Source organism: Flavobacterium sp. 245, from assembly GCF_004362055.1.
Lineage (GTDB): Bacteria > Bacteroidota > Bacteroidia > Flavobacteriales > Flavobacteriaceae > Flavobacterium.
This window is the reverse complement of record NZ_SNXB01000001.1, coordinates 288,357-713,067: the sequence shown is the minus strand read 5'-3', so window position 1 is coordinate 713,067 and position 424,711 is coordinate 288,357. Positions and strand designations below refer to the sequence as shown.

At 33.6% G+C, this 424,711-nt stretch carries 360 protein-coding genes and 7 tRNA genes (1 of these 367 running past the window's edge); 172 read left to right on the top strand and 195 right to left on the bottom strand.

Annotation, left to right across the window (positions count from 1 at the left end; genetic code table 11):
• The 5 genes from EV145_RS03040 to EV145_RS03020 all read right to left on the bottom strand — a co-directional run.
• Nucleotides 1–3,202 (bottom strand): type IX secretion system membrane protein PorP/SprF (locus tag EV145_RS03040; protein ID WP_208110887.1); only part of this gene is annotated, 3,202 nt, incomplete at its 3' end.
• A 1-nt stretch (nt 3,203) separates the two neighbouring features.
• Nucleotides 3,204–4,682: a gliding motility protein SprC gene (gene sprC / locus EV145_RS03035; protein ID WP_133523745.1), complete on the bottom strand. Its 1,479-nt coding sequence runs from the start codon at nt 4,680–4,682 to the stop codon at nt 3,204–3,206.
• Nucleotides 4,679–5,092 (bottom strand): hypothetical protein, encoded by a 414-nt coding sequence (locus EV145_RS03030; RefSeq protein ID WP_133523744.1) that lies wholly within the window; start codon nt 5,090–5,092, stop codon nt 4,679–4,681. Before EV145_RS03030 ends, sprC begins: the two co-directional genes overlap by 4 nt.
• Nucleotides 5,093–5,193: 101 nt before the next feature.
• Nucleotides 5,194–6,486: a hypothetical protein gene (locus EV145_RS03025; RefSeq protein ID WP_133523743.1), complete on the bottom strand. Its 1,293-nt coding sequence runs from the start codon at nt 6,484–6,486 to the stop codon at nt 5,194–5,196.
• 187 nt (nt 6,487–6,673) lie between these two features.
• Nucleotides 6,674–7,126, bottom strand: a complete 453-nt coding sequence (locus tag EV145_RS03020) for a hypothetical protein (RefSeq protein WP_133523742.1) — start codon at nt 7,124–7,126, stop codon at nt 6,674–6,676.
• Between the two features lie 434 nt (nt 7,127–7,560).
• On the opposite strand from EV145_RS03020, the gene EV145_RS03015 reads away from it, so the two are divergent.
• From EV145_RS03015 to recA, 4 genes are all read left to right on the top strand, one after another.
• The gene (locus EV145_RS03015) at nt 7,561–8,709 is read left to right on the top strand and encodes an ATP-binding protein (protein WP_133523741.1); all 1,149 of its coding nucleotides are present in this window, start codon (nt 7,561–7,563) and stop codon (nt 8,707–8,709) included.
• Nucleotides 8,710–8,716: 7 nt separating this feature from the next.
• On the top strand, nt 8,717–9,100 hold the full coding sequence (locus EV145_RS03010) for a DoxX family protein (protein WP_133523740.1): 384 nt from the start codon (nt 8,717–8,719) through the stop codon (nt 9,098–9,100).
• A gap of 118 nt (nt 9,101–9,218) precedes the next feature.
• Nucleotides 9,219–9,728, top strand: a complete 510-nt coding sequence (locus EV145_RS03005; RefSeq protein WP_133523739.1) for an acyl-CoA thioesterase — start codon at nt 9,219–9,221, stop codon at nt 9,726–9,728.
• A 151-nt stretch (nt 9,729–9,879) separates the two neighbouring features.
• On the top strand, nt 9,880–10,887 hold the full coding sequence (gene recA / locus EV145_RS03000; protein WP_133523738.1) for a recombinase RecA: 1,008 nt from the start codon (nt 9,880–9,882) through the stop codon (nt 10,885–10,887).
• A 568-nt stretch (nt 10,888–11,455) separates the two neighbouring features.
• Here recA and EV145_RS02995 read toward each other — a convergent pair.
• The gene (locus tag EV145_RS02995) at nt 11,456–12,208 is read right to left on the bottom strand and encodes a lysophospholipid acyltransferase family protein (protein ID WP_133523737.1); all 753 of its coding nucleotides are present in this window, start codon (nt 12,206–12,208) and stop codon (nt 11,456–11,458) included.
• Nucleotides 12,209–12,413: 205 nt separating this feature from the next.
• Between EV145_RS02995 and trpS the strand changes: the two genes are divergently transcribed.
• Nucleotides 12,414–13,388: a tryptophan--tRNA ligase gene (gene trpS / locus EV145_RS02990; protein ID WP_133523736.1), complete on the top strand. Its 975-nt coding sequence runs from the start codon at nt 12,414–12,416 to the stop codon at nt 13,386–13,388.
• A 77-nt stretch (nt 13,389–13,465) separates the two neighbouring features.
• On the opposite strand, the gene EV145_RS02985 is transcribed toward trpS, so the two are convergent.
• Together EV145_RS02985 and dprA are read right to left on the bottom strand one after the other, a co-directional pair.
• Nucleotides 13,466–14,314, bottom strand: coding sequence for a hypothetical protein (locus tag EV145_RS02985; protein ID WP_133523735.1), 849 nt, complete (start codon nt 14,312–14,314; stop codon nt 13,466–13,468).
• Nucleotides 14,315–14,389: 75 nt separating this feature from the next.
• The gene (gene dprA / locus EV145_RS02980; protein ID WP_133523734.1) at nt 14,390–15,490 is read right to left on the bottom strand and encodes a DNA-processing protein DprA; all 1,101 of its coding nucleotides are present in this window, start codon (nt 15,488–15,490) and stop codon (nt 14,390–14,392) included.
• A 238-nt stretch (nt 15,491–15,728) separates the two neighbouring features.
• Here dprA and EV145_RS02975 point away from each other — a divergent pair, with 238 nt between their 5' ends.
• Entirely contained in the window at nt 15,729–16,694 is a 966-nt protein-coding gene (locus EV145_RS02975) for an SPOR domain-containing protein (protein WP_133523733.1), read from the top strand.
• A gap of 127 nt (nt 16,695–16,821) precedes the next feature.
• The gene (locus tag EV145_RS02970; RefSeq protein WP_133523732.1) at nt 16,822–17,289 is read left to right on the top strand and encodes a hypothetical protein; all 468 of its coding nucleotides are present in this window, start codon (nt 16,822–16,824) and stop codon (nt 17,287–17,289) included.
• 35 nt (nt 17,290–17,324) lie between these two features.
• On the opposite strand, the gene EV145_RS02965 is transcribed toward EV145_RS02970, so the two are convergent.
• From EV145_RS02965 to EV145_RS02930, 8 genes are all read right to left on the bottom strand, one after another.
• Nucleotides 17,325–18,086 carry a hypothetical protein gene (locus EV145_RS02965; protein WP_133523731.1) on the bottom strand — a complete coding sequence of 254 codons (762 nt, stop codon included), beginning with the start codon at nt 18,084–18,086 and terminating at the stop codon, nt 17,325–17,327.
• Between the two features lie 141 nt (nt 18,087–18,227).
• Nucleotides 18,228–18,986 carry a hypothetical protein gene (locus EV145_RS02960; protein WP_133523730.1) on the bottom strand — a complete coding sequence of 253 codons (759 nt, stop codon included), beginning with the start codon at nt 18,984–18,986 and terminating at the stop codon, nt 18,228–18,230.
• 68 nt (nt 18,987–19,054) lie between these two features.
• On the bottom strand, nt 19,055–21,334 hold the full coding sequence (locus EV145_RS02955; RefSeq protein ID WP_133523729.1) for a helix-turn-helix domain-containing protein: 2,280 nt from the start codon (nt 21,332–21,334) through the stop codon (nt 19,055–19,057).
• A 105-nt stretch (nt 21,335–21,439) separates the two neighbouring features.
• Nucleotides 21,440–22,021 (bottom strand): OmpH family outer membrane protein, encoded by a 582-nt coding sequence (locus tag EV145_RS02950; protein ID WP_133523728.1) that lies wholly within the window; start codon nt 22,019–22,021, stop codon nt 21,440–21,442.
• A gap of 678 nt (nt 22,022–22,699) precedes the next feature.
• The gene (locus tag EV145_RS02945) at nt 22,700–23,548 is read right to left on the bottom strand and encodes a class I SAM-dependent methyltransferase (protein WP_133523727.1); all 849 of its coding nucleotides are present in this window, start codon (nt 23,546–23,548) and stop codon (nt 22,700–22,702) included.
• A gap of 291 nt (nt 23,549–23,839) precedes the next feature.
• Nucleotides 23,840–25,711, bottom strand: a complete 1,872-nt coding sequence (gene mnmG, locus EV145_RS02940) for a tRNA uridine-5-carboxymethylaminomethyl(34) synthesis enzyme MnmG (RefSeq protein WP_133523726.1) — start codon at nt 25,709–25,711, stop codon at nt 23,840–23,842.
• A gap of 427 nt (nt 25,712–26,138) precedes the next feature.
• The gene (gene ybeY, locus EV145_RS02935; protein ID WP_133523725.1) at nt 26,139–26,558 is read right to left on the bottom strand and encodes an rRNA maturation RNase YbeY; all 420 of its coding nucleotides are present in this window, start codon (nt 26,556–26,558) and stop codon (nt 26,139–26,141) included.
• Entirely contained in the window at nt 26,555–29,947 is a 3,393-nt protein-coding gene (locus EV145_RS02930; RefSeq protein WP_133523724.1) for a DUF4175 family protein, read from the bottom strand. Before EV145_RS02930 ends, ybeY begins: the two co-directional genes overlap by 4 nt.
• 163 nt (nt 29,948–30,110) lie before the next feature.
• Between EV145_RS02930 and gltX the strand changes: the two genes are divergently transcribed.
• Both gltX and EV145_RS02920 read left to right on the top strand, forming a co-directional pair.
• Nucleotides 30,111–31,616 (top strand): glutamate--tRNA ligase, encoded by a 1,506-nt coding sequence (gene gltX, locus EV145_RS02925; protein ID WP_133523723.1) that lies wholly within the window; start codon nt 30,111–30,113, stop codon nt 31,614–31,616.
• 256 nt (nt 31,617–31,872) lie between these two features.
• Nucleotides 31,873–32,853: an SPFH domain-containing protein gene (locus tag EV145_RS02920; protein ID WP_133523722.1), complete on the top strand. Its 981-nt coding sequence runs from the start codon at nt 31,873–31,875 to the stop codon at nt 32,851–32,853.
• Nucleotides 32,854–32,866: 13 nt separating this feature from the next.
• Here the strand turns inward: EV145_RS02920 and EV145_RS02915 are convergent, their stop codons facing one another.
• The 5 genes from EV145_RS02915 to EV145_RS02895 all read right to left on the bottom strand — a co-directional run bounded on the left by EV145_RS02915 (nt 32,867) and on the right by EV145_RS02895 (nt 37,447).
• Entirely contained in the window at nt 32,867–33,121 is a 255-nt protein-coding gene (locus tag EV145_RS02915; RefSeq protein ID WP_133523721.1) for a DUF6327 family protein, read from the bottom strand.
• 5 nt (nt 33,122–33,126) lie between these two features.
• Nucleotides 33,127–33,477: a competence protein gene (locus EV145_RS02910; protein ID WP_133523720.1), complete on the bottom strand. Its 351-nt coding sequence runs from the start codon at nt 33,475–33,477 to the stop codon at nt 33,127–33,129.
• A gap of 70 nt (nt 33,478–33,547) precedes the next feature.
• The gene (locus EV145_RS02905) at nt 33,548–33,874 is read right to left on the bottom strand and encodes a YtxH domain-containing protein (protein WP_133523719.1); all 327 of its coding nucleotides are present in this window, start codon (nt 33,872–33,874) and stop codon (nt 33,548–33,550) included.
• Between the two features lie 93 nt (nt 33,875–33,967).
• A complete protein-coding gene (locus EV145_RS02900) occupies nt 33,968–34,447 on the bottom strand; it encodes a hypothetical protein (protein ID WP_133523718.1) in 480 nt (159 codons plus the stop codon).
• Nucleotides 34,448–35,329: 882 nt separating this feature from the next.
• Nucleotides 35,330–37,447 carry a glutamine--tRNA ligase/YqeY domain fusion protein gene (locus EV145_RS02895; RefSeq protein ID WP_133523717.1) on the bottom strand — a complete coding sequence of 706 codons (2,118 nt, stop codon included), beginning with the start codon at nt 37,445–37,447 and terminating at the stop codon, nt 35,330–35,332.
• Between the two features lie 107 nt (nt 37,448–37,554).
• Here EV145_RS02895 and folB point away from each other — a divergent pair, with 107 nt between their 5' ends.
• Both folB and EV145_RS22330 read left to right on the top strand, forming a co-directional pair.
• Entirely contained in the window at nt 37,555–37,914 is a 360-nt protein-coding gene (gene folB, locus EV145_RS02890) for a dihydroneopterin aldolase (RefSeq protein WP_133523716.1), read from the top strand.
• A 94-nt stretch (nt 37,915–38,008) separates the two neighbouring features.
• Nucleotides 38,009–38,079, top strand: a tRNA-Cys gene (locus tag EV145_RS22330).
• A 404-nt stretch (nt 38,080–38,483) separates the two neighbouring features.
• Here the strand turns inward: EV145_RS22330 and EV145_RS02885 are convergent.
• Genes EV145_RS02885 through rnr form a run of 3 tightly spaced genes read right to left on the bottom strand, consistent with a single transcriptional unit; the run spans nt 38,484 to nt 42,040 of the window.
• Nucleotides 38,484–39,161: a LysE family translocator gene (locus tag EV145_RS02885; protein WP_133523715.1), complete on the bottom strand. Its 678-nt coding sequence runs from the start codon at nt 39,159–39,161 to the stop codon at nt 38,484–38,486.
• Between the two features lie 6 nt (nt 39,162–39,167).
• Nucleotides 39,168–39,836 (bottom strand): head GIN domain-containing protein, encoded by a 669-nt coding sequence (locus EV145_RS02880; protein ID WP_133523714.1) that lies wholly within the window; start codon nt 39,834–39,836, stop codon nt 39,168–39,170.
• Between the two features lie 23 nt (nt 39,837–39,859).
• Nucleotides 39,860–42,040, bottom strand: a complete 2,181-nt coding sequence (gene rnr, locus EV145_RS02875; RefSeq protein ID WP_133523713.1) for a ribonuclease R — start codon at nt 42,038–42,040, stop codon at nt 39,860–39,862.
• Between the two features lie 110 nt (nt 42,041–42,150).
• Between rnr and EV145_RS02870 the strand changes: the two genes are divergently transcribed.
• Together EV145_RS02870 and rpiB are read left to right on the top strand one after the other, a co-directional pair.
• Complete coding sequence (locus tag EV145_RS02870) at nt 42,151–42,384, top strand: putative signal transducing protein (protein ID WP_133523712.1); 234 nt, start codon at nt 42,151–42,153, stop codon at nt 42,382–42,384.
• A gap of 779 nt (nt 42,385–43,163) precedes the next feature.
• Nucleotides 43,164–43,595 carry a ribose 5-phosphate isomerase B gene (rpiB, locus tag EV145_RS02865; protein ID WP_133523711.1) on the top strand — a complete coding sequence of 144 codons (432 nt, stop codon included), beginning with the start codon at nt 43,164–43,166 and terminating at the stop codon, nt 43,593–43,595.
• 142 nt (nt 43,596–43,737) lie between these two features.
• On the opposite strand, the gene EV145_RS02860 is transcribed toward rpiB, so the two are convergent.
• Nucleotides 43,738–44,007, bottom strand: coding sequence for a DUF1294 domain-containing protein (locus EV145_RS02860; protein WP_133523710.1), 270 nt, complete (start codon nt 44,005–44,007; stop codon nt 43,738–43,740).
• Between the two features lie 118 nt (nt 44,008–44,125).
• On the opposite strand from EV145_RS02860, the gene EV145_RS02855 reads away from it, so the two are divergent.
• Nucleotides 44,126–46,249, top strand: coding sequence for a Tex family protein (locus EV145_RS02855; RefSeq protein ID WP_133523709.1), 2,124 nt, complete (start codon nt 44,126–44,128; stop codon nt 46,247–46,249).
• 214 nt (nt 46,250–46,463) lie between these two features.
• Here EV145_RS02855 and EV145_RS02850 read toward each other — a convergent pair whose 3' ends face one another.
• Complete coding sequence (locus tag EV145_RS02850) at nt 46,464–46,640, bottom strand: twin-arginine translocase TatA/TatE family subunit (protein ID WP_035646675.1); 177 nt, start codon at nt 46,638–46,640, stop codon at nt 46,464–46,466.
• Nucleotides 46,641–46,849: 209 nt separating this feature from the next.
• Between EV145_RS02850 and EV145_RS02845 the strand changes: the two genes are divergently transcribed.
• From EV145_RS02845 to EV145_RS02805, 9 genes are all read left to right on the top strand, one after another.
• Nucleotides 46,850–47,350 carry a peptidase gene (locus tag EV145_RS02845; RefSeq protein WP_133523708.1) on the top strand — a complete coding sequence of 167 codons (501 nt, stop codon included), beginning with the start codon at nt 46,850–46,852 and terminating at the stop codon, nt 47,348–47,350.
• An 11-nt stretch (nt 47,351–47,361) separates the two neighbouring features.
• A complete protein-coding gene (locus EV145_RS02840) occupies nt 47,362–48,852 on the top strand; it encodes a GH3 auxin-responsive promoter family protein (RefSeq protein ID WP_133523707.1) in 1,491 nt (496 codons plus the stop codon).
• A gap of 75 nt (nt 48,853–48,927) precedes the next feature.
• Nucleotides 48,928–49,494 carry a transposase gene (locus EV145_RS02835; protein ID WP_133523706.1) on the top strand — a complete coding sequence of 189 codons (567 nt, stop codon included), beginning with the start codon at nt 48,928–48,930 and terminating at the stop codon, nt 49,492–49,494.
• An 83-nt stretch (nt 49,495–49,577) separates the two neighbouring features.
• Complete coding sequence (locus EV145_RS02830; protein WP_133523705.1) at nt 49,578–51,257, top strand: DUF6909 family protein; 1,680 nt, start codon at nt 49,578–49,580, stop codon at nt 51,255–51,257.
• Between the two features lie 8 nt (nt 51,258–51,265).
• Nucleotides 51,266–52,243, top strand: a complete 978-nt coding sequence (locus EV145_RS02825; RefSeq protein WP_133523704.1) for a hypothetical protein — start codon at nt 51,266–51,268, stop codon at nt 52,241–52,243.
• A 32-nt stretch (nt 52,244–52,275) separates the two neighbouring features.
• Nucleotides 52,276–53,553, top strand: a complete 1,278-nt coding sequence (locus EV145_RS02820) for an MATE family efflux transporter (protein ID WP_243739192.1) — start codon at nt 52,276–52,278, stop codon at nt 53,551–53,553.
• An 11-nt stretch (nt 53,554–53,564) separates the two neighbouring features.
• On the top strand, nt 53,565–54,584 hold the full coding sequence (locus EV145_RS02815; RefSeq protein ID WP_133523702.1) for a glycosyltransferase family 2 protein: 1,020 nt from the start codon (nt 53,565–53,567) through the stop codon (nt 54,582–54,584).
• A gap of 15 nt (nt 54,585–54,599) precedes the next feature.
• Nucleotides 54,600–55,664, top strand: a complete 1,065-nt coding sequence (locus tag EV145_RS02810; protein ID WP_133523701.1) for a hypothetical protein — start codon at nt 54,600–54,602, stop codon at nt 55,662–55,664.
• On the top strand, nt 55,636–56,940 hold the full coding sequence (locus EV145_RS02805; RefSeq protein ID WP_133523700.1) for an O-antigen ligase family protein: 1,305 nt from the start codon (nt 55,636–55,638) through the stop codon (nt 56,938–56,940). The genes EV145_RS02810 and EV145_RS02805 overlap by 29 nt, the downstream gene beginning before the upstream one ends.
• On the opposite strand, the gene EV145_RS02800 is transcribed toward EV145_RS02805, so the two are convergent.
• A complete protein-coding gene (locus EV145_RS02800; protein WP_133523699.1) occupies nt 56,909–57,985 on the bottom strand; it encodes a glycosyltransferase in 1,077 nt (358 codons plus the stop codon). The genes EV145_RS02805 and EV145_RS02800 overlap by 32 nt on opposite strands.
• A gap of 183 nt (nt 57,986–58,168) precedes the next feature.
• Between EV145_RS02800 and EV145_RS02795 the strand changes: the two genes are divergently transcribed.
• Together EV145_RS02795 and EV145_RS02790 are read left to right on the top strand one after the other, a co-directional pair.
• Nucleotides 58,169–59,152, top strand: a complete 984-nt coding sequence (locus EV145_RS02795; RefSeq protein WP_133523698.1) for a UDP-glucuronic acid decarboxylase family protein — start codon at nt 58,169–58,171, stop codon at nt 59,150–59,152.
• A gap of 12 nt (nt 59,153–59,164) precedes the next feature.
• Nucleotides 59,165–59,932, top strand: coding sequence for a glycosyltransferase family 2 protein (locus EV145_RS02790; RefSeq protein ID WP_133523697.1), 768 nt, complete (start codon nt 59,165–59,167; stop codon nt 59,930–59,932).
• Between the two features lie 200 nt (nt 59,933–60,132).
• On the opposite strand, the gene EV145_RS02785 is transcribed toward EV145_RS02790, so the two are convergent.
• Both EV145_RS02785 and EV145_RS02780 read right to left on the bottom strand, forming a co-directional pair.
• Nucleotides 60,133–60,663, bottom strand: coding sequence for an ORF6N domain-containing protein (locus tag EV145_RS02785; protein ID WP_133523696.1), 531 nt, complete (start codon nt 60,661–60,663; stop codon nt 60,133–60,135).
• A 40-nt stretch (nt 60,664–60,703) separates the two neighbouring features.
• Nucleotides 60,704–62,014 (bottom strand): phenylacetate--CoA ligase family protein, encoded by a 1,311-nt coding sequence (locus EV145_RS02780; RefSeq protein WP_133523695.1) that lies wholly within the window; start codon nt 62,012–62,014, stop codon nt 60,704–60,706.
• A gap of 135 nt (nt 62,015–62,149) precedes the next feature.
• Between EV145_RS02780 and purD the strand changes: the two genes are divergently transcribed.
• Complete coding sequence (purD, locus tag EV145_RS02775) at nt 62,150–63,424, top strand: phosphoribosylamine--glycine ligase (protein WP_133523694.1); 1,275 nt, start codon at nt 62,150–62,152, stop codon at nt 63,422–63,424.
• Nucleotides 63,425–63,462: 38 nt separating this feature from the next.
• Here purD and EV145_RS02770 read toward each other — a convergent pair whose 3' ends face one another.
• On the bottom strand, nt 63,463–63,693 hold the full coding sequence (locus EV145_RS02770) for a DUF6341 family protein (RefSeq protein WP_031453858.1): 231 nt from the start codon (nt 63,691–63,693) through the stop codon (nt 63,463–63,465).
• Nucleotides 63,694–63,827: 134 nt separating this feature from the next.
• Between EV145_RS02770 and EV145_RS02765 the strand changes: the two genes are divergently transcribed.
• The gene (locus EV145_RS02765; RefSeq protein ID WP_133523693.1) at nt 63,828–64,757 is read left to right on the top strand and encodes a DUF6427 family protein; all 930 of its coding nucleotides are present in this window, start codon (nt 63,828–63,830) and stop codon (nt 64,755–64,757) included.
• Here EV145_RS02765 and upp read toward each other — a convergent pair.
• Nucleotides 64,752–65,405, bottom strand: coding sequence for a uracil phosphoribosyltransferase (gene upp / locus EV145_RS02760; protein WP_133523692.1), 654 nt, complete (start codon nt 65,403–65,405; stop codon nt 64,752–64,754). The two genes, EV145_RS02765 and upp, sit on opposite strands and share 6 nt — an antisense overlap.
• A 110-nt stretch (nt 65,406–65,515) precedes the next feature.
• Between upp and EV145_RS02755 the strand changes: the two genes are divergently transcribed.
• Together EV145_RS02755 and EV145_RS02750 are read left to right on the top strand one after the other, a co-directional pair.
• Nucleotides 65,516–66,121, top strand: coding sequence for a DUF4254 domain-containing protein (locus tag EV145_RS02755; protein WP_133523691.1), 606 nt, complete (start codon nt 65,516–65,518; stop codon nt 66,119–66,121).
• A 40-nt stretch (nt 66,122–66,161) separates the two neighbouring features.
• Nucleotides 66,162–67,169 (top strand): glycosyltransferase family 9 protein, encoded by a 1,008-nt coding sequence (locus EV145_RS02750; RefSeq protein WP_133523690.1) that lies wholly within the window; start codon nt 66,162–66,164, stop codon nt 67,167–67,169.
• A gap of 81 nt (nt 67,170–67,250) precedes the next feature.
• Here the strand turns inward: EV145_RS02750 and EV145_RS02745 are convergent, their stop codons facing one another.
• Nucleotides 67,251–67,646 carry a hypothetical protein gene (locus EV145_RS02745; protein ID WP_133523689.1) on the bottom strand — a complete coding sequence of 132 codons (396 nt, stop codon included), beginning with the start codon at nt 67,644–67,646 and terminating at the stop codon, nt 67,251–67,253.
• A gap of 299 nt (nt 67,647–67,945) precedes the next feature.
• Nucleotides 67,946–68,998, bottom strand: a complete 1,053-nt coding sequence (locus EV145_RS02740) for a ferredoxin--NADP reductase (RefSeq protein WP_133523688.1) — start codon at nt 68,996–68,998, stop codon at nt 67,946–67,948.
• A 125-nt stretch (nt 68,999–69,123) separates the two neighbouring features.
• Here EV145_RS02740 and EV145_RS02735 point away from each other — a divergent pair, with 125 nt between their 5' ends.
• From EV145_RS02735 to EV145_RS02645, 19 genes are all read left to right on the top strand, one after another.
• A complete protein-coding gene (locus EV145_RS02735) occupies nt 69,124–70,593 on the top strand; it encodes a DUF5687 family protein (protein WP_133523687.1) in 1,470 nt (489 codons plus the stop codon).
• A 102-nt stretch (nt 70,594–70,695) separates the two neighbouring features.
• Nucleotides 70,696–71,391 (top strand): ABC transporter ATP-binding protein, encoded by a 696-nt coding sequence (locus EV145_RS02730; protein WP_133523686.1) that lies wholly within the window; start codon nt 70,696–70,698, stop codon nt 71,389–71,391.
• 88 nt (nt 71,392–71,479) lie between these two features.
• Nucleotides 71,480–74,089, top strand: coding sequence for a tetratricopeptide repeat protein (locus tag EV145_RS02725; RefSeq protein ID WP_133523685.1), 2,610 nt, complete (start codon nt 71,480–71,482; stop codon nt 74,087–74,089).
• Nucleotides 74,090–74,092: 3 nt separating this feature from the next.
• Nucleotides 74,093–74,488, top strand: a complete 396-nt coding sequence (locus EV145_RS02720) for a polymer-forming cytoskeletal protein (RefSeq protein WP_026727285.1) — start codon at nt 74,093–74,095, stop codon at nt 74,486–74,488.
• A complete protein-coding gene (locus EV145_RS02715; RefSeq protein WP_133523684.1) occupies nt 74,469–74,696 on the top strand; it encodes an AtpZ/AtpI family protein in 228 nt (75 codons plus the stop codon). Before EV145_RS02720 ends, EV145_RS02715 begins: the two co-directional genes overlap by 20 nt.
• A gap of 58 nt (nt 74,697–74,754) precedes the next feature.
• On the top strand, nt 74,755–75,147 hold the full coding sequence (locus EV145_RS02710) for a hypothetical protein (protein ID WP_133523683.1): 393 nt from the start codon (nt 74,755–74,757) through the stop codon (nt 75,145–75,147).
• 118 nt (nt 75,148–75,265) lie between these two features.
• Nucleotides 75,266–76,441: a F0F1 ATP synthase subunit A gene (gene atpB, locus EV145_RS02705; protein WP_133523682.1), complete on the top strand. Its 1,176-nt coding sequence runs from the start codon at nt 75,266–75,268 to the stop codon at nt 76,439–76,441.
• 33 nt (nt 76,442–76,474) lie between these two features.
• Nucleotides 76,475–76,672 carry an ATP synthase F0 subunit C gene (gene atpE / locus EV145_RS02700; RefSeq protein WP_008465835.1) on the top strand — a complete coding sequence of 66 codons (198 nt, stop codon included), beginning with the start codon at nt 76,475–76,477 and terminating at the stop codon, nt 76,670–76,672.
• 86 nt (nt 76,673–76,758) lie between these two features.
• Nucleotides 76,759–77,259, top strand: coding sequence for a F0F1 ATP synthase subunit B (locus tag EV145_RS02695; protein WP_017496870.1), 501 nt, complete (start codon nt 76,759–76,761; stop codon nt 77,257–77,259).
• A 3-nt stretch (nt 77,260–77,262) separates the two neighbouring features.
• A complete protein-coding gene (gene atpH, locus EV145_RS02690; protein ID WP_133523681.1) occupies nt 77,263–77,796 on the top strand; it encodes an ATP synthase F1 subunit delta in 534 nt (177 codons plus the stop codon).
• A 38-nt stretch (nt 77,797–77,834) separates the two neighbouring features.
• Nucleotides 77,835–79,412, top strand: a complete 1,578-nt coding sequence (gene atpA, locus EV145_RS02685; protein ID WP_133523680.1) for a F0F1 ATP synthase subunit alpha — start codon at nt 77,835–77,837, stop codon at nt 79,410–79,412.
• Between the two features lie 91 nt (nt 79,413–79,503).
• Complete coding sequence (gene atpG / locus EV145_RS02680; RefSeq protein WP_133523679.1) at nt 79,504–80,364, top strand: ATP synthase F1 subunit gamma; 861 nt, start codon at nt 79,504–79,506, stop codon at nt 80,362–80,364.
• A gap of 499 nt (nt 80,365–80,863) precedes the next feature.
• Complete coding sequence (locus EV145_RS02675) at nt 80,864–81,310, top strand: GNAT family N-acetyltransferase (RefSeq protein ID WP_133523678.1); 447 nt, start codon at nt 80,864–80,866, stop codon at nt 81,308–81,310.
• A 95-nt stretch (nt 81,311–81,405) separates the two neighbouring features.
• On the top strand, nt 81,406–82,866 hold the full coding sequence (locus EV145_RS02670) for a lipopolysaccharide biosynthesis protein (protein WP_133523677.1): 1,461 nt from the start codon (nt 81,406–81,408) through the stop codon (nt 82,864–82,866).
• A gap of 25 nt (nt 82,867–82,891) precedes the next feature.
• Entirely contained in the window at nt 82,892–83,326 is a 435-nt protein-coding gene (dut, locus tag EV145_RS02665) for a dUTP diphosphatase (protein ID WP_035646609.1), read from the top strand.
• 172 nt (nt 83,327–83,498) lie between these two features.
• Nucleotides 83,499–84,515 carry a sugar phosphate nucleotidyltransferase gene (locus EV145_RS02660; protein ID WP_133523676.1) on the top strand — a complete coding sequence of 339 codons (1,017 nt, stop codon included), beginning with the start codon at nt 83,499–83,501 and terminating at the stop codon, nt 84,513–84,515.
• A gap of 52 nt (nt 84,516–84,567) precedes the next feature.
• Nucleotides 84,568–85,917 carry a tetratricopeptide repeat protein gene (locus EV145_RS02655; protein ID WP_133523675.1) on the top strand — a complete coding sequence of 450 codons (1,350 nt, stop codon included), beginning with the start codon at nt 84,568–84,570 and terminating at the stop codon, nt 85,915–85,917.
• Between the two features lie 6 nt (nt 85,918–85,923).
• Entirely contained in the window at nt 85,924–86,706 is a 783-nt protein-coding gene (locus EV145_RS02650; RefSeq protein WP_133523674.1) for a DUF4292 domain-containing protein, read from the top strand.
• 23 nt (nt 86,707–86,729) lie between these two features.
• Entirely contained in the window at nt 86,730–87,983 is a 1,254-nt protein-coding gene (locus tag EV145_RS02645; protein ID WP_133523673.1) for a murein hydrolase activator EnvC family protein, read from the top strand.
• Nucleotides 87,984–88,012: 29 nt separating this feature from the next.
• On the opposite strand, the gene EV145_RS02640 is transcribed toward EV145_RS02645, so the two are convergent.
• The 4 genes from EV145_RS02640 to EV145_RS02625 all read right to left on the bottom strand — a co-directional run bounded on the left by EV145_RS02640 (nt 88,013) and on the right by EV145_RS02625 (nt 92,098).
• Nucleotides 88,013–88,960: a transglutaminase domain-containing protein gene (locus EV145_RS02640; RefSeq protein WP_133523672.1), complete on the bottom strand. Its 948-nt coding sequence runs from the start codon at nt 88,958–88,960 to the stop codon at nt 88,013–88,015.
• Between the two features lie 4 nt (nt 88,961–88,964).
• Nucleotides 88,965–89,918 (bottom strand): alpha-E domain-containing protein, encoded by a 954-nt coding sequence (locus EV145_RS02635; RefSeq protein WP_133523671.1) that lies wholly within the window; start codon nt 89,916–89,918, stop codon nt 88,965–88,967.
• Nucleotides 89,919–89,950: 32 nt separating this feature from the next.
• Complete coding sequence (locus tag EV145_RS02630) at nt 89,951–91,387, bottom strand: circularly permuted type 2 ATP-grasp protein (protein WP_026982451.1); 1,437 nt, start codon at nt 91,385–91,387, stop codon at nt 89,951–89,953.
• 291 nt (nt 91,388–91,678) lie between these two features.
• Nucleotides 91,679–92,098: a CBS domain-containing protein gene (locus EV145_RS02625; RefSeq protein WP_133523670.1), complete on the bottom strand. Its 420-nt coding sequence runs from the start codon at nt 92,096–92,098 to the stop codon at nt 91,679–91,681.
• 218 nt (nt 92,099–92,316) lie between these two features.
• On the opposite strand from EV145_RS02625, the gene rbfA reads away from it, so the two are divergent.
• From rbfA to EV145_RS02610, 3 genes are all read left to right on the top strand, one after another.
• Nucleotides 92,317–92,709 (top strand): 30S ribosome-binding factor RbfA, encoded by a 393-nt coding sequence (gene rbfA / locus EV145_RS02620; RefSeq protein WP_007808467.1) that lies wholly within the window; start codon nt 92,317–92,319, stop codon nt 92,707–92,709.
• A 1-nt stretch (nt 92,710) separates the two neighbouring features.
• Nucleotides 92,711–93,910 (top strand): ABC transporter permease, encoded by a 1,200-nt coding sequence (locus tag EV145_RS02615; RefSeq protein WP_133523669.1) that lies wholly within the window; start codon nt 92,711–92,713, stop codon nt 93,908–93,910.
• Between the two features lie 169 nt (nt 93,911–94,079).
• Complete coding sequence (locus tag EV145_RS02610) at nt 94,080–95,507, top strand: MATE family efflux transporter (RefSeq protein ID WP_133523668.1); 1,428 nt, start codon at nt 94,080–94,082, stop codon at nt 95,505–95,507.
• Nucleotides 95,508–95,551: 44 nt separating this feature from the next.
• Here EV145_RS02610 and dusB read toward each other — a convergent pair whose 3' ends face one another.
• The 16 genes from dusB to EV145_RS02530 form a co-directional block, all read right to left on the bottom strand.
• Entirely contained in the window at nt 95,552–96,544 is a 993-nt protein-coding gene (dusB, locus tag EV145_RS02605) for a tRNA dihydrouridine synthase DusB (RefSeq protein WP_133523667.1), read from the bottom strand.
• A 143-nt stretch (nt 96,545–96,687) separates the two neighbouring features.
• Nucleotides 96,688–97,983 (bottom strand): phenylacetate--CoA ligase family protein, encoded by a 1,296-nt coding sequence (locus EV145_RS02600; RefSeq protein WP_133523666.1) that lies wholly within the window; start codon nt 97,981–97,983, stop codon nt 96,688–96,690.
• A complete protein-coding gene (locus EV145_RS02595; RefSeq protein ID WP_133523665.1) occupies nt 97,980–99,647 on the bottom strand; it encodes a C45 family autoproteolytic acyltransferase/hydolase in 1,668 nt (555 codons plus the stop codon). The genes EV145_RS02600 and EV145_RS02595 overlap by 4 nt, the downstream gene beginning before the upstream one ends.
• Nucleotides 99,648–99,655: 8 nt before the next feature.
• Complete coding sequence (locus EV145_RS02590; RefSeq protein WP_133523664.1) at nt 99,656–101,173, bottom strand: phytoene desaturase family protein; 1,518 nt, start codon at nt 101,171–101,173, stop codon at nt 99,656–99,658.
• Between the two features lies 1 nt (nt 101,174).
• A complete protein-coding gene (locus EV145_RS02585; protein ID WP_133523663.1) occupies nt 101,175–104,855 on the bottom strand; it encodes a 1-acyl-sn-glycerol-3-phosphate acyltransferase in 3,681 nt (1,226 codons plus the stop codon).
• Between the two features lie 165 nt (nt 104,856–105,020).
• Entirely contained in the window at nt 105,021–106,208 is a 1,188-nt protein-coding gene (locus EV145_RS02580; protein WP_133523662.1) for a DUF2062 domain-containing protein, read from the bottom strand.
• An 18-nt stretch (nt 106,209–106,226) separates the two neighbouring features.
• Nucleotides 106,227–106,712 carry a hypothetical protein gene (locus EV145_RS02575; RefSeq protein WP_133523661.1) on the bottom strand — a complete coding sequence of 162 codons (486 nt, stop codon included), beginning with the start codon at nt 106,710–106,712 and terminating at the stop codon, nt 106,227–106,229.
• Between the two features lie 2 nt (nt 106,713–106,714).
• A complete protein-coding gene (locus EV145_RS02570) occupies nt 106,715–107,086 on the bottom strand; it encodes a 3-hydroxyacyl-ACP dehydratase (RefSeq protein ID WP_133523660.1) in 372 nt (123 codons plus the stop codon).
• 2 nt (nt 107,087–107,088) lie between these two features.
• Nucleotides 107,089–107,694 (bottom strand): porin family protein, encoded by a 606-nt coding sequence (locus tag EV145_RS02565; RefSeq protein WP_133523659.1) that lies wholly within the window; start codon nt 107,692–107,694, stop codon nt 107,089–107,091.
• Nucleotides 107,695–107,730: 36 nt separating this feature from the next.
• Nucleotides 107,731–108,366: a hypothetical protein gene (locus EV145_RS02560; RefSeq protein WP_133523658.1), complete on the bottom strand. Its 636-nt coding sequence runs from the start codon at nt 108,364–108,366 to the stop codon at nt 107,731–107,733.
• Nucleotides 108,332–108,958 carry an outer membrane lipoprotein carrier protein LolA gene (locus EV145_RS02555; RefSeq protein WP_133523657.1) on the bottom strand — a complete coding sequence of 209 codons (627 nt, stop codon included), beginning with the start codon at nt 108,956–108,958 and terminating at the stop codon, nt 108,332–108,334. The genes EV145_RS02560 and EV145_RS02555 overlap by 35 nt, the downstream gene beginning before the upstream one ends.
• Before the next feature lie 116 nt (nt 108,959–109,074).
• A complete protein-coding gene (locus EV145_RS02550) occupies nt 109,075–109,779 on the bottom strand; it encodes a polysaccharide deacetylase family protein (protein ID WP_243739191.1) in 705 nt (234 codons plus the stop codon).
• A gap of 68 nt (nt 109,780–109,847) precedes the next feature.
• Nucleotides 109,848–110,909: a beta-ketoacyl synthase N-terminal-like domain-containing protein gene (locus EV145_RS02545; protein ID WP_133523655.1), complete on the bottom strand. Its 1,062-nt coding sequence runs from the start codon at nt 110,907–110,909 to the stop codon at nt 109,848–109,850.
• 253 nt (nt 110,910–111,162) lie between these two features.
• Nucleotides 111,163–112,359 (bottom strand): beta-ketoacyl-[acyl-carrier-protein] synthase family protein, encoded by a 1,197-nt coding sequence (locus EV145_RS02540; RefSeq protein WP_133523654.1) that lies wholly within the window; start codon nt 112,357–112,359, stop codon nt 111,163–111,165.
• A 159-nt stretch (nt 112,360–112,518) separates the two neighbouring features.
• Nucleotides 112,519–112,776, bottom strand: a complete 258-nt coding sequence (locus EV145_RS02535; RefSeq protein WP_026727250.1) for a phosphopantetheine-binding protein — start codon at nt 112,774–112,776, stop codon at nt 112,519–112,521.
• The gene (locus EV145_RS02530; RefSeq protein ID WP_133523653.1) at nt 112,764–113,393 is read right to left on the bottom strand and encodes a 3-oxoacyl-ACP synthase; all 630 of its coding nucleotides are present in this window, start codon (nt 113,391–113,393) and stop codon (nt 112,764–112,766) included. The genes EV145_RS02535 and EV145_RS02530 overlap by 13 nt, the downstream gene beginning before the upstream one ends.
• Before the next feature lie 24 nt (nt 113,394–113,417).
• Here EV145_RS02530 and EV145_RS02525 point away from each other — a divergent pair, with 24 nt between their 5' ends.
• On the top strand, nt 113,418–113,603 hold the full coding sequence (locus EV145_RS02525; protein ID WP_133523652.1) for a hypothetical protein: 186 nt from the start codon (nt 113,418–113,420) through the stop codon (nt 113,601–113,603).
• On the opposite strand, the gene EV145_RS02520 is transcribed toward EV145_RS02525, so the two are convergent.
• The 17 genes from EV145_RS02520 to hutH all read right to left on the bottom strand — a co-directional run bounded on the left by EV145_RS02520 (nt 113,574) and on the right by hutH (nt 128,619).
• The gene (locus EV145_RS02520; RefSeq protein ID WP_133523651.1) at nt 113,574–114,155 is read right to left on the bottom strand and encodes a Fic/DOC family protein; all 582 of its coding nucleotides are present in this window, start codon (nt 114,153–114,155) and stop codon (nt 113,574–113,576) included. The two genes, EV145_RS02525 and EV145_RS02520, sit on opposite strands and share 30 nt — an antisense overlap.
• 1 nt (nt 114,156) lies before the next feature.
• The gene (locus tag EV145_RS02515; protein ID WP_133523650.1) at nt 114,157–115,296 is read right to left on the bottom strand and encodes a beta-ketoacyl-[acyl-carrier-protein] synthase family protein; all 1,140 of its coding nucleotides are present in this window, start codon (nt 115,294–115,296) and stop codon (nt 114,157–114,159) included.
• 99 nt (nt 115,297–115,395) lie between these two features.
• Complete coding sequence (locus EV145_RS02510; RefSeq protein ID WP_133523649.1) at nt 115,396–115,845, bottom strand: acyl-CoA thioesterase; 450 nt, start codon at nt 115,843–115,845, stop codon at nt 115,396–115,398.
• Entirely contained in the window at nt 115,820–117,085 is a 1,266-nt protein-coding gene (locus tag EV145_RS02505; protein WP_133523648.1) for an ABC transporter permease, read from the bottom strand. The genes EV145_RS02510 and EV145_RS02505 overlap by 26 nt, the downstream gene beginning before the upstream one ends.
• 7 nt (nt 117,086–117,092) lie before the next feature.
• The gene (locus EV145_RS02500) at nt 117,093–117,791 is read right to left on the bottom strand and encodes an ABC transporter ATP-binding protein (RefSeq protein WP_035747741.1); all 699 of its coding nucleotides are present in this window, start codon (nt 117,789–117,791) and stop codon (nt 117,093–117,095) included.
• A 61-nt stretch (nt 117,792–117,852) separates the two neighbouring features.
• On the bottom strand, nt 117,853–118,851 hold the full coding sequence (locus EV145_RS02495; protein ID WP_133523647.1) for a BtrH N-terminal domain-containing protein: 999 nt from the start codon (nt 118,849–118,851) through the stop codon (nt 117,853–117,855).
• Nucleotides 118,851–119,255 carry a hypothetical protein gene (locus EV145_RS02490; RefSeq protein WP_133523646.1) on the bottom strand — a complete coding sequence of 135 codons (405 nt, stop codon included), beginning with the start codon at nt 119,253–119,255 and terminating at the stop codon, nt 118,851–118,853. Before EV145_RS02490 ends, EV145_RS02495 begins: the two co-directional genes overlap by 1 nt.
• A 24-nt stretch (nt 119,256–119,279) precedes the next feature.
• Complete coding sequence (locus EV145_RS02485; RefSeq protein ID WP_133523645.1) at nt 119,280–119,744, bottom strand: ABC transporter permease; 465 nt, start codon at nt 119,742–119,744, stop codon at nt 119,280–119,282.
• Nucleotides 119,745–119,751: 7 nt separating this feature from the next.
• Entirely contained in the window at nt 119,752–120,183 is a 432-nt protein-coding gene (locus EV145_RS02480) for a hypothetical protein (RefSeq protein ID WP_133523644.1), read from the bottom strand.
• Nucleotides 120,183–121,316, bottom strand: a complete 1,134-nt coding sequence (locus tag EV145_RS02475) for a beta-ketoacyl-ACP synthase III (protein ID WP_133523643.1) — start codon at nt 121,314–121,316, stop codon at nt 120,183–120,185. The genes EV145_RS02480 and EV145_RS02475 overlap by 1 nt, the downstream gene beginning before the upstream one ends.
• A gap of 15 nt (nt 121,317–121,331) precedes the next feature.
• On the bottom strand, nt 121,332–122,234 hold the full coding sequence (locus tag EV145_RS02470; RefSeq protein WP_133523642.1) for a flavodoxin family protein: 903 nt from the start codon (nt 122,232–122,234) through the stop codon (nt 121,332–121,334).
• Nucleotides 122,235–122,493: 259 nt separating this feature from the next.
• Nucleotides 122,494–123,372: a lipid A biosynthesis acyltransferase gene (locus EV145_RS02465; protein WP_133523641.1), complete on the bottom strand. Its 879-nt coding sequence runs from the start codon at nt 123,370–123,372 to the stop codon at nt 122,494–122,496.
• Complete coding sequence (locus tag EV145_RS02460; RefSeq protein ID WP_133523640.1) at nt 123,372–123,626, bottom strand: acyl carrier protein; 255 nt, start codon at nt 123,624–123,626, stop codon at nt 123,372–123,374. The genes EV145_RS02465 and EV145_RS02460 overlap by 1 nt, the downstream gene beginning before the upstream one ends.
• The gene (locus EV145_RS02455) at nt 123,619–124,854 is read right to left on the bottom strand and encodes a beta-ketoacyl-[acyl-carrier-protein] synthase family protein (protein ID WP_133523639.1); all 1,236 of its coding nucleotides are present in this window, start codon (nt 124,852–124,854) and stop codon (nt 123,619–123,621) included. The genes EV145_RS02460 and EV145_RS02455 overlap by 8 nt, the downstream gene beginning before the upstream one ends.
• Nucleotides 124,855–125,084: 230 nt before the next feature.
• A complete protein-coding gene (gene fabG / locus EV145_RS02450; RefSeq protein ID WP_133523638.1) occupies nt 125,085–125,816 on the bottom strand; it encodes a 3-oxoacyl-ACP reductase FabG in 732 nt (243 codons plus the stop codon).
• A gap of 29 nt (nt 125,817–125,845) precedes the next feature.
• Nucleotides 125,846–127,060, bottom strand: a complete 1,215-nt coding sequence (locus EV145_RS02445) for a WG repeat-containing protein (RefSeq protein ID WP_133523637.1) — start codon at nt 127,058–127,060, stop codon at nt 125,846–125,848.
• A gap of 38 nt (nt 127,061–127,098) precedes the next feature.
• Nucleotides 127,099–128,619, bottom strand: coding sequence for a histidine ammonia-lyase (gene hutH / locus EV145_RS02440; protein WP_133523636.1), 1,521 nt, complete (start codon nt 128,617–128,619; stop codon nt 127,099–127,101).
• Between the two features lie 101 nt (nt 128,620–128,720).
• Here hutH and EV145_RS02435 point away from each other — a divergent pair, with 101 nt between their 5' ends.
• Complete coding sequence (locus EV145_RS02435; RefSeq protein WP_133523635.1) at nt 128,721–129,971, top strand: NAD(P)/FAD-dependent oxidoreductase; 1,251 nt, start codon at nt 128,721–128,723, stop codon at nt 129,969–129,971.
• 20 nt (nt 129,972–129,991) lie between these two features.
• On the opposite strand, the gene EV145_RS02430 is transcribed toward EV145_RS02435, so the two are convergent.
• From EV145_RS02430 to EV145_RS02400, 7 genes are all read right to left on the bottom strand, one after another.
• A complete protein-coding gene (locus EV145_RS02430) occupies nt 129,992–130,597 on the bottom strand; it encodes a hypothetical protein (protein ID WP_133523634.1) in 606 nt (201 codons plus the stop codon).
• A gap of 151 nt (nt 130,598–130,748) precedes the next feature.
• A complete protein-coding gene (locus EV145_RS02425; RefSeq protein WP_133523633.1) occupies nt 130,749–132,434 on the bottom strand; it encodes a sodium/sugar symporter in 1,686 nt (561 codons plus the stop codon).
• A 286-nt stretch (nt 132,435–132,720) separates the two neighbouring features.
• Nucleotides 132,721–133,770 (bottom strand): UDP-glucose--hexose-1-phosphate uridylyltransferase, encoded by a 1,050-nt coding sequence (locus EV145_RS02420; protein ID WP_133523632.1) that lies wholly within the window; start codon nt 133,768–133,770, stop codon nt 132,721–132,723.
• A gap of 16 nt (nt 133,771–133,786) precedes the next feature.
• A complete protein-coding gene (gene galK / locus EV145_RS02415; protein WP_133523631.1) occupies nt 133,787–134,947 on the bottom strand; it encodes a galactokinase in 1,161 nt (386 codons plus the stop codon).
• Nucleotides 134,947–137,289, bottom strand: coding sequence for a glycoside hydrolase family 2 protein (locus EV145_RS02410; protein WP_133523630.1), 2,343 nt, complete (start codon nt 137,287–137,289; stop codon nt 134,947–134,949). Before EV145_RS02410 ends, galK begins: the two co-directional genes overlap by 1 nt.
• 168 nt (nt 137,290–137,457) lie before the next feature.
• Complete coding sequence (locus tag EV145_RS02405) at nt 137,458–138,495, bottom strand: arabinogalactan endo-beta-1,4-galactanase (protein ID WP_133523629.1); 1,038 nt, start codon at nt 138,493–138,495, stop codon at nt 137,458–137,460.
• A gap of 5 nt (nt 138,496–138,500) precedes the next feature.
• The gene (locus EV145_RS02400) at nt 138,501–139,553 is read right to left on the bottom strand and encodes an aldose epimerase family protein (RefSeq protein ID WP_133523628.1); all 1,053 of its coding nucleotides are present in this window, start codon (nt 139,551–139,553) and stop codon (nt 138,501–138,503) included.
• Between the two features lie 101 nt (nt 139,554–139,654).
• Between EV145_RS02400 and EV145_RS02395 the strand changes: the two genes are divergently transcribed.
• Both EV145_RS02395 and fsa read left to right on the top strand, forming a co-directional pair.
• On the top strand, nt 139,655–140,653 hold the full coding sequence (locus EV145_RS02395) for a GntR family transcriptional regulator (protein WP_133523627.1): 999 nt from the start codon (nt 139,655–139,657) through the stop codon (nt 140,651–140,653).
• Nucleotides 140,654–141,092: 439 nt separating this feature from the next.
• Nucleotides 141,093–141,749, top strand: coding sequence for a fructose-6-phosphate aldolase (gene fsa / locus EV145_RS02390; RefSeq protein WP_133523626.1), 657 nt, complete (start codon nt 141,093–141,095; stop codon nt 141,747–141,749).
• Between the two features lie 225 nt (nt 141,750–141,974).
• Here fsa and EV145_RS02385 read toward each other — a convergent pair whose 3' ends face one another.
• On the bottom strand, nt 141,975–142,664 hold the full coding sequence (locus tag EV145_RS02385) for an NUDIX hydrolase (protein WP_133523625.1): 690 nt from the start codon (nt 142,662–142,664) through the stop codon (nt 141,975–141,977).
• Nucleotides 142,665–143,220: 556 nt separating this feature from the next.
• Between EV145_RS02385 and EV145_RS02380 the strand changes: the two genes are divergently transcribed.
• The 17 genes from EV145_RS02380 to EV145_RS02300 all read left to right on the top strand — a co-directional run bounded on the left by EV145_RS02380 (nt 143,221) and on the right by EV145_RS02300 (nt 167,967).
• Nucleotides 143,221–146,265, top strand: a complete 3,045-nt coding sequence (locus tag EV145_RS02380; RefSeq protein WP_133523624.1) for a SusC/RagA family TonB-linked outer membrane protein — start codon at nt 143,221–143,223, stop codon at nt 146,263–146,265.
• A 30-nt stretch (nt 146,266–146,295) separates the two neighbouring features.
• Complete coding sequence (locus EV145_RS02375) at nt 146,296–147,858, top strand: RagB/SusD family nutrient uptake outer membrane protein (RefSeq protein WP_133523623.1); 1,563 nt, start codon at nt 146,296–146,298, stop codon at nt 147,856–147,858.
• 254 nt (nt 147,859–148,112) lie between these two features.
• Nucleotides 148,113–149,660, top strand: a complete 1,548-nt coding sequence (locus tag EV145_RS02370; RefSeq protein WP_133523622.1) for an alpha-N-arabinofuranosidase — start codon at nt 148,113–148,115, stop codon at nt 149,658–149,660.
• A gap of 11 nt (nt 149,661–149,671) precedes the next feature.
• The gene (locus EV145_RS02365) at nt 149,672–151,297 is read left to right on the top strand and encodes an arabinan endo-1,5-alpha-L-arabinosidase (protein ID WP_133523621.1); all 1,626 of its coding nucleotides are present in this window, start codon (nt 149,672–149,674) and stop codon (nt 151,295–151,297) included.
• Between the two features lie 208 nt (nt 151,298–151,505).
• Complete coding sequence (locus tag EV145_RS02360) at nt 151,506–152,453, top strand: glycoside hydrolase family 43 protein (protein WP_133523620.1); 948 nt, start codon at nt 151,506–151,508, stop codon at nt 152,451–152,453.
• Between the two features lie 54 nt (nt 152,454–152,507).
• A complete protein-coding gene (locus tag EV145_RS02355) occupies nt 152,508–154,823 on the top strand; it encodes a glycoside hydrolase family 127 protein (RefSeq protein ID WP_208110886.1) in 2,316 nt (771 codons plus the stop codon).
• Between the two features lie 8 nt (nt 154,824–154,831).
• Complete coding sequence (locus EV145_RS02350) at nt 154,832–155,815, top strand: arabinan endo-1,5-alpha-L-arabinosidase (RefSeq protein WP_133523619.1); 984 nt, start codon at nt 154,832–154,834, stop codon at nt 155,813–155,815.
• 156 nt (nt 155,816–155,971) lie between these two features.
• Nucleotides 155,972–157,957, top strand: coding sequence for an alpha-L-arabinofuranosidase C-terminal domain-containing protein (locus tag EV145_RS02345; protein ID WP_133523618.1), 1,986 nt, complete (start codon nt 155,972–155,974; stop codon nt 157,955–157,957).
• 167 nt (nt 157,958–158,124) lie between these two features.
• Nucleotides 158,125–159,816, top strand: a complete 1,692-nt coding sequence (locus EV145_RS02340; protein ID WP_133523617.1) for a ribulokinase — start codon at nt 158,125–158,127, stop codon at nt 159,814–159,816.
• On the top strand, nt 159,800–160,501 hold the full coding sequence (locus EV145_RS02335) for an L-ribulose-5-phosphate 4-epimerase (protein WP_133523616.1): 702 nt from the start codon (nt 159,800–159,802) through the stop codon (nt 160,499–160,501). Before EV145_RS02340 ends, EV145_RS02335 begins: the two co-directional genes overlap by 17 nt.
• 100 nt (nt 160,502–160,601) lie before the next feature.
• Complete coding sequence (araA, locus tag EV145_RS02330; RefSeq protein ID WP_133523615.1) at nt 160,602–162,110, top strand: L-arabinose isomerase; 1,509 nt, start codon at nt 160,602–160,604, stop codon at nt 162,108–162,110.
• A 106-nt stretch (nt 162,111–162,216) separates the two neighbouring features.
• On the top strand, nt 162,217–163,401 hold the full coding sequence (locus tag EV145_RS02325; RefSeq protein ID WP_133523614.1) for an aldose epimerase family protein: 1,185 nt from the start codon (nt 162,217–162,219) through the stop codon (nt 163,399–163,401).
• Nucleotides 163,402–163,621: 220 nt separating this feature from the next.
• Nucleotides 163,622–164,092: an OsmC family protein gene (locus EV145_RS02320; protein WP_133523613.1), complete on the top strand. Its 471-nt coding sequence runs from the start codon at nt 163,622–163,624 to the stop codon at nt 164,090–164,092.
• 346 nt (nt 164,093–164,438) lie between these two features.
• On the top strand, nt 164,439–165,758 hold the full coding sequence (locus EV145_RS02315) for a tyrosine-type recombinase/integrase (RefSeq protein WP_133523612.1): 1,320 nt from the start codon (nt 164,439–164,441) through the stop codon (nt 165,756–165,758).
• Between the two features lie 22 nt (nt 165,759–165,780).
• Nucleotides 165,781–166,398, top strand: coding sequence for a hypothetical protein (locus tag EV145_RS02310; RefSeq protein WP_133523611.1), 618 nt, complete (start codon nt 165,781–165,783; stop codon nt 166,396–166,398).
• Nucleotides 166,399–166,505: 107 nt separating this feature from the next.
• Nucleotides 166,506–166,784: a helix-turn-helix domain-containing protein gene (locus tag EV145_RS02305; RefSeq protein WP_133523610.1), complete on the top strand. Its 279-nt coding sequence runs from the start codon at nt 166,506–166,508 to the stop codon at nt 166,782–166,784.
• Between the two features lie 274 nt (nt 166,785–167,058).
• Nucleotides 167,059–167,967 (top strand): hypothetical protein, encoded by a 909-nt coding sequence (locus EV145_RS02300; RefSeq protein ID WP_133523609.1) that lies wholly within the window; start codon nt 167,059–167,061, stop codon nt 167,965–167,967.
• Nucleotides 167,968–168,030: 63 nt separating this feature from the next.
• Here the strand turns inward: EV145_RS02300 and EV145_RS02295 are convergent, their stop codons facing one another.
• Together EV145_RS02295 and EV145_RS02290 are read right to left on the bottom strand one after the other, a co-directional pair.
• Nucleotides 168,031–169,170: a virulence RhuM family protein gene (locus EV145_RS02295; protein WP_133523608.1), complete on the bottom strand. Its 1,140-nt coding sequence runs from the start codon at nt 169,168–169,170 to the stop codon at nt 168,031–168,033.
• Between the two features lie 23 nt (nt 169,171–169,193).
• On the bottom strand, nt 169,194–169,643 hold the full coding sequence (locus tag EV145_RS02290) for a hypothetical protein (RefSeq protein ID WP_133523607.1): 450 nt from the start codon (nt 169,641–169,643) through the stop codon (nt 169,194–169,196).
• A gap of 149 nt (nt 169,644–169,792) precedes the next feature.
• Here EV145_RS02290 and EV145_RS02285 point away from each other — a divergent pair, with 149 nt between their 5' ends.
• The 3 genes from EV145_RS02285 (at nt 169,793) to EV145_RS02275 (ending at nt 175,046) form a co-directional block, all read left to right on the top strand.
• Nucleotides 169,793–170,977, top strand: coding sequence for a hypothetical protein (locus tag EV145_RS02285; RefSeq protein ID WP_133523606.1), 1,185 nt, complete (start codon nt 169,793–169,795; stop codon nt 170,975–170,977).
• A 7-nt stretch (nt 170,978–170,984) separates the two neighbouring features.
• The gene (locus tag EV145_RS02280) at nt 170,985–173,387 is read left to right on the top strand and encodes a hypothetical protein (RefSeq protein WP_133523605.1); all 2,403 of its coding nucleotides are present in this window, start codon (nt 170,985–170,987) and stop codon (nt 173,385–173,387) included.
• A gap of 588 nt (nt 173,388–173,975) precedes the next feature.
• A complete protein-coding gene (locus EV145_RS02275; protein WP_133523604.1) occupies nt 173,976–175,046 on the top strand; it encodes an AbiH family protein in 1,071 nt (356 codons plus the stop codon).
• A gap of 72 nt (nt 175,047–175,118) precedes the next feature.
• Here EV145_RS02275 and EV145_RS02270 read toward each other — a convergent pair whose 3' ends face one another.
• The gene (locus EV145_RS02270; protein ID WP_133523603.1) at nt 175,119–175,982 is read right to left on the bottom strand and encodes a hypothetical protein; all 864 of its coding nucleotides are present in this window, start codon (nt 175,980–175,982) and stop codon (nt 175,119–175,121) included.
• Nucleotides 175,983–176,019: 37 nt separating this feature from the next.
• Between EV145_RS02270 and EV145_RS02265 the strand changes: the two genes are divergently transcribed.
• Entirely contained in the window at nt 176,020–176,859 is an 840-nt protein-coding gene (locus EV145_RS02265) for a hypothetical protein (RefSeq protein WP_133523602.1), read from the top strand.
• Between the two features lie 580 nt (nt 176,860–177,439).
• Here EV145_RS02265 and EV145_RS02260 read toward each other — a convergent pair.
• Nucleotides 177,440–177,519 (bottom strand) — tRNA-Leu (locus EV145_RS02260).
• A 299-nt stretch (nt 177,520–177,818) separates the two neighbouring features.
• On the opposite strand from EV145_RS02260, the gene EV145_RS02255 reads away from it, so the two are divergent.
• The 4 genes from EV145_RS02255 (at nt 177,819) to EV145_RS02240 (ending at nt 181,569) form a co-directional block, all read left to right on the top strand.
• On the top strand, nt 177,819–178,760 hold the full coding sequence (locus EV145_RS02255; protein WP_026982505.1) for a ribose-phosphate pyrophosphokinase: 942 nt from the start codon (nt 177,819–177,821) through the stop codon (nt 178,758–178,760).
• Nucleotides 178,761–178,886: 126 nt separating this feature from the next.
• Nucleotides 178,887–179,498 (top strand): 50S ribosomal protein L25/general stress protein Ctc, encoded by a 612-nt coding sequence (locus EV145_RS02250; protein ID WP_133523601.1) that lies wholly within the window; start codon nt 178,887–178,889, stop codon nt 179,496–179,498.
• A 642-nt stretch (nt 179,499–180,140) separates the two neighbouring features.
• On the top strand, nt 180,141–180,818 hold the full coding sequence (pth, locus tag EV145_RS02245; protein ID WP_133523600.1) for an aminoacyl-tRNA hydrolase: 678 nt from the start codon (nt 180,141–180,143) through the stop codon (nt 180,816–180,818).
• 139 nt (nt 180,819–180,957) lie between these two features.
• A complete protein-coding gene (locus tag EV145_RS02240) occupies nt 180,958–181,569 on the top strand; it encodes a superoxide dismutase (RefSeq protein WP_035646435.1) in 612 nt (203 codons plus the stop codon).
• A gap of 942 nt (nt 181,570–182,511) precedes the next feature.
• Here the strand turns inward: EV145_RS02240 and EV145_RS02230 are convergent.
• Nucleotides 182,512–184,410, bottom strand: a complete 1,899-nt coding sequence (locus EV145_RS02230; RefSeq protein ID WP_133523599.1) for an amidophosphoribosyltransferase — start codon at nt 184,408–184,410, stop codon at nt 182,512–182,514.
• A gap of 81 nt (nt 184,411–184,491) precedes the next feature.
• A complete protein-coding gene (locus EV145_RS02225) occupies nt 184,492–185,415 on the bottom strand; it encodes a PfkB family carbohydrate kinase (protein ID WP_133523598.1) in 924 nt (307 codons plus the stop codon).
• Between the two features lie 243 nt (nt 185,416–185,658).
• On the opposite strand from EV145_RS02225, the gene EV145_RS02220 reads away from it, so the two are divergent.
• Complete coding sequence (locus EV145_RS02220; RefSeq protein ID WP_133523597.1) at nt 185,659–186,237, top strand: hypothetical protein; 579 nt, start codon at nt 185,659–185,661, stop codon at nt 186,235–186,237.
• Nucleotides 186,238–186,323: 86 nt separating this feature from the next.
• Here EV145_RS02220 and EV145_RS02215 read toward each other — a convergent pair whose 3' ends face one another.
• The 3 genes from EV145_RS02215 to EV145_RS02205 are packed head-to-tail and all read right to left on the bottom strand — an operon-like array spanning nt 186,324 to nt 188,213.
• Entirely contained in the window at nt 186,324–187,232 is a 909-nt protein-coding gene (locus EV145_RS02215; RefSeq protein ID WP_243739190.1) for an alpha/beta hydrolase family protein, read from the bottom strand.
• A 14-nt stretch (nt 187,233–187,246) separates the two neighbouring features.
• Nucleotides 187,247–187,642 (bottom strand): hypothetical protein, encoded by a 396-nt coding sequence (locus EV145_RS02210; protein WP_133523596.1) that lies wholly within the window; start codon nt 187,640–187,642, stop codon nt 187,247–187,249.
• The gene (locus EV145_RS02205) at nt 187,626–188,213 is read right to left on the bottom strand and encodes an RNA polymerase sigma factor (RefSeq protein ID WP_133523595.1); all 588 of its coding nucleotides are present in this window, start codon (nt 188,211–188,213) and stop codon (nt 187,626–187,628) included. Before EV145_RS02205 ends, EV145_RS02210 begins: the two co-directional genes overlap by 17 nt.
• A 342-nt stretch (nt 188,214–188,555) precedes the next feature.
• Between EV145_RS02205 and EV145_RS02200 the strand changes: the two genes are divergently transcribed.
• Nucleotides 188,556–188,903, top strand: coding sequence for a DUF6249 domain-containing protein (locus EV145_RS02200; protein WP_133523594.1), 348 nt, complete (start codon nt 188,556–188,558; stop codon nt 188,901–188,903).
• 58 nt (nt 188,904–188,961) lie between these two features.
• Here the strand turns inward: EV145_RS02200 and rnhA are convergent, their stop codons facing one another.
• Both rnhA and purN read right to left on the bottom strand, forming a co-directional pair.
• Entirely contained in the window at nt 188,962–189,438 is a 477-nt protein-coding gene (gene rnhA / locus EV145_RS02195) for a ribonuclease HI (protein ID WP_133523593.1), read from the bottom strand.
• Between the two features lie 154 nt (nt 189,439–189,592).
• Nucleotides 189,593–190,156 (bottom strand): phosphoribosylglycinamide formyltransferase, encoded by a 564-nt coding sequence (gene purN / locus EV145_RS02190; protein WP_133523592.1) that lies wholly within the window; start codon nt 190,154–190,156, stop codon nt 189,593–189,595.
• A 175-nt stretch (nt 190,157–190,331) separates the two neighbouring features.
• Between purN and EV145_RS02185 the strand changes: the two genes are divergently transcribed.
• The 16 genes from EV145_RS02185 (at nt 190,332) to EV145_RS02110 (ending at nt 209,075) form a co-directional block, all read left to right on the top strand.
• On the top strand, nt 190,332–190,568 hold the full coding sequence (locus EV145_RS02185; RefSeq protein WP_007137004.1) for an acyl carrier protein: 237 nt from the start codon (nt 190,332–190,334) through the stop codon (nt 190,566–190,568).
• Nucleotides 190,569–190,750: 182 nt separating this feature from the next.
• Nucleotides 190,751–192,004 carry a beta-ketoacyl-ACP synthase II gene (gene fabF / locus EV145_RS02180; protein ID WP_133523591.1) on the top strand — a complete coding sequence of 418 codons (1,254 nt, stop codon included), beginning with the start codon at nt 190,751–190,753 and terminating at the stop codon, nt 192,002–192,004.
• 9 nt (nt 192,005–192,013) lie between these two features.
• On the top strand, nt 192,014–192,754 hold the full coding sequence (gene rnc, locus EV145_RS02175; RefSeq protein ID WP_133523590.1) for a ribonuclease III: 741 nt from the start codon (nt 192,014–192,016) through the stop codon (nt 192,752–192,754).
• 125 nt (nt 192,755–192,879) lie between these two features.
• Complete coding sequence (locus tag EV145_RS02170; protein ID WP_133523589.1) at nt 192,880–193,368, top strand: IPExxxVDY family protein; 489 nt, start codon at nt 192,880–192,882, stop codon at nt 193,366–193,368.
• A gap of 5 nt (nt 193,369–193,373) precedes the next feature.
• Nucleotides 193,374–194,807 (top strand): pyruvate kinase, encoded by a 1,434-nt coding sequence (gene pyk, locus EV145_RS02165; protein ID WP_133523588.1) that lies wholly within the window; start codon nt 193,374–193,376, stop codon nt 194,805–194,807.
• A 455-nt stretch (nt 194,808–195,262) separates the two neighbouring features.
• Nucleotides 195,263–196,942, top strand: coding sequence for an arylsulfatase (locus tag EV145_RS02160; RefSeq protein WP_133523587.1), 1,680 nt, complete (start codon nt 195,263–195,265; stop codon nt 196,940–196,942).
• 60 nt (nt 196,943–197,002) lie between these two features.
• Nucleotides 197,003–198,019 carry an HAD family hydrolase gene (locus EV145_RS02155; RefSeq protein ID WP_133523586.1) on the top strand — a complete coding sequence of 339 codons (1,017 nt, stop codon included), beginning with the start codon at nt 197,003–197,005 and terminating at the stop codon, nt 198,017–198,019.
• 34 nt (nt 198,020–198,053) lie between these two features.
• On the top strand, nt 198,054–198,869 hold the full coding sequence (locus tag EV145_RS02150; RefSeq protein WP_133523585.1) for a hypothetical protein: 816 nt from the start codon (nt 198,054–198,056) through the stop codon (nt 198,867–198,869).
• Nucleotides 198,870–198,904: 35 nt separating this feature from the next.
• On the top strand, nt 198,905–200,251 hold the full coding sequence (locus EV145_RS02145) for a DUF1214 domain-containing protein (RefSeq protein ID WP_133523584.1): 1,347 nt from the start codon (nt 198,905–198,907) through the stop codon (nt 200,249–200,251).
• A gap of 6 nt (nt 200,252–200,257) precedes the next feature.
• A complete protein-coding gene (locus EV145_RS02140) occupies nt 200,258–201,751 on the top strand; it encodes a DUF1254 domain-containing protein (protein WP_208110885.1) in 1,494 nt (497 codons plus the stop codon).
• A gap of 16 nt (nt 201,752–201,767) precedes the next feature.
• Nucleotides 201,768–203,183: a DUF1254 domain-containing protein gene (locus EV145_RS02135; RefSeq protein WP_133523583.1), complete on the top strand. Its 1,416-nt coding sequence runs from the start codon at nt 201,768–201,770 to the stop codon at nt 203,181–203,183.
• Nucleotides 203,184–203,196: 13 nt separating this feature from the next.
• Nucleotides 203,197–204,597 (top strand): DUF2252 domain-containing protein, encoded by a 1,401-nt coding sequence (locus EV145_RS02130; protein ID WP_133523582.1) that lies wholly within the window; start codon nt 203,197–203,199, stop codon nt 204,595–204,597.
• A 296-nt stretch (nt 204,598–204,893) separates the two neighbouring features.
• Entirely contained in the window at nt 204,894–205,475 is a 582-nt protein-coding gene (locus EV145_RS02125; RefSeq protein WP_133523581.1) for a DUF4136 domain-containing protein, read from the top strand.
• A 139-nt stretch (nt 205,476–205,614) separates the two neighbouring features.
• Nucleotides 205,615–206,799 carry a helix-turn-helix domain-containing protein gene (locus tag EV145_RS02120; protein WP_133523580.1) on the top strand — a complete coding sequence of 395 codons (1,185 nt, stop codon included), beginning with the start codon at nt 205,615–205,617 and terminating at the stop codon, nt 206,797–206,799.
• A 77-nt stretch (nt 206,800–206,876) separates the two neighbouring features.
• Nucleotides 206,877–207,857: a transporter gene (locus tag EV145_RS02115; RefSeq protein WP_133523579.1), complete on the top strand. Its 981-nt coding sequence runs from the start codon at nt 206,877–206,879 to the stop codon at nt 207,855–207,857.
• A 36-nt stretch (nt 207,858–207,893) separates the two neighbouring features.
• Nucleotides 207,894–209,075 carry a BamA/TamA family outer membrane protein gene (locus tag EV145_RS02110; protein ID WP_133523578.1) on the top strand — a complete coding sequence of 394 codons (1,182 nt, stop codon included), beginning with the start codon at nt 207,894–207,896 and terminating at the stop codon, nt 209,073–209,075.
• A 98-nt stretch (nt 209,076–209,173) separates the two neighbouring features.
• Here the strand turns inward: EV145_RS02110 and EV145_RS02105 are convergent, their stop codons facing one another.
• Together EV145_RS02105 and EV145_RS02100 are read right to left on the bottom strand one after the other, a co-directional pair.
• A complete protein-coding gene (locus EV145_RS02105) occupies nt 209,174–210,034 on the bottom strand; it encodes a CPBP family intramembrane glutamic endopeptidase (protein ID WP_133523577.1) in 861 nt (286 codons plus the stop codon).
• 78 nt (nt 210,035–210,112) lie between these two features.
• Entirely contained in the window at nt 210,113–210,910 is a 798-nt protein-coding gene (locus tag EV145_RS02100; protein ID WP_133523576.1) for an AraC family transcriptional regulator, read from the bottom strand.
• Nucleotides 210,911–211,195: 285 nt separating this feature from the next.
• Here EV145_RS02100 and EV145_RS02095 point away from each other — a divergent pair, with 285 nt between their 5' ends.
• Together EV145_RS02095 and EV145_RS02090 are read left to right on the top strand one after the other, a co-directional pair.
• Nucleotides 211,196–212,392 carry an aminopeptidase C gene (locus tag EV145_RS02095; protein ID WP_133523575.1) on the top strand — a complete coding sequence of 399 codons (1,197 nt, stop codon included), beginning with the start codon at nt 211,196–211,198 and terminating at the stop codon, nt 212,390–212,392.
• Between the two features lie 200 nt (nt 212,393–212,592).
• On the top strand, nt 212,593–213,285 hold the full coding sequence (locus tag EV145_RS02090; protein ID WP_133523574.1) for a hypothetical protein: 693 nt from the start codon (nt 212,593–212,595) through the stop codon (nt 213,283–213,285).
• Nucleotides 213,286–213,368: 83 nt separating this feature from the next.
• Here the strand turns inward: EV145_RS02090 and EV145_RS02085 are convergent.
• The 3 genes from EV145_RS02085 to rseP form a co-directional block, all read right to left on the bottom strand.
• Nucleotides 213,369–213,442, bottom strand: a tRNA-Asn gene (locus EV145_RS02085).
• Nucleotides 213,443–213,480: 38 nt separating this feature from the next.
• A tRNA-Asn gene (locus tag EV145_RS02080) sits at nt 213,481–213,554 on the bottom strand.
• An 86-nt stretch (nt 213,555–213,640) separates the two neighbouring features.
• Nucleotides 213,641–214,987, bottom strand: a complete 1,347-nt coding sequence (gene rseP / locus EV145_RS02075; protein WP_133523573.1) for an RIP metalloprotease RseP — start codon at nt 214,985–214,987, stop codon at nt 213,641–213,643.
• A 200-nt stretch (nt 214,988–215,187) separates the two neighbouring features.
• Here rseP and EV145_RS02070 point away from each other — a divergent pair, with 200 nt between their 5' ends.
• The 7 genes from EV145_RS02070 (at nt 215,188) to hflX (ending at nt 225,738) form a co-directional block, all read left to right on the top strand.
• The gene (locus tag EV145_RS02070; protein WP_133523572.1) at nt 215,188–216,261 is read left to right on the top strand and encodes an NADH:flavin oxidoreductase/NADH oxidase; all 1,074 of its coding nucleotides are present in this window, start codon (nt 215,188–215,190) and stop codon (nt 216,259–216,261) included.
• Between the two features lie 190 nt (nt 216,262–216,451).
• Entirely contained in the window at nt 216,452–217,492 is a 1,041-nt protein-coding gene (locus EV145_RS02065) for a Gfo/Idh/MocA family oxidoreductase (RefSeq protein ID WP_133523571.1), read from the top strand.
• Between the two features lie 260 nt (nt 217,493–217,752).
• Entirely contained in the window at nt 217,753–218,976 is a 1,224-nt protein-coding gene (locus EV145_RS02060) for an MFS transporter (protein ID WP_133523570.1), read from the top strand.
• A 223-nt stretch (nt 218,977–219,199) separates the two neighbouring features.
• A complete protein-coding gene (locus EV145_RS02055) occupies nt 219,200–222,016 on the top strand; it encodes a TonB-dependent receptor (RefSeq protein ID WP_133523569.1) in 2,817 nt (938 codons plus the stop codon).
• A gap of 18 nt (nt 222,017–222,034) precedes the next feature.
• Entirely contained in the window at nt 222,035–223,375 is a 1,341-nt protein-coding gene (locus EV145_RS02050) for a DUF5689 domain-containing protein (RefSeq protein WP_133523568.1), read from the top strand.
• A gap of 118 nt (nt 223,376–223,493) precedes the next feature.
• On the top strand, nt 223,494–224,360 hold the full coding sequence (locus tag EV145_RS02045; RefSeq protein ID WP_133523567.1) for a hypothetical protein: 867 nt from the start codon (nt 223,494–223,496) through the stop codon (nt 224,358–224,360).
• A 148-nt stretch (nt 224,361–224,508) separates the two neighbouring features.
• Nucleotides 224,509–225,738 (top strand): GTPase HflX, encoded by a 1,230-nt coding sequence (gene hflX, locus EV145_RS02040; protein ID WP_133523566.1) that lies wholly within the window; start codon nt 224,509–224,511, stop codon nt 225,736–225,738.
• A gap of 144 nt (nt 225,739–225,882) precedes the next feature.
• Here the strand turns inward: hflX and EV145_RS02035 are convergent, their stop codons facing one another.
• From EV145_RS02035 to EV145_RS02010, 6 genes are all read right to left on the bottom strand, one after another.
• Entirely contained in the window at nt 225,883–226,833 is a 951-nt protein-coding gene (locus EV145_RS02035; RefSeq protein ID WP_133523565.1) for a DUF3078 domain-containing protein, read from the bottom strand.
• A 79-nt stretch (nt 226,834–226,912) separates the two neighbouring features.
• Nucleotides 226,913–227,422, bottom strand: coding sequence for a DUF2480 family protein (locus tag EV145_RS02030; protein ID WP_133523564.1), 510 nt, complete (start codon nt 227,420–227,422; stop codon nt 226,913–226,915).
• Nucleotides 227,423–227,502: 80 nt separating this feature from the next.
• On the bottom strand, nt 227,503–227,826 hold the full coding sequence (locus tag EV145_RS02025) for an SUF system Fe-S cluster assembly protein (RefSeq protein WP_017494560.1): 324 nt from the start codon (nt 227,824–227,826) through the stop codon (nt 227,503–227,505).
• Between the two features lie 133 nt (nt 227,827–227,959).
• A complete protein-coding gene (locus tag EV145_RS02020; protein WP_026727159.1) occupies nt 227,960–228,385 on the bottom strand; it encodes a SufE family protein in 426 nt (141 codons plus the stop codon).
• Nucleotides 228,386–228,387: 2 nt separating this feature from the next.
• Nucleotides 228,388–228,813: a hypothetical protein gene (locus EV145_RS02015; RefSeq protein ID WP_133523563.1), complete on the bottom strand. Its 426-nt coding sequence runs from the start codon at nt 228,811–228,813 to the stop codon at nt 228,388–228,390.
• Between the two features lie 12 nt (nt 228,814–228,825).
• Nucleotides 228,826–230,040, bottom strand: a complete 1,215-nt coding sequence (locus tag EV145_RS02010; RefSeq protein ID WP_133523562.1) for an aminotransferase class V-fold PLP-dependent enzyme — start codon at nt 230,038–230,040, stop codon at nt 228,826–228,828.
• A gap of 221 nt (nt 230,041–230,261) precedes the next feature.
• On the opposite strand from EV145_RS02010, the gene EV145_RS02005 reads away from it, so the two are divergent.
• Both EV145_RS02005 and EV145_RS02000 read left to right on the top strand, forming a co-directional pair.
• Nucleotides 230,262–231,611 (top strand): serine hydrolase domain-containing protein, encoded by a 1,350-nt coding sequence (locus tag EV145_RS02005; protein ID WP_133523561.1) that lies wholly within the window; start codon nt 230,262–230,264, stop codon nt 231,609–231,611.
• Between the two features lie 55 nt (nt 231,612–231,666).
• The gene (locus EV145_RS02000) at nt 231,667–232,212 is read left to right on the top strand and encodes a hypothetical protein (RefSeq protein WP_133523560.1); all 546 of its coding nucleotides are present in this window, start codon (nt 231,667–231,669) and stop codon (nt 232,210–232,212) included.
• A 140-nt stretch (nt 232,213–232,352) separates the two neighbouring features.
• Here EV145_RS02000 and sufD read toward each other — a convergent pair whose 3' ends face one another.
• The 6 genes from sufD to EV145_RS01970 form a co-directional block, all read right to left on the bottom strand.
• Nucleotides 232,353–233,669 (bottom strand): Fe-S cluster assembly protein SufD, encoded by a 1,317-nt coding sequence (sufD, locus tag EV145_RS01995; RefSeq protein WP_133523559.1) that lies wholly within the window; start codon nt 233,667–233,669, stop codon nt 232,353–232,355.
• Between the two features lie 105 nt (nt 233,670–233,774).
• Nucleotides 233,775–234,164 carry a four helix bundle protein gene (locus EV145_RS01990; protein WP_133523558.1) on the bottom strand — a complete coding sequence of 130 codons (390 nt, stop codon included), beginning with the start codon at nt 234,162–234,164 and terminating at the stop codon, nt 233,775–233,777.
• A gap of 87 nt (nt 234,165–234,251) precedes the next feature.
• The gene (gene sufC / locus EV145_RS01985) at nt 234,252–234,998 is read right to left on the bottom strand and encodes a Fe-S cluster assembly ATPase SufC (protein ID WP_056206919.1); all 747 of its coding nucleotides are present in this window, start codon (nt 234,996–234,998) and stop codon (nt 234,252–234,254) included.
• A 13-nt stretch (nt 234,999–235,011) separates the two neighbouring features.
• A complete protein-coding gene (locus tag EV145_RS01980) occupies nt 235,012–235,500 on the bottom strand; it encodes a flavodoxin family protein (protein ID WP_072970166.1) in 489 nt (162 codons plus the stop codon).
• A 7-nt stretch (nt 235,501–235,507) separates the two neighbouring features.
• On the bottom strand, nt 235,508–236,956 hold the full coding sequence (gene sufB / locus EV145_RS01975; protein ID WP_133523557.1) for a Fe-S cluster assembly protein SufB: 1,449 nt from the start codon (nt 236,954–236,956) through the stop codon (nt 235,508–235,510).
• 86 nt (nt 236,957–237,042) lie between these two features.
• Nucleotides 237,043–237,372, bottom strand: coding sequence for a HesB/IscA family protein (locus EV145_RS01970; RefSeq protein WP_026982558.1), 330 nt, complete (start codon nt 237,370–237,372; stop codon nt 237,043–237,045).
• A gap of 363 nt (nt 237,373–237,735) precedes the next feature.
• On the opposite strand from EV145_RS01970, the gene EV145_RS01965 reads away from it, so the two are divergent.
• From EV145_RS01965 to EV145_RS01950, 4 genes are all read left to right on the top strand, one after another.
• The gene (locus EV145_RS01965) at nt 237,736–238,656 is read left to right on the top strand and encodes a hypothetical protein (RefSeq protein WP_133523556.1); all 921 of its coding nucleotides are present in this window, start codon (nt 237,736–237,738) and stop codon (nt 238,654–238,656) included.
• Nucleotides 238,657–238,738: 82 nt separating this feature from the next.
• Nucleotides 238,739–239,596 carry an MBL fold metallo-hydrolase gene (locus EV145_RS01960; RefSeq protein ID WP_133523555.1) on the top strand — a complete coding sequence of 286 codons (858 nt, stop codon included), beginning with the start codon at nt 238,739–238,741 and terminating at the stop codon, nt 239,594–239,596.
• Between the two features lie 287 nt (nt 239,597–239,883).
• Complete coding sequence (locus EV145_RS01955; RefSeq protein WP_133523554.1) at nt 239,884–241,038, top strand: hypothetical protein; 1,155 nt, start codon at nt 239,884–239,886, stop codon at nt 241,036–241,038.
• 6 nt (nt 241,039–241,044) lie between these two features.
• Nucleotides 241,045–242,685, top strand: a complete 1,641-nt coding sequence (locus EV145_RS01950; protein WP_133523553.1) for a hypothetical protein — start codon at nt 241,045–241,047, stop codon at nt 242,683–242,685.
• A gap of 68 nt (nt 242,686–242,753) precedes the next feature.
• Here the strand turns inward: EV145_RS01950 and EV145_RS01945 are convergent, their stop codons facing one another.
• The 3 genes from EV145_RS01945 to EV145_RS01935 all read right to left on the bottom strand — a co-directional run bounded on the left by EV145_RS01945 (nt 242,754) and on the right by EV145_RS01935 (nt 249,144).
• Complete coding sequence (locus EV145_RS01945; protein ID WP_133523552.1) at nt 242,754–243,773, bottom strand: DUF481 domain-containing protein; 1,020 nt, start codon at nt 243,771–243,773, stop codon at nt 242,754–242,756.
• 140 nt (nt 243,774–243,913) lie between these two features.
• Nucleotides 243,914–244,609 carry a hypothetical protein gene (locus EV145_RS01940; protein ID WP_133523551.1) on the bottom strand — a complete coding sequence of 232 codons (696 nt, stop codon included), beginning with the start codon at nt 244,607–244,609 and terminating at the stop codon, nt 243,914–243,916.
• A gap of 2 nt (nt 244,610–244,611) precedes the next feature.
• Nucleotides 244,612–249,144, bottom strand: coding sequence for a T9SS type A sorting domain-containing protein (locus EV145_RS01935; protein ID WP_133523550.1), 4,533 nt, complete (start codon nt 249,142–249,144; stop codon nt 244,612–244,614).
• Nucleotides 249,145–249,437: 293 nt separating this feature from the next.
• Here EV145_RS01935 and EV145_RS01930 point away from each other — a divergent pair, with 293 nt between their 5' ends.
• Nucleotides 249,438–251,072 carry a S8 family peptidase gene (locus EV145_RS01930; protein WP_133523549.1) on the top strand — a complete coding sequence of 545 codons (1,635 nt, stop codon included), beginning with the start codon at nt 249,438–249,440 and terminating at the stop codon, nt 251,070–251,072.
• A gap of 62 nt (nt 251,073–251,134) precedes the next feature.
• Nucleotides 251,135–253,015: a M1 family metallopeptidase gene (locus EV145_RS01925; RefSeq protein WP_133523548.1), complete on the top strand. Its 1,881-nt coding sequence runs from the start codon at nt 251,135–251,137 to the stop codon at nt 253,013–253,015.
• 59 nt (nt 253,016–253,074) lie between these two features.
• Here EV145_RS01925 and EV145_RS01920 read toward each other — a convergent pair whose 3' ends face one another.
• A complete protein-coding gene (locus EV145_RS01920; protein ID WP_133523547.1) occupies nt 253,075–253,617 on the bottom strand; it encodes a DUF5683 domain-containing protein in 543 nt (180 codons plus the stop codon).
• A gap of 85 nt (nt 253,618–253,702) precedes the next feature.
• Nucleotides 253,703–254,656, bottom strand: a complete 954-nt coding sequence (locus EV145_RS01915; protein WP_133523546.1) for a hypothetical protein — start codon at nt 254,654–254,656, stop codon at nt 253,703–253,705.
• A gap of 168 nt (nt 254,657–254,824) precedes the next feature.
• On the opposite strand from EV145_RS01915, the gene EV145_RS01910 reads away from it, so the two are divergent.
• A complete protein-coding gene (locus EV145_RS01910; protein WP_133523545.1) occupies nt 254,825–255,157 on the top strand; it encodes a helix-turn-helix domain-containing protein in 333 nt (110 codons plus the stop codon).
• 84 nt (nt 255,158–255,241) lie between these two features.
• On the opposite strand, the gene EV145_RS01905 is transcribed toward EV145_RS01910, so the two are convergent.
• Nucleotides 255,242–256,180 carry an L-threonine 3-dehydrogenase gene (locus EV145_RS01905; RefSeq protein WP_133523544.1) on the bottom strand — a complete coding sequence of 313 codons (939 nt, stop codon included), beginning with the start codon at nt 256,178–256,180 and terminating at the stop codon, nt 255,242–255,244.
• Nucleotides 256,181–256,516: 336 nt separating this feature from the next.
• On the opposite strand from EV145_RS01905, the gene EV145_RS01900 reads away from it, so the two are divergent.
• Both EV145_RS01900 and mfd read left to right on the top strand, forming a co-directional pair.
• The gene (locus EV145_RS01900; RefSeq protein WP_133523543.1) at nt 256,517–257,143 is read left to right on the top strand and encodes a hypothetical protein; all 627 of its coding nucleotides are present in this window, start codon (nt 256,517–256,519) and stop codon (nt 257,141–257,143) included.
• Nucleotides 257,136–260,501 carry a transcription-repair coupling factor gene (gene mfd, locus EV145_RS01895; RefSeq protein ID WP_133523542.1) on the top strand — a complete coding sequence of 1,122 codons (3,366 nt, stop codon included), beginning with the start codon at nt 257,136–257,138 and terminating at the stop codon, nt 260,499–260,501. The genes EV145_RS01900 and mfd overlap by 8 nt, the downstream gene beginning before the upstream one ends.
• Nucleotides 260,502–260,574: 73 nt before the next feature.
• Here mfd and EV145_RS01890 read toward each other — a convergent pair whose 3' ends face one another.
• The 10 genes from EV145_RS01890 to EV145_RS01845 all read right to left on the bottom strand — a co-directional run bounded on the left by EV145_RS01890 (nt 260,575) and on the right by EV145_RS01845 (nt 274,927).
• Nucleotides 260,575–262,755, bottom strand: coding sequence for a glycoside hydrolase family 97 protein (locus EV145_RS01890; protein WP_243739189.1), 2,181 nt, complete (start codon nt 262,753–262,755; stop codon nt 260,575–260,577).
• A gap of 45 nt (nt 262,756–262,800) precedes the next feature.
• A complete protein-coding gene (locus EV145_RS01885) occupies nt 262,801–264,183 on the bottom strand; it encodes an alpha-amylase family glycosyl hydrolase (protein ID WP_133523541.1) in 1,383 nt (460 codons plus the stop codon).
• Between the two features lie 105 nt (nt 264,184–264,288).
• Complete coding sequence (locus tag EV145_RS01880) at nt 264,289–265,368, bottom strand: SusE domain-containing protein (protein ID WP_133523540.1); 1,080 nt, start codon at nt 265,366–265,368, stop codon at nt 264,289–264,291.
• A 14-nt stretch (nt 265,369–265,382) separates the two neighbouring features.
• A complete protein-coding gene (locus EV145_RS01875; protein ID WP_133523539.1) occupies nt 265,383–266,891 on the bottom strand; it encodes a RagB/SusD family nutrient uptake outer membrane protein in 1,509 nt (502 codons plus the stop codon).
• Nucleotides 266,892–266,899: 8 nt separating this feature from the next.
• A complete protein-coding gene (locus EV145_RS01870; protein WP_243739188.1) occupies nt 266,900–270,103 on the bottom strand; it encodes a TonB-dependent receptor in 3,204 nt (1,067 codons plus the stop codon).
• Between the two features lie 191 nt (nt 270,104–270,294).
• A complete protein-coding gene (locus EV145_RS01865) occupies nt 270,295–271,479 on the bottom strand; it encodes a FecR family protein (protein ID WP_133523537.1) in 1,185 nt (394 codons plus the stop codon).
• A 280-nt stretch (nt 271,480–271,759) separates the two neighbouring features.
• Nucleotides 271,760–272,323 (bottom strand): RNA polymerase sigma factor, encoded by a 564-nt coding sequence (locus EV145_RS01860; protein WP_133523536.1) that lies wholly within the window; start codon nt 272,321–272,323, stop codon nt 271,760–271,762.
• A 396-nt stretch (nt 272,324–272,719) separates the two neighbouring features.
• Nucleotides 272,720–273,376, bottom strand: a complete 657-nt coding sequence (locus EV145_RS01855; RefSeq protein ID WP_008466087.1) for a hypothetical protein — start codon at nt 273,374–273,376, stop codon at nt 272,720–272,722.
• A 120-nt stretch (nt 273,377–273,496) separates the two neighbouring features.
• On the bottom strand, nt 273,497–273,868 hold the full coding sequence (locus EV145_RS01850) for a YraN family protein (protein WP_133523535.1): 372 nt from the start codon (nt 273,866–273,868) through the stop codon (nt 273,497–273,499).
• A 159-nt stretch (nt 273,869–274,027) separates the two neighbouring features.
• The gene (locus EV145_RS01845) at nt 274,028–274,927 is read right to left on the bottom strand and encodes an LD-carboxypeptidase (RefSeq protein ID WP_133523795.1); all 900 of its coding nucleotides are present in this window, start codon (nt 274,925–274,927) and stop codon (nt 274,028–274,030) included.
• Between the two features lie 213 nt (nt 274,928–275,140).
• Between EV145_RS01845 and EV145_RS01840 the strand changes: the two genes are divergently transcribed.
• The 3 genes from EV145_RS01840 to EV145_RS01830 all read left to right on the top strand — a co-directional run bounded on the left by EV145_RS01840 (nt 275,141) and on the right by EV145_RS01830 (nt 277,325).
• Nucleotides 275,141–276,238: an endonuclease/exonuclease/phosphatase family protein gene (locus EV145_RS01840; protein WP_133523534.1), complete on the top strand. Its 1,098-nt coding sequence runs from the start codon at nt 275,141–275,143 to the stop codon at nt 276,236–276,238.
• Between the two features lie 105 nt (nt 276,239–276,343).
• Nucleotides 276,344–276,883 (top strand): 3-hydroxyanthranilate 3,4-dioxygenase, encoded by a 540-nt coding sequence (locus tag EV145_RS01835; protein ID WP_133523533.1) that lies wholly within the window; start codon nt 276,344–276,346, stop codon nt 276,881–276,883.
• A 130-nt stretch (nt 276,884–277,013) separates the two neighbouring features.
• A complete protein-coding gene (locus EV145_RS01830) occupies nt 277,014–277,325 on the top strand; it encodes a hypothetical protein (RefSeq protein WP_133523532.1) in 312 nt (103 codons plus the stop codon).
• A gap of 2 nt (nt 277,326–277,327) precedes the next feature.
• On the opposite strand, the gene EV145_RS01825 is transcribed toward EV145_RS01830, so the two are convergent.
• Nucleotides 277,328–277,618 carry a type II toxin-antitoxin system RelE/ParE family toxin gene (locus tag EV145_RS01825; protein WP_133523531.1) on the bottom strand — a complete coding sequence of 97 codons (291 nt, stop codon included), beginning with the start codon at nt 277,616–277,618 and terminating at the stop codon, nt 277,328–277,330.
• Nucleotides 277,619–277,672: 54 nt separating this feature from the next.
• Complete coding sequence (locus EV145_RS01820) at nt 277,673–278,629, bottom strand: MBL fold metallo-hydrolase (RefSeq protein ID WP_133523530.1); 957 nt, start codon at nt 278,627–278,629, stop codon at nt 277,673–277,675.
• 182 nt (nt 278,630–278,811) lie between these two features.
• Between EV145_RS01820 and EV145_RS01815 the strand changes: the two genes are divergently transcribed.
• A complete protein-coding gene (locus EV145_RS01815; RefSeq protein ID WP_133523529.1) occupies nt 278,812–280,365 on the top strand; it encodes an aldehyde dehydrogenase family protein in 1,554 nt (517 codons plus the stop codon).
• 112 nt (nt 280,366–280,477) lie between these two features.
• Nucleotides 280,478–281,221: a hypothetical protein gene (locus tag EV145_RS01810; protein ID WP_133523528.1), complete on the top strand. Its 744-nt coding sequence runs from the start codon at nt 280,478–280,480 to the stop codon at nt 281,219–281,221.
• A 67-nt stretch (nt 281,222–281,288) separates the two neighbouring features.
• Here EV145_RS01810 and EV145_RS01805 read toward each other — a convergent pair whose 3' ends face one another.
• The 18 genes from EV145_RS01805 to aspS all read right to left on the bottom strand — a co-directional run bounded on the left by EV145_RS01805 (nt 281,289) and on the right by aspS (nt 301,673).
• Nucleotides 281,289–284,135, bottom strand: coding sequence for a T9SS type A sorting domain-containing protein (locus tag EV145_RS01805; RefSeq protein WP_133523527.1), 2,847 nt, complete (start codon nt 284,133–284,135; stop codon nt 281,289–281,291).
• 567 nt (nt 284,136–284,702) lie between these two features.
• On the bottom strand, nt 284,703–285,476 hold the full coding sequence (locus EV145_RS01800; protein ID WP_133523526.1) for a Bax inhibitor-1/YccA family protein: 774 nt from the start codon (nt 285,474–285,476) through the stop codon (nt 284,703–284,705).
• 162 nt (nt 285,477–285,638) lie between these two features.
• A complete protein-coding gene (locus EV145_RS01795; protein ID WP_133523525.1) occupies nt 285,639–287,030 on the bottom strand; it encodes an NADH-quinone oxidoreductase subunit N in 1,392 nt (463 codons plus the stop codon).
• Nucleotides 287,031–287,087: 57 nt separating this feature from the next.
• Nucleotides 287,088–288,527 (bottom strand): NuoM family protein, encoded by a 1,440-nt coding sequence (locus EV145_RS01790; RefSeq protein WP_133523524.1) that lies wholly within the window; start codon nt 288,525–288,527, stop codon nt 287,088–287,090.
• Between the two features lie 10 nt (nt 288,528–288,537).
• Entirely contained in the window at nt 288,538–290,421 is a 1,884-nt protein-coding gene (nuoL, locus tag EV145_RS01785) for an NADH-quinone oxidoreductase subunit L (RefSeq protein ID WP_133523523.1), read from the bottom strand.
• A 6-nt stretch (nt 290,422–290,427) separates the two neighbouring features.
• A complete protein-coding gene (gene nuoK, locus EV145_RS01780; protein WP_133523522.1) occupies nt 290,428–290,748 on the bottom strand; it encodes an NADH-quinone oxidoreductase subunit NuoK in 321 nt (106 codons plus the stop codon).
• Nucleotides 290,748–291,287: an NADH-quinone oxidoreductase subunit J gene (locus tag EV145_RS01775; RefSeq protein ID WP_133523521.1), complete on the bottom strand. Its 540-nt coding sequence runs from the start codon at nt 291,285–291,287 to the stop codon at nt 290,748–290,750. The genes nuoK and EV145_RS01775 overlap by 1 nt, the downstream gene beginning before the upstream one ends.
• A complete protein-coding gene (locus EV145_RS01770) occupies nt 291,287–291,832 on the bottom strand; it encodes a NuoI/complex I 23 kDa subunit family protein (protein ID WP_133523520.1) in 546 nt (181 codons plus the stop codon). Before EV145_RS01770 ends, EV145_RS01775 begins: the two co-directional genes overlap by 1 nt.
• A gap of 165 nt (nt 291,833–291,997) precedes the next feature.
• Nucleotides 291,998–293,056, bottom strand: a complete 1,059-nt coding sequence (gene nuoH / locus EV145_RS01765) for an NADH-quinone oxidoreductase subunit NuoH (protein ID WP_208110884.1) — start codon at nt 293,054–293,056, stop codon at nt 291,998–292,000.
• A complete protein-coding gene (locus tag EV145_RS01760; RefSeq protein WP_133523519.1) occupies nt 293,056–294,087 on the bottom strand; it encodes a 2Fe-2S iron-sulfur cluster-binding protein in 1,032 nt (343 codons plus the stop codon). Before EV145_RS01760 ends, nuoH begins: the two co-directional genes overlap by 1 nt.
• Before the next feature lie 172 nt (nt 294,088–294,259).
• Nucleotides 294,260–295,630 (bottom strand): NADH-quinone oxidoreductase subunit NuoF, encoded by a 1,371-nt coding sequence (nuoF, locus tag EV145_RS01755; protein WP_056206816.1) that lies wholly within the window; start codon nt 295,628–295,630, stop codon nt 294,260–294,262.
• Between the two features lies 1 nt (nt 295,631).
• The gene (gene nuoE, locus EV145_RS01750; RefSeq protein WP_133523518.1) at nt 295,632–296,162 is read right to left on the bottom strand and encodes a complex I 24 kDa subunit family protein; all 531 of its coding nucleotides are present in this window, start codon (nt 296,160–296,162) and stop codon (nt 295,632–295,634) included.
• Between the two features lie 155 nt (nt 296,163–296,317).
• Nucleotides 296,318–297,556: an NADH-quinone oxidoreductase subunit D gene (locus tag EV145_RS01745; RefSeq protein ID WP_133523517.1), complete on the bottom strand. Its 1,239-nt coding sequence runs from the start codon at nt 297,554–297,556 to the stop codon at nt 296,318–296,320.
• Between the two features lie 25 nt (nt 297,557–297,581).
• Complete coding sequence (locus tag EV145_RS01740) at nt 297,582–298,103, bottom strand: NADH-quinone oxidoreductase subunit C (RefSeq protein WP_133523516.1); 522 nt, start codon at nt 298,101–298,103, stop codon at nt 297,582–297,584.
• Nucleotide 298,104: 1 nt separating this feature from the next.
• Nucleotides 298,105–298,653 (bottom strand): NADH-quinone oxidoreductase subunit B, encoded by a 549-nt coding sequence (locus tag EV145_RS01735; RefSeq protein WP_133523515.1) that lies wholly within the window; start codon nt 298,651–298,653, stop codon nt 298,105–298,107.
• A 161-nt stretch (nt 298,654–298,814) separates the two neighbouring features.
• Complete coding sequence (locus EV145_RS01730; protein WP_133523514.1) at nt 298,815–299,180, bottom strand: NADH-quinone oxidoreductase subunit A; 366 nt, start codon at nt 299,178–299,180, stop codon at nt 298,815–298,817.
• Nucleotides 299,181–299,421: 241 nt separating this feature from the next.
• Nucleotides 299,422–299,616, bottom strand: a complete 195-nt coding sequence (locus tag EV145_RS01725) for a cold-shock protein (RefSeq protein WP_007137066.1) — start codon at nt 299,614–299,616, stop codon at nt 299,422–299,424.
• Between the two features lie 305 nt (nt 299,617–299,921).
• The gene (gene aspS, locus EV145_RS01720; RefSeq protein WP_133523513.1) at nt 299,922–301,673 is read right to left on the bottom strand and encodes an aspartate--tRNA ligase; all 1,752 of its coding nucleotides are present in this window, start codon (nt 301,671–301,673) and stop codon (nt 299,922–299,924) included.
• Between the two features lie 157 nt (nt 301,674–301,830).
• Here aspS and EV145_RS01715 point away from each other — a divergent pair, with 157 nt between their 5' ends.
• Both EV145_RS01715 and EV145_RS01710 read left to right on the top strand, forming a co-directional pair.
• A complete protein-coding gene (locus EV145_RS01715) occupies nt 301,831–302,829 on the top strand; it encodes a TlpA family protein disulfide reductase (protein ID WP_133523512.1) in 999 nt (332 codons plus the stop codon).
• A 211-nt stretch (nt 302,830–303,040) separates the two neighbouring features.
• Nucleotides 303,041–303,388, top strand: a complete 348-nt coding sequence (locus tag EV145_RS01710) for a toxin-antitoxin system YwqK family antitoxin (protein WP_133523511.1) — start codon at nt 303,041–303,043, stop codon at nt 303,386–303,388.
• Nucleotides 303,389–303,418: 30 nt separating this feature from the next.
• Here the strand turns inward: EV145_RS01710 and EV145_RS01705 are convergent, their stop codons facing one another.
• The 7 genes from EV145_RS01705 to EV145_RS01675 form a co-directional block, all read right to left on the bottom strand.
• On the bottom strand, nt 303,419–304,543 hold the full coding sequence (locus EV145_RS01705) for a PepSY-associated TM helix domain-containing protein (protein WP_133523510.1): 1,125 nt from the start codon (nt 304,541–304,543) through the stop codon (nt 303,419–303,421).
• Nucleotides 304,544–304,763: 220 nt separating this feature from the next.
• On the bottom strand, nt 304,764–306,314 hold the full coding sequence (locus EV145_RS01700) for a PepSY-associated TM helix domain-containing protein (protein ID WP_133523509.1): 1,551 nt from the start codon (nt 306,312–306,314) through the stop codon (nt 304,764–304,766).
• 3 nt (nt 306,315–306,317) lie between these two features.
• Nucleotides 306,318–306,620 carry a hypothetical protein gene (locus tag EV145_RS01695; protein ID WP_133523508.1) on the bottom strand — a complete coding sequence of 101 codons (303 nt, stop codon included), beginning with the start codon at nt 306,618–306,620 and terminating at the stop codon, nt 306,318–306,320.
• 19 nt (nt 306,621–306,639) lie between these two features.
• A complete protein-coding gene (locus EV145_RS01690) occupies nt 306,640–306,972 on the bottom strand; it encodes a hypothetical protein (RefSeq protein ID WP_133523507.1) in 333 nt (110 codons plus the stop codon).
• A 57-nt stretch (nt 306,973–307,029) separates the two neighbouring features.
• Nucleotides 307,030–309,510 (bottom strand): TonB-dependent receptor, encoded by a 2,481-nt coding sequence (locus EV145_RS01685; RefSeq protein WP_133523506.1) that lies wholly within the window; start codon nt 309,508–309,510, stop codon nt 307,030–307,032.
• Between the two features lie 218 nt (nt 309,511–309,728).
• Nucleotides 309,729–310,967, bottom strand: a complete 1,239-nt coding sequence (gene odhB / locus EV145_RS01680; RefSeq protein WP_133523505.1) for a 2-oxoglutarate dehydrogenase complex dihydrolipoyllysine-residue succinyltransferase — start codon at nt 310,965–310,967, stop codon at nt 309,729–309,731.
• Nucleotides 310,968–311,045: 78 nt separating this feature from the next.
• Nucleotides 311,046–313,820 (bottom strand): 2-oxoglutarate dehydrogenase E1 component, encoded by a 2,775-nt coding sequence (locus EV145_RS01675; RefSeq protein WP_133523504.1) that lies wholly within the window; start codon nt 313,818–313,820, stop codon nt 311,046–311,048.
• A 116-nt stretch (nt 313,821–313,936) separates the two neighbouring features.
• Between EV145_RS01675 and EV145_RS01670 the strand changes: the two genes are divergently transcribed.
• Nucleotides 313,937–314,488, top strand: coding sequence for a hypothetical protein (locus EV145_RS01670; protein ID WP_133523503.1), 552 nt, complete (start codon nt 313,937–313,939; stop codon nt 314,486–314,488).
• Nucleotides 314,489–314,540: 52 nt separating this feature from the next.
• Nucleotides 314,541–315,107, top strand: coding sequence for a hypothetical protein (locus EV145_RS01665; protein ID WP_133523502.1), 567 nt, complete (start codon nt 314,541–314,543; stop codon nt 315,105–315,107).
• A 22-nt stretch (nt 315,108–315,129) separates the two neighbouring features.
• Here EV145_RS01665 and EV145_RS01660 read toward each other — a convergent pair whose 3' ends face one another.
• On the bottom strand, nt 315,130–315,483 hold the full coding sequence (locus EV145_RS01660) for a hypothetical protein (protein ID WP_133523501.1): 354 nt from the start codon (nt 315,481–315,483) through the stop codon (nt 315,130–315,132).
• Between the two features lie 67 nt (nt 315,484–315,550).
• A complete protein-coding gene (locus tag EV145_RS01655; RefSeq protein ID WP_133523500.1) occupies nt 315,551–316,525 on the bottom strand; it encodes a polyprenyl synthetase family protein in 975 nt (324 codons plus the stop codon).
• A 265-nt stretch (nt 316,526–316,790) separates the two neighbouring features.
• On the opposite strand from EV145_RS01655, the gene EV145_RS01650 reads away from it, so the two are divergent.
• The 6 genes from EV145_RS01650 (at nt 316,791) to EV145_RS01625 (ending at nt 325,115) form a co-directional block, all read left to right on the top strand.
• Nucleotides 316,791–317,312 carry a YceI family protein gene (locus EV145_RS01650; protein ID WP_133523499.1) on the top strand — a complete coding sequence of 174 codons (522 nt, stop codon included), beginning with the start codon at nt 316,791–316,793 and terminating at the stop codon, nt 317,310–317,312.
• Between the two features lie 108 nt (nt 317,313–317,420).
• Nucleotides 317,421–318,020 carry a TetR/AcrR family transcriptional regulator gene (locus EV145_RS01645; protein ID WP_133523498.1) on the top strand — a complete coding sequence of 200 codons (600 nt, stop codon included), beginning with the start codon at nt 317,421–317,423 and terminating at the stop codon, nt 318,018–318,020.
• Nucleotides 318,021–318,037: 17 nt separating this feature from the next.
• Complete coding sequence (locus tag EV145_RS01640) at nt 318,038–319,369, top strand: TolC family protein (RefSeq protein WP_133523497.1); 1,332 nt, start codon at nt 318,038–318,040, stop codon at nt 319,367–319,369.
• Nucleotides 319,370–319,378: 9 nt separating this feature from the next.
• A complete protein-coding gene (locus EV145_RS01635) occupies nt 319,379–320,446 on the top strand; it encodes an efflux RND transporter periplasmic adaptor subunit (RefSeq protein WP_133523496.1) in 1,068 nt (355 codons plus the stop codon).
• 131 nt (nt 320,447–320,577) lie between these two features.
• Nucleotides 320,578–323,754 carry an efflux RND transporter permease subunit gene (locus tag EV145_RS01630; RefSeq protein WP_133523495.1) on the top strand — a complete coding sequence of 1,059 codons (3,177 nt, stop codon included), beginning with the start codon at nt 320,578–320,580 and terminating at the stop codon, nt 323,752–323,754.
• A gap of 110 nt (nt 323,755–323,864) precedes the next feature.
• Entirely contained in the window at nt 323,865–325,115 is a 1,251-nt protein-coding gene (locus tag EV145_RS01625; protein ID WP_133523494.1) for a TCR/Tet family MFS transporter, read from the top strand.
• Nucleotides 325,116–325,173: 58 nt separating this feature from the next.
• Here the strand turns inward: EV145_RS01625 and EV145_RS01620 are convergent, their stop codons facing one another.
• The 6 genes from EV145_RS01620 to EV145_RS01595 form a co-directional block, all read right to left on the bottom strand.
• On the bottom strand, nt 325,174–330,561 hold the full coding sequence (locus EV145_RS01620) for a T9SS type A sorting domain-containing protein (RefSeq protein ID WP_133523493.1): 5,388 nt from the start codon (nt 330,559–330,561) through the stop codon (nt 325,174–325,176).
• Nucleotides 330,562–330,669: 108 nt separating this feature from the next.
• Nucleotides 330,670–331,107, bottom strand: coding sequence for a retropepsin-like aspartic protease (locus EV145_RS01615; protein WP_133523492.1), 438 nt, complete (start codon nt 331,105–331,107; stop codon nt 330,670–330,672).
• Nucleotides 331,059–333,707: a CHAT domain-containing protein gene (locus tag EV145_RS01610; RefSeq protein ID WP_133523491.1), complete on the bottom strand. Its 2,649-nt coding sequence runs from the start codon at nt 333,705–333,707 to the stop codon at nt 331,059–331,061. Before EV145_RS01610 ends, EV145_RS01615 begins: the two co-directional genes overlap by 49 nt.
• Before the next feature lie 147 nt (nt 333,708–333,854).
• Entirely contained in the window at nt 333,855–335,807 is a 1,953-nt protein-coding gene (locus EV145_RS01605; protein WP_133523490.1) for a PKD domain-containing protein, read from the bottom strand.
• A gap of 281 nt (nt 335,808–336,088) precedes the next feature.
• Nucleotides 336,089–337,072, bottom strand: coding sequence for a hypothetical protein (locus EV145_RS01600; RefSeq protein WP_133523489.1), 984 nt, complete (start codon nt 337,070–337,072; stop codon nt 336,089–336,091).
• Between the two features lie 191 nt (nt 337,073–337,263).
• Nucleotides 337,264–337,563, bottom strand: a complete 300-nt coding sequence (locus EV145_RS01595) for a hypothetical protein (protein WP_133523488.1) — start codon at nt 337,561–337,563, stop codon at nt 337,264–337,266.
• Between the two features lie 128 nt (nt 337,564–337,691).
• On the opposite strand from EV145_RS01595, the gene EV145_RS01590 reads away from it, so the two are divergent.
• The 6 genes from EV145_RS01590 (at nt 337,692) to EV145_RS01565 (ending at nt 344,030) form a co-directional block, all read left to right on the top strand.
• Nucleotides 337,692–338,273, top strand: coding sequence for an RNA polymerase sigma factor (locus EV145_RS01590; protein ID WP_133523487.1), 582 nt, complete (start codon nt 337,692–337,694; stop codon nt 338,271–338,273).
• Between the two features lie 6 nt (nt 338,274–338,279).
• On the top strand, nt 338,280–339,002 hold the full coding sequence (locus EV145_RS01585) for a tetratricopeptide repeat protein (protein ID WP_133523486.1): 723 nt from the start codon (nt 338,280–338,282) through the stop codon (nt 339,000–339,002).
• Nucleotides 339,003–339,115: 113 nt separating this feature from the next.
• Entirely contained in the window at nt 339,116–340,780 is a 1,665-nt protein-coding gene (locus EV145_RS01580; RefSeq protein WP_133523485.1) for a S41 family peptidase, read from the top strand.
• Nucleotides 340,781–341,029: 249 nt separating this feature from the next.
• Nucleotides 341,030–341,809, top strand: a complete 780-nt coding sequence (locus EV145_RS01575; RefSeq protein WP_133523484.1) for a TatD family hydrolase — start codon at nt 341,030–341,032, stop codon at nt 341,807–341,809.
• 63 nt (nt 341,810–341,872) lie between these two features.
• Nucleotides 341,873–343,009, top strand: coding sequence for a 1-acyl-sn-glycerol-3-phosphate acyltransferase (locus EV145_RS01570; RefSeq protein WP_133523483.1), 1,137 nt, complete (start codon nt 341,873–341,875; stop codon nt 343,007–343,009).
• Complete coding sequence (locus tag EV145_RS01565) at nt 342,999–344,030, top strand: asparaginase (RefSeq protein ID WP_133523482.1); 1,032 nt, start codon at nt 342,999–343,001, stop codon at nt 344,028–344,030. The genes EV145_RS01570 and EV145_RS01565 overlap by 11 nt, the downstream gene beginning before the upstream one ends.
• Nucleotides 344,031–344,275: 245 nt before the next feature.
• Here the strand turns inward: EV145_RS01565 and EV145_RS01560 are convergent, their stop codons facing one another.
• Nucleotides 344,276–345,508 carry an MFS transporter gene (locus EV145_RS01560; RefSeq protein WP_133523481.1) on the bottom strand — a complete coding sequence of 411 codons (1,233 nt, stop codon included), beginning with the start codon at nt 345,506–345,508 and terminating at the stop codon, nt 344,276–344,278.
• A 91-nt stretch (nt 345,509–345,599) separates the two neighbouring features.
• On the opposite strand from EV145_RS01560, the gene EV145_RS01555 reads away from it, so the two are divergent.
• Complete coding sequence (locus EV145_RS01555; protein ID WP_133523480.1) at nt 345,600–346,475, top strand: LysR substrate-binding domain-containing protein; 876 nt, start codon at nt 345,600–345,602, stop codon at nt 346,473–346,475.
• A 60-nt stretch (nt 346,476–346,535) separates the two neighbouring features.
• Nucleotides 346,536–346,622, top strand: a tRNA-Ser gene (locus tag EV145_RS01550).
• A 35-nt stretch (nt 346,623–346,657) separates the two neighbouring features.
• Here the strand turns inward: EV145_RS01550 and EV145_RS01545 are convergent.
• The 4 genes from EV145_RS01545 to EV145_RS01530 all read right to left on the bottom strand — a co-directional run bounded on the left by EV145_RS01545 (nt 346,658) and on the right by EV145_RS01530 (nt 351,058).
• Complete coding sequence (locus EV145_RS01545) at nt 346,658–347,827, bottom strand: sensor histidine kinase (RefSeq protein ID WP_133523479.1); 1,170 nt, start codon at nt 347,825–347,827, stop codon at nt 346,658–346,660.
• Between the two features lie 353 nt (nt 347,828–348,180).
• A complete protein-coding gene (locus EV145_RS01540) occupies nt 348,181–348,942 on the bottom strand; it encodes an SGNH/GDSL hydrolase family protein (RefSeq protein WP_133523478.1) in 762 nt (253 codons plus the stop codon).
• A 66-nt stretch (nt 348,943–349,008) separates the two neighbouring features.
• Nucleotides 349,009–349,791 carry a DUF3050 domain-containing protein gene (locus EV145_RS01535; RefSeq protein WP_133523477.1) on the bottom strand — a complete coding sequence of 261 codons (783 nt, stop codon included), beginning with the start codon at nt 349,789–349,791 and terminating at the stop codon, nt 349,009–349,011.
• Between the two features lie 85 nt (nt 349,792–349,876).
• A complete protein-coding gene (locus EV145_RS01530; protein ID WP_133523476.1) occupies nt 349,877–351,058 on the bottom strand; it encodes an acyl-CoA dehydrogenase family protein in 1,182 nt (393 codons plus the stop codon).
• Nucleotides 351,059–351,223: 165 nt separating this feature from the next.
• Here EV145_RS01530 and EV145_RS01525 point away from each other — a divergent pair, with 165 nt between their 5' ends.
• The gene (locus tag EV145_RS01525; protein WP_133523475.1) at nt 351,224–352,969 is read left to right on the top strand and encodes an AraC family transcriptional regulator; all 1,746 of its coding nucleotides are present in this window, start codon (nt 351,224–351,226) and stop codon (nt 352,967–352,969) included.
• A gap of 145 nt (nt 352,970–353,114) precedes the next feature.
• On the opposite strand, the gene EV145_RS01520 is transcribed toward EV145_RS01525, so the two are convergent.
• Both EV145_RS01520 and EV145_RS22520 read right to left on the bottom strand, forming a co-directional pair.
• Nucleotides 353,115–353,252, bottom strand: coding sequence for an rSAM-modified peptide (locus EV145_RS01520; protein ID WP_133523474.1), 138 nt, complete (start codon nt 353,250–353,252; stop codon nt 353,115–353,117).
• Between the two features lie 19 nt (nt 353,253–353,271).
• Nucleotides 353,272–353,457 carry an rSAM-modified peptide gene (locus EV145_RS22520; RefSeq protein WP_208110883.1) on the bottom strand — a complete coding sequence of 62 codons (186 nt, stop codon included), beginning with the start codon at nt 353,455–353,457 and terminating at the stop codon, nt 353,272–353,274.
• Nucleotides 353,458–353,717: 260 nt separating this feature from the next.
• Here EV145_RS22520 and EV145_RS01510 point away from each other — a divergent pair, with 260 nt between their 5' ends.
• From EV145_RS01510 to EV145_RS01480, 8 genes are all read left to right on the top strand, one after another.
• Entirely contained in the window at nt 353,718–355,274 is a 1,557-nt protein-coding gene (locus tag EV145_RS01510) for a vitamin K epoxide reductase family protein (RefSeq protein WP_133523473.1), read from the top strand.
• 105 nt (nt 355,275–355,379) lie between these two features.
• Nucleotides 355,380–355,547: a hypothetical protein gene (locus EV145_RS22515; protein WP_208110882.1), complete on the top strand. Its 168-nt coding sequence runs from the start codon at nt 355,380–355,382 to the stop codon at nt 355,545–355,547.
• Nucleotides 355,548–355,631: 84 nt separating this feature from the next.
• Nucleotides 355,632–355,820: a hypothetical protein gene (locus tag EV145_RS01505; RefSeq protein WP_133523472.1), complete on the top strand. Its 189-nt coding sequence runs from the start codon at nt 355,632–355,634 to the stop codon at nt 355,818–355,820.
• 361 nt (nt 355,821–356,181) lie between these two features.
• Nucleotides 356,182–356,364 (top strand): hypothetical protein, encoded by a 183-nt coding sequence (locus EV145_RS01500; RefSeq protein ID WP_133523471.1) that lies wholly within the window; start codon nt 356,182–356,184, stop codon nt 356,362–356,364.
• Nucleotides 356,365–356,660: 296 nt separating this feature from the next.
• Nucleotides 356,661–358,853: a peptidase domain-containing ABC transporter gene (locus EV145_RS01495; RefSeq protein WP_133523470.1), complete on the top strand. Its 2,193-nt coding sequence runs from the start codon at nt 356,661–356,663 to the stop codon at nt 358,851–358,853.
• Between the two features lie 3 nt (nt 358,854–358,856).
• Entirely contained in the window at nt 358,857–360,152 is a 1,296-nt protein-coding gene (locus EV145_RS01490) for an HlyD family secretion protein (RefSeq protein ID WP_133523469.1), read from the top strand.
• A 44-nt stretch (nt 360,153–360,196) separates the two neighbouring features.
• A complete protein-coding gene (locus EV145_RS01485; RefSeq protein WP_133523468.1) occupies nt 360,197–361,828 on the top strand; it encodes a S41 family peptidase in 1,632 nt (543 codons plus the stop codon).
• On the top strand, nt 361,828–363,087 hold the full coding sequence (locus EV145_RS01480; RefSeq protein WP_133523467.1) for a carboxypeptidase-like regulatory domain-containing protein: 1,260 nt from the start codon (nt 361,828–361,830) through the stop codon (nt 363,085–363,087). Before EV145_RS01485 ends, EV145_RS01480 begins: the two co-directional genes overlap by 1 nt.
• A gap of 2 nt (nt 363,088–363,089) precedes the next feature.
• On the opposite strand, the gene EV145_RS01475 is transcribed toward EV145_RS01480, so the two are convergent.
• The 3 genes from EV145_RS01475 to EV145_RS01465 form a co-directional block, all read right to left on the bottom strand.
• Nucleotides 363,090–363,797, bottom strand: coding sequence for a tRNA1(Val) (adenine(37)-N6)-methyltransferase (locus EV145_RS01475; protein ID WP_133523466.1), 708 nt, complete (start codon nt 363,795–363,797; stop codon nt 363,090–363,092).
• An 80-nt stretch (nt 363,798–363,877) separates the two neighbouring features.
• Entirely contained in the window at nt 363,878–364,402 is a 525-nt protein-coding gene (rimM, locus tag EV145_RS01470) for a ribosome maturation factor RimM (protein WP_133523465.1), read from the bottom strand.
• Nucleotides 364,403–364,417: 15 nt separating this feature from the next.
• A complete protein-coding gene (locus EV145_RS01465) occupies nt 364,418–364,984 on the bottom strand; it encodes a 30S ribosomal protein S16 (protein WP_133523464.1) in 567 nt (188 codons plus the stop codon).
• A gap of 195 nt (nt 364,985–365,179) precedes the next feature.
• Here EV145_RS01465 and EV145_RS01460 point away from each other — a divergent pair, with 195 nt between their 5' ends.
• Both EV145_RS01460 and EV145_RS01455 read left to right on the top strand, forming a co-directional pair.
• Nucleotides 365,180–365,659, top strand: a complete 480-nt coding sequence (locus tag EV145_RS01460; RefSeq protein WP_133523463.1) for a DUF6252 family protein — start codon at nt 365,180–365,182, stop codon at nt 365,657–365,659.
• Between the two features lie 132 nt (nt 365,660–365,791).
• Nucleotides 365,792–366,142, top strand: coding sequence for an RNA recognition motif domain-containing protein (locus tag EV145_RS01455; protein ID WP_071635993.1), 351 nt, complete (start codon nt 365,792–365,794; stop codon nt 366,140–366,142).
• A gap of 278 nt (nt 366,143–366,420) precedes the next feature.
• Here EV145_RS01455 and leuB read toward each other — a convergent pair whose 3' ends face one another.
• The 7 genes from leuB to EV145_RS01420 all read right to left on the bottom strand — a co-directional run bounded on the left by leuB (nt 366,421) and on the right by EV145_RS01420 (nt 374,674).
• Nucleotides 366,421–367,482, bottom strand: coding sequence for a 3-isopropylmalate dehydrogenase (gene leuB, locus EV145_RS01450; RefSeq protein WP_133523462.1), 1,062 nt, complete (start codon nt 367,480–367,482; stop codon nt 366,421–366,423).
• Nucleotides 367,483–367,711: 229 nt separating this feature from the next.
• On the bottom strand, nt 367,712–369,232 hold the full coding sequence (locus EV145_RS01445; RefSeq protein ID WP_133523461.1) for an alpha-isopropylmalate synthase regulatory domain-containing protein: 1,521 nt from the start codon (nt 369,230–369,232) through the stop codon (nt 367,712–367,714).
• Nucleotides 369,233–369,275: 43 nt separating this feature from the next.
• On the bottom strand, nt 369,276–370,064 hold the full coding sequence (locus tag EV145_RS01440; protein WP_133523460.1) for a methyltransferase domain-containing protein: 789 nt from the start codon (nt 370,062–370,064) through the stop codon (nt 369,276–369,278).
• Nucleotides 370,065–370,197: 133 nt separating this feature from the next.
• A complete protein-coding gene (gene leuD / locus EV145_RS01435) occupies nt 370,198–370,794 on the bottom strand; it encodes a 3-isopropylmalate dehydratase small subunit (RefSeq protein ID WP_133523459.1) in 597 nt (198 codons plus the stop codon).
• Nucleotides 370,795–370,963: 169 nt separating this feature from the next.
• Complete coding sequence (leuC, locus tag EV145_RS01430) at nt 370,964–372,358, bottom strand: 3-isopropylmalate dehydratase large subunit (protein ID WP_133523458.1); 1,395 nt, start codon at nt 372,356–372,358, stop codon at nt 370,964–370,966.
• A 518-nt stretch (nt 372,359–372,876) separates the two neighbouring features.
• Nucleotides 372,877–373,797 carry a helix-turn-helix domain-containing protein gene (locus tag EV145_RS01425; RefSeq protein ID WP_133523457.1) on the bottom strand — a complete coding sequence of 307 codons (921 nt, stop codon included), beginning with the start codon at nt 373,795–373,797 and terminating at the stop codon, nt 372,877–372,879.
• A gap of 73 nt (nt 373,798–373,870) precedes the next feature.
• The gene (locus EV145_RS01420; RefSeq protein WP_133523456.1) at nt 373,871–374,674 is read right to left on the bottom strand and encodes an SDR family oxidoreductase; all 804 of its coding nucleotides are present in this window, start codon (nt 374,672–374,674) and stop codon (nt 373,871–373,873) included.
• A gap of 476 nt (nt 374,675–375,150) precedes the next feature.
• Between EV145_RS01420 and dnaE the strand changes: the two genes are divergently transcribed.
• A complete protein-coding gene (gene dnaE, locus EV145_RS01415; protein WP_133523455.1) occupies nt 375,151–379,689 on the top strand; it encodes a DNA polymerase III subunit alpha in 4,539 nt (1,512 codons plus the stop codon).
• 177 nt (nt 379,690–379,866) lie between these two features.
• Entirely contained in the window at nt 379,867–380,838 is a 972-nt protein-coding gene (locus EV145_RS01410) for an outer membrane beta-barrel protein (protein WP_133523454.1), read from the top strand.
• Nucleotides 380,839–381,021: 183 nt separating this feature from the next.
• Here the strand turns inward: EV145_RS01410 and EV145_RS01405 are convergent, their stop codons facing one another.
• From EV145_RS01405 to EV145_RS01390, 4 genes are all read right to left on the bottom strand, one after another.
• Nucleotides 381,022–382,014, bottom strand: coding sequence for a Gfo/Idh/MocA family protein (locus EV145_RS01405; protein WP_133523453.1), 993 nt, complete (start codon nt 382,012–382,014; stop codon nt 381,022–381,024).
• A gap of 215 nt (nt 382,015–382,229) precedes the next feature.
• Complete coding sequence (locus tag EV145_RS01400) at nt 382,230–384,338, bottom strand: prolyl oligopeptidase family serine peptidase (RefSeq protein WP_133523452.1); 2,109 nt, start codon at nt 384,336–384,338, stop codon at nt 382,230–382,232.
• Nucleotides 384,339–384,503: 165 nt separating this feature from the next.
• Entirely contained in the window at nt 384,504–386,711 is a 2,208-nt protein-coding gene (locus EV145_RS01395; protein WP_133523451.1) for a TonB-dependent receptor, read from the bottom strand.
• Between the two features lie 158 nt (nt 386,712–386,869).
• The gene (locus EV145_RS01390; RefSeq protein WP_133523450.1) at nt 386,870–387,223 is read right to left on the bottom strand and encodes a hypothetical protein; all 354 of its coding nucleotides are present in this window, start codon (nt 387,221–387,223) and stop codon (nt 386,870–386,872) included.
• Between the two features lie 193 nt (nt 387,224–387,416).
• Here EV145_RS01390 and EV145_RS01385 point away from each other — a divergent pair, with 193 nt between their 5' ends.
• Nucleotides 387,417–388,151 carry a porin family protein gene (locus EV145_RS01385; RefSeq protein WP_243739187.1) on the top strand — a complete coding sequence of 245 codons (735 nt, stop codon included), beginning with the start codon at nt 387,417–387,419 and terminating at the stop codon, nt 388,149–388,151.
• Here the strand turns inward: EV145_RS01385 and EV145_RS01380 are convergent.
• The gene (locus EV145_RS01380; RefSeq protein WP_243739186.1) at nt 388,146–388,751 is read right to left on the bottom strand and encodes a hypothetical protein; all 606 of its coding nucleotides are present in this window, start codon (nt 388,749–388,751) and stop codon (nt 388,146–388,148) included. The two genes, EV145_RS01385 and EV145_RS01380, sit on opposite strands and share 6 nt — an antisense overlap.
• 275 nt (nt 388,752–389,026) lie before the next feature.
• On the opposite strand from EV145_RS01380, the gene EV145_RS01375 reads away from it, so the two are divergent.
• The 3 genes from EV145_RS01375 (at nt 389,027) to EV145_RS01365 (ending at nt 393,107) form a co-directional block, all read left to right on the top strand.
• Nucleotides 389,027–391,498, top strand: coding sequence for a bifunctional UDP-N-acetylmuramoyl-tripeptide:D-alanyl-D-alanine ligase/alanine racemase (locus EV145_RS01375; protein ID WP_133523449.1), 2,472 nt, complete (start codon nt 389,027–389,029; stop codon nt 391,496–391,498).
• Between the two features lie 68 nt (nt 391,499–391,566).
• The gene (gene mscL / locus EV145_RS01370; RefSeq protein WP_132990564.1) at nt 391,567–391,941 is read left to right on the top strand and encodes a large conductance mechanosensitive channel protein MscL; all 375 of its coding nucleotides are present in this window, start codon (nt 391,567–391,569) and stop codon (nt 391,939–391,941) included.
• Nucleotides 391,942–392,117: 176 nt separating this feature from the next.
• On the top strand, nt 392,118–393,107 hold the full coding sequence (locus tag EV145_RS01365) for an aspartate-semialdehyde dehydrogenase (protein WP_133523448.1): 990 nt from the start codon (nt 392,118–392,120) through the stop codon (nt 393,105–393,107).
• A gap of 139 nt (nt 393,108–393,246) precedes the next feature.
• Here EV145_RS01365 and EV145_RS01360 read toward each other — a convergent pair whose 3' ends face one another.
• The 7 genes from EV145_RS01360 to EV145_RS01330 form a co-directional block, all read right to left on the bottom strand.
• Nucleotides 393,247–393,564 carry a 2Fe-2S iron-sulfur cluster-binding protein gene (locus EV145_RS01360; protein ID WP_047777672.1) on the bottom strand — a complete coding sequence of 106 codons (318 nt, stop codon included), beginning with the start codon at nt 393,562–393,564 and terminating at the stop codon, nt 393,247–393,249.
• Nucleotides 393,565–393,625: 61 nt separating this feature from the next.
• On the bottom strand, nt 393,626–394,105 hold the full coding sequence (locus EV145_RS01355) for a hypothetical protein (RefSeq protein ID WP_133523447.1): 480 nt from the start codon (nt 394,103–394,105) through the stop codon (nt 393,626–393,628).
• Between the two features lie 213 nt (nt 394,106–394,318).
• Nucleotides 394,319–394,558: a NifU family protein gene (locus tag EV145_RS01350; protein WP_026727037.1), complete on the bottom strand. Its 240-nt coding sequence runs from the start codon at nt 394,556–394,558 to the stop codon at nt 394,319–394,321.
• Between the two features lie 110 nt (nt 394,559–394,668).
• Nucleotides 394,669–395,802: an Mrp/NBP35 family ATP-binding protein gene (locus EV145_RS01345; protein ID WP_133523446.1), complete on the bottom strand. Its 1,134-nt coding sequence runs from the start codon at nt 395,800–395,802 to the stop codon at nt 394,669–394,671.
• A 297-nt stretch (nt 395,803–396,099) separates the two neighbouring features.
• Nucleotides 396,100–398,529 (bottom strand): ABC transporter permease, encoded by a 2,430-nt coding sequence (locus EV145_RS01340; protein WP_133523445.1) that lies wholly within the window; start codon nt 398,527–398,529, stop codon nt 396,100–396,102.
• 128 nt (nt 398,530–398,657) lie between these two features.
• Nucleotides 398,658–399,365, bottom strand: a complete 708-nt coding sequence (locus EV145_RS01335; RefSeq protein ID WP_133523444.1) for an ABC transporter ATP-binding protein — start codon at nt 399,363–399,365, stop codon at nt 398,658–398,660.
• A 219-nt stretch (nt 399,366–399,584) separates the two neighbouring features.
• Complete coding sequence (locus EV145_RS01330) at nt 399,585–400,832, bottom strand: efflux RND transporter periplasmic adaptor subunit (RefSeq protein ID WP_133523443.1); 1,248 nt, start codon at nt 400,830–400,832, stop codon at nt 399,585–399,587.
• Nucleotides 400,833–400,990: 158 nt separating this feature from the next.
• On the opposite strand from EV145_RS01330, the gene EV145_RS01325 reads away from it, so the two are divergent.
• A complete protein-coding gene (locus EV145_RS01325) occupies nt 400,991–402,334 on the top strand; it encodes a sigma-54-dependent transcriptional regulator (protein ID WP_133523442.1) in 1,344 nt (447 codons plus the stop codon).
• Between the two features lie 133 nt (nt 402,335–402,467).
• A complete protein-coding gene (locus tag EV145_RS01320) occupies nt 402,468–403,793 on the top strand; it encodes a sensor histidine kinase (RefSeq protein ID WP_133523441.1) in 1,326 nt (441 codons plus the stop codon).
• A gap of 75 nt (nt 403,794–403,868) precedes the next feature.
• On the opposite strand, the gene EV145_RS01315 is transcribed toward EV145_RS01320, so the two are convergent.
• The 5 genes from EV145_RS01315 to EV145_RS01295 form a co-directional block, all read right to left on the bottom strand.
• Nucleotides 403,869–404,195, bottom strand: a complete 327-nt coding sequence (locus tag EV145_RS01315) for an MGMT family protein (protein ID WP_133523440.1) — start codon at nt 404,193–404,195, stop codon at nt 403,869–403,871.
• 161 nt (nt 404,196–404,356) lie between these two features.
• Nucleotides 404,357–404,995: a LysE family transporter gene (locus EV145_RS01310; RefSeq protein ID WP_133523439.1), complete on the bottom strand. Its 639-nt coding sequence runs from the start codon at nt 404,993–404,995 to the stop codon at nt 404,357–404,359.
• A 43-nt stretch (nt 404,996–405,038) separates the two neighbouring features.
• Nucleotides 405,039–405,716 (bottom strand): tRNA (guanosine(46)-N7)-methyltransferase TrmB, encoded by a 678-nt coding sequence (gene trmB / locus EV145_RS01305; protein ID WP_133523438.1) that lies wholly within the window; start codon nt 405,714–405,716, stop codon nt 405,039–405,041.
• A gap of 167 nt (nt 405,717–405,883) precedes the next feature.
• Nucleotides 405,884–407,266 (bottom strand): ammonium transporter, encoded by a 1,383-nt coding sequence (locus EV145_RS01300; RefSeq protein ID WP_133523437.1) that lies wholly within the window; start codon nt 407,264–407,266, stop codon nt 405,884–405,886.
• 262 nt (nt 407,267–407,528) lie between these two features.
• On the bottom strand, nt 407,529–408,020 hold the full coding sequence (locus EV145_RS01295) for a nuclear transport factor 2 family protein (RefSeq protein ID WP_133523436.1): 492 nt from the start codon (nt 408,018–408,020) through the stop codon (nt 407,529–407,531).
• A gap of 235 nt (nt 408,021–408,255) precedes the next feature.
• Between EV145_RS01295 and EV145_RS01290 the strand changes: the two genes are divergently transcribed.
• On the top strand, nt 408,256–408,927 hold the full coding sequence (locus EV145_RS01290; protein WP_133523435.1) for a hypothetical protein: 672 nt from the start codon (nt 408,256–408,258) through the stop codon (nt 408,925–408,927).
• A gap of 140 nt (nt 408,928–409,067) precedes the next feature.
• Here EV145_RS01290 and EV145_RS01285 read toward each other — a convergent pair whose 3' ends face one another.
• The 3 genes from EV145_RS01285 to EV145_RS01275 form a co-directional block, all read right to left on the bottom strand.
• Complete coding sequence (locus EV145_RS01285; RefSeq protein ID WP_133523434.1) at nt 409,068–409,382, bottom strand: HPF/RaiA family ribosome-associated protein; 315 nt, start codon at nt 409,380–409,382, stop codon at nt 409,068–409,070.
• A 100-nt stretch (nt 409,383–409,482) separates the two neighbouring features.
• Nucleotides 409,483–409,929, bottom strand: coding sequence for a very short patch repair endonuclease (locus EV145_RS01280; protein WP_133523433.1), 447 nt, complete (start codon nt 409,927–409,929; stop codon nt 409,483–409,485).
• 103 nt (nt 409,930–410,032) lie between these two features.
• Nucleotides 410,033–412,492, bottom strand: coding sequence for an AsmA family protein (locus EV145_RS01275; protein ID WP_133523432.1), 2,460 nt, complete (start codon nt 412,490–412,492; stop codon nt 410,033–410,035).
• Nucleotides 412,493–412,755: 263 nt separating this feature from the next.
• Here EV145_RS01275 and trxA point away from each other — a divergent pair, with 263 nt between their 5' ends.
• The 11 genes from trxA (at nt 412,756) to EV145_RS01225 (ending at nt 424,361) form a co-directional block, all read left to right on the top strand.
• Complete coding sequence (gene trxA, locus EV145_RS01270) at nt 412,756–413,073, top strand: thioredoxin (protein WP_012023423.1); 318 nt, start codon at nt 412,756–412,758, stop codon at nt 413,071–413,073.
• Nucleotides 413,074–413,568: 495 nt separating this feature from the next.
• Entirely contained in the window at nt 413,569–416,142 is a 2,574-nt protein-coding gene (locus EV145_RS01265; protein WP_133523431.1) for a M1 family aminopeptidase, read from the top strand.
• Nucleotides 416,139–417,065 carry a DUF58 domain-containing protein gene (locus tag EV145_RS01260; protein ID WP_133523430.1) on the top strand — a complete coding sequence of 309 codons (927 nt, stop codon included), beginning with the start codon at nt 416,139–416,141 and terminating at the stop codon, nt 417,063–417,065. The genes EV145_RS01265 and EV145_RS01260 overlap by 4 nt, the downstream gene beginning before the upstream one ends.
• 86 nt (nt 417,066–417,151) lie before the next feature.
• A tRNA-Asp gene (locus tag EV145_RS01255) sits at nt 417,152–417,225 on the top strand.
• Between the two features lie 119 nt (nt 417,226–417,344).
• Entirely contained in the window at nt 417,345–417,509 is a 165-nt protein-coding gene (locus EV145_RS22510; protein WP_208110881.1) for a hypothetical protein, read from the top strand.
• A 330-nt stretch (nt 417,510–417,839) separates the two neighbouring features.
• A tRNA-Asp gene (locus EV145_RS01250) sits at nt 417,840–417,913 on the top strand.
• 336 nt (nt 417,914–418,249) lie between these two features.
• Nucleotides 418,250–419,071, top strand: a complete 822-nt coding sequence (locus EV145_RS01245; RefSeq protein WP_133523429.1) for an AraC family transcriptional regulator — start codon at nt 418,250–418,252, stop codon at nt 419,069–419,071.
• A 254-nt stretch (nt 419,072–419,325) separates the two neighbouring features.
• Nucleotides 419,326–420,681, top strand: a complete 1,356-nt coding sequence (locus EV145_RS01240) for a TolC family protein (protein WP_133523428.1) — start codon at nt 419,326–419,328, stop codon at nt 420,679–420,681.
• Nucleotides 420,682–420,827: 146 nt separating this feature from the next.
• Nucleotides 420,828–421,877, top strand: a complete 1,050-nt coding sequence (locus EV145_RS01235; protein ID WP_133523427.1) for an HlyD family secretion protein — start codon at nt 420,828–420,830, stop codon at nt 421,875–421,877.
• A gap of 1 nt (nt 421,878) precedes the next feature.
• Nucleotides 421,879–423,462: an MFS transporter gene (locus EV145_RS01230; protein WP_133523426.1), complete on the top strand. Its 1,584-nt coding sequence runs from the start codon at nt 421,879–421,881 to the stop codon at nt 423,460–423,462.
• Nucleotides 423,463–423,695: 233 nt separating this feature from the next.
• Nucleotides 423,696–424,361 carry an HAD family hydrolase gene (locus EV145_RS01225; protein ID WP_133523425.1) on the top strand — a complete coding sequence of 222 codons (666 nt, stop codon included), beginning with the start codon at nt 423,696–423,698 and terminating at the stop codon, nt 424,359–424,361.
• A 186-nt stretch (nt 424,362–424,547) separates the two neighbouring features.
• Here the strand turns inward: EV145_RS01225 and EV145_RS01220 are convergent, their stop codons facing one another.
• Nucleotides 424,548–424,711 carry the final stretch of a WD40/YVTN/BNR-like repeat-containing protein gene (locus EV145_RS01220; RefSeq protein ID WP_133523424.1) on the bottom strand. The gene runs 772 nt beyond the window's last position, so the window shows 164 of its 936 coding nt (coding positions 773–936); its start codon lies off the right edge, out of view — the gene reads right to left on this strand; the stop codon is at nt 424,548–424,550.

Genomic DNA, 424,711 nt, shown 5'->3' with positions numbered 1-424,711 from the left:
CTGCTTGTTTCGCTTGTAATGCTTCTGCATCAGCTTTTGCTTTTGCGTCTGCTGCAAGTTTAACTTTCAATGCTTCTGCATCGGCTTTCGCTTTTGCGTCAGCTGCTAATTTCGCTTGACGAGCTTCTTCATCTGCTTTTGCTTTAGCATCTGCTGCTTGTTTCGCTTGTAATGCTTCTGCATCAGCTTTTGCTTTTGCGTCTGCTGCAAGTTTAACTTTCAATGCTTCTGCATCGGCTTTCGCTTTTGCATCAGCAGCTAATTTTGCCTGACGTACTTCTTCATCTGCTTTTGCTTTAGCATCTGCTGCTTGTTTCGCTTGTAATGCTTCTGCAGCAGCTTTTGCTTTTGCATCCGCCGCAAGTTTAGCTTTCAATGCCTCAGTATCGGCTTTTGCTTTTTCATCAGCGGCTAATTTTGCCAAACGAGCTTCTTCAGCTTGTTGTAATTGTTTTGCTTCAGCTTCAGCTTTTGCTTTAGCAGTTGCTTCAGCATCTGCTTTTACTTTGGCATCAGCAATCAATTTAGCTTGTAATGCTTCCATATCTGCTTTCGCTTTTGCATCTGCAGCTAATTTTGCTTGTAACGCTTCAGCATCTGCTTTTGCTTTTGTATCTGCAGCAAGTTTTGCTTGACGAGCTTCTTCTTCAACTCTCGCTTTTTCTTCAGCAGCTTGTTTTACTTTAAGTGCTTCTGCATCCGCTTTTGCTTTTGCATCGGCAACAAGTTTTGCCTGAAGCGCTTCTGCGTCAGCTTTTGCTTTTGCATCAGCTGCTAGTTTTGCTTGACGAGCTTCTTCATCTGCTTTTGCTTTTGCATCAGCAGCTTGTTTCACCTTAAGAGCTTCTGCATCAGCTTTCGCTTTTGCATCTGCAGCTAATTTCGCCTGACGAGCTTCTTCTGCTTCTTGTAATTTTTTTGTTTCAGCATCCGCTTTTGCCTTTGCAGTTGCTTCAGCATCTGCTTTAACTCTTGCATCAGCAATTAATTTTGCCTGTAGTGCTTCCATATCAGCCTTCGCTTTTGCGTCAGCTGCAAGTTTTGCCTGAAGTGCTTCTGCATCAGCTTTTGCTTTTGCGTCTGCAGCTAATTTCGCTTGAATCGCTTCTGCATCAGCTTTTGCTTTTGCATCTGCAGCTAATTTTGCTTGTCTTGCATCCTCTTCTACTTTTGCTTTCGCATCAGCAGCTTGTTTTATTTTCAATGCTTCTGCATCAGCTTTTATTTTTGCTTCAGCAGCAATCAGTGCTTGTCTTGCTTCTGCATCTGCTTTCGCTTTAGCATCAGCAGCTAATTTTTCTTTTAAGGCAGCATCTGCGGCGGCTTTTTCTTTCAAGGCTGCGGCAGCTTTCGCTTTGTTTGCAGCATCAATTGTAGCTTTCGTTTTAGCTTCTGTCGCTGCTTTTGCTTTTGCTTCAGCGGCCAATCTAGCCTGATATGCATCCGAATCAGCTTTTGCTTTTGCATCTGCAGCTAAAATTGACTGTAAGTCTGCAGCTTCCGCTTTTGCTTTTGCATCGGCTTTTCTCTTCGCTTCAGCAGCATCCGCTTTTGTTTTTGCATCAGCGGCTAATTTAATTTTCAATGCTTCAGCATCTGCTTTTGCTTTATCTGCCGCTAATTGTGCAGGCGTTTTTTGAGGTACAGCATCTGTTTTAGCTTTTGTAGCTTCAGCATCTGCTTTTGCTTTTGCGTCAGCAGCCAGTTTTAATTTCATTGCCTCGGCATCTGCCTTTGCTTTATCAGCCGCTAACTGTTGTGGCGTTTTTGCTGCTACTGCACCAGGCTTGTTTGCCGCAGCTTGAGCTCTTGCCGCAGCCGCAGCATCTACTCTAGCTTTATTATCGGCAACCAATTTTAATCTGCGTTCTTCAGCATCTGCTCTGGCTTTATCTGCAGCCAATTGAGCTTGTGTTTTTTGTGTCGTAGCAACCGCTCTGTTTGCAGTTGCAGTTTGCGCTCTTGTTTCAGCAGCAGCATCCGCTTTGGCTTTTGCATCTGCAGCAAGTTTTATTTTTAATGCTTCAGCATCTGCTTTAGCTTTATTATCTGCTAGTAATTTTGCTTTCGCTGCAGCTTCGGCGTCGGCTTTCACTTTTTCTGAAGCAGCAAGTCTTACCTGTTTCGCTTCGGCATCGGCAATAGCTTTTGCTTCAGCAGCTAATCTTGCTTTTTCAGCACCATCTACTCTTGTAACAGGAGTAGCTGTAGTTTTCTTAGCCATTACAGGTTTTGGTTTCGAAGGATCAATAAGAGAACCTTCATCATCATCACCGTAATAATAATTTCTGCTTTTGAATTTATAAGCAATTGCAAATTCGTGAGAACCTCCCAAATTTGTAAAATTTCCAAAACCTCTTTCGTAGTTATATTCGATAGCAATACTAGGTGAAATATTAACCCCTAAACCTGCCGAAACACCATATAAAGTATTATAACCTGCCTGTGCCCAAACTCCTTGCGGAATTGTAATCATGGCAAGACCAGATAAAACAGTTTTATCTTTTTTGATTTCTGTTTTTACTATTCCCGAAAATTTGCTTCGGTCAAAAAATCCATAGCTGTCAATATAACCTGTGTACATTGCATGCAATTCAATTGCTCTTTCTGGATCGTCTTTAACCATTCCAGAACCAAAATTGTAAAGGATTAAATTGTTGATCGACAAACCGAAATCAAGAAATGCTGTTCCGTAGTTAATACCAGGATTTACAGTAAGCAACGTATTTGAAGGAATATTATCTATTGGAAGATTCGGATCGTTGGAAACAATTTTACCTTTGTTTAAGCCGCTTTGGTAAGCACCAACATTAAGACCAAATGTCAAATTGCTATCTTCCTGCAAAACGATATTATGGGCAAAATTGGCTACTCCTCCAAAAACTGTAAACACACCGTAATTTTGCTGGAACAATCCAAAAGCAAAAGCTTCATTTTCTCTGAAACGTCCAGAATAACCAAATAAATACGTGTTTGGAGCATCATCAAACTGAACCCATTGTCTTTTATTATAAAAACTTATATATGGGTTTGATTCACGTACGAAACTGAATGTTGGGTTAATTAGATATCTATTGAATTTTAAAGAATTTCTGATGGGTAACGAAAACGAAACAACTCCATCCTCAGATTGGGTATCTTGAGAATAGAGTACATTTGAAAAACCGTAAAATAAAGTTATGAATAGTAGGATTTTCTTCATATTATTTTATCACAGTTATTGATCCTTTTCTTTCACCTGTGTCGGATTTAATGACATAGTAATAAACTGGATTTACATTTTTAATATCTATTGAACCAGACGGGGGCCAATCGCCTTGGTAGTTTACAACGTCAAGAACCAAGTCTCCGTTTGAACTAATTATTTTTACATTAGTTTCTGCGTTTTTATATTCGTTTGGAATATCCCATACATCATACGGATAACTGCTTAAGCTAATAATATTTGCAATTTTTTGTATGTCAGTAGGAGGAGTTGAATCATAAGAAACCGTAAAAGGCAATTCCTGTTGAACTGTACATCCTGATGACTGACTAACTTTTACTTTATAATTTCCACGTGTAGCAACCAAATATGTATTACTTGTTGCACCTGCAATAATAGTGTTTCCTAAATACCACTCGAAAGTTGGATTAACAGCATTTGTAGTAACTGTAACGCTTAAAGTTTCATCTGGAGAGATAATATTTGTCGCAGGAACATTTAGCGAAGCATTAAAGTTATTTCCTTTAAGATCGATTGTTCCAGTTGCAGTACATCCTCCAAAATCAACGTCAACCGTATAAACTGCCGCTTCATTTGTGGTATAACTACGATTTGTAGCACCAGTAATTATAGCTCCATTTTTTTTCCACTGATATTTGTTTCCTGAAGTTGCTGTAAGCGTAGTACCAGTTCCGCTAGAACAAAAAGGATTTCCTAAACTTGAATCTACTGTAACTGATGAACCTGAAGCAGCCGAAGTAACCGTAACTCTATTAGAACTGAAATTCTCGTCATTACAGCCTCCATAATCAATTTGTGCATAATAAACACCTGGTGTATTTACTGATAACGTTTTACCGCTTTGTCCTGCAATTGCAACGTCATCTTTAAACCATTTGTATTTAAGATTTGGGTAGTTTGCTGGAGATGATGGAATATCAGTTGGCGTTGGATTATAAAGTTCTAAACTCAAGCTTCCACCTGTACAATAAGTTGCTGTTCCTAATTTATTATTAATAAAAAATGACTCAACATAAGTTCTATAGTAAATAGGAAAACTAGTTACGCCTTGTGAATTTTTAAAACTTAAACTTGTTTTACCAGTACTGCTTATTATACGCATGCTATAAACATCAGAACCCTTTAAATTTGTTGGGACTGCAAATTTTATAGTCTGCTGCTGTAATGCTGCATTGTCGCTAAAAGAGATTTTTGTAGTAGCAGTTGGAGTTGTAAAATTTCCTAAATCATCTGAAAGCTGTACTTCAAAAGTAGTTCCAGCAGGAAAATCAACATAGCTAAAAGTCGCGTTATATTCATTAAAAGGTTTGCCATCAACAATAAGTCCTGCACAAATTCTTGGATAAGCAAGCTGTTGTGGGACTATTGTCTGGGCATAAGTATTTGTTTTAGTACCAAAGAAAATACTAAAAAAAAGAATAAAACGGATTACAGATAGCGTAGTTTTCTGAATCATATAGTCCTTGTTCTTGCTAAGTCTATATTTTCAAAAAACAAGATGTCGATAAATGTTTCTGAAAAATCATACTTATAGTTCTCAATAATGTCTTTTGCAAGAACAGAATAAGTCGCTGTAATTGATGAATTTTCTTGGCATTCTGAAGTTTGATTCTTCGCATCACTTGTTGGAGCAAAGCTGTCCTTGGGGATGGACAGCTCCACTGCTAACTGATTAGAATTATCTAATTTGCTGATCACTGATGTATCAGCTGTTTCTGTTTTTTGGTTGTTATTACACGCCGTTACAATGCATTTCAAGCCATTAGAAACTGTAGTGTTTCCTGATGTACTTTGTGCATTTATTGTAGCAATAGGCGAAACCAAAAATATAATATAAATAAAATATTTTTTTATAGATGGGGCCATTATGTTCTGATCTTTATTTGGTCCTGTACGAGACTGACATAAATTGTGTCTGGGGACTTTATTAATAAAATTTACGCTTTGAAATAAAAATCTAAACTTATCTATTTTCCGCTAGATGCTGTAATTTTTCCTAGTTGTAATCTGAAATCTGGTTTTTTAGGATTGAAGATATCAATGAATGTTTCTTTGTTATCACTTTGTGCCATAACATTGAAAAACACAGGGTTTCCGTACCAGCTTTCTAAATCTTCATTGTTAGTATTGTACTCTGTAAAGATATTTCCGTTACATAAGTTAAAATACATTTCTTCAATTTTGATTTTTTTAAGGTTGACTTCATTGATTTCAGTTTTACTGTCTAGCAAAACGGCCGGGTTGAATCCAGAAACCACACTACGCTTCATTTCAAGAGATGCAGTTTCGGCAACATAAATTGCTTCTTTAACTAAACCTGCCTGAATATCAGCTTTAATGTTATCACTATCATTCAACATTGTAATATTTGTTGCAACAACAAGAGTTTGTTTTTTAGTAAAATCTGTTTCACTTTTCTTTTCGAATGATTTTACCTCCATACAACGAGATCCGTCTTTATTACTAGATAGGTAAGATGATCTAACTGCCAATGAGTTGAATAAACGGCATTGAACACCTTGAGTAAATTTATAATCGTCGTTGATTGATTTATAAGAAACTAATTTAGTAGCGTTTACATCACCTCCAAAGAAAGCAAATGAGTCACCGCCAGAGTAGCTTACCATTACATTTTCAAGTATTGTTTTAGGACCAACACCAGCAATAGTCAAACCATTGAAAGTATCTGCTGCACCTTTAACTTTTTTTCCTGCAAATTCGATTCTCACAAATCTTAAAACACCTGAGTTTCCGTTTACGTTATCACCACCATAAGTAGTAAGCGTAGGATCAAGATCTAAGTTATAAGAACCAACATTTCCAAATTTATTGATTGGAGCATCACCTAGAAGTACAATTCCACCCCAGTCACCAGCTTTTTTCTGGCTGCGGTTTGAAGTAAATACAATTGGATCTGTTTCTAATCCATCAGCAACAAGTTGCGCACCTTTTGTAACTACCAATGTTCCTTTTGTTTCGAAATCACCAATAATTAAAGTTCCAGGTTCAATTGTTAAAACAGCATTGTTAGTAACATAAACGTTTCCTTGCAAAACATAAATATTCCTCTTAAGCAATTTAGTATTTACAGAAATGTTTCCTGCTAAAATTTGATTTGCTTCTCCATACTCTACTTTGTTAGGCTTAAATTCGGTCCAGTTATTCAACCAATTGTTGTAGCCCATAATTCCTTTCTCTTGCTGAGCACTCATACTAGCAACTGTCAAAAGAACGCAGATCATTTGAGTAATTTTTTTCATGATAAGGGGGTATTAGGGTTAATAATAAATTTGGGTATGCGTAAATGAAAAAACTCATCCCAATTTTTCTGAAATAATCAGAACACATCGAGAACGAGTTATTTTTTATTACTTTTTTAAAATGTTTTCGAAAATCTAAATCATCTACGTAAACAAATCAAAAAAGGTTTTAAAAATATATTATTTATTACATTTCGTTCAAATCGTTGAACTCGTGTAATGATTTCAATGTGCTTTCGTAAAATAAAATTGCAGCGATCAAGTTTCCTTTATCTGAGTAAGGCATCATTTTTCTCTGAAATTCAACAGTTGTATCAAGAAATGTTGTTGTACCAACTGCTTGTCCGTCTAAAACTTTTTTGTGTTCAGAATCGTCTGGAATACCTAAGTCAGACATTGTAACTCCTGGTTTGGTAACCAAAGCAATGTAAGGGAGGGTTTTTACTAAAACTTTAATACGCTCAATGTATAATTCCAAAAGCTCGCCTTTTTGCATACCACTCAATTCTTTTTGATCATGGTATTTTCGGATGATAGCTGTTGTACTAATTATACTTCTCGGAGCGGTTTTTGCCTGAGCTGAAACAGCAGCAGTTGTCAAGAAAAAAAGTGTACTTAATAAAATAATTTTCCCTTTCATAGATTCTGTTTATAATTGGTTGTTGTTGCAAACAAAAATATATAATTTAACTTAAATTGCAACTTTATTGAATTCTTTTTTCAAAAAAAAACCTTAAAAAAACCTTAAAAAACAGTTGTATGTCGAGAAAATGTGCGTTTTAACGAGGGTTTTGTTAAAATTGTTAAAATCAAACCTGTAAGATATTAACTATAAAAAGACACGGGTTTCTAACATTAAATAACCAAAAAAACGTTACGTTTGTCGTTTTTGGCAAAAAAATATTAACAAAAAAGTCTTCATATCTACTCGCGTGAAGTAATTTATTAACAAAGTAAAGCGGACACAATACCTCTTTTTATCAAAAAAACATTCTTGATTTCTAAAAACAAATCCACCTCATAATCTTTTAATCTAAAATTTTTGACTACATCATTTTCTTCTATCTTTGTCACATGCAATTTTCTCAAATTTTAGGTCAGGATTATATCAAAAGTCACTTGATAAAAAGTGCATCTTCAGGACGAATTCCACATGCACAATTATTTATTGGGCCAGAAGGAAGCGGTACCTTATCAACGGCAGTCGCATATGCGCAGTACATTTTGTGCAATAATACGGGCAACGAAAATGAAAACGGAAATGATTCTTGTAATTTAAAATTTCAAAATATATCGCATCCCGATTTACATTTTATTTATCCAACCGTTACGACGGAAGATGTTAAAACCAAACCAAAAAGCTTAGACTTTATTCAAGATTGGCGAAAATTTATTCAGGAAATGCCCTATGGCGGACTCTTTGACTGGTATAAAATCTTGGGTGTTCAAAACAAACAAGGAGAAATCAGGGTCGAAGATGCGCAGGAAGTTTTAAAATCGCTTTCGCTGAAATCCTACGAAGGAGGTTATAAAATTATGATTATCTGGATGGCCGATAAAATGAATATTGCCGCTTCAAACAAACTTTTGAAACTTTTGGAAGAGCCTTCAGATAAAACCATTTTTATTCTGATTTCTGAAAACGAGGAAGATATCATTCAAACCATTCGTTCTCGTTGCCAAGTAATTCATTTCAATGGACTTCCAGAAAAAGTTATTGCCGATGCATTAGTTTCTCGAGAAAATATCGATCAGAATTTAGCAAAAAAAATAGCACATCAGGCTCAGGGAAATTTTAATAAAGCAATGCATTTATTGAAAGAAGATGATTCAGAATTTCCTTTTGAACAATGGTTTGTCAATTGGGTTCGAGCTGCTTTTAGAGCGAAAGGAAATGCTGCAGCAATTCAGGATTTAATTTCATGGAGCGAAGAAATCGCCGGACTTGGACGCGAAAGCCAGAAAAAATTTATTCAGTTTTGTATCGAAATGTTTCGTCAGGCTTTAATGCTGAATTATCAAGCGCCGAGCTTGGTTTATATCGAGCCTAAAGTTGATAAATTCAAACTCGAAAATTTTGCGCCTTTTGTGAATGGAAACAATATTCATGAAATTTTCAAAGAGCTTTCAGATGCTATGTATCACATTGAAAGAAACGGAAATGCAAAAATAATTTTAACCGATTTATCAATCAAACTCACTCGTTTAATTCATAAAAAATAGTTTTCATATGAATAATGTTGCCTCTATCTTAATTCTGGCATTTTTAGCCTTAACGTTCTTACAGTCAGGATACGAAAAAATATTTTATTGGAACGATAATGTTACTTGGCTTAAAGAACATTTTTCTAAAACAAGACTAAAAAATCAAGTGCCACTTGCGTTGCTACATCTTTTAATTTTAGAATTAATTTCTGGAATTTTATCCGTTGTAGGAGCCATACAATTACTAACAAACAGTGGTCGTGAATTTGGTTTTTACGGCGCTATTTTTTCTTGTATTTCTTTATTAATGATGCTTTTCGGACAGCGATTAGCTAAAGATTATGATGGCGCGAGAACCATCGTAATTTATTTCATACCAGCTGTAATGGCTGTTTATTGGTTGAATTAAAAAACATGCCACAGATTTCAAAGATTTTTACATTTTTTCTAAATCATTTTAATCTGTGAAATCTGTGGCAAAAAAAGTTCGCTACAGCGGATAGAAAAATAAATTTTATATTAAAAAAATGAATCCAAAACATCCTTCAGAATCCATAACTATTTTAACAGATTTAGTTTTACCGAGCGAAACAAATCCTTTAAACAATCTTTTTGGCGGTGAATTATTAGCCCGTATGGATCGTGCCGCAAGTATTGCTGCACGCAGACATTCACGCCGAATTGTAGTAACAGCTTCTGTAAATCACGTTGCTTTCAACAGGGCCATTTCACTTGGAAGTGTCGTTACTGTCGAGGCAAAAGTTTCAAGATCTTTCAAAAGTTCAATGGAAGTTTTTATTGACGTTTGGGTTGAGGACCGCGAATCTGGAAGCAGAACCAAAGCCAACGAAGCTATTTATACTTTTGTTGCTGTTGATGACACTGGAAGACCTGTTGAAGTTCCGGCAATTATTCCAGAAACAGAACTTGAAATCCAGCGTTTTGATGCTGCCTTACGCCGTAAACAATTGAGTTTAGTGCTTGCAGGCAAGATGAAACCATCTGAAGCTACAGAATTAAAGGCATTGTTTTTATAGCGTAAATTGTTGCAATTTGTAACAATTTGAGACAATCAAACTTCAAAAAAAGAAGTATTTTTACAAAATTATAAGCCGCTCAAAAAAACAGGAAATACTTTTTTCTTTTTTTTGATGGCTAAAAATAACCATTTAGATAATTTAAGAAAAGATGAGTTCAGACAAAGAAGCCAAATTAAAAGCGTTACAACTAACACTTGATAAACTTGACAAAACCTACGGAAAAGGAACCGTAATGAAAATGGGCGACAAAGCCATTGTGGAGGTAGAAACGATTTCTTCTGGCTCGCTTGGCGTTGATTTAGCTCTTGGAGTTAATGGATATCCAAAAGGAAGAATTATTGAAATATACGGGCCAGAATCGTCTGGTAAGACTACTCTAACTTTACATGCAATTGCTGAAGCTCAAAAAGCTGGAGGAATTGCAGCTTTTATAGATGCTGAGCACGCATTTGATAGAAATTATGCCGAAAAATTAGGCGTAGATATTGAAAATCTTATTATTTCTCAACCAGACAACGGGGAGCAAGCATTGGAAATTGCAGAAAACCTAATTCGTTCTGGAGCTATAGACATCGTAGTAATTGACTCGGTTGCCGCTTTGACTCCAAAAAGTGAAATTGAAGGAGAAATGGGAGATTCAAAAATGGGTCTTCATGCGCGTTTGATGTCTCAGGCTTTAAGAAAATTAACCGGAACAATCAGTAAAACAAACTGTACTGTTTTCTTTATCAACCAGCTGAGAGAGAAAATTGGTGTAATGTTTGGAAATCCTGAAACTACAACGGGTGGTAATGCATTAAAATTCTATGCTTCTGTACGTTTAGATATTCGTCGTTCTTCTCAAATAAAAGATGGAGAAAACGTAATTGGAAACAGAACTAAAGTTAAAATTGTTAAAAACAAAGTGGCGCCGCCTTTTAAAACAGCTGAATTTGACATTATGTACGGAGAAGGTGTTTCTAAAACTGGGGAAATTCTTGATCTAGCGGTTGAATTTGAAATCGTTAAAAAAGCAGGATCTTGGTTCAGCTACGGAGATACAAAATTAGGACAAGGACGTGATGCAGTTAAAGCTTTAATCAAAGATAATCCAGAATTAGCGGATGAATTAGAAGTTAAAATTAAAGAACATATCAAACAATTGGCAAACGCCTAAAACTTTTAAAGTCTGCAAATTGCAGACTTTTTTTTTAAACCCCGGCAGGATTTTATCTTGCCGGGGTTTTTATTTTGAAAAAAAGAAAAAAATTGACGCAACCATTTAAAAAAAACGCATCTAATAAATAGTAATTAAATTTTAATTGGCATCGCCATAAGTGCCTTTTTGAAAATTTTTAGAATGAATTTGGTTGATTTGTTTTTAATAAAAATCCGTTGGTTAGTTTGGTGCTGACGGGTTTTTATTCTCTTCGGGAAAAAAAAATCATATCTCACGCAACCTTTTTCATTTTTTGCTCTCTATAATAATGTGACGTTAACTTGAGTTTAATCAAACTCTTTATTATCAACCATTAATGTTTTTAATTATGAAAGAGAAAATAGAAGTGTTGTACAGTAAAAACCGAAGAAAAACCAAATTGAAATTTAAAAAAGTATTACGATTTATTTCGGAAAAAATTATTCACAGATAAGATTTTGAATATAAATAAGGGGTTATTTTAGTTCAAAAGAAAACCCGGTATTCCTGATGCTTAAGGATTACCGGGTTCTGTTTTTATATGCTATTATTTCGAATCTTTTTGTTGGAATTCAATTAATCCGTTGTAAATCAATTGTCGAACTTGATCTCGGAGTTCCTTTCTGTTCTCGCTCTTCAATTCGCTTGTTTCAACAAACGGAAGGATTTTTGCACGCATTTTTCCAGGACTTCCGCTTAAAAAAGTATATGAAAAACGTTCTTTATTGTCAGGAAAAACAATTGGGACAATCGGAATATGATGGTCTATTGCCAAACGAAAAGCACCGTCTTTAAACTCATCTAACAACACACTTTCATCATCTGGAACGCCACCTTCTGGAAAAATACAAATACTAAGTCCTTGATTAAGTCTATTTTGGGCTCTTTTGAAAACATCATTTTTACTTTTCGAAGAATTTCTGTCTACCAAAATACAAGTTCTTTTGTAGAAGAATCCAAAAAGCGGAATTTTCACTAATTCTTTCTTTCCCACAAAAACAAAAGGATTTTTAATGATGGCCAGCATCAGCATAATATCAGTCATCGAAGTATGATTTGCGACAATCATATAACTTGTATTTTTAATAAGCTTTTGCTCGCGCTTGACTTTATAATAAAAACCCATCCCGTAAAGGATAAATTTAGCCCAAATGCGGGCCATTTTAAAAAAATAAGGGTATCCGCTCTCTGATATAATAGAAATCAGCAAAAACGGCAACATAATCAATATTGGAATGGCCATTAAAACGTAAAACCAAATGCGCCATAAAACCCAAAAAACAATCTTTATTCCTTTCATGGTTTCAAATGTAAGAAAACAGAAGTGAATTTAGATTTTTAGATCATTAGATTTTTAGAATGTTAGACTTTTATCCAAAATAAAACTATAAATCATTGAGATGTTTAATAAACTTTGTGGACTTTGCGAAAAACTTTGCGACCTTTGCGGTTAAAAAAAATAAACTTGCAATCTTTGCGGTTAAAAGAATAAGAAAAAAACGAGAATGGCAAAAATACTAACTGGTGTTCAAAGTACTGGAACGCCACACTTGGGAAATTTATTGGGAGCAATTATTCCGGCAATTGAATTATCAAACAATCCGGCTAATGAATCATATTTGTTTATTGCTGATTTGCACTCTATTACGCAAATCAAAGACGGTAAAACATTACGTGAAAACACTTACAGTACAGCCGCAGCATGGCTTGCCTGTGGATTAAATCCTGATAAAGTTACATTCTACAGACAATCTGATGTTACCCAAACTGCTGAATTAACCTGGTATTTAAGCTGTTTTTTCCCGTTCCAAAGATTGACTTTGGCACATTCATTTAAAGATAAATCAGATCGTTTAGACGACGTTAATGCCGGACTTTTTACCTATCCGATGTTAATGGCAGCCGATATTTTATTATATGATGCTGAGTTTGTTCCTGTTGGAAAAGATCAATTACAACATTTAGAAATCACTCGCGATGTAGCTTCTCGTTTCAACCACCAAATGGGAGAAACCTTTGTGGTTCCAGAAGCTAAAATTCAGGAAAACAGCATGTTGATTCCGGGAACAAATGGTGGAAAAATGAGTAAATCGGCTAATAATATTATCAATATTTTTCTTGATGATAAAGTGTTACGCAAACAAGTAATGAGTATTGAAACGGATAGTACTCCTCTTGAAGAGCCAAAAAATCCAGACACTTGTAATGCATTTGCCATTTATTCTTTATTAGCAAATGAAGCTCAAATTGCAGAAATGAGAGCCAATTATTTAGGCGGAAATTACGGCTATGGTCATGCCAAACAAGCTTTGTTTGAACTGATTACTGAAAAATTTAAAACTGAAAGAGAAAAATACAATTACTACATAAACAACCTTGAAGAAGTCGATGCTTTACTGAAAAAGGGCGCTGCAAAAGCTTCAATTGTTGCCGATGGAGTTTTAGCGAAAGTCCGAGAAGTTCTTGGATTTCAAAAATAAGAATCAATAAAAAAGCCTGAAAGAAAATTAATCTCTCAGGCTTTTTTTTATAATTTAAGCGTATAATTTTAAACTCTTTAACTTCGCGCCAATGCCATAATCACGCGCAAAATAATAACTATAATCGCAAAGATTGACCAGCCAGAAATACCAGAAGAACCTCCGGAATCACTTACACTTTCGGTTGCTGCATCAAGAGCATCTTTGTTTTTTCGGAACAAATTATTCAGTTCATAATTAACCGCATTATAATTTACTAAAGATGAAATCATTGGGTTAATCAATTCATGTCTCACAGCCGAATTACTGTGCAAATTATAAACCTTATTGTAAACTGCTTTAATTTTTTCGTCTTTTTCACCAGATCTAAAATGAGAAACTAAAACATAAAAACTGCGATATTTAAGGAACTCCACTGTTCTGCTTAAATCATTTAATTGCAAATTACCATTAATTGTAGCTATCGCATAATCAAGTTTCTCAGATAATTTTTTGCTTAAATTCTCCAGTGAATTTTCAGGTAAATATTCTTTTACGGCCAATAAATCATCAATATTATCAAACCTGTTTTGTGCTAGTAATTCATCTAAATTAAGGTCTAAATCTTTAGACAGAAATTTATCAATAAACGCTTGAACGTCAGCTTTACTAGATGAAACTGTATAATCAGAATTAAATCTGTTTCGTGAATAATTCTTTTTAGAAAAAAAGTTATATAAGATTCGGTTATTAGAAATAAATAAAAGCTGTCCAGCGTAATTATTCATTGCTAAAATCAAATTATCACCAAGATCAGCTTCAATACCGTAGATTCCTGATCGTTCAATTTCAAACTGTTTTCTTGCTTTTTCAATGTCTTCTGGACTGAAATCTCTTGCGTTCTCTTTGTAGATTCCAGCATTTTCAAATAGTTCAATTATATTCATTTAAATTTTAGATTTTTGGTTAAACAAATATATTCTTTATATCATTTAATGCAAGTTTCTGTGTTAAAAAAACATTTAAATTGCTTCAAACATTTTGCCAGGTAAAGGCCTAATCAAGCCTTTAAGTTCCATGTTTAAAAGAATTCCAGATATTCTAAAAATCGGAAAATTGCACTCTAAAGCGATGATATCTAATAACTCTTTTCCGTTTTTAATCAGGAAATTATATACACATTCCTCATCAGGATTTAGCTCTACAAAAAGTTGTCTTTGAATTGTTTTTGGTTTGTTTTCTAAATCCCAATTCAGGACGTAAATTAGGTCGGCCGCACTTGTCAGCACATTGGCTTTTTGCGTTTTAATTAAATCATTGCAACCTTGGCTGTATCGGTCTGTAACACGCCCAGGAACTGCAAAAACTTCACGGTTATAGTCATTTGCTAAATTGGCCGTAATTAATGACCCTCCTTTATCAGCAGATTCGATTACGATTGTGGCTTCGGTCATGCCGGCTACAATTCGGTTACGACGAACAAACTTCTCTTTATCAGGATTTGAAGAACTCCAAAATTCGGTAATAAAACCGCCGTTTTCTTCCATTTTTGCAATATACTTTTTGTGTGTTTTTGGATAAATCTGATTCAACCCGTGTGCCAAAACACCAATTGTCTGCAAGTTGTTTTCCATTGCCAATTGATGGGCTACAATATCGACACCATACGCAAATCCGCTAACAATAACAGGATCTAGCGGTGCAAGATCTTCGATAAGTTTTTTGCAAAAATCAATTCCATACGACGTTACCTGGCGCGTTCCTACAATGCTAATTAGCTTTTTGTTTTTTAAATCTATATTTCCAGAAGTAAACAACAAAACCGGCCCATCAATACAATGTTTTAAACGATCAGGATAACTGTCATCCTGAAAATAAGAAACCTTTATTCCGTCTGATTTTATAAATTCAAGTTCCTGATTGGCTTTTTCAAAAACAGTTTTGTCTTTTAAGTTTTTAATCAAAATAGAACCTACTCCATCAATTCCGGCGATTTGAACTGATTTTGTTTTAAAAACCGCTTCGGCATTTCCACAATGTGTCAATAATTTTTTTGCCATAATGTCGCCCACTCCATCGACTTTTAGTAAGGCTAACAAGTAAAATAATTCCTGGTCTGACATTGCTTAAAAATATTATGTAAAATAGAATTGAAAACTAAAACAAATTAAAGCTGCAAATATGGTTAAATTAAAGTAATTTCTTAATAAAACATAGGTTTTAAAACAAGTGCACTAAATAAAATCATAAACGACACCACTTAAATAATTGACAACGAATTGTATATAAAATAATCTCGATTGTTAATAAAAATTGTGAATAAAATTTTGATAACTATATTCGTTCCATAACTTTGTTACTATGAAAATCGAAAATTACATAGGACAGTTATTGTATCGTTATCAGTGTGTAACGGTTCCAGGCTTTGGTGCTTTTTTGACGGAAATTCAGTCAGCACAGCTGAATGAAAACACAAATTCGTTTTCTCCTCCAAAAAAAATGATCACTTTCAACAGTCATTTAAAAAACAATGACGGTTTGCTAGCTAATCATATTGCAAGTGCTGAAAAAACATCATATGGTTTTGCTGTAAGCGCTATTGCTTTTGAAGTTTTAAACTGGCAAAAAACACTTGAAGAAGATGGGACAATAAGCTTAAAAAATATTGGCGAAATTCGTTTGAATTCTGAAAAAAACATCATTTTCACCCCAAATGATCAAACGAACTATTTAGCAACTTCGTTTGGACTAAGTCCGTTTATTTCTCCTGCTATCAAAAAAGAAGTCTTGGAGCGCAAATTAGACGAAGTTTCGACAAAAGAAACTGTGGCGCTTTATGATGATGAAGAAACTAGATCATCAAATCCGTTCCTAAAATATGCCGCTATATTTGTTTTAGGACTTGGAATTACGGGAAGTATAGGATATCCATTATATCAAAATCAAATCGACTCTCAAACATTAGTTGTTGAAAGTGCGGTTCAGAAAAAAGTAGAAAACAAAATTCAAGAAGCGACTTTCTTTATTCAAAATCCTTTGCCTGCTGTAACGCTTTCTGTAGACTCTGCAAAAGTTGAATCACCAGAAGCAAAACTAATGCCGTATCACATTATGGCTGGTGCTTTTAGAAGTGAAGAAAATGCAAGAAAAGCTTATAACCAATTGATTAAAGATGGTTATCAGGCCCGTATGCTTGGTGAAAACAAACACGGCTTATTCCCGGTTTTATACGGAAGTTATGCTACGATGGCCGAAGCCACAAAAGCACAAAAAGAAATACAAAAAGGCGAAAATCCAGATGCCTGGATCTTAGTCGAAAACTTATAGTATTTAAAAAATCCGATTCAGTTGAATCGGATTTTTTTTGGCTTATTCTGTTACTTATAAAACTTAAATTTTCAGCTATAAATTTCATCCTATTATAATTTCGTTTTTTTATAAAACTTAAATACGGATGAAAAAAATATTTACAACATTTGCCTTTGTATTGGTCTTTCTAAATTCACAATACTTTATTGCTCAACAAATTAATAAAAGCCAGACACAACAAGACATCGAGTTTCAAAAGGCTGAAAAAGAGACGGAGAGAACATTGGCAGAAAATCACAGAAAACTTGATGATCGAATTTCTGAATTAAATAGACAACAAAAAGAACTTGAAAAACAGAAAAAGGAAATAGAATCAAAAAAGAAAAGCCTCAGCAAGTCTGAAAACAACTTGAAGTCAACAAAAGACAAAATAAGCAGACTTGAGCATGAAAATCAGAAATTAGAAAATAAAATTACGACCGCTTCAATATCAGAAGAAGAAATAGCGAAACAGAAGCTAAAAACTAAAGAAAACGAGGTAAGTATCCAAAAACTAAAATTAACGCAAATAACGCAGGAAAAAGAGCTTGAAAAAGCAATGTCAGCATTATAAACAAAAAGCCTATTTAAATTAAATAGGCTTTTTGTTTATCGTGGAACAATTGTAGCATCTTGCTTTAAAATTTCTTTTCCATTTTGTGTGATAATTAATCTCGCAGGAGGCGAATCTTTTGTAGCTAAAACAATAATATCGCAAGTATAGGTAAACTGGTCTTTTTTAAATTCATATTGATGATTTCCACCACTTCCTTCTATGATTAAAACTCCACCATTGATCACTAAATCAGGCTCTTCAATCATTTTTTTATTTATCGACCAGGAAGCATATCTATAATTTTCATGTCCCAAATTATCAATTCTGATTTTGAATTTTGAAGTTTCTAAAATGCAAATTGGTTTTTGAAAAAAAGCAACACTAGAATGCAATTCTTTTTTTTGTGCCTCATTGAGCTTCTTTTTACGATCGTTTTCTGCCTTCGATTGATAATTTATGCTTGTCACACGTCCATCAAAATCAAGCCAGACATTACCCTTATTCAGCATCATCCCGCGCCAGCCCATATCAGACCAATTTTTTTCAGGATTAGATGCTGTAATTTCTTTTTTTAAAGTGGAGTCGAAAATTTCAGAATATCGGTTTATAAAATCAGTTTTATCGACAATATCTGGGATTGGATATTCCCGTTTTAAAGGATAAAAAACCATTTCGGCTAAGGCTTCTTTCCTATCGCCTTTTACATTATCAATAAAACTCTGAATGCATTTTTGATACTCCGGCTTTAAACTTTGAGCTGAAATCAAACTGCTGCACAAAATCAATAAAATTAAAAACAGATTCTTTTTTTTCATATTAAAAACATTTTAATTGATTGTTAATGTGATCCATAACTAAGTTATAAAAAAGTAACTCACTATAATAACGCCTGAAACATTCAAAACATTATGTCGTAGAAAAACAAAAAACCCTGTTCCACATGAAACAGGATTTCTTTACTTGGTTACTATTTTGGCATTTTGATTTAATATTTCTTTGCCGTTTTGAGAAATCGTTAATTGGGCCGGCGGAGAATCAGAGGTTCCTATGACAATGATATAACATTGATACAAATAGACATCTTTTTTAAAATCGTAATGACTGTTTCCTCCACTTCCATCAGAAATCCATTTTCCGTTAGTAATCACTAAATCAGGTTTTTCACTCATTGGTTTTTTAATCGACCAGGAAGCATATCTGTAATTATCGTTTCCTAAATCATCAATTCTAATTCTGAATTTTGAGGTTTCCAGTACATAAACCGGCGCTTTAAAAGTCGCAATTGAAGAATGAAGTTTCCCCTTTTCGCCAGCGATTAATTTGTTTTTAAGATCTTTTTCTGCTTGAGATTGATAGTTTATAGTAATAATTTTTCCATTTGTATCCATCCAAATATCACCTTGTCCTAGCATAATTCCTCTCCAACCCATTTCGGCCCAATCTTTTGCTGGATTTGAATTGATAATTTCCTTCTTAAGATTGGCATCAAAAATCTGGTCGTATCGTTTTATAAAATCGGCTTTATTTTTAACGGCGGGAATCGGATATTCTCTTCCAATCGGAAAAGAAATAAAAGAAGCGACACCATCCTTGTTATTGCTTTTTACATTGGCAATAAAACTTTTAACGAACTTTTGATATTCTGGTTTTAGATCCTGTCCATCAACATTTTGAAGTGAAAAAACAATAAATGCGAAGAATAATATCTTTTTCATAAGTTCTATTTTACATAATGTTAAAACGAAATAATCCTGATTATAAACACTAAGTTACAAATAGAAAATCAATTAATACTGGCTTTGAACATTTTAAGTTCGTCCCAAGTAAATTTATCTCCGTATTTTTCTTTTAGCGGACTCAAAGATTCTTCCTGATAAAACTCAAAAGCATCGCGAAGCTCCAGAATTTTATCATCTGGAAGAACATCAACAATATCCACCTTTTTAGCTTGAATCAGTTTTATCAAATGTGTTTCGACCGTCTGAATTGTTAGCTTTCGGATACGCGCAATATCTTCAACAGAATTTTTCTCAATCCACAAATCGTATGTTTCTTCTACAGTAGTCTTTTTTATGGCTTTTTCAGCCTCTTTCTCTGATTTTTTATAAGAATAGCGCGTAACGGGCTCATCGACCTGAAACATGTCTGTATGAGCCATTTTAAACTCTTCTCTTATTTTAGAAATCTTATCCGTTTTATAATTTTTTATTGCGGGAGAAGTCAGGCTTTCTTTGCTGATTGTTTCACGGGAAACCACAATTTCAACAAGCAGTTTAGCTTTCATTAAACGCAAAACGGCCTTCGTCTGTAAGTCATCAAGCAAAGACAATTCTTCATAGAATTCTTTAACTTTTTTAAATTTTTGAATTTCAGCCATTTTACTCAAAAGATCTGTCACCAGCTTATCCATTGGCTTAAAAAAGTAATCATAAGCTGCCTCTACCCTTTCTTTCACAAAAACCAAATCGACAGTTTCGCTGCTGAAAATTTTATTAAGCTGATTTATGAATTTCTGCGAAGGATTTACAAGCGCTTCCACTGCGTCTAAACGCTTATGCGCCCAAACAGAATGTTTTGCTTTTTCTGATCCGGTCGCATTTTCATTATAACTAAAACGATGATTACGCCATTCCTGCGCTAAATCTGTCCAATTAAAACTGTTAATCAGATAGTTATGAATGAAATTTTTAGTTTCAAAATGAAGTGAATTTTTCAAATCATCTTCCGAAGCTTTGTTCAAAGCATAATCCATCACATCCTGGTCATTCGAAAGTCCATTCATCTGCATCGAAGAAAGCAAAATAAGCCCGTTTAAGGAGGTTAAACGAGAAAGAGCGACATATGCTTGTCCGGGCAGAAAAACCTGCGATACATCAAGCGCTGCTTTCTCAAAAGTTAATCCCTGACTTTTATGAACCGTAATGGCCCAAGCCAACTTTAACGGATAATGAGCAAAAGTGCCCAGAACTTCTTCTTCTATTTCTTTTGTGAGCTCGTTTACTTTGTAGCGGATATTTTTCCACTCGTATTTCTCTACTTCAATCGCCTTATTTTCTTCAGGAAAGTGAACAAAAATTTCTTCAGCAGAAAGCGACTTTATAATTCCCATTTTACCGTTGAAATATCGTTTTTCAAAAGACAAATCGTTTTTGACAAACATAACCTGAGCGCCAACTTTTAATTTTAAATTTTCTTCAACTGGGAAAATTTTTTCCGGAAAGTCATGAACTACAAATGGTTGATACGAAAATTCATTTCCAGGCAAATCATTAATTGCCTGTTCGTTAATAGTATCGGCTTTTGCATTATGAGTCGTCAAGGTGATAAAACCTGGATTCATTTTCAGGTCAAAATCTGGTTTTACATATTGATTTAGAACCTGGATATCCTCTTTTGTGATTTTATTATTTCGGAGATTATTCAAAACCGAAATAAAAACATCATCGCTTTGACGGTAAATTTTAGATAATTCAATATACAAAGGCGGATTTTGCTGAATTACATGCGAATGAAAAAAGAATTTTCCTTTGTAATAGTTGCGCAGAGTTCGCCATTCTTCATCTCGAATTACGGGCGGAAGCTGCAATAAATCTCCAATAAAAAGCACTTGAACACCACCAAAAGCACGAGTATTTCTTCGTACTGTCTGCATCATAAAATCAATAGCATCCAGTAAATCAGCACGGAGCATACTGACTTCATCAATAATCAACAATTCCATGTTTCGAATAACGTTACGTTTAACATTATTCATTTTGAAATGTCTACGCAATGATTCTTTATTTTCAAATTTTACTGTTTCAGTAAACTGAGAACTTTCTGCGTAAGAAGGAATAAAAGCTGAAAACGGCAACTGAAACATAGAATGAATCGTAACGCCGCCAGCATTTAGCGCAGCAATACCTGTAGGCGCTACAACAACCGTATTTTTATGTGTAGTAGCAATAATTTCGCGCAAAAGCGTCGTCTTTCCAGTACCCGCTTTACCGGTAAGAAAAATCGATTTTTGGGTCTGATTTATGAATTGTAGTGTGTAAGCAGCAGCTTCTGAAACGTTTTGCATTCTGGCAGGTATTAAACGTCAAAAGTATCGCATTTTTATAAAAGAAAAAAACCTAAATCAATTGCTGATTTAGGTTTTTCCATTTAATTTAGTTAGTTTGGTAGTTTATTTTTTAGCCTCTTCACCTTCTTTTACAGCAGCTTTTCCATCCGTTTTTGGAGCCGCTTTATACTTATCATTCAATTCTTTAATGATATCTTTTGTAATATCAAATTTATCTTCAGCATATAAAATTGATGCAGCATCACCTGTACCATAAATGTATGCGTAACCATTCTTTTTACCGTAATCTTTGATGAATTTTTTAACACCGCTGATTAAAGAATCCATTTCTACACCGCTTTCCTGCTGTAATTGCTGTGATAAAGCTTGTTGAGCGTAACCCAACTGTTGCTCTCTTTTTTGCAATTCAGCTCCTCTTTGTTGTGCCCATTGCTGACCATTTGCCTGCGCCTGGCTTTGAAAATTAGCAGCGTCTTGTTTAAAACGAGTAATTTCAGCTTGTAGTTGTCTCCCTTTTTCCTCCGCCTGAGCTTTGTATTTTGCTTCCAGGTCTTTTGCTTCAGTGTATTCTTTCATTAAAACTGAAGTATCTACGTAAGCTGTTTTTACTTCCTTAACTTCCGCTGTTTTATTACAAGAAACAGCCAAAATTGAAAGTCCGATAATTACTAATGCTTTTTTCATTTCTAAATTTCTATTTTTTTTATTGGTATGAAAGACAAAAATATAAAAAAATAAATAGCATCAACATAAAGTTTAAAAAATGCTAAAAATTTATGATATTAGTTTTCTTTATGATACTAAAGTGTACTATAAAATATCATTATTAAAAGTGACTTTCATAGCTTCTATTTAAGATATGTTTCTCAAAAAAGACAACACAAGGCCTCAATTTACCTATAAAAACGCCTTAAATATGCTTATTTTAAGTTTTCGTCCTTTTTTAGCGTATAATCAATCTTTAAAACTCTTTCTAACTTTCTGTTTCTAAAAAATTGTTGAAAAAATGCAGCAATAAATATTTAGTTGAAAATTTCGCTTTTTTGAAAATTGAAACGAATTTTTTTTTTTGAAGTTTTTTTATTTTCATTTTTGAGAAAAATACTGAAAGCAAAAAAACAAGAATTATGATTTTTTTTTTACTTGATTAAATTCAAAAATTTAAAAACTAAAAGCAACGAAAAATTCCAAAAACTGCAGTGATTTTCAGGTATTAGTTTTCTTTATGGATCAAAAAAAAGCTATAAAATATCACTATTAAAAGTGACTTTCATAGCTTTTATCAGAGCCGTTTTCTCAAAAAAGACAATACAAACCCTCGTTTTACCCAAGAAAACGCTTTAAATGCGCTTATTTTGCGTTTTAGTTGTTTTTTAGGACATAAATATGCGATGAATACTCTTTTGATGAGGACGCTTTTAAATTTGATCGTAAACCGACAAAAAAAGCACTAATGAAATTCATTTTTCCTGTTTTGTATTTTTCAGAAAGAAGACTCACATAAAATGAATCAAATTTCATTGGAAGTACTTTTTCTAATTTCATATCTACTTTTTCAAAAAGCAGTTTGATCGCTTTTTTTGAAAAATGCCAAAAGTGAATTGGCACATCAAAAGCTGCCCAAAATTCTCCGTAATGTTTTGCGTCGAACGATTTGAAATTTGGAACCGCAACAATTAATGTTCCAGTTGGCTTAAGCAATCGCTTTAATTCTTGAATTTGAAGTTCTAAATTTGGAACGTGTTCTAAAACGTGCCACATTGTAATTACGTCAAAAGAATTATTTTCAAGTTCGCTGATTTCTTCAACAAATGAAATTCCTTTTTGCATTGCAATATTTTTTGCACGCTCACTTGGTTCAACTCCAATTACATTCCAGCCATCATTTTTTGCTGTCAATAAAAAATCTCCAGTTCCAGCACCAATGTCTAAAATTTTACCTTTTTGAGATTGTTCCGAATTAATTAAATTCAGTTTGTTTTTTAAAGCGATACTTTTCACAAAATGATACGCTTTTTCAAAAACAGAGCGTTTGTTATCTGTATGCGAAATATAATCTTCGCTTTCGTAATATCTTCCTAAATTTTCTAAATCTGGTTGCGGAGAAGTTATTAGCATATCAAGATCTTCATCGTGATACAAGTCGAAAATTTCTTTTGAAACAGAATGGTCTTTTACAGTAAGAAAATGTTTTTTATTTAAAACGTCCATTTTTTAATTAATAGTTATTTAATAGAATTCGGGTTTGAATTTATGTAGCGTTGAACCAAAGTTCATCAAAACAATTATTTTTAATCAAACCGTAAAAAGATGGACAGCTGTCCATCTCTACGATTATTAATATTTTATTTTATTTTCAAAAATCCACTGCGAACTTTTAAAAAGTTTCACGTGGAACATTTTATTTTGTTTCAGGTTTCAAGTTTCACGTGGAACGAAAAACAAACAAAAACAAAATTTCAGATTCCACAAAACGTAAAACCTGAAACTTGAAACTTTTTTTTATCTTCCCATATAAATCAAAAGCACAGAAATATCACTTGGCGACACACCGCTGATTCTTGATGCTTGCGAAATAGTAACTGGACGAATTTTGCTTAATTTTTGTTTCGCCTCAATTGACATAGATTTGATTTTATTGTAATCGAAATTTTCTGGAATTTTTACTTCTTCTAAACGATTAAGTTTATCTGCATTATTTCTTTCTTTTTCGATATAACCAGAATACTTAACTTGAATCACAGCTTGCTCTACAATCTCTTCATCAAGATCATTTTCTTTTATATAAGAATCTACTTTTTCAAATTTCAGCATATCCTCCAATTCAATCTGCGGACGTGAAAAAATCTTAAACATTTTATCCCCTTGTGAAATTGGCGCCGATTCTTTCTCCACTAAAATTGGATTTGTTTCAGCAACTGTCACACTCGTTTCTTTGAAGAAAGCAACCATCTTTTCAGACTCGTTCAATTTATGCTCCATCCTTCTCAATCTTGCTTCAGAAGCTAAACCAATTTCGTATGACATTGGCGTCAATCTGAAATCGGCATTATCTTGTCGCAACAATGTTCTATATTCTGCTCTTGATGTAAACATACGATATGGTTCTTCCGTTCCTTTCGTAATTAAGTCATCAATCAAAACTCCAATATACGCTTCATCACGTTTTAAAATTAATGGCGCTTTTTCGTGCACTTTTAAATGCGCATTTATTCCCGCCATCAAACCTTGTGAAGCTGCTTCTTCATATCCTGTTGTTCCGTTAATCTGTCCGGCAAAATATAAACCTTCAACCAACTTCGTTTCCAAAGTATGTTTTAATTGCGTCGGCGGAAAATAATCATATTCGATTGCGTAACCCGGACGAAGAAATTTCACATTCTCAAAACCTACAACTGTACGTAAAGCTTTAAACTGAATATCCTCTGGAAGAGAAGTTGAAAATCCGTTTACATATACTTCACAAGTTTTCCATCCTTCCGGTTCAACAAAAAGTTGATGACGTTCTTTATCAGCAAAACGATTAATTTTATCTTCAATCGAAGGGCAATATCTCGGGCCTAAACTTTTTATTCTTCCGTTGAACATTGGTGAACGATCAAAACCAGATCTCAAAATATCATGAACATCCAATGACGTGTACGTCATGTGACAAGATCTTTGATGCGTTAACGGAACCGTTAAATCCGAATAAGAAAACTTATCCGGTTTTGCATCTCCTTTTTCTTCGTTCATTTTCGAATAATCCAAAGAACGTCCATCAACTCGTGGCGGTGTTCCCGTTTTCATTCTTCCAGCTTCGAAACCGACATTCACCAAATCTTCAGTAATTCCAGTTGCAGCACTTTCACCAGCTCTACCTCCACCGAATTGTTTTTCTCCGATATGAATCAATCCATTCAAAAAAGTTCCGTTTGTCAACACAACCGATTTGGAACGAATCTCAACTCCTAACGAAGTTCTAATTCCTTTTATTTTTCCGTTCTCGATAATCAAACCTTTTACCATCTCTTGGTAGAAATCCAAATTTGGAGTTCCCTCCAACATCAATCTCCATTCTTCAGCAAAACGCATTCGATCACTTTGAACTCTTGGCGACCACATTGCAGGTCCTTTTGATTTGTTCAACATCTTGAACTGAATCGCAGTTCGGTCTGAAACAATTCCGGAGTATCCTCCAAGCGCATCGATCTCACGAACAATTTGTCCTTTTGCAATTCCTCCCATTGCAGGATTGCAAGACATCTGGGCTATGTTCTGCAAACTCATTGTAACCAATAAAGTTTTGGATCCCAAATTCGCGGCCGCTGCCGCGGCTTCGGATCCTGCATGACCAGCACCAACTACAATAACATCGTACTCTTCTAAAAACATTTTGTTTTATTATTCTCTGCAAACCGTTTAAGGCGGTTCTCAGAATTAACTTTATTTTATTTTGTTCCACGTGGAACGTACTAAAGGTTTCAAGTTTCAAGTTTTAGGTTATCACTTTACAAAAAGTTCCACGTGGAACATCCGCAGATTTTTTCCAAAACTTCAAATCAAAACTTCAAATCAAAACTTCAAATCAAAACTTCAAATCAAAACTTCAAATCAAAACTTCAAATCAAAACTTCAAATCAAAACTTCATTTTAAAATGTTCCACGTGAAACGTTGAAATTTTCGTTTTCAAAATTACACATGTTTCACGTGGAACGTTCAGATTCTTTTATTGCTAAAATCAAACATGTTTCACGTGGAACAACTAACTCGTTTTAACAACTTGAAACTTGAAACCAAAAAAAACTGAAACAAATTCTTTTACTGTTCCACGTGAAACATCGCGATTTTTTCATCTTCTTTTGAACGCATTAATTCGGCGTCTTTATCTGATTTATCTTTATAACCACAGTAATGTAATATCCCGTGAGCAAGAACTCTTTTCAATTCTTCTTCAAAAGAAACATTAAAATCTTTTGCGTTATCCTCTACTCTTTCAACAGAAACAAAAATATCTCCGTTTAATTCATTGCCAACTGTATAATCAAAACTGATAATATCTGTTAGGGTGTCGTGGTTTAAATATTCTACATTTATTTTATGTAGGTATTCATCATCACAAAAAATATAATTTATTTCTCCCTCATTCTTATTTTCAGAAACAATCACAGCGCTCAACCAATCTGTAAAAGCTTGTTCGTTGTCTAAAGAAAATTCGGTTTCGTAATTAAAGTTTATCATTTTGTATTAAAATATTCTTGAACCTTTTGATTAAAATTCGAGCGCAAAGGTAGCGATTGTCTATTTAAAATCTCTACACTGTTTAAATAATCAGTCAACGAACTTGGTAACGCATTTGAACGATTCGAAAATTCAGCTTTATTTGTTTCAGATTGACGCTTAGTATCTTGACCTTGTTCTTGAACTGCATTGTTTAATTTTAATAATTCTTGCTGAATATTTAAAATTCTCTGAAGGTTCTCATTCTTAAATCCTTTATTTAAAATCTGTTTTTCTGAAGCTTTCATCTGGTCAATTACATTTTTACCCTGAGCGTCTAATCCTTTTTTAGCTAACTCTTTTTGCAAAGCTTCACGAAGTTTAACCTGCTCCTTGTAAATCTCCATTATCTTTTCAGCATCTCCTTCTCCATCATTACCTTCATTTCCATCTTTGCCGTTTGCTCCTTCTTTATTTCCTTGTCCGTTTTTCCCCTGACCATTCTTTCCATCTTTTCCATTTCCATCTTTTCCTTGCTGACCATCTTGGCCTGGTTTTCCTTCTCCAGTTTTTCCTTGCTGACCAGTTCCGGGTTTATCTCCAGACTTCATTCCTTCTTTCATTTTATCAGCTAAACCTTTTTGCTTTTGTATAATATCCGGAAGTTGCATTCCTTGACCGTCTCCAGGTTTTGGTTTTCCCATTCCTGGTTTAGACATTTGCATCTGCATATTATTTAAAAGATCACTTAAAAAATCAGCTAATTTGTTTGCAGATGAAACAGCGTATTGCTGATGCGAAACTCCTTTTGGAATTTGAACATCGGTTAATACTTCAATTGCTTTGTCCATATTATATTGTACGTTTCCAATTTCTTTAGTTACATCTTCTGCAATTTTTGGATTTCTCAAGGACATTGCAAACAAGCTATCATCGACATGACGAAACTGTTGTTTTAAATTCTGCTGAATTTTTATATTCTTCGTATATGCAGAAGAACCTAATTTCATCGATTTAAATTGTTTCATAACATCTTCCTGAGATAATGAAAAAGCCAAAAGGTTATCCAGAATCTGACGAAGCATTGCAACATCTTCTTCTAATTGTTCTTGTTCTCCACCTTCCATACTAGAACTCATTTGCTCAGCCATTGACTTCATTTTCTTTGAAGCACTTTTTTGTTTTGGCTTAGCCGAAGAAGTATTCTTTTTGTTTAATTCTTCAGAAGCTTTGTTCAAATCATTCTCTACGTCTTTTTCTTTAGAAGCATCTTTCGGAATATCCAAAGGAGATTTTAAAGTATTGTTTTCCTCTTTCAAATCTTTAAGATCTTCTTGAATTTTATCAAATGATTTATTAATGTCGTCTTGTTTCTCTTTTGTGTTTTCAGCATCTTTATTAGAAAGTTCTTCTTGTTTTTCTGCCAACTTATTTAGTTTCTCTGCAACCTGCTCTGCTTTCTTTTCTACATAAAAACGTTTGGTCAATTCGACCAATTGTTCTAAATTACGAGATTGATTTTTACTGATTTGTTTGAACTTTTCCATCTTATCAAACAAATCTTCACTGTTTAATTTGTTATTTAAGTTCTTCAGTTCATCCATCAGTTTTTGATTTTTCTCTAAATCTTTTTCGGCATTATCTAAACGCTTTTGTAAATCTTCGGCAGTTTTATCTTTCTTATCTGTATTGTATTTATCTAAATTCTTATTCATTTTTTCAGCAAACTGCTTCATCATTTCGTCTTGTTGTTTCTGACGTTTGATAAAATCATTTACCTTTTGCTGATCTTTAAACTCTAAATTATCTTTTTCTTTTCCGGTATTTTTTAGTTTATCCATTTCAGAAAATTGCTTTTCCTGATTCTTTAATGATTTCGATAAACTATTGATATTGGCATTTTGCTGTTGCAATTCTGCATCCTGAATTTCATCTATTGTAGCAACTCGATCTGAAAATATAGAAGATTTTGTACTCTTAAATCCATGCAATGCATCATTATCAAAAATCTCAAAATAGTATTCATACGACACTCCTTCTTCTACCGGAAGATTACTTGGAAAATTAAAAACGAACTGATCAAACACAGCTTGCTTTACCGGAATAGTTCCTCGTTTTGCAGTTTGAGGTTTGCCATGTTCGTAATAAATAACTTGTAATTTTGACAAACCATAGTCATCTCCCAATCTGCCTAAAACATAATTCTTATCTAACTTTAAACTATCCGGAGCCGGAGAAACTGTAATTGTTGGATACTGATCTTTGATAACAGACAGCTGATACTCTAATTTCTCGTAGTTTTTAACCTTATTATTCGAAGTAAGAATTTGATATTCTGTATTTTCATTAATATTTTTAGCCAATTTAAAATCGTTTTCGGCTTTGTTAAACTTCAAAATAGAGTTTTCATCTTTCCAAACCACCTCTTGAGTTGACTGTGTTTTCATTTTCCAAGTCACAATTGTTCCTTCTGGTACAATGGCATTTCCGGTTCCCTGAATCGTTTCTGATTTCTTTTTTAGATAAGATGGAAAATTCAAAACCATTTCGAAGTTGGCAATCGATGGAACTGTAATAACTTTTAATTCATATTCATTTGATGAAACTGAATTTCCTTCAAAAGAAAAAGCAATATCTGAAGTTGGTTTTTCAATCTTAAATTCGAACTTTCCGGTTTGAGAAGATTCCATAAAATAACTTTCATTACCAATATGAATCATTACATTTTCCGGAACAACGTTTCCTTCTGTTTCTACCTTTACAATAAAATCTTTGTTTTCTTCTGTCTGAAGATTGTCATTTAAAACCACAAATTTGAAAGGAGCCGGTGGTAAAAACGAAGCATTAAAATGTACGACTCTATTAAAACTTTGCGAAATTATATTGCTGTTTCCGGAAACAAAAAAGACAGCAAACAACAAAACCGGAATCAGAGCTAACGGCAAATACTTTTTATTTGATTTATAATTGATCGCATTTCCGAATGGAATTGGCTGTAATGAATTTGCTTTTTGCTCAATCGAAGCCAACATTAATTCTGAACTTTCAGCCGAATTTTCATTTGAAGAAAGCTGTAAAAAGTTTGTTAGTTTATCACTTACTTCTGTAAAATGATTTCCAATAATAGCAGAAGCCTGATTATAATCGATTCCTTTTTGAAGTTTGAACAACTTAAAAATTGGAAACAAGATAAAACGGAACAATAGAAAAACTTCTACTGCAATAAATATCCAGAATAAAAACGTTCTTCCAACTGGTTTCAGCCAAAGAAAATACTCTATAAAAAGCGTAAATAAAAAGTATAATAATCCCAAACCGATAAAAAGAAGTCCTCCTTTTATCAATTCATTCATATAATATTTCTTTATAAATCCTTCTAACTTCTGATATATTGCAGATGATGTTTTCAAAATAAAATCTCTTTTAATTATAACCTATAAAAGTACTAATTTTAATTAGAAAATGATCAATTAGAAAATTAGTCAATTAAGCGCAACACAAGACATTATCTCATTAAACACATTTTCTAATTTTCTAATTCAGAGTTGTATCTTTGCATCAAAATTTAAACAAATGTCAAAGCAAGTTCGCGTGCGTTTTGCACCAAGTCCAACTGGACCATTACATATTGGCGGAGTTCGTACTGCCCTATTTAATTATTTATTTGCCAAAAAAAATAATGGTGTTTTTTATTTAAGAATTGAAGATACAGATCAGACTCGTTTTGTTCCAGGTGCCGAAGCTTATATTATGGAAGCACTAGAATGGTTGGGAATTGCTCCTGAAGAAACCGTTGGTAAAAATGAAAAATTTGGTCCGTACAGACAAAGTGATCGTAAGGAATTGTACCAACAATATGCCGATCAATTGATCAATTCGGGTTGGGCGTATTATGCTTTTGATACTCCGGAAGCTTTAGATGCACATAGAAAACAACACGAAGCTGAAGGAAAAACTTTTATTTACAATCATCACAATCGTGAAAAGTTAGATAATTCTTTGGTAATTTCTGCAGAAGAAGTTGCTAAAAGAATTGCAAATGGAGAGCATTATGTAATCCGTTTTAAAACTCCGGTTGACGAAACTTTACATTTAAAAGATATCATTCGTGGTGATGTAAAATTTGAAACGAACCTACTTGACGATAAAGTATTATTCAAAAGTGATGGTATGCCAACATATCATTTGGCCAATATTGTTGATGATCATTTGATGGAGACTTCACACGTAATTCGCGGAGAAGAATGGTTGCCATCGATGCCACTTCACTTTTTATTATACCGCGCTTTTGGTTGGGATGCTCCGGAATTTGCACATTTACCATTGATTCTAAAACCGGTTGGAAACGGAAAATTATCAAAAAGAGATGGAGACAAATTAGGATTTCCTGTGTTTCCATTAGAATGGAAAACCGAAGAAGGTGTTTCATCTGGTTACAGAGAAAAAGGATTTTTCCCTGAAGCGGTTATAAACTTCCTTGCTTTGTTAGGTTGGAATGATGGAACGGATAAAGAATTATTTTCTTTAGAAGAATTAATAGAATCTTTTGACTTGAACAGAGTTCATAAATCGGGTGCAAAATTTGATCCTGAGAAAAATAAATGGTTCAATCATCAATATTTAATCAAACAAAATGATGCCGATTTAGCGAAAGACTTCACTCCTATTTTAGTTGAAAAGGGCGTTGATGTTTCTAAATATGATGTTACAAGAATCGTTTCCTTGATTAAGGAAAGAGCGCATTTCGTTTCTGAATTTTGGGATTTAACTGATTTCTTTTTCCAGGCTCCAACATCTTATGATGAAAAAGCAAGCAAAAACTGGAAAGAAGAGACTCCGGCTTTAATGCAGGAATTGATTTCAACACTTGAATATATTGACGGTTTTGATTCAGCAAATATCGAAGCAATCGTAAAAGATTGGTTAACCAAAAATGAAATTGGAATGGGTAAAGTAATGCAACCTTTCCGCTTGAGTTTGGTTGGAGCTCTTAAAGGTCCTCACCTATTTGACATTGTTGAAATCATTGGAAAAGAAGAAACTATTTCGAGAATTCAGAAAGCGATAATTACCTTATAAATTATTTCACCATTAAGATATTAAGTTTATTAAGCTTAACTGAATGATAAAATTATATAATTATTTAAGTTCATAAAGCTTAGCTTAATTATCTTGACAAAGCTTGACTTAATTTACTTAATGCCTTAATGGTAAAAAAGTATAAACGCTAAGAAACATTTACAAAATGTTCTTAGCGTTTTTTTAATGTTTTAAAATTTTATTTTAGAAGAATTTTCGTAATTTACCAAGATCAAAAATCTAAATAAATATCATCATGGGTACAGCATTTATTATTCTAATAGTCTTCGGATTATTTATTTTCTTGTCTTCCTTCTTTACTGTAAAACAACAAAGTTCTGTTATAATCGAAAGATTTGGGAAATTTCACAGCGTTAGAAATTCAGGATTACAATTAAAAATTCCAGTTGTTGACAGATTGGCCGGGCGTGTAAATCTTAAGATTCAGCAGTTAGATGTTATCATTGAAACGAAAACAAAAGACAACGTTTTTATCAAAATGAAAGTTTCGGTTCAGTTTAAAGTTATCCAGGAAAAAGTATACGATGCTTTTTATAAGCTGGAATATCCGCACGATCAGATTACCGCTTATGTTTTTGATGTCGTTCGTGCCGAAGTTCCTAAACTAAAATTGGATGATGTTTTTGAAAGAAAAGACGATATCGCAATTGCAGTAAAAAGAGAATTGAATGAAGCAATGACGACTTACGGATATGATATTATCAACACTTTGGTAACTGATATTGATCCAGATATTCAAGTAAAAAATGCAATGAACAGAATCAATGCAGCCGACAGAGAAAAAACAGCTGCAGAATTTGAAGCTGAAAGCTCAAGAATTAGAATCGTTGCAAAAGCAAAAGCTGAAGCCGAAAGTAAACGTTTACAAGGTCAAGGTATTGCAGATCAGCGTCGTGAAATTGCAAGAGGTCTTGTAGAAAGTGTTGAAGTTTTAAACAATGTTGGTATCAACTCTCAAGAAGCTTCTGCCCTAATTGTCGTTACACAGCATTATGATACTTTACAAGCAATTGGTGCTGATGCCAATTCTAATCTAATTCTTCTACCAAATTCTCCACAAGCTGGTAGTGATATGCTAAATAATATGGTTGCTTCCTTTACAGCATCTAATCAAGTTGGCGAAATGATGAAAAAGAACAATAAAAAAGTTGAAAAACAGAAACCAACTCCACCACAATCTGGTTATGAAGATGATATTCAACCACAAAATACATAACAAAAAAAGAGGCTTAGCGGCCTCTTTTTTTATTTATAAACCAGCCAATTACATATGGTAAAATGGACTGAATAATTTTTACATATGAATTTGAAAAGTATTCTGTGTAAGAGGAAACAAAACCGTTCACAATTTTTTGAGGTGTTATGCTCTCTTTAGTTTTCTGAAAACTTAATACCAATTTCTGATAATTAATCTCCTTTTCTAATTTCAAAATTTCCAGATCTCTATCAAGTTCTGCATACGATGAGTATTTTTTCTTTTCCATAATTCTTAATCATTAAAAAAGATTTCTGAAAATTTCTCTAAAATTGGTCCTTCAACAAACTTGTCTTTTACAAAGAAAAGCAAAATTGTAAAAAACAAATAGATCCCTCCTACTGCTAAAAATCCCAGTGCATTACTTTCAAACAAACTGCCAAAAGCATATGCCGCAGCAAAAGATCCAAAAAGCAAAACCATACTAAAACACAATAAAATCAAAGTAAACTTAAAGATTAAAGTCGTAGACTTCATCGCCACTTTAAAACCCCAAAGTTTATAATATGCTAAATGACTTTCAATATATACTTTAGCCTGATCTTGAATATTTTCAGTATTTTCCTTTAATTCTTCAAAAGCCATAATGATTATTTTAAATAAAAAAAGCACACAACTCTCCTATAAAAATCAAGTTATGTGCTTTTTAAAATTATTATTTCTGAAGTTTAGCGTTTTGCGCTTTTAAATCAGCCAATTTAGTTTCTAAAAAAGTAATTACTTCTTCTGTTTTATGGCTGACATTTGAAAGTAAATCATTCAAAGTTCCATCCAGATTATGAGTAGCACTTGTAAATTTTTCACGAAGAACTTCAGAACTAGCATCAAAAGAATCTTTCAGATTATGCTTGGCATCATCTATATTCTCTTTAATTTTTGCTCTTGTTTTTGATCCTTTATCTGGTGCAAACAAAATTCCGATTGCTGCTCCTGCCGCTGCTGCTGCTAAAATTGCTGCCGCTGTATTTAAATTCTTAGACATGATGTTACAATTTTTAAATTATTAATAAAGATACTCATTTTTAAAATTATAAAACTTTGATAAATCGTTATTTATACAATATTAACACTATTATTAATACATATAAGCAACTGCTTCATACTTACCATCAGCTTTTTGAACGATACTTACAAAAGGGTAACCGCTTGAAGCTGATTTAGTTTTGATTCTCATAGCAGTCTGATTTTGGTTTGCAATTGGTGGTTCACCTTTTGTCCTAGTCGAAACTCCAGTGAAACTAGCTGCCTGCTTCAACCCTATTGTCTTTTCTTGAGGCAAAACAGTTACCATTTTGTAATCGTCTTTTGAATCTACAATTATCTTATCTGAAACCTTTTGAGTTTGTTTTGTTTGCTTGTTTGTTATAGATGAAACAACATGTTTACTGATTTTAACTTCTTCGGAGCTTCCGTTAACTGAATAATAAATTAAACCATTTTCGTTTTTAATGAAATTAACATCAAGCTGTTCACCATTGTGTTTTGTAATTTGATGTGTTTGAGAAATTGCAACATTTGCAAATAAAATTGCTAGCGTAAAATATAAAATTTTCATGATTATTAGATTTAAATTAAAAATGATCAGATTTGAAATTTAAAAACTAAAGCTTAACACAAATTCAAGATTATGGAATTTTGTCATTATGACACAATTTGAAAAATACCTTTTACGCCAAATATTATCAAAATTATATCACAATAAAAATGAGAACATAAAATTGTCTTTTCAAGAAATCAATTTTGAAAACCTACTGCAATAAAAATTACGAGTTTTTAAAAACAGCAGATTTCACTTTAGGTTTCTTTAACGGCAAATTTTAATTTTATAAAAATCATCTCTGATTTTTAGTGTTGAGTTAAAAATAGCAACTTTATAAACAATTGTATGTTAACAACCCGTTAAACTGACGAAAATAACAGCTAAAAGTTAAATAAACACTCTAAATAAACAATAATTCAAAAAATGAGTTATGTATCGAAGTAATAAAATAAAGGTCTTAAAATTAATTTATGAAGGTCATTTTTAAGATAAAACATCTATTAAATTTAAATTTATAATAGATTTTACATATAATTATTAAAAATTATAAATTTTTACTTTTAATAAATAAACTTTATAATTTAAATAATCACAAGTTTTTTAAAGATAAAATTTCATCCACTCAAAAAATGAAATCAAAAATTCAGGTTATAAACAATTCAGTGTTAATAAGCCTTTCCGAGTGCTAAAATACGATCAAAAATTAAAATAAAGCCTCTATTTTAATCATTTTAGAAAAGATGAATTCTGTATAGGAAGAAATTAAAAAATAGCTTAAAATCAATTTATGAAGGTTGTTTTTAATTTAAAATATCTATAAAAATTAAAATTTTAATAGAAAATACAAATAATAAAAAAAGCGCTTATAAAAGCGCTTTTCCATAGATTCTAATTATTTTATTTCTTTACCATTTCAGATAAAATTTCAATTTCCCTCTCCGATGCATTTTTTGGAGGATTTGAGTATAATTTTAAAATTTCATCATCAAATTGATTTTTGAAACTTTCACTTTCAATATCTCTTAAATTTAAAAGTGATTTTGATCGAACGTAAGTTGATTCACTTCTTAATGACATCGTATATAATTTTTTGATATCCTCTTCTTCAAAATCAGTAGATTTCCAGTTTGAATATTTCAAAATAAACTGAGAAAACAACAATGAAGCCTTATTATTGTTGATATTCTTCTTCAAAGAATTCTGCAAAAGTGAAAAACTAGAAACATTTTTAATGTTCTCGCCTATCGCACTTTCAATTGCAATACGCTCAGGCTTAGTTTCAACTTTAAAATATTTATTGATATCTTTTAAAGAATTATTGATGCTGTTTTCTTCTTTTTTACCCTTTTCTTCCCAAGCATCTTTCAATCCAACAGTTTTGTTAAATACTAATTTTGAAGCAGTTGAGTCTTTATCAACAGTAAAATAACCTAAACGTTGAAACTGAAATTTATCTTCATTTTGAACTGTCGATAAGCTTGGTTCAACATATCCAGTTACAATTTCTAATGAGTTTGGATTCACAAAATCTAAGAAATTTTTGTCTTTGTAACTGTCTGGTGCTTCATCTGTAAACAAACGATCGTACAAACGAACTTCTGCCGGCAAAGCGTGTTGAATTGAAACCCAGTGTAATGTTCCAGAAACTTTTCTTTGGCTTGCTTCTGTCCCACTTCCGCTTAAAGAATCAGTATCATAAGTTACATGAATTTCTGTAATATTTCCTTCAGAATCTTTTATAACAGATTCACCCTTAATAATATATGCATTTTTAAGACGAACCTCTTTACCTAAAGTTAAACGGAAATATTTCGATGGAGCTTCTTCTAAAAAGTCTTCTCTTTCGATGTATAATTCACGTGAAAAAGGTACCTTTCTGAAACCTGCATTTTCATCTTCCTGATTATTTTCAGCTTCCAACCACTCCTCTTTTCCTTCAGGATAATTTGTAATTACCAATTTTACCGGATCTAAAACAGCCATTACACGAGGTGCAATTTTGTTCAAATCTTCACGAATACAGAATTCTAAAACCGATACATTTATTAAATTATCACGTTTTGCAATACCAATTGTATTAGCAAAATTACGCAATGAAGCAGCTGTATAACCACGTCTTCTTAACCCTGATATAGTTGACATTCTAGGATCATCCCAACCGTTAACATGCTTTTCTTTAACTAGTTGTTGTAATTTTCTTTTACTAACAACGGTATGTGAAAGATTACGTCTTGCAAATTCTCTTTGCTTTGGACGAATCTGATTTTCATCAATAATCTGGTCTAAAAACCAATCGTATAATTCACGGTGAGGCAAGAATTCAAGTGTACAAAATGAATGTGAAATAGCTTCTAAATAATCACTTTGTCCGTGTGCCCAATCGTACATTGGATATATTTTCCAAGCATCTCCAGTTCTATGATGATGTTTGTGCAAAATTCTGTACATAATTGGATCTCGCATTAACATGTTTGTTGATTTCATGTCAATTTTTGCACGAAGAATATGTGTACCAGCCTCAAATTCACCATTTTTCATTCTTTCGAATAAATCTAAATTCTCTTCAACAGAACGGTTTCTGAATGGACTATCAGTCCCAACAGTAGACGGAGTTCCTTTTTGAATCGCCATATCTTCAGAAGACTGACTATCAACATACGCTTTATCTTTTTTAATTAATAAAACGGCCCAATCGTATAATTGTTGAAAATAATCTGACGCATAACGTTCTTCTGCCCAGGTATAACCCAGCCATTCTACATCTTTTTTAATAGCGTCAACAAATTCCTGTTCTTCTTTTTCAGGATTTGTATCGTCAAAACGTAAATTTACAGGAGACTGATAATCAAGTCCTAAACCAAAATTTAAAGCAATAGAACTAGCGTGTCCGATATGCAAATAACCGTTTGGTTCTGGTGGAAAACGAAAATGAAGTTTAGTTTGCGAAAGACCTGATTTTAAATCTTCCTCTATGATTTGTTCAATAAAATTGAGTGATTTCTCTTCTGATGCCATTATTTTATAGTAATTTTAGCAAAGATAAAAAAAAGGTTTCAGGTTTCAGGTTTAAAGTTACTTAACTGGCGTTAAACCTGAAACTTTAAACGTGAAACAATATAAAAATGGGAGTTATAAAACTAAAAAACATTCGCACTTTTTCCTACCATGGATGTTTAATTGAAGAAGGAAAAATAGGATCTGATTACACTATTGATCTAAAAATTAAAACAAATCTTCAGAAGTCGGCAGAAACAGATCATCTTTTAGACACTGTTGATTATGTACATTTGAACAAAATTGTTACCGAAGAAATGGCAATTCGTTCGCATTTATTAGAACATGTGGCCAAAAGAATCAATATTCGTGTACTTGCAGAAATTGAAATGATAGAAAAAACAACAGTTTGGGTTTCAAAAGTAAATCCTCCTATTGGTGGTGATGTTGAAACAGTTACTATAAAAATGACGGAAATTAGAAAGTAATTCTTTCGCTAAAAAAGCTAATTTTTTAAAATAGTTACTTTTAAAGTTTTGAATTTTAAAGATTTTAGTTACTTTTGCCATCCGTTCAAGCAATGGCGTCGTGGCCGAGCGGCTAGGCTGGGCTCTGCAAAAGCTCCTACTCCGGTTCGAATCCGGACGATGCCTCTAAAACCTCTAAAGCAATTTAGAGGTTTTTTTGTGTTTAATTTTTAGAAAAAATTAAATAAAGTTTACGTTCGAATCCGGACGATGCCTCAAAAACCTCTAAAGCAATTTAGAGGTTTTTTTTATGTTTAATTTTTAGAAAAAATTAGATAAAGATTTACGTTCGAATCCGGACGATACCTCTAAAACCTTTAAAATAATTTGAAGTTTAATTCTAATTTATCCACAATCTTGTCATCTCGACGAAGGAGAAATCCTCGCAAGAAGCTCGCCAAAGATTAGATATAAATTGCGGAGTTACTCGCGAGGATTTCTCCTTCGTCGAAATGACAAAACACACTTATAAACATAAAAAAACCTCTGAAATTCAGAGGCTTAATTTTATTTCTTCCAGTTATTAACAACTACTTCTCAATCTTCTCAAAAGCATTTCTAACCATTTCTTTTTCTTTTGGAAACCAGCCTTGGATCATTAAAGCAAATCCAAAAACCATTAAAACAATACTAATAACTTTCTTTATTTTAAGAATATTATTTGGTGTCATTTTAGACTTTAACTGTTTAGCTAATACTATTTTAATACAATCAACAATTAAATAAGTAACAATAACGGCAGTAAAAAAAGTAATCATTCTCGAGTTTTGCATTTCTAATTTTGGTCCAACAGAAATGATAACAGCCAACCAAAATCCTAATACTCCAATGTTAATAACGTTCAGTAAAAAACCTTTTACAAACAAACTTCCATAGTTTCTTTTGATGATATCACGATCGATTTCTTCATCGTTTATTTTTTCTTCTTTTTTTAGTTTTACAAAAGAAATAATACCATAAGACAGCATTATTATACCTCCAAAAATAAAAAGCGCGGGTTTGTCTTTTAAGCTAGAAATTAGCCTGTAACTCCCTAAATAGGCGATGGCAATAAAAAATATATCACCTAATACTACTCCAAAATCAAATACAATTGCAGATCTGAAACCTTTTGTAATACTGGTTTCTAATAAAACAAAAAATACCGGACCTACCATAAAGCTCAGAACAAGTCCCCATGGCAGTCCAGCCAGAATATCATTTATCATCAAAAATTATTTTACTTCTTCAATTTTACCACCAAAAACAGTTTTTTGGTTTATTTGTCTAGGTTTTCCATAAATGTAAATAGAGCCTCCAGCGCTTACTTTTGCGTCAACAAGGGTTGATGCATTCACATCAGCTTTTCCTCCCGCAGAAACGCTTACAGTAGTTTGAGAGGTAACTAATTTGCTAGCTAATAAAAAACCACCAGCTCCCAGACTTGCATCCTGGTTAGAAGCTTTACCAGTCAAGGTAATTTCTCCTCCTGAAACTGAGCTCACTTTTAGTTTATCAACATCCAAATCTACATTAATTTTACCACCTTCCTGTGCACTTACTTTAAATGAAGTTGCTTTTATAGCTTCTGTACTTGTAACAAGAGCTCCTTCATTAACGTCAATAAGTTCTATATGTTTGTAATACAATGTAATATCCAGCTCATCTCCAGATAATGGTTTAGATATAGTCATTCTTATTTTTAAGGTCCCTTTTTTGTTGATAACCTCTACTTCTGATTCGCGAGCTCCTTTAATGACCACTTTATTGTCTGAAGACGCTACTAATTTAACATGTAGTTTATCAAAAACTTTTACTTCATCAAAATCTCCTACTTCTTTTGTTACCTGTGCAAATGTCATTTGAACAAACAAAATTGCAACGCCAATTAATAACTTTTTCATATCTCTCTTTTTTTAATTTAACATTATTCTGCTCTTCTTAAAAAATGAAAATCAAGTTGTTTTTTAACTAAATCGGCATTTTTTACTTTAACATAAATTTCATCTCCTAATTGCAATATGCTGTTTGAAGTCGCTCCAACCAAAGCATATTGTTTTTCATCGAAAGTATAATAATCATCTTTTATCTCTCTGATTCTCACCATTCCTTCACACTTATTCGAAACAATTTCAACATAAATTCCCCATTCTGTAACTCCTGAAATAACTCCAAGAAATTCTTCATCCTGATGATCCTGCATGTATTTAACCTGCATGTATTTAATACTGTCGCGTTCAGCATTGGTTGCTAAACTTTCCATATTTGAACAATGCAGACATTTTGTTTCGTAAATTTCTTCGTCTACAGAAGCGCCTCCATCTAAATAAAATTGCAACAAACGATGTACCATAACGTCAGGATAACGACGAATTGGCGAGGTAAAATGGCTGTAATAATCAAAAGCTAAACCATAATGGCCAATATTATCTGTAGAATATTTGGCTTTACTCATACTTCTAATGGCTAGAGTATCAATTAGATTTTGCTCTTTTTTACCATTCACTTCTTCCATCAAAGCGTTCAATGATTTAGAAATATCGCCTTTGTTTCTGAAATCAATTTTATAACCAAATTTAGCAATTACGGTTTGCATCGCAATCAATTTATCTTCATTTGGTTCGTCGTGAATACGGTAAACAAATGTTTTCTTTTGTTTTCCAATGTATTCCGCCACTTTTCTATTGGCCAAAAGCATAAATTCTTCAATCAGATGATTGGCATCTTTTGAAATTTTGAAATATACTCCTTCTGGTTCTCCTTCGGCATCTAAGTTGAATTTAACTTCTACTTTATCAAAAGAAATTGCACCATTCTGCATTCTTTTCTTTCTTAAAATCTTCGCTAATTCATCTAATTTTAAAGTTGCTTCAACAATTTCATCTGAAACAACATAAGATTCTCCGGTAATTGAAATATCAACCGGAATCGTATTGTCTTTTGTTTCAATGATATATTGTGCTTCTTCATAAGCAAAACGCTGATCTGAATAAATTACTGTTCTACCAAACCATTGGTTAATAACCTGCGATGTTGGAGAAACTTCAAAAACAGCAGAAAACGTATATTTCTCTTCATTTGGGCGTAATGAACAGGCAAAATTAGATAAAACTTCAGGAAGCATTGGCACTACTCTATCAACCAAATAAACCGAAGTTGCTCGTTGATAAGCTTCATCATCCAAGATTGTTCCTTCTTCCAAATAATACGAAACATCGGCAATGTGAATTCCTATTTCGTAATTTCCGTTTTCTAACTTTTTGAAAGACAAAGCATCATCAAAATCTTTTGCATCTCTTGGATCGATCGTGAATGTCAACGTATCACGCATGTCACGACGTTTTGCAATTTCAGATTCCTGAATTGAAGTATCTATTTTTTGTGCAAAAACCTCTACTTCTACCGGAAAATCTGCTGGTAAACCATATTCAGCTAAAATAGCGTGAATCTCTGTATTGTGTTCTCCTGGTTTTCCTAAAACTCTGATTACAGATCCAAATGGACTATCAGCTCTTTTTGGCCAGTCTTCAATCTTAACTAAAACAACGTCACCATTTTCTGCTTCACCAATTTTATCCTTTGGAATAAAAATATCAGTATACATTTTTGGATTTGCAGTCGAAACAAAAGCGAAATTGGCCTGAATATCGATTACTCCAACAAACTCTGTTTTATCTCTTTCTATAACTTCAATTACTTCACCTTCAGGTCTTTTTCCCTTTCTTCGGTTATAAACATAAACCTTTACTTTGTCTTTATCCAAAGCTCTATTCAAATTATTTGTCGGAATAAAAACATCTTCACTAAAATCAGGACAAATAAAATAGGCCGTTTTTCGGCTCGTCATATCAATCGTTCCTTCATAATAATCCTGGCTTTCGGCTTTCACTAAATATTTGCCAGGTTCTGTTTCAATAATCTTTTTTGAAGCTGCAAGAATTTTCAAATCTTTAATAATCTGATTTCTGCTATTTGTATCATCAAGTTCAAGCTTTGCAGCTATTTGTTTATAATTGAATGGTTTATTAGCACTTTGCGATAAAATTTTTACTATCTTACTAGAGAAATCTTTCTCTTTTTTTATCGGCTTTCTAATTTTCTTACTCATATATCTTTTCTTATAAGGTTTAAAATTACAAATAAGATATCAGAATATAGATTTTAACAATTAGAATTATTAAAAATATAACTTTTCGTACATTTACAAAAAGACCTAATATGGAAAGCTTTAAAACTATCGCCGTATTCAATTATCAGCACGAAACTGTTGTTTTGAAACACTTATTAGAGCAGGAGGAGATTCCGTATTTCTTTGAAAACGAAGTAACGCTCTCTGTCGCTCCAATGTATTCGGCAGCACTTGGTGGCATCAGACTCAAAGTTCATCCAAACGATTTCGAAGAAGTACAGCAAATTCTAGACAATCTAAACAATCCTCTCAAAATCGTTTAAAAGCTTTCATTTTTTTCAAATTCAAAAAAATTTTTCCTTTTCAACTTTTTTAGTTTTCAACATATATTAAATACAACAAAAAAGATTTTTAAAAATTTAATAAAATTTGTTGGTTATTATAGTGTGTTAATATGTCGAATAAATTTATTTTTAAAAGTATTGAAATGAAGTTTCTCTTAGTTATATTGAGTTATCAACATAGTTATTTTTAGTTAAAAGATTAATTTATAAGACTTTTTGTATTTTAATTAACAACGGTTGACAACCAAAAATGAATTCATTTTGTAGATAAGTTCATATGTTGATATTTGTTGAAAATGGCATTTTTGATATTGATAACTTTTCTAAAAATTCATGAAACTTTATTAGGATTTTTAATTCCAGTTTTGGATTAGGTTTTTTTTCGACACAACCAAAAAAAACTTCTAATTTTCTTTTCGAACTTATTAACAAATAATGTTAACTTAAAGTTAATTGAATATCAACGAATTACGAATCGCTATCAACATTTCAAAATTTTAACAAAAACATTGTTTATTATTTATTGATTATGAGTGACTTATGGAGTTATCAAAAATATTAATAACTGTTAAGATTTTGATACTAAGATAGTTGTAAAATAAAGGTTTTTTATACGAATTCCACTAATCTACATTATTTATATTGGAATGTTTATACAGTATTAAAAAAGAAAAAAATTTGTGAAAATTGCTGTAATTCGTGGCAAACATTTATTAATTGAGTAAATTTGTACTACACAACTTAATAGTATAGAAAAAATGAAAATTTCGATAGGAAACGACCACGCAGGACCAGAATATAAAAAAGCAATTGTTGCAATGCTGAAAGCAAAAGGATATGAAGTTACAAACTACGGAACTGATTCTGAAGATTCTGTTGATTATCCTGATTTTGGACATCCAGTGGCAAATGATGTTTCTGAAGGAAAAGCTGATTTTGGTATTGTTATTTGCGGAAGCGGAAACGGAATTGCAATGACGGTTAATAAACACCCAAAAGTAAGAGCTGGTCTATGCTGGACTAAAGAAATTGCATATTTAACACGTTTGCATAACGATGCTAATATTGTGAGTATTCCGGCCCGCTTTACCTCTATTCCACAGGCAGTTGAAATTGTTGAAACCTTTTTAACTACAGCTTTTGAAGGCGGAAGACATCAAAATAGAGTAAATAAAATTGCTTGCTCGTAAAAAGTCAAAAAAAATCGGGTGCTTCGCACCAATAAAAAATAAACACACCGGGCGGATTTTAAAATTCATCCGGTTTTTTATTTAATGTTCTTAAAATCAGTTTATTGAAATAGTATTTTTAGGTTATCAACATTGTTAATATCTATATTTTATTAGTTAAATACAGGTAAACTAAAGCGAGCTGAATCAAAAATATCAGTATGAATTTGACAATAAATGACGTTTTACTCGTTTTATGTCTGAAGAAAAACATTGCTGTTAATAAACCGATTGTTCCGCCGATAGCTTCTAGAAAAAACAAAGTATTTTCAGGGATTCTTCGTTTATTTTTTCTGGCTAAATATTTATCATAGCCAGCAAGAATAAAAACGACCATACTTATAACTAAAAAATACAATAATAAAATTTCCATTGGCTTAAAATTAGAAACAAAGATATTATTTTAGCAATATAATTAATCCGTTTACGTAAGTGCAAAAGATGGATATAATTATCTAATTTTCAAATTGACACATTATCTCATTAGTAAAATGACTAACATACTATTCATTGCCAAGTCTGTACAGACAGCACCGATTAACATTCAAAACACGGTAAAATTATTAGAGGAAGATTGTACGATTCCGTTTATTTCGCGTTACCGAAAAGACACAACCGGAAATCTTGATGAAGTTGTAATTGAACAGATTGCAAAACTTCAGAAAGAGTATGAAACACTTATAAAACGTAAAGAAGCCGTTTTAAAATCTATCGAAGAGCAAAAAGCGCTTACGCCAGAATTGAAGAAAAAAATTGAAGAAAGCTTTGATTTACAGGAAATAGAAGATTTTTACCTTCCATACAAAAAGAAGAAAAAAACAAAAGCCGATGTTGCGCGCGAATTTGGTTTAGAACCTCTGGCGAAAATTATTATGTCAGAAAGTGATGTTGACGTTGATTTTATTTCAACACAATACATCAATGAAAATGTTATTAATGAAGAAGCAGCCATGCAAGGTGCACGAGATATTGTAGCCGAATGGATTAACGAAAATATTTATGTTCGTAAACAGCTTCGTAGATTATATCAGCGAAAAGCAACTGTAGGAACTAAAGTTGTAAAAAAGAAAGCAGAAGAAGAAGGCGCACAAAAATTCAGTCAATATTTTGATTGGGAAGAACCATTGACAAAAGCACCGGCACACCGTTTATTAGCCATGCTTCGTGCAGAAAATGAAGGTTTTATAAAAATGAAAATTGATGTTGATATTGATGACGCCTACGATGTTATCGATGAAATCATTATTAAAAAACAAAACAATACAACAGCTCATTTGCAATTAGCAATTGAAGATAGTTACAAACGTTTATTGAATCCGGCAATTGGCAACGAAACACTGCAGGAAGCAAAGGCAAAAGCAGACGCTAACTCAATTCAGGTTTTTGCTAACAATTTAGGGCAGTTATTATTAGCTCCTCCTTTGGGAGAAAAACGAATTTTAGCAATCGATCCAGGATTTAGAAGCGGTTGTAAAGTAGTTTGTCTGGATGAAAAAGGCGATTTATTATACAACGAAACAATTTATCCGCATGCACCTCAAAATGAGGAATCAATGGCGATCAAGAAAATTCGCTCAATGGTAAATGCATACCAAATTGATGCGATCTCGATTGGGAACGGAACAGCTTCGAGAGAAACGGAATTCTTCATCAAAAAAATCGCGTTCGATAAACCTATACAGGTTTTTATTGTTTCTGAGGCCGGAGCTTCGGTTTATTCGGCTTCAAAAATTGCTAGAGAAGAATTTCCTAATTATGATGTAACTGTTCGTGGTTCGGTTTCTATCGGGCGACGACTTTCAGATCCTTTGGCTGAATTGGTAAAAATCGACCCAAAAGCTATCGGCGTAGGCCAATACCAACACGATGTTGACCAAACGAAATTAAAAGAAGAATTGGACAGTACGGTAATTCGTTGCGTAAATTCGGTTGGAATTAATATCAATACAGCAAGTAAACATTTACTAAGTTATGTAAGTGGAATAGGAGAGAAGCTGGCTGAAAACATTGTACAGTATCGTTCTGAAAATGGTCCGTTTGAAGATAGAAAGCAATTGAAAAAAGTGCCTCGTTTGGGAGATAAAGCCTATCAGCAGGGAGCAGCGTTCATTAGAATTACAAATGCTAAAAATCCGTTGGATAATTCGGCGGTGCACCCAGAAGCTTATGCGGTTGTAGAAAAGATGGCGAAAGATTTGAAACTTTCAGTAAACGACTTAATTGCAAATAAAGAGAAAACAGCGCTTATTAAAGCCGAAAACTATATTACACCTGAAATAGGTTTGCTTACGCTGAAAGACATCATAAAAGAGCTTGAAAAGCCTGGATTGGACCCGAGAAAGTCGGCTAAGGTTTTTGAATTTGATGCGAATGTAAAATCAATCAAAGATTTGAAAACCGGAATGATTTTACCTGGAATTGTGAATAACATTACCAATTTTGGCTGTTTTGTTGACATCGGAATCAAAGAAAGCGGATTGGTCCACATTTCGCAATTGAAAGCCGGATTTGTAAGCGACGTAAACGAAGTGGTAAAATTACATCAGCACGTTGATGTTAAAGTTACAGAAGTTGATGAAGACAGAAAAAGAATTCAGTTGACGATGATTTTGTAAAAATTCCAGATTATCCTCAATCTTGTCATTTCGAAGAATGAGAAATCTTCGCGAGTAACTCCGCAATGAAAATCGCCAATCTTTGTAGAGCTACTCGCGAAGATTTCTCATTCTTCGAAATGACAAAACTATCCTTAAAGTTTTTATTTATAAGAAAAAACAAAAAAATCCCAAACTACATTGTAATTTGGGATTTTTTTTAATTCGATAGAATTTATTTCGTTTCTTCTTCTTTTTTAGAAGCAGCAGGCTGATCGTCTTTAGCAGCGTTTTTAAATTCTTTAATACCGCTTCCTAAACCTTTCATTAATTCCGGAATTTTTTTACCTCCAAAAAGTAATATCACAATACCTACTATTACAAGGATTTCTGTAAGACCTAATCTTCCCATGATTGTATATTTAATGCCGAAGCAAATTGATTTTCGTTTTCACCGCAAAGGTATATAGAATATACGAACAACAAGAGTTTTTGGATTAAAATATTTGTTTCTTACAGCGTTAAATATTTTATAAAATAATAAAATTACATTATTTGCCGTTTTTTCTCCACTACCATCAATGCTATTAATTGCTATATTTGCTCATATAATCATCCGAAATGACTAAGAAAAGATTTGATTTCAGAAAAAAATTATTCATCAAAAACCGATTGGTAATTTTGAATGAAAATACATTTGAAGAGATTTTTTCATTTAGGCTGACTTTAATGAATGTTTTTGTAACATTTACTTTAGGAGGAATATTTTTAATTTTAGTAACCACTTTCATTATTGCATTTACACCGTTGCGCGAGTTTATTCCTGGATATTCATCATCTGAATTAAAACGAAATGCTACTAAATTGGCAATAAAATCAGATTCATTGGAAACCGCTTTAAAGAAAAATGAAGCCTATTTACAAGGCGTTCAGAAAGTTTTGAGAGGGGAACTGGAATATGCGAAATTTAATAAAGACTCCATTTTGGCAGAAGTTGATGAGCCTTCTGAAGTAAATATGAAAGCTTCTGAGGAAGAAATTAAATTAAGAGAAGAAGTGGCTAAAATGGAAAAGGAGCAAAAGGGAAAAACAAGTAGTAAAAACAAAAGTGACAAAAAATAATACCATATCAAATGTCAATTAAATCTGTAGCAGCAAAATTATTTGCAAGCAAAATATATTATAAAACGCAGGCTTGGGCTAATAAGCCGGTTGAAACGCAACAAAACGTTTTCAGGAGTTTAATTAACGGCGCCAAAGAAACGCAGTTTGGAACTGATCATCATTTTGATAAAATAAAAACAGTTCACGACTTTAAAAAACGTGTTCCAATTCGTGATTACGAAGATTTAAAATCCTATATAGACAAGGTAAGAATGGGCGAAAAAGACATTCTTTGGAAAGGAAAACCGCTCTATTTTGCTAAAACCTCAGGAACAACTTCTGGTGCAAAATACATTCCGCTGACTAAGGAATCAATGCCATATCATATTGAAGCTTCGCGAAATGCAATTTTGCATTATATCTACGAAACTGGAAATGCAGATTTTGTTGACGGGAAAATGATTTTTCTGCAGGGAAGCCCAATTTTAGTGGAGAAATATGGAATCAAATTTGGAAGACTTTCCGGAATTGGAGCGCATTTTGTTCCAAAATACCTTCAAAAAAACCGAATGCCTTCTTGGGAAACTAATTGTATTGAAGATTGGGACACCAAAGTAAATGCAATCGTCGAGGAAACCATTGAGCAGAATATGACCATTATTTCGGGAATTCCTTCTTGGGTTCAAATGTATTTTGAGAGGTTACAAGAAAAAAGCGGTGGGAAAAAAATTGGTGACCTATTCAAAAATTTCAATTTGTTTATTTACGGAGGCGTCAATTATGAACCATATCGCGCCAAGTTTGAAAACATGATTGGCCGAAAAGTAGACAGCATCGAATTGTTCCCAGCATCTGAAGGTTTTTTTGCTTATCAGGATTCTCAAAAAACAAAAGGAATGTTGTTGTTATTGAATTCGGGAATTTTCTACGAATTTATTAAAGCTGATGAATTTTTTACCGAAAACCCAAAAACCTACACTATTGGAGAAGTAGAATTAGGCGTAAATTATGCCTTGATTGTTTCTACAAATGCCGGGCTGTGGCGTTATAATATTGGTGATACTGTTCAGTTTACCTCTTTAGCTCCGTATCGTGTCATAGTTTCAGGCCGTATCAAACATTATATTTCGGCTTTTGGTGAGCATGTTATTGCCAATGAAGTCGAAAATGCTATGAAACAAGCAACTGCCGAAACGAATATTGTAATTAACGAATTTACAGTAGCGCCTCAAATTACGCCGTCAAGCGGATTACCGTATCACGAATGGTTAGTAGAATTTGAAAAAGAACCTGATAATATGCAGGCTTTCGCCGAAGCAATAGACGATTCGATGCGAAAACAAAACATTTATTACGACGATTTAATTACCGGAAATGTGTTGCAGAAAGTGGTCGTAACTAAAGTTTCAAAAAACGGATTTCAGGAATACATGAAATCACAAGGAAAATTAGGCGGCCAGAATAAAATTCCGAGATTGTCTAATGACAGAAAGATTGCGGATAATTTGATAAAAATTTGATAATAGGAGAGACAGGGCATGCCCTGTCTTCTACTATTATTATCTACATGATTAGGATGCAGAAGTAAATTAAAAATGAGTCAGGAAAAGTTTCAAAATAAATACCGTATTTCTTCAATAAGAGCCCAATGGTGGGATTATGGTTGGAACGGAGCCTATTTTATAACAATTTGCACACAAGACAGAGAACATTATTTTGGAGAAATTCAAAATAATAAAATGGTTTTGTCAGAGGTTGGTATTATTGCCGATATATTGTGGCATCAAATTCCGATACACCATAAAAACGTTGAATTGGGTGATTTTGTGGTGATGCCAAATCATATTCACGGAATTTTGATTATCGATAAAAAATCGAATAATATTGATTTGAATTTCGCAAATGACGCCAATATTGTACAGACAGGGCATGCCCTGTCTCCACGGTTTCAAAATATTGGAAAAAATACCATTTCGTCAATTGTTGGGTCATATAAATCTGCGGTAACCAAACATGCCAATAGATTAGGATATCCACATCAATGGCAAAAATTATTTTATGACAATATCATTAGAAATAATAATGACTATCAAAGAATTTCTGATTATATCGTTTCAAATCCGGAAAATTGGACAAAAGATAAATTTAAAACAGAAAATTAATTAAACGATTTTTAAAAAATGATGCTGTAGATACAAGGCTTGCCTTGTATTTCCTTACATTTGAATTACAAAAATAATATAGAATGAAAGAAACCAAACATATATCAAGATCAAGAGCGCAGGAATCATCTGCGGCTATTGAAAAAATGTACATTACAATGCGCCATTTATTCAACCGTGGTTTTTACAAACCAATGGGAGTTTCAGGCGACAGCCTACGCGAATCATTGTTGGCTTTACGCCCGGAAATCTATGGAAATATTGCCGAGGAAAAAGTAGAATTAAACGGACTTTTGTACGTTATAGAACGTCTTCCAATAGGAATTGAACAATGTCGATTCATCAATTTAACTTCAGATGAAGGATATTCGAAATCGCATTTTCAGGCAATTGTTCCTCCAAAAAGAAGAAGAAATTGTTACCGAATCGACGAAGAACAAATGAATGTCGAAATTACGCGCGGACGTTCGGATATTTATGATATTCTGACGCATTTGACTTTTATTTTCATCGAATCGCACAAAATTAAAAACAGAGTTTTACTTGATGATGGCGGAGAAGTTTCGCGCGATTGGCTAAAATTAGAACAAGCTGTTACACAGACAAAAAAGCTGTCGCAGATTGAGAAAGAAAAAGCAATTTCGCACGTTGCCAATATTTTAGCCAGAACTTTTGAAGAAGTTTTGGATATTTATGATGCTTTTGGTTCAGAAAATGCGCCAGATCGTTTCCTGCACGTAATTTATTGGTTAGGAAAACTGGCAATCGAAGAAATTGTTGAAAATAATAAACGTACAATTACTTTCAGTCCGGTTTTGCGAGAGCGTTTAGGACACCATATTCACGGAGAAATCTGGGCAACAAACATCAAGGAAGTTTTAAAGGCAAACGATCTTTTAAAACGTCCAATTCACGTTATCAGTGCAAATATGCATAGTGTAATGAACTCGATTTTTGCAACACCGTTATTGACTTCAAAATACAAAGGCAAAAGTGATTTCCATATTTATGAAGAATTAAGCAGTTCGGGTTCAAAAGAAATTAGAAGCCAAGTCGAAGAATTGGCGTTGAAAAACGGAATGATTTCACTTCCAGATTGTTCAGGAACCAATATCGATGTTCAGATTTTTGATACGGCCAAAATTGATTTGTCAAAAACAGCCTTTACAAATGCTAATTTTGGAGAAGAAAAACCTGTTTTAATCGTAATGGATTACGCATTTGGCGAGCAGGCTTATGAAACAATTGATGAGCTTTTAAAACCTTATAAAAAAGAAACTTTGCTGAATGTAAAATCGGTTTCGATTATGGGGAAAGCCGGAATTCTGGAAGGCGGAAAAGGCGATATCATGATTCCGACAGCACATATCAATGAAGGAACGGCTGATAATTATTTCTTCGAAAATGAATTAACTGGTGATATGTTTAAAGGGAATGATATCGATGTTTATGAAGGCGCAATGGTTACCGTTCTTGGAACTTCATTACAAAACAGAGATTTATTGAAATTTTTCCATGAATCAACTTGGGGTGTAATTGGTCTTGAAATGGAAGGTTCTTATTATCAAAAAGCGATTCAGTCGGCATCAAAAATCAGAAAAAGTGTGCCACACGATATTAAAGTTCGTTATGCGTATTATGCTTCGGATAATCCACTTGAAACAGGAAGTACATTGGCTTCGGGCGGATTGGGAACAACCGGAGTAAAACCGACTTATTTGATTACCATTAAAATTTTGGAACAAATTTTCAACGTAAAATAAAGCAATACATGAGTACAAAAGTACCCCAAAATACAGATCAGGAAATAGATATTTTTCAGCTTTCAAAGAGCATTGGCGGTTTTTTTGACCGTATAAATAGATCTATTTTTAGAGCGATTCAGTTTTTTATCCGAAACTGGATTGCAGTTCTGATTTTGGCTGTACTAGGAATTGCACTCGGATTTTATTTGGATTCTAATAAAAAGTCATTTCAAAATCAGGTAGTTGTAACGCCAAATTTTGAAAGTGTTGATTATTTGTATGCCAAAATCGATTTGATTCAGGCCAAAATTGTTGCTGGAGATGCTGATTTTCTAAATCAAGTTTTTGGAACTTCAAGTAAAAATGCTATCAAAAGAATTGAAATTAAACCCGTTGCTGATGTTTATAAATTTATCGAAGACAAAGAACAAAATCTTGAACTGATTAAATTAATGGCTGAGGTAGGCGACGTAAAAAAGGTTTTGGAAGATAATGTTACGAGTAAAAACTATACATTTCATACCATTACTTTTGCTTCAAACGAGAAAGTCAGCGAAAAAGAAGCTGTTGCGTCATTGCTAAAATACTTGAATAATTCGGACTATTTTGATGCTGTTCAAAAAATTGGGTACAAAAACCTAGAACGTGAAATTGCCCAAAACGACACTATTATTTCGCAGATAGACAACGTTTTAAAAGGACTTTCAAGTACGGCAAAAAATGATAAATTGGTTTATTACAATGAAAATCTGCAGCTAAACGATATTTTAAAAACAAAACAAAAACTGATTTTGGAACAAGGAAAAAACAAAATCAGATTAATTACTTTTGATAAAACGATTAAAGAAATCAATTCAACGCTTAATATAAACGAAAATAAAGTCGTGAACGGAAATTTTAAAATCTGGTTCCCGCTTTTCTTTATTTTTCTTTTTGTTTTGATTAGTATGTTCCGAAAGTTTTACCGCAAACAGCTTGCTCTTTCAAAAGCAAGTCAACTTTAAAGCAATTGAAAGCCAGTTCTATTTTTGAAAGATTGTCAAAAAATCGATTTTTAAGGCAAAGTTTCAGCACCTTATCTTTACGTGTTTTTGGTGCGTTGCTGTTATTTGGATTTACCGTTTTCCTGACAAAAAACTATAGTCCAAAATTAGTTGGCCAGTATGATTTTGTACGTTCTTTTTTATTATCAATCGGGAGCATGTGTTTGCTTGGTTTTGATCAGTCGATTATATATTTTAAAGGAAAATTAGCAAGTCAAAACGCGCTTGACGAATTAAAAAGTATATACCAAAAAATGGTTCTGATGCTTTTAGGAACTTCATTGTTGGTTTTGGTTTTAATTGCAATTATCAGCAAAGAAACGATTAATAATTATTTTTCAGATCAAGCGGTATATTCAATTCTTTTAAAAGGAACTTTAACATTGTTTTTCTCCGGATTATCAATTCTTAATACCGAAGTTTTCAGAGCATTGGATAAATTATATGTCGCAGAATTGTTCCGAAACATTATTAAATATATTCCGCTGATTATTGGTTCGGTTATTTTGTTTTATTGGCATAAAGAAGAATATTTAGTTGATGTTTTTCTGTTGGGATTTGTTTTTCTTGCGATGCTGAGTTCCGTTTTTGTTTTTATCTTTTTTCGAAAAAAGATGATTTCAATAACGGTTGAAAAAATTTCGCATAAAGAAATATTTTTAAAATCATATCCAATTGCCATAAGCGCAATGGCATTGTTTTTATTAATGTGTTTCGATATTATGTTTCTGAAGAAATACAGAAACGATGAAACAGTTGCTTTTTATTCGGTAGGAGTTAAGATTATGACGATTATTTCAATTATAATCGTGAGTATAAATATTACGGTTTCGGCTAAAATTGCAGAGTTTTTTGCAAGCCATAAAACAGCTGAATTAACAGAAGTTTCAAGAAACAGCGCCCGTTTAATCTTCGGAATAACATTGCCTGTTATTATTCTGATCAGTTATTATTCAAAATCTATTTTGTCAATTTTTGGACATCAATATGTTGTGGCTCAGCAAGCATTTTTAATTTTAATTATTGGTCAGGGAATTTGCTCAGCATTTGGTACGTCTTCGGTTTATTTGAATATGACGGGAAGACAGCATATTTTTCAGGTTATTCTAATGATTGCGGTTGTCATTAATTTCATTTTAAACCGATTTTTAATTCCAATTTACGGAATGACCGGCGGTGCAATTGCTTTTGTTTCAAGTTCTTTTTTCTGGAATCTTGTATCGGCAATTGTTATTTATCGCAAGGATAAAATAAAAGTGTTTCTGCATTAAAAAACTATGCCATGAACATCGAGAAAGAGACTTTGCTTTTTAGCATTATTGTTCCGGTTTACAACGTTGAGGATTATTTACCGCAATGTTTAGATAGTATTTTGTGCCAGACTTTTTCTGACTTTGAACTAATTTTAGTCAATGACGGATCAACTGATTCTTCGCTGGAAATTTGTAAGCAATACGTGCAAAAATTTCCTCAGATAATCATGATTGAGAAAGAAAACGGAGGTTTGTCTGATGCCAGAAATACAGGTTTAAAAGCGGCAAAAGGCGAGTATGTTATTTTTACCGACAGCGATGATTATTGGCAAGGGAAAAAGGTTTTGGAAGATTTGAATAATTTAATTTCTAAAACAAATCCAGATATAATCCTTCATGAAGAAAGCCGATTTTTTGCAGAAAACGACGTACACTGCAAATACAATCAGCGATTTATAAAAAACAAAAGCGGGAAATTTGAAGATGAGGTTTTACATCTCGTGTATTACGACTTATATGTCGCTTCGGCCTGGGACAAAGTTATTAAAAGAACAATTTTAATTGAAAATGAGTTATTTTTTCCTTTCGGAAGAAAATCTGAAGATATTGAATGGTGCGGAAAATTGATGCATTATATCAAGACTTTCAGTATTTATTCGAAATCATTTTATGTGTATCGTCAGGCGCGCCAAGGTTCAATTACAACTACAGCAAGCGCACAACATATCGAAGATGTTTATGAAATGGTAAAAGACGGTTTAGAGGCGCAGAAAACGAAATCAGAAGTATTAAATAAAGCGATAGAAAATTATTGGGCCTGTAATTATGTTGTAATTCTAAAAGATTTTTATGTTTTGTCGTCTGAAACAAAAAAACAGATTTGGCATGATTTAATTTCCTGGAAATATCTTCTTAAAAAAGGACGTAACATAAAAGTGGACAAAGTGATGAAATTCTATAAATTTTTGTCCTTTAAAACATTGATTTTCTTTTTAAATGGTTACCGATTAAAAAGGAGCCTAAATAAAAAACGCAGAGCCTCAAAATAAAGTACAAATAGAAATATGCAATTATTAATCAAAAAAAGTACCGCAGCATTTTTGCTGATTGCAGCAGCTAATTTAGTTGTAGCATTTTTGGCTTTTTTTGTTTTGCCTCCAAAATTTTTCTACGATTCGGCAATTATAATTTATGACAAATACAATGAAATTGGCTATTTTGGAAGTTATCCGTTGACAATTTTGTTCTATAAAATTATTGGTTTCAGGTATTTGCCTTTTCCCATAATTGCATTAATCCAATTTCCTATATTGATCTATATTTTATACAAAATTGGAATTCCGAATAATTTTGAAAAACTGAATATCAAGAATATTTTAGTTTATCTCGGCTTTTTTATGATTGCGATTTTCATTTCAATGCCTTCAAAAGAGTTTATTACCTATTTGTTTATTGCGGTAATTGTTTTATTGTGTAGAAACGAACGCTTTTCGTTCTCAAAAACCATTTTTATTAGTGTATTGCTTTTAATTGTTTTTGGCGCTTTATATCGGCCTTATTTTGCTTTAATTCCCATTGTAGGAGGCGGAATGTACTTAGTGAGTTTCATTAATTTTAAAAACAAAACGGTAAGTACCATTTTTTATGGATTACTGATTGCTGTTTTTCTCTCTTTGAGTTATGGCGTTTTAAAAGGGAAATACTTTTCTGAAATCAGCAGGGAAGTGGTGAACAACGCCCGAATGGCTTCCGGCGATGCCAATTCGATGATTACTTCGCCAGTAAAAACCGATACCTGGTACGGAGAAGTTGTGGGTATTTTTTACGGTTTTTTCACCGTTAATTTGCCACTCAATGGTTTAAAATATATATTTTCACCTCAAATTATTGTATTTGTTATTTGGCAGCTTTTACTGTTTTATATTTTGCTGGTTCGCTTTTCTAAATGTTTGAGAGAAAGAAAAAAATATAAATATGAGCTTTTGATACTGTTTATTTTATTCTCATTTTTTATTCTTCAAGGCGTTTTTGAACCCGATTTAGGTTCAGCAACCCGACACAAAATCGGGATTTTCCCTTTAATTTATTTTGCATTGTATTATGAACATTTCCGAAAAGAACTTCAATAAAATATTTCACATCTTTTTATGTGTGATTGCGGTTGCAATGATTTTCAGAAAACCGTGCTCATTGCTGATTATTTTGTTTGCGGCGTTTAATTTGATCTTTTTCAAAAAGCTGCAATACTCCAAAAAACAACTGCTTTTAATAGCCTGTATAGCATCACCAATTTTATTAGAATTGTTGCTTTTTTGGAACAATGATTCTTTTTCAAAGGGATTAAAAGCAATTGAAAAAAGCATATCATTGGTCATTTTTCCGCTCTTTATAATAGGAAATTATCAGCGTGTCAATTTTCTTAAAATTATTCGAACATATGTAATTTCGACAACCGCCGTTATGATTTTTTTTCTGATCAGGTTTATTATTGTATTTCCTGATTTAGTAGCAAAATATTCAAATCGAATCGATTTATGGGAAATGGGTTATCAATTTGCAGACAGCATCGGGATTCATGCGCCGGCATTAAATATGCATTTGGCTTTTGTAACTGTTTGTGCGTTATATTTTGTTTTTGAAAGCTTTAGAAATCAGTCAAAAATTGTCTTTAAAATAGCAAGTCTCGCCGTTTTCTTGTTTTCATTTTTCTTTGTGCTTTTGGTAAATACCAGAATGGCGCTTATAAACGCTTTAATTGGATTTTTGATCGTTTTCTTTTATGAAATCCGATCAAAATTCAACTTGAAAAAGATTGTTTTAACAGGTTCTGTAATTGTTGTTTTATTGGTTGGAATCCTGTTTTTATTCGTTCAGAAGAATCCTTATATGAAAGAAAAATATTCGTCAGTAACGTTTGCTTATATGGATAAAGTAGGCAAATTAGACGAAATCGATCATCCAGAAATTAAGGTTTATAATTCACTGGTAACTCGGGTTTCAATTTGGAAATCGGCTTGGGAATTATCTGTAAAAAACTTTCCTTATGGAGTTGGAGCTTCAGATGGAAAACCAGAATTATTTAAATATTATAAAGAAACAAATCAGCAGTTTTTGGCGAAATATGAATTGCCAACGCACAATCAATTTCTGGACTTTTTATTGAAGTTTGGAATTCTCGGGCCTTTGGTGGTTTTTCTTTATATTTTCACCATTGGTTATTTAGGCTACGATTTAAAAAATGCAATGATACTTTCATTTTTTCTAATCTTTTTCACCTCAAACCTAACGGATGACTTTTTACTCCGCTTTGACGGAATTGCCTTCAGCGGATTATGGTCGTCTATTTTTGCTAGTTATTGGTTGCAGCAAAAACTTACTCTTGATAAAGTGCCAGAAGCTGTTTAAAATTTTGATTTTTATCGAATAAATCGCGGCATCTATCCAGAGCATTTTGACCAAATTGTGATCTTGTTTCTTCGTCTTTCAAAGTTTCGAAGAATTGATCTAATTCGGCAATATCAGTAAAAAGAAAACCTGTTTTTCCGTGCAAAACAGCATCTTTATTACCAATAATATTAGTTGCAATAATTGGTTTTTGTAGCGCCATTGCTTCTAGAACAGCAATTGGCAAACCTTCCCAAAGTGAGACTTGCATATAAATATCAACATTGTTCAATTCTCTTAAAACTGTTTTTCGGTCTAAAATCCAACCAGTAATTCTGATGTTAGGAGCCGTAATTAAATGTTTTAATTCGCCGTCGCCAATCCACACAAAGTTAAAATCGGGAAATTTTAGAGCAATTTGATTGAACATTTCTGGATTTCTGGCAGCCGTGATTCTGGCCATAATTCCAATTGTTAATTTTTCGTTTTGATGTGGGGCATAATGCTCTTGAACATTTTCAATATCAATTCCGTTTCGAACTAATTTTGCAGGTCCAATTTTTTTTGCAATTTCTTGCTCTGTGTCACCGCAGGCAACAATTGTTCCTCCAAAAAAGCGCTGAAAATTTTTTTCGATTCCCCAATAAATATTTCTGGCCGTTTTTGAAATATCAGTTCTTAAAAATGAATATCCGTGAGGAGTATAAAAGAGTTTCTTTTTTTTGAATAAGAAAAAATAGGCCACACGTCCTAAAACTCCAGCTTTTGAAGAGTGAAGGTGAATAATATCAGGATTGATTTTTTTAAGTTCTTTGGCTAAGTTGTAAGCCGATTTTAAATCTTGAAAAGGAGAAAGCTCCCGAACCATATTTACCTGGATCAGCTTAACGCCATCTGAAAACTCAGACTTTATTTTTTGAGCATCAATTTCTTTTCGATTGCCACTGTAAATGATAGTGGTTTCTATGTTTTTGTTTATTTCGTCATCTCCAAAGAAAGTCGATAAATCTCTAAAATAGGTATAAACGCCGCCACCGAGCGCCTCAATTATATGTACAACTTTCAAAATAGTGGTTTTATTTGTGGGTAAAAATAGAGAAATGAGTTTAATAATTATCTGAAATGACTAAACTTCTTTTAAGATATGGTTTGAAGTGCCATTTGAAAGGAAAGATATTTTATTACATTTGTGCGTCTATCTTGAGTTTTACTGTCGAATAAAACTCAAAAAGGTTCAATAAAATCAATTATGAAAAGAATACTTATTACCGGAGCAGCAGGATTTTTAGGGTCGCATTTATGTGACAGATTCATTAAAGAAGGCTATTTTGTTATTGGAATGGATAACCTGATTACGGGAGATCTTAAAAATATTGAGCATTTATTTAAATTAGAAAATTTCGAATTTTACCACCATGATATCACCAAGTTTGTTCATATTCCTGGTGATTTAGATTATATTTTGCATTTTGCTTCACCAGCAAGCCCAATTGATTATTTAAAAATTCCTATTCAGACTTTAAAAGTGGGATCATTAGGAACGCATAATTTATTAGGATTGGCGCGTGTCAAAAAAGCAAGAATTTTAATTGCCTCAACATCTGAAGTTTATGGAGATCCTTTGGTTCATCCTCAAACGGAAGAATATTACGGAAACGTAAATACAATTGGCCCTCGCGGTGTTTACGACGAAGCCAAACGTTTTCAGGAATCGATCACCATGGCGTACCATACTTTTCATGGTGTAGAAACCAGAATTGTGCGTATTTTTAATACCTACGGCCCAAGAATGCGACTGAATGACGGACGTGTAATTCCGGCTTTTATTGGACAAGCTTTGCGTGGAGAAGATTTAACGATTTTTGGAGACGGTCTGCAAACACGTTCTTTCTGTTACGTAGACGATCAGGTAGAAGGTATTTTCAGATTATTACATTCCGATTATGTTTACCCGGTAAACATTGGAAATCCGGATGAAATCACCATTAAAGATTTTGCAGAAGAAATCATTAAATTGACTGGAACCAACCAGAAAGTAGTATATCATCCATTACCAATTAACGATCCTTTACAGCGTCAGCCAGACACTACAAAAGCAAAAGAATTATTAGGTTGGGAAGCAAAAGTAAGCCGTTCTGAAGGAATGAAAATTACTTATGATTATTTCAGATCACTATCTAAAGAAGAACTATCTAAAGAAGAACATAAAGATTTTTCAAGTTATATAAAATAATTCTGAGCGTTAATGAGTGAATTAGTTTCTATTATAACGCCAACTTACAATGCTGAAAAGTTCATTCGGGCAACGATAGAATCAGTTCAAAATCAAACATACCAAAACTGGGAAATGATTTTGGTTGATGACGCTTCGACAGATGAAACCGTAAAAATTATTTCTGATTTTGTTGAAAAAGACAGTAGAATAAAACTGTTTAAATTAGAAAAAAATTCAGGAAACGGTTTTGCAAGAAATATAGCTTTAGAGAAAGCGGTAGGGAAATATATTGCTTATTTAGATGCTGATGATTTATGGTTTCCGAATAAATTAGAAAAACAGATTCAGTTTTTAAAAGAGAATAATTTGCATTTTACTTTCAGTTTTTATGATTGTATCGACGAAGAAGGAAATTCTTTAAACAGAAGAGTTGAAGCACCAGTAAACTTAACTTACGACGAACTCTTTTTTTGCAATTATGTTGGCAATTTAACCGCCATTTACGACGTAGATTATTTTGGTAAAATTGTAATTGAAGCAACTCAAAAAAGACAAGATTGGCGTTTGTGGCTCACGATTTTAAAACAAATTCAAGTTACAAAACCAGTTCCTGAACCGTTAGCCTTTTACAGAATTAGAAAAGATTCAATTTCATCATCAAAGTTCAAATTGATCAAACACAACTTTGGAGTTTACAGAGAATTTCACGGATTTAATTTTGTGTTTTCTGTTTTGTTGATGGTGCGATTTTTATTTACTCAGTTGATTATCAAACCCCGATATATAAATAAGATTTAGTGTTCTTTAAGGTCGCAATTTGTGACCTTGAAGAATTCTTGATATAGTTAAATCTTGAGGTCACAATTTGCGACTTCATGATTGCGATTTAATTCTCTAAGGTCACAATTTGTGACCTTAGAGAATTTTAATATGACTTGTTAAATCTTGACCTTAAAAATCATACTTTAAAATTGGAGGTCACAATTTGTGACCTCCAATTATTTTTTATATCCAATTTTTACTCTTTCACTCTCGTTTTCTTTTTTCTCTGTCAATTCATCCAAATAGGAGAAAACCAATTCTATATTTTTGTCGTGATTCTCTAACTTCTTTTGAATCTGAAGAATATCAACTTTTATTTCTGTTGTATCCAAAAGCATTTGTCTCACTTTTGTAAAAATTCGCATAATTTGAATGTTTGTTTGAATTGCTTTGTCACTTTTCAATACACTTGAAAGCATTAGAATGCCATGTTCCGTAAATGCAAATGGCAAATATTTTTGATGTTCTCCTCGTCCTTTCTTTAAGATCACAATTTGTGATCTTAAAGAATTATATTCATTTTCAGTTAGTTGAAACATAAAATCTTCAGGAAATCGCGATAAATTTCTTTTAACGGCTTGATTTAGAACTCTATTTTCTACTTCGTAGAGTATTGCCAAATCACGATCTAACATCACTTTTTGATTACGGATAAAATATATTTTGTTTGAAATAGTTTCTTCTGAAAGTAAAGATTGATCGTCCATAAGTTTTAATTAGCAAAACAAATGTAAGATTTTATTTATATTATAAATAGGATTTGAATTGCTTTAATTTTCCTCGATTGGTTCTTTCTAGAACTTTTTTTCTGGTAAAAGTAAAGTTTAGATTGGGTTCAAGGTATAATGAAATGGCATCTTCTATTTTTTGAATTTGTTCTGCATTCAATTCTTTTTCAGAAACATATTCAATTTCAAAAGTATCTAATTTGGTTTGTTTGATGATAAATTCTTTTACATTTCCATCATCTTCAATAATGCTCTTAGTTACGTAATAGAAAGTCAATCCCGGCGATTTTTTTCCACTTGGTAAAATGGCAACGTCGTTTGTTCTTCCTATTAATTTTTTAAGAATTGGTTTTTGTGGCGTACTTTTTTCATCTAAAATTCCAATGTCGCCAATTTCATATCTGATAAAGGGATTTGCTTTATTGAACAAAGAAGTAATCACAATTCGGCCTTCTTCCCCGTAAGGGAGAACATTATTATTTTCATCTAAAATTTCTACAAAAAGTGTTTCGGCATTAACCTGCCATTCACCTTCTGGATTTTCAAAAGCAATTAAATCCAATTCTGAAGCGCCATATTCATTAATGATCGGAATACCGAATTGCTTTTGTAATAATTTTTTATCCGATTCAAAAAGCATCTCCGAAGTGACAAAACAAGCTTTTAAGGTCGGGCAGATTTCTTTTAGAATGATATTTTTTTGGTCTAAATATTTCGCAAATAAAACAATGGAACTCGTATAACCGTTGAGGTAATCGAATTTTTTGGTTTTGAATTTCTGTAGAAATTTTTCCAGAACTTCATCAGATAAATCGAAAACCGGAAACCGGAAACGGTGTGTCAAAAAATCTTTAAAACGCTCTTTTTGATAACCAACAAAATCCATCGGAATTCCATAAAAACGTGCTTGATACGAATGATTAAAATCAATTTCGAACCAGCCAAATCGCATAATATTCGAAGCCCAGGTTAAGGCATGCGAATATTTGTCTTTGGAAAAAACAAAAGGAGTTCCGCTAGATCCGGAAGTTTTGTTGAGGTAAACATTCTTTACAGTATATCCTGTTGAAAGTCTTTCTGCGAGTGGTTTCTGTAGATTTTGTTTGTTCAGAATAGGTAAATCTTCCCATTTTGGAGCTGTTTTAGTTCCGACTAATTCTTGGTAAAAAGAGTTGTTTTGCAAATGAAAATCAACAATTTCTTTCTTTTTATTTTCGAGAAACGAATTATATTCTTTTTCGGAAAAATGAACAATTTGATCCAATTCGGCTTTAGCTTTCTTTATCGGAAAACCATTTAGTTGAAGGGAAAGATCAAAAAGACGAATCATTTTTCAGGATAATTTTCGTCAAAAATAATGTTTAGGAATTACTAACAGGGCAGAACCAACAATTTTTTGAAGATTTAATTATTTTTTACGTGTAAAAGCAAGTATTTTTGCACCACAACTAAATACAACAACACCATGACAATTTTATTATTGGGATCAGGCGGAAGAGAGCATGCTTTTGCTTGGAAAATGACTCAGAGTCCACTTTGTGAAAAACTTTTTGTTGCACCAGGAAATGCAGGAACTGCGGCAATTGCTGAAAATGTTGCAATAGCTCCAACTGATTTTGAAGCCGTAAAAGCACTAGTGCTAAAAGAAAATATAAGTTTAGTAGTCGTAGGGCCAGAAGATCCATTGGTAAAAGGTATTTATGATTATTTTAAAAACGATGAAAGTTTAAAACATATTCCTGTTATTGGGCCATCAAAATTGGGTGCGCAACTAGAGGGAAGTAAAGAATTTGCAAAAGAATTCTTGATGAAGCACAACATTCCAACTGCTGCTTACGATAGTTTTACTGCCGAAACAGTTGAAGAAGGATGCAAGTTTCTAGAAACATTACAACCACCATACGTTCTAAAAGCAGACGGTTTAGCGGCTGGAAAAGGAGTTTTGATTATTCAGGATCTTGAAGAAGCTAAAACGGAATTAAGAAATATGCTGGTTCACTCAAAATTTGGAGCAGCAAGTTCAAAAGTTGTTATTGAAGAATTTTTAGACGGAATCGAATTAAGCTGTTTCGTTTTAACAGACGGGAAAAACTATAAAATTCTTCCAACAGCAAAAGATTACAAAAGAATTGGCGAAGGCGATACAGGTTTAAATACAGGCGGAATGGGAGCAGTTTCTCCAGTTCCTTATGTTGATGCTGTTTTGATGGAAAAAATCGAAACTCGCATCGTAAAACCAACAATCGAAGGTTTCCAGAAAGACGGAATCGAATATAAAGGATTTGTATTTATTGGTTTGATCAATGTAAAAAACGAACCAATTGTTATTGAATACAACGTGAGAATGGGAGATCCTGAAACTGAAGTTGTGGTTCCGAGATTAAAATCTGATTTGGTTGAATTATTCCTTTCGGTTGCGAATCAAAAATTAGACGAATTTACTTTAGAAATTGATCCAAGAAGTGCGACTACAATTATGGTCGTTTCTGGCGGATATCCCGAAGATTTTGAAAAAGGAAAAGTAATTACTGGTTTAGAAAACATTACAGATTCTATAGTTTTTCACGCGGGAACAAAATTTGATAACGAAAATGTCGTTAGTAATGGAGGGCGTGTATTAACTGTAACATCATACGGAGACGATTTTCAACAGGCCATAAAAAAATCTTACCAAAACATAGATAAACTAAGCTTTGATAAGATGTATTTTAGAAAAGATATCGGATTCGATCTAATATAAATTAATCCTCTAACCCTTTTCGGAGGGTTAGATATTTTTTATTTTAAAAAAGAGTGAGCCGTTGTATCTTGGTTTTCTGTTCCGGCATCATCAAAAATGCGTAATTGTTTGATCCAATAAACGATTGCACATGAACAGATGATCATGAAAATCCAGTTAATAGTGTTTGCACCAAACCATGTAATTAATTCCAAACGACGTAAAAAGTCAAGAGGAGCAAACAAAATGTTAACGAATAAGTATTGAATTCCTTCGAAAAAAGCTGTCATAATTTATAAAATTATATGTTATTATTGTTTTTAACGCATTGAATCAAAATTCAAAAAAGAATCTTTTTCAACTTGTTGGTTTTTCCTTTTAAACAAGTATTATATTTACAGTCACAAAAGTATAAAATATCCTTATGATAACAAGTGTTTTTAAAAAATCTACGCCATTAAATTATTCTTTGGTTGTAATTTTAATACTGGTTTTCTTTTTTCTGTTTCAAATTCAAGATCCTTCTTGGATTACTAATTATTTTTTGGCCTTTCAAAAAGTGAGTTTACTGTGTTTTATTTTGGCGTCTTTTTTCCTGATTAATTTTATTGCAAAAAAGAACGGACTCAGTAAAGACAACGGATATACGATTTTTTTCTACTTATTGCTCATCTTATTTTTCCCAACCATATTTAACGATTCGAATGTTATTTATGCCAATTTTTTTCTCTTACTGGCGCTTCGCCGATTGATTTCATTGCAGTCTTTAAAGTCCTCTAAAGAAAAAATATTTGATGCTTCTTTTTGGATTTTAGTAGCTTCTTTATTTCAATTTTGGTGTATTCTTTTTATAATTTTAGTTTTTATATCCATTATTTTTCACGTTTCGCGTGATTATAGAAACTGGGTTTTGCCATTTGTCGCATTTTTAGCAGTTGGATTAATCTTTTTATTGGTATCGCTTGTATTTCATTTTGATGCCATTGCTTTTTTTGAGAAAAGAGCCGTAATTGATTTAAGAATCGATTATTTTAAAAATAATTATGAAAACGGAGCGCTCTCAATATATGTGGCTGTTGCCTTATTTTTTGTGTTTTCAATGTTAACAACCTTATCAAACAGACCACAGATTGTACATACTTCATACAAAAAAATAGTAGCCTGTTTTTTTATAGCGGCTTTTGTTTTTATTCTTTCACCTAATAAAAGCAACGATTTGTTATTGCTTAGCATCACACCTTTAACTATAATGGCATCAAGTCATGTAGAATATATGCAGCAAAAATTAAATAACGAAATTGTGTTTTACGTGCTTATTTGCTGCAGTTTGTTTACTTTTTTCTCTCAATTATAATTTGCTTCCATAAGCAAGATCGCCGGCATCACCAAGTCCAGGAACAATATAGTTTTTTTCATTTAGTTTTTCGTCAAGAGCGGCAACCCATAAATGACAACTATCGGGAAGATTTTTTTCTAAAAAAGCAACACCTTCTGGAGCAGCAATAACGACTACGATATGAAATTCGGCAGGCGTGGCATTTTGCATTAATTTTTCATGAACAGCAACTATCGATTGTCCAGTTGCCAGCATTGGATCAAGAAGCAGTACAGTTTTATTGTTGAGGTTCGAAATGGCTTGATATTCAACTAAAATTTCAAACGCATCATCATTATTTGGATGAAATCTGCAGGCCGAAACAAAACTGTTTTCAGCATGATCAAAATAATTTAAAAAACCATTATGAAGTGGTAATCCAGCTCTTAAAATTGGACATAAAACAATATCGGAGGCAATTTCGGTTGTTTTTTTTATACCAAGCGGTGTTTGAATATGGACATTTTTGTATGGTAACGATTTGCTCAGTTCGTACGCCATAATTTCTCCAATTCGTTCAATATTTCTTCTAAAACGCATGCTGTCGTTCTGAACATTTACATTTCGTATTTGGCCTAAAAAATGATTCAGTACGCTGTTATTTTCAGATATATAATGAATTTTCATGTGTAATTTTTAAAATTATTGATCGTTTGTAAAGCAAAATGAAAAAACAATAGTTTTTTTCACACTATAAAAGTATAAAAAGTATCTTTGTGTCTCTAATAATTAAAGACATGTTTTCAAAATTAGCATATTCTGTTTTCGAACAAAGTATCAAAGATTATCATCAATTTGATAATGTTGATCAGCCAATTAATAATCCTTATCCAAAAGATAAGTTCGAGCATTTACTATATCTTAAAAACTGGATTGACACCGTTCAATGGCATTTTGAAGATATTATTCGTGACCCGCAGATTGACCCAGTTGCAGCTTTGACTTTGAAAAGAAGAATCGATGCTTCAAATCAGGAAAGAACTGATATGGTTGAATATATTGACAGTTACTTTTTGCAAAAATACAGTTCTGTGCAAGCAAAAGACGGAGCAAAAATCAATTCAGAAAGTCCGGCTTGGGCATTTGACAGATTGTCAATTTTGGCTTTGAAAATTTATCACATGAACGAAGAAGCGACTCGTGCAGAAGCAACTCAAGAGCATAGAGATAAATGTCAGGAAAAATTAAATATTCTTTTAGAACAAAGAACAGATTTATCTACAGCAATTGAAGAATTATTGACAGATATTGAAAGTGGCGAAAAATTCATGAAAGTGTACAAACAAATGAAAATGTACAACGACGATGATTTAAATCCGGTTTTATATCAAAATAAAAAATAATTTGGCCGACTTGTCTACCAAAATTAAACACATAGCCGTCATGAGACTATCCGCAATGGGAGATGTCGCCATGACGGTTCCTGTTTTACGTGCTTTTGTAAAACAATATCCAGAGATAAAGCTAACCGTTATTTCCCGTCCGTTTTTTAAAGCTTTTTTTGACGGAATTCCGAATCTTGAATTTTTTGCTTTTGATGAAAAAGAAAGACATAAAGGTTTTCTAGGACTTTTGCGATTGTTTAAAGATCTAAAACAGCTTGAAATCGATGCTTTTGCGGATCTTCATAATGTTTTAAGATCTAAAGTTGTGAGTTTGCTTTTTGCTTTAAGCGGAAAAAAAAGAGCAACTGTTGATAAAGGCCGAGAAGGAAAAAAAGAATTAACTCGTGCTGAAAACAAGATTTTCAAACAATTGCCAACCATGTTTGAAAGACATGCAAAAGTGTTTTCAGAAATTGGTTTTCCTGTAAATTTGAATAATCCTGAATTTCCTAAAAAAGCCGTTTTAAGCGCAGAAATTACTGATTTAGTTGGTGAGAATTATCAAAAATTAATTGGGATTGCACCTTTTGCTCAATATGATTCTAAGGTTTATCCGTTAGATTTAATGCAGGAAGTAATTGCGAAATTGGCCGAAAATAAAGATCAGACGATTTTGCTTTTTGGGGGCGGAAAAAAAGAAATTGAAATTTTAGATTCACTTTCTCAGCCTTTTAAAAATGTAATAAACGTAGCTGGAAAAATTAAATTTCAACAGGAATTAAAACTGATAAGCAACCTAGATGTTATGCTTTCAATGGATTCTGGAAACGCACACATTGCAGCAATGTTGGGAGTAAAAGTCGTTACGCTTTGGGGCGCAACGCACCCATATGCTGGATTCTTGCCATTTAATCAGAGTTTAGAAAATGCTTTAACTTCAGATAGAAATAAGTATCCAAAATTGCCAACATCTGTTTATGGAAATAAAATTGTTGAAGGTTATGAAGATGCGATGCGAACAATTTCTCCAAAGAAAATAGTTACTACTATTCAGTCATACCTATAATAGAAATTCTAATAAAAAAAAATCCAAATTCCAACTTTACAATTGGGACTTGGATTTTTTTATTTTGAGAACAATCTTTTCTCATAAATTAAGAAAAAGATAGCCCATTGCTTTCTTTTTGTTTCTATCAACTACAACTTCAACAAAACGATTTTCTTGTTCAGTAACAAGTAAAACGTGTTCAAAATTGTTAGTTGAATTTCTGTAAACTTTATGAATTAATTCTGATTCTTTAATTTTATTCGATAAAATCTTGGCCGCTTTTAATTCACTTATATAAGGCCAAATATTAAAAAAGTTATCATTAGCGACTGATATTTCTTTCATTTCTTCAAGCATTGAAGGATATTTTTCTTTTGAAAGAAGTTTAGGAACTTTTCTGTTTCTTCTTTTTTTAGCTACAAAGTAGATCACAATAAAAGAGGTTACTACAAAAAGCAAAATAAAAGTTAATCGGAGGTAGTGATGCATTGCCATGATATTGAATTTTTTAAAATGCGTTGACAATTAAATTTAGCGCTAGAAAATCGATCTTTAAGATAATGAAGGATTTTTTAATCTAAGCAAAGTACTAATATACTAAATTTTAGGCGTATTTTTTAAAAAATGTTTAAATATTAGGATGCTTTTTTATACATTTTATAAAGCTGTTTTTGAATCGAAAATTATACTTTCAAAAAATTAAACCCGAATAAAAGAAAGAATCTCACAAAAAAAAATCCAAATTCCAATCGTAAAATTGGAATTTGGATTTTTATATTTTAGGATTTAGCAGACTATACGTCGTCGTAATCTACATAAATAGTATCTGAAGTTGGGTGCGCCTGACAAGTCAAAATTAAACCCTCTGCAATTTCGCTATCAGTTAAAATTGAATTTTTTGTCATTTCAGCAGAACCAGCTGTAACACGTCCTAAACAACTGCTGCAAATACCGCCTTGGCAAGAGTAAGGAGCGTCAACACCTTGTTTTAGAGCAGCATCAAGAATGGTTTGCTTTTTAGACATTTCGAAAGTAACTTCTTCATCGTCAACTAAGACCGTAATTTTTGTATGACCTTCTTGAGAACCCTGAATAACATGTTCTTCAGAAGAAGACGTAAAAAGCTCAAATTTAATTGCCGATTCTTTTACATTTTTCTCTTTTAAAATACCCGAAACGGTGTTGATCATTTCTTCTGGACCACATAAGAAAAACTTATCAAACTGCAGTTCTTTATGTTTATTGTTCAGTACAAAGTTCACCGCCGATTTATCAATTCTTCCAAACAAAGCATTTTCAGCTTTTGCCTGACTAAACACATAATGTATGAAAAAACGCCCTACATACTGTAATTGTAAATCGTGTAATTCTTGGTGAAAAATAGTTCCTTCAGGAGTTTTATTTCCGTAAACCAATACAAATGAACTTTTTGGCTCACTTTTCAAAACCGATTTAATTATCGAAAGAACCGGTGTAATGCCGCTTCCTGCAACAAATGCCGCATAATTTTTTTGTCTGTCTGCTTCGGGTTCAAAAGTAAATTTTCCTTCCGGATGGCCCACTTCAAGAACATCTCCAGCTTTTAGCTTTGTGTTGGCAAACTGAGAAAAAAGACCATTTTTCACCGCTTTAACTGCAATTCGCAATTCACCGCTTTCTGGTGCAGAGCAAATAGAGTACGCACGTCTTATTTCTTGATTATCAAGTGTTAATTTTAGATTTATGTATTGCCCGGCTATAAATTTATAGTCAGGTTTTAGTTCTTCGGGAACATTAAAAAGCACAGAAACAGCATCGGCAGTTTCACGTTTTACCTCTTTAATTATAAGTTTTAAAAATGAAGGCATGATTAATTTTTTTTGCAAAAGTAGCAAACACTAAGTAATTGACACTTACTAAAATATTTTTTTTAACTTTTTTTGTAACGTTTTCCTACATTTGGTCTCTTACTGAAAAACCAAAACAAATAATCATGATTAAAAAGTTTATTTTTCTCGAATGGAAAGCCTTTATAAGATCGGCATCGTTTAGTAAAAATCTTGCGATGAAAATCTTACTAGGATTCTTAATGATTTATTTTTCATTAATTTTTATAGCAATGGGTGTAGGCGCTTTCTACATTCTTAAAAAAATGAATCTTGAACCTTTGCAGACAGTAAATAGGTTTTTGATTTATTATTTCATATTTGATTTAATAGCTCGTTTGATGTTGCAGTCAATTCCGGTTTTAAATATCAAACCATTGCTGGTATTGCCTTTTAAAAAGCCAACGATTGTTCATTTTTCATTAGGAAAAACTGTTTTATCATTTTTTAATTGGCTTCATGCCTTGTTTTTTATTCCTTTTTCAGTTGTCTTAATTATTGAAGGTTATGATGTTGTCAGTATTCTTTTCTGGAATCTTGCGATTATTTCTTTTATATACATAAACAATTTTTTAAATATTATTTTAAACAATATTGATAAATTATTTGCGGTTTTTCTGGTAGTGGCTACTGCGCTTGGAACGGCACAATATTATAAATTATTTGATATCACAGTTTTTACAGCGCCATTTTTTCAGGGACTTTATGAAATTACGGGATTGTCATTAATTCCTATTTTTGTATTGGCAGGTTTATATCTTTTCACGTTTAGATTTTTTAAAAACAATTTATATCTCGACGCGGGACTTTCTGTAAAAGAGGATATTGCTACAACAGAAAATCTTTCTTGGCTGAATCAATTTGGAACTGTTGGAACATTTCTTAAAAACGACATTAAACTTATTAAAAGAAATAAAAGATCAAAAACTACGATTTTTATGAGCTTTCTTTTCTTGTTTTATGGATTATTATTTTATTCAGGGGGAATTGAAAGTTATGATAAACCCGTAATGCATCTTTTAGCAGGTATTTTTGTTTCGGGCGGATTTTTATTTGTATTTGGCCAGTTTGTGCCAAGTTGGGACAGCTCCTATTATCAATTGATGATGACACAGAATATCCCATATCGAGGATATATCATGGCCAAATGGTGGTTGATTGTTATTGCTACGGTTGTGTCGACAATATTGGCTTCATTTTATCTTTATTTTGGCTGGCAGATTTATTTAACAATTGTTGTTGCAGCTATTTATAACATTGGAGTAAACTCACATTTGGTTCTTTTAGGCGGTGCGTTTACTAAAACACCAATTGATTTAAGTAGTGCTGGAGGTGCCTTTGGAGATAAAAAAGCTTTTAATGTGAGCGCAATGTTATTAACACTTCCAAAAATGCTGTTGCCTTTACTGCTTTATGGAGTGGGACTTTACTTTAACAATAAAGTGCTCGGATTATCATTAGTTGCCGGAACAGGAGTTTTGGGACTCATTTTTAAAGACAAGGTTTTCTCTTTAATCGAAAAAAGATACAAAATTGAAAAATATAGTACAATAAGTGCTTATAAACAAAAGAGTTAAATTAAGTAGAGGATGTGCCAATTAGATAATGAAATAATTATTTTTTTATTGAAAAAGAATCAAATTAACGATTAAACAAATCAACAATTAAACGTATAAAAAATGATACAAGTAAATCAGCTTTCAAAAAAATATAACAACACAACAGTTTTAAACATTAATAATCTTGAAATTCCAAAGGGTCAGAGTTTTGGACTTGTCGGGAATAACGGCGCTGGAAAAACAACTTTTTTCAGTTTGCTATTAGATCTTATTCAGCCTTCTACGGGATATATAAAAAGCAATGATATTCAAGTGAATACCAGTGAAAATTGGAAATCTTTTACAGGTTCTTTTTTAGATGAAAGTTTCCTTATTGGTTATTTGACTCCTGAAGAATATTTTTACTTTATTGGTGATTTACGTCATCAGAATAAAGCCGATATTGATGCTCTTTTAAGCAAACATAAGGAGTTTTTTAACGGTGAAATTTTGAACAACAAAAAATATCTTCGCGATTTATCAAAAGGAAATCAGAAAAAAGTGGGAATTATTGCGACACTAATTGGTAACCCAGAAGTGGTAATTTTAGACGAACCTTTTGCAAATTTAGATCCAACAACCGTAAGCCGTTTGAAGCAAATTATTAAAGAATTAGCCGACGACCCAAATGTTACTATTTTGGTCTCAAGCCATGATTTACAACACACTGTAGAAGTTTGTAACCGAATCGTTGCGCTTAATAAAGGTGAAATAGTAAAAGATATTCAAACCTCAAAAGAAACCTTACAGGAGCTGGAATCGTTTTTTGCAGTTTAAGTTTCGATATTTCAAAAAGAAGCGTATTTTTACAAGTCATTATACTAAATGTCCTTTTTATAAGTTTATGCTTTAAAAATTAGTTCTATTGAAAAAGAATACTCTTAAATACTGTTTTTTTCTTAGTTTTTTATTCTTTTTGATAGCTTGTTCTACCAAGAAGAATACGTTTGTGAACCGAAATTCTCATGCATTAAGTACAAAATATAATATTTTGTATAATGGAGGAATTGGACTTGAAAAAGGACTAAAATCAATTCAGACCAATAATCAGGATAATTTTTGGAAAATTCTTCCAATTGAAAAAATGCAGTTTGACGAAAATTTTTCAGAAGGAGAAAAAGCAAAAAATCCCGATTTTGAATTAGCAGAAACAAAAGCAACAAAAGCCATTCAAAAACACTCCATGAATATTGGAGGAAGAGAAAGAAATTATCAGATCGACGAAGCATATTTGATGCTGGGAAAAGCCAGATATTATGATCAGCGCTTTATTCCGGCAATTGAAGCTTTCAATTATATTCTTTACAAATACCCAAACAGCAGTAATATTTACACGGCAAAAATTTGGCGTGAAAAAACAAATATGCGTTTAGGAAATGATGCGATTGTAATTAAAAATATCAATCAGCTGTTAAAGAAAACAGATTTAGACAAACAGACTTTTTCGGATGCAAATGCATTATTGGCCGAAGCTTTTTTAAATACAGAACAAAAAGACAGTGCCGTAACTAAATTGAAAATTGCCGAAAAATTCACTAAAATCAATGAAGACAGAGCCAGATATCGTTTTATTTTAGGACAATTATATCAAGAAGCCGGAAAAAGAGATAGTGCCGTTTACTTTTATAATGGCGTAATCGACATGAACCGAAAAGCCGATCGTAAATACATGATGCATGCTTATGCGAAAAAAGCGCAGATGTTTGATTATGAAAAAGACGATCAAAATATGTTTATTGATACCTATAATAAATTAGTTGAGGACCGTGAAAACAGACCTTACTATGATATTTTGTTTTATGAAATGGGTGTATTTTTTGATAAGAATAATGAGCAGAAAGATGCTTTAGAATTTTACAATAGTTCATTATCAAGAAAATCTAAAGATCCTTATCTTGTTGCGGCAACGTACAGAAACATTGGAAATATGTATTTTAGAAATACAGATTATACAATGGCTGCAAAATATTATGACAGTACTTTAGTTAAGCTAAATCCAAAAACGCGAGAATTTGCTTTTATTGAAAAAAACAGAAAAAATTTAGATAACGTAATTAAATACGAAGGAATTGCAAAACGCAACGACAGTATTATTAAAGTCTATAATTTACCAGCAGAAGAACGAAAAACATACTTCGAAATCTATATTGCCGAACTTAAAAAGAATGACGACGCAAAACGTTTAGCAGAAGAAAAAGCAAAAGAAAAACTTGCAAATGTAGAGCGCAACACAAATACGGGCAATGTTTCAACATCTGTAAATCCTCAGGCGCCTGGAAAAACAGATCTAATGGCCGGAGCTTTTAATCCGCCGGGAGCAAATGATGTTGCAAGCACTTTTTATTTTTATAACCCAACGACAGTTGCTTACGGAAAACTGCAATTCAGAAAAATGTGGGGAAATCGTGCTATAGGAGGAAACTGGAGATTATCTTCATCAAAAACAATTGTCAATACAAGATTAAGCGATTCCTTAAACATCAATCAGGATTCTATAAATGCATTGCAGCAAGCTGTACCAGAAAAATATACAACGGCATTTTATGAAAATAAGATCCCTACAAATCCAGCAATTATGGACAGTATTGGCAAAGAACGAAACTTTGCTTATTATCAATTAGGACTTATTTATAAAGAAAAGTTTAAAGAATACAAATTAGCCAGTGATAAACTAGAACAATTATTACAGAATAATCCTGAAGAAAAATTAGTTTTGCCTTCGATGTATAATTTGTATAAAATTTATCAGATTACAGATCCGGCAAAGGCCGAAAAAATAAAATCTGAAATAACGACCAAATATTCTGGTTCACGATATGCTCAGATTTTAAACAATGCCAATTCTGATGATTTAGCATCTGCAGACAAGGAATATAAAAAGTGGTATAAACTTTATGAGGATGAACATTTTGATGAAGTTTTAAACAACATTGACAATTTGATCAATCAGTATGCAGGTGAAGATATTGTTTCGAAATTTGAATTGCTTAAAGCAAGTACTTTAGGAAAAGTAGAAGGTTTGGCGGCATATAAAAAAGGTTTGGAAACGGTTGCTGATAATTACCCAAATAGTGAAGAAGGAAAAGAGGCACGCGAGATTTTGGAAAAACAGATTCCAACTTTAGAAAAACTTGATTTTACAGCAGTTGACGGCAAAAACTGGAAAATTTTATATCCGGTTTCGAATAATGATCTTAAAACGGTTAAAAAAATTGAGGAAGCAATTAGGGTATATATGTTGGTTGAAAATTTCGAACGATTAACAACTTCATTTGACAAATACAATAAAACACAAAGTTTTGTAGTTATTCATGGTTTAAAATCAGAGGCATATGCCAAAGATGTTTCAGGAGTTTTGAGAGAGGATAAAAAATATAAAATCTCTGATATGCCAATAATTATTTCAAGTGATAATTATAAGGTAGTTCAAATCAAAAAAAATCTTGAAGTATACTTAGCCCCAAAAACCCCATAAATCATGTTTGAAAAAGTCAAAAAAAGCAGTACAGAGAATTTAGGAAAAACCAACAGAATTGTAGAAGGAACTTCTATTGTTGGCGATATTGTTTCAAAAGCTGACTTTAGACTGGATGGTGAATTGATTGGGAATTTTACTTCGCAGGGAAAACTTGTTATAGGAGCATCGGGAATTGTTAAAGGAGAAATTATTTGCCACAATGCCGATATTGAAGGAGAATTTCAAGGGAAATTAAAAGTTTTAGAAGTACTTAATATAAAAGGAACAGCGCGCATTCATGGAGAAATTGCCGTTGGAAAACTATCCATAGAACCAGGAGCAGATTTTACCGCAACCTGCACAATGCTAAATTCTAATCCTGTAATACTGCTAGAAGATGGAAAAGGAACCGAATAATAATAGGAGAAACAAATGGCTTGCACTTATTAACATTCCATTTCAAATGGGAGTCATTATTTTCTTGTTTTCTTATTTCGGAACCTGGCTTGATGAAAATCATCCAAGCCCAAAAGTGTATTACAATACTATCTTTGTGATGGCCGGAGTAGGCCTTGCTTTATATAATGTTATCCGCCAAGTTAATGATATTAATAAAACAAAGTAATTTTGTCATTTATAGCAGCTTTAGATAAAAGTTGCATCTTTGCAAAAAATTACCTGAAATGTCATTAAAAAATTACAAACCTGTTTTTCATTTATTTTGTTTTGCTGTTGTTGCCTGTATGGTGCACATGACAGCTTTCTATTTACTGGAAATTAATTTTCAGAAATTTCATTATAGCATAGAATTGCTATATTTAATTTTTTTCGGATTAACAGCTTTTCTATACCTTATATTATTAAAGGTAAAAATGAAGAATTTTGAAATCGTAGGAATGGTTTTCTTATTCGGCACTTTTACTCAAATGTTATTGGGATATTTAATTTTGCAGCCAATTTTAAAAATCAAAACCGAAACGGTCAATGTTGAAAAAGTCAGTTTTTTTATAACATTTATTTTGTTTTTGTTATTTGAGACGCTTTTAACTGTCCGATTATTAAATGAAAAGCGTTAAAATCGCGAATATGTAAAACAAGGTTCAAAAATAATTTTTCATATCCTTTTGAATATTAATAAAAAATGTACCTTTGCACCAAATTTTAGAAACGTAAAAAAATAAGATTTTCCACGATATGGTGATTTCAAACAAACCACTCAGCTTTATTCTTGCAGCTTTTGTAGCTTCTCTACCAATTATGGGTTTTGCAAACCCAGAGAATGATTCAACGCATGTACAAACGGAAACAGCTCACGAAGAGAAAGTAATTTCACATAATGCTCCAGCGGAAGGAGAGCACGAAGCTCTTGACCCAAAGGCAAAAGTGGATGCTTTTATTGATCACCACTTACAAGATTCTCACGATTTTGTTTTCTTTCAAGATGAGAAAGAAAACAAACACTATGGTTTTCCATTACCAGTTATACTTATCGACGGAGGTTTGAAAGTTTTCTCTTCTTCAAAATTTCATTTTGGTGAAACAGTTGCAGAAGTTGATGGAAACTTCTACAAACTAGTACACGGTAAAATTTACAAAACAGATGCAGCCGGAACAATTACTTTTAATGAGCACGGTCATCCAGAAAACGAAAAGCCTTTAGATTTTTCTATGACAAAGAATGTTGTTTCAATGCTTTTTGTTGCAGTACTATTATTCTTCATGTTTACTGGTTTAGCAAAATCATATAAAAAAGGACCAATCCCAACAGGATTTGGAAGAGTTTTAGAGCCTCTTATAATTTTCATCAGAGACGAAATCGCAGTTCCTAACATTGGAGAGAAAAAATACCGTAAGTATATGGGTTACCTATTAACTGTATTTTTCTTTGTATGGGTTTTAAACTTATTAGGAATGACTCCGCTAGGAATTAACGTAACAGGAAATATTGCTATTACAGTTTGTTTAGCAGCATTTACTTTTATCATTACACAATTTAGTGCAAACAAAGATTATTGGGGACACATTTTCTGGATGCCAGGAGTACCAGTTCCAATGAAAATTATTTTAGCGCCAATTGAGGTTTTAGGAACATTGACAAAACCATTCGCATTATTAATTCGTTTGTACGCAAACATTACTGCTGGTCACGTAGTAATTATGAGTTTGATTGGAATGATTTTCGTTGGAAAAAATTTAGCAGCAGATTTGCCAATCTCATTAGGATTGACATTGTTTATCTCTGTTATTGAAATTTTAGTTGCATTTTTACAGGCATTTATTTTTACAATGTTGTCATCATTATTTATTGGTATGGCGGTTCAAGATCATGACCACGCTCACCACCATGAAGATGAAACAGCAATTATTTAATTTAGAAGTTTAATTTTATATATATAAATAGTTATGGGAACAATTCCAACTTTAGTAGGTGCTGGTTTAGTAGTAATCGGTGCAGGTTTAGGTTTAGGTAAAATCGGTGGATCTGCTATGGACGCTATTGCTCGTCAGCCAGAAGCTGCTGGTAAAATTCAAACTGCGATGATTATTATCGCGGCTTTATTAGAAGGTTTAGCATTTGCTGCTTTAATCTTAGGAAAATAATAAAGAGAAAAATAGCAACATCTTTAACGGTTGGTTAAAGGTGTTGTTACTTTAAAAAGAAATTAAATATTTAATATAGTTATAAAATGGATAAGTTAATTAACGATTTTTCATTCGGTTTATTCTTTTGGCAAGCTTTAATCTTGTTAGTATTAATTTTACTTTTAGTGAAATTTGCATGGAAACCAATTATGGAATCTATTACTGCAAGAGAAGAAGGTATTAAAGATGCATTACTTTCTGCTGAAAATGCAAAGAGAGAAATGGAAAACTTACAAGCTGATAATCAAAGAATTTTGAATGAAGCTCGTGCAGAACGTGACGCGATGTTGAAAGAAGCTCGCGAAATGAAAGAGAAAATGATAGCTGATTCTAAAAACGAAGCGCAAGAGGCAGGTCAAAAAATGATCGAGCAAGCTAAAGCTGCTATCGAAAGTGAAAAAAATGCTGCAATGGCTGAATTGAAATCTCAAGTTTCAACTTTATCATTAAGCATCGCTGAAAAATTATTGAAAGAAGAATTATCTAACAAAGAATCTCAAACTAAATTAGTTGAGAAAATGTTAGGTGACGTAAAGTTAAACTAAGATATGGCAAGTACAAGAGCAGCAATTCGTTATGCAAAAGCAATTCTGGACTTAGCAAACTCTAAAGGTGTTGCCGAAGCTGTCAATAACGATATGAAAACAATTGCTCAGGCAATTGAAAGCAATTTAGAATTGAGTACATTTATTCAAAACCCAACTACAAAAGTTGAGGTTAAAGAAAGTGCTCTTTTAGAAGTTTTCGCAAATGTAGATGGTGTAACTAAAGGTTTATTTCATTTATTATTTGAAAACAAAAGATTCGAAATTCTAGAAGGAATTGCATTAGAATATAAAAGATTATTTGATGAAAGTAATGGTGTTGAAGTAGCAAAAGTTACTACAGCAATTCCAATGGATGCAGCTTTAGAAGCTAAAGTTTTAGCAAAAGTGGCTACTTTGTCAGATAAAAAAATAACGATAGAAAATATAGTAGATCCATCAATCATTGGAGGATTTATTTTGAGAATAGGTGATCAACAATACAACGCTTCTGTTGCAAACAGATTACAAGTATTAAAAAGAGAGTTAAGTAATTAGTTTTATCACACATAAAAGTGTCTAAATTATAAATTAAGATGGCGGAAATCAAACCTGCTGAAATTTCAGCAATATTAAGAAAGCAAGTAGAAGGTTTTGAATCTGGTGCTACGCTAGAGGAAGTAGGAACAGTACTTCAAGTTGGAGATGGTATTGCTCGTATTTACGGGCTATCGAATGTACAATATGGTGAGTTAGTTGAATTTGAAAACGGACTTGAAGCTATTGTATTGAACCTTGAAGAAGATAACGTTGGTGTGGTACTTTTAGGACCATCAACTGGAATCAAAGAAGGATCAACAGCAAAAAGAACACAACGTATTGCTTCTCTTAAAGTAGGTGAGCAAATGGTAGGACGTGTAGTAAACACTCTTGGTTTTCCTATTGATGGAAAAGGACCAATTGGTGGAGACTTATACGAAATGCCTTTAGAAAGAAAAGCTCCTGGAGTTATCTTCCGTCAGCCAGTTACTGAGCCATTACAAACAGGAGTAAAAGCAGTAGATGCTATGATCCCGGTTGGTCGTGGACAACGTGAGCTTGTTATTGGTGACCGTCAAACAGGTAAATCAACTGTTTGTATCGATACAATCTTAAATCAAAAAGAATTTTACGATGCAGGAAAACCTGTATTCTGTATATATGTTGCAATTGGGCAGAAAGCTTCAACTGTAGCAGGAATCGCTAAAATGTTAGAAGAAAAAGGTGCAATGGCTTATACAGTTATTGTTGCAGCTAACGCTTCTGATCCAGCTCCAATGCAAGTTTATGCTCCTTTCGCAGGTGCTGCAATTGGTGAGTACTTTAGAGATTCAGGTCGTCCTGCACTTATTGTGTATGATGATTTATCTAAACAAGCTGTTGCTTACCGTGAGGTTTCTCTTTTATTAAGAAGACCACCGGGACGTGAGGCTTATCCTGGAGACGTTTTCTACTTACACTCTCGTTTATTAGAGCGTGCTTGTAAAGTAATTGCTGATGATGGTATCGCTAAAAACATGAACGATTTACCAGATTCTATCAAGTCTATCGTAAAAGGTGGTGGTTCATTAACTGCATTGCCAATTATCGAAACTCAGGCTGGTGACGTTTCTGCATATATCCCAACAAACGTAATTTCGATTACGGATGGTCAGATTTTCCTTGATGGAGATTTGTTTAACTCTGGGGTTCGTCCTGCAATCAACGTAGGTATTTCTGTATCTCGTGTTGGAGGTAATGCTCAAATTAAATCAATGAAAAAAGTTTCTGGAACTTTAAAATTAGACCAAGCTCAATTCCGTGAATTAGAAGCTTTCGCTAAATTTGGTTCTGACTTGGATTCAGTTACTTTAAATGTAATTGAAAAAGGAAAAAGAAACGTTGAAATCTTGAAACAAGGTTTAAATGATCCTTACCCTGTTGAAAACCAAGTTGCTATTATTTATGCAGGTTCTAAAAACTTATTGAAAAGTGTTCCTGTAAATAAAGTAAAAGAATTTGAAGCTGATTTCTTGTCTTACTTAAACAGTAAACATAAAGATACGCTTAACGCGTTGAAAGCTGGTAAATTTGATGACAACATTACAGATGTTATTGAAAAAGCAGCAAAAGAAGTTTCAGCAAAATATAACTAATTAGATAATTCGTTAATTAGATAATTAGAAAATGCATAAACATTTTTCTAATTATCTGATTTTCAAATTGTCACATTTTCTAATTTAATAGATGGCAAATTTAAAGGAAATCCGTAATAGAATTACTTCCGTTTCATCGACGATGCAGATTACATCGGCTATGAAAATGGTTTCTGCTGCAAAGCTTAAGAAAGCACAAGATGCAATCACTGCGATGCGACCTTATGCCGAGAAATTAACAGAGTTGCTACAAAATCTTTCTGCTACACTTGATGGTGAAGTTGGAGGAGATTATACAACTCAGCGTGAAGTAAAAAAAGTATTGCTTGTAGCGATAACTTCTAACAGAGGTTTATGTGGTGCATTCAATTCAAATGTAATTAAGGAGATTAAAAATCGTACTGATTTTTATGCAGGAAAGCAAGTTGATGTTTTTGCCATTGGTAAAAAAGGTGGAGACGCTTTAGTTAAAACGCATAAAATTCACGGACATCATAATGCAATTTTTGATCATTTAACTTTTGAAAATGTTGCTGGAATTGCAGATAATTTGACTCAAAAATTCTTATCTGAAGAATATGATAGAATCGAATTAATCTACAATCAGTTTAAAAATGCTGCAACACAAATTGTTCAGACAGAGCAGTTTTTACCGTTAGCTCCAATTAAATCTGATGCAGCAGCTTCTACAGGAGATTATATTTTCGAACCTTCAAAAGAAGAAATTGTATTGACTCTGATTCCAAAATCATTAAAAACACAATTATACAAAGGAATTCGCGATTCATTTGCTTCAGAACACGGAGCACGTATGACAGCTATGCACAAAGCAACTGACAACGCAACTGAATTAAGAAACCAATTGAAATTGACTTATAATAAAGCGCGTCAGGCTGCAATTACTAATGAGATCTTAGAGATCGTTGGTGGAGCAGAAGCGTTGAACGGATAGTAAAATATCTAAAAATATAAAAAAGAGCCAGCAAATATTTGCTGGCTCTTTTTGTATACTAAGGAAGTGGTTTGTAATTTATTTTAAACGCCTATAAAATGGTGATTCTCAATTTACCCAAAAATTGAGAATCAATACCATTTTATAAAATTATTGTACAGATTTATCACCTCTGTTTTGCTTTGTCTTTTATGGGAACAAACTAGCTTTATTAATCCCAATGCTCTGTTTTTTTGAGGGTTACATTTCAGCAGAATCAATCCCTTGTGCTTTGTCTTTTGTGGGAACAAACTAGCTTTATTTATCCCAATGCTTTTCTTTTTTATAAGGGTTGTATTTCTAGCTTTTCTCAATCCCTATGATACAAAGTTAATATAGAAGCAGTTGTAAAAATTTATACAATTATTTCTCAATTTTATAGATTTCACATATCTTGTTTTAGAATTGTATTTAAAGCGTAAGAAAAATTGAGTAATTTTGAGGTTTATCTTTTATTACAATGGAATTTCAAATACGAGAGCTTACTACAATTGACGAAATGCTGGCACAAATTGATACCATGCGATTTCTTTATCCTAAAATTTCAATAGAAAAATATGAATCATTTCTTTTAGAAATGGTACCACATAATTATATACAGATTGGAGTTTTTGATAATGATACATGTTTAGGAATTACCGGCTGCTGGTCGGCGACGAAACTCTGGACAGGAAAATATCTAGAAATTGACAATTTTGTTGTTAATCCAGAACACAGATCGAAAGGAATTGGAAAATTATTGACTGATTATATTGATCAGAAAGCTTTAGATTTAGGTTGCAGCAGTATCGTTTTAGATGCCTTTACTGGAAATTTTGGCGCGCATCGTTTTTACTACAATCAAGGTTATGGTCCAAAAGGATTTCATTTTGTGAAAGTTCTGGATGAAAACAAACTTACACAATAAAAAAACGCTGAACTCCTTTTATTGAACATGCAAAATCATTAATAAACCAAAGAATTGGTTATTTTTGTTTTACGAACTTTATTATAAAAATTATTTTGGGATTATATAAAAATCTATTCAAACAAACTGCGATTTACGGACTAGCAACGGTTTTACCAAGGATGCTTAGTTTTTTATTGGTCAGATTATATACTGGTATTTTACCAACTGCAGAATATGGTGAAGTTTCGATTGTTTTGTCTTGGATGGTTTTCTTTAATGTTGTCCTTTCCTACGGAATGGAGACTGCTTTTTTTAGATTCTACAGTGCCGAAGAAGACAAGAAAAATGTAATTGCAACTTCTACGATTTCTATTTTTTGGTCATCCATTGGGTTTTTGTTTGCAGCTTTAATTTTTAGAAATACACTTGCAACTTGGGCCGAAGTTGATGTACAATATGTTACTTATTCGGTTTGGATTTTAGTTTTAGATGCTTTGGTTTTAGTGCCTTTTTCAAAACTTAGAGCTAATCAGCGACCAATGGTTTATGCCGCGATTAAGATTGGAAATGTTGTTATTAACTTATTGCTGAACATTTTCTTTTTGATGTATTTGCCAAAACTCGCAGCTTCGAATCCTAATTCGGTTTGGGATAATTTGTATGTTGAGAATTTCCAAATTGCCTATATTTTCATTGCAAATCTTCTGGCAAGTTTAGCCACCTTTATTGTTCTTTCGCCAAATTACCTTTCACTTGGACGAAAATTCGATCCGGAACTTTGGAGAAGAATGATGAAATACGGCCTTCCAATTTTGGTTGCCGGATTGGCTTTTGCCGTAAACGAGCATTTTGATAAAATTCTGTTAGGATATCTGCTTCCTGAAAATTTAGCAAAATCTGAAGTTGGGGCTTATTCAGCTTGTTACAAATTAGGATTATTCATGGTTCTTTTTGCAACAGCTTTTAGATTAGGAATTGAACCTTTCTTTTTCAGCCATGCTAAAAATGAAAACGCTCCACAGACGTATGCAGTTATCACTAAATATTTTGTGATTTTAGGCTCATTGATTTTATTAGGCGTTATCGTTTTTGCAGATGTTTTAAAATACTTATTGTTAGATAACAAATCCTATTGGGAGGCAATGAAAGTGGTGCCTCTAATTATTTTGGCAAACTTCTTTTTAGGAATTTACAATAACTTATCGGTTTGGTATAAATTGACAGACAAAACAAAAATTGGCGCTTACATTTCTATTGTTGGTGCAATTGTTACTTTGGTTTTAAATTATCTCTTAATTCCAAAGTACAGTTATTATGGTTCGGCAATTGCAACTATTTCGGCTTACGGAAGCATGATGCTTATCTCTTATGTTTTAGGAAATAAATATTACCCGATCCCTTACGATATGAACAAGATTGGAGCTTATTTAGGTGTTTCAATAGTATTCTCAATAATTTCATTTTACGGATTCAGAGAGAAATATTATGTTGGAATTCCGCTTCTTTTAATTTTTATGTACATGGTTTATCATTATGAAAAAGATACCATAAAAGGAATACTAAAGAAAAAATAAGCCCGTTTAAAATTTTAAATTACAAATGAAAATACAAATCATCAATAAATCACAGCACGACTTGCCAAACTACGAAACTATTGCTTCGGCAGGAATGGATTTGCGTGCTAATTTAACAGAATCAATTACGCTAAAACCTTTAGAAAGAACAATTGTAAAAACAGGACTTTTTATTGAATTGCCAATTGGCTACGAAGCGCAGGTAAGGCCAAGAAGCGGACTTGCTGCAAAAAAAGGTGTCACAGTTTTAAATTCTCCAGGAACGGTAGATGCCGATTATAGAGGTGAGATAGGCGTGATTTTGGTAAATTTATCGAATGAAGAATTCGTTGTAGAAAACGGAGAACGAATTGCACAATTAATTATTGCCAAACACGAAAGAGCGGAGTGGATTGAAGTTGAAGAACTTTCAGAAACTTCAAGAGGAGCCGGAGGTTTTGGAAGTACAGGAGTGAAGTAAGTTTTCAGTCGCAGTCTCAGTAATCAGTTTTGAAATTTGCGATCTTAAAAATGAAATGATAGAACATTGCGAACTTTACATAACTTCTTTGTGAACTTTGCGGTTAAATTTTAAAAATCAAGAACCAACTCAAGAAGATTTTCAAATCTTCCCCTAAAAAATAAATATAAAAATGAAGATAATCGTTCCAATGGCCGGACGCGGCTCAAGACTTAGACCACATACTTTAACAGTACCAAAACCACTAATTCCTGTTGCAGGAAAATCTATTGTTCACCGTTTAGTTGAGGATATTGCCAAAATCTTAAAAGAACCAATCGAAGAAGTTGCTTTTATTTTAGGTGATGAAGCTTTTTTTGGTGAAGATGTTGTAACAAGTTTAAAGGATTTGGCTACTGGTCTTGGCGCAAAAGCATCTATTTACCGCCAGGATTTGCCTTTAGGAACTGGTCACGCAATTCTGTGTGCTAAAGAATCATTGTCAGGTCCTGCAGTTATTGCTTACGCAGATACTTTAATTAGAGCTGATTTTGAATTAGATCCTCAGGCAGATGCTGTAATTTGGGTAAAACAAGTAGATCAGCCGGAAGCTTTTGGGGTTGTAAAACTAAATCAGAATAATGAAATTATAGAATTAGTTGAAAAACCAAAAGAGTTTGTAAGTGATTTAGCTGTTATTGGGATTTACTATTTCAAAGAAGTTGGCGATTTGAAAAAAGAACTTCAGGGCGTTTTAGATAATAATATTCAAAACGGAGGTGAATATCAAATCAATGACGGAATCAAAGCCATGATGGCAAACGGTAAAGTTTTCAAAACAGGAAGTGTTGACGAATGGATGGATTGTGGAAACAAAGATGTTACAGTTGAAACGAACAGTAGAATGCTAGGTTTTTTACATAATGACGGAGAGCATTTAGTAGATTATAATGTAACATTAGAAAATGCAACAATTATTCCGCCTTGCTATATTGGTGAAAATGTGGTGTTGAAAAATGCAACAGTTGGACCAAATGTTTCTCTAGGAAAAGGATGCCGTGTTACTGACAGTTCTATTAAAAATAGCTTAATACAAACTTATTCTCAAATAAAAAACGCTAACTTAGACAATGCGATGATTGGAAATCATGTTAGTTATGATGGAAAGTTTACAAGCATAAGCATTGGAGATTATTCTGTTTTAGAATAGAAGAAAGTTTTCAGCAGTTTCTTTTTGGTTTAAAAATACAATTATAAAAAGAATGAAAAAAGGCGTTTTAGTCATTTTATTTTTCGTTTTGCTTGGCAATTCAAACTCGGTTTTGGCTCAGACAGAACCAGAAGATATTGCTATGGCGCCCGATGAATATCAAGATGCTTTTTATGAATCTTTGAAACAAAAAGGAATTGAAAATTATGATAAAGCTATAGTATCATTAGAAAAATGTATAAAACTAAAACCTAGTGATGCTGTTGCTTATTTTGAATTAGGGAAAAATTATTTGGCTTTAAAAGATTATCAAAGTGCAAATAATGCTTTTGAAAAAGCGGCACAATTAAATCCTAAAAACAAATGGTATTGGCTCGGAATTTATGATGTAAGTTATGAAACCAAGAATTATCCGCTGGCAATAGAAACGATTCAAAAAATTATTGTTTTTGACGAAGAATATAAAGATGATTTGATATCGCTTTATATGATTACAAATCAATTTGATAAAGCGCTTGTCGCGATTAACGAAATGAACGATAAATTCGGAAAATCAGAAGATCGTGATCGTTATAAAATGCAGATTTTATCTCAAGGAAAATATCAAAATGCTGAAATTTCTAATTTGATTGATCAAATTAAAAAGGATCCAAAAGAAGAATCAAATTATCTTAATCTGATTATTTTATACTCAAAATCAGATGATAATGATAAAGCGCTAGAAGTTGCGACAAAATTGGCAAAAGAAGTTCCAAACTCAGAATGGGCGCAGGTAAGTTTGTTTAAGACATATTTAGATGCAAACCAGGCTGATAAAGCGATCAAGTCAATGAACATTATTTTGGCAAGTTCAAAAATTGATTCAAAAATTAAACACAGAACTTTGAATGAATTTTTGATTTATACGAATAAGAATCCGCAATATGCTCCAGATTTGGAAAAAGCAATTTCTTATTTTGATAATGATCCAAATGTGGACGTTGCAAAAGAAATTGGAAAATTTTATCATAGCAAAGGTCAGTACGAAAACGCAATTAAATATTATGAAAAAGATTTAAAAGCAAATTCAGATACAGATCGTGAAACCAATTTGCTTTTGCTTGAAGCTTATACGCAGGCAAAACAATTTGAACCGATGACCAAGCGAGCAATGACTATGATTGAAGTGTATCCAAGTCAGCCACAATTTTATTATTATGCAGGACTGGGAAATAATCAGTTAAAACAATTTAAGAATGCAAAAACCGTTTTAGAAATGGGGCTTGATTATGTTGTTGATGATAAAAAGTTGGAGTCAAACTTTAATATGCAGTTAGGAGAGGCTTATAATGGTTTAGGAGACGCCAAGAAAAAAGAGGAATACTTTTTGAAGGCTAGTGAGTTATTAAAACAAAAGAAGTAAGAAAAAATGAAAAGATATATAGCAATAGCATTGCTATCGGTTTTAGTTATTTCATGTAAATCAAAGGCCGTAGCAGTACAAAACAATAATTCTAAGACAGAAGAAGCACCAAAAGAAGATAAAAAAGCAATTGAAAAACATTATAACAATAAGTTAGATTTTTCGACTTTAAACATAAAGGCCAGTGCAAGATATGAAGATGAGAAGCAAAGCCAGAATGTTGCTGCTGATATCAAAATCGAAAAAGACAAACAAATTTTAATAAGCATTCGTGTTCTGGGAATTACCATGGCAAAAGCCTTGATTACGCCAACCACTGTGAGTTACTACGAAAAAATAAAAGGGACCTATTATGAAGGTGATTTTACTAGTTTAAGCAAATGGTTAGGAACCGAATTAGATTACAGCAAAGTTCAGAATTTGTTAGTAGGAGAAGCGCTTGACGATTTGAGAAAAGGAAAATACACGCAAACAATTGTAGAAAATCTTTTTAGATTAGAAGATGAAAAAGATAGTAAACTGAAAAAGGTTTTTTATCTTGATTCAGAAAAATATTTAATTCAGAAAGAAGAAATTTCACAAGCCTCAGAAAATATAATGCTTGAGATTATGTATTCTGATATTAAAACATACAATCAAGGAACGCTTCCAACGAGTATTGAAATTAATGCGGTACAGCCAAAAGGAAAAACCAATATTAATTTAAATTATAATAATATTTCATTTAATGAAGAACTTTCTTTCCCATATAGTGTTCCAAGTGGGTATAAAAAAGTTATAATTAAGTAAATTTGCAAAAAGAAAACAGAAACATGCCAAAATTTCTCCTAAGCCTAATTTTTATTTGTGCCACAACTTTTATGTGGGCACAGGATTCGCAGCAAGAAAAACTTGAACAGCGTAAAGCGCAAATTCAGCAGGAAATTAGAGATAACGAAAAAATGCTGCAGTCTGTAAAGAAAAAAGAAAAATCAGCTGTAAATGTATTTATGATTCAGGCGAATAAAATTAAGCTGAAAGAAAAATTGATAAATACAACAGCAAAACAGGAAAGACTTTTAAGTAATGATATGTATATTAACCAAGTTCAGGTTAATAAACTAAAAAAAGAGCTGGCAGTTTTAAAAGAGGATTATGCAAAAATGATTCTTAAATCATACAAAAGCCGTTCAGAGCAGAGCCGCGCTATGTTTATTTTGTCTTCAGAAAGTTTTTTACAAGCATATAAAAGAGCGCAATATTTAAAACAATACACGAATTACAGAAAAAATCAAGGTTTAGAAATTCAGTCAAAAACAGCTCAGTTAGTTGATTTTAATGCAAAATTAGACGGACAGAGAAAAGTTAAGAAAAAGATTATTGCTGAAAATCAAAAAGAAAAACAAAGCTTAGAAGTTGAAAAGAAAGAGCAGCAAAAATTAGTTAACGCTCTTAAAAAAGATAAAAACAAAATTATTGCCGATACTAGAAGCAAACAGGCAGAAGCAAAAAGAATTGACAGGCAAATTGATCGTTTGATTCGTGAAGCGATTGCTGAAGCAAATAGAAAAGCAGCTTTAGAAAGAGCAAAAGATAATCCAGGATCGACAGCTTCAACGGCGCCAGTTTCCTCATCAAAAATTGCTTTAACACCAGAAGGAAAAATCTTGGCAGCAGATTTTAAAGCAAACAGAGGAAAATTGCCTTGGCCAGTTGAAAAAGGATTTATTTCATTAGGTTATGGAGATCAGCCTCACCCATTGCATCCTTCAATAACGGTTCATAACTCAGGAGTTGAGATTACAACAGAACAAGGTGCAACTGCCCGCGCGGTATTTGAAGGCGAGGTTTCAAGTGTAATTGTCTTATCTCCAATAAACAGGGCAGTTATGATTCAGCATGGAGATTATTTTACTGTATATCAAAACTTAAGTCAGGTATTTGTAACCAAAGGAGAAAAGGTTAATATCAAACAAAGTATTGGAAAAGTAAGAACCAGCGGTGATACAGGAAAAACGATCATTAAGTTTTTGATTCTTCAAAATACATCTAACAACAATCCGGAAGGATGGTTGCAAAACAGATAAAAAAAGGGAGCTTAAATAAGCTCCCTTTTTTATTGCTGTTGTTGCTGCAAATGATCCATATAATCGAGTTGCTCCTGAACGCGCGATGAAACTTCCTGAAGTTTAACGTCGTTGATTTCTTCGAATTGTCTTCCGTCTTCATAACCAATCGAAACACAAACCGAAAGTGTTTGTCTTGCTAATCCTTTAAAAGTTCCTTTTATGGGCGTACAATCACTAAAATTTCTTCCGACAGAAAGCCGAACATGATTATCCATTGTCCAGATATTATTTGTCGGATCCAGACCTAACCAACCTTGTTTCGGCGTATAAATTTCTACCCACGCATGCGTTGCGCCTTCACCACGCAACCCGCTTTCATTAGGACAAATGTATCCGCTGACATAACGTGAAGGAATTCCTGCAGTACGCAACAGCTGTAATAGAATATGAGCAAAGTCCTGACAGACACCTTTTTTTAAAGTCAAAATTTCATCAACTGTAGTTTCAATATTTGTTATTCCTTTAGTGTAGGTGAAATTATCATAAACGTAAGTATTACATTGTTGGGCAATTTCAATGATGGATTTGTTTTCAATATTTATCTTTTTTAAAATCGCTCCAATTTCATTTTGTTTCTGAATATCATCCAGATAACAAAGGCGCAATAGTATAATACTTTTTTCTTTTTCAGCCTGAATATCTTCCACGGAAGTGGGATCAATCTCTGGAATTTTAAGAGAATGATTCACCCGAACTAACATTCTGGATTCAATTGTCATTTCATTATGTGCATCCAAAACATTGAAATTGCCAACGCGATTTCCATAATAATCTTCAGAAATATCAACATCAGGATTGTGCGTAATTAACAACTGATATTGTAACACTTCCTGATTTTCAAAATGATGCGGAAAAAGTCGGATTTCGTTAATACTTTCTTTTATGGGATGATTATATTGATATTTTGTAAGGTGAACTATTTTGAAAACCGCCATATTTTTAGGTATAAGAAAAGAATAATTTTGAAAAATCTGTAGAAAATTGAATAAGTTGATTTTTAGTGTTTTGCAAGACTTCTTCGAGTTCCTGATTCGTTAAATGCTGATAATCTGTATAAGCGATATAACTTTTTAATCGTCCAAACTGGTTCATTAAGGTTCGGGCTTCGCTCAAATCATTGTCTTTGAAAAGACAGTTCAAGTACGTGTTTATAAAGTCTAAAGTATAAATTACAGAATGAGCAAAATCCATATTGAAAATAACCTGATGCGCCACTTTTCGATTGTGCGAAATGTTGCTGTAGCTTTTTAAATACAACTCATATCCGGAAAGCGATAGTAATAAACGTCGCCAATACATTAAATCTTCTTCGCCTTCGAGATTATAATTTATAGGAGCAAAGTAAGCTTGCGTCATCGAAATGGTTTGCAGACATCTTTCTATATGTTTGCCAATACTCGAAAAACACCAGCCCAAACCACGTGGCATGGTAACTTGCAGAATTCCATTGTAAAGCAATAAATCCTTGTTGAGTTTGGTTATAATTTTTAAAGCATCTGAAGTTTCTAGTTTTCTGGGAAGATCTGGTGAGTTCATATAATGATACATCGAATTGATATGTTCCCATAATTCTTTGGTTATTTTATCCTGAGAACCACGCGCATTTTCGCGAGCTTTCACGACTAAATTTTTAACTGAATTATCATTTTGGTTATCACAAATAATGTATTTCAGAACATAAGTTGTGTCATATTGTATGGAATGAATTTTATCTTTAGATAAATTGGTATAATATTGCAATAACGGTTTATACCCTTGAGAATCGTTAATTTCTTTATCAAAAGATAAAATATAGGAAGTGTTCAAAGTAAGCAACATTCCATCTGTACGTTCCATATATCGGTTGAGCCAAAACATTCCGTCTGCAACCCGGCTAAGCATATTTACTCCCATTTTGAATGTTTTTTTAGGTTAGAAAAAGTCATTTATTTTATAATCCAGGTATCTTTACTTCCACCACCTTGAGACGAGTTTACAACCAAAGAACCTTCTGTCAAAGCAACTCTGGTTAGCCCACCGGGAACAATTTGAATTCCTTTTGGTCCGCATAAAGCGTAAGGTCTTAAATCGACGTGACGTAATTTGAGTTGCCCGTCAATTAAACACGGAACAGTACTTAATTGTATAATAGGTTGTGCAATAAAATTTCTTGGAGTTTTGGTTATTGCAATTTTGGCTTCGTCCATTTCTTCCTGTGTTGCCTTGTTGCCCATAATCATTCCGTAACCGCCACTTTGGTTGGTTTCTTTAATAACCATAGTTTCCATATTGGCAAAAACGTGTTCGCGTTCGTCTAAATTTTCCATTCGGTATGTCGGAACATTTTTTAAAATCGGTTCTTCGTTCAGATAATATTTGATCATATCCGGAACGTAAGCATAAATCGCTTTATCATCGGCAACGCCATTTCCTACAGCATTAACCAAGGCAACATTTCCTTGTCGATACGCGCTGATTAATCCAGGAACTCCTAGCGCACTGTCGGGTTTAAAAACCAAAGGATCAAGATACTCATCATCTAAACGACGATAAATAACATCGACTTGCTGTAAACCTGAAGTGGTTTTCATATAAACGCGATTGTTATTGACTACCAAATCTCTTCCTTCAACTAAGGGAATTCCCATTTGACGGGCCAAATAAGTGTGTTCGTAATAAGCCGAATTATAAACGCCGGGTGTCATTAAAACTACATTTGGATTAGAAACATTTCTCGGCGAAAGCGAAACCAGAATACTATGGAAAATCATGGGATAGTTACCAACCATACTTACATGGTTTGATGAAAGCATATCAGGAAAAATACGTTTGGTAATTTCCCGATTTTCCAACATATAACTCACGCCACTCGGACATCGCAGATTATCTTCCAGAACATAAAATTCGCCTTTTGCTCCACGAATTAAATCAATTCCCGCAATGTGAACATGGATATTATGAGGCACTTTTATTCCCTGAACTTCCTGAATATAATGCGGACAAGAAGCGATTAATCCCGCGGGAATAATTCCTTCTTTTATAATGTTTTGATCATTATAAATGTCTTCCAAAAATAAATTCAGCGCCATTAAACGCTGTTTTATTCCGGATTCAACTTCTAACCAATCTTTTTGTGTGATGATTCTAGGTATAATGTCAAAAGGAAATATGCGTTCAATACCATTCGCATCATCACTATAAACAGTAAAAGTAATTCCCTGATTCATGAACAAATCAGAAGCCTGTTGTTGCTTGTTGGTTAAATTTTTATGACTTAAACTTTGTAAAGTTTTGAAAACTTGACTGTAGGATTCCCGAACACCATCTTTAGAGAACATTTCATCCCAACCGCTATGATTTAAACTGGGTGCTAACTTTGCCATACTCTAATTATTAAATAAATTGTTTTTTAGACTTTTTTATGAAAAATATTCATTTTTTAATCTAAAATACAATTTTAATTTTCTTAAAACTTTCAAATTAGTGTGAATTTTATAATTTATGTAAAATTCGTTTTTTGAAGTTTTTATTTTGAAAATATGACTTTTTAGAGGTACGTTTTTTTGAGATTTCGTAGCGAAGAAAATGGCCTTAAGAAGAAATAGAGTTGTTAATCAATTTTATGTATAAAAAAAGGAAGCAATTTAAGCTTCCTTTTTATGGTTGAATTTTTATTAATCGTATTGTTCTAAAAAATATTTCACAACATCCGTTGTCGTTACGATTCCTTTAAGCTCGCCATTGTCAACAACGGGCAAAGCATGAAAATCTTCTTTTGCAAAAATTTCAGCCAAATCTCTAATTATAGTATCCGATGTAACAGTTTTTGGTTTTGAAGTCATGACTTGCGAAACTGTCAGCATATCCAAAATGGCTTCATCGGCACCTTCCTGCCCTTCAAACAAAGCTCCAAAAGTTAATCGGTTAATGTCGGTTCTACTAATAATCCCTACAACTTCTTTTCCTTTCACAATCGGAATGTGGCGAATCGTATTTTTCTTTAGCTTCTCAACAACTTTTTTAAGATCATCATTTTCGTTTGCAGTCACTACGGTTTTGGTCATAATATGACTGATTGGTTCTCTTTTTTTCATAATTGATTTGTTATTAGGTTCTCTCAAATATGTAAAATAATTCCGATAAAAAACATGACTTTTATCAGCATTCAGATCTCAGAAGAACAATCTCATTTATTGGGTTTTCATCAAAAAAAGAATCAAAATAGAAGTAAAAAGGGGTAAGAATGTAAAAATCATTCTATTGTTCAATGGAAATTGTATCGAGTGAAATTTAAAAATAGTATTTTTGCACTATGGAAACAAATAGACAGAAAAAAATAGGCGGTGTCATCCAAAAAGATTTGGTTGATATTTTGCAAGGTGAAGTGCGAAAAAACGGAATTAATAATTTGGTAATTTCCGTATCCAAAGTTAGCGTTACATCAGATTTATCTGTGGCAACAGTATATTTAAGCATTTTTCCACAAGAAAAAGCAAAGGAAACTTTAGAAGGTATAAAATCAAATACTACCTTAATTAAACACGATTTGTCACAACGTGTTCGTTTGCAATTGCGTCGTGTACCAAACCTGGTATTTTTTATCGATGACTCATTAGACTATATCGAAAAAATTGATAACGCTTTATCAAACAGAGAAAACCCAATTGAAAATCGCGATCTTTTAGAAAAAAGAAGAAAATCATAAGTTGAATTTCCCCCTTTACATAGCCAAACGTTATATTTTTAGCAAAAGTAAAAACAATGCTATTAATATCATTAATCGTATTGCCAGCATGGGAATCATCGTTGGTACAATGGCTTTGTTTGTGGTCTTGTCTGTTTTTAGCGGTTTAAAGGTTTTCAGCCTTTCGTTTACAAACGAAATTGATCCCGATTTAAAAATGACAAGTACTTACGGAAAATCATTTTTAATGACGCCAGATCAGGAAAATCAGATTAAGAAAATTGATGGTGTCGTTTCGTACACTAAAATTATCGAAGAACGCGTTTTGTTTTTGTTTAAAGACAAACAAAAAGTTACTTATTTAAAAGGAGTTGACAGTAATTACCCTGTAGTCAACGATATCAAAAAAAAGCTTTTCACAGGACAGTGGCTAAAACCAGATACATATCAGGTTGTCATTGGGTACGGCATTTCCCGCGATTTTTCATTAGGAGTTTTGGATTTTGAAAATCCGTTACAGATATTTGCTCCAAAACCTGGAAAAGGAGCAATTGAAAATCCGGATGATGCTTTTACAAAAACAGATGTTCTTCCGGTTGGAATTTATTCAATCAGTGAAGATTTGGATTCAAAGTATGTTTTTGCTGATTTGGGTCTGGTACAGGAATTATTAATGTACAAGCCAAATCAAATTTCGGGCGTTGAATTTAATTTAAAAGAAAACGCAAGTGAGCGCGCTATACGATCGCAACTTGAAAGTATTTTCAAAAATAAAGTTACGCTTAAAAACAGAGCACAGCTGAATGAATCTTTGTATAGAATGCTTAACACCGAAAATATCGCTGTTTATCTGATTTTTACTTTAGTAATTATTGTGGCACTTTTTAATTTGATTGGTGCTTTGATTATGATGATTTTAGAGAAAAAAGGAAATCTTAAAACTCTTTTTAACCTAGGAACTGAAATTAGCCATCTGCGAAAAATATTCCTACTTCAAGGAACTTTATTAAGTGTTTTTGGTGGTATAATCGGACTAATTTTGGGTGTTATTCTAGTATTGTTGCAACAAAAATACTCACTTATTATGATTACGCCAACGTTAGCTTTTCCGGTTGTATTTACAATTGAAAACATATTAATTGTTTTAGGTACTATCATTTCTCTTGGCTTTCTGGCTTCTTTAATTGCTTGCAGCCGAGTGAGTAAAAAGCTGCTGGATTAATATTTCTGGCTAAAAAATATTCCCTATATTTATCCTCTCAAAAAATTAGAGCATATGATTGTTTCTGCCTAATCCTATTTTATTTTTTAGAATAATTAGGATACTTACGTTTTTTTTCGCGTTCAGATTAGTACATCTGAACCCATCTTTTCATTTATCCTAACTTATCATGACAGAAACAACAATACAGAAAAGCTTCTTTTCTAAAATTTTCACCACTTTAAAACAAGCCTTAAAAGGCGACGAATCATTTGATTATACTTCTGGAAGTATAAAAAAAGCTGTAATTCTATTAGCCATTCCGATGGTTTTGGAAATGATGATGGAATCAGTTTTCGCTTTAGTCGATTTATATTTCGTCGGACATTTGGAACATAGCAGTTTTGCAATTCAAACCGTTGGATTGACAGAATCAGTTTTAACGATTATATACTCGCTAGCAATAGGAATGAGTATGGCAGCAACTGCAGTCGTAGCAAGACGAATTGGAGAAAAAGATCCAGTCGCCGCAGCTAAAGCCGGAATGCAAGCCATAATTGTTGCAATTGCCGTAAACGCTGTAATGAGTGTCTTGGGAATTATTTATGCCAAAGATATATTGTTGCTGATGGGAGCATCTGTCGAAGCTGCCGAGCATGGTTTTAGATTTACTCAAATTATGATTGGATCGAGCTTGTGTATTATGCTCTTGTTCTTAATCAACGGAATTTTTCGTGGAGCAGGAAATGCAGCAATTGCAATGAAAAGTCTTTGGATTGCCAATATCTGTAATATCATTTTATGTCCAATTTTAATTAATGGTTTTGGACCAATTCCTGCTTTCGGATTGATTGGCGCTGCTTTGGCAACAACTATCGGACGAAGCATTGGGGTTTTATATCAGGTTTATCATTTGTTTTTTGGAAACGGAATATTAAAAATTAAAATTCCATATTTCGCGCCCGACTTTAAACAGATTCAGGCTTTAGTAAAAATCGCAGCACCGGGAATTTTACAGTTTGTAATTGCTTCATGCAGCTGGATTTTCTTAGCGCAATTGGTCGCAACGACTGGCGGTGATCACGGTTCTGCAGGTTATCAAACCGCGCTTAGAATTATGATGTTTTTTATTCTTCCTGCTTGGGGATTGAGTAATGCCGCCGCAACTTTGGTCGGGCAAAACTTAGGAGCGAAACAAATAGAACGTGCTGAAAAATCGGTTTATACGACGGCACGCTACAATGTGATTTTCATGGCGACAATTATGATTATCACTTTAGTTTTTGGACAATATATTATTTCGTTTTTTACAAATGACGAACAAGTAAAAACCGTTGCCATTGAAGCTTTGCAGATTATGAGCATCGGATTTATTTTCTACGGAATAGGAATGGTTTTGATCAATACTTTCAACGGAGCTGGAGATACCTGGACACCAACCGGAATTAATTTCTTCGGATTTTGGCTGTTCCAAATTCCGCTGGCATTTGTATTAGCCAAACATTTTAATATGGGACCTACTGGAGTTTTTATTGCAATTCCAGTTGCCGAAACTGCTATTACTTTAGCTGGAATCTTTTTCTATAGAAGAGGAAAGTGGAAACGAGTTCAAGTATAATAAACAAAAAGGCCTTCAAATTTGAAGGCCTTTTTTTATTATTTTTAAACAAATTCATATCCCGCATAAACCTGTTCAATTTCTTTCATAATGGCGAATAAATCTTCAGGTGCATCAGTGGTAACTAATTTTTGTTTGAATTCTTTGAAGGAATGAATTCCTTTGAAATAGTTGGTATAATGACGACGCATTTCTACAATTCCTAAACGTTCGCCTTTCCAATCCATCGACCATTGCAAATGATTTCTGGCAGCTTCAACACGATCAATAACGGTTGGAGCAGGCAAGTGTTCACCCGTTTTGAAATAATGCTTGATTTCGTTAAAAATCCATGGATAGCCAATCGCGGCGCGGCCAATCATGATGCCGTCAATTCCGTATTCGTTTTTATATTTTAATGCTTTTTCTGGACTGTCAATATCGCCGTTTCCAAAAATAGGCATTGTAATTCTAGGATTGTTTTTTACACGTGCAATATGCGACCAGTCAGAGTGGCCTTTGTACATTTGAGCACGGGTTCTAGCGTGGATTGTTAATGCTTGTACACCAATATCTTGAAGTCTTTCTGCAACTTCATCAATATTTATAGAGTTGTCGTCCCAGCCTAAACGTGTTTTTACGGTAACAGGCAAATCAGTACTTCTGATAACCGCTTTTGTCAAACGCACCATCAAATCAACATCTTTTAGAACTCCGGCTCCGGCACCTTTACACACTACTTTTTTTACCGGACATCCAAAATTGATATCCACTAAATCAGGTTTTACAGTAGAAACAATTTTAGACGAAAGCGCCATTGCTTCTTCATCTCCACCAAAAATCTGAATTCCAACCGGACGTTCATAATCAAAAATATCCAGCTTCATTCTGCTTTTGATTGCATCACGAATTAATCCTTCTGATGAAATGAATTCAGAATACATCATATCAGCGCCGTGCGTTTTGCATAATCTGCGAAACGGCGGATCGCTCACATCTTCCATAGGAGCAAGCAGTAAAGGAAATTCGGGTAATTCTATGTTGCCAATCTTGACCATCTTCATAATTTTTTGCAAAATTACAACATTTAGTTTAATTAAAAAGATTCTAAGTTTCTAAGATGCTAAGGTTCTGAGTTTTTATCCTTGTTTTATTTTAAAAAGAAAAACTCAGAATCTTAGAATCTCAGTATCTTAGCAACTTAGAATGAAGTTCTATAGTCAAAAAACCGAATCGGTTTTCTACTCATTGGATTAAAAACCAAAGGGTTTAAAGTTTCTTTTGAGGCGAATTCTATTTTTGGAGTAACTCTCAGTTTGGCTCTAAAATGGTCTTTTATTTCTTGTAGAAATTCTGGAGTTTGGTTTTTTACTGCAATTTTAATCAGGATTTCATCGGTGCCTAAATCATTTGTAGAGATTTCGATTAAATGATTTTCAATAGTATCAAAACTGCTCAAAACATCATTCATCGCTGGCGGATAAAGTGTTGTACCTTTGTATTTTATCATTTGTTTTTTACGACCAACAACAGGGCCAACGCGCAACGTATTTCGTCCGCACGCACAAGGTTCATCATGAAGCTGTACCATATCTCCGGTTTTAAAACGCAACAACGGCATTGCTTCAATTCCTAAAGTGGTAAAAGTAAGTTCGCCCGTTTCTCCATTTTTTACAGGAATATTATTTTCATCCAGCACTTCAACAATAATCAATTCCGGATGATGATGTCCGCCTTTTCCATGTTCACATTCTGTAAAAGCCGTACTCATTTCGGTTGAAGCATAAGTTGAAAATAACTTAATATTCCATTTTTCTGTAATTTTTTTGGATAGAATATTCATTGAAAAATCTTGTTCTCTCAAAGATTCTCCAATACAGATGGCGCCTTTTATGCTCGAATTATTATAATCGATTCCGTGAATTTCTGCGTATTCAATTAATTTTAAAAGAAAGGACGGAACTGTAATTAAATAATTCGGATTGTATTTTAAAATTGAATCCCACTGCATTTCAGGAATTCCCGCACCAACACGAATTACGCCAACTTTCAATTTTCTTAAACCAAGAAAATAAGCAAGTCCGGCCATAAATTTTCTGTCAATTGTAGTCATTAGCTGCACGACATCGCCTTCGGCAATTCCGGCGCAGGCAAATGAAATCGCTTCGTTATAAGCTAATCGGTCTAAATCAGAATCGGTTAAACCAAAAGTTACCGGATCGCCCAAAGTTCCTGAAGTTGAGGCATAATCAATAATTTTATGCTGTGGAACGCACAAAAAATCGTCGTTGTATTGCTGTAAATCTTCTTTGGTTGTTACGGGAAGAAATTGTAAATCTTCTAAAGTTTTTACTTTTGAAATATCAATATTTTGTCCTGCAAAAAGTCTTTTATAAAAAGGAGAATGCTCACTTATATAAGCTAAAAGCTCTGATAATTTTTGTTCTTGAAAAACTTTAATTTCGTCTAAAGAATTTTTTTCTATTGCTGGAATCATTGTAATTTTCTTTTGAGTTTTTTTAAATATTTTTCAATTTTTGCTTTTTCAGGAGCGGTAGTAATTTCTTTCGTCAGTGCTTTTTCAAAATTTATTTGAGCCGCACGGAATTGTTTTTTTTGATAAAAGTACAACCCTGCTTTGTAATATACAACCCAATAATCTGGGTTTAGAGATTGATAATGCTCAATAAATTCGGGCGAAATTGTTTCTTCTTTTTTAAGATACAAATCCATTTGGTGATTTTCAGCTTTAAACTTTTTGAAGTTTTGAAAAGCTTCTGTTTTTATAAAAGGATCTTTGGCGATATTTAAATTTTCTTGTTCAAATGAAATCGCGGTATTCGTTTTTCTTCCGTTAAAAATAGAATCCAGATTATAACACACAAATTCACCAAGCTGAAATGGATTTGCCGAGACCCAAACCAGTTTTTCTTTCGGTTTAAAAATAATTCCGTGATGTGCCAGCAATTGATTTAGTGCTTTTTCATTACCGTATCCTAAAGGAATATCGTTTAGACCATTTTTGTCTCTAAGAATTTCTGAAGCAATTTCAGGATTTATTTTTTTGTTTTCAGATAAAAGCTCTTCCATTCTTTCAAAGCGATATTCAGAATGACTGTCTGCAATTTGCGTTTGATTTCGTTTTTCATTTTTGAATGTTTCACTCTGAAAATGATTCGAACAAATCAATTGGTTGCTGTTTGGCATTTCATAGACGTCCATTTTTTTTGGAGAAACTTCAATTAAAACAGCTTTATTATCTTGAGCACTTCCTACCATAATCGACTCTGAAACAAAGACGGATCGTTTTTTTGCAATGGCAATCGCTTCGTCAATAGTTGAAGCATGTTGTAAAATTTCGCGGGTCAAAATAGAAATTGGCGTTTTGGCGCTCATCGGAATTTCAGATTTTGCAGCATTAATCGTAACCGTCAAACCTTGCTGATTCATTCCAGAAACAGCGCCAATCATTCCGGGCCAGGCAACCATCATAAAATTGTGGCCTTGTTCCGGTTTTATAAACGCAATAATTTTATTTTCTGCGAAAGCATCATTCACATAAAAATCAAAGTTGCGCCCGAGAATTAAATTTCCATCTTCAGATTTTTCGCCCCAAGCGGCAAACGACGAACAACCAACCAAGGCCAAATCCTGCAACGCATGTCCAATGTCATGCGCCGCGTGCAGATACAAACCACGCTGATACTGCGGTGCAATATTGTCAAAGTCATGCGAAGTATATTGCGAAACGCCAAAAATCTCCGTCTGATACTCTTCGGGAACATTGGCATATAATTTTCGGTTGTACCATTTTAAGAAGTGACGCAATAACTTTTGCTCAAATTTTGACGGAATTAAATCTTTTATTTTGGAGAAAAATATATTTTGCTGTCTCTCCAAAAGCGAGTCAGATAATGCGCCGGTGTTGAGGCCAATTTCTAAAGGATCACCTTCAACATATAATTCCCAAAGTCCTTGTTTATTTTTTAAAAGCGAATTATTTCCTGAAATAAAAATGCTGTCTGAAATTTTGGTAACAATAGGTTTTGTTGCATTATAATTGGAAATATTGGGCTGATGATTTTTTGATTTTGAAGTACCACAGGAAATAAGAATTCCTAAAAAACCGACGAAGAAAAGATATGTAATTCGGTTTTTCATAATTCAATTTATTCTGCAGACTGATTAATTTTATTAATCAAATATTCTTTTCCAACAATTTCTGAGCAGGTTACGACGGCGCCAATCGTTACGCCTAGAACACCATGCATATTAATACTCTGACCTGTAAGATATAAATTTTCTAACTTGGTTTTTGAAGGAATCAATGTTTTTAACGGATTATTGGAATCTTTAACATAACCGTACATATTTCCGTTGTCACCGCCAATATAATCACGGTAAGAAAGCGGACTTGAAGTATGTATAGATTTAATGCAGTCTCTGATTCCTGGAAATTTTATTTCGATTTCATCTAAAAATTTAGCTGTTTTTCGGTCTTTGAATTCTTCATAACTTTCACCGCGGTCATTTTTTTCGACGGTTGTATTAAAAGTAGCTGTCCAAGGTGCAACATCATCAAACTTCATATACGTTATAAACGTCATTCCATCTGCCCAGATTTCCTCTTCTTTAGAAGCATTCATGGAAGCCATATACATTTTTGGCCATGAATTTTCGTCGTATTCCTGCGCTGTCCAGACTTCGTCGCTATTTTTAAAATGATAATAATTATGGTTGATATATTTGAAAGTCTGAGGTTTAAAAACCAAATACAAACTAAAAGCCGAAAGTACGCCTTCAAGACTTTGAATACGGTTGAAAAATGGTTTTCTGAAGTTTGCTTCGCCTGCCATTTTCAAAGTTGTTTTGGGTTCAATATTTGAAATAAAAAACGTTCCGGAAACTTGTGTTCCATCTTTCATTTTAACTGAATTCACTTTGTGATTTTCGACTCCAAAACGTGTAACTTCTTTATGTTTATAAAATTCACCGCCGTATTTTTTAAGCTGTTTTAAAAGCTGTTTTGTAATTTGGCTCCCGCCGTTAATACAGCGCCATGAACTTTGAATGTAGGAATTTACAATTAACGCATGAACATAAAATGGTGATTTATCTGGAATGCCGGCGTATAAAAAATTGGAACCGGCTAAAACTGCTTTCAGCTTTTCATTTTGTGTAAAAGAATCAATAGTTTCTTTTGCATTTAAAGTCAGAATTTCAGAATCATATTTTCCCTCTGATTCTAAATTATAAAGCGGAAAAGAATCACAAATCGCCTTGAGTTTTTCGCAATAATTTGAAATGTTTTTTTCTTCTTCAGGGAAATATTCTTTTAACTGATGAACAAAATTTTCGTAACCCTGCGCATGCGGATATTCGGTTTTATCATCTTCAAAAGAAATAATATCGAAAGCATTTTCATCTAATTTTTTCAGATTCAGTTTATCGATAATTCCCAAATATTTAAAATATTGATGCAGATTTTCGCCTTCGCCTAAACCTCCGATATAATGAATTCCGGTATCAAAGATGGTTTTATCACGAACAAAAGTCTGAAGATTTCCGCCGTATTGATTGTTTTTTTCGAGCACACAAACGCTGTAGCCTTCTTTAGCCAGAATAATGGACGAAACCAATCCGCCCAAACCACTGCCAACAATTACAACATCGTAATGTTCTTTCATTTTAGTTTTTCTTTAATACGATTAAATCGTTTTCATCTAAAACGGACTCAAAACCAAAGTTAATCAAAGTGTTTTTTAAACGCGGACAATCTATTAAAATTACGACTGAAGTCAAAAGTATTAATTTCTGAATTTCATTTTCTGAATTTTCATCCGAAATTAAAAGAGTATCATATTGATTTTCAGATAGTGATTCTAAATTTTCGAGATATGATATTTTTCTCTTATTAACGATATAATTAGTTTTGGCAATATCGCGTTTTTCTTCATCAGCAATAAAAGAATGAATTTTTCGCTGTGGTTCCTGCAGTGCCAATAAAACATCTAATTGCCCATAATCATTTGCCAAGTGTACTATTTTGGCTTTCGCCGATAGTTGTTTTCCAAGAAGAAAATAAGTTTCAAGATGTTTTTTAAGATCTTTTTTTACACTGTTTACAACTTCAATTTCTTTATAATCATAACTATGCTGTAACATCTTTTTAAAATAATCCGGACCTTCTAATTGCTGACGGATTTTACGATATTCTGTTTTAAAGAATGTACTGATTTGTTTCGTTCTCTCCGCATAATTATTTCCAAAGGAATGATTTTCAGGTATAATTCTTTCTAAAATAGTAACAGTAAGGTTTCCATTGTGAATGACAAAATCACCTTTCGGAATTAACTCTGAAGCGCCGTGAATCACAATTGGAATAATATCTAAATTAAATTCTTCGGCAAGGAAAAAAGCACCTTTGTGGAATCGTTTGACAACATTATTTTCTGATCGTGTTCCTTCTGGAAAAACCATTAACGAATAACCTTCCTCTACTTTTTTGCGCAAATGCTCAACACCGCCTTCAAGACCTTCGGATACGGGATAGAAACCAGCTTTCCTTACAACACCGCCAAAAATAGGAGAGTTGTAAACCCAGTCGCTTACCAGAAAAATAATTTTTGGACTCAGCATTCCCATTGCCAAAATGTCTATAAATGAAGAATGATTGGCAATAATTACGGCTGGTTTTTCGAAATTTTCATTAAAATTATTAACGACTTTTTTATGTATAAATGGGTTTGAATACAATACTGATTTCATGAATTTTGAAACCACATATCGAAATCCTTTCATTTTTGTTTTAGCGCTTAAAGGTAAAATTGGCATTATGGTAAAACTGAAAATCGACATTATAATGCCACCCATTCCATAATAGAAAAACGAAATAACGCCATGAACAAAAGTGCGTAAATGAAACGGCGGATTTCCATTTTTTGATCTATTTGAAATAAATAATTTAAAAAGAATTGGATAGAAAATAAACGTGATAATGAGCGCCGCAAAAACTCCAATTAATGAAACCGATGAAATCGAAGTCAACGCTGGGTGTTTGGCAAAAATCATAGCCCCAATTCCTAAAATAGTTGTGATTACGGCTAAAATAATGGAGGTTCTGTAAATGGCTATTTCATTTTTTCCGGTGGTATATTCTTTCTGTAAAGCACTTGTCATGAAAATACTGAAATCAACGCCGTGACCAAAAATCAAAGTGCAGACAATCATGCTGAAAATATTCATTTGAATGCCAAAAATGCCCATAATTCCGGCAGTTACAATTCCGGTTAAAGCAATTGGAATACAGCTTACAATTACCAATTCAATTCTTCGGAAGAAGAAAAATAAAATCAGAATTACAGCAACAAAGGAATAATTGACAAGCGAATTGAAATCGGTTTTCAAAGTGCTGAAAAACGTTTCGTTCATTTGCTGGCGATCGATTGCAATTAAATTCTTTTTGGCTGAAGCCGATTTTACAAAAGCATCTCTTTGTTCTGGCGAAACTTTTACTAAAGTCGAAATAGTGTAAAAACCATTTTTTTCAGTCACAAATTCTTTTAACTGCAACGCCTGAATTTTTAAATATTCATTTGCAGAAATAGGCTTGAAGTCAAAATCTAAATGATCAAAAAAGTTGGTGTAAGTTGTTGGCTTAAAGCCGAGTTTTGAACCTTCAGAAATTAACTGTGATTTTAAAAGTGCTTTTTTATTGGTATCCCAAAACGAATTCCATTTTTCGATTTTTTGAAGCTGTTCCTTTTGCGAAAGCATAATGCCACCAACAGAACTAAAATTTAAAATCTTGTTTTGTTGTTTTTCTTTTGCTAAATCGGTAAAAAGCTGGCTGTTGTTTTGCAAAACTTCCTCCATGCTTTTTCCATACGAAGCCACATAAATTGTTTTTGAAGTTAAGCTTGTACTTTCTTCCAGTTGTTTTTCGGCTGCTTTAATTTCCTTTGGAACAAAATTTAACTGCGACAAATCGTTATTGAAACGAACATCATTATAAGTAAAACAGCAAATAATAGTGATGATGACGCAAAAAATAATTAAGATTTTATTGTTGTGAAAGGAGAAATGGGCCATTTTATCAATGACATTTTTCTTGTGTTCAGCCGGATTTTCTTTTGGTTTGTACAAATGCGGGACAATCAAAAGAGAGAAAAATCCAGTTGCCATAACAATTACGGCGGCAAAAATTCCGAGATCATTAAGCGCATCAGATTTTACAAAAAGCAGACATAAAAAAGCAACCGCTGTAGTAGAACTGCTCATAATTACAGGCATTGTAATGTCTTTATACAATGTTTTGATGTCGCTGTTGTGCTTGTAATGCGTGAGAATATGAATGGAATAATCGATAGTAATTCCGAGTAAAATAGATCCGATTCCGAGAGAAATTGCCGAAATCTGTTCTTTTACAAAATATAAAAATGCAACCGCAAACAAAGCTCCAAAAACCGTTGGAAGAAATATAATCAGCGGAATTAATATTTTTCGATAAAATAAAATCAGAATCAACATCAGCGTAATCATCGCGATTGTTGTTGTTAAAACAATATCGCTTTTAATTTGATTCGCATTCGCAACCGCAATTAAAGCCGAACCAAAATAACTGATGGAAGTTTTGCCGTAAAATTTTTGATTTAAATTTTCTTGAATCGATTTTAGCTTTTCAGCAAACAGCGTATTTTTTTCGGTTTCGCTTGATGGAAGATTTGAGGTTATAAAAAGCAATAATTTCTTTTTGTCTTTAGTCATCACAAAACCATTGTCAAGCGTAAAATCGTCGCCAATATTTAATTGCTGTAATTTTTTTAAAGCGATAAACGAAATTCCAAGCGGATCTTGCTGAATAAAATCTTTTGTAATAAACCCAGAAGGTGAAATAATCGATTTGTAATTTCCTTGAACCGTTGCTGCAATACTGTCATTTTTCAGTTTGTTTTGAATGGCTTCATAATCTTTATTTTCAAGAAAAAGAGGCAGATTATTGTAAACAAAATCAATTGTTTCCTGAATATTTTCTTCGTCAATTTTTCCCTGAATTCCCGTTACATATGGTTTGCAGGATTTAGAAACACTGTCTGAAAAAGCAGTTGCCATTTCTTTTAAATCTTCTGCAGAGCCGTTTTTTTCGAGTTTGAAAATGACGGTTATTTTATCGGCAAAATTTAATTGTTTTAAGACTTTTGCTGTGACATCGGCTTTGTCATTGGCTGGAATTAATTTCGTAATATCTTCTTCAAACTTAATTTGGGAAGCAAAAAAACCAAACACCAAAAGGATCAAAACAGCTAATGCAACCGACAGCGATTTTCTTCGGTTAACAAACAAATGAATGGCGTAAAAGTATTGATGCATGATTATTTTCTTTTTGCCACGAATTACACGAATTTCCACTAATTTTTTATCGACTTGTCGACGAAATTATGCGTATTCACCTATCCTACGGCCGATTTAATTTTATATTCACTACAAATTTTCACTCCAATTAATTCGTGAAAATTCGTGTAATTCGTGGCAAAACTACAAAGATTTTTCAGAATGTTTTTTGGTAAAAGCAGTTAAAAGCAAATAACTTATAAGGCCAACTGATAGCGCCGAAACGGTTGCTAAAATAAGACTTCCTACAATATATTGCGTAGCATTTTTTTGAATATCGTCAAGTGTAAGTGAACTATTCAAAATTAAGGGCGAGTCGCTGGACACAAAAATGCTTCCAACTTGAAGTGAAGCGTAAATTATAAATGGAATAAATGGAGGAAAACTCACATTTGAAGTTAAATAGGCGATGACTTTGTTGAGTTTGAAAATAGCGGCAAAAGTAAAAAGTAAAATAGTTTGAAAGCCCCAAAAAGGAGAAAAACCAATAAAAATTCCTAAAGCAATGGCGGCAGATTTCTTGAAATTTGAATCCTTGCTTTCTAAAATGTCTTCGAGAAAGAACTTTTTAAACCCTTTTTTTTTTGCTCTTCTAAAAAAATCTCTTGGCTTGATATACAGCAAAGCATTAGTCACCAAAACCGTGTTCAAAATACTTATTCGGGTAAAATCTCGAAACGGACGAAAATGAGAAACACGCTCAGCTGGATCATACAAAACCTGAATAGGAATGTTTTTGACTACAATTCCCTTCCACGCAGATCGTACTATAACCTCAATTTCAAACTCAAATTTATTAGTATAAAACTGTTTCGGAAGTAATTGCAACGGATATAATCTAAAACCAGATTGTGTATCTTCTAACTTAATTCCGGTTTCAAATTTGAACCAAAAGTTCGAAAATTTATTCCCGAAACTGCTTTTTTTCGGCACATTTTCCTGCGTCATGTTGCGGCTTCCAATCAAAAGCGCGTTTGGTTCTTTTTGAATTGCTGTGATAAAATTCGGAATATCAGATGCAAAATGCTGTCCATCTGAATCGATTGTTATGGCGTACTCAAAATTTTGTTCCAATGCTTTTCTGAAACCGTTTCGGAGTGCTCTTCCTTTTCCTAAATTTTTTGGATGATGAATTTGCGTTAGCTGCGAATATTGTTTTAGAATTTCGAAAGTTTCATCTGTAGAACCGTCGTTGACAATAATAATATTGACAGTATAATCTAAAATAGAATCCAGCACTTTTTTTAGCGTTTTTTGATTATTGTACGTGGGAACAATAACGCAAAACGAAGTCGAATCAAGTAAATCGTGCTGAAGTAAAATAGGTTTCATGAGGAGTTATGCTATCGCTTACTTCACAAATTGTTTCTCTTTTTCAGAAAAACTTTTTGATTGTAAAATAAAGTCTTTTAGATATTCTTTTAAAGCAGCGCTTTGATCAGCATAATGCTCAGTAAGATATTTTTTGTCTTCTTTAATATTTTTTTTATAGCCTGTGATTCCCGGAACATTTTCCTGAATGCTCAATCGGATTAATCTTATTTCGATATTATTTGGTTCGCTTTTTATAGTCGATTCAAGCAGTTTTGCACCTTCTTTAAAACGAGCAATTTTGTCATTTAATTTCTTTTCGAACTTAGAATCCAATAAAATAGAAGCCGCTTTGTAAGCTACTAAAGTTTTATCATTATTATTAGAAACGTCAGCCAGTTTTTCTGAAAATTCTTTAGCGTTGTTCTCTGATTTTGTAACGCTAGTATACATTTTTCTGATCGCAGCCAAGTCTGGAGTTCCAGAAAAATTAACCCACAAAAGTAATGTTAATAGCAGTTTCATATCTAAGGTTTTTTATAGACATTGCTCAATTTTAAAGCAACCGTCTCGTTGAAATAAGTGGTGTTTTTTACTTTTACCAAATTATCTTCAGTTGTGGTAATATCAAGTTCTAAACGCAATTCCGGATTAACTTCTGGATTAATAAGCGCAATAAATTTTACATTGGCAAGCGTTTGAATCATTAAAGTTTCCTGTGTAATTTTCTCGGTAAGTTCCTTTATAATCTGAATCATGCAGACACCCGGCATAATTGGGTTTCCTGGAAAATGACCTTTGAAAACTTCATGTTTTTCATTGACCAAAATTGTAATAGTATGTTTATAATCTCCAGTTTTTTCTTCTGAAAGAACTTTGTAAAAATCTTTTAAAACCATTTTTATTTGACTTTAAAAGTATAGCTGATTCCAAATTGCAATACCTGATTTAAAATAATATCTTCATAATAGTAGCCATTATCACTGTCAAGTCCGTCGTAACCATAAATATCGATTAATCCTTGTTTAAATCTCGCTTCAAAAGTTAATCCGTTTGGCAAACTGTAACCAATTCCGCCCACAAAAGCCAAGTCTGTACCAATTGGATCATATCCGTATTGCCCAAAATTGTCGCTGGTTTTAATGTCAAGTGATGGTCCGGCTAACACATGAAAACCTTGCCCTCCAAAGTTAAACTTAGCAACCGCACCAAGCGTTACATAATTTAATTCGTATTTTGCATCTTGAGCAGGAGCACCCAAATAATATTCACGTCCTTCGGCACCTTGTCTTGAATACGTAATTTCTGGCTGAAGCGTAAAATATTTGTTGAATTTAATTTCGACTAAACCACCCACATAATAATCAGATTTCATGCTGTTGTTGTCAATATTCGTTAAGGATGAAAGATTCAAACCACCACGAATTCCCGGACTAACTTTAACTTGTGCTTGTGATTTTACAAGACCAGCAAATAAAACAATTGCAATTAAGGTTATTTTTCTCATTTTGGGTTTACTTTAATTTTGGTTTAACTTGAGTTTTTACTCTGATTTAAAATAATTTAGTTCAATTTTCAACTTTATATTTTGATGTAAAATGACGACTTTTTTAGCAAAAATATCGTTTTCTAAAGTAAAAGTAATTGTTATTTTATCTTTTGTTTTAGAAGAACGTACTACTTTTTCTAATTTTTGATCTTTTTTTGAATAGAAAAGATAGTTGTCGCGATCTCCGTCTGCCGATTTATAAATGTCAAAATTTTCATTTTCGAACTGTTCCTGAATCTGATACTCTTTTTTAAGAAGAATTCTAAAATCTTCAGTTAGCGTATTAATCAGGATTTTTCGATCAAGTTCAGAAACTATGGAATTGACCTTAAAAGTCTTTTCAGAAATTTCAAAATCTAACAATTTGTTACCGAATTCAGTGGTAAAAACGACTCGATGTGTGGTGTCGTTTACTTTTTTGGCAATAAAAATTCCAGACAATTCATGGCCGTAAACCGTTATATTCGTTTTATAAACATAATCGGTTTTTGAATCAGCAAAATAAGGAACTTCAATGGCCGTTTTATCTAATTTTTTAGGCGTATAATTTTTTGTGACCGAGCCACAGGAAACCAAAACAATTGCTAATAAGCAATTAATTAGTAAAAACTGAATCGTCGATTTTTGCATTGATCACTTTATTTTTAAGTACAATTCGGGTATAATCTTCAGATGATTCTAATAACTTTACCTGAACAACTGTTGCTTCTTCTTTGTCGAAAGTCAGTTCAATTTGTTTGATGTATTTTTTTAGCGTTGCATCCTTCGGAACAAATTTCGCAATATTTTGTCCTTTTGATTTGAAATACGAAATCGTAAATTCTTTGTCATCAAACATGTTTCCGCTCACACTCCCAACAATTAATTTATTGATTCTTCCAAAAATTTTGCTATTGCCAATATCAACCGCACTTTTCTTTCCTTCGTCATTAATCAGGATTTTTCCGTTTTTAAAAACGATGCTGTAATTGTATGGTTTTTTATATTGCCATGATAATAGCGCAGGTTCTTTAAAAACCATTTTTCCAGATGTTTCAATATCTTTTGACAAAAAATCCAAATGTTTGTATTGAACGAAATCAGTACTTAAAGTTTTGATTTTTTTAGATACCACATTCACGTCTTGCTTGAAAGTTGTAATTTCGGCATCTGTCATTTTTTGTTCCTGAGCAAACAAATTGCCTGAAAGAAATAGAATTAATAGTGCTATTTTAGATTTCATATTTTTTTAAATTTTTGCCACTCCTGATAGCTATCGGGATAAATGATTAAACCAGATTATAGATAAAATCCGTTTTTATCCGCGTTTTCGCGTTAGCGAATCCGTCTCATCCGCGTTCAATTTTCATATGCTTTAAGATTCAAAAGTTCTTCCACAGAAATCACTTTGTAATTGTTTTGCTGTAAAAATTGCAAAAACTGTTCCAATACCAAAACAGAGTGTGGAGCAGTATCGTGCAAAAGTACAATTCCGCCGGGAGAAATGCGTTTTATAATTCGGCTTAAAATCAAATCTTGATTTTTTAATCCGCCGTCAAGCGAACGAATATTCCAGCCAATAACTTTGTGTCCGGTAACTTTTAATGCTCTGCTAATAGAAGGCGTCGTAACTCCATAAGGCGGACGAAAGAAGTTTATTTTTTTTGAAGTGAATTTCTCCAGAAGTGCATCTGTTTTGCGAAGTTCATCCGTTATTTTGTCTTCATGATAAAAATCGAAAAACCTAGAATGGCTGTAGGAATGATTTCCAACCAAATGACCGTCAGCAATAATTTGTTTTACAATTTCCGGATGTGTTTCGATATTTTTTCCAATGCAGAAGAAAGTCGCTTTTGCATTGTATTTTTTCAGAAGTTCCAGAACTTCCAAAGTAAATTCACTCGGTCCATCATCAAAAGTTAAAGCAATTTTTTTCTCCGTTTCCGACGGATTATTACAGAAAGCTTTTACATGATAATTAGAAGAAATTCGGGCAGAACCAAAAGCATTTATTCCCATCCAAATCAAAACAATCAAAACAAACCACCAAAAATTTATTGCCATATAAAGATTCAGAAGAAATAATAAAAGCAATAAAAAAATAAAAAACAGAGATATGTTTTTATGCGTTATCATTTTGAAAGCAACGTAAAACTATGATTTTTTCCATTTACCTGATTGTACAATAAAATGGTATTGTAAGATGGTTTTGTAACCGAATTTACTTTTACAATTTCCGGAATTTCCTGCGTTTTTATAATTTTTGATGCCATCCACAAAGCAAAAGCCGAAGCCGTATCGTATTCTCCACTCAAATGTTTGTAATACAATTGAGGTGTTTTTGCGAAAGCATTTTCTGCAATATTTTTATAAAAAATATCAGATTCAATATTTCCATCGAATCCAAAAACAACAGCATCAACGTCTGAAATTTCTAAATTATTGGCTTTTAAAAAGGCTATTAATTCAGATTCAATTTCATTTACTTCCAGCGTATTTCTGATTTCAACATCTAAAATTTCAGCGTAAGTAGAATCTTTTCTTTCGTTTTCTAAAACAAAAAAACTCGCGCCTTCACCATAAACAACTCCCGTTGAATTGGTATTTAAAATATCAGATGGAAGGTCATTTTCTTTTTTAATTCTTCCGGCCAATTTGAAAAGCGACAAAGTATATTCGCCGTTTTCATCAACTCCACCAACCAAAATCGAATTGGCTTCGTTTTCTTCAATCTGCATTTTAGCGTCCAAAAGTGCCGATTCAAAAGAAACGGCTCCGTTTACATACGTAAAATTATAGCCTTTGCATTGCAACGACAAAGCAATTTGAGCGCCAACGGTATTATGCGTCGATTGAATAAAAGATGTTGGCGTTAAAAATTCTTCATTATTATCGAGAATGTTTTTCAGGAATTTTTCAGAATCTTCAATGCATCCCAAACCCGTTCCTGTAATAATCGCGTCTACATTTTCGACCTTCGCATCTTTCATGGCCAAGGCCGAAGCTACGATACCGTTTTTTACTCCTTTTGCCATTCTTCGAATTGCAGCAGGAGAAATATAATCTTTGTAAACCGGAGGAATAATCGAAAGAACAGTTTCGTTTGTGTTAATAACTGCTTCTTCTAAAAAAATAGTATCAAATGTTTTTTGAGTCGAAATACACCCTACTCCATTTATATATGTTTTTTTCATACGAAGATTATATTTGTTTTTCTAAAGGAAGATTGAATCGTCATTCTTAATATTGGTTTTAAAAAAGTTTAAACTATGCGCTTTAGTGGATTTTGTTATTACCTTCTAGAAAAGTTTTTAACCACAAATTACACAAATTTCCGCCAATTAATTTGTGTAAATTTGTGTAATTTGTGGCTAAAATTAAGCTTTTTAATTTTTATTGCAGACTTTACCTAAGTAGTTGATTTTTATTGGAATCATGACGATTTCATTAGCTTTTAGAAAATATTAGTGTGGAACAATTTCCTCCAAAACCGAAAGAATTAGATAAAACGTGTTCGATATTTTTCATTTTTAGGGAAGTTTGAGGTTGCAATGCAAACTCGTCCATCGGAACTTCAAAATTCAAATTCGGATAGACCACACTATTCTGAATCGCCAAAACACTGTAAACAGCTTCAATCGCGGCAGCGGCTGCTAAAGTATGTCCGGTAAAAGGTTTGGTCGAACTGAAATCGGGCACTTTTCCATCTTCATAAATGCGAAGTAAAGCTCTTCCTTCCGATAAATCATTATTGGGAGTTGCCGTTCCGTGTACATTGATATAGTCAATTTCAGAAGGCTTTAAACCTGCAACTTCAAAAGCTTTTTTCATTGCCAAATAAGCGCCGTCGCCATTTTCTGAAGAAGCAGTTTGATGAAAAGCATCGTTTGCATTTCCGTAACCCGAAACTCTTGCCAGTACTTTTTTGTTGTATTTTTCAACCATTTCATCTGATTCTAAAACTAAAAAAGCCGCCGCTTCGCCCAGGTTCAATCCTTTTCTGGTATTGTCAAAAGGTTTGTTGTAATCGTCAGATAAAATCATCAAAGTCTTAAATCCGTTGATGGTGAATTTTGCCAAAGCATCGGTTCCGCCCACAATAACGCGATCTAATTTTCCGGTTTTGATCAATCGCGCGCCCAGCATAATCGCATTCGCTGCCGATGAACAGGCCGTACTGATTGTCGTAACCATTCCTTTTAAACCCAATTCTGAAGCAATTTTTTCAGCCACGTCGCCACCGTCATGACAGGAAATGTATTTTACAAGATCTGGATTTTCGAAATAATCATAATAATGCTTTTCGGTCATATCCATGCCGCCCACGCTTGTAGCCGAAATAAGTCCGGTTCTAAATTCGTTTATCGAGATGATTCCGGCATTTTCAACCGCTTGTTTCGCTGCCAAAGTGCCAATCATAGCTGTTCTCGAAAAATTATTATTTTCAGAAAGCTGTAATTCGGTAACCAATTCTTCGTTGGTTTTTTTGATTTCGCCAACTTTAATCACATCGGCATGAACAGTCGGAATATTTTGGATTTTGGAAATGCCAATTTTATTTTCGATCAACGAAATATAATTTTCTTCGACTGAATTTCCAATCGAAGAGATAATTCCCATTCCGGTTATTGCGACACCTTTCATTTTTAGACTTTATTTTAGACTTCTTAGATTTTTAGACAGACTTAGACTTCTTAGATTTTTTTATTAGACTTACTTAGAAAATTAGACATTAGACTTCTTAGATTTTTTGGAAAGTGTTTGTCTAAGAAGTCTAAAAATCTAAGCCAGTCTAAGAAAGTCTTATTTCGTTCTGTTAGCGCTAATGTACGCCGCCATAGTTTCAATCGACTGGAAAATTGATTTTCCTTCTTTCGGATCCACCAATTTAATTCCGTAATCTTTATCTAAAATCACGATTAATTCAAGTGCATCAATCGAGTCTAAACCTAAACCGTCTCCAAACAAAGGATCGTTATCTGCAATGTCTTCGATTGCGATATCTTCTAAGTTTAAAGTCGTTATGATTTTATTTTTTAATTCTTCTTTTAATGCTTCCATGATGAGTTATTATATAATGTATTGATAGTCTCGTTCGTATATTTTGTGTTTGCTTCCTTGCTTATTGTGCAAAGAAACGCTTTGTAATCGTCATTAAAAAATTCTACCCAACCGCAAAGCACTACATCTGCTTTATCCGAGTTTAATAGAATATTCGAATAATTTGACATAAATTCAGTATTGAAAACATCAAATATAAAGAAAGAATTCTCGCTTTTCAACTGATGACGGATACTTATTTCGCCCAGACAAATATTTGGCAGCGTATAAACAAAAACCGCCGGACTCGGATAATAGTTTTCTTTGTCAGAAATAGATTCCTGATATTTTACATCGGTATCTAAACTAGAAGATTTATTGGCCAAAACCAAAGCAATATTATTTTCTTCCTCAGAAGAAGTAATCGGACTCAAAAGTAATTCAGCACCTAAAAAAGCCAATTTGCTCAAAGCATCCATTTTGAAAAACTTCGGATATTGAATGTCAAAACTACGATAGGCTAGTTTGGAGAAATCAGCAAAATTGCTTGGTTCGATTTTGAATACAGAAGTTCCGTTCAAAACAATTTCGTTGTTTTGGATTGTGATGTAGGATTGTATGTGTGTATTTTGAGTCATTATTTTTTATAACTTTGTCAAGATATGAAATTCTACGAAAAATATCCGAAACTAAAACAGAAAAGCTTTTTGTCAAAAGTGCTTGCTGATACTGTATTTTCTACAATGTCCTTAGAAGATCAACAAGTTTCGAAAACTAAAATCGTAAAAATTGTAAATGGAATTTTAAAAGACAAAGAATTAAAAGGAGATCAATTCTTCACTAATTAATTCGGTTAACATTTTAAAATCTCCATTGTCTGCAGTTTTCATCGCATTAATATAAAATTTTCTGCTTTCGCCTTCTCTATAATATAATTCCAAAGGTTGATACCCAAATTTTAATGCAACAAGATTCATCAAAATCCTGCCGGTTCTTCCGTTTCCATTATTGAACGGATGAATTTTTATGAATTCATAATGGGCATAAACCAAGCAATCAATTTGATCTTTTGAAGTTTTAGCAATTGAAATTTTAAAATTGAGGTTGTCTAGAAATTGATACATCGCTTGTAAAACCATTACAGGTTTTGGAGGAATTAGTTGTCCAACAGAAACTTCTGTAGTTCTCCATTTTCCGGCCCAGTCATAAAGTTGTTCAAATGCAATTTTATGAATTTCTAAAATAAGAGTTGTTGAAATTTCAACATCAGTTTCTAATTCAAAAGTAAAAAGTTCTGCTTTGGCAATACCAGATGCTTCAAATTCATTGATTTTATCTTTATCAGTTAAACCAAGTAAATTATCATCAGGAAATGGTGTCCAACTTGTTTGATTTTCCATATTATTTCATTTTCTCAAAAACCACAGCCGTATTACAACCCCCAAATCCAGAAGCCGTTTTCAAAAATATTTCAATATTTGCCTCTTCATTTTTCTGAATAACATTAATCTTTTCGCTTACGCCGATTTCATCAAAACCTTTCGATTCAAAAAGAATATTTCGATTTGCAGATTCAATCGCAATAACCGTTTCCAATAACCCTGAAGCGCCCAACGTATGACCGTAAAATCCTTTCAAACTATTGACCGGAACGTTTTGTAAATCCAAACGATTTAATGCAATGGCTTCCATTTCGTCGTTAAACGGAGTTGCGGTTCCGTGCGCTGAAATATAATCGATTTGATTGGAATTGATTTTTGCTTCTTTCATCGCATTCTGAATACTTCTAAACAAACCTTCGCCTGTTCTTGAAGGTCCTGAAATATGATTGGCATCGTTTATCGAACTGTCTCCAATTACTTTTATTTTGGCATTTCTGGCTTCCGCCGAAACTAAAACAGCGGCCGTTGCTTCTCCTAAACTTACACCAGTCCTGTTTTTAGAATACGGTTTACAAGGCAAATCGCTCATTGCCTGAAAAGCATTAAAACCAGATAAAACAAATTCTGAAACTTCATCGCCGGCCACAACAAAAATGGTATCATAAAGCTCCGACTGAATCATTCTTTTGGCAACTGAAATCGCTAAAATTCCAGAAACACAGGCATTCGAAACTACAATTGGCGTTGTTTTAAATCCGAAGAAATTGGCAATATTTTGAGCCAAAACATCTAAATGCGCGTTTTGAAAACTTTCTTCCGAATCATTTCTTAAAGCCGTAACATTTCCTTTTGTAGTCGAAAGTATAAAAGCGGTTTTCAAATTTAATTCAACTCCGGAATTTTTAATCATCGGCTCTAAAGCCAAAATTATCATTTTTTCTAAACGAGAGTATTTGGTGTCAGTGCTAATTTTTTCAAAAGCACTTTTTATTTTTTCATCAGCAATTACAGAAGCATAAAACGGATTCGGCATCAGAGAAATATCCTGATGCAATTGAATTCCGGAATCGCCACGCAAAATCGCTTCGATGTTGGAGTCAACATCAAAACCTAAAGGCGTGATACAATTGGTTTCATTTATATATACTTCTCTTGTCATTTTGTGATTTTTATTGAATGCTGAAATGGAACGCGGATGACACGGATTTAAGCGGATTTACACAGATTTTTGATTTGTGTAAATTGGTGTAATTCGTGTTTATAACAACAATCCCACTTTTCGTTTCCATTCCTCATAAAAAGGAGGATTTGTCAGCATTAAATTACCTTCTTTATCTAAAAATACCTGAACGGTTTCTCCAGTACAGGCAACTTCTCCTTTTGCATCGATAATCTTAAAACGATAAATTATTTTGGCGGCTGGTGTGTCGACAACGGTGGTTTCAATCGTTACAACATCGCCGTAACGCAAAGACAATTTGTGTTCGCATTTTGATTTTACAATTGGTGTGGTGTAACCAGTATTTCCAATATCTAAATACGTAAGTCCGTGTTTTCGTCCAAAGGCTTCTCTTCCATCTTCAAAATAGGTAATATAATGGCCGTGCCAAACTATTCCAAGCGGATCAGTTTCGTTAAAACGAATTCTGATTTCGTGCGAAACGGTTAGGGAAGTGGCTTCGTTATACTGTTCTTTTCTTTTTGTCATAAAATAAGGCAATGGAAGTTGTGATTATAAAGAACAAAAATAGCAAACTTATTTTTGGGATGATTTCGGCGAATGATCCGTTGCGCAATAACACATCGTAAAAAGCTTCTAATCCCCAATTCATAGGCGATGATTTGGCGATAATTTGCATGATTTTTGGCATCGCAAAAACCGGAACCCAAACACCTCCAACGGCGGCTAAAATGATTACACTCGTTGCGCCAAACGGAGCTGATTGTTCCTGTGTACTCGCAATAGTGCCCAATAAAATTCCGAAACCAATGGCACCAAAACCTGAAAATAAAGCCACAACACTCATTAAAAATAAATGCCCTTCGACATTTAAGGATGGCAAACCAATATGCGGAAAAAGGAAAATCGCCACCGCAACCATCATATAAAACTGAATCATACAGATGATCAAATACGTAATGGTTTTTCCGATGATGATAATTAAATTCGAAGTCGGATTGGTCAGTAAACGCACAAATGTTCCTTGTGATTTTTCTTTTACAATATTGATGGATAATGGAATCACAATAAAAAATATCGCAAAAAGTGTCCAGGCCGGAACGTTGTGCTGAACCGAATTGGGCAATACTTCTTTGTTGTTTATTCGTGGGATAATCTCTTTAAAAGTGATAAAACTCTTTTGATCGAATTGTGTATTTTCTTCTCCTAATTGATTTTGAAAAGTGGTGTAAATAGATTTCGTTTCAATCTGCGAAATCATTTTGTCAATGGCATTCATTACCGAAGTTTTGAAACTCATTTGAACAGCCGGATCAAAATACAATTTAACTTCTTTTTGCTGTAAAACTTTTGAAGTTTTTGGTTCGGCAACAGAATCTGTAAAACCCATTTTGCTCACAATATTTTGTACATTCTGATCTACTTTGGCTTGTAAATCGACACTCAAATCTTTCGGAATTACAATCGCCAGTTTGAATTTTCCTTTGTATACATTTTCTTTGGCAATTTCTTCCGTAATGGGCTGATTATCGATTTGTGTTATAATATCGAATGCATTGTTCTTTTGCAGATTATCAAAAACGGTTTTTGAAACCGAACCTTTGTCTTTATCTACCAATAAAATCTGAATTTTATTGTCGCTTACCGTTTTAAAGGTGCTATCCTGAATGATAGTAACCGTGATTACCAATATCAAAGGCATGATGAAAAGAATGATCAAACCGCCTAAATCACGTTTAAGCAGTAGAAATTCTTTTACTATGGACATCCAAATTTTATATAGCATCTCTAAAGTCTTTACCGGTTAATGAAATAAAAACTTCCTCGAGATTTCTGGCTTCTTCAACAGACGCAATCAAAGTTGACGGCGTGCCTTGGGCGTAAATTCGGCCTTGGTCCAAAATGGCAATCGTGTCGCAGAAATCTTCGGCTTCCGCCAAATGATGGGAGGTATAAATAATAGTTGTTCCGTTTTGGTTTAACACTTTCAAATAATCCAAAATAGCGTTTTTAGATTGTACATCAACACCAACGGTTGGTTCATCCAAAAACAAAACTTTCGGATTGTGCAGAATTCCGGCAATCAAATTGACTCTTCGTTTCATTCCGCCCGAAAAGGTTTCAATGCGTTTGTCGGCGAATTTTAAAAGTCCCAAAAGATCTAAAGTTTCGATTACTTTGTCTTTTAAATCGGAACCTTTCAAACCGTACATACTTCCAAAATAATGCAGATTTTCGCGCGCCGTCAAAGTTGGATAAAGGGCATATTCCTGAGGAACAACGCCAATGATTTTTTTGATTTTGGAGGAATGATGCGAATAATCCAGATCATTAATGGTAAAATGTCCTGAAGTTGGTTTGATCAATCCGCAAAGCATGGAAATTAAAGTGGTTTTTCCAGCGCCATTTGGTCCTAATAAACCAAAAATCTGACCTTCATTTATGTCCAGCGAAACGTCGTTCAAAGAAAACATTTCTGCGTCTTTGTACTTTTTCGAAAGGGATTCTATTTTTATAATGGAATTCAAAATATAGTTAGCTGATTGCTTTTTTTAGTTTTTTGAAAAAGATTTCTTCGCGATTGGCGATGCTCAAAAGTTCATCGGCGATGGCGTTGTAAGCGTCTTCTTTGGCACTTCTGTTTTTATAAATTCGGGAAGCTTCTACAGCAAAATCCCGCCAGGAATCTCCAATCTGTGTCATTTCTTTCGAAAGATTTTTCAATTCTTCATTACCCAAAATAACCGAAGCCTCTTGTAAAAATGCGGCATAAATAAATCGGAAACCACCGCCTCCGGTTCCAATTTCTTCCTGCATGCGCACCATTTGCGCCAGATAATGATTGGCTTTTCTGACACCATGTTTTGAAGGCCATTTTCTGATTCGGCGGGAAACTAATCTGATACCGCGTACTCCCACAATTGGCATTGGTGCCAGCATAGTGCGACACGTATCTTTGATTCCCTTGATGATCGCACTTTTAAAATCAACTTGACTCGAAACCTGAATTGGATAATACATTTGGCCTCTTGGTGCAAAAGCACCTTTGGCAAAACGTACTTTCTCTAGTTCATTATGCGTTAAAGTTGTAACAGTTTCCATAACAGGATCGCTGATCAAATAATCGGTTTCGGTTTTTCCGTAAACGACTAAATTGTGTGCGTTGAAATGAAAACGGTATTCATCCGGAAAATAAGTAAGGTTGTAAACGCCAACTTGTAATCCGGTTGGAATATTATTTTTTAAATTTTCGTCTAAAGCCTGAGTGGCATTTGAAACAGATGAAAATTTTTGTCTTTTTATTTTAAGATTTAAACGGCTAGCGACTTTATTAAAAATCTGTCCGGGCAAAGTTCTGTAACTAATGGCTGGCGCGTGATTTACCTTTATAAAAGGCAAATACACGAACAAAAGGCCGGAACCAATTCCGAAAACCATCGGTTCGCTGATGTTCAGTCCGCTGTTTTTTAGCAAATTTGAAGCTACTCCATTTTCACAATGAGCAGATTGATGGTGTGTAAAAGTAACTTGCATTAATCTGTTTTAAAGTTTTTTAATTCGGCTATTGAAATATCAAAAGCGTCGGCATATTTTTGTAAAGTTTTGTCGTTTAGTTTCGCGAAAACAGTTGGTTTAAAATGTCTTTTTACACGCCATTTCCACATATCAACATAACCGGAAAGAATCGTAAGATCCATTTTATTGAGTTCCATATAATAACAAATTGGGCTCACTTCTCCGTTTTTCACTTTTAGTCTGGCTTCTTCGGCACGTTCTTTTATATCGTCAATCGCGTTCGAAAGGGCAATGGCTTTTGGTTCCCAGCCTGTACTTAAAGCGGTTGTATAATTGCCGTTTTCATCGGTAGCATAAACCAATTCTTTGAGGTTCTTTTTGCTTAAATTTCCATCGTGCTGAGGTACATTTTCTTTTTCCATGACGGTTAAATTTTTCTATTAGAATTATGTTGTAGTCGAAATCGTCTTTTGAATAAACAAATTGATTTCACATTCTAAAAGTATTTGGTCTTCAAGTAAACTTTGACAGCTCATCGTACACAAAGTATAATCATCGCCAACAAATTTCGAAACCAAAGTTGCTTTGGTCGTTATAATGTCGCCAACTTTTGGCAATGTATGTATTTTTACATTTTTTAAGGCGCTGATAAAACCTATAACGCTAACATTCTCATTTTCTGTACCATCCTCTTCGAAAAAATATTTTTTTCCGACAATTGACGAACACGTCTGCGCTGTATTTTCGATTAAACCGGCTTCTGTAAAAATGTTTTTATCGACAAAAATATTGTCTTCTTTGATCAAAAATTCGGTTTCAACAGAAGTGGCATCAATTTCCAAAATCAAATCGACCATCAGCATTGGCGCGCGGTGTGGTAAATAATTTTGTATGTCGATTCCAACTTTCATTGTCATATTATTTTGCTAAAACGGTTTTCATTTGTCCGCTTGCAATTTCCTCATCATTTAAAAAAGTCACAATATCAACTAAAGTAACTCCGGCAAATTCTTGTAAGATGGTAACATTCGATTGAATGGTATCGTTAATTTTTGGGAGTTTTTTGATTTCAATTTCTTTAATAGAACCAATATATCCAGTTGGTGCAATTTCGTTTTTCAAAAAAAAATGATAACCCGTGTGCAATGCAACTGACTGCGCCATATGTTCTATTAATCCAGCTTCTAAAAAAGTATTTTCTTCTAAAAAAATATTATCATTTTGAATTTTTAGGCCGGAGGTCAATTCGGTTTCAGAATAAGAAAACATGCGGTCTACCATTACAAAAGGGAACTTTTGCGGAAGCAGATTTTCTACAGCTTCTTTTTCTAAAAGTATTGAAGCATTCATTAGCAAACGGTTAAATAGGCGTAAGCAAATGAAAATCTTCCGCTTTCTGGAACTGAAAGGAAAATTTTATCTCCTTTTTTAAGTTTTCCAGAATTTATTAATTCTTCAACTGCAATATAAATTGATGCTGAGCCAACATTTCCAACTCTTAAAAGGTTCATAAACCATTTTTCGTCTGCAATATCAATTCCTTTTTCTAATAAGCCTTTTTTCAGTCCGTCAACAAAAAAGTGTGAAGAAACGTGCGGTAAAAAATAGTCAATATCGTCTGCTGTAACATTATGTTTTGCCATGGCATCGCTCATACTTTGAACGCCTTTTGGCAAAATAAATTCGTCTAATAATTTTACGTCCTGTTTTACTGCAAGAATGGATTCGTTTAGTAATTGTTCAGGCTTGTAATCGCTCCACGGTTTTATTTCTCCATTTTCTAATTTATCTCCACCCGCGTACATGCAGGTTTCTAATTCGAAAGCATATGAATACGCTTCCATCCATTCAATTTTTAGAGAAATGTCTCCGCTTGGTTTATTTTCTAATAAAAAAGCTCCGGCACCATCAGATAACATCCAACGTAAAAAATCTTTTTTGAAAGCAATAATTGGCTGTTCTTCCAGATTTTTTAAGTTGATAATTTCTCGATTGTATTGTTGTGCCGAAAGCCAGGTTGAAACTTTTTCAGATCCCGTACAGACAGCATTTTGTGAATTTCCAGATTTTACAGAAAGAAAACCATATTTTAGGGCATTCATTCCCGAACAGCAAATTCCCGAAGAAGAGTTCAGCTCAACCGATTTGTTTTTTAGTAATCCATGAACCATTGCGGCATGCGAGGGCGCAAAAACATCAGGTGATGATGTTCCGCAGGAAAGAACCTCCATATCTTGTGCCGAAAAAGTATCATCAAACAATTGCGAAACGGCATTTTTTGTCAGTTCAGCATTAGTATGAGTACTTACACCATTTTTGTCGACGGCATAATATCGGCTGGTAATTTTATTATTGCGCAAAATAATACGTCTTGCTTTAGAGGCAGTATCGTTTATGAGCCCTAAATAATTTTCCATTTCATCGTTTGAAACAGCTTCATTTGGCAAATATTTCGCGGCTTTGGTAATATATACGTCAAACATAATTTAATTTCGTCTCTAAACTCCCTGATAATATTGAGTTTCTTTTTTTATAGTTTTAATCTTAAACGGATAGCTAATAACATGCAATATATATACTATTGGCGAGATTAACCATATTGCGAGGAATAAATAAACATAAAATAATTTAAGAAGCAGTTTTCTGTTTTTTTGATTTTTATGAATGAAATTCGACCATTTATTAAAGATTTTGTTAGCAGTTTTGTCAACAGTCACTAAATAGGGGCTGATTTTTACGGCTCCAATTTCAGCTAATTTCGGCTGTAAATCTTCTAATTTGTTTTGATTGAATTGCGAAAGCATCACTTCACCAAATTGATCGGACTCCTGTATGTCTTTATCCGAAACGCCAGGCAAAGGGAAAAACCCCAAATATCTTTTCTTTACTCCAGAAAACATCCAGTTTACAATCGTAATTACGCTGATTAAATTTCCAACGCGGTCTACTAAAGCTACATTTCCAACTAGTTTTGCATTTACATCACGCAATAAAACTTTTACTTTTTCCTGTGCCATAATCCACATATTTCGGGATCCGTTTATGGTAATTACCGGAGTATTGTTTAATATGGTTTTGGCTTCGGCACTTTTTAAAAAAGAGTTCATCGGGATGGATGGCGTTAAATACCAAACTTGGTAATGCAGTAAAACAAGATCAAATTTTGTATTAAGAATTTCTTCAGGAACGGGTTTTAAGGCCGTTGGAATTTGGAGAAAAGATTCTGGAAAAGCGTCAAAAAAAGTGGTTTTATTCCACGGAAAAGGAAAAGGTTTTTCTAATTGAATTTCGTGAAAAGTTACCTTTATGTCATCTGAATTTAAAAAGGGTTTTGCAATATTTCGTGCAATTGATTCTAGTTGCCCAGATTGAGAATAAAAAATAACAAGGACATTTTTCATTAGGTTTACTTGCTTTGGTTGTGAACAAAAATAAGTAAATTATTTTAAAAGAATTTTCTTGTTTATTGATTCGTTTTATAAGTTTTTTTTCGTGAAGATTTTCGTTGCGTTTTTAATCTTGCAAAGTCGCAGAGTCGCAAAGAATATGGAGCAATTAAGTAAAAAAAGCTTAATAAGAATAATTGTAAAATCTCTAAGTCTTAGCATAGCTATAAATTAAAACTTTGTGGCTACGCGACTTTGCGAGATTCTTTTTATATTATCTTACATCATTCCAAAAATCAAAATAATTGAACCACTGCAAAGGATATTTTTGCAGAATGCTTTCAACGCTTTTTACATATTCCTGTAATAAACCTTTTTCATCGCGGTGTTTTACCGTTGCTTCTCGTGCGTATAAATGATAATGCAGATTGGGTTCTTTCATTACATATACAAAAACAACAGGAACTTTTAATCGGGAAGCGATTAAGAAAGGACCTGCAGGAAAATTGGCTTCTTTGCCAAGAATTTCTTCAGAAAGCGATTTGGTTCCTTCAAAATAACGATCGCCGGTAAAACAAACCAATTCGTTATTGGCTAAAGCCGCATTGATCTCAAAAATATGAGATAAATCGTCTTTGATGATAATAAATTTTACGGAAGATTTTTGCGTAACACTTTCCAGATAATTCTTAATTGCCGAATGTTCTAAATCGGTTGTAACCAAATTGATTTGGAAATCAAGATCGATGTCGCCAAAAAAGTGTTCAGCTATTTCAAAATTCCCAACGTGCGCGCTTATTAAGACACCTCCTTTTTTCTCGGCCAAAAGTTTTTTCAGAATTTCGATTCCGTCAAATTCATAAGTGAATTTGTTTCGCAGTCCGGCAGAAATAGAAATTTTGTCAATAATAGTCTGTCCAAAAGTATAGTAACTTTTGAAAACCATTTTTTTTGCCTGGAAATTGGAATACTGGAGTCTTTCTTTGAAATAGTAAAAAATAGCGCGATTGCTCTTTTTTAGAAACAAAAAATAATAAGAAGCAACAAAATAAAGTAAGACATAAGCAGACTTGACACCCGCTTTTTGTATCAAAAAAACGAATATTCTATAGCCTAAAACTGTACCTTTTGATTTGCCATCCCATTGACTCATTAAGCAGTTTTTGCTTTTATTTTGGTTTCGATAAGGTCATAGAAGTTTTGAAAAGTTGCAATTCCAACGAAATCAGCTTCAACCAATTTTACACCAAAGTTAGCTTCAATAGAAACTACTAAATCAACATAATCTAAGCTATCTAACCCAAGTGTATCTTTTAAATTAGCATCTGGTTCAATTTCATCATTGTCTACTTCAAATTCATCAACCAAAAAACCATTAATTTTCGCTATAATCTCTTCTTTATTCATTGTTCAATTTAAACTTTTTAACCACCAACGCAGAGTTGGTTCCTCCGAAACCGAAAGAATTGGACAAAAATATGTCAAATTTTTTGTTTAAAGTAGTTTTGATCAAATTTAATTTAGAAGCATCTTCATCTGGATTTTCTAAATTGATGTTTGGCGCTATAAAATCATTTTGCATCATGATGATCGAATAAATGATTTCGCTTGCTCCAGCCATCCAGCATTCGTGGCCGGTCATTGATTTTGTGGAACTTACCGGTGGATTTTTTTCGCCAAAAACTTCAAAGATTGCTTTGGCTTCATTTGCATCACCAACTGGTGTTGAGGTTGCATGTGCATTTATATATTCAATATCCGATGCATTTAATTTTGCGTCTTCTAATGCTCGTTGCATGGCTGTGGCAGGTCCTTCGACATTTGGAGTCGAGATATGTCCGCCGTTTGATGAAAATCCGTAACCAGAAACTTCGGCAATAATGTTGGCGCCTCTTGCAATTGCCGATTCATAACTTTCTAGAATTAAAGTTGCGCCGCCACCACTCGGAATTAATCCGTCGCGGTCTTTATCAAATGGCCTTGATGCTTTTTCAGGATCACTTTCTCTGTTCGAAAAAACACCTAAACCATCAAAACTGCTCATCGCATATTTGTTGATTTCCTGCGCTCCTCCAGTAATAATGATGTCCTGAAAACCGCCTTTAATTAAAAAATAAGCCAATCCTATAGAATGAGAGCCACTGGCACAAGCCGCGCTAACAGTTAAATTAATACCACGAAGTTTAAAAATCGTAGAAAGATTCATCGTTACCGTTGAATTCATTGATTTAAAAATCGCTCCAGAACCAATTAATGCAGTATCTTTTTTCTCGCGCACAATATCTGTAGCATCAATAATTGCTTTAGAAACACTGTCGTTTCCGTACATAATTCCCACTTCGCGTTCGTCAAAAAAAGCGTCGTCGATATTCGCATTTTTCAATGCTTCAATAGTAGCCATATAAGCATATTCGGTTTCTTCACCAATGCTCATACGTTGTCTGCGTGTCAATAAATTTTTTAAATCGGCTTTTGGAACCATTCCGGTCAAAGCCGACTGGAAACCAAATTCTTTTCGGTCAGAATCAAACTGAATACCTGATTTTCCATTGTATAATGATTCCTTTACTTCGTCTAAAGAAGTTCCGATACAAGAATAAATTCCCATTCCAGTAATTACAACTCTCTTATTCATGGTCTTTCAAAGTAATTTTTTATCCTTAAAGTGTATTTTTTTTAATCTCGCAAAGTTTATTTTTGCTATTCTTTATATTTTAATCTCGCAAAGACGCGAAGTCGCAAAGTTTTTTCTTTTTTTTTAAGTCTTATAAATAAAACTTTGCGACTTTGCGACTTTGCGAGCAATTTTCGGCGCTAGAGAAAAAGTTTAAAAACAACCTCGCAAACCTCGAAAAACGTAATCTGTTAAGAATATATTCCTCCGTTTATATTAATAATCTCTCCTGTAATATAACTTGCTTTTTTAGAAATCAAAAAGCTTACCAAATCTGCCACTTCTTCGGCTTCGCCAAAACGATTTACCGGAATTAATTTTAATAATTCTTTTTCATCAAGCTGACTTGTCATATCAGTCCTGATAAAACCTGGTGCTACAGCATTTACTGTAATATTTCGTTTTGCCACTTCTTGAGCCAAAGCTTTTGTCGCGGCAACAATCGCCCCTTTTGCAGCCGAATAATTGGTTTGTCCAGCAGTTCCTTTAACGCCAGAAACAGAAACCATATTAACGATTCGGCCATATTTATTGCGCAACATTTTTTGAATGAAAAACTGCGTTACATTAAAAAATCCGTTTACACTTGTGTTTACAACACCATTCCAGTCTTCGGGAGTCATCCACATAAAAAGACCATCTTTTGTAATTCCGGCGTTATTCACAATAGCTTCAACCAGCGCTTCCGGATTGGCTTCTTGCCATTTTGTTAAAACGCTTTGAACTTCTTCAAAATTAGAAACATCAAAACCTAAAATTTCTCCTTTTCCGCCTAATTTTTGTACTTCCTGAAGTGTTTCTTCCGCAGCAGTTTTATTCGAATGATAATTAATCAGAATATGATAATCGGCATCGACGGCTAATTTTTTACAAATAGCACTTCCAATTCCTCTCGAACCGCCTGTTACTAGTACACATTTCATTATTGATTTTTTTTTTGGAGATAAATGTTTTATTTCTTTTTTTTCACTGCAGTTTTCGCTGCTGGCTTGGCTTGTTTTATTTCCTGTTTTGGCTTTTCCGCCGCAATTTCAACTACTTCTTTTTTTTCTGATTTAGAAAATAGTTCGGCATTTTCAAACCATTGATTGCTTAATACCGTTCCGTCAGGTTTTAGAAAACCCCATTTTCCTTCATTTTTTACTCTTGCGACACCATCGATAAATCCTTTATCCTGTTGCGTAAACATGGCAATAATAGCATTTGCAGTAATGCCGTATTGAGTTGGAATAACAATTTTTCCAGCTTCATTAATGAATCCCCAATTGCTTTCTTTTACAGGAGCCAATCCGTTTGAACTGAAAACTTCGGCATCGCTGTAAGTTGGTTCAATTACAAATTTTCCTTCTGGATTGATGAACCCCCATTTTTTTCCAACTAAAACTGGAGCTAGATTTTTTGAGAATGCTTTTCCTTTGTCATATATAGGAAGAATTGCCCAATTTCCTTTTAAATCAATGTAGCCAATTTTTCCGTTCTTTTTGGCAAATGTCAAATCTTGTGTTTCAAAATCCCAGATTTTTTCGGCGCCGTCAACCGGAATAAATTTCCCAGCACTTACAAGTCCGAAAGTTTTATCTTTTCTCGCCCAAGTTGTGTTTTTGAAATAACCTCCTATCTCGTCGTATATAGGTTCTACTAATTCCTTTCCAGCGGTATTAATAATTCCCCATTTTTTGTTGTTTTCGACTCTGGCAAAACCATTTTCAAAAGGTTTGATCTGATCGTATTTTGGTTCTAAAACAACAGTCATTTTGTTGTTTATCAACCCCACTTTATTGTTTTGTCTGATGAAAGCAACGCCGTCATTAAAATCAAATAATTTATCTGATGCTGGTGCTTTTTGAATTTCACCTTTTGTATTAATATAAACCCAATCCTTGTCTTTTTGTACAATGGCGATACCGCTGTTAAAATCCTTCGCATCTTTAAAATCGGCTGGAATTACCCAAGTGCCTTTTGCATCAATAAAACCCCATTTTCCGTTGTTTTCTACAGCAGCCAAACCTTCAGAAAAACTTCTGGCCGATTTGTACTGTGGCTCAATTTTGAAAGATCCATCTTTGGAAATATATCCAATCTTTGAATTTTTTTTGACTAAAGCCAATTCTTGACTATTAACAAATTGAATGAATACAAGCGATAAAAAAATAAGCGTTTTTTTCATGATTTTAAGATTCAATATTAATATGTGAAAAAAAAGATTTAGCTGTTGATCAGATAATCTTTTACTTTTTGAACAAAAGGATACATTACCAGGTCTTCTTTAAATTCTGGCACTATATTTCGAACATCGTCATACCATTTTTTAGTAACCGATGAAATTTTATCTTTTTGACCTAAATAATCAATTGCCTGAACGATGGTAATCATTTCGATCGCCAAAACTTCAAAAGCATTTTCGATTACTTTTGATGTAATTACCGCCGCATTTGTTCCCATACTTACAATGTCTTGATTGTCGTTGTTGTTCGGGATTGAATGCACATACATTGGGTTAGAAAGCATCTGACTTTCAGCAGTTGTTGAGGTCGCCGTAAACTGAACGCCCTGCATTCCGAAATTAAATCCTAATGTTCCTAAATTGACAAACGGAGGAAGAATTTCGTTGATTTTTGAATTCAATAAATAATTCAATTGACGTTCTGCCAGCATCGTTAATTTGGTAATAACGATTTTTAATTTATCCATTTCAAGCGAAATATAATCGCCATGAAAATTACCTCCGTGATAAACGTGTTTGTTTTTTACGTCGATAATTGGGTTGTCGTTTGCCGAGTTGAATTCGTCTTCTAAAATCGAAGCAACATTATTGATTGTTTCTAAAACCGGACCTAAAATTTGAGGAACACAACGTAAAGAATAATATTCCTGAACTTTTTCTTTGAAGATTTCTTCGGTATTTTCTCCCGAATATAAATGGTCTTCTCTTTTACGGATCAAGGTACTGTCAGAAAGGTTTTTTCTCATTCTTTCAGCCACTTCTTGCTGTCCTTTATGACGTTTGGTTTGGTTTAATTCTGCCGAAAAATGATCGTCATACGCCTGCACCAATTCGTTGATCGCACACGAAGATTTTAATGACCAGTCCAATAATTTTTTAGCATAATGAATGTTCACAACGCCAATTCCGGTCATTACCGAAGTTCCGTTGATTAACGCCAAACCTTCTCTAATTTCAACCTGAATTGGTTTTAAACCTTCAATTTCAAAAACCTCTGGAGTTGGTCTTCTTTCTCCTTTATAAAAAACTTCGCCTTCGCCAATCAAGACTAGAGCCAAATGTGATAATTGTACTAAATCGCCACTCGCTCCAACGCCGCCGTGTTCGAAAATTAGAGGCGTAATATCTCTATTAATTAATTCGGCCATCAAGTGAATTACTGAAGGATGAACTCCAGAATTTCCTAATGAAAGTGTGTTTAAACGAGCTAAAATCGCCGCTTTTGCACAAACCGGGCTCAAAGGTTTTCCGGTTCCTGAAGAGTGGCTTCGGATTAAATTATATTGCAGCTGAATTTGGTCAGACTCTTTAATTCTATATTGAGCCATTGGTCCAAAACCAGTATTTACACCATATATGATTTTATTTCCCGAAAATTCTTTCAGGAAATTAAAGCTTTCGTTTACTCGATTTAAAACCAGATCACTGATCGCAACTTTATTATTTCCAAAAATGATTGACTCGAATTCTGCTAAACTTAAATATTCATTAATTGTATTCATTAAACCGGTTTTGATTGTGCTAATTTAATTTTATTTATCAAAATAAATGTAGTTATTTTGATGATGGCAAATGTAAGTTAATAATTCATAACATTTTTATTATGACAAAGGAGTTTGTTGATGTTTTAGTGATTGGTGCAGGACCTTCTGGATGTGTTTCGGCATCGTATCTTCATAAAAATAATGTCAAGGTGAAAGTTGTAGAAAAAGCAAAATTCCCAAGACTTGTGGTTGGCGAAAGCCTTATTCCGCGAGTGATGGATCATTTTGCCGAGGCGGAGCTTTATGATGCGCTAAATGCAATGAACTTTGAAAAAAAACTAGGAGCTCGTTTTATTAGAGGCGAGGAAATTTGCGTTTTTGATTTTAGCCAAAAATTTGGAGAAGGCTGGGATTGGACTTGGCAGGTTCCACGTGCGGACTTTGACAACACAATGGCGCAGGAAGTGGTTCGAAAAGGAATTGATTTGGAATTTGAAACTGAAGTTTTGGAAGTTTCTTTTGAAGGAAAAAATTCGAAGACAATTGTAAAAGATGCAGCCGGAAATTTAAAAGAAATTCATGCCAAATTTATTGTTGATTCCAGCGGATACGGGCGCGTTTTGCCAAGACTTCTAGATTTGGACACGCCTTCAAAACTAGATCCGCATTCTTCTATTTTTACACATGTAAAAGATATTAACAGAGAAGAAGGTGAGGAGGGAACGCAAATTTCATTTGATATTTTGGAAACTCAGGTTTGGCTTTGGGTAATTCCGTTTTCGAATGGAAATACCAGTTTAGGAGTTGTTGGGCCTACAGATTTTATCAATTCGCTTTCTGAGAATAAAGACAATGCTGAAGCTTTGCGAAATGCCATTCAGAAATCGGATTATTACATAAAAAGATTTAAAGGAACTGAGTTTTTGTTTGAACCAGTAAAATTGGAAAATTATTCAAGAGCCGTAAAAAGAATGTATGGCGATGGTTTTGCTTTAACTGGAAACAGTTCAGAATTTCTTGATCCTGTTTTTTCTTCAGGAGTTGCTTTTGCTACCGAATCAGGAATGCTTGCAGCAAAATTATATTTGAAAGAATCACAAGGAATTGAAGTCGACTGGGAAGTTGAATTTACTCAATATATGAAACGTGGTATTGCTGTTTTCACTACTTATGTTCAAGAATGGTACACAGGGAATTTACAAACGTTGTTTTTTCATCAGCCGGAAAATCTTGATGTGAAAGAAAAAATATGCGCTGTTTTGGCAGGTTATGTTTGGAACGAAGAAAATCCGTTTGTTAAAAAGCACGATCATGTAATAGCAAATATGGCGTATTTACTGAATATGCAAAAAGAACAAAGCCCTGAATAATCAGGGCTTTTTTTTTGGTTTTATTTGAATGCTTTTTTCAATAAAAGCTTAGATAATGATTTGGCTGTTTTGGCATATCCTTCTCCAATTCTGGTTTCATTATTAAAATTGCTTCCCCATTGATCTCCCGGAGCTTCCATGCTTGATATTTCTAATAAAATATTCGATTTATTGGCTGTTTCTACAAAAGTCAAAATAGTAGTAACTTTTGCAGGCTGTTTCATAATTCCGGCATCCCACCCAGGGTAAATCCATACTGTTTTTACAATTAAAGTATAAGGTGTATTCAAACCTTCTTGAAAATTTAAATCTTTACCGGCTTTGGCTAATACAATATTTCCAATTTCTAAAAATTTTGGAGTCCAGATTTGCTCTTTAGCAACAAGCCATCTTTTGTACCAAAGATTTCCATTTCCTTTTGCTTTTTGATCTAAATCGGCTTTATGTTCTTCTACATATTGAGCTTCCGGTTTATTTTCTTTCATCATTGTAAAATTGCTGTAATCAAATTCTACATTGATTTCCTTCTGATCTTTTAAAAAGTCAAATTTTCCGTTTAAAACTTCCATGTCTTGGCAGAAGGCAGTTGCTGAAATAAAGAAGCAGGCAATAATTAGTTTTTTCATTTTTTTGATTTGGTTATGGGTTATTGATAGTCGGTCAAAAATAATTAAACAGAAATATTAAATGTGTTTTTTTGAATAAAAAAGCAAAAAAAAGGCCATCAAAACTGACAGCCTTTTTAATCTTCAAAAAATAATATAGTAAAAAATTATACTACCAGAATTTAACGTACAGTGCAACAATAATCAATAATGTAATTACAATTAAAACTGTAGTTTGTGGTTTTACTTTAAACATTTCAGAGTCTATTTCAAACGCTTTTGGATTTACTTTTGGTCCAGCAAAACTGATTCCGATCATCGCTAACATGGTAAAGAAGAATGATAATCCCATACAAATGTGGAAAGGAATTTCAAAAGCTCCTTTTCCGTTAGGATAAGCAGTATAAAGTAACGTTTCGTTTCCGAACAAAGCAGGTGCATATTCGTTGAATAATACAGATAAAACGAATCCTAAAATTACACCTACAATAGCTGCAGTTCCAGTAGTTCTTTTCCAGAACATACCAAGGAAGAACATAGCGAAAACTCCAGGGCTGATAAATCCAGTGTATTTTTGGATATAGGTAAATCCACCAACTCCACCAATTCCTAAAATATCATTCCAAGTAAATAACACAGCTAAAAGCATAGCGGCAAAAACGGCAATTCTACCGATGTTTACTTGTTGCTTTTCACCCGCTTCTTTTTGAATGTATTTTTTATGAATATCTAATGTATAAATAGTCGAGATACTGTTTACTTTTCCAGCCAATGAAGCTACAATTGCAGCAGTCAGCGCCGCAACAGAAAGACCTTTTAAACCTGTTGGCAAGAAAGTTAATACAGCTGAGTAAGCTCCATCTTTTCCTCCAACTAATTGAGGTAAATGTCCGTTTTGATATAAAACGTAAGCAGCGATACCAGGCAACATTACGATTAAAGGCATTAATAATTTTAACATACCAGCAAATAAAATACCTGTACGAGCAGTTTGCAAATCAGCACCTAAAGCTCTTTGTGTAATGTATTGGTTACATCCCCAATAGTTTAAGTTGATGATCCAGATACCAGCAAGGTAAGACATCAAACCAGGGAAAGTTAAGTATTTATCGATCTCAAGTTGAGATGAATTTGCAGTTGGTCTTGGGATAATCATTTTGAAATGCTCAGGAGCTTCTCTCATTAAAACTTTGAAACCTTCAATTGCATTTTGACCTACTCCAAAATATTGACCAACAGTTGTTAAAGCAATATAAGAAGTTACTAAACCTCCAATAATTAAAACCGCAACCTGAATAACGTCTGTATATGCTACAACTTTCATACCTCCTAAAGAGATGAATAAAGCAAAAACAGCCAATCCAATCATGATGGCGTGAAGATATTCTCCTCCAGCTAAGCCATTAATAGCAACAGCTCCTAAATAAAGAATAGAAGTTAAGTTTACAAAAACATATAAAAACAACCAGAAAACCGCCATAATCAAAGCAGTAGATTCGTTATAACGTGTTTTTAAGAATTGAGGCATCGTGTAAATCTTGTTTTTAAGATAAACAGGAATAAACCAAACCGCTACTATAATTAAGGCAATAGCAGCAAGCCATTCGTAAGCAGCAACGGCGATTCCTAAAAAGAAACCTTCACCACTCATTCCGATGAATTGTTCAGCTGAAATATTTGAGGCAATTAATGATGCTCCAATAGCCCACCAAGTTAAGTTTCCTTCAGCCAAGAAATAAGCTTTAGCATCTTGTTCGTCTTGTTTACGCTTGCGGTAAACGCTGTAACCGTAGGCAGAAACTACGATGAAATAAATAATAAAAACCGCATAATCTGCGAAAGCGAGGTTCTGGTTCATTGTTAATAGTATTTTAAAAAATTAGTATAGGTGATTGTTTATAAAGTGGTTTTATGAATTCATTTTTAAATATAATTTCGAAACCTGTTATTTTGTTGTTTTATCTTGTTAAAACTAAGATATCTGTTTTTATTTTGTTATTTTTTTATGAAAATAAGAACGAAAGCCAAAAGTATAATAAAATTCTATATCTACACCATTTACAAATGTGTTTTTTACATTTATAATAGATTTATTATGTTAAATTTTGAAATACTTTTGATTTTAGCTTTTTTCAGATTCCGTTTTATAGACTTTTATAATGTACTTCTGACTGCTGTCTTAAAATCTCGGCACTTTTTTCTGGTGTAATATCACGTTGTGATTCGCCCAACATTTCGTAACCTACCATGAATTTTTTAACCGTTGCTGATCTTAATAAAGGTGGATAAAAATGCATATGAAAATGCCATTCCGGATGATCTAAACCATCTGTTGGGGCTTGGTGAATTCCTGATGAATAAGGGAAAGAAGTACTGAATAAATTATCATACTTCGTTGTCAGCTGTTTTAAAATTTTTGCAAATGAAGTCGCTTCTTCAGCAGTGAAATCAGTGATTTTGCCAAAAGCTCTTTTGCTTAAAATCATGGTTTCATAAGGCCAGATTGCCCAAAACGGAACTAAAGCCACAAAATGATCATTTTCGATTACGATGCGTTCTCCAGATTTTAATTCGGCATGAAGATAATCTTCAAGAAGTGTTCTGTTGTTTTTATCGTAATATGATTTTAAGCTGTTTTGTGTTTTTTCAACTTGCGTTGGCAATGAAGACTGTGCCCAGATTTGCCCGTGTGGATGCGGGTTGCTGCAGCCCATCACGCTTCCTTTATTTTCAAAAATCTGAACGTGATTGATGTATTTAATATTTCCTAAATCGGTGTATTCTTTTTGCCAGGTTTTAATGATGTTTTCAATTCCGTCAATTTCCATTTCTGGCAAAGTCAGATCGTGTCGTGGCGAAAAACAAACTACTCTTGAAATTCCTTGCTCTGGTTTTGCTTTAAAAAAAGTATGTTTAATATCTTCTTCAAAAATAATTTCGTCCTGTTTCATAGCAGCAAAATCATTTTCAAAAACGAAACTGCTTTCATATTTCGGATTGTTCATTCCGTTGGCACGAACATTTCCCGGGCATAAATAACAAGTTGGATCGTATTTTGGCAAAGCTTCTGTGGCAATGGTTTCATTTTGTCCCTGCCAAGGACGTTTTGCACGATGAGGTGAAACTAAGACCCATTCGTTTAATAAAGGATTGAAACGTCTGTGTGGATCTTCGTTAATGTCAAAATTTTTCATGTAATGTGTTGTGGTATTAAAGTAGTTGTGTTCCGTTTGAGATTTTTACATCATAGAATTTTAATTCAATTCCAAATGTATCTAAATAAAGATTTGAAAACTTACTTTTTACCTCATTTTCATGTCCTTTTTTAATTAAATTTATGGTGCATCCGCCAAAACCGCCACCCATTAAACGAGAACCAATAACAGCATCGTCGGCTTTTGCAGTATCTACAAGCATGTCAAGTTCTTCACAACTTACGGCATATTCCTGTGATAAACCATAATGTGTTTCAAAAAGCAATTGTCCTAAAAGTTCTATATTTCCTTTGTCGAGCGCTTCACAAGCTTTGATTACTCGGTTGATTTCTTTTACAACAAAATGCACTCTTTTAAAAACAGTCGGGTCAAATTTATCCTGAATGCTCAAAAGCTGCTCTTCTTTGCAGTCTCTAAAAGTTTTTACTTCTGGAAAATGATTTTTTATAATGGCAAGACCTTGTTCGCACTCAATTCTTCTGGTATTATATTCTGAAGTGAAAAGCGAATGTTTCACATTACTGTCCATTAAAATCAAAGAATAATCTTTGAAATCGGCATTGTGATATTCAAAATCCAGAGTGTTGCAATCTAATTTAATTACTTTATTGTCAAGACCGTGAACACTTGAAAACTGATCCATAATACCGCAGTTGATTCCAACCCAGTGCTCTGCTTTTTGTCCTAATAATGCTATGTCTTTCTTTTCAATTTTTAAGCCGAAAAGTTCTTTTATGCCGAAAATCATTCCGCACTCTAAAGCTGCAGAAGAAGACAATCCAGATCCAACCGGAATATTACTGCTGAAAACACAGTTGAAACCTTCAAAAGCAAAACCATTATCCTGAAGCTGTTTAATTACGCCACGAATATAATTGGTCCAAACGGCATCATTCAATTCGATTTTTTGTGTCAAATCGATTTCAAATTCTTCATTTAAATCGATGGCGATTATTTTAGATTTCTGAGTGTTATTTTTCTCAAAAGCAAAGCAAATTACTTTGTCAATTGCAGCTGGTAAAACATAACCGTCATTGTAATCAATATGTTCTCCAATGATGTTGATTCGCCCTGGAGAAAGTACAATTTTTTGAGGAGCAGACCCGAAGGACTTTTCAAAAAATGCTGTGGTGTTTTGAATTAAAATCTCGTTCATTATTTAGTAATTGTAATAGTATTTTCTTGTAATTTATTTGATGTTGCTTTTAAAACAATTTTCTTTTTTAGATCTTTGGTTTTAAGAATTACCGTAGCAATTCCGGCTTCGGCTTGAACAGGATTTTGACCAATAATTGCTGCATTTCCTTCGCTTAAAACAAAAGTTACTTCGTTTGTTGCAGTCGGAATTACTGTTCCATTTTCGTCAGTGATTTTAGCATAAACAAAAACCATATCTGGAAATTCAGGATTGATTTTTACGGAAGAAAGGTCATAACTCAGTTCAACTTTAGAAGCTTTTTCAGGCGTTTTTACAGTATTTGACGCCACTTTTTTTCCTTTTACAAATCCTTCAGCACGCAAAGTTCCTGCTTGAAATGCGGCTACTTTAAAAGTAAACGGTGCATTTTCCAGTTTGTCACTGTTGTTATTTAAAGTTGGTTTTTGCTTAGCAATTAAAATATCATTTACATATAAAGCAACTTCATCGCAATTGCTGTAAACAGTAACACTTAATGGAGATTCTGGAGTCCAGAAATTGGCAATATTGACCATTGGTCCAGAGAATAATTTTTTATCCAAAACCACATTGGCGTCGCGCTGGCTTTGATAGAAATAGTAAGCAAATTTTGGAATTCTGAAAATATCACTAATTCCAGAACTTTCTAAATCTGGACTGTAGCCACGATTATAATCAAACATAACCCAGTTTGCCTCGCCAATTGTTGATGCTCCTCTTCGGTTTGAATTTGACGCTTCCTGAAAATTATAGGCTTGCTGTAAAAGTCTTTTTTCACCCGCAGCGCGCAATTGTCTTGAAGTTCTTTCTTCTTCTTTTAAGTTGGCAAATTCCGTTTGGTTGAAACCTGCATTTTGTGCATAATATTCCCAATCGCCATATTCAGCAATGAAAATTTTGCGGTTTCCTTTGCTGTATTTTGTCCAATAATCTGGTGCTTTTGCATGTTGACGCGCCGGAATAAAGATGTCGTAATTGTCGTTGTCAATCCAGCTTGCACTGTAATTATGATCAAAAGGCAATTCTTCTTTAAGTGTTTTTGTCGCTTCTTTCATAAATTCTGGCGACATATTAGTTTCGTTTAATGAAGCTTCCCAAAAGATAATACTCGGATGATTTCGGTCTCTTCTTGCCATATCGCGAATGTCCTGATATGCGCTTTTTTGAAATTGTTCTCCGCCAAAAAACTGCCAGCCTGTTAAGCTGTTCATTACTAAAATCCCCAATTCGTCACAGGCATTCAAAAACGCTTCAGCGTGCGGATAATGCGACATTCGTACAAAATCAAAACCTGCATTTTTAATTTTTACCGCATCACGATATTGTGCTTCATCAGAAATGGCATATCCCAAATACGGATATTCTTGATGTTCGTTTGTTCCGGTGATGTAAATTTTTTCGTCATTCAAATAATAACCATCGGCTTTTAATTCTGATTTTCTGATTCCGATTTTTTCTGAATAAGAATCAACAACTTTGTTATTTGAAATAATCTGAACTTCTAATTTGTATAAATTCGGATTGTGAATCGACCATAATTTTGGAGTTGCAACCGAAATATTTTGCGTGAAGACAAAGTCAGAATTCGGTTTAACTGAAAAATTATCCGATTTGATTTCTTTTTTTTTGCCTTTATTATCCGTTAAAATAAATTTTAAAGATGCTTTTTGTTCTGCTTCAAAATCATTTTGCAAATGTACCTGAACCGTTCCCGAAGCTACAGTTTTATTAATGTCTTTAAAATTTACATAAAGACCGCCACTTGCAGTTTTATTAGCATTTACTGCATCTGTGATATGTAATTTTGAAGTCGTAATAAAGTAGACATTTCTATAAATTCCTCCGTAATAATTAAAATCTAAATCCTTCAAAGGTTTTCCAGGTAAAAAGTCCGGATTGTCTTCGTTGTTGACTTTTACTTTAATTGTGTTTTCATTATTGGTATTCAAATACGGCGTTACATCAACCGTAAAAGGCAAATAACCGCCCTTATGATTCGTTACTTTTTTATCGTTGATCCAAACGTCAGCTTCCTGCATCACGCCTTCAAAATAGATAAAGGCTTTTTGATCTTTTGAAATAGCAGTTTTGAATTTTTTCTGATACCAAGATGTTCCTTGAAACTGTTTGATTACAACTAATTTTTCAAGTCGGGCTGTGTGCGGAATTGTCACTTTTTCCCAATCTTGTGCGGGAGTTTCTTCTCTTTTAAATTCCCAATCAGCACCAAAATTTACTTTTGTACGCGATTGCGCCTGAACTTTTCCAAAAGAAAAAGTGATTAGAAATAGAGAGAATATTGTTTTAAAAATTAATTTCATTTTCTGTTTTTTTTAACCATTAAGATATTAAGAAAATTAAGTCCAAGCTTTGTCAAGAGAATTAAGCCAAGCTAAATGTATTATAAGTGAACGCAAAACTTAATAATCTTAAATTCAACACAAAGCTTAATGAATCTTAATGCCTTAATGGTAAATTTTAATTGTGTATTATTTGAAAGCATCCAACGCAGGCGAAGGTTTTCCGTCAGAAAGCCAAGCGCTTAATTGATAACCGCTCCAGCTTTTTTCGCCTTCCGGTTCCCAATAAATTACACCTAAACCTTTGTTGTTTGGAACACTTTTTACTGCTTTTATAGTAGCTTCAAGCATTTCTTTTGTGTTTTGTACCAAAGTATAATCACCGCCAACTTCGACAACCATAACTTCTTTGTTGTAACGCGATGCCATGTCTTTTAGATTATTTTCTAAATCTAAAATGGTGCTTTTGTAATCGGTTTTGATCCAATAAGGATAATAAGACATTCCAATAACATCATATTTTACATTATTAGCGGTTGCTTTGTCAAAAAACCATCTGAATTTTTCGCTTTTGTTTCCTTCGTCAAGATGCACGACCACTTTTATTTTTGAATCGATTGCTTTTGTCGCATCGTATCCTTTATTAAGTAATTGTGCCAATTGTCCAAAATTGTCTGAACTTCCGTCTGGCCAAAGCATACCACCCGGAATTTCATTTCCAACCTGAACCCATTCTGGAGTTACTCCAGCCTTTTTTAATAAAGTTAATACATCAAAAGTATGATTGTAAACATCATTTAATAACTCAGTAAATGAATGTTGAGCCCAAGCTGCAGGTTTATTTTGTTTTCCGGGATCTGCCCAAGAATCGCTGTAATGAAAATCGATCATAATGCGCATTCCCATTTTTTGAGCACGAACCGCCATAACAACTGTTTCTTCTGGACTGCAGTGTCCGCTTGCTTTATCGTTGTTAGGGTTTACCCAAACGCGCAGACGAATCGTGTTGATGCCGCGGTCTTTTAATAATTGAAGACAGTCTTTTTCTTTTCCGTCTGTATCATAAAATTTATACCCCGTTGCTTCCATTTGCGGCAACCAGCCTACATCGGCTCCTTTTGCAAAACTTTTATCTTCAGTTTTTGTTTCCTTGCTGTCTTTTGTTGTGGTGCATGAAACAAAAACAGCAACAGCAAAAAGGCTTAATAATACTTTGATCTTCTTCATAAATCTTAAGTTAAAGTTTCAAATTTGTAAACCGTTGTTTGCTGATATTCTTCTCCTTTTTTCAAAACTGAATTTGGGAAATGGTCTTGATTTGGTGCATCAGGAAAATTTTGCGTTTCAAAACAAATACCGCTTACGGGACTGTAATTTACGTTTTCTTTTCCTTTTAAAATATCAAAACAGTTTCCGCCTACATATATATGTACACTTGGCTGATTTGTATAAACGCTCATTTTTAATTTTGTTTTGGGGCTGTATAAAGTTGCGACAACATCGGTTGAAGGTTCAATTACAAATGAATTGTCGATTGACGTCGGACAGTTTTTGGAAGTTCTAAAATCGAAATCATGACCCGAAAGTGAAGTAAATTTTCCTGTTGGAATATTCTCTGAATCTGTTTCTAAAATTTTATCTGAAACAATAGACATTTCCTGATCTAAAACAGACGAATCATGTCCGTTTAAATTGAAATAACTGTGATGCGTTAAGTTAATAACAGTATCTTCAGTTGTTGTCGCTTTATATTCCAGTTTTAATTCGTTTGCTTCTGTTAATGTATATTTTAAATCAACATACAACGTTCCCGGATAATTTTGATCTAAATCTTCGCTTAAAAGACTAAAAGTAATTGATGGGTTTTCTCCCGACGTTACGTCGGAAACATTCCATGCTTTTTTTCCAAAACCTTCATTTCCTCCATGCAAAGCATTTCCATTATTATTGCCAGCTAATTGAAATTCTTTTCCATTTAGAGTAAAAATTCCTTTATTGATTCTTCCGGCATAACGTCCAACAGTAGTTCCAAAATAAGGAGCACTTGGTAAATTGTATGACCCGATATAAGATTCTAAAGTATCAAAACCCAAAACCACATCAACCAATTTTCCATCAACAGGAATTTGCAATGAGGTTACCGTTGCTCCATAATTGATTAACTGAACTTTCATTCCGTTTTTGTTTGACAATTCGAAAGAAAGAATTTCTTGGTTATCAAGCGTTAAACCAAAAGATTTATATGCAGAAGCATCTTGAAAATGCGATATATGTTTTATTTCCATGCTATTTTTGACAAATGTGAAATTCAAAAGTAGAAACATTTCTTGCGTTTACATACCAGTACCTACCAGTTTTTTGTATATTGCGCCAAATTTCAATTTTTATGAATATTATCTCAATCCAAAATAACATTGGTCTGCCAAAATATAAGCAGATAATTCTGTCAATTGAAAAAGCAATCGACGAAGAAAAATTAGTAAAAGGCGACCGTCTTCCGTCAGTAAATAAAGTTTGTCTGGCTTTTTCTTTATCTCGCGATACCGTTTTGCTGGCGTATGACGAATTAAAAAAAAGAGGAATTATTTATGCCATTCCGGGTAAAGGCTATTATGTTAAAAGCGTTGAAACCACTATAAAACAAAAGGTTTTTTTACTTTTTGACGAACTAAATATTTTTAAGGAAGATATTTATAATTCGTTTTTGCAGCACATCGGGAAAAATGTTCAGGTTGATATTTTTTTTCATCATTTTAATATTCAGGTTTTCCAAAAGCTCATAAATGACAGTAATGGAAATTATACCAAATACATTATCATGCCAACGAATTTGCTTGATACGGCCTCTTCAATAAAAACCCTACCAGTAAACGAAGTTATCATATTGGATCAGACCAATCCTGATTTAAGAGCATATCCGGCGATTTATCAAAACCATGAGAAAGATATTTTTGAAGGTTTGTATAATGCAAAAGCGAGATTGAAAAATTACAAAAAATTGATTTTAATTTTCCCTGGATTTAGAGAACCGCTTGGCATGAAAATAGGTTTTGAAGCTTTTTGTTTGGAGTATAATTTTGAGTACGAAATCATAAGTGAATTTACAGATCGAAAAATTGCTGTTGGCGATGTATATATTATCCCAACCGATCGCGAGCTGGTCCATGTAATTGAAAATGCAAGAAATCAGAATTTGAGATTGGGACTTGATTTCGGAATTATTTCTTATAACGAAACACGATTAAAAAAGATCGTCGCGAACGGAATTACTACAATTTCGACTCATTTTGAAACCATGGGAAAAATTCTAGCCGAAATGGTTTTGAAAGGAAAAAAGGAGCAAATCGAAAATAAATCGTCTTTGATCATGAGAAATTCTTTGTAATACTTTCGATTATTTTTTTAAACACATAGAAACATAGCTTTTGTTTGTTTAAAAAAAGGCGTTTCACTTGTTTCAAATAAACATAGTCTGCTATGTGAAAGAAATATGTTTTTCTTTTGCATTCTTTTAATTACGCAGAAAATCTATGTTTCTATGTGTTTAAAATTCATTTTTGCAATTGACGAATAACACAAAATACAATTCTCTCGTTTTTGTGTTTTAATCACAAACAATTTTCTGATTGCTTGACAAATCATCATTTTTTTAATTAAAAAAATAAGGAAACAATTTTTTGTTTTTGTGAAAATATTTTACATACATTTGTAAATGTAAATTTTACACTTATTATTTGATTTGTTTTATTGAAGAGAATACCTAGGAAGAAACTCGTCAAATAGATAAAACAAACTAGTTTTTAATTCATTCAAAAAAAAGACAAATGAAATTTTTTATAGATACAGCAAATTTAAAAGATATTAAAGAAGCCAATGATTTAGGAGTTTTAGATGGTGTAACCACAAATCCGTCATTAATGGCAAAAGAAGGAATTACAGGAGCACAGAATATTTTAGATCATTACGTAAAAATTTGTGAACTGGTAGAAGGCGACGTTAGTGCCGAGGTAATTTCAACTGATTTTGAAGGCATGATTGCCGAAGGAGAAAAATTGGCCGCATTACATCCGCAGATTGTAGTTAAAATTCCGATGATAAAAGAAGGAGTAAAAGCAATCAGATATTTTGCTAATAAAGGAATCAGAACCAACTGTACTTTAGTATTTTCTTCTGGCCAGGCGTTATTGGCAGCAAAGGCGGGAGCGACTTATGTATCTCCGTTTATTGGACGTTTAGATGATATTTCGACAGACGGAATGAATCTAATTGAAGAAATAAGATTGATATATGATAATTACGGATATGAAACTCAGATTCTTGCAGCCTCAGTTCGAAATGTAATGCATATTATTAATTGCGCAAAAATTGGATCTGATGTTATTACGGGACCATTAAGCGCGATTGAAGGTTTGCTGAAACATCCGTTAACAGATATTGGTCTGGCAACTTTCCTTGCGGATTATCAAAAAGGTAATAGCTAATTTATAGCCCACCGATTAAACGGATTAAACTGATTTGCGCAGATTTTATTTAATAGAGAAAAATCTGTGGCAAAACTAAAAATGTAATTAGTTAGTTTTTTAATAAGTAGTTTTATTGAAGTAAAAACCCTGAAAGATTGTGGCTTTCAGGGTTTTGTTTTTTTAAGAATATAAAAAATAATCTGTGTAAATCAGTTTAATCTGCTAGATCTGCGGGCCAATCATTTATAAATTCAACACAAAATCATTAAGTAATTTTTCTTCATATTTTTCTTTGTTGAAAGTGTACAAGTAAGAACCTTTGCGGGAAGACTGCATATCTTTTTCATCTAATTTATTCAGAATTTCTAATGAATTAATTTTACTGATAAAATTACGTTTATCTAATTCTTTGCTCAAAATGGCCTCATACAATTCTAGTAACTGCCTCATAGTGAATTTCTCAGGAAGCAATTCAAATCCAATTGGTTTTATCGAAGTTCTGTAACGAAGTCTTCTGATAGCATGTTCAACCATTTCATTATGGTCAAAAATCAGGTTTGGCGCATCGGTAATACTAAACCACTGTGCGTGATAATTTTTGATCAGCTCAGCATTATGATTTTCGATATTAATCAAAGCATAATAAGAAACCGAAATGGTTCTTTCAACAGGATCACGATCAATTTCGGAGTACGCATAAAGCTGCTCCATATAGATATCGTTTAAACCTGTGTATGTATTTAAAATTCGTATCGCGGCATTATCCAGTACTTCATCACGCTTTAAAAACCCTCCAATTAAAGACCATTTGCCCTTTTCTGGCTCAAAGTCCCTTTTTATTAAAAGTATTTTTAAACCCTGATTGTCGAAACCAAAAATGATGCAATCCACTGCTAATAAAGCTTTATCAGCAGAGCTATAACTGTTTAGCATAATTAATATTTTGTGGTAAATATATAAACTTCCTAATACGTTTCATAATTTATTAATGTAGATTTTACACTTAAAACAAAAAATTATGAAAAAAAGAAGTTAAAACAAATCATAACAAAATTGCATTTGGGAGCTTATTTTATCATTTTCAAACGTTTTCGAAACAAAAATAAGTCGTTTTTTTAATATTCGACGCAATCTGTGCAGAAAATTAAGTCTCATAAACAAGATTTTTTTTACAAATAAAATATTTTTTATACTGCAAATTATTCTAAAACAGCCTATTTATAATTTTTTTTCATAGAGCAGTTTTTTGATTAAAAAGTGGCTTTTTGATAAAAAGTGTATATTTTACACAAATAACTCCTAAAAAAGGTCTTTTTTTTGAAAAAAACATCAATTTATTAATGTGAATTTCACACTTAATTTATGATATGCGTTTTTTTTATGCTGTTTTTTTAGGATATTAATTTGTTTTTGAGGTTTTTTTTTAGTTAAATTTACAAATGTAAAATTAACACTTATAATTATACACTAACCAACTTAATTAAACCTTATGATAACAAACCAACGATTATTTTTTTATTGCAACTTTTTGTTGCCAAAAAAAGAATGGATTTTAGCATTAGTAATGCTGCTTTTTTCTGTTAATCAAATGTCGGCTCAAGGCAAAACGATTAACGGAGTTGTTACCTCGGCTCAGGATAAATTGCCTTTGCCGGGTGTTAATATTATGATTAAAGGAACCAAAACAGTTACCACAACTGGTTTTGATGGAGAGTATTCGATTAAAGCATCTCCAAACGATGTTTTAGTTTTTTCATTTATAGGATTTCAAAATCAAGAAATCACGATAGGAAATCAATCAAAAATTGACATTGCATTAGGAGAAGATACAAATAAACTTAATGAAGTAGTAGTTGTAGGTTATGGTACACAAAAGAAAGCCGATCTTACCGGTTCAATTGGTGTAGTTGACATGGAAGCAGCCAAGAAAACAGTAACCTACGATCCTGCAAAAATGCTTCAGGGACAGGTTGCGGGTGTAACCGTACAATCATCAGGAGAACCTGGTGGATTTGTGAATGTAAAAATTAGAGGTATCAATTCCTTCACAAATAACAATCCTCTTTTTGTTATTGACGGAATGATTGTATCAAATCCAAATGACTTTGCACCAGGAGATATCGAATCGATGCAGGTTTTAAAAGATGCATCTGCTGCGGCTATTTATGGAGTTCAGGGAGCAAATGGAGTTGTAATTATTACGACTAAAAAAGGAAAAAGCGGTAAATTAGACATTAAATATAAATCGCTTGTAGGTTTCCAGAATGTGGCTAGAAAATGGGATTTGACAGACAGAGTTGGATATCAAAAAATTACAACTGCTGCTGAGCTAAATGCTGGATTAGGAATTGCTCCAGGAAATGATCCAAACAGCCCTTCATACATTAAAAATGTTGACACAAACTGGCAAAATGAAGCTTTTCAGACTGGTCTTGTAGAAAACCACTCGCTTACATTTAGCGGAGGTGCTGAAACTTTAGGCTATAATTTAAATACCGATTATTTCAAAAATACAAGTTATTTGAATTCGCCTCAGGATTACGAAAGATTTTCTGCTAATTTGAATTTATATGGTAAAAAAGGAAAATTCAAATATGGTTCAAAAATTGGCTATACAAAATCGGATAAAGAAAACTTCAATGAATACAACGCTGGAGAATCGGCAATTGTAGATTTATTAGGTGCGGTTCCAACAATGCCAGTTTATGATCCAAACAGACTTGGCGGTTACGGGGGAACAGACAACTTAACGCAGAGAGCAATCTCTATGAACGTTATAGGATATAATAATTTGATTACCAATAACGGACAGAGAAGTCGTTTTATCGGAGATCTTTGGGGAGAATTGGAAATCATTAAAGGCTTAAAATATAAACTAGATTTAAGCTACGACAGATTAGATTTTCAAAACAGAAAATTTGTTCCGCCAAGTGATTTAGGATGGTATTATATTACAACAAATGACGAAGCTTCTTTAGATGTTGATAATGGAAATCAGCAAAGAACATTTGTGAATAATTTATTGACTTACGAAATTACTTTAAACAAGCACAAAATCGATGCTTTAGGAGGATGGATTCAAGAAAGAAATGACTATTACAGACATTGGTCAAGAGGTGTTGGTTATACTCCTGGTGAAATCAGCCAAATTCAGTACGCTGATGCGACAAGTGCAGGTGAATACAAAAATACACTTACGAACATCTCTTTCTTAAGCCGTTTGAATTATTCTTATGATGATCGCTATTTTGTTACTGGAAATTTCAGACAAGACAAAACATCTCTTTTTAGTGAAGAAAACAATACGGCTAATTTCTACTCTTTTTCTGGAGCATGGAAATTAAGCAACGAGAAATTCATCCATTTGCCAGAGTGGTTTAATACCATTAAAATTAGAGGAGGTTATGGAGAATTAGGTAATAATACACTTGGAGTTTATGCTTATTCGCCAACGATTAATGCATTTGCTGGATACGATTTCAACAACACATTGGCACCTGGAACAACAGTTGTAAGCGCTATCGACCCAAATGTTCACTGGGAAAAAACGGCTACTTCAAACGTAGCTGTCGAGCTTGGATTCTTTGATAATGATTTGCAAATAACAGCTGAATATTATCAGAAAAAATCAACAGATTTATTAATTGGTGTTCCATTGCCTTATTCAACTGGAGCATTCCCAGCAAGTATTACAACAAATGCTGGAGCAGTTAAAAACAGCGGTTTTGAGTTTACAGCTACTTACAACAATAATCATCACGAATTTAAATACAATATTTCGGCAAATTTAGGAACCTTGAAAAATGAGGTTTTACAAATTGGTCTTGACGGAAATCCAATTTATGGTGCCGCTTCAAAAACAGAAGTTGGAAGATCAATTGGAGAACTTTATACATATCAAGTAGCAGGAATTTTTCAAAACGCTGCTGATTTAGCTTCGTCGCCAACTCAGACTAATGCAGGTGTTGGAGATCTTAAATTCAGTGATTTAAATGGTGATGGCCAGATTACTGATGCTGACAGAAAGTTCATGGGAGTTGCAATTCCTAAATACAGCTACGGAATTAATTTTGGTGCAAACTATAAAAATTGGGATTTCTCAATGTTCTGGCAAGGTTCAGGAGGAAACAAAGTATTCAACGGATTGTATCGTAATCTAATGACAGAACAATATGGAAACAGCCATGTTGATGCCTTGAATTATTGGACACCAACAAATACGAATACAAATGTGCCTCGTCCTATTATTGGAGATCCAAACGGAAATGCAAGAGATTCTGACAGGTTTATTGAAAGCGGTGATTATATCAAATTACAGACATTGGAAATCGGTTATGAGCTTCCATTGCCAAAAGATTTGTTTATTCAAAAAGCGAAACTGTATGTAAATGGTCAAAATTTATGGATCATCAGCAAATACAGAGGTTACGATCCTGACTTTAATTATAATGACGGATTATTTTCTAGAGGATATGATGCTGGATCATTCCCAAATCCAAGAACAATTTCTTTGGGTGTTGAAGTAACTTTTTAAACTAGCTTAACCAATTAAAAACGTATTAAAATGAAATATAAAGTATTTAACTATATAACAGTTTTCTTTTCACTGGCTCTTGTAACAACAAGCTGTGTTGATAATGAAGACTTGCTTCAAGTGGATCCTAACGTTGAAACCGCAGGTTCATTTTGGAAAACAGATCAAGACGCTATTGAAGGAGTAAATGCCGCATACGGAAGTTTGCTTACTGATGGAACGTATATGAGAAGCACACCGTTGCTTTTAGATTTAAAAGCAGATGATACACGAAGCAACAGTCCGTGGGGTGCAATGTACAATGTTGGACGTTTCAACTCTAATCCTACTGATCCAGCAATTTATGGCTGGGCTTTTGAAACGTATTATCAAGGAATCTACCGTGCTAATCAGGTTTTGACAAATGTTCCTGCAATCGAATTTACAGATGCAGCACTTAAAAACAGAATTTTAGGACAAGCTTATTTTTTAAGAGGATTATATTTATTTCATGCGGTAAACATGTTTAAAAACGTACCGCTTCCAACAGAGATTAAACTATATACGCCACAAAAAACAGAGGCTGAAGGATGGGCGCAGGTTATTGCTGATTTTAAAGCGGCTGCCGAATTGCTTCCAACATCATACGATGCAATTACAGGAATCGATAAAGGTCAAAAAGGACGCGCTACAAAAGGAGCTGCTTTAGGATACTTAGGAAAAGCATATTTGTTTACTAAAGATTTTCCAAATGCAAAAACAACTTTTAAACAAGTAATTGATTTAGGAGTTTACTCATTAGTTTCAAACTATCGTGATAACTTTACTACTGCAAATGAAAACAATTCTGAATCTCTTTTTGAAGTACAATTCAGCAGAGATGCAGGTGGAGTTGATTTAGGATGGGGCGGTGCACCAGCTTCTGGTTGGGGAAAAACTTCTGCACGTGCTATTACTTATGCGCCAAGAGCTTTTGGATGGACAGACGTACAGCCAACATGGACATTATTTAATGAATATCAGCAGGAAAAAACAAAAACGAATGCAGTTGATCCTCGTTTAGACGCTACAATATTTTATAATAAACCAGGCGGTATGCAATTATACGGTAAAGATTTTGCTACTTTTTACGCAACAAGTCCAGCAGATCTAAATGATATATTTTGCAGAAAATATCAAAATTCAGATGGACAGTTTGCTGATGAGTACGACTGGCGTTCAGGCATCAACGAGCGTTTGTTAAGATATTCGGATATTTTATTGATGTATGCTGAAACTTTAAATGAAACTGGAGATACTCCCGGAGCTTACACTTATATTCAAATGGTGAGAAACAGAGTGAACTTGCCTGATTTAGCAACAGCAAAACCAGGAATGAATCAGGCTCAAATGAGAGAGCAGATTGGTCACGAAAGATTCTTGGAATTCCCTCTTGAAGGTCACCGTTTTGATGATATTCGTCGTTGGGGATGGTTGCAGGATGCGACAAAATTGGCTTGGTTAAAAGCGAGAGATGTAGAGTTCAATTCATATGCAGCAGGAAGAGAATTTTTCCCGATTCCGCAGTTAGAAATGGATAACAATCCGGGAACAAAGCAAAATGACAGTTATTAAAAAATAGTTTTCAGTCTCGGTTTTCAGTCCCAGTTTTCAGTTACTATGGTGAACTGGGACTGAAAACTGAAAACCGAAAACTGAGACTAATATTTATTTGAATTAGTTAGAATACTTAATATCATGTGGAGGCTTAAAAATCTTCACATGATATTATAACATAAAAACATTATGAAATCGCCATAATTCAAAATGAAAATAACAATAAAGAATGGCGATTCCATATTCCAATAAAAAACAAATATTATCCACGTATGAAAAAAGCACTTTTAATTACCTTTCTTATTACCCTTTGTAATCAGGTTAGTTTTGCCCAAAATCAGACCACAGTTGTTTCCATAAAAAATAATGCAGATGCTCCAGTAATCAACAAAAATATTTACGGGCATTTTGCTGAACATTTAGGACGCTGTATTTACGGAGGATTTTTTGTTGGAGATACTTCAAAAATACCAAATACAAATGGAGTTAGAAACGATATTATTGCTGCTTTAAAAGATTTGAAGATTCCGAATTTAAGATGGCCTGGTGGCTGTTTTGCCGACACCTATCACTGGAAAGACGGAATTGGACCAAAAGAACAAAGACCAACTATTGTAAACAAATGGTGGGGAGGTGTAACAGAAGACAACAGTTTTGGAACTCACGATTTCCTTAATATGTGTGAACTTCTAGGAGCAGAACCTTATTTGTCAGGAAATGTTGGAAGTGGAACAGTTCAGGAATTAGCAGACTGGGTTCAGTACACGAATTTTGGAGGTAAAAGTCCGATGAGTGATTTGCGTCAAAAAAATGGAAGAAAAGAACCTTGGAAAGTTAAATTCTGGGGAGTTGGAAATGAAGCTTGGGGATGCGGAGGAAATATGACAGCAGAATATTATGCTGGAGAATATAGAAAATTTGCAACATTCATGTCGGATTGGGAAAATACGGGCGGACTTACACGTATCGCGTCAGGTTCAAACAGTGCCGATTATAATTGGACAGAAGTTTTAATGAAAAATATTCCGCTAAATATGTTAGGCGGCGTTGGAGTGCATCATTATGCCGTAATTGAATGGGCTAAAAAAGGTGATGACAGAGATTTTACTGAAGAAGGTTATTTCAAAACAATGAAATCAGCTTTAAAAATGGAGGAGCTTGTTACAAAGCATTCTGCCATAATGGACAAATATGATCCTCAGAAAAAAGTAGCCATGATGGTTGACGAATGGGGAGGCTGGTACGAAGTTGAAAAAGGAACAAATCCAGGATTTTTATATCAGCAAAACACCATGAGAGACGCGGTTTTGGCTGGTGCAACATTGAATATTTTCAACAATCACGCTGACAGAGTTAAAATGGCAAACTTAGCACAATGTGTAAATGTTTTGCAGGCTGTAATTTTAACAGACAAAGCAAAAATGATTACTACGCCAACGTATCACGTAATGAAAATGTACAGTGTGCACCAAGATGCAAAATTATTGCCAGTAAGTTTTACTTCACCAAATTATACATTTAACGGAGAAACACTTCCTGCAATATCAGCCGCAGCATCAAAAGATAAAAATGGAGCAGTTCATATTTCTTTAGTAAACGTTGATGTTAAAAACAAAAACAAAATAGAAATTGATGTAAATGAACTTGGCGTTAAAAATTTCACAGGAATAGTTTTAACATCGGCTAAATTACAAGATTACAATTCATTCGATACACCAAACAAAATTGTTCCAACAGTTTTTAAAGGTTTCGAAAACAAAAAAGGAAAATTAGAAATTACAATTCCTCCTTTCTCAGTTGTTGTTTTAGAAGGAAAATAAAAAGATAAAACATGAAAAAATCAAATTCCATTCTAAAAATAGGACCGTATATCGGATTGTTTTTAGGCGTGTTATTGGTGTTTGGCTGTTCAAGCGACAGTCCTGATACACCTGTAACTCCAGATCCACCGGTGGTGGTTGATCCGCCAGTAGTTACGCCAGGTTTTCCCGGACCAACTTATGCAGATAATTATACTTCAATTTCAAGTTGGGGAAACAGAACGCAATGGAATTTGGCTAACGTGCACGATCCGTCTGTAGAGAAATCGGGAGAATATTATTATATGTACCAAACAGATGCTTCTTATGGAAATGCACACGAAGGCAACGGACATTTTTTCTACAGAAGATCAAAAGATTTAATCAATTGGGAATTTATGGGATCTTCAATGGCTCAGGCTCCGGCTTGGGTAAAAGATTCTCTAAACAATAAAAGAGCAAGAATGAATCCGGCTCTTCCTCCAATCGCCAATCCAAGTTATGGTTATTGGGCGCCTTGTGTTCGTAAAGTCGGCAATAAATTCAGAATGTATTACAGTATTGTCGTAACCAATCCAATTGTGGGAACTGATACTAATACATCTTGGTCGGAACGTGCTTTTATTGGTTTGGCCGAAACAGATGATTTGGCTTCAAATAATTGGGTTGATAAAGGAATGGTAGTCTGCTCTGAACCTGACGGTGTAAAAAGTTACGTTCGAAATGGAGGAAACGATTGGGATGCTTACTTTAAATTCAACGCCATTGATCCGAGTTTTATTCAGACTCCAGAAGGTGATCAATATTTAATTTATGGTTCTTGGCATTCTGGAATTGCAGCTTTAAAGTTGGATCCAGCAACTGGAAAACCAGCTAAACTAAAAACCATTGATGATTACGGTGTACGAATTGCAGGACGCGGAAACGTCAGTACAAATCGCTGGCAAGCACTCGAAGGTCCTGAAATTATCTATAATCCAGACACACAATATTACTATTTGTTTTTGGCTTATGACGAATTATCAGTGGCTTACAATACACGTGTTGCACGTTCAAAAAGCATTTTAGGACCTTATTTAACGATTAGCGGCAGCAGTATTACTACTGGATCCGAATGTTATCCTATGGTAACACATCCGTACCAATTTAAAAATCATACAGGTTGGGTTGGTTTTGCGCACTGTGCAGTTTTTCAAAATCCAGATACAAAACAGTGGTATTATGCTTCTCAGGCACGTTTGCCTGAAGGTGTTGCTGGAATTGCAGTTTCAAACGCGGTAATGATGGGGCATGTTCGCGCCATTCAATGGACAGAAGATGGCTGGCCGGTTGTCGAAGCAGAACGTTATGCAGGAGTTCCGGCAACTACAATTACAGAGGCAAATTTCATTGGAACTTGGGAACAAATTACAATGAATTATCAATACAAAACCATGCAGAAAGCAGGAACAATTTATTTAACTGCCGATAAAAAAGTAAGTGGTGATGCGACAGGAACATGGTCGTATGACAGCACTAAAAAAATCTTAACGGTAAATGGAGTAAAATGCAATGTTTCTGATGCTTGGGATTGGGAATTATCAACCAGAAAAGTAACCTTGAGTTATTCTGGATACACCGCTGCTGGATTGCCTGTTTGGGGTAAAAAGATAAATTAGAAAATTAGAAAATTAGAAAATTAGAAAATTAGAAAATTAGAAAATTAGAAAATTAGAAAATTTCAATTTTTAAAATTCTAAAATAAAAATCTGCTCGAATCAGCAATCCCGATAGTTATCGGGAGCGTGAGAAAAAATAAGCCACGAATTGCACAAATTAAAATTCGAGAAAATTTGTGCAATTCGTGGCAAAAAAAATAAAACTCTAATGAAGAATCTATTTACAAGCCTTTCCATTTTATTCTTATCGATAGCAGGAACTGCACAATCGGTAAAATTCAATAATCCAATTATAAAAGATCAATATACTGGAGATCCTGCGGCATTAGTTTACAAAGACAAAGTGTATCTATACGCCGGTCACGATGAAGCACCAAATGATTTTAATTTTTATAAGATGAATGAATGGGTGGTTTATTCTTCTTCGGATATGAAAAAATGGGAATCGCATCCAGTGCCGTTAAAAGTAACTGATTTCAAATGGGCAAAAAGTGATGCCTGGGCTTCGCAGGTAATTGAAAGAAATGGGAAGTTTTATTGGTATGTAACGGTTGAGCATGGTTCAGTTCACGGAAAAGCAATTGGAGTTGCAGTTTCTGACAGTCCGATAGGACCATTTAAAGATGCTTTAGGAAAAGCTTTGATCACAAATGATATGACCAAATATACTGATATAGGCTGGGACGATATTGATCCGACGGTTTATATCGATACTGACGGTCAGGCTTATTTGTTTTGGGGAAATACCTCTTGTCATTATGCAAAATTAAAAGAGAATATGACCGAACTTGACGGGCCAATTCAGCATATTGATTTACCACATTTTACAGAAGCGCCGTGGATCCACAAACACAAAGACTGGTATTATTTGTCTTATGCTTACGAGTTTCCAGAGAAAATTGCCTACGCCATGAGCAAATCAATAAATGGCCCATGGGAATTCAAAGGAATCTTAAATGAATTGGCCGGAAACAGCAACACAAATCACCAATCGATAATTGATTTTAAAGGACAGTCGTATTTTATTTATCACAACGGAGCGTCAATTCCGCACGGAGGAAGTTTTAGAAGATCGGTCTGCGTTGATAAATTATTTTATAATAAAGACGGAACAATGAAACGAGTTGTTATGACCTCTGAAGGAATTACAGAATAATCAGGAAAAGGTTGAGAAAAAACACAAAAATTTTAACAATTATATTTTAAACACATGGTTTTCTCCTACATGAAAGTGAGTTTGAAAAAAATAACGATTAAATCATTTTATTTAATCGCAACTCTCTTAATTACTATTCCTTCAATCGCACAGATGCAGGAATTTAAATTGCAAGAGATAAAACTAACTAGTGGTCCTTTCAAAAATGCTCAAAATGTTGATCTTAAATATTTATTAGACCTAAATCCAGATCGACTACTAGCACCTTATTTAATAGCTGCCGGCTTACCTACAAAAGCGGATAGATATGGCAACTGGGAAAACATAGGTCTTGATGGACATATAGGAGGTCATTATTTAGCGGCATTATCAATGATGTATGCTTCTACGGGAAATAAAGAAATTAAAGGCCGTTTGGATTATATGATTTCTGAATTGGATCGTTGCCAGCAAAAGGACGGAACTGGTTATGTTGGAGGTATTCCTGAAGGAAAAGTCTTTTGGGATAGAATTCATAAAGGAGATATAGACGGTAGTGGTTTTGGTTTAAATAATACCTGGGTTCCAATCTATAATATTCATAAACTTTTTGCAGGTTTAATTGATGCCTACAATTATACGGGTAATGAAAAGGCAAAAGAAATTGTAATAAAATTAGGAGATTGGTTTATCGAATTGATCCGACCTCTTTCTGATGAGCAAATTCAAAGAATCTTAAAAACAGAACATGGTGGTATAAACGAATCTTTTGCTGATTTATATAGCATCACAAAAAACAAAAAATATCTTGAAACGGCTGAAAAGCTTTCGCAAAAAGCCATTCTCGATCCATTAATTAAAAAGGAAGACAAACTAACGGGTTTACATGCTAATACACAAATACCAAAAGTTATTGGTTTTGAGAAAATTGGAAAACTATCGGATAATAAACAATGGTCCGATGCCGCGCAGTTTTTTTGGAAAAATGTAACCGAAAAAAGAACTGTCGCTTTTGGAGGAAATAGCGTTGCTGAACATTTCAATCCTATAAATGATTTTAGCGGTATGTTAAAATCCAATCAAGGCCCGGAAACTTGTAATTCCTACAATATGGAACGTTTAAGTAAAGCGTTGTTTTTAGACAAAAATGATGTGAGTTACCTTGATTTTTATGAGCGTACACTTTACAATCACATTCTTTCTAGCCAAGAGCCTAATAGAGGTGGTTTTGTGTATTTTACTCCAATTCGACCAAATCATTATCGCGTATACTCGCAACCAGAAACCAGCATGTGGTGTTGCGTTGGGACAGGACTTGAAAATCATTCTAAATATGGAGAATTAATTTATAGCCATTCAGACCATGATATTTTTGTAAATCTTTTTATTCCATCCACTTTAAATTGGAAGGAAAAAGGAATAGAATTAGAGCAAACTACAAAATTTCCTTATGAAAATAATACTGAGATTGTTCTAAAACTTAAAAATCCTAAATCTTTTGTTTTGAATATTCGTTATTCAAAATGGGCAACGAATTTCGAAATTTTAGTCAACGGAAAATTGCAAAAAACAGACGCCAAACCAGCTAACTATGTTAGTCTGGCAAGAAAATGGAAATCGGGAGATAAAATAACTATTGCATTCCAGACTTCAACTCATTTGGAAAAGTTGCCCGATGGCTCCAATTGGGCTGCATTTGTAAATGGTCCTATTGTATTAGCTGCTAAAACCTCTAGTGAAAATTTAGATGGTTTGTTTGCCGATGATAGCCGAATGGGACATGTTGCTCAAGGAAAATATGTTTCGTTAGACAAAGCTTATGCACTAGTAGGAGAAGAGGGAAGTTATGTTTCAAAACTTAAAGATTTAGGTAATATGCGCTTTAAGTTAGATTCATTAGAATTACAACCCTTCTTTGAAATACACGATGCCCGTTATCAGATGTATTTTCAAACTTATAAGCCAGAAGATTATAAAGAAAAACAAGCATTGTTAAAACAACAGGAAATCGAAGCTATGGCTATTGAAGCTAACACGGTCGATAAAATAAATTGTGGAGAACAACAGCCTGAAGTAGATCACCATTATAAAGGAGAAAAAAGTGAATCGGGTTATGAGGAAGATGGTTTTTGGAGAAATACCAGCTCTTATATTTCCTATCAAATGGTAAATAAAAATCTAGAGGGCAAATTTATTGAAATTAGTTTTTTAGGAGACTTTAAAACGGATAACCTTGATGTTTTTATTAATGAAAAACCTGTAGCAATTGTCACAAAAAAAGATAAGATAATTCAATTCAAATTAGACAATACTCAAATTATTGATTTAAAAATTAAGTCTAAAGACGGCAAAAAAACGTCTAAAATTTCTCAAATAAGAATTGTAAAATAAAAAGAATCATGAAATTGTACATCAAAATAAAATCAATATTCTCACTTCTATTTATTCTAACTGGATCTGCGGTAGTAGCACAAGACATTGTTGTTCACGATCCGGTTGTGATTAAACAAAAAGATACTTATTATTTATATTGTACCGGAAACGGAATTAGTGTCTTTAGTTCAAAAGATTTAAAAAAATGGGACAAACAGCCACAGGTTTTCAAAGATAAACCAGTTTGGGCAGATGGCGTTGCCGCCGATTTCAAAAATCATATTTGGGCACCAGATATTTCATTGCACAACAATGTTTATTATCTGTATTATTCGGTTTCGGCTTTCGCCAAAAATACTTCGGCAATTGGCGTTGCGACCAATACGACATTAGATCCATCTGATAAAAATTACAAATGGGTCGATCAGGGAATTGTAATTCAGTCACAACCAAACCGTGATATGTGGAATGCCATTGATCCGAATTTAGTTTTTGATGAAAATAATACACCTTGGCTTTCATTTGGTTCTTTTTGGGAAGGCTTGAAAATGGTAAAATTAAATCCCGATCTAAAATCGATCGCCCAGCCTCAAGAATGGCACACGATCTCAAAACGAAAAAGAACTTTTGAATTAGCTGATTCTGATCCGGGTGACGGCGCACTTGAAGCTCCATTTATTTTTAAGAAAAACGGATATTACTATCAATTTCTTTCTTGGGATTTATGTTGCCGCGGAGAAAAAAGTACCTATAAAGTTGTGGTTGGAAGATCTAAAAATGTAACCGGACCTTATGTCGATAAAGACGGAAAACCATTAAATGAGGGTGGAGGAAGTATTGTAGTTCAAGGCGATGAAAATTATTTTGGAGTAGGACATAACAGTGCTTATACATTTGATGGAAAAGATTACATTTTTTATCACGCTTATGAAAAGAAAACGAACGGAACACCAAGATTAATAGTAAAAGAAATGAAATGGGATACTGATTTATGGCCTGTTTTAAAATAGATAAATCAATTATAATTAGGAAATCATGCCTTTTTTTAAACAAAGTATAACTATGATTCTATGCGTTTAAACTAAAGCCAAAGTTAAAAAAACAAAATAAAAACCCGTTTTAACCCGCGTCATCCGCGTGTCATAAAACACATTAATTATAAAAAAATGAAGTCCAAATTAATTACAAAAATTACCCTTTGCGGTTTATTGCTGAGCGGCGTTTATGCATCGGCACAAAAAAATAATCTTCAAGTTGATGTTGCAAAAACAGTAACTAAAATTCAGCCTACTATGTATGGAGTGTTTTTTGAAGATATCAATTTTGCTGCAGATGGCGGATTGTATGCCGAAATGATCAAAAACAGATCTTTCGAATTCCAGTTTCCGTTAATGGGATGGAATCAGCCTAAAAGCGACCGTCATAAATTAAACACCGAATCAGGAATTGCAAATGTGATTCAGTATTCTCAAAAAGGAACAAATCATAATTATTGCCGAATTACGATTAATGATGCTTCAGGTTACGAATTGATTAATGATGGCTTCAGAGGCATGGGAATCAAGAAAGATTTAAAGTATAATTTGACTTTAAAAGCTTCAAAAATTTCGGGGAATATTTCAAAAATTAAATTCCAATTTATTGACAAAAACAATAAAGTTTTAGGCGAAACTTCAGTTGTACCGGCATCAAATGACTGGTCTAATTATACAGCTCAATTAACATCTTCGGCAACTGAAGCCAAAGCAAAATTAAAAATCACTTTTGAAGGAAATGGCGTAATTGATTTAGATAATATTTCATTGTTTCCAGAAGATACTTGGGCAGGAAGAAAAAATGGACTTCGTAAAGATTTAGTACAATTGTTATATGATTTGAAACCAGGATTTTTGCGTTTCCCAGGAGGTTGTATTGTTGAAGGAAGAACTTTGGCAGAACGTTACCAATGGAAAAAATCAGTAGGAAAAGTTGAAGACAGAGAAACGGCAGTTAACCGTTGGAACATGGAATTTTCACATCGTCCAGCGCCAGATTATTTCCAGAGTTTTGGTTTGGGATTCTTTGAATATTTTCAGCTTTCAGAAGATATCGGTGCTTCCCCGCTTCCAATTTTAAGCTGTGGAATGGCTTGTCAATTCAATACAGGAGAATTGGTTCCAATGGATCAAATCGACCCTTATGTACAAGATGCTTTAGATTTAATTGAATTTGCAAATGGCGATGCGACGACAGCTTGGGGGAAAGTAAGAGCTGATATGGGACATCCAAAACCATTTAACTTAAAATTCATTGGAGTTGGAAATGAGCAGTGGGGACCTGATTATATTGAGCGTTTCAAAGTGTTTCAAAAAGCGATTAAGGCAAAATATCCAAACATCACAATTGTTTCTGGAACAGGACCTTTTCCTGACGGAGATTTTTACGATTATGGGATGAAAGAACTTAAAAAATTGAACGCTGAAATTGTTGATGAACATTATTATAAGGATCCGGCTTGGTTCAGAAAAAACGTAACGCGTTACGACAATTATGACCGTAAAGGACCAAAGATTTTTGCTGGAGAATATGCAGCGCAAAGTGTCGCAATCGCAAGTCCAGAAAACAAAAACAACTGGGAATGTGCTTTCTCAGAAGCAGCATTTATGACTGGAATGGAACGTAATGCTGAGGTTGTGCAGTTAACTTCTTATGCACCTTTATTGGCACATGTAGAAGGCTGGCAATGGACACCGGACATGATTTGGTTTAATAATTTGCAATCGTACGGAACGCCAAATTATTATGTTCAGAAATTATTCTCTAACAATAAAGGAACCGATTTAATCAATATCACAAAAGACGGAAAAGCAGTTACAGGTCAAAATGATTTGTTTGCATCGGCAGTAAAAGATGTGAATTCTAAAGAAGTGATTTTGAAAATTGTTAACGCAAATGCTGCTTCTCAAAATGTTTCAATTGATTTAAAAGGTGCAAAATTAGATTCGAAAGGAACCGCAATAATTTTAAAAGGAGACGGAATAAATGATGAAAATTCTTTTGAAACTCCAACTAAAATTAGTCCGAAAGAAAGCGAATTTAAGTTAAGCGGAAGTAAAGTTCAGTACGATTTTCCAGCTTACTCGGTAACAGTTTTAAAAATTAAGATGAAATAATCGCAGCAGAATAAATGTTAAACAAACATTTATTTTCTGTTTTTGTCATAATTGCTTGTTTTGATGCATTATTTGTAAAAATTCAAAGCTCAATTTTTATTAAGTGTTTATTGTACACTTATAAATGAATTATAATTATATTTGTCATTATCAAAAATGAATTTCGAATGAAAAATTACGTTATAGGATTGGACTACGGAACAGATTCTGTTCGAGCGGTGCTTATCGATACTGAAAATGGGCAGGAATTAGCATCGAATGTTTCTCATTACAAAAGATGGAAAAACAAACAATATTGTGACGCATCGATAAATCAGTTTCGTCAGCATCCTTTAGATCATATTGAAGGTCTGGAAATTACGATTCAAACCGTTATAAAAGAAAGTAAAGTTGATCCGTCGTTAGTTCGCGGGATTTGCATTGATACCACAGGATCTTCTCCAGTTCCGGTTACAAAAGACGGAACGCCACTAGCATTAACAAAAGGTTTTGAAGAAAACCCAAATGCGATGATGGTTTTATGGAAAGATCATACTTCGATTAATGAAGCAAACGAAATCAACGAACTGGCAGTAAGCTGGGGCGGGGAAGATGTTACAAAATATGTAGGCGGCATTTATTCATCAGAATGGTTTTGGGCAAAAATCCTTCACATCGCTAGAGAAGATGAAGCGGTTCGAAATGCAGCGTATACCTGGATGGAGCACTGCGATTTAATGACATACTTATTAATCGAAGATAAAGATTTAAAAACTTTTAAAAGAAGCCGTTGCGCTGCGGGTCACAAAGCTATGTGGCATGCAGACTGGAACGGACTTCCACCAGTTGAATTCTTAGAAAAATTACATCCTTATTTAGCACAGCTTCGTGGTAATTTATACGATGAAACGTATACATCTGATTTAGCAGCTGGAAATTTAAGCAAAGAATGGGCAGATCGTTTAGGGCTTTCTACAGATACAGTTGTGGCTGTTGGAACTTTCGACGCGCATTCTGGAGCTGTTGGAGCTAAAATTGGAGAAAACACTTTAGTTCGTGTTATGGGAACTTCAACTTGTGATATTCTAGTTGGTTCTTATGATGAAGTGGGAACAAAAACCGTTCGTGGAATTTGCGGACAGGTTGATGGCTCTGTAATTCCGGGCTTTATTGGTCTTGAAGCAGGACAATCTGCTTTCGGCGATTTATTAGCTTGGTACAAAGAACTATTAATGTGGCCGACAGAACATTTATTGACTTCTTCAACAGTTTTAAATGAGGCTCAAAAAGAACAATTAAGAGAAGAATTCAGTGATAAATTAATTGTTGAATTAACAAAAGAAGCAGAGAAAATTCCAGTTTCAGAAAGTCTTCCAATTGCTTTGGACTGGATCAACGGAAGAAGAACTCCAGATGCAAATCAGGAGGTAAAAAGTGCAATTTCAAACCTTTCTTTAGGAACAAAAGCACCTCATATTTTTAAAGCCTTAGTAAACGCAATCTGCTTTGGAGCAAAGAAAATTGTAGATCGTTTTGAAGAAGAAGGAGTAAAAATCGACAGCGTTATCGGAATTGGAGGCGTTGCCAGAAAATCGCCTTTTATTATGCAAACATTGGCCAATGTTTTAAACAAGCCAATTAAAATTGCAGCTTCAGATCAGACTCCTGCTTTAGGAGCAGCGATTTATGCAGCAGTTGCAGCCGGAATTTATCCTAACGTAATCGAAGCAAGCCAAAAAATTGGAAGCGATTTTGACGGAGAATATTTCCCTCAATTAGATAAAGTTGCGGCTTATAACAAACTGCTGATCGCTTACGAACAATTAAGTGTTTTTGCAGATCCAACTATTAAAATTTCTCAAAATGAGTTCTCAGTATAAAGATTTAAAACAGGAATGTTACGAAGCCAATATGCAGTTAAATGCATTGAATCTGGTTGTCTACACTTTTGGAAATGTAAGCGCCGTAGACAGAAAAAATGGTGTTTTTGCTATTAAGCCAAGCGGTGTTCCTTATGAAGATTTAAAACCAGAAGATATCGTAATTGTCGATTTTGATAATAACGTTATTGAAGGAACCATGCGTCCGTCATCTGACACGAAAACGCATGCTTATTTATACAAAAACTGGCCAAATATTGGTGGTGTGGCACATACACACGCTACTTATTCAGTTGCTTGGGCACAGTCACAACAGGATATTCCAATTTTTGGAACAACTCATGCGGATCATTTAACAGCAGATATTCCGTGCGCACCACCAATGGCAGATTCGCTTATTGAAGGAAACTACGAACACAATACCGGAATTCAGATTTTGGATTGCTTCAAAGAAAAAAATCTTTCTTACGAAGAAGTAGAAATGGTTTTAATTGGAAATCACGGTCCTTTCGCATGGGGAAAAAACGCCGCAAAAGCAGTGTACAACAGTAAGGTTTTAGAAGTCGTAGCCGAAATGGCGTATCTGACTTTACAAATAAATCCGAACGCACCAAGATTAAAAGATTCTCTAATAAAGAAACATTACAACCGCAAACACGGAAAAGATTCGTATTACGGACAATGATTGTTTAGTCGGTGAATCGGTAAATCGTTTAATCGGTTCCGTTTTTCACGATTAAACGATTCAACAAATAAACAGTTCAACAAATAAACGATTAAACATAATGATAGATATATCTCAAAAAGAAGTATGGTTTGTAGTAGGAAGCCAGGAATTATATGGTGAAGAAACACTTAGAAAAGTAGCTGAACATTCTCAGATAATTGCAAAAGGATTAGACGCTTCATCTTCAATACCAGTAAAAGTGGTTTATAAAGATGTGGTGAAATCTCCTTCACAAATTTTAGATGTATGTTTAGCTGCGAATTCAGAGAAAAACTGTATCGGAATTATTGCCTGGATGCATACTTTTTCACCAGCAAAAATGTGGATTGGCGGTTTGAGTATTTTGAAAAAACCATTATGTCATTTGCATACACAATACAATGCTGAAATTCCGTGGGGATCTATCGACATGGATTTCATGAACTTGAATCAATCGGCTCACGGAGATCGTGAATTCGGTTTCATCATGTCAAGAATGCGCAAAAAACGTAAAGTTGTTGTAGGACATTGGGAAGACGAAAGAGTTCAAAAGAAATTAGGAATTTGGTCAAGAGTTGTTTTAGGTTGGGACGAACTTCAAAACTTAAAAGTAGCTCGTATTGGAGATAATATGCGTGAAGTTGCCGTAACAGAAGGCGATAAAGTAGAAGCTCAAATTCGTTTTGGAGTTTCAGTAAACGGATTCGATTCATCAGATGTAACGAAACATATTGAAAAAGTAACCGACCAACAATTAGCTGATTTATTAGCGGTTTACGAACAATCATACACTTTGACTGATTCTTTAAAAGAAGGAGGCGCGCAAAGAAGTTCTTTAGCGGAAGCGGCAAAAATTGAATTAGGATTAAGAGCTTTCCTTGAAGAAGGAGGATTTGGCGCTTTTACAGATACATTCGAAAACCTTGGAGTTTGGAAACAATTACCAGGAATCGCAACACAAAGATTAATGGCCGATGGTTATGGTTTTGGTGGAGAAGGAGACTGGAAAACAGCTGCAATGGTAAGAGCATTAAAAGTGATGAATATTGGCTTGGAAGGCGGAACTTCTTTCATGGAAGATTACACCTACCATTTCACACCACAAAAATCGTATGTTTTAGGATCGCATATGTTAGAAATTTGTCCATCTATCGCTGACGGAAAACCTTCTTGTGAAGTACATCCTTTAGGAATTGGCGGAAAAGAAGATCCAGCTCGTTTGGTATTCAACTCTCCTGCAGGAGATGCAATCAATGTTTCTTTGGTAGATATGGGAACTCGTTTCCGTTTAATTGTGAACGAAGTAGAGGCTATCAAACCAATGGCTGAATTGCCAAAATTACCAGTTGCAAGAGTTTTATGGGATTGTAAACCAAACCTTGATATTGCAGCAACAGCTTGGATTTTGGCTGGAGGAGCGCACCATACAGTTTACAGCCAGTCATTGACAACAGAATACATGGAAGATTTTGCTGATATCGCTGGAATTGAATTATTGGTTATTGATGAAAAAACTACCGTGAGAGATTTCAAAGATAAGATCAATGCAAATGAAGCTTATTATCATTTGTTTCAACACGGACTTTAATTAGTCAAAAGTCGAAAGTCATAAAGTCCGAAAGTTTTAGTTACTTTGAAGAAAAGACTTTATGACTTTTGTCTTTAAGACTTTACTAACTAAAAAATAACCATTTATGAATGTATTAAAACGTTGTGTTTTCGGTCTGAGCCTTTTGAGTTTGGCTGCAGTTTCAGTTCAATGTAAAAGCGATAAAAAAGCGGATACAGAAAAAGTTGCTACTGATGAAAAAGCCTTGGTAACAATTGAAAAATCAGAGTACGGAACAACTGCAAAAGGAGAAAAAGTCGAAAGTTATAAATTGAAAAACCAAAATGGGATGGAAGTTGACATCATCACGTTTGGCGGAAGAATAACAGATTTAAAAGTGCCTAATAAAGAAGGCGTTTCTGAAAATGTAGTAATCGGATTTAATTCTTTGGCACAATACGAAAAAGAAAATCCATTCTTCGGAGCTTTGATAGGAAGATATGGAAACCGAATTGCGAAAGGAAAATTCACTTTAGATGAAAAAGAATATCAATTGGCAATCAATAATGCGCCAAATGCTTTACACGGTGGGCCACAAGGATATTTCAATGTAGTTTGGAAAGCTGATGAGGTAAAATCTGGTGAAACAGCTTCTTTAAAATTATCTTATGTAAGTAAAGATATGGAAGAAGGTTATCCTGGAACTTTGAAAGTTTTTGTTACTTATACATTGACAAATGACAATCAGTTAGAAGTACTTTACGAAGCGACTACAGATAAGAAAACAGTTGTGAATTTGACGCAGCATTCCTATTTCAATTTATCTGGAGATTTTACAAAAACAATCTTAGATCACGAATTGACTTTAAATGCAGATAAATTAGTTCCGGTTGATGCGACTTTAATTCCGACAGGAAAATTAGATGATGTTGCTGGTACGCCTTTCGATTTCAGAACGCCAAAATTAATTGGAAAAGATATTGCAGTTAAAAACGAACAATTAGAAAGAGGAAAAGGTTACGATCACTGCTGGGTGTTGAACAATCCTGAAAAAGGAAAAACAATTATTGCAAAAGTATACCACGCAGCAAGCGGAAGAGTTATGGAAATGACAACAGACGAACCTGGAATTCAGTTTTACTCTGGAAATTTCCTTGACGGAACTTTACCAACGCGCGACGGAAAAACTTACGCACACAGAACAGGACTTTGTTTAGAAACAGAACATTATCCTGATTCTCCAAACCAGAAAAATTTCCCAACAACGGTTTTAAACCCGGGAGAAAATTATAAAACTAAAACTACTTTTAAATTCTCAGTACAGAAATAGTTTTAGGATTTGTTTATTAGTTTAGTAATTCTCTAAGAAACCTCGAAAGTTATGCTTTCGAGGTTTTTTTATTGGGAAACTGGAGAGAAATTCCATGCAAAGTCGCAGAGTTGCAAAGTTTTTTTAAGCTTTGTTCATAAACTTTGCGACTCTGCGACTTTGCGAGATTAATTCTTTACAACAGAAAATCTTAACTTAGCCATAGCAAAAAAAACGCATAATGAAACATCTATTCAAAGTAGAAGCAAAATGGTCTTCAAATAAAAAACATACAGATTCAACAAAGAGATTTTACAATAAAAGCCATCAAATCCAAATCGAAGGCAAACCAGCTTTAAACGTCTCGGCAGCAAAAGCTTTCAAAGGCGATCCGGAATTATATAATCCTGAAGATTTGCTTTTGAGCAGTTTGGTTTCCTGCCACATGATGTCCTACTTATATGTCTGTTCTCAAAACGGAATAGAAGTCCTTGAATATTCAGACAACGCCGAAGCAACACTAGAAGTTTCTGCAGATGGAAGCGGGCGTTTTGTTGAAGTAAAATTATTTCCGAAAGTAAAAATTGCAAATTCAGATAAAACGGAGTTATCGTTAGAGCTTCATAAAAAAGCAAATCAATTGTGTTTTATAGCTAATTCCTGCAATTTTCCAGTTTTGCATGAGGCGAGTTGTGAGGTTTTCACCATATAAGTAATATAAGTTCACTTAATAGAGCGTCTTAATCTCACAATTAAATTACTTATTATTGTTTAAAAAAGACCATAAAAAAAACCTCTTCGAAAGAAGAGGTTTTTGTACCCGGAGCCGGAATTGAACCCCATCAATTAAGCACTTTTTAATATCTCTTAAAAAACTATCCATACACAGTGTTAACTAACACAAATTCAGTGCTAAATATGATTATATGTCACGATAAAACTATGTAATTAAATTGAATAAAATTGAATGAAATCTTAAATTGGTTTGGTAATGGTTTGGCAACTTGGGCAATTAGTGTTATATTTGGATTGTTCAAAATGTTTCTAATGTTCAAACTATGGCAACCGTAAATTTCAGATTAAGAAGTAAGGCAAACAAAAACGTATCTATAAAAGTTTATTTGTCCACAGGACGTGGAAACGTCATTGAGTTAAATACTGGGTTTTCTATCAACCCAAAAGATTGGAGCAAAGACACAGACCGTCCCAAACAAAATAACACGGAAAACAAAATAATATTTAACAACCTTAAAAAGTTGGAATCTTTTATTTTTGAAAATCTCAATTCTGATCTAGGGAAAGGAATTGTAATTGATTCATTTTGGCTCGAATCAAAAATCAATGATTGTTTTAATCGGATAGAAAAAACCGATGAAGGTCTAATAGTAAATTATATTCAAAACATAATTGACACGGCTGATACTCGAAAAGTAAAAGTAAAAGGAGGGTACAAACACGGTATTTCATTAAGCAGAAAAAACAGCTTTACATCAACAAAAAATATCCTTTTAGAATTTCAAAACAAAAATAAAAAGCAAATACACTTTACGGACATTAATCTGGCGTTGATGGAGAAACTGGAACAGTGGCTACTTAAAACCAAAAAGTACGCCATAAACACAGCTTCAAAGCACATTGCAAACATTAAGACAGTTTGTATTGAAGCCGAAAAAAAAGGTATTCAGGTTAATTCGTATGCTAAACAAATTACCATAGTATCGGAAAGCGACGATGACCGATATATTCAAACCTTATCTTTTGCTGAGTTGGAACAAATACGAACTGCCGATATTAAAAGCGAAGCGCATCAAAATGCTCGCAAATGGTTATTAATTGGGTGCGAAATTGGACAGCGGGGAGGGGATTTAATCGAAATTACAAAAGATAATATCCGATACAAAGGCGGGAATATGTATTTAGACCTGATCCAACAGAAAACAAAAAAAGCCGTAACAGTTGGAATAAGTGACCCATTCATTATTGACATGATAGAAAACAGTTTTCCGTATAAAATCAGCACTCAGAAATTAAATACCTACATTAAAAAAGTGTGTGAAACAGCCGGAATAAACGTATTGACTGAAGGGAAAATATTTGATTCCGGAACTGGACGTAAAAAGTTTGATTTATATGAAAAACACAAACTAATAACGACGCACTCATTTAGAAGATCCTTCTGCAGTAATTACTATAAGAAAATTCCTACTCCCGTACTAATGGGGATAAGCGGCCATTCCAAGGAATCAATTTTTCGTGTTTATATAAATGCACCAGAAGATACTGATGAAAATGCCGATTTGTTTATGAAGTTTTATAACGAAATCCATAAAGACAAAAAGCCTGAAATGAAAGTAATAAAAAACGGAACAAACGAATAAAATAAATTTAAAATTAAAGAAAATGGCAAGAGATTTTATGACTTATGAGAGAGAATTATACAATTATTTATTGAAAAACGAAGACAAAAAACCACTAGATTTTATTATACAGGAGACCAATAAACTAAAAAAAATTTTAGACATAGTCAGTCAAAAAACAGATGAAGATATTAGGAATGAAGTTATGGAAGGTTTTACAGATAAATTAAACATCCCAGATGAAAAAGATATCAATTATTTAGTAAAAACTGGTAAAACAAGATTTGAAGGGACAATCCAACACCTTAAAGACGAACTTAAATTCCTAGAGATAAAAAAAAGGGAGTTAGGTGTAGGAAGTATTGTAGAAACTGAAGAGCTTGATTTGTCAAACTCAACTGCAGTTGAAAAAATAATCGCTTATAATGAGTTAGGAATAATAGAACATATAAGAAATAATGCAGAATTCGGAATAAGCAATAATGCTTTATCAAAGGCTTTAAGTCTATTGTGTGGTGAAAGACCCCAAACGCTAAGACCTAGCTTAAATAGGCTTTCGGACAAGGACACTGATCATAAAGATCACCCCTATCATACTACTAAAACCGTTGAGAGGGTCAAATATTCCCTTATAAAATTAGGTTTTAAATTAAAAAACTAAAAAATGCCTTTCAGAAATGAGAGGTTTTTTTGTATTTCAATCATTTAGGGGAATACCCTATTTTTCCCCATATTTATTTTACACCATAATCAATTAAAAAGTTAATTATGAGTGTAATACAATTTATCCAGTACAGCCCGGATCAACTTCAAAAGGAAATTAACGAGGGCATAAAAATTCAATTAGACGAATTTCTAAAACACTACAAACCCAAGCCACCGAACGAATATTTAACCCGTCACGAATTGGCGCAAATGTTTAATGTAGATATTTCAACAATTCACAATTGGTGTAAACGAGGTATTTTACAGCCGAGAGGCATTGGAGGACGTGTCTATTTCCTGCGCTCCCAAGTAGAAGCAAGCATACAGCCTTTAAATGTTTAGGCCATGAAACATTTCAGAGAAAAAACAAGAATCCAATACTTACTTATTGGATTGAAAAAATGTGAGCCTGTATCAGACGAATTACTGATAAGATTGCTAAAACGTTTAGGCGTTTACTCTAACTAAACCATGTTAATGGTTAACTCAAAACTTACGAAAACGAGAGTTATTGTGGCTCTCGTTCTTTTTTTAAAAGTGAAGCTTCACTAGGCATCTTATAAATCTCAACGAAGATATTCAATTGATCGATTTTATAAAAATATTAATTAACGATATGCCACCCTCTACTTTTGAGGCAAATCCACTATTACTATTTGAGCAAAGAAACGTCTCAGATGAAGGTGTTTTATTCCCTATATTGGATAAAAATAAAATACAAAAACAAAACCGAAACGGGAACTTACTTTATAAGATGCCATATAAAACTGCTTTTTTTCAGGGGTTAAAATTCACGATCTGGGAAACCGGACGAATTACCATGGAAGGGAGTTTGCATAAATACTGGAATAATGGAGCGCATAACTACAATGATTTCGACATAAAGGCGATTTTAACTGTTTTGCAGGATTTAAAAATAAAATTTGGTATAACTCCTGGTCAATCTATTTTGAAAAGATTAGAGATTGGTGTTAACATAAATCCCCCAATTCCTACAAACGAAATTTTAAGTAAATGTCTTTTACACAAGAATAAGCCGTTTGAAGATAAAATGAATTCTGACGAAGGAAGGTATAAGCAAGTAGAGCACTCTCAGTACATGCTTAAAACGTATAATAAAGCACAACATTACATTTCAAAAGGATTTGAAATTGATGGCGAAATTATGCGTTTTGAAATTAATTTCATCAAAATGGAAAAATTGAAGCAAAAAAATATTTATAATTTAGAAGATTTACTCAATTTCGGACTTCAAAACTTCAAACAAGATCTCGTGAATGAATGGCAAAACGTGTTATTTTTTGACAACACTATCCAAATAGATTCTTTAGATATTAAATTAGGAATTAAATTACTGAAATATTCAAATGTGGAATATTGGTTACAGCTTCTTTTCAATAATCAAAAGAAAAACTTCATTTACCATAAAAACCAACTTCGAAAAATAACTGCTGATCATTCAGAAAATTTACAAAATGAAATCACCAAAATCATTGAAAAAAAGATTGATCTTTTAAATATTTAGGCTATCCACTTTGACCATATAGTTAAACGGTCAAAATGGATAGTCTTCAGTAATTTTTGACTCTTAGTCTTTTGGATTAGAATTCAGTCCTTTTTTAAGGCTTTGATTGAATTTTGCTAACTCAGAAACGGACTTTAATGATAAAGCATTTACCTTTAATGATTCGCTTTCTTTGGGTAGTTCACCGGTGCTTTTTATGTTTTCAATAACTTTGTCAAAATCGGATTTATACTCTAAATCTTGAATAATTCTAAATTTTTCAAATTCTTTCTCAGCAAATTTTTTCGCTACTTCTGTTCTCATCTTACCTGCATCTTTCAAAATATCATATTCATTAAATTTTAAAAATGTATCAAGTCTATCGACCCATTCATTCATTTTCATAAGCTTATTTCTCTTTGCTTGTAATTCAGCATAATCAAGATACATATTCACTAAAATATTTAGCTCTGATATTTCTTCTTCTGACAAATAATTTTTGGCAACACCAACATCTGTTTTTAAGATTTTACCCCCTGTTTTAGAGTTTTTCCAAGTAGTTAAACCCATATTAGGCTTCTTAGAGTTTGCTCGTAGCTTTACTATTTCAGGAGCAGTATGATGCGTTATAGCAAATTCAAGTTTGTTTTGAACAGTTGCAAAAAAGGTTTGCGTGATAGGGGCTTTAGGATCGTAATCTACCGCTGTTGCATATATATCAGTAATCTTTTGGTAGAAACGTCTTTCACTCGCGCGTATTTCACGTATCTTCTCTAATAATTCGTCAAAGTAGTCTTTACCAAAAAGAGTTTTCCCTTGCTTTAATCTATCATCATCAAGCACGAAGCCTTTTTTAAGATATTCTTTTAAAACTGAATTTGCCCATATTCTAAAATACGTAGCTTTTTGTGAATTAACTCTGTAGCCAACGGATATTATAGCGTCTAAGTTGTAGAATTCAATATTTCTTTGAACATTTCTTTTTCCTTCTTCTTGAACTGTCAAAATTTCTTTGACAGTTGCGTATTTATTTAACTCTCCTTCACTATATATGTTAGTTAAGTGGTAGCTTACTGTTTGTTTGGTTGTTTCAAAAATCTCTGCCATAGCATTTTGAGAAACCCAAACAGTTTCATTATTTTCATCCAATACGACTTGAATATTTATATTTCCCTCCGAAGTGGAATAAAACATGAACTTATGTTCATTCTCTAAATTAAGCATATGTCAATTCTTTATAAGTTATTTTATTTACTGTTTTGAAATCTATAAGTTAAATCATTTGGTTCTAAATCTTTAGCTTTATCGTCAGATTTATTATCGATATCGATTCTAAAACAATTTCTAATTCGCTGTATCATAAACCACGCTGATTTTTGAGTGATGTTTAAATCGCGACCTAATTGTAATGAAGAAATTCCTTCTTTTCGAGATGTTATAATCCAGATGGCAAGAAACCATTTTTGTAATTCAATTTTAGTATTATCGAATAAAGTATCTGTTTTTACATTGAAGTATTTGCCTGAATTTTTGCAACGATATTTGTTGTTCTTACATTTATAGACTTTTGAGTTCGAATCAAAAGGGCTGATAACTTGCCCGTTCCAACGCAAAATTTCCAAATGTTCAATGCAAGTTTGTTCATTTGGAAACGTTTTAATTAAATCAAAAATTGATGTGAAATCTTCGTTTATCATTACCTTTTTTTTATTGCAATACAAATATAAGAAGTTAATTACACCAGCACAAGTTATTTGGTGTAAAATAATATATAAGCAACTAGTTTATTAAGTATTATATTTACATTTAGTACTTACTTTTAAAAAGCACTGCAAAACTTATTCAAATGAAATCAGTTATTAAGATTCCCAAAGGAATAACCTTAGAAAAACTTGAAGATTTATATGGAAAACTCTATAAATCAAGTATAGATACTGATATAGAAATTCCATTAAGTATAGATTACAGAGGATTTGGTATTTTACCCGGATTCTATTTACTATTATTCACTTGGATGCGGGAAAAAAAGGGTAACGTAATCATTCAAATAGATATCAATAATGCTGAAGCTTTCAAAAGTTTTTCTCTGGATTATTATGGTTATGTTGTTTTGTCTACATTATGGAAAGAGAGTGAATTTATTAACCATGAAGGCATTGCTTTAAAAAAATATTTTAAAGAGCATACATCTTTTATGCATAATTATATTGATTCGTTATCTGGTGATCTGCCTAAAGAATCTATAATGATACCATGCTTTGATCATTATTCATATGAAAAAGGGCTCTCCCATTGGTTCTATGCAAATGACTTTAGTTATATTGATACTCCCTCAGGATTAGATAATTCCTTATACCATATTATCAAGAAATTATCTATAAATTATCAAGAAAGAATGAAGAGGCATTTTCGGGATTCGTTTGATAGTATGTCCAAAATTGTATGGGAACTTTTAAAAAATACAGATGAACATGCTAAAAAAGATTATTTGGATGAAAGCAAGCTACAGCCAAATACACGAGGATTATTTATGCGGATACATCGAAGTTCTAAGAGTGGATTTATAGAAGGTACCAACCATGAAGGTTTAAAAAAATATTATCGAGCATCTTTTTATCAAGAAGACGCAGATTGTTTTTTATTAGAAATTTCAGTTTTTGATAGTGGTCCAGGTATGGTTAAGAGATTTTTAAGTTCTTCATACAATAAAGAACTTACAATTAATCAAGAAATAGATACTGTTAGAAAGTGTTTGATTAAAGGGCAGACGTCTGTGGGGGGTGTAGAAGGAAAAAACAAAGGTTATGGGTTAGATGAAGTTTTAAGGTTGTTAAATGATAAACGAGGATTTTTAAAAATTAGAACAGGAAGATGTTCTATTTATCGTGATTTGATAAACTCACCTTATAATAATACGCAAAATACTGAGCAAGTTGAGTTATTTGATTGGCTTAGTGGTTCTAATAATATCTATTCGGAAATGAAGAACACGGAAGGAACATTAGTAACACTTGTTTATCCATTATTATAATCAGCCTATGAAAAGTTGCTACCTCTATAGTTTTTATAAAGAAGTAAAAATCGAAGGTAAAGGTGATCAAATGCAAAATCATCTTGTTATTTTCTTTCCTTACAAATCACATACTGATATTGAGTTACAGCTTCGTAACTACTTTCAAAACAATACATTGCCGGATCAGTTAATTATTATTTGTTTAGAATTTAATAAAAGCAAGATTGAGGCTTTATTTGTTAAAGATTCTCCTATTTATAATTACATACCTAAATTTGAATTTGATGAAAATCACAATAATATTTGCTTAATTGCTCTTGATTCTTTGGGAAATTTTACAAGTGTAATAGGGATTTGTCCTTCTGAAGTTTATATTGATGAAATTTATAAGCGTGGACTTATAAAAATATTCATTAAAAATGGTGGATTGATTGTTTCACAAACTGCAAATCATTTTGTATTTCCGTCAGGTAAGCATAGTAATCGTTTTTTAAGAACAGGAAATGTACTTATAAATGGAAATGAAATCTTTTTTATTGCGTCAGCATTAATTCGATATTTCAAAAGAGCGAAGTTTGAAACCCTCTATTCGGATACGTCATCAATAAATTCCTTAGCATTTGCTTACATAAACTTATTAAAAGAACTAAATCCTGAATTTACTGAATCTGTCCTTGTTGAAAGTTTCGGATCTTATAAAATGTTTGAAAAGCTAAAATTTAAAGCTAGGCGTGATACTATTTTTTTAGTTTCATCTTCCACTTCCGGAAGTATCCTTAAAAGAATGACGGATGCTGAGAATAAATCAAACAATATAGACCTAAATAATATTGCTATAATATTTGGTTTGAATGTAAAAGCGCCATACGACGCCCAAGTACTTTGTGATTTATCATTGGATAAAAGTAATAGAGATTCTTTAGATCCAATTAAAAGTTATAATGTTAAAAAAGGGGAAATTTGTAACTTTTGTATTGAGGGATCAAAGCCATTAAAAGTTGAAGGAGATGTATTCCTTTTGGAGAAGCCGATTGTTTCGAGTTATTTGGTTAAACAAGCTGATTTGCCTGTATATTTAAGAAATTTCAGTTCTTATTATAAAAAGGAAAACAAAGATTCTGAACCTCTTATTAGATGTTATCATAAAGAAAAATCATTTAATGAAAAAAAGTATGAAATTTACATCGATCTTTTTAGAATTTTCGACGAATGGGTAAATAAGGACGAGACAACACATCCCTATTATGCTATTTTTTTAAAACTTGAAAAATATATACTACAGAATATACCAGCTTCTCTAAAATATATGATCGTGCTTCCGGATGATGCATCTTTTAGATTGGCACAGATAATTATGCAAGTTATTAATGAACATGGATTTAATTTTCAAGAAGAGCAAATATTAAGAACTGACGAAGAGTTGAAAAAGAAAATTGACAAAAAACAAAAAGGTTCAATTGCAATTATAAGTTCGTCGATTGTTACAGGCAGAAATTTATTGTATTTAAGTCGTGCTTTACGTGATTATGAAAAAACTTATCAGAGAATATTCTTTACATTTGCTAATAGAACCAGTAATAATGAGCAATTTGAATTTCTGGAATCAAATTTAAGTCTTGGAGAATTTGGAAAAGGAACTCATAAGATTTTTAATGTAGAAAAGATTCACTGTACAGCAGAAGCACAGGAAACTCCATGGCACAAAGAAGAAAATATTATAAAACAATTTGAAGAGTATTTTGAAGCGTCTGAAAAATTTGATATAATTAAAAAATATTGTAAAAAACGACTAACTGAACTTTCTGAATGTGGCAGAAATAAAGGCTTAGCGAATAACTTGTTCTTTCCAAGTTTAAAAAACGAGGCTTTAAAGCTAAGAACAGGTTTTGCATTTGCTCCTTTTACTTCCGGAGCAGCTCATAATAACTTTATTAAAAAATCTAAACAATCCGAAATCTATTTTATAATCTCCTCAATTCTTAATGAATTGAGAAATAAAAACATATTCTTACAGAGCGAATATGTTAGAAATCTGCTTGATCCGGGAAATTTTGTGAGATATAATGATGGTATTATACAAGCATGTTTTTTAAGAGCTGCGAAAAGTGCTGAAATTGATTATAGTCTGTCCGAAGAGGATAGCTTAAAAATGAAATCAATTTTAGGTGATATGATACTTCATCTTAACGATGATCATGCTGAGGCACTGAATGAATTTCTTTATGCGATAGCAATTAAAAAGCTCAGAATGACTTCTGGAACTTTAGAAGATTGTATAGAGTTACTGAAATTGCAAGGATATTATACTAAGGGTGATAGTATTTTAAAAGGTCTTGTGAAATATATTGAGGATAAGGTAATAGTGCGTATTGTCGTCGAGGAGAAATTTAAAGAGCTTACTCCAGTAAATATAGTTGAAAATGAATAAGGTTGTATTTTTTAATTTATGTCTTATTTCTGTATAAAATATATATTTTAGCACTCTATATACTACATATGGATAATCCCATAGCGTATTGTTTTTAAAATGGCGATTTCATTCACTTTTTTTTCCAAGAAAGAAAGCTTTAAAAAAAGCACTCATTTTTATTGGAGAAAGCATTAGTAAACTTAATTATAAATGATTATTTACATGTATTTTGCAATTTCTTTAATTTGGAACACTTTAAAAGGGAGATAATTTAAAAGCAAAAAGAATTGTGAACGGAAATGCATTTTACGGTTCCTTCTTTTGATTTAGTTCTAAATTGATTAAGCTTCAGTAAATAACTAAGTAAAAAAAACAAAATTCCAATTACGCAAAATACAGTTTAAAGCCATTCAGGAATTGGTTTGTAGTGTGTTTACCAATATGAAATAACTGTGCGCTAAGTATAGGTTAAATTTTATTGTAAACTTAGCGAAATTGGATAAATGAAAATCTATAATAGTCTTTTTTAGTTCTGCCAGTAACTTATAATTATAAATAAAAAAACGGCTATGCGAGTGTTTTTTTATATGTTTGAAAAAAATATTTATGAATAGATTAATTCTTATAGGAAATGGCTTTGATCTCGCTCATGGTCTAAAAACTAGTTACTATCACTTCATTTCAGATTATATTTCTAGGGCAATAAATAATTTGTATATAAATAATAGCCACGAAGATCTTTTACTGTCCCTTGATTATAGATACGGTGCAAATATTTACAATAATATTGAGCCTCATATAACTCCTGACGTTGCTTTAAGGCAATTTGCTTTACTACAGAAATCTAGCGACTATTATACCGTTAAAATCAAATCTTCATTCTTGAGAGAAACAATTAATAAAATTAACACATTGAACTGGGTTGATTTGGAAAATGATTATTTTGAAAGGTTGATAAATTGTAAAGGACAATTTGTATTTGATATTAAAAAGGTGAATAAAATTAATGAAGAATTTGACTTTTTAAAGAAGGAACTTGAATCTTATTTATTGGATATCCAATCGAAGGGTAATGTAAATTATTCAGAAGAATTAACTAAATTATTTTATGAAGAAATTAAGTACAGCGATATTGTAACATGTAAATTGAATTCAGATATCATTCCTAACAAAATTTTATTCGTCAGTTTTAATTATACAAATACAATTGAAAAATATTTGACCTTTTTCAATATGGCACAACAAGTTGACGTCAATTATATTCATGGTAAGCTTGATCTGTCGGAGAATCCGATTGTATTTGGGTTTGGGGATGAATACAATAAAAGTTACTTAGAATTTGAAGAAATTAAATCGAATGAATTATTGACTCATATTAAGTCATTTGGATATTTTAATGCATCCAATTATCATGATCTTATAAAATTTATTGAAGATGATCATTTTCAAGTTTATTCATTTGGACATTCTTTAGGATTGTCAGATAGAACTATGTTAAGAGAAATTTTCGAAAATGAAAACTGTAAATCCATAAAAATATTTTACCATAGTGATAGAAAGGACTACGTAAGTAAAACATATGATATCTCTAAACATTTTACCAATAAGGGACTTATGAGGAAGAAAATTGTTCCATTCACCAAATCATCTGCAATGCCTCAACCAAAAGAGAAATAGCTTTATATTTAAGAAAAATAATATTATTTCAATTTTTTTAAAAGCCATTTAGTTGATTGGCTTTTTGTGAAATTATTGTAGATCTAGACCATTATTTAAATATTCAAAAAGTAGAAGTCCTATCATAGTCATTTTAGTTTGAGTTATGCCAAAATTTGTAATAGGTGCGATTAGACCTAGTTTTTCATATTTTTTTAATTCTGGAAGACTGATATTGTCAGGATTAGCTTCAAAGGACTTTACAAAGTTGATATAATTCTGCTTATCCAGGTCATTAAATTTTTCACCTATAATAATCATTTCTTTTACATTTTCGAGCTTGACATTTCCATCAACTATCAATGGATTATTTTTTAAAAAGAACTGTGATTGAACTGTTAAAACTTTAATTTGATTTTGATATTCATTTTCTCTTTTTCGAAATTGTTCTAATGATTTATTGTGGCGGTCGAGATCTTCCTGATTTTGTTTTGTAAGTGTAGAGTTTTCTAATTGTAAAGCTTCATTTCGTTCCTTTAAATGACTAATTTCACTAGTTCCTGCTTTTGCATCTGCTACTTTTCTTTCCTCTGCGGCCTCTAGTACTTTTTGTTTTAATTTATCAATTTTAGCCGTATTTTTCTTTTCGAACTTAGAATTATCATAATATTTTAAAACTTTATCAAAACCAAGATTTATATATGGGAGTCCTAATACATAGAAAAGGGCTATTAAAAATGGAATTAAGTAATTTTCCCAATGATTTCTCCAATTGCAGTATTGATCTTCAATCCATTCTATTCTGCAATGAATTGGCCAATCGGAATAAAATAATATTGCTAAAATTTTCCAGTTAAAAATCAAATACGAAAGAATAAATGATCCAACAAATGGGCTTTTTATGCGGTCTCGATAACTATCGTAAATACTTTGAAAAATTTCTTTTACTGTTTCCATATTTAATTTAGAATTTTAGCAAACATAGTATTATTGTATGAAAAATAACTATAATATTTTTTTGGTTATGTTTGCTAAAAAAAATATTATGACGTTTCCCGATTTAATAAAGAATTTACTCGATTCTTCAAAAGAAAGACTGAAGACACCAATTGTTGGTTCATTTATTCTTTCGTTCTTGTTTTATAATTGGAGGGTGCTAGCACTTTTGTTTTTTTCAAAAGCCACTATTGAAGATAGAATTATAGTGATAAATCATGAATATCTTGGTTTTTTAGCATATTTCTGGCCGTTTATTATTGCACTTGGATATAGTTTAGGAGTGCCTTATTTAATGAAATGGATAGATCAAATTTTAGTCGGAGTTAAAGAGGTGAGGAGGCAACATATTTATAATGCAAAAGACAGTACACTCAGATTAAAAATTAAACTTGCAGATAAGGAATTAGAACTACAAGACAAAATTTCAAGAAATAAAGACAAGCAAGAATTGTTGGATAAGATTTCTGAAATGGAGTCTGATAAAAGCAAAATACTGATGGAGTTAGATGAAGTTGCCGAGCGATCTGCTGAGTATCAAAGGAATATATTAGATTTAAATAGTGAATTAAATAATTTTGTGAATTTGTCAATAAAAGATTCTTACGAGATTATGACGAATCTCTCAGATAAAACTTTATCAACTCTAAAAACATTAGATTTTGATAAGAATAAAAATATTGACCCCTATTTAATTAATGATGTAGATTTTAGTACTCTAACATTTCACAATATTTTTGTTCCTGGCAAGGAAGGAAATTTCAAACTTTCAGTGTTTGGTAATAAATTTATGGAATTATTAAAAGATGAATATCAAGCTAACAAGTCAGTTAACTAGTGATAAAATAAATAAAGGGGAATCCGCACACTTAAGTATGCCTTCCTGAACTACTTTTTATTTATTTATATTGATAATCATTAATTTAGAAATGCAAAATTTATACAGATAATACCAAGTTTGATTTTAATTTTTAAATTAGAACAAAAAAAGGGTTTCATTTCTTAAAAAGATAAGTTTATTTTTGTGTCTTATTTAAATTGTTATCACGCATTGCGTCTGTTAGTATTTTTGCTTTGAGAAATATTAAGGCACTATATTATACCCCATGTCACATGTAAAACTTTAAAAACTAAAAGTTAATTTAAAAAGGGGGTGGGGTGTCTTGCTAAATTTTTTTTTTTTCAAAACTTTTAACTTTTTTATTGACCTAATATTATTTCTGCGTAAAAAGTAAAAAACAGGAGTTGTTCAAGCTCCTGTTTTGCGTTGTTCAAACGCTGGTTTAAAATTGGCATCGTAAACCTATGCAAATGTAAAATTATTTTAGTGTTTTTGAAATGGTTTGGCAATGGTTTGGTAACTTGAATAAAAAAAAGCCTGTAATGCTTGAAAAACAAGTAATTACAGACTTTTTAAGTACCCGGAGCCGGAGTCGAACCGGCACGGTTTCCCACAGGTGTTTGAGACCAGCGCGTCTACCAATTCCGCCATCCGGGCTTAGCAGACGAAAAACAATCAAAAATTTGATTATTTTAACGCAATAGAATAAGTAATTATGATGTCATAACTGTGCTTATTCCTTTAACACGGTGCAAATGTAAAAAATAAAATTAAATCAACTACTAAAAATACTTAAATTTTTCCTTTCAGTGTCCAATAAATTTTATAAATTTGCACCTCGTTAAAACGACGCACACACAACTAACTACACCCGAGGCATTTATGCATCTTTTACTTTAAGTAAAAAATAAAGTTAAAATGTAGAGAATGCAGCGGAGCAAAAACAACAAATTATAATGTCGCACCTAGAACCAGAAGCTAAAATTTTTGCTTGTTCACAAAGTGTTTATCTTGCAGAAAAAATTGCAGAACAATACGGAATTCCGTTAGGAAAAGTAACGATGTCAACGTACAGTGATGGTGAATTTCAGCCATCTTACGAAGAATCAATTAGGGGTTTACGCGTTTTTATCGTGTGTTCAACTTTTCCATCGGCAGATAATTTGATGGAATTGTTACTAATGATTGATGCTGCAAAACGCGCATCGGCAAGACATATTACAGCTGTTATGCCTTATTTTGGTTGGGCAAGACAGGACAGAAAAGACAAACCAAGAGTCCCGATTGGAGCTAAGTTAGTAGCTAACTTATTAACTGCAGCCGGAGCAACAAGAATCATGACAATGGATTTGCATGCAGATCAAATTCAAGGATTCTTTGAAAAACCAGTAGATCATTTATTTGCGTCTACAATCTTTTTGCCTTACGTGCAGAGTTTAAATTTAGAAAATTTAACCATCGCGTCTCCAGATATGGGAGGATCAAAAAGAGCTTATGCGTACTCTAAGTTTTTAGAATCAGATGTAGTAATCTGTTACAAACAAAGAAAAGCAGCCAACGTTATTGATACTATGGAACTGATTGGTGAAGTAAAAGGTCGTAACGTAATACTAGTAGACGACATGATCGATACAGGTGGAACATTAGCGAAAGCGGCAGATTTAATGATCGAAAAAGGAGCATTAAGCGTTAGAGCAATTTGTACACACGCTATTTTATCAGGTGGCGCTTACGAAAAAATTGAGAATTCAAAATTAAGCGAATTAATAGTTACCGATTCAATCCCATTAAAGAAAGAATCAAACAAAATTAGAGTAGTGAGTTGTGCACCTCTTTTTGCCGAAGTTATGCACATGGTGCACCACAACAATTCCATCAGTGGAAAATTTATAATGTAAGAAGCAGTAAGCTTTAGGCTATAAGCCGTAAGCAATGTTACTCATTAAAAAACTAAAAGCTTAAAGCGTATTGCCTAAAGCCTATAGCAAACAAGAATATTTATTTAATAACTATATTTTTTTACAATGAAATCGATTACAATTAAAGGATCAGAAAGAGAAAGCGTGGGCAAAGTGTCAACTAAAGCCTTACGTAATGCTGGAGCGGTTCCTTGCGTGTTATACGGAGGAAATCAAGCAGTACACTTCTCAGCAGACGCTGCAGCGTTCAAAAACTTGGTTTACACTCCAAACGCACACACAGTTGTGATTGAGCTTGGAAAAGGAAAATCATTCAATGCAATTTTGCAAGACATCCAAGTTCACCCAGTATCTGACAAAATTTTACACATTGACTTCTTCCAATTATTTGATGATAAAGAAATCACAATGGAAGTTCCAGTAAAAATCGTTGGTACATCTAAAGGTGTTCTTGCGGGAGGTGTTTTACGTTTAAACACTCGTAAATTAAAAGTTAAAGCTTTGCCAGCAAATCTTCCTGATTTTGTTGAAGCTGACATCACTCCACTTGAAATGGGTAACAAATTATACGTTACTAAAGTTGGAAAACCTGAGTACAAAATTATGCACCCAGACAACACAGTTGTTGCTCAAGTAAGAATTTCTCGTGCTGCTATGAAAGCTGCTCAAGAAGCTGCAAAAGCTGCAAAAGCTCCTGCAAAAGGAAAGAAAAAATAATTTTTTTCAAATCAATACAAAAAGCATCAATCGAAAGATTGGTGCTTTTTTTGCTTTTAAAGGTTCTGAGTTGCTAAGGTGCTGAGGTTCTAAGGAAAGGTACAAAGGTACAAAGGTACAAAGGTTCATAGGTTCATAGGTGCAAAGGGCTTTTTGGTGCACTCAAACTAAAGGGAAACTATGCAAATAAATCCGTGTCATACGGGTTCCATTCTTAGCGCACCTTGCGTAAAACCATCGCGAACTTTGCAGTTAGATGTAATTATCTAATTGACACATTTTCTAATTTTTTAGAAGCAGAAGTTTCAGGTTTTTAAAGACATGACATTCCTGCCATCCACTTGTATCTTTTCCTTGCTAAAGGAGCAAGAAAAAGGATACCGCTGCTGTCAGGGCTACCAAGAATGATTCATTTCTATAAGAAAGAGATTCAAAGGTGCAAAGAGACAAAGGGGCAAAGTAAATCTGCGTCATCCTCGTCCCATTCTTAGTGTGCCTTGCGTAACCCCTTGCGAACTTTGCGGTTAAGATTAAATTATCTAATTGCCGCATTTTCTAATTATCTAATTGGCGAGTTGCCACATTCTCTAATTATCTAATCAACCAATTGGCACATTCCCTAATTAAGTTTATTTTTGCATCATGATAAAATGGATAACAAAACTGTTTTCATCAACACAAAAAGAAGAGAACACTGAAGACAATATGAAACCGGAGGTTCACGAACACCAAAAAAACAATATAAAAAGCGTGAGTAAAAAATATTTAATAGTAGGTTTAGGAAATATTGGTGCAGAATACGTAAACACCAGACATAATATCGGATTTAAAGTACTAGACTTTTTAGCTCGAAAAGAAAGCTTATCATTCGAAACCGTAAAATTAGGTTCGCTTGCAGAATATAAATTTAAAGGAAGAACTTTTTTTCTTTTAAAGCCAAACACTTATATGAATCTTAGCGGAAAAGCGGTAAAATATTGGATGGATAAAGAAAATATTCCATTAGAAAACATATTTGTCATTACCGATGATTTGAATCTTCCTTTCGGAACTATTCGCATCCGTAAAAAAGGAAGCGATGGAGGTCATAACGGACTCAAAAACATCAACCAAATATTAAACACGCAGGAATACACCCGTTTTAGATTCGGAATCAGCGACGAATTCAAAAAAGGACAGCAAGTTGATTATGTTTTAGGTGATTGGGATGAAGATGAAAAAGCAAAAATGCCAGAACGATTAGAAGTAGCATCTGAAATTATAAAATCTTTTGGAACAGCCGGATTAGAAAATACGATGACAACTTTTAACGGAAAGTAAAGATTTATAAGTATTTAACTTTTAAAAAATCGATTTATCGATTAATTTAATTGAATTATAACGAAATAGTATTTTCAATTACAAAGTTAAATGTCTAAATTTGGAATAAATTATTATAAACCATAAAAATCCTAATATCATGGCTTTTGAATTACCACAATTACCTTATGCATATGATGCATTAGAACCACATATTGATGCTCGTACGATGGAAATCCACCATACAAAGCACCACAATGCATATACAACAAATCTTAACGCTGCAATTGCAGGAACAGATTTAGAAGGAAAAACAATTGAAAACATCTTAATCAACTTAGATAAATCAAACGCAGCAGTTCGTAACAATGGTGGAGGTTTCTACAATCACAATTTATTCTGGACTGTAATGTCTCCAAACGGAGGCGGATTGCCAACTGGTGATTTATTAGCTGCAATCGAAGCTTCTTTTGGAACTTTCGAAGAATTTAAAGCAAAATTCGCTAAAGCTGGTGCAACACAATTTGGATCAGGATGGGCTTGGTTAACAGTTCAAAAAGGTGGAAAATTAGAAGTTGTAGGTACTCCAAATCAAGACAATCCATTAATGCCAGAAGTTGCTGGTAACGGCGGAACTCCAATCTTAGGAATGGACGTTTGGGAGCATGCTTACTACTTAAACTACCAAAACAGAAGACCAGATTATATTGAAGCTTTCTTCAGCGTAATTAACTGGACTGAAGTTGCAAGAAGATTTGCTTTAGACAAGTAAGAAGAAAATAGAGTAAAGAATAAAGAAAAAAGACGGATGGCTTGATAGCTATCCGTCTTTTTTTAGTTATATAGTTAAAAAATATGCGCAACAATCTTTATTCTTTGCTCTTTATTCTATTCTCTTTCCTCTAGAAATAAAATAAAAAAGGCGGAATCTCTTCCGCCTTTTTTGCCCCAAATCTACCATAAACTTAACCTACTAATGTTATGGTTCAGTAAATGTATGGCAGCTATATTTATGAAAAAAACTTTTTAGACGAATGGCAAATATATCCGATTAAGTAAAGAGTAAAGAGTGAAGAGTGAAGAGTGAAGAGTGAAGAGTGAAGAGCAAAGAGCAAAGAGTAAAGAGCAAAGAGCAAAGAGCAAAGAGTAAAGAGTAAAGAGTAAAGAGTATAGAACAAAGAGTATAGAACAAAGAGTAAAGAACAAAGAGTAAAGAGTAAAGAAGTAAGAGTAAAGAAGTAAGAGTAAAAAAAAGAGGAGCTACCTTTGGCAGTTCCTCTTTTTTTAAATATGATTTTTTTGCTTTTGCACTATGTTGAATAATCTTTACTCTATTCTCTTTCCTCTAGAAATAAAAATAAAAAAGGCGGAATCTCTTCCGCCTTTTTTGCCCCAAATCTACCATAAACTTAACCTACTAATGTTATGGTTCAGTAAATGTATGGCAGCTATATCTTTAAACAAAATTTTTTAGATGAATGGTCAATATTTTCGATGAAGTGATTCTAGAAGTCTGTTTTGTAAATACTTATCTGAATAAAATAAAAAAGGTGGAATTGCTTCCACCCTTTTTGCCCCAAATCTACCATAAACTTAACCTACTAATGTTATGGTTTCCCAAAAGTATTGTAGCTTTTCATTTTTACCAAACAAACAGGATGAACGGCAAAAAAAACCGATGAAATGCACAAATTAACTTTTTCTTAGTATTTTCTTAGTACGCTCGAGCGTCTTTTCCTTCGTAAAAATTCATAAATGCACGATTTACAACTCGATTTCCACCTGGAGTTGGATAGTCTCCTGTAAAGTACCAGTCGCCTAAATTTTTAGGACACGCAATATGTAAATCTTCTACTTTTTGGAAAATGATTTTTACTTCAGCGTTGATTTCTGGAGAACTTAACATTTCGGCTATCTTATCTGAAATTTCTTCTGGTGTAAATTGATCGTAGATAGCTGTAACATAATTTACAACATCTTTATCGGCGAAATTTTCTTGTGCTTTACATTTAGCATAAACTTCGTCAACAATATGGTATAAGTTTCTTTCTTTTAATAACGTCAAAGCCGCTCTAAAAGCAACAAGCCCTTCTAGTTTTGCCATATCGATTCCGTAACAATCTGGATAACGAATTTGTGGCGCCGATGAAACGATTACGATACGTTTTGGATTTAAACGATCCATCATTTTAATGATGCTCATTTTTAAAGTTGTACCACGAACAATACTGTCGTCAATAATAACTAAATTATCTTCTGGTTTAATTACGCCGTATGTAACATCGTAAACGTGCGCAACTAAATCGTCACGACTACTGTCTTCGGTAATAAAGGTTCTGAGTTTAGCATCTTTAATGGCAACTTTCTCTGTACGAATTTTTACAGCTAAAAGTTCCTGAAGTGTTTCAGTAGTTAGTGTATTTCTGTTTTCTAGAATGTAATTGTTTTTTCTCTGATTCAAGAAATCCTGAGCAGCTTCAACTAAACCATAAAAGGAAGTTTCGGCTGTATTTGGAATATAAGAGAAAACCGTATTATCTGTATCGCTGTCAATGGCGTCAAGAACTGCAGGTAAAATTAATTTTCCTAAGTTTTTACGTTCCTGATAAATTTCAGCATCACTTCCTCTTGAAAAATAAATTCTTTCAAACGAACAAGCTTTTTTAACAGTTGGTTCCAAGATTTGATTCATCGAAACTTTTCCGTTTTTCTTTATAATCAAAGCGTTTCCTGGATCGATTTCCTGAACACTTTCAAAAGGAACATTAAATACCGTTTGAATAACAGGTCTTTCAGAAGCTACTACAACCACTTCGTCATCCTGATAAAAATATGCTGGACGAATTCCGGCTGGATCTCTAAAAACAAATGCATCACCATGACCTAATAATCCAGCCATTGCGTAACCGCCGTCTAAGTTTTTAGCAGAACGAGCTAATATTTTTGCAATATCTAAACGCTCAGCAATAACTGGTGAAGCTTCTCTTTTTGAATAACCTTCAGTTTTGCAGTCTTGGTACAATTGCATTACTTCTTTATCTAAGAAGTGACCAATTTTTTCCATTACGGTAACAGTATCTGCCATTTCTTTAGGGTGCTGTCCTAACTCAACCAAGTTTTCGAAAAGTTCTTTAACATTTGTCATATTAAAGTTTCCTGCCAAAATCAAGTTACGGTGCATCCAGTTGCTTTGACGCAAAAATGGGTGTACGCTTTCGATGCTGTTTTTTCCAAAAGTTCCGTAGCGAACGTGTCCTAAAAACAATTCGCCTACATATGGAATTTCAGATTTTATTTTATGAATATCGTCAGCAATTTCAGGTTTTGCTTTTAACTCCTCGCTGATTCGCTCGTTGATTTGCTTAAAAACATCTTGAATTGGTTGTGCATGATTAGAACGAACTCGGCTTATATAGCGTTGTCCAGGTTCTACATCTAATTTAATGCTTGCAAAACCAGCGCCGTCTTGTCCGCGGTTGTGCTGTTTTTCCATCATTAAATACATTTTCTGAATTCCGTAAAAAGCAGTTCCGTATTTTTCTTTATAATATTCAAGCGGTTTAAGAAGTCTAACTAAGGCTATACCACATTCGTGTTTTAACGCGTCGCTCATTGTTTTTTTGTATTTTGTGTTGTTGTAAGTTGTGTGTATTAACGTAATAAAAAAGCCCCGTTTTACCGAGGCTCTTAGGCATTATATTTCTATGTCAAACTGAGTTAACGACTTAAATTGCTGTAATCGAATCGCTACCTCGGCCTTGCTTAATGTTTCCATCCTTTCAGTTCCAAATTTCTCTACGCAGAACGAAGCTAAATTTGAACCATAAATAATTGCATTTTTCATATTGTTAAACGAAATGTTTTCGCTTTGTGCAATAAATCCAGAAAATCCTCCTGCAAAAGTGTCTCCAGCTCCTGTTGGATCAAAAACATCTTCTAGCGGTAAAGCTGGTGCAAAGAATACTTCTCTATTGTGGAATAAAAGCGCTCCGTGTTCTCCTTTTTTGATCACCACATATTTTGGTCCCATGTCTTGGATTTTAGCTGCTGCTTTTACTAATGAATATTCGCCAGAAAGTTGTCTTGCCTCTTCGTCATTGATTGTAATAACATCTACACGTTTAATTACCTCTAATAATTCAGGAAGAGCGCAGTCCATCCAAAAGTTCATTGTATCTAAAACAACTAATTTTGGTTTTTTCTCCATTTGGTCTAAAACACTGCTTTGTACTAATGGGTGTAAGTTTCCTAACATCACAACATCAGCATCTTTGTAATTTTGAGGAACTTTTGGCTGAAAATCAGCTAAAACGTTCAACTCTGTTACAAGAGTGTCTCTTGAATTTAAATCGTTGTGATATAAACCGCTCCAGAAAAAGGTTTTTCCGCCTTTTACAATCTCGATACCAGAGATATCAATATTTTTTGAAGTCAATAAATCTAAATGTTCTTGCGGAAAATCGTCGCCAACTACTGAAACAATAGCCGATTGCAAGTTAAAAAAGGATGCTGATAAACCAATATACGTTGCAGCACCACCTAATATTTTATCTGTTTTTCCGAAAGGAGTTTCAATCGCGTCGAAAGCAACCGTTCCAACAATCAATAATTTATTCATTTTATGAATTTCGAATTAGGGTGCAAAGATACTCTATAAGTTACAATATTGCAATGGTTTAGGTTCTCAAAATTTTCTTAAAAAAACAATATCGTTTTCGGGCTTAAAACTATTGTAAATGAGTAAATTATATTGAATTCTGTGGAATGCTTAAAATATGATTATCAGAATTAAATTGCAATATTTATTTTGAAAAAGCATCAGAGATTTTTGCTAGATTTGTTTCAATACCAAATTTCATTTATGAAGAAAACAGTAACCGTATTAATGTTGTTTTGTCTTTTGATTTCCTGCGAAAGAAAAGAACCTAATTTTTCTGAGGAAATGATAGAAACGTTAGCAGATCGAGGAGAAATAAGTGACGGATTAAGATTGCCTCCTCCTCCAGCTTCATTTTTACATTTATATGTTTTAATAAGTAATAAAGAATTTCACGCATGCAATAGCGACGAACTGTTCTATTTGTATAAAGAATATTATGCGAAAAAATTTAAATCCTTTGAAGATTTTCTAGATGCTGTTTTAAACGAAGATTTTGTTTTGGATAAAAAATTATTCAAAACATTTAGAAATTATGATAGTTTCAAATTAAATCCAAAAATAGAAAAAGAATATGCTGGATTAGGATTTGATAATTTTTTAAAAAAGTATTCAGAAGATAATGTTGGAAAAGAAAAGCTTAGACTCAACAGATCAATTATCCAAAAAAATGAATTTCCGACAATTAAATATCTTTTATATAAAAATAAATATGATGTTGGTTTTGATGATTATCATGCTACATATTATATTTGGAAAAGAGTAGATTTTTTTAAACAATAATTACAACTGATACTTCTTATCAAAAGAATTTTTTAGAAAGCTCAAAACATGTTTTAGTAACGGTTAGCGATAGCGACTTTAGTTTTTTACTTGTGATTCTTTGATTTATCAATGTTTTTTATCCAATTGATCGCATCTTTCATAGGTTCTTCAGAGTCTGAAAATGCTGTATTGTGGCCCAAGTTTGGAAACAATTTATAGTCATAATTTTTCCCTTTAGATTTTAAGATATCAAGATATTCGATTGATAGCTTAACGGGAACCTGAATGTCTTTGCCTCCAAAAATCCAGATTCCCGGAATTGATAATTTAGCAAGAATATCATTAGGATTGGTGTCAATAAACTCATATTTGTCTGGGTCATTGAATATATGTTTTCTTGTATCTTCTTCTGAGTGCGTATCCCAAAAATTTTTATCTCCATTTGTATAAAATTGGAATCTCAATTGTTCTTTAACTGTTATAAGAGCACCGCTAAATATGGTCATAAATTTAACTTTTTTATTTTTCTCTGCAGTCAATGGAATTATCCATCCAGCTTGACTTCCTCCTATTAAACCTATTGATATTTTATTATTTGATAGCGATTTAGATAAAGTATTTACAGCAGCACTGACATCTAAAGACAAAAGATTAAGATTGGAGAAATCAACATTGTTAGTTCCTACTTCAGGTCCGGCATATACACCAGCTGATTCTCCGACTCCGCGTTTATCATACGTTAAAACTGCAATTCCATTGTTGGCTAGGATTGTAGCAAAGTTTATCATTCTTTTTTCTTGCCCAGATCCATGAACAATCACAACTGCTGCCTGTACGTTGTCAGGTGTAAAAATAGTTCCTGCGAGTGAAATTCCTTCACTAACAAATTTTATTTCCTTAGTAGTAAAGTTTTGTGGAATTGCAGATGCATAACTAGTGACAAAAAACAACAACATTAAAAGAGAATATTTGTATGTTTTTTTTGCTCTTAAAACGTGTTTAAAAATTGCCATTTTATTTTTCAATTTTATAGTTGGTACTTCTTATCAAAATAATTCTTCAAAACCCCAATCTGAACTAAAATCATAAAAGGAACAACTAATAAAGCATACAATAAAGTTTTTGAAATATGAATCCCAGAAAGAATTGCCGAAATTTTATCAGTGTAGGATTTTCCTATTTCTAAATTATTCTGAGTTCCGGCGAAGAATACATTATAAGAAATTAAAAGAACCAAAGCAATTCCGATAAAAATCCACGTTGAAATGGAAATTAAAGGTTTGTAAGGTTTGATTTTTGCCTTTTCAGAAACAAGAATATGCGACATTAAATTCGAAGTAAAGTCGGCAGATGGCGATTGCAAAGTGTTTTCAGCCATCATTTTCTCAATAAGATTTTCTAAGTTTTTATCTTCCTCTTTCATAACACTCAACTATTTCGGGTTCTAACTGCTTCTTTAAAATGGTAGCTAATTTTTGTCGGCTTCTAAATAATTTCACCTTGACATTATTAGCATTTATATTCATGATTTTGCCAATTTCTTCTAAATTCTGATCTTCAAAATAAAATAAGGTCAGCAGAAAATTATCTTCCCTTGGCAACAAATTTAAACAATTCTGAATGGCCTGCTTTCGTTCTTTGTCTTCTAAAGCACTCAAAGCATTGTCCATTGTTTTGACTAAATGCGATGAGAATTCATCTATTGAAATGTTTAAATCTTCTTTTTTGTTTTTTTTCAATCGGTCTAAACAATTATTATAAGAGATTTTATAAATCCAGGTTGAGAATTTAGAATCGCCTTTAAACTTGCTCAAAGAATTATATACTTTAATAAAAGTGTCTTGTGCGGCTTCTTCGGCTTCTTCTCTGTTTTTGACCATTTTGAGCGACAATGTAAAAATCATATCCTTATAACGATCAACCAGCACGGCAAACAAATTTGTCTCGCCCTGCAGGATTCTATCGATATAATTTTGATCATTCAAAGTACTCATATTATATAGGACGATGGTTTATTATTTTAGGTTACAAGTTTTGGTGAAAATTTTCAAAAATAAATTCCATCCCGAAGCCTCGGGACCAACTTCGAGATTTTACATATATAATAAGGATTGAAATTTGTCAAAAACTTATTTTTATAATTGGTTCACGTATTTTTGCCAATTACGACTCGTATTTTGAGATTTAATATTTTTAATAAAACTCAAAATTAACTCATAATCAGCAAGTTTTGGGTTTTGGATTTAAAAATTCAATTTTTTTTACCAAAAGTTGTAACCTCAATTTAAAAGGTGTCGTCATATGGAGTATCAATCAATTAATAAAATATAAAAATTATGGGACCACAAATTTTAGTACCACTTAGCCTTTTTGCAATGATCTTTGGGATTGTTTATCTTTTTTACTCAACAAGAAACAGGGAGCGTTTGGCTCTTATAGAAAAAGGTGCAGATGCCAGCATATTTTTAAAAGGAAAAACAAATGGAGTTCCGGCATGGAAAATCTTTATTCTGAATTCAGCTTTTCTTTTAATCGGAATCGGACTTGGATTTTTTATTGCTTTATTGCTTTCAACTTACACAGATATGAACTCTGATGTTATTTATCCGGCAACCATTATTACAATGTCAGGGGTTGGATTGCTAGTAGGATTTCATAGAGCCAAAGATTTAGACAAAGAATAAATTGTAAGTAAGAATTTAGGTTAGTACAAAAAACGCATCAAATAGTTGATGCGTTTTTTTATTCTTTAGAACCAATAGTTTCGTAATATTCATCAATGGAAAGCTTCGGTTGCATTGATGCCATAACGGCCAACTGATCACAGCGTTCATTTTGCGGATGATTATTGTGGCCTTTAATCCATTTAAAATCGACTTGGTGTTTGCGGTATACAATTAGAAAGCGTTTCCATAAATCAGGATTTTTTCTGCCGGCGAATTTTTTTTTCTCCCAGCCCAAAACCCATTTTTTTTCAACAGAATCGACAACGTATTTCGAATCTGAAATAACCAGAACTTTCATATTTGGATTTTTTAGTTTTTCCAAACCTACAATTACAGCCAGAAGTTCCATTCTATTATTGGTAGTAAGACGAAAGCCTTCGTAGAATTCTTTTTTATGAGGTGTTCCAACTAATTCCATTACTACGCCGTAACCGCCGTTTCCGGGATTTCCTTTTGCAGCGCCATCTGTATATATGTGTACTTCGTGATTCATTTATTTTAGACTTCTTAGGTTATTGGATTTTTAGACTTCTTAGATTTTTTTTTTTGACATCTTGGATTTTTAGATTCCAGACTTCTTGGACTTTTAAAAATGTTTTAGATAAAATCTAAAATCTAAGAAGTCTTATGTCTAAGAAGTCTAAAATCTAATCGTTTAATATTCTATGAATTATTTCTGGAAAATGTTTTTGTTCCAATTCATGAATCTTTTCGGCCACGGTTTCAGGTGTATCTTGATCTGTTAATGCGACATTTGCCTGAAAAATAATACCGCCTTCATCATAGTTTTCATTTACATAATGAATAGAAATTCCGGTTTCTTTTTCCTTATTATTAACTATAGCCCTGTGTATGTGCATACCGTACATTCCTTTGCCTCCATAATTAGGTAAAAGTGCCGGATGAATATTGATAATTTTATTAGGATATTTCTCGATTATATTTTCAGGAAATTTTAGCAAAAATCCGGCAAGGACTATCAGATCCGGGTCGATTTCTTGTATTTTTTGTAGTACATTTCGTTCTAAAAGTTCGTTTTTGGAGAAGATTTCAACCGGAATTTGATGATTTTTTGCTCTTTCGATGACTTTTGCCGAAGCATTATTCGTAAAAACAGAAACAACCTTTGCAATTTCGGTATTCGAAAAATATTTTATAATATTCTCTGCGTTAGTTCCTGATCCTGAGGCAAAAACGATAATTTTTTTCATAATGCGCTGTATTTTGAGAATGCAAAAAACGGAATAAAAAACGAAAATAAATAGCTTTAAAACGGCTTTCTTGAAATTAATTTTATAAATTAGTGTTACATTTATAAACTAAATCGTGGTTTTAAAATAAAGTTTTTTATTTTTGCCAACAAATTAAATTCTAAAATTAAAGATTATGTCAGACATTGCATCAAGAGTAAAAGCGATTATCGTAGACAAATTAGGTGTTGACGAAAACGAAGTTGTAACAGAAGCAAGCTTCACTAATGATTTGGGAGCTGACTCATTAGACACTGTTGAGCTTATTATGGAATTCGAAAAAGAATTTGATATTCAAATTCCAGACGATCAAGCAGAAAACATTGCTACTGTAGGTCAAGCTATTTCTTATATCGAAGAAGCTAAAAAATAATAATACCACACCCGACTTTATATGTTATATATAAGTCGGGTGTTATTATTTTTTTAAAATTTAAATTTCGATTGATTTTCAATCAAAAAGATATATTTATATTGTAATGCCCATGGCTCTTAAGTAACATTATTGTTAAGAAAGCGTGGGTTTTATTTGTTTAAAGTACAAAATACATATTTATGGCATTAAGGCGAGTTGTTGTAACAGGATTAGGTGCACTTACTCCTATAGGGAATAATATCCAGGAATATTGGAATGCACTTGTGAATGGAGTAAGCGGAGCCGCTCCTATCACATACTATGATACAGAGAAGCATAAAACGAAATTTGCCTGCGAAGTGAAAAACTTCAATATTGAAGATTACATGGATCGCAAGGAATCTCGCAGACTAGATAAATTTGCTCAATATGCTATTGCTGCCAGTGATGAAGCTATTAAAGATGCTGGAATTACAAATGATAATATCGATAAAACAAGAGTTGGTGTTATCTGGGGAGCAGGAATTGGTGGTTTGGAAACTTTCCAGGAAGAAGTAATTTATTATGCGAAAGGTGACGGAACTCCAAAATTCAATCCGTTTTTTATACCTAAAATGATTGCCGATATCGCTCCTGCACACATTTCGATGCGTAATGGCTATATGGGACCAAATTATACTACTGTTTCTGCATGTGCATCTTCTGCAAATGCATTAATTGATGCTTTCAACTACATTCGTTTAGGAATGTGTGATGTTATTGTATCTGGTGGTTCAGAAGCTGCTATTACCATTGCTGGTATGGGAGGTTTTAACTCTATGCATGCTTTATCTACAAGAAATGAAAGTCCAGAAACGGCTTCAAGACCTTTTGATGCAACCAGAGATGGTTTTGTTTTAGGTGAAGGAGCAGGAGCTTTGGTTCTTGAAGATTATGAGCACGCAAAAGCAAGAGGAGCAAAAATTTACTGTGAAATTGGTGGAGGCGGAATGTCATCTGATGCTTACCATTTAACAGCACCACATCCGGAAGGAATTGGAGTTATTGCAGTAATGAAAAATACACTAAGAGATGCTGGAATGAATCCTGAAGATGTTGATCATATCAATACTCACGGAACTTCTACACCGCTTGGAGACGTAGCTGAATTAAAAGCTATTAGCGCTGTTTTTGGTGATCATGCAAAAAACATCAATATCAATTCAACAAAATCAATGACAGGACACTTGCTTGGTGCAGCTGGAGCTATTGAAGCAATTGCTTCTATTTTAGCAATGCAGCACGGAATTGTTCCTCCAACGATTAATCATACTGTTGTCGATGAAAAAATTGATCCATCATTGAATCTTACCTTAAACAAGCCTCAAAAAAGAGAGGTTAATGTTGCAATGAGCAACACTTTTGGTTTTGGTGGACACAATGCTTGTGTATTGTTTAAAAAATTAGTTGACTAATTTTCGTATATGAATATTATCAAAAAAATATTTTCTAAATCCCGTTCTCTAGAAGACGGGATTTTTTTTGACACTATTCAGAAAATTCTTGGTTTTCCGCCGGTCAATATTGGTTTTTATAAAAAAGCCTTTACACATAGATCATCAAATAAGCTAGATGAAAATGGACAGCCCATTAATTATGAGCGGTTGGAATTTTTAGGTGATGCGATGTTAAGTGCTGTAATTGCTGCACATTTATTCAATAAAGCACCAAACGGAGACGAAGGATATTTGACTAAAATGCGATCAAAAATTGTAAGCCGTGAACATTTGAATGAACTCGGAAAAGATTTAAACTTGGTTCGCTTTGTTGAGAGTAAAGTGCCAATTCAGCATTTTGGCGAAAACATACACGGTAATATTTTCGAATCTTTAGTTGGAGCAATTTATTTAGACAAAGGATATTCTTTCTGCGAACGTTTTATTCAAAAGAGAGTAATCACGCCTTATGTTGATATTGCCAGACTTGAAGGAAAAGTAATTAGTTATAAAAGTTTGGTTATCGAATGGTGTCAGAAGGAAAAAAGAGTTTTTCATTATGACATTTTTGAGGATAACGGTATTGATGGTCAACGCTTATTTGGCGTCAAATTAAGTATAGACAGTAAAGTAATCGCAAGAGCGCGAGCAACTTCAAAAAAGAAGGCAGAAGAGAAAGCATCACAAAGGGCTTATTTTGCATTTCAGGAGAAAATAGACAAGAAATAGCTACAAAAATGCTGTAACTATCTTAAAGCTATAACGTTTTCGTTTATAAATTAACAAAAACAACCACGTCATAACTATTGATGCTCCGTTAGAAATAGTATATTTACAACTTGATTTTTCATGACATGGCTATTCATAGATTGGATTTAGACGAATTTGACGAAATTGATTATTATTTAATGGCAATTCATACTTCATTAGAAGATTATAGACTGGCCTATTTTATCAATAAAATCCTTCCGATAAACTTAAGTAAGAGCAAAAACGAGATCCATGCTCAGACTAAAGAAGGAGAGGCAAATTTTTCTAGATTTTATTATTATGATTCCGAAAAAGCAGTTTCATGGAATTTAATTCAGAATAAAAATGAAATCATTTCAGTGAGTACAAATGATTTCCAGAATTTGTTTTCTAATGAAACTAGTGAGGTTTCAACAACAATTCATTTACTTCCTGAATTCAAAAAAGTAGATTTTTTCCTGAAAATAGAGAATAGCGAGGAAACTCTAAATTTTTCAGAAATTCAACAACAATTAAATACCATAGAGAGTGTTGCAGCAATTTATGCTGTCGATACAGATAAAATAAAATCAAAAAACAATCTAATTTTTTAAAAAAAATGTTAACAAACAAGAAAACCAAAATTGTTGCTACACTTGGTCCCGCATGTAGTACAAGAGAGATTATCAAGGATATGATCGAGGCAGGGGTTAATGTGTTTAGAATCAATTTTTCGCATGCAGATTACGAAGGAGTAAAAGAAAAAATCGATATCATTAGAGGTCTAAACGAAGAGTTTGGTTACACTACAGCAATCCTAGGAGATTTGCAAGGACCAAAACTTAGAGTTGGTGTAATGGAAGAAGGTACTGTAGTACACGATGGTGATGAAATCACTTTTACAACTGCAGAAGATATTGTCGGAACAGCTCAAAAAGCATTCATGAAATATCAAAATTTCCCAAATGATGTAAATGTTGGAGAGCGTATTTTGCTTGATGATGGTAAACTTATTTTTGAAATTGTTTCAACAGATAAAAAAACTGAAGTTGTTGCTAAAGTTATTCAAGGTGGAGAATTAAAATCTAAAAAAGGAGTTAATCTTCCAAACACTAAAATATCTTTACCGGCTTTAACTGAAAAAGATATTGCTGATGCGATTTTTGCAATTGAGCAAAAAGTAGACTGGATTGCACTTTCATTCGTGAAAACTCCTCGTGATTTACAGGATTTGCAAGAATTAATTGCGAAGCATTCAGAAGTTAAAATTCCAATTATCGCTAAAATTGAAATGCCAGAAGCTCTAGAGAACATGGACAAAATTGTAGCATATTGTGATGGATTAATGGTGGCTCGTGGAGACCTTGGAGTTGAACTTCCTGCTCACGAAGTGCCATTGGTACAAAAAGATTTGATCCGTAGAGCTAAAACGGCTAGAATTCCTGTTATCGTTGCAACCCAAATGATGGAAACAATGATTACAAGTTTGACTCCAACAAGAGCAGAAGTAAACGACGTTGCTAACTCAGTAATGGACGGTGCAGATGCTGTAATGCTTTCTGGAGAAACAGCTACAGGAAACTACCCAGTTCAAGTAATTCAAAGAATGACACAAATTTGTGAGGCTGTTGAGGATTCTGAACTTATTCAAGTACCACAAAACACACCACAAATCAAAACAAAACGTTTTGTTACTAAAACAGTTTGTCACCAAGCAGCTTTATTAGCTAATGAAATTAGCGCAAAAGCGATTTGTACTTTAACAAACAGTGGTTACACTGCTTTTCAGATTTCAGCTTGGAGACCATCATCAGCACATATTTTAGTGTTTACTTCAAACAAAAGAATCTTGACGCAATTAAATTTATTGTGGGGAGTTAAATCTTTCTATTATGATAATGAAGAAAGTACAGATGATACTGTAACAGATGTAAATAAAATTGCAGTGGAAAAAGGATACGCGACAAAAGGGGATTATTTAATTAACCTTGCAGCAATGCCTATTAAAGATAAAGGAATGGTAAATACCATGAGAGTTTCTGAAATAGAATAGTTTTCTTTTTACAGATATACTAAAAGCCATTCGAAAGAATGGCTTTTTTTTGTGCCATTTTTTGAATATTTGTTTCAAGCTGCAGATAGAAACAAAAATTTTCTTCAATAGCAACAATAATATGCGATGATTAAATCGGCTATTTTGTTTAACAAATTTTGTTCAATTCTGTAACAAACTATTGAAAATTTCTTTTTTTAACGTTTCATTTTATAAAATGAAACCATCTCGGGGTTGAAAAAGACGGTTCTCGGATTTTTTATTAGTTAATTTTGAGTTACTTAAATAAAAGTTAAGAAAAAACTTGTTTTCATTTCCAACAATCTTTATTGATAGTAAAAATTAAAAAATAAGAAGTTTTACTGATGATTTTTATTTAAATAAGACACCCAAATATTTTTTGCTTATGTAGGCAAGTCATTTGATAACACTAATTATTAACAAATTTTATTACCATGAAACAATTTAAGTTTTACTGCAGATTTAATAATGCGATGATAATATTTGCATTAATATGCTCTAGCTTTTCGCTTTCGGCCCAAAACAAAAAACCTAATATTTTGATACTTTGGGGTGATGATATTGGAACTACTAATATTAGTGCTTATAGTGATGGCGTTATGGGGTATACAACACCTAATATTGACCGTTTGGCCAACGAAGGATTACGTTTTTTACATTATTATGGAGAACAAAGCTGTACTGCAGGGCGTGCTGCTTTTTTAACAGGACAGCATGGTCTTAGAACCGGACTTACAAAAGTAGGTTTCCCAGGAGCACCTATGGGAATGAGTCAATTGGATCCTTCTATTGGCGGAATCATGAAAAATTTGGGTTATGTAACAGGACAATTTGGTAAAAATCACGTTGGTGACCGTAACGAAAGTTTACCAACAGTAAATGGTTTTGACGAATTTTTCGGAAATCTGTATCACTTAAATGCTGAAGAAGAACCAGAATTGCCTGATTACCCTAAAGATCCGGAATATTTGAAAAAATTTGGACCAAGAGGAGTTTTAAGATGTACAGCAACAAATTCTGATGATGCAACTACAGATCCTCGATTTGGTAGAGTTGGAAAACAAAGAATAGAAGATACAGGACCTCTTACTAAAAAGAGAATGGAAACTGTAGATGACGAAACATCGGCCGCGGCAATCGATTTTATTAAAAGACAAAGCGCATCTGGAAAACCATTTTTCTGTTGGTTTAATGCTACACGTATGCACCTTCGTACACACGTTAGAGCTGAACATAGAGGAAGATATACTCATGGAGATAGTGAATATATCGACGGTATGATTGAACATGACGAAACTATAGGAAGTATTTTAAAAGCTTTAGATGAGTTAGGAATCGCTGATAATACTATTGTTGTTTATTCTACAGATAATGGTCCTCACATGAATACATGGCCTGATGCTGCAATGACACCTTACCGATCTGAGAAAAACACTAACTGGGAAGGTGCTTTCCGTGTACCTTGTATAGTTCGTTGGCCAGGAGTAATTAAACCAGGACAAGTGACAACTGAAATAATGTCTCATAATGACTGGATACCAACTCTAGCATCAATTGCTGGAGAACCTGATTTAACAAACAAACTTTTAAAAGGGTATAATGCCAATGGAAAAACTTATAAAGTCCATTTAGATGGTTATGATCAAAGTAATTTTTTACGTGGTAAAACGCAAAAAAGCGCCAGAGAAAAATTCTTTTACACAGATGATGATGGCTTGTTAGTTGGTTTGAGAGAAGGCGATTACAAATATGTTTTTGCAGAACAACGTTTGGGGGGAACTATGGGAGTTTGGGCAGAACCATTTACGAAACTGCGTCTGCAAAAAATATTTAATTTGTACCAGGACCCTTTTGAAAGAGCCGATATCACTTCTAATAGTTTTTGGGAATGGCAGTTGAATCACGTGCAGCTGATGTATGGCGCCATACAAGATGTAGTTGTATTTGCAGAAACATTTAAAGATTACCCTCCAAGATCAATTCCTCCAAGCTTCTCTGCTTATACCATTATGGAAGAAGCAATGAAAGATATTAAAGCACAGAAATATATCGAGAAGAATGTTCTTCCTAAATTAAAAGAGGACGAAGCAGCAGATGCAAAAAAGAAAAAATAATTAACTCTAAAGAAACAGGATTTAATAAGTCCTGTTTCTTTTCATTTAAATATTATAATTATGTATAAGAAAATATATCTAGTTCCTCTGTTTTTATTATTACTGGTTTCTTGTAAAAAAGCGGATGCTGTTACTACTGTAGATTCTAAAGATAGTACAGCAACAGTTGCAACAAGCAGTGATCCATTGCCAAGCTGGAATGATGGTGCTTTGAAAAAAGAAATCATTGATTACGTTGCTAAAGTAACTAAAGAAGGAAGTCCAGATTTTATTCCGATAGAAAATAGAATTGCCACTTTTGATAATGACGGAACACTGTGGGCTGAAAAACCATTAGTTCAGGAATTATTTGCTTTTTACAGAGTTAAAAAAATGATTGAAGCAAATCCTGCTTTGGCTCAAAAACAGCCTTTCAAAGCAGTGGTTGAAAAAGATAAAACATTCTTTGAAAAAGGAGGAGATAAAGCTTTAATCGAATTGGTTGTTGCAACCCATACCGGTATGACCGAAGATGAATTTGAAGCAGCTGCAAAAGAGTTTTTTGCTGGTGCCCAATATCCTGGTAAAAATGTTCCTCTAAAACAAATCAGATACCAGCCTCAATTAGAGCTTTTAAATTATTTGCGTGCAAATGGTTTCAAAACTTTCATTGTGTCGGGTGGTACAATTGAATTGATGAGAGCAATATCTGCTGATTTCTACGGAATCCCAAAAGAGCAAGTTGTTGGAACTTCTTTTAAATATTCCTTTGACGATGCAACCAACAGCATTAAAAGAGAACCTGCTTTAGATCTTTTTGATGACAAAGCAGGAAAACCAGTTGGCATACAATTACACATTGGGCAAAGACCCGTTTTTGCTTGCGGAAATGAAGGTGGAGCTGGTGATCTTGCCATGCTACGATATTCTTCAGGAAGCAAATATCCATCTTTTCAAATGATCGTAAATCACAACGATTCCATAAGAGAATATAGTTATCAGGAAAAAGATAATTTGTCTTTAAATACTGCTGCCAAATACAAATATCATGTAATAAGTATGAAAGACGATTGGAAAAAAATATTTCCGGACAAATAATCAGAATTTGTTCAAAATCAAAAAAGAAAAAATTATGAAAGTATATTCCACTTCAATTAAATTTTTATTTGCCACACTTTTTTTTCTTTTAAATTTTAATGCTTTTGCACAAGAAGAAAAGGCTGGAGCAAGTGCTCAGGAATTGGCAGATAAAATGGCAAATCCGGTGGCAAACTTAATTAGTGTTCCGCTTCAAAATAATCTTACTTATGGGATCGGTCCTTATAATGGAATAAAATATCAGATTAACATACAGCCTGTTATTCCTTTCAAATTAAGTGAAAACTTAAATTTAATTACCCGTTACATTCTTCCGGTAGTAGATCAGCAGGATGTTACCGGCGAAAACACTCATGAATTTGGTTTAAGCGATGCTACCGTAACCGCTTTTTTTGCTCCTAAAACTAAAGGTCTTATTTTAGGAGTTGGTCCCGCTTTTTTGGTTCCAACTGCTACAGAAAAATTTTTAGGAACAGAAAAATTTGGTATTGGTCCAAGTGTTTTAGTCATGCATCAGGGAAAAGGACTATCAATTGGTTTTATAGCCAATCAAATTTGGTCTGTAGCTGGTAGTTCAGATCGGGCAGATTTCAACCAATTTTACACTCAAATATTTCTTTCACACAGTTATAAAAGCGGTGCAAGTTTAGGTTTTACTTCAGAAATTACACAAAACTGGCAAGGAAATACAACGCTTATTACGGTTAGTCCAAATGTTGGAGCCATTACAAAATTAGGAGGACAAACCATGCAATTTGCAGTTATGCCTTTAATACCAATTGTAGGACATTCAGCTATCAGACCAGATTGGGGATTAAGAGCAGTTGTGGCTTTTATTTTTCCTCAGTAAAATTCAAATAAATTTCCCAACTTAAAATCAGCAATATGAAAAAATTAGTTCTTATTGTCGTTGCAATATTTCTATTAATTGGTTGTAAAAAAGAAACAGCAACTTCAACAACTTCTGCACCAGTAGAAAATAATAATACAGTTCCAACAGATAAAGATATTGTTGATGCTTATACCTATCTGTATGGCAGATATCTGGTAATTCAACAAGAAAATTATGATATCAATGTCGAAAAAGTCGGCTATAATAAAATTAAATACAATCCACTGGGTTCTGCTCAATTTGTGAATCCAAATTTGGATGTTGCTTATCTTGAGGCATGGATTGCAGTTGATAAAGACCATGCTGTTATTCTAAATGTTCCAAAGATTGAAGGACGTTACTATACTGCAGAATTACTAGACGGTTGGGGAGAAGTAATTGTGAATATCAACAATCGTAATTTTCCTAAAACACCTTCGGGAAAATTTGCTTTAGTTCTAAAAGGAACAAATCCAGCGATTCCTGCAGATGCTGTAAAAATCGAATTACCTTCTGAAAAAGCAAAAATGTTGGCAAGAGTAGAGTTAAAAGGAACTTCGGCTAAAGCCAAAAAACTTCAGGAGCAATTTACTTTTACAGTTCCTGATGGTATTAAAATTGCATCTCCGGTTACTATTCCCGATTTTACTCCAAAAGCACCAATTGGGGGAGAAATTTTTGATAAGGTTGAAGAAGTTCTAAGTTCTTCTCCAGATGCAATGCCTAAGGCCAAAGAATATCAGGCAAAAGCAATCGCGGTAGGTGAATACGCAAAAAAGGATGATAAAGCAAAAACGCATGTTGATGAAGTGGTAAAAACAAAAGCAATTCCAGGATTTTTAGCCGGAGCAAAAGGTTTTGGTACACAAAAAGGAGGATGGTCTGTTTCGTATGCTGCAGGTAATTTTGGTGATGATATTATGGCAAGAGATATCATTAATTATGGAGGATTATGGGCAAACCGAATTGAAGAAGCAATTTATTTTGTGGGACTTACAGATTCTAAGAAAGAATTATTAAGCGGAGACAAAATCTATGAAATTAAATTTCCAAAAGAAGATATTCCTGATTTAATGGTCAATGCTTTTTGGTCTGTAACCTTATATAGTGTCCCAGATTACAGAGTAGTTGACAATAAATTAAAACGCTATAATCTTAATAATGTTTCCGGATTAAAGAAAAATCCTGATGGCTCTTTGAGTATCTGGCTCGCGTCATCATTGCCTAAAGGAGCAATTGAAAGTAACTGGCTACCAACACCAGCCGGAAAAGGTTTTTCTCTTAATTTCCGCACCTATGTTCCTAAAAAAATTGTTCAGGATGGCCAATGGTTTCCTGCTCCAATTGAACCAAAAAACTAATTTATTATGAAAAATAAAGGTCTTTTAATTCTGGCATCGGCTTCTTTAATTTTAAGTAGTGCATGTAAAAAGGAAACAACTATAAGAGAAACTTCTGGTAGTGATGTAGCTGTAGAAGATTCTTCTTCTGTTAAAGCTTTACCAGCTGGTCCTGCACCCAATACAATAATGACCGAAGAATATGTGAAGCATATTGGATCTTTGGCTTTTTTATGGGGATGGCCAATGGTTAATATTCATAATAGAAAAGTAATGTTTGAAAAACTTCCCGAACCAAGTTATAAAGGAGGAATTGTACCCTTGAGTCCGCCAAATCAATTGTGTATGCTGACAGACTACATTAAACCGGGTGAAAGAGAAGTGGCTTGTCCGAATCAGGATGTAGTTTACGGATTTGGTATAACAGATTTTACTAAAGATGCAATAGTGGTTCAGGTGCCGGATTTTGGAGACCGTTTTTGGGTGTATCAGGTATGTAATCAACGAACTGATGGATATGCAGGTTTAGGAAAAATGTACGGAACAAAACCGGGATTTTATTTGTTAACCGGACCAAAATGGAATGGAAAAGTGCCGGATGGAATTACAGGGGTATTTAAATGCGATACTGATTTAGGAATTGTAATTCCAAGAGTTTTCCAAACTGATGATCCTGCAGATAAAAAATCTATTCAGCCACTTATTCAACAAATAATAATGTATCCGTTGAGTCAGTTTGATGGAAAAATGAAAACGAAAGACTGGGCAAAAATCCCCGTTTTACCGTCACCCGAAAAAGAAGGAAATGAAGAAACAAAATGGGTAAAACCTGAAGTTTATTTTGATGAGTTGCCTGCTATTCTAAAAGAAGTTCCACCACTTCCGGGTGAAGAAGCTATTTATGGACAAATACAATCCGTTTTGGCAGCTGCTCAGAAAGATCCGAAAATAAAAGCGATCTTAAAACAGGCCGCTATTGATGCTGACCAAAAATTGATCACACCTTTATTTCAATTTTCGAATGTCGGATATCCATTAAAAGACAATTGGACAACACAAGGAAACGGAGCGCAATTTGGATTGGATTATTTAACAAGAACAGCTTGCGCCAAAGCAAATATTTTTGTGAATAAACCTAATGAAACCAAGTATTTCTATCAGGATAAAGATGCTTCAGGACAAAGACTGCACGGTAATAGTAAATACGCTGTAACTTTTGCTAAAGGCGAAGTTCCTCCCGTAAAAGGATTTTGGTCGCTTACCTTATACAATCAATATCATTTCTTTTCTCCAAATTCAGCTAACCGATTTTCTTTAGGAACCAAGAATAAAAATCTAAAGTATAATGCTGACGGTTCATTGACATTGTATGTTCAAAATACACCTCCATCAGCCGATAAAATGAGTAACTGGCTTCCTTCTCCAAAAGAAACATTTTCGCTATATGTAAGATGTTATTGGCCAGAGGATCGTGTAATTAAAGGAAACTGGACACCACCAGCCGTATTGCAAGTTAAATAATTTAAAAACAAGCAAAATGAAAAAAAATCTATTGAGTTTAATGATTGTTTTTTTGTGTTTCGCCTGCGGAAAACAAAAACAAAATGACGATACGACAGCTCCCGCAACAGCAGAAAATGATACTGAAATTATTCAGATAGCAAAAGATGCTTACATATATGGTTATCCACTTGTACTGATGGATGCCTCTAAAAAAGTCATGACAAATGCTTTTACGGCAAACTCAAAAAATCCAGCCGTAAATCAGGTAGGGAGTCTGAATGAATTTCCGGATGATAAATTTCGTGATGTAGTAAAACCCAATGCTGACACTTATTATTCAATGGCATGGTTGGACCTTGGTAAAGAACCATTAGTACTTAAAGCGCCAAATACAAATGGAAGATATTATTTACTGCCAATATTGGATGCCTGGACAAACATTTTTGCTTCTCCTGGTAAACGTACAACAGGAACTGCAGAGAAAACATTTTTGATCACAGGTCCAAATTGGAAAGGAACTGTGCCAGCCGGAATGGAACAACTAAAATCGCCTACTGATATGGCCTGGATGATTGGCCGTACGCAAGTAAACAGTAAAGAAGATGGCGCTACAGCAGTAAAAAAAATCCAGCAAAACATTACGCTGACGCCACTAAGTGCTTATGGTAAAGCGTATACAGGACCTAAAGCGATAAATGATCCAAGTGTTTCAAAAACACCTCCAGTCCAATTTGTGAAAGAAATGAGTGTTGACGCTTTTTTCAGTAAGTTAAATGAATTAATGGTAGCAAATCCAGCAGCACCTGATGATGCAGAGATAGTTGCTAAAATGAAAAAACTTGGATTAGAACCAGGAAAACCTTTTGATATTTCGAAGTTTTCTGCCACAGTTCAGGATTCGTTAAAAGCCATACCAGCCTGGGGAAATAAGTTTATAGCAGAAATGGCGCTAAAAAGTAAGAAGCCTGTAAATGGCTGGGTAATAAATCATGGTTTAGGAGAATACAAAACCAATTACGAAGTCCGCGCAATGGTTGCCATGGTTGGATTAGGAGCCAATTTAGATGCAGATGCCATTTATCCAATGTCTTTAATTGATGCAGATGGAGAAAAATTTGACGGAAGCAAACACAATTATATACTGCATTTTGATGCTGGAAAATTACCGCCTGTCAATGCCTTCTGGAGTTTAACGATGTATGGTACAGATGATTTCATGGTAGCAAATCCGATTAATCGTTTTGCAATTGGAGATAGAAATAATCTGAAAAAAAATGCTGACGGATCGGTTGATATTTATATTCAGAAAAACAATCCCGGAAAAGACAAAGAGAAGAATTGGCTTCCGGCGCCAAATGCCCAATTTCAATTAACAATGAGATTGTATTGGCCAAAAGAGGAAGTTATTAAAGGAAATTGGACACCACCGGCAGTTGTAAAAGTTAAATAGTGTTATAAATTTTATGGCTGAAAAATTCACAGATAACGACGACAATCAATTTAATCCGGCAGCTTCAAAAGCAGCACGTTATGATAAAGGTGTGGCTATACGAAAGTTGGTGTCCCGATCAAGTCATGCCGAATGGAATCCGTCTGAAAATCGTGAAGATCCGGTTGAAATTTTGATCAAAACTAGTATCGGGAGAATGGAGAATTTAGTGCCATTACGATACAGCCGAATGATGGAAAGTCCGTTTACATTTTTTAGAGGAACTGCTGCAATTATGGCCGCTGATTTAGAAAACACGCCAAATACAGGAATTGATCTTCAGCTTTGTGGCGATTGTCATCTGATGAATTTTGGAGGATTTGCAACTCCCGAGCGAAAAATCGTTTTTGATATTAATGATTTTGATGAAACATTTCCGGGACCGTGGGAATGGGATATTAAAAGGTTAGCGGCAAGTTTTGTAATTGCCGGAAGATGGAAGAAATTCTCCAGTAAAATATGCAAAGAATTTGCCTGGCATGTTGCCGACAGTTATAAAAGAAATATGTCGGATTATAGTCAATTGTCGGCACTTCAAATTTGGTATGCTGATATTGATCTTGCAGAACTGATTGAACGTGGGGACGACGAAGAACTCAAAGAATTTCAACAAAAAAGATTAAAAAAAGCATCAGAATATACAGCTCATGAAAAAGAGTTTGCGAAAATGACATATATGGAAGGCAGTCGCGCCCGAATAAAAGATGAACCGCCTTTGATTTTTCATCCAACAGGAAAAGACTGGCAAAGACTTGAAAAAGAAGCAACAACCATTCATAAACGATATATGGAAACATTATCGGATGAAAAAAAGGTACTATTAAGCCGATATGCTTTGCACGATTTTGCTGTAAAAGTGGTTGGCGTTGGAAGTGTGGGAACACTTTGCGGTATCAGTTTATTGATGTCGGCAACCGGCGAACCTATTTTCCTGCAGTTCAAAGAAGCCAGACAAAGCGTGTTAGAACCTCATGTAAAAACAAAAGGCAAATACAGCCATCAGGGCGAACGAATTGTCAGAGGGCAAAAGTTGATGCAGTCTGCTTCGGATATGTTTTTAGGATGGACAAACGACAGTCAGGATAAATTTTTCTACATCCGCCAACTTCGTGATGCCAAAGTAAAACCGGTTCTCGAAATTATGAAACCAAAAAATATGGCCTCTTATGCAAAAGCCTGTGGTTGGGCACTGGCAAGATCGCATGCACGCACCGGAGATCCTTCCATATTATCAGGATATCTTGGCAAAGGAGATGAATTTGCCAATGCTATTGCAAAATTTGCGATTTCGTACGCCAATCAAAATGATGCTGATTACGAGAAAATGCTGGAAGCAATTAAAGAAGGAAGATTACCAATATCCGATGAAGTATAATTTGCAAAATTGTTAAAGTCTTTTCTGAAGAATCAGATGAAAAAAAATCGAAAGACATAAGGCAAAATTTACATTTAGAGATTAATTAAAATCAAACATGATAAGTAAGATTTTTTGCAATAAACTATGTTAATTAAAGAAAAAAATATACCTTTAGGATATATTAAAGTGTTGTTAAATAGTTGTTTGTGTTAATTTAACACAGAGTTTACATTACTTTAATGCCCCAAAGATTTATTTTGATTTTAATACAATTGAGTTAAACTAATTTGATTATTAATTTAAATACCAAAACAATGAATATTAAAAGAACAAATCTTCGTATAATTCCGTTAGTTTTATTGGGATTACTTTACAGCTGTTCGCCTACTGTAAAAGTCACCACAGATTATGATCACTCAGCTAATTTCAGTCAATACAAAACTTTTACAGTGTATGATTTAAAAGCTCAGGAAGGTCAAGTAAACCAACTTAATGCAGATCGTGTTGCAAGAGCAATTCGTGCCGAAATGACTGCCAAAGGATTTGTAGAATCATCTGATAATCCTGATTTAAAAGTCAATGCGGTTTCAATCCTAAAAAACAAAACTCAAGTTACAGCCGATACTAATTTCTATGGCTATGGCGGTATGTATCGTCCATACGGATATTGGGGCGGCGGCGCTATGATGGGTGGCGGTACAACAACATTTAATTCTTATGATTATGTTGATGGCTCGCTTGTAATTGATATCGTTTCTACAAAAACACAAAAATTGCTTTGGCAAGGAATAGGGAATGCTCAAATTGACAGCAAACCAGATAATCCGGAAGAATTTATTGCAGGCGCAATTAAAAAAATCTTAGAAGGCTTTCCCCCAGGTCTAGCTAAAAAATAACTTATAAATTTATTCTAAAAAGGTATTTATACTTATCTGACAAAACAGATAAGTATAGCCTTTATGAGTTATGGTACATTCTTTTCTTTAAAAATTTATTTTTAAAGAAAAAGCTATTATTAATATAAATAACTAATATATGCTGGATATAGTACTTTCTCTTTTCTTTTTTATGGCTACAATGGTTGGCTTTGCAACGTCATTTATGGTGTTGTTTTCTAAAAAAAATTACTCGAAGAGTTTCTTTTTAGGGCTGTTTTTATTTAGCCTTGCAGTTGTCAGTGTATATAATTTTTACTTGTCTGCAAATGTTCTTAATTTTTTCCCTGATCTGTTTATGATCACAAAACCTTTCATATTTTTAGTGGCGCCATGTGCTTTTCTATATGTTCGAAATCTTCTGTTTACAGACAGTACATTTCAAAAATATGACTGGCTTCATTTTCTTCCTTTCCTAATTTATTTTGGTTTGACATTTTGTGTCTGGATCGGAAATATTGCTCATTTCCCATTTGCACAAAGCATTTCGCCTAAAATACAAAATCCATTCTCAGTTCTGAGTTTGACCGTTTGGTTGCTTTATGCTTTTTGCCAGACCATGATGGTTTTAAATTATGATTTGGAAAAATTAAAGAAAAATCATTTTAACAGAATAAAAATTTTAAACTGGGTGCGAGTTTATAATCTGATAATATTGTTTTTGTTTTCGGCTCTTTTTGTTCATTATTTTTTAGGTAGCAATTTTTATACAGTTGATTTGTCTTGTTACGTATTAATTTCATTTGTGCTTATTTTTACAGTTGGATCGCTTTATTTTAAGCCCCAAATATTCTATGATATAAACACAAATGAGGTTAACGATAATTTTCAGATTGTTGAAGAAAAACTGCTAGTAATTAAAAAAGAGGAATCAAAAAATGCATTGCCGTTTATCAAAGAATTGACAAATGAAAAAAAACATCAGTATTTGCTTCAATTAGAGGAAATTTTTACTTCAAAAGAACTTTTTCTAAAAAAGGATTTAGTTATAAGAGATATTGCTGATGAAACGGGAATATCTGTACATCATCTTTCTAATTTAATTAATTCTGAATTTAATCTTCATTTTCAAGACTATGTAAACTTGAAAAGAATAGAATATTTTAAAGAAAAAATTAACGACCCAGAATGGAAAGATCTTTCTTTAGAGGGAATGGCTTGGGGTTCTGGTTTTAAGTCAAGAACGACTTGTTTTAGAGCTTTTCTTAAACATACCGGAAAATCGCCTTCAGAGTATTTTAAAGTGATCAGATTAAATCCGGAAAAACAAATTCGTATCATATAAGAGGAATCAAAAATCTGATAATAAAGTAGTTTGTATGTTGTGTTTGTAAAGACTCATTAATTTTAAATTTAAAGACAATGAAAATAAAATTAAATCAATATAGATTCATCAAACAGTCAGCTATTTTATTTTTAATGATAACAACATGTTTTTCGGGTTATGCACAGCTTAAAGGTGGTCACATTTTAGGTGGTATGGGATTGCAGTCTGGGACTCAGACACCAGAAAATACGCTTAGTGTTTATGTGCCAAATTACATTTACAGCGCTTCAACGTTGCGGGACGCAAATGGAGACAAAGCAATTACAAATCCTGATTTAACAATGTACTTGGTGGGTGCTGGAGCCTCATACGTAAGTGATTTTAAAATTTTAGGAGCCAATTATGGTGCTACAATCCTGCTTGCTTTTGCGGCCAATACTATTCAGGGAAATAACGCAAATGTTGATAATTCATTAGCATTTACAGATATGTACATTGTACCGGTTCAATTAGGCTGGCATCAGAAAAGGGCTGATTTTGTCTTTAGCTATCAATTGTATCTTCCAACAGGAAAATTTACAGCTGGAGCGCCAGACAATAGTGGTTTGGGAATGTTTATGAATGAATTTTCAGGCGGAACAACTTTATACTTTAATGACAAAAAAACGCTCCATTTTTCAGCTTTAGCTTCTTATGAATTAAATGGAAAAAAGAAAGATACCGATATTAAAACCGGAGATATTTTAAGTATTGAAGGCGGTCTAGGCAAAACATTTTATCAAATGAATGCTGAAAAAACAGCACCTGCCGGTATTTTCAATGCTGGTTTGATTTATTATCTGCAATACAAAGTAAGTCATGATGAAATTCCTGTTCCTGTCATGGGAGTTGTTGAAGGACAAAAGGATCGCGTTGGCGGTATTGGAGCCGAAGTCAACTATTTTCATATTGGTTGTAAAACTTCGGCAGGATTTAGATGGATAGCTGAGGTTGATGCCATAAATAGATTTCAGGGAAATACATTTTTTATAACACTGGCACATGTATTCAGTTTCAAAAAAGAACAGCCTAAATAATTAATTTACTATTTACAGGTAAAAACATATTTTGCAATGAAAAAAACGCGCCTTTTTGATCGAAAAAATAGTTGGAAAACCAGATTAATTATTGTTCTGTTTCTCTTGTCATACACCGGAATGATGGCACAAAAAACAACGACAAACATGCGCTTTAAAGATTCTCTTGATGGCGCTGTCGATTTAAGTAATTTTCTTATTTACGCAAATGGTTTTCTTGTAGTTCCAGCAATTATATCTGAGCCGGCTTTGGGAGGTTTTGGAGGAGCTTTAGCGCCTATTTTTCTTAAAAAACGAGCTCCTGTCATTGATGAAGATGGAAAAAAACGTTTTATAAATCCGGATATAACAGGAGGATTCGGAATGTACACTGCAAATGATAGCTGGATGGTTGGAGCTTTTCGCTCGGCAACTTTGGTAAAACCAAAAATATTATACCGTATTGGAGCAGCTTATGGAGATGTAAATTTGTCCTTTTATGCCAATAATTTGCCTATTGGAAACGATCAGGAATTTAAATTGAACTTTAAATCGTCGGTTTTTTATACGCAATGGTTAAAACAATTTAAAAATGCAAAATGGAGCGCCGGACCGCAATATTTATTTTTAAATTCTAAAATTAACTTGCCCGATTTTAATCTTCCGCCTCCGTTTGTTAAGCCTGGCGACATTAAAAGTACCGTAAGTCAGTTAGGAGGAGCACTTCAATTTGATGGGCGAGACAATATATTTACACCAGATAAAGGAATACGAATTCAGTCAGATTTCTTTTGGTCAGATAATGCAATAGGCAGTGATTATGATGCTTGGCGTGTCAATTTATCTGCAATAGGTTATTATCCTATCACTGACAAATTAATAGGCGGACTGAGGATTGAAGGGGAGCAGGCGTTTGGGAGTCCGCCTTTTTATTTAAGACCAGGAATTAATTTGAGAGGAATTCCTACGGCACGTTATCAAGGCAAAACCAGTATCGTAAATGAACTTGAGTTTCGATGGGATTTGTATCGAAGATGGAGTTTAATGGGATTTGGCGGTCTTGCAAGTGCTTTTGATGATTGGGATCAGGCTTTTGCCAAACCAGTTGTTTACAGTTACGGAACAGGTTTTAGATATTTAATAGCCCGAAAGTTTAAACTGAGAATGGGAGTAGATGTAGCAAAAGGAAATGAAGATTGGGCTTATTATATTGTTTTTGGAAGTAATTGGATGAGGTAGTTTTTTTTAGTGAAAAGTGATTAGTAAAGAGTAAATAGTGAATCTCCCGAGAGTAATTATCGGGAGTTTTTTATATATAATTAGCGGTAAAAAGCTTTTTATTTTTTCCAGTATGGTTTAATGATTTTATTTTGTTTTCGGCTTAAAGCCAATAGTACGATAGCTCCAACTGTACAGAATAAAATAGCCTGAATAGAACCTTCGGGACCAAATTCTCCTCCTGTAATGAATTCTGGGCCTTGTATTTTTGCATTCAGTAAACTATTTGTTTTTTCGTTTCCAGATGTTATTGCTCCGAAAATTCCTGATTGTGTAAAATTCCAAGCAAAATGCAAAGCGATTGGAAACCATAAATTACGGCTGTAAATAAAAGCAGCTCCAAGCATAAAACCTGCCATAGTTATACATATTGATGAAATCAAAGTACTATTTGGATTTGCTAAATGAAAAACGCCAAACAGCACTGAAGAGATAGTAAGCGAAATATAGGTTCCCAATTTTTCTTCCACAATTCTAAAGATAATGCCGCGCACCAATATTTCTTCAATAATAGCAACCGTAAACATAATGGTAAACGGAATCAGAATAAATGAAATTGGATTGATATTCAAAACACGGTAACTTCCATTAAGATAGATTACTAAAATAGTGAGAGATTGTAAAGTAAAACCAATCAGAGTGCCAATAATAAGATTTTTTGCAAGTCCTTTTGCCGAAAACTCTGTGATGGCTCTTTTGTCGTATTTTTTAAAGAAAAGAATGTAACTGAAAATGCATAAGGGAGAAACAAAAAGTCCTTTTAAAAGGTTTCGGTAATCTTTTTCAAATGGAGTTAAGGCTAGTAATTTTACAGCAATTTGTTGACTTATAATAACAACTGCCATAAAAGTAAGTAAAGCAAGAATGATTTTTGTTATTGGAGAATTAAACGTTTTTTGTTTTAAAGTAAGCGTTTCCATTTGGTTGTATTTAATGATTTATGATAAGACAAAAGTATATGCCATCAAAAACAAAAAATAGAATGAAATTTGCCTCTGCTATAATTTTTGAAATTGTTTAGGCAGAAATCCGGTTTGGTTTTTAAACGTTCTAATAAAATGGCTTTGATCTGCAAAACCGCATTCTAAAGCAATTTCGGTTAAATTATTTTCATTGGATTGTATCAGCGAAAGCGAACGATTTATTTTAATTCGGCGCATATATTCGCCCAAAGTACAGCCAAAATATTTGGGAAAATGCTTCGAAATTGTAATTGGGTTGAGGTTTAAAACCTGAGCAAGATCTTTTAAATTCGGATTTTCATTCCAACAATCCTGCAGCAATTCATTTAAATTTTTTACCCAAAACGGACTTTTCTCAAATCGTTCTAAATGCGCATTAGAATTCGCTAATTGAGAAAATAACATCGTAATAGTATCATTCGTAAAAGTATCTGCCGATTGCGATTCTTTAAAAATTTTCAGAATCAAAGATTTAGCATACATGCTATTTTGAATCGCCTTTTCAATTTCAGCTTCATTAAGAAAAAGTTCCTTTAAAATGTTTTCTTCAATTTCAATATTAATATTTCGAGAAGGGAAAAGTGTGTTTTGATTGAGATGCAGTTCGTCGCTGTGGTAAAATAATAAAGAACCAGGACCAATATTTTCGCTTGAATTTTTTCTTTTTTCGGTTGTACCGCCTTTCAAGAAAAGTGTGATGTGCGCGTTGTTGTGCGAATGCCAGCCTTCATAAACTTTATTTTGATACTCCGTTTCAACAACTGCAATTCCCTCATGAGTATTGAAGATGTTTTTGGTATTGCCTAAATAAGTTTCTTTTTCTAGTTCGTACATGTCCTGTTTTTTACGTGTCAAAACACAAACCAAAATACTACTTATTTGTAAATAATAACAAGTATTTTAAAATTAAGATTTTAAAAGAAAATTATCTAATTGTCTAATTGCCACAATATCTAATTAAAAAAATGGGATTGCATTATTTGTAAGGTTTTAATGCATAATAAAAACATTGTATAAAAATTAACGTAAAAACAATAGTTTTTTTACCTGATATTTAATTGATTTGTAACAAAAATAAAATTAGGCTACTAATAAGTCAACTTTTTAAATCTTTTGATTATGTATAAAAATACAATGAAATCAGTTTTTGTTGCATCGGCTTTTTTAGTTGGTGTAGGTGGCTGTTTTGCACAAGACATTTTGGTAAACTCATTAAAGTTAAATGCAAGTGATAAAAGTAAAGAGAACTTTAAATTCACCGAAGTAGTTAACTTAGGAACAACATCCGTAAAAGCTCAGGGATCTTCGGGAACTTGCTGGAGTTACGCTTCAAATTCATTTTTAGAGTCAGAAATGATTCGTTTAGGAAAACAGCCGGTAGAGTTGTCTCAGGTTTTTTCTGCAAGAAATGTATATGTTGACAAAGGAGTAAATTATGTGCGCATGCACGGTGCAACTACATTAGGTGACGGAGGCTCGCTGCATGATGTAATCAATATGTATAAAAAATACGGAACTGTTCCGAGAGAAGTTTACACGGGCTTAAACTACGGAACTGATAAAAATAAATTTGCCGAAATGGCAGCGCTTATCGAAGGCGTTTTGACTGCTGTTGTTAAAAATCCAAATGGAGAATTGACTCCAAACTGGCAAAAAGCTTATGCGGCAGTTATTGATTCTTATTTAGGAAAAGTGCCGGACAATTTCACTTACAAAGGTAAAAGCTATACGCCACAATCTTTTGCTAAGGAAGTAGTAGGAATCAATCCAGACGAGTACGTTGAAATGTCTTCATTTACAACTTCTCCATATTACCAAAAAACAACTTTAATGGTGCCGGACAACTGGTCATTAGATCAAGTTTACAATGTAAAACTTAACGACATGACAGATGTTATCGACAATGCATTGAAAAAAGGATATACTGTAGCTTGGGCAACAGACGTAAGCGAGAAAAGCTTTAGCTGGAAAAACGGTGTGGCTTATGTTCCGCAAAAAAAATACGATGATATGACGGCTGAAGAAAAAGCAGACATGTTCAACGGGCCAAAAGCGGAACCAGAAATTACGCCAGAAATGCGTCAGGCTGCGTTTGATAATTATACAACAACAGATGATCACGGAATGCACATTATTGGTATTGCAAAAGATCAGACAGGAAAAGAATATTATATCGTAAAAAATTCTTGGGGAGAAACAAACGATTACAAAGGTTTCTTGTTTGTAACCAAAAATTTCGTGAAATACAAAACAACTGCCTTAATGGTAAACAAAGGTGGAATTCCAACTGATATTGCTAAGAAATTAGGAGTTTAGTTTTTTTCCGACTTAAAAATAATAATAGCGTCCAAGCAATTGTGACGCTATTTTTTTTTCGCTTTTTTTTCGCTTCTATTGCATAGAAACAGTATTTAAACGTCTTTTAAGGTTGTTTACAGGTGAAATAAACATAAAAAAGGAACTATAACTACCTTTACTGTAGTTTTTTGAAATAAATACAACTTAATTAATTTATCATGAAAAGTTATGCAGAAATTTTTGTGACAATTGCGTGTGTTGTTCCTTTTTGCTGTTTTGCACAGCGGGCGGCCTCAAAAGCTCCTATCATTGTGGCAGCTGGAAATACACAGTTGCAGTCAAACAATAAAACAGATGATGGTCTTGTTATAGAAGCTTACTATGTTGAAGAAACAATCAATATGGCTTTTGGAAGAAGAGTTACAAAATATGAAGTTTCAAAACTAGATATGGTTAATACCTATGATCTCGGTCCAAATAATACCAGAACTGTAACTCCAATTTACAGAAAGCCCAAATTGAAACCAACAGAAGTACCGTTAATGTCAAAAGTGATCACCGATATTCCTGATGAAAAAGTGGAGCCTGTAAAAGTGGCATTAGCGCGTCCAGCAGAAACTACAAAATACGTCGACATTGACATCTCAAAAACCTACACAAAAGTGGTCGATAAAGGTTATAAAAACACGGATATGCTTAAAAAAGTAGCAGACAAATCCTATTTTGAAGGTGACATGGAATCTGCAGCAAAATATTATGAAGAATTGCTTGAAGTAGGCAAAAATCTAGATCCCATTTATTACTATCGCTGCGCAGAATCATTAAAAGCGATTAACAAGCCAGAAAAAGCAAATGAGATGATGGTATTGTTTGAAAGTAAAAACTTGGCTAATAAAGTAGCTAAACAATAAAAAGCAGAAAGAATGAAGAAATGAGCTTTACTTTGATATAAAACAAAAAAAAGACTATCGTAATGATAGTCTTTTTTTTTAAGCTCCCCCTCTTGGGCTCGAACCAAGGACCCTCTGATTAACAGTCAGATGCTCTAACCAACTGAGCTAAGGAGGAATCACCTTAAAGGTAAATATGTTTGCTAAAAAAAGTTGCTCCCCCTCTTGGGCTCGAACCAAGGACCCTCTGATTAACAGTCAGATGCTCTAACCAACTGAGCTAAGGAGGAAAGTGTTGCTCTTTTTAGCGAGTGCAAATATAATCGAATTTTTAGTTTCTCAAAAATATTTTAACTCTTTTTATTCATTTTTTTTTCTACTTCATAATTGCCTTATAAATGTCGTTTCCATTTGCGAACAAAAGCAACGCTATAAGTAGTACGAAGCCAACCATTTGGGCGTTTTCAAGGAATTTATCGCTTGGTTTTTTGCCACTAATAATTTCGTATAATAAAAACATCACATGACCTCCATCAAGAGCCGGAATTGGCAATAAATTCATTACACCAAGCATAATTGACAATAAAGCAGTGATTGACCAGAAAGCTTCCCAGCTCCAAGAATCAGGAAAAACATTAAAAATCGCCGCAAATCCGCCTACTTCTTTATAAGCTTCCGTTTTCGGATTAAATATCTTTTTAAGCTGCGTTCCGTAATCAATAAGTCCGTTTACACCCATATTGATCCCAATTGGAATTGACTCAATAAAACCAAACGTTTGACGATTTACTTTATAAAGACCCAGTTTCTCAATATTAGAATATGGTATTCTGGAAGCGTAATATACTCCAGATTTCGATTTATCATTAAATTTTATTGTAGTCTGAATTACTTTACCATCTCTTTTGATAGTTACTGGAACCGTTTGGTTTTTATACTTTTTAAATGCTTCAACTGCTTGGTCGGCATATTGCAACGGAACACCATTTAAATGCGTAATAATGTCAGCAGTTTTTAAGTTGGTCGCGTTTGGATAACCCTTCTCAAATCCGGCTACTATAAACGGAATTCTCATTTCAACTAAAGAATGTTTTACTCCAGAGTTGCTGATCTTGTTAATGATATTGATAGGGAACTTAATTGTTTTTTCTTCATTGTTTCTTTCAATGGTAACTTCATTTGCCATGTACAAATTTTTGGCGATATCATCGTATCGATCCATTTTTTTGCCATTAACAGCAATAATTTTATCTCCGGTTTGCACGCCCGCTTTTTCAATTGCAGGATTAGTTACCCATACACCATCTTTCAAATCGGTATTTGCTATATAATTATCACCGTAGACAAAAGCCATTCCTATATATATAATAAAGGCAAGGATAAAGTTTACAGTAACACCGCCAAGCATAATAATTAAACGCTGCCAAGCTGGTTTAGAACGAAATTCCCAAGGTTGAGGTGGCAAGGCCATTTGCTCTTTGTCCATACTTTCGTCGATCATACCAGAGATTTTTACATAACCTCCAAGCGGCAACCATCCAATTCCGTATTCTGTTTCGCCGATTTTCTTTTTTAATAGAGAATATTTCACATCAAAAAATAAGTAAAATTTTTCGACTCTTGTTTTAAATAATTTTGCAGGGATAAAATGCCCTAATTCGTGAAGAATAATAAGTAAAGATAAACTCAATAGAAATTGAGAGAGTTTGATAACTATATCCATTTTATAATTTTAGTTCGTATTTAACGCACAAAAGTAACGTTTTCTTATTTAATTTAAGACCGCAATATAATACTTAAGGTTTTAAATGTTTGTTAATTAATAAACATTTAGATTTCTCCTTTTATAAGGATGCTGTAACTTTACTTTTTTAAAGGTTGCTGTCTTCAATAAGTAGCCTAAATCTATTAAAAGTTACAATTATGGCTTCACAATTATTTTCTGCTTTAACATTAAAAAATATCACTTTAAAAAATAGAATTGTCATTTCGCCAATGTGCCAATATTCGGCTGAAGACGGATTTGCAAACAACTGGCATTTGGTTCATTTAGGAAGCCGTGCAAGCGGAGGCGCAGCATTGATCATTCAGGAAGCTACGGCGGTTTCTCCAGAAGCGAGAATTTCTCCTTCTGATCTGGGAATTTGGAAAGATGAACATATCGCGAAATTGAAAGAAATCAATGAATTTATTGTTTCTCAAAATTCTATTCCCGGAATTCAATTGGCGCATGCTGGACGAAAAGCAAGTGTTTCGGCTCCTTGGCTTGGCAATAAAAAATTAGATTTCGCTCAAGGCGGATGGCAGACAGTTTCCGCAAGTGCGATTCCGTATCACGATGACGAACCGTTTCTTCCCGAAGCTTTAGATAAAAACGGAATCCAGAAAGTGATTTCTGATTTTAAAATTGCTACAAAAAGAGCCGTTCAAGCGGGATATCAAGTTTTGGAAATTCATGCGGCGCACGGTTATTTGCTGCATCAGTTTTTGTCGCCTCTAACAAATGTGAGAACTGATGAATATGGAGGAAGTTTTGAAAATAGAATTAGATTTACTTTAGAAATTCTAGAAGCAGTTCAAGCCGAATGGCCTGGGGATTTGCCTTTATTCGTAAGAATATCAGCAACAGATTGGGCAGAAGGCGGATGGAATCCTGAAGAATCGGTAAAACTTTCGGCGATCTTAAAAGAAAAAGGAGTAGATTTAATAGATGTTTCGTCAGGAGGATTGGTTTCACATCAAAAAATCGCAATTGGCCCGGGTTATCAGGTTTCTTTTGCAGAAAAGGTTAAGAAAGAAGCCAATATTTTGACCGGAGCTGTCGGTTTAATTACGGAAGCCAAACAAGCAGAAGAAATTTTGAATAATGATCAAGCCGACTTAATTTTGTTTGCGAGAGAATCATTAAGAAATCCGAATTTGCCTTTAGATTTCGCCAAGGAATTAAACGACGATATTCATTGGCCAAAACAGTACGAAAGAGCTAAATTAAAATAAATATATTTAGCCACAGATTGCACAGATTAAAAGGATTTTAAAAAATAGGTCGCCACGAATTCCACGAATTTCCACAAATTATATTGAGCTCAAACAGAATTTAAATTAGCGGAAATTCGTGAAATTCGTGGCAAAAAAAAATGTTCTAATCTGTGAAATCTGTGGCAGAAAAACCAAAATATCATACAAAATGCAAAAAATAAAAACAGCACTATTATCATACGGAATGTCGGGAAAGGTTTTTCACGCTCCGTTTTTAGATATTCATCCCGGTTTTGAATTATTAGGATCTTGGGAAAGATCTAAAAAATTAATTCAGGAAGATTATCCATACGTTAAAAGTTATCCTTCAATCGATGATTTATTGGCAGATGATGTTGATTTGGTAATCGTAAACACGCCTGTTGGAACGCATTATGAATATGCTAAAAAAGTACTTCTGGCAGGTAAACATGCCGTTGTTGAAAAAGCTTTTACAACAACAGTTGCAGAAGCCGAAGAGCTGACACAAATCGCAAAAGATAAAGGATTAAAACTGGCAGTTTTTCAAAACAGAAGATGGGACAGTGATTTTAAAACTATTCAAAAAATTATCAACGAAGGAGTTTTAGGAGAATTAGTCGAAGCCGAATTTCATTTTGACAGATATAATCCACTGCTGAGTCCAAAAGCGCACAAAGAAACAGCTAATGACGGAGCTGGAGTTTTAAAAGATTTAGGTCCGCATATTATCGATCAGGCGGTTTGCTTGTTTGGTTCTCCAAAATCGGTTTTTGGGGATATTCGTTACACCAGACAAAATTCTTTGGTTGATGACTGGATTGATTTGCTGTTGATTTATGAGAATGTGAGAGTGCGTTTGAAAGCAGGTTTTTTTGTGAGAGAAGCAAATCCTGCTTATACGATTCATGGTAAAAAAGGCTCTTTTTTAAAACCAAGAGGCGACGTGCAGGAAGACGAATTGAAAATAGGAGAAAAACCAAATTTAGAATCTTGGGGAACAGAACCTGAAGAATTTCAAGGTTTGCTTCATACTGAAATTGATGGAAAAGTAATTCGCGAAAAAGTGCCAACATTACAAGGGAACTATTTCTCCTTTTTCGACGGAGTTTACAATTCAATTATAAATGATACAACAGAACCAGTTACAGGACAAGACGGAGTAAAAGTGATGCAGATTATTGAAGCGGCAATTGCAAGTAATGCACAGAGAACAGTAATTAATTTGTAATTTTTTTTAAACACATAGAAACATAGTTTTTACAATTTAATAGAAGGCGTTTCACTTATCAAAATTCACATAGCTATGTGTTTTTATTCAAAGTGAAACGCCTTTAATCGGCTTGTAAAACTATGTTTCTATGTGTTAAAAATTAATTTGTTTAGCAATTTATAAACAATAACGTTGTAAATAAAGGAACAATTTGAGCTTTGAAAGAAATACACAGCTTTTTTGTACTTTTATAGTATAATCCCAAAAACGCATCGATTTTGATAAATTTCAATCCGCTAGAACTTTTTCAGACAAAAGGAAAAATCAAGAAAGTTTTTAGAGAAGCAAAGGCTTCTTATTTAAACCGAATCCGTTTTGCAGTGGGAATGTTTTATTTCGGAATGGGATTAAGTTTTGCGACCTGGGCAAGCCGAATTCCAGATATAAAAACCGCTTTGCATTTAACCGAAGGCGATCTGGGGTCAATACTTTTTGCTTTGCCAATGGGGCAATTGATCATCATGCCTTTTTCGGGAAAAATGGTGACCAAATTTGGAAGCCACCGCATTTTAGTTTTCTCTCTAATAATGTATGTTTTGTGTCTGGTCAATTTAGGTATGGCAACAACAGCGCTTCAATTGTCGCTAGGGTTGTTTTTATTTGGCCTGTTTGGAAACTTAGCCAATATCGCAGTAAATACGCAAGGCGTTTATACTGAAGTGCTTTTTAGAAAAACAATCATGTCTTCGTTTCACGGAATGTGGAGTTTTGCTGGCTTCTCAGGCGCTCTTGTAGGTCTCGGAATGTTAGCGTTAAATTTATCTCCACTTCACCATTTTATCATTGTAGGCATAGTCGTATTGTTTATGGTTGCTTTTAACTTTAAATTTTTGGTCAAAGCCAAAGAAAAAATCAAGCATAAAGATAAAGGCGAGAAGAAAAAATTATTCGTCAAACCAGACAGTGCTTTAATTTGGCTTGGCGTAATAGGATTTTGCAGTATGGCCAGCGAAGGTGTAATGTTTGACTGGAGTGGTGTCTATTTTAAAGATATTGTAAAAGCTCCTGGACCATTAGTAATTTTAGGCTATACTTCCTTTATGATCATGATGGCCAGCGGAAGATTTTTAGGCGACGGCTTAATCAATAAATTTGGACGTGAACGTGTTATGCAAATTAGCGGTGTCATGATTTCGGCCGGACTTTTCACTGCTGTTTTTCTTCCTTACCTAATTCCGTGTACTATTGCTTTTATGGCAGTTGGTTTGGGTGTGGCAACTATTGTTCCTACAGTTTACAGTATGGCAGGAAAAAACCCAACAGTTCCGCCAGGCGAAGCTTTAACCATAGTTTCAAGCGTAAGTTTCTTAGGATTTTTAATGGGACCTCCTGTCATTGGTCATATTGCTGAGAATTTTGGACTTCAATTCTCTTTTGCTTTTATCGGAATCTTTGGCGTTTTAATTGCTTTTATGGTTTCTAAAATTAGAACGACGGCTTAAAATTTACCGCTAAAAAAAACAAAAAATAAGCAAATGTACTTAATTAATTTTAAATTTCAACTAAAACATTAGTAAGAAAAAACGTATAATTTTAAATATTTTCTTTACATTTGAATTTCAGGATTTAAAAATTTAAATCACTTTACTTTTTCCAAAAACCAATTTTATCTTTTGAAGAGGATGAATGTCCGAAAAACATTTTCAAAAATAAATTGGAATTTTAATGATAAAAAAATACTTCGTTTTTTTACTTCTCTGCTCTTTTAGTTTTTCTTATGCACAAGAAACCGTTTTTAGAGGAATTATTATTGATGCTAAAACACAAAATGCTCTAGAGAATGTTGTGGTCACAATTCAAAATACTTCCATAACAAAACTTACTTCAAAAACGGGCCAATTTGAATTGCATTCTGCTGTAAATGGAGAGCAATTACTGTTGATTCATAACCAAGGTTTCAAAGATTTACTTCTTAAAATTCGATCTAATTTTGGGCAGATCGTTTATCTCGGAATATTGCAATTAGAAGATTTATATGCTGATGAAACTCCGGCTGCTTTAATTACACTTTTAGATACTGATTTGTCTGATGACAGCAGTTCATCTGAGATGACTTCAGGACTTTTGCAGTCTTCAAAAGATGCTTTTATGCAAGCCTCTGCTTTTAATTGGGGACAAGCCCGATTTAAAGTCCGTGGTTTAGACAGTGAAAACGGAACCATGATGCTCAACGGTATGACAATGAATAAAATGTACGACGGACGACCGCAATGGAATAATTGGGGAGGTTTGAATAATGTACTCCGGAATCAGGAATTTTCTGTTGGTGGCGCTATTTCAAATTATACTTTTGGAGGCGTTTTAGGAACACAGCAAATTGCCACCCGAGCTTCTTTATATAGAAAAGGAACGCAGCTTACTTTTTCAGGAAGTAATTCAGCCTATACTTGGCGCGCCATAGGAACCTATGCTTCAGGAATGAACGTTTCTGGCTGGGCTTATGTAGTTTCTGCAGGAAAAAGATGGTCAGAAGAAGGCTATTTTGAAGGAACAAATTTTAATGCTGATTCTTTTTTTATAAGTATTGAAAAGAAATTAAAGAGTAGGCAATCGCTTAATTTTACTGGATTTTATACGCCAAATTCGCGCGGAAAAAATTCTCCAAATACTGATGAAGCGGTCACTTTGATGAATGAAAAATACAATTCGTATTGGGGATTTCAGAATGGTGAAAAACGAAATGCAAGAGTAAAAAATATCGAAGAACCGCTCTTGATGCTGAATCATTATTTTAAGATTGACGAAAAAAACAATCTGAATTCAGGGGTAATGTATCAATTTGGAAAGGTTGGAAACAGCAATATCGATTATCAAAATGCTAACAGTCCAGATCCTGTTTATTATCGAAAAATGCCAAGTTATTTTAGTTCGCTTTACGCCAAAGATCATGGTGAATTTTCTGGCGAATTCACTCCAGATTACGAGAATGCTGAAAAAAGTAAAACAGCATTTCTGGCAAATTCCCAAATTGACTGGAACTCAATGTATCTTGCAAATCAAAAACCTGTTGAAAATGGTTATGAGCCAGCACAGAGTCATTATGTTCTTTATGAAGACAGAACAGATGATAAAACTTTTGCGATAAATTCAACTTTAAATTCTCAGATAAATTCAAACCTTTCTTTTAATGGAGGATTTGTTTATCGAAATTTAAAATCACATAATTTTCAGTATTTATTGGATCTTCTTGGCGGCGAATATTTTGAAGATATTGATCCGTTTTACAAAGGGAATTTGTCTCAATCTGATTTGCTTCACCCAAACCGAGAGGTAAAAAAAGGAGAAATTTATGGCTATAATTTTAATTTTTTAGCCAATACAATTGATGCTTTTACACAGTTTAAATTCGCCTACAATAAAGCAGATTTTTATCTGGGACAGTCTTATTCATTGTCTAATTATCAGCGCGAAGGATTATATAAAAACGGAATTTATGCCAATAGCTCTCTGGGGAAAAGCGAAAAAATAACTTTTGAGAATTTTGGTTTTAAAGGTGGATTCACCTATAAAATTTCGGGCAGACAATGGTTTTTCTTTAATGGAGAACATCTCACACGAGCACCATCTTTGAGAAATACATTTTCTAATTCACGTTTAAATAACAATATAGTAAACGGAATTGAGAATGAAAATGTCACCAGCGCCGAAGCAAATTATGTATATCGTTCGCCGAAACTCAAACTACGTTTTACGGCTTACTATACTTCAATAAAAAACACTTCCAAAACTTCTTTTTTTTATGCCGAAGGAATTTTTGACAATGGTGCCGGTTATGATCCAACAGATGCTTTTGTTAGTCAGACTTTGACAAAATTAGATAAGAAAAATACCGGAGCAGAATTAAGTTTTGAATATCAAATTTCTCCAACTTTAAAAACAACTATTTCTGCTGCTTATGGAAATTTTATTTACAGCAGTAATCCAAATGTTTCGATTACAAATGATGCAAATGCTGTAAAAGATGGAGCTCAAACAACTTTTGATTTTGGGCATGCCTATCTTAAAAATTACAAACAAGCAGGAACGCCTCAAAGTGCTCTTTCTTTTGGTTTAGAATATCGCGATCCTAAATTTTGGTGGCTTGGAGCTAATATAAATTATTTGACAGATAATTATATTGATGTTTCCCCAATTTCAAGAACATCACAATTTTATATTAATCCGGTGAACGGATTTCCATTTCCAGAAGCGACTTTGGAACGGGGGAATGAGTTGCTGAAACAGGAAAAATTTGATCCTATAACCTTATTGAATGTCAGTGGAGGAAAATCATGGCGTGTTCATAAAAAATATATTGGGCTTTTTGCCAGCATTAATAATGCACTGGATTTAGTATATAAAACAGGCGGTTTTGAACAGGCCCGCAATGCTAATTTTAGAGCATTGAATCAAGATGTTTCAAGCGGAACTCCTTCGTTTGGGCCAAAATACTACTACGGTTACGGCCGAACTTATTTTTTAAATCTTACTCTCGGTTTATAAACTGAAAATTTGTTTCTCATGAAAAAACTACTTCTCTATTTTATTTCATTATTGTTTTTCTGCAATTGTACTACTGAAATTGAAACACCAAAATTAGCCTGCACACAACCTGATTTCACAGTAAATAAAACTGTCGAAAAAGTGTATGAACTTTCAAGCGCAACAGCTAAACAATATTCTTATGATGATATTATTGAAGCTTATGTCGTATCAAGTGATGAAGGCGGAAATTTTTTTAAAACTATTTCATTCCAGACAAAAGCATCAGAAAAAAATCCTGCAATAGGTTTTAGTGTTCCAGTCGATGCGTCTAATACTTATATTGATTACAGAGTAGGAAATAAGGTTTACATAAAACTTAAAAATCAGTTTACAGATTTGAATTATGGCGGATTACGAATTGGAAATTTATACATGAGCAACGCAGGCGATCCCACTATTGGGAGAATTTCCCAAAATGAAATTAAGAATGTATTGAATGCCTCATGTGCAATTATCGATGAAGATCAACTAGTTGAATCACTTTCTATTGAAGAGGCCCTTAATGATTCGAAATTAAATACTTTGATTGAACTCAATAATGTTGAATTTACAGAAGATGCTTTAGGTCGCCATTATTTTGAAGAGACAAATAATGTTGGCGGTTCAACAAATTGGAATTTAAGAGACAATACAGGAAATCAGGTTATTTTTAGAACCAGCAGTTATGCTAAATTTGCAGATCATTTTGTGCCAGAAGGAAGTGGTAAAGTCCGTGGTATTTTGACCAAATTTGGTTCAGATTATCAATTTATGGTTCGGTTTGAAAGCGATATTGTTATGGATGGAAAACGAAATAATCCGTTTTTTTCAGAAGATTTTCAGTCGGTTAAAAACAATGTGAATTTTGTACTTCCGGGCTGGAGCAATATTGTCGAAAAAGCCACAAAACTATGGAAAAGCATGGTGTATTCTGGAAATGGCTATGCGGAGTTCAATACAACAAGTACAACCGCAGCCGAAAATATTGCCTGGCTGATCTCTCCAAAAATTAATCTATCAGGCTATAAAAATGCAGTATTGTCGTTTAGAAGTGCACAGCATGATTTAAAGGCCGATTCACCATTAAATACTTTAGAAGTTTATATTTCAACAAACTTTGACGGTTCGAATATTGCTAAGGCAAAATGGACAAAATTAGAAGCAAAAGTTCCTACGTTAGCAACTCCCGCCCGTCAATTTATTAGTTCTGGCGGAATTGATTTATCTGCTTATTCAGGAAATATCAATATTGGTTTTAGATATGTGGGCTCTGGAAAAGATAAGACCTTGAACGGCGCTTTTATGGTTGATGATGTGAAAATTTTTGGCGAAAAGTAGGCCATGTTTTTTTGATTTTGAGAAAAGAAAAACTAATAGGAATTGTTTTTGAGATTTAAACTATTAAATTTTGACGGAATTTTGTATTTTGGTCATCCCAAATTAATACAAATACCACATGAAAACCTACTTTATCGCCATCTTGATGATGGTATTTCCATTCCTGATGCACAGCCAGGATCAAGCCGATGCGGTTAAATTAAAGCAAATCAACATTGTAAAAACAAATTACCAGAATTCTAAAGATGGTGAAATTGTAAACAAAACGTTTGTGTTTAAAGACGGAAAAATTCAAACGATTACTACTTCAGATGTTGTTCAGCACTTTTCTTACAATAAAAATGGTTTGCTGGATATGACCGTAAAAGACAAAATAGGAAGCGACTGGAAAGAAGTTGTGAACTATACTTATAATGCAGATAACAACATCATCAAATTCGTAAAAAAGTATCAGGAAGGCCCTGATTATATTACAAAAGTGGTGACTTTTTTTTATGAAGGTGCCCGAGTAAAAGTAACGACTAAAAAAAGTACCAATCACCAGAATTTAGTTGATGATATTGAATATATTGTTGAAAACGGAATTATTGTAAGACGTACTTCGCGCGACAGAAATAAGCAGATTATTGGTAAAATTGAGTACGTTTATGTAAATGATAATGTTTCAAAACATAAAGGTTTAGTTGGAGATAAAATCTCAAAATCATTTACTTATGATGATAAAAAGTCAGTTGATCAATTGATTGTTCAGAGTCTTTTTGGTGATAATTATAAAATAATTGTGCCAATGATTTCGTATCATGAAGAAGAATTTGCTTTTGAATCGATTTCCTACAATAACGAGATGAATTTCAGTCCTTCGTCTACAGCTTTAGTTGCGGTAAGCAGAAAATACAAATACAATAAATTAAACTTCCCAATTTCATGTTCTCAGATTGAAGAAAACGGAATTGTAAAAACAGAATCAACATTTATTTACGAATAAATTGTTTGGTATAAATCTTAATGCCATTTATAAATTAGGTTTTGTGCCTGATTTATAAATGGTTTATTTTTTTAATTAGAATTTAAAATTGAAATTCTATAATTGTAAGTAGGGCACAAATGCTTAAATTTGTAGCTTATTTTAAGATATGTTAGAGAAAGAAGTTATAAATTTTGAGAAAACAGCCATTGTTGGTATCGTAACTCAAAGTCAAAGTGAGGAAAAACTTCACGAATATTTAGACGAATTAGAGTTTTTGACTTTTACTGCAGGTGGTGAAGTTATTAAACGCTTTTCGCAAAAAATGGAACGCCCAAATCCGAAGACTTTTGTAGGTACGGGTAAAATAGACGAAATCAATCTTTTTGTAAAAGAAAACGGAATATCTACAGTTATTTTTGATGATGAATTAACGCCTTCACAGCAAAAAAATATTTCACGGATTATTGATGCAAAAATCTTAGACAGAACAAATTTAATCTTAGATATTTTTGCGCAAAGAGCCGAAACGTCTTATGCAAGAACTCAGGTTGAACTCGCACAGTGTATCTATTTATTACCTAGACTTTCTGGTTTATGGACACACCTTGAGCGTCAAAAAGGAGGTATTGGTATGCGTGGTCCTGGAGAAACTGAGATTGAAACGGACAGACGTATTGTTCGTGACCGAATTTCGCTATTGAAAGATAAAATCAAAACGATTGATAAACAAATGAGCATTCAGCGCAGTAACCGTGGCGCAATGGTTAGAGTAGCTTTGGTTGGATATACAAATGTTGGGAAATCAACTTTGATGAATGCAGTTGGTAAAAGTGAAGTTTTTGTTGAGAATAAATTGTTTGCGACTTTAGATACTACAGTTCGAAAAGTGGTAATTAAAAATCTCCCATTTTTGCTGTCAGATACGGTTGGATTTATTAGAAAATTGCCAACGCAATTAGTAGATTCGTTTAAAAGTACGCTTGATGAGGTTCGCGAAGCCGATTTGCTTTTGCATGTTGTAGATATTTCGCATCCAGATTTTGAAGATCACATTGATTCTGTGAATCAGATTTTGCAGGATATTAAAGCACATGAAAAACCGGTTATTATGGTTTTTAATAAAATTGATGCTTACAAACATTTGACAATAGAGGAAGATGATTTGATTACAGAGAAAACCAGAAAACACTGGACGCTAGATGAATGGAAGCAAACCTGGATGAGTAATGTTGGTCATGACAAAACATTGTTTATTTCGGCGACACAAAAACAAAATTTTGAAGAATTTAGAGAAATGGTTTATGAAGCTGTTCGCCAGATTCATATCACGAGATTTCCGTATAATAAGTTTTTGTATCCGGATTATAAAGATGCAATTGAGAAAGAAGAAGAATAAGATTTTTTATATTATAGTATCATAAACCGTAAAGTTCGCAAAGCTAGAATCAACATCCAGCTTTGCGAACTTTGCAGTTAATAAAAAGCTTTGTAAAAAATCTTTGCGCTCTTTGCGCTAAATTAGTATGAAGTTTCTTTAAGATCAGAATCCGAAGTTAACTCCTAAACCAAAAACTTCTCTTGTTTGCAATCCTTCAAAAGCATTATCGTCATAAATAGCTTGGAAGGACAAATTTGCAGATAAAAATTTATTTACTTTCATCACAATATTTAGTGAATAATCGATGTCGACATTTTGTGGATCTTCTAAATAATTAGAGTACAAGTTCAGTGTATTCTCTGCCGTTACGTTAGTCATAATGGCTAGTTTGTAATAAATCGATGCATAGAAACCTAATTCGTAACGCATGCTTTTGCCTTCGTCAACACCAAAATACGAGCCATCAACATAAGGTAAGCCGGTAAATCTGTCAATTCCAGTTGTATAAGCGTTATCTACAAAAGTGAATTTTGAAGTTAGAGGAGCAAAATTTATTTTTAGATTAGCGTCTTTTGTCCAGTAAATTCCTGGACCTGTAGTAAGATAACCCGGAGACATAAATTTGGTTTGTTCGGTCCTGATTTGTTTTCCGTTGACATCTTGACTGTAAATATAACCAGTTGAAAACTGCGTCCTAAAATTCAGGAAATAGGAGTAATACCATTGACCGAAAGCTTTTTTTCCAACTATTGAATTGAATTCTAAACGGTCATCGGTTTTTTTTGTGAAGTCATCATTTTTGGTTTGTAAAAGTCCGTATGATGCAAGGATTTTATTATCCCAGGTGATGTCGTCTTTTTTGTAATTAAAGTCGTAATTGATTCCTAGTGTTCCTGAAAAGCTGTCTTCACCTCCAGCAATCCAGTTGTTGAAACTCGACTGATTTAATAAAAGGGAGACAGTTCCTTTGGTTTTCCAGCCTTCGCCTTCGATGGTGTCATTAATTTTTTTTACTGCTTTTTCAGTGTTTGTAATTAATTCTTTTTCTGAATTTTGGGCTTGTAAAAATGTGAAGTTTACTAAAATGAAAAGTAATAAGGCTAGCTTTCTCATGGTTTTTAGTTTAGAAGTGTATAAACAAATATACTAAAAACCGTTAAAAGCTTAAGTGTTAATTGGTTGTAAAAGCGAGTTATTTCTTAGATTCTTTGTATAAAGGTACTGCAGAGCATGCTTCGCCATACATTATGCTTCTTGCAAACGGCTGTAAATAGGTTGTTGCTAAGATATAAGCACGCATTGGAACTGGTTTTCTTGAACATCCTTTTACAATTACAGGTTTGCTTTTGTAAACAGAATAGTCAAGTTTGCTTAAGATTTCTTCGTATAAACTTCCGTCCAAATCTTCAATAGTTCCGTTGACCACTTTTTTTGCATAAGGCGCTAAATGAACACTTACTAAAATTAATGCCCAAGCCGGAACAATTGCATCTGTACTACAATTTACTGCTACATATTGATCTTGGTATTGCGACCAATCGTGATTTTTAAGATGTTCTCTAAAGTCTTTTTCTTTCAATAAAAATCCTTCCAAAAGCCATTGCGAAATGTCAATCTGCACACGCATTCCTTTTGGATAATAATCTTCAAGATCAAAAACTTCTAAAGCGCTATTGGCAACTTTATTGATGATTTCTTCCATAATGAAGTCTTAAAGTCGAATGTCAAAAGTCATAAAGTCTTTACCTGAAGACTTTATGACTTTTGACTTTATGACTAATTTTAAAGCATTCCTAATTCTAATTTTGCTTCTTCGCTCATTAAATCTTTGCTCCAAGGCGGATCGAAAGTAATTTCAACATCAACATCTTTAATGTTTTCAATTGTTTTTACTTTTTCTTCAACTTCTCTTGGCAAGCTTTCCGCAACTGGGCAGTTTGGAGATGTTAATGTCATTAAGATTTTTACTTCGTAATCAGTATTTACCATTACGTCGTAAATTAATCCTAACTCATAAATATCAACAGGAATCTCCGGATCGTAAATTCCTTTTAAAACTTTTACAATTGATTCTCCTAATTCGTTTGTGTCAATTTCTTGTTCCATTGTTATTTTTTGTTTTTACCATTAAGACATTAAGAAAATTAAGTTTTGCAGTATGCTTAATTCTCTTTTAACTACCAAGAAAATTAAGCTTAGTACTTTATGAACCTTAATGTCTTAATGGTTTAAAATTTTTTTAATTTTTGTTTTTTGCATCAAAAGCTAAAGCGTACATTTTGATGTTTTTGATCATCGAAACCAAACCGTTGGCACGTGTTGCTGATAAATGTTCTTTTAACCCAATTTCATCTATAAAATCAGTATCAGCATTTATAATGTCTGATGCTTTTTGGTTGGAGAAAGCACGAATTAAAATCGCGATTATTCCTTTTGTCAAAATAGCATCGCTGTCTGCTGTGAAAACAATTTTATCATCGTTTTGTTCACCTTGCAACCAAACTTTCGATTGGCAACCTTTGATTAAATTCTCGTCGGTTTTGTACTCTTCTTTAATTAACGGAAGACTTTTTCCTAGTTCGATGATGTATTCATAACGTTGCATCCAGTCGTCGAACATTGAGAATTCGTCTATTATTTCGTTTTGTATCTCTTTAATTGTCATAATTATTCTTTAGCAAAATCAACTAGCAAATTTACCAATTTTTCTATTTCCTTGGGAGGAAAACCATTGTCAAAACCTGCAGTTTCGTAGGTCTTTTGATTTTGAGTTATTTTTAAATTTCCAATTGCGGCGCCATCATAAAATCGCTTTTCAGTTGGTGCTTTTAAGGTTGGAATGCTTTCTAATTTTATTTTTGAAAACGCTGTTACAATCTGTTTCCATTTTGCATCGGTGATTTTCTTTTCTATCGGCTGTGCGTCTCTGCCATTGATAACTGAAACTGTTTTATTCTGAACAACGATCTTTTTGTAGACTCCTCTCGAAACCGCAGAATATTCCATTTGTGTTGTTGTCATATCAGCAAGTTTTTGGCTTGAACAGCCTGTTCCGAAGAAAATTGTCAGGAGTAATAAAGATAGTATTCTCATAAAATGTATTTTTTAGCTTAACATGGTTTTTGCTTTTTTCACTGCCTCAACCATTGCATCAATTTCTTCTTTAGTATTGTAAAAAGAGAAAGAAGCACGAATGGTTCCCGGAATACAGAAGAAATTCATGATGGGTTGTGCACAATGGTGACCAGTACGAACGGCGATTCCTAATTTATCGATAATAGAACCAACGTCGTAAGGATGAATTCCATCAATATTAAACGAAACCACAGAAGCTTTATTTTTTCCGGTTCCGTAAATTTTAAGGCCTTCAATCTCTAATAAACGTTTTGTAGCATGTTCTAATAATTCGTTTTCGTATTGCTGAATATTCTCAAAACCAATATTGTTTAAATAATCAATTGCAGTTCCTAAAACAATTCCACCAGCGATATTTGGAGTTCCGGCCTCGAATTTATGAGGAAGATCAGCATAAGTCGTTTTTTCGAAAGTCACTTCTTTGATCATTTCGCCACCGCCTTGATAAGGAGGAAGTTTGTTTAACCACTCTTCTTTTCCGTATAGAATTCCGGTTCCGGTTGGGCCACACATTTTATGACCTGAAAAAGCATAAAAATCGCAATCTAATTCCTGAACGTTCGGTTTTAAATGCGGAACAGCCTGTGCGCCATCAATTAAAACGGCAGCTCCAACAGCATGTGCTTTATCAATAATATATTTTATAGGATTGATGATTCCCAATGCGTTCGAAATATGATTTACGGTAACGACTTTGGTTTTTTCTGATAACAAAGCATCAAAAGCTTCCATAATCAATTCGCCGTCTTCGTTCATCGGAATCACTTTTAAAGTTGCTCCCGTTTTTTCGCATAACATTTGCCACGGCACAATATTACTGTGGTGTTCTAAGGACGAAACAATTACTTCATCGCCCGGTTTCAAAATTGAAGCAAAACCGTTAGTCACTAAATTAATTCCGTGTGTTGTTCCTGAAGTAAAAAGTACTTCGTGAGCAAATTTTGCATTAATATGTTGTTGCACTTTACCACGAGAAATCTCGTAAGCATCAGTAGCTAATTGACTTAAAGTGTGAACACCTCTATGAATGTTGGCGTTTATTTCCTGATAATATTTCACTTCAGCATCGATCACAATTTGTGGCTTTTGCGAAGTCGCTCCGTTATCGAAATATACCAATGGTTTTCCGTTTACTTTTTGTGAAAGTATCGGAAATTCAGCTCTTATTTTTTGGATATCTAGCATGTCTTATTTAGAAAAATTCTATCTACAAAAGTACTAAAACTAAATTGGTTTCCCCATGAAAACTATAATTTCCTTTTATGGCGCCATCAGCGAGAGGTTTAAATGTCGATTCCGTAAAATTAGATTTGATTTTATAAATTATATGAAACGGAAATCTAAATTCGATCATAATATCGTGATCATAAATTAATTATATTGCATTAAAAATAGCTGACATCATTATGAAAAAATTTCTCAAAGTACTTCTGCTTGTTTTGGTTCTTGCCTTTTTGTATTTCGGATTTACCACTTATCCCAAACTTGATTTGATTTCCGGTTTCTCAGCCAAAAGTGTAGCTTCCGGACATTTTATGGATAACAGATCGTTAGACTTGATTCAGAAAACGGACAATGATATCGATATGATTGATTTGGCTAAAAATTCAATTGATGATGCCGGTAAGTTTGCAACAGCTTCTGTTTATGGTTTAAAAGAAAGAAAAGCGATTTATCGCGAAGGTTTGGGTGCAACTTTGATCAATGATGATTTTGATGTTTCAAAACCGTATTTGCTTCCGAAAAGAACAAAATTGGTTAACAATCTTCCGTTTCCTTACGGGAATAATGAACCAAAAGATACTACGTTTTCAAATGTTGATTACGCTAAACTGAAAAGCGCTGTTGATAATTCATTTGATAAAAATGGAGGAAAAGCAAAGAGAACGCGTGCTGTTGTAGTTTTATATAAAGATAAATTGATCGCTGAGAAATATGATACCGGTTTCAATAAAGACAGTAAAATTTTGGGTTGGTCGATGACAAAAAGTATCACTAGTTCTGCCTTTGGAGTTTTAGCCAAACAAGGAAAAATTGATATTTATAAACCGGCTCCAATTGCAGAATGGCAAAATGATGATCGTAAAATTATCACGATTAATGATTTACTTCATATGAATTCTGGTTTAGAATGGGAAGAGAATTACAGCACGATTTGCGATGCTACAAAAATGCTTTTTCAGGCAGAAGATATGGGAAAAGTGCAAATGGATAAACCAGCACAATTTAAACCCAACACACATTGGAATTACTCCTCTGGAACAACCAATTTATTATCCCGAATATTAAGAAACCAGTTTAAAACACAACAAGAATATTTGGACTTTTGGTACGGCGCTGTAATCGACAAAATCGGAATGAAATCTATGATTGTGGAACAAGATATGTCAGGAACTTTTGTTGGTTCCTCTTACGGATGGGCGACACCAAGAGACTGGTCAAAATTTGGATTATTATACCTTCACAAAGGAAATTGGAACGGAGAACAAATCTTAGATGAAAGCTGGGTAAAATATACGGCAACACCAACCAATACTTCTGAAGGAAAATACGGAGCACAGTTTTGGTTAAACGCCGGAGGAAAATTCCCGGATGTACCTCGCGATATGTTTTACTGCAGTGGTTACCAAGGGCAAATGGTGGCGATTATTCCGTCTTTAGATATGGTAATTGTGAGAATGGGAGTGAAGGAAGAAGAGCCTGGATTTGATTTTAATGGGTTTTTGAAGGGGATAATTTCTTCTATAAAAAAATAGTTTCATTTCTAAAAACATAGGAATTAGATTACTATTTTTACCGAAATATTATTTTATGTCTGAATACAAAAGACCTCGAATTAAAAAAATTTCGGAAATTATAATTGATGAGGATGCTTATATTGAAAACGCATGTTCAAAAAACGCAAAAAAGATTAATGATATATCTGAAAATATAATTACAGAATTTTGGATCGATAAACATTATTCTATCAGAGATCAACATGGAGATGATTTTGGAAAGAGAGAAGGTATTGATATAAAAACGGTAGAGGATGTTGTAAATAGATCGTTTAAAATATTGAAGTATTTTAATTTCAAGAATGGAAAGTTTCAGTTTGTAAATTTCCCACCTAAAAAAATTAGACCAATAAGAATAGTTTTAAAACAAATTTTTGAAGAGAATGAAACTTTAAATATTATTGCTGAGTATAATTTTATTGAACTTAATTTATATGAAGTGACAGTTATTACAGCTTTAAGAAAAGAAAATTTTACTTTATCAGATGGTCAATATGGAATTGTTTTTGATTTCGATAAAATCAAATTAATGTTTAAAGTGAGAGGAAATGAGATTTTGATAGATGAATATATTTATTAAATGAATAAAAATATTACCTTTGTATAAAGAGCAGGATAATACTCTGGGAAGTCTAATAGACAGGACAAAAATCTGGGAAGCTCTTTTTACAAAATAAAAAAACCACTCTTTTGAGTGGTTTTTTTGTATTTATCAATTTTCTACAAATCAAATCCTAAATTCACGCCCAATTTCATGGCAATGATTTTAGTAATTCTTTGTTTTAATTCCGGTATTTTGATGCTTTCGATAACGGCATTTGAGAATGCGTACATCAATAAAGCTTTAGCTTCTTTTTTAGGAATACCACGAGATTGCATGTAGAACATTGCTGTTTCATCAAGTTGTCCAACAGTACAACCGTGCGAACATTTTACGTCATCTGCAAAAATTTCTAATTGTGGTTTTGCGTTGATAGTGGCTTTGTCGCTCAATAAAATATTGTTGCTTTTTTGGAAAGCATTTGTTTTTTGAGCTTCTTTTTCTACCAAAACTTTTCCGTTGAAAACTCCAGTCGAACGATCAGAGAAAATTCCTTTATAATCCTGAAAACTTTCGCAATTTGGCGTTGCATGGTTTACCAAAGTATAATGATCAACGTGTTGTTTTTCGCCAATAATCGTAATTCCGTTTAACGTACTTGTCAATCTTTCTCCAAAATGATAAAAGTTCAAATTGTTACGAGTCAGATTTCCTCCAAACGAGAAGGTATGTACGTAAACATGACTTTCTTGTTGTTGTGAAACGTAAGTGTTGTCAATTAAATTCGCTTCAAGATTGTCGTTTTGGATTTTGTAGTGATCTACAATCGCACGTTTTTGAGCAAAAATCTCTGTAACCGAATTGGTTAAAACCGGATTTTCATTCAAGCTTTGGTGGCGTTCGATAATTTGAACATGTGAATTTTCTCCAACAATAATCAAATTTCGTGGTTGAACTAACAAGGCAGATTCATTTCCTGTTGAGAAATACATGATCTCAATAGGTTTGTCAGCCACTTTCTTTTGCGGAATATTGATAAAAGCTCCTTCGCTTGCAAAAGCAGTATTCAACGAAGTCAAGCTTTCGTCTTTACTTGCAATTTGGTTGAAGTATTTATCGATTACCATTTTATATTTTGGTTTGGTCAATGCCGAAGACATCAAACAAACATCTATTCCGTCATGTGTTGTAGAAGACAAATGCGAGCTGAAAACCCCATCGATAAACACCAATTTATAAGTGTCGATTTCGTGTAAAAAGTATTTTTTTACGTGGTTAAATTCAATTGCATTTTCCTGCTTTGGAAAAACCGTAAAGTCATTTTTTAGGATGGCGTTTAAGGATGTATATTTCCAAGCTTCTTCTTTTTTGGTTGGGAAACCTTTATTTTCGAAGTTTTTTAGGGCATTTGTGCGAATGTCATGCAAATCTGAATGTACATCGACACGCTCTTCAAAAGCCATAAAAGACGATACTAATTTTTCTTTTAAATCCATTGTTCTTTTGTTTCCTTCGGTGTTTCAGGTTTCAAGTTTCAGGTTGCCCGTTGTGACTTAATTCCTTTGAATCCGTATTGTTTCAGGTTTAATGTTTCAGGTTTTTTACTGAAACTTATTTCCTTTGAAATCTTTTTTATTGAGATAAGTGATAAAGTTTTTTATTTTACCGCTTAAATTTTCATAATCTGTTTTTAAAACTTCGAATTTTTGTTCTGAAATATATTCAAAATCAAAAACCCGATATAGCTGAGATCTTGTTTCTCCGGCTGAACCTTTTGCGATTGATAAAAATTGTCGAAACTCTAAATTTCCATCTCTTTCAAAACCTTCAGCGATATTATCCATTACTGAACGAGAAGAATCCTTTATTTGATTTTTAAATCTGAGATCTGATCTTAACTCTGTTTGAACTGCAATAAGATGAATTTCTTTTGCTAATCGTCGAGCTTCTTTCCAAATTTCTAAATCTTCAAATCGAGTTATTGTTGCCATAATTTCCGCCTTTATAATTTTAAGTTTAAACTTACAAAATGTAGTTTAACTTGAAACTAAAAAAACTTGAAACCTGAAACAAAAATTTTAATTCTCTGCTTTAATCCAGTCGTATCCTTTTTCTTCCAATTCGTAAGCCAATTCTTTTCCTCCTGATTTTACGATTCTTCCGTTGTATAGAACGTGAACGAAATCCGGAACGATATAATCTAACAAACGTTGGTAGTGTGTGATTACGATAATTGCGTTTTTCTCGCTTTTTAATTTGTTAACTCCGTTAGCCACAATTCTTAAAGCATCGATATCAAGACCAGAATCGGTTTCGTCAAGGATAGCTAATTTTGGTTCTAACATTGCCATTTGAAAAATCTCGTTTCTTTTTTTCTCTCCTCCGGAAAAACCTTCGTTTAAAGAACGAGATAAAAATTTACGATCGATTTCTAATAATTCTGATTTCTCACGAATTACTTTTAGCATTTCGTTAGCCGGCATTTCTTCTTGTCCGTTTGCTTTACGAGTTTCGTTGATTGCAGTTTTCATAAAGTTAGTTACACTAACTCCAGGGATTTCTACAGGATATTGAAACGAAAGGAAAACTCCTTTATGCGCTCTTTCTTCTGGAGCAAGATCAGCAAGATCTTCTCCGTCAAGGAAAACTTCTCCATCAGTAACTTCGTAGTTTTCGTTTCCTGCGATAACTGCAGAAAGTGTACTTTTTCCAGAACCGTTTGGTCCCATGATAGCGTGTACTTCGCCAGCTTTAACTTCTATATTAATTCCTTTAAGGATTTCTTTATCACCAATTCCGGCGTGAAGGTTTTTTATTGATAACATTGTTTTTTTATTTTTATATAAATGTCAATTCTATTTTTGTTGTTTGGTTTAGGATGTTGGCATTAAAATGCGCGTGTCCTAAATATTCCATGCCTAAATAATCGGCTGTTTTTTTGAACGGAATGTAAAAACTCTCTTCAATTTCGTTGTCGTGTGAATTTGATATCACACCAATTTTCTTCCCTCTAAGCTTTCGTCCGGTTTCTTTTTCAATTCGGATTAAATCCGAAAAACGATCAAAGAAAACCTTCATAATTCCACTCATATTATACCAATATATCGGCGTTGCAAAAATTAAAGTATCGTACTCTTCGAGTATTCTTCTTATTAAAGGCAGAAAATCATCTTCTCTGTTTTTGCTTTCGTAATCGTAATGAGAAATATTATAATCACTTAGGTCAATCACATCAATTCCCGATTCCTTTGCAATTTCATCGACAATTTTTGTTGTGTTTCCGTTTTTTCTGGCAGAACCTAAAATGATGACTTTTTTGCTTTCCATCTTTCAATTATCCAACAGATCCTTCTAAAGAAATCTCTAATAATTTTTGAGCTTCAACAGCAAATTCCATTGGTAATTTGTTCAATACATCTTTACTGAAACCGTTTACAATTAAGGCAATCGCTTTTTCTGTCGGTATACCTCTTTGGTTGCAATAAAAAACCTGATCTTCTCCAATTTTACTTGTAGTTGCTTCGTGCTCGATTTTAGCCGATGGATTTTTACTTTCGATATACGGGAAAGTATGCGCTCCACAATTGTTACCCATTAAAAGAGAATCGCATTGTGAAAAGTTTCTTGCATTCTCAGCTCTTGGGCTAATTTGCACTAATCCACGGTAACTGTTTTGTGATTTACCAGCAGAAATACCTTTAGAAATAATAGTCGATTTAGTGTTCTTACCTAAATGGATCATTTTAGTTCCGGTATCTGCCTGTTGGTAATTATTGGTAACGGCAATAGAATAAAATTCTCCCACCGAATTGTCTCCTTTTAATACACAAGAAGGATATTTCCAGGTTACAGCAGAACCTGTTTCAACTTGTGTCCATGAAATTTTAGCGTTTGTTTCGCATAAACCTCTTTTGGTTACGAAGTTGTAAACGCCACCTTTTCCTTCTTTGTTTCCTGGGAACCAGTTTTGAACGGTAGAATATTTAATTTCTGCATCATCCAAAGCGATTAATTCAACCACCGCAGCGTGCAATTGATTTTCGTCACGGCTTGGTGCAGTACATCCTTCAAGGTATGAAACGTAACTTCCAGCATCAGCAATAACAAGTGTTCTTTCGAATTGTCCTGTTCCTGCCTGATTGATTCTGAAATACGTTGAAAGTTCCATTGGGCAACGAACGCCTTTTGGAATATAACAGAAACTTCCGTCAGAGAAAACTGCTGAGTTTAATGCTGCGTAGAAGTTGTCTTTTTGAGGTACAACAGTTCCTAAATATTTTTTTACTAATTCTGGATGCTCTTTGATAGCTTCAGAAATCGGGCAGAAAATAATTCCTTTTTCTCCCAATGTTTTCTTGAAAGTTGTTGCAACAGAAACAGAATCGACAACAATATCCATAGCGACATTGTTCATCATTTTTTGTTCGTCAACAGAGATTCCAAGTTTTTTGTACATCTCTAATAATTCAGGATCTACATCATCCAAAGTTTTGTTTGGATCTACTTGTTTTGGAGCTGAGTAATAAGAAATGGCTTGGAAATCTGGTTTTTCGTAACGAACATTAGCCCATTCTGGCTCGATCATTTCTTTCCAGGCACGAAAAGCTTCAATGCGCCATTCGGTCATCCATTCTGGCTCTTCTTTTTTAAGAGAAATAGCTCTTACGATATCTTCGTTTAAGCCAATAGGAAACGTCTCCGATTCTATATCAGTATAAAATCCGTATTCGTATTCTTTAGTTTCGAGTTCGATTTTTAAATCGTCTTCTGTGTATTTGCTCATTATTTTTTTATTGTCTTAAAGTTTTAAAGTCCAAAGTTGGAAAGTCAATCAGAAGTCTTTAAGACTTTCTGACTTTCGGCTTTTGACTACAGAGAGAATGATTCTCCGCAACCACAAGTTCTGCTTGCATTTGGATTATTGAATACAAATCCTTTTCCGTTTAATCCTCCAGAGAATTCTAGAATTGTTCCGGCTAAATAAAGGAATGATTTTTTTTCAACTGCAATTGTTATGTCGTTGTCTACAAATATTTTATCGTCTTCGCCTTTGGTTTTGTCAAATTTTAAATCATACGACAAACCAGAGCATCCGCCACTTTTCACACCTACACGTACGTAGTCATGTGCGGCATCAAAACCATCATCACTCATCAAGTCGATGATTTTCTTTTTGGCTGTATCAGAAACTTTTATCATTGTTTATGGTATTTAATTTTCTTTCATTTTTAAATCGCAATCAAAATCGTAATCAAATTATTACATTTTTAAAATGCTGTGTTTCAATGTTCAAATGAAATTGTCTGCAAAGATACGACTTAAAAACCTTTTTCCATAACGGTTCACATTATTATAACAAATGTTAAAATAGATAGAAGTTATTTTATGTTTTAAAATTCTTCTTGAAGTGGCGTGATTGGTAGATAAATAAAAAGAAACTTACAAAAGCTTAATTTGTTCGTTATTAAATGCTAAGAGTTTTAAAAAAGAGTTAAAATCCCGTATATTTACCTGTTTGTAGTTGTAAATTTATGGTATTTTTGCAGAAAATTATGAGTAATTATGAAGAAAAATTACAAAGATAGCTGGATAAAAGCACTTTTTGCAGTAATTTTTATTTTTGGTATAGGTGCTACATATTTGATTTTCAGCAACGAGCCAAATAACATTATTGAACAGCCATCGGCAAGCAGATTAGAAATTACTGGTCCTGCCTCAGAGTATACTGATCAGGAAAACATATTAGATTCGTTAAATAATTTGAAATTAGCTTATGATGTCGCTATTTTCGAAAAAACTGCGCTTTCTCAAGAATTAGAATTTGAAAAAAAGAATATTGAGAATTTGATGGAAATTATAAAAGCTTCTAAAAATCCATCGAACGAACAAATTAAAATTTATCGTAAACAGCTTTCAGATTTGAAAATAACGCTGGATACAAAAATTGCTGAGATCAAAAAATTAAAATCTCAGAATAAAAATCTGTTAAACGAAATTGAAAGCCAGAATGTTGTCATGTATAAGCAAAAGGCTGAAAATGATACTTTAATTTCGAAACAGAAAAAATTGGAATCTACATTAAAAGATGCTTCAAAACTTTCTTTAGGAAATTTTAAAGTCACCGCTCTCAACGAAAAAAGTTCTGGAAAAGAACAGGAAACTACCAAAGCAAAAAACACTGACAAGCTCAAAATTAGCTTTTCTGTTAACGGAAATTCTGTTGCAAAAACAGGAAAAAGAGTATATTACGTTCAGGTTTTAGATCAAAAAAACACGGTTTTAGGGGAGAATAAATTAATAGAATTTGGCAATGATAAGGCTTTAGTTTACAGTTTTTTAGTTGGTGTAGATTACCAAGGAAAAATGGCTAATGTTTATGGTGTTTTAAATAATGAGCTGGCCAAGTTTAAAAAAGGAACTTATTTTGTCAATTTCTTCGACAAACAAGAAATAATGGGCAGTTCGTCAATTACTTTAGAATAGCTTTTGTAAAAGTTTTAGAAGGAATTTTTAGTTTAAAGCAGCAGGAATTGCTAGCTTTGTTTGCTACTAGAAATTATTTTTTATGAAACTTTACCCAATAGAATCTGGAAATTTTAAGTTAGACGGAGGCGCTATGTTTGGCGTTGTTCCTAAAACAATCTGGAACAAAACCAATCCTGCCGATGCGAATAATTTAATTGATATTGCGGCCCGCTGTCTGCTGATTGAAGATGGAAACCGCCTTATTTTGATTGATACGGGAATGGGTGACAAGCAATCAGAGAAATTTTTTGGTTATTATTCACTTTGGGGTTCACATTCTATTGATAAATCGCTGGCAAAATATGGTTTTCACCGAGATGATGTAACAGATGTTTTTATGACGCACCTGCATTTTGATCATTGTGGAGGAAGTGTGCAGTGGAATTCGGATAAAACGGGTTATGAACCAGCTTTTAAAAATGCAAAATTCTGGACGAATGAAAATCATTGGGAATGGGCAACAAAACCCAATCTTCGTGAAAAAGCTTCTTTTTTGGCAGAAAATATATTGCCGATGCAGGAAAGCGGTCAATTGAATTTTGTTGAAAGACCCGAAAGCGGTTTTGGTTTTTCGAATGAATTAGGTTTTGATATTTTTTACGTTGACGGCCATACCGAAAAACAAATGATTCCGCATATTAAATATAAAGACAAAACAATTGTCTTTTGCGCTGATTTATTGGCGACAGCTGGGCATATTCCGCTTCCATATGTAATGGGTTATGACACGCGTCCGTTATTGACAATGCCCGAAAAAGCAAAATTACTGAACGTTGCAGCCGATCAGAATTATTATTTATTTTTAGAACATGATGCTCATAATCAAATTATAACTGTTGAGCATACTGAAAAAGGTGTTCGTTTGAAAGAGGTATTTACCTGCGAAGATATTCTTTAGCTCTTTTTTTATAAAATTTAGATTCCTGCTTTTTTTCAATAAAAGAGCAGGAATTTCTTTTAATTGTTAAATAAGAAAAATCTGCATCATTAAAACCGCAAAGTAGGTTTTTTAGCACTTATCAAGTTGTTAAAAATTAACAAAAATTTTTTTATACTATGCAGTATGTTAAAGTTTTGCAGTGTGTGAAATTTAACACAAAATTCTTCAGTTGATAGTCTCATAAAGTTGTTTTTTAGTAAAATAATGGATAGGTTTGTGGCTCAAAATTTATTAATACTTAACCTATGAAAAAAGCAATACTATTCGTTTTGTTCATGTCTTTTTTTGGTGTAAAAGCACAAAAAGTAGATTTGGATCGTTTTTATTTTAACGTGAATTATCAAATCCTTCCGAAAGAAGGTGTTCCTTATGAAAAAAGAACTTATTCTTCAACAGTAAAATGTGGAGGGGCGATACAATCTTACGTGGATCCGGCTACTCTTAATGATCAAATTCATATCGCTGGCTGGAAAAAAGTAGAGAGTGGCGGTACAGTACAAATTGAACTTAATCTAGAAGATTTTGTTGAAAAAGGCGCTACTCCAGGAATAAGAACTGACGAGAAAAGAGATAAAGATGGTAAGGTGATCAGCAGAAAAGATTACCATTTTGTTTCAGCAAAATATGCAACTAGAGGTTATGCTAAGGTAAAAGGACCAGTTACTCCAGTAGCTGTAGTTGCAAAGCCAGTTGAGCAGGCAAAACCAGCAGAAGCACCAGCAACTACAAACAGGTTTTTGAAAAATGCCGTAATCAAAAAAGATACAACTTCAGCATCAGTAGTTGCGGCAGCAACAGAAGGTTTTAATTTAAGCTTTAATGGAGAATTGGAGTATAAATCTCAAGAATATGATAATTCATCAGCTGCATTAAAAGATTTTTATATCAATAAAGGTGCTATTCGTGATCAAATGTTGAGAAGTTTTGCTGATAAATCAATGAGTACTTTCAATTCAAGTGTTAATTCAACTTATGGTTATAGAGCTAAAAGCGACAATGAAATTCTTTGGATTTTGGATGCTAAAAGTGATGAAGGAAAAACGCAAATTGAAGCAATTCAGGCTGTAAAAGCTTTATTTTCAACTATGAAAGCTGATGAGCCAATAGATGACTTGAAATCTAATATGCAACCTCTTATCGAATATTTTGATTCATTGAAAACAAAATATGCTGAGGAAAATAAACCATCTCGAAAAATGAGATATTCTGCTTATTATAATTTAGCGGTTATTTACTTAATGTTAGATCAGCCAGAAAAAGCTATTGTTGAATCTGAAAAATTAATCGAGAATGATTATGACAAAAGTGACGGAAAAGCAATAATTGAAAAAGCGAATAAATTAATTGCAAGTTTTAAAGCAGCAAAAACTAATACTACGCATAATCCAGTTCTTAAATAAAATACTATGAAAAAAATTATACAAGTTGTTTTATTATTAATGCTTACAGGTATAAATCAAATTGTTAGTGGTCAATCTACTGGCTGGTTTGGTAAAGCTACTATAAGCAATCCACTAAATTTAAGAGGTCCTGTACCTCCAACAAATCCTGAATATGGAAATTACAAATCATATGAAATGATTTTGAATCTTTCACCAGGTTTGGAAAGTAGTATGAATAACAAAAAAGCGCCTTACTCTTCAGAGAAGTTTTATGAAGCTTTTTCGATTTCAGGTTTGAAAAAACAAAAAGAAGGTGAGTTTAAAGTAAAATACAATTTGACTCGTTTTGAACTTGTAAACGATGAAGAATATGTACAGACTTACTACCAAAAAGCGCCAGCTTATTATATTGGTTTAGAGTCTAATTTGGAAATTACAGATAAAACTGGAAAAGTAATCTATAAAAGATATACAACTCCTAAAGTTTGTATGTATGTTACAAACCCAACAGAGACTTATGAGAATTTGACGTATAAAATCTTAACTGACAATTTCTACAGCATGATTGAAGAATTTGAAGGTTTCTATTTGTATGGACCAAAAATTACAAAGCTGAGATATTCTGATATTGAGAAAAAGAAAAAGTCAAAATCAACATTTAACATTGAAGAATACAATCAGTCGCTTCAGGTTATGCCAACTTTAGTTGATGTTGACAGAGAAAACTGGGCAGATTTATTTGGAGAAGCTCAAAAATTCTGGAAAGAGCTTGTGAATTTTCAAGATAAAAATGATGAAGATTTAGCAAAACAAATTAGATTCAGTGCTAACTACAACTTGGCGGCAACTTATATTCTTTTAGGAAATGTTGAAGAAGCTTCAAAATATTTACCTGGAGTAAAAGAAAATGAAAAAAGCTTTTTGGGTATGAGAAATGATTATCCATACATGTCAACTTTAGTTGAGGATATTGAAAAATACAAAAAACTTACTGAAAAATCATTTACTATCGAGGCAATACCTCAAGAACCAGTTTTGGCATCATACAAAAAAGCGGCTACAGCATTTAGATATGCAGAATTCCCAGGTGAAGTTTTGGATACAGATTCTAAAGTTTGGAAAGGTAAAGTTAGAGTTATCAGCGATTATCCTGAATTGGTAGATTTAAGAACAGAGCAAACGGTATCTGGATTAAGATCAATGATGGACGGAATTGGTTCTGAAAAAAGCAGTGTTTACATTTACATTGAAGGACAGAAAAAACCAGAAAGAACTAACTTGAAAAAAGTAGTTAATATTAAAGATGAAGAAGGAAGAATGTACATTGTAGGTAAAACCGGAAGAGGAGTTTCTGCAATTTCATTTGGAGACAAGCCAGAAACAAGTTCAAAAAGATATTCAATGTTTGAAGAAGTTAAAAAAGGCGGAAAAGTTTCTTTATATCATGAGTTCTTCCCACAAGACGCTTTTACTTTGAAAAAAGCAATCGAGGATGAGTTCTTTTCTCCTCCAATTTTCCTTGGAAGAAGAAAAGCATTAAAAGAATATTTCTCTGATTGTCCTAAAATGATCGAGAATATCGATAAAGGAGCATACGATTTTGAAAATAAAGATACTTATATCAAAATGTTTGACGACTACACTAAATTATGTGGTAACTCATAATTTAGATTTAATTACAATTTGAAGAAAGGGCTGTCATTTTTGACAGCCCTTTTTTTATTCTGAAATTTTTAATCTAATTTCCAGCCAAAGGTAGTCTGGAAAACATAATCATCTTTTGAAGCTCCAGGTTTTGGCTTGTTGTCATAATTGTAAACAAACGACAGCTTGATGAAAAAGTCTAAAGGCAAATCGTATTTTGTATCTAAAGAAAAATCGGTACGAACCCTTTTGCTTTCGGTAATACTCGGAAAAATATTAGCTTTTGTCTGTATGCTGAAATCGCCAATGTCGTATAAATTAAAATCCGTTCCTACAAAGAGCTCCAAACTTTTATTAGCTTCGGGGGTTTCTGTAAAGCGTTCGTGGTTAAATGACAATCCTGAGGCAACGCCCCAATATTTTTTATTGCTATGCATAAGGTATTTTCCGTATCCTGCTTTTGAAATGATACGCAGTTCAATATCCTGTTCGGTATTAGATAAAGTGGTAACAGATAATGGTACAAAATAATCCTTTGGCAGTAAATAGACATAGCTTAATTCTGTATCGATCCTGCGAATGGGTTCGCTTTCATCTTGTACCGACTGAATTTGTTTGTACATAGCTGTTCCGTACCAGCGTTTTGCAGTGTATCCTAAATTTACATTTACAGTTAATTGCTGTAAGTTTTGCGCTTTAGTCAATTTTATTCCCACATCAAAACTAGCATCGAGCCTGTCCCAGAAACTTTCAGCAACTGGTTTTATATACACAATATCAGTTAAGTCAACTATCGATTTGGTCTGTGTTTCGATATTTGTAATCTCGCATTTATTGGGAGCTTTTATTTTTGAAATCTTGCCATTCAGCAAAACACCGTTAGTTAGGCTTATAATATGAATTCTTTCTGAGCCTATATTTTTTACATGTTTCCATTCCAGTTTAAAATCGTCTTTGCTATAGTCGGTTTCAATCTGTACGACACCTTTATTCATCATTTTTATTTTGCCAACAAGAATGTCATTGTTTTTTAGGACTAATGTATCAGAAGTCTGGGCACTGGTTTTGAAGAAAAATAAAAGAAAAAATAAAAGAATGATTTTCTTCATATTGGATTTATTTCTTTGATAGTCAGCTTTTAGTATTAAAGTTAGAAATAAAAACGCAATGTAAAGCAGGATTAAAAAAAAATCCCATTTTCAGTTTGTCGAAAATGGGATTTTTAAGGTTGATTGGTTGGTTTTGTTTTTTAGTTGGTTTTAAATTTCCAAACCTGGCCAACAGTTTCTCCTCCTTTATTGTCTTTTACAACAATTTTCCAGAAGTATTGTTTACCAGATTCAATTGTGGCATCAAGTGTCTTTTCTGATTTGTTTTCAGCAATTTTCGCTGTTGGAGGATTTGCTGTTCCAAAGTAAACATCATAAGTTAAAGCATCTGCAGTATCAACATCAGAAGCTGTCCATTTTAAAGAAACAGTTCCTGCATTTAAAGCTGCATTTAAAACTGGAGCAACCAATTCTGGAGCAAATGGTAGATGATTTACAACCGCTTCTCCAGCAGTGTAAAATTTAAAAACAGATGAATAAGTGCTAGCTAGACCTTTAGCGTCCGTTGCTTTTATTCTCCAGTAATAGGCAATATTTTTGCTTAATACAAAAGAAGCTGCGTTGTCTGCACCGTCAAAAGTTTTCTCTATTTGAGTGAAAGCATTATCTTTTGCAACTTGAATTTGATAGGTTATTGCATCCTTGTTTTCATCAGTAGATTTATTCCACGCAAAAGAAACCGTATTGTCTAAGCATAATTTATTATCTGCTGGGGAAGTTAGTACGGGCACACTTGGCGCCACGTTTACTGTAGGTGCTGGTTCTGGATCATCTGAACCTCCTCCGCAAGAAATAAATAAAACACTGATTATTGATAGATATATGAAATTTTTCATTTTTATTTTTTTATAATTTTTACGTATTCCGGAGTTTCAAGATAAATTTTGGCAGCATAAATTCCTGAAGGAAGATTTTCAAGATTTAAGTTTGCTCTTCCGTTTTCAATATTATACTTTCCATGAGAAACCACTTGCCCTCCAAAGTTGTATAATTCAATTACAACTTCAGATTTTGTACTTGGGATTTCAATTTCTATAGCTCCCGAAGTTGGGTTTGGATATGCAGACAGAATAGTTCCTAATTCTGAAGAAGAAACTTTTTTAGCAAAAATACCTTCGCAGGCTTTTGAAGTTGCAACTTCAATTAAACCTGCTTTATCCAACTCTAAACTAAAGTTAGCATCAGTAGTTTGAAATTGTGCTTCACCATCAACAAATACAGTATAAGGTGCAGTTCCTTCGGTGATTTCAACATCAACTTTTTTAGATGTTACAGTCGATTTTCCTGCTACGGTTCCGCCTTTTGCAATTGTAAGTGTATAATTTTGTTCAAAATTCTCGTCCGGAATCACGATCGAAATAGTATAAGTTCCAGGAGTTAAGCCTGTAACTTTTAGACTGTTGTTTGTAAAAGTGTATTTTTTTCCGCTGATCGTTGCTTCGTAGGCATAGGTACCTTTTGCCGTAATGCTTATTTCTCCATTATTTTCGCCTGAGCAAGATTCGCCTTTTGTTTCAACAGCAAAATTGTCGTTTGGCAATACAAGAGAAATGCCACAGTTTGTGTTATACGAAGCTAAAGCATCTTTTTTGCTTGCCCACTTTGTATCTGCATAAGTTGCATCATCAACTTGAATACAAGTCAAATTAGGATTGTTTTTAAAGCTGAAATAATTTAAATCATATAAACTGGTGAAATTTGCATTGTTACCATTTTTAACATTTAAAGTGTTTAAATTGTTTGAGCTACAATTGACTGCATTTAATTTTTTGTTTTTTGAAACATTCAAAGAGGTTAATTTATTTTCCTGACAATACACAGAATATAAATCAGTGTTATTTGATAACTCTAACGAAGTCAATTGATTTTTGCTGCATGAAAAATACCCTAAACGAGAATTTTTAGAAACATCGATGGTTGTCAATAAATTATTATCGCACCCTAATTGTGACAATATAGCGGCTTGTGACAAATCTAAAGTTTTCAGTTGATTATTTGCACAAAATACATATTGCAGGCTTTTGTTGTTTGATAAATCTAAGCTTGTTAACTGGTTGTTGGCACAGTTTAAATAATAAACATTTGGATTTTTAGTTAGATTTAAAGTTGTCAGTTTATTATCAATAGCATACAGATATCTTAATTTTGTGTTTTTTGAAAGATCCAATGTTGTTAGTTGGTTCTCTTGACAAAATAAATCCGTCAGCTCTGTATTTTGAGAAAGATTAATCTCTGTTAATTGATTGCCTCTAAAGTCAAAATTGCTTAGCAAAACATTTTTAGAAACATCAATTTTACTAAGACGGTTGTTGCCACAGCTAATGTCATAAAGCGCAGTATTTTTTGAAAGGTCTAATTCGCTTAAACGATTATTTGCAACATATAATTTTTCAAGTGCTTTAAAATCTTGTATTCCGGTTAGGTCATAGATTGCATCTGTTTGAACGTTTATGCTTTCAGAAAGATTTAATTCTTTAACAGAAGAAATACTAGAAGTCAAAACAACTCCATTAACACCATCTTTATCAATACCAAGTGCAATCAGCTTAGCTTCGAACTTAACATCTGGAATAAGTGTGAAAACTTTAGAATCGCAAGTTACATCATAAGATGCCGCTGTTTCTTTTGCTGCAGCCCAATTAGCATCTGCAAAAGCTTTATCGTCAATTTGAATACAGGTTAAATTAGTATTGCTTTTGAAATTGCCAGCAGCCATATTCTGCATGTTTTTATTGTTTCCATTCTTTAAATTTATGCTGAATAAATTGTTTGACGAAGCATCAATTTTTAATAGAGCGGTATTCTTTGAAAGATCTAAATTTAATAACTGATTTGATTTAGCATTTGCTGAAGTCAAAGCAACGTTTTTTGTTAAATCGACAGCTTTCAAATTATTTGAAGAAAAATCTAATTCTTTTAAACCAGTAAATCCTTCAATACCTGTTAAGTTTGAGATATTGCTTGAAGATACATTCAAAGTAGTAACTGCAGCAATACTTGATGTTAAAACTTTTCCGTTTTTGCCATCGATGTCAATACCTAATGCAATTAATTTAGCTTCAAAATTACTATCTGGAATTGCAGTAAAAGCATTACAGAGCGTATTGTAATTTGCTGATGCATCTTTTAAAGCAGACCAATTAGTTGCAGAAAAATTTTCATCATCGACCTGAATACATTTTAAACTTGGATTGTTTAAAAATGAGGAAGTGCTTTTGTTTAATAAAGTGTTTTTTCCGTTTTTCAAATCTAAACTTACAAGTTTGTTATTTGATGCATTTACAGAAGTTAACAATGCATTTTTAGATAAGTCTAAGAACAACAATTGATTGTCTTTGCAGTTTAATGTTTCCAAGCTCGCAAAACTTTCAATTCCGCTTAAATTTGTAATAGAGCTGTTAGAAACGTCAAGCGTTTTGATTTGTGCAATACTAGAAGTTAAAACCTGACCATTAACGCCATCAATGTCAATATTTAAAGCAATCAGTTTGGCTTCAAAATTTGGATCAGGAATTTGAGTGTATGGTCTGCAGTCTTCAGAGAATTTGGCCCAGCTGTCTTTAGCAGTGCTCCATTTGCTGTCAGCATTGATTTTGTTGTCAACTAAAATGCAAGTTAAACTTAGATTGTTTTTTACACCTAAAGTTAAAGCAGTGTTGTTTCCATTTTTTAAATTAAGATCATAAAGCATTTTGTTAGATGCCAGACTTGCATAGGTAAGTTTTGTGTTTTTTGATAAGTCAAGACTTTCAATTTTAGAGTCTTCAAAATATAGCATATTTAACGCTGTATTTTTAGAAAGGTCAAGCGTTTTTATAAGGTTTTGTCTTGCAACTAATGACTTTAATTTAGGATTATTAGTTAAGTCTAATTCTGATATACTATTGCCATCGATCGTTAGTTCTTCAAGCAACGCATTTTTAGAAACGTCAATTTTTGTTAAAGAATTATAATGTATTTCTAATCTCCAAAGTTTTGTGTTTTGCGTAACATCTAATGTCGATATTTTGTTTGAAAGACAGTTTAACATTGCAAGTTCCTTATTTTTAGAAATATTTAATTCTGTTAACTCATTATAATAACATTGAATATTAGTTAATAAGGTATTGTTGTCAGTATTTAAGCTTTTTATTTTATTACTATAACATTGAAGTGTTTTTAAATTTGGCTGTGTGCTTATATCTAGGGCAACTAATGTGTTATTTGCAGTGTTTAATGTTTCTAATGCTGTGTTTTTAGAAATATTCAACTCAGTAAGTTTATTGCCTTGAACATTTAAATTTTTCAATAAAACATTATTAGTGATATCGATCGAAGTAATTTGATTATAAGCACAATTTAAATCGGTAAGCAAAGGATTTTGTGAAAGATCTAAACTTGTAAGTTTGTTATTGTAAGGGACAAACTCAACGAGTTCTTTGTTGTTTGAAACAGAAATAGATGTAACCTGGTTTGTTTCAAATTTCAAAGTTTTCAGTTTAGTATTTTTTGAAACATCTATAGCAGTTAACTTATTACTATTGAAGTTTAAGCTTTCAAGTGCAAGATTATTAGATACATCTAACGCCGTCAATTGATTTGAACTGACATCGACAGTTTTCAGCATTAAATTTTTTGAAAGATCTAAAGCTGTAAGTTTACCATTATTGCCTCTAAAAGTCAGGTTTTCAAGTGAAGTAAAACCTTCAATTCCGGTTAAATTTGAAATAGTTGTTGTAGAATACGAAATATCAAGAGTTTTGATTCCTGATATTCCACTTGTAAGCACTTTTCCGTTAACACCATCTTTATCATAACCTTTTGAAATTAGGTATAGTTCAAATTCTTTATCCGGAATCATTGTATATTGTAGTGGAACCTCATTAACATCAACCATAGAAACATTGTCTACTAATATCTCAGAATTAAGAGAACCTGTTGTCAAGATGTCTACTTCAATATTTTCAGAAACAGTTGGAGTATAATCAAATTCAATTTTTCTCCATTCTGTAGTAGAAAAAGTGGCATCTGATTTTTTGATTATTTCTTCTTTAAAAGTTCCAGGTTTATGATATATACTGAAATCAATAGAAGAAAAAGTTCCTTTAACCAATTTGTGATATAAAGTAACTCGGTAAGTTTTACCAGCTATTACCGGAAAATATTCGGTATTAATATAATTTAATGTTCCACTGGCAACCATCATATTGATGCTGTAAGTACCATTTTGTGCAACGGAGCTTTGCGAAGCGAATCCACTGATGTAACGGTACCAATGCTCTGGTTGTGATGACGAAGTCCAGGTTTCAAAGTTTCCATTCGCGACCAAGTTGGTCTGAGCATAAATGGAAAAATTTGCCAATAAAAGCAACAAGAGTAGTTTTGTTTTCATAGAATAATTTTAGAAATAAGGTCGCGCAATAATACCTGTTTTAAGTCTAGTTTCCTTACGGAAAAGCGTAAAGCCGCATTATTTTTCTAATTCTTTGAAAATTTACCAATAACCTACAGTGATTGTTTTTTATAAGAATATTTTTAAGTATTTGATACAAAGCTTCTTTTGTTAGCTTTTGGTTTCCTTAAAGTAAATTTAAATAATCATAACACAGTGTTAATCGTTAGTTTTTTGTAACAAAAAGTCCTAATTTAGGCCCATATTTAACTTTGACATTAAATTAAGATTACATGATTTATACTAAACCTATTAAATTATCTGCTTTTGCTTTATTGGTTTTGGCAGGTTGCGGAACAACTTTACAGGCACAATCTGCTGCTTCTAAAGAATTTATCAAAGCACCTTTGGCAGTTGTTAAAAAGGCACCAGTTACTGAAAACGAACTAAAAAGATGGAGCCATCTTGATTTAGTAAAAGATTCGATTCCAGGAATGAGTGTTGATAGGGCTTACGCCGAATTATTGCAAGGCAAAACGGGTCAAAAGGTAATTGTAGGGATTGTAGATTCTGGGATTGATATTGAGCATGAAGATTTGCAGGGAAAAATCTGGACAAATCCAAAAGAAATTCCTGGAAACGGAATCGACGATGATAAAAACGGATTCATTGACGATGTTCACGGATGGAATTTTCTTGGTAATGCCGTTCATGAAAATCTTGAATTGACACGTATTGTTAAAAAAAGCGACGATGGATCAGCGCAGTATAAAGAAGCTTTAAAACAATATAATGAGAAATATGAAGAGGCTTTAAAAAATAAGGAGCAAGTTGATTTTTTATTAGATGTTCATAATACAATCAAAAAAGAGCTTAATAAAAAAACATATAAAATTGAGGATTTAAGCACTTTAACTTCTACAGATCCAAAAGTAGCAAGATCTAAAATGGTCATGACGCAAATTTTTACAAATGCAGGTCCGACTTTTGATCCTGAAGCTGATTTTGAAGAATATAGAGAACAGGTTTACGACGAAATAGATTATAATTTAAACAAAGACTACGACGGAAGAAAAGTCGTAGGCGACAATCCTGATGACATCAAAAATAACCATTACGGAAATAATGTTGTTTTTGGTCCAGATAAAGAAAAAGCATTGCACGGAACTCACGTTGCCGGAATTATTGCGCAAGTAAGAGGGAATAATTTAGGAGGAGACGGTGTAGCAAATAACGTTGAAATCTTAACGGTAAGAGCAGTTCCTGATGGAGATGAGTATGATAAAGACATCGCGCTGGCAATTCGTTACGCAGTTGACAACGGCGCAAAAGTAATCAACGGAAGTTTTGGAAAAAGCTTTTCACCACATAAAGAATGGGTATATGAGGCACTAACATATGCTGCAAAAAAAGATGTTTTAATTGTTCATGCAGCAGGTAATGACGGATATAATATTGACGAAACTAAAAACATTAATTACCCAAATGACTCTAAAGACAATCTAAAAGAATTTACAAATAATGTGATTACAATTGGAGCAATCAACAAAGAATATGGTGAAAATGTGGTGGCAGGATTCTCAAATTTTGGAAAAATAAACGTAGATGTTTTTGCTCCAGGTGAAGAAATTTATGCAACCGTTCCTAACAATAAATATAAATATTTACAGGGAACTTCAATGGCGGCTCCAAATGTTGCTGGAGTAGCAGCATTAATTCGTTCTTACTATCCAAAACTAAAAGCAGCTCAGGTGAAGCAAATTTTAATGGATTCTGGAGTGGCGCTTCCTTCAAAAGTAGTTTTAGGGGAAAGTGAAAATTCAATTCAAAAACCTTCGGCAGTTTCTTCAGCAGAATCTTCAAGAACAGCAAAAATGGTAAATGCTTATAATGCTTTACTTATGGCCGAAAAAATGTCTAAAAAATAATCAAATAAAATACACTAATCCGGTGGAAGGGCGGCAGCCCTTCCATTTTTATTAAAATAACCATGCGAAAAATAATACTATTATCCTTTCTGAGTTTGGGCTTAAACTCAGCTTTTGCACAAAGCGCTCCTTATTGGCAGCAACATGTCGATTATAAAATGGAAGTATCGATGGATGTGAAAAATTATCTCTACAAAGGGAAACAAGAATTAGTTTACACTAATAATTCACCCGATACTCTAAAAAAAGTTTTCTATCATTTATATCCAAATGCTTTTCAGCCGGGAAGTGAAATGGATGCTCGTCTGCATTCTATAAAAGACCCAGATGCAAGAATGGTGAATAAAATTAAAGATGCTGATGGAAAAGAAATTAAACAAAGCCGAATTGAAACTTTAAAACCAAATGAAATTGGTTTCTTAAAAGTGACTAATTTTAAACAAGACGGCGTTGTGGCTCAAACGAGACTTTCGTCAACGATTTTAGAGGTTACTTTAGCAAAGCCAATGCTGCCAAATTCTAAAACTACTTTTACATTAGATTTTGAAGGTCAGGTACCCGTGCAGATTCGTCGTTCTGGACGAAATAATAAAGAGGGAGTGGAGCTTTCAATGTCACAATGGTATCCAAAATTAGCCGAATTTGATTTTGAAGGATGGCATGCAGATCCTTATATCGCAAGAGAATTTCACGGTGTATGGGGAGATTTTGATGTAAAAATTACTATCGATAAAGACTATACGCTTGGAGGTTCTGGGTATTTACAAGATAAAAATTCAATTGGACACGGCTATGAAGATGCTGGTGTAACAGTTGTTTATCCAAAAAAAGCAAAAACATTGACTTGGCATTTTATTGCGCCAAATGTTCACGATTTTACATGGGCAGCTGATAAAGCATACACGCATGATATTGTAAAAGGACCAAATGATGTTGATTTGCATTTCTTCTACAAAAATGACGAAAAAACAACTGGAAACTGGAAACAGCTTGAGCCTTTAATGGTAAAAGTTATGGAGTATTACAACCACAGAGTAGGACAATATCCGTATAAACAATACTCATTTATTCAAGGTGGCGATGGCGGAATGGAGTACGCAATGTGTACTTTGATGCTGGGAAGCGGAACACTTGAAGGAATTTTAGGAACTGCTACGCACGAATTAGGGCATTCTTGGTTCCAGCATATTTTGGCTTCAAACGAATCTAAGCATCCTTGGATGGACGAAGGTTTTACAACTTACATTGAAGACAGTGCTTTGAATGAATTAAAAGGCGATAAAAAAGAAGCAAATCCGTTTAAAGGAAATTATACTGCTTATTATAGTTTAGTGAATTCTGGAAAAGAACAGCCACAAACAACGCACGGAGACCGTTATGACGAAAATAAACCGTACAGTGTTTCATCATATGTAAAAGGAAGTATTTTCCTTTCGCAGTTAGAATATGTAATTGGAAAAGAAAATGTTGATGCAACTTTAAAAAGATATTTCAATGATTTTAAATTCAAACATCCAACGCCAAATGATATCAAAAGAAGTGCAGAAAGAGTTTCCGGCGCTGAATTAGATTGGTATTTAATCGACTGGGCACAAACAGCAAACACAATTGATTACGGAATTAAAGACGTTGCGGATAATGCTGGAAAAACGACAGTTACTTTAGAAAGAATTGGAAGAATGCCAATGCCAATTGATTTGAAAGTAAATTATACTGACGGAACTTCTGAAACATTCTACATTCCATTAAGAATGATGAATTTCATCAAACCGAATCCAAATCCAAACGAAAAAAGAACAGTTCTAGAAGATTGGGCTTGGGCACAGTCAAACTATAGTTTTTCAATTGATAAAAACAAAGCAGCAATCAAAAAAATCACTATCGATCCAAGCGGATTAATGGCTGATGTGAAACCTGCAAACAATGTTTTTGAAGTGAAATAATTTCAAAAATAACATAAAAAGAAACTCCCGTTTAAATTAATAAACGGGAGTTTTTTATTTTAAAATGTATAAATACAACTAATTATTAAATCATTTTTTAAAGTTTTGTCTTTAATAATAAGAGGTTTAAATGCTAATTGATTGTTTACATTGAATTGTGATAAAGAAGCATCAACATTTGCATCAATAATATTTAAAGCATAAAACCCAACAGCACATAATAAAGACAAATCACTATTTCGCCTAAATTGTTTTTGTGCTGACATAAGTTGAGATTCACTTAATCTCGACAAATATTCTGAATTGCTTTTATTTCCGGCAAGTCTGTTTTTATATTCATCTCTGTAAATATTGTATTGCTTTTTGTTATCAATATAGAAATACATGCTTGTACCAATTGCTCCATAAACTAATGGAACTTTCCAATATTTTTTATTATAGACTTGGCCAAGTCCAGGTAAGACCGCAGAATAGAAACCTGCTTTTGCCGGACGAAGTGGATCAAGAGTTTGAGAATTAAAAGAGTCTTTTTTTAAGATATTTTGTGGTTGGGAATATACAAAACCACATAAAAAAAAGAGAAATAGTGTATAAAAACGCATTTGAAAGAATTTTCTTATTTTAGCAAAGAAAGGAATTTAAATTGAAAAGCCATTACTTAATTTGTTTAGTAATGGCTTTTTTAATCTATTTGGTATATTTAAAATCGCAATTTAATGTATAACCAGCACCAGTGAAAGTTCCTTTTATATATCCACCTTCAGTTTGATAAGCTGTCCAAATTTGACCACTTGTATTTCTAATTATGCTACCAGTTCCCGATGGGTATGGAACAGTAAAAGCAAAATCTGCAAAAGGATTGCTTCCACTTTGTGAAAAACCTGCAATTGAATTATTCGACATAGTAAAAGTAGTTGGACATAGGATAGTTCCAGCTACAGGATCTGTGTAATAAGCTTGAAATTCAGTAAAATACCTGAAAAACACTTTTCCAAAAGTATCTTTATGTTTTTCTCTTCCTGTTGAATAAAGAATTACAAAATACATATCTTCTGATCTCGTAGCTCGGTCGGTTTTCACCCCTTCATCATAAACATATCTTCCAGTTGTTTTTTTTGAATCGGAAATGTTTAAATCGGCTATTTTTCCATTAATTGCGACCTCTCCTTTTTCGTTTACTACATTTGCAATTCTATTTTCAAACACAGTTGTCGTTCCAAATTTATCCTGTAATAGATACTTTTCATGCTTTTTCAATAATCCTTCTGCCATCGTTGGGTTTAATAATTTCAACGAATTAATTTCGTCAGCAATACTTTGAATACTAATAAAATTTAAATTTTTTCTAAGAGTGTAAATATTGTTTAGTCTTTCTTTATGATATTTGTTTAATTCATTTAAAACTAAATTTTCAGTGTTATTTGATCTGAAATTTTTATTTGTATATTTCTTAGCCAGAGTTTCTTCCATTTTTTCTTTGATTAATGAAATTTCATCTATTTTTTCCTCCATTTTTTCATTTGTGAGAAAGTCAAAAGTTTCAATTTTTTTATTTGTTAATTGGATGTTTTCTGCTGTATCATCTTTACTGCATGAAATAAATGCTATGCAAATCATTACTAGTAAATAAACTTTTTTCATTTTACTTAATTTAAAGAGTTATTAAAAATTTTGATAAAAGATAAAGAAGACTTGAGCTCTAAGTTCTTTAAGAATAATGCAAATCAATTATAAATTTAAGAAAATTCCTTCAAAATAAAGTTTTTAAATGCTAAACCTAAGTTTATTTGTAGTATATTGCTTAAAAAAATGACTTTTGGCACTAAGCTTAGAAAATTAAGAGAAAGTAAAAATATATCTCAAAAGGAAATTTCTTTGATTTTAGAGGTTTCCCAAACAATTTATGGAAAATGGGAAAGTGATAGGTTTTTTCCAACATATAAAAATTTAAAAAAACTAGCTAGTTTTTATAAAATTAATGTTGATTTTTTAGTTCAAACGGAAGTTGAAATTAGTAAAGGAGAGATTACTGAAAAGAAAAGATTTAAGAAGAAATATTTAAAAGAGATATTACGGAATATAAAAGAATTAAAAACTTTGATACATACACATTTTATGCATAGTCATAATAAAAAAATATAGAATAATTCTTTCTCAAAAAAGAATAAAAAGAAACTCCCGTTTAAATTAATAAACGGGAGTTTTTTATTTTAGAATAATTGAAACTTAACTCAAATGTTCAATCATGTCTTTTGTCATAGTTTCAAGATCAAAAGTATGTTTCCAGTTCCAGTCTTCTCTAGCAGAACTGTCGTCAATACTTGCTGGCCAGCTGTCCGCAATTTTCTGGCGGAAATCTGGATTGTAAGTAATTTCAAAATCTGGAATATGTTTTTTGATTTCCGCAGCAATTTCAGTTGGCGTAAAACTCATCGCCGCTAAATTGTATGAAGAATGTATTTTAATTTCTTCAGCCGGAGCTTTCATGATATTGATTGTTGCATCAATGGCATCATCCATATACATCATTGGCATTTTGGTTTCAGATGATAAAAAGCATTCGTATTTTTTATCGGCAATAGCCTTATAGAAAATATCAACAGCGTAATCTGTTGTTCCACCGCCCGGAGGAGTTGACCAGCTTATTAAACCTGGATAACGAATACTGCGAACATCAACACCATAAATATTATGGTAATATTCGCACCATCTTTCGCCAGCCTGTTTACTGATTCCGTAAACTGTTGAAGGTTCCATTACAGTATATTGAGGCGTATTTTCTTTTGGAGTTGTTGGCCCAAAAACAGCAATACTTGAAGGCCAGAAGACTTTTTTTATTTTTTTTGCTTTTGCCAAATTTAAAACGTGAAAAAGAGAATTCATATTTAAATCCCATGCAAAAGCCGGATTTTTTTCAGCTGTTGCAGACAAAAGTGCTGCCATCAAATAAACATCGGTAATTTGATGTACTTCTACCAAATGTTCGATTTGGTTAAAATCTAAAGCATTGACCACTTCAAAAGGTCCTGAATTAACAACATCAGTATTTAGTTTTCGGATATCAGAAGCGATTACATTATCTGTTCCATATAATTTACGCAGCTTTTGCGTCAGCTCTGTTCCAATTTGTCCACAGGCACCAATAATCAATATTTTCGGATTCATTTTTCGATGATTTTAGAGAGACAAATATAACGTTTTCGCAATTACTTATGCTTTTTAGAATCATAAATTATAAATTCAATAATGAAAAAGTTTGTTTGTTGGATTATTCTCTTTTACAAGGGTGTGCCTTTGTGTCTTCAAAATTATGCTATAGATTGCTTTAACAGTGTCAAGAAAATAACTTCTCCCTAAGCCTCGAGATCGCTCAACTCCACATCAATAACTTCGGTCCAAAAAACTTAGAACCTTAGTGGCTCAGCATCTCAGAACCTCAAAAAAAAAGGCCTTCGTAATTGTAAATTTACTTTGTAACTTTGTGGCTTAATGTTTTATCAAATGAAATATAAAATAGCTCTCTTTCTGCTTTTGATTTTTGTACTGCATTCATGTCAAAATGAAAATGAAAAACGCCGTGCAGAGAATGAAAAAGTGGCTAAAAAGAATGAGAAAATCTTTAATAATATTAATAAATCTTGGATTTTTATTGATGAACCCATAAATGAAGTTGCAGAAAAAAATGCTGGTACATGGACAGAATGGCGCGAATTCTTAAAAGAAATTGGCGACAAACCAAGAAGAACAATTGGAGCATTTCAAAAAAAGTCAAAAGCGATTTCAAAAAAAGCATTGGCATTGAACAATAATATTCCGGCAGAATTTAATCAGCCCGCCATTAAAAGCCGAATTTCGATTTTGATTACCAAAATCAAAATGATGGAATTATTTATCAATTTGAGCACTGTTCCAGATGATAAAGTGACTTTATTAATTGGTGAAATCAATAAAGAAATTATTTCGCTTGAAAGACAAATGGATAAAATTGTTGAGAAAAGCAAAATTCCAAAAGAACAGGGAGAAGAAGATTTCTTGAAAATGTTAGATACGACGCGTGCGATTCCGAATTCGAATTCACCTCAGGTTCCAATACAAAAAATAGATCAAAACGCACCAAAAGTTGAGTAAAAACGCCTTATATACAACGTACGACAATTTGCCAAAAGCACAGCAGATTGCGGCAAGTCTGCTAGAAGGAAATCAAGTAAAAATGAACCTTCACGGGTTGCTTGGATCTGCGGTTTCATTTATAATTCGCTCTGTTTTCAAGAAAACCGAACTGCCTTTTTTAGTTGTTTTAGACAATAAAGAAGAAGCGGCTTATTATTTGAACGATTTAGAGCAAATGATTGGCGAGCAGGATGTTTTATTTTATCCCGCTTCATTTCGCCGTCCGTATCAAATTGACGAAACTGACAATGCGAATGTTTTGCTTCGTGCTGAAGTTTTAAACCGAATTAATTCCCGTAAAAAACCAGCCGTAATTGTTACGTATCCCGAAGCACTTTTTGAAAAAGTAGTAACGAGAAGAGAACTAGATAAAAACACTTTAAAAGTCGCTTTGAACGACAAAATTTCGATCGATTTTATCAACGAAGTTTTGTTTGAATACGAATTTAAAAGAGTCGATTTTATTACAGAACCAGGGGAATTTTCGGTTCGTGGAGGAATTGTGGATGTTTTTTCTTTTTCAAATGATCATCCTTATCGAATTGAGTTTTTTGGAAATGAAGTAGACAGCATTAGAACTTTTGATGTTGAAACGCAATTGTCTGTCGAAACACATAAAAAAATCACGATTATCCCGAATGTTGAAAACAAACTTTTTCAGGAAAACCGTGAGAGTTTCTTAGATTATATTGCTGAAAAAACAGTCATTTTCATTCAAAATACCGACGGACTTTTTAGTCAGTTAGATAAACAATTTGCAAGAGCAGAAGAAGCTTTTGAGAAACTTTCGAAAGAAATAAAACACGCCACGCCGGAACAATTATTCCTAAGCCAGAGTTCGTTTATCAAACGCGCTTTAGATTTTTCGATTGTAGAGTTGGCTTCAAGGCCAATTTTTAAAACCACTAAAAAATTCGAATTTCATATTCAGCCTCAGCCATCTTTCAACAAACAATTTGATTTGTTGCTGAATAATCTGAGCGAAAATCATTTTAACGGATATATAAATTATTTATTTTGTTCGAATGAAACGCAGGCAAAACGTTTTCATGATATTTTTGAAAGTTTAGACGAAGCCAATTCAGAGAATATCAGAAAGCAATATAATACTATTGTACTGCCTTTATATCAAGGATTTATTGACGAAGAAAATCAGATTACTGCTTATACTGATCATCAGATTTTTGAACGTTATCATAAATTCAACATCAAAAACGGATATTCAAAAAAGCAGAATATCACTTTAAAAGAATTAACTGCACTTTCTGTAGGCGATTATGTAACGCATATCGATCACGGAATAGGAAAGTTTGGCGGACTGCAGAAAATTCAGGTGGAAGGCAAAACGCAGGAAGCTATAAAACTAGTTTATGCCGATAACGATATTGTATATGTGAGTATTCACTCGCTTCATAAAATTTCGAAATACAACGGAAAAGATGGAACGCCGCCAAAAATATATAAATTAGGCTCGAACGCTTGGAAAGTTTTAAAACAAAAAACTAAAGCGCGCGTCAAACATATTGCGTTCAATTTGATTCAATTGTATGCAAAACGCCGTTTAGAAAAAGGTTTTCAATTTGCACCTGATAGTTATTTGCAAAACGAATTAGAAAGTTCGTTTATTTATGAAGATACGCCAGATCAAACCAAATCAACGGCAGAAGTAAAAGCCGACATGGAAAGCGATCGCCCAATGGATCGTTTGGTTTGTGGCGACGTTGGTTTCGGTAAAACCGAAGTTGCCATTCGTGCCGCTTTTAAAGCTGTTGATAATAGCAAACAAGTTGCGGTTTTAGTACCGACAACTATTTTGGCTTATCAGCATTTTAGAACTTTTTCAGAGCGTTTGAAAGATATGCCGGTTTCAATTGGTTACTTAAACCGATTTAGAACCGCCAAACAAAAAACGCAGACTTTAAAAGATTTAGCCGACGGAAAACTAGACATCGTAATTGGAACGCATCAATTAGTAAATAAAAATGTAGTTTTTAAAGATTTAGGTTTATTGATTGTTGATGAAGAACAAAAGTTTGGCGTTAACGTAAAAGATAAATTAAAAACCATTGCAGCAAATGTTGATACCTTGACATTAACTGCAACGCCAATTCCGAGAACGCTTCAGTTTTCATTGATGGCCGCGCGTGACTTATCTGTAATTACAACGCCTCCGCCAAACAGATATCCAATTGAAACCAATGTCGTTGGTTTTAATGAAGAAATTATCCGTGATGCGATTTCGTATGAAATTCAAAGAAACGGACAGGTTTTCTTCATCAATAACCGAATCGAAAATATAAAAGAAGTTGCCGGAATGATTCAGCGTTTGGTACCAAATGCAAGAGTCGGAATTGGCCACGGACAAATGGAAGGAGCCAAACTCGAAGAATTGATGTTAGGTTTCATGAACGGAGATTTTGATGTTTTGGTTGCAACCACAATTATTGAAAGTGGTTTAGATGTTCCAAATGCCAACACGATTTTCATCAATAATGCTAATAATTTTGGATTATCAGATCTGCACCAAATGCGTGGTCGAGTAGGACGTAGCAACAAAAAAGCATTTTGTTATTTCATTTGTCCTCCGTATTCATCAATGACTGAAGATGCGAGAAAACGTATTCAAGCTTTGGAGCAATTCAGCGAATTAGGAAGCGGTTTCAATATTGCGATGAAAGATCTTGAAATTCGAGGTGCCGGAGATTTATTGGGAGGCGAACAAAGCGGTTTCATCAACGAAATTGGTTTTGATACGTACCAAAAAATCATGAACGAAGCGATTGAAGAATTGAAAGAAAACGAGTTCAAAGATTTATATCCTGAAGAAAATGATATCGATACTAAAGAATATGTAAAAGACATTCAAATCGATGCCGATTTCGAACTTTTATTCCCAGATGAATATATCAATAACGTTTCAGAACGTTTGGTTTTATATAACGAATTAGGCGCGATAAAAGACGAAGCCGGATTACAGGAATTCGAAAGAAAGCTAATTGACCGTTTTGGTCCGTTGCCAAAACAAGCGGTTTCTCTATTAAACAGCATCAGAATAAAATGGATTGCGACAAAAGTTGGAATCGAGAAATTAGTCTTGAAGCAAGGCAAAATGATTGGTTATTTCGTTTCAGATCAACAGTCGGATTATTACCAATCGGTTAAGTTTAGAAATGTCTTGAATTTTGTTCAAAAGCAAAGTTCAATCTGCAAAATGAAAGAAAAACAAACCGTAAACGGATTACGTTTGTTATTGACTTTTGAAAATGTGAAGTCGATAAAACGAGCGCTGGAGTTGATGGAATTGTTTGAGGAGTAAAAATAAAAAAACAAAAAATGGCGCACGAAAATTTCATGCGCCATTTTTACTTACTACCTAATTAACCAAGTTTTTATAACTTTTTCAATCCTTTCAGCTCAGAAGCATTTCCTTCCTTAACGCTGATGGCAACACCTCCGCCTGGAGCCAAGTATTGTTTCAATTTGCTTTTTGAGTTTACAATAACTTTGGTAACCGTATATTTCTGCGGATTTTGATTCCAATTAGCATCTTTAGCATCAGCATAAATTGTTGCGATGAAGTTTTTTCCTGCTGGCAAATAATCAAATGAAATGTTGGCTGTTCTTGCATTTTCATCCGTAATACCGCCAATAAACCATTCGTTTTTGCCTTTTGCTTTACGGGCAATTGTAATGTAATCTCCTGGTTCAGCTTCTAAAATATAACTGTTGTCCCAATCGACAGCCACATCTTTTATGAACTGAAAAGCATCTGGAAAACGCTCGTAATTTCCAGGAATATCAGCTGCCATTTGCAACGGACTGTACATGGTTACATAATAAGCCAATTGTTTTACCAAAGTTGTATTTACGCGCTGTGTACTTCCGGTTCCGTAATACGAAAGATCGGTTTGGAAAATCCCCGGAGTATAATCCATTGGGCCTCCCATTAAACGTGTAAAAGGCAAAATAGTAGTATGATCCGGTGCTAAACCTCCCATAGATTCAAACTCGGTTCCACGCGCAGATTCCTGAGCAATCCAGTTTGGAAAAGTTCTATTTAAACCTGTTGGTCGAACCGCTTCGTGACTGTCAATCATAATTTTATAATCGGCGGCACGTTTTGCTACGTTAATGTAATGATTCACCATCCATTGCCCGTCGTGATGTTCACCACGCGGAATAATTTTACCTACATATCCTGTTTTTACAGCGTCATAGCCGTTGTCGTTCATAAACTGAAAAGCACGGTCTAAACGTCTTTCATAATTAGTTGCAGATCCTGAAGTTTCATGATGCATGATAATTTTTACACCTTTTGAAGCCGCATATTCATGAACTGCTTTAACATCAAAATCGGGATAAGCGGTTACGTAATCAAAAACTTCTTCTTTCCAGTTTCCAATCCAGTCTTCCCAACCAATGTTCCAGCCTTCGATTAAGATTGCATCGAAACCATTTTTAGAAGCAAAGTCAATATATTCTTTTGCCCTTTCTGTTGTAGCTCCGTGTTTCCCGTTGGGCGTTAACTTAGAGAAATCATCAGTTAATTTTACATTATTTTCTTTTCCAAAAGCCCAAGTGCTTCTTCCCGCAACAAAATATTCCCACCAAATTCCGATGAATTTTACCGGTTTAATCCAAGAAACATCTTTATAACTTGTCGGTTCGTTGAGGTTCAAGATTAATTTTGAAGCCAAAATATCAGTCGCTTTATCACTAACGACAATAGTTCTCCAAGGCGATTGTGCATCCGTCTGCATATAGCCTTTTGCACCCACTGCGTCTGGCGCTAAATGACTGCGCATTTTGTTGTTCACGGCATCAACTTCAAGATACATTGCCGGATAATTGATTAATCCAGCTTCGTGAATGTTGATGTATAAACCATCATCAGATTTCATCATAGATGGCGTTTGAACAGCAAGTTCTTTTATTGGCCACTGCGAATTAATTTCGATAGTCGCTTTTTTCATCAACGAAGGAATTTCTGAAATTTTAGAGGTGGTGTACGCGTATTCATTCGTATCATAATCTCCCGGAATCCAGAAAATTTTATGATTTCCAGCCAAATTAAATTCAGAACGTTCTTCTTTAATAACAAAATAACTCAGATCATTTTGTTTCGGAAATTCATATCGAAATCCTAATCCGTCGTTGAATAAACGAAAACGGATTCGGATAAATCGGTTGTTGTTTTTAGCTTGCGCTAAAGTGACAACCAATTCGTTATAATGATTACGAATCGTTTTTTCTTCTCCTAAAACTGGATTCCAATTTTCATCAACGGAAGATTGTGCTGTATTTGTAACCGTAAAACCATCCATAAACGAGGCCATATTTTGAAGTTCTAAACCTAAAGAACTTGGTTTTATGACCGGTTTTTGTTTGTATGTTAATTGATAAGAAGGAACACCGCCTTCTTTTAATTCAAATTTTAAAGAAAGGTTTTTGTCTGGCGAAGTTATTTCCTGCGCCTGAATCCATAAGGAATTCAAACATACAAAAAGTAAAAGCGCTAATTTTTTGCCCAAACGAATTTGAAGCGGCATTTTTTGGGATTGAAAATTCATGTTATTTAGTTTTTTGCAAATCTAATTTTAAAAATTGCTTTACTATTAGTTTTTTAAGACTAAATATTGAAAAGGTTGTAGTGTTAAGTCTGCACCAACAGTTACTGAAGTTCCAGTAAAAGCATCTTTCCATGTTCCTTTTAAAGTTGATGGGATAAGATGTTTCACGGTTGAACTGGTTAAATTAGAAAGAACAAAAACTTTTTCAGCATCTTTTACCATAGTAAAAGCACTTACGGCGTCACTGCTGTAACCAGTAAATTCGCCTGTTTTAACTGCATTGCTTGTGTTTCTAAAAGCGATAATTTTTTTGTATTCGGCAAGCATTGAAGCATCTGCTGTAGACCAGTCGATTGGCGTTTTTGCAAAATAATTTAATCTTTTGTCATAACCAATTTCCTGACCGTTGTAAATCATTGGAACAGATTTTAAATAGGCAGCTACAACAAATGTTGCCAAAGATCCCTTTTTGCCTCCAAAAAGTTCTAGTGGCGTTCCCTCAGAAAGGTTTACGTCGTGATTGCTGGTGTATCTTACAATTCGGTTTTCAGTGTTGTAATTGTTGGCATATTCTGTAGCATTCGAATCCTGAATTGTAGTTGCAGGTTTACCATCTTTAAAAACTTGCTCTAAAGTGCTGAAGAAATTAAAACCAAAAGTATAGTCAAAACCTTCTGCAAAATGGTTTACTTTAGAACCTTCTGCCAACATTAAAATGGTCTGATTTTTTTTGATTTTTCTCAATTTAGTTATCGCTTCTGACCAAAAAGTTTGCGGAACAGGATCAGCATAATCGCATCTGAAACCGTCAATGTTTGCATTGTAAACCCAGTAAGACATTGCGTCGATCATTGCACTTTTCATTTCGGTATTGTTGAAATTTAACTGCGCTACATCATTGTAATTTGTTCCAGGAGGAATAATAATGTTTCCGTTTGCATCTTGCTGATACCAATTTTTATGATCTGTGATCCAGGCGTTGTCCCAAGAAGTATGATTGGCAACCCAGTCCAAAATAACGGCCATGTTTTTTTTGTGCGCTTCTTCAACTAAGGTCTGAAGATCTTGCAGTGTTCCAAAATCAGGATTTACAGCTTTATAGTCTTTTACCGAATATGGCGACCCCAGTTCTCCAGAAGCTTTTACTTTTCCAACAGGATAAATAGGCATCAAATAAATAACATTTGCACCCAATTCCTGAATTTGCGTTAGTCGGTCCTGAACGCCTTTTAATGTTCCAGCCTGGCTAAAAGCACGAATATTTACTTGATAAATTACAGCATCTTCTTTTTTAGGCATTTTTTCAAAAGACGCTCCATATTGCGTATATGGAGAATCTGGAGTTCCGCTGTCATCATCCGAAGAACTGCAGGAAATAAATGCTATCGATAGCAGAAATATATAAACGAGTTTTATATTAAATTTCATATTTTTTCAATTTAGTTTAATAAATCCAGAGTTTAAGATAGCCTGCCTTTCGCTCAAAAAAGGCAGGTATCACTCAAACTAATCTAGCTTTATTACAATGTTAGATTATTTTTTAACGATCGTACAAGTTGCAGTTGCAGGATAACCTGTACTTGCTGGATCTACTTCGTTTATTGTAAAAGTTACTTCATATTTTCCGGCTTCACCAATAGTATAAGCACCTCCATTATCCAGATTAACTGTATTTGTACCAGGATTTGCTGGGCCATAATTAATTGTCCATGCATCATTAAGCCTGAATTTTAAAGCACCAGGAACTAAATCGGCAGTGATTTTCCAAGATTTTTTCTGATGATCGTAACTCATAATTGTACTTTTATCCCAGCCTCCAGAAGTTGCTGTTCCAATAATTCCCCAAGCATAAGGAGTCTGCGACCATTTTAAAGTATTTAGATTTACCTTAATTTGATACGAACCCGCACCCGGAAGTGTAAAGTCAGTATCACTCATGTTTTTTAAGTCATTATTCGTTTCTCCAGCGCCATAAAATTGTGCCCAGTTTCTAGCTGTATTCAATTTGAATCCAGGACCAGCTCCAACATCAACAGTCATATAACCCTGATAAACACCTTTTTGAATAGCAGTCAAAGCAGCAGCAGTTTCAATGCCCCATCCTTGATAACTTCCTGGCATATAAATTTCGCCAAAAACTACGCTTTTTTCATATGGAGTAATTGTTAAAGTAATAGGATTTGAGTATACTTTACGATCCATTGTAGCTTCTACACGAACTACTAATTTTCCTTCAACATTTGGCAGAAGTCCTAAATCGACAGCGATTTTATTTAAATCTCTGCCAATAAATGTTTTGCTTAAAACATCGGCACCAGCTTCAACTCTTTTGGCTTTTGACCATGCATTAGCACCACTTGTGTCGCCAATTAAATCGAATTGTATAGCATAAGTAACAGGAGCTTCAATTGGAAAAGTAACTTCGGGCCAAGAAACAAGCAATACCTGATCGTCTGCCGTGTCTTCTGTCAGCACTAATTTAGTTGATGAGACAGTAATTTCAGAAGGAAAACTAACAGCTTTTAAGGTTGTTAATTCTGCCTCACTGTCACAGGAAGTACCTAAAAAAAGCAAACTCCCTAATAGAAATATTTTATTGATATATTTTTTCATGATCGTTTTGTTTTTTAGTAGCCAGGGTTTTGTTTAAGTCCACGATTTGCATCTAAAGCAGCAGTTGGAATTGGGAACAATTTTCTGAAAGCAGGAGATGCAGGTCTGAATTCGTTTGCCAATAAAAATTTGTCAAAACGAATCATGTCTTGTCTTCTGTGTCCTTCCCAGTTTAATTCGTATCCTCTTTCATTGTAGATATCATCAAGAGTTGGATTTGCTGCCAAGGCACTCAATCCCGCACGCAGTCTGATTTGATCAATAAAAGGTTTTGCTGCCCCAGGATTTCCTAATCGTGCATTACACTCTGCCATCATTAAAATAACATCTGCATATCTGAAAATTGGAAAATCGTTTGAAGCTCCTCCACCCGTTCTAGGTGTTGCCGGATAAAATTTTACATTTCGAACACCAGCCTGAGGATCTGCTCCCGGGTTATCTAAAGAGGCAACATCTAGCGTGTAATTGAAACCGCCCTGCTGTTCGCCAAATAAAAATTGCTTTCTTCGGATATCATTTTCATCATACTTCAGGAAGAATTCTTTTGGAACAATTGTACCGTTCCATCCGCTGAAACCAAATAAAGCCTGTGCATGTGGTCCGTATAAACTGCGTACTGCATAAACGTTGCGCGACACAACATCTACAGTTGCGTAAATTGGCAAAATCGTTTCGTCTTCAGGAAGAACATCTCCAAATAATTCATAATATCTGTTTCCTAAAGGACTTGAAGCATTTGATGCTCCAGAGTGAAGTGTAAATCCGCCCTCAGCAACTTTATTGCAGGCTGCTAAACATTCATTCCATTTTGCAGTTCCAGTGTAAACCTGAGCATTTAAATATACTTTTGCTAATAAAGTATAACCAGCCCATTTATTGAATCTTCCGTAGTAATTTCCACCTCTTGTACCAGAAAGCAATTCTACATTTTCTGTCAATTCTTTTACGATAAAATCATAAACGGTTTTACGGCTTGCCTGCGGAATTTTGTCAACTGTAATGTTGTTCTCCGTATAGAAAGGAACATCTCCATAATCATCAATCAATAAATAATAAAAGAAAGCTCTTAGTACTTTTGCTTCAGCAATTTTTGAAGTTTCAGCATTTGATTTCTGTAATAAATCTACTGCTAGATTGGCGTTGAAAATAGATTTGTACAGCCAGTTCCAAGTATTGTTGATGATGAAATCCGTTGGCAGCCATTCGTGTTTGTGCAGACGTGCAAAATCCTGTTGCCAGTCACCTGTATTTCTATGCGGAATAACCTGTTCGTCTGATGCCATACAGTTCATATCGTACCAGCCATTGTCTGCTCCGGCATAACCTACGCCTGGAACATTTTCACGCACAAAATCGCCGGGAATTTGGGCATAAACGCTGGCAAGTGCGATATTTGCTCCTTCAGGAGTACCGTAAAATTCGTCTGCAGGATATTTATCGTACACATTTTCCTCGATATCTGTACAGCTAAAAAGTGTCAGAAAACATAAGCTTCCTGTTATCAATATATTTTTAATTTTCATTTCTTTTACTATTTAAATTTAACAGTCAAACCAAACGCCACACTTCTTGTACGAGGATAAATTCCTCTATCTCCTCCAAAGGTGTCACCACTACCGCTTATATTTAATTCCGGATCAATACCTGAATAATCCGTAATTAGGAATAAGTTGTTTCCTGTAAGTGAAAGTCTAATAGTATCAATATATTTATCTGTAAAACGGAAGCTGTATCCCGCTGTAAGATTTTCTAAACGAACAAATGAGCCGTCTTCAAGCCATAAATCTGAGCCATATGGAGAGGTGTAAATTCCTTCTTCAACAGCACTGGCCAAAACATTCGATTTACCAATATTTTCTAATCTACTTAAGTTTGAACGCAATCCATTGTAGATTTTATTTCCTCCTGAACCTCTTATTAACATAGAAGCATCGAAGTTTTTGTATCTATAAGAAGGGTTAAATGCAAAAGTATAAGTTGGTAAAGCTGAACCTGCATAATAACGGTCTGGGCTTTTAACTCCTTGATCAATAAGACCATTTCCGTCACGATCCAAAACTGTTTCAACATTATTTTCGTTTTTGCCTGTGTGCTCAAGAATATAAAAAGCTCCAATTGGTTTTCCTTTTACTAAGTAAGAGTTTGCTGCTCCCCAGCCAACATAATCCGTATTTAAAGGAACACCATTAATGCTTCCGCTTAAATTAAGCACTTCGTTTTTCATTAATGAAACGTTTCCTGCTAAAGTAAGCGTGCTGTTTTGTGTTTTAATGACATCATAAGCTAAAGCAACTTCAAGACCTTTGTTTGAAATACTTCCCACATTTGCCATAATCGTATTGTACGGATATGGAGGCTGAGGTACGGTATAATTAAATAATAAATTCTCTGTTTTTGATGTATAAACATCAAAAGTTCCTCTAAGTCTGTTGTCTAAAAGCGCGAAGTCAAGACCAATATTAGTTTGTTTTTTAGTTTCCCAGCGTAAATCAGCGTTAGCATTTTGACTAATGTTGAAATTAGTAATTGGTGAACCTCCAAAATAAGTTGTTCCTGCGCTGTTTACCAATGACAATGAGTTTTGCGGACCAAGACCTTGCTGATTTCCAGTTACTCCATAACCAACTCTTAATTTAAGTTCGTTGAATAACTTTTGATTTTCCATGAAAGATTCTTTGTTGATTTGCCAAGCCACAGATGCAGAAGGGAAATTTCCCCACTTATTGTTTGCTCCAAAAACAGAAGAACCATCACGTCTGATACTTCCTGTAAATAAATAACGATCTAATAAGCTATAGTTTACACGTGCTAAATAGGAAACTAAAGTTCTGTCATTTTTATAAGACTGCAAGTCGCCAGAAGTTGCTTTAGAAATATCTCCAAACTGAAGCGCATTGTACGTCGTTTTATCATTTATAAAACCTTTCGCCTGAGCATAATTTCCTTGATAAGTCTGGCTTTGCCATTCGTATAAAGCCAATGCATTAATGCTGTGTATACCAAAAGTCTTTTTATAAGTAAGACTTAAATTGGTTAACTTTTCGTTTTGTCTTCTGTCCCAGATATTAGCATAACCTTTTTGATCAATTGCGTATGCATTAGTTGATTCGGCAGGAAGGAAATAACCGTCAGTCTGACTTGTTTTTCTCCAGCTTCCAAACCAGCTTCCTGTTAAATCTTTAGTAAAATCCAAATCAGCTTTTAAGCTTCCAAAAAGATTATCAAGCTGTCTTTCATTTACAACTGTTTGTGCTGCTGCATAAGGGTTTAAATATTGAAAAACATTTGAATCTGTAAAATAAGTTTCATCAGTATTAAAAACAGGATCTGTTGGTCGTACTAAATATGCATTTGTAATTAGATTTGACATATAAGCAGCGGTTCCAATATCTTGAATTGTGCTGTTAGTGTCTGTTACGCCACTATTTAAGTTAAATGTCAATTTTAATTTATCGTCCAAAGCCAATTGAGTTGCCTGAACGCGTCCAATATATTTTTTATAATTGGTATTGATTACAACACCATCTTGTAAAATTGCTGTTACAGAGGCTCTGTAATTGAATTTATCTGTTCCTCCACCAAAAGACAAAGTGTGAGTTTGTGTAATTCCCGTTTGAGTCAAAATACCATACCAGTCTGTATTTGAACCATGATTAGCAGATGCTGGAACACCTACACTTTGTGCGGTCGCCCACCATTCATCAGCATTTAGCATGTCTAATTTCTTCGGAATAAAATCTATAGAAGTAGATCCAATGTATTCCATTGTCGTTTTTCCGGCTTTGCTTTTTTTAGTAGTAACGATGATTACACCAGGCGCACCTCTTGAACCGTAAACTGCAGTTGCCGAAGCATCTTTTAAAATATCTATAGTTTCAATTTCTGTTGGCGGCACTTGATTCAATAAATCTAAATTTCCCTGAATTCCATCAACTACAACTAATGGATCACTTCCTCCAATTAATGAAGTTATACCTCGAATACGAACGCTTGGCCCTGAACCTGGCTCACTTCCAATTTGATTGATGTTAACTCCAGCTGCTTTACCTGAAATTAACTGCAACGGATTTACAATTGCACCTTGATTCATGTCTTTTGCTGCTATTGAAGAAACCGCTCCAGTTACATCTTTTTTAGCTGTAGTTCCATAACCAACAACTACAATTTCTTGAAGATCAGTAGCATCTGGAACAAGCTGAATATTTATTACACTTTGATTAGCGATTACTTTTTTCTCTTTATATCCAATAAATGATACGATTATAACAGATTGTGAACTTTCAACAGTAAGTTTGTATTTTCCGTCAAAATCAGTTACCATACCATTTTTTGTTCCTTCTTCAATAACTGAAGCTCCTGGAAGAGGCAGGCCGTTTTCATCGGTAATTACGCCGGATATAGTTTGCTTTTGGAACTGAATAATTTCAGTTTTAAGTTCCGGTTTTTTTAAGATAATCTGAGTATCGCGAATTTTAAATTCGGTTGGAGTTCCCTTAAATAGCTTATCTAGAACGACATAAATCGATTGGTCTTTTACATTAATTGAAATCGTTCGATCTAGATCGATGTCATTCAGTTTGTAAATAAACCTGAAATCTGTTTTTTGTTCTATGGTCTCAATAACCTTTTCGATGGTTGAATTGTTTAATTCCAGCGTTACTTTTGTCTTTTGGGCATAAGTATTTGCTCTGATATTGAACATGGCGACCAAAATAAGTAGTGTAGTTAGTTTCAATTTTAGGTCATTTTGGAACACTCGGTATAAAAACCCAGTATTCTTTGATTTTTTTTTCATAATTTTGTTAATTGATTGTAGTTAATTCGTTATATTCAATCACTTAGTTAATCGGAAATTGTTCGCAGCTCTTTCCGATTTTTTTATTCCCGTAAGTTAGTTCCTCATAAGTTTTTAGTTGGTTTTAGTGGTTATTTAATTAGTATTTGATTGTCTTTTATAGTGTAATGAATGCCGTGAATATCATTGAAATAGCTCATAACATTTTCAATAGATTCTTCTTTAAAGCTGGCATTGAATTTTTCGTTTGCTAATTTTTCATTTTTGTTTACAATTGTAACATTATAGCGTCTTTCTAGTTTTGTAATAATATTTTTAAAAGACATATTTCTAAACGTTAAACCACCATTTATCCACGAAGTGTAGATGTCGGTAATTACTGGTTTCGTCGAAATTTTAGCATTTTCTTTATTGAAACTTCCTTTAAATCCAGGTTTCAAAATAGTGTTTTTAAATGCATCAAATTCTTCATTTGAATTGTACATTCCAACTGAACCTTCAACTAACACAACATCAGTTAAAGCATCTTCGGGATAATTTGAAACGTTGAAATGCGTTCCTAAAACACGAACATTCAAATTGTCAGCATTAACAATAAAAGGATGTTTTTTGTCTTTGGCAACATCAAAAAAAGCTTCACCGTCAAGAAACACTTGTCTGTTTTCGCCAGCAATAAATTTTATAGGATATTTTAAAGTTGTTCCCGAGTTTAAGTGAACAAACGTTCCGTCTGATAATTGAAGACGGAATTTTTTGCCGTAAGGAATTTTGATTGTATTGTAAACTAATCTTTCAGGATCTGAACTGTTTTCATAAACTAATTTATCCCCATTTTGATTTCCAACAATATTGCCTTTTGCGTCTTTTACGATCGATGAATTTTTTTCAGAAATTACCTGAATATCTCCATTCTCTAATTGCAGAACAATATCATTGCTTTTAAAATCAAATTCTTTTGCAGCAGATTTAGTTGAAAGACTTTGTTTGTAGAAAAAGCCAATTCCTAATAAAACAATTACCGAAGCTGCAATCGAAATGTATTTTCTATAGTTTGATTTTGTTGTTGGCATTTCAATCACAGATTCCTCTTTTTCTTCTCTCGAAGCGGATAAAATATTCATGAAAATATCATCAGCAGTTTGTTTGTCCATTTTAGGCATTTCCGAAAGTAAATTTTGGATATCTTCTACCGTCGGAAAATCATCTGTAAGCTGATTTTTTTTATAATAGGCAATTACCTCGTTTGTTTCTTCGAGTGTACATTGGTTCAAAACAAACTTTTGTAAAAGGCCTTTTATTTCAGAATTTGAATTCATTACGAATTGTTTTTAAGTCGGGGTTCTGATATAATACAGCTGAATTAAAGTTGAGTACTACTCAAACGTTGTAAATTTTTAAGTTTTAACATTTACACAAAGCGAAAAAACTCGGGAAGTATTGATTTTATTGATATTTTGTAGCAGAGTTTTTTTTGTTTTTTTTCAAAAATCTTAGTTTTTCTCATTTCTGATAAGATTGGCGTAAGTTTTAATTTGCGGTTAAAACAAAAAAAAATCACCCGAGAAAGGTGATTTTAATGGTTTGTGGTTTTTTGGTTTAGATAATCTCATCATGAACTTGAAAAAAGACTCGCATGGATTCCAGTGCTTTGCTCATTTGGTTCTTGACAGTACTTATAGAGATGCCGAGTTCCTGACTTATTTCTTCGTAACTCATGCCTTTCTTTCGGGACATTTTAAAAATTTGCTTTCGCTTGGGGGGTAATTGTTTTATAGCTTGTTTGCGAAGTTTTTTACAATCTTCTTCGCGAATCGAATAATCGCCATATTCATGCGATTTTTGGCTTTCATAAAAAACTGCTTCCTTTAAAACCTTATCATTTGCTGCTTTATTAAGCGTATTGAAAGCCTGATTTCTAGCAATAGTAAAAATAAAAGCTTTAAAAGACTGCTCCAGATTTAGGTTTTCGCGATGCTGCCACACTTTCATAAAAACATCCTGAACATTTTCTTCGGCAGCTTCTTTCGATTTTAACAGACTTATACTGTAGCCATAGATATCCTGATAATACAAATCAAAAAGGGAACGAAATGCTTTTTCGCTGCCATTTTTGAGTTCGCTTACCAATAATTTGTCACTATGATCTGTGGCTTCCAACATTAAATTAATTAGTTTGTATTTAAATCTAATTATATTGCGATACTATCAAAATCGATACTCTAATATGTTGAGTGGTTAGCAAATATATAAAAATATTATTCTCATATAAAAGTCGAAAATTACACTTATTTCTCTTTTTTTTAATTTATGATCCTTAAAATCTCAGTAAATACGGATGTAAAATGCTTTTTATCAAGTTGATAACTTTTTGGCAGAAATTTTAAAAATTAACTATTCTCAATTTTTATTTTTGAGAATATTCTTATTGTATAACAAATGAATTGCAGATTTTTCAATTAAGCTTAATAAAAAAATCCTTTTGTCTTTTTTAATAAAAAGCAAAAGGATTTTATAAATTGAATATTAATAAGATTTAAAAAATTAAATTTTATTTCATTAGTTTTTCAAGTCTTTAATTACTTTAAAAGCAACATCAACTTGATCTTCTCCCACTAAAATTGTAAATTCATTTGAAGTCGAAATTACCTCGTTTATAATAATTCCTTCCCAAGCCAAACGCTGGAAAATGAAATAATAAATTCCAGGAACTACAATATTTTCTTTTGGAAGTTTTACAGTAATTGAAGCTAAATTATCTAATTTCTGAATTAGTTTTTCGCGCATAAAGTGTTTTTCAACTAAATGATTAACACTGCTGCTCACTACAATATTGGTTTCGTTTACCCCACGTGATGAGGTATAAAAAATATCAGATAAAGCATTAATATCAGAAATCAAATCGGCTTGTTTGTTTAAAACAGTTTCAGACGCCGCAAAAGTGTAATCCGTCAATTCAGAACGAACGGTAATTTCACCAATATTCTTAATTACTTTATTAATTTTATGATTTAATTTGAAATCTAATTCTTCAGTCAGTCTTTTTAGAGACATTACAACAGCACCTTGTTTTACCTCTTTGCCAAATTCACTTTCCAGCTCGGTCATAATGTTCCGAGATAGAGAAGTTAGATTGATAATTCCGAGCGATAATGCATTCAATAAAAATGGTTTTGTTTTAATGTAATTTTCGACGATTGATGAAACGGTTTTCATATTTTTTTTTCTTTTTTTTTTGTAACTTAATTGTGTTGGTTTAGTTAATTTGATGTTATAAATCTTGACAAAGATAAATAAAAAAACAAATTGTTACAATTATAACAATAAAAAAATATGTTAAAAATGATAAAAAGCATCAGTAATATGCTCAATTGCAAATGTTTCCTCGGTTTTATGGATTGCAATTATATCAAAACGAATATTTAAATCATCATTAAAATCCTTTTCCCTATCGTTTATGTAGGCATTTACTGCTTTTATGAGCAACTGGATCTTTTTTTGTTTAACGAAATCTTGTGGAGAACCAAAATCCAAACTCGATCTTGTCTTAACTTCGACGATGGCCAAAATAGAATCTTTTTGTGCAATAATATCTATTTCGGCTTTTTGAAAAGTCCAATTTCGATCTAAAATTTTATAGTCGTTTTGTTGAAGAAATTCCACTGCAAGTTCTTCTCCTTTTTTTCCGAGTTCATTATGTTCTGCCATAGTTTTGTTTTTAGTTTCAGGTTTTAGGTTTCAAGTTTCAAGTTTTAGGTTTTTTGCACGCAAAGACGCGAAGTCGCAAAGCATAATTCAAACTTTGCGACTTCGCGTCTTTGCGAGATTTTTTATGTGTGGTATTTTTTCTTGCCTTAAGAAATACTGTTATTTCTGAAACGTAACGGTGCTTCCGGATGCATTCACATTAATAGAAATTGTATTCCCCATAATTAAAGCACGATTGTCTTGAACGTGTCCTGCCGGGAAATTAAAGATAACCGGGATATTATATTTTTTAGTAACATCATCAATGATTTCTAATGCATTTTTACCCCAAGGCACTTCATTATCCTTCATTTTGGTCATACCGCCAATAAGGATTCCTTTTAAGTTTTCAATACAGCCATTGCGTCTTAAATTCATCATCATACGATCAATATGATACAGATATTCATCTAAATCTTCAATAAATAAGATTTTATCTTTACAGTCAATGGCCGAAGGAGAACCTAACAAACTATATAAAATAGAAAGATTTCCGCCAACTAATTCGCCGGTTGCTTTACCAAAACGATTCATTTTATCAGGACCAATAGAGTAGGAAATAGGTTCGCCAAACAAACTCGATTTCATAGAACTAACCGCCGCCGGAGTCGCACGCGGAATCGTCACGGGCATAATACCATGAATTGATTTATAGCCCATTGTGTTTAAATGATTGTGCAAAACCGTAACATCGCTAAACCCAATAACCCATTTTGGATGTTGCTTGAATTTGGTAAAATCTAGTAAATCTAACATTCTTACAGTTCCATATCCACCGCGTACACACCAAATTGCTTTAATATTCGGATTGTCTAATTGTTTTTGAAAATCGGCTGCACGCTGTTCATCTGTTCCCGCCAGCTGATGGTAATCAAGACCAATTGTACTTCCAACAACGGCTTCTAATCCCCAGCTGTGAAGTAAATCAATAGTTGGTTTTAAATTATCATCGATATTTTTTCTGGCAGTTGCTAAAAGAGCTACAGTATCTCCTTTTTGTAAATAAGGCGGTGTTATCATGATTTGTTGAGATTGACAGTTGATTGTTTGTAAAGCAAAAGTAAGAAATGCGATTTTACAAAAGCCAAAATGCTTCTTGATATTAAAAGGGTTATTCATAGTTTCTTTTGCTGTTTAATATTAGTAAGAGGCAATTTTCATATTCAAAAACGCAATAAAATTACCTAATTTTCTTACAATTTATTTAAATTGGTCGTTTAAATTTTTAAAGTTATGCAAATTATTAAATTTCATTTTTGTTTGGTTGCTTTTTTTGGATTTTCTATTACAATTGCACAATCTAAAAAGTACGTTATTCATACGGTTGCTTTTTACAATTTTGAAAATCTTTTTGATACAATTGATGATCCAAATACGAATGATGACGAGTGGACCCCCGGAGGAGCACAGCACTGGACGAAAGAAAAGTATGAGCAAAAATTGAAAAACCTTTCAAGAGTTATTTCAGAAATTGGAACTCCAGAAAATTCAAATTCACCGACTTTAATTGGCTGTGCCGAAATTGAAAACAGAGGCGTCCTCGAAGATCTAATAAAACAGGAAAAAATAGCTGGTTACGATTACGGAATTATCCATTTTGATTCACCCGATCAACGCGGAATTGACGTAGCGCTTTTATATCAGAAGAAATATTTCAGGCCGACTTCTTATTCTAATATCCCATTATTGATCTATAAGAATAAGCCCGTTCTTGAGGAAAATAGCAATGAAGATTTGGGAGATGTTGAAATCAAGATTGATGCTAAAAACCGTGTTTTTACGAGAGATCAGCTTTTAGTGACTGGTTTTTTAGATGATGAAGAGATTCATGTAATTATTAATCACTGGCCTTCGAGATCGGGAGGAGAAAAAGCCAGCAGTCCCTATCGTGAAGCGGCTGGAAAACTAAACAGAAAAATAATTGATTCTTTACAGCAAATAAATCCAAAGGCAAAAGTGATAACAATGGGTGATTTAAACGATGGACCTTTTAATAAAAGTGTCAAAATCGCTTTGGGAGCAAAATCAAAAAAGGTTGAAGTTCCAGAATTTGGTGTTTACAATCCATTTGAAGAAATGGCAGGAAAAGGAATGGGAACTTTAGCTTTTCGTGATTCTTGGGATATTTTTGACCAAATTATAATGACGAAATCTTTTATCGAACCTGATTATTCAAGTTATGAATTTTGGAAAGCAGGGATTTTTAACAAACCGTATTTAATTCAAACTTCGGGAAAATATAAAGGATATCCGTTAAGAAATTCGTTGACCGAAGCAGGTTTTAGTGATCATTTTCCGGTTTATGTTTATCTCATACGTGAGAAATTGTAGAGACGCACAGCAGTGCGTCTAGGTTGCCATGATCAAAATCGATAAGACGCACTGCTGTGCGTCTCTACAAATTCGTTACCTTAGCTTTTCATAAATTCTGAAAAAATGGCTATAGCAAAACCATTCAATCTAACAAAATGGATTGAAGAAAACCGACACTTACTAAAACCACCAGTTGGAAATAAAAATCTATATGTAGATTCAGGCGATTATATTGTAATGATTGTTGCTGGACCAAACGCAAGAAAAGATTATCATTATAACGAAACCGAAGAACTTTTTTATCAATTAGAAGGAAGTATAAAAGTAGTCATTCAAGAAGATGGCGAACGCAGAGAAATGGAATTAAATGCTGGAGATATGTATTTGCATCCGGCTAAAATTCCGCATTCTCCTGTTCGTTCCGAGGGTTCAATTGGATTGGTTATTGAGCGCAAACGTGCCGGAAAAGGATATACTGACGGACTACTTTGGCATTGCGATAATTGCAATCACAAACTTTATGAAGTGTATTTTGAACTGCATAATATAGAGAAAGATTTTCTTCCTCATTTTGAACATTTTTACAATTCAGAAGAATTAAGAACGTGCGATAAATGTGGAACTGTTATGGAGACTGATCCTAGATTTACGGCTAAGAAGTAATTTATTGATTTTAAATATTAAACCCGATAGCTTTTTAAAAGCTGTCGGGTTTATTTTTGTGTTAAAGAAAATTTTTTATATCATTTTTGATATATATTTGTATCATAAATGTTATAAAAAAGTAACAAAAATGATACAAGAAATTATCGCATATAAGAATATACTGGAAAGTATTGAGGGTCTAATCGAAAAATCAGCGTATAAAAAAAATTATATTATTGAAAAAGTCGGTATTTCTAGTCCAACCTTTTATAGGAAATTGAAAACGCAATCATTCACTCCAGATGAGGTATTGTCTATTGCCAAAATTCTTTCGCCAGAAGAAAATTTCATGCTAGATTTAAAAGCTGATATTGAGCAAGGAAAACTTGATTTGAAGAATGGAGATTTTATAACACATGAAGAAATGTTAGCGGAATTAAAAAGTAAAAACCTAATATAAAATTACAAGTCAATTATATTTATTGGTTTTTGACGATTGTTATAAAATGAGATTAATTCCAGATGGTCTTTCTCTGTTTGATAGTATAAAGTGATATGTTTTGAAATAAGTATTTCTCTACATTTCAAGTTTGAATTATATTTTCCAAGCATTGTATTGCTTTCTAATAAATTTAAAATGTGTAAAACATCTTTGATGAATTTTTGAGCTATTAATGGCGACCAAAAATATTCTAAATAATTTTGAATAGTATAAAAGGTATAATTTGCTTTTTTGGACCAAATAATTCTCATTGAATAAAAATTTATTGGCCTAAATTATAAAAAATAACTTACAAATAAAATTTCTTATAATTCAAACTTTTTCCCCTGTTCAGGATAAATAATCTTCAAACCTAAATCATTTTGACTTTTTAGTTGCTCTTTAATTTTTGTAATATTTTTTGCTGGAGGCTTTAAATGTGTAATAATGATTTTGAAATTATTTAAAGAACCTTTTCCAGCTAAATCTTCTAAAATATGAAGCTCAGTCATTAAATGATTTGGAGTTAAGTGTCCGAATAAAAATTTGTCTGGCTGTTCGTTAGGAAAAGAAACTTCGATAAAAATTCCTTTTAATTTTTTGCTTTGAACCAAAGGCGCAACAGCCGTCCATAAAGCTTTAAGTTTATCGCTTTTTTCAACAGAATCAGGGCCAGTATCACCTAAATATAAAGCATAAGAATCTTCACTTTTAACTAGAAATGCAGTACTTTCAAACGGATTAACGTGACTCAAAGGAAAAGCTTTAACCGTCATTTTTGTATTAGAAATAGGAGTTTCTTCACCTAAATTCAAAGTTTGAAAATGATATTTCTTTAACGGAAAACCCACGCCTTTGTCTCCAAAATTGGCCCAAGTTTGATCGTTGAAATAATGATTTTCCATCATTTCCATACATTTGTCTGTCGCATAAACAGTTTTAGAAGAATCGGCAGGAGAATTTATAATTAATCCCGAAACATGATCTAAATGTGCATGTGAAACTAGATATCCTTTTATATATTTTCTTAAAACTTCGCTAGTTGAAACTTTAAAAACTTTATTTTCAATAGCTTTTTCAATTCCAGCATTAACTGTTCCTGCATCTAGACAAATAAAATCTTTAGTGTTGGCTGGAGCAAGTAAATAAGCTGAAAGATTTTTTTCGTCAATCCCACCTTTTATTCCTAGTGGTACTATCTGAAAGGATGATTTCTCTTTTTGGGAAAATGCATTTGCTGAAATTAATAGTAAGCAAAGCAAAAATCTGCTGAAAATGGACATAATTTTTAGTATTGAATACTGCAAATTTCACTAAATAAATCCAATAAGTAAGACTTCATTTCTGTTAATATTATTTATTAATCTTAAATTTACTCCTCTTTATGAAGACACTTCAATTTGAAATTAATTCTAAAAGAATATCTTTACATAAAAATATAACAATTTTAACTAAAAAAGTTACAATGACAACAATAGCATCACAATTTGGCATGAACGAAGCGCTAGATAAACTTGGCATTAAGCTGGTTAACGACGGAACTTCAACAGGAACAGAAAGTTTTTCTTCGGGAGAGATTTTAGATAGTTTTTCACCTGTTGACGGAAAATTAATTGCATCGGTAAAAACTTCTACTTTAGAAGATTACGAAAAAGTAATGCGTTCAGCGACAGAAGCTTTTAAAACATTCAGATTGATTCCTGCACCGCAACGTGGTGAAATTGTACGTCAGTTTGGAGAAAAATTACGTCAGAATAAAGAAGCTCTAGGAAAATTGGTTTCTTATGAAATGGGAAAATCATTGCAGGAAGGTTATGGTGAAGTTCAGGAAATGATCGATATCTGTGATTTTGCAGTTGGATTATCTCGTCAACTACACGGATTGACAATGCATTCTGAAAGACCGGGTCACCGTATGTATGAGCAATATCATCCGTTAGGAATTGTCGGAATTATTTCGGCATTTAATTTTCCGGTTGCAGTTTGGTCTTGGAATACGGCTCTGGCATGGATTTCTGGAGATGTCTGTGTTTGGAAACCTTCTGAGAAAACGCCTCTTTGTGGCATCGCCTGTCAAAACATAATTGCTCAGGTTATTAAAGAAAATAATCTTCCAGAAGGAATCTCGTGTTTAATAAATGGAGATTATCAAGTAGGTGAGTTATTGACGAAAGATACTCGTATTCCGCTAATTTCAGCTACAGGTTCTACCAGAATGGGTAAGATTGTAGCACAAGCCGTTGCCGGAAGATTAGGAAAATCATTATTAGAGTTAGGAGGAAACAATGCCATTATTGTGACTCCAGATGCCGATATTAAAATGACGGTTATTGGTGCTGTTTTTGGCGCTGTTGGAACGGCTGGACAACGCTGTACTTCAACACGAAGATTGATTATTCACGAAAGTATTTATGATAAGGTAAAAGAAGCACTAGTTGCGGCTTATAAACAATTAAGAATTGGAAATCCGCTTGACGAAAATAATCATGTTGGGCCGCTTATAGACACGCATGCAGTTGAACAATATGCAGTAGCTTTAAATAGAGTAGTTGCCGAAGGTGGAAAAGTTTTGGTTGAAGGCGGTGTGCTTTCTGGCGAAGGTTACGAAAGTGGCTGTTACGTAAAACCTGCCATTGCAGAGGCTGAAAATTCATTTGCAATTGTGCAGCACGAAACTTTTGCTCCGGTTTTATATTTGATTAAATATTCTGGAGATGTCGACAATGCAATTGAGATTCAAAATGGAGTTGCTCAAGGATTGTCTTCTGCAATTATGACAAATAATTTACGTGAAGCCGAAAGATTTTTATCGGTTACGGGTTCTGACTGCGGAATTGCAAACGTAAACATTGGGACTTCTGGTGCTGAAATCGGTGGTGCTTTTGGTGGAGAAAAAGAAACGGGAGGCGGTCGTGAATCTGGATCTGATGCCTGGAAAATTTACATGAGACGTCAAACTAATACCATCAATTATACAACGAATCTTCCTTTGGCACAAGGAATTAAATTTGATTTATAGTTCGTAATAATTTTTAATTTAAGCCGCTTTTTCTATTTGATTTAGGAATAGCGGTTTTTTTAATTGTTAATTCTGTGAGATTTTATTTAAGTTTGAGTAAAAATTTCTAATAATGAAATGTCAAATAATTTTCTTAATTCTTGCAGCAACTATTATAAGCTGCAATAAAAAAACAGATGTAAAAACGGTATCAATACAAAAAGATACTTTATATCAGTCTATTGCTGACGAAACAGAAACAGAAGACGAAGAGATATTTACCGCCCCGGAATTTCCTAAAACAGGAAAAACTGCCGATGATTTTGTGGTAGGATCTTATATAATAAAAATGAAAGCAGAAGGTTTCCTTAATGATGATGGACTTAAGGACGTGGTAATTGCATTGCAAAATGAAAATGATAATGGAGATTCTCGTGCAGTTTTAGTTCTTTTAAAACAAGAAACGGGAGAATATAAACTTCAGGATATTTCTTGGGAAGCTTTAGATCCTGAATATACTGAAACCGGTTATCAAATGTACACATCAGAGGAGATTTTTATAGAGAATAAAATATTGCACATTATGCTTCAAAGCGGTGGAGGACCTTCTGGTACGAGAGAAACATTATATAAGTATGTAAATAATGATTTAGTTCTTATAGAGATGCATACTTTTAATTCCGGAGCTGGTGCTCATTTGTCTAGTGATTACAATTTAATGACAGGAGTGGTTGAACATGAAGTAACAAATACGCTGCGAGATAGCATGCCAAGTGAGCATGAAACCAAAAAATTTCAATTGAAACGGCAGATGTTATTTGCAAAAGACAATCCCAACTCTGTTCTGGAAAATCTTCCAGGATCAGAAAATTTTTAAAGAACAAAAGGCTTCCTATAATGGAAGCCTTTTTAGTTTTGAATTGAGTTAGTTGAGTTTGGTTCGTTTATTTTTTCAGAATAGTTTGATTGATAGAACCGTCATTTGTATAAACTTTTACCAAATAAGTTCCTGGAATTAAATTGCTTAAATCGATACTTTCAGCATCTTTACTACCGCTCTTAACTAATGTACCGGACATATTGTAAACCTGAACTTTTTCTATAGTTTGAGTTGATTTAGAAATATATAAAACATCAGAAACTGGATTTGGGTATAAAAGGACTTTTGAAGTTTTTGGCTCCGCAGCTATTTCAGTTGTTGGTGCCGTTCTTAAAGTGCTGCTTGAATTGTACTGTGTGCTAATGTAAAAGAGATTAGCAACAGAACCTTTTGTAATAGTATGTGAACCTGCTGCAATTGATGCTGTTACAATTCCTGCAGATGCAGTGTAAGAAACATTATCAACTTTAATTGTTCCTGTAAAATTTGAATCAAATACTAAAGTTAATGTTGAAGCGCTTGTTGTTGTATATGAAATAGACGTGCTCGTTTCAATTTTTAAGCGTTTAGTTAAGGTTAGTCCGTTGTATGTTACAGAACCATCTGAAGAATTCATATTTCCGGTAATTGTATAAAATGAACTTGTTTTTCCAGAAGTAGTGAAATTATGAATCTCATCGCCGCTTGGTGTTCCAGTAGTTACGGTAATAGTCCCTGAACCAGTTGCAATTGTCCCTGTTCCTGTGGTTGCAATTGAATACGAAACAGTTGCTGTTGGTGTTCCAGTAATTGTAATTGTTTTTGCAGTTGTATTTTTTACGAAACTTAATCCTGATGCTGGCAAACCAGTTACAGTTGCATCTGTAGCAGTTCCTCCCCAAGTGAATACTATTGAATTTATCGCTGTTCCGCTGGCAACAGTTTGATTATTATTTGTTGTAGAAGTCAAAGTTTGAGTTCCGGCCGCTGTAACTGTTATTGTTCCAGAAGCAGTCGCAGGAGTTCCAGTTCCAATCGTTGCAATCGAGTAGGAAACTGTTGCTGTTGGAGTTCCTGTAATCGTAATTGTTTTTGCAGTTGTATTTTTTACGAAACTTAGTCCTGATGCTGGCAAACCTGTTACAGTTGCATCTGTAGCATCTCCACCCCATGTAAATACAATTGATGCAATTGCAGTTCCGCTTGCAACGGTTTGATTTTGATTGCCTGTCGAAGTCAGTGTTTGCGAACTCGCTGGTGGGTTTCCTTCACCTTGAACAGCAACTAATGTCCCGCTATAGTTTGTCAAAGCCGATTTAAGTGCTGTAATAACAAGAGACGATGTATCGTCGACACTATTATCGAATGTCCATTTTAAATCTCCTCCAGAAATACGCCCGGCGTACTGCGTTACTTTAGTTTTTGCTGTCGCGGGCTGATCGATTACTAGATTTTTAACATATAATGCGGCATCAGTATCAAAGTTATTATATGAATTTGCTCCCGATTTTGATTTGATAGTACTGCTTACATTTTCGCCTCTTGTTGTTGCTACATAGGCATCAAAATCTGTAACAGAACTTATTTTTCCTGAAATATTATACAGCGGATTAGGATCATTATAAGCTACAAAGCGCATATTGTTTGTTCCGTTTGAAGCATCAAATGTATTGTTAAAAGCTTTAATAAATCCGCCGGCCTCGCCAGAAAATGTTCCCATAGTTCCGGCATTATTAACTTGATTGGTTTCATCCCAAATATCAGTTCCTTGCAATGAAGTCAACATCGGATGTTTAGCATTACGGAAATAATTACCTTCTACAAAAAGAGATGATCCCAAAGTTGACCCAGCGCCATATTTGGCATTTCCATCATAATAATTATTGTAAATATGTGCAGAATAATAACGAACACGTGGATGACGGGAATCAGAATGATCAAACCAGTTATGATGATAGGTAATGTATAAACCAGTTGTAGTTCCTTCGCTTAGCCCTAAAAGACTTGCTTTTCCGTTGTCCCAAAAGTGATTATAGGACAAAGTGATATATGTTGAAGATTTGTTGTCCAAGGCGCCATCACCTTTAATTTGATCAGCATCGCTTCCGGCATTTCCGTAAAATAAATCGCAATTGTGAACCCAGATGTGGTCATTGTCTTGTTGCATTCCAACATTATCACCCGCCGTACTATTGCAGTTCATAAATCCAAGATTGCTTACTTCAATATTTGAAGCCGATTTAAGACGAACTCCCCAGCCATTTGCAACTGCATCATTTCCAATTCCTTCTATCGTTACATAACTCGAGGCATTGTTTGCGTTTTCGATTACAACATCGCCACCTTCCATTACAGTCATGTCAGTAATATTTCCAATTAATCTTATAATAAAAGGACGCGTATCTTTTCCTTTTTTAATAGCATACAAAATATTCTGAAGACCAATACAAGGGTTTGCACTTGCTCCAGTAATATTCATCGAAATAGTATTTTTTGTATTCTGCGTTATGTATAGAATTACGGCATTATCTTTTGGAGTTCCGTCTGCTTTATAACCGCCAGGAATTCTTCCGCTTTCAAAAGCAAATCCATTTCGATCGTGTGCAGAAACAGTTAACGCACTGGTTGTTGATCCAGATCCTTCTGTTCCTGAAATTACGGGTTTTACTTTGATTGTGTAAGATCCAGCTTTTAAACCTGGAATATCTGCACGAAAATAATTTCCATAGCTTCTAATAAGCTGATCGTCTATTTTTCTGTCGGTTATTCCTTCACCAGAATAATAAACATTGTAGGTTTGAGCATTGCTCACGGGCTGCCATTTTACAAAAGCAGATTCAAGCCAGCCTGATGCTTCAGTAATTGTGACTTGTTGTGCCCAAATTTGAGCTGTAATAAAAAAAACGAAAACGAAAAGTAGGTTTTTTTTCATAATTGTTCAGGTTAATAAAGTTAGTAATAGTTATTTGTGGTTTTGATTCTCTTTCACAATTATCAATTGTAATCGATTACACAAAAATATATAAATTTTTGATATTCGTAATTAATTGACTTAAAAAAAATGTATTACTTAAAAAATTAAAGTATAATTTAGTTATTATGTAATAAATTGCATTAATTGTAATTTATTACATAATAATTATTTTTTATGCGAAGTCCTATTTTTACTACGTTTTTTCTTTTTACAGATTGAGAATAGTTTGATATGTTCTAAATTTTTGCAGATTTATTAAAATTTAAGTCAGTTTTAATAAAGTAAGAAATAGATTGCTTTTTTATTTAGAATTTTGCTTTAAATAAATAGTTTTGGAGGCGCTTTTTTATTTTTAAAGCGAAAAAAGAGGAAGTAAAATGAACTAAATTATCTTTTTAATGAAGTTTTTGGAGGAGAAAGAAAGAGGAAGGAGAATTTTTGTAAGCTACTAGATGATAGCATAAAAAAAAGGCTTTTTGATTATTTCAAAAAGCCTTTTTTTATGTATTTTAAGAATTGATTTATTTATTTATTGCTAGATAGTTTAGATAACAATCTTAAGAATTCAATATATAACCAAACCAAAGTGATCATTAATCCCATTGCACCAAACCATTCCATGAATTTTGGCATTCTTTGCTGAACACCTTTTTCGATTTGATCAAAGTCTAGAAATAAGTTCAGAGCTGCAATAATTATTACAAAAACACTGATTCCTATACTCATCATTCCATTTCCGTAATGAACAGGAGTGAAATTGAATACTAGAGAAGCTAACCAAGAAAATAAATAATAAGTTGCAATTGCTAAAGTAGCAGCAACAACAACTGATTTAAATTGCTCAGTAACTTTTACAATTTTGAACTTGTATAAACCAAGACATACTAAAAAAGTTACTAATGTTGCACCAACAGCATTTATAACAATTCCTGGAAATCTTAATTCAAATATTGCTGAAATTCCACCAATGAACAAGCCTTCAAAAAAGGCATAACCAGGAGCTAGATATGGAGAAGCTTGAGGTTTGAAAGAGGCAATTACAACTAGAATTAAACCCACTATCGCACCGCCGAACGCAGGTATAATTGGATTCATTCCATTGAACGCCATCCACCAAGTAATCATTGATGCTGCAGTTAATATTAAAAATAAAATAGCTGTTTTATTGATCGTACCTGACAAAGTCATTTCTTGATTGTAGTCAATAATTTGCGCTTCGTGTACTCCTTCAGCTCTTGAAACAGCATTTGATGAAAAACGTTTGCTGCTTAAAAATGGATTATTTGAATTAAAGGCCATAATTTTTATGCTTTTAGTGAACTCAAATATATGGAGTTTTTTTGATGTGAAACAATTTGAGTTAAATTTTTAACATGATTTTTTCTTCTAAATAAAACGGAGTAAAAATAAAAAAACCATCCGTTTGTTCGGATGGTTTTCTATGTATAGAATTCTATTTTTTTAGTTTAATAAATCTAAAACCAAAGAAGGAAATAAACCTAAAATAATATTCAAAGTAATTGATACTATTGCAACTGCATAAATAAGAAACGGTTTCCCTGTACGTTCTTCATTTGGTTCTTTAGAATACATTGCCAATATTAGTTTGAAATAATAACCAACACTTATAATCGAGTTGATAACGGCAACAATAACTAAAGCAATATAGCCAGACTGAATAGTTTGATTGAATAAAAATAATTTAGCAAAAAATCCAGAGAAAATTGGAATTCCGGCCATTGATAATAGTGAACCAGTCAAAATTGCAGCCAAAAGCGGATTTGTTTTTCCTAGACCGTGAAAGTTTGTAATATCTTCATTATCCTGATTTTTGCAAACATATAAGATAACGCTAAATGCTGCAATTCCTGCTAATGCATAAGCTGCGGCATAATATAATAAAACTCCAGCAGAAGTTGCAATCGTTAAAAATGTCATTAACATGAAACCCGCGTGAGAGATTCCAGAAAATGCCAACATACGTTTTACATTCACTTGACGTAAAGCCATTATGTTTCCAACTGTCATAGATGCAATTGAAATGATTACAATAATATGTTCAAATGTTCCTAAAAGATCTTGATTTTCTAAAGACGGAATTAAGTTTAAACCAGCAACTAATTTATAAAGTGTAGCAATGGCTACAACTTTTGCCAGCGTACTCATTAATGCAGTTGTCAAAGCTGGAGAACCTTCATAAACATCTGGAGCCCAGAAATGAAATGGTACAGCTGCAACTTTGAAAAACATTCCGATTGTCATTAAAATCATTCCGATAGGAAACCAAATTGGTAATTCAGCAGATAAAGAACTTTCGTAAATTTCAGTAACATCAAAAGTTCCCATTGCACCGTAAATCAAACAAATACCAAATAAAATAATTCCAGATGCAAAAGATCCCATCAAGAAATATTTCATACCAGCTTCGTTGCTTTTAATATTCAAACGATCGCTCGCAGCAAGTATATATAATGCAATAGAAAGAATTTCGATTCCTAAGAAAAACATGGCTAAGTTTCCAAAAGAAACCATAGCAACCGCTCCAGCTAATAAAAATACTTTTATAGCAATATAATCGGAGATTTTTGTTTGATGATTCTCGTAAAAATTGTGGCTTAACGCTACAAGGAAAATAGTCAAAATAATAAATAATGATGAAAATGCAGTAGAGAACTTGCTCACTGTAATCATATTATTATAATAACTTGCCGTTGATCCAAATTCATAATAGTTAAGTGCCAAAACTCCCAATAAACCTAAAATGGTAAACGGAACAATGCCTTTTCTAAAATTTAGAATTTCAAACAATAGGCAAAAAATACCCAATCCTGTTATAGCTATTAATGTATTCATTTTTGTTTTTTTGATTTAGGAAATCTAAAACGCCCTAATTTATTTTTATTTAAAATATTAATTTTTATTGATAACGCTTAGTATTGTTTCTAAACTTGGTGTAATCAAATCTGTTATTGGTTTTGGATAGAATCCAAAGAAAATCAAAACAGCAATAATTGCTACCATAGAAATTCCTTCATTCACAGAAACATCTGCAAAAGTTTTAGAATTGGTTTCACCTAACATTACATTTTGGAACATTTTCAACATATAATAAGCTCCTAAAATAATAGTTGTTCCGCCTAAAACAGCAAACCAAATATTAATTTGAGAAAGACTGTATAATACGGTAAACTCTCCAATAAAGTTAAATGTAGTTGGTAAAGCAACAGAAGCCAAAACCAAAATTAGGAACATTGAAGTGAATTTAGGAGATTGTGTACGAATGCCACCTAATTCAGCAATATTTCTTGTTTCAAATCTTCTATAAATAATTTCTGCAGCATAGAATAATCCAACTACTACAAAACCGTGAGCGATCATTTGTAAAACTGCTCCGCGGAAACCATCAACTGTTAAAGTATAAGTTCCTGCAGCAATTAATCCAACGTGAGCAAGAGATGAATAAGCTAATAATTTCTTTAAATCTTTTTGTCTTAACGCTACGATAGAACCGTAGATTACACCAGCAATTCCTAAAGCAATAAAAATGTTCATGTATTCTTTTGCAGCAAGAGGAGCAATTGGCAATTGCCAACGAATAACACTATATAATCCCATTTTCAACATGATACCAGATAAAAGCATTGTTCCAACAGTTGGTGCTTTTTGGTACACATTTGCCTGCCATGTATGGAAAGGAATAATTGGAATTTTGATTGCGTAAGCTAAAAAGAAAGCTAAGAAAATCCAAAGTTGCTCATCAGCAGAAAGATTTAATTTGTATAAATCTTCAATCAAGAAACTGTGTGCTTTTGTGTATAAATAGATAAAAGCAGTTAACATGAATAAAGAACCTGCAAGTGTATAAATAAAGAACTTTACAACTGCTTTTCTGCGTTCTTCAGCATCTCCGTTACCCCAGATAAGAGCAATAAAGTAAATAGGAATAAGTGCTAATTCCCAGAAAATATAATATAAAAGACCATCTGCTGCAAGGAAAGTTCCTGTCATTGCAAAAGCCATAAATAATATTAATGCGTAAAAAGCTTTTGAGTTTTTATATTCATTTCCAAAAGAAGAAAATATAATAATTGGAGTCAAAGCTGTATTCAATAAAACCATAGCAATTGCTAATCCATCAGCGTTTAAAGCGAATGAAATTTTAGGCTGTGTAATCCAAGCGTTTATCAAGCTGATACTTTCACCAGCTGAAAAATGATTCAACAATACAACCGAACAGCCCAAAGCTGCCAAACTAAAGAACAAAGCTACTTTTGAAGCGAGTTTGTCACCAGCAAAATAAGTGACAAATGCACCAACTAAAAGAATAATTAATATAAGAGAAACGTTCATAGTTATAAAATTATTGAGCTAAAAATATATAAGAAACAATCGCGCAAAGACCAATAACGAAAGCAAAAAGATATAATCCGATACTTCCAGTCTGCAGTTTTTTGCCTTGAAAAGCTAATTCATTCGTTATTTTTCCTAATCCGAAAACAAGAGCTGATAAACCAGTTTCAATATAGTCTCTAAAGAATCTTGATAATCCGTTTACTGAGCGAACAAATAGTACATCATAAGCTTCATCAACATAATATTTGTTATATAAAACTTTTGCTACACCCGTAATGTTTTCGTCAGCTTCAGGAACATTATCTTGTTTGAAATATTTTACGTAAGCAATTAAAATTCCTAATAATCCACCTAAAACAGCAACACCCATCAAAGTATATTCTGTAGTTCCTAAATGGTGTTCTTCGCCAGCCACTTTAGTGAAAAGAGGAGCAAGATATTCGTTTAACCAGCTGTTTCCAGGTAAACTAATTAATCCTCCAAAAGTTGCCAATATAGCTAGAATGATAAGTGGAATAGTGATTAATGCACCACTTTCATGCAAATGATGTTTTTGTTCTTCAGTACCTCTAAATTCTTTGAAGAAAGTTAAGAACATCAGTCTAAACATATAAAAAGCGGTCATGATTGAAGCAATAGATCCAACAACGTATAATGGAATACTGTGATGGAAAGCAGTCATTAAAATTTCATCTTTAGAGAAAAAACCTGAGAAAAATGGAACTCCTGAAATGGCCAATGAAGAAATCAGCATGGTCCAGAAAGTAATTGGCATTGCTTTACGCAATCCACCCATTTTACGCATATCTTGTTCACCGTGTAATCCGTGAATAACAGATCCAGATCCTAAGAACAAACAAGCTTTAAAGAAAGCGTGTGTAATTACATGGAAAACAGCTACTTCATAAGCTCCAAACCCTAATGCCAAAAACATTAACCCTAATTGTGAAACTGTAGAGTAAGCCAATACTTTTTTGATATCGTTTTGAACTAAACCAATTGTTGCAGCAACTAATGAAGTTACAGCTCCAACTATTGCAATTACAGTTTGTACATCAACGGCTAAATCAAAAACAAAATTTAATCTTGTTACCATGAAAATACCTGCTGTTACCATCGTAGCAGCGTGAATCAATGCAGAAACTGGAGTTGGTCCAGCCATAGCATCAGGCAACCAAGTGTACAACGGAATTTGAGCTGATTTACCACAAGCTCCAATGAATAAACATAAGGCTGCTAATGAAAGAAGAGAAATGTTTAAATTAGTAGCTCCAGCAATTGCAGTTTTTAAAGTTGCATAATCTAAAGTTGAGAACATTGAACCAAGAATGAACATCCCTATCAAAAGACCTAAATCTCCAATTCTGTTCATAATAAAAGCCTTTTTTGCTGCATCGTTGTAATCTTGGTTTTTATGCCAGAATCCGATTAGTAAATAAGAGCAAAGTCCAACACCTTCCCAGCCAATAAATAAAACTAATAAGTTGCTTCCAATTACAAGTGTGATCATAAAGAACACGAACAGATTCAAATACGCAAAAAACTTGTGCATATTTTCATCGTCATGCATGTAACTGATAGAGTATAAGTGAATCAAAGATCCAATTCCGGTTACGAAAAGCAACCAAAGAACAGATAATTGATCTAATAAAAATCCAAGATTGATTTTTAGATTGCTTATTTGAATCCAATCAAATAAAGTAACTTCAATTGCTTTTCCAGTTGAAGTAATTTGATTAAAAAGAATAAGCGTAACTATAAAAGAAATTGCTACAGCAAAAGTTCCGATTGCTCCAGAAACTGTTTTTCCTAAGCTTTTTCCAAAGAAAACATTGATTAAAAACCCTAAAAAAGGAGTTAATACTAAAAGTAAAGCTAAATTGGTATCCATTTCTATTTATCCTTTTAAGTTTTTTAAGTTATCGATACTAATTGAGCCAATGTTTCTAAAAATAGAAACTAAAATTGCTAATCCAACTGCTACTTCGGCAGCCGCTACAGCCATCGAAAAGAATACGAAAACCTGTCCTTGAGCATCTTGATGATAAGTCGAAAATGCAACAAATAAAAGGTTTACAGCATTTAGCATGATTTCGATAGACATGAAAACGATAATAGCATTTCGTCTGTACAATACACCAAAAACACCAATACAAAAAAGTACAACACTTAAAAAGATGTAATTTTCAATACCTATTTGATTTAATATATTACCCATTATTTATTTAATTTTTCTTTTTTAGACAATAATACAGTTCCAATCATTGCAACTAAAAGTAAAACTGAAGCGAATTCAAATGGAACCATATATTCGTTCAATAATATTTTACCTAGTACTTTAATAGATTGGAAATCTTCGCCGGTCGAATCGTATTCACCAACAATTGGTTTAGAGTTAATGAATATTGTAATCAAAACAATTACAATCAAACAGAATGAAACAATAGCTCCTAAACGTGTGATTCTAGGTCGGTGAACATCTCTTTGTTCATTCAAATTCATAAGCATAATCGTAAATAGGAACAAAATCATAATCGCTCCTGAGTAGACTATTATATGTACAATTGCTAAAAACTGAGAATTTAATAGTAAATAATGACCTGCGATAGAGAAGAAACAAATCACTAAGTAAATAGCTGAGTGAATTGGATTTCTGCTAAAAATGGTCAAGAAAGCAGTAATTACTGTTATGAACGCTAAGAAACAAAATATAACTTGTACAGTTGTTGCGTGTGCAAAATCAGGAATATGTATCATTAGTTAGCGTTATTAAGTTGAGCATTTTTGATCGCCATTTCTAAAGGCATAACCAATTTGTCCTTTCCAAAAATGAAATCTTCTCTTTCGTAGCTGGCAGGAACTAAAACTTTAGAAGTAGTTAAGTAAATAGCGTCTTTTGGACAAGCTTCTTCACATAAACCACAAAAAATACAACGAAGCATATTGATTTCATATATCTCAGCATATTTTTCTTCTCTGTACAAATGTTTTTCGTCTGCTTTACGTTCAGCAGCTTTCATTGTGATCGCTTCTGCAGGACAAGATAAGGCACATAATCCGCAGGCAGTACAGTTTTCGCGGCCTTGCTCGTCGCGTTTCAACATGTGCTGACCACGATAAACCGGACTCATTTGTCTAACTTGTTCAGGATAATGAATCGTAACTTTTTTTCTAAAAAGGTGTTTAAGCGTAATAGCCAAACCCTTTACAATCGCCACAAGATACAATCGCTCAATGAAAGTCATCTCTTTATTAGAGACCAACTTTTTTCTACCCGATAATGATATAGTTTCTATTGACATTTTTTAATCTATGATTTATGATTTATAATTTGAAATCAATCAAATTCAAAATCTATTTTATTTTTATTTGAAGCTTAATCCTGCTATCCGCTTTATTTTTTATCTCGTTTAAAAACGAGACCATAAAAGGATGCCGCTTCTATCAGGGCTAGGGCATTACGGTTCTTAAAATCCTAAAGCGGCTGCGATATCGTGTCTTAAAATAACAGCACCCGTAATCATAATATTAATAATCGAAAGCGGAATCAAAATTCTCCAGCCTAAGTTCATTAATTGGTCATATCTAAATCTTGGAATTGTCCAACGAACCCACATGTAGAAAAATATGAAGAAACATATTTTTGCAAACAATACTGCAATTCCTAAAACATTAGCCAAATTTACTCCAGCATTTTCTACCATCCAGCTCATTCCAGGATAGTTATAGCCACCAAAGAACAATACAGAAATAATAGTTGCAGAAGTAAACATACTAGCATATTCAGCAAATAAATAGAATCCCATTTTCATTGAAGAATATTCGGTATGATAACCTCCAATTAATTCGCTTTCACATTCCGCCAAATCAAAAGGAGTTCTGTTAGTTTCTGCAAATGAACAAATTAAGAAAATTAAAAATGATAAAGGCTGATAGAAAACATTCCAGTTCATGCCTTGTTGCTGTAATGAAATTTCTTTTAAGCTCATTGTTCCAGTCATCATCAATAATGCAATCATTGATAATCCCATAGCAACTTCATAAGAAACCATTTGCGAAGCTGCACGAACAGCTCCCATTAATGAGAATTTATTGTTAGAAGCCCATCCACCAATCATGATGCCATAAACTCCAACAGAAAGTACTCCAAAAATGTATAATAAAGCAATATTTACATCGGTCGCCTGAAGAATAACTTCTCTGCCAAAAACATGAAGTCTGTCTCCCCAAGGAATTACAGCACTTGTCATCAAGGCAGTACTCATTGAGATTGCAGGACCTACAACAAACAAAAACTTGTTTGGCGTATTTGGGAAAAACTCTTCTTTAGAGAATAATTTCATACCATCTGCAAGTGGTTGCAATAAACCTCCCCAACCTGCACGGTTTGGTCCAACACGATCCTGAAGGAAAGCAGCAACTTTACGTTCAGCCCAAGTTGAATACATTGCCATAATCATAGTTACAGCAAAAACTACAACAATAACAACACTTTTTTCAATAATAAACGCACCATCTACCATCATTAAGAATTTTTGTTGTTAGTATTTAATGGAATTTCAGCCATACTAATTTTTTTACGGTCAATATCTCTACCCAAAAGAATATTCTTTTCAGTATCGATTTGTACTTTCTCTAATTTTTGAGTGTAGTTATTTTGGTTGATAACAGAATCTTTTTCAAATTCTCTTGGTCCTTCAATAACCCAGTCATTCACATTTTTGTGATCAAAACGGCAAGAGTTACAGATGAATTCTTCAACTTCGTGGTACTCGTCTTTACGACCCGTTACACGCTGAATTTCTCCGCCAAACATCCAAACTGTAGTTTTACCACAACATCCTGGAGTTGTACATTCTCTGTGTGCGTTGTAAGGTTTATTAAACCAAACTCTTGATTTAAAACGGAAAGTTTTGTCGGTTAAAGCTCCCACTGGACAAACATCAATCATGTTTCCAGAAAACTCATTGTCGATTGCTTTAGAAATTCCGGTAGAAATATTAGCGTGGTCGCCACGATCTAATACTCCGTGAACTCTGTTGTCTGTCAATTGATCTGCAACTTGTACACATCTTTGGCATAAAATACAACGGTTCATATGCAGTTGAATATTCGGACCAATATCTTCTGGTTCAAATGTTCTTTTTTCTTCAATAAAACGTGATTTCGGATTTCCGTGTTCAAAACTTAAATTTTGAAGATCACATTCACCCGCCTGATCACAAATAGGGCAGTCTAATGGATGGTTGATCAATAAAAATTCGGTTACAGATTTACGTGCTTCGGTAACTCTGTCAGAAGATTTACTGTTTACTTCCATTCCGTCCATACATCCTGTTACACAAGATGCCATTAATTTTGGCATTGGTCTTGGGTCAGCCTCGCTACCTTTAGAAACTTCAACTAAACAACAACGGCATTTTCCACCGCTGCCTTTTAATTTTGAGTAATAGCACATGGCTGGCGGTACCAAATCTCCACCAATCATACGTGCAGCCTGCAGGATCGTTGTTCCTGGCTCTACGTCTATACTTTGACCGTCTATGGTTACTTTCATCTCTTACTTTTGTTTTTTTAGTTTCAGGTTTAAAGTTTCAGGTTGTTGGACTTGAAACTAAAAAAACATGAAACTTGAAACTATTTAAACTTTTTTGTTGAAAGTCGGAATATTTTAAAGAATTGCTGTCCTTTTTAATATTATGAACTTTATAACTTTCTGCTTTTTATTTTTATACGATTACTTTACCGCCTACTAAATGCTTCACTTGTGAAAAAGGTTCAGCAACAAAGTGATCTCTATTTTTGATTTTTTCTGGGAAACGAACGTGATATTCAAACTCATCTCTAAAGTGACGAATCGCTGCTGCTACCGGCCAAGAAGCGGCGTCTCCTAGAGGGCAAATTGTGTTTCCCTCAATTTTACTTTGAATGCTCCACAATAATTCGATATCTTCTTCACGGCCTTGACCGTTTTCGATTCTCCATAAGATTTTTTCTAACCATCCTGTTCCTTCACGACAAGGAGTACATTGTCCGCAAGATTCATGGTGATAAAAACGAGCAAAGTTCCAAGTGTTTCTTACGACACAAGCAGTATCATTGTAAACAATAAATCCGCCAGAACCTAACATAGATCCGGTAGCAAAACCACCATCACTTAAAGATTCGTAAGTCATTAATCTGTCTTCTCCGTTTGCTGTTTTGAAAATCAATTCAGCGGGTAAAATTGGCACAGATGAACCTCCAGGTACAAATGCTTTTAATGGACGGCTTGAAGACATTCCTCCTAAATATTCATCAGAATTCATGAATTCATCTACACTTAAACCTAATTCAATTTCGTAAACTCCAGGATTTTTGATATGTCCGGAAGCAGAAATTAATTTAGTTCCTGTAGAACGTCCAATTCCAATTTTAGCATAATCATCACCAGAATTGTTTACAATCCAAGGCACTGTTGCTATAGTTTCAACATTGTTTACCACTGTTGGATTTGCCCAAAGTCCTGAAACTGCTGGGAAAGGTGGTTTAATACGAGGATTTCCTCTTTTACCTTCCAAAGACTCGATAAGTGCAGTTTCTTCTCCGCAGATATAAGCTCCGGCTCCACAGTGAACATGAAGTTCAAGGTCATAACCTGAACCTAATATATTTTTTCCTAACCAGCCTGCAGCTTTAGCCTCGGCGATTGCTCTTTCTAAAATTTTGTAAACCCACATATATTCTCCACGAATGTAGATATACGAAAGGTTAGCTCCTAAAGCGTAACTAGAAGTAATCATTCCTTCGATCAATAAGTGAGGAATAAATTCCATCAAATAACGATCTTTAAAAGTTCCCGGTTCCGATTCGTCAGCGTTACAAACTAAGTGTCTTGGCTTTCCTGATTTTTTGTCAATAAAACTCCATTTCATTCCGGCAGGGAAACCCGCGCCACCACGACCACGCAGACCAGATTTTTTTACTTCTTCAGTAACTTCATCTGGTGTAAGTGTTTTTAAAGCTTTTTCTACAGAAGCGTATCCGCCATTTTGACGATATACTTCGTAGGTTTTGATTCCAGGAATATTGATTTTATCTAATAATATTTTTTGTGACATCTTATTTATCGTGTAATATTATTTTATCATCTTTACAATCAGCGATTAACTGATCGATTTTTTCTTCTGTCAATTTTTCTTTGTAAAAATCGCCTAATTGCATCATTGGAGCGTATCCGCAGGCACCTAAACATTCTACACCAGCAATAGTAAACATTCCGTCTGGAGTTGTTTCACCCATTTTAATGCCTAATTTTTCAGAAGTATAATCCATTAAATTTTCGGCACCGCTTAAACAACAGCAAGAAGTCTGGCAAAATTCAAACATGTATTTTCCAATTGGTTTTTGGTTGAACATGGTATAAAAAGTAACCACTTCATAAACCTCAATTGGTTTTATTTGAAGAATTTCGGCAACTTTATCTTGCAATTCAGTACTAAGCCAGTTGTTGTGAGCATCCTGCACTTCATGCAAAACAGGCAGTAAAGCCGATTTTTGTTTGCCTTCCGGATAATGACTAATCAATTCATTGATACGAGCGATCAATGCCTCAGTCATATTTATTTCTTGTTTGTAATGTTTACGTTCCATTTTAATTTTGGATTTTAGTCCCGATAGCTATCGGGATAGATTTTAGATTTTTCAATCGGAATCTATAATCGGCATTCTTTTTAAATTTTAGATTTCTGATTTTAAATTTTAGATTTTTCCAATCTGAAATCTAAAATCTAAAACCTGCAATCTTTTTAGGCGTCTAATTCTCCTGCAATAACATTTAAACTTGATAGAATAACAATTGCATCTGAAAGTAAAGCACCTTTAATCATTTCAGGATAAGCTTGGTAATAAATAAAACAAGGTCTTCTGAAATGTAATCTATATGGAGTTCTGCTTCCGTCTGTAACTAAATAAAAACCTAACTCTCCATTTCCTCCTTCAACAGGATGATAAATTTCTGCAACTGGTACAGGAACTTCTCCCATTACAATCTTAAAGTGATAGATTAATGATTCCATCGAATTGTATACATCTTCTTTTGGAGGAAGATAGTAATCAGGAACCTCTGCATGATATTCGTTTCCAGCTGGCATTTTATCCAACGCTTGACGAATAATGCTTAAACTTTCCCAAACTTCAGCATTACGAACACAGAAACGATCATAAGTATCACCTGATTTTCCAACAGGAACAATAAAATCAAAATCTTCGTAAGATGAGTAAGGCTGTGCAACACGAACATCGTAATCAACTCCGGCAGCACGTAAGTTTGGACCTGTAAATCCGTAAGCCATTGCCTGCTCTGCAGTAATTGCACCAACGTTTACAGTTCTGTCAAGGAAAATTCTGTTTCTTTCGAATAGGTTTTCGAATTCTTTCCATGCAACTGGAAATTCTTCAAGAAAAGCATCTAGTTTTTTGAAAGCTTCTGGAGACCAGTCTCTTTCAAATCCACCGATTCTTCCCATATTTGTTGTCAAACGAGCCCCACAAATTTCTTCGTAGATTTCGTAGATTTTTTCTCTAAATTGAAAAACGTATAAGAAACCAGTATACGCACCAGTATCTACTCCAAGAATCGAGTTACAGATTAAGTGATCCGTAATACGAGCAAGCTCCATTACAATAACTCTTAAATATTGTGCTCTTTTTGGAACTTCAACACCTAACAGTTTCTCTAAAGTCATCCACCATCCCATATTGTTAATAGGAGAGGAGCAATAGTTCATACGGTCTGTAAGAGGCGTGATTTGATAGAAAGGACGATTTTCGGCAATTTTTTCGAAAGCTCTGTGGATGTAGCCAATAGTTGGTTCAGCCTCTAGAATTCTTTCACCATCCATTAATAGGATATTTTGAAAAATACCGTGAGTCGCAGGGTGAGTTGGACCTAAATTCAGTACCGAAAGCTCGCTTCCGTCTTCGTTTAGTTTCTCTTTAATTATTTTAGCATAACGATGCTCTGGTGGTAATAATAGTTCTGACATTTTATAATGTTGAATTATTTATTTTTTAGCAATTTGTTGTTGTTCTTCCAAAGAATCTGTCGTCTTTATCAGTTCTTCCGCTGTCTTCCATTGGGAATTCTTTTCTCATCGGGAAAGACACCATTTCATCCATATTCAAAATACGTTTCAATTGTGGGTGGCCAATAAAATTGATTCCGAAGAAATCATATGTTTCTCTTTCCATCCAGTTTGCACTCAAGAAAATATTTGAAACAGTTTTGATTTCTGGTTTTTCGCCATCTAAATAAACTTTAATTCTGATTCGTTTGTTTTCGATCCAATTGTGCATGTGATACACTACTGCAAATTGACGATCTAGTTCATTATCTGGATAGTGAATGCCGCATAAATCTGTTAAAAAGTTAAATTGCAGATCAGCATCATTTTTTAAAAACAGAATTAATGCAGTGATTTTATCAGCAGTTGTTTCTATCGAAAAAATATCTCTTTCTTGTTGGAAATTGAAAACATTAGTATCAAATGTTTCAATAAGTTTATCTTGAATCAGGGTGTTTTCTAACGCCATCTTATGAAATATTATAGGAAGCTAATAATTCTTGGTATTCTGGTGAGCTTCTGCGTCTCACAGATTCGCTTTTTACCAAATCTTGTAATCTCATTACGCCGTCTACGATCTGTTCTGGTCTTGGAGGACATCCTGGAACATAAACGTCAACAGGGATTACTTTATCAATTCCCTGAAGAACTGAGTAAGTATCGAAAATACCGCCAGAAGAAGCACAAGCTCCAACAGCAATTACCCAGCGTGGCTCAGACATTTGTTCGTACACTTGTCTTAAAATTGGAGCCATTTTTTTAGAAATTGTTCCCATTACTAATAACATATCTGCCTGACGAGGAGAGAAACTCACACGCTCAGATCCAAATCGTGCCAAATCGTAATGTGAAGCCATTGTTGCCATAAACTCAATTCCGCAACAAGATGTTGCAAAAGGTAAAGGCCAAAGAGAATTCGCGCGTGCCAAACCAACAACATCATTTAGTTTTGTAGCGAAGAAACCTTCTCCTACAACTCCCTCAGGTGGCGCAACCATATTTACATTTGAATCGCTCATTTTTATTTTAGATTTCTGATTTTAGATTTTAAGATTTTTTGAAATCCTAAATAGTAAAATCAATTTTTTAAATCAGTATTAAATTTCGATTGAGTTTAAATTTTAAATTTTAATTCCAGATGCTTAATCTAAAATCAGAAATCCAAAATCTAAAATCTTAATTATTCCCAGTCTAAAGCTCTCTTTTTGATGATGTAAAAAAAACCAACTAAAAGCAAAGCCATGAAAACAATCATTTTAAGCATTCCTTCAATGCCAAGGTCTTTAAAATTTACTGCCCAAGGGTAAAGGAAAATTACCTCTACGTCAAACAATACAAACAAAATGGCAACTAGAAAATATTTTACTGAAAAAGGAATACGAGCATTACCAACAGATTCGATACCGCACTCAAAGTTTTTGTCTTTAACTTCTGAGGTTCTTTTTGGGCCTAATTTTCCAGAAATTATAATAGTTCCTACCACAAAACCAACAGCCAGAATGAACTGCATTAAAATAGGAATGTAACTGTATTGATCAGATTGCATAAACTTGTGATTTTTACTTAAAGAATAAGCCACAAAGATAACTTTCAACTATGTAAATCACAAACTAAAGGGGGATATAAGTATGCTATGAAACCTCGTTTGTGTGTAATTTTTATTGATTATAAATAACGACTGGTTTTTTTAATATTTTTTTAAGAAATGAGCAAAAAAAAACGTCCCGATACTTCGGGACGTTCTTAAAACCATTCAGAGGCAAAAAAAATAAATTGCTATATTTTTCTTAGATTACTGCTACTTTAGCAGCAACTTTCCCTTTTCTTCCTTCTTCTTCTTCATAGCTTACACGGTCACCTTCGCGTAATTCTTCCGCGTTAATTCCTGAAGCGTGAACGAAGATGTCCTTTCCTGTTTCTTCGTCTGTAATGAATCCATAACCTTTAGATTCATTGAAAAATTTTACTGTACCTGTACGCATTGTAATTGTAATAATAATTTATAATAAAGCAAATGTAACATATTAACTAATACAAAAGACATGTACGTGTTAATTTTTTGTAAAAATTATTGATTTACAGTGTTTTTACGTAGTTTATTGCATCAAATTTTATATGAAATACCATAATTTGAGAATCGTTTATTGTAGGAATAAAGGAAAATTTTAATTGTAGGAATTTTTTATAGTAATAAGTGTGATTTTTGCAATTATTCTTAAAGATTTAGAAATAAAAAGAGCAGTTGAAATTTTCAACTGCTCTTTTGTATAATTTATTTTTTTTAAATTTAAATAGCGTCTATTTTAATATGCAATTCTTTCAATTGTGCATCGTCAATTGCTGCTGGAGCATCGATCATTACATCACGCCCAGAATTGTTTTTAGGGAAAGCGATAAAATCTCTAATTGTTTCCTGACCTCCTAAAATAGCAACTAAACGGTCTAGACCAAAAGCTAATCCTCCGTGTGGTGGTGCTCCAAACTGGAAAGCATCCATTAAGAAACCAAATTGAGCTTTTGCTTCTTCTTCGGTAAATCCTAAATATTTAAACATCAATTGTTGCGTTGCTTTATCATGAATACGAATTGATCCACCGCCAATTTCATTTCCGTTTAAAACCATATCGTAAGCGTTTGCGCGAACTTTTCCTGGTTCTGTTTCCAGTAAAGCCATATCTTCTGGTTTTGGTGAAGTAAACGGGTGGTGCATCGCATGATAACGGCCACTTTCTTCATCAAGTTCCAATAATGGAAAATCAACAACCCATAATGGAGCAAATTCTTCAGGTTTACGTAATCCTAAACGAGTTGCTAATTCCATACGCAAAGCTGAAAGCTGTGCGCGTGTTTTATTTGCAGGACCTGAAAGTACAAAAATCATATCGCCAGGATTTGCTTCTGTTGCTTTTGCCCAGTTTGCTAAATCATCATTGTCGTAGAATTTATCTACAGATGATTTAAAAGTTCCATCTTCGTTACATTTTACATACACCATTCCAGACGCTCCCACTTGCGGACGCTTCACCCAGTCAATTAATCCGTCGATTTCTTTACGAGTATAATTTCCTGCTCCCGGAACTGCAATTCCGACAACTAATTCAGCCGAATTGAAAACTGGGAATTCTTTATGCTGTGCAAATTCGTTTAACTCACCAAATTTCATCCCAAAACGAATGTCTGGCTTGTCGTTTCCGTATGTTTTCATAGCATAATCGTAGGTAATTCTTGGAAATTTCTCTACTTCAATGCCTTTAATTTCTTTTAATAAATGTCTTGTCAAACCTTCAAAAACATTCAAAATGTCTTCTTGTTCAACAAATGCCATTTCGCAGTCAATCTGAGTAAACTCTGGTTGACGGTCTGCGCGTAAATCTTCGTCACGGAAACATTTCACGATTTGGAAATATTTATCCATGCCGCCCACCATCAATAATTGTTTGAAAGTTTGCGGAGATTGTGGCAATGCATAAAACTGTCCTTCGTTCATACGGCTTGGTACAACGAAATCTCTTGCTCCTTCTGGAGTTGATTTGATTAAGTAAGGTGTTTCAACTTCGCAGAAATCTAAATCAGATAGATATTTACGAACTTCCATCGCTACTTTATGACGAAACAATAAGCTGTTTTTTACCGGATTTCTTCTGATATCTAAATAACGATATTTCATTCTGATGTCCTCTCCACCGTCAGTTTCATCTTCAATAGTAAATGGAGGAGTTAATGCCGCATTTAAAATAGTCAATTCAGAAACTAAAATTTCGATTTCACCTGTTGGGATATTTTTGTTTTTTGCTTCACGCTCGATAACAGTTCCTTTTACTTGAATAACAAATTCACGTCCAAGCGTTTTGGCTAATTCAAAAACGGTTTTATCGGTACGACTTTCGTCAAAAATAAGTTGAGTAATTCCATAACGGTCGCGTAAATCGACCCAATTCATAAATCCTTTATCGCGTGATTTTTGAACCCAGCCCGCAAGCGTAACTTCGGTATTTATATTTGAAGCGTTTAATTCGCCGCAATTATGACTTCTATACATGATCTAAATTTTAGACTGCAAAAGTAAACACAAAAAATAAAATAATATAGTAAAGTGCTAAGTTGCTGCATATAAATTTGAAATATTTTGTTAATAGTTCAAATTTGCGATTCTAAATTCTTTAGATTTGATATACTAAAAACAAACCTTACTATCTATGAAGAAATTTTTTATTGCCGGATTAGTCCTTTTCAGTGCTTTGAATATCAGTGCTCAATCTAAAAAATATGTCACTTTTGAAGCAAATATTGCTAATAGAAATAGCGACGTTATATCAATCCTTAATAATGGTAAAATTATTAAAAAGATTAAAGTCAATAGTAAAGGTATTTTTAAAGATACATTGGTTGTTGCGGGTGGCAGAAGCCGATTATCTGATGGTCTGGAATCAACAGAGCTCTTTTTGAAAAACGGATATGACATTAAATTGAAAATGGATGCAAAACAATTTGATGAATCTATTGTTTACAAAGGAAAAGGAAGTGAAGAAAACAATGTTTTAGCCCAACGAATTTTAGCTGATGAAAAGCTTTATGATGATAGTGTAGCCAGTCTTGACGATGCAGCTTTTAATAAATTAATAGAAGAAAAAAAAGAGGGCGATGCTAAAAGGCTGAGTAATAAAAAACTTGATCCGGAATTTGTGAAAATTGAATCTGAAAACGCAGCAAGAGCAATAGCGGGTTTTTTAGAATATCGCAAGGAGGCTCAGGAAATTGCTAAAATGAACAATAAGCTTTCGCCAGATTTTGAGTACGAAAATCATAAAGGAGGAAAAACAAAGCTTTCAGAATTAAAAGGAAAGTATGTTTATATTGATCTTTGGGCTACTTGGTGCGGGCCTTGTCGCGCTGAAATTCCTTTTCTTCAAAAAATAGAAGAAAAATATCACGGGAAAAACATTGAATTTGTAAGTGTTTCAATAGATGCTCAAAAAGACCATGATAAATGGCAAAAATTTGTAGCAGATAAACAGCTTGGAGGAATCCAGCTTTTGGCTGATAATGAATGGAAATCTGATTTTGCAACAAGTTACAATGTAATGAGTATTCCAAGATTTATTTTGATTGATCCAACTGGTAAAGTAGTAGATGCAAACGCAACAAGACCCTCTTCTCCAGAGCTCCAGACGCAGTTAGATTCATTATTGAACTAATTTATTTACGAAATCGATAACGTTATCGTAACATTTTGATTTTTATTAAATAGCAGTAAAACCGGTGCCTAAGCACTGGTTTTTTTGTTTTTCAAGAATTCCCAATGTTAAGTTTTTATCCAATGTTACCAAATTGTTAAGCAAAAGTTTTTTTAATGTAAACATTTGATTATATTTGATAAAGATTTCTTAACATTAAATACCTACAGATATGAAAAAGAGTGTAATTTTAGCTGCGTTGTTGTTCTCTGGAATGTTAGTTGCGCAGGAAACTAAACCTGAATTAGAAGCCGTTGGAAACAAGGTAAAAGCTACTTATTATTATGAAAATGGTAAAGTGCAGCAAGAAGGCTTTTTTAAGGATGGTAAGTTAGATGGTGTTTGGGTATCTTATGACGAAAAAGGAAATAAAAAAACCGTTGGAGAATACACAGACGGAGTGAAAACTGGAAAATGGATTTTCTTTAATGAAGACAGTCTAAAAGAAGTAGCTTATGTTGACAGTAAAGTTAGCTCAGTGAAAAGTTTACAGAAAAATGCTTTAGCAAACAGAAATTAATTAATTTCGACAAATTATAAAAGAACCGCTTTATGTAAGCGGTTTTTTTATGCCCTTTTTAGACTTTTTTCGGCGTCCAAACCAAATTACAAAACCAGTAACCGGCAATGCCGATGCTAACAAACTAACCGTAAAAGCAATTATTTTTCCCGGAAGATCTAAAACTTGTCCCGTGTGAATTCCATAATTCATTTCTACGACCTGCAGTCCGAGTGTTTTTTTATCAAAAGTCTGACTTTGAATTAATTTTCCATCAGATGGATGGAAATAGTAATTGCTTTGCTGGTCATATCGCAGTGTATGCGGATAAGCGCCCGTGCTCACAATATCAGTTTTTTGCTGTGGGATCATTACAAAAAACATTTCAGCTTTTGGCTGGCGTTTCATGGTTTGAATGAAAGCTTTGTCTATTGCAGTAACTGATACTGTTTTAAATTTTGTTGTATCAATTATTGGAGTTTTTGTTTCGGCTGCTTTGTCTCCACCAAAATTGAATGTTTTGTAAATGCCATCACCCATCCATTCGTAGGTAAAAGTCAAACCTGTAATCGCAAGTATAAGAGCGATCAATGCAATATAAAATCCGGAAGTATTGTGCCAGTCATAATTTACGCGACGCCATTTAGCATTCCATTTAATGGTGAAACTTCTTTTGATATCACTTTTTCGTTTTGGCCACCATTGAATAATTCCAGAAATCAATAATAAAATAAAAATGATTGTTGAACCTCCAATGATATGTTTCCCAATATAATCGGGCAAAAGGAGATACAAATGAATGTATTCAACTATAATAAAAAAATCAGTTTTGGGATTTTCGGTTTTTAAATATTGACCTGTGTACGGATTAAAATAGAGATATAAATTTTTGGTATCTGAATACGTATAAACAATTGCAGAGCGGTTTTTTCCGTAATAAGCGATCATGCTTATTTTGTTTTTTGGCGCAATTTCCTTCGCTTTTTCTTTTAAAACCGATGGCATCAAAAATGGTTTATTTTGAGGTTCAACCAAACGCCATTCTTTTCTGGTGATGTCTTTTATTTCATCATGAAAACAGAAAATACAGCCTGTAATGCAGACAATAAAAACAATAAGACCAGAAATTAATCCGAGCCATTTATGCAGAAAACGTATTTTAGTTGTAAATCCCATTTTTTGATTAAAAGCGTAAAATTATACGCAAAATTCATATGGGACAAATAATTCTAATTATTTCGTCTGTAAGTTTGATAAAAGACTGGATGCTAATAAAAGAATTAATCTCACAAAGTTGTGAAGTCGCAAAGCAATATTAGAAAAAGCGATGGAACTTCGCGACTTTGCGAGATTCAAAAAAATTATCGTCTTTATAAGAGACTATATCAAGTTCTTTTTAAGAAACTGTTTTTTTTGGTTTTAAATGGTACGCAACATACAATGAAATTGAAGCTAAGAAAATCCAGAAAACATCAATGAAGAAAATCTGAATTTTGTTTTCCATAAAGGAATTCCAAAACCAGTTTCCGGTCACAATTCCGTTTGTAACGGGGATTAAAAAACCTAAAATACTTCCAGAAATCAGGCAGAATTTATTGGTGAAAGAATCGTTCTTTTTGATGATAAAAAAGATCGTAAGCAATAACCATCCGCCAAAATAAAGTGTAAATAAATTAGATTGACTTAAAGGGTAAAATATTTTGCTTCCAATAAAAGCTAAAGCTGTAATAGGATACATGCTCAAACAGATCGCCAAATAAATTCGGACAACGGCAGCATTGAAACGTCTTTTCTTTTCTGGCAGATTATTTTTCTGTCTAGCAACTAACCAAATCATAACTCCGGAAATAATAACAAAACAAGTTATAATTCCTAAAATAAAGCTGATGATTTTTAAAGCGTAACCGCCATAGTCGCCAAAATGAATTCGGTATAAAACATTTTTTACAACATCAAGATAGCTGTTTTGTAAAATTGGATCTTTTTTAGCGATCACTTTTCCGTCGGCTACTCGATAGTCAATCTTTCCTATTCCAGTAAATTTTTTGTGGCTCAGCAATTCTCCTTCCACCAAAATATGCATATTTGCATCACCGTAATTTTGAATAAAAACACGTGTAATTTCAAAATCGGACCAATTGCTTTTTGCTTTTGCTACAAGTTGACTTACATTAAAAGGATTTGCTAATTTTTTATTTTCAAATTTATAATCGGCATCTGTATATTCAAGTTCCTTATATAATTTATCCTGATCGCCACCATATAATGCCATGACAGCAGGTGCAACAATCAAAAGCTTAATCATAAAAAAAGCTCCTGTAACAGCATACACAAATTGAAAAGGAAGACCAATCATTCCTAAAGCGGTATGCGCATCTGTCCAAAGTGTTTTTAATTTTTCTTTTGGACGGAACATATAAAAGTTCGATACAATTTTGTTCCAATGAAGCAAAACGCCCGTTATAATTGCAAACAGAAAAAACAATGCGGTAAATCCAGATAGATAATATCCAACAGGATAAGGAATCTGAGCAAAGAAATGCAGACGATATAACAATTCGCCTAACGAATAAGATTCTTCGTAAGTGTAGGATTTGTAATTTTTGTTATCAAGATAAAAAAACTGTCCTTCTGTTTGTTTGGCTGGGGCCAAAGTATCTTTGGTTCCTTCCATATAAACGGCAACTCTATCTTCTGTTGAAGGTTTAGAGATCGTAATATTTCTTCCGTGTAAAATATATTTTTTGTCAAGATGCTGTAGTGCAACGTTGTAATCTAATTGAATTTCTTTTGTTAAAGCTGTAGATTCACTTCTTTCCCAATTGATGATTTCATCTCTAAAAAAAGAAAAAGATCCAGCGAAGAAAATTACAAAAAGAGCTACACTTATGACAATGCCACTGACAGTATGTGTATGAAAATAGATATTATAATTACGGTTGTTCATAAATTAGTGCGCCGTTTGATTATAGGTTTGACCCAGGTAGATAAAAAGACAAAAAAGCAGACTCAATAGAATATAGATACCCCAAATTTTCCAGCCGCTTTTTGCTAAAAAAGCAACGACCATTAATGCTGTCCAAAGAATAAATCCGGTAAAAGCCATTGTGATCAGGACATCAGCGCGATTGAACCAAGCAGCTAATGCCAAATGAAAAGTTATAGATACAAAGTAACCTCCTAAAATAGCAGCCGTAATTTTGGAAAAACGAGGCCAAAAGGCAGGAGTTAAATATTTTGGATTTGCTGGCATATCGTGGTTTAAACTGGTTTTAGTTGTAGTAGAATTCTAAAATTGCGATAAAAATCAGCAGTACCAAAAGTGCTTTGCTGTTTACTTTTTTCAATGGAGTCAGAATGATAATAAGACTTCCAACAGTCATCAGCTGAATAAAAAACATCAAAGTGCCACAGCATAGAGACTTTGTTATAAGCCACATGGCATAAGCAGAAGAAAGCAATATTAATCCAGTAATTTTAGTTTGTTTTGGATTGCGTTGCATCCATTTTTCAAACCCCAGGTCATAGGATAAAACGGCTCTTTTTGAAGTATAATAAAGCGTATAAAAAGCTAAAAAAACGATAAAGCTGGCTATTGTTATCATAATTTATAGAATTTAAAAACACCTTTCTGACTCAACAGAAAGGTGTTTTTTTATTAATTAGAATCTATAAGAAAAACTTGCTACTGCGCTTCTCATGTTTCTTGGGTGGATTGTAGACCATCCGTCATAAGTATCAACGTTAGCGATATTATCAAGTTTAAGCGTCAATGTGAATTTTTCTGTTCCGTAGAAAATAGATGAATTTAAAACAGTGTAAGAAGGAATTGCAAATTGACCAACAACATTTCTGTTCATAATTAAGTTCTTGTCGGCATAATTTCCTCCAAAACCTAAACCAAAACCGTTTAAGTCTCCTTCTGGAAATTTATAGCTAGCCCAAAAGTTTGCTAAGTTTCTTGGCCCAGAGCTTTCAGGTCTGTTTCCTACGAAAGAAGGATCTCCTGCAGTTAAGACAGCATCAACATAGCTGTATCCTGCAACGATGTTTAAGCCATCAATTGGATTTGCAATAAATTCAGCCTCGAAACCTTTGTTTCTTTGTGCTCCATCTTGAAACGCTGTTTGAGTTGTTGCAGTGTAAACGATATAAACCTGCTCTTTTACTTGAATATCATAGTAGCTAAATGTCGCGTAAAGTTTATCTTTAAATATGTTTAATTTAGTTCCAACTTCAAATTGATTAGCGTGTTCTGGTTTAAAAGTTCTTGGGCGTCTGCTTCCGTCAGATAAAATTTCTGTTACAGGAGCTGAATTTGCAAAACCATCCATGTAATTTGCAAAAATCGATACTTTGTCAATAATTGGCTGATAAACTAATCCGAATTTAGGAGAGAATGCAGTTTGGTTAAAATCATCATCTTTTGTTGAAAGATCACCAGCAGTCATAAAACGGTCAACACGTAAACTTGCCATTGCAGATAAAGCAGGAGTAAAGTTGATCACATCAGAAAAATAAGCACTGTAAACTTCTTGTTTTGTTTTAGCATTTGTCATAGAAGCATCTGCTAAAAGTGCATCAGATCCAGCTTTTGTTAATTTTCCGCTATCACCATTTGTAATGTAGTTAGCAGGATCAGTAATTCCGAAAAATTGCTCGTTTACTGTTTTTGTGTCAAGGTTCCCAATGTAGATACCTCCATTTCCAACATAACTTGTACCATTATCAATACCGCCTCTGTTGAAGTAGTCAACACCAGCAACAATTCTGTTTCTCATACTTCCGATAACAAAATCACCAATAAAGTTTTGTTGAATATCAGTTGTAAGAGTAGTAGAGTTTTGATAGTTCATATAACGGGCTAAAACAATTCCTTCTGTAATTCCTGGATAGTACTGAGTTCCTTCGTATAAGTATGAATAATAACCATCTGATTTTGATGAACCTCTAGATACAACAGTTTGTGAAGTCCATTGATCATTGAATTTATACATCATTTGTCCTTGAAGGTTATATGATGGAGTTTTGATAGACAATTCGTTGCTAGTATAAGAACGTTTGTTGTCGTAACCTAATTCGTCTATATTATGAACTCTAAGCGGCGCACCTCTGTCTAAAAACAACATAGTTGGGTTAGTTGCTTCATTGCTCATAAATTCTGTATTAATGAAAAACGAAAGTTTGTCACTTACTTGGTATGATAATGAAGGAGCAAAGAAAAACGATTTTCTGAATCCTGCATCCTGAAAACTGTTTTCAGTATGGTACGCTGTGTTTAAACGGAAGTTTATTTTGTGTTCTTCGTCTAATGGAGTATTAACGTCTACAGTAACTCTGTTTAAGCCGTAGCTTCCAGCAGTATAGTTTACCTCACCGCCAAAATGGTCATAAGGTTTTTTAGTAGTTAAGTTGATCAAACCTCCGTAAGAGATTAAGCTGCTGCCGAACAAAGTTCCGGATGGCCCTTTGATTACTTCAATTTTGTCAATGTTTGCAGGATCTAAACTTCCGTTTGTTAATCCTGGCAACCCGTTGATCATTGTTGGCTGCACTGCAAATCCTCTTAAAGAGAAATATCCTGCACCATCGCCACCACGACCAGTTGAAGTCCAAAGCGGTGTTAATCCTGGCGCATTTTTAAGGGCATCGTCAATATTTGTAACAACTTGTTCTTTTAAAAGTTCGCTTGTGATTGTGGTATAAACCTGTGGGTTTTCAAGATTTTTAAGAGGTAATCTTGATACTTGTTGTGTTTCTTTACGAGCTAAAGGATTTTTTTTGCTTCCTCCGTTAATTACAATTTCGTCTAATTGCTCTGAATTTGAAGTAATAGTGAAGTTTTCGACAATTTCATCGCCACTATTAAGTGTAATGCTTTTTTCTTTAGAAGTAAAACCTACTGCAGAAACTCTAAGAGTGTAATTTCCAGGTTTTATGTTTTTGATTTCGTAGTTACCGTTGCTGTCTGTATTAGTCCCAATTTTTGTTCCTTTTAATACGACTGAAACGTTATCTGCGCTTTGATTATTAGCTAAGCTAATTTGACCTTTAATTGTCGCTTTTTGTTGCGCCCAAGTTGATGTTCCTGAAAGCAAAACAAAACACAAAGCCAAAAGTGAAATTGTAAATTTATATTTCATTTTTATTTAGAATTGATTTGAATAGCGCAAATTTATGCTTTGATTACTAATCACGCAAGCTATTTTTATTTATTCTAAATAAAATATTTTTTAAAGGGTAAAATTTACATTTTATTAAAAAATTAACATCTTAAGCAAGTCTTAAGCTAATATTAAGCAAAAAAAAGCCTGTTCAAATGAATGAACAGGCTTTTTAATATTGCGAAAATTACTTAAAATTACAATTCTAAAGCACGTTTAGCATCGCCGTTCATCAATAATTCTACTGGATTTTCTAAAGCTTCTTTAACAGCAACCAAGAAACCAACAGACTCACGTCCGTCAATAATTCTGTGGTCATAAGAAAGAGCAACGTACATCATTGGGTGAATTTCAACTTTTCCGTTTACAGCAATCGGACGCTCAATAATATTGTGCATTCCTAAAATTCCTGATTGAGGAGGGTTGATGATTGGAGTACTTAACATACTTCCAAAAACTCCACCGTTAGTGATTGTGAAAGTTCCACCAGTCATATCATCAACTGTAATTTGACCATCACGAGCTCTTAAAGCTAATCTTTTGATTTCAGCTTCAATTCCACGGAAAGTTAAAAGTTCAGCATTACGAACTACAGGAACCATTAATCCTTTTGGTCCAGAAACTGCGATTGAGATATCAGCAAAATCGTAAGCGATTTTGTAATCACCGTCCATCATAGAGTTAACATCTGGATATAATTCTAGTGCTCTAGTAACCGCTTTTGTAAAGAATGACATGAAACCTAAACCTAAACCACCATGTTTAGCTTTAAAAGCATCTTTGTATTCATTACGAATTTGGTTGATTGGCGTCATGTTTACTTCGTTGAAAGTAGTAAGCATAGCAGTTTCATTTTTAGCTGAAACTAGTCTTTCTGCTACTTTACGACGTAACATTGATAATTTTGTACGCTCAGTTCCACGGCTTCCACCAGTTGGAGTTCCCATTGAAGGTACTGCATTTACAGCATCATCTTTAGTGATTCTTCCACCTTTTCCAGTTCCTGAAACTGTTGCTGGTGCTATGTTTTTTTCGTCTAATATTTTTCTTGCTGCAGGAGATGGAGTGCCGGCTGCATAACTTGTTGCTGCTGGTGCTGGAGCTGCTTTTGGAGCCTCAGCTTTTACTTCAGCTTTTGGAGCCTCAGCTTTTGGAGCTTCTGCTGCTGGTGCAGCTGGAGCACTTCCTGCTGGTTTTGCAGCATCTGTATCAATTAAACAAACTACAGCTCCTACTGCTACAGTATCACCTTCTTCAGCTTTTAGTGTAATTATACCGCTCATTTCAGCAGGCAATTCAAGAGTAGCTTTATCTGAATCAACTTCAGCAATAGCTTGATCTTTTTCTACATAATCTCCGTCTTTTACTAACCAAGTTGCAATTTCAACTTCTTTTATTGATTCCCCTGGTGATGGGACTTTCATTTCTAAAATCATCTTTGTTTTTGTTTAAGGTTTTTATGGTTTAAAGTTTCATGTTGTTAAACCTGAAACTTTAAACTTGAAACATTCTTTTTATCTGAATAAATTTTTATCGAATACCATTCTAATTGCATCTGCATGACGACGTTTTGCGCGTGTATAACTTCCAGATGCCGGAGCAGCATAAGCTTTTAATGATGCCAATCTCCATTTTACAAGATCAAAGTTCATTAACATAAAGCTGTAGGCTCCCATGTTTTTAGGTTCTTCTTGTGCCCAAACATAATCATCAGCATTTGGATATTGTGCGATAATTGCTTTTAATTGTTCAACTGGTAATGGGAACAATTGTTCGATACGAACAACTGCAACATCATTTCTTCCGTTGTTTTCTCTTTCTGCAACGATGTCATAGTAGAATTTACCAGTAACAAAAACTAACGTTTTTACACCTTTTTTATCTACTGTAGTATCGTCAATTGTTTCTTGGAAACTTCCGTTTGCTAATTCGTCAACTGTTGATACACATCTTGGATCACGCAATAAACTTTTTGGAGAAAAAACTACCAAAGGTTTACGGAAATTAGTTTTCATTTGTCTTCTCAACAAGTGGAAGAAGTTTGCTGGCGTTGTACAGTCAGCAACATACATATTTTGTCTTGCACAAAGTTGTAAGTAACGTTCCATTCTTGCAGAAGAGTGTTCAGCACCCTGTCCTTCATATCCGTGAGGTAATAATAAAACAATTCCGTTTTGGTTGTTCCATTTGTCTTCTCCACAAGAAATATATTGGTCAATCATAATTTGAGCTCCATTAGAGAAATCTCCAAATTGTGCTTCCCAGATTGTCAAGGCTTTCGGGTTTGCTAATGCATATCCGTAGTCAAAACCAAGAACTCCATATTCAGATAAAAGAGAGTTAAATACTCCGAATTTTCCTTTTTTATTTTCGATACCATTTAAAAGAATAACTTCTTCTTCAGAATCTTCCACTTTTACTACAGCATGACGGTGAGAGAAAGTTCCTCTTTCAACATCCTGACCTGAAATACGAACATCAAATCCTTCTGTTAAAAGTGAACCGTAAGCAAGTGCTTCTGCAGTTCCCCAATCAAGAGTATTATTGTCATATCCCGCTTTTCTATCCGTAACAATTTTACTTATTTTATTGATGAATTTCTTGTCTGACGGTAAAGTTGAGATGGTGTTGATGATAGAATCTAATCCTTTTTTATCATAAGTAGTATCTACTTTCTGAAGCATTTGTGTATCGGTTACCTGAACAAATCCTTCCCATTCGTTTTTCATGAATGGAGTAATGATCGTTAAATCTTTTTTACGAGAAGCTTCTAAATTTTCTTCTAAAGCAGATTTGTATTCTTTTTCTAAAGCATTAACATAAGATGCATCAATTACGCCGTCAGATAATAATTTCTCAGCGTAGATGTCTCTTGGGTTTTTATGTTTAGCAATGATTTTGTATAAAACCGGCTGTGTGAAACGAGGCTCATCACCTTCGTTATGACCGTATTTTCTGTATCCTAATAAATCGATAAATACGTCACGTCCAAATTGCATTCTGTAGTCTAATGCAAAAGATACTGCGTGTACAACAGCTTCAGCATCATCAGCATTTACGTGTAATACCGGAGATAATGTTACTTTAGCAACGTCTGTACAATAAGTTGATGAACGAGCGTCTAAATAGTTTGTAGTAAAACCAACTTGGTTGTTGATTACAATATGGATTGTTCCTCCAGTTTTGTAACCGTCAAGCTGCGCCATCTGAATGATTTCATATAAGATACCCTGTCCTGCAATTGCAGCATCTCCGTGAACGGCGATAGGTAATACTTTAGAGAAATCGTCAGCATAATATTTATCTTGTTTAGCTCTTGTGATTCCTTCAATTACAGCTCCAACGGTTTCTAAGTGCGAAGGGTTTGGTGCTAAATTGATATTGATGCTTTTTCCTGATCTTGTTTTTTTGTCGGCAGTAAGACCTAAGTGGTATTTTACGTCACCATCAAAATATTCCTGATCGTAATCTTTACCGTCAAACTCGCCAAAAATATCCTGAGTAGATTTTCCGAAGATGTTTGCCAAAACGTTCAAACGACCACGGTGTGCCATTCCCATTACGAATTGTTCAACACCTTTTTCAGCAGCTTGCTCGATCAAAGCATCTAAAGCTGGAATAATAGATTCTCCACCTTCTAGTGAAAAACGTTTTTGTCCAACATATTTAGTGTGTAAGAAGTTCTCGAAAGAAACAGCTTCGTTTAATTTATTTAAGATTGTTTTCTTTTCTTCTGTAGAGAAATTTGGCTGATTAACATTTACAGCTAATTTATCCTGAATCCATTTTACAACGCCAGGATTCCTGATGTACATATATTCAATTCCAATATGCTGGCAGTAAATGGCTTTAAGACGATTTACGATGTCTTGCAATGATGAAGGTGGAATTCCGATTGTCTGTGCTGCATCAAAAACAGTTGAAAGATCTGCTGCTGATAATCCGAAATTTTCAATATCTAAAGTTGGAGAAGACTGTCTACGGTCACGAACAGGGTTTGTTTTAGTAAACAAATGGCCGCGCGTACGGTATCCGTCAATTAATTTAAGAACATTGAATTCTTTCTTTAGTTTTTCAGAAATCTGACTGTAATCTGTGTTATCGCTAGTCACATACTCAACGATTGTCTGCACTGGATTTTCGTCATTATAAACGGTTTGTCCAAAGTCAAAACCTTGAAAGAAACTTCTCCAGCTAGGCTCAACGCTATCTGGGTTTACTAAATATTGATCATATAATTGTGCAAAAAACTCTGTATGCGCTGCATTTAAAAATGAAAACCTATCCATAATATTAGTGAATATACTTTTTGTTAAATAGAATCGCAAAAGTACAACAATCACATTTATTTAAATCTTTTTTTTACGTACTTTTACGTAAAAATTTGTTAAAAATAGACTCAACTATGAATAAAAATCAAATTTCAATCGTTTTCAAATCTTTTTTTGTGATTTTGACAGTCTTATTTTCCAACTCTGGAAACGCACAGCAAAATTATGTCATTGACAATAGCAATCATTTTTGGGATAAAGTTCAGTTTGGAGGCGGATTAGGATTAGGTTTCGGATCTGGTTATACTAATATTTCGGTTATGCCGAGTGCTATTTATAACATAAATCCAATAGTTTCAATGGGTGTTGGACTGCAGTTTGGCTATTTATATCAAAAAGACTACTATGAATCTTTTGTTTATGGAGGAAGTTTTATCACACTTGTAAACCCAATTCCGCAAGTTCAGTTATCTGCAGAATTAGAGCAGGTTCGTGTAGATACGGATTATGAAGAAAATTATTATCACCCAGGTTTTTCTGATGCTTATTGGAATACGGCCTTATATCTCGGAGCTGGTTACAGAACTGGAAATGTGACAATTGGTGCACGTTACGATGTTTTGTATGATCCTAATAAAAGTCTTTACGGATCTGGATTTATGCCTTTTGTGAGAGTTTATTTCTAAGTTGCTAAGGTTCTGAGGTGCTAAGATTCTAAGGTTTTTAAAACAAGAAAATTTGAGAAAATACATTTTCATAATTACAATAATTATATTTCTAAGTTGTAATCATTCTCAAAAGGGAGATAAGGCTGAAAATAAAAAAGTTGTAAAAAAAGAACTAAGACCTTTTTTTGATTCGGATAAAGTCGATCATTATTATTTGGATTTTTCCGAAGATGATTTTGCAAAAATCCTTATGAAGGAAAATAATACTAAAATGGAGGAGGAATTTTTTGATATTTATGTACATCATTTTCCTGACACTATTCTGCAAGAAAATTTTGATAAAATTCTATTAAAGCATAAATATAAAAAATCAGAATTAACTATTAAACAGCAAAAAGACATTCAAAATGTTTTTAGCGAAAAATATTCGTCACCAGATTCTTATGCTTCTTGTGCTGCAGAATATCGGGATGTTTTTATTTTTAAGAAGAAAGAAAAAACAGTTGGTATAGCAAAAATTTGTTTTAAATGTGGCCGTTTCCAGATTGTAGGAAGTAAATTAGATACGAATGGATTTGGACTTTGGTCTGAATTAGATAAGTTGAAAAGTATTATAAGACCAAACGAAAAACCTTAGTATCTCAGAATCTTAGAACCTTCTATTTAAAATTCTTTCGAAACCACACTTTCTGCCATTCTCTTTTTAAAATTAAAAAAGCAACTTGTTCAGCAAGAATTACTAAATCAGATCCATCTAATTTTTTGATTTCGATTTCAGAAACATCGATGATGTAAAGCAGATTCAAATATTCAGCAAATTTGTACTGAATCATTCTGTAGATTTTTTCGTGAAGCTGAATTTTTAATTCTTCTGGCGAAATGCTCAATGGAAAATCAATTCCTTCATTGGCCAAATTAAAATCTTTATTAATTTGTTCAATTAAACTTAAATATAAAGTCTCAGCCTGCGCTTGCTCTAAAAGTGATTCGGTGCTTACTGGTGCTACAAACATTTGATTTTATATTTAGATTGCTGATTTTAGATTTTTAATACTGAAAACTGATACTGAAAACTGAATACTAAACTTTTCTTCCCATTAAATTTTCTCCAAATGTTCTCAGAATATTTTTCTTTTCAGAATTAATATCCATTTTTTCTAAAGTTTCAAAAGCTTTAAAAGTGTACATTTCAATGGCTTCCTGAGTGGCTTTTGAAGCTCCAGATGTATTAAAAATTGCTTTCGCAGTTTCTATTTTTTCTAAATTGTCTTCTAATTGCAATCCAAATAATTGTTGCAATTCTGCTGCTTCTTCTTCAGAAGAAAATTCAATTGCTTTTAGATATAAATACGTTTTTTTGTTCTCAATAATGTCTCCTCCAACTTGTTTTCCAAAGGTTTCGGGGTCTCCAAATGCATCCAGATAATCATCTTGTAATTGAAAAGCCAAACCTAAATTTAATCCGAAATCATAAATTAAATCGGCTTCTTTTTCTGAAGTTTTGGCAACAATCGCGCCCATTTTCATTGCTGCTGCAACCAGAACGGCGGTTTTGTATTCAATCATTTTTAAATATTCAGGAATGGTAACATCGTTTCTTTCTTCAAAATCAACATCCCATTGCTGGCCTTCGCAAACCTCAAGTGCCGTTTTGCTGAATAATTTAGCCAAGTCTCTAAAAACAGAAGGTTCATATTGTTCAAAATATTGATAAGCCAAAATCAGCATCGCATCACCAGATAAAATTCCAGTATTGATGTTCCATTTTTCATGAACCGTTTCTTCCCCTCTTCGAAGTGGAGCATCATCCATAATATCATCATGAACCAGCGAAAAATTATGGAAAACTTCGACGGCCATTGCGGCTGGAAGCGCAACTTTATAATCGGTATCAAAAACTTCTGAAGCCATTAAAGTAAGTACCGGTCGCATTCTTTTTCCGCCCAGTCCTAAAATATATTCAATAGGCTCATAAAGATTTTTGGGTTCTTTTTGTATGCTTTGCGTTTTTAAGTAACTAATAAAAAAATCTTGGTACTGACTTATATTGTGCATAAAATGAAATTCTGATTTACGAGGCTCAAAGATACAATTCAATTATGAATAATTGCTTTGTAAATATGAAATGCTAAGAAACATTTAATGTTTGCTTTTAAGTGAAATCAAAATAATATGTCAAAAAAAATAAAAAAAACTTGGAAACTTTTTTGGTATTCTGAGTTTCCTGTCTATATTTGCACCCATAATTGGAAACTCAGGACACTAAAAAAGTTTCCTTAAGAATTTGAGCGCTATGTAAGCTCAGTTAAATCAGGTATTTATGAAGACAACTTGGACTTTAGATTCTACACAATCAGATGTTTTAATCAAAATGAGACATTCAATAATTGCTTATTTAGGAGGAACTACGAATAAATTTGGCGGTTATGTGAATATTGAAGACAATGAAATTGAAGATGCATCAGTAGAGTTTTCATTTGATATTAATAATAAAAATGAAAGCTTTCAGCAAATTGATACCAATCTGCAGCTTCAGGATTTTTTTGATGTCGATGAGCATCCTATTATTAGTTTTAAATCGACTTCTTTTCAAAAAGTGAATAATAATATTAATTTTTTTAAAGGTGATTTAACGATAAAAGATGTTACCAAAGTTGTAGAACTTGACGCAGAGTTTATTGGTGTTAACACGTATAACGGCGAGAAAAAAGTTGCTTTTGAAATTAAGGGAGATATCAAGCGCCAGGATTTTGGCCTGGATTATAATTCATTTAATCATAACGGAGGTTTGGCACTTGGAAGAGATATTAAACTTATTGCTAATTTAGAATTCAGCATATAAATCCTACACAATGAATATAATAATGTAAAATTATTACAAATATAACGGAAACTATTTTTATGGCTTCAGTTTTCTAATTATATTTATAATAACAATCTGAAAATCAAAATGAAAGAGAAAATCATATCAAAAGCGAGTGAGTTGTTTTTAAAACTCGGTTTTAAAAGTGTTACGATGGATGATATTGCAGGAGAAATGTGTATTTCGAAAAAAACGATTTACAAATATTTCTGTAATAAGGAAGTTTTAATTGAAGAGAGTACCTCAATGGTTCATAAACAGGTACATGAAGTTATTGATACGATTGTGGAAAAAAAATATAATGCAATTCATGAAAATTTTGAAATTAGAGAAATGTTTCGTGACATGTTTAAGAATGCCACAGATACTTCGCCTCTCTATCAGCTGAAAAAACATTACCCAGAAATTTATCAAAATGTAATGACGCATGAAATTGACCAATGCAATCATTATTTTAAAGATAATATTTTAAAAGGAATTCAAGAAGGTTTGTATCGAACTGATTTGAATATTGATCTCTACGTGAAATTTTATTACACTTTGATTTTTCATATTAATGAAACTACAGTTTCAGAAAGAGAAGCACAAAAAATAGAATTAGAAGCTTTGGAATATCATACCAGAGCAATGGCAACAGAAAAAGGAATACAAGAATTAGAGAAACAACTTAAAAAAATTACTGCTTAATCGTCAATCTATAATTTATGAAAAAAATAATTGTAATACTTTTGTGCACTATTGGGCTGTCGGCCAATGCACAAGTAACTTTAACCTTAAAAGATGCGCTTAATTATGCGCTTCAAAATAAAGCCGAAGCTAAAAAGGCAAAATTACAGGTTGAAAACAGCGAATACCAAATTCAGGAGATTCGTTCAAGAGCTTTGCCACAAATTCATGCAAATGGAAATTTAACTTATAATCCAATATTGCAGACAAGTGTTATTGATGGAGGATCTTTTGGTCAGCCGGGAACAAGTATTCAGGCAACTTTTGGTCAAAAATGGACATCAGGCGCAGGAATCAATTTGACTCAGGCTTTATTTGACCAATCAGTATTTACAGGTTTGAGAGCTGCAAAATCTACTCGTGAATTTTATCAAATCAACGATCAGTTAACAGAAGAACAAGTTATTGAAAGAGTTGCAAATAACTATTACTCTGTATACGTGCAGCGCGAAAGATTAAAATTACTTGACAGTACTTATTTCAATACTACAAAAGTTCATGATGTTGTAAAAGGTCAATTTGATAATGGTTTAGCTAAGAAAATTGATTTAGACCGTATTATTGTAAAACTGTCAAACATTGATACAGATCGTCAGCAAGTTAAAAATCAAATTGAATTACAAGAAAATTCTTTGAAGTTTTATATGGGTATGCCAATTGAAACTCAAATTGTAATTCCAAGAGAAGAATTTGAAGCGGTTCCAGCATCTTTAACTGAAGTTCCAAATGTAGAAAACAGAACAGAATATCTGCTTTTGAAAAAACAAGAAGAATTGTTAGTGTTTCAAAAGAAAGCAGTTATGGCCGAATATTACCCAAAACTTTCACTAAGTGCTGGATATAATTATATAGGTCAAGGTCCAGAATTTCCACTTTTTGCAAAACCATCTTCAGGCGTTTACTGGTCTGATTATTCAGGAATTGGATTGAATTTAAGTGTGCCAATATTTACTGGTTTTGGAACTCGTGCCAGAGTAAGACAGGCTGATGTAGATATCAGAACACTTCAGGAAGATATTAAAGACACTAAACTTTCTCTTGATCTGGATTATAGAAATGCAATGGCGCAAATCGATAATAACATGGTCACTATTAAAAATCAGCAAGAAAATATGCGTTTGGCTCGTGAAATTTTGAGCAATACAAAAAATAATTATCTGCAAGGTTTAGCATCATTAACCGATTTATTAGATGCTGAAAATGCACATCAAGAAGCTCAAAACAATTACACTAGAGCTGTTTTAAATTATAAAATTGCCGAAGTGGCATTAATCAAATCAAAAGGCGAACTAAAAACTCTTATTAAATAACTAATTACAATGAAGAAAACTATTATAACAATCGTAATCATAATCGCAGCTTTGGGTGTGATTGGATATGTTTTAAATAACAATAAGAAAGAAAATAAGGCTAAAACAGATATCGTAGCTGAGAAGAATGCTGCAGTTTCAGTTAAGGTTACTCCTGTAAAAACAGAAGTAGTTTCATTAGATTTCGTTGCTAACGGAAACTTTGCTCCAACTCAGGAATTGACTTTCTCTGCTGAAAAATCTGGAAAAGTAATTAGTGTTTTAGCTAAAGAAGGAGATTACGTAAGAGTAGGCCAGACTTTATTGACAATGAGAGGTGATATCATTAATGTAAATGCTCAACAAGCTCAGGCAGTCTATAATAATGCAAAATCTGATTATGCTAGATATGAAAATGCTTTTAAAACGGGCGGTGTTACAAAACAGCAATTAGATCAGGCAAAACTTGCTTTGACAAATGCTCAATCAAACTTAACTCAGGCAAATATTAATGTTGGTGATACAAAGGTTAAAGCACCAATCAACGGATTTATCAATAAAAAATATATCGAACCAGGTTCTATCTTAACAGGAATGCCTGCAACTGCTTTATTTGATATTGTAAATACTGCAAAATTAAAATTGACAGTTACAGTAAATGAAAATCAGGTTGCAAGCTTGAAATTACATGATAATATCAACGTAACAGCAAGTGTTTATCCTGATAAGACTTTCCCAGGAAAAATTACTTTTATCGCTGCAAAAGCAGATGCAAGTTTGAACTTCCCAGTTGAAATTGAAATTACAAATAATTCAAACAACGACTTAAAAGCAGGTATGTACGGAACAGCGAATTTTGCCTCTAAACAGCAAAAACAAAGCTTGACAGTTGTTCCTAGAAATGCATTTGTTGGAAGTGTAAGCAGTAACGAAATTTTTGTAGCTGAAAACGGAGTAGCTAAATTGAAAAAAGTAGTGGCTGGAAGAATTTTAGGAGATCAAGTAGAAATCATCAGCGGATTATCTGACGGAGAAAAGGTTATTACTACAGGTCAAATTAACTTGCAAGACGGTAATACAGTAGAAATTATTAAATAAGCTTTAAGCTATAGGCAATAAGCAGTAAGCTTTTTTAAAAAGCCTAAAGCCTAAAGTCTACAGCCTAAACAAAATATTAAATTAAACCTTAGCTTAAAGCCTAAAGCCTAAAGCCTATAGCATAAAAAAATATGAAATTAGCCGAAATATCCATAAAACGTCCGTCGCTGGTAATTGTATTGTTTACAATTCTGACTCTTGGTGGATTGTTCAGCTACAGCCAATTGGGCTACGAGCTGATCCCAAAATTTGAACAAAACGTTATTACCATTTCTACTGTTTATCCTGGAGCGTCTCCAAGTGAGGTAGAAAATACCGTAACCAAAAAAATAGAGGATGCGATTGCATCTTTAGAGAACGTAAAAAAGATTGACTCAAAGTCGTATGAAAGTTTGTCGATCGTTTCGATCACCCTGACATCAAATGCAAAAGTCGATTTTTCTTTGAACGATGCACAGCGAAAAATTAACGCCATCATTAGTGATTTGCCAGATGATGTAAAAACACCGGCATTAACGAAATTCTCGTTGAGTGATTTGCCAATTATGACACTTGGTGCCAATGGAAAAATGGACGAAGCTGCTTTTTACGACTTAATTGATAAAAAAGTAGCTCCAATTTTATCTCGTGTACAAGGTGTGGCGCAGGTAAACATTATTGGGGGTTCTGAGCGTGAAATTCAGGTAAATCTTGATGCGATTAAAATGCAAGGTTACGGACTTTCTATTCCTCAGGTACAGCAAAATATTTTGACTTCGAACTTGGATTTCCCAACTGGAAACATCCAAACTCGTAACCAGAAAATATTAATTCGTTTAGCGGGTAAATATAAAAGTGTTGAAGAATTAAGAAACTTAGTGGTTTCTTCTCAAAACGGAATTCAAATTCGTTTAAGTGATATTGCCGATGTTCAGGATACTCAAAAAATTGCTGAAAAAATCTCTCGTGTAGATCAAAAAAGTGCTATCGTTTTGCAAATCGTAAAACAATCTGATGCAAATGCGGTTGCCGTAAGTGAGCATTTATTAAAAACAATTGCAATTCTGGAAAAAGATTATAAAGTAAATGACTTAAAACTAGAAGTTGCAAAAGACAGTACAATCTTTACTCTTGAAGCGGCCGATTCTGTTGTTCATGATTTATTGATTGCGGTAATTCTGGTAGCATTTGTAATGTTGTTTTTCTTGCACAGTATTAGAAACTCATTAATTGTAATGGTTTCGATTCCTGCATCGTTAATTGCAACTTTCATCGGAATTTATTTGATGGGATATACTTTGAACTTAATGAGTTTACTTGGTTTATCTCTTGTTGTTGGTATTCTTGTGGATGACGCGATTGTGGTACTGGAGAATATTTACAGGCACATGGAAATGGGTAAAAGCCGAATTCGTGCCTCTTATGATGGAACAGCTGAAATTGGTGGAACTGTAACTTCTATTACATTAGTAATTGTTGTGGTATTCTTGCCAATCGCAATGAGTTCTGGTTTAGTATCTAATATTATTACACAATTTTGTGTTACGGTAATTATTTCGACTCTACTTTCACTTTTAGCTTCATTTACAATTATTCCTTGGTTGTCATCTCGTTTCGGGAAATTAGAGCATATTGAAGGAAAGAATTTATTTGGAAGAATCATTCTTGGTTTTGAAAGCTATTTAACACGTTTCACTGACTGGGTTTCTCATTTATTGACTTGGTGTTTAGATCATTATATTAAAACTATTTTAGTTGTTTTGGTGTTGTTCTTTGGTTCAACAATCGGATTAATGGGCGGAGGTTTCATTGGAGGAGAATTTTTTGCTTCTTCTGATAGTGGAGAGTTCTTAGTACAAATTGAAATGCCAAAAGATGCTTCGTTAGAACAAACCAACTTCATGACGCAAAAAGCCGAAGCTTATTTAAAAGCTCAGGAATATGTTCACAGTCAAATTACAACTGTAGGACAAACTTCTGAAGGTTTTGGAGCATCTCAAGCTACAGCTTACAAAGCAGAGATTGATGTAAAAATGATCGAGCAAAAAGACCGTACAGATGATGCGAATGTTTATGCAGCAAAAATTAAACGTAAACTTGAAAAAGTATTAGTTGGAGCAAAAGTAAAAACTGTTCCGGTTGGTATCTTGGGTACTGCTGAAGATGCAACTTTAGGATTAATCGTAACAGGTCCATCTACAGAAGCTGCTATGGCTTTTGCTAAACAGGCCGAAGCAGAATTACGCACAATTCCTGGAACAACAGAGATTAAATTAACAGTTGAAGATGGAAATCCTGAAATTAACGTAAAAGTAGATCGTGATAAAATGGCTGCTTTAGGCTTAACGCTTCAAACGGTTGGTTTAACAATGCAAACTGCATTTAGTGGAAATACAGACGGTAAATACAGAGCTGGAGAATATGAGTACGATATCAACATTAGATACAATGCATTTGACAGAAAAAGTATTACGGACGTAAGTAATTTGATTTTCATCAACAATGCAGGTCAGCAAATTAAACTGTCTCAATTTGCAGATATTACTGAAGGTTCTGGACCTAGCCAGTTAGAGCGTAGAGATAAATCGGCGTCGGTAACTGTAAAAGGACAAAACGTTGGGGTGCCATCTGGAACAATTGTACAGCAATGGCAAGTGAAATTAGATAAACTGAAAAAACCAGCTGGAGTAAACTACATTTGGGGTGGTGACCAAGAGAATCAATCTGAGGGATTTGGTACTTTAGGAATTGCCTTATTGGCCGCTATTATTTTGGTTTACCTTGTAATGGTGAGTTTGTATGACAGTTTTGCGCATCCATTCGTAGTATTATTTGCGATTCCACTTTCGTTTATTGGAGCGATGTTAGCACTGGCATTGACAAACAACTCGTTAAACATCTTTACCATTTTAGGTATCATTATGTTGATTGGTCTGGTGTGTAAGAATGCGATTATGCTTGTCGATTATACCAACCAAAGAAGAGCAGCAGGAGAATCAATTAGAACGGCGTTAATTCAAGCGAATCACGCTCGTTTACGTCCGATCTTGATGACAACAATTGCGATGGTATTTGGTATGTTCCCAATTGCATTAGCATCTGGAGCAGGAGCGGAGTGGAAAAACGGTTTGGCTTGGGTAATTATTGGGGGATTAATTTCTTCATTATTCTTAACCTTGATTGTGGTTCCTGTAATTTATAATATCATGGAGAAATTAATTCATAAATTCTCTAAAGGAGAAAAAATCGATTACGAAGCTGAAATGGTTGCCGATTATGAGCACACCGAATTAAGCGAAGACGGTTTTAATCCGAAACATACGCATTAATAGATTTAATTTTTGATTTGTAAATCCCAAATTCCAATTTTAAGGAATTTGGGATTTTTTTATTGTTAATTTAAAAATATGTTTATTTGCATCAACTTACTAAAATAACGATGCTACAAAAAGATAAATCTGCGGCGATTGGTTTTATTTTCATAACCATGTTAATTGACATTACCGGATGGGGAATTATTATTCCTGTAATTCCGAAATTAATTGAAGAACTAATTCACGGTGACATAAGTGAAGCTGCAAAAATTGGCGGCTGGCTGACTTTTGCATATGCAATAACTCAGTTTGTGTTTGCACCAGTTATTGGGAATTTGAGTGATAAATTCGGAAGAAGGCCCATTATCTTGATTTCTCTTTTCGGATTTTCATTAGATTATCTTCTGCTTGCTTTTTCACCAACAATTCTTTGGCTTTTTATTGGAAGAATTATTGCCGGGGTAACAGGAGCAAGTATCACAACAGCTTCTGCCTATATTGCTGATGTAAGTACAGCCGAAAATAGAGCAAAAAACTTTGGTTTGGTTGGAGCGGCTTTTGGTTTAGGATTTATTATCGGACCAGTTATTGGTGGTTTGTTAGGCCAATACGGATCTCGAGTTCCGTTTTATGCTGCAGCAGTTTTGTGTATGGTGAATTTCCTATATGGATTTTTCATTTTGCCTGAATCGCTTAAAAAAGAAAACCGCCGATCTTTTGACTGGAAACGCGCTAATCCAGTTGGAGCAATCTTAGGTTTAAAAAAGCATCCAGAATTAATTGGACTTATTTCAGCGATATTTCTTTTGTATGTGGGTTCGCATGCAGTTCAGAGTAATTGGAGTTTCTTCACCATTTATCAATTCAAATGGGATGAAAAAATGATCGGAATTTCTTTAGGAATAATTGGCCTCTTAGTGGGGATTGTTCAAGGCGGACTAGTTCGTTTTATTAATCCGAAAATAGGAAACGAAAAAAGTATTTATATTGGTTTAGGATTATACACCATCGGAATGTTATTGTTTGCTTTTGCAACAGAAAGCTGGATGATGTTTGTGTTTTTGATTCCATATTGTCTCGGCGGAATTGCCGGACCTGCTCTTCAGTCTGTAGTTGCCAGCAAAGTATCGCCAAGTGAGCAAGGAGAAATTCAAGGAACTTTGACAAGTTTAATGAGTGCATCTTCAATCATTGGTCCGCCAATGATGGCCAACACATTTTACTTTTTTACCCATAGCGATGCGCCATTTAAATTTGCCGGAGCACCATTTATTTTAGGCGGTTTTTTAATGCTATTGAGTACCGTTGTTGCTTATTTCTCATTGAAAAAACATTCGGTTCCAAAAGTAGAAATCAATCAGCAAGAAATTGAATAAAAATTGAAAAGCCTTCATTATCTAAAATGAAGGCTTTTTTTATAGTTTTTGAAAAGGATTATTTCTTAATGAATTTTATTGTTTTTTCTCTGCCTTCAGACGTTACTTTCAATAGATAAACACCGCTAGAAAGGTTTGATAAATCAATTTCAGAATAAAGATCATTTATTTTCTTGATGACAACAGATTTTCCAGATACATCAATAATTTCAACATTATCAATTACCAAATTGTTTTTAATCGTTAATATATCCTGCACAGGATTTGGATAAAACTGGAAAGCAGTCAAATTAAAATCGGGAGTTGCAAGAGAACCATTTACTTTAGCCGTTACAGCAAGACGTTCCTTGCTTTCAATTCCGTTAATAGTTTGCGAAGCATAATACGTAGTCCCATCGACTAAAACTGTTGTTAATGGCAGAGGAGTTTCAGCGGTTGATTTGCTTGTTTTTCCTGAAGGATTCGGTGTACTATACCATTTAATGTCTTGTCCATCGATGGTTAAATCTGCTAAAGTTTGTCCCGCTTTAAATTCTACTGTCAACTTACTTTGTCCATTTATTGTAGGAGCAATTGGATCAACAAGAACATCGCTTATTACAAAACATCCATTTGAATCAGAAGTTATAACACTGTAAGTTCCAGGTGTTAAATTAGAGAATGTATTGTTTGTTGAAAACTGATTCAAATTGGGAGATATTGCATATTTGTAAGCGCCACTTCCACCACTAGAATTTACAGTAACCGTTTGATTTACGACCGCAATGCTGGATACTAATACTGTAGGCTCAGCGATTGTAAGTGCGATAATAGTAGAACATTCGTTACTGTCTTTTACGGTTATAATATGACTGCCAGCATACAAATTAGAAAAAGTATTTCCGGATTGATAAGCGCTTCCATTAATTGAATAAAAGTACGGAGCTTTTCCTCCGGTAGCAGTTATTTGGATCACAGCATCATGGCTTCCATTACAGTGTATTGGAGAAGTAATAGCGGCAGTTGCTACCACCGGATTTACAGCAGTTAGAGCAGTAGAAAGCGTAAGGATGTCACCTCCGGCATCTTTGACTTTTATGGTGTAAGTTCCTGGTTGTAAATTTGAAGCTATATTAGACGAGCCGTAAGTAATTCCATTATTAAAAGAATATTGATGAGGGTATTTACCGCCTGCTGCATTTATGGTTATACTTCCTAAAGTTGTGCAAGTAGCAGGTGTTGTCATAAGAGTGCCGAAAAGAGTGGATGAAGTAATCGTTATTCCAGATTTACTTGCAACACATCCCTTTGCATCAGTTACTTCTATAGTATATTTTCCAACAGCTAAACCTTCAAAAACAGAAGAACTTTGAGGGCCAACTATTTTTGAACCATTTTCATATTTCAGTGAATAGAAATAAGGAGCTGTTCCTCCCGCTGCAGTAATTGTTATGTTTCCGTCGTTATTATTAACAGTTGTAGTATTTGAAGCAACATTATTCAAAGACAAAATTGTTGGCTGCGATATCGTAGCGCTAGTGGTAGCAATACATCCAAAAGCATCTTTTGCGCTGACAGTATAGGTTTGAGACGTTAGATTAGTAAAAATATTTGATGTAGTATATCCATTTCCTATTGAGTAGGTGTAAGGTGCATTTCCTCCTATAGCAGTAACAGTAATTGAAGCATTGCTTAAGCAATCGATACCTTTAGTAACAACTGCTGTGACTGCTAAAAGGTCAATAGGTTTTATAACAGCAGTAGCCGATGCTGTAGTATTCTGAGCGTCTTTAACAATTATCGCATAACTTCCAGGAAATAAACTAGTAAATAGATTTGAAGAAGTATAGGTGTTTCCGTTATCAATAGAGTATTGATACGGGGCAATTCCTCCAAGTGCAATGATATTTAGTTTTCCTGTCGTGCTATCGCAGGTTAAAGGCGTTATTTCAAAATTTGCAGTAAGCGAAGTTGGTTCATAAATGATTATATCAGAATGTGTTGCTGTACAGCCTTTATAGTCTCTGATGTACACGGTATAAGTACCTTTTTTTAAATAGGAAAAAACATTATTTGACTGAAAGGTGATACCATCCAAAGAATATTCATACGAACGGCCTTGACCAAGTGCTTTTACAGTTATAGTTTGGTTTTCGACAATTACTTTTGAGATAATTGGATCTGGTTCTTCAATTGTAAAATTCTGTGTTGCTGAAGTACATCCATTCGCATCTTTGATTGAAAAAGTATAGGTTCCCGGCTCTAACTTTTCATACAAATCATCATGTACTACAAAAGGACCGCCATTAAATGAATAGGTATAAGGTGCTTGTCCTCCTGATGCTGCAATGGTTATGCCACCGCGGTCCAGATCAGATGTAGAGCAAACTCCTTTATAGGTATTATAGTAAAATGAAGGAGCTATTTGATCCTCTATTGTGGCTGTCAAGACTGTTGTGTTGTTATCGGCATCACGTACTTTCATCGTATAAGACCCTGCTGTTAATTTGAATACATTCGAAACGGAATAAGTAATTCCGTTATCTGCAGAATATTGATAAGGCACAGTCCCTCCAAAAGCTGTAACAGTTAATGTTGCAAAAGGATTGTTACATGTTATTTGCGTGATAGCAAAAGTTGCTGAAAGATTATTGATTTTATTAATAATCGAAATATCAGTTTTTGAGGCAATACATCCATTTGCATCTTTCACTTGAACACCATACAATCTCGCTTGTAAGCCGTCAAAAATATTTGAGGATTGAAAAATGGTAATTGGTATTCCGTTAGAATTTGTCAAAGCGTAGGTATAAGGAGAAACTCCACCAGTTGCAGTAACCGTTATTTTCCCATTATTATCATTGATAGTAGTTGAGTTTGCTGCACTTGCTGTTAAGGTTATAGCATTTGGCTGTTGTATTGAAATATAATTGGAACTTATACATCCGTTTGCATCTTTTACTGTCACATCATAATTACCTGCCACTAAATTCGTAAAAACATTCGATGCAGTGTAATTGCCTCCAATTGAATATATATAAGGTGCTTTTCCGCCTTGCGCTTGTACGTTTATCATTCCGTCGTTGGCCTGATAACAGCTTACATTTGTTATTGATAAAGAAATTGTAGGAAAGCTTAAAGGCGAAACCGTAATATTATTTGAAGTAGCTAAATCGTTATTGGCATCTTTGACAACAATCGAATAAGTTCCTGCAGCTACATTACTAAAAACATTAGTAGCTTGAAATATAGTTCCTCCATTTATCGAATAAGAATACGGAGCAGTTCCTCCAGAAGCATTGACAGCTATTACAGCATTGCTCGTGCAGTCTGCTTCTTTAGTAAGTACCGCTGAAGCTATTAATTGATTTACATTTTCAATAGTAACTACAAACCTGAAAGATTGACAGCCTTTTGAATCTTTTATATAAACTTGGTGATTACCAGGGCTCAAATTTGTAAAAATATTATTGGTCTGAAAAGCACTTCCATCTACAGAATATTGGTAAGGCGCAGTTCCAGCTTGTCCATTAATAGTCAAAGTTTGCTTGTCGATTAAAAAGTCGGCATAAATAGGTATTAACGCACTTACCGTTATCGATTCTGTATATAATTTATCGTCGTTATCTTTTACTGTAACGGTATAAGTTCCAGCAACTAGATTAGTAAAAATATTGCTAGCCTGAAATGTTGTTCCGCCATTTATAGAATAAACGTAAGGAGTAAATCCGCCGGTTGCAGTAACAGTAATTTCAGCATTGCTTGTACATTCTAATGGTTTTGTAATTGTAATAGCCGCCGTAATAGGACTCGCTATCTCAGCCGAAAAACTTCCAGGTTCACAATTATTAGAATCTTTTACTCTTACATTGTGTAATCCCACATTAACATTTGTAAAAATATTATTGGCTTGAAAACTGCCATTGTCAATAGCATATTGATAAGATCCGGTTCCTCCCGTCACGTCGAGAATTGATATTGTATTTCCGTCAATTACCATTTCTGCATTTACAGCTGATGGTTCCGTGATTGTATACGGAAGCGTACCTGTACAGCCTGTAGCATCGATTACTTTAATTATATAATTCCCTGCTTTAAGATTGGTAAAAACATTGCCACTTGTATATGAATCATTATTTATTGAATATTGATAAGGTGCTTGTCCTCCTGCAACCGCAATTGTCAAAGTTGTCTTTTCGCCCCAGCATGATATCGGTGTGTTTGCCGCAGTTGCCGTTAATGGAGGCAATGGAGGCTGTACTGTATTAAATAACGGAGGTGAAACACATCCTTTACTATCTTTAATTAGAAAATTGTAATTGCCCGGCGTCAAATTGTAAAAAATATTGCTAGTAGTAAAAGTTTGACCATTATCCATAGAATAGAAGTACGGCGCCTGACCAGAAGTTGCATGAACAAGAATTGATGCATTGCTGCAGCCTGTAGCATTAGTAACAAGTGCAACACCAGTTACATTAACGAGCGGTGCGATAGTCAGTGTTGTTGGGTTTGAAACTGAATTTAAGGCATCCTTTACCTTTATAGAGTAGGTACCCGCACTTAAATTATTGAAAACATTGAGTGTTTGATAGTTAAATCCATTGTCAATTGAATACGTATAAGGTGCTTGGCCACCTATAGCATTTGCCGTTATTATTCCATTATTGCCATTGCCTGAACAATCTAGTTCTTTGCTAACAAACGCAGTTACAAGTAAAAAAGGAGCGACAGTTGCATTTATTGTTGTGCCACATCCTTCACCATCGCGTACTCTTACATTATAATTTCCGGGAGTTACATTTGTAAAAGTATTACTAGATTGATAATTTATTCCATCAAATGAGTATTGATAAGGCGGTGTTCCTCCAGTAGCTGTAACAATTATTACGTTTTGGTTCACAATTGAATGAGTTGCCACTATAGCTGTAGGTTCAGGAACAACATAAGTAAGTTTAGCATTTTGACAAATAACATTTTGACTTTTTACTTCTATAGAATATGTTCCAGCAGGTAAATTGTTGTAATAATCATTTGTTGTAAAAGCACTTCCATTTACAGAATAGAGATAAGGCGCATTTCCTCCAGAAGAACTAAGACTCAAAGCTGTAGTTTCACCTTTGCATAATATTGGTTTATGTGATGCACTAACAGTAATCGACTGAAACGTAGTCAGATTAAAATAATTGGACGAAATGATACCATTATTATCAATTCTGCCATAAATTTTTGAAGTGCCAACAGTGCCACTATAAGCTGTTGGATTTGCAATTACATTTGTATTATTTAATGCGTCATTCTCATTTAAAAAGTAGCTTACAGTAGTTTCAGCGGGATTTAAATTGCCAATAAAGTCGGCGTTAAGAGAAGTCAGATCAAAAGGTATTCCCTCGCAGATAGTTATATTGGTAACTTGTGCATAAAATAGGTTGGATAATAATAAAAGAAAACAAAGTAGAGTTTTTTTCATACTAATAGATTTGTTAAAATAGCCTAACAAATATAGTAGAATAAATATTGTTAAAATTGCGGTTTCCCGTAAAAGAGTTAATAATAATTTTAGCCTATAACAAAACTTTTATTTTAAATACAAATAATGATTATAATAATCGATAATAGCTTTCCCTTCTAATAAAACATCGGCACCAATAATTCCGTGAACAGGTTTTGCTCTGTGGGATTCCAAAGCTTCATTTACGTGCGATAAATCAAAAATAACAATACTGAAATTTTTGTTTTTCCAGCTTCCTAACTGCAGTTTATTTTCCGATGAAATCTGCGTTTTCATTCCGGTGCCACCAGCGCCAGAAGCTTTTGTTTTTGATTTTTTTGCGGCCAATTCAAATCGCTCTATGCTTTCAAAACCAACACAGGAATTTGAGGCTCCCGTATCTAAAATGAAATTTCCAGCAACGCCGTTTATTTTAGCTTTTATAGCAAGATGCTGTGTTTTGGTAACTTTGAATTTTATTTTTTTATAGTTCTCTTTTTTGAGAACTTCGTGAAGATTTTCCATTTTTGGTACCGATTGATTATCAAAAATAAGCCAATTAAAGCCAATAAACTAATTACATAATAGATATAATTTCCAGATTGTTCTTCTTTTGAAATCGACCCATAATACACAAATGAACTCCAGTAATAAGGCGATTTCTTGGCATTCGGAATCGATTTGTCATTCAAGTAATCGAGCTTTGCATTTGCATTTGCTTCAAAATAAGAGGCATTATTTTTAATGTTTTTATAAAAATCAGACATGAAAACCGAAGTCGTAAAATCATTCACTTTCCACAAAGAAAACAATAAATTCTGTGCTCCGGCAAACTGAAAACCTCTGGCAACACTCATTGCGCCTTCGGCTTTATACAATTTTCCGATTCCGGTTTCGCAGGCGCTTAAAACAACTAAATCTGGATTAATATGCAGATTATACAATTCAGAATACAAAATTTCCTGATCGTAAAATTTAATACTCGCCGGAGTTTCAATATCGCCAGATGATGCGTGCGTACTCAAATGCAAAATAGAAAAATTTGCCGCATTATTTTTGAAATTAGAAAAACTGGCATCCGAATTTTCTAAATATTTTCCTTTAAAATTGCTTCTGATTGATTCCAACTCTTTCTTAGAATAACTCAATTCAAAAGCTGTTTTTTCGAAAACCGGGAAAACTCCTAAAACTCTTTTTTTAGATTTTGAAACAGGTTTTGCATTCAGATAAATATTTGCCGAAGTATTATATGCAATCTTAAAGTCATTCAATAAATAATGCATTTTGGCAAAATTTGTCGTCTTTGATTCTTGCGTAATTAAAGCTTCAAAAGGAAGAAAATTCAAAATCCCGTCTGGAACGATGATGAGGTTTTTATAGTTTAAGTTTGAAGGTAATTTTAATAAATCGTAAGCTGCTTTTCCCGAATGATTGTAGCCGGCAATATCATTTGTAATTGTACTTGAATTATTGAAATAATCTATGAAAAAGAGAATATCGACTATTTTTCCGTGTCCAATGCGAACTTCGTCAAGCATAACCCGATTATGCTGTAATACGAAAGAATACAGTTTTCTAGCCCCCATAAAATAATACACCATTATTGCTTTATCATTTTCTAATTTCTTGAATAATGATTTCAAGTCACATTTCTCAGGAATATAATCGGGGCTTTTAGATTTTATTTTTTTCAAAGAAAGGACTAATTCGCTTTGTTTTTTTATAAGCTGGTTGATTTTCAGAATATCAGCCAAACCAGCTTTTTGCTGTTCTTTTATAATAGCATTACTTAGGTTTTGAAGTTGTTGCAAAAGCTGTTTTTCTTCTGCAGAGGCATTTTTAATAGTGGAACGATAACTTTTTAAAATTCCGGCTTTTGTTTGTTCAGCTAATTGAAATGCCTTTTCCAAATATTGAGTTTTACCTTCTTTTTCAAATAATTTATCATAAATCATAATGCATTTTTCAGTGCGATTGCGAGATTGTAATTGCATCAAGATTTTAGAATTTTCATAAATCAGACTATTCATCAGCAAATCTTCAATATAAAAAGAAAGATCAAAAGCTTTAAGAGCCTTCTTGGGCTCATTTATCTTTAAAATTTCTCCTTGCAAATCGAGCGCATCCAATAAAACAGTTTCTGCGTACAATTGATTTTGATCTGGAAGAATATTTTTTGAATTATAATTCGGAATCAAAGTTTTAAATAACACAGCAACTTGTTTCGAACTTTCTTCATACTTTTTTTCATCAAAAAGAAGCAATGCTTTTTCATAATAAAGTTTAGCCAGTTTTCTGGGTTGCTGATTTGATGTTTGTAAGAATAACTTTTCAGCTTTTTCTAAATAAAAATTTGCTATTTCGTGATTACGTCCTTCACGATTAAACGTCGCAAGATTTCGATAAGAATTAGATAAAGTTTCTAATTGGTCTTTTTCGTTTTGAAGATATTTTATGGAAGATTCAAATGCTTTTTCGACTTTCTGGATTGTGCCGGGCATCAATAAATTTCCGCCAGAACTTAGCAAGTAATTATTTCCTAGATTATTCAATAAAATACCTTTTTGAGAATTCGATAATTTTTCTGTTTTTAAAGTGTTTTCCAGTAATTCAATTGCCAAAGAAATTTTGCCAGAGCTCTGATAAACATTTGATAAATTCAGAATAGCTGCAACTTTTTGAGCTTCATTTTTTTCGAGATTCGCAATAAAAAAATACTGTTTTATAGTGTTTTCGGCACTATCATAATCGCCTAAAATAGTGTATAAATTCGCTAAAGGTTTCAGGCAAAATTCAATAATATCATAGTTGGAAAGTTTGTTTTTCTGATAAATCTGCCAAGCTTTTTCATAACTTGAAATGGCTTTTTCGGTTTGTCCAAATTGATTTTCATAATACGCTTTATTGCAATTTAAAACCACAATGGCCAGTAATTCATCTTTGGTTTTTGGTTTTGAATTTCTCCAAAAATCAGCTTCTGTGTTTTCTAAATTTTGTATCGCTTTCGCGGAAGGATGAGCAACGAAACTATCAACAGCATTATATATTCTGTCTTCCTGATTCTGTCCAAAAACAGTCAGATTTATGAAAAGGAAGATTAAACTATATAAGCAATTTAAGTTCATGTTAAAAAATAGTTAGTTATTATATTGTCAGTCTGAGCGAAGTCGAAGACCTTTTTTGTTACAAAGCCTTCGACTTCGCTCAGGATGACATTTTGTTTAATCTATCACATTATAATATGAGCTTACATCACTTATATGGTGAAAAAACTAAAACTTCCATATTCCATAAAGCTGAATATAATTAAAATTCTGTTCAAAATTGATCACATAACGCGCACCCAAACTCGGACCAATTCTCGCAAAACCTGCCGTTAAATCAAACAAAAGTCCTGTTTTAAAATCGGTAAAAGAGTTTTTAATGGTGTTGGAAGTCGTTTTTGAATCAATTAAAAAATTTCCTTTGTCGCCTTCATAAAGATCTACTTGAATATTCTGATTTTGTTCTGAAGAAACATTCACATTGACCTGAACTCCGGCACCAACGCCAATATAATTATTAATGTTATACCGAATCAAAAGCGGTATTTCCCAATTGATATTTTTATTTTCGGTTGTAGTTGTCGTGCGCTGTAATTGTCGAACTCCATTTGCATTTGTTAAAAATTCCTCTTCGATTTTGACCTCGCTGTTATATTGGTTTAAAGCATTCAACCATTCAGCTTGCCAGTAAAAACGATACGATTTAAAAGGAGAAATTGTCGCGCCTAAAAAATAACTCGTTGATTTATCAAGATCAGGATAAAAGTTGTAACCCGCTTTTGCTCCAATTGAAATTCCGGGAAGAAATCGAGTGGTGGCGTAATTGGTAATTATAGGTTCATTTTTATCAAAAATAATAGCAGTTCGACTTTTGGTTTTTACTTTATGAAAATCTTCGGCAAACTTCATTGAATATTTTACAAAGCCTTTTGTAGAATCTTTTTCCTGAACATTTTTTTGCTCACTTCCCGGCAGATAAATATTTTTGAAAGTAAAAATAATCTGTTTCTGTTTTATAATGGTGTCCAGACAGCTTACTGTTGGTTCTTGGCCTTTTGGACAAATCGGGCATTCAGGATACATGCTTTCAATCTGAAATGTTTTTTTGTCAAACATATCAGGAACATCTGTTTCTAAACGAATTTTTCTTGCCGGACCTTCGCCGTTGTTTTGAAAACGGGTTTTAAAATTCACTCTTTTAAAACGCACCAATCTGTAATTCATAAAACTTCCGTTTGATCCCATTTTGTTTGGATCGTGCGAAGTCACAATTTCCATTTCCAGGTTTTTAATTTTATGGTTTTTATAACTTCTATTCGGAACAAAAATCCCGCGCATGGTAACTGTAGCGCTGGTATCTTTAATCATTTCTGGAGTTGTTTTGAACGTATAAAAAACATTGCGAGTTTCTCCTGGATTGGCATCATCAAATTCTAAAACCGATACATTATGATAGGTTTTATTGGCTTCTGATAACGAAGCATCGAGATCTTCTTCGGTCGTTGTATTTCGGTATTTTTTAGGCTTGAAATTTCCTTCGGCGGAAGCCAGAAAATTATTCGAATCGTCAAGATCGTCTGCAAAAGCAACAAGATTTTCCTTTACTTCACGTTCGTTGGCATAGGTTCTAAAATCAGTTAATTCGAAGTTATTATCCTTGAATTGTTTCTCATTGTAAAACAAATACAGTTTTCCACTTGAAACATAATTTTCAAGATTTTGATAACTTACTACAACTATCATTTCCTGATCTGGAATAGGATCACAGTTTTTAATAATTGCAAAACCATTTTGATCAGCAATCGATGCAATGTCTTTGTAGTCGTTGTCAGTAATATCATTTACAGCCACTTTTTTAGGACGCGTTGCGGGAGGTTTTCCGTTGTCGTAATTGTTAGTCACGGCAAGGCGCGTGGTGTAAGTCCCTTTGTTTTTATAAACATGTTTAGGTGACGCTTCTTTGCTGTAATGGCCGTCGCCGAGTTCCCATAAATACGAATAACTAGGTTTTGGCGCACCCGCAATCGGAATCAATGGCGGTGTTTCGGGCTTAAAAGTGACGGCATTTCCGTTTTGAATAAAACTAATATTGGCTCTTCGAGTTATAGTGTCTTTTACTTTGGTTTGTCCTATTGAAAAAATAGAGAAGAGAATAAAGAAAATAGACAGTTGTGGTTTCATAACTAGATAGTTTTGGGTTCTAAAATTATCAGAATTCGTAAAATTTAAACACATAGAAACATAGATTTTTTATTTTAAATAAAGATTAAAATAAACGATACATCATTTACACATAGCTATGAGCACTTACAATTAGTGAAATGCCTTTTTTGAGTATGCAAATCTATGTTTCTATGTGTTGAAATATACTCAATGAATTGAAAATCAATTTTAAAACAGGATTAAATGTAAAAAAAAGTGATGAGCAAATCACCACTTTTTCTTAAAAAAGCATTTCTAAGTTATTGGATTGCATTTATTGCTGCTACCAATTGCGCTTCGGTACCAAGAGTAGTTTCGGCAAGCGTAAAAGTGTAAACGTCGTTGGCGGCAACGGTTACAGCTTTAATCGCATAACGCCATTGACCACTGTCTTCGGTCACAAAAATCACGTGACATTTAAGACCAATCGGGATTTGGCCGTAATGTTCGCTAAATAATCCGGTAGCGGTATAAGTGTCTAATTTTGCTAGAGCATTTGTTCCTTCGCCGTCATAGGATAAATAAATTGCACTGTTGTTGTTGTCATAGCCATCAGGAGCATCGGCAAGAATGGTAGTTTTTGGTCTTGGATCACTGTAAAAACGATCCACATTTGTCCAGCCAAAGTTTCCAAAAGTCACATAATAATTTGTTCCTTCACCTTGAACACCGCCTTTTCCGTTTGCGCCGTCAGCACCTGCTTTTGCTTCTCTCCAGGCTAGTTCGCCCGCGTCATCAATTACACCCGTCCATAAAGTCATTGTGTTGTCTACGCCATCTGTCAACGCTGCAGGCACAATCATACTCATCGAGCATGAAGTTTGAAGTTCAACACCGCCCTGAGTTGCTTTGATAAAGAATTCTCCACCAGAAATTAAAAGGTTTTTCTTTCCGTCAGCAGTAATTCCCATTGTTGGTTTATTGGTAATCAACATATTTCCTTTGTCAAAAAGTTCGATATATTCAATGTCAATTTGGCCTGTTACGGCATTTCCGTTTTTAGTTAAACAGTTTCCGTTAATGTTTAGTTTAACCCCTTTTGCAGATGTTACCGTTATCATTCCGGTTCCGGCTGTTACAGTAAATTTTTGCGTATTTCCTTTAACTCCTTTTTCGCTGATGCTTTTAAAAGCGGCCGAAGTTGGCGGCGTAATTTTAATATCGTCTCCATCGCTGTTGTCGCAGCTTACTAAAGAGATTAACAATAAAAATAATAGACTGATGGTTTTAAAATTTCTGTTCATGATTTCTAGTTTTTATAAATCTGTCTTGAATGTTATCAAGCGGTTTTCAGATTCTGGTTGTTACATTTATATTCTTAAATCAATTTGGGTTTGATTTTGTTACCCTTGTTTTTAAAATATTTTTTCAGGCTTGTATAACACTATATCAATTCGCTTAAAAATTTGTTACCCCTGTTTTTAGTTTTTTTTATTTAGGCTGATAAGCATTTGTCTTCAAAAAGATTTCCGTCTTCATCTACAGCCACCAAAATGCTTTTCTTCTGCGAAAGCGAAACAATCAAATACAGCCAGACAATCGACCAGAAACCAAATGTGATACAGGTTAGAAAGAGATGAAAAGAATGATTTACGGCTTTTTTTTCTTTGGATAAAACCACATAAGGCAGTTTTTCGTTGTGTTCGACAATTACAAAACCATTTCGTTTTTTAGCCGAAATCATTTCGTAAAACTGCTCCAGATTTTTTTCTTTAGTAAATTGATACGTTTCCATTCCGTTTAATTTTTTTTTAGTTTAAAAGAGTATTACAGGTTTATATCAAATTGATTTTGTAATTGTTACCCAGTATTTTAAAATTATTTGAGATTCTTTTTTAACTTTAACTAATCAAAAGTTTTTTTATGGAGAAAATTAAAATACATAGTGACCAAATGTATATTGACGGACTTGCAGCAAATGATTCGGTAATTATTGAATCTATCTACAAAAAGTTCGTTCCCAAAGTCGTTTTTTTTGTCTTGAATAATTCAGGGGACAGAGATCAGGCACAGGACATCGTTCAGGAAGTCATGATATTGCTTTACAATCAAGCAAAAGCAGGTACATTAAAATTGACTTGTCCTTTTGATGCCTACTTTTTTTTATTGTGCAAAAGAAAATGGCTCAACGAATTCAAAAAAATATCAAATAAAGGGGTAACAATTCATGAAGACGTGGTATCTATTAATGAATCTGCATTAGAATTAATTGCTCAGACTGAAGAATTTGATGAAAAACAGAAACTTTTTGACACCATGTTTCAAAAACTTGGAGACAAATGCCAAGAGCTGTTAAAGCTGAGTTTTTCTGTAAAATCAATGGAAGAAGTTGCTGAAAAGCTAAATGTAACTTATGGTTATGTTCGCAAGAAAAAATCGTTATGCATTGGTCAGTTAACACAGTGGATTCAGGAAGCCAAAAATTTTAATTCTCTAAAAAAATAATTAGTCATGAACGAAGAACGCTATATATTATTTGATCAATATCTTGAAGGCGAACTGACTGCTGAACAAAAAAATGACTTTGAAAAGCAATTGGCTGAAGATGCTCAATTTGCTTCAGAATTTGAAACTTTTAAATCAGTACAGCTGCAGCTTCAGAATAAATTTGGAATTGAAGAAGAAAGAAAAGAATTTAAAGAAAATCTTAATCAGATCGCCGAAGATTATTTCAATAAAAAACCAAAAGTAATTGGTCTTAAGCCGTGGTATCTTGCCGTTGCAGCATCGGTAGCAGTTTTGTTTGGCCTCTTCTTTTTTAATTACAATCAGAATCCAGTTTTCGCCGATTATAACCATCCTGAACAAGCTTCATTTGCTGAAAGAGGAAGCGAAGATGGTCCTTTAAAAAATGCTGAAAAAGAATTTAATGCTAAAAGATTTTCATTGGCAATTCCATTTTTTGAGGAAGTTTTAGCAAAAGGAAAAACACCAGAAATTCAATATTATTATGGAATTTCTCTTTTAGAACAAAGCCAATTTTTAAAAGCCGAAGCTGTTTTTAATGAATTGAAATCGGGCAATTCGGTTTATAAAGAAAAAGCGATTTGGTACCTCGCATTATCTAAATTGAAGCAAAGAGATTATAAATCATGTAAAGAAATATTGCAGACAATTTCACAGGATTATGAAGATTATGATGAAGTGCAACTGCTTCTGGATGAATTAGATTAATAAAAAAACTGCTTTTACGTAAAGCCGTAACCGAATTTAGAATTTTAGTTCTAAATTCGGTTTTTCTTTTATAAGAATTAGCCCAAAACTATCTACCCAAATCTGAACCTAAAATGCAAAGAATTACTTTATTAGTACTTGTTCTGTTTTCTCAAGTCATTTTTAGCAGCATCAAAATTACCGAAACTGAGAAACTTGCAGCAACCTGTAAAGTATGGGGATTTTTGAAATACTATCATCCAAAAGTGGCCAATGGCGATTTCAATTGGGACCAGCAGCTTTTGGATATTTTGCCTAAAATCGAAAAAGCGCAAACTCAAAAAGAATACGCTTTGATTCTTGAAAACTGGATCGATGATTTGGGTCCTGTAAAAGAAATAGCTCCAATTGCAAAGCCAAAAGATGTTGAATATTTCGATAAAAACTTCGATTTATCGTGGATTAACAGCAACAAGTTATTTTCTAAAAATCTTTCTAAAAAATTGAAATTTATAGAACAAAATAGATTTCAAGGAGAACCGTTTTATGTTTATACTTTAGAAGGAGGTGGAAACATTGGCTTGAAAAATGAAAGCAATAAACACCCTGATTTTACAGATAAGAATTCAAAACTTCGAATGGTATTTATGTACTGGAATCTGGTAGAATATTTTTTTCCGGATAAATATTTAATGGATCAGAAATGGGATATCACTTTAGAAAAAACAATACCGCTTGCAATTAAAGCAGAGAATCAGGATGATTTTTATCTGGCAATGAGAAAAATGGTATCAAGAATTGATGACAGTCACACAGAATTTTTTACATATTCGTCTCTAACGACCCCAAAAACAAGAAATTTTTTCCCTGCTCACGGGAAGATCATTGATGAGAAATTAGTCATTACAGAAATTTTGGCTGATAGTCTTGCTCAGGCAGATGATATAAAAGTTGGAACTATAATTACTAAAATAAATGATAAAACGATAAGAGAAATTATTGCTGAGAACAGAGATTTGATTTGTGCTTCAAACGAACCTAAATATTTGGATAAACTGGCAGAGAAAATTTTAAGAAGTTATACTGATGATTTAGTAAAAGTAGAATTCTTTCAAAATGAAAACTATGTGACAAAAACAATGACCTGGTATGATTATCATGATTCTCACAGAAATGAATTTAAAAAAGGAGCACGAAAAAAGAAGGAAAAATTCAAACTTTTAGAGAATAATATTGGCTACGTTAATATGGGAATTATAGACAGAAAAAATATTCCGGATATGATTGAAGCACTAAAAAACACAAAAGCAATCATTTTTGATATGAGAAATTACCCAAAAGGGACTTTTGAACCAATAGGAAATTTTTTAAACCCTCAAGAAAAGAAATTTGCCATTTACACACTTCCGGATTTAACTTATCCAGGAAGATGTATATGGAGTAGTGGAGCTTCAATTGGTTTTGATAATAAAGATTATTATAAAGGAAAAGCTGTTCTTTTATTAGATGAAAAAACGCAAAGTCAGGCAGAATGGACTGCGATGTGTTTTCAAACTTCGGGAAATACTACAATTGTCGGAAGTCAAACTGCTGGTGCAGATGGAAATATTTCCATATTTGATTTTGAAGGATTTAATACGCAATTCTCAGGAATTGGTGTGTTCTATCCAGACAAACGCGAAACCCAAAGAATCGGAATCGTTCCGGATATTGAAGCAAAACAAACTATAAAAGGAATTCAAGAAGGAAGAGACGAGGTTTTAGATCGCGCCTTGCTTTTTGTCGAGTCAGGAAAATAAAATTGATTGTCGTACTGAAGAACGAGGGATCACACTAGCTGATCGCAAGAAAAATGGGGGTTTTTCTTTGCGAAGCTTCTTGTGAGATCCTTCGTTCATCAGCATGACAAAAAAAAGACAGAAAAGAAAAAAGCTGTTTTTATCGGCGTTTTTCCGAAGTAAATCTGTTAAATCCGTCTCCTGTAATTTCTACGAAATTGTTATTCTTTTAATATTGTCGTAATTTTGACAGCTTTAAAAATTAGACAATTGAATTCAACACCCATAATTACCGATACACACACCCATTTATATTCTGAGGAATTTGATCAGGATCGTGACGAAATGATTCAGCGCGCTATTGATGCCGGAATCACACGTTTTTTTATTCCCGCAATCGACGCTGCAGCAACGCAGTCTATGTATGATTTAGAGAAAAAGTATCCTGAAAATATTTTTTTAATGATGGGTTTGCATCCCACTTACGTAAAAGAAAATTATCTGGAAGAACTTGCGCATGTGGAAACTGAATTGTCGAAACGAAAATTCTATGCAGTTGGCGAAATCGGGATTGATTTATATTGGGATAAAACGCATCTTAAAGAACAGCAAATTGCTTTTAAGAGACAAATTCAATTGGCAAAACAATACAAACTTCCTATTGTAATTCACTGCCGAGAAGCATTTGACGAAATCTTTGAAGTTTTGGAAGAAGAAAAATCTGAAGATTTATTTGGGATTTTTCATTGTTTTTCCGGAACTTTAGAACAAGCAGAACGTGCGATTTCTTACAAAATGAAGTTAGGAATAGGAGGAGTTGTCACTTTTAAGAACGGAAAAATTGATCAGTTTTTAAGCCAAATCGATTTAAAACATATTGTATTAGAAACAGATTCGCCTTATTTAGCGCCAATTCCGTATCGAGGAAAACGAAATGAAAGCAGTTATTTAGTCAATGTTATTGCTAAATTAAGCGACATTTACGGAGTTTCTGCCGAAGAAATTGCAGTAATTACAACACAAAATTCAAAGGACGTTTTTGGGATTTAACCAAAGCCTTACAAAACTTTAATTTTTTTTTTGTTCTTTTGCCCACTTAAACCCAAATAAATAATGCAGAGATTTGATGCCATTCGACCGTTTTATGATTCCGAAATAAATGAAGCACTTCATGATGTTGTGAACCATCCTATGATGAAAACAATGATGAACTTTACTTTTCCGGAAGTTAAAGATGAGGTTTGGAAGGAGCAACTTAAGAAAACGCATTCAATTCGCGATTTTCAGTGCAACTTTATTTATAATACGATTCAAAAAGTTTTAGAAAAAAGTTCTGAAGGCTTAACAACTTCAGGTTTTGAAAAACTGGAACCAAATACTTCTTATTTGTTTATCTCCAATCATAGAGATATTCTTTTAGATACAACATTACTGAATGTTTGCTTGTTTGAACATGGTTTGGTGATGACAGCATCGGCAATTGGCGATAATTTGGTTAAAAAAGCTTTCTTGGCAACATTAGCAAAATTGAACAGAAACTTTTTAGTTTTAAGAGGATTAACGCCTCGTGAAATGTTGCAGAGTTCTAAATTGTTGGCTGAATATATGGGGCAGTTATTGCTTCGCGAAAATCGTTCGGTTTGGATTGCTCAGAGAGAAGGAAGAACGAAAGATGGAAATGACGAAACCAATCCAGGAGTTTTAAAAATGATTGGAATGGGATCTGATGAACCTAATTTAATGGATTATTTCAAAAAATTAAAAGTCGTTCCTGTTTCTATTTCTTATGAATATGACCCGACAGATGTTTTGAAAATGCCACAATTAATGGCAGAAGCAAACAACGAAGTTTACGTTAAAGATAAAAATGAAGATTTCATGACCATTTTAAGTGGCATCATGGGAACTAAAAAAAGAATACATATTTCTGTTGGAGATGTTCTTGATACAGAAATCGACCAGATTGTTGCCGAAAATGACAATGTAAATAAACAAGTTCAGGCTTTGGCACAAACAATTGATGATGTTATTTTGAAAAACTATCAATTATGGCCAACTAACTTTATTGCGTACGATATTTTAAACGAAACCGACAGATTTGCTGACAAGTATAAAGAAAGCGAAAAATCACTTTTTGAGCGTCGTTTAGAAATGAGAATTGGCAGTGATAATCCGGTTACTAGACAAGGATTTTTATCAATGTATGCAAATCCGGTTGTCAACAAATTGAAATACCAAGATGTCATCTAAAGCTAAAATACTTTTAATTTATACCGGAGGAACCATCGGTATGAGCAAGGATTTTGAAACGGGTGCGCTTAAAGCGTTCAATTTTGGAAAACTGCTTCAAAAGATTCCTGAAATAAAACAATTGGATTGTGAAATCGAAACGGTTTCATTTGAAAATCCAATTGATTCTTCAAATATGAATCCTGAAATGTGGACAAAAATTGCCACAATTATCGAGGATAATTATAATAAATATGACGGATTTGTAGTGTTGCACGGTTCAGATACAATGTCATATTCGGCTTCGGCATTGAGTTTTATGCTGGAGAATTTAGCAAAACCAGTTGTGTTTACAGGATCGCAATTGCCAATTGGTGATTTGCGTACCGATGCAAAAGAAAACTTGATTACAGCTATTCAAATCGCGTCGCTTCAGGAAAATGGGAAACCAGTCATCAACGAAGTTTGTCTTTATTTTGAGTATAAATTGTACAGAGGAAACCGAACTTCAAAAGTAAATGCTGAACATTTTAAAGCTTTTACGGCGCCAAATTATCCTGAATTGGTCGAATCTGGCGTGCATTTAAAATTGAATTCGCATTTGTTTCTTCCCATAAATACAGATGCTAAACTTATTGTCCATAAAAACTTAGACAATCACGTTGCAATTATAAAAATGTTTCCCGGCATGAGTGAAGTGGTTTTGGCTTCCATTCTAGCAACTTCGGGTTTGCGAGGGATTGTTTTAGAAACTTACGGTTCAGGAAACGCTCCAACCGAAGATTGGTTTTTAAACTTAATAGAAAAAGCTATTAAATCCGGGATGCACATTGTAAACGTAACGCAATGTTCTGGCGGAAGCGTAAACATGGGACAATATGAAACCAGTACAGCATTAAAATCTCTTGGAGTTATTTCAGGAAAAGACATTACTACAGAGGCTGCAATTACAAAATTGATGTATTTGCTCGGACATAATATTCCGCAAAACGAATTTAAAGATATTTTTGAAACTGCGTTACGCGGGGAGATTTCGTTGTGATTTTTTTTTCACCATATAAGTGATGTAAGTTTATTTAATTAAGCAAAAACGATCTGGTTTGTCATTCCGAAGAATGAGGAATCCCCGCGAGTAGCTCCGTTCCTAATTGCCAATCTTTGTAGAGTTTCTTGCGGGGATTTCTCCTCCGTCGAAATGACATACTTTATGTTTACGTTATGAATATTTATTGGAATTTCCCTTCCTAAGATTGGAATTTGGATTTTTTTTATTGGAATTTTTAAGGTTTAATCTTTATAACGAACCGGACAAGTTTCCATTTCATCAGAAGTGCTATGTTTTTTATAATAAACATAAACAATTACCGAAATAATACAAATTATCCCCTGAATCGCTACTGTTTCTCGTGTTCCGATAATATGTGAAACGTAGCCTATTATTAAACTTCCCACAGGAATCATTCCTTGATAGGCCATCAAATAATAACTAATGCTTCTTGAACGCATATTTACTGTACTTTGAGTTTGTACATAAATGTTTATAGATGAGGTTTGTGCCATCATACCCACACCGCTCAGCGCCATACAAATAAGCGCGATTGTCAAACTATTTGAGTAAGCAAGTATAATAATGCTAAAACCTAATAATAAGCTCGCAGCGATCATTATTTTGTTCATATTATCGGCTCTTTTTAGATTAGCCAGATAAATTGCTGAGATGATAGAACCAATTCCGGCCGCACTTTCAAACCAGCTGAAAGTCTGTGCGTTTCCGCTAAAAATATCTTTGGCAAAAACCGGCATCAAAGTGTTGAAAGAAATTACAAATAAACTACTCACCATTAGCATCAGCAGCATTTTTGCCATATCTGTTTCTTTTTTTACATAGTCCAAACCTTCAATAAAATCATCCCACATTTTTAACTTGTCAGTTGCTTTAATGTGCGGTGTGATTTTCATCATTAACAAAGAAATCAAAACTGGAATATAGCTTAAGAAGTTTCCAATAAAACAAATGTCTTCTCCGTATTGGTGTAAAATAATTCCGGCTAATGCAGGACCGGCAATTCGGGCGAAATTATTTAAGGTGGAGTTAAGAGCGACTGCGTTTGGTAAATCTTCTTTATCATTGACAATATCAATCATCATGGTTTGTCTGCAAGTCATATCAAATGAATTGATAATTCCCTGAAAAAGACTTAAAGCCAGAATAAAGTTGATGTTGTATATTTTTAGATAAATCAGCAAAGCCAGAGCTCCGGCCTGAAACATTGCCAACGATTGCAACAGGATCATACTTTTGTGTCTGTCGTAACGCCCAATAATACTTCCGGCAATTGGTGCCAGAAATAAAGATGGAATCATACTTAAAAATGTAGCAAGTCCTAATAAAAAAACAGAACCGGTAACGCTGTAAACCATCCAACTTACAGCTGTTTTTTGAAGCCAGGTTCCGATAACAGAAACCGATTGTCCGTAGAAGAACAATTTGAAGTTTTTTGATTTTAGCGCTTTAAACATAACTCTTATTATTTTTTTACAAAGTTCGGGATTATGATTTCATTAGAAAAATTAATAATTTTACTGATAACAAGTAGTAAAACTTATCAATATGGAAATCTATCAACTCGAATATTTTATTAAAACAGCTACCGTTTTGCATTTTACTAAAGCAGCCGAATTGTGTTTTGTAACCCAATCCGGACTTTCGCAACAAATTAAAAAGTTAGAAGAAGAACTCGGAATGCCTTTATTTATAAGGATTGGAAAGAAAGTACAGCTTACCGAAGCAGGATCTGTTTTTTTAATTCACGCCAAACAAATTATAGAAAATGTCCAAAGTGGCAAACAAGCTATTGATGATTTAAATCAGATGATTGGTGGAGAATTAAGAATTGGTGTGACTTATATTTTTGGACTTTTGGTTTTGCCAATCGTTGATTTGTTTGCGAAAACCTATCCGCATTTAAAAATTGTTGTCGAATATGGGACAACTGAACCTTTGGAACAAAAACTATTGAATAACGAATTGGATTTGGTTTTGGTTATTTCTTCTAATGAAATCGAACTTCCTTTTCAAAAAGTGCCACTGTTTACTTCGAAATTGGTTTTGGCGGTATCAAAAACGCATCCATTAGCCGCTTTAGATAAAATTTCTTTTAAAAAAATAGAAGATCTTCCGCTTATTTTACCTGTAAAAGGATTTAATTCGAGAGAATTTCTTGATGAATTGTTTTTGAAAAACAATATGAAGCCTACCGTTTCGATTGAATTAAATGCGGTTCATGCTTTATTGCGATTAGTAGGAGACAGCGATTATTGGGCGACAATTGTAACCGAAAAAGCCCTAAAAGGCTGGGATAACATAAAAGCAATAAATATTACGGGCGTTGCAACACAAAGAGATTCATTTATGCTAACCATAGAAGGAGCGTACCAAAAAAAGGCTGTAAAACTATTTATGGAGGAATTCAGAAAAAGTATGTAAAGGATTGTATGATTTTACTTTTGAAACTCATTTTTTTTTGTGTTCTTTGCAGACCAACAAAGAGAGGTGTCCGAGTGGTTGAAGGAGCTAGCCTGGAAAGCTAGTATATGGGTAACTGTATCGAGGGTTCGAATCCCTTTCTCTCTGCAAAGCCTTTTGTGAATTTCACGAGAGGCTTTTTTTTATGACACTACAGGAATATAAATATCAAATTTAGCTCCTTGATTTAATCTGCCAGTTGCCGTAATTATTCCTTTATGATTTTCGACAATCTTTTTTACTATGGCGAGACCAATTCCGGTTCCCTTGTAGTCTGTTCGGCTATGAAGCTGTTGGAACATTTCGAAAACACGGCTTTCAAACTGCTGGTCAAACCCAATACCATTATCGCTGATTATTATATGACAGTAATCAGATGATGACGGAAGATTCTTTGTTGTCTGTTTCGTATAAAGGCTTTCTATTGTAATATGTGGTATTTCTCCTTGTTTTGAAAATTTGAGAGAATTATTTATTAGATTGCAGATAAGCTGGTGAAACTGTGACGGTATTACATAAGCGCTGCAATTTCCAGATACTTCTATAATTGCTTTTTTTAGGATTATTTCTTCGCTTAAATCTTCTATGACTTTATTGATAATGTCGTTAATGCTGCAATTTTCAAATTTTTTTTCGTTTACACTTGTGCGCGAGTAGGTTAATAAATCATTTATTAGCCCCTGCATATGAGATGCGGCAACTTCAATACGTTCAAAATAGTATTTTCCTTTGAGGGTTAAATTTTGATGCTCATCAGTACTTATTCGGTCTGTAAAAACCTGGATTTTTCGCAAAGGTTCTTGTAAATGATGGCTCGAAATATAAGTAAATGCTTCGAGTTCATTATTTGTCAGGGCTAATTCATTTGCTCGTTTTTCTTTTTCCTGATTCTGAAAAGTAAGTTCAGCATTTGCAATAACCAATTCTGCAGCACGTTTTTCTTTTTCTTGATTTTGAAAAACAAGTTCAGTGTTAGCAATAACTAATTCTGCAGCACGTTTTTCTTTTTCCTGATTTTGAAAAGCAAGTTCAGTATTGGCTATAACCAATTCTGCAGCGCGTTTTTCTCTTTCTTTATTTTGAAAAGCAAGTTCAGCATTTGCTATAACTAATTCTGCTGCCCTTTGCTCTTTCTCTTTATTTTGGTAGGCAAGTTCTATATTCGCAATAACTAGTTCTGCGGCGCGTTTTTTTCGTTCCTCTATTTGCTGGGAAAGTTTTTTATTGAGCAGTAGTAACTCGTCATTATGATTTGCTTTATTTTTTTCGGGAAGAGCAATACCATCAGGTGGAATATTTTTTTTTTCGCTCATGTTTTCTAGTGCATTTACTCAAATATAATCTAACTGAATTTAATGTATTAGTTTTAAATATAATATGTGGATTTATAATACAGAAATCGCGCCATTACTGAAAACTGAAATTATTTTATTGTAAGTTTTTACTTGTATTTTATAATTGCGGATTTAAATAAAACCCCTTGTGAAAATTAATTTACAAGAGGTTATTTGTATAGAATTGGTTAGTTTTTTAGGTTAATAATTTAGAAGATTAAGCTTAATCTCAAATAAAGGCAAAGTATCTTTTTCTTGAAAAAAGAAAAAGATATAGCGGATAGCGGGACTAAAGATGTTTTGTAAACTGTTTTTTCTGTTTCTAAAAAAAATTAATCCTGTAAAGCCATTTTTACTTTCGGCAACATTCGTTCAACAAACATTCTATAAGCATTTTCCGAAGGATGAAGGCCATCTGAAGCAACTAAACTTGGATTATTTAATCCTTGTTTTGTAATGTCGGTTATGGAGATGAATGTGACTTTTTTTGTAATACAGAAACTCTCAGCAAAAGTGTTGTACTGATTTATTTCATTAGAAATTTTCATGCGGTTTGATTCACTGTAATTCGCTGCAAATGGCGTATAAGAGTAATCTGGGATTGAAAGTACAATCACATTTTTGCTGTCGCCTTTTGCTAATGCAATTGCTTTATTTAGTAACTGTGGAAATTCTTTTTCGTAAACCGAGAAATCCTGATGCTGATATTGATTGTTTACACCAATTAAAAGTGTAACTAAATCATAGTTAGAATCTGGATTTTGACTGTTTATTGCCGAAATTAAATCGCCGGTGGCCCAGCCTGTTCTTGCAATTACTTTTAATGAAAAAACAGTTTCAGGATAAATTGTTTTTAACTTGGTTTTGAGTTGTTCAGGATAACGGCAGGTTTCGCAAACACTTTGACCAATGGTATAACTGTCGCCTAAAGCGAGATAATTTATAGCTGTTGAAATTGGCGTTGTTGGAACTTCTGTTGCTGGAGGTGTGGGCTGCGGTGCAGCGGCATTTCCAGAATCTGACTGTTCAGCGCTACAGCTTAACAGGAATATGGAGAGTATAACAATAACTATTTGTTTGAAATGCGGCTTCATAATTTTGAAAAATTAGGTTTGAGAACATTTTAAACAAATAGTTACGTTAAATATTTGGGTTCGGTTTTAAACCATTTCTGTTTTTAAGGCAATTTCTTCCTCAATGGCATTCCAAAGTCCAATTCGTTTTTCTAGGGCTAAAATGGAAACTTCTTCCACTTCCTTCCATTTTTGAGCATCGTCTTCGCACAAATCTGTGATCATTTGCATGGCCATTGGTCCGTGCTCGTCTGCATCAAGTTCGATATGTCTTTCAAAGTAATAAAGCAGTTTAGCTAAATCAACTTCTGGAAGATTTTTTTGAAAGTTTTTTAGGATTTCAGTAAACATACTCGGAATCAGATCTTCTCGTCCAAAAGTAAAAGCAGCAGCAATCTGGTGCGGTTTTCCTTCTTCTATTACTCTAAATGTAAAATCCAAGAAAGCTTTTATTTCAGGATGAAGTGAACTCTGTTTAATGGCAACAAAAATATTGTGAAGAGAATGTACTTCGGCTAAAAAATTATTGATTCCTGTTGTGTTGGCACCGCAGTCTTCCATTGCTTCAAGATACATTTCGTAATGGCTTTGTCTTCTTCCGTCAATCGTTAAATCGGTTTCTTCGGCAAGAACAATTTCATTGATTAAATATCTTGTTTCTGGGTTTTTTGTTGCGAACCAAGGCGTTGTTGTGCACGTAAGTTTGGCTTGTAAAGCTTTTAGCAATGACATAAAATCCCAAACAGCATAAACATGGTTTTCTAAAAAACTGTGCAAGTCATCAATATTTTGAATTTTGCCGTAAAGAGAATGATTTAAAAGCTGGTCTTTTTGAGGTTGAATGCTATTGTTTATAGTTTCAATATTCATTTATGTAAATTTTGCTGCAAAGATAAAAAGCTTCTCGATTAGAAGAAGCTTTTTCAATTGATTTTGTATATATTTTAATAGTTGTTTATGATTTAAATGCTGGAATTCCAGTTACATCCATTCCGGTAATCAATAAATGAATGTCATGCGTTCCTTCATAAGTGATTACACTTTCAAGGTTCATCATGTGGCGCATAATCGAGTATTCTCCAGTAATTCCCATTCCGCCTAACATTTGTCTGGCTTCGCGAGCAATATGAATTGCCATGTCAACATTATTACGTTTTGCCATCGAAATTTGAGCGGTTGTTGCTTTTCCTTCGTTTCTCAAAACGCCTAAACGCCAAGTTAATAATTGCGCTTTTGTGATTTCGGTAATCATTTCGGCTAATTTCTTTTGCTGTAATTGTGTTCCTCCAATTGGTTTTCCAAACTGTATTCTTTCCTTGGCATATCGTAAAGCGGTATCATAACAATCCATTGCGGCACCAATTGCTCCCCAGGCAATTCCGTAACGAGCCGAATCCAAACAGCCAAGCGGTGCGCCTAAACCAGATTTGTTTGGCAATAAATTTTCTTTAGGAACTTTTACATTGTCAAAAATTAGTTCTCCTGTTGATGAGGCACGAAGCGACCATTTATTATGCGTTTCTGGCGTTGTAAAACCTTCCATACCACGTTCTACGATTAAACCGTGAATTCTTCCTGTTTCATCTTTGGCCCAAACCACAGCAATATCAGCAAAAGGAGCATTTGAAATCCACATTTTGGCACCATTCAAAAGGTAATGATCACCCATATCTTTAAAATTGGTAATCATACTTCCTGGGTCAGAACCGTGATCAGGTTCAGTTAACCCGAAACAGCCCATGAATTCTCCTGTTGCCAGTTTTGGTAAATATTTCATTCGCTGCTCTTCATTTCCGTATTTCCAGATGGGATACATTACTAATGAAGATTGTACAGATGAAGTAGATCGTACGCCTGAATCGCCTCTTTCTATCTCCTGCATAATTAAACCGTATGAAATTTGGTCTAAGCCAGCACCTCCGTATTCCACCGGAATATAAGGTCCGAAACCGCCAATTTCTCCAAGTCCTTTTATAATTTGTTTTGGAAATTCTGCTTTTTGAGCATATTCTTCAATAATTGGAGAAACTTCTCTTTTCACCCATGCACGTGCCGACTCTCGAACTAATTTATGTTCGTCAGTTAATAAATCGTCAAGGTTGTAATAATCTGGAGCTTGAAATAAATCTGGTTTCATTTTTGATATGTTTTACAGAAACAAATTTACGTAATAAAAATATAACAAAACAAAGCTAAATTGTTATATTTTTTTAAGTTTGTTGTAAAATTAACAAGAGTATAGGAAATAAATTTTAGTTTATTGAAAATTTATGAGTTATTTTTGGAATCCAAAAACATATTAATGAGGCTAATCATCTCTTTTTTAATTCTTCTTGTTTTTAATTCGGGTTTTGCTCAACAGACTCAAGTTACTGAACAGGAATACTTAGCGTTGCAAGATAAAATTCGATTTAGTATGAATACTAATGTCGAGCAGGGTATCGTATACGCTAAAGAATTGATGAAATCTAATAATAATAAGCATCGAGCTTTTGCTAACGGTGCAGCTTCTTATTTGTATCAAATGAAAGGCAACTTTGCTAAATCTGAAGAAATGTATAAAAAAGCATTTCAATATTTAGACAAAATGCCAGAATCTTCAGAAAAAACAAAACTAAAAGGTTATTTGTATAATTACAGAGGTTTAACCGAATGGAAAAGAGGCAATTTAAGTGAGGCACTGGAAAATTATCAAAAAGGTGTCAAGTTTTCTTTAGAAGTTGAAGATGTTATACAGGTTGTTAAGTTTAAAAGCAACATTGCACTTATTAATGAGGAAGTTGGGAATTATCAACTAGCTATTAAAAATTTAAGACAAAATAACGATTTCATTGATAAAAATGAAAGAGTTTATCCTAAGGAGCAATTTCAAAACAGCAAAAGCAATATTAATTTAGATTTAGGCGGTTCATATGAAGGATATTATATGAAAAACCGCACTAAGAATTATTTACTTGATTCGGCTGAATATTATTATAAAAAAGCGATTACCTATTCTCAAAATTTCACAAACAATAAAATTTCTGCCAAAATGAGTTTGGGCAATATCTATTTGATGAAAAAAGATATTGTCAATGCCGAAAAAACGTATTACGACATTTTGTTTTTATCGAAGCAAAATAATTCAGAAGATTTATATCAAATTGCAAATTATAATTTAGGCGACTTATATTTTTACGGTAAAAAATATGACAAGGCCTTAGTTTGTTTGAGAAAAGTTGATTCTATTTCATTGAAAAATAAAACTTTAGATGGTAATTATTTAAAATCAAATTATTTACAGGCTAAGATTTACAGTGTAATGAATAAGCCAGATGAGGCCTATAAGCATTCGAAAATTTATTTGAGTGCTTACGAAAAATCAGAATCAAAATTGAGAGATGAAGCGCAAGAAGTAAATTATAAATTAGGCGTAGAAGATTTGAGTACTGAAATGATTAATATTCAGGAAAAATACAAATACGACGTTTTAATAAACAAAGCTTTAAAAGTTTTTTATGTAGTTCTTGTTTTGGGAATTGTATTTTTTCTGATCAAAAACATTCGAGATAAAAATAAGGCACATAAAAAAATGAACGCTTTAATTGAAGAGTTTAAAGCTAATATTGAGAAAAAAGAAAATCCGCCAATTGCAGCAGCTGCTGAAGTTTTAGAAGCAGAAGAAATTCAGCTTAAAAAGGAAAATGCCAATTTAAGTATCGATGAAGCTAAGGAAAATAAAATTGTTGAAAAATTATTGGCACTTGAAAATAAGCTTGAATATCTAAATGCCGATTTTACGCTGCCTTATGTAGCGAAGAAAATTAAAACCAATACCACTTATTTATCATATGTTGTAAATAAAAGATTTGGAAAATCATTTGGAGAATATTCGAACGAACTTAAAATCAATTATGTAATTAACCAAATGATTACGAATCATATGTATCGTAAATATTCTACACAGGCAATTGCCGAAAGTGTTGGTTTTAAAAATGCGGTTTCTTTTGCAAAATCATTCCGTAAAAGAACGGGGGTTTCTCCGGCTCAGTTCGCGAGCAATATTTAAAGCTATTTTGTTGGAGTTACTATCAAACGTATTTTCATAAAAAAAACAATTCGCAAACTGAGCTTTTTAATATGGCACAGTTTGCGAATTTTATTTGGTAAAACTATTTAGACTTTGCAGCTAAATTGAGTTCTAAGTCAGAATTTCATCCATTTCCTCCTTTACCTTTTCCTGGGTCATATGGAGGATCGATTTCGCCATCGCCACCGCGAACAATTTTTTGTTCAGTTCTTGTTAATTTTTCAGTTTCGAAATCTTCGAATTTTGCTTTTATAGTTTTCATAATTAAGTTGTATTTAGGATTATAGTGATATTGTTGTTATTGAAATTCTTTTAGTTTGTTCTTCATCGCCGTTTCCTCCTTTACCTTTTCCTGGATCATATGGAGGATCATCTGGTCCGCCATCTCCGCCGCGAACGATTTTTTGTTCCGTTCTAGTTAATTTTTCAGCTTCGAAATCTTCGAATTTTAATGTCTTATTTGCCATGATTTTACTTATTACATTTATTGATATTCAAAGCTAGCCAAAATGCAAAACCCTTCGTCGAGATTTGGGTTTTGACATTTTTGTTGAGGAAAATTTCGATGTAAGTATTTGAATTTCAAATAATTAAAACAATCACTTAGGTAGGTATAATTTATAAATTGTATGTAGTATAATTGATAAAATGTCTACTAACGGTCGTTTTTTCTCGATAAAAACCACAATATTTGTACTGTAATTATGATTTAAAGCAATCAAAAGCGATGTTAAAACTGGTCCAAAAATTTCTACGTATAAATAGATACTCAGATATAAAAAATGAGTTTAAGGATTTGTTTCTTTCTCATCCTAATTATCCAAGTTTATTTGCGATAACAGATTCGCTTGATTTATTGTCAATAGAAAATGCAGCCATAAGAGTTCCGAAAGAACAAATTGTAGATTTGCCTTCCAATTTTTTAGCTTACTATAAAGATGAACTTACCTTAGTAGAAAAAGCAAAAAATGATGTTCGAATTACGACTATTAAAAAAGGTGCTCAAAAAATATCTTATGAAAAATTCCTTTTAGACTGGAATGGAGTAATTGTGGCTATTGAACCTAATAATGTTATTGCAAGAGATAATTTAAAAGTTGAATATAGCTGGTTAAAATATGGATTACCATTTATCCTTTTAATAGGATTGTCGTTCTTTTATAATACATACGATTTATTTAGTGCAGTTTTTTTAATAACATCAACACTAGGATTCATTGTAAGTATTTTTATTGTTCAGGAAAAATTAGGTTTCAAAAATAGTATAATAGCAAAGTTTTGCAATCTGAGTGCAAATTCGTCTTGCAACTCGGTTATTAATGCTACTGAAGGAACTGAAAATAAATTGTTTAATTTTTCTGATTTACCGTTGTTATTCTTTACAGCAAGTTTTATAGCAATGTTAATTCAGCCTTTAGATTCGGCAATTTTTATTGGTTTTTTAAGTCTTTTGGCTATTCCTATAGTGGTATCGTCAATTTGGATTCAAAAGTTCGAAATTCAAAAATGGTGCGTAATGTGTTTGGTGGTTTCATTTTTGATTTTTGTACAAAGCACTATTTGGTTTTCATCAGATTTGTTCACTTTGACTTTTAGTTTTGAGAGTATTTTTCCTTTTGTTTTTTCATTGGCGCTTCTTATTCCAATTTGGATAGCCGTCAAACCAATGATTAAAAATGTTTTAAACAGTGAAAACTCACTTAAAGAATTAAAAAAATTCAAGAGAAATTATTCTTTATTGAACTTTTTGTCAAAAAAAGTGCCTGATATAGATGGACTGGAAGAGTTGAGAGGTTTGAATTTTGGAAACCGTAATGCCGTTATAAAATTATCAGTAGTTATAAGTCCAAGCTGTGTGCATTGTCATAAAACATTTCACGAAGCATTTGATTTAGTTTTAAGATTTCCAGATAAAATTTATTTAAATGTATTATTTAATATCAATCCGGAGAATACTGAAAATCCATATAAAATAATTGTTGAACGAATCTTGACAATTAATAGAGCAACGCCCGGAAAAACTGTCGAAGCAATTTCTGATTGGCATATTAAGAAAATGAGCCTTAAGAAATGGCTTAAGAAATGGCACGTTGAGCCTGTCAGTATTATGATAAGCCAAGAGATTAATAAACAGTATGAATGGTGTTCTAAGAATAATTTTAACTACACACCAGTTAAAATCGTAAACGAAAAATTATTTCCAAACGAATATGAACTGAGTGAGCTAAAATATTTCTTGAATGATTTTACTGAAGAAATTGAAATTCTTGAAAAAACAGCATAGAATTTTGAGGATATAGACTTGCATTCAATAGTCTTAAAAAATTGAATAAAACCCCCAAAACAAAAAATCAGAGTTATGTTAAAAAATATTTTAAATCTAGAGGGAGTGCAGGAAGTAAGTGCAAGTGAGCAAAAATTGATCATGGGCAATTACGTAAAAGAGACGGTTTCGAGATGCAATGCATGGGATTATGTGTCATCAATGTCATATGAAGACTGTACAGACTATTTTGCATTAGAAATGAATTATTCTGACGCATTGGTGGCTGGATAATGTTTTTGGGCCAGAATTAGGCTTAAATGAAGTGATTTTGAAGTAAGAGATGATTTAGAGACAACAAAGATTATATTAAAATTTATGATTAAGAAAATTTTAAATCTCGAACATGCTCAAAAAATCAGTAAAAATGAGCAAAAAACAATAAAAGGTATTCCAGAATGCTGGGTGCAGGCGATTGAAGCAGGATGCATATTAATACCGGCCGGAGGCGTTTGTCCCATGGATACTTTGCCAGGCATTTGCAGCAGTGGCCGTTTATGTTGCTAAACAGTAAGTTTTAAGATTAAACAATATAAAGCCTTATCAAAAATTTAGTCATGTTTTTTTTTGAATTTATAGGCGCTCGATCGTGGAAAATTGAGCAAATATCCCAATATTGATGATTGGTGTTGGGATTCTCAGGAAAGACGCCGCTGTGTTGATTTTATTTGGTTAGGTTAACCAGTGGCAGATCCTAGAGAAATTAAGTTATTAAATAATTGAAATAGTTGTGAGCAGTAAGAAAAATGTGTTCTAACTGCTTTTTTTTTGAAATTATCTGACTGAAATACGATTTAAAAGAAAAGACAGAAGCTTCAAATGTCTTAAAAGGATTGAAGCAGTAACAAAACCCAAAAAAACACACATTATGTTAAAGAAAATTTTTGAACTACATGGAGCTGCTGAATTAAGTAAAGAAGAGCAGATAGGAATTAAGGGTGGTAATGCACCGATTTGCGAAGAAAATACTACTGCAAAAAGATGCCCAAGAACAGCAACCTCGCCAGCGTATTGGATTTGCGTGACAGATCCTAACGAGCCATGTGAATAGACATTTTAAATACTATGAACTTGTTGATTATTGAAAGAGAGATATCTTTTTTTTAACAGGTTTTTACAAATCTGATAGAGAGGAAAATTTTTCCTCTCTATTTTTTTTCTGCACAATTGTTTTCTCAAAAGACGATTTTCATCCTATAGTTTTACATTGTATTTGCGAATGGTTTCACTTATTTTTAAATACTTTGAATAATGATAATTTGAGAAATAAAAAATTCTTAAAGTGCGCGATAAATATTACATTAGCAAAGCCAAAATTTACCACTCAAGTTAGCAAATGATTAAAAATTGAAAAAATTCATCCATTATAAACAAACCGACATTAAAGATTGTGGGCCTACATGTTTAAAAATAATAGCTAAACATTACGGAAAGACAGTCAATATTCAGGAGTTGCGGGATACAAGCGAAACAACTCGTGAAGGAAGCAACTTGCTTTTTTTGAGCGATGCTGCCGAGAAAATCGGATTTAGAACATTGGGTGTTAAATTAAGTGCCGAAAGATTAGAAGAAGCGCCTTTGCCATGTATACTGCATTGGAACAAAAATCATTATGTCGTTCTTTATAAAATTAAAAAAGGAACGTACTATATTTCAGATCCAGCCTTTGGCTTAATTGAATATAATAAACAGGATTTTTTAAAACTGTGGATTGGCAATAATGCGGTCGAGCAGACCAAGGAAGGTGTGGCATTATTGATGGAAGCAACTCCAAAATTTTTCCAGTCAGATTTTGATAAAGAAGATAATAAAGGTTTAGGATTTGGCTTGTTGGCACAGTATCTAATACGCTACAAATCGTATTTGGTGCAATTGAGCATTGGGTTACTTGCCAGCAGTTTAATAATGGCAATTGCACCTTTTTTGACTCAAAGTATTGTTGACATCGGAATTCAGAATCAGAATATCCATTTTATTTATCTGATCCTTTTTGCACAATTATTTCTTTTTGCCGGAAGAACAGGTTTAGAGCTTATCAGAAGCTGGATATTGCTCCATCTTTCTACCCGAATTAATATTTCTCTTATTTCAGATTTTTTCATCAAACTGATGAATCTGCCAATATCCTTTTTTGATGTAAGAATGACGGGAGATATCATGCAACGAATTAATGATCATCGCCGAATCGAAAAAATTCTGACCACATCTTCTTTGAGCGTCTTGTTTTCGGTAATCAATATGTTTGTTTTAGGTGCAGTTCTGGCCTATTTTAACTGGAAGATTTTTTTAGTTTTTTTTGCCGGAAGTCTGCTTTATTTTGGATGGATAACACTTTTCTTGAAACGACGTGAAGTTTTGGATTATAAGCGTTTTGCTGAGGTTTCGCAAGAACAGAGCAAAGTTATTGAACTTATAAACGGAATGCAGGAAATCAAGCTTCATAATGCCGAAAAACAAAAGCGATGGGGCTGGGAATATGTGCAGGCTAGACTTTTCAGGGTTTCGATCAAAGGTTTGGTTTTGGAACAGAGTCAAACTATTGGTTCTTCGGTAATTAATGAGTTGAAAAATATTTTTATCATATTTTTATCGGCTAAGTTGGTGATAGATGGCTCAATAACTTTGGGTGTAATGTTAGCGATCAGTTCGATTGTCGGGAGTTTAAACGGACCAATAACGCAGCTTATTGAATTTGTAAGAGAGCTTCAGGATGCTAAAATATCATTGGCAAGATTATCTGAAATTCATGAAAAACAAGACGAAACAGAACAGGAAGATCATCAGTCAAGCGATGTGCCTTATGATGCTGCTATTGAAATTAAAAATGTGAGTTACCGCTATTTAGGATCAGATATTCCGGTTTTAAAAGATTTAAACTTAATAATTCCGGCTAATAAGGTAACCGCGATTGTGGGTACAAGCGGAAGTGGAAAAACAACTTTGATGAAGCTTTTATTGAAATTTTACGAACCAGAAAAAGGGGAAATTACAATAGGAAATGCGCAGCTTAGAAATATTTCGCAAAAGGCATGGCGATCAAATATTGGCGCGGTTATGCAGGAAGGTTTCATTTTTAGTGATACTATTGCTAATAATATTGCCTTTGGAGTTGATAAAATTGATAAAAAGCGTCTCATTTATGCAGCAGATGTTGCTAATATTAAAGAATATATAAGTGAGCTTCCCCTGGGCTATAATACAAAAATTGGAGCCGAAGGAATTGGAATGAGTAGTGGGCAGAAACAGCGATTACTGATTGCCAGAGCAGTGTATAAAAACCCAGAGATTTTGTTTTTTGATGAAGCAACATCGGCGTTAGATGCTAATAATGAAAAGGAAATTATGCAGAAACTGGATATTTTCTTTAAAGACAAAACAGTAATTGTCATTGCGCACCGATTGAGTACTGTTATGAATGCTGATCAGATTGTGGTTTTGGATAAAGGAAAAATTATTGAAATTGGAAATCACTCGGCTCTTGTTGAGCAAAAAGGGAATTATTTTGAACTCGTTAAAAACCAGCTCCAATTAGGAAATTAAATTATGGCCGAAGATCATAATACATTAGAATTAAGAAGTGAAGAAGTACAAGACATTCTCACTAAAGTGCCTCACTGGATGATCAGATGGGGAACTGTTCTTATTTTTATTATCATAATGATGTTGTTTTTTGTTTCTTGGTTTGTAAAATACCCAGATGTTGTAAATACTGAAATTGTTATTACAACGAATATTCCGCCTGAAAAAATTGTATCTAAATCTTCAGGGCGAATTGAGGCTATTTTGGTCAAAGACAAAACGACGATTTCAAAAAATACAACACTTGCCATAATTGAAAATACAGCAAATTACAAAGATGTTTTTTTACTGAAAAGCATTGTTGAAGGCTATAATGTTAATGATTCAAAAAAGGTATTTCCTTTTGCGGTCTTAAAGAATTTGCAATTAGGCGAAATTGAAAGTGCTTATGCCGTATTTCAGAAAGATTATGAGGCAGAACAATTAAACGAAGATCTACAGCCTTTTGAAGTAGAAAATAGAGCGCAGATTTCAGAAAAAGTGCAGATAAAAGAACGATTGGAAATTCTGCAACAGCAAAAAATACTTAATGAAAGTGAATTGCAGCTTCAAAAAAATGAAATGGCACGATTTGAAACTTTATTCAATAAAGGAATTATTTCGGCACAGGAAATGGAAGCGAAAAAACTGGGCTATCTTCAGGCACAAAAAAATTATAAGGGCCTTTTGACTTCGATTTCACAGTTAAAATCGGCTTTGATCGACAATACAAAATTGAGTCAAAATTCGCAGATAAGCAGCACAAAAGAAGAGGTGAATCTCGGCCGAAACATGGCACAGTCATTTTTTCAGCTCAAAAAAGTGATCAAAGACTGGGAATTGGCTTATACGCTAAAATCATCAATCAGCGGTGTAGTTACTTTTTTGCAGGTTTGGAATGAAAATCAGACTATTAATGTTGGTGATAATGTATTTTCGATTATTCCTGATGCAAAAAATGGTTTTATCGGTAAAGTAAAAGCTCCGACATTAAACTCGGGCAAAATAAAAGTTGGACAGCGCGTAAATATTCGTCTAGCAAATTATCCAGATCGAGAATTTGGTGTTTTAAAAGGCACAATTAAAAATATTTCGCTAGTGCCGGACAAAGACGGAAATTTATTGCTCGATGTCGCTTTGCCAAACGGACTCGAAACTTCCTATAAAAAACAGATTGTTTTTCAGCAGGAAATGAAAGGAAGAGCTGAAATTGTGACCGAAGATTTACGATTAATAGAAAGAATATTGTATCAGTTTAAAAGTATATTTGAACAAGTTTAAAACTAACCCAAAGCTAATAACTAAACGAATAAACCACTCACTAAATGAAGAAGATTCTTCTTGTCGTTTTTTTATTATTATTTCAAAGTTCTTTTTCAAAACCTATAAGCGAAACCCAAAAGTTAGCAGCAACTTGCAAAGTCTGGGGATTTTTAAAATATTATCATCCAAATGTAGCTAGTGGAAATTTTGATTGGGATGAACAGCTTTTTAAAATATTACCCAAAGTAGAAGAAGCAAAAACGGATATGGAATTTTCAAATGTTTTAGAAAAATGGATTTCTTCTTTAGGAAAAGTTGAAGCTTATAAAGCTGAAATCTCAAGTGAAGAAATTGATTATTTTGACAAAAACTTCGATCTTTCGTGGACACAAGATGCTAACTTTTTTTCTAAGAGCCTTTCTCAAAAACTCAAATTTATTGAGCAAAATAAAATTCAGGGGAAACAATATTATGTGGAAAAGGGAATTGAATTCAGAAATGAAGTAGAATACAACGAATTCGATGATAAAGATAAAAACTTTCGACTTCTACTTTTGTTTCGTTTCTGGAACTATGTTGAATATTTTTTTCCATACAAATATCAAATGGATCAAAACTGGGATTTGACCCTAATTGAATTTTTACCTAGAACAATTAATCCTGTTTCACAAGCAGATTATTATTTGTCTTTAAAAGAATTTAGTGCAAAACTAAATGATACGCATGCCTTATTTGGGGCAAATAAATTATTTGATATTTTTGGACGTCACGGGATTTCTTTTGATGCTAAAATTATTGATGATAAAGCAATTGTTACCGGATTCAAAAACGAATCTTTATGTAAAATAAATGATATTAGAATAGGAGATATCATTACTAAAATAGAAGGGAAATCAATTGGGGATCTTATAAAAGAGAATCAAAAATACATTGAAGGGTCCAATTATGCTGCAATTTTAAACAATGAATATCCAATTTTTTATAGTCGTACAAATGTTAGTGAAATTGAATTTATACGGAATGATAAAACGGCAAAAAAGACAATAAATAAATATGAGTATAAAGATTTAAATATTAATTACGAGAATAAAAGTGAGAAATATAAATTCTTAGAGAATAATATAGGTTATGCTAATTTGGCTGTATTAACTCCAGATGATGTTCCAGCTATGATGGAGCAGTTTAAAAATGCGAAAGCTATTATATTTGATATTCGAAACTACCCTCAGGGAACTAATTTTGCAATTGCAGAATATTTAAATCCAGAACCGAAAAATTTTGTAAAATCTATTGATGCTGATTTAAGTTCTCCGGGACGCTATATTTGGAGAAAAGAAGATACGCCCTGTGGAAAAATTAATCCTGATTATTATAAAGGAGATGTTATTCTTTTGGTGAATGAAAAATCAATAAGTCATTCTGAATTTACAGCCATGACACTAAAAGTTGCTCCAAAAACTACTATAATTGGAAGTCAAACTGCAGGTTCAGACGGAGCAAATTACAGATTCGAAATTATAAAAGGTATTTGGACTTCTTTTACAACTTACGGCGTTTTTTATCCTGACAAGAAAGAAACACAAAGAATAGGAATTGTTCCTGACATTGAAGTGAAGCCAACTATTCTAGGAATTCAACAAGGAAAAGATGAGGTTTTGGATCGAGCAATTCTTTTTGCTAAAAACGGGAAATAATGCATTCGAGTAGAAAAATTAAACAAGGGATTGTAATAACTTTTTTGTTATTGCAATCCGTTTTGTACTCGCAAAAAACGAAGAATTTATATGACACTTTTAGCATTTTTGGAACCATTAGAGATTCAGAATCGAATGCTGTAATTGCAAATGCAGATCTATATCTTCTTAATTGCAATAAAAGCGTGGTGGCAAATTCAGAAGGGAATTTTCAATTTAATATTTCGAAAAGCAGTTTTAATGATAAATTGATTATTTCGGCTTTAGGATATTTTTCAGATACGGTTATGGTTTCTGAACTCGAAAAGCTCCAAAATAAATCACTGCATATTAAATTAAAGAAAGAGGCAAATGTTGAGGTTTCATTAAATGAAATGGTTGTTGCTTCCTCTAAAAAGAAATCCAAAAGTTTATCTGCGACAACAATTTTAAAAAAAGCAAAAGAGAATATTGAGAATAACTATTATCAAAAACCATTTAATCAGAAGTTTTTTTTCAGAGCACAAACCATTAAAGACAGCATTTTTACAATAAACGAAGAAGCATCAATTAACACCTATAGTCCAAACGGAATTAAAGTTTCTGATGATGCTGCTGCTAATTATTTTGGAGAAATATTGCAATTACGGAAAAAAGTTAATTCAGAAACAATTGAAAATTGGAAAGGAATTGGGTATTTTGGAATAGTTATTTTTAGAAATATAATGCTGAGCAATCAGAATTTGCTTTATCAAACTAAAGATTTTGAATTAAAAAAAGAAGGCACTACAACTTATGGCGGTAAAAATGTCTATGTAATTAGTTTTACAAATTTGAATCCTACTGTTTTTACAAGCGGTTTTGGAAATCCAGCACCAAAATCAGCAATTGGATTTATTTATGTTGAGACAGATTCTTTTGCTATTGTAAAATTTGAACAGTATGTTGTTTTGAAGAGAGAAAGATCGAATGATAATGACGATATTGTAATAGAATCTTCATTGAAAATTACCCAGACCTACAAAAACGTCAACGGACGCTATTTTATTAATTATTGTAATGAAAAAATAGAAAGCAATTATTTTTCAATGCTAAGTAAAACGCAAATTAGTATTGTAAATTCTAATTATGATTTAATGTCAGAAGATATTGGTACAGAAAATATTTTAGCTATAAAACGACCAATTGATCGTTTAAAATTAGATGTAAAGGTTATTGAAGATTTAGAATATTGGAACAATAATAATTTTATTATAGAAAATAAAAAGATGGAATTTTAGAATTACATCTTCAAATAAAAATCTTTAGTCAGCTCAATATATTCAGGCGTATAAACGTGTCTGTCAATTTCGATTGTTAATTCATCGATTTCAACATCAGAGATTTCATTTCGGCTAAAAGCCAATAAGCTGCGCTTAATTTCAGATTTTGAAGTTCCTTTAACACGCGTAATTTTGATTGGAAATAATTCGAATTCTTTTGCCAAAGCGATAAATTTTTCTTCTTCTTTAAAAGGAATAATTAGGGCTAAAATTCCATTTTCAGAAAGTAATAAATCGGCTGCTTCAACAATTTCTTCAAAAGGCATTGCATCTTGAAATCGTGCTAAATCACGTTGTTCGTTTTCGGTTTTATAATCTTCAGCATAAAATGGCGGATTTGAAACAATTAAATCGTATTCATCTTCCGGTTCTTCAATAAATTCATCTAAACCGGCATGAAAACAAAATAATCGGTCGCCCCAAGGTGAATTTTCAAAATTTTCGACTGCTTGTTCATATGCGTCTTCATCAATTTCAAGCGCATCAATTTGTTGAGCATGAGTTCGCTGTGCCAACATTAAAGCAATAATTCCAGTTCCTGCACCAACATCTAAAACACTAAACGGATTATGGTGAATTGGAGCCCAAGCGCCTAATAAAACCCCGTCAGTCCCAACTTTCATAGCGGTTTTGTCTTGTTTTACAGAAAATTGCTTGAATTGAAACATTCGGAATTATTTATAAGTTTGCAATTGAATTTATAATAAAATCTAAAAATCCAACAATCTAAGAAGTCTAAAAATCTAAACTAAAGGTACATTTCTACCAGTCCTTCAGGAAGGTTCATGATAACCTTTTTGTTTTCTCGGTCAATTTTTACTAAGAAATGGTCGATCATTGGAATTAATATTTCTACTTCACCATTCAAAACTTCAAAAAGAGGTTGAGCAGAAGAGTCATTAATGGAAGTGATTTTTCCGAAAACGCCTAAACGCTGGTCTTCAATTTCAAAACCGATAACTTCGTGGAAATAGAATTTGTTGCCGGTAAGTTTTGGCAACATTGTTAAAGGAAGATAAACAGCATTTCCAACCAAGGCATCTGCATCTTCTTCGGTATTTACATCTTCAAAACGAACTCTCAGAAAGTCGTTTTTGTGTAAAGAACTTGTTTCAATAAAAAAAGGAACCAAGTGTTTGTTGTGATCAACAAACACTGATTCCAGATTTTCGTATAACTCAGGTTCGTCTGTGTCTAAATAGATCAGAACTTCACCTTTGAAACTAAATTTTTTAGCGATTTTACCTAAATAAAAACATTCTTCTTTACGCATTATCGCCAAGTAAAATTATGCTTCAGTTGTTTCGTTATTCTCTTCAGCAGCTGGTGCTTCTTCAGCAGCTTCAACTTCAGCAACTTCTTCAGTAGCCTCAGCAGCAGTTGCAGCAGCAATAGCATCAGCTTCAGCCTGAGCTGCAGCAGCTAAACGCTTAGCATTAACTTCTTGTTCAGCTTTTAAAGCTTTAGCTTTAACATCAGCTTGTGCTTTTGATAAACCATCTTTTTTAGCATCAACTTTTCCAGCTTTAGCCTCTAACCAAGCTGCTAATTTAGCGTCTGCTTGCTCTTGAGTTAAAGCTCCTTTACGGATACCTCCATCAAGGTGGTGTTTCAATAAAGCACCTTTGTAAGAAAGGATTGCTCTAGCAGTATCAGTTGGTTGAGCACCATTGTGCAACCATTTAACTGCGCTGTCAAGGTTTAACTCAACAGTTGCTGGGTTTGTGTTTGGATTGTAAGTACCGATTTTTTCTAAGTATTTACCATCTCTTTTTGAGCGTGCATCTGCAGCTACAACCCAGTAAAAAGGTTTTCCTTTTTTACCGTGTCTTTGTAATCTAATTTTTACTGACATAATCTTATGATTAAATTTTGAGGTTCTCGACCTCTGTTAATTAAGGGCGCAAAGATATAATTTTTTTATGAAATATGCGTTCCAAATAATATTAAATATTGCTGATACAGATTTTGGTTGTTTTTTTATTGTTTTTGAGTCGAATTTTTAGATATTTATTTCAAATGCAATACTTTTGCATCAAATCCACGAAACATGAAAAAATACTTTTATTTTTTATTACTTCTTTTTGTTGCTGTTTCATGCACTGAAGATATAAAATTTAATAATCCCGCATTTCAAGGCTTAAAGGACAATGTTTTCTGGAGAGCTAATGCTTACACATCATATACTAGAGATGGATCTTTCATAATTTCAGGTCAGTTAGGACCTGATGCTGTAACATTTAAACTTCCTTCTTCAGCGCCAGGAACTTATATTTTGGGTGTTGATGATATAAAAACAGCTTCTTATTCAAATGTTTTTCAGGATGATAACCCAAAATTTTCAACCGGCACAAAAAAGGGCAGTGGTCAAATTGTGATTACAGATCTTGACAGTGAAAATAAGACCATTTCAGGCACTTTTAAGTTTACTGCTATAAATAATGATGCAACAGATCTTGAAAATCCAAAAATTACTTTTACAGAAGGGGTTTTTTATAAAATTCCTATTACGCCAACACTAGAATATTAAGTTTGTCTTCTGAGCCTTATTGTTTTTATTGAAAGATCTTTTGTAAATCTAAATAAAAACATAAATAAACTAATATATAGTAGATTACAGAAAAATAAGACTACATTTGCTACATATTATAAATAAGTACATATGAACATTTTTGTTGGAAGCCTTCCATTCAGTATTGAGGAAGCAGATTTAAGAGAGTCTTTCGAGGCTTATGGAGCAGTAGATTCAGTTAAAATTATCACTGATAAGTTTACTGGAAGAAGCAAAGGTTTTGGTTTCGTTGAGATGCCAAACGATGCTGAAGCTCAAAAAGCAATTGATGAATTGAACGGTGCTACTGTTCAAGGTCGTTCAATTGTTGTTAATAAATCTGAACCAAAACCGGAAGGCGAAAGAAGAAGTTTCAATAACAACCGTGGAGGTGATTCTCGCGGAGGTTACGGAAACAGCCGTGGTGGAAACGACCGTGGTGGAAACAGAGGAGGATATTAATATTTTTTTTCTAAAATATAAAAGGGATCAACGAAAGTTGATCCCTTTTTTTTGTTTAAATGTTTCAAGTTTCAGGTTTATTTTGTTTCAGGTTTCAAGTTGGAAAACTGAAACTTTTGTTTGCCATTTTTTAAGGATGTTTTCCGTAGAGATGCACAGCAGTGCATCTAACGCAAAGCGAAGACACATTTTTGTTCTACATAGAATAAAATTAAATATAAGTTTCAGGTTTCACGTTCCAACAATAACTTGAAACTTGAAACCTGAAACAAATAAAACTATAGATTCGCTACAAGCCAGTCACCAACTTCACTTGTTTTGTATGCTTTTGATCCTTTCGGAGCTAAATCTTCAGTAACAATTCCTTGTTCTAATGATTTATTTACAACGGCTCTAATCGCTTCAGCTTCGTCTTTTAAGCCGAAAGCATCTTCGAACATCATTGCTGCAGATAAAATAGTCGCTAACGGATTAGCAATATTTAATCCTGTTGCCTGAGGATAAGATCCGTGGATTGGTTCGTATAATGAAGTATGTTCTCCAACAGAAGCAGAAGGCATTAATCCCATTGAACCTGAAATTACAGAAGCTTCGTCAGTCAAAATATCTCCGAATAAATTCTCAGTAATCAATACATCATAAGAGTTTGGCCATTGCACCAAACGCATTGCAACAGCATCAACGAATTCATAAGAAACAGTAACTTCAGGATAATCTTTTTCCATTGCCTGAACCGTTTCTCTCCATAAACGTGAAGTTTCCAAAACGTTTGCTTTATCAACACAACAAAGTTTTTTACTTCTTGTCATGGCTAATTCAAAACCTTTTTTAGCTAAACGCTGTACTTCCGCTCTTGTGTAAACACAGTTGTCAAAAGCAGTTTCTCCACCATCTTTTCTTCCTTTTTCTCCGAAGTAAATTCCGCCAGTTAATTCTCTTAAGAAAACCAAATCAGTTCCTTCAATTCTTTCTCTTTTTAAAGGAGAATTATCAATTAGAGAAGGAAAAGTAAATGTTGGACGCACATTGGCAAACAATCCTAATTTTTTACGCATCAATAATAATCCCTGCTCCGGACGAACTGGTGCGCTTGGATCGTTATCATATTTTGGATGCCCAATTGCTCCAAATAAAACAGCATCGGCTTTCATGCAAATTTCGTGAGTCTCATCAGGATAAGGAACTCCAACAGCATCAATTGCACAAGCTCCAGTCAAAGCAGGAGTCCAAGTTATTTCGTGATTGAATTTTTTTGCAATAGCATCAGAAACTTTTACAGCTTCATTGATTACTTCTGGTCCGATTCCGTCTCCGGCTAAAAGGGCTATGTTTAATTTCATTATTTTTTAAGTTTCTAAGACTCTGAGTTTCTAAGATTCTAAGTTTTTTCTTAGTATGTCAGAATCTTCATTTATAATTTTTTTAAAGGTTCTTAGGTGATGAGTTTCTAAGGTTCTAAGTTTTTTTAGTAAGCTTAGTAACTTGATATTTTTTTAAGATTCTGAGTTTTTAAGATTATAAGTTCAAAGATAAAATCTTAGTATCTTAGAACCTTAGCAACTTAGTATCTTAGGCGATTACATTCAACATTTTTTGTGTCGCAATAATCGCTGCAACGGTTTGATCTGAATCTAATCCTCTTGTTTTAAATTCTTTTTCGTTGTTTACCCAGGTGATGATTGTTTCGCACAAAGCGTCAGAACTACTTCCTGGTGGAATTCGCACTGCATAATCAATCAATTTTGGAAGGGTTAGTTTTTTGCTTTTGTAAATTTTTGCTAAAGCATTCATAAAAGCATCAAATTGACCATCGCCTTGTGCGTTTTCTTCGATGATTTCATCGCCGAATTTTAAGCATAAAGTCGTTGACGGACGCATTCCTTTTGAGTGTACTAATATATAGGACTCAATTTTTATTTTTTCTTCGTAAGTATGACTGTCCAAAACATCCGAAATAATGTATGGCAAATCTTCCTTAGTAACGGTTTCTTTTTTATCACCCAATTCGATGATTCTTTGGGTTACTAATTTCAAATCTTCTTGATTTAATTTCAAACCTAGTTCCTGAAGATTTTTTTCGATATTGGCTTTTCCTGAAGTTTTTCCTAAGGCATATTTTCGTTTTCTTCCAAAACGTTCCGGAAGCAAATCATTAAAATATAAATTGTTTTTATTGTCTCCGTCAGCGTGAATTCCTGCAGTTTGCGTAAAAACATTATCGCCAACAATTGGTTTATTAGCTGGGATTCTATATCCGGTAAAAGTTTCAACTAGTTTGCTTACAGAATACAAAGAAGTTTCTTTTATATTGATGCTTACTTCTGGCAAATAATCATTTATAACGGCTACTGTACTTTCAAGTGGGGCATTTCCTGCGCGTTCTCCCATTCCGTTTACCGTTACATGAAGTCCGTTTATGCCTGCTTTTACGGCTTCCATAACATTGGCAACACTTAAGTCGTAATCGTTATGTGCGTGAAAATCAAAATGTATGTTTGGGTATTTAGTTCTTATTTTTGAAATAAATTCAAAAGCTTGTGACGGAATTAACACGCCCAAAGTATCAGGAAGTAAAATTCTTTTAATTGGCTGCGTTGACAAGAAGTCTAAAAATTGAAAAACATAATCTTGAGAATTTCGCATTCCGTTGCTCCAGTCTTCCAAGTAAACATTAGTTTCAATATTGTTTTCTTTCGCTAAAGCAATGATTTGTGCAATTTCAGAAAAGTGTTGTTCCGGAGTTTTTTTTAATTGATGCGTTAAGTGATTCATTGAGCCTTTGGTCAATAAATTCTGTACTTTGGCACCGGCTTTTTTCATCCATTCAATAGAAACTCCTCCGTCTACAAACGAAAGTACTTCAATTCGGTTGATGTAACCTCGTTCTTCAGCCCAGCTTGTAATGCCTTTTACGGCTTGAAATTCTCCTTCGCTCACGCGGGCAGAAGCAATTTCGATTCTATCAATATTTAATTCCTCCAACAACAATTGCGCAATGGTTAATTTTTCTGCAGCAGAAAATGATACTCCTGAGGTTTGTTCACCGTCACGAAGCGTCGTATCCATTATTTCAATTTTTCTTTTTTCCATATTGATTTTCTATATTTCTTTAAAAAGTGAATTATAGTTATTTTTATATTTTCCCCCTTACTTCGTTTAGTTTCATTGTCATCGAAAGGGCTGAATTTTCTATCCAGTTATCGTATTCTTCGATTGCCTTCAATCTTAATTCTTCTTCCAGATAGCCTTCTTCGACCATTTGTTTAGAACCTGCAACTTTAGACCAAATACCTATTTTCGATTTAAAATCAGCATCTCCCTCTTTGTAAACTTCATCTGAATTTATTTTTTCAATAGAATGAAAACCTACTTCTTGTAATAATTGAGGCAGATCTTCGGCAATTTTATTATTCATTCCGGCATCGGCCCTCCATTTTAAAAAAGTTTTATAAAACTCCTGCATGCTTTCCGGTGGCAACGGATTCCAGATTAAATTGGTGTGATCATAATCCAGAATTGATATTTGACCGTTTGGCTTCAATAATGATTTTATTTTTATTAAAGCTTCTTTCGGATTGCTTAACCATTGCAATGTTCTCGCGGAAACAATTAAATCGAATTTTATATCCGGGTTGTAATCAAATAAATCAACAGCAATTAATTCTAAATTAGCAACTGATTGATAAGATTCCCGACCGCTTTTTATAAAGCTTTCTGTATTGTCAATGCCAATAACTTTTCCGTTTGGGCCAATATTATTTGCAATGTCTCTTGAGATTGAACCTGTTCCGCAGCCAATATCTAAAACGGTTATTCCGGGTTGTAAAATCTGAGTCAGATTTCTATAATTTTTGGCTAAATTTCTATCGTTGAATATTTTCGTTGCATTTTCGTCTCTTTCAATATGTTTATTGCCTTTCATTTACAATAGGATTATTTAAAACTTATTTTTTTGTCGGATTATTTTCTTAAATATTCTTTCGATCGATTTCATTTAGAAAGACCCGACAAGCTTTGAAACCTGTCGGGCCTAATAGACTGAATGAGATTTCTTTTTAGTAAGGAAGTTTATCGGCGAAAGCCACAATATCTTCCTTAATATTTTGTAAATAATCAATGTCGTCAAAACCATTGATCATGTTGTTCTTTTTGTATCCGTTGATTGCAAAAGATTCTGATTGACCAGTTGCCAATAAAGTAATAGTTTGGTTTGGCAAGTTGATTTCTAATTCTGTTTTAGGATCAGCCTCGATTGCTTTGAAGATTATATCAGCAAATTCAGGGCTAACCTGAACTGGCAAAACACCAATATTCAGACAGTTTCCTTTGAAGATGTCAGCAAAGAAACTAGAAACTACAGCTCTAAAACCGTAATCGTAAACTGCCCACGCAGCATGTTCTCTTGAAGATCCTGAACCGAAGTTTTTTCCTCCAACTAATATTTTTCCGCTGTAAGTTGAATCGTTTAAAACGAAATCAGCTTTTGGAGTATCATCTCCATTGTATCTCCAGTCTCTGAAAAGGTTGTCTCCAAAACCTTCACGTTTTGTAGCTTTTAAGAAACGAGCTGGGATGATTTGATCTGTATCTACGTTCTCAATTGGTAGTGGCACAGCACTACTAGTAAGTATATTAAATTTATCGTATGCCATTGTTTTTTTTGCTTTAGGCTGTTTTTCTGCTTTAGGCTATAAGCTGTATGCTTTAAGCTTTTTGCACAGCGTTTTATATTTTTTTGCTTTAGGCGATTAGCTATAAGCTGTAAGCCTTTTTAAAATTGTTAGAAGCTTAAAGCCTATTGCTTAAAGCTTACGGCGGGAATTAAAATAATTCCCTAGGGTCAGTTAATTTCCCTGTAACAGCAGCAGCGGCAGCCATAATTGGGCTTGCTAATAATGTTCTTGAACCAGGACCTTGACGACCTTCAAAATTTCTGTTTGAAGTACTCACTGCATATTTTCCAGCTGGAACTTTATCATCGTTCATTGCCAAACATGCTGAACATCCAGGCTGACGCAATACAAAACCAGCTTCAGTTAAAATATCTAAAATACCTTCTTCTTTAATTTGAGCTTCAACAACGTGAGAACCCGGAACTAACCAAGCGGTAACATTATCTGCTTTTTTTCTTCCTTTTACAATTTCAGCAAAAGCTCTAAAATCTTCAATACGTCCGTTTGTACAACTTCCTAAGAAAACATAATCGATTTGTTTTCCAATCATTACATCGTCTTCATTGAAGCCCATGTAAGCAAGCGATTTCTTGTAAGTTTCCTCACCACCTTCAACTTGGTTGGCGTTTGGAATATGTTTTGTGATACCAATTCCCATTCCAGGGTTTGTACCATAAGTAATCATTGGTTCAATATCTGACGCTTTGATGTTTAATTCTGCATCAAACACAGCATCAGCATCGGTTTTTAGAGTTTTCCAGTATTCAACAGCTTTAGTCCAAGCTTCACCTTTTGGAGCATATAATCTTCCTTCAAGGAAATCGAAAGTAGTTTGGTCAGGAGCAATCATTCCTCCACGAGCACCCATTTCGATACTTAGGTTACAAACCGTCATACGACCTTCCATAGTCATGTTTTCGAAAACATCTCCTGCGTATTCAACAAAATAACCTGTTCCTCCAGAAGTAGTTAATTGCGCAATAATATAAAGAGCAACGTCTTTTGGACCAACACCTTTGCTCAATTGACCATTTACGTTGATACGCATTTTCTTTGGTTTCGGTTGCATGATACATTGAGTAGAAAGCACCATCTCAACCTCAGAAGTTCCAATACCAAAAGCAATTGCGCCAAAAGCACCGTGAGTAGAAGTGTGTGAATCTCCACAAACAATAGTAGCACCTGGCAAGGTAATTCCGTTTTCAGGACCTACTACGTGTACAATACCATTTTTTTGGTGACCTAATCCCCAGTGCGAAATTCCGTATTCAGTTGCATTGTCTTCAAGGGCTTTAAGCTGATTTGCTGATAAAGCGTCTTGAACTGGTAAATGTTGGTTTATGGTTGGTGTATTGTGATCTGCAGTTGCAAAAGTACGCTCTGGGTACAATACCTTAACGCCTCTGGCTTTTAATCCTAAAAAAGCAACAGGACTCGTAACTTCGTGAATGAAATGGCGGTCAATAAAAAACACATCTGGTCCATCTTCAATTTTACGCACTACATGTGAATCCCATACTTTGTCAAATAATGTCTTACTCATTTTTTATTTTTTTTAATTGTAATTTCTATAACCACAGCAATTTCCTGTTCATTATAATAGCAAAACAAAAGTAAAAAAAGATACAAAGGCGTCAATTTCAATATTTCATTATATACGATACCCAAACTAAAATACAAATTGCGAAACCGCTTTTGCAGCTTAAATTTTGAAAGAAAAATGATTGTGAAACGGATTTACTTTTTCTTTTTCGGCTTTAATTTTCTTTAATTGTTTTTTGTTTTAATAGTTTGCAAATTTATCGCAAAATCACTATAAAATATAGGATTTAATTTGAAAAAATGTAACAAATTAAACAAAAATAGTAATAATTGCTAGTTTTGATTTCTTTTTGAAAAGGATGCTTTTTTGGTTTTTGAAGGCTTTTAAAGAAGTTTTTAAGACGTTATTTAGATTCAATAAATCATCTAAATACTACGACATCCAAGAAGTGTAATTTTATGTAATTTTATACTTTTTTAAGACAAAAACTGCTTTTTTGACAAGAATAATTTTGAAGATTAATTTAAAGAGTTTTTAAACTCTAATGGTGTCAGGCTAGTTTTCTTTTTAAAAAGCTTACTAAACGATTGAGGATATTCGAAACCTAATTGATAGGCAATTTCTGCTACCGAAAGATTGGTAGTCATCAAAAAATCTTTTGATTTTTCAATTAGTTTGGAATGAATATGTTGTTGTGCATTTTGTCCGGTTAAATTGCGAAGCATATCGCTTAAATAATGACTGGAAACATTTATTTGTGAAGCAAGAAAATCTACTGTAGGCAAACCTTTTTTTAAAGTTTCGGCATTATTGAAATAATCATTTAAAGTATCTTCTACTTTAAGCAATAAGTCATTGCTGATTGTTTTTCGGGTAATAAATTGGCGTTTGTAAAAACGATTACTGTAGTTCAGCAAAACATCAATATATGAAACAATTACATCCTGACTTATTTCGTCAATTGCCGTATGTAGTTCGTTATCAATACTATCTAATAAACCTAGAATGGTTGTTTTTTCGCTGTCAGAAAGATGCAGCGCTTCATTGGTGTCATAGGAGAAAAAACCATACTTTTTGATGTTTTTCCCTAAAGGATAATTTCTAATAAAGTCCGGATGAAAAAACAGCGTAAAACCAAAATATTCGGTTCCTTCTTCATTATCAGTAAAAATCAATTGATTAGGAGAAGTAAACATTAATCCGCCTTCATTAAAATCATAGTAACCCTGACCGTAACCCATTTTTCCGTTAGTAGAATATTTATAAGATATTTTATAGAAATCGAGTAGAAAAGCATTATTTGTCAATTCGGCATTGATAAACAGTTTGGTATTATCAACCAGACTAATCATAGGATGCAGCGGTTTTGGTAACCGAAATAAACTATGAAATTGAGATATAGAAGAAAGTCTCGACGGATTGTGGTTTTTCTTTTCCATGATATAAATGTATAAAAAAATCAAAAACGAATACCGCACAGATTATCAAAACCTGAACGGTATCAGTAGTAAATTATGCTCCTAAAAATTGTTTGCCAAATGCCGTACGGAAAACTTCGTCTCCTTGCTCTAGCCTTTGTTGGTAAAGCGCTTTTGCATCTTCTCCAGCCACATATCGCAGCTTGGTTTTTCCGTCTGTTGCAGCTTCATAGACTACATCAGCAATTTGTTCTGGAGTTGATGCCATTTCAAACATTGCATCGACATTTTCAAACATTTTGTCTGCCATTGCTTGATATTCAGGTTTAACACCAGTATCAAGCGAACCGTGTAGAAATTCGGTTTTGATGCCGCCCGGAGAAACCGTTTTGATATTTATTCCAAACGGATTCAATTCGTAAGCCATACTTTCGCTCCAGCCTTCTAACCCCCATTTTGTTGCGTGATATACAGAACCTAAAGGAAAAGAAATCAATCCGCCAATAGAAGTAGTTGAAATAAATAAGCCGCTTCTTTTTTCTCTGAAATACGGAATAAAAGCATTCGTAACTCTAATTACTCCTAACAAGTTAGTGTTTAATTGTTTTGTAATTTGATCGTCTGAAAGACTCTCCAAAGGGCCAATTAATCCATATCCGGCGTTATTAAAAACGATATTAATATTGCTTAATGCAATAGCTTTTTGAACCGTGCTTTGTATTTGGTCATAATTCGTAACGTCTAAAGGTAAAAGCGTTACATTTTTTAGACTAGAAAGTTCTGTTTCCTTTTCAGGATTTCTCATTGTTGCGATTACGTTCCATCCTTTTTGGTGGAATAATTTTGCTGTTGCTTTTCCTAAACCTGATGATGCGCCTGTGATAAAAATTGTTTTCATGATTATTATTTTTTAATTGTTATAATTTGATGAAGCAAAGTTCAGGATACAGTGGAGTTTAAAAGTGTTCATTTTGGTGTAATGAGTATCCAAAATGAATAATCGAAGTTTTTTGGATTAAAAACTTTGGGTTTAGTTATTTCAACACATAGAAACATAGTTTTTCTTTGTCAACAAAGGTGTTTCACTTATTTAAAATACACATAGCTATGTGTGAAAATCTATATTTTCTAAAGTCTCTTTTTTACAAAACTAAAATCTGTGTTTCTATGTGTTTAAAATTTTAAGAATTGCATTTGACAGTTTTATTTGATGCTTTTGTTAACAACTTTAGTTTCGTTATTTCTGTAAAAAAAGCGTAAATTTGAACTTCTTCCATTTCTCATTTCGCATTTTGTTATGTTTCATATTGTCAATGTGTTGCAATATGTAAGATTTGGAATTTGAGATTTTTAAATTTGACTTTTTACAACTCTATGTATTTAATATTCGATACCGAAACAACCGGATTGCCAAAACGCTGGGATGCCCCGATAACCGATTCTGATAACTGGCCTCGCTGTATTCAGATCGCGTGGCAATTGCATGACGAAATGGGACAGCTTATTGAGCATCAGGATTATTTGGTAAAACCAGAAGGATTTAATATTCCTTATGATGCCGAGCGTATTCACGGAATTTCGACTGAATTGGCTGAAGCCGATGGAATCACGCTGGCCGAAGTTTTGGAGAAATTCAATATAGCTCTAAGCAAAACCAAATTTATTGTCGGTCAGAATTTAGGTTTCGACGTTAATATTATGGGAGCCGAATTCCATAGAATGGGAGTGGATTCTCCAATGAGTACCATGCCGGTTTTAGATACTTGTACCGAAGTTACAGCTTCGTTGTTACAACTTCCTGGAGGGCGTGGAGGAAAATTCAAATTACCAACTTTAACAGAATTACATAGTTACCTTTTTAATAAACCTTTCGCGGAAGCGCACAACGCAACTGCCGACGTTGAGGCAACTACGCGTTGTTTTTTAGAATTAATTAGAAGAGAAGTTTTTACCAAAGAAGAATTAGATGTTCCGAAGGATTATTTCAAAGAATTTCAAGAAAGAAATCCACAGGAATTTCCATTAATTGGTTTAAAGCACATCAATTTAAAAGCAGCTTCTGACAAAATCAGAGAGCAAATAAAAGCTTTACAATCTGATGACAAACAAACTACGGTTTCAGAATCTGATAAAGCCGATTTTAAAGCAGCAAAATACTCGCATTTACATAATCATACACAGTTTTCGGTTCTTCAATCGACAATCGGTATTGGAAATATTGTTGCAGCTACAGCCAAAAATGGAATGCCGGCTGTTGCCATGACAGATACTGGAAACATGATGGGGGCCTTTCACTTTGTGAGTGCCGTTATGAACCACAACAAAGCTGCATCTGGAAAAAATAAAGCTTTGGTTGAAGCGGGTGAAGAACCAACGGAAACCGAAATTAAACCAATCGTGGGTTGCGAATTTAATGTTTGCGACAACCACTTGGATAAAAGTAAAAAGGACAACGGAAATCAAGTTGTATTGTTAGCCAAAAATAAAAACGGATATCATAATCTGGCTAAAATGTCGTCGATCGCTTTTACAGATGGATTCTATTATGTGCCGAGAATTGACCGCAAAATCGTCGAACAATACAAGGAAGATATCATGGTTTTGTCCGGAAATTTATACGGAGAAATTCCGAGTAAAATTCTGAATATCGGTGAAAACCAAGCCGAAGAAGCTTTGATTTGGTGGAAAGAGCAATTTGGTGATGATTTCTATTTAGAAGTAATGCGTCACAATCAGGAAGATGAAAATCGTGTTAACAAAACCCTGATTGAATTTGCGCAAAAGCATAATGTCAAATTAATTGCGACAAACAATACCTATTATTTAAATAAAGAAGATGCCAATGCGCACGATATTTTACTTTGTGTAAAAGACGGTGAAAAGCAGGCAACACCTATTGGCCGTGGCCGTGGTTATCGCTACGGATTACCAAATCAGGAATATTATTTCAAGTCGGAAGAAGAGATGAAAAAACTCTTTTCTGATTTGCCTGAAGCTATTATCAACATTCAGGAAATCGTTGATAAAGTTGAAGGATATTCGCTTTACAGAGATGTATTGCTTCCAAAATTTGATATTCCGCAGGAATTTGTAGTGCCTGAAGATGAGGCTGATGGTGGTGTTCGAGGCGAAAATAAATATTTGCGCCATCTTACAATGGTGGGTGCAGCAAAAAGATATGGCGAAATCACAGAATCGATTCAGGAACGTCTGGATTTTGAGTTATTAACGATTTCAAATTCAGGATATCCAGGTTACTTTTTGATTGTACAGGATTTCATTGCCGAGGCTAGAAAAATGGACGTATCGGTTGGTCCTGGTCGTGGATCTGCAGCCGGATCGGCGGTTGCGTATTGCCTCGGAATTACCAATATTGACCCAATTAAATACGATTTGCTTTTTGAGCGTTTCCTAAATCCTGACCGTGTATCCATGCCCGATATTGATATCGACTTTGATGATGAGGGCCGTGGGCGTGTAATGGATTACGTAATCAATAAATACGGTCAAAAACAGGTTGCGCAGATTATCACGTATGGTAAAATGGCAACCAAATCGGCAATTCGTGATACGGCGCGTGTACTGGATTTGCCATTATTTGAGGCCGATAGAATTGCCAAATTGATTCCGGCAATGATGCCTTCAAAATGGAATTTGGCGCGTTTTATTTCTGAAAACGAAGATGAGGTTAAAAAAGCCCTTCGATCTGATGAATTTGATAATGTAAAAGAACTGATTGCTATTGCCAATGAAGATGATTTGGCAGGAGAAACTATTCAGCAGGCAAAAATCCTTGAAGGATCAATGCGTAACACGGGAATTCACGCCTGCGGGGTAATCATTACACCGTCGGATATTACGAATTATGTTCCGGTTACCACTGCAAAAGATTCTGATTTATACGTAACACAGTTCGATAACTCGGTTGCAGAAAGTGCCGGATTGCTGAAGATGGACTTCTTGGGTCTGAAGACCCTTACACTGATAAAAGATACTGTAAAACTGGTAAAATACAGAACAAATATTGATCTGGATCCTGATACATTTCCAATTGATGATCCTGAAACGTATGCACTTTTCCAAAGAGGTGAAACCGTTGGAATCTTCCAATATGAGTCACCTGGGATGCAGAAATACATGAAAGATCTAAAACCTACAGTTTTTGGGGATTTAATTGCCATGAATGCACTTTATCGTCCGGGACCTTTAGAATATATCCCGTCTTTCGTTCGAAGAAAAAACGGTGACGAAGAAATCAAATACGATTTAGATGCCTGTGAGGAATACTTAGGAGAAACCTACGGAATTACCGTTTATCAAGAGCAGGTAATGCTTTTGTCTCAGTCTTTGGCCGGGTTTACAAAGGGTGAGGCCGACGTTTTGCGTAAAGCGATGGGTAAGAAGCAAAAAGACGTACTGGATAAAATGAAGCCGAAGTTCGTTGAGCAAGCATCGGCAAAAGGGCATGATGCCAAGGTTCTAGAGAAAATCTGGAAAGACTGGGAAGCTTTTGCGAGTTACGCCTTTAATAAATCGCACTCGACTTGTTATGCTTGGATTGCTTATCAAACTGCTTATTTGAAAGCGCATTATCCGGCAGAATATATGGCGGCGGTACTTTCAAATAATATGAATGATATCAAACAAGTATCATTCTTTATGGAAGAATGTAAACGTATGGGATTACAAGTTTTGGGCCCAGACGTAAATGAATCGTACTATAAATTTACCGTAAATGATGATTATGCTGTTCGTTTCGGAATGGGAGCGATTAAAGGTGTTGGTTCCGGAGCTGTAGAAACGATTGTAGAAAACAGAAAAGACGGAAGATATAAATCCATTTTTGATTTAGCGAAGCGAATTGATCTTCGTGCTGCTAATAAAAAAGCAATTGAAAATTTAGCGCTTGCAGGAGGTTTTGATTCTTTTGAAGGAACTACAAGAGCGCAATATTTTCATGATGATGGAGACGGAATTACTTTCTACGAAAAGGCGATACGTTACGGATCGAAATTTCAGGAAAATGAAAACTCGTCTCAGGTAAGTTTGTTTGGTGAAGCAAGCGAAGTGCAAATTGCTGAACCAGTTGTGCCTCCATGCGAAGACTGGAGTACAATGGAAAAACTGGCCAAAGAGAAAGAAGTTGTCGGGATTTATATTTCCGGACATCCGCTTGATGATTTTAGATTTGAGATGAAATACTTCTGTAACGCAAGATTAGAAGCGCTGAAAAGTATGAATGAATATGTGGGTAAAAATCTAAATTTTGCCGGAATCATTAATAACGTACAGCACCGTGTGGCTAAAAACGGAAAAGGCTGGGCTGTATTTAATTTAGAAGGATATGACGAAAGTTATGAGTTTAAGATTTTTGGAGAAGAATATTTAAAATTCCGCCATTTCTTGATTCAAAATAATTTTGCGTACCTGAAAATTTTAATAAAAGATGGCTGGGTAAATCATGATACCGGAAAAAAATCAGATCCTAGAATGCAGTTTGTCGAGATAAGACAGCTTCAGGATATTTTAGAAGCTTTTGCTAAAAAACTGATTCTGTTGTTAAATATCAAAGATCTGCAACCTGAGTTTATTCATAAGTTAAGTCATTTATTCAATGAAAATAAAGGCGATAATACCGTGAGTTTTGATATCATGGAAATCGAAAATGTTAAGCGTTTAGTAGAGATTGAAACAACAAGTGAATTTGAAGATAGCGAAGATGCTGTTTTTGAAGATGACAATGATGATAATGAATCAGTTTCGGGAGAGGCTAAAATGCAGGAAATGAAAGAGATCGAAGAAGTCAAAGTAGTAACTAAATTAACTATGCCAAGCCGAAGATTAAAGGTTAAAATTTCTGCTGAATTATTAGAGGAATTGGAGAAAATGCAGATCAATTTTAAGCTGAACTAAATTTTAACAGTTAAAATTTAATAGAATCTAAAATTTTAATGTTAAAAATATGCACGCATAATACTTTTTTAGTAATATTGCCCGAAATTACAACGATTTCGTTCCAAGTCTAACATCACAGACCAAAAGAATATGTTAAAATATTCTAAGTTTGTATAAATTAATTAAATCAGAATTATGAAAAAGAACCTATTTTTATTAGGATTATTAGTTTGCTCTATGGCTACAATGGCGCAAACAGAAAAAGCAGATAAACCAGAAAGCTGGTACTTTAAATTGGGTGGATCTTATTTCAACCAAACTGCTTCTACTGAGTTTCCAGAAGTTGGAGGTCAGGCGCCAAACAGAGATGTTTATTCAGGAACTTTAACAAATAATAAATTAGTTTCAAGAGAAAGTATAACAGGTTCTTTTGGACAAGGTTTTAGAAGTGGGATTACTGCTGGTTACCGTTTTTCTACACGTTTAGGAGTTGAAATGTCAGCTAACTACTATATCAGTAATAGTAAAACTATGGCTCAGACTACAGATAGACTTTATTCATATAATCCAACTACAACTGTAGCTACGTATCTTAGTTTTACTGCTGAAGGGCAAATTAAAGCTTTTGATTTAGCTCCTGCAATTGTAATGTTCTTAGGAGAAGCTCATGGTTTTGAACCATACACTAAAGTTGGTGTTATTGTTCCAATTCATGGAACATTGGATATAAAAACAGATAGACAGTTTTTATCTTATGTAGGTAATAATGTTGTAAGCACATCTAATGTTTATTCTAAAGATGTTGTAAAACCAAATCCAACAATTGGATTTATGGCTGCTTTAGGTACATCTTACAAATTAGGAAAACATATCTCTGCTTTTGCTGAATTAGAATACCGTAACTTTACTGTACACGGAAAAACTAAAGAAACGACAGAATATACAGTAAATGGAGCAGATGCTTTGTCAACAAGAAACGCATCTCAGATTCATACAAATTATCACAAAGGTTTAGATGTAAATTCTAACAACCCTTTATTTAATCCTAATACTGCTACAACAGATACGTCTGATACAACTAGACCTAACGAGGCAATGGATGAGTTAAGTTCTTTTGTTGGTATTTCTGGTTTAGGATTAACAGTTGGTGTTAAATACAGCCTATAATTTTATAGAAGTTTTATAGTTTTTTGAAGAAAGGATATTCGTGAGAATATCCTTTTTTTATGTCTGTCATCCTGAGGAACGAAGGATCACACCAGAGATTCCTCAAAGAGAATCGATAATCTTTGCCGAGTTCCATCTGTAATCCTTTGTTCCTCAGGATGACAACACTACACTGTCATATTATTATTTCAAACTTCTAAATTCCTTCAAAACTTCATCAATAACCCAAGTTGTTCTGGCGCCAGAAATTCCTTTTGATGGAGAAGCATCTTCATTTCCTAAAAGTTCGGCAATTACAGTTTCAATAAAAGGCTGTTGGATATGTAATGGATTTTCGATTAAAATACTTTCTTTTTCTCCATCTGCATATTGAATATGAATTGGGTCATTCCCAAAAGTTGAAAATGATATTTTTCCTTTATCGCCTACAATTTCCGTATTGTCGTAACGTTCGAAACTGGCAAAATTCCATATTCCAGAACCGTGAATTCCGTTTTCGAATAAAAATGACATTGAAACAGCATCTTCGGCAGGATATGCCAATAGCTGAGAAGTCGCATGCCCACGCACTGATTTTATCGGACCTAAAACAAAATCCAGAAAATCTAAAGTATGACAGGCCAAGTCCACAAAAATTCCTCCGCCTGAAATAGAAGGTAAAACCGTCCACGGAAGATTGATTTCGTCATCATAACGTTCTTCAAAAGGATGGTATAAAACGCAATTTACGTGTCTGATGTTTCCTAATTTTCCTTGGTCGATTATTTCTTTTATCTTTAAAAATCGTGGCAATGCTCTTCGGTAATAAGCGACAAACAAAGGAACATTATGCTCTTTGCAAACACTGATCATTTCATTGCATTCGTCAAAATTCAGCGCCATTGGTTTTTCAACATAAACCGGTTTTCCTGCTTTGGCGCACAAAATCGTGTATTCTTTATGAGAAGATGGAGGAGTTGCAATATAAACCGCATCGACTTCTGGATCATTTATTAAATCAACTGCATTCGAATACCATTTCGGAACATTATGGCGTTTAGCATAATCTTCAGCAAGTGCGGCATCTCTTCGCATAACTGCTACTAAAGCTGCATTTGGAGCTTTTTGAAATGCGGGTCCGCTTTTTACTTCAGTCACGTTGCCACAGCCTATAATTCCCCATTTTATAATTTTCATGGTTAAAGTTTTAAGTTTCTCAAATTTAAAAAAGGTTTCTCACGAATTACATTAATTTCCGCTAATTTAATTCGTGGAAATTCATAGAATTCGTGACGAAAAACAAATACACAGATTAGAAAATCATTTTAATCCTCTAATCTCTGGCAAAAAAAATAGCCGCCAATTCATAAAATGATTCGTGAATTGGCGACTAAAATTAAGTTTTTAAAATCTTACTTTTTAGGCAAAGCTTTAAAGCCCATGTTATAAAGTGTGAAAGCCTGAATATCTACATTTTCTTGAATTGTAGCGGCAACAGATTTTCCTGCACCGTGACCAGCTTTAACATCAATTCTAATTAAAACAGGATTTTCTCCTGCTTGTTTTTCCTGTAATTCTGAAGCAAATTTAAAGCTGTGTGCCGGAACTACACGATCATCATGATCTCCAGTTGTCACCATAGTTGCTGGATAATGTGTGCCCTGCTTAACGTTATGAACAGGTGAATATCCTTTTAAGTATTCAAACATTTCTTTGCTGTCTTGCGATGTTCCATAATCAAAAGCCCATCCTGCACCCGCGGTAAAAGCGTTGTAACGCAACATGTCCATAACTCCAACAGCTGGCAATGCGACTTTCATTAAATCAGGACGCTGTGTCATTGTTGCGCCTACTAATAATCCTCCGTTAGATCCTCCGCGGATTGCTAAATAATCTGATGAGGTATATTTTTGTGCAATTAAATATTCTGCTGCAGCGATAAAATCATCAAATACATTTTGTTTTTGCTGCTTAGTTCCAGCATTATGCCATTTTTTTCCGTATTCACCACCGCCTCTTAAGTTGGCAACTGCATAAATACCTCCGTTTTCCATCCAAACCGCATTTGAAATGCTGAAACTTGGTGTCAAACTTATGTTGAATCCGCCGTAACCGTAAAGTATAGTTGGATTTTTACCGTCTAATTTTGTTCCTTTTTTATAGGTAATAATCATCGGAACTTTTGTGCCATCTTTTGAAGCGTAGAAAACTTGTTTTGATTCGTAATCTTCGCTTTTGAAGTCCACTTTTGGTTTCTGATAAATTTCAGATTTTCCAGATTTTGGCTCAAATGAGTAAATACTGCTTGGTGTTGTATAATTGGTGAAACTGTAATACAAGATTTTTTCATTCTTTTTTCCGCCAAATCCGCTAGCAGTTCCAATAGCCGGAAGTTTAATTTCACGAACTAATTTTCCACTGTAATCATATTGCTGTAAAAATGAAACGGCATCTTTTGTATAGTTAGCAAAAAAGTATCCTGCACCTGTTGAAGTCGTAAGCACATTTTCAGTCTCTTTGATAAAATCTTTCCAGTTTTCCGGTTTTGGATTATTTGCATCAACTGTAACGATACGTTTGTTAGGAGCATTTAAATCAGTATCGATAAACAACTTGGTTCCTTCATTTTCTATAACACTATTGTCGCTGTTAAAGTTGTCTACTATAGTAACAATTGGGCTGTTTGGTTTGGTTAAGTCTTTAATGTATAATTCATTTCCGTAAGTAGAATTGGCAGCAGAAATTACTAAATAGTGATTGTCTTCAGTTAGATAACCACCAACGTATCTTCTTTTTTGATCGGCACCAAAAATGACTTTATCCTCTTTTTGAGAAGTTCCAAGTTTATGGAAATACAATTTGTGCTGGTCTGTTTTTGCAGATAATTCGCTTCCTTTTGGTTTATCATAACTAGAATAATAGAAACCTTCATTTCCGTGCCACGAAATACCGCTGAACTTCACATCAACTAAAGTGTCTTCCAGTACTTTTTTAGAAACGGCATCAATAATAATTACTTTTCTCCAGTCGCTTCCGCCTTCAGAAATTGAGTAAGCAGCTTTTGAACCATCTTTAGAAAAATCTAAACCACCAAGAGAAGTTGTTCCGTCTTTAGAAAAAGTATTCGGATCAAGGAAAACTTCTTCTTTCCCATTTTGGTCTTTTCTATAAACAACAGATTGATTTTGAAGTCCATTATTTTTAGTAAAATAAGTGAATTTTCCTTCTTGAGATGGAGCGCCTATTTTTTCAAAGTTCCACAATGTTTCCATTCGTTTTTTAAGTTCTTCACGAAACGGAATTTTATCTAAATAAGCATACGTAACTTCGTTTTCGGCCTTAACCCAGGCTCCAGTTTCAGCAGATTTGTCGTCTTCAAGCCAGCGATATGGATCGCTTACTTTTGTGTCAAAATACACATCGACAGTTTCGCCTTTTTTTGTTTGCGGATATTGAATTTTATTTTGTCCAAATGAAATTCCTGCAGTTGTAATTGCCATTAGTAAAAATGTTTTTTTCATATTTAGGTTTGTCGGTTTTAACAAAAATAGCATTTTTTGTGAGAGTTGAGAGTATTTAACCGCAAAGCACGCAATATTAATCTCGCAAAGACGCGAAGTCGCAAAGAATTTTAAAACTTTGCGAACATTGCGAAATTCTTTGCGCGCTTTGCGGTTAAACAAAAATTATAAATTGAAATTAACGCCCAAAACGATGTTTCTTCCAATATTAGGAATACCGTCTGTTTTTAATCTTGAAAGGTGTGCAATATATTTTTTATCAAATAAATTGTTTCCATTCAGATTTACATCAAAAGCAGTTTTCCCTAGTTTTACGGTACCTCCAAAACCTAAGTTTACCAAAGTATAACCTTTAGAAGCTGTTTCAAAACCGCTCACATTATCTTGGTTAAAAGTAGAAGAAACATTCAAAGAAGCAAAACCTTCGCTTAACCAGTTTTTAATATTGAATTCGGTTCTAAGTGTATTATTCCAGTTGTTTGCCGGAATTAAAGGCAAATAATCATCATTGTCTTTTTTGCCAGTTACGGTTTCAAAGCTCGTTTCAAAATGAAGCCAGTCTAACGGATGCGGGTGAATGTGCAAGCCAGCTTCACCTCCAAATAATTTGGCATTGTCTTGAACATAAGCAAATACATCATTATTATCTAAAATTTCTCCAGTTGGCGAAGTGTAAATATAATTGTTCACGTGATTGTAAAACCCATTGATGAAAAACTCAAAATGCGAATTTTTATATTCTAAGTTTAAATCAGTCTGAACGTTTTGTTCTGTTTTTAAATTTGCATTTCCAATTTCGTAACGGTTTGTTCCTTCGTGAACACCGTTTGAAGTTAATTCAGCTAAGTTGGGAGCTCTAAAACCAGTTGCAACATTTAATCGAAGTGTCAGCGGTTCAGCTAATTTTGTTTTGTAACCAAGAGACGCATTAAAGCTGTCAAAAGATCGATCTAAAGCCTGAAAATAACCTTCTTCGCCTGCAATTCCATGCGCAATAGAGTTTATGTTTCGATTATCAAAACGTAATCCAGCTTGTAAAACGTTGCTGTTCCATTCGTAATTTGCAGTTCCAAAAACTCCAAAATCATTTGTTGTAGCATCCGGAATCAAATATTCTTCACTTGAATTTGTATTTGTCTGATGCATTCCCTGAACACCTAAAATAGTTTCAATTTTTCCAAATTTCGGAAAATGATATTTTGCATTATAATTGAAAGTATTCAGTTTCATGTGTAATGAAGCTTCATTGCTGTCTTCAAATTCGCTTCGGTCATTTGCGATGTAACCTAAATCAAGGTCTAATTTTGAGTTTTCAAAAAAGACAACATTGTTCAAACTTAATAAATGATTAAAAATGCCTTGTCTAGGAAATTGCGTGTCTTTGCTTGACGACTGTTCGGCAATTCCATCTTCTGGAATTCCAATATCTAATTTATTGTAATTGTATCTTAAAACACTTGAAAATGTAGAATTGCTGTAGCCAATTCCGGTTTTAAAATCGGTTTCATTATAACGCGAGTTTGTCACACGATCGCCATCGGCAATTTTATAATCAGAATGTGTGTTGTAACTTCCTCGGGCTAAAAATTTCCAATTATCTGTAGAAGTTTTTAATCCAATAGAGGAATTGCTTCCTTGTGTATTCGTGAAATATTTTTGGCTGAAGTTTGCTTTAAAATCACCTGCGTCAGCAAATTTTTCGGGGTTAAAATACAAAACACCACCCAAAGCATCTGAACCGTATAATAATGAAGCTGGTCCTTTTATAACTTCAACGCTTTCAATTCCGGCATCATTTAAGCCTAAACCATGCTCGTCTCCAAATTGTTGATTTTCAATACGAACACCTTGTGAATATACTAAAACTCGATTCCCACTAAGTCCGCGAATTACCGGTTTACCAATTGAAGTTCCAGTCGAAATTTGAGCAACTCCTGGAATTGTCGCTAAACCTTCAATTAAAGTCGAAGTTCCTTTTTGCTGTAAAGTTTTGATGCTTTCGTGTTCAATTTTCATTACATTTTGTGACTGCAATTTATTGAATGGAGTTGAAACGACTACTTCATCCATTTCCATAATTGATTCTAAAAGCGTAATATTCAGTGTGTTTTCTTTTGCTAATTTTGCAATAGTCTGATTTTGATTCGCATAACCAACAAAATTGAAAGAAAGTCGCAAACTTCCGTTTGGAAGATTATTCAATTCATATTTTCCGTTTGCGTCTGTGGTTGTTCCTTTATGTAATTCGGAAGCATATACAGAAACGCCTGGCATTGGCTGATTTTGATTGTCGGTAACAATTCCTGAAACCGAATTTTGAGCGGAAAGTACGCTCGAAAAACCCAAAATTAGGGCAAGTATTAATTTTTTCATTTGGCAATGATGCTATAGTTAATTGATTTTTCCTTTTGAATAAAAAACAAAAAGAACAGTAAAGCATTCTAATCCCAAATATTTAAATAGGATTAGGAAACTCAATGTTATTTGAATTTAAATTAAAAGAAATGTGATTTTTTTCGAATGAACGAAATTTAAGAAACTATAGTGGCAGGCGGACCCCGAAGCAAATAAGCGCTTTCTGAAAAGGAACTGATATTTTCTGAAAACGAAAAGAAATAAGGGATTTCTTTATGAAAAGTACGAAACTGAAATGAAAAAATTTCTGCAACGGTATAACTTCCAAAAGCAAAACTACAAACGTAACACAAGTCATAATTGTGATGTTCATGCGTTATTTCACCACTTGGATCGTTATAACTGTGATGACACTGCTTTTCTGAAAGCTGTTTTACAATATGCTCAAAACTGTGTATGGACTGAAACAATATTGTGAACAATATCGTCAGCGTCATTGAAACACTTAATATGAGCTGTTTTCTTTTCATGAAAGGCAAAGGTATAAAAGCGAAATGAAAAAATGATTCAATTTTTGTTTTCTGTTGCAGATTTATTGGAAAAAGTGCAACAAATGTCTTTATTCTTCCGGAAAAAGAGAATAATTGTTTTCAAACGGCATCTTCAAGTGGCATTATATTATATTTGTAAGTGAAATAAATGCACTGCAAAAAACGTTAAAACTTGAAAACCTATTTAAAACCAAAATTCGATATGCGATTATTTTTTACTTGTTTGTTTTTTGTTTCATTTCTGAATGTTTTTTCACAAGAAGAAGTGAAGCCCGAAATTAAGCCAGTAATTAAAATCGATTCTTTATATCGTGAGGATCAGTTTTATTTTTCGGTGACCTATAATCTTTTGGTGAATACGCCAGAAAAATTAAAGCAGGATAAATTTTCTGCTGGAATTTCTGCTGGATTTTTGCGCGATATGCCAATCAATAAAAGCAGAACCATTGCAATTGCTGCCGGATTGGGATTAAGTTATCAGAATTTTTATCAGAATTTCACTGTTTCTGAAGATGCAAACGGCGCTGTAATTTATGGCGTAAATGATTATGGTGAATTTGTTTCAAACCGATATAGACAATATTCTGTCGATCTTCCTATAGAATTCAGATGGAGAAATTCAACTTATGAAAGCACTAAGTTCTGGAGAATTTACGGAGGTGTAAAATTGAGTTATATTTTCTCCAGTAAATCAATTCTAGACGATGGTGAAAACACGTATAAAATTGTCAATAATCCAGATGTCAATACATTTCAATACGGAATTTATCTGGCAACAGGTTACAATACTTGGAATGTTTATGCCTATTACGGCTTAAATCCTTTGTTCAATTCAGTTTCGACAATTTCGGGTGAAAAAGTCAATATGAAGGCAATGAATATTGGGCTTATTTTTTACATTTTATAGCCACAAATAGATAAAAAGAACCTGTGGCAATGTGCCAATAAATAACCCAATTAAAATTTCTCTAGACGTATGTGCCTGCATTTCCATTCGGGAAGAGGCTACAATGCCAGTTAATAAAATTAAAAGAGCTGTCCAATAGGGGTTCTGCATTTGCAAGTGAATATTCAGCCCAATTACAAAAATGGCAAATCCGCTTATTGCTGCCACATGGAGACTTGGTTTCATTTTAAATAAAGAACAAACTAAGGCTAAAATCGATGTGAACAATGCACCGAGAAAAAAGAAATGCAGTTCAGGATAACGAGTAATAATAATGCTTCGTTTTACCAATAAAATATATAAAAAACACTGCAACAGCAAAGGAATTTTTCGTTGCGAAGTTTCATGAACCATAATAGAACTTACATGACCGGTCGATTTTAGCAAAAGAAAAAATAAAACCGGAACTAAAATCGTGATGATTAGAATTTGGAATAAAACAAAGTATTTTTCTTGATTAGTAAAAGCGTCTTCTTTGCAAAAAAGATAAAATAAAGTGGCATACATCGAGATAAAAATCGGATGTAAGATATAGGAGAATAGTGGAAGTATTTTTTTCAAAACATTGTAATTTGTGGTGTTGAACAAATATAAGCAAATATTGTATTTAGCCACGAATTGCACTAATTTCCACGAATTTTTATTTGTTTTATTTTTTGATCATAATTGAACGATTACCATTTGCCAATATATTTAGGCTCAATTATAAAAATCATTAATTTGTGAAAATTAGCGTAATTCGTGGCAAAATTTCTTTTCAAACTAAAAATAAATTAGCAGATATTCGTGTAATTCGTGGCAAACCTTTTTTTAAATTTGACAAAAAGAATTTTTAAATGAGCATCAACTTAAAAAACATAATTCCGGTTCTTAACGCTCAAAATGGTGCAACAGAAACGGATATTTTTGTAGATCATATTTCAATCGACAGCCGTTCACTGCAAAACGGTTCTAAAACGTTGTTTATTGCCTTGTCCGGCGTTAACAACGATGCTCATTTGTATATTCCAGAACTTATTGAAAAAGGTGTTCAAAATTTTGTTGTTCAGTATATTCCTGAAAATGTTAAGGACAAAGCTAATTTTTTGGTGGTCAAAAACACTTTAAATGCTTTACAGCAATTTGCTGCTTATTACCGCAATTTATTTGATTTTCCTGTTATTGGATTAACCGGAAGCAACGGAAAAACGATTGTAAAAGAGTGGCTTAATTTCTTGCTTAGCCCAGATTATAATATTATCAGAAGCCCAAAAAGCTACAACTCGCAAGTTGGTGTACCGCTTTCTGTAATTGCGATAAATGAAAAACACAATTTAGGTATTTTTGAAGCTGGTATTTCTACTGTAAATGAAATGGAAAAGCTTGAAAAAATCATCAAGCCAAATATTGGTGTTTTAACGAACATTGGCACTGCACATGATGAAGGATTTTTAAATTTAGTACAAAAGATAGATGAAAAACTGCTTTTGTTTAAAGAATGCCCCCTTATTATTTATCAAAAAAATGAAATTGTCGATTCCTGTATGTCGCAATTTACGGCTGAATATATGATGCATCCGAGAAAACTGTTTTCTTGGAGTTTTACAGATAAAAATGCGGATGTTTTTATTCTGAAAAAAGAAACTAAAAACGAAATTACCAATATTCAATACCAATATAAAAACGAAATTTTTGATTTAGAAATTCCATTTAGTGATTCGGCTTCGATAGAAAATACCATTTCCTGTTTATTGGTTTTGCTTTATTTTAAATACGATTCTAAAACCATTCAAAATCGTATGCAAATGTTGTATCCGGTACAGATGCGTTTGGAAGTTAAAAACGGAATTAATAATTGCAGTATTATTGACGACAGTTACAGCTCCGATTTTCAGTCGCTTAAAATTGCTTTGGATTTCTTAGAAAGCCAGCAAAAAAAGAACGCTACAAAAACAGTTATTCTGTCGGATATTTTTCAAAGCGGTTTTTCTAATGAAGAATTGTATTCTAAAGTTTCTCAGCTTATTTCTGATAATAAAATCAACCGTGTAATTGGCATTGGCCCAACAATTTCTTCTTTTGCATCTAAGTTCTCCAACTGCGTTGCATTTCAGGACACTGCTTCATTTATTGCAGCATTTGAAAGCCTGAATTTTAGTAATGAAACCATTTTAATTAAAGGTGCAAGATCTTTTCAATTTGAAGAAATTGTCTCAATGCTCGAAGAAAAAACACATGAAACGGTTCTCGAAATAAATCTGGATTCTATTAGTCATAACTTAAATTACTACAAAGCTAAACTGGCCGATGATGTCAAAATCATGGTAATGGTGAAAGCTTTTGGTTATGGAAATGGAGGTTTGGAAATCGCTAAACTATTGGAACATCATAAAACGGATTATTTAGGTGTGGCTTTCGCCGATGAAGGAATTTCACTGAAAAATGGTGGCATCAAATTGCCTATTATGGTTTTGAATCCAGAATCGACAAGTTTTCCATCAATCATACAATATAAACTGGAGCCCGAAATTTACAGTTTAAAAGGTTTAAATGCCTTTTTGAAAATTGCCAAAGAAAAGAATTTAAAAGATTTTCCAATTCATATTAAAGTGGATACGGGAATGCATCGTTTAGGTTTTGAAGAAAATACAATTGATGAGTTAATAGAGACTTTAAAAAACAATTCAAGCGTTCGCGTTCAAAGTATTTTATCACATTTGGCAACAAGCGATGATCCAAAACATTTTGGTTTTGTCGAAAAACAGATTCATTTATTTGAAAAATTGTCTTCAAAATTAATGACGGAATTAAATATAAATCCAATTCGTCACATTTTGAATACTTCGGGAATCAGCAATTTTCCTAATGCACAATACAATATGGTTCGTTTGGGAATTGGTCTGTACGGTGTTTCAAATGATCCGGCAGAACAAAAATATTTGGAGAATGTTGGAACCTTAAAATCGATTATTTCTCAGGTTCGTACCATTCCAAGTGGTGACAGCGTAGGTTACGGACGTCGTTTCATGGCTGAAAAAGAAACAAAAATTGCAACAATACCAATAGGTTATGCCGACGGAATCTCGAGATTATGGGGAAATGAAGTTGGTTTTGTTACAATCAAAAATCAAAAAGCCAAAATCGTAGGAAGTGTGTGTATGGATATGCTGATGGTTGATGTGAGTCATATTGATTGTAAAGAAGGGGATTCGGTTATTATTTTCGGCGAAAGCCCAACTGTTATTGAAATGGCTGAAGCGCTAAAAACAATTCCCTATGAAATTATGACGAGTATTTCGCAGCGCGTTAAACGGGTATTTTTTAGATAATTTTAAAAAATTTCAAGAAAATTACGTATTTTCGGTATTCACTTATTATAAATGTAAATAGATACGATATGGGATTTTTTTCAGAATTTAAGGCATTTGCAATAAAAGGCAACGTGGTTGATCTTGCTGTTGCAGTAATTATTGGAGCAGCATTTGGTAAAATTGTAAGTTCATTTATTGAAGATGTAATTACGCCACTTGTATTAAAACCGGCTTTAGAAGCTGCGCATTTAGAAAAAATTCAAGATCTTACAGCTTTTGGCGGTGTAAAATACGGTCTTTTTCTGTCGGCAGTAATTAACTTTATTATTGTCGCTTTTGTTTTATTCTTAGTTATTAAAGGAGTGAACAAACTTAAAAAAGAAGAAGCTCCTGCGCCACCAGCTGGGCCAACTCAAGAAGAATTGCTTACACAAATTAGAGATTTATTAAAAAATAAATAAAAATATAATACCGCTACACTAAGTCTAACTTAACCGCCTTCTAAAGAGGCGGTTTTTTTTACAAAATGTTTGTTTTATAACATTTTGTTATTTTTTGTGAAGTGCGTTGCGGAGACTTTTATTATACTTATTTTTGCAGTACAAATTTGATTATAGAATTATTTAAAGATATAAAAATGAGAATTGCAGTTGTAGGTGCTACCGGAATGGTTGGCGAAGTAATGCTTAAAGTTTTAGCAGAAAGAAATTTTCCTGTTACAGAATTAATTCCTGTTGCATCTGAAAGATCAGTAGGGAAAGAAATTGAATATAAAGGAACAAAATATAAAGTTGTTGGAATGCAGACTGCAGTTGATATGAAAGCTGATATTGCAGTTTTCTCTGCTGGAGGCGATACATCATTAGAGTGGGCTCCAAAATTTGCTGCTGCGGGAACAACAGTTATTGACAACTCATCTGCATGGAGAATGGATCCTACTAAAAAATTAGTTGTTCCAGAAATCAATGCTTCATCATTAACTAAAGAAGATAAAATTATTGCAAACCCAAACTGTTCTACTATTCAAATGGTATTGGCTTTGGCTCCTTTGCATAGAAAATACAATATCAAAAGAATTATTGTTTCGACTTACCAGTCAATCACTGGAACTGGCGTAAAAGCGGTTAGACAGTTGGAGAATGAGTACGCTGGAATTCAAGGTGATATGGCTTATAAATATCCAATCCACAGAAACGCAATCCCACATTGCGATAGTTTTGAAGATAATGGATACACTAAAGAGGAAATGAAATTAGTTCGTGAGACTCAAAAAATCCTTGGTGACAATACTATCAGAGTTACGGCTACTGCAGTTCGTGTTCCAGTTGTTGGAGGACATAGCGAAGCTGTAAATGTTGAGTTTACAAATGATTTTGAGGTGAATGAAGTTCGTGAAATTTTGCACAATACTGATGGAGTAGTGGTGCAGGATAATTTAGATACATTTACATATCCTATGCCATTATATGCAGAAGGTAAAAATGATGTTTTTGTTGGAAGAATTCGTCGTGACGAAAGCCAGCCAAACACATTAAACATGTGGATCGTTGCTGACAATTTAAGAAAAGGTGCAGCAACAAACACAATCCAAATAGCTGAGTATTTAATTCAGGCTGGATTGGTATAAATTTGAAAGATTAAATTAAATTGTTATAAAGAAAAAGCCGTAATTACAGCAATGTAATTACGGCTTTTTTGATTGAAACCCACAGTTTATTTATTTGAAATAAAAAAGGCGAGAATTTAGATTCTCGCCTTTCTTGATATTAATATTCTGGAGCCAGTTCTAGTTCCAGACCTTCTAAATCTGTAGTGATTGGTATCTGACATCCTAAACGGCTGTTCGATTTAACATAAAATGCTTCCGACAGCATGGCTTCTTCTTCGTCTCCCATTTCTGGTAATGCAACATCATTTAGAACATAACATTGGCAGGAAGCGCACATTGCCATTCCTCCGCAAGTTCCTTCAACAGGAAGTTCGTATGCTTTGCATAACTCCATTATGTTCATTGCCATATCAGTTGGAGCCTGTAATTCGTGTATAACTCCTTCTCGATCTTTAATCTTAATTAATACATCCATTTTTATTATTTGGAATTTTAAGGGTCAGGATTTTATAACGTGAAAAAATCCTATGTTCAATTTAACTTGGTTTTAGGCTAAATGCGTATTCTTTTTGTGTATTATCTTTAAGATGCATTTTTACACCCAGCATATTACCGCTTTTTTCTAGCAGTGTTACAACAGCAATTACAGAATAATAATCTCTATCGCCTTGAAAAACTAATGTTCCTTCATATGTTGAATTTACAACTCCTTGTTTATCTGTGGTTACAGAAAGCTTTCTCGGATGTGAAAATTCAGCTGTGCTGTACGTTGACTTGTTTGAAAATTTTGCTTTTCCTTCGGCAAAATCATATAAAAAATCGTAATTGCCAATTCTCAAAGTACCTTCTTCACTGTTTGCATTCGTATTGAATACAATTTGTCCGGAAAATTTAAAATCTGACCATTCTTCTGATTCACTTACCCAAGCCTTGTCCACAATTAGAGTTTGTGTTTGCTGCGCATAATTTACAGATACAAAAAACAACAATAAAAATAAAGTGTAATAGTGTTTCATAAATTTGAGATTTAGGGTTATTTTACAAATTTAAGTTAAATAAGTAAAAATGACGTCACTAAAACTCTTAAATCTTTGTATTGTTTTTTATTAAATCTGTAATATTTGATACTTTTTTGAATCTTTTTATTAAGAAATTCAATAAAAAGATTCAAAAGAAATATTATTCTTGTTAATAATCAAAAATCAGAAATGCTAGTAAAAAACGATTCACTACATGATATTTACCACAGTTTCAATTTGTGGCGCATACTTTTTAATAGTAGTTTCTACTCCTGCTTTTAAAGTCATTTGATTTACGCTGCAGCTAATGCATGCTCCCTCAAGACGAACTTTTACATGTTTGTCTTCGTCTATGGAAATTAGCGTAATATCGCCGCCGTCAGATTTTAAAAATGGCCTTATTTCGTCTAAAGCTAATAAAACGTTATTTGTTAATTCTTCTGTTGTCATAATTTTATCAATTAGAAAATGTGTCAATTAGAAAATTAGAAAATTCACTTTGAGCAAAATTATCTAATTATCTAATTTTCAAATTATCTCATTAGTTCTATCTCAATTATCTAATTTTTTTTCACTGCTGAACATCCTGCCATTGTAGTAATTTTAATGGCTTCTGTTGCTGGTAAATTTTCGTTTCTGTTTACTGTTTCCTGTACAACATTTCGAGTGATTTCTTCAAAAACAGTTTCAATTACTGAGGCTGTCTGCAAAGCTGCTGGACGACCGTAATCTCCTGCTTCACGAATAGACTGAACAATTGGAACTTCACCTAAAAATGGTACATCTAAATCTGCAGCAAGATTTTTTGCTCCTTCCTGACCAAAGATGTAATATTTGTTTTCTGGTAATTCTTCTGGTGTAAAGTAGGCCATATTTTCAATTATTCCTAAAACCGGAACATTGATATTGTCCTGCATGAACATGGCAACTCCTTTTTTGGCATCTGCAAGAGCAACAGCCTGAGGTGTGCTTACTACTACTGCTCCTGTAATTGGCAATGATTGCATGATCGAAAGGTGAATATCTCCCGTTCCTGGAGGTAAATCTAGCAACATGAAATCTAGTTCTCCCCAGTCTGCATCAAAAATCATTTGGTTTAATGCTTTTGCTGCCATTGGGCCTCTCCAGATTACAGCTTGGCTAGGTGCTGTAAAGAAACCGATAGAAAGTATTTTAATTTCATAACTTACAATTGGTTTCATTTTTGATTTTCCGTCAACGGTAACCGAAATTGGTTTTTCGTTTTCAACATCAAACATGATTGGCATTGAAGGGCCATAAATATCAGCATCTAAAATTCCGACAGAAAAACCCATTTTTGCTAGTGTTACGGCAAGATTTGCTGTAACTGTAGATTTACCAACTCCTCCTTTTCCAGAAGCAACGGCAATAATATTTTTGATGCCAGGAATTGCTTTTCCTTTTATTTCATTAGGATTTTCCTTGGCTTCAACTTTAATGTTTACTTTAACTTTTGCTTCAGGAGATATCAATTCGTGAATCGTTTTTTTGATATCATCTTCTGCTCTTTTTTTGATGTGCATTGCAGGTGTATGAAGTAATAAATCGACTACAACTTCATCGCCAAATGTAATAACATTAGCAACTGCACCGCTTTCAACCATATTTTTTCCTTCTCCAGCTATAGTGATAGTTTCTAAAGCTTTAAGAATTTCTTTTCTATCTAATTTCATTTTTAATGTAGGTGTTTTCTAATGATGAGACATGTTTAACTACTATGTTTATTTAAACTTGTTTCAGACTGCAAAGATAACAGATTAAGTTCGGATTCTTACTTTTTTTGAATCGTATTTATTGATATCGAAATTATTCAAAACGATAGCGTTGCATTTTTTTTGAAGTGATTTTAAAAAGTAAAGCAGGAAAAGGTAATTTTTAGACAAAAAAAATGAAAATTTAAGCTGAAAAAAGACAAAAAGAAACCCGCCAAGATTTTAATTTGGCGGGTTTCTAAAAAAATGGTCTACAAGTTATTCGTATTTTAAATATTTAAGAATATCAATTTTAGTTACTTGATATGCTTTTGCCAAGACAATCATCAAAGTTAATGCCAGTAATGAAATTAGTGATATCGAAAATGGCATAACAGAAATATTAATTCTGAAAGCAAAATCTTCAAGCCATTTTTGTAATAAAATATAAGCCGGTACAATTCCGACTGCAAATCCCATTAAACAGAAAATAATGTATTGTTTAGATAATTCTTTAAGCAAAACATCAGTTTCGGCACCTAGCGTTTTTCTGATGGCGATTTCTTTTAGTCTTCTTTCCATTGAAAATGACGCTAAAGCGAATAACCCAAAAATTGCAATAATAATTACGATGAGATTTAAAATAAAGAAAACATCTTTTTGTTTTACTTGTTCCTCGTAAGTTTTTGCAAAACCTTTATTTACAAATTCGTATTCAAATGGATAATCAGGATTCACGTTTTTCTCCCAATAAGTCTTTAATTTGGACAAAGTTTCGCTTAAATTTTCCGGAGAAACTTTAATAAAAAGATTGTCAAAATTATTCCATTTTAAAGTCTTAAGGTTAATGAAAACCATTGGAGGCACTTTATTTTGCAAACCTGTAATGTGAAAATCTTTTACAATACCCACGATTTTAAATTTCATGTTTCCTTTTTCATCTCCCCAACCAGATGTGATAATGGTATTGATTGGATTTTTAAGATGTAATGTTTTAGCCAGTGTTTCGTTAATTAACCAGTTGCTTATAGTGTCAGAAGCAAATTGAGGCGATAAATCGCGGCCCTTTACAATTTTAATTTTCATCATTTCAAGAAAACCAAAATCCATTTCGACATTTCGAGGCTGCACAAAAACGCCATTATGTGTAAATCCTGAGCTTGAATTGGTACTGTAACCAAAGGATCCGGCAAAAGTTGTCACGTCCTGTACGCCCTGAATCTTTTTGATTTCTTGTTTTGCTGTCTGATATTTATCTGTTTTAGTACGAAAATCAGGAAGATTGTATGGAATTCTAATAATCTGATTGCCACTAAAACCGAGGTCTTTATTCATCATGTAATCTACTTGCGAATTCACAATTAACGCTCCAATGATGAAAAATGCGGCGATTCCAAATTGAAAAATAAGCATTGAATTCCGAATCCAGATACCACTTTTACTTCTGGAAAAATTACCTTTTAAAACTTTCAAAGTTTCAAAATTTGAAATATAAATGGCTGGAAAAATACCTGCAAGAATGATTACTAATCCAAATATAAAAATGAGCTGCAGGTAAAATTCACCACCATTCATGGTTAAAGTTTTATTCAAAAAAGAATTATAGTAAGGCAATGCAAGTTCGACTATTGCCAATGCAAAAATGATCCCTAAAATTACAACTATAGCAGTTTCGAAGATAAATTGCGTAACAATCTGATTTTTTGAAGCCCCGACAATTTTACGTACTCCAACTTCTTTGGCTCGTTTTATGGCAGAAGCAGTGGCTAAATTGATGTAATTTACCAAAGATAGAGTCAAGATTAGAATGGATAAACCTGCCATAATATAAAGCAACTGCAGATTACCTTTACCTTCCGGTAAATTTCGGCCTCCCGAAGATTTTGTTCCATGTAAACGTGCCGTTTGCAGCTGATCTATAATTACGGTTGTTTCACCGTTTTCTTTTACATATTGTTCCGGAGTCAGGCCGCTTTCCTTTGCATCCTTCATAGTTCTGTTGACAAAATTTACATTTTGCATTTTCTTTAAAACGGCTGCAGGATTTGAACCTTTTTTAATTTTGATTATCATACCATAATTAAAATTTCCCCAGCTGTTTTCGTCTTGTTCACGTTTTACGCCTCCAAAAACGTAATTTGGCTCTATAGATGATGGTTTAATTAAATGATAGACAGACTTTACAATATAAAATTTACTATTGTAATTGATGGATTTACCAATTGGATCTTCATCTTTAAAAAGTAATCTTGCAGCTTCCTCCGATAAAGCAACACTATTTTTTTCTTTTAATATATTTGTTTTAGCTCCTTTAACTATAGGAAATGGGAAGGCATCAAAAAAACCATTGTCAGCAACAGTGATCTTTTTATCCATCAGTTTTTGATTCTTATATTTTATAGGTGCTTCATTGTACCAAATATTTAAGAAAGAAAGAGACTCAATTTCAGGAATTGTTGCTTTACAGGTTTCGCCAAACGGAATTGAATTGGTAGCCCATGTATCTCCGGTACCTCCAATTTTGTTCAAAACTTGATAAACATTTTCTTTTTCCGGATTCCATTGATCATAAGCGTGTTCATTGTTCCAATATAAAATCGCAAAAATCACTCCGGCAACCCCAATGCTTAATCCTAAAACATTCAAAAACGAAAACAGTTTGTTTTGCTTTAAATGATAAATAAATATTTTAAACCAGTTAGAAATCATGGTATTTGTGTTTTGTAGTTATTTAGGTTTTGCAACCCGATTAGTTTTTTAAATCAAAGCCCATATTTTGCAGACAAATTCTACCAGAATTACGATTGCTGCTACGATAAATTTTACCATCTTTTCTTTTATTTAGCGTCCATAAAAACATCTACATTTCTCTGGTTTAATTTTTCAGAGAATATCACACCGTCTTTCATATGAATGGTTCTTTGCGAGAACGAAGCATCATAATCAGAGTGGGTTACCATCAAAATTGTTGCGCCTTTTGCGTGTAAATCGGTTAAAAGTTCCATTACTTCGTTACCGTTTTTACTGTCTAAGTTTCCAGTTGGCTCATCGGCAAGAATGATTTTCGGATCATTCACTAAAGCTCTTGCAACTGCAACTCTTTGCTGCTGACCTCCAGAAAGCTGTTGTGGAAAATGTTTTAATCGGTGCGAAATATTTAATTTTTCGGCAATGGCTTCAATTTTTTGTTTTCTTTCAGATGCTTTTACATTGTTGTAAAGCAAAGGCAACTCGATATTGTCATATACAGAAAGTTCATCGATAAGATTGAAATTCTGAAAAATGAATCCGATATTTTCCTTACGAACCTGCGCTCTTCCTTTTTCTTTTAGACCAATCATTTCTTGATCTAGTAATTTATAGCTTCCACCACTGGCGCTGTCTAAAAGCCCGATGATATTTAATAAAGTCGATTTTCCACAACCTGAAGGTCCCATGATAGTTAAAAAATCCCCTTTTTTAATTTCTAAAGAAATACCGCTCAATGCTGATGTTTCTACTTCTTCTGTTCTAAAAACTTTGGTTAAATTTTGAATTGTTATCATAATGCTAAAGGTGTTAAATGTTATTATTCGTTTTTTGATTGATGATTTTGACTGATGATTGAAACTTATATTTTTTTGCCACGAATTGCACGAATTTCCGCGAATTATATTTTTAATTTTTTCGCGCTGAATAAAAATTTGTGAAAATTTGTGTAATTCGTGGCAAACTTTTTCTCGGTTTTTTGTGATTTCTCCTCTGTCGAAATGACAAGATTGCGTTTACTGCGTATTACTAATCGATAATTCCTCGATATCTTTATAATCTGAATACGATGAAGTAATCACAGATTCGCCTTCTTTTAGTCCTTCAAGAACTTCATAATAAGAAGGATTTTCTCTTCCTAATTTTATATTTCTTCGTTCTGCTTTGTTTCCTTTTACCACAAAAATCCATTTTCCTGCTGTTTCTTGATTAAAGCTTCCTTTTGGCAGAACCAATATTTTATTTCTCTCAGATAAAATCAGTTTTACGCCAAAACTAAGTCCATCTTGCAGTACAATATTTTCTTTAGATGTAAAAGCCAATTCTACTGTAAAATGGCCGCTTTTGACTTCCGGAATTACTTTGGTAACCACAACTTCAAGTGCTTTTCCTTTAAATTCTACTTGTCCTTTTAAACCTTCTCGGACTTTCTCCAAATAAAATTCATCTACATCGGCAGTAAGTTTGTAGCCTTTTTTCGAATCGATTTTCCCTATGCTTTCTCCCGCCTGGAATGTTTTTCCTAAAACAGGTTCAAATGATGTTAATCGACCAGATTCTGGAGCGGTAATTAGGAAGTTTTTCTTGTTGTTTCGTAAAATATCCAAACTTTTCTCCATGGTCTGAATCGAACGGTTGATTTGTGAAATTTGAATCTGGTTGGTTTGTTTTTCTTTCTGAATACTCTGCTGTATGGTTCTTTTTCGTTCTTCCTGAAAACGTAAACTTTCTTTAAAAGTATTCCAATCATTTTTCGAAATCACATCTTTATCATACAATTTCGAGTTCATGTCGTACAATCTTTTGGCATCGTTATAATCGTGTTCGATCAAAACTAAATCTTTGTTTAAATTCAATTCCTGATTTCTGATGTTCAGTTTTCCCGTATTCAAATTATTGATTTGCTCGATAATTGCTGTTTCCTGAGTTAGGTAATTCAGTTCTGTATTTGGGTTGTATAGTCTTGCCAGCGATTGACCTTTTGTAACCATTGCGCCATTTTCAACAAAAATCTCTTTTACAGATCCGCCTTCAGTAACGTTGACAAGCATTACGTTTAAAGGTTCAACTTTGGCCTGAAAAACCACAAAATCTTCAAAAAAAGCTTTTTCGGCTTTTTGGATCGAAAGTTCTTGCGCTTTTACATTTAAACTTCTTTTAGTGTTAAACGAAAAAAAGATAATTGTGGCCAAAACTAAAAAAACTCCAATTGCTATTGTGAGATATCTAAATTTTCTATTTTTACGAGGAATAACGGTGTCCATTTTTTAAATAATTTACTGATAGCCAATAGGTAAATACTGTGCCACAAAAATTATAATTTGTAAAGCATTGATTTTAAAGAAGCTTTTCAAAACAACCCAAAAGAAGAGTGTTCGATAATGAACAGTTGACCGTTCAAAATCGGACAAAAAAATACAGGATGAGAAAAAAACAAGCCCAAATATTAATTGTTGACGATCAGGAAGAAATTCTTTTTTCGGCAAAAATGATTCTCAAAAAGCATTTTGAAACCATTTTTACTGAAAATAGCCCAAAAAAAATCATCGCTGCTTTGACCGAAAATGACATAAATGTTGTTTTATTGGACATGAATTACCGAATTGGGTTTGAAGATGGACGCGAAGGAATTCATTGGCTGAAAGAAATCAAAACGCTTTCTCCAAATACAATTGTGATTTTAATGACTGCTTTTGGGAAAATTGATACTGCTGTTGAAGGTATAAAAATTGGGGCTTTTGATTATGTTTTGAAACCTTGGAACAATGAAAAATTACTCGAAATAATTGATAAGGCTGTCGCCGAAAGCCGAAAAAACAATAAAAAACCTGTTGTTGAAAAAACAGAAAAAAGATATTTTACGGGTACTTCTCAAAAAATTAAACAAGCCTATTCGATTGCCGAAAAAGTAGCGCGAACAGATGCGAATGTTTTGATTTTAGGCGAAAACGGAACGGGGAAATACGTTTTTGCGGAATTTATTCATCAGAATTCAGAACGAAAAAACGAACCTTTTGTTCATGTTGATTTGGGTTCATTGAGTGATAATTTATTCGAAAGCGAACTTTTTGGATACGCAAAAGGCGCTTTTACAGATGCCAAAACAGATACGCCAGGAAGATTTGAATCGGCTCAAAATGGCACTATTTTTTTAGATGAAATTGGGAATATTCCGCTTCATCTACAGTCTAAATTATTACATGTTTTACAGACAAAAACGGTTACGCGTTTAGGCGAAAGCAAAGCAAGACCTTTAAATGTCCGAATTATTTCGGCAACTAATAATGATATTAAAGCGGAGGTAAAAAATAAAGTTTTTAGAGAAGATTTGCTGTACCGAATCAATACGATGGAAATTAATTTGCCACCTCTTCGCGAACGAAAAGAAGATATTGTGCCAATGGCGCATTTTGTTCTCGATCAAATTGCCGAAAAATACAATCAAGACAATTGGCATTTTGAAGAAAATGTTGCGCCTTATTTAGAAAAATATCCATGGAAAGGAAATGTGCGCGAAATGGAAAATAAGATTGAACGTGCGCTGATTTTAGCCGATAATAATACGATTACAGTTCACGATCTTGATATTTTAGATTTTGAAGAAATTCAGGAAAACGATGAAAACCCACTTTCTGAATTAGAAAAAACGGCAATTGAAAAAGCCTTATTCAAACACCACGGCAACATCAGCAAAACCGCCGAGGAATTAGGTTTGTCAAGAGCGGCCTTGTATAGAAGAATTGAAAAATACGATTTGAAGAATTAAGAATTAAGAATAAAGAGTCAAGAATAAAGAGTCAAGATTTCTTTTATCTGCTAAATCTGGGTGAAACTAAAATTTAAAGACAAAGCAAAAAATCATTTTAATCCTTTTAATCTGTGGCAAACAAAAAATAAAAATGAAAAACTGGAAATTTTATAACGCCTTGTTTGTGAGAGTCTTGTTTGTAATGATACTCTTTTTCTTCTGCGTTTTTCTGATTTATAAAATGTTTTATTACAACGCACTTTTGGTTGGTATTTTTGTTCTAATTATGCTGGCCGAAATGTATTTTTATGTAAAAAACCAATTGCAGTTTTACGACAGAACTTTGCTTTCGATTTTGCAGAACGACTTTACAACAAATTTCCCCGAAGAGAATAGAAAAGACAATTTTGAAAGTTTGTATCTTTTGTATGAAACCCTAAAAGTGCAGCAACAGGAACAAATTTCGAAAGAATTGATTTATCGTTCGCTTTTAAATAATATTGACAGCGCCGCTTTGATTTTGGAAAAAGAAAACGATGATTGGAATATTTTTTTAATGAATGACTGTTTTTCGGATTTATTTAAAGTGCCAAAAGTAAGTCATTGGAAATACCTTAAAAATTACCTTCCGTCGCTTTGTTTTGAAATTGAAAAAACAGATTTCAGCGAATTAAAATCGGCTATTTCTATTAAAATTGAAGAGCAGGATTTACAGACTTTTATGCTTCAGACTTCAAGAACTCAAAGTTATAATAGAGAATATTTTATTATTTTATTGGATAGTATTCAGCGTGTTATTGAGAAAAAAGAAAAAGAAGCATGGATCAATCTGATGAAAATTATTTCGCATGAATTAATGAATTCTTTGACTCCAATTCGTGCGCTTTCGCAGAATTTACTTCACATTGTTGATCAGGAAAAGTTGGAAGAAGATGATTTTGATGATATTAAAAGCAGTATTTCGACGATTATAAACAGAAGTGATCATTTGCAGGTTTTTGTGGAAAATTACCGTAAACTCGCCATGCTGCCAACGCCAACAAAACAAATGACCTCAATAAATGCTCTTTTCGAAGATTGTCTCCGCATTATGAGTCCGATTTTAAAAGCCGAAAACATTGAATTAATCAATGAAATTCACAGCTCGCGTTCGATTTTAATTGATAAAAATCAAATGGAACAAGTGATTATTAATTTGATTACAAACAGTATTTATGCGCTAAAAGAAAAATCAGAAAAGAAAATGTATGTATCAAGTTATACAGAAAATAATCGCTTTTTTATCTCAATTGCCGACAACGGAAAAGGAATCGATCCAGAAATTCAGGATAAAGTTTTCCTTCCATTTTTTACCACCAGAAAAGATGGCGCCGGAATTGGTTTAACGCTTTCTAAAAACATTATAGAAGCCCACGGAGGTTATTTAAGCTACCAAACGGATGAAGACAAAACCAGCTTTGTTATTTGCTTGATTTAGGTTTCAATCTTAGAAAGTATACGTATAGTTGTCATTAAATGACAAGATTGGGTTGTTTTGTTATGTAAAGAAAAATCAGTATTCCATTTCAGGTTGCCAAAAGTGTTTTTCGAAATCTATAATTTGATTGTCTATAACTTCAATGCCTTCATTTTCGAGAAGTTGCTGCATTAAATTCGTTCCGTCAAAGTGGTGTTTTCCAGTTAAAAGCCCTTTTCGGTTTACCACTCTGTGTGCGGGAACATCATCCATATTATGACAGGCGTTCATTGCCCAGCCAACCATTCGGGCAGAACGAGCAGTTCCTAAAGCTTTAGCAATGGCGCCATAAGAAGTCACTCTTCCGTACGGAATTTGTCTGGCGATTGCATAAACTCTTTCAAAAAAATTTTCTTCAGCCATAGGTTTGGTTTTTTGCCACAGATTATAAGATTAGAAAGATTTCTTAAAATTGGTTTCTCGCAGATAAAAATAATCTAAACCTGCTAAATCCGCGTGAGAATTTTTTTTTTACAGAATAAACAAGAAATTATTTTAATCTTATAATCTGTGGCCAATATTTTCTATCCAAAGTAATAATTCAAAATATTAAAGAGCGTTACCACGGCAACTAAACCGGTAATGCTTCCAATAATTGTATTCATGTTGCGCATCAGGTAATCTGTTTTCTTTTCGATTCTTCCAAAGAAAGCGATGTAACTGTACAAAGCGGCAAACGAGCCTAAAACCGAGCCTAAGACAAAAGTGAAAATAATATTGTTTTCAAATGCAAAAAGATGATAGGATGCAAGCGTCACACTTACTACAACATAATACGGAATAGGAAAAAAGTTTAAGCCAGAAAGCAACATTCCGAGAAAGAAACGGCTTTTTTTACTGCTTTTTTTGATTTTAGATTTCTTTTTGGTTTGCGGATCTTTGGCAATAAACAAAAAGTAGATTGTCAAAATAGAGAAAATTACAAAACCAACTTCACGCAATAAAGTCACAACATCTGGTCGATTGTCGATAACGCGCGCAAATAAAACGGCCACTGAAACCTGAAAGAAAATGACCAAAACAGCACCAACAACAAACCAGAGTGCATTCTTTTTCCCTTCTTTCATGTTTATTTTAGCTGCGGTCATGTTGATTAAACCTGGCGGAATAATCCCAATTGCAGCCGCAATAAAGCCCGAAAGTAATGGAGTAAATAATGCCATTCAGTTACTGGATCAGTTAGAATATTTGTTTTTCGAAATTAAATTAGTCTTTAATTTTGAAACGAATATACGTAATTGCCTTGTTAATTTCTAAATATTGTTTTTCGTAAAATGTCTGAATTGCAGTAACAACTTCAGGACTTCCTTCATTTTTATAAACGTTATGATTGGCGTAAAGTACCTCGTGTCCTTCTCCATGAAGTAACCCAAGCGTATAGCCATGCATGAATTCACTGTCGGTTTTTAAGTTTACGACACCGTCTTTTTTAAGGATTTTTTTATACAATTGAAGAAATTCAGAATTAGTCATTCTGTGTTTCGTTCTCTTGTATTTGATCTGAGGATCTGGAAAAGTAATCCAGATTTCGTCTACTTCGCCTTCGGCAAAAATATGATTGATTAATTCGATCTGTGTACGAACGAAAGCCACATTATGCAGTCCGTTTTCAACAGCGGTTTTAGCGCCTCTCCAGAAACGCGCACCTTTAATGTCAATTCCGATAAAATTTTTGTTGGGATATTTTTCAGCTAATCCAACAGAATATTCTCCTTTTCCGCACCCTAATTCTAAAACTAATGGATTATCATTTTTAAAGAAATCAGAATTCCATTTTCCTCTTAAAGGCATTAAATCACCTACAACTTCTTCTCTGGTTGGCTGAAAAACGTTTTGAAATGTTTCGTTTTCTCTGAATCTCTTAAGTTTATTTTTACTTCCCACTTTTACAAAAATTTTCCGCAAAATTAAGGAATATAAACGAATGAATAGAACGTAATTATGGTTTAAAATTTTTTTGCCACGAATTTCCCGAATTTCCCCGAATCAATTTAACTGCTTGTAGAAGAAAATTAGTGGAAATTAGTGTAATTCGTGGCAAACTTTATTTTTTACCCGTAATGCGGTTCAGTAATTGCTTTTGTTTTTGGATCAAGCGTTTCATCGTGTTGCGACAAATCAAGTCCAATATGTTCTGATTCTTCAGAAACTCGCAGCGGAATAATAAAGTTTGTTACTTTGAACAAGAAGTACGCTCCGAAGAAAGTAAAAAGCGAAACTAAAACTAATGCCATCATATGATGCCCAAAAACATTCCATCCGCCGTGTAGTAAACTTGCGTTTTCTCCATGTGCAAAAATGGCAGTTAAAATCATTCCCATAATTCCTCCAACTCCATGACAAGCAAAAACGTCCAAAGTGTCGTCGAATTTTTTTGAATATTTACAATTTACTGCCGTGTTGGAAACCAAAGCCGTTACAAAACCAAAGAACATACTTTCAGGAACAGAGACAAAACCTGCGGCAGGAGTAATGGCAACAAGACCAACTACTGCTCCAATACAGGCGCCAAGTGCCGAAACTTTTCTTCCGTTCATTCGGTCAAAGAAAATCCAAGTTAGCATTGCAGCGGCTGATGAAGTTGTTGTGGTTGCAAAAGCCATAGCGGCGGTTCCGTTTGCAGCAAGGGCAGAACCCGCGTTGAAGCCAAACCATCCAAACCATAGCATTCCGGTTCCTAATAATACAAAAGGAATATTAGTTGGAATATGCTGACTGTTTTTTCTTTTTCCTAAAACAATAACTCCTGCCAAAGCAGCAAAACCAGAACTCATGTGTACTACCGTTCCTCCGGCAAAATCTTTAACGCCAAAATAGCTTCCTAAAATCCCAGTTGGGTACCAAACTGCGTGGCATAAAGGAGCATATATAAAAATCGTAAATAAACTAATGAAAATTAAATAGGATATAAATCGAACACGTTCTGCAAATGAACCTGTGATGATTGCCGGAGCAATAATGGCAAATTTCATTTGAAACAAAGCAAAAAGCATAAACGGAATCGTGCTGGCTAATTGCTTATGAGGCAAAACGCCCACATAATCCATAAAAGCAAAAGTGGTAGGATTCCCGAAGAAACTATAAAAATGATCGCCAGAGCCAAAACCAACTGGTTCTCCAAAAGCAAGACTAAAAGCAACTACAACCCATAAAAGTGTAACCACTCCCAAACAAATGAAACTTTGAAGCATGGTCGAAATCACATTTTTTTTGCCAACCATTCCGCCGTAGAAAAAAGATAAACCAGGCGTCATGATTAAAACTAAACAAGATGAAGTCAACATCCAGGCAACATCGGCCGGAACAATATGATCGGTAGTGTCAAATTCAGATAATACATAACTATTTTCGGTCATTGTTGGCCAAAATGCACCCGTGATGCAAACAATGCTTATCATAATAAAGGAAATGATCCAGCGTTTTTCTATTTTCATTTTTCAAATACTTTATTGAACCCTATTTTTTTTGGGGTCAAAGTTAAAAAAAATTAAATATTTTGATTTCAAGGGCTGTTAAAATAGCGGTGTGGTTTTTATTTTAAATGATTTTGTAAATTATAGAGGTGTTTTTTGAGAGTATTTTATTTTGAAGTTCTAATTTGCACCTAAAATTGTCAATTGTATTATAATTATTTTGATAATGAGCTTTCTAAAGCCTTCTAAAAGTTAGGATTATAAGAATAAAACTGAAAATTGTTTATTTTTTTTGAAGTTTAGCAATCAAGGCATCTTCGATTGGTGCTTTTATTTTGGTAATCGCATCGACTTCTTCATTTGGAATTGTCATGGAGAGAACATAATGCTGGATTTTCCATTCTTTTCCAACTTTAACCAAAACGCCCGATCCGCGACAAATTTTCATTTGAGTATTTAGCAATTCATCAAACCAAGCAATAGTTCCAGTTTTGTCAAAAAAGATGTGACGTTCTAAAGCAGTAAAGTTCCATGCTTTTCCTTTATCGAAATGAGGTTTTGCCCAAATTTTGAAGTTCTTTTTGGTCCAGTTTTCGGTAGCGTCTGTTCCAATAAAAATGGCATCATCAGCCATTAAATCAAAATAAGCGTCAAATTTAACATCGGCAGCGGCTTTGTGCCAAGTATCTAAAGTCTGATTGATTTTGTCTTTATCAGAAGTTTGTGCATTTGCAAAAGAAGCAACAAATAAAAGAAGTAGAATTGTTTTTTTCATGAGTTAGGTTATTTGACCTTAAAGTTAAAGGTTTTTAACCATATAAGGAATACAAGCTCATATAATAGTGGGACATAATTAATTTAATTGTCTTTTAAACCTGTGTAAAAAACTTTGCGACTCTGCGACTTTGCGAGATTATTAAGTTAAGTAATTCCCTGTAAAACTAAAATTCCCTTACATTACTTATATGGTTTAAAATTTTTATATTTGAGAGCTTTAAAATACCACAATCATGAATCCGAAAATCTTAATAAGTTCGCTGGCTTTTTCGACATTGCTTTTTATTTCTTGTAAAAAAGAATTAGAGCCTCAAGAAAATACCGCAACATCAGAATTGGTCAGACTTGGACTTGCAAAAGATACTGCAAAAACCGCGACAAACACGCCAGTTGTACAAACCCAGACTGCAAACCCAAATACAGTTTTAGGAGAAACAAAAGGATTAAATCCTGCTCATGGACAGCCGGGACATCGTTGTGATATTGCCGTTGGTGCGCCATTAAATTCGGCTGCGCCACAACAAGGCCAGGTGACAACAACCCAAGCACCACAAGTGGTTCAAGTGAATCCAAATCAAAAAAATGTAGTTACAACAACAGTTGCCGCACCGGTAAAAGTTGCAAAAGGAATGAATCCGTCGCACGGTCAGCCAGGTCACAGATGTGATATTCCGGTTGGAGCTCCTTTAAATTCACCAGTTGCAAAACCTGCTGCGTCAAATACTGCACAAAGCGGAAGCGCTTCACAATCGTTTACCGTAACGCCACCCGCAGGAAATAATGCGGTTCCTGCTTTATTAAGTACCGAACCAGCGCAAACAGTAGCCGAAGGAATGAATCCGCCACACGGACAGGCAGGACACAGATGTGATATTGCTGTAGGAGCGCCTCTTCCGAAATCGTAGAGAAAAAGGTTCAAAGGAACAAAGTGGCAAAGGTCCAAAGAAACCTTTGTCGCTCTGTATCTTTGAACCTTTGTCCCTTTTCAAACTATAAAAAAAAGACGTTTCAAATTGAAACGTCTTTTTTTTATATACTTTGAAATTTAAAAAGCTTTTTGTTTTTCGTAAGTAGTAGTTAGTGATTTTTTGATTTTGCTCAAAGCACCGCTAAAAGCTTTTTCTAATGTATCGGAGTGTTCTGTAACGGTAATTGGCTGTAATTTTTGCGGACGCACTTCGATCAAGCATTTTTTATCATGCAGGCCAAACTTTTCCCCATTTTCATCCCCAAAGTGAACTTCAATACGGGTAATTTTGTCTTCAAAACGAGCTAAGCCTTTTTCTAATTCTGCAGAAAAGTAGTTTTCTAATCTAGCGTGTCCATCAATGTTTTTGTCGGTGTTGATCTGAATCTTCATAATGGTTTGTATTTTATGATTGTCTCTCAAAGCTATCTTTTTTAAAGAGAAAAGCCAAGCGAGTTAATAAAACATTATGAAATTTTTCGTCACTTTTTTATCATTCTATAGAAGAAGGAATCTTTGTCAATATCTCTGTTCTGAGAATTATTGTATTCTGAATTTCTACAATACAGGCGCCCAAATTCTTCTTAATATCATTGCTCCAAAAACGCAAAACTTTCCAATTGTGAGATTCTAAATAGGCATTGACTTCGTAATCTCGTTGCATATTTCGCTCGATTTTTTTGATCCAATATTCCGAATTAGTCTGCGGTTTTTTTCTGGTTTCCCAATCTTTGCCGTGAAAGAATTCTCCATCGACAAAAATGGCAACTTTTAATGCTGTAAAAGTCAAATCTGGAGTGCCAAAAACCTTTTTATTATTTTTACGATAACGGTATCCAATATGCCATAATGCTTTTGCCAAACGAACTTCGTCTTTGGTATTAGTGCCACGAATTCTACTCATGACTTTGGAACGTTGTTCTGGCGTAAAACAGTCCATGGATATTTAATTATTAAAGGTTTGAAATTTAATAATTAGTGGTATTTAATTGGTTATAGGTTTTTATGTTGTGATTGTATTATTTCAACAAAGATGAGATTTTTTACTTCTCCTTCTCCTTTTTCCCCATCTTAATCTTCATTTTTCCATTGTCATCATAAGCCACTAAACGTAGAATAATGCCTTTTCCTCGAACAGCATCGCGTTCTTCTTTTGAAGAAAGTTTGGCGTCGTTTTTAGAATTTCGAAGCGGAATTGTAAGTGCGAGATTTGTGCCTCGGCCAAATGAATAAACACCTTTTGCATCAAGATTTAAAACACTCGAACTAATGGTTAATTTATTAATATCGACCAATTCGCCGCGTAATTTAAAATCACCAGACAAATCACTGAACGTAATATTCTCGACATCGCGAAACGGAAAAGCAAATTTCCCCACTTTCATAATAGGTTCAAAATTGACCAAAGCACCCTGACTGACATTAAATTTTAAGCTTCCGTGCGTCGAATTCGTGATCAATTCGCCGTTCGTGTTCATCAAACCTGTAACATTAGCATTGCTGGTTAATTTTCCATGAATATTGTTAGGCGTAAATGATTTGATTCCGAAGTTATTAAATGACTTTAAAAACTGTGTAATATCAACCTGATTGACCTGTGCGTTTGAAGCAAAATTGTAGTTTTTACCAGTTGGAGAAAGTGTCGTACTAAAATTAATGCTTCCGCCGCAAGTTTGCAGCGAGCCATTTTTGATTACCAATCGCGAATCGATCATCTGGATTTGGGCTTTTGTATTTGTGGCGGTCAATTTATTATAAGTGATTTTATCGGCTTTGAGGTTAATGTCGACAATACATTTTTCGATTGCATTTCGTAGCTGATGAGACATAGAAGGTTTTTTTGACGTCACTTTCTTTTTTTGAGAAGTGGCCAAAACGCCCAAAAACTGTTTAACATCGATATTCGGGCAATAGATATTCCAGTTTACAACCATTTTTTCGGGAGCGTCGTAATATAGATTCAGGAAATTATTGATTTTTCCGTCTATGAAAATAGTGTTGTTTTTGTGTTTGTAAGCTATTTTATTAATGATCAAAGCCTCTTGTGTAAATTGCAGCTGCACGTTTATTTTTTCGGCGTGAATGTTTTTCGGAATAAAATGGAAAGAGACATTCTTAACGTCTACATTTCCAATAAAACGCGGTTTAGTAATGTATAAATCTACAATGTCAAACTGAAATTTTAAGTTGAGCGTGGCGTGTCCTTCGGTAAAATGAATCCATTTTTCGGTGTTTTCTTCGTTAACAACAGGAAGGTCAAAATCAGAATTCACAACTCCGGTTGCCAATGGTTTTTCGAGATTGTTGATGGATAATTGCGCAATTTTAAGCGGTACATTTTTGTATTTAGCAGAAAAACGCGTTAGAATTACAGCAGAATTCGCGTCGCTAAAACCTTCTTTTGGCTTGAAATTATTGGTGAAGATTCCTTTGAAATCGCAATCGGTAAGCAAGCCATCCGGAATACTGAGTTCGTTATTGTGTACTTCGGCCTGAACGACGATTCTTGGATCACCTTCAGCATTAAAATCGCCTTTGATGTCGCAATTCACATCGATTTCTTTTTTCAGATTAAATCGGTTAAGTTTAGAACTGATATTTGCCGATAATAAATTGGAAGCGTTTTGCCATAAAATCGTAGTGCTGATATTGATGCCGAACAGCGCACTCCCTTTGGCTAAATTGAAAAAAGCAACGATATCAAATGAATCTGTTCCAATTTTTAGTCCAGTAGTTTTTACGTCAATTTTTTCTTTTTCACTAGAATAGGTAACGGCGAAAGTTCCTTTGAGTTGTTTTTGTTTGGCAAAACTCCCGTGAACGGTATTGAAGGCCAAACTGCCAATTTGAGTATCTAAAAATACATCGGTTTTCCAGTTGTCTCCATCGTAATCTACTTTTGATTTTAAACTGGCTACATCAAAATCAAATAATTTATGGCCAATGCGATTGTCGAGGACGAAATGAACGTTGTTGAGGTCGATTTCATCAATCGTAGTTTCACTTTCCGATTTAGTTTCTGGTGTTTTTTTCTTTTTCGGTTTAAAAATATTAGCGTTCGAATAACCGTTTTCGGCTTTATAAACATAAATCTGAGCGTCGCTGATCAGTATTTTGTGAATATTGATTTCTTTTTGCAGTAGACTCCAGACATTCAGGCGAACTTCAATTTCCTTTGCTTTTAGTAAAGTGTGTTTGTGGCTGTTCCATTGATTGTCTTTTAACTCTACATCTTTTAAAGCCAAAGTGAAATTGGGGAGACCAGTTAAAAACTTATAATGAAAATCACCAATATGAAATTTCCCATTGATGTTTTCATTGATTTTGGTGTTTATTTTGGCCATGATTTCGGTTTTATTTCGGTTGAAATAAATCGATAATCCTCCACAGGCAATTAAGAGAAGTGCTATTAATCCTAAAATAAAAAATCCAAAACGTTTGGCATATTTTCTAAAACCAGCCGACTGCAAAAAGACTTTTATTCGATGTAAAGTTTCTTTCATCTGGAAAATTTTAATGGTTGATTAAAGATACTATAAAAAACAATCATATTTAAATTTCTGATTTCCAAATTACTGCAATGTTACGTTTGTGTTTTTGAATTGAATTTATGATATAATTATTTACAATACTTTTATAATCAAAACTAATTTGCGAATGGTGTATGATTTGTTTTTAATTTCTAACTTTGTACCTCAGTTTAGGAAATAATAAAAAACTTGTCTCTCGGGACAAAAGCTGAAATAACATTTAAAGACAAATTATTATGGCATTAGCAATAACAGATGCTACTTTTGACGAAGTAGTTTTAAAGTCAGATAAACCAGTAATGGTAGATTTTTGGGCAGCATGGTGCGGTCCTTGTAGAATGGTTGGTCCAATCATTGACCAATTGAGCGACGAGTACGCTGGTAAAGTAGTTGTTGGTAAAGTAGATGTAGATGCTAACCAAGAATTCGCTGCAAAATATGGTGTGCGTAACATACCAACCGTTTTGGTATTTCATAACGGTGAAGTAGTAGGAAAACAAGTTGGAGTTGCTCCAAAACAAACCTACGCAGATAGTTTAGACGCTTTGTTGTAATCGTAAGATTATGATTTATATAAAGAAGGTTTGGCGAAAGTCAAGCCTTTTTTATTTGTGTCTGTCACAGATTAAAAGGATTTTTTTTCGCCACTAATTGCGCTAATTTCCACGAATTATTATTAAAAATTTTAGTTAGGATTAAATTAAATCAAATGATTTTAATGTGTGAAAATCATGTAATTCTATGTAACCTTTTTTAAACTTTAAATAATTAGTGCAAAATTTTCTCAAAACATTCAGTATAGCCCGTGGTTTCAAACACGGGAAACGTATTGTGTTAATATAATATGTGCCTGCGGTTGAAGCGGCAGGCTATGTTTTTTATGCAGATTCTTAATAAGACTTTTTTCAAGTTAATAATCTCTTTATCAAAGCCACAAACGCACTTTCTTTAAATTTGTGGCAAAAAAATCAGGCCTAAATTTTAATTAGTGAAAATTCGTGAATTCGTGGCGGAATCTTTATTTTTAACGAATCTTATATTCCTTAAAAATGAAAATTCTTCACAGCTTTCTTGCCTCTTTTTTGATCATTACGATTGGGTTTTCTCAATCAAAACCAAAAGAAAATCTAATTGTCGAAAATGGAGTTTCAGAACAATTAGCTCAGTTCAGAAAAAAGCAGATTTCAAATGTATCTTACACGCTTTCATTTGAAATTCCGAATCAGAAAAGCGAAAATATTAACTCCAATCTTGTTTTAAATGTGACTTTATCTAATTTGAGTCAGTCTTTGCAATTGGATTTTAAAGAGAAAACCGAGAACATAAAAACAGTTCAAGCAAACGGGAAAAGTATTGCAATTGTTCATGAAAACGGACACATTATTATTCCTCTCGAAAGTTTGATTTTAGGAAAAAATACCATTTCAATTTCGTTCATCGCTGGAAATTTATCTTTAAACCGAAATGATGATTTTTTATACACCTTATTGGTTCCAGATCGTGCGAGTACATTATTCCCTTGTTTTGATCAGCCGGATATAAAAGCAACTTATAAATTGAGTCTTTCTGTGCCAAAAGAGTGGTCGGTTTTGGCTGGAGCCGATGTGAAAGAAAAACTGGAGAAAGGAGATTTTACAACGTATACTTTTGGAGAATCAGATAAAATGAGTACCTATTTGTTTTCTTTTGTGGCCGGAAAATTCAAGAGCATTACACAAAAACCAGGTTTAGAAATGACGATGTTGTATCGTGAGAATAATGCTGAAAAGATAAAAATGAGTGTTGATACTATTTTTAATTTACACCAACAATTTTTAGACTTTTTAGAAAAATACACCAAAAAGAAATTTCCGTTTCAGAAACTAGATTTCGCTTCAATTCCAGTTTTTCAATATGGCGGAATGGAACATGTTGGTGCCATTCAATACAGAGAATCAACTTTGTTTTTAGATAACAGCGCAACCGACAGCGAGAAATTGAGTCGTGCAAAATTGATTGCACACGAAACCTCGCACATGTGGTTTGGTGATTTGGTAACAATGAAATGGTTTGATGATGTTTGGATGAAAGAGGTTTTTGCCAATTTTATGGCTGACAAAATAATGAACCCAATTTTTCCGAAAGTCAATCATAATTTGCAGTTTTTCACGGCACATTATGCTAGCGCTTATGCAGAAGATAGATCTTTGGGAACACATCCGATAAAACAACATTTGGCGAATTTGAAAAATGCAGGATCTCTTTATGGTGCCATTATTTATAACAAAGCACCCATTATGATGCGCCAGTTAGAAGCTTCAATGGGAAAAGAACCGTTCCAAAAAGGTATCGAAAAGTATATTCAAAAATACGCCAATGATAATGCTGATTGGAATAATCTTGTAGAAATTCTAGACGATGAAACGCCTCTTGATATGAAAAAATGGAGTGACGTTTGGGTAAACAAATCCGGAAGAGCCATTTTTACAGATAAAATAGAATATGATGCTAAAAACCGAATCAAAAGTTTTGAAATTATGCAAAAAGCCGAAGACAAATCTAAGAATGTCTGGCCTCAGATTTTTCAGATTGGTTTAGTTTATGACAATAATGTAAAAGTTGTAACTGTAAATATTAAAGAGAAAAATTTGGTTTTAAAAGAAGCAGTCGGACTTGAAAAACCGCTTGCAATTGTTTATAATTATAATGGTTTTGGATACGGTGTTTTTCCGCTTGACGGGAATAATTTAAATTTAATTTCGAATTTGAAAGATGAGGTTGCAAGAGCTTCTGGTTACGGTAATCTTTATGAGAATACTTTGATTGGAAATGTTTCACCGCAAAAAGCTTTTGATAGTTTTATGAAAGCAATTCAAACCGAAGAAAATGAATTGGTTTTAAGAATTGCCTCAAATAATTTAAATACGATTTATTGGAGATTATTGACAGAAAAACAACAAAATAAAGTTCAAAAACAGCTTGAAGATGTTTTAAACGGTCGCTTGCAGACTAATTTATCAGCAAATATCAAAAAGACATTATTTGGTTTGTTTAGTTCGATTGCTTATTCTGAGTCGGCGAAAGCCAAATTATATCAGATTTGGAATAAAGAAATTGTAATTCCAGGTTTAAAATTAAACGAAGATGATTTTACCAATTTGGCGATGAACTTAGCCATTTTCAAACATGAAAAAGCAGATGAAATCTTAGAAAAAACCAGAACGACGATTACAAATCCAGATAAACAAAAGCGTTTTGAATTCCTGCTTCCTTCATTGTCAAAAGACGAATCGGTTCGAAATGCATTTATGGAATCGTTAAAAGACGATTCAAACCGAGAAAAAGAATCTTGGGTTGCTGTTGGTTTAAGTAATATTCATCATCCGTTACGTCAGGAAAGTGCGCAAAAATATATTAGATTTTCATTAGATTTGGTTGATGAAATTCAGAGCACGGGCGATATTTTCTTTCCGAAAGATTGGCTGGACAATACAGTTGGGAAATATTCGTCTAAATTTGCTTTTGATGAAGTACAGCGATTCTTAAAAGAAAACCCTAATTTTAGTCCGATCTTGAAGCGTAAACTATTTATGGCGACAGATTTGCTTTATAAAGCGCAAAATATTAAAAAAGAAACCGAATGAAAATCGAATCGGAAATAGAGAAAGTCTCCAGTTTTCAGCATCTTGAAATGTTGGCGAATCAGGTTGTAGAAGGTTTTATATCGGGAATGCACAAGAGTCCGTTTCATGGGTTTTCGGCTGAATTTGCAGAGCATAAAGTGTATAACTCCGGTGAAAGCACCAAGCATATCGATTGGAAATTATTTGCCAAAACCGACCGTTTGTACACGAAACGTTTTGAAGAAGAAACCAATTTACGCTGTCATTTGATTGTGGATAATTCGTCATCGATGCATTATCCAGAACTAAAATCGAATCAACCGTTTTATGAAAAGAAGATTGGTTTTGCGGTTCTGGCGTCGGCAGTTTTAATGAATATTTTAAAGAAACAGCGTGATGCTGTTGGCTTGAGCGTTTTTTCAGATAAATACGAATATTATGCTCCCGAAAAAGGAAGCGATCGTCATCATCGAATGCTTTTGAATAAACTGGAAGAATTATTAGTGCAGCCAAAAGTCAAAAAAAAGACTGATACGATTACATATCTGCATCAAATAGCTGAGAAAATGCATCGCCGTTCAATGATTATTCTGTTCACAGATATGTTTCAGACCGAAGATGATGAAAAGCTTTTTAACGCTTTACAGCATTTAAAACACAATAAACATAAAGTCGTTTTGTTTCATGTCGTTGATAATGAAACCGAATTGAAATTTGATTTTGATAACGCTCCAAGAAAGTTTATCGACTTGGAATCTGGTGAAGAAGTTTCGATTTTTGCCGATAATGTTAAAGTCGAATATGAAAAAAGGGTAGAAGTGTACTTTAAAAACCTTGCTTTAACCTGTGCGAAAAACCAAATTAAGTACGTTTCGGTAAATGTTGGCGATAACTTTGAAAAAATATTGATTACTTATTTGGTTGAAAAACAAAACTTTGGATAAGGATTTAAAAAATTATTTCATTTTTTTTATCAAAACGCTTGCAGAAATGAAATTCTGTACTATCTTTGCAACCGCAATAACGCAGAGGTTTGGTAGTTCAGTTGGTTAGAATACATGCCTGTCACGCATGGGGTCGCGGGTTCGAGTCCCGTCCAGACCGCAATATTGGGGAAAGCCTTTCTTTTAAGAAAGGCTTTTTTGCCCAAAAACGGTATCTAAGATTAGTTGTGTTGTTTTGCTACGACTTTGTAACTCGTAGCTGGTTTAGTAGTTAGACCAATGAAAAGCTTTCCACTTTTGTGGATGGCTTTTTTGATTTACAGCACTTTTGATTTAACCGGAAAGGGCGCAATTCCGATAGCTATCGGGATACGCAAAGTCCGCAAAGTTTTTTTTAAGCTGTGCGGACTTTGTGTTTATAATGATTTATTGAATTGGATTTAAGCATAGCCCGTGGTTTCAACCACGGGCTATGTTTGACAAGAAAATGTATAGTTATGTACGAAAAACCTTTATTAAAGTTTCAAAGTTTGAAAGGTTAGAATTGATAAAGCTTTGCGAACTTTGCGTTTGTTTAAGGGAGTAATAAAATGCTTTGCTCCCGATAGCTATCGGGATTGCGGTTAAGAAAAGAAAGAAACTTCTTGTTTTTTGAATTAGTCATCAAATTTTAAAATATTGGAGTTTAACCAATTAAAAAAATCTTTTTTTTTATTCGCAAAAACGCTTGCAGAAAAGAAATTCTATTGTATTTTTGCACTCGCAATAACGCAGGGTTTGGTAGTTCAGTTGGTTAGAATACATGCCTGTCACGCATGGGGTCGCGGGTTCGAGTCCCGTCCAGACCGCAATATTGGAAGAAGCCTTTCTTAACGGAAAGGCTTTTTTGTTTTTTGTACTTAACCGCAAAGGGCGCTAAGATTTACGCAATCCCGATAGCTATCGGGAGCAAAGTTTTTTTAAGCTTTGCGAACTTTGCGTTTTAGTTTGCTGTATTTCAACATAGCCAGAGGTTTTAACCTTGGGAGACGTATTGTAATGATTTGAATTAATGCAATGCATTGCGCTCCAGTGGTTGAAACCATTGGCTATGGTTTTTGATGAAGCCTTGCGAACTTCGCATAAATCTTCGCGTACCTTACGGTTAAATTTCTTTCTTATCTTTATAATAAGAAATCTTTTCAATGGAACGATCAACATTCAAAATAGACAAGTACTACCTCACAAAAGTAGATGCTGATAAAAAAAGTATTTATTGTCATCATGATTTGATGGGAGAATTGTTGGTTCCTACGCACAAACACGATAAGGCACAAATGCTCTATGCTGAAGGTGATGTGGTTTTTGTAACGACTGAAACGAAAAGCTATTTTTTACCGGCAAGACATTTTATCTGGATTCCGGCCGGCCTAGAGCACAGTATTCAGCCAAAGTCGGAAAATGTGATGATGCGAAATCTATATTTTCCGGTAGAGAAAGACGAAGATGCCTTTTATAAAAATGAAGGTATTTATCCCGTGAATAATTTACTGCTTCAAATGATGCTTTTTACCAATCAATGGAATGGTGATTTGAAGAAAGGCTCTCCAAATTTTACAATTGCCAAAGCAATAAAAGCAATTCTTCCTCAAATTTGTACCAACAATCTGCCTTTGGAATTACCACAGCCAAAAGACAAACGACTAGGGAAAATCCTTCGACATATTGAAAATAATCTTGGCGAAACAATTTTGTTTTCTGAGGTTGCACATGAATTCGGTTATAGCGAGCGCTCTTTGTATCGCTTGTTTCAAAAAGATCTCAAAATGTCTTTTATTCAATATTATACCATCAGAAGAATTTTAAAAGCGATTGAATTACTGTTGGACAGAAAACTTTCAGTTAAAGAAGTCGCGCTCGAAGTTGGTTATAGTAGTGTGCCGACATTTAGTAATACTTTCTTCAAAATCCTCGGACAAAGACCTTCTGATTATTTAAATGGGGAGGATGTTTTAAAGAGTAGATAAAAAATTATTTCTCTCGCAGATTTAGGAGATTTCGCAGATAAAAAAGAAAAAAATCTGCTGAATCTGTGAGAAACTTTAAATTAATGACTACCAATCTCTAATTTGTAATAAATTGTTTTACAGTGTTTTAATATAACGTTTTCGAAAATAGCAATTTTAACATTTGTCTGAAATGAATATGTTATTGACTTTTTAGAATTATCAGTCAACAAAATAATGTGGGAACTTTGCACCATTAAATTATTTATGTAATCATGTTCCTTAAAACAACACATTCTACAGAAGATTGTTTTCTCAAAATCCTGCTGTTATTTCTAATTGTATTCACGTTTAATTGTGTACAAGCGCAGGAAATTCATTCGGTTTCACTAAGTGAAGCACTGAAACTGGCAAAAGAAAACAACAAAAAAATCCTTAGATCTCAATTAGAGACTTCGCTCTCAGAGCAAAACATCAAAGAAAGAAAAGAACTCCGCTTGCCGGACATCGAATTAAACGGCGAGTATTCGAGAATTACCAATATTACCGAATTCAAAGGAAGCGGTTTCTTAAATGGAAAAGAAGTAACCAAGGCAATTCCTGAAATTTATCAGGTGAAATCGACTTTTAAAATGCCCATTTATGCGGGTAATAAGATTAATAATGCGATCAAAATTGCGAATCAGGAAAGCGAAATTGCCAAAATAAAAACAGAAAAAACCGAAAACGATATTGAACTGGAAGTTGTCGCAAACTACTTGGCGATTTATAAAATGATGGAACTTCAGAAGATTTTTGAAGAAAATATCAAAGAAGAAAAAAGCCGATTGAAAGAAGTACAATCGCTCCAAAAACACGGAACGGTTACAAAAAATGAAGTTATTAGAGCCGAATTACAGCTTTCGGATCGTGAATTGAATGCGCTTACAAATTCCAAAAACATCAAAATTGCGCTTCATGATCTGAAAACTTTAATTCAGATTCCGGAAAATGAAGAAATTGCGATTGACACAACGTCAAATCTCGACGAAATGAATGGTTTAGATCCGTATGATTTTTATTTGAAAAAAGCTTTCGCTAATGAAGAAATGCGAATTGCAAGTCAGGAATTAAATATCAAAAAAACAGAACTGCAATTGGTTAAAGGAAATTATTTGCCAACGGTAAACTTCTTCGGGAACTATGGTTTTTATTATCCAAACTACAAATTCTTTCCACCAAATCCGTATTTGTATACTTTAGGGCAAATTGGTGTTGAAGCGAGTTTTGACCTTTCTTCTTTGTATAAAAACAAAACGAAAATGGATCAGGCTAATACTAAAATCGAATGGCAGAAAATGCAGTCGGAAATTGTAAAAGAGGAAATTCAGGATAAGCTTTATAAAGAGCATACACAGTATCAGGAAATTCTTGAAAAGTTTGTGGTGGTGGATAAGGCTTTGGATTTAGCGAATGAAAATTACCGCATTGTAAAGCTGAAATACTTAAATCAATTGGTTTTAATAACCGAAATGGTCGATGCTGATAATGCTTTGCTTCAGGCAAAATACAATAAAATTTCTACCCGATTGGATGCGGTTTTAAAACATTACGAACTGCTTCATACGGCTGGGATAATGCCTCAGAGTTAGATTTTAGAAGAAAGAGGCAAGAAGAAAGAAGAAAGAGAATAGAGTAAAGAATATAGATTTCAGTTCCGGAGGAACTATTCATATTGTAGCGCCGGATTTTAATCCGGTGGAGAATTAGTGAGAATAGATTAAAAGATATAAAGTTTATGGTTAAGATAAAAAATGAAACTAGAAGAAACAGAACGTTTCATATCATAATAACAATTATTGCGTGTACGCTGGTAATTAGCGGTGTTATTTTAGGGATTTGGTTTTATGTATTCAATAGGAATCATGAGGAAACCAATGACGCTCAGGTCGAGCAATATGTAACGCCAATTATGTCGCGCATTACGGGTTATGTGCAGGAGGTTCGTTTTGACGAAAATCAGTTTGTGCATAAAGGCGATACTTTGGTTGTAATTGACAATCGTGAATATAAATCGAAATTGAATGTGGCGCTTGCCGATGTTCAAAACGCACAGCAAAACAGCGTTGTGGCGCAAAAAAATGCGGTTACAACAGCGAGTGCAACTGCTATTAACGAGTCACAATTAGAAGGTGCAAAATCGAGTCTTTGGAAAACAAAATTAGAATACGAAAGATACAAAGCGCTGGTAAAAGACGAAGCAGCAACGTCTCAGCAATTGGAAAAAGTAAAAGCAGATTACGAATCGGCGCAGGCACATTTTGAAGAAATGAAAAATAGAATTCATTCGGCGACTTTGAGTACATCTGTGGCTGAGGCAAATGTGCCAACAACACAAACCAATATTGCATCAAAACAAGCTATGGCCGATAATGCAGCATTGTTTTTATCATACACTATAATTACAGCACCATACGATGGCTGGGTTGGAAAACGAACTTTACAGCCAGGACAATTGGTAAAAGAAGGTCAGTCTTTACTTTCGATTGTAAGCAAAGAAAAATGGATTACGGCTAATTTTAAAGAAACGCAATTACAGTATTTAACCGTGGGTCAGGATGTTGAAATAAAAGCTGATGCCCTGAACGACAAAACTTTCATTGGGACAATTGCTTCGTTATCGCCTGCGAGTGGCGCAAGATTTTCGCTATTACCTCCAGATAATGCAACTGGAAACTTTGTAAAAATCGAACAAAGAATTCCGGTTAGAATTCAGCTAAAAAGCAACGACAAACAAACAGATTTTTTAAGAGCGGGAATGAATATCACTGTGATTGCAGCACACTAAAATGGAAGATAAAAGTATTTTTAAATCCTGGGTTCCAAGATGGGCAATCATTATTATTTTGTTTGTCTGTCTTTTGCATTCCATGATTTTATTGGGAGTTTATACTTCAAACGTAACGTACGCAGCAAGTTTTCTGGATATCGAGCCCGAAGATTTGCAGTTTGCGATGTGTGTTACGTACGGAACTTTGTTGGCAACGATTTTGATTGAAAGTCGTTTTTCGAGTTTTTTCCCTGCAAAAAATTACCTGATGGCGGTGTATTCCTTAATCGGGATTACGATTGTTTCATCGGCGTATATTACTAATTTTTATCTGTTTTTAATATTGAGAATTGCCGAGGGAATCTTAATGGCGCTTCCGGTAATTACAATCCGACAGTTATTGATTGAGCAGTTTAATTCTAAAAACGCCATTATAATTGGTTTCTCGTTTTATTACGGTTCGCTTTTATTGTCAACGCCTTTTATTATGAACATTGCAGTTTGGTTTCTGGATCATTACGATTGGAAATACATGCTCTATGTTTCGGGCGGATTGCAGGTTTTGAATGTCTTTTTAATCTTAGTTACTTTTCGTGGGCACCGAATCACAAAGAAAATTCCGTTGTATCAAATCGACTGGATGAGTTATTTTTTGGTTTTAACTGCTATTCTTTGCGGTGCCTACTTTTTTGTGTATGCGGAGAAAAAATATTGGTTTGAGTCTTCTCAAATGGTATTGATGTTAATGATTGCTTTGATTACAGGCGGATTATTCATTTTTAAAGAACTTTTAGTAAAGAGGCCCACTTTTGATTTTGAAGTTTTTAAATACGCTAATCTAAGAATAGGATTTTTATTGTTTTTCCTTTTTTACATCAGCAGAGCAACGCTGAGTCTTTGTCATTCGGCAATGTTCTCTATTTGGAATTGGGATCCGTCGCGTGTGGCTGGCGTGCAATACATTAACGGACTGGGAAATGTAATAGGATTGATTTTAGCAGCCTATTTCCTGATGAAATCTGTTTCGACTAAAGTTATTTTTATCATTGGCTTTTCGTTGATTGCGTTGTTTCATTTTTGGTTTACTTTTCTGTTTGTGCCCGATGTAGCTTTATCCGATATTATTATTCCGTATGTTTTACAAGGCATTGGCGTTGGGTTTTTATTCGTTCCTTTAATCTTGTTTACAACATCTTCGGTTCCGGCAAAAATGGCGGTTTCTTCTGGAATTGTCGGTGTTTCGGGGCGTTTTTGGGGAAGTACAATTGGTTTTTGCGTGATGCAGAATGCAGTAGTTTTTCTAAATAAAAAACACTTTTTAAAACTAAGCCAATTCGTAACCGGCGAAAATCCCGAAGCACAACAAACCATCGCTTCAACAGCGCAGAGTTTTATGGCAAAAGGATATTCGGCAGATAATGCCAATACTTTAGCCTTGAAAAAAGTCTTTGGAACAGTTGCCAAACAAGCGACATTATTGACCGATATGGAAATTTATACGATTGTGGGTTATGGTTTGGTGGTTTTGATTATTCTGATTGCTTGTAATCAGCATTTGAAACAAACTATGACTTTGGTAAAAAGTAAAATTTGGATCGGCTAGAGATTTAAGCTCGCTAAGTTTTTGTTGGCAATCTTTGACGGGTTTAATCTCGCAAAGTCGCGAAAGCGCAAAGATTTATTTTAAAGCCACAGATTAAAAGGATTAAAATCAAAAAACTTTGCGCTTTCGCGACTTTGCGAGATTAAAAAAAACGTTGCGAGAAACCTCCATACAACTTTGCGGTAAACCACACTTATCAGTATCTTGCAACCGTTAAAACAACAAAATATACAATGAAACAGCAATGTGTAATTTTTGATATGGATGGCGTGATTTCGCACACCAATCCGCATCATGTGAAGGCTTTTGAGGCGTTTTTCGATAAATATAATGTTCCTTATAGTAATGAAGAATTTGAAGAACATATGTACGGAAAACATAACAGTTATATTATGACACATTTCTTCAAGCGCCCAATTGCTGGAGAAGAACTTCTAAAACTCGAAGACGAAAAAGAAGGAATGTTTCGCGAAATTTATAAAGACAAAGTCGATACGATTCCGCATTATTTGGAATTTTTAAGCGAATTAAAATCGCGTGGTTTTAAAACAGCCGTTGCAACATCGGCGCCGCGTGCGAATTTAGATTTAATTGCAAATGCCTTAAAAATTACTGATAAAATGGATTCGATGATGTCAAGTGAAGATGTTATGTTCCATAAACCAAATCCTGAAGTTTATCTAAAATCGGCAGAACGTGTTGGAGTTGCTCCGTCGGATTGTGTGGTTTTCGAAGATTCTTTTTCGGGCATTACAGCAGGATTAAATGCAGGAATGAAAGTCGTTGGTGTTTTGAGTACGCATACAAAAGAAGAGCTTCCTGTATGTGATTACTATATTAATGATTATAGTGAAATTAATGTGGATAAGATTAAGGAGTTGTTAAATTCCAATTTTTAAATTCCAAATAATAGGAGAGACCTTTGTCAAAGTTTTAAACTTTGTCAAAGGTTTTTTGTTGATAGTAACCACAATCTTGTCATTCCGAGGAACGAGGAATCTTCGCAAGTAACTCCACAAAGGTTTTTCCGCATTCTAACAATCAATTAAAAATATTAAATTGCCTCCAGTTTTAGCTGGAGGTTTTTATTTTTTCTTAAGAAACAATCCATTATCTCCTATTGCATATACGGCACCATCTTTTGAAATAATTTTCCAGATTAGGTCAGTAGTTTTATTGTAAACTATTTTCCAATCTACACCAGCATTTTTGGTTTCAAAAATTTTCCCCTCATCTGTTGAAAAGTATC

What these genes read in the sequence shown, in the direction of transcription:
- sprC (WP_133523745.1), bottom strand. Translation starts at nt 4,682, where the DNA reads ATGATTCAGAAAACTACGCTATCTGTAATCCGTTTTATTCTTTTTTTT.
- EV145_RS03030 (WP_133523744.1), bottom strand. Translation starts at nt 5,092, where the DNA reads ATGGCCCCATCTATAAAAAAATATTTTATTTATATTATATTTTTGGTT.
- EV145_RS03025 (WP_133523743.1), bottom strand. Translation starts at nt 6,486, where the DNA reads ATGAAAAAAATTACTCAAATGATCTGCGTTCTTTTGACAGTTGCTAGT.
- EV145_RS03020 (WP_133523742.1), bottom strand. Translation starts at nt 7,126, where the DNA reads ATGAAAGGGAAAATTATTTTATTAAGTACACTTTTTTTCTTGACAACT.
- EV145_RS03015 (WP_133523741.1), top strand. Translation starts at nt 7,561, where the DNA reads ATGCAATTTTCTCAAATTTTAGGTCAGGATTATATCAAAAGTCACTTG.
- EV145_RS03010 (WP_133523740.1), top strand. Translation starts at nt 8,717, where the DNA reads ATGAATAATGTTGCCTCTATCTTAATTCTGGCATTTTTAGCCTTAACG.
- EV145_RS03005 (WP_133523739.1), top strand. Translation starts at nt 9,219, where the DNA reads ATGAATCCAAAACATCCTTCAGAATCCATAACTATTTTAACAGATTTA.
- recA (WP_133523738.1), top strand. Translation starts at nt 9,880, where the DNA reads ATGAGTTCAGACAAAGAAGCCAAATTAAAAGCGTTACAACTAACACTT.
- EV145_RS02995 (WP_133523737.1), bottom strand. Translation starts at nt 12,208, where the DNA reads ATGAAAGGAATAAAGATTGTTTTTTGGGTTTTATGGCGCATTTGGTTT.
- trpS (WP_133523736.1), top strand. Translation starts at nt 12,414, where the DNA reads ATGGCAAAAATACTAACTGGTGTTCAAAGTACTGGAACGCCACACTTG.
- EV145_RS02985 (WP_133523735.1), bottom strand. Translation starts at nt 14,314, where the DNA reads ATGAATATAATTGAACTATTTGAAAATGCTGGAATCTACAAAGAGAAC.
- dprA (WP_133523734.1), bottom strand. Translation starts at nt 15,490, where the DNA reads ATGTCAGACCAGGAATTATTTTACTTGTTAGCCTTACTAAAAGTCGAT.
- EV145_RS02975 (WP_133523733.1), top strand. Translation starts at nt 15,729, where the DNA reads ATGAAAATCGAAAATTACATAGGACAGTTATTGTATCGTTATCAGTGT.
- EV145_RS02970 (WP_133523732.1), top strand. Translation starts at nt 16,822, where the DNA reads ATGAAAAAAATATTTACAACATTTGCCTTTGTATTGGTCTTTCTAAAT.
- EV145_RS02965 (WP_133523731.1), bottom strand. Translation starts at nt 18,086, where the DNA reads ATGAAAAAAAAGAATCTGTTTTTAATTTTATTGATTTTGTGCAGCAGT.
- EV145_RS02960 (WP_133523730.1), bottom strand. Translation starts at nt 18,986, where the DNA reads ATGAAAAAGATATTATTCTTCGCATTTATTGTTTTTTCACTTCAAAAT.
- EV145_RS02955 (WP_133523729.1), bottom strand. Translation starts at nt 21,334, where the DNA reads ATGCAAAACGTTTCAGAAGCTGCTGCTTACACACTACAATTCATAAAT.
- EV145_RS02950 (WP_133523728.1), bottom strand. Translation starts at nt 22,021, where the DNA reads ATGAAAAAAGCATTAGTAATTATCGGACTTTCAATTTTGGCTGTTTCT.
- EV145_RS02945 (WP_133523727.1), bottom strand. Translation starts at nt 23,548, where the DNA reads ATGGACGTTTTAAATAAAAAACATTTTCTTACTGTAAAAGACCATTCT.
- mnmG (WP_133523726.1), bottom strand. Translation starts at nt 25,711, where the DNA reads ATGTTTTTAGAAGAGTACGATGTTATTGTAGTTGGTGCTGGTCATGCA.
- ybeY (WP_133523725.1), bottom strand. Translation starts at nt 26,558, where the DNA reads ATGATAAACTTTAATTACGAAACCGAATTTTCTTTAGACAACGAACAA.
- gltX (WP_133523723.1), top strand. Translation starts at nt 30,111, where the DNA reads ATGTCAAAGCAAGTTCGCGTGCGTTTTGCACCAAGTCCAACTGGACCA.
- EV145_RS02920 (WP_133523722.1), top strand. Translation starts at nt 31,873, where the DNA reads ATGGGTACAGCATTTATTATTCTAATAGTCTTCGGATTATTTATTTTC.
- EV145_RS02915 (WP_133523721.1), bottom strand. Translation starts at nt 33,121, where the DNA reads ATGGAAAAGAAAAAATACTCATCGTATGCAGAACTTGATAGAGATCTG.
- EV145_RS02910 (WP_133523720.1), bottom strand. Translation starts at nt 33,477, where the DNA reads ATGGCTTTTGAAGAATTAAAGGAAAATACTGAAAATATTCAAGATCAG.
- EV145_RS02905 (WP_133523719.1), bottom strand. Translation starts at nt 33,874, where the DNA reads ATGTCTAAGAATTTAAATACAGCGGCAGCAATTTTAGCAGCAGCAGCG.
- EV145_RS02900 (WP_133523718.1), bottom strand. Translation starts at nt 34,447, where the DNA reads ATGAAAATTTTATATTTTACGCTAGCAATTTTATTTGCAAATGTTGCA.
- EV145_RS02895 (WP_133523717.1), bottom strand. Translation starts at nt 37,447, where the DNA reads ATGGCATCAGAAGAGAAATCACTCAATTTTATTGAACAAATCATAGAG.
- folB (WP_133523716.1), top strand. Translation starts at nt 37,555, where the DNA reads ATGGGAGTTATAAAACTAAAAAACATTCGCACTTTTTCCTACCATGGA.
- EV145_RS02885 (WP_133523715.1), bottom strand. Translation starts at nt 39,161, where the DNA reads ATGATAAATGATATTCTGGCTGGACTGCCATGGGGACTTGTTCTGAGC.
- EV145_RS02880 (WP_133523714.1), bottom strand. Translation starts at nt 39,836, where the DNA reads ATGAAAAAGTTATTAATTGGCGTTGCAATTTTGTTTGTTCAAATGACA.
- rnr (WP_133523713.1), bottom strand. Translation starts at nt 42,040, where the DNA reads ATGAGTAAGAAAATTAGAAAGCCGATAAAAAAAGAGAAAGATTTCTCT.
- EV145_RS02870 (WP_133523712.1), top strand. Translation starts at nt 42,151, where the DNA reads ATGGAAAGCTTTAAAACTATCGCCGTATTCAATTATCAGCACGAAACT.
- rpiB (WP_133523711.1), top strand. Translation starts at nt 43,164, where the DNA reads ATGAAAATTTCGATAGGAAACGACCACGCAGGACCAGAATATAAAAAA.
- EV145_RS02860 (WP_133523710.1), bottom strand. Translation starts at nt 44,007, where the DNA reads ATGGAAATTTTATTATTGTATTTTTTAGTTATAAGTATGGTCGTTTTT.
- EV145_RS02855 (WP_133523709.1), top strand. Translation starts at nt 44,126, where the DNA reads ATGACTAACATACTATTCATTGCCAAGTCTGTACAGACAGCACCGATT.
- EV145_RS02850 (WP_035646675.1), bottom strand. Translation starts at nt 46,640, where the DNA reads ATGGGAAGATTAGGTCTTACAGAAATCCTTGTAATAGTAGGTATTGTG.
- EV145_RS02845 (WP_133523708.1), top strand. Translation starts at nt 46,850, where the DNA reads ATGACTAAGAAAAGATTTGATTTCAGAAAAAAATTATTCATCAAAAAC.
- EV145_RS02840 (WP_133523707.1), top strand. Translation starts at nt 47,362, where the DNA reads ATGTCAATTAAATCTGTAGCAGCAAAATTATTTGCAAGCAAAATATAT.
- EV145_RS02835 (WP_133523706.1), top strand. Translation starts at nt 48,928, where the DNA reads ATGAGTCAGGAAAAGTTTCAAAATAAATACCGTATTTCTTCAATAAGA.
- EV145_RS02830 (WP_133523705.1), top strand. Translation starts at nt 49,578, where the DNA reads ATGAAAGAAACCAAACATATATCAAGATCAAGAGCGCAGGAATCATCT.
- EV145_RS02825 (WP_133523704.1), top strand. Translation starts at nt 51,266, where the DNA reads ATGAGTACAAAAGTACCCCAAAATACAGATCAGGAAATAGATATTTTT.
- EV145_RS02815 (WP_133523702.1), top strand. Translation starts at nt 53,565, where the DNA reads ATGAACATCGAGAAAGAGACTTTGCTTTTTAGCATTATTGTTCCGGTT.
- EV145_RS02810 (WP_133523701.1), top strand. Translation starts at nt 54,600, where the DNA reads ATGCAATTATTAATCAAAAAAAGTACCGCAGCATTTTTGCTGATTGCA.
- EV145_RS02805 (WP_133523700.1), top strand. Translation starts at nt 55,636, where the DNA reads ATGAACATTTCCGAAAAGAACTTCAATAAAATATTTCACATCTTTTTA.
- EV145_RS02795 (WP_133523698.1), top strand. Translation starts at nt 58,169, where the DNA reads ATGAAAAGAATACTTATTACCGGAGCAGCAGGATTTTTAGGGTCGCAT.
- EV145_RS02790 (WP_133523697.1), top strand. Translation starts at nt 59,165, where the DNA reads ATGAGTGAATTAGTTTCTATTATAACGCCAACTTACAATGCTGAAAAG.
- EV145_RS02785 (WP_133523696.1), bottom strand. Translation starts at nt 60,663, where the DNA reads ATGGACGATCAATCTTTACTTTCAGAAGAAACTATTTCAAACAAAATA.
- EV145_RS02780 (WP_133523695.1), bottom strand. Translation starts at nt 62,014, where the DNA reads ATGATTCGTCTTTTTGATCTTTCCCTTCAACTAAATGGTTTTCCGATA.
- purD (WP_133523694.1), top strand. Translation starts at nt 62,150, where the DNA reads ATGACAATTTTATTATTGGGATCAGGCGGAAGAGAGCATGCTTTTGCT.
- EV145_RS02770 (WP_031453858.1), bottom strand. Translation starts at nt 63,693, where the DNA reads ATGACAGCTTTTTTCGAAGGAATTCAATACTTATTCGTTAACATTTTG.
- EV145_RS02765 (WP_133523693.1), top strand. Translation starts at nt 63,828, where the DNA reads ATGATAACAAGTGTTTTTAAAAAATCTACGCCATTAAATTATTCTTTG.
- upp (WP_133523692.1), bottom strand. Translation starts at nt 65,405, where the DNA reads ATGAAAATTCATTATATATCTGAAAATAACAGCGTACTGAATCATTTT.
- EV145_RS02755 (WP_133523691.1), top strand. Translation starts at nt 65,516, where the DNA reads ATGTTTTCAAAATTAGCATATTCTGTTTTCGAACAAAGTATCAAAGAT.
- EV145_RS02750 (WP_133523690.1), top strand. Translation starts at nt 66,162, where the DNA reads ATGAGACTATCCGCAATGGGAGATGTCGCCATGACGGTTCCTGTTTTA.
- EV145_RS02745 (WP_133523689.1), bottom strand. Translation starts at nt 67,646, where the DNA reads ATGGCAATGCATCACTACCTCCGATTAACTTTTATTTTGCTTTTTGTA.
- EV145_RS02740 (WP_133523688.1), bottom strand. Translation starts at nt 68,998, where the DNA reads ATGCCTTCATTTTTAAAACTTATAATTAAAGAGGTAAAACGTGAAACT.
- EV145_RS02735 (WP_133523687.1), top strand. Translation starts at nt 69,124, where the DNA reads ATGATTAAAAAGTTTATTTTTCTCGAATGGAAAGCCTTTATAAGATCG.
- EV145_RS02730 (WP_133523686.1), top strand. Translation starts at nt 70,696, where the DNA reads ATGATACAAGTAAATCAGCTTTCAAAAAAATATAACAACACAACAGTT.
- EV145_RS02720 (WP_026727285.1), top strand. Translation starts at nt 74,093, where the DNA reads ATGTTTGAAAAAGTCAAAAAAAGCAGTACAGAGAATTTAGGAAAAACC.
- EV145_RS02715 (WP_133523684.1), top strand. Translation starts at nt 74,469, where the DNA reads ATGGAAAAGGAACCGAATAATAATAGGAGAAACAAATGGCTTGCACTT.
- EV145_RS02710 (WP_133523683.1), top strand. Translation starts at nt 74,755, where the DNA reads ATGTCATTAAAAAATTACAAACCTGTTTTTCATTTATTTTGTTTTGCT.
- atpB (WP_133523682.1), top strand. Translation starts at nt 75,266, where the DNA reads ATGGTGATTTCAAACAAACCACTCAGCTTTATTCTTGCAGCTTTTGTA.
- atpE (WP_008465835.1), top strand. Translation starts at nt 76,475, where the DNA reads ATGGGAACAATTCCAACTTTAGTAGGTGCTGGTTTAGTAGTAATCGGT.
- EV145_RS02695 (WP_017496870.1), top strand. Translation starts at nt 76,759, where the DNA reads ATGGATAAGTTAATTAACGATTTTTCATTCGGTTTATTCTTTTGGCAA.
- atpH (WP_133523681.1), top strand. Translation starts at nt 77,263, where the DNA reads ATGGCAAGTACAAGAGCAGCAATTCGTTATGCAAAAGCAATTCTGGAC.
- atpA (WP_133523680.1), top strand. Translation starts at nt 77,835, where the DNA reads ATGGCGGAAATCAAACCTGCTGAAATTTCAGCAATATTAAGAAAGCAA.
- atpG (WP_133523679.1), top strand. Translation starts at nt 79,504, where the DNA reads ATGGCAAATTTAAAGGAAATCCGTAATAGAATTACTTCCGTTTCATCG.
- EV145_RS02675 (WP_133523678.1), top strand. Translation starts at nt 80,864, where the DNA reads ATGGAATTTCAAATACGAGAGCTTACTACAATTGACGAAATGCTGGCA.
- dut (WP_035646609.1), top strand. Translation starts at nt 82,892, where the DNA reads ATGAAAATACAAATCATCAATAAATCACAGCACGACTTGCCAAACTAC.
- EV145_RS02660 (WP_133523676.1), top strand. Translation starts at nt 83,499, where the DNA reads ATGAAGATAATCGTTCCAATGGCCGGACGCGGCTCAAGACTTAGACCA.
- EV145_RS02655 (WP_133523675.1), top strand. Translation starts at nt 84,568, where the DNA reads ATGAAAAAAGGCGTTTTAGTCATTTTATTTTTCGTTTTGCTTGGCAAT.
- EV145_RS02650 (WP_133523674.1), top strand. Translation starts at nt 85,924, where the DNA reads ATGAAAAGATATATAGCAATAGCATTGCTATCGGTTTTAGTTATTTCA.
- EV145_RS02645 (WP_133523673.1), top strand. Translation starts at nt 86,730, where the DNA reads ATGCCAAAATTTCTCCTAAGCCTAATTTTTATTTGTGCCACAACTTTT.
- EV145_RS02640 (WP_133523672.1), bottom strand. Translation starts at nt 88,960, where the DNA reads ATGGCGGTTTTCAAAATAGTTCACCTTACAAAATATCAATATAATCAT.
- EV145_RS02635 (WP_133523671.1), bottom strand. Translation starts at nt 89,918, where the DNA reads ATGGGAGTAAATATGCTTAGCCGGGTTGCAGACGGAATGTTTTGGCTC.
- EV145_RS02630 (WP_026982451.1), bottom strand. Translation starts at nt 91,387, where the DNA reads ATGGCAAAGTTAGCACCCAGTTTAAATCATAGCGGTTGGGATGAAATG.
- EV145_RS02625 (WP_133523670.1), bottom strand. Translation starts at nt 92,098, where the DNA reads ATGAAAAAAAGAGAACCAATCAGTCATATTATGACCAAAACCGTAGTG.
- rbfA (WP_007808467.1), top strand. Translation starts at nt 92,317, where the DNA reads ATGGAAACAAATAGACAGAAAAAAATAGGCGGTGTCATCCAAAAAGAT.
- EV145_RS02610 (WP_133523668.1), top strand. Translation starts at nt 94,080, where the DNA reads ATGACAGAAACAACAATACAGAAAAGCTTCTTTTCTAAAATTTTCACC.
- dusB (WP_133523667.1), bottom strand. Translation starts at nt 96,544, where the DNA reads ATGGTCAAGATTGGCAACATAGAATTACCCGAATTTCCTTTACTGCTT.
- EV145_RS02600 (WP_133523666.1), bottom strand. Translation starts at nt 97,983, where the DNA reads ATGATTCCAGCAATAGAAAAAAATTCTTTAGACGAAATTAAAGTTTTT.
- EV145_RS02595 (WP_133523665.1), bottom strand. Translation starts at nt 99,647, where the DNA reads ATGAAAAACCGAATTACATATCTTTTCTTCGTCGGTTTTTTAGGAATT.
- EV145_RS02590 (WP_133523664.1), bottom strand. Translation starts at nt 101,173, where the DNA reads ATGAAAGAACATTACGATGTTGTAATTGTTGGCAGTGGTTTGGGCGGA.
- EV145_RS02585 (WP_133523663.1), bottom strand. Translation starts at nt 104,855, where the DNA reads ATGCATCAATACTTTTACGCCATTCATTTGTTTGTTAACCGAAGAAAA.
- EV145_RS02580 (WP_133523662.1), bottom strand. Translation starts at nt 106,208, where the DNA reads ATGAAACCTATTTTACTTCAGCACGATTTACTTGATTCGACTTCGTTT.
- EV145_RS02575 (WP_133523661.1), bottom strand. Translation starts at nt 106,712, where the DNA reads ATGAAACTGCTATTAACATTACTTTTGTGGGTTAATTTTTCTGGAACT.
- EV145_RS02570 (WP_133523660.1), bottom strand. Translation starts at nt 107,086, where the DNA reads ATGGTTTTAAAAGATTTTTACAAAGTTCTTTCAGAAGAAAAAACTGGA.
- EV145_RS02565 (WP_133523659.1), bottom strand. Translation starts at nt 107,694, where the DNA reads ATGAGAAAAATAACCTTAATTGCAATTGTTTTATTTGCTGGTCTTGTA.
- EV145_RS02560 (WP_133523658.1), bottom strand. Translation starts at nt 108,366, where the DNA reads ATGCAAAAATCGACGATTCAGTTTTTACTAATTAATTGCTTATTAGCA.
- EV145_RS02555 (WP_133523657.1), bottom strand. Translation starts at nt 108,958, where the DNA reads ATGAAATCTAAAATAGCACTATTAATTCTATTTCTTTCAGGCAATTTG.
- EV145_RS02550 (WP_243739191.1), bottom strand. Translation starts at nt 109,779, where the DNA reads ATGGCAATAAATTTTTGGTGGTTTGTTTTGATTGTTTTGATTTGGATG.
- EV145_RS02545 (WP_133523655.1), bottom strand. Translation starts at nt 110,909, where the DNA reads ATGAAAAAAACATATATAAATGGAGTAGGGTGTATTTCGACTCAAAAA.
- EV145_RS02540 (WP_133523654.1), bottom strand. Translation starts at nt 112,359, where the DNA reads ATGAAAGGTGTCGCAATAACCGGAATGGGAATTATCTCTTCGATTGGA.
- EV145_RS02535 (WP_026727250.1), bottom strand. Translation starts at nt 112,776, where the DNA reads ATGGAAGCATTAAAAGAAGAATTAAAAAATAAAATCATAACGACTTTA.
- EV145_RS02530 (WP_133523653.1), bottom strand. Translation starts at nt 113,393, where the DNA reads ATGACTCAAAATACACACATACAATCCTACATCACAATCCAAAACAAC.
- EV145_RS02525 (WP_133523652.1), top strand. Translation starts at nt 113,418, where the DNA reads ATGAAATTCTACGAAAAATATCCGAAACTAAAACAGAAAAGCTTTTTG.
- EV145_RS02520 (WP_133523651.1), bottom strand. Translation starts at nt 114,155, where the DNA reads ATGGAAAATCAAACAAGTTGGACACCATTTCCTGATGATAATTTACTT.
- EV145_RS02515 (WP_133523650.1), bottom strand. Translation starts at nt 115,296, where the DNA reads ATGACAAGAGAAGTATATATAAATGAAACCAATTGTATCACGCCTTTA.
- EV145_RS02510 (WP_133523649.1), bottom strand. Translation starts at nt 115,845, where the DNA reads ATGACAAAAAGAAAAGAACAGTATAACGAAGCCACTTCCCTAACCGTT.
- EV145_RS02505 (WP_133523648.1), bottom strand. Translation starts at nt 117,085, where the DNA reads ATGTCCATAGTAAAAGAATTTCTACTGCTTAAACGTGATTTAGGCGGT.
- EV145_RS02500 (WP_035747741.1), bottom strand. Translation starts at nt 117,791, where the DNA reads ATGTTTTCTTTGAACGACGTTTCGCTGGACATAAATGAAGGTCAGATT.
- EV145_RS02495 (WP_133523647.1), bottom strand. Translation starts at nt 118,851, where the DNA reads ATGCAAGTTACTTTTACACACCATCAATCTGCTCATTGTGAAAATGGA.
- EV145_RS02490 (WP_133523646.1), bottom strand. Translation starts at nt 119,255, where the DNA reads ATGGAAAAAGAAAATGTACCTCAGCACGATGGAAATTTAAGCAAAAAG.
- EV145_RS02485 (WP_133523645.1), bottom strand. Translation starts at nt 119,744, where the DNA reads ATGAAAGTTGGAATCGACATACAAAATTATTTACCACACCGCGCGCCA.
- EV145_RS02480 (WP_133523644.1), bottom strand. Translation starts at nt 120,183, where the DNA reads ATGAATGCTTCAATACTTTTAGAAAAAGAAGCTGTAGAAAATCTGCTT.
- EV145_RS02475 (WP_133523643.1), bottom strand. Translation starts at nt 121,316, where the DNA reads ATGTTTGACGTATATATTACCAAAGCCGCGAAATATTTGCCAAATGAA.
- EV145_RS02470 (WP_133523642.1), bottom strand. Translation starts at nt 122,234, where the DNA reads ATGAAAAATGTCCTTGTTATTTTTTATTCTCAATCTGGGCAACTAGAA.
- EV145_RS02465 (WP_133523641.1), bottom strand. Translation starts at nt 123,372, where the DNA reads ATGAGTCAATGGGATGGCAAATCAAAAGGTACAGTTTTAGGCTATAGA.
- EV145_RS02460 (WP_133523640.1), bottom strand. Translation starts at nt 123,626, where the DNA reads ATGAATAAAGAAGAGATTATAGCGAAAATTAATGGTTTTTTGGTTGAT.
- EV145_RS02455 (WP_133523639.1), bottom strand. Translation starts at nt 124,854, where the DNA reads ATGAATAAGAGAGTTGTAATTACTGGAATGGGAATTTATTCTTGTATC.
- fabG (WP_133523638.1), bottom strand. Translation starts at nt 125,816, where the DNA reads ATGAAATGTGTACTAGTAACAGGCGGTTCGAGAGGAATTGGAAGTGCT.
- EV145_RS02445 (WP_133523637.1), bottom strand. Translation starts at nt 127,060, where the DNA reads ATGAAAAAAACGCTTATTTTTTTATCGCTTGTATTCATTCAATTTGTT.
- hutH (WP_133523636.1), bottom strand. Translation starts at nt 128,619, where the DNA reads ATGAATACAATTAATGAATATTTAAGTTTAGCAGAATTCGAGTCAATC.
- EV145_RS02435 (WP_133523635.1), top strand. Translation starts at nt 128,721, where the DNA reads ATGACAAAGGAGTTTGTTGATGTTTTAGTGATTGGTGCAGGACCTTCT.
- EV145_RS02430 (WP_133523634.1), bottom strand. Translation starts at nt 130,597, where the DNA reads ATGAAAAAACTAATTATTGCCTGCTTCTTTATTTCAGCAACTGCCTTC.
- EV145_RS02425 (WP_133523633.1), bottom strand. Translation starts at nt 132,434, where the DNA reads ATGAACCAGAACCTCGCTTTCGCAGATTATGCGGTTTTTATTATTTAT.
- EV145_RS02420 (WP_133523632.1), bottom strand. Translation starts at nt 133,770, where the DNA reads ATGAAAAATTTTGACATTAACGAAGATCCACACAGACGTTTCAATCCT.
- galK (WP_133523631.1), bottom strand. Translation starts at nt 134,947, where the DNA reads ATGAACGAGATTTTAATTCAAAACACCACAGCATTTTTTGAAAAGTCC.
- EV145_RS02410 (WP_133523630.1), bottom strand. Translation starts at nt 137,289, where the DNA reads ATGAAATTAATTTTTAAAACAATATTCTCTCTATTTCTAATCACTTTT.
- EV145_RS02405 (WP_133523629.1), bottom strand. Translation starts at nt 138,495, where the DNA reads ATGAAGAAGATCAAAGTATTATTAAGCCTTTTTGCTGTTGCTGTTTTT.
- EV145_RS02400 (WP_133523628.1), bottom strand. Translation starts at nt 139,553, where the DNA reads ATGGAAATAAAACATATATCGCATTTTCAAGATGCTTCTGCATATAAA.
- EV145_RS02395 (WP_133523627.1), top strand. Translation starts at nt 139,655, where the DNA reads ATGAATATTATCTCAATCCAAAATAACATTGGTCTGCCAAAATATAAG.
- fsa (WP_133523626.1), top strand. Translation starts at nt 141,093, where the DNA reads ATGAAATTTTTTATAGATACAGCAAATTTAAAAGATATTAAAGAAGCC.
- EV145_RS02385 (WP_133523625.1), bottom strand. Translation starts at nt 142,664, where the DNA reads ATGCTAAACAGTTATAGCTCTGCTGATAAAGCTTTATTAGCAGTGGAT.
- EV145_RS02380 (WP_133523624.1), top strand. Translation starts at nt 143,221, where the DNA reads ATGATAACAAACCAACGATTATTTTTTTATTGCAACTTTTTGTTGCCA.
- EV145_RS02375 (WP_133523623.1), top strand. Translation starts at nt 146,296, where the DNA reads ATGAAATATAAAGTATTTAACTATATAACAGTTTTCTTTTCACTGGCT.
- EV145_RS02370 (WP_133523622.1), top strand. Translation starts at nt 148,113, where the DNA reads ATGAAAAAAGCACTTTTAATTACCTTTCTTATTACCCTTTGTAATCAG.
- EV145_RS02365 (WP_133523621.1), top strand. Translation starts at nt 149,672, where the DNA reads ATGAAAAAATCAAATTCCATTCTAAAAATAGGACCGTATATCGGATTG.
- EV145_RS02360 (WP_133523620.1), top strand. Translation starts at nt 151,506, where the DNA reads ATGAAGAATCTATTTACAAGCCTTTCCATTTTATTCTTATCGATAGCA.
- EV145_RS02355 (WP_208110886.1), top strand. Translation starts at nt 152,508, where the DNA reads ATGGTTTTCTCCTACATGAAAGTGAGTTTGAAAAAAATAACGATTAAA.
- EV145_RS02350 (WP_133523619.1), top strand. Translation starts at nt 154,832, where the DNA reads ATGAAATTGTACATCAAAATAAAATCAATATTCTCACTTCTATTTATT.
- EV145_RS02345 (WP_133523618.1), top strand. Translation starts at nt 155,972, where the DNA reads ATGAAGTCCAAATTAATTACAAAAATTACCCTTTGCGGTTTATTGCTG.
- EV145_RS02340 (WP_133523617.1), top strand. Translation starts at nt 158,125, where the DNA reads ATGAAAAATTACGTTATAGGATTGGACTACGGAACAGATTCTGTTCGA.
- EV145_RS02335 (WP_133523616.1), top strand. Translation starts at nt 159,800, where the DNA reads ATGAGTTCTCAGTATAAAGATTTAAAACAGGAATGTTACGAAGCCAAT.
- araA (WP_133523615.1), top strand. Translation starts at nt 160,602, where the DNA reads ATGATAGATATATCTCAAAAAGAAGTATGGTTTGTAGTAGGAAGCCAG.
- EV145_RS02325 (WP_133523614.1), top strand. Translation starts at nt 162,217, where the DNA reads ATGAATGTATTAAAACGTTGTGTTTTCGGTCTGAGCCTTTTGAGTTTG.
- EV145_RS02320 (WP_133523613.1), top strand. Translation starts at nt 163,622, where the DNA reads ATGAAACATCTATTCAAAGTAGAAGCAAAATGGTCTTCAAATAAAAAA.
- EV145_RS02315 (WP_133523612.1), top strand. Translation starts at nt 164,439, where the DNA reads ATGGCAACCGTAAATTTCAGATTAAGAAGTAAGGCAAACAAAAACGTA.
- EV145_RS02310 (WP_133523611.1), top strand. Translation starts at nt 165,781, where the DNA reads ATGGCAAGAGATTTTATGACTTATGAGAGAGAATTATACAATTATTTA.
- EV145_RS02305 (WP_133523610.1), top strand. Translation starts at nt 166,506, where the DNA reads ATGAGTGTAATACAATTTATCCAGTACAGCCCGGATCAACTTCAAAAG.
- EV145_RS02300 (WP_133523609.1), top strand. Translation starts at nt 167,059, where the DNA reads ATGCCACCCTCTACTTTTGAGGCAAATCCACTATTACTATTTGAGCAA.
- EV145_RS02295 (WP_133523608.1), bottom strand. Translation starts at nt 169,170, where the DNA reads ATGCTTAATTTAGAGAATGAACATAAGTTCATGTTTTATTCCACTTCG.
- EV145_RS02290 (WP_133523607.1), bottom strand. Translation starts at nt 169,643, where the DNA reads ATGATAAACGAAGATTTCACATCAATTTTTGATTTAATTAAAACGTTT.
- EV145_RS02285 (WP_133523606.1), top strand. Translation starts at nt 169,793, where the DNA reads ATGAAATCAGTTATTAAGATTCCCAAAGGAATAACCTTAGAAAAACTT.
- EV145_RS02280 (WP_133523605.1), top strand. Translation starts at nt 170,985, where the DNA reads ATGAAAAGTTGCTACCTCTATAGTTTTTATAAAGAAGTAAAAATCGAA.
- EV145_RS02275 (WP_133523604.1), top strand. Translation starts at nt 173,976, where the DNA reads ATGAATAGATTAATTCTTATAGGAAATGGCTTTGATCTCGCTCATGGT.
- EV145_RS02270 (WP_133523603.1), bottom strand. Translation starts at nt 175,982, where the DNA reads ATGGAAACAGTAAAAGAAATTTTTCAAAGTATTTACGATAGTTATCGA.
- EV145_RS02265 (WP_133523602.1), top strand. Translation starts at nt 176,020, where the DNA reads ATGAAAAATAACTATAATATTTTTTTGGTTATGTTTGCTAAAAAAAAT.
- EV145_RS02255 (WP_026982505.1), top strand. Translation starts at nt 177,819, where the DNA reads ATGTCGCACCTAGAACCAGAAGCTAAAATTTTTGCTTGTTCACAAAGT.
- EV145_RS02250 (WP_133523601.1), top strand. Translation starts at nt 178,887, where the DNA reads ATGAAATCGATTACAATTAAAGGATCAGAAAGAGAAAGCGTGGGCAAA.
- pth (WP_133523600.1), top strand. Translation starts at nt 180,141, where the DNA reads ATGATAAAATGGATAACAAAACTGTTTTCATCAACACAAAAAGAAGAG.
- EV145_RS02240 (WP_035646435.1), top strand. Translation starts at nt 180,958, where the DNA reads ATGGCTTTTGAATTACCACAATTACCTTATGCATATGATGCATTAGAA.
- EV145_RS02230 (WP_133523599.1), bottom strand. Translation starts at nt 184,410, where the DNA reads ATGAGCGACGCGTTAAAACACGAATGTGGTATAGCCTTAGTTAGACTT.
- EV145_RS02225 (WP_133523598.1), bottom strand. Translation starts at nt 185,415, where the DNA reads ATGAATAAATTATTGATTGTTGGAACGGTTGCTTTCGACGCGATTGAA.
- EV145_RS02220 (WP_133523597.1), top strand. Translation starts at nt 185,659, where the DNA reads ATGAAGAAAACAGTAACCGTATTAATGTTGTTTTGTCTTTTGATTTCC.
- EV145_RS02215 (WP_243739190.1), bottom strand. Translation starts at nt 187,232, where the DNA reads ATGGCAATTTTTAAACACGTTTTAAGAGCAAAAAAAACATACAAATAT.
- EV145_RS02210 (WP_133523596.1), bottom strand. Translation starts at nt 187,642, where the DNA reads ATGAAAGAGGAAGATAAAAACTTAGAAAATCTTATTGAGAAAATGATG.
- EV145_RS02205 (WP_133523595.1), bottom strand. Translation starts at nt 188,213, where the DNA reads ATGAGTACTTTGAATGATCAAAATTATATCGATAGAATCCTGCAGGGC.
- EV145_RS02200 (WP_133523594.1), top strand. Translation starts at nt 188,556, where the DNA reads ATGGGACCACAAATTTTAGTACCACTTAGCCTTTTTGCAATGATCTTT.
- rnhA (WP_133523593.1), bottom strand. Translation starts at nt 189,438, where the DNA reads ATGAATCACGAAGTACACATATATACAGATGGCGCTGCAAAAGGAAAT.
- purN (WP_133523592.1), bottom strand. Translation starts at nt 190,156, where the DNA reads ATGAAAAAAATTATCGTTTTTGCCTCAGGATCAGGAACTAACGCAGAG.
- EV145_RS02185 (WP_007137004.1), top strand. Translation starts at nt 190,332, where the DNA reads ATGTCAGACATTGCATCAAGAGTAAAAGCGATTATCGTAGACAAATTA.
- fabF (WP_133523591.1), top strand. Translation starts at nt 190,751, where the DNA reads ATGGCATTAAGGCGAGTTGTTGTAACAGGATTAGGTGCACTTACTCCT.
- rnc (WP_133523590.1), top strand. Translation starts at nt 192,014, where the DNA reads ATGAATATTATCAAAAAAATATTTTCTAAATCCCGTTCTCTAGAAGAC.
- EV145_RS02170 (WP_133523589.1), top strand. Translation starts at nt 192,880, where the DNA reads ATGGCTATTCATAGATTGGATTTAGACGAATTTGACGAAATTGATTAT.
- pyk (WP_133523588.1), top strand. Translation starts at nt 193,374, where the DNA reads ATGTTAACAAACAAGAAAACCAAAATTGTTGCTACACTTGGTCCCGCA.
- EV145_RS02160 (WP_133523587.1), top strand. Translation starts at nt 195,263, where the DNA reads ATGAAACAATTTAAGTTTTACTGCAGATTTAATAATGCGATGATAATA.
- EV145_RS02155 (WP_133523586.1), top strand. Translation starts at nt 197,003, where the DNA reads ATGTATAAGAAAATATATCTAGTTCCTCTGTTTTTATTATTACTGGTT.
- EV145_RS02150 (WP_133523585.1), top strand. Translation starts at nt 198,054, where the DNA reads ATGAAAGTATATTCCACTTCAATTAAATTTTTATTTGCCACACTTTTT.
- EV145_RS02145 (WP_133523584.1), top strand. Translation starts at nt 198,905, where the DNA reads ATGAAAAAATTAGTTCTTATTGTCGTTGCAATATTTCTATTAATTGGT.
- EV145_RS02140 (WP_208110885.1), top strand. Translation starts at nt 200,258, where the DNA reads ATGAAAAATAAAGGTCTTTTAATTCTGGCATCGGCTTCTTTAATTTTA.
- EV145_RS02135 (WP_133523583.1), top strand. Translation starts at nt 201,768, where the DNA reads ATGAAAAAAAATCTATTGAGTTTAATGATTGTTTTTTTGTGTTTCGCC.
- EV145_RS02130 (WP_133523582.1), top strand. Translation starts at nt 203,197, where the DNA reads ATGGCTGAAAAATTCACAGATAACGACGACAATCAATTTAATCCGGCA.
- EV145_RS02125 (WP_133523581.1), top strand. Translation starts at nt 204,894, where the DNA reads ATGAATATTAAAAGAACAAATCTTCGTATAATTCCGTTAGTTTTATTG.
- EV145_RS02120 (WP_133523580.1), top strand. Translation starts at nt 205,615, where the DNA reads ATGCTGGATATAGTACTTTCTCTTTTCTTTTTTATGGCTACAATGGTT.
- EV145_RS02115 (WP_133523579.1), top strand. Translation starts at nt 206,877, where the DNA reads ATGAAAATAAAATTAAATCAATATAGATTCATCAAACAGTCAGCTATT.
- EV145_RS02110 (WP_133523578.1), top strand. Translation starts at nt 207,894, where the DNA reads ATGAAAAAAACGCGCCTTTTTGATCGAAAAAATAGTTGGAAAACCAGA.
- EV145_RS02105 (WP_133523577.1), bottom strand. Translation starts at nt 210,034, where the DNA reads ATGGAAACGCTTACTTTAAAACAAAAAACGTTTAATTCTCCAATAACA.
- EV145_RS02100 (WP_133523576.1), bottom strand. Translation starts at nt 210,910, where the DNA reads ATGTACGAACTAGAAAAAGAAACTTATTTAGGCAATACCAAAAACATC.
- EV145_RS02095 (WP_133523575.1), top strand. Translation starts at nt 211,196, where the DNA reads ATGTATAAAAATACAATGAAATCAGTTTTTGTTGCATCGGCTTTTTTA.
- EV145_RS02090 (WP_133523574.1), top strand. Translation starts at nt 212,593, where the DNA reads ATGAAAAGTTATGCAGAAATTTTTGTGACAATTGCGTGTGTTGTTCCT.
- rseP (WP_133523573.1), bottom strand. Translation starts at nt 214,987, where the DNA reads ATGGATATAGTTATCAAACTCTCTCAATTTCTATTGAGTTTATCTTTA.
- EV145_RS02070 (WP_133523572.1), top strand. Translation starts at nt 215,188, where the DNA reads ATGGCTTCACAATTATTTTCTGCTTTAACATTAAAAAATATCACTTTA.
- EV145_RS02065 (WP_133523571.1), top strand. Translation starts at nt 216,452, where the DNA reads ATGCAAAAAATAAAAACAGCACTATTATCATACGGAATGTCGGGAAAG.
- EV145_RS02055 (WP_133523569.1), top strand. Translation starts at nt 219,200, where the DNA reads ATGATAAAAAAATACTTCGTTTTTTTACTTCTCTGCTCTTTTAGTTTT.
- EV145_RS02050 (WP_133523568.1), top strand. Translation starts at nt 222,035, where the DNA reads ATGAAAAAACTACTTCTCTATTTTATTTCATTATTGTTTTTCTGCAAT.
- EV145_RS02045 (WP_133523567.1), top strand. Translation starts at nt 223,494, where the DNA reads ATGAAAACCTACTTTATCGCCATCTTGATGATGGTATTTCCATTCCTG.
- hflX (WP_133523566.1), top strand. Translation starts at nt 224,509, where the DNA reads ATGTTAGAGAAAGAAGTTATAAATTTTGAGAAAACAGCCATTGTTGGT.
- EV145_RS02035 (WP_133523565.1), bottom strand. Translation starts at nt 226,833, where the DNA reads ATGAGAAAGCTAGCCTTATTACTTTTCATTTTAGTAAACTTCACATTT.
- EV145_RS02030 (WP_133523564.1), bottom strand. Translation starts at nt 227,422, where the DNA reads ATGGAAGAAATCATCAATAAAGTTGCCAATAGCGCTTTAGAAGTTTTT.
- EV145_RS02025 (WP_017494560.1), bottom strand. Translation starts at nt 227,826, where the DNA reads ATGGAACAAGAAATTGACACAAACGAATTAGGAGAATCAATTGTAAAA.
- EV145_RS02020 (WP_026727159.1), bottom strand. Translation starts at nt 228,385, where the DNA reads ATGACAATTAAAGAGATACAAAACGAAATAATAGACGAATTCTCAATG.
- EV145_RS02015 (WP_133523563.1), bottom strand. Translation starts at nt 228,813, where the DNA reads ATGAGAATACTATCTTTATTACTCCTGACAATTTTCTTCGGAACAGGC.
- EV145_RS02010 (WP_133523562.1), bottom strand. Translation starts at nt 230,040, where the DNA reads ATGCTAGATATCCAAAAAATAAGAGCTGAATTTCCGATACTTTCACAA.
- EV145_RS02005 (WP_133523561.1), top strand. Translation starts at nt 230,262, where the DNA reads ATGAAAAAATTTCTCAAAGTACTTCTGCTTGTTTTGGTTCTTGCCTTT.
- EV145_RS02000 (WP_133523560.1), top strand. Translation starts at nt 231,667, where the DNA reads ATGTCTGAATACAAAAGACCTCGAATTAAAAAAATTTCGGAAATTATA.
- sufD (WP_133523559.1), bottom strand. Translation starts at nt 233,669, where the DNA reads ATGGATTTAAAAGAAAAATTAGTATCGTCTTTTATGGCTTTTGAAGAG.
- EV145_RS01990 (WP_133523558.1), bottom strand. Translation starts at nt 234,164, where the DNA reads ATGGCAACAATAACTCGATTTGAAGATTTAGAAATTTGGAAAGAAGCT.
- sufC (WP_056206919.1), bottom strand. Translation starts at nt 234,998, where the DNA reads ATGTTATCAATAAAAAACCTTCACGCCGGAATTGGTGATAAAGAAATC.
- EV145_RS01980 (WP_072970166.1), bottom strand. Translation starts at nt 235,500, where the DNA reads ATGGAAAGCAAAAAAGTCATCATTTTAGGTTCTGCCAGAAAAAACGGA.
- sufB (WP_133523557.1), bottom strand. Translation starts at nt 236,956, where the DNA reads ATGAGCAAATACACAGAAGACGATTTAAAAATCGAACTCGAAACTAAA.
- EV145_RS01970 (WP_026982558.1), bottom strand. Translation starts at nt 237,372, where the DNA reads ATGATAAAAGTTTCTGATACAGCCAAAAAGAAAATCATCGACTTGATG.
- EV145_RS01965 (WP_133523556.1), top strand. Translation starts at nt 237,736, where the DNA reads ATGAAGAAAAATTACAAAGATAGCTGGATAAAAGCACTTTTTGCAGTA.
- EV145_RS01960 (WP_133523555.1), top strand. Translation starts at nt 238,739, where the DNA reads ATGAAACTTTACCCAATAGAATCTGGAAATTTTAAGTTAGACGGAGGC.
- EV145_RS01955 (WP_133523554.1), top strand. Translation starts at nt 239,884, where the DNA reads ATGAAAAAAGCAATACTATTCGTTTTGTTCATGTCTTTTTTTGGTGTA.
- EV145_RS01950 (WP_133523553.1), top strand. Translation starts at nt 241,045, where the DNA reads ATGAAAAAAATTATACAAGTTGTTTTATTATTAATGCTTACAGGTATA.
- EV145_RS01945 (WP_133523552.1), bottom strand. Translation starts at nt 243,773, where the DNA reads ATGAAGAAAATCATTCTTTTATTTTTTCTTTTATTTTTCTTCAAAACC.
- EV145_RS01940 (WP_133523551.1), bottom strand. Translation starts at nt 244,609, where the DNA reads ATGAAAAATTTCATATATCTATCAATAATCAGTGTTTTATTTATTTCT.
- EV145_RS01935 (WP_133523550.1), bottom strand. Translation starts at nt 249,144, where the DNA reads ATGAAAACAAAACTACTCTTGTTGCTTTTATTGGCAAATTTTTCCATT.
- EV145_RS01930 (WP_133523549.1), top strand. Translation starts at nt 249,438, where the DNA reads ATGATTTATACTAAACCTATTAAATTATCTGCTTTTGCTTTATTGGTT.
- EV145_RS01925 (WP_133523548.1), top strand. Translation starts at nt 251,135, where the DNA reads ATGCGAAAAATAATACTATTATCCTTTCTGAGTTTGGGCTTAAACTCA.
- EV145_RS01920 (WP_133523547.1), bottom strand. Translation starts at nt 253,617, where the DNA reads ATGCGTTTTTATACACTATTTCTCTTTTTTTTATGTGGTTTTGTATAT.
- EV145_RS01915 (WP_133523546.1), bottom strand. Translation starts at nt 254,656, where the DNA reads ATGAAAAAAGTTTATTTACTAGTAATGATTTGCATAGCATTTATTTCA.
- EV145_RS01910 (WP_133523545.1), top strand. Translation starts at nt 254,825, where the DNA reads ATGACTTTTGGCACTAAGCTTAGAAAATTAAGAGAAAGTAAAAATATA.
- EV145_RS01905 (WP_133523544.1), bottom strand. Translation starts at nt 256,180, where the DNA reads ATGAATCCGAAAATATTGATTATTGGTGCCTGTGGACAAATTGGAACA.
- EV145_RS01900 (WP_133523543.1), top strand. Translation starts at nt 256,517, where the DNA reads ATGAAATATAAAATAGCTCTCTTTCTGCTTTTGATTTTTGTACTGCAT.
- EV145_RS01890 (WP_243739189.1), bottom strand. Translation starts at nt 262,755, where the DNA reads ATGAATTTTCAATCCCAAAAAATGCCGCTTCAAATTCGTTTGGGCAAA.
- EV145_RS01885 (WP_133523541.1), bottom strand. Translation starts at nt 264,183, where the DNA reads ATGAAATTTAATATAAAACTCGTTTATATATTTCTGCTATCGATAGCA.
- EV145_RS01880 (WP_133523540.1), bottom strand. Translation starts at nt 265,368, where the DNA reads ATGAAAAAATATATCAATAAAATATTTCTATTAGGGAGTTTGCTTTTT.
- EV145_RS01875 (WP_133523539.1), bottom strand. Translation starts at nt 266,891, where the DNA reads ATGAAAATTAAAAATATATTGATAACAGGAAGCTTATGTTTTCTGACA.
- EV145_RS01865 (WP_133523537.1), bottom strand. Translation starts at nt 271,479, where the DNA reads ATGAATTCAAATTCTGAAATAAAAGGCCTTTTACAAAAGTTTGTTTTG.
- EV145_RS01860 (WP_133523536.1), bottom strand. Translation starts at nt 272,323, where the DNA reads ATGTTGGAAGCCACAGATCATAGTGACAAATTATTGGTAAGCGAACTC.
- EV145_RS01855 (WP_008466087.1), bottom strand. Translation starts at nt 273,376, where the DNA reads ATGAAAACCGTTTCATCAATCGTCGAAAATTACATTAAAACAAAACCA.
- EV145_RS01850 (WP_133523535.1), bottom strand. Translation starts at nt 273,868, where the DNA reads ATGGCAGAACATAATGAACTCGGAAAAAAAGGAGAAGAACTTGCAGTG.
- EV145_RS01845 (WP_133523795.1), bottom strand. Translation starts at nt 274,927, where the DNA reads ATGATAACACCGCCTTATTTACAAAAAGGAGATACTGTAGCTCTTTTA.
- EV145_RS01840 (WP_133523534.1), top strand. Translation starts at nt 275,141, where the DNA reads ATGCAAATTATTAAATTTCATTTTTGTTTGGTTGCTTTTTTTGGATTT.
- EV145_RS01835 (WP_133523533.1), top strand. Translation starts at nt 276,344, where the DNA reads ATGGCTATAGCAAAACCATTCAATCTAACAAAATGGATTGAAGAAAAC.
- EV145_RS01830 (WP_133523532.1), top strand. Translation starts at nt 277,014, where the DNA reads ATGATACAAGAAATTATCGCATATAAGAATATACTGGAAAGTATTGAG.
- EV145_RS01825 (WP_133523531.1), bottom strand. Translation starts at nt 277,618, where the DNA reads ATGAGAATTATTTGGTCCAAAAAAGCAAATTATACCTTTTATACTATT.
- EV145_RS01820 (WP_133523530.1), bottom strand. Translation starts at nt 278,629, where the DNA reads ATGTCCATTTTCAGCAGATTTTTGCTTTGCTTACTATTAATTTCAGCA.
- EV145_RS01815 (WP_133523529.1), top strand. Translation starts at nt 278,812, where the DNA reads ATGACAACAATAGCATCACAATTTGGCATGAACGAAGCGCTAGATAAA.
- EV145_RS01810 (WP_133523528.1), top strand. Translation starts at nt 280,478, where the DNA reads ATGAAATGTCAAATAATTTTCTTAATTCTTGCAGCAACTATTATAAGC.
- EV145_RS01805 (WP_133523527.1), bottom strand. Translation starts at nt 284,135, where the DNA reads ATGAAAAAAAACCTACTTTTCGTTTTCGTTTTTTTTATTACAGCTCAA.
- EV145_RS01800 (WP_133523526.1), bottom strand. Translation starts at nt 285,476, where the DNA reads ATGGCCTTTAATTCAAATAATCCATTTTTAAGCAGCAAACGTTTTTCA.
- EV145_RS01795 (WP_133523525.1), bottom strand. Translation starts at nt 287,030, where the DNA reads ATGAATACATTAATAGCTATAACAGGATTGGGTATTTTTTGCCTATTG.
- EV145_RS01790 (WP_133523524.1), bottom strand. Translation starts at nt 288,527, where the DNA reads ATGAACGTTTCTCTTATATTAATTATTCTTTTAGTTGGTGCATTTGTC.
- nuoL (WP_133523523.1), bottom strand. Translation starts at nt 290,421, where the DNA reads ATGGATACCAATTTAGCTTTACTTTTAGTATTAACTCCTTTTTTAGGG.
- nuoK (WP_133523522.1), bottom strand. Translation starts at nt 290,748, where the DNA reads ATGGGTAATATATTAAATCAAATAGGTATTGAAAATTACATCTTTTTA.
- EV145_RS01775 (WP_133523521.1), bottom strand. Translation starts at nt 291,287, where the DNA reads ATGATACATATTCCTGATTTTGCACACGCAACAACTGTACAAGTTATA.
- EV145_RS01770 (WP_133523520.1), bottom strand. Translation starts at nt 291,832, where the DNA reads ATGTCAATAGAAACTATATCATTATCGGGTAGAAAAAAGTTGGTCTCT.
- nuoH (WP_208110884.1), bottom strand. Translation starts at nt 293,056, where the DNA reads ATGATGGTAGATGGTGCGTTTATTATTGAAAAAAGTGTTGTTATTGTT.
- EV145_RS01760 (WP_133523519.1), bottom strand. Translation starts at nt 294,087, where the DNA reads ATGAAAGTAACCATAGACGGTCAAAGTATAGACGTAGAGCCAGGAACA.
- nuoF (WP_056206816.1), bottom strand. Translation starts at nt 295,630, where the DNA reads ATGTCACAAAAAATATTATTAGATAAAATCAATATTCCTGGAATCAAA.
- nuoE (WP_133523518.1), bottom strand. Translation starts at nt 296,162, where the DNA reads ATGGAACGTAAACATTACAAACAAGAAATAAATATGACTGAGGCATTG.
- EV145_RS01745 (WP_133523517.1), bottom strand. Translation starts at nt 297,556, where the DNA reads ATGTCAGAACTATTATTACCACCAGAGCATCGTTATGCTAAAATAATT.
- EV145_RS01740 (WP_133523516.1), bottom strand. Translation starts at nt 298,103, where the DNA reads ATGGCGTTAGAAAACACCCTGATTCAAGATAAACTTATTGAAACATTT.
- EV145_RS01735 (WP_133523515.1), bottom strand. Translation starts at nt 298,653, where the DNA reads ATGAGCGATTCAAATGTAAATATGGTTGCGCCACCTGAGGGAGTTGTA.
- EV145_RS01730 (WP_133523514.1), bottom strand. Translation starts at nt 299,180, where the DNA reads ATGCAATCTGATCAATACAGTTACATTCCTATTTTAATGCAGTTCATT.
- EV145_RS01725 (WP_007137066.1), bottom strand. Translation starts at nt 299,616, where the DNA reads ATGCGTACAGGTACAGTAAAATTTTTCAATGAATCTAAAGGTTATGGA.
- aspS (WP_133523513.1), bottom strand. Translation starts at nt 301,673, where the DNA reads ATGTATAGAAGTCATAATTGCGGCGAATTAAACGCTTCAAATATAAAT.
- EV145_RS01715 (WP_133523512.1), top strand. Translation starts at nt 301,831, where the DNA reads ATGAAGAAATTTTTTATTGCCGGATTAGTCCTTTTCAGTGCTTTGAAT.
- EV145_RS01710 (WP_133523511.1), top strand. Translation starts at nt 303,041, where the DNA reads ATGAAAAAGAGTGTAATTTTAGCTGCGTTGTTGTTCTCTGGAATGTTA.
- EV145_RS01705 (WP_133523510.1), bottom strand. Translation starts at nt 304,543, where the DNA reads ATGGGATTTACAACTAAAATACGTTTTCTGCATAAATGGCTCGGATTA.
- EV145_RS01700 (WP_133523509.1), bottom strand. Translation starts at nt 306,314, where the DNA reads ATGAACAACCGTAATTATAATATCTATTTTCATACACATACTGTCAGT.
- EV145_RS01695 (WP_133523508.1), bottom strand. Translation starts at nt 306,620, where the DNA reads ATGCCAGCAAATCCAAAATATTTAACTCCTGCCTTTTGGCCTCGTTTT.
- EV145_RS01690 (WP_133523507.1), bottom strand. Translation starts at nt 306,972, where the DNA reads ATGATAACAATAGCCAGCTTTATCGTTTTTTTAGCTTTTTATACGCTT.
- EV145_RS01685 (WP_133523506.1), bottom strand. Translation starts at nt 309,510, where the DNA reads ATGAAATATAAATTTACAATTTCACTTTTGGCTTTGTGTTTTGTTTTG.
- odhB (WP_133523505.1), bottom strand. Translation starts at nt 310,967, where the DNA reads ATGATTTTAGAAATGAAAGTCCCATCACCAGGGGAATCAATAAAAGAA.
- EV145_RS01675 (WP_133523504.1), bottom strand. Translation starts at nt 313,820, where the DNA reads ATGGATAGGTTTTCATTTTTAAATGCAGCGCATACAGAGTTTTTTGCA.
- EV145_RS01670 (WP_133523503.1), top strand. Translation starts at nt 313,937, where the DNA reads ATGAATAAAAATCAAATTTCAATCGTTTTCAAATCTTTTTTTGTGATT.
- EV145_RS01660 (WP_133523501.1), bottom strand. Translation starts at nt 315,483, where the DNA reads ATGTTTGTAGCACCAGTAAGCACCGAATCACTTTTAGAGCAAGCGCAG.
- EV145_RS01655 (WP_133523500.1), bottom strand. Translation starts at nt 316,525, where the DNA reads ATGCACAATATAAGTCAGTACCAAGATTTTTTTATTAGTTACTTAAAA.
- EV145_RS01650 (WP_133523499.1), top strand. Translation starts at nt 316,791, where the DNA reads ATGAAGACAACTTGGACTTTAGATTCTACACAATCAGATGTTTTAATC.
- EV145_RS01645 (WP_133523498.1), top strand. Translation starts at nt 317,421, where the DNA reads ATGAAAGAGAAAATCATATCAAAAGCGAGTGAGTTGTTTTTAAAACTC.
- EV145_RS01640 (WP_133523497.1), top strand. Translation starts at nt 318,038, where the DNA reads ATGAAAAAAATAATTGTAATACTTTTGTGCACTATTGGGCTGTCGGCC.
- EV145_RS01635 (WP_133523496.1), top strand. Translation starts at nt 319,379, where the DNA reads ATGAAGAAAACTATTATAACAATCGTAATCATAATCGCAGCTTTGGGT.
- EV145_RS01630 (WP_133523495.1), top strand. Translation starts at nt 320,578, where the DNA reads ATGAAATTAGCCGAAATATCCATAAAACGTCCGTCGCTGGTAATTGTA.
- EV145_RS01625 (WP_133523494.1), top strand. Translation starts at nt 323,865, where the DNA reads ATGCTACAAAAAGATAAATCTGCGGCGATTGGTTTTATTTTCATAACC.
- EV145_RS01620 (WP_133523493.1), bottom strand. Translation starts at nt 330,561, where the DNA reads ATGAAAAAAACTCTACTTTGTTTTCTTTTATTATTATCCAACCTATTT.
- EV145_RS01615 (WP_133523492.1), bottom strand. Translation starts at nt 331,107, where the DNA reads ATGGAAAATCTTCACGAAGTTCTCAAAAAAGAGAACTATAAAAAAATA.
- EV145_RS01610 (WP_133523491.1), bottom strand. Translation starts at nt 333,707, where the DNA reads ATGAACTTAAATTGCTTATATAGTTTAATCTTCCTTTTCATAAATCTG.
- EV145_RS01605 (WP_133523490.1), bottom strand. Translation starts at nt 335,807, where the DNA reads ATGAAACCACAACTGTCTATTTTCTTTATTCTCTTCTCTATTTTTTCA.
- EV145_RS01600 (WP_133523489.1), bottom strand. Translation starts at nt 337,072, where the DNA reads ATGAACAGAAATTTTAAAACCATCAGTCTATTATTTTTATTGTTAATC.
- EV145_RS01595 (WP_133523488.1), bottom strand. Translation starts at nt 337,563, where the DNA reads ATGGAAACGTATCAATTTACTAAAGAAAAAAATCTGGAGCAGTTTTAC.
- EV145_RS01590 (WP_133523487.1), top strand. Translation starts at nt 337,692, where the DNA reads ATGGAGAAAATTAAAATACATAGTGACCAAATGTATATTGACGGACTT.
- EV145_RS01585 (WP_133523486.1), top strand. Translation starts at nt 338,280, where the DNA reads ATGAACGAAGAACGCTATATATTATTTGATCAATATCTTGAAGGCGAA.
- EV145_RS01580 (WP_133523485.1), top strand. Translation starts at nt 339,116, where the DNA reads ATGCAAAGAATTACTTTATTAGTACTTGTTCTGTTTTCTCAAGTCATT.
- EV145_RS01570 (WP_133523483.1), top strand. Translation starts at nt 341,873, where the DNA reads ATGCAGAGATTTGATGCCATTCGACCGTTTTATGATTCCGAAATAAAT.
- EV145_RS01565 (WP_133523482.1), top strand. Translation starts at nt 342,999, where the DNA reads ATGTCATCTAAAGCTAAAATACTTTTAATTTATACCGGAGGAACCATC.
- EV145_RS01560 (WP_133523481.1), bottom strand. Translation starts at nt 345,508, where the DNA reads ATGTTTAAAGCGCTAAAATCAAAAAACTTCAAATTGTTCTTCTACGGA.
- EV145_RS01555 (WP_133523480.1), top strand. Translation starts at nt 345,600, where the DNA reads ATGGAAATCTATCAACTCGAATATTTTATTAAAACAGCTACCGTTTTG.
- EV145_RS01545 (WP_133523479.1), bottom strand. Translation starts at nt 347,827, where the DNA reads ATGAGCGAAAAAAAAAATATTCCACCTGATGGTATTGCTCTTCCCGAA.
- EV145_RS01540 (WP_133523478.1), bottom strand. Translation starts at nt 348,942, where the DNA reads ATGAAGCCGCATTTCAAACAAATAGTTATTGTTATACTCTCCATATTC.
- EV145_RS01535 (WP_133523477.1), bottom strand. Translation starts at nt 349,791, where the DNA reads ATGAATATTGAAACTATAAACAATAGCATTCAACCTCAAAAAGACCAG.
- EV145_RS01530 (WP_133523476.1), bottom strand. Translation starts at nt 351,058, where the DNA reads ATGAAACCAGATTTATTTCAAGCTCCAGATTATTACAACCTTGACGAT.
- EV145_RS01525 (WP_133523475.1), top strand. Translation starts at nt 351,224, where the DNA reads ATGAGGCTAATCATCTCTTTTTTAATTCTTCTTGTTTTTAATTCGGGT.
- EV145_RS01520 (WP_133523474.1), bottom strand. Translation starts at nt 353,252, where the DNA reads ATGAAAACTATAAAAGCAAAATTCGAAGATTTCGAAACTGAAAAATTA.
- EV145_RS22520 (WP_208110883.1), bottom strand. Translation starts at nt 353,457, where the DNA reads ATGGCAAATAAGACATTAAAATTCGAAGATTTCGAAGCTGAAAAATTA.
- EV145_RS01510 (WP_133523473.1), top strand. Translation starts at nt 353,718, where the DNA reads ATGTTAAAACTGGTCCAAAAATTTCTACGTATAAATAGATACTCAGAT.
- EV145_RS01505 (WP_133523472.1), top strand. Translation starts at nt 355,632, where the DNA reads ATGATTAAGAAAATTTTAAATCTCGAACATGCTCAAAAAATCAGTAAA.
- EV145_RS01500 (WP_133523471.1), top strand. Translation starts at nt 356,182, where the DNA reads ATGTTAAAGAAAATTTTTGAACTACATGGAGCTGCTGAATTAAGTAAA.
- EV145_RS01490 (WP_133523469.1), top strand. Translation starts at nt 358,857, where the DNA reads ATGGCCGAAGATCATAATACATTAGAATTAAGAAGTGAAGAAGTACAA.
- EV145_RS01485 (WP_133523468.1), top strand. Translation starts at nt 360,197, where the DNA reads ATGAAGAAGATTCTTCTTGTCGTTTTTTTATTATTATTTCAAAGTTCT.
- EV145_RS01480 (WP_133523467.1), top strand. Translation starts at nt 361,828, where the DNA reads ATGCATTCGAGTAGAAAAATTAAACAAGGGATTGTAATAACTTTTTTG.
- EV145_RS01475 (WP_133523466.1), bottom strand. Translation starts at nt 363,797, where the DNA reads ATGTTTCAATTCAAGCAATTTTCTGTAAAACAAGACAAAACCGCTATG.
- rimM (WP_133523465.1), bottom strand. Translation starts at nt 364,402, where the DNA reads ATGCGTAAAGAAGAATGTTTTTATTTAGGTAAAATCGCTAAAAAATTT.
- EV145_RS01465 (WP_133523464.1), bottom strand. Translation starts at nt 364,984, where the DNA reads ATGTCAGTAAAAATTAGATTACAAAGACACGGTAAAAAAGGAAAACCT.
- EV145_RS01460 (WP_133523463.1), top strand. Translation starts at nt 365,180, where the DNA reads ATGAAAAAATACTTTTATTTTTTATTACTTCTTTTTGTTGCTGTTTCA.
- EV145_RS01455 (WP_071635993.1), top strand. Translation starts at nt 365,792, where the DNA reads ATGAACATTTTTGTTGGAAGCCTTCCATTCAGTATTGAGGAAGCAGAT.
- leuB (WP_133523462.1), bottom strand. Translation starts at nt 367,482, where the DNA reads ATGAAATTAAACATAGCCCTTTTAGCCGGAGACGGAATCGGACCAGAA.
- EV145_RS01445 (WP_133523461.1), bottom strand. Translation starts at nt 369,232, where the DNA reads ATGGAAAAAAGAAAAATTGAAATAATGGATACGACGCTTCGTGACGGT.
- EV145_RS01440 (WP_133523460.1), bottom strand. Translation starts at nt 370,064, where the DNA reads ATGAAAGGCAATAAACATATTGAAAGAGACGAAAATGCAACGAAAATA.
- leuD (WP_133523459.1), bottom strand. Translation starts at nt 370,794, where the DNA reads ATGGCATACGATAAATTTAATATACTTACTAGTAGTGCTGTGCCACTA.
- leuC (WP_133523458.1), bottom strand. Translation starts at nt 372,358, where the DNA reads ATGAGTAAGACATTATTTGACAAAGTATGGGATTCACATGTAGTGCGT.
- EV145_RS01425 (WP_133523457.1), bottom strand. Translation starts at nt 373,797, where the DNA reads ATGGAAAAGAAAAACCACAATCCGTCGAGACTTTCTTCTATATCTCAA.
- EV145_RS01420 (WP_133523456.1), bottom strand. Translation starts at nt 374,674, where the DNA reads ATGAAAACAATTTTTATCACAGGCGCATCATCAGGTTTAGGAAAAGCA.
- dnaE (WP_133523455.1), top strand. Translation starts at nt 375,151, where the DNA reads ATGTATTTAATATTCGATACCGAAACAACCGGATTGCCAAAACGCTGG.
- EV145_RS01410 (WP_133523454.1), top strand. Translation starts at nt 379,867, where the DNA reads ATGAAAAAGAACCTATTTTTATTAGGATTATTAGTTTGCTCTATGGCT.
- EV145_RS01405 (WP_133523453.1), bottom strand. Translation starts at nt 382,014, where the DNA reads ATGAAAATTATAAAATGGGGAATTATAGGCTGTGGCAACGTGACTGAA.
- EV145_RS01400 (WP_133523452.1), bottom strand. Translation starts at nt 384,338, where the DNA reads ATGAAAAAAACATTTTTACTAATGGCAATTACAACTGCAGGAATTTCA.
- EV145_RS01395 (WP_133523451.1), bottom strand. Translation starts at nt 386,711, where the DNA reads ATGAAAAAATTAATACTTGCCCTAATTTTGGGTTTTTCGAGCGTACTT.
- EV145_RS01390 (WP_133523450.1), bottom strand. Translation starts at nt 387,223, where the DNA reads ATGAAAAGAAAACAGCTCATATTAAGTGTTTCAATGACGCTGACGATA.
- EV145_RS01375 (WP_133523449.1), top strand. Translation starts at nt 389,027, where the DNA reads ATGAGCATCAACTTAAAAAACATAATTCCGGTTCTTAACGCTCAAAAT.
- mscL (WP_132990564.1), top strand. Translation starts at nt 391,567, where the DNA reads ATGGGATTTTTTTCAGAATTTAAGGCATTTGCAATAAAAGGCAACGTG.
- EV145_RS01365 (WP_133523448.1), top strand. Translation starts at nt 392,118, where the DNA reads ATGAGAATTGCAGTTGTAGGTGCTACCGGAATGGTTGGCGAAGTAATG.
- EV145_RS01360 (WP_047777672.1), bottom strand. Translation starts at nt 393,564, where the DNA reads ATGGATGTATTAATTAAGATTAAAGATCGAGAAGGAGTTATACACGAA.
- EV145_RS01355 (WP_133523447.1), bottom strand. Translation starts at nt 394,105, where the DNA reads ATGAAACACTATTACACTTTATTTTTATTGTTGTTTTTTGTATCTGTA.
- EV145_RS01350 (WP_026727037.1), bottom strand. Translation starts at nt 394,558, where the DNA reads ATGACAACAGAAGAATTAACAAATAACGTTTTATTAGCTTTAGACGAA.
- EV145_RS01345 (WP_133523446.1), bottom strand. Translation starts at nt 395,802, where the DNA reads ATGAAATTAGATAGAAAAGAAATTCTTAAAGCTTTAGAAACTATCACT.
- EV145_RS01340 (WP_133523445.1), bottom strand. Translation starts at nt 398,529, where the DNA reads ATGATTTCTAACTGGTTTAAAATATTTATTTATCATTTAAAGCAAAAC.
- EV145_RS01335 (WP_133523444.1), bottom strand. Translation starts at nt 399,365, where the DNA reads ATGATAACAATTCAAAATTTAACCAAAGTTTTTAGAACAGAAGAAGTA.
- EV145_RS01330 (WP_133523443.1), bottom strand. Translation starts at nt 400,832, where the DNA reads ATGGACACCGTTATTCCTCGTAAAAATAGAAAATTTAGATATCTCACA.
- EV145_RS01325 (WP_133523442.1), top strand. Translation starts at nt 400,991, where the DNA reads ATGAGAAAAAAACAAGCCCAAATATTAATTGTTGACGATCAGGAAGAA.
- EV145_RS01320 (WP_133523441.1), top strand. Translation starts at nt 402,468, where the DNA reads ATGAAAAACTGGAAATTTTATAACGCCTTGTTTGTGAGAGTCTTGTTT.
- EV145_RS01315 (WP_133523440.1), bottom strand. Translation starts at nt 404,195, where the DNA reads ATGGCTGAAGAAAATTTTTTTGAAAGAGTTTATGCAATCGCCAGACAA.
- EV145_RS01310 (WP_133523439.1), bottom strand. Translation starts at nt 404,995, where the DNA reads ATGGCATTATTTACTCCATTACTTTCGGGCTTTATTGCGGCTGCAATT.
- EV145_RS01300 (WP_133523437.1), bottom strand. Translation starts at nt 407,266, where the DNA reads ATGAAAATAGAAAAACGCTGGATCATTTCCTTTATTATGATAAGCATT.
- EV145_RS01295 (WP_133523436.1), bottom strand. Translation starts at nt 408,020, where the DNA reads ATGAAAAAAACAATTCTACTTCTTTTATTTGTTGCTTCTTTTGCAAAT.
- EV145_RS01290 (WP_133523435.1), top strand. Translation starts at nt 408,256, where the DNA reads ATGAATCCGAAAATCTTAATAAGTTCGCTGGCTTTTTCGACATTGCTT.
- EV145_RS01285 (WP_133523434.1), bottom strand. Translation starts at nt 409,382, where the DNA reads ATGAAGATTCAGATCAACACCGACAAAAACATTGATGGACACGCTAGA.
- EV145_RS01280 (WP_133523433.1), bottom strand. Translation starts at nt 409,929, where the DNA reads ATGGACTGTTTTACGCCAGAACAACGTTCCAAAGTCATGAGTAGAATT.
- EV145_RS01275 (WP_133523432.1), bottom strand. Translation starts at nt 412,492, where the DNA reads ATGAAAGAAACTTTACATCGAATAAAAGTCTTTTTGCAGTCGGCTGGT.
- trxA (WP_012023423.1), top strand. Translation starts at nt 412,756, where the DNA reads ATGGCATTAGCAATAACAGATGCTACTTTTGACGAAGTAGTTTTAAAG.
- EV145_RS01265 (WP_133523431.1), top strand. Translation starts at nt 413,569, where the DNA reads ATGAAAATTCTTCACAGCTTTCTTGCCTCTTTTTTGATCATTACGATT.
- EV145_RS01260 (WP_133523430.1), top strand. Translation starts at nt 416,139, where the DNA reads ATGAAAATCGAATCGGAAATAGAGAAAGTCTCCAGTTTTCAGCATCTT.
- EV145_RS22510 (WP_208110881.1), top strand. Translation starts at nt 417,345, where the DNA reads ATGAAAAGCTTTCCACTTTTGTGGATGGCTTTTTTGATTTACAGCACT.
- EV145_RS01245 (WP_133523429.1), top strand. Translation starts at nt 418,250, where the DNA reads ATGGAACGATCAACATTCAAAATAGACAAGTACTACCTCACAAAAGTA.
- EV145_RS01240 (WP_133523428.1), top strand. Translation starts at nt 419,326, where the DNA reads ATGTTCCTTAAAACAACACATTCTACAGAAGATTGTTTTCTCAAAATC.
- EV145_RS01235 (WP_133523427.1), top strand. Translation starts at nt 420,828, where the DNA reads ATGGTTAAGATAAAAAATGAAACTAGAAGAAACAGAACGTTTCATATC.
- EV145_RS01230 (WP_133523426.1), top strand. Translation starts at nt 421,879, where the DNA reads ATGGAAGATAAAAGTATTTTTAAATCCTGGGTTCCAAGATGGGCAATC.
- EV145_RS01225 (WP_133523425.1), top strand. Translation starts at nt 423,696, where the DNA reads ATGAAACAGCAATGTGTAATTTTTGATATGGATGGCGTGATTTCGCAC.